The following is a 449686-nucleotide window of genomic DNA, read 5'->3' as shown; positions in this document are numbered from 1 at the left end:
CCGCTCGCCCGGAGCGGGCAGCTCCCGAGCGCCGTGCTGCACGGCCAGCTCCGAGCCGTCGGCCAGGCGCACGCGGGTTCGCCGCAGCGCGCCGAGGAAGCTCGTGGTGAGCACCTCCGCCGGCAGGCCCTCCGGAGCGAGCAGCACGTCTTCCGGGCGCACGTACGCGGTCACCGGGCCGTCCGCGACGGGAGCGGCGAGCGGGACGGTCTGGCCGAGCACCTGGAGGACGCCCGCGGAGACGCTGCCGGGAACCCGGTTCGTGAGGCCGACGAACTCGGCGACGAACGCCGTCGCCGGCCGGTGGTAGAGCTCCTCCGGAGTGCCGATCTGCTCGATCGCGCCCGAGCGCATGACCGCCACGCGGTCGGCGACGGCGAGCGCCTCCTCCTGGTCGTGCGTGACGAAGAACGTCGTGATCCCGAGCTCGGTCTGGATGCGACGGATCTCCTCGCGCAGCTGGACGCGGACCTTGGCGTCAAGCGCCGAGAGCGGCTCGTCGAGCAGCAGCACGCGGGGCTCGGTCACGAGGGCCCGCGCCAGCGCGACGCGCTGCTGCTGGCCACCGGACAGCTGGTGCGCGTACCTGTCGGCGTGGTGGTCGAGGCCCACCAGCTCGAGCGCCTCGGCCGCGCGGTGACGGCGCTCCCCCGCAGCCACCTTGCGCATCCGCAGCCCGAACTCCACGTTCTGACCCGACGTCAGGTGCGGGAACAGCGAGTACGACTGGAAGACCATGCCGAGGTCGCGGCGGTTCGTGGGCTCGTCGGTGACGTCGCGACCGTCGATGAGGATGCGTCCGGAGTCGACGCGCTCCAGCCCGGCCAGCGAGCGCAGGGCTGTCGTCTTGCCGCAGCCGGAGGGGCCGAGGAGCGCGATGAACTCCCCCGGCTCCGCGTGCAGGGAGAACCCGGCGAGCCCGGCGCCGCCGCCGAAGTCGCGGACGAGGCCGTCGAGCTCGACGGTGGAGCCGACCCGGGCGGCGGCGAGGGCGGATTCAGCGAGGACGGTCATGACGAGCCCTTCAGGAGGCGATGGTCCGGCGGGAGGCTATGGTCCGGCGCGACGCGGCGGTCCCGCGTGCGGCGGCGAGCGCTGACGACGCGGTCGACGACCACGAGGAGGACGAAGGCGAACACCAGCGCCAGCAGGGCGAAGATGACCGCGACGAACGGGTCGGACTGCGAGACCAGCAGCAGAGAGGTCTGCAGGTTCACGCGGCTGAGCAGGGAGGCGATGGTGAACTCGCCGAGCACGACCGCGATGGAGAGGGCGGAGGCGGCGAGGATGCCGCGGCGCAGGTTCGGCACGAGCACGCGCCAGAACACGGTCCTCCAGCCGGCGCCGAGCGAGCGCGCCGCCTCGCTGAGCGTGATCATGTCGACGGCGGCGACGTTGCTCTGGATGGCGCGGTAGGCGTACGGCAGCACGGTGATCCCGTATGCGAAGGCGAGCGTCCAGGTGCCTGAGCCGAAGATCTGCGTGACCACGGCGTAGGTCGGGGCGAGGCCGACGACCATGACGATGGCCGGGATCATGATCGGCAGCAGGCACACGGCCTCCAGCAGCCGGCGCAGCTTGGCGAACCGCAGCTCGACCAGCACGATCGTCGGCAGCAGCACGAGCAGCACGATCGCGACCGTGACGACCGCGAGCACGAGCGAGTTGCCGAGCCCCTGGTACACGCGGTCGTACCGTGTCGTGCCTCCGCCGAACACCGCGATCCACCGGTCGAAGCTGTAGACGCCCGGCTTGGCCGTGCGGAGGGTGAACTCGAGCATCGAGAGCAGCGGGATCAGGAAGAACGCGCCGAGCACCACCCAGATGACGGTGCGGACGACCGGGCCCGGACCGAGCCGCAGCTGGGTCTGGCCGCTCATCGCTGCCACCTCGCGGTGCGTCGCACGAGTGCCGAGTAGGCCAGCATCACCACGACCATGACCACGAGCATCCCGAGCGCCATCGCGCCGGCCAGGTTGGCGCGGCCGAGCACGGTCTCCGAGATCAGCGCCTGGCGGATCTGCAGCGAGACGATGTTGTTCGCCTGGCCGACCAGCGCGGCCGCGGTCGCGTACGACGAGAACGCATTGGCGAACAGCAGCAGGAGGCTGCCGAGGAACGACGGCAGCAGGATCGGGCCGCCGACGCGGGTCCAGTAGGTCCAGCGGGTGCCGCCGAGGGTGGCCGTCGCCTCGAGCCACTGCGGGCGCAGGCCCTCCAGCGCGGGGAGGAACGTGATGACCATGAGCGGGATCTGGAAGTAGAGGTACGGGAGGATCAGGCCGGGCACCGTGTAGAGCCAGACGCCGTTCTCGTAGATGTTGATGTGGAAGGTGTTGCGGAGCAGCACCGTCACCAGTCCTTGCGCGCCGATGGTCGCGATGAACGCGAACGCCAGCATGACGCCGCCGAACTGGGCGAGCACGCTGCTGGCCGAGTCGACGAGTGAGCGCGCCGTCCCGCCGGGACGCGAGTGCAGCATCGCGAAGCAGAGCGCCGCCCCCGCGACGGCGCCGACGATCGCGGTGACGGCCGAGAGCCAGAATGCGCCGAAGAACGACCCGGCGATCGCGGGCTCGGCGAGCCCGGTGAGGTTGGCCCAGGTGAACCGGCCCTCCCCGTCGACGAAGCCGCTGCCGACCGCCACGAGAGTGGGCACGGCGAGGAAGATCACGACGTAGAAGGCGAACGGGGTGAGGCCGAGCACGGCGGCGACGCCTCCGCGGCGCCGGCGCTTCGGCTGGGAACGGGCGGCCGACGACGGCTGCCGCCGGGAGTCACTCGAGGTGACCCCGGCGGCAGCGTCGGCCGCGGGTGCGGCGATGGTCTCGGTCATCAGCCGACTGCGTTGGCCCACTTGGCGTTGAGGAGCGTGCCCGCGTCGGTGGCCTGCTTGTCCGTCATGACGGCCACCTTGTCGAGCTTGCCCGGGAACTCCTTGGTGTCGAGCGTTCCCGCCTTCTCCATGGCGTCGACGCGGGCCGGGTAGGCGCCGCCCTTCAGCCAGGCGTTCTGAGCGGCGTCGCTGTAGAGGTACTCCTCCCACAGGCGCGCGGCGGCCGGGTGCGGCGCATCCTTGTTGATCGCCTGGTTGTAGTAGCCGACGTACGCGGTGCCCGGGAGGACGACGTACTTCCAGTCGATGCCGCCCGACTTGATGGTGTCGGAGGTCGTGTAGCCCTTCTGGTTGAACGACCAGTCGAGCAGCACCGGGGTCTCGCCCGAGGCGATGGTGTTCGGCTTGCCGTCGGCGGCGTTCCAGTTGCCCGCGGCCTTCAGCTTCGTGAACCACTCGATGCCCGGGGTCAGGTCGTCGAGGGTGCCGCCGTTCTGGAGGTCGGCGTAGGCGACGGCGCCCGCCGCGGCCGCGGCCTGGGTCGGGTTGCCGTTGAGCGCGACCGCGCCCTTGAACTCCGGCTTGAGCAGGTCGGAGAACGACTTCGGCGCGGTCTTGATCTTGTTCGCGTCGTAGCCGACCGACATGACGCCGTAGTAGCCGACCTTCCAGAGGCCGTCCTTGTCCTTCTGGGCGTCCGGGATGTCGGCGAAGCCGGTCGGCTTGTAGGGCGCGAAGTACTCGGTGTTCGCCAGCGCGACCGAGGAACCGACGTCGAACGTGTCGGGAGCGGTATCCTGGCCCTTCAGCTTCTTGGCCGCGTCGATCTCCTCCTGGCTGGAGGCGGAGTCCTGACTCGGGTTGATCGTGATGCCGTACTTCTTGGTGAAGCCGTCGAAGATCTCCTGGTAGTTGGCCCAATCGCCGGGGGTGGCGATGATGTTGAGGCTGCCCTCCTTCTTCGCGGCGGCGACCAGGGCGTCCATCCCGCCCGCCGACGCGACGTCGGTGGCGGTGGCGACCTTGCCTGCGTCTGCTGTGCTGCTCGCGTCGGCGCCGCCCGAGCAGGCGGCGAGCGAGAGGGCGACGACGGTCGCAGCGGCAGCGAGGCCGGCGACGCGAGCGCGCTTGTTGATCACGGAATATCCTCCAGTGCACGGGTTGGTGGCCGGGCGTTCGACCCGGCTCGACGCCACGCTAGGGATGCCGGGGTACGCGTGGGCCAGCGGAGAGTAACGCGTCGGTGAACGATCGATGTCGGACCTTGCCGATAAGGTCGACCCGTGGTCGAACAGCTCTCCCCCGCCCTCGCGCGCCGCATCGCGCTCGCCGCCCAGGGGTTCGGGAGGCCGCAGCCGGCGGTCGTGGGAATACGTCAGCTCAACGCGCTCATCGATCGCATCAACCTGTTGCAGATCGATTCGGTGAACGTCTTCGAGCGCAGCCACTACCTCCCGGCTTTCGCTCGCCTCGGCCCGTACGACCGCACCCTGCTCGACCGGCTGACGTTCGACGCCCGTGGGCCGCACACGGAGTACTGGGCGCACGAGGCCGCGTTCGTGCGCAAAGACGACTGGCCGCTGTTCCGCTGGCGCATGCGCGCCTACCGCGAGCGCTACGGCACCGGCAACGCCTGGTTCGCCGCCAACGAGAGCACGCTGCAGTGGCTGCGTGCCGAGCTCGCCGAGAAGGGGCCACTGGCGGCGAGCGAGATCGAGCACGACGCCAACCGCCGCTCCGGGCCGTGGTGGGGATGGTCGGAGGTCAAGCGCGCGCTGGAGCGGATGTTCCTGTTCGGCGAGGTCGCGATCGCCGGCCGCACACGGTTCCAGCGCCGGTACGGGCTGGTCGACGACGTGCTGCCCGCGAGCATCCTCGACCGCACGGTCGACGATGGCGACGCCATCCGCGAGCTGCTGCGTCGTTCGGCGGTGGCGCACGGCATCGGCACGGTGCGCGACCTGGCCGACTACTACCGGCTGAAGGGTCCTGCGGTGCAGGTCGGCCTCCAGCAGCTCGAAGACGCGGGCGAGCTCATCCCCGTCCAGGTGCGCGGGTGGGAGGGCGCGGGCGGCCGCCCGGTGAAGGCCTGGATGCACCGTGACGCGCGCAAGCCGCGGTCGATCGAGGCCTCCGCGCTGCTGTCGCCGTTCGACCCGGTCGTCTGGTTCCGCGACCGCGCGTTGCGGATGTTCGGGTTCCACTACCGCATCGAGATCTACACACCGGCGCCCCAGCGCGTGTACGGCTACTACTCGCTCCCGATCCTGCTCGACGACGAGCTCGTCGGCCGCATCGACCTCAAGAGCGACCGGCAGGCCGGCGTGCTGCGGGTGCAGTCCGCGTGGACCGAGTCCGGCAACGGCGGCCCGATCGCCGAGCGTCTCGTGCCGTTGCTGGCGCAGACCGCCGCGTGGCAGGGTCTCGGCGAGGTGCAGGTCGCCGACGGAGCCCGCGGCGACCTGGCTCCGGTGCTCGCCGCCGAGCTCTGAGTCGCCTTGATGTGGCTCCTCCGCCGGTCTCCTGAAGCACCCTCGCGGAGCCGCCGCGCGCGGGGGTAAGGTGCGGGCATGAGTTCACCGCTGGAGTATCTGAACGCCGACGGGGCCGACGAGGCCGACTTCGAACAGCCCATGCGCGAGCTCTTCGCCTACCGCGACGGCGATCATTGGCGCGACGGCATCGTCACCGGCGTCAAACGCGGATCCGACGGCCGCGCGCACGTGCAGTTCGACGGCCGGATGTGGGTCACGACGGACGACATCCGCGAGTCGACGCACTACATCGCCGTGCTGCTGAACCCCGATTCGACCGTCTACGCCGAGGTCATCACCGGCTACCACGACGGCGCTCCCGCCGAGCTGATCCGCGACATCGACCTGGTGGACGGCGGTACCAACGTGGGCACCGAGTGGCGCCCGCTCGACGAGCAGGCCGTGGGCACACGCGTGCGCTACCGCTACACCGGCACCGCCGAGCTGGAGGCCGCCGAGGCGTAGCCGCCACGGACCTCCGTCAGAAGGTGGAGCCCATCTTCTCGAGGCGGTCCACTCGCTCCGGGATCGGCGGGTGTGTCGAGAACAGGCGGCTCATGAGGCTGGGCTTGAGCGGCTCGGCGATCCAGAGGTGCGCCATGCTGCTGTTCTGACGGCGCATCGGCCGGCCGTACTCCTCCAGCTTCAGGAGGGCGCTCGCCAGGGCGTCCGGGTGCCGCGTCGTCATCGCGCCCGTCGCGTCGGCGAGGTACTCGCGCTGCCGCGAGACGGCCAGCTGCACGAGTGTGGCCACGAGCGGCGCGATGATCGCGGCGATCAGGCCCGCGACCAGGACGAAGGGGTTGCCGCCGCCACCGTTGTTGTTGTTGCGGTTGTTGCCGCCGAAGAACGCCATGCGCACGAAGATGTCGGCGATGAGCCCGATCGCCACGGTGAGGCCGAAGACGATCATCGAAAGGCGGATGTCGTAGTTGCGCACGTGGCCGAGCTCGTGCGCCATCACGCCCTCCAGCTCGGCGTCGTTCATGATGTCGAGGAGGCCCGTGGTCGCAGCTACGGAGGCGTGCTGCGGGTCACGCCCGGTCGCGAACGCGTTGGGTGCGGGATCGTTGACGATGTAGACGGCCGGCATCGGGGTACCGGTCGTGATCGACAGGTTCTCGACGACGTTCCACAGGCGCGGGTTGTCGGCCTTCGTGATCGGGACCGCCCCGGACATGCTGATCGCCTGGCTGGAGGCCATGAAGTACTGGAAGACGGCATAGACGATCGCGCCGATCGCGACCCAGGCGAGGATCGCCCAGCTGTTGTAGATGACCGAGAACAGCCATCCGAGCGCACCGATGAGAATCAGGAACAGCAGGATGATGAAGACGGTGTTGCGCTTGTTCCTGGCGATAGCCCTGTACATCGACGACCTAGAACTGGACGCGCGGCGGCTCGGCGATGGCCGCCAGGTTGTCGACCTCGAAGAACTCGCGCTCGCTGAAGCCCAGGCGGCGGGCGAACAGGTTGTTCGGGAAGACCTTGATCTTGGTGTTGAACTCGCGCACACCGCCGTTGTAGAACCGGCGCGAGGCCTGGATCTTGTCTTCGGTGTCGACCAGGTCGGCCTGCAGCCGCAGGAAGTTCTGGCTCGCCTGCAGCTGCGGGTAGGCCTCCGCCACGGCGAAGATGCTCTTCAGGGCCGTCTGCATGTGACCCTCGGCCACGGACGCCTCGCCCGGCGTCTGGGCCGTCAGCGTCTCTGCGCGCGCCTTGGTGACGGACTCGAAGACCCCGCGCTCGTGCGCCGCGTAGCCCTTGACCGTCTCGATCAGGTTGGGGATGAGGTCGGCACGGCGCTTCAGCTGCACCGTGATGTCGCTCCACGCCTCGTCGACCCGGACCTTCAGGGTGACCAGGGAGTTGTATGTGGCCCAGAAGTAGATTCCGATGATCGCGACGAGCACGACGACGATGATGACCGGAATGAGCCATTCCATTGCGGGAACTCCTAAGCGTCTGAGCGCGCTGATCGACGGCGCTGACAGCATCCTAACGGGCGCGGATGCGCCTCCCACTGCCTTCCCATCACTCTCGAAGCAACCGCAATGCGGATGGACAGCGCCCGGGTGCGGGGGTGCAGAATTGCTGACGTGAGCGAGACCGCCGAACGCCGCAGACGGGGTCGCCCGCGCAAGGAGCGCGGGGCGGCCTCCACCCGTTCGGCCATCGTGCGGGCCGCCGCCGACGAGTTCACCGAGCGGGGCTACGAGGCCGCGTCGCTGCGCGCCGTCGCCCGGAGGGCGGGTGTCGACTCGGCGCTCGTCCACCACTACTTCGACGACAAGGCCGACCTGTTCGCTGCGACGCTGGAGGCCCCGCTGCGACCGGACCGGGTGCTCGACGTCGTCCTGGCCGCACCGCGCGACGAGGTCGGCGAGACGCTCGTGCGCTATCTGCTCACCCAGCTGGAGGACGAGCGCGCTGCCGGGCGGATGGTGCTCATCCTGCGCACCGCGCTCGGCAGCGGAGCAGGCACCCGCATGCTGCGCGAATTCCTCACCAGGGAGGTGTTCACCCGCCTCGCCGCACTCACCCACTCCGACGACGCCGATCTGCGCGCCGATCTGGCCGCGTCGCAGGTCGTCGGACTGATGATGACGCGGTACGCGCTCAAGCTCGAACCGATCGCGAGCGCCCGTCCCGACGAGCTCGCCCGCCGCGTCGGCCCCGTGATCCAGTGGCATCTCTTCGGCGATCTTGACGGACGGGTCGGGCCGGGCGAATAATTCATCACATGATGAATTCGGTCGACGCCGCCGTCGTGATCGAGGGCCTGAGGGTGCGACGCGGACGCACGACGGTGCTCGACGGCCTCGACTTGAGCATCCCGCGCGGCCAGGTCGTCGGCCTCCTCGGCCCGAGCGGCTGCGGCAAGACGACGCTGATGCGGTCGATCGTCGGCGTGCAGCGGGTGGCCGGCGGCCGGGTGGAGGTGCTCGGCCAGCCGGCGGGATCCGCCGCCCTGCGTCACCGCGTGGGGTATGTGACGCAGGCCGTGAGCGTCTACGACGACCTGACGGTCCGGCAGAATCTCGCCTACTTCCGCCGTGTTCTCGGCGCGGGCAAGGACGACGTCGAGCGGGCGATCGACGCGACCGACCTGGGCGCGAACGCCGGGCAGCTGGTCTCCACGCTCTCCGGCGGCCAGCGTAGCCGCGTCTCGCTCGCCGCCGCGCTGCTGGGCTCCCCCGACCTCCTGGTGCTCGACGAGCCCACGGTCGGCCTCGACCCGCTTCTGCGCGTCGAGCTGTGGTCGCTCTTCCACCGGCTCGCCGACGGAGGCACCAGCCTCCTGATCTCGAGCCATGTGATGGACGAGGCGACGCGCTGCGACCGGCTGCTACTGATGCGGGACGGCGCCATCCTGGCCGACACGACGCCGGACGAGCTGCTGGCGGAGACCGGCGCAGCGGATGCGGAAGGCGCGTTCCTCACGCTGCTGCGGCGGCATCATCCGCGGCACGTGCTCGACGAAGCGGAGCCCGACGGGACACCGGGCGGCGCCGACGACGAGGAGGGCGCCCGATGAATGCCACCCGCACCCTCGCGACGACGGGGCGCGTCCTCTCCCAGATCCGCCACGACCCGCGGACGGTCGTCCTCCTGGTCGTGGTGCCGAGTCTCCTGATCGGGCTGGTCGCGTGGATCTTCACGGACACCGACGTCTTCGCGACGATCGGTCCGGCGATGCTCGCGCTCTTCCCGTTCGTCGTCATGTTCCTCGTCACCAGCATCACGACCCTGCGGGAGCGTCGCACCGGCACCTTGGAGCGGCTGCTCTCGATGCCCCTGGGCAAGGGCGACTTCATCCTCGGGTACACGCTGGCGTTCGGGCTGCTGGCCGTCATCCAGTCGCTGGTCGCCTCCGGATACGCCATCTGGGTGTGCGGGCTGACGATCAAGGGCGACGTGTGGCTGCTCGTGGCCGTCGCGGTGACGGACGCGGTGCTCGGCAGCACCCTGGGCCTGTTCGCGAGCGCGTTCGCCCGCACCGAGTTCCAGGTGGTGCAGTTCATGCCGGCGATCGTGTTCCCGCAGATCCTGCTCGGCGGGATCTTCCTCCCCCGCGACCAGCTCCCCGCCGGGTTGAAGGAGATCAGCGACTGGCTGCCGCTGTCGCACGCGGTGGACGCGCTCAACGCCGTCGCGACGAACTCGCACGACGCCGCCTACGTGGGAGGCCAGCTCCTCATCATCGGCGCGTTCGCGGTGGGCGCCGTCGTCGTCGGCGCCCTCACCCTCCAGCGCCGCACCTCCTAGATCGATCAGGGCCGATATCCGTCACGGGCCGAGAACGCGGCGGAGGTAGGCGTTCTCGAAGCGGCGGTCGGGGTCGAGGCGGTCGCGAACGGCGAGGAAGTCATCGAAGCGCGGGTAGGTCTCGCGCAGCGAGTCCGCATCGCGGTAGTGCATCTTGCCCCAGTGCGGCCGGCCGTCGTGGGCCTTCATGATCTCCTCGACGGCGGTGAAGTACTCCGTCGGGTCCTCCCGGTAGTACCGGTGCACGGCGATGTAGCCGCTCTCGCGGCCGTAGGCCGTCGACAGCCAGTTGTCGTCGGCGGCCGCCGAGCGCACCTCGACCGGGAACGAGATGCGCCAGCCGCGGCGGTCGATGAGCGCCTTGACCTCCGCGAGCGCCTCGGGCACGGCCTCCCGCGGGATGGCGTACTCCATCTCCCGGAAGCGCACCGTGCGGTTCGTCACGAACACCCGCGGCGAGTGGTCGGTGAAATCGCGGTTGCCGGTGAGGCGCTGTGCAACGCGGCTGAACGGCGGGATGATCGCCGGCGCCATCGTGCCGACTGCGCAGACGCCGCGGTAGATCCCGTTCGCGAGGAGTTCGTCGTCGACCCAGCGGCCGGCCGCCGACAGCGGCGCCCGCTGCTCGGTGAGCGGCAGCCGGGTGTTCGTCTTGGTCAGCCCGGTCTCGGTGTGCGGGAACCAGTAGAACTCGAAGTGGTGCTCCTCCGCCGAGCGGTGCAGGTAGCTGTCGAGCACGCCCTGCAGCGGCTCGGGCCGCTCGACGGCCTTCAGCAGGAAGGCGGGAACGCACTGCAGGGTGATGTCCACGAGCACGCCGAGCGCCCCGAGCCCGAGTCGCGCCGCCGGCAGGAGCTCGGCGTTCTCGTCCTCGCTGATCGTCAGCAGCTCGCCCGACCCCGTCACGAGCGTGACCGCGACGATCTGGGTGGCGAGGCCTCCGAACGAGCCCCCGGTGCCGTGGGTGCCGGTGGAGGTCGCCCCGGCGATGGTCTGCCGGTCGATGTCGCCCATGTTCTGCAGCGCCAGCCCGTACGGCCGCAGCAGTCGCGGCAGTTGATGGAGGCGCGTGCCGGCGGCCAGACGCACCCGGCCGCGCTCGAGGTCCACATCGAGGACGCCGCTGACGTCTTCGAGGTCGAGCAGCACTCCGGGCGCCGCCGCGATGCCGGTGAAGCTGTGCCCGGCACCGACCGCCTTGACCCGCATCCCCTGCTTCGCCGCCGCCGCGACCGCGCGTTGCACGGCCTCGGCATCGCGCGGCCGCTCGACGCGCTGCGGGCGGATCGACTCGCTGCGGCCCCAGTTGCGCCAGACGGAACCGGTCGCCGTCACAGGAACACCTTCCCTTCGCCGCGGTAGCTCGGCACCGTGCCGACGACCGCGGCGCGCCCCTCCACGACGTCGACGAGGTGGAAGTCGTCCACGTGCTCGCTCAGCTCGCCGGACTTGGTGTGCCGCAACCAGACCCGGTCGCCGACGCGCAGGATCCCGGCGGCGGCGCCGGTCACCGGCGTCTGCACCTCCCCCGCCATCTCGCGGTCGACCATCGACAGCCCGGTCGGCCACTCGATCTTCGGGAGGCGGTCGGGCCCGGGAGGGCCGGACGCGATCCAGCCGCCGCCGAGCAGGGTCGCGGTGCGCTCGTCGGGGCGGCGCACCACCGAGAGGGCGAACGACGCGGCGGGCGCCGGGCGGAAGCCGCGGTAGGTGTCGAACAGGTGGCCGCCGAACAGCCCGCTGCCCGCGGCGATCTCGGTGACCGACGGGTCGGAGGCTGTGAACTCCAGCGAGCCGGTGCCGCCGCCGTTCACGAACTCGAGGTCGGCGAGGCTGCGCACGGTCGCGACGGCCTCTCCGCGCCGGGCGAGCAGCTCCTCCTGCGAGCTCTTCTGCATCCAGCGCAGCGTCGCTCCCCACGCCGGTCGCCCGGGCGGGTTGTCGCCCTGACCGGCGATCTGCGCTTCGTAGCCCATCATCCCGACCAGTGCGAAGCCCGGGCGCCGCACGATCGCCTCGGCGACCTCCCGCACGGCCGCCACGCTGTGCAACGGGGAGCGGTAGACGCCGACGTGGCCGAGAACGGGTGCGTCCCACGAGGAGTCCAGCTCGAGGCAGAGCCGGATGGTCTCACGCTCGGCGGGCGGCACGACCGCGTCGATCAGGTCGAGGTGGGCGACCGAGTCGACCATGAGCGTCACGCGCGCGGCGAGCTCAGGGGAGGCCGCGAGCCGCGCGATCGCACCCCGGTCGGCCGTCGGGTAGCCCACGACGACATCCTCGATCGGCGGGTGCCCGGCGTCGCCCTCCGCGAGCCAGAGCGCCTCCGGGAGGGTGTAGGCCAGTACGCCGGCGTACCCGGGCAGCGCGAGCACGGCGTCCAGCACCGAGCGCACACGCACCGACTTGGAGGCGACGCGGATCGCCTTGCCCGGACGTTCCGGGCTCCCGCCCGCGCGCCGGAGCATGTCGTGCGCGTTGTGCCGGAGCGCCGGGAGGTGCAGCACGCCGAAGGCGGGGTCGAGGCGGGCCGTCGCCATGGACAACGCCGGCCAGAAGACGTCGGGCGTCGTCCAGGTGCGCTCGGCCGGTGCGGGCTTGGAGGTCAGGTCGATCGGGTTCACGGGGTCCTTCTGCCGGTTCTGCAGTTTCTGCGTCGTGGGTGTCGTCGTCTGCCGGGAGGGCGTGGCGCGCGGCATCAGCGCACCGCCTTCACCCGGGCGACCGCGAGCGCCCCCGCGAACGCGAACACCCCGGAGAGCACGAACAGCCCGACGAACCCGCCCATGGCCGCGACGATCGCAGCGCCGAACAGCGGGGCCATCGCCTGCGGGACGGCCGTGGCGATGTTCATGATGCCGAGGTCCTTGCCCCGGTTCTCCGGGTCGGGCAGCACTTGCGTGGCGAGCGCCTGGTCGACCGAGAGGAAGCAGCCGTAGCCGAGGCCGAGCAGGCCGGCGGCCACCATCGCGACCGTCAGCTCCGGGACGAACGCCAGCAGCAGCGCCGCGATACCCTGCAGCGCCGACGAGATGAAGACGAAAGCCTTCCGTCTCCCGAGCCGGTCGGACAGCCGGCCGAGAGCGAGCGAGGCGATGATGACGAACACCATGTAGATCAGGATCAGCACCAGCAGGTCGTCGTCGGCGTGCTTGTCATGGAGGCCGAACTCCAGGAAGTAGAGCAGCAGCGACGTGCCGAACGCGTTCCCGAAGTTCACCAGCACCCGGCTGAGCAGCGTCCAGCCGAAGTCGGGGTGCTCGCGCGGGCTGATCCACAGCCCCTCCACGATGCCGCGGAAGGTCATCCGCTCGCGCAGGTGTGCCGGCAGCACGGCGTCGGGCAGGAACAGGAAGGGCACGACGAGCACGACCAGCAGCACCGCCATCGCGGTGTAACCGACCAGTGCGCCGACGAACACATAGGTCACCAGCGAGACGCCCAGGATGATCCCGATCGCCTGCGGGGCGCTGATCCACCCGGAGACGTAGCCGCGCTGGTCGACCGGCACCTGGTCGGAGATCGTCGCCGTGAGCGCGGCGGTCAGCACGCAGAAGCCGGTCAGGGCGAGCGACCAGAACACGCCGATCCCCACCATGGACGACTGGAGGCCGAGCAGCACGAGCGAGACCGCGAACAGCAGCGCGCCGCCCGCGATCCAGGGGCGGCGCCGGCCGAACCGGCTGGTCGTGCGGTCGGACAGCGCGCCCGTGAGCGGATACGCAACGATGGCGCAGACCCCGGAGATGCCCGAGATGATGCCGAAGGCGACGACGTTGTCGACCCAGTAGTCGGTGTGCAGCTGCGCCTGCACCTGGTCGGGCAGCAGCTTCTGGATGGGGGCGAGCTGCGCCATCCAGACACCCAGCCAGGCGACGGCGAAGGCGGCGATCCAGCGGCCGGGGATGCGGCGCGTGGGTTCGGCGAAGACCGCCGGCGTCGAGGTGTTGGTCATCGGATACCTGCGTTCGGGTTGTGGAGGAGGGATCCGACGGCAGCGTCGCCGTCGGCCGGTTCGGCGAATGCGGCGAGCGCGTCCGCCGCGAAGTCGAGTGCTTGCTCTGCCGCCGCGTCGTCGCGGGTGACGAGCCAGGCGATCGTGACGCCGTCGGTGAGCGTCACGAGGAGGCGGGCGATCTCGGCGATCGGACGGCTCCAGACGCTGCCGGTGAGGGCGGCGGCGTCTCGGGCGGCGCGCTCGGCGAGTTCGTAGTAGCGGTCGTACTGCCGACCGGCGAGCGGCGCGAACCCCGGCTCGCGCAACGCCCACTGCGTCAGCTCGAACATCGCCTTCTCGCGGTCGGGGTCGGCGCGGACGCCGTCGAAGTAGTGCTGGAGCCCCGAGCGGATCGCCGCTCGGATCCCGATGGGCGCGCGGGAGGCGTCGAGCGCGGGCTCCAGGTCGGTCTGCTCGCTGGAGACGACGGCGTTGACGAGCTCGGCCATCAGCTCGTCGCGCGACTCGAAGACGTAGTGGAAGCTGGCGAGCGACATCCCGGCCTCGCCCACGATCCGGCGGGTCGTGGCGGCGGTCACGCCGTCGCGCGCGATCACCCGGAGAGCCGCCTGCACGAGAGCCGCGCGGCGGTCCGCTGGGGGGATGCGCGTCATCGGAGCTCCTCGCGGTGCCGGTTCGCGCGTCGTCGCGCGAAGTGGGACAGTTGACCCAGTTGTCAGTATGCCCCAAATCCGGCCAGCTGGTTTGACATGCGGTGTGTCGGCCCCCTGGAATGGGGTGGAATGCGGGTATTTCTGTCTGACGTGTCTCCACCAGTCCGGTCGCGGGGGTCGACCGGGCGACTCGTCGCTGCCCTGCTCGGTCTGGGGCTGGCGCTGGCGGCGACCGCAGCCCTCGCGACGCCGGCCACGGCCGCCCCTGCTTCGGCCGCCCCCGCCGCAGCACGTTCCGACACAGCACCGCCGAAGTCCCCGGGCCTCGCTCCCAGCGACACGGCCTCCGATGCGCCGACCTCCACCCCGACCCCGACTCCGGCGCCGCCGCAGCTCGACCCGCTCCCGAAGAGCCTGGTCACCACGCTGCCGTTGGCCGTCTCGGGCACCGCCGATCCCGGCGAGGTCATCGACGTGTCCGGCGGCTCCTCCACCAACGCCGACTCCCGGTGCACCGCCACCACCGGCGACGACGGCCGGTTCCGCTGCGCCGTCCAGCGCCTCCCCGACGGCCCCGGCGTGCCGGTGCGGGCCGAGTCGCGCACCACCGGCCTCGCCGACAGCGGCCGGGTCGACGTCCTCTCCCCTCCCACGATCACCTCGGCCGACGGCGGAGCGACCGGCGGCGGAATCCGCGGCACGGCCTACCCGGGCGCCACAGTGACCGTCACCGCCGAGACCGGGGACTCCTGCTCGTTCCCGGCGGACAGCGCCGGCAACTGGGGCTGCGTCATCTCGCGACTCCGCGACGGCAACCACAGCATCACCGCCACGCAGGTGGCGCCGTTCTCGTCCACGCGCTCCGGAGCGAGCCGGTCCATCACCGTCGTCGTGGACACCGTCGCGCCGGGAGCGCCGACGCTGACCTCCCCGGCACCCGGCACCTCCGCGACGGCCGGGCAGTCCATCGCCTTCGGCGGCGCCGGCGAACCCGGCGCGAGTGTGACCGTCTACGCGAGCACCTCCCGTGGGACCTCCGTGGCCTGCACGGCGGCCGTCACGGGAACCGCCTGGTCGTGCGCGGCCGGCCTCCCCCAGGGCGATTACCTCGTTTCAGCGCTGCAGCGCGACTCCGCGGGCAACGTGAGCGCCGGCAGCAACGCGGTCGCGATCTCGGTGGAGGCTGTGGCCGCCGCGCCGCCGGCCACGACCAAGCCCTCCCCGTCGAAGACCCCGGTTCCTGCGCAGCCGGCGCCGCCCACGGCCGCGCCGTCGTCGCCGTCGGCTCCGGCCCACGCCGAGACCAAGGGATGGACGGACACGCCGTTCAGCGTCGCCTCCGCTCCGGTCGTCACCGCGGCCTCCATGCCGGGCTGGCTGCGCTCGGTCGGTCTGGCGGTCGCGCTGCTGCTGCTGCTCGTGCTGCCCGCGCGGCTGCTCGTCGCCGCGCTCTCCCGCCCCCGGGAGCCGCGCGACGGCCGCGTTGCGATCTTCGGCCGCAACCGGGCGCGCTCCGAACTCGGCGAAGCCGACGCTCTGCTCGGCAGCGCGCACGCCGCGTCGGCGGGCTCCCAACCGGTCTGGCTGGCGCCCGTCGTCGGTGTCACCGCCGCCGCCCTGGTGACCTTGTCGACGTCGGTGCAGGACGCCGCCGCCTACCTGAGACTGCTGGGCGCCGTCGCGCTCGCGGTGATCGGAGTCAACGCGATCTGGGTGCTCGCTGCGCGCGGGATGACACGGCACCTGGGTCTGCCGCTCGCCCGCGCGATCGTGCGGCCCGGCCTCCTCGTCGTCGTCGCCGCGACCGCGCTGGGCTCCCGCTTCATCGGGCTCGAGCCCGCCCTGCTCTTCGGCCTGGTGCTGGGCGCGGTGCTGCCGGAGGCCGCCGACCGGATCGAGCGCGGCCGCACCGCCGCCGTCCAGCTGTGCGCCGTCGCCGCGTTCGGCGTGCTGGCGTGGCTGACCGTCGGTGTCCTGCCGGCGCCGTCGGGAGACGCCTCCGCCTTCGTGAGGGAGCTCGCCAACTCGATCGCCCTCATCGCGATCGGGTCGACTGCAGTCGCTCTGCTGCCCTTCGGCGGGCTCGCCGGCCGAGCCGTGCTGCGCTGGTCGCGACCGTTGTGGCTGGCGATGGCGCTCGTGGTCTACACCGTGCTCTTCGCGCTCCTGCTTCCGGTGGCCTCCCTGGTGCAGACGGGCGGCGGGGTCGCCGTGGTCGTCGTCGGGGCTTTGGTGTTCGCGGCGCTGAGCGTCTCGGTGTGGCTGTGGGAGCGGTACGTCGAACCGCTGCGGTGACTTACAGCGCTGCCACGTAGTACCAGTCGCGGCCGTCTTTGACGAACCGGGAGGTCTCCTGAAGCGAGCCGCGCTCTGCACCCTTGTAGTAGGCGGTGAACGCGACGACACCCTCCCGGTCGAACGGGCCGCCTCGCTCGGTCGACTCGATGTCGAGCCGGTACCAGCGCAGACCGTCGTCGAGTTCGAGCGCCGCCGGACGCGTCGACGGATGCCAGCTGCGCAGGAGGTAGCCGGCGTCACCGAGCGCGAAGGCGCTGAACCGCGACCGCATCAGCCGCTCGGCCGTGGGCGCGGGAGCGCCGGCGTGGAGCGGGCCGCAGCAGTTCGCGTAAGTCTCGCCGCTTCCGCAGGGACATCGGGTGTCGGTCACTCCGCGATCCTATTCGCGTCTGCAAGCGGCTAGCGGACGTAAGGCGACCCGGCCGGAGCCTTACGTCGGGGGATCTCGGGCTCCAGCCGGGTCGGAGGACACCTCACCAGAAAGGGTGTCGGCTTGTAGTCTGCACGGCCAGGGTGGGTGAGGCCTTTGGACGCTCTGAACGTCCTCTCAGTGCGACGCTGCAGCCTCTCCCGCCGCGACGACGCAGAACCGGTTGCCGTCCGGATCGGCCAGCACGAGATAGTCGGCGCCCTCCTCGTAGTCCCACTCGACGTCTGTCGCGCCGAGGCCCCTGAGCCGGTCGGCCTCGGCGGCCTGATCGTCGGCATACAGGTCGAGGTGGTGCCGCGGAGACGGGTTCGCCTCGCTGCCGACCAGCTTCAGTGCGAGCTGCGGGCCGCCTCCGCCGGCCGGCGCGAGCAACGCCCAATCGACGTCGGGCTCGTACAGCGGCGCGTAGCCGAGCACGGCCGACCAGAACTCCACGGCTCGCGGGATGTCGCGAACCCCCCACACGATGGAACCGATCCGGATCATGCGCCCACCCTCCCCTGATCGCGCTACGCCGACAAGGGGTACATGGCGCGTCGCACCGTATATGGTTGGAGCTATGGAAGGCCTGCTGATCGGATTCATCTGGACTGTCGTCATCGTCGGCGGTGCGCTCGCACTCGCGGCCGGGGTGCAGATGGTGAAAGCGCCCTACAGGAACCGCTGATCTTCTCGGGCGGTCCCCGCCCTCCGACCGGTGCTCCAAGCCGCTCGGCCCCCATAGCCCAATTGGCAGAGGCAGGCGACTTAAAATCGCCCGAGTGTGGGTTCGAGTCCCACTGGGGGCACCGCTGTCCCGATCACCGCACCACGTCGTACACGACCTTCTGCACTCCGTTGCCGTAGACCTCGTTCTCGACCACCGAGAGCTTCACCGTCGCATGCGGAGCCTCGCTGAACAGCCGGGCGCCCTCCCCCAGCAGCAGCGGGAAGACCAGCAGGTGGTAGCGGTCGACCAGGTCGGCGTCGGCCAGCGCGCGGGCGAGCTCGAGGCTGCCGTGGACGATGATCGGGCCTCCGTCGCCGCGCTTGAGGTCGGCGACCTCGTCGAGCGAGCGGAGGATGGTGGCCGGCCAGCGGTCGTCGTCGCGCTCCAGGGTGGTCGAGACGACGTACCGGGGCATGGCGTTGTAGCCGGCGAATTCGTCCCTCGACGGCCAGATCGGGGCGAACAACTCGTAACTCGTGCGGCCGAGCAGGATCGCGGTCGCCTCCTGCTGCTCGCGGCCCTTGAGCTCGTAGGCGGCCGGGTCGAACTCGACGCCGCGGAACGTCCAGCCCGCGTTGCGGTAGGAGGCGTCGTCGCCGGGAGCCTGGGCGACGCCGTCGGCGGAGACGAACGCGGAGACGATGAGGGTGCGCATGGTGGGTCCTTTCGTGATCGTCGACACGTGTTGTGTCACTTATTCAACCTAGCGGTTCTGAACCATTAAGTTCAATACGTGGGGAGAATCTCTGCGAACGGTCGGCTACCCTGCTCGCATGCGACGACATCGAAGTCGACTCACCGCCGCAGGCGTCGCGGCGTTCGCAACAGTGCTCACATTGACGGGGTGCGTATTGGACGCCTGCCCGGCGATCGGCTACCTGGACACGTCGCCGATACGGCTGGTGTTCGAGGGATCGCCGCCCACGGATGCGACGGTGTCGGCCTGCTTCGGAACCCACTGTGAACCAGCGCCTGTAACGCCTGCCCCGGATGGAAGCTATTCGGTCCCGCAGCGGCCGCCCTTCCTCGATCATGCGGCCTCGCAGCCCCAGACCGTCCGCGTCGTCGTGACGACGAAGGCGGAAGTGCTCGACGACGCCGTGCACGACATCCCGGTCAACACCGAGCGCACGGGCCTGTGGGGCCAATGCCCGGGACCGTGGTCCTACGAGCCCGTGCGGATCGTCCTGGACTGAGGCCATGCCCGGCGCCCCGGCCGCACAGAGTCAGCCCTCGGCGATCTCACCCAGCACGTCGAGGAAGGTCTGCCAGCCGGCGATGGTGCCAAGGCGCTGCTCGTCGGTGAAGCCGGGCGTCTGCTGGGTCATTCGCATGCGCGTCCCGGCCTCCGTCGGGGTGAGCTCCACCGTGAGCACGGCGCGCTCGCCCTCCGCGGGGCGGTCGGTGAGCGTCATGACCAGACGCGACGGCGGGTCGACCTCCAGGAACTCGCCCGCCCAGTCGATCGTGCTGCCGTCGGGGAGCACCATCATGGCGGTCCATTCACGGCCGGCTTCTGCACGGAAGTCGAGGCCGTCGAGCGGGACCTGCACCTCCCGGCCGCCGAACCAGCGCGCGAACGACGCCGCAGTGGTCCAGGCCGCGAAGACGGCGGACGGCGGGGCCGCGAACTCGCGGTCGATCTCGATGCCCTCGTCGGTGATGCCGGTCATTCGGGGTCCTTCTCGTCGGATTCGGAGGAGCGCGACGGGGTCGCGCCGGTGAGGAACTCGTCGAGGGCGTCGAAACTGCTCCCCCAGAACGCGCGGTAGTCGTCGATCCACGCGGAAGCCGCGGCGAGCGGGCGCGCATCGAGCATCGCCGGGCGGTACTGCGCATCCCTCCCGCGGGACACCAGGCCGGCGCCCTCCAAGACGCGCAGGTGCTTGGACACCGCGGTGAAACTCATGTCGAACGGGGCCGCCAGGTCGCCGACGTTCGCCGAGCCCCGCGCCAGCCGCGCGAGGATGGCGCGTCGCGTCGGATCCGCCAGTGCCGCGAACGTGCGGCTCAGCTGGTCGTCCACTGTCTTCGCCACAGGCACCTCCGATCCTCCGACCCAGCACAGCGTACTGAACCGATGAGTTCGATACCAGGCTAGCAGCGGTGTCGGCCCGCTAGCGTGAAGGGGTGAGTCGCACCCTCGCTTCCGCGGTCAGTTCCGAACTCGAGATCCGTCGCAGCCGGTTCCTCGGGAGCGCGCTGCCTGTCGCCGACCGGGCCCAAGCACTCGCGGAGGTCGCCCGGCTGCGCGCCGAGCACCCGGGCGCCGCCCATGTCTGCTGGGCCCTGCTCGCCGGAGGACAGTCCGGGATGTCGGACGACGGGGAACCCTCGGGAACGGCCGGCCGCCCCATCCTGGAGGTGCTCCGCCACCACGAGCTGGACGGCGTGCTCGGTGTCGTCGTCCGCTACTTCGGCGGGGTCAAGCTCGGGGCCGGCGGCCTGGTGCGCGCCTACACCGACGCCATCGCCACCGCGATCGCCGGCGCGGAGATCATCGAGCGGGTCCGTGAGACCGTTCTCGAGTTGCACGCCGACTACGGCGACGCCGAGCGGGTGCGCCGGTGGGCGGAAAACGCGGGCTACTCCGAACCGGAGGCCGAGTACGGAGCCGAGGTCGTCCTGCGGGTACGGCTACCGGAGACCGACCGCGACGTCGCGCTGCAGGCGATCGCCGACCTCGGCCAGGGTCGCGTGCGCGTGGAGGGATAGGGCCTGACGGAAAAGGCGAAGGCCCGGTCCCTCACAGGGACCGGGCCTTCGGCGTCAGACACGCAGCCTACTTGGCAGCGACCTCCGCGGGCTCCTTCTGCTTCTGGGGAGCGGCCTTCTTGGGGGCCTCGGCCGGGGCGGCCTCGACGGCCGGCCTCGGCCGGGCCGCGAACTCCTCGAAGGCGGCACGCGGCTGCTGGACCGCGGTCAGCGACACGACGTCGCGGCCGAGCCAGAAGTTGTTCCACCAGCCCCACAGCACGCGCCACTTGCGCTCCCAGCTCGGCATGGCCAGGCCGTGGTAGCCGCGGTGCGCGAACCAGCCGAGGACGCCCTTGACGGCGATCTTGCCCGACTGCAGGACGCCGATACCGAGCCCGAGGCCCGCGACGGCGCCGAGGCTCTTGTGGTAGTACTGGCGCGGCAGCTCGCCCCGCATGTCGGCGATCAGGTTCTTCGCGAGCAGCTTGCCCTGGCGTACGGCGTGCTGCGCGTTCGGCACGCAGTAGCCGCCGACGCCCGCACCGGTCAGGTCGGGGACGGCCGAGACGTCGCCGGCGCCCCAGGCGCCCTCGATGATCTCCTCTTCGGTGCCCACGCGCAGGTCGGCGCGAACACGCAGACGGCCGCGCTCCTCGATCGGGAGGTCGGTGTGGCGCACCACGGTCGGGTTGGCCATGACACCGGCCGTCCAGACGATGAGGTCGGTGTCGAAGCTCTCGCCGGTCGACAGCTCGATGTGGCCGTCGACAGCGCTGGTGAGCTGCGTCTCGAGGTGGATCTGCGCGCCGCGCTCCGCCAGGTTCTTGATGACCCAGTGGCTGGTCGGCAGCGACACCTCCGGCATGATTCGGCCCATGGCCTCGATCAGGTGGAAGTGCGTGTCCTCGAACGACAGCTCCGGGTACTTCTTGAGCAGCGCGCTGGCGAACGAACGGAGCTCGGCGAAGATCTCGATGCCGGCGAAGCCACCGCCGACGACCACGACGGTCAGGAGGCGGTCGCGCTCCGGGCCGGCGGGCAGCGTCGCCGCCTTGTCGAAGTTGGTGAGCAGGCGGTCGCGGATGAACACGGCCTCCTCGATCGTCTTCAGACCCACCGCGTTGTCGGCGATGCCCGGGATCGGGAAGGTGCGCGAGACGGCGCCGGCGGTCACCACGACGATGTCGTAGTCGAGCTCGTACGGCTCGCCGGCGGCCGGCTCGATGGTCGCGGTCTTCTTGGCGTGGTCGACGTAGGTGACCTTGCCGCTGATGATGTTCGTGCTCTTCAGGTGGCGACGGTGGGCGACCACCGCGTGACGCGGCTCGATGGAGCCGACCGCCACCTCGGGGAGGAACGGCTGGTACGTCATGTAGGGCAGGGGGTCGACCATGGTGACCTCGGCCTCGCCCTTGCGGAGCTGCTTCTCGAGCTTCCACGCGGTATAGAAACCGGCGTAGCCTCCGCCGACGATCAGGATTTTGGGCACAGTAATGCGTCTCCTCAACACGAAAGTATGGGGGTTAATCTACCCCCTACGCGCCGCCCGCCTGAAATGCAGCCACGCGCCGACCGCGCCGAGGGCGAGGAGGGCCACGAAACCGGAGATCAGGCTGAACGGGAGCCAGAGGGTGGTGAGGACGCTCCATTGCGGCCAGAGGAACGCTCTCCATGTTACAGGGCGCTCGGGGGTCAGAGCTTTCGGCGCGGGGGCGGCCTGGGCGTCCCGGGCCCCGGGGGCCGCCGTCGCGGGCGTGTCCGCACGCCGATGGATGTGGATCCACTGGGTCAGATCGCCCATCGGGTTCGCGGTCACGTGCGGCACGGTCGCGGTGACCGCGGCCGCGGCGTCGAGCAGGCCGTAGCCGTACACCGGGCTCGGCACCGTGCCTCCGGCCGGGCGCGCCGTCTTGATGATGCGGTTGATGACATCCGGCGCCTTCAGCTCGGGGTGCGCGGCCCGCACCAGGGCGACCGCGCCGGAGACGAGCGGTGCCGCCCCGCTGGTCCCGGCCCACTGCACGTAGCCTCCGCCCGGGTTCGCGCCGACCAACTGCTCGCTCGGGGCGGAGACGCCGATCGTGATGCCCTGCGAGGAGGCGTCGAAGGAGGCCTGGCCCGCGCGGTCGACGCCGGCGACGGTCAGCACGCCCGGGATCGTCGCGGGCGCACCCACCTCGGTGGTCCCGCTCCCCCGGTTGCCCGCCGCGGCGACGACGACGACGTCGTGCGAGAACGCATACTGGAACGCGTCGTCCCAGCTCGTCGGCCAGTCGAGCGTGTTTCGGGTGAGCGACATGTTGATGACCGAGGCGCCGTTGTCCACGGCCCAGCGCACGGCCTCCGCCACCTGGTCGTCGCTGCTGACCGCGCCGATGGAGGTGCCGAGCGCCACGGAGGCAGTGAGGATGCTCGCCTGCGGCGCCGCGCCGAGCACGCCGGAGTCTGGGCCCGTACCTCGCCCGGCGAGCAGCGAGGCGACCCAGGTGCCGTGGTCGGCGGCCTCGCCTGCTCCGAGCGGCTTCTCACCGTTCGCTGCACCGACCCCGGACACATCGGTGCCTCCCGCGATCGCGCCCGCGAGATCGGGCACCGAGCCGTCCACCCCCGTGTCGATCACGGCGACCTTCACGCCGGCGCCCTTGGTCGTCTGCCAGGCCTTCGTGAAGCCGTAGTCGTTCAGCCAGTACTGCATGTCGCGCACCTGATCGGCGTGCGCGACCGTGGCCGGCGCCAGCCCGATCGCGAACGCCGTCACGAGCGCTCCGACGACGGACGCCGCGCGATGACGCACCCGGCCGAACCGGGAGCGGGAGAGTGAGGCCGCCGGGGTCAGCCGACCTGGATGCGGCACTCGCACACCTCCGGCGACCACCCTCCCCGGGCGAGGGCGAGGTCGCCGATCGGGTTGACGCCGGGTCCGGCGGCGAGCGCGTGCGCCGCGACCGCGTGCAGGCACTTGACCCTGGTGGGCATGCCGCCGGCCGAAACGCCCGCGAGCTCCTCCACCACCCCGATGGACTCGCGGTCGGCGAGGTATTGCTCGTGCGCCGCGCGGTACTGCTCGCGCACCTGCTCGTCGTCGGCGAGGAGGTCGTTGTACTCGTTCATCACCTGGGTGGCCTCCAGCTGCGACATGGCGGCGGTGGCGGCAGGGTGGCTGAGGTAGTAGAAGGTCGGGAACGGTGTGCCGTCGTCGAGGCGCGGAGCGGTCGAAACGACCGTGGGGCGCCCGCAGACGCAGCGGGCGGCGATGCCGACGACGTTGCGCGCCGGCCGGCCGAGCTGCTCGCTCACGGCGGCGATGTCGGCGTCGGTCACGGGGTCGAACGGGGGTCTGGTCATCATTTGCCGCCTGTGTTGCTGGGGGGAGGAGTCGGGGCCGGCGTGGAGCCGAGCTGCGCGGGCGTCGCGTCGGTGAGACCGGCGCCCATGAGCGAACCGAAGAGGGAGCCGACCCAGTCGGTATGGGTCTTCTGCAGCTTGGAGCTCACCGGAGTGGGGTCTTTGGTGGCCGCGGGAGGGCGGTCGTCGATGACGAGGTAGCTGACCTCGCCCGGCATCACGTAGTAGAGCCGATCGCGCGCCTGCGCCCGGATGTAGCTCGGGTCGTTCCAGCGCGCACGCTGCCCCTTGAGCGCGTCGACCTGGGCGGAGAGCTGGTCGACCGCCTTCTGCTGGTCGGCGATCTGCTGCCGTTGCGCGAGGAACCCCTGCAGGGACGGCGCGAGGATCACCACCGCGAGCACGACCGCGCCCATCATCACCAGCGAGAACGCCGAGAAGTGGAGGCCGCGCAGCCAGCGACCGGTCTGCGTCGGCTCGTCGAACGACGCGGCGACGCGCTTGGTGCGGGGGCCGGACTGCTTCGGCATGGGCCCCTCCCGGGTGGTCTCGACGGACATGGAGGACCGGAAGGCCCCGTGCTCAATCGTAGGCGATGCCTGCCCGGAGACGGCCGTGAGCGCGGGGTGTCGCCCGCCGTTCAGCCCGCTGCCAGTGTCAGCACGAGACGCACGGCGCCGACCACCAGGAGGCCGATCCCCCCGATCGTGAACACGAGGCCGATCGCGCGTGCGTCCTTCGCGCGGAACGCGTGCCGCGCCTCCCGGTCGCTGAACAAGGCCGCCGCCCGCTCGGGGCGACGCAGCAGGTAGGCGCCGAACACGGCGAAGAGCGCGGCGAGCAGCAGGAAGAGGGCGAGAGGGAGGATCTCCGCCGGGACGCTCGCACTGCGCATGGGGTGAGCCTAGCGACGCGGCGTCGAAGGGCGAGTCGTTGTCCCCTTCGGAGCGCGAAAGGGACGACGACTCGCCCTTCGGCGAGCGGGCGGAGCGAGCTCAGCCCTGGAAGCGCGGGAAGGCGCTGCGGCCGGCGTAGACGGCGGCGTCGCCCAACTCCTCTTCGATGCGGAGGAGCTGGTTGTACTTGGCGACGCGCTCGGAGCGGGCCGGGGCGCCGGTCTTGATCTGGCCGGCATCGGTCGCGACGGCGAGGTCGGCGATCGTGGTGTCTTCGGTCTCGCCGGAACGGTGCGAGAGCACGGCGGTCATGCCGCTGCGCTGGGCCAGCGAGACCGCGTCGAGCGTCTCGGTGAGCGTGCCGATCTGGTTGACCTTGACCAGGATACTGTTCGCGGCCTTGGCCTTGATGCCCTGCGCGAGGCGCTTCGGGTTGGTGACGAACAGGTCGTCGCCGACGAGCTGCAGCTTCGAACCGATCTCGGCGTTCAGGTGGGCCCAGCCCTCCCAGTCGTCCTCGGCCAGCGGGTCCTCGATGGAGACCAGCGGGTAGTTGGCGGCGAGCTCGGCGTAGTAGGCCGACATCTGAGCGGCCGTGCGGTCCTGGCCCTCGAAACGGTAGACGCCGTTCTCGAAGAACTCGGTGGAGGCCACGTCGAGACCGAGAGCGATCTGCGAGCCGACGGTGTAGCCCGCCTTCTCGATCGCTTCGGAGATCAGGTCGAGCGCCGCGCGGTTGTGCTCGAGTTCGGGAGCGAAGCCGCCCTCGTCGCCGAGCCCGGTGTTGAGGCCCTTCGACTTCAGCAGCGCCTTGAGCGAGTGGTAGGTCTCGACGCCCCAGCGCAGGCCCTCGGAGAAGGTCTCGGCGCCGATCGGGAGGATCATGAACTCCTGGATGTCCACGCCGGTGTCGGCATGGGCGCCGCCGTTGATGATGTTCATCATCGGCACGGGGAGGACGTGCGCGTTCGGGCCGCCGACGTAGCGGAACAGCGGGAGGTCGGCCGAGTCGGCCGCGGCCTTGGCGACCGCGAGGCTGACGCCGAGGATCGCGTTGGCGCCGAGGCGCTTCTTGTTGTCGGTGCCATCGAGCTCGATCATGGCCTCGTCGACGAGACGCTGGTCGCTGGCCTCGAAGCCTTCGATCGCCGGGCCGATCTCGTCGAGGACCGCGTCGACGGCCTTCTCGACGCCCTTGCCCAGGTAGCGGTCCTTGTCGCCGTCGCGAAGCTCGTAGGCCTCGAAGGCGCCGGTCGACGCGCCGGACGGGACGGCGGCACGGCTGACCGTGCCATCCTCGAGGAGCACCTCGACCTCGACGGTCGGGTTGCCACGGGAGTCGAGAATCTCGCGAGCGCCTACAGCTTCGATCTGAGCCACAACTGTCTCCTTGGTGATTTCGTGGGTTGCCGATTCAGTCTAGTGACGTGGGGTTCACGGCCAGAACGCTGTGGCGGGATGCTTGCGGGATCTGGCGTGGTCGCGGCGGCGTGCCGGCGACGGAGTCGCTCAGGCCAGCGGCTTGAACTCGAGTGCGGAGGCGTCCGCCGTGCCCGCCCCCACGAACGCGAACGACCGGTAGCCGGACGCCGCGGCCCGATCGAGCACCGCCTTGAGGTTCTTCGCCCGGCGGTCCAGCCGCACGCGCTTGCCGGAGGCGACGAGCGATGACTTGATCGCCATCAGCCGGTCCAGCGGCACGTCAGCGTCGTGCACGAGCACGACCGAGTCGGCGGCGGAGTCGTCGGGCACGTCGATCAGGTCGACGACGCGCTCGAAGCCGATCGAGAAGCCGGCCGCGGGCACGTCCGTGCCGAGGAACCGCCCGATCATCCCGTCGTAGCGGCCGCCGCCTCCTACCGAGCTGCCGGAGCCCGGGTGCGCGATCTCGAAGATGGTGCCGGTGTAGTAGCCCATGCCGCGCACCAGCGTGGGGTCGAACCGCAGTGCGACGCCCTCCGGAAGGGTGTCGAGCGCGTGGGCCAGCGCCTCCAGCTCGGCGATGGCGTCAGTGTCCATGCCCGCGGGCAGGATGCCGGCGATCGCCTCGACGGTCAGTTCCACTCCCCCGTCGGCGAGGTGCGGCTCGAGAGCGGCGAGGATGCCGCCCAGCACGGCAGCGGAGTCCGCTCCGCCCTCACTGAGCTCGGCGACGACGCCCTCCGCGCCGATCTTGTCGAGCTTGTCGATCGAGATCAGTACCTGCGGCCAGCGCGCCTCGGCGAACCCGCAGTACTCGAGGAGGCCGCCCAGGATGCGGCGGTCGTTGATGCGGATCGTGCAGCCGGTCAGCCCCAGGGCCTCCAGCGCCGCGGCGGTCGCGGTGATGAGCTCGACCTCCGCCAGCTGGGAGCCCTCGCCGATGATGTCGATGTCGCACTGCACGAACTGGCGGTAACGGCCCTTCTGCGGCCGCTCGGCACGCCAGACCGGCGCGATCTGGATGCTGCGGAACACGGGAGGAAGCTCGCCGCGGTGACTGGCGTAGAAGCGGGCCAGCGGCACGGTGAGGTCGAAGCGGAGGCCGAGATCGCAGAGCGCGAGCGTGTCGCCCGATTCGATCGCCTCGCGGAGGTCGTCGCCGCCCAGGCCGCGCTTGAGCACGCTGAACGCGAGCTTCTCGTTGTCGCCGCCGAGGCCCGAGTGCAGCCGGGCGACGTCCTCCACGACGGGCGTCTCGATCTCGTCGAAGCCGTGCGCGGCGAAGCTCCGGCGGATCACACCGAGCGCATGCTCGCGGCGGGCCTTCTCGGCGGGGAGGAAGTCGCGCATGCCGCGGGGCGGTGTGATCGGGGAAGCCATGCGTCGATTCTTCCAGATGGGGGCGCACCCCGCCCTCCGGGGGTATCGCGGCCGGCTCGGGGGCGGTCGTAAACTGCTGGCGTTGCCGCCCTGAAGTCGTGCCGACCCCGCGCGATAGGGCGGTGTCCCAGCGAGGACCTGGCATGAGCCGCAGCCGTCCGATCACTTCGGTTGCGTTGCCAGACACACGACAACGCGCCCGCCGTGGCCGGAAGAATGCGCCGTCGCGAGGCGTCGGTCTCACCCGAGCGGCGATCCGGACCACCGGCGGACGCGCTGCCGGCCGCCCGCTCCGGCCCTTAGAGCGTGTGATGCCGCCCGAGCGGCACGACCAAGGGCGTCCCGGCCACCGGGTCGGGCGCGATGACGGACTCGACGCCGAAGACGTCGCGCACCAGTTCGGCAGTTACCACCTCGGACGGGTCGCCGGAGGCCACGATCGAGCCCGCGCGCATCGCGATCAGGTGGTCGGCGTACCGGGAGGCGAGGTTGAGGTCGTGGAGCACCATCACGATCGTGCTCCCCCGAGCCGCGTTGAGATCGAGCAGCAGATCGAGCACGTCGAGCTGGTGGCTGATGTCGAGGAACGTCGTCGGCTCGTCGAGCAGGAGGATCCCTGTCTGCTGAGCGAGCGCCATGGCGATCCAGACGCGCTGGCGCTGCCCTCCCGAGAGCTCGTCGATGGCACGGTCGGCGAGGTCGGCGACGCCGGTGGCGGTCATGGCCTCCTGGACCGCGGCATCGTCCTCGGCCGTCCACCGCCTGAACCAGCCCTGGTGCGGGTAGCGTCCGCGTGAGACGAGATCGGCCACGGTGATGCCGTCGGGCGCGGTCGGCGTCTGCGGCAGCAGGCCCAACCGGGTCGCGACCTCCTTGGTCGGCAGCGAGCGGATGTCGGCGCCGTCGAGCAGCACGCTCCCGGAGGCCGGTGCGAGCAGCCGGGACAGTCCGCGCAGCAGCGTGGACTTGCCGCACGCGTTCGGCCCGACGATGGCCGTGACCCGGCCGGGCGGGATGTCGAGGTCGAGGCCGTCGACGACCACCCGGCCCTCGTAGGCGAGGGTCAGGTCGCGCGCGGCGAGAGTGATCTCCGTGGTCATGGTCAGCCTCCCCGGCCGATGCGGTTGGTTCTGGCCAACTGCCAGAGAAGGTAGGGCGCTCCGACGATCCCGGTGACGACGCCGACGGGGAACACGACCCCGGGAACCGCGAACTGCGCGACGACGTCGGAGACGACGAGCACGAGGGCGCCGACGAGCGCGGCGGGAACGAGCGCGAGCGAACCGCGCCCGACGAGTCGTCTCGCCACCGGCGCAGCGAGCAGCGCGACGAAGGCGATCGGTCCGGCCACCGAGACCGCCGCGGCGGCCAGCGCCACCCCGACCGCGATGCTCAGGATGCGCGTGCGCTCCGGGCGCACGCCGATCCCGGCGGCCACGTCGTCGCCGAGCCCGAGGGCGGCGAGCGGCCTCCCGACCAGCAGCGCCGCAGGCACGAGCACCACGGCGCTCGCGCCGAGCACGGTCAGCGACACATCGTCGATGCTGTTGAGGCTGCCGGTGATCCAGACGAGCGCCTGCTGCACGTCGCTCAGGTCGGCGCGGGTCAGCACGTACGACACGAGCCCGGCGCAGATCGCGGCGAAGCCGATCCCGACGAGCACGAAACGGTACCCGCTCACCCCGTTGCGCCAGGCCAGCACGTAGATCAGCACGGCGGCGACCAGCGTGCCGACGAGGACGACCCCCGTGAGGGCGAGACCGGTGATCCCGAACCAGACCAGGGCGACGGCGCCGGTCGCGCTGGCGGCCGTCGTGATGCCGATGATGTCCGGACTCGCCAGCGGGTTGCGCGCGACGGACTGGAACAGGCCTCCGGAGATGCCGAGGCACGCGCCGACCAGCACGGCCGCCAGCAGCCGCGGCAGCCGGAGGTCGAGGATGACGAAGGACGTGAGCCGATCGGCACGGCCGACGAGCGCGGCGAGCACGTCGACCGGGGCGACACCCGCCGCGCCGAGCGTGAGCGAGACCGCGGACACCACGAACACGAGCACCGCGAGAACGACGGACACCCGGGTCGCCCGGCTCCGTCGGCGTCGGCGATCGAGCGCCACCCGGGAGGCCGCACCCGCCGCCGTGCGCGACGTCGCCGTCGGCGCGCTCACAGTCCCACCAGCTTTCGTCGGCGCACCAGCGCGATGAACAGCGGCGCCCCCACGAACGCCATCACGATGCCGACCTGCAGCTCGCCGGGCGGCGCGACGACGCGGCCGATGACGTCGCACGCGATCAGCAGAGCGGGGGCGATCACGGCCGAGTAGGCGAGGATGCGACGGTAGTCCGCGCCGACGACCCAACGGGCCACGTGCGGAACGACGAGACCGACGAACGCGATCGGGCCGACGGCGGCGGTCGCCGAGCCGCAGAGCAGCACGATCGCGACGGCGGACAGCGCACGCGCGAGGCCGACACGCTGCCCGAGTCCGCGCGCGACGTCGTCGCCGAGCGCCAGGCCGTTGAGCAGCCTCCCGAGCGCCAATGCCAGCGCGGCGCCGACGACGAGCGTCGGCAACACCTGCCACAGCACGCCGAAGCCGCGACCCGCGAGCGAGCCGACCTGCCAGAACCGCATCTGGTCGAGCGAGACCCGGCTGGTCAGCATGACCGCGGTGATGAGCGAGCCTAGGGCGGCAGAGACCGCCGCGCCGGCGAGCGCGAGCTTGACCGGGGTCGCGCCCTCCCGCCCCACGGCCGAGACCGCATAGACGACTCCCGCGGCGAGCGCGGCTCCGGCGAACGCGAACCACACGTAGCCCGAGACGGCGGTGACCCCGAGGAACGCGATCGCGACGACGACCGCGAGCGAAGCACCGAAGTTGACACCGAGGATGCCGGGATCGGCCAGCGGGTTGCGCGAGAGCCCCTGCATGACGGTGCCGGCGAGCCCCAGCGCCAGCCCGGCCGCGAGGCCGAGCAGCGTGCGCGGCAGCCGGCTGCCGACGACGACCAGGGAGTCGTCGTCGGTCGCCGAGTAGTGCGTCAGCGCGTGGAGGACGTCGGCGGGCGCGATGGTGCGCGCGCCGACCATCAGGCTCAGCACGCACACCATCAGCAGCACCACGACGGCGACCACGAAGCCGATCAGCGTGCGCCGACCACGCCGGACGCGAGCGGGGGCCTCCCCCGTGCGACCGGCGCCGGCGGTGGCGACACCAGTGGGCATCGAGCGGCTACTTGACCTTCTCGGCGGCCGCGGCCAGCTGCGGCACGTAGCGGTCGAGCATCCACGGGATGCTCAGCACACTCGGGGCGCTCGTCGCGGAGACGAACGACTCCCCGACGATCGGGGCGAAGCGGCCCTCCTTGATCGTCGGCATCGCGGCGACCAGCGGGTCGGCGGTGAAGGCGTCGACCGACGACTGCTTGTCGAAGTACATCACCAGCAGGCCGGTGTCGATCTTCGAGAGGTTCTCGTAGCTGAGCTGGTAGAAGAAGCTGCCGTCGCCCTTCGACGAGTCGAGGGCCGCGATGCTCGGCGAGTTCTTCATCCCGAGGTCGTTGAGCAGCTGCACGCGCGGGTCCTCCGCGCGATAGACGTTGAGAACACCGGGCTCGTTGGCGGCGGCGTAGAAGAACGTCTTGTCCTTGATCACCGGGTACTTGTCGGAGAGTGCGGTGACCGCGCTCTCGGTCTTCTTCACGAGGGCGGCGGCTTCCGACGACAGGCCAAGCGCCTTGCCGACGATCGCGGTCTGGTCGCGCCAGCTGGTCGCCCACGGCTTCTCGGGGTAGGCGACGACCGGGGCGATCTTGCTCAGTGTGTCGAACTCGGTCTGGGTGAGGCCGGAGTACGGGGCGAGGATGACGTCGGGCTTCGCCTTGACGAACTGCTCGAACGGCACTTCACCGGAGTCGGCGTCGAGGAGCTGGGGCGTCGTGCCCTTGAGCTGCTTGATCTTCTCGGCGTCCCAGGGCAGGAGGCCGTTCGCGTCGCCGCCGTAGCTGAACTTCGGCATCGCGACGGGGACGATCCCGAGGGCGAGGGCGATGTCCTGCGCACCCCAGCCCCAGGTGGCGACACGCTTCGGAGCGGCGTCGATGGTGGTCTTGCCGAGCGCACTGTCGATCGTCACGGGGAAGCTCCCGGCGGAGCCCGAGGACGGGCTCTCGGCGCCGGAACCGCTCGCGGAACACCCGGTGAGGGCGAGGGCGGCGGCCGAGACGACGGCGGCGAGTGACAGGACGAGACGCGACCGGCGAAGGCCGGAGCGTGCGGTTTCAGGCATGACTCTCCTCATGAGGGTGCCGTGGCACGGATGGGAAGCGTGCCGACGTGGCACATTAGGTAAGCCTAACCTAAACCGATGCTTCGTGCTCGCGGATCTCCTCCTGCAGCTCCCGCAGGGTCGACCGGAGGGCGCGCTCTGCGTCCAGCCCCTGCGCCTTCGCCGACGCCACGATCGCCAGCAGCAGCGGCCCCAGCTCGTCCTCGCCCGACACCTGCACGCCGCCCGACTCGCTCAGATCGAGGAGGCCGACCTTCTCGGCCCGGCCGAGCAGCTTGTCCGCCAACGCGAGGGAGGGCATCGCTTGCGGGATGCCGTCGAGCACGCTCGTGCGCCCGGGCTTCTCCGCCTTCTTGAGGTCGTCCCAGAAGCCGACGACGTCCTCGGCGGTCTCCGCCGTGCGGTCGCCTCCGAAGACGTGGGGGTGCCGGCCGACCATCTTGCGGGTCATGTGCTCGGCCACATCCTGGATATCGAAGTCCTCCCCCGGCGTGTGGGCGGCGATGTCCGCGTGGAACAGCACCTGGTAGAGCACATCGCCGAGCTCCTCGAGCATCGCGTCGCGATCACCGGTCTCGATCGCCTCGATGAGCTCGTACGACTCCTCGATCAGATACTGCACGAGCGACTCGTGCGTCTGATCGGCGTCCCACGGGCAGCCGCCCGGGGCGCGGAGTCGAGCCATCACGGCGACGAGCTCGTCGAGTCTGGTGGGCGCCACGTCGGTCATGGGATGCTCCTCCCGTCGGGTTACGTTCATCCTCTCACCGCGATCGCCCGCTACACTGAACGACTGGTGTGCCGGGAAGTCTGGTCGGCGAACGTCTTTCCCGACCGCGCACGAGAGGCCTCCCGATGAGCATCATCCGCTCCGAACGCACCGCCGCCGGCCTACTGCTGGGCGCCGCCGCCCTCGGCCTCCTGCTGGCGAACACCGCCGTCGGCCCCGCGTTGGTCGACCTCCAGCACTCCCACCTCGGCGGCGGCGTGGTCGACCTGAGCGTCGGGCACTGGATCAGCGACGGACTGCTGGCGGTGTTCTTCTTCATCGTCGCGGTCGAGCTCAAGCACGAGCTCGTCGTCGGTGAGCTCAACTCCTTCGCCAAGGCGATCCACCCCGCGATCGCGGCGGCGTGCGGCGTACTCGTCCCCGCGCTGGTCTACCTGGCGATCGCGGGAGGCTCCGGCCTCGGGGACGGCTGGCCCATCCCGACAGCGACCGATATCGCCTTCGCGCTCGGGGTGCTCGCCGTCTTCGGCCGCGGGCTGCCCAATCGGCTGAGGGTCTTCCTGCTGGCGCTGGCGGTGCTGGACGACCTGGTCGCCATCCTCATCATCGCGGTGTTCTTCACGACCGACCCGAACCTCCTGGAGCTCGCGGCTGCGGCCGTGGTCGTCGCCGCCTTCGGTTTCCTCAGCCGGTTGCTGCACGGGAGGATGCGCTGGCCGATCGGGATCCTGATGGTGCTGCTGGCGGTGCTGACGTGGTGGCTGGTCTACGACTCGGGCGTGCACGCGACGATCGCCGGCGTGGCCCTGGGCCTCGTCATGTCGCGCGCGCCCGCCGGTCGCACGACGCACGCGCTCGAGCCGTGGTCGAACGGGCTGATCCTGCCGTTGTTCGCGTTCTCGGCCGCGCTCGTGGTCATTCCCGCGGTGTCGCCGTCCGAGCTGTCGCCCGCGTTCTGGGGCATCCTGATCGCGCTTCCGGTGGGCAAGCTCGTGGGGATCACGCTGGGCGGCTGGCTCGGCTCGTTCACGCGTCCTCGGCAGGAGCGCGGCCGCATCCCGCTGTTCGCGCTCGTGACGATCGCGGCCCTCGGCGGCATCGGCTTCACAGTGTCGCTGCTGATGAACGAGCTGGCGTTCGCCGGGTCGGCGACCGTCCGCGCAGAGGGGACGATCGCCGTCCTGCTGGGGTCCGCCGTCTCGATCGTGCTGAGCGGCGTGCTCGTCTCGATGCTCGCCCGACGCAACCGAAGGCTGCACCCGCACGCGACCCCGCGCCCGGAGGCCGGTGTCAGCGCAGCAGGAGCGGCAGCAGCAGAGCCGCCACGATCAGCAGCAGAGTGACCACCGCGATGGCGATGCCTCCCGGGTGACCGAGATTGAGCGTCACGCCGACCCCGAACCGCTTCGGGACGAACAGCGCCGGATCGCCGGAGTTGACGTAGACCAGGCCGCCCTTCCAGTGGCGGTCGTCATCACGGGGGTCGACGCTGTCGCGAGCCGCGCCGGGAGCGCCCACGGGGACCTCCGTTCCCGCACGGATCGCGCGCGTGCCGCTCGTCAGCCGCACCGCGTAGGCGGCGATCACCACGAAGATCACGACCAGCAACCCCACCGTCACCGCCACGACGCCCGCACTCTGGGCGTTCGACTCGGCACGCCACCAGCCGAGAACCGAGAGGGCGGAGATCGCTGCCGATACCACGAACGCGATCCAGCCAAGTAGCGACTGCGTCAGATGCGCCTGCAGCGCGGCGATCCGCTCGGAGACCTCCGGCCGGTCCCCCGAGCCACGACGCCACGGAACGCCACGGACGACGAACGCGATGCCGACGATCAGCGCGAGCACACCGGCGCCGATCAGGATCGGCGCGAACACCGACCAGAACGACTTCTCGGCGAACCGGTCGGGCTGTCCGTTCGCGTTCCAGTGCACCGCGATCGTCGCGGGGAGGCTGTCGTACAGCGAGACGCCGATGGCGGCGGCGGCCGCCAGCACCACCACGGCCGCCGCGAACCAGCCGTACGCGGGACGCGCCCGGTCGGCGGAGTCCGGGGTCAGGCTCCCGGAGATGCGCACGGGGACCTCCTCGAGCCAGCCTCCCTCGCGCTTCGCGGCCTGGATGCGACGGCGGCACAGCAGGTTGGCGACGACCGACCCGACGAGCAGGATGAACGTGGCTGCCAGCGGCTGCGCGGCCGGGCCGAGCGGCGCGACCATCGCGGCGACGGCGAGGGCGACGACGTAGGAGACGACGACGCCGATACGGAAGCGCCGGAGCGCCGCCACCACGACAGGATCGGTCACGCGGCTGCGCGGCACCAGGACGCCCAGAGGCAGGGTGCTGCGGCTCATCGCCGGCAGCATGAGGAGGATGGCGGCGATCAGCGTCGCGACGCCGAGGGTGCTCACCAGTACGGCGGTCATGGGGTGCTTCCTTTCTGCTCCCGCGGCGGGTTCAGCGCGCGGGCGTCCTCGAACGCGGCCGCGATGCTCGCGACGCGGGCCTCCAGCTCGGCTCTGGGCACTCCGTGGGCGACGCCCTCGGCGATCACCGCGCTCAGCCGCTCGTGCCATTGCGCGAGGAACTGCTCGTCTGCGGGCCCGCTCTCGGCGTCCCGCGCGATGACGGAGCCGGAGCGTCTGCTCGTGCGCACGATCCCCTCCTGGCGGAGGGCGTCGTACGCCTTGACGACGGTCGCGACGTTGATCCCGAACCGCACGGCGACCTGGCGCACCGAGAGGAGGGCATCGCCGGCGCGCAGCTCGCCGCGCGCCACGGCGTCGATGACGCGATCGTGGAGCTGCTGGTAGAGCGGCGTCTCCGCCGTCGGATCGATCTCGATGCGCACGACCCCTCCAATCTGTATCGGTACTTATAGTACAGCCGATACAGATTGGAGGAGACGTTGTCGACGAGGCGGCGTCAGGCGGCGGGTTCGGAGGCCGGCTCGGGAGTCGGGAAGAGGGCGCCGAGCAGGGTCGCCACCCACTCGATGAGGGCCGCATCGTCGGGCGCCTCGCCGTTCACGCGCGGCAGCGGGACCGTGGCCACCTTGGGGGCTACGTGGTACTTCGAGCCCGGGTACATGCGCTGCAGGCGCACCTGCAGCGAGTCCGGCAGCTGCGCGGGGGCGAGCCGGAGGTTCGAGCCCATGGCGACGACCTCCCCCAGGCCCGCACGCTGCGCCGCCCGCCGCAGCCGCGAGACCGCGATCAGATTGACGACCGGCTCGGGAGGCTCGCCGTAGCGGTCGGTGAGCTCCTCCAGCACCAGATCGATCTGACCGTCCTTCGCCGCAGGCGAGCTCGCGGTCGAGAGCTTCTGGTAGGCCTCCAACCGCAGGCGCTCGCTGTCGACGTACTCCTCGGGGATGTGGGCGTCGACCGGAAGCTCGAGCCGCAGCTCGGTCTGGCCCTCGGCGACCTCCCCACGGAAGGTCGACACGGCCTCCCCGATCATCCGCAGGTAGAGGTCGAACCCCACGCCCGCGATGTGGCCGGATTGCTCGCCGCCCAGGAGGTTGCCCGCGCCGCGGATCTCGAGGTCTTTGAGGGCGACCTGCATGCCGCTGCCGAGGTCGTTGTTGGCCGCGATGGTCGAAAGCCGGTCGTGGGCCGTCTCGCTCAGCGGCTTGTCCTCGTCCCACAGGAAGTACGCATACGCCCGCTCGCGCCCCCGCCCGACGCGGCCTCTGAGCTGGTGCAGCTGGCTCAGGCCGTACTTGTCCGCACGGTCGATGATGATGGTGTTGGCGTTCGAGATGTCGAGCCCGGTCTCGATGATGGTCGTCGAGACGAGGACGTCGAACTTGCGCTCCCAGAAGTCCACCACGACCTGCTCGAGCGCGTGTTCGTTCATGCGGCCGTGCGCGACGGCGATGCGCGCCTCCGGCACCAGCTCGGCCAGCTTGGCGGCCGTCGCCGAGATCGAGCCGACACGGTTGTGCACGAAGAACACCTGGCCCTCCCGCAACAGCTCGCGCCGGATGGCGGCGGCGACCTGGCGCTCGGAGTACGGCCCGACGAAGGTCAGGATGGGGTGACGGTCCTCCGGCGGGGTCGCGAGCGTGGACATCTCGCGGATGCCGGTGACCGCCATCTCGAGCGTGCGCGGGATCGGCGTCGCGCTCATCGCGAGGATGTCGACGTTGGTCTTGAGCTTCTTCAACGCGTCCTTGTGCTCCACGCCGAACCGCTGCTCCTCGTCGATGATGACGAGCCCGAGATCTTTGAACGCCACGCCGTCGGCGAGGATGCGGTGCGTCCCGATCACGATGTCGACGGTGCCGTCGGCCATGCCGCGCAGCGTCTCGCGCGCCTCCTTGTCGGTCTGGAACCGGCTGAGCTCGCGCAGGTGGATGGGGAAGCCGGCGAAGCGTTCGAGGAAGGTCTCGGCGTGCTGTCTGACCAGCAGTGTGGTGGGCACGAGCATCGCCACCTGCTTGCCGTCCTGGATGGCCTTGAACGCCGCACGGATGGCGATCTCGGTCTTACCGAAACCGACATCGCCCGAGATCAGCCGGTCCATCGGGATCGGCCGCTCCATGTCGGCCTTCACCTCGTCGATCGTCTGCAGCTGGTCGTGCGTCTCGGCGAAGGGGAAGGCCTCCTCGAGCTCGCGCTGCCACGGGGTGTCCGGCCCGAACGCGTGGCCCTTGCTGGCCATGCGTGCGGAGTAGAGCTTGACGAGCTCGACGGCGATGTCGCGCACCGCTCGCCGGGCACGGCCCTTGGCGGCCGACCAGTCGCTGCCGCCCATCTTGGACAGCTGCGGGGCCTCGCCACCGACGTAGCGGGTCAGGAGGTCGAGCTGGTCGGTGGGCACGTAGAGCTTGTCGCCGGGGTAGCCGCGCTTGGAGGGCGCGTATTCGAGCACCAGGTACTCGCGCTTCGACTTGACGGCGTTGCGGCCTCCGCTGGACACCTCGCGCTGCGTCAGCTCCAGGAACTTGCCGATGCCGTGCGTCTCATGGACCACGTAGTCGCCGGGCTTCAGCGCCAGCGGGTCGACGACGTTCTTGCGTCGGGTGGCGAGCTTCTTGACCTGGCGCGACTCGTAACCGACCGAACGCCCGTAGAACTCGCTCTCGCCGATCAGCGCCAGCTTGACGTCGGGCATCTCGAAGCCGTGCTCGACGTTCGCCCGCAACAGGTACGCCACGCCGGGCTCCGGGTTCTCGGGGAACTCCTCGACGGGACGCGCGGGAAGCTCGGCGTCGGCGAGCACCTGCGCCGCACGCTCCACCAGACCGGCGCCCTCGGCGACGATCGCGACCTGCCAGCCGTCGCGGAGGCGCTGAGCCACGTGCTCGACGGCCCCGGTGACGTTGCCTTGGAAGCTGGGCACCGCCTCCGCCGCGACGCGCACCTGGAGGTACTCCTCCACCTCGCGCTCGAGCGGCTGCTCGTCGACCGCGTCGGCCTGGAAGCCGGAGAACGTCCACCACGGGTGGTCGGGGTTCTGCTGCCCCGGCCGGCTGAACTTCACCGAGTCGCGCAGCTTCTGGAGGGTGAGGAAGTCTCCCGCGGCGAGATCGATCGGAGCCGCGGCGCCGACGGTGGCCGCGCTCCAGGCCGCCGAGAGGAACTCGCGGTTCGTCTCGGCGAGGCTCACCGCACGGGAGGCGACGCGCTCGGGCGAGAGCACCGCGACCGCCGCACCCTCGGGGAGGTAGTGGGTGAGCGGCACGAGCCGGTCGACGAGCGCGGGTGCGAGCGACTCCATGCCCTCCACCGGGATGCCCTCGCCGATCTTGGCGAGCATCGCCGACAGGCTGGGGAATTCGTGCTCCATCTCTCGCGCGCGCTGCCGCACGGGCTCGCTGAGCAGCAGCTCGCGGCTCGGCGGGAGCGATACCGACGGGATCGGCTCGGGGAGCGAGCGCTGGTCGGCCACGGAGAACGCCCGGATCTGCTCGACCTCGTCGCCGAAGAAGTCCACGCGGTACGGGTGCTCGGCCGTCGGCGGGAAGACGTCGAGGATGCCGCCGCGCACCGCGAATTCGCCGCGCCGGGTCACCATGTCGACGCGCGCGTACGCCAGGTCGACCAGGTGGAGGGCGAGCCCGCCGAGATCGAAGCCACGGCCGCCCGCGTCGAGCGCGATCGTCGCGTAGTCGGTCAGATTGTCGGCGAGCGGCTGCAGGGCGGCGCGCACGGAGGCGACCAGGATGAACGGATGGCTCGGCTCCCCCGCGTCGCGGGCGGCGGACCAGTCCGCGAGCCTCCGCAGGGCGACGAGACGCTTTCCGACGATCTCGGGGCTCGGGCTCAGCCGCTCGTGCGGCAGTGTCTCCCACGCCGGGAACTCGACGATCTCGGCGTCGGGGAGCACGCACGGGAGAGCGGCCCGCACCGACTCCGACTCGCGGCCGGTCGCCGTGATGACGAGCACGGCCTGGGAGGCGCCGGCGGCGCCGCGCTTGCCGACCAGGCCGGCGAGAAGAGGAGCGCGCAAGCCATCGGTCAGCGAGAAGTCGGCATCGCGCGCCGCATAGGCCAGTGCGTCGGAGAACGTGGAGGCGCGCTCGAGCGCCGCGATCAAGCCCTGCAGTATCACTCGGGAAAGTCTACGCGGGGGTACCGACAGGTCGACCGCTGCCGGGGAGGTGGAGGAGCTCCCCGCTCCCGCCGAGGGTGTGCCAGGTCAGCGGCGCCTCGGACGCGGCCGCCGCGGTCGCTCCCCGGAACCCGCGGCTGCTGAGCAGCAGCGAGCCGAAGGACGGGATCAGCCGGTCGGCCGCGGCGAGCACGCCGAAGTCTCCGAGACCGTCCAGCTGCGCGGCGCCCGCCTTGACGCAGGCCTCCTTCGCCGTCCAGACCAGCCGGAAGGCGCGGGCGGGGTCGATCGCGGTCGCCAGGAGCGCTCGCTCCGAAGGAGTCAGCGCGGCCTCCGGGATACCGCCGTCGCCGATGTCGGCATCGGCGAACACTTCGACGTCGACGCCGAGGGGCGCTGGAGACGCCGCCGCGGCGACCCAGCCGCGCGAATGCGACCAGCTCACGTGGAGCCCCGAGACGGGGAGCGGCCTGCCGTGCGCCCTGCCGCAGACGGCGCAGCGCTGGTGCAGCGCCGCCGGTGCGATGTCTCCGGCGCCCGCCTCCCTGAGCACGCGGACGGCGAGCAGCCGGGCGGCCACGAAATCGTCTCTGTCGGCCGGCGAGCGCAGTGCGCGACGGCGCGCCTCCGCCGCCCTGCCGAGCGGACCGGCCGGCAGGAGGGCGAGGACGTCTCGGGTCTTCGCGACGACGACGGCGCTCAGATCCATCCGTCCAGCGCCTGCATGAATCCGTCGTGATCGTCGCGGTTGATCACGTGACCGCTTCCCGCGACCACCCGGACATCGAAGCCGGTCTCGCGGAGGCGGTCGGCCACCTGCGGCTTCACCAGATAGGAGTTGTCGGCGAGCATCACCAGCGACGGGACCGCCATGTGCTCGGGAGCCCGCATGACGCTGGGCGAGAGCACGGCCGGGATCGCGGCGCGGTGGAACGACTCGAACGTCTCGCGTTCGATCGCGACGTCGACGGGATCCCAGCGCGGGTTGCGCTTGGCGATCTTCGCCGCCGACTGCCGGGCGAGCGTGCGGAGGAACGCGGGCGCGAGCTTCAGCTGGAGCCAGCCCGCCGCCGGGCACGAGAACGCGGGGTCGACGTAGATCGCGCGCTCCGGATGGAGCCGGTCGACCGCGAGGCTCACCGTGAGGCCGCCGAGCGAGTGCCCCATCACCAGCTCTGGCGCATAGGGGACCGTTTCGAGGATGTCCTCCGCCATCAGGTCGGCGGTGTACTCGGCGGCGCGCGGGCTGTGGCCGTGGCCGCGGAGGTCGACGGCGACGACGTGGTACCCGCGCTCGGCGAGCACTGGGCCGACCCGTCGCCAGTTGCGCGAGTCCGACATGACGCCGTGGACCAGGACTGCGTAGCGGTCGCCGGTGCCCCACTCGCGCGTGTACAACTTCATGGACCGAGACGGTACCGTGTCGTCCTGGGTCGACGCCCGACGTCGGCTACGCTCTGGCTGAACGTCCGGCGTGAAGCGCCGGGGAGGAGCCCGAACATGAGCATGATGCCGCCCACCGGACCGGAGTCCGCGCCGATCTTCCCCGCTCCTCAGGGAGCGGATCCCGCGCAGCAGTGGGCGCCCCCTCCGCCGATGTACTACAGCGCGCCGCCGGCCCCGCCGCGGCCCCGGACGCTCGGCGTCGTCTCGATGGCGATCGCGATCGCGGTGTTCGCGCTGTCGATCGTGGCGTCGGTGATCGTGGGGGTGCATGCCGGGCCGCTCGCGACCCGGACGCCGACCTCCTTCAGCTTCAACACCTCCGATCTCACCCCCGACCAGGCCGCCGCGTTCGCACCCATCGCCCTTCTGATGGGCGCGCAGATGCTCCTCGGGACCCTCCTGGGCCTCACGGCGCTCGTCCTGGGGATCGTCGCGGCAGCGACCAAACGCGGACGCGCCTTCGGCGTCGTCGGGATCGTCGTGGCCGCGGTGGCGCCCATCGCCTCGTTCGCGGCCTACTCCGGAGCGCTGATCGGCACGCTGCCCCCGGCCTGACGACGCGAGCGACGCACGGAGCCGTCAGCGCTCGGTGTGGAAGCGGTTCTGCGCGGAGGTCAGGCCGTCGGTGGCGATCTGCTCGACGGCGTCGGCGGCGTCGGCCACCAGGATCGGCAGGGTCTTGCGTTCCGCCGAGCTGAAGCCGGCGAGCACGTGGTCGGCGGCGGCGCGCGAACCGGGAGGCCGGCCGACGCCGACGCGCACCCGCGTGAAGTCGCCGGTGCCGGTCGCGGCGATGACGTCGCGGACGCCGTTGTGGCCGCCATGGCCTCCACCGAACTTGAGTTTGAGGGTGTCGAACGGGATGTCCAGTTCGTCCTGCACGACGATCAGCCGCGACGGGTCGAGCGAGTAGAACCGGAGCAGCTGCGACACCGGGCCTCCCGACACGTTCATGAACGTGTTGGGCTTGGCCAGGACGAACCGCGGCCCGCCGGGGGCGAGACGCCCCTCGGCGACCGTGGAGTTCGTCTTGTGGGTCTTGAAGGTGAGACGGCCGCGCGAGGCGAGCTCGTCGAGTACCATCTGGCCCACGTTGTGACGCGTGGCGGCGTAGCCGGGCCCGGGATTACCGAGCCCGACCACGAGCCAAGGGCCCTCCTGCTGCAGAGGATCCGCCATCGGGGGTGATTACTCTGCGGACTCGGCGGCCGCGGTCTCGGCGGCCTCCTCGGCGGCGGCCTCCTCGGCGGCCTCCTCCTCGTCGGAGCGCGCGGCGGCGGGCACGACGATGTTGAGGATCAGAAGCTCCTCGTCCTCGGCGAGCACGGCGCCGGACGGCAGCGCGAAGTCCTTGGCGTGGTACTGCGTGCCCTCTTCGGCGTCGGTGACGTCGATGACGATGCGCTCCGGGATGTGGGTGGCCTCGACCTCGAGCTTGATGGTCGGGATGTCGAGAACGGCGATGGTGCCCGAGAACGGCTCACCCTCGACGTGCACGGGGACCTCGACCTGGACCTTCTCGCCGCGACGGATGACGATGAGGTCGAGGTGCTCGATGATCTGGAGCACCGGGTCCTTCTGGACGTCCTTCACCAGCGTGAGCTGGCTCGTGCCGTCGATGTCGAGGTCGAGCACCGCGTTGGCCTTGCGGAGCAGCAGGCCCACCTGGTGCGCCGGGACGGTGACGTGGACGGGGTCGGTGCCGTGGCCGTAGATGACCGCGGGGATCTTGCCCGCTGCGCGGATCTTGCGGGCAGCGCCCTTGCCGAAGCTGTCGCGGACCTCCGCGACGACCTTGTTGGACTCGTCAGCCATGATGTCTCCTTGCCGGCGATGCCGGCTGTCAGGCGAGCCGTGGGCTCGCAGTATGGGGTGTCGACTCGAGCGCATCGAAGTGCGCGAGGAAAGACTGCGTAGCCTGCTCCACCGCGTCGATAACGGATGCGTGACGCATCCCTCGCCGAAGTTCAGTGGCCCAGTCTACCCGACGCGGCGGGCGACGCGATCCACGATCGCGGCGACGAGCTCGGCGGGCTGCGCGGCGATGTCGAGACGGAGGCCGGCCTCGTCGGGCTGGAGGGGCTCCAGGGTCGCGAGCTGGGAGTCGAGCAGGGAAGCCGGCATGAAGTGCCCCGGTCGGATCATCCGCTCCTGAAGCAGCTCGCGCGTGCCGTCGAGCTCGGCGAAGACGGTTCCGGGGGCCTCGCTGCGGATCAGGTCGCGATAGGAGCGCTTGAGCGCCGAGCAGGCCACGACGATCCCGCCGCCGCTGCCGTCGGCGCCGTGGGCGCCGTCCGCGAGGGTGCGCCCCACCGCTCGCAGCCAGGGCTCGCGGTCGGCGTCGGTGAGCGGTATGCCCGCTGTCATCTTCGCGACGTTGACCGCCGGGTGGAGGTCGTCGCCGTCGACGAACGACGCATCGAACGCGTCGGCCACCGCGCGCCCGACAGTCGACTTGCCGGACCCCGACACCCCCATCACCACGAGGCTGATCCCTCCGACACCGGCCACACGCACTCCTCCCGCTCCCGTCCTCCTATTGTCGTGCTTCGAGAGGGTCACCAGTCGTGCATGGAGCCGTCTAGGAGGCGGTTGACGGGGAGGTAGGCGGCTTCGTAGGGGAAGGAGTCGGCGACGACGTCGTCGTAGTCGACGCCGAGCCCGGGGGCCTCGCCCGGCTTGAGCATGCCGTCTTCGAAGGTGTAGGTCGTCCGGAAGACCTCGTGCGTCGTCGGGCTGTGCTGCATGTACTCCTGGATGCCGAAGTTCGGGATGGCGATGCCCAGATGGATGGCCGCCGCCAGGCCCACCGGCGACACATCGGTCGGCCCGTGCACGCCCGACTTGATCTGGTACACGGCCGCGTAGTCGAAGATGCGGCGCAGCCCGGTGATGCCTCCGGCGTGGGTGACTGGGGAGCGGACGTAGTCGATCAGCTGCTCCTCGAACAGCTCCCGGTAGTCCCAGATCGTGTTGAACACCTCGCCGATCGCCAGCGGCGTGGTCGTGTGCTCGCGCACGCGGCGCAGCACGGCCTGATTCTCGGCCGGGGTGACGTCCTCCAGCCAGAACAGGTCGTACGGCTCCAGCGACTTGCCGAGCTTCGCGGCCTGGATGGGCGTGAGCCGGTGGTGGGCGTCGTGCAGCAGCGGCAGCTCCGGGCCGAACTCGTTGCGCACGGCCTCGAAGACGGTCGGTGCGTGCCGCAGGTAGGCGCGGGTGTCCCAGGTCTCCTCCACCGGCACCGCGCTGCGGCGAGCGGGCTCGTAGTCGTAGCGTGCGTCCGAGCCCGTCCCGGCTCCCGCAGCGGCGTTCTTGCTCGACGCCACCCCGTACACCGACGGCAGCCCGGGGATGCCGGTCTGCACGCGCACCGCCCGGTAGCCCTCCTCCAGGTGCTCGTTGATGGAGTCGAACAGCTCGGGCAGCTCGGCGCCGGAGGCGTGCCCGTAGACCAGCAGGCCCTCGCGGCTGCGGCCGCCCAGCAGCTGGTAGAGCGGGAGGCCGGCCACCTTGGCCTTGATGTCCCAGAGCGCGGTGTCGACGGCGGCGATGGAGGCCATCGTCACCGGGCCACGACGCCAGTAGGCGCCCCGGTAGAGGTACTGCCAGGTGTCCTCGATCGCGTGCGCGTCCCGCCCGATCAGGAGCGGGACGACATGCTCGCTCAGGTAGGCGGCCACAGCGAGCTCGCGGCCGTTGAGCGTGGCGTCGCCGAGACCGGTGACTCCGTCCTCTGTGGTGATGCGCAGGGTGACGAAGTTGCGTCCGGGGCTGGAGACGAGAACGTCGGCTGCGGTGATTCTCATGCGTGTGCTCCTTGCTGCCGGGCGGCGATCCGCTCGGCGAGGGGGTCGGTCAGGTCGGTGAGGTCGGGGGCGAGCGCCTCGAGGACGGCGATCGCACGCTCGCGCGGCGCCGCAGCCTCCCGCAGCCGCTCGACGAGCGCGGCGGCGCCGGGGTCGCGGACGTCGGGTCCTGCGAGGTGGACGGACCACGCCGCGAGGACGCCGAGCTGGGCGCGGCCCGGCTCGCGGCCGGCGGCGAGGCGGCTGCGCAGCGGGTCCAGGATGCGGGGGCCGAGCTTCTGCGAGCCGTCGGTGCCGATCTGGGCGAGCCTGTGCTCGATGCGCGCGTTGCCGAAGCGGGCGCGCAGGGCCGCGAGCGCGTCGTCAACCGTGGGGGCGTCGAACGGGAGTTCGGTGCGCTGCTCGCTCCAGAGCAGCTCGAGCTCGTCGGCGAGCGCCGGGTCGGCGACGGCCTGGGCCACGGTCTCGTGGCCGGCCGCGAGGCCCTCATACGCGAGCAGTGAGTGACCGGCGTTCAGGAGCCAGAGCTTGCGGCGCTCGTAAGGCGCGATGTCGTCGACGAACTGCGCTCCGGCCGCCTCCCAGGCGGGACGGCCCGCAGGGAAGCTGCCGGCGAGCACCCACTCGGCGAAGGGCTCGGTCACGACGGGCGCGGCGTCGTCCCAGCCGGTGAGGCGGCGGACGGCCTCCCGGTCGGCGTCGGTGGTCGCCGGAGTGATGCGGTCGACCATCGAGGAGACGAACGACACTTCGGAGCGGATCCAGGCCTCCAGGTCGGACCCGGGCTCGGCGACGGAGAGCACGGCGTCGCGGAGGACCCGGCCGTTGTCGGGGAGGTTGTCGCAGCTCACGACCGCGATGCCGCCCGCGTCGGCGGCGTACCGGGCCCGGAGGCCGTCGAGCACGCGCGCCGGGGCGGAGGAAGAGGACGCGGCGGAGGACGCCGAGGAGCCCGGCCGGTAGCCGGCCTCGGTCACCGTGAGGGTGAGGACGCCGACGTCCGGGTCTGCCAGCACCCGCCGCCACGCGTCGAGATCGGCACCGTCGTGCACCTCGCTCAGCACCTCCATCAGGGTGGCGCTGTCGCCGTCCGCTCCCCGCTCGAGCAGGGTGTAGACGGAGTCCTGCGCGGCCAGCACGCGGGCGGCCTCCGCGCTGCGCCCGGTGAAGGCGGCGATCCCGGAGCCGTCTCCTGCCCTCTGCGTGTACCAGGCCTGGTGCGCGCGGTGGAACGCGCCCAGACCCAGGTGCGCCACCCGGACCGGGTGGCGCACCGACCGTGACGGGACGGTCATGCCGCCACCGCTGCGCGGGTCCGCGCTTCGACGGCTCGCAGGTAGGCGAGGTCGTCGCGGCTGCGCTCGGCGAGCGGCATCTCCGTCGAGAAGTCCTCGCTGGTCACCCATCCGTCATAGCCGAACTCGTGCAGTGCGCGGAAGTAGGCATCGACGTCGCCGGCGCCCGAGCGCAAAGGCGCCCACTCGTGGTGCCAGCGCACGGTGCCGTCCTCCTCCGGCTCGCCCGGCAGCCACGCGACGTTCTTCACGTGCACGTGGGCCAGGTACGGCCCGAGCAGCTGGAGGGCGGAGAGCGTGCGCTCCTGGCCTTCGATCACGAGATTGCCCAGGTCGTGGATGACGCCGACGGCCTCCGGGTCGAGCCCGTCGAGCAGTCGGAACGCCGCCGAGGCGGAGGCCGTGATCGTCTCGTGGTGCAGCTCGACGAGCGCCTTCACCCCGAGCGAGGCGGCGACGGACGCCGCCCGCTCCAGGTCGCGCCGGGCCGCCTCGAAGAGCTCCCGGTAGTCGCCGGAGTCGGTGCGTGGCATCGTGACGCGCACCTGGCGCGCGCCGAGTTCGGCGGTGGCCGCGAGCATCCGGTCGACGTTCGCGTGGTCGTCGCAGCGCGCGTAGCCGCCGATGCCCGAGAACTCGAGCCCGGCCTCCCTCGTCAGTCGGGCGATCTCGGGGAGGGACTCCTCCAGACCGGTGAGCGGCCAGGTCGCGCGGTTGCCGGCCCAGAAGCCGGGCTCTGCGGCCGGCTCCTGATCGACGATGCGCCATTCGATGCCGTCCCAGCCCTGTGCAGCGATGTTCCGCACGGCCTCGTCGGGCGTCCAATCGGGGGTGGAGGCGGTGAAGACGGAGAACTTCATGCCGTCACCCCCGTCGTGACGACGACCTCGTCGAGGGAGCCGTCGAGCACGTCGTCCAGCAGCACGGGCCGACCGAGCGTGGCCGAGAGGTAGACGGCCCGCACGACGGCGAGCGACAGGAACGCGTCGGCGACGGTCACGCCCGGGGCGCGGTGCTCGCGGATGGCGTCGACGATGTCCTCGTACTGACGCAGGTGGCCGATGACGAACTGCTCCGGTCCGCGGTCGCCGCCGCGCACCTCGCCCGCCGGCACGACGTCGGCGGCGCGGTTGCCGTCGGAGTCGGCCGTGGCGAAGTATTCGAGCTGGTCGTCGTCGATGATCGCCGAACCCCGGTCGCCGTGCACCTGCAGCCGCACCGACAGGCCGGGGTAGGCGGCGGTCGTCGCGTGCAGCACGGCGAGCGCGCCCGACTCGAAGCGGATCGTCGCGACCGCGACGTCTTCGACCTCGACCCGCTCGTGCGCGAGCAGGGCGGTGCGCGCGTCGATCTCGACCGGCGTTCCGAGGAACCAGACCAGGAGGTCGACGGTGTGCACGCCCTGGTTCATCACGGCTCCCCCGCCGTCGAGCTCCCAAGTGCCGCGCCACTGTCCGGAGTCGTAGTACTCCTGGCTGCGCCACCAGGCGACGGAGGCGATGCCGCTGGTCAGGCGGCCGAAGCCTCCCGAGTGCGCGGCGTCGGCGACGACACGGGAGGCCGGGTCGAAGCGGTGCTGGCTGATCACCGAGACGACGAGGCCGTCCTGCTCGGCGCGGCGCGACAGCGCGAGGATCTCGCGCGCCCGCGGCAACGAGACGTCGAGCGGCTTCTCGATGACGACGTGTTTGCCGGCGGCGAGCGCCTCTTCGGCGACCACGACGTGGAGGCCGCTCGGCGTGCAGATGACGACGACGTCGATCTCCGCACCGGCCAGGGCGTCGCCGAGGGCCGCGAACTCGGCCGGGCGTTCGGCGCCGTACTCCGACACCAGCTGGTCGGCGAGCCCGGTGGCGGCCGCGGGAACGGCATCCACGAGCGCGGTGATCACGAGGTCGGGGTGCTTGAGGATGGCGCGGGCGTGATTGAGCCCGATGATGCCGCAGCCGACGAGGGCGACCCGGAGCGGTGCTCCGGAGGCGGGGGTGGTGCTCATGCGAGGGTGACTCCGATCTGGTCGGTCAGGCGGCGGAAGGCGCGGCCGGCGACGCCGAACGCCGCCGGTCCGGAGAAGCCGCCGAGGGCGTTGACGTCGGTGAGGTGCGGCTCCAGCGACGCGAAGCCGGTGTAGCCGTCGTCGCGGAGCGCGGTGAGGGTCTGCAGCAGCTGGCCGTCGCCCTCCCCGGCCGGGGTGACCTCGGAGGTCGCCGCCAGCGCGTCCTTCACCTGCAGGTACTCGAGGTGCGGGCGCAGCATCGCGTAGCCGTCGTCGAAGGGTGCGCCGACGCCCACCTGCACGAAGTTGGCGCTGTCCCACGCCAGCCGCAGCGCCGGCGAGCCGACCGACTCGACGATCTCGAGGCAGCGCTCGGGGGTGTCGCCGTAGATGTCCTTCTCGTTCTCGTGCAGCAGCACGACGCCGGCCTCCTCGGCCGCGGCGGCGAGGGCGCGCATGCGCTCCAGGACGTCGTCGCGGATGCTCTCGACCGGCACGCCCTCCCCGCGATAGAAGGAGAAGATCCGGATGTACCGCGCGCCGAGCCGCTGGGCCGCGGCGATCGCCCGGCCGAGCCGGTCGACCTCGTGCTGCACCGGCAGCGCGACATCCACCTTGCCGATCGGGGACGCGATCGCGGAGACGCGCATCCCGCGCTCGTCGAAGACGCCCGCCAAGCGGTCGAGCTGCTCGTCGTCGAGATCGACGATGTTGACGCCCCAGGCGCTGCGCACCTCGATGTGGCCGGCGCCGAGCGCCTGCAGCACCGCGACCTGCACGGCAGGGTCTGGGTCGATCTCGTCGCCGAACCCGGAAAGGGCCCACGTTACCTCTGACACTTACTTCACTCCTCCACTGCTCATTTGGTTGCTCCGCTGGTCATTTGGTTGCTCCGCTGGTCAGGCCACCGATCAGGTAGCGCTGGAAAACGAGATACAGCACGACGACGGGCACGGCGCAGATCAGCGACGCGGCCATCATCTGCCCGTACAGGGGGATCGCTCCACCCTCCTGAGTGGCTCCGAAGACTTGCAGGGCCACGGCCGCCGTGCGCGACTCGGGGTTGGTCAGCACCGACGCGAACAGCACGTCGTTCCAGCCGAGCAGGAACGCGAAGATGCCCGAGACGACGATCCCCGGCCAGCTCAGCGGCACGACGATCTGCGTGAGGATGCGCCAGGACGAGGCGCCGTCGATGCGCGCGGCCTCCTCCAGCGCCTTGGGCAGGCCACGGAGGTAGGTGACCATCACCCAGGTCGAGAACGGGAGGGCGAAGGTCAGGTACGTGATGAACACCGCCCAGCGGGTTCCGATGATCTGGATGCCGAGCAGCGTCGCCGTCGACGAGAACAGCACGAACACCGGCAGCAGCATCAGGGTGCCGGGGATCGACTGGAGCCCGAGCAGTCCTCGCAGGAAGGTCAGGCGGCCGCGGAACTCGTAGCGCACCAGCACGTACGCGGTGGCGACCGCGAGGAACGCGCAGACGATCGCGACCGCGCCGCAGATGATGACGCTGTTCATCAGGCCGGTGCCGAGGTCGACGGTGCTCCACACCTTCACATAGTTGTCGAGGTGCAGCTCCGTGGGCAGGAAGGCGCCGGAGGCGACCGAGACGTCGGAGTTGACCGACGCGAACAGCATGTAGAGCACAGGGCCGAGCACGACGATCAGCAGCACGGTGATGATCGCGATCAGCAGCGGGCGCGGAAGCAGGCGCGTCACGTCGGCGGACGGCCCGCGTCCCGCACGGGGAGCCCGGCGGGCGTCCTTGGCGGAGACGGCGTGCATGGCGCGGGTGGCGGTGGTCATCGCTGCTCCTCCTCTCCGGAGTCGAGCTTGACGGCTCGCAGGTAGACGAACAGGGGGATGGCGATCAGCACCAGGGAGCAGATGGCCATCGCGGCGCTCAGACCGAACCGGAAGCTCTGGAAGCTGGTCATGTAGGTGAGCACGGGCAGCACCTCCACGTCTTGCGGAGCAGGCACGCCGAACAGCACGAACGGGAGCGTGAATGCATTGATGTTGTGGAGGAACGCGATGATGAGCGCGAGGAAGATCGGCCCGCGGAGGTAGGGCAGCACGACGTAGCGCAGCTTGATCCACCACGTGGCGCCGTCGATCGCGGCGGCCTCGTGCACCTCGTGGTCCACCGACTGGAGGCCGGCGAGCACGAGCAGGTAGAAGAACGGCCACGTCGTCCAGATCTGCACGATGATGAGCGACCAATAGCTGAGGGGGCCGTTCAGCCACAGGCCCGAGTGGATGCCGACGGCGCCGAGCATCGAGTCGACGACGCCTCCCGGCTGCAGCATCGTGCGCCACAGCGTGCCGACCACGAACGCGGGCAGCACGTACGGGATGAGGAACAGCGAACGCACCAGGGCGCGGCCGCGGAAGCGGTTCTGGGTGGCGAGGGCGGCGGCCAGGCCGATCGGCATGGTCACCACGGCCGCGATCACCGCGAAGGAGACGCTGATCCCGATCGACCGCAGCAGCGGGGAGGCGGTGATCGCCTCGACGTAGTTGCCCAGGCCGATGAACGGGGCCTGCAGCCAACTCTGCAGCGTGTACTGGTCGAGGTCGAGCGTGGACATCACCACGGCGACGATGAGCGGCACCACGATGATGAGCAGCATCAGGATGCCGCCGGGCAGCAGCATCCAGAGCGGCCGGTTGCGCTCGCCGTGGCGACGGCGGCGGCCGGGGCGGCCGCCCGCGGGGGTGTTCCCCGCGGACGACCCGCCCGTCACGACCGCGCCCGAGGACGGGGTCAGTGTGGAGTTCGACATCAGGAGCCCCGCGTCACTTCGCCTTGTTGAGCGAGTTCTGCGCGGTGTCCTGAGCCGTCTTGAGCTTGGCGTCCAGGTCGGAGGACGACACGTTGCCGGACGAGAGCGCCGGGATGGACTGGACCACGACGTTCACGAGGGCCAGCTGGGTGTCGCCCCAAGCGCCGGTGAACGGGGTGCCGTACGCCTTCGTGCCCGCTTCGAGGATCGGGGTGAGGAGCTCGTTGCCCTGCTCGATCTGCTTGGCGGCGTCGGCATTGGTCGGCAGGTCGCCGAACGTCTTGGTGTACTTCACCTGGTTGTCGGCGCTGGTGAGCATCTTGACGAGGGCGAACGCCAGGTCCTGGTTCTTGGAGTACTTGGCGACGACCATGTTGTCGCCGGAGATGATCGTCGCGGCCGGCTTGCCGTCGCTCGGGAGCTTGGTGGCTCCCGGCGGCACGGTCGGCATGACCGCGTAGGCGTACTTGCCCGCGACCGACGACTTGTCGAGCGTCACCTGCGACGACGAGGAGACCATCGGCAGGAACGCGGCCTTGCCGCTGGCGAACGCGGCGACGGCCTGGGCGTTCTTCCAGCCGATCGCGGCCGGGTCGACGACCTTGTCCTCGGTCATCCAGCCGAAGTAGGTCTGGTAGGCCTTCTTGACGGCGGCTTCGTCGATCGTCGCCTTCTTGTCCTTGAGGTCGAGGATGGTGTTGCCCTGCTGCATCGCCATCGCCCAGATGAACTTCCACGGGTCGAAGCTGTCGGCGTAGGCGATCGCCATGCCGTGCACATCGCCGGAGGTGAGCTTCTTGGCCTGGTCGGCGAGGCCGTCCCAGGTCGTCGCCGGCTTGTCGATGCCGGCGGCGGCGAGCAGATCCTTGTTGTACGCCATGACGAACGGGCGGCTGAGGAACGGGATGCCGACCTCGTTCTTGGCGTCAGGGCCGGAGATGCCGAGCGTCGCCGGGACGAAGCGGTCGCGGCCGCCGACCTTGGCCCAGTCGGCGTCGGTCAGCTTGACGAAGGCGCCGGTGGAGTATGCGGTCGGCGTGAAGGTCGTGCCGAGGTCGTAGATGTCGGGACCCTGGCCGCTGAGGACCGAGGTCTGGATCTTGGTCAGCTCGTCGTTGGCCGAGGCGAAGGTCTCGAACTTGACGGTGGCGCCGGTCTCCTTCTGGAACTGGGCGGAGACATCCTTGAACCACTGCTGCTGCTGGGTCGGGTACAGGGTGTTCGCGGCGATCATGACGTCGAGGGTCTTGCCCGCGCCGTCGATCTTGCCGCTGGTCGCGGTGCTGGTGCTGCCGCTGGAGCCGGTGCCGGAACAGCCGGTCAGGACCAGGCCTGCCGCGGCGATTCCCGCGACCGCTGCCAGCGCGAAACGTGATCTCATCGTGTGACTCTCCTTTGAGGACGGTGATCTGAAGGATCGTGGCCCCCGGACACGGTGCACGCCGGAGGGCTGCCGCCGACTCTAGGCAGGATGGCAAGATCGATGCAACCGTTTGCCATAATTTGCCACCGTGTGCTGTGATGGGCACATGAGCCCTCAGCTTCGCGGGTACACATCCGGTCCCGACCGCCCCGCCACACTCGCCGACGTGGCCGCGGCGAGCGGTGTCGCCACCTCGACGGTCTCACGCGCCCTCTCGAACCCCGGCCGAGTGAACGCCGTCACCCGCGAACGCATCGAGCAGGCGGCCCGGGAGCTCAACTACATCCCCAACTCGCAGGCCAGGGCACTCACCAGCGGCCGGACCCGGGCGATCGCCGTGCTCGTCTCCGACGTCACGAACCCCTTCTACTTCGGCATCATCCGCGGGACCCAGCAGCAACTGAAGGCCGCCGGGTACACGCAGATCCTGATCGACACCGAGGAGTCGGACGAGCTGGAGGACGGGATGCTGCACAAGCTGCGCCCGTCGTTCGACGGCGCGATCCTGGCGGCCTCCCGCCTCACCGACCGCCGGTTGACCGCGCTGGCCGACGAAGTGCCGCTCGTGGCGATCAACCGGCAGACCCGCGGCGTCGCGAACGTCTTCATCGACACGCCCAACGGCGTCGAGCAGGCCGTCGGCCACCTGGTGTCGCTCGGGCACCGCGAGATCGTCTACGCGTCGGGGCCGGAGACCTCCTGGTCGAACGAGCGCCGCTGGCGCGCGCTGACCCGGGCCGCCGAGGGGTACGGCGTGAAGGCCGTGCGCGTCGGTCCGTTCGCGCCGCGTCAGTACGCGGGCGCCGCAGCCGCCGACGCGGTGCTGCACGCCGGCTCCACCGCGTGCATCGCCTTCAACGACCTCCTCGCGATCGGGATGCTGGCGCGGTTCCGCGAGCGCGGCGTAGATGTGCCGGGCGACGTCTCCCTCGTCGGCTGCGACGACATCTTCGGCGCGGACTTCTGCAACCCGCCGCTGACCACCCTCACCGCCCCCATCGAGCAGGCCGGCCGCACCGCCGTCGCGATGCTGCTCGCACGCCTGGACGACGGCGCCACTCCGGTCGCCCGGCAGGCGGCCACGCTCCCCACCCACCTGACGGTGCGAGCCTCCACCGGGGTCGCCAAGGCTCCGGCATCGACGACCGCATCGACGACCTCCTCGCCCGCATCGACGAAAGGACGCGGATGACCGCGCTCGCCCCGCATCCTGACCGACTGTTCCCCGCCGACCCGGCGGAGCGCGACCTCGCACGTCGCTTGCACGCGTCCGTCGCCGACGCACCGATCTACTCGCCGCACGGGCACGTGCCTGCGGCGATGCTGGCCGACGACCAGCCGTTCCCCGACCCCGCCGCTCTGCTCATCACGCCCGACCACTACGTCACGCGCATGCTGCACGCGGTCGGGGTCCCCCTGGACGCACTGGGCGTGGCGCGCGACGGCGTCCCCTCCCCCGCCTCCGGCCGCGCGATCTGGCGGACGCTGTGCGAGCACTGGGACGCGTTTCTCGGAACACCCGTCCGGTTCTGGTTCGAATCGGAGTTCAGCGAGGTCTTCGGCCTGATCGAGCAGCCCTCCGCCGCGAACGCCGACGCGCTCTACGACCAGCTGGAGGCCACGCTCGCGTCGCCGGAGTTCCGGCCGCGCGCACTGTTCGACCGGTTCCGCATCGCGGTGCTCGCGACGACCGACGACCCCGCGGACGACCTGGAGGCGCACGCGCGCCTGGCCGCCGATCCGACGTTCACCTGCCGGGTGGTCCCGACCTTCCGCGCCGACCGGTACATGCATCCGGACGAGCCGGGCTGGGCGGGCCGCCTGCGCACGCTGGCCCAGCGCGCCGACGTCGACACGTCCAGCTACGAGGGACTTCTGGAGGCGCTGCGCGCGCGGCGCGCAGCGTTCGCGGCGGCAGGCGGCACCGCTACCGACACGGGCGTCCTCGACGCCGGGAGCGAACCGCTCGATTCCGCGGAGGCCTCCCGCATCCACCGTGCGGCGCTCGACGGTTCGCTCACCACGGCCGAGGCCGTCGCCTACCGTCGCAACATGCTCTACCGGCTGGCCGAGATGGCCGCCGCCGACGGCCTCGTGATGCAACTGCACCCCGGCGTGCACCGCAACCACCACCGCCCGACGTTCGAGGCCTACGGCCCCGACACCGGCCACGACCTGCCCGCAGTCGGAGCGTTCACCGAGCCGCTCACGCCCATCCTGCGCGATTTCGGCACGAACCCGACCTTCCGGCTGGTGCTCTTCACCGTCGACGAGACGACGTTCTCGCGGGAGATCGCCCCACTCGCCGGCTTCTACCCGTCGGTCTATGCCGGTGCACCCTGGTGGTTCCTCGACACCCCTGCCGCCATCCTCCGCTACCGTCGAGCGATCACCGACAGCGCGGGCTTCACCAAGACCAGCGGCTTCATCGACGACACCCGGGCGTTCTGCTCCATCCCGGCCCGGCACGACATGTCGCGCCGGGTGGATGCGTCGTTCCTGGCCTCGCTCGTGGTCACCCACCAGCTCGCCGAGGAGGACGCGTTCGCGATCGCCCGGCGGCTGGTCGACGACATCCCCCGGGGCACATTCCGGCTCGGCTGAGCCGCGGACGCCGAGTGCGTCACACGACGAACCACAGCGAGGCCGTGCGACTACGCTGGACGCAAACATCTCAACGAAGGAGTCCTCCGTGCCCGAGAACCACGCACCGGCCAACATCGGAGTCGTCGGTCTGGCGGTGATGGGGTCGAATCTGGCCCGCAACCTCGCGTCGCGCGAGGGCAACACCGTCGCCGTCTTCAACCGCACGTACGCGCGCACGCAGGAGCTCGTCGACGCGCACCCGGAGGCCGGGTTCGTCTCCTCCGAGCAGATCGACGACTTCGTGGCGTCGCTGTCGAAGCCGCGCACGGCGATCATCATGGTGCAGGCCGGCCGCGGCACGGACGCAGTCATCGACCAGCTCGTGGAGCGGTTCGAGCCGGGCGACATCATCGTCGACGGCGGCAACGCGAACTTCCACGACACCATCGAGCGCGAGAAGCGGATCGCGCCGACGGGCATCCACTTCGTCGGCGCCGGCATCTCCGGCGGCGAGGAGGGCGCCCTCCACGGCCCCTCGATCATGCCGGGCGGTTCGGCCGCGTCGTACGAGACCCTGGGCCCGATCCTGGCCTCCATCGCCGCGGTCGCCGAGGGCGAGCCGTGCGTGACCCACGTCGGCACCGACGGCGCCGGCCACTTCGTGAAGATGATCCACAACGGCATCGAGTACGCCGACATGCAGCTCATCGCCGAGGCGTACGACCTCCTCCGCACGATCGGCGGCCTCTCGCCGGCCGAGATCGCGGACGTGTTCGCCGAGTGGAACAACGGCTACCTCGAGTCGTACCTGATCGAGATCACCGCCGAGGTGCTGCGCCAGGTCGACGCCGAGACCGGCAAGCCGTTCGTGGACATCGTCCTCGACCAGGCCGGCTCCAAGGGCACCGGCGTCTGGACCGTGCAGAACGCGCTCGACCTGGGCATCCCGGTCGGCGGCATCGCGGAGGCCGTGTTCGCCCGCGCCGTGTCCTCCAAGCCCGCGCAGCGCGCCGCCGTCCAGGCCACCGTGCAGTCGCGTCCGGAGGTGCAGAAGGCGGCCGACGTCGCCGCGTTCGCCGACGACGTCTCGAAGGCGCTGTACGCCTCCAAGGTCGTCGCGTACGCGCAGGGCTTCGACGCGATCATCGCCGGCGCCGAGAAGTACGGCTGGCACATCAACAAGGACAAGATCGCGAAGATCTGGCGCGGCGGCTGCATCATCCGCGCCCAGTTCCTCAACCGCATCGCCGACGCCTACGACGAGAACCCCGACATCGCCACCCTGCTGGAGGCTCCGTACTTCGCCGACGCCGTGCGCGAGGGCGAAACCGCCTGGCGCCGCATCGTCGCCACCGCCGCCCTCTCCGGCGTGCCGGTGCCCGGCTTCGGCTCGGCGCTGTCGTACTACGACTCGCTCGCCTCCAAGCGCCTCCCCGCCGCACTCGTGCAGGGCCAGCGCGACTTCTTCGGCGCGCACACCTACAAGCGCGTCGACAAGGGGGGCACCTTCCACACGCTGTGGTCGGGCGACCGCACCGAGATCGAGACCGAAGGCTCCTCGCACTAGCGAACCGACGTCGAAGGGCACGTCGTTGCCGCTTTCCCGACCCGGAAGCGACGACGACGTGCCCTTCGTCGTCGGTTGCAATCACGGGACGCGCGGCTCAGACTCGTAAGCGTGACGTTCGAGGACCACCCGGAGCTGGCGGAGTACGAGCCGCCGGATCGGCCGCTGCACGGGCGGCGCCGTACGATCGCGACCCGCGTCTTCGTGGTCGTGGCGCTCACCGCTCTGGTGCTGCCGGGAATCATGTTGACGATCAGCATCCAGACCGACACGGCGACCGGCACCTGCGCGGTCTACGCCCGGCACTACGCGCCCGACTCGGTGGACTCCTCCGCCCGCTTCGAGCTGTTCGCGCCGGCGGGCCCCGGCTGGCAGTGCTACGCCCTCAACACGGAGGGCGACGCCACCTTCGTCGCGCCGCTGGGCCTCATCCCGTCGACGCCGCACAGCCTCCCGTAGCCGCCGAAGCCGACGTCGAGCCGACCTCAAGGCCGTTTCGGGCCTAGGCGGCGCCGTCGAACATGGAGGTCACCGAACCGTCGGTGAACACCTCGCGGATCGCGTTGGCCAGCAGGGGCGCGATGGGCAGGACGGTGAGGCCGTCCCAGCGCTTGTGCGCCGGGAGCGGGAGCGTGTCGGTGACGACGACCGAGTCGATCGCGTCGGACTGCAGGAGCTCCACCGCCGGGTCGCTGAACACCGCGTGCGTCGCGGCGACGACGACGCCGATCGCGCCACTGGCCTTGAGGGCCTCCGCCGCCTTGACGATGGTGCGCCCGGTGTCGATGAGGTCGTCGACGAGGAGGCAGACACGCCCGTTGACGTCACCGACGATCTCGTGGACCGAGACCTGGTTGGGCACCAGCGGGTCGCGGCGCTTGTGGATGATGGCCAGCGGCACCCCGAGCTTGTCGCTCCAGATGTCGGCGACGCGAACGCGCCCCATGTCGGGGGAGACGACTGTGAGGGTCGCCGGGTCGAGTTCGCGCTGCATGTGCTCCAGGAGCACCGGCATGGCGAACAGGTGGTCGACCGGACCGTCGAAGAAGCCCTGGATCTGAGCTGCGTGGAGGTCGACCGACATGATGCGGTCGGCGCCGGCCGCCTTGAAGAGATCGGCGACCAAACGGGCCGAGATCGGCTCGCGGCCGCGGCCCTTCTTGTCCTGGCGCGCGTACGGGTAGAACGGGGCGACGACGGTGATGCGCTTGGCGGACGCCCGCTTGAGCGCGTCGACCATGATCAACTGCTCCATGAGCCACTCGTTGATCGGCGAGGTGTGCGACTGGATGACGAAGGCGTCCGAGCCGCGGACGCTCTCGTCGAAACGCGCGTAGATCTCACCGTTGGCGAAGGTGCGGGAGTCGGTCGGAACCAGCTCGCTGCCGAGGCACTCGGCGATCTGCTCGGCCAGCTCGGGATGCGCACGCCCCGAGATGAGAACGAGTCGTTTCTGGCCGGTCGCAGTGATCCCTGACACTTACTCTCCGCTCTCTTCCGCAGCCGTGCTCTGCTCAGCGGCACGTGCGGCGTCGGTGCCCGGCCGCTTCTCGGCGACCCAGCCTTCGATGTTGCGCTGCGGCGCGACCGTGATGGCGAGCGCGCCTGGTGGAACGTCCTTCCGGACGACCGTTCCCGCCCCGGTGTACGCTCCGTCACCCATCCTAACGGGCGCGACGAGCACCGTGTTCGTGCTGATCCGCACGTGCGAGCCGATGACCGTGCGGTGCTTGTTCACCCCGTCGTAGTTGGCGGTGATGACACCGGCGCCGAGGTTGCCCTTCTCGCCGACCTCCGCGTCGCCCACGTAGTTGAAGTGCGCCAGCTTGGTGCCCGCTCCGATGACGGCGTTCTTGGTCTCGGTGAAGGTGCCGATCTTGCCGTTCGCGCCGAGGACGGTGCCGGGGCGCAGGTAGGCGAAGGGCCCGACGGTGGCGCCCTCGCCGATCACGGCGAGGGTGGCGTCGGTGCGCGTGACGGTCGCACCGTCGCCCACCTCCGTGTCGAGGAGGGTGGTGTCCGGGCCGATGGTGGCCCCGGTGCGGATGGCCGTCGCGCCGCGCAGCTGGGTTCCCGGAAGGATGGTGACATCGGGCTGCAGCGTCACTGTGACGTCGATCCAGGTCGTGGCAGGGTCTTGCACGGTGACGCCGGCGAGCTGCCAAGTGCGGACGACCAGGGCGTTGAGCCGGGCGGCGGCCTCGCTGAGCTGCGCGCGGTCGTTGATGCCCTCGACCAGCCACGACTCCGAGACCGGCAGCGCGTCGACGTCGAAGCCGGCCTCCCGCAGCAGTCCGATGACGTCGGTGAGGTACTTCTCGCCCTGCGCGTTGTCGGTGGTCACGTTCGCGAGCATGTCGCGCAGCGCGGCCGCGCCGAAGACGTAGATGCCGGCGTTGATCTCGCCGATGGCGCGCTCGTCGTCGCTGGCGTCCTTGTGCTCGACGATGCGGTCGAGGTGCCCCTCGGAGGTGCGCACGATGCGGCCGTAGCCGGTCGCATCGGCCGGGAAGGACGACAGGATCGTCGCGGCAGCGCCTCCCGCCCGGTGCGCGGCCACCAGCTCGCGCAGCGTCGCGGCGTCGAGCAGCGGCACATCGCCGTTGACCACGAGGACGTCTCCGGCGAAGTCCGCCGGGAGCGCGGCGACCGCCTGCTCCACCGCACGGCCCGTCCCCGGGACGTCGTCCTGGTCGACGATGACGGCGTCGGGCAGGTCGGCGGTGATCACCTCGGCGAGCCGATCGCGCTCGTGACGCACCACGGCGATGACCCGCGCCGCGTCGAGCTCGCGGGCGGTCGCGAGCACGTGCCCGACGACCGGGAGGCCGCCCAGCGGGTGCAGCAGCTTGGGTGTCGCGGACTTCATCCGCGTGCCCTGCCCGGCCGCGAGAACGACGATGGCGAGATTCTGGTCGGTCATGATGCTCCCGGTGCGGTGGTGACGGTCGGGTCGGGTCGGCTGCGGACGTCGCTCCGCCTCCAGGACTCGAACCTAGACCTAACAGCTCCAAAGGCTGTCGTGCTGCCATTACACCAAGGCGGACCGCGCAACGCGCACACACAGTCTGCCAGACTCGGCCGCGCGTGCCGCCGTGCGCGCCGGGCGGCCGAATAGCATGGAGGGATGGCCGACGCACACGACGGGACGGCGCGCAGCGGGGCGCGCGACGAGGTGGACCGCATCGTCGGCGCCTGGCTCCGCGAACGTCCCGACCTCGACTTCTCGCCGCTTCAGGTGCTCTCGCGCGTCGACCGACTCTCCCGCCACCTCGACCGGGCTCGCCGGAGCGCCTTCGAACGCTCCGAGCTCGACTCGTGGGAGTTCGATGTGCTCTCCGCGCTGCGTCGCGCGGGCTCGCCCTTCCAGCTGAGCCCCAAGTCGCTCCTCCAGCAGACCCTGGTGTCGTCGGGCACCATGACGAACCGGATCGACCGGCTGGTCGCGCGCGGCCTCGTCGAGCGCCGGACGGACCCGAACGACGGCCGCGGGATCCTGGTGCAGATGACCGCCGGGGGGCTCGCCAGGGTCGATGCCGCGATCACCCGCCTGGTGGACGCCGAGGCCGAACTCCTCGACTCGCTTTCGCCTGGGGATCAAGAGCGCCTCGCGGGCCTGCTGCGCAAGCTGAGCCTCGGGTTCGACGCAGAGGCGTGACCAGCTTCTCCATGAGCGCTTCTCAGGAGACTGTTATCCCGCTCTCATAAACTCGTCCGCGATGAGACTCTCCCGCCTGAAGCGCCTGCCGTCCCGGGTGAAGCGCGCCGCTCGGTTCGAAATCCACGCGCACTGGCGCCGGCAGCCGCTCGTCCTCGGCTCGGTCTTCTACGAATCCTTCTCGGGCAACGGGATGCTCGACAACCCGGAGGCGCTGTTCCGGCAGCTGCTCGCCGCACCCGACCTGAAGCACCTCACCCACATCTGGGCGCTCTCCGACCTCCACCGCTACCGGGCCGCGGTCGAGGAGTTCGCCGACGACCCCCGCGTGACGTTCGTCCGCTACGGCTCGGCCGCGTACTACCGGGCGCTCGCCACCAGCCAGTACCTCGTCAACAACGCCACCTTCCCGTACGACTTCTCCAAGCGGCCCGGCCAGGTCTACCTGAACACCTGGCACGGCACCCCGCTCAAGCGCATGGGCTACGACATCGAAGACGGCGCGCTCGCGACCGCCAACATCGTCCGCAACTTCGTGCAGGCCGACTACCTGCTGGCGGCCAATCCGTTCATGGCCGACCAGATGTACCAGAGCGCGTACAAGCTCGACGGCATCTACCGCGGCACGATCATCGAGGAGGGCTACCCGCGCGTCGACCGGCAGTTCCTCGACGACGCGCAGCGCGACGACGTGCGGCGCCGGCTCGTGGCCTCCGGAATCCCCCTCGGCGACCGCAAGATCATCCTCTACGCGCCCACCTGGAAGGGCCAGACGTTCGGCCGGCCGGAGGACGACCTCGACGCCCTCCTCGCGCACCTCCACGAAGTCGAGCAGCGTATCGACACGAGCCGCTACGCCGTGCTCGTCAAGACGCACCAGACGGTGCACGCGCTGGCCGCCGACCGCCCCGAGCTGGCGCGGATGCTTGTGCCCAACGAGATCCCCACGAACCTCGTCCTCGGGGCCACCGACATCCTGGTCGGCGACTACTCGAGCATCTTCTTCGACTACCTCCGCACCGGCCGGCCGATCCTCTTCTTCACGCCCGACCTCGCCGAGTACGCTGGGACGCGCGGCCTCTACTTCGAGCCGGACGAGTGGCCGGGGCCGACCCTCATGTCGGCTCGCGAACTGGGCGACGCGCTCGCGGCGGTCGCGGCCGACGACGACCGCGTTCCGGCGGAGTCCCAGGAGCGCTACCTCGACATGCAGCGCCGGTTCACCCCCTACGACGACGGCTCGGCCTCCGAGCGCGTCGTCGACATCGTGTTCCGCGGCGTGCGCGAGGGCTACCGCCTGCGCACCTCGCTCGACGACGACGGCCGCGAGAAGATCCTGCTCTACCTCGGCGGAATGCGCCCGAACGGGATCACCACCTCGGCGCTGAACCTGCTCAACAACCTCGACCACGAGCGCTACGACGTCTCCGCGTTCTTCGCCCAGAGCGGGTCGCAGACGATCATCGCCAAGCAGAGCCAGATCCACCCGGCCGTGCGTCAGTTCCCCCGCGTCGGCGGCATGAACGGCGCCAAGCTGCGGCATCTGGCCCGGCACCTCGACTTCCGTCGCGGCCGCACGGCCCAGCACGCCGAGACCGACGCGCAGAACCAGCTGTGGGACGACGAGTGGTACCGCTGCTTCGGCGACACCCGGTTCGACTACGTGGTCGACTTCTCCGGCTACGGCCCGTTCTGGGCGATCCTGCTCCTCCACTCCCCCGAGGCGCAGCGCTCGATCTGGATGCACAACGACCTCGCCGCCGACGCGCACCGCGAGGTCAATGGCGAGAAGCGGATGCTGCACTCGCTCACGCAGCTGTTCACGCTGTACGCGCAGTACGACCACCTGGTGTCGGTCTCGCCGACGCTGTCCGAGGTGAACCGCGCCTCCCTCGCGGAGTACGCCGAGCCCGCGAAGTTCCGCTCGGCGCTCAACACCGTCGACGCCGAGCACATCCTCGAGAACGCGGCGGCCGACCTCCATGAGCTCGCCTTCGACGAGGAGACCGGCAGCATCCCCGACTGGGCGGAGCAGCTGCTGGCCCCGAGCGAGGGCATCACCACCTTCGTGAACGTGGGCCGGCTGTCGCCGGAGAAGAACCAGGAGCGCCTGATCCGCGCCTTCGCCCAGGTGCACGCGGAGAACCCGAAGACGCGCCTGCTGATCGTGGGCTCCGGCCCGCTCGCCGGTAATCTGGAGGCCGTGGTCGCCGAGCTCGGGCTGCAGGGCTCGGTCTTCCTCACCGGCATGCAGCGCAATCCGCACGCCATCATGGCGAAGGCCGACTGCTTCGTGCTCTCGAGCGACTACGAAGGTCAGCCGATGGTCATCCTGGAGGCGCTGGTGCTGCAGCTTCCCATCGTCACCGTCGAGTTCGCGTCCGCGAAGAACGCGCTGCCCAAGGGCAGCGGCCTAGTCGTGCCGCAGTCGGTCGACGGTGTCGCAGACGGGCTGCGCGCCTTCCTGCGCGGAGACGTCCCGGACGGCGGTTTCGACTGGGCCGGCTACAACCGCAAGGCGGTCGCCGAGTTCTATCGGGCCATCGGTGCCCAGCCCGACCCCGCCACGCCCGTCATCCCGGCCTCCCCCGCGGCGGCCGCCTCCACCGACGAACCCTCGAGCACGCAGAAGATCGGCTGACGACCGCTCAGGCCCGGCCGGCGATCGAGGTGACGTCGAGTCCGGAGGGCAGCTCTCCGTAGAGGGATCCACGGTCGGGGCCGAGGCGGGAGGCGACGAACGCATCGGCCACCGCAGCCGGAGCGTGACGGATGAGCAGTGACGCCTGAAGGCCCACGGCGAGCGCGGCGACCAGGCTACGGGCGGAGGCCTCGTCGGCCGCGGAGATCGCGCCGCGGAGCCGGTCGTGGTGCACGTCGTACGCGGCGTGCACGCCTCGGGCGGCGGCGAGCTCGGCGTCGAAGGCCTCCACGCTCGCCGGCTCGCGGCCCAGCGCGCGCAGCACGTCGAGGGCGATCACGTTGCCGGAGCCCTCCCAGATGGCCATCACCGGCTGCTCGCGATAGCGCCGGGCCAGCGGGAACACCTCCGTATAGCCGTTGCCGCCCAGGCACTCCATCGCCTCGTAGGCGTGGCCCGGTCCGCGCTTGCACACCCAGTACTTGCTCACTGCGGTGGCGAGGCGGCGGAAGGCGACGTCGGCCTCCGGGGCATCGTCGTCGTGCGCCCGGGCCAGCCGCAGCGCCACGGCGGTGGCGGCCTCCGACTCCAGGGCCAGGTCGGCGAGCACCGCCGTCATCGCCGGCTGGTCGACGAGGCGCTTGCCGAACGCCGACCGGTGCCGCACGTGCCACGCCGCCTCCGCGACGCCCTGGCGCATTCCGGCCGCGGTACCGAGTACGCAGTCGAGCCGGGTGCGGTTGACCATCTCGAGAATGGTCCGCACGCCGCGTCCCTCCTCGCCGAGGAGGTGGCCGACCGTTCCGTCGAACTCGACCTCGCTGGAGGCGTTGGAGCGGTTGCCGAGCTTGTCCTTGAGGCGCTGGATGAGGAAGACGTTGCGCGTTCCGTCCTCCAGGACGCGCGGCACGACGAAGCAGCTCAGGCCGCCCGCGGTCTGGGCGAGCACGAGGAAGGCGTCCGACATCGGCGCGGAGCAGAACCACTTGTGGCCGGTCAGCAGCCAGCGGCCGTCGCCGTCGGCGAGCGCCCGGGTGGTGTTGGCGCGGACGTCGGAGCCGCCCTGCTTCTCGGTCATCGCCATGCCGAACAGCGCCGACGGCTTGTTCGCTCCGAGACGGCCGTCGTACTCCCGCGACAGCAGCCGCGGCGCCCACTCGGCGGCGAGCTCCGGGGAGGCGGCGAGCGCGGCGACGGCCGCGTGCGACATCGAGACGGGGCAGGCGTGCCCGGGCTCCACCTGCGCGAACAGCATGAACGCGGCGGCCCGCGCGACGTTCGCGCCCGGGCGGGGCTCGGCCCATGCGGAGGTGTGCGCTCCGGCGGCGACGGCCTCCCGGATCACCCGGTGGTAGCTCTCGTCGTAGTCGACCTCGTCGATGCGGTCTCCCCAGCGGTCGAATGCGCGCAACTGCGGCTCGCGAACGTTCGCCCGCTCGGCGTCGGCCTGGAAGCCGGAGGACCCGACCAGCCGCCCGACCGCCCCGAGGTCGGCGACGGCCCAGTCGGCGTCGTGCCGCTCGACCGCCTCCCGCAGCGGGAGGTTCGCGGCGAACTCGTCGACGTCGACGCGCGGTGGGGCCTGATTCACGACGGTGTGCGTGGGCATGCGGCGAGTCTAGTGCGGGGGTCTGGCGGGGGTCTTGCGAGGGTCTTGCGAGCGTCTGGCGGGCTAGGGTGGGGCGGGTGCACATCCCGACCGAGCTCGCCACCGACCGGCTCGTGCTGCGTCCCTGGCGCGACGACGACGCCGCGTTCGCCTTCGACCTGTACTCGCGGTGGGAGGTCGCCCGCTTCCTCGGCCGGACGCCCGCCGTGATGACCGACCCGGCTGACGCCGCGCGCAGGGTGGCACGGCTGCGCGCGCTCGAGGACGACCTGCGGGCCTTCCGCGTGGTGTCGCTGGCCTCCTCCGATGAGCCGGTCGGCACCGTGATGCTGCAGCCGATCCCCGCCTCCGGGCCAGAGCCGCTGCGGCCGTCGGGCGACACCGAGATCGGGTGGCACTTCCATCCCGACCACTGGGGGCACGGCTACGCGGCAGAGGCCGCAGGGGCGCTCCTCGACGCGGCGCTCGTCGAGCTTCCGCGGGTGGTGGCCGTCACCTACCCGGAGAACACGGCGTCTCAGCGGGTGTGCGAACGCATCGGGATGCGACGGCTCGGCCCGAGCGACGCGTATTACAACGTGCGGATGGAGTTGTTCGCGGCGCCGTAGGGGTGCTGCCAACGGAGGAGCTCCCGGCCGGCACGCCGGCAGAACGCAGCCAACGGAGGATATCGGAGGCTGGGCCGCTGGGATGTCCTCCGTTGCCGACGGGCGCTGGCACGGCGTTGGCAAAGGCCGTCGGCAAAGGCCGTCGGCAAAGGCCGTCGGCAAAAGAGGAGTCCCGGCAGCAGGTCGCACCGAACTCCTCCGTTGGCTGCGTTCTGCCGGCGTGTCCGGGCGGAACTCCTCCGTTGTCCACACGCGCGCGGGTTGCCGGGTCAGCCCTCCAGTTGTTCCGACAGCTCCAGCCAGCGGGTCTCGTGGTCGGCGATCTCGCCCTCCAGAGCGCGCAGCTCCTCGGTGAGGCGGCCGAGGCCGACGTAGTCGGACTGGTCGTGACGGGCGATCGACTCGTGATGCTCGGCGACTTGACCGGCCAGTTTGGCGAGGCGGCGATCGATGGAGGCCAGCTCCTTCTCGGCGGTGCGCAGCGCAGCGCCCGAGAGGCCGGGAGCGGGCGCAGCAGCGGACGCCGGAGTGGACCCGACCCCGCCCGCCGCGCTCGGCGCCGCACCCCGCTCACGCCGCAGCCGCAGGTACTCGTCGATCCCGCCCGGGAGGTGACGGAAAGCCCCGTCGATGACCGCGTACTGCTGGTCGGTGACGCGCTCGACGAGGTAGCGGTCGTGCGAGACCACGAGCAGCGTTCCGGGCCAGCCGTCGAGGAGGTCCTCCATCGCCGCGAGCATGTCGGTGTCGAGATCGTTGGTCGGCTCGTCGAGGATGAGCACGTTCGGCTCGTCCAGCAGGATCAGCAGCAACTGGAGGCGGCGCTTCTGACCGCCGGAGAGGTCTTTGACCGGGGTGGAGAGCTGCGCGTTGGTGAAGCCGAGGCGCTCGAGCATCTGGCCCGGCGTGACCTCCTTGCCGCCGGCGAGGTAGGTTGTGCGCTTGTCGGCGACGACGGCGCTGACGCGCTGGTCGCGCACGCCGTCGAGCTCGTCGAGCTGCTGCGTGAGGGTCGCGATCTTGACCGTCTTGCCGCGCTTGACCCGTCCGGCCGTCGGCTCGACCGTGCCGGCGACGAGGCCGAGAAGGGTGGACTTGCCCGCGCCGTTGATGCCGAGGATGCCGGTGCGCTCCCCCGGCGCGATGCGCCACTCCACGTCGCGCAGCACGGTCTTCGGCGGGAACTCGACCGTCACGTCGAGGAGGTCGACGACGTCCTTGCCCAGGCGGGCGGTGGCGAGCTTCGTCAGTTCGACCGCGTCGCGCGGTGCCGGCTCGTCCGCGATCAGCGCGGCCGCCGCGTCCATCCGGAACTTCGGCTTGGAGGTGCGCGCGGGCGCACCGCGCCGCAGCCAGGCGAGCTCTTTGCGCATCAGGTTCTGCCGTTTGGTCTCGGCGACCGCCGCCATGCGGTCGCGCTCGACGCGCTGCAGCACGTAGGCGGCGTACCCGCCCTCGAAGGGCTCGACGATCCCGTCGTGCACCTCCCAGGTGGAGGTCGACACCTCGTCGAGGAACCAGCGATCGTGGGTGACCACGACGAGCGCGCCCGACCCGGAGGCCCAGCGCTGCTTGAGGTGCGAGGCGAGCCAGGCCACGCCCTCGATGTCGAGGTGGTTCGTGGGCTCGTCGAGGAAGAGCAGGTCGTGGTCGTGCACCAGGAGCGCGGCCAGCGCGACGCGGCGACGCTGCCCTCCCGAAAGCTCGCCGATCGTGGCGTCCCAGGGGATGTCGGCGACCAGCCCGGCGAGCACGTCGCGCACGCGCGGATCGCCCGCCCAGAGGTGCTCCTCACGGTCTCCGACGATGGCCCAGCCGACGGTCAGCGCATCGGGCAGGTCGTCGCGCTGGTCGAGCATGCCGACGGTCACGTCGCGCCGGCGCGTGACGCGGCCCGAGTCGGGCTCGAGCCGACCGGCGAGCAGGGACATGAGGGTCGACTTGCCGTCGCCGTTGCGGCCGACGACGCCGATGCGATCGCCTTGGGAGACGCCCAGGGTCACCGAGTCGAAGACGACCCGCGTGGGGTATTCGAGATGCAGCGACTCGGCGCCGAGGAGATGAGCCATATGATGCTCCAGCCTACCGTCGCGGCACGCCAGCGGAGGCCGCCGCCAGGGCGCCGCTCCCCCACCTTGGGGGAAACCGACCGCAGGCCCGGTTGTGCGATGATCGACGGACCGGACCGCGCGTTCCCGACCCGCGCAGGCGGATGGGGGCGACCGTGACCGACGTGGACTCGACGGCGCGACCCCTCATCGGCCGGGATCGCGCCCGTGAGACCATCCTCCTCGTCGCGCATCGCGCGCTCGACCAGGGCGGCGCCGTGCTCGTCACCGGGGAGCCAGGGCTCGGCAAGACATCGCTGCTCGCCGACGTGGCGCAGCGGCTCGACGGCTGGACGGTGCTCCGCGTGAGCGCCGACTCGTTCGAGTCCGACCTGGCCTACGCGACCGTCGAGACCCTCGTGCGCGGACTCGGCGCACTCGGTGGCGTCGGGGCGAAGGCGATCCGGCCCCCGGCGCCCGACGACGACGCCCTCACCGTCGGGAGGCTGCTCCTCGACGCCATCGACGCACTCTCCGGCCCGGTGTGCCTCATCGTGGACGACGCGCAATGGGTGGACGAGCCGTCCGCCCGGGCTCTTCGGTTCGTGGTGCGCCGGCTGTCCGACCGCGGCTTCCTCTTCACCGCGGCGACACGGCCGCAGCAGAACAGCGTGACGGCCCTGTTCGAGGATCTGGCGTCGTCGTCGGTCAATCACGCGCGCATCGACCTGACCCCGCTCACCGTGTCGGACACCCAGGAGCTCGCGGAACACATCCTGGGGCACGCCGTCTCGCGGCGCACCGCGAACCGGCTGACCGAGGCGACGCAGGGCTCCCCGCTGCTGCTGAGCGTCCTCCTGGGTCAGCTGCGCGACACCTTCGCCCAGGCTCTGCACCCCGCGGGCTGGGACCTTCCCGACACCGCGATCATGCCGCTCGCCTCCGCCATCTCCGCAGCACTGGAGGGCGCCGACCCGTCGGTGCGCACCGCGGCGGAGTTCGTCGCCGTGCTGCGCGACCCGCTGCCCGCCCCGGTGGTCGGCTCCATCGCGGCGCGCCTGGGCGAGCGTCTCGACGTGCCGGGAGCTGTCACGCGCGGGCTCGTGCTCGGGACTCCGCGCGACGGCGTGCTGTGGGTGGAGCCGGCGCACGCCCTCCTGGCCGACGCCCTCGCGGCCGAGCTCACGGTCGAGCGGCGGGTGCGGATCCACCGGGTCGCCGCCGACGTGCTCGACGGACACCGCGCACTGCGGCACCGGGTGGAGGCCGCCGACACGGCCGACCCGCGCCTGGTCGACGAGCTGCTCAGCGCGGCACTCGCAGCGGCCGACCAGGGCAGGGCAGAACAGGCGATGAGCTACGCCCGCTCGGCCATGCACCTCGCCACCGACGGCGAGCTGGAGCGCTCGCTCATCGAGCTCGGCCTCCTCGCGATGCGCTTCCGGCTGCACGAGCAGATCCTCGACCTCCGGCCCGCGATCGAGGCGCTGCCGCCCTCGCCGGCCCGCGATGCCGTGCTGCTGGAGGTGCGAACGCTGTCGCGGGACGTGCCGGGCGCCCTCGAGCTCGCCCTCCGGCTGGAGGCCGCCCCGGCGGTCACACCGGACGAGCGTGCGATCCGCACCCATGTCGCGGAGGCGCTCCCCAAGGTGCTGATGGCGATGGGCGACTTCGCCGCGGTCCTCGACCATCTCGACATCGCCCGCGAGCACATCGCCGCGTGCCCCGACCCGGACGACGTCGCCGACCCGGCGCTGCGCTGGCTCGCCGAACCCGAGGAGCACCTGGTGCGGCTGCTCGGCTGGGCTCTCAACTCCGCCGCGCACGCCCAGCGGCCCGACCTGTTCGCGCCGCTCACGGCCGAGCTCGACCAGCTTCTCGCGCACCACGAGTCCCCAGCGGCCGTCGACGCACTGGTGGCCCGCTCGCGCGTGTTCATCCTGGGCGGCGACATCGACCGGGCGCGCGCCGACCTGGCCCGGGCGAACCAACTCGTACGCCGCTTCCCCACCAGCTGGACCGCCGGTTTCGTGCGCACGATCTACGCGCACATCCTCTTCCTGGTGGGCGAATGGGAGGAGTCGGTGACCCTGGCCGACACCGCCGTCGCGCTCGCCCTCGACGAGACCGACCTGTCGTGCTGGCCGATCGCGCTCTGGACGTCGACGCTCGTGCGTGCCGGGCGCGGCGAGATCGAGCCGGTGACGGAGAGGCTGCGCTCCGCCGCGAAGGCCGACCCGCGCATCACGGGATCGTACGACGGCGACCTGCCGTTCCTGGCCCGCGCCGAACTGGCGCGCGCCCTCGGCCGGCCGGACGAGCAGTATCAGGCGACGCTCGATGCCGAGACGGCGGCGACGCGGGCCTCCACGCTGGGCTGGCTGACGTATCGCGTGGACGCGCTGTCGGCGCTGGGGCGGGCGCCGGAAGCGCGCGCCGCCTACGAGCGGTGCACCGCCCCCGGGCTCTGGCGGCCGTACTACGGCTCGCTGCGCTGGCTGGAGGGCCGTGTGCTCGAGGCGGAGAGCCGACCGGCCGACGCGCTCGCGGCCTACCGCGAGGCGGCCGAAGGGTCCCGATTCCCGTTCCCCGACGCGGTCGCGGCGCTGGATGCCGGCCGCCTGCTCGCCTCGGAGGCGACCGGTGCGCAGCGGCAGCCAGCCGCACGCGGCGACGCCGAGCGCGCGGAGGCCATCGCGCTGCTCGAACGCGCGGCCGAGACCTTCCGCCGGCTGGGCGCCAGCAGTTACCTCGCCCGCGCGGTGCAGCTCCTCGACGCGGTGCGCTCGGCCGGTGACGCCGCGGCGGACACCGAGCGGGCCTCCGCCGCCGACCCGCTCGCGTCGCTGACCACGCGCGAGCGTCAGGTCGCGCACGCGCTGGCCGCCGGCATGACGAACAAGGAGATCGCGGAGCGGCTCTACGTGTCGGTGACGACCGTCAACTTCCACGTGCGCAACATCCTCGCCAAACTCGGAATGCGCTCGCGCCGGGAGCTCCGCGCACTCGCGCTGCCCCGCCGCCGACCTGTCAGAAACGATCGACCCGTCAAGAGTTGACGGTTTTCACGTCCCCCACTAGGAGGACACGGCTCGCCCTCGCTAACGTTGTCAACACCTGGGATGCCCGACCGCATCGCATGGAAACGACTCCATACAACGAATCGTCTCAACCCGACATGCGTACGGCTCGGGCATCCTCGGGCACCCCTTGCGCCGACTCGCGAGCAGGCGGTCAGTCTCCGATGACGCGGGCCCCGTGGACGGGGCCGGTCGCACGCACCGCGTGGATGCGGGACGCGCTGAGCGCGATCTGCAGGTCGAGCGCGTTGTCGAGGTCGGCCGCGAGGAACGCGACGGTCGGCCCGGAGCCCGACACGATCCCGGCCAGCGCGCCGTTCAGCTCGCCGAGCTCCAGCACCTCCGCGATGCTCGGCGCGAGGTGGATGGCGGGCGCCTGGAGGTCGTTGCTGAGCGCCTCCGCCAGCATCGCCGGATCGCCCGCCCGCAGCGCGTGCAGCACGGGAGCGTCGACACTCGGGCTGCGCTCGGCAGGAGCGATCTCGCCCACGTGGCGCTGACGGTGGCGGTCGAGCTCGCTGTAGACAGCCGGGGTGCTGAGCTCCCCCTCTGGGAGCGCGAGCACCCAGTGGAACTGGCCCGTCGCCAGCGCGGGGCTCAGCCGGTCGCCGCGGCCGGTGCCGATCGCGGTTCCGCCGATCAGGGCGAACGGCACATCGGCGCCGAGTCGTGCGGCCAGCGCCATCAGCTCGTCGCGGCCGAGCTCGGTTCCCCAGAGCGCGTCGCACGCCACCAGCGTGGCGGCCGCATCGGCCGACCCGCCGCCCATGCCGCCGGCGATCGGCACGTGCTTGTCGATCTCGAGCCGCACGCCTCCCGTGTAGCCGGTCTTCTTGGCCAGCAGCCGGGCCGCCTTGATCGCGAGGTTGCTTCCGTCGGTCGCCAGACCGCTGGTATCGACGCTGCCCGCGAAGCTCACCGAGAAGTCATCGGCGCGGTGCGCGCGGACGTCCTCGTAGAGGGACACCGCCTGGTACGCCGTCGCGACGTCGTGATAGCCGTCTTCGCGGACGGCGCCGACGCGCATGAACACGTTGACCTTGCCCGGAGCGCGCACATGCACGGCATCCACGTCCCACCCCGTGCCCGCCTCGACCATGCCTCAAACCTACACACCGCACGGGCGCTGCGCGGACCACCCGATCAGGTGGTGGCGGCGAGTCTCACGAAGTCGTCGAGCTGGAGCTGCTCGCCACGCAGCGACGGGCTGATGCCGGCCGCCTCCAACGCCGTCGCGGCCGCCGTCGGGTCGCCGAACACGACCGAGAGCGACTGGCGGAGGGTCTTCCTGCGCTGCTGGAACGCGGCGTCCACGAGGGCGAACGTGCGCTTGCGGAGGGCCTCGTCGCCGCGCGGCGACTCACGGCGGTCGAAGGCGACAAGCACCGAGTCGACGTTGGGCACCGGCCAGAAGATCTGGCGGCTGACGTTGCCGGCCGTTCGCCAGGCGCCGTACCACGCGGCCTTCACGCTCGGGGCGCCATAGACCTTGGAGCCGGGACCGGCGGCGATCCGGTGGCCGACCTCCGCCTGCACCATCACGACCCCGGAGAGCAGGCTCGGGAAGGTCTCGAGGAAGTGCAGCAGCACCGGCACCGACACGTTGTACGGGAGATTGGCGACCAGCCGGATCGGGCTCTCGGGGAGGTCGGTCACGGTCAGGGCGTCCTGGTGCACGACCGTCAGCCGGTCGGCCGCGGAGGGCGCGAGCTGCCCGATCGTGACCGGCAGCTGAGCGGCCAGCCTGCCGTCGATCTCGACGGCGACGACTCGCGCGCCGGCCTCCAGCAGCCCCAGCGTGAGCGACCCGAGACCGGGCCCGACTTCGACCACGACGTCACCCTCCGCCACCTCTGCGACGCGCACGATGCGGCGCACGGTGTTGGCGTCGATGACGAAGTTCTGGCCGAGCTTCTTGGTGGGCCTGACGTCCAGAAGCTCTGCCAGGTCGCGGATCTCGGCGGGACCGAGCAGACGCAGCTCGCTCACGCGATGGTCCCGATCGGCTCCGTCGGCGGGGCGCCCACCGGCTCGCTGTCCCAGCGCCCGTACACGAGCTCGGTGTTGGAGTTGAGTTGGGCGGCGAGTGTGGAGGCGTCGGTGCCGATGGTCTCCGCCATCGCCCGCACCGTGTGCGGGATGAGGTACGGGGCATTCGGTCGGCCGCGGAACGGCGCCGGCGTGAGGAACGGCGCGTCGGTCTCGACCATGATCAGGTGCCGGGGAGCGACGCGCAGGGCCTCGCGCAGGCCCGGAGCGTTCTTGAAGGTCACGGTGCCGGCGAACGACATGAACCAGCCGTTCTCCGCGCAGATCTCGGCCAGCTCGACGTCGCCCGAGAAGCAGTGGAAGACCGTCCGCTCCGGGGCGCCCACGCGCTTCAGCGTCGCGACGACCGCCGCGTGGGCGTCCCTGTCGTGGATCTGCAGTGCGATGTCGTTCTGCTTGGCGATCTCGATGTGCGCCTCGAACGACGCGAACTGCGCGTCACGGCGCGGCCCCTCCTCTGTGCGGAAGAAGTCGAGGCCCGTCTCGCCGACGGCGCGCACGCGCGGCCGGCCGGCCAGCTCGGCGATGATCGCGAGGGCGTCGTCGAGCTCGCCGCGCTCGGCGTAGTCCGGAGCGTCGTTCGGGTGGAGGGCGACAGCGGCGAGCATCCGCGGCTCGATGGCGGCCGTCTCGGCCGACCACCGGGACGTCTCGACGTCGTTGCCGACCTGCACGACCCCGCGCACCCCGACGCTGGAGGCGCGGTCGAGCTGCTCGCGGTAGTCGAGAGGGTCGGCGCCGTCGGCGATCTCCAAGTGCGTGTGGTTGTCGTAGACGGGCACGACCAGCGCCTCCGGCAGCGGAGGGTAGGCGAGGTCGCGGCCGTCGGTGACGTGCCGCTGGCGGATGAACGCCGGGTCGGTCATGCCGCGGGCACCGCGTCCGCGTCGATCCGCGGGAACAGCGCCTCGAGACCGTTGACCTCGGTGCCGGCGGGCAGCTGCCCCCAGTCACCCGCGCGGCGCAGCGGCTGCGCCTCCAGCGGCCCGAGCTCGGCGGTCGCACCGAGCGCGGTCCACAGCTTGGCCGTGGCCTGCGGGATGACCGGCGAGAGAAGCACGGCCAGGGCGCGGAGGCCCTCCGCCGCCGTGTACAGCACGGTCTGCAGGCGCTCGCGCTTCGCGTCGTCCTTCGCGAGGCTCCACGGCTCCTGGATGGTGATGTAGCCGTTGAGCTCGTCGACCACCGTCCAGACCGCCGCGAGAGCGTCGTGGATCGCCAGCTTGCTCATCGCCGCGTCGGCGTCGGCCGTCGCCTTCGCGACGACCTGCTGCACGTGGAGGTCCGCCTCCTCGTAGGTCGCCGCCGGCGGCACGATTCCCTCGAAGTAGCGGGTCACCATGGCGACCACGCGCGAGGCGAGGTTGCCGAAGCCGTTCGCCAGCTCGGCCTGGTAGCGCGCCGCCAGGTCCTCCCAGCTGAACGAGCCGTCCTGACCGAAGTTGATCGCGCGCAGGAAGTAGTAGCGGAACGCGTCGGAGCCGAAGGTGTCGGTGATCTGCGTCGGCGCGATGCCGGTGAGCTTCGACTTGGACATCTTCTCGCCGCCTACCAGGAGCCAGCCGTGGCCGAACACCTGGTGCGGCACCTCCAGGCCCGCAGCCAGGAGCATGGCCGGCCAGATCACCGCGTGGAACCGCAGGATGTCTTTGCCGACCAGGTGGGTGGCCGGCCAACGGCGCTCGAAGTTCTCGTCGTCCTGCCCGTAACCGACCGCGGTCACGTAGTTGAGCAGCGCGTCGAACCACACGTAGACGACGTGCGACTCGTCCCACGGCACCTTGATGCCCCAGTCGAAGCTGGAACGCGAGATCGAGAGGTCGCTGAGGCCCTGGCGCACGAAGGAGACGACCTCGTTGCGCGCCGACTCCGGCTGCACGAACTCCGGCCGCTCTTCGTAGAGGGCCAGCAGACGATCGGCGAAGTCGCTCATGCGGAAGAAGTAGTTCTTCTCCTGCAGCAGCTCCAGCGGCTTCGAGTGGATGGCGCAGACCTTCTGTCCGGCGTACTCCCCCGTGCCGTCGACGATCTCGCTCTGCGGCTTGAACTCCTCGCAGCCCACGCAGTAGAGCGCCTCGTACTCGCCGGCGTAGATGAAGCCGTCGTCGTAGAGCTTCTGCAGGAACTTCTGGACGTTCTTCTCGTGCCGCTCGTCGGTGGTGCGGATGAAGTCGTCGTTGGCGATGTCGATGGTCTTCAGCAGCGGAAGCCACTCGGTGGTCACCAGCCGGTCGGCCCACTCCTTCGGGGTGGTGCCGTTGGCGGTCGCGGTGCGGAGGATCTTCTGCCCGTGCTCGTCGGTGCCGGTGAGCAGCCAGGTGTCGTCGCCGGCCTGGCGGTGCCAGCGCGCGAGCACGTCCGCGGCGACCTCCGTGTAAGCGTGCCCGATGTGCGGGACGTCGTTGACGTAGAAGATCGGCGTGGTGATGTAGAACGCGGAGCCGTCGGACATGCTGACTATCCTACGGGCGCGGGAAGGCCTGCCCGGCGATGTTACCGAGGAGCCGGCGAGGGGCGGCGTTCGTCAGCTTCGCCGGGCTTCCAACGCCGCCTGGTAGAGGTCGCGCTTGGAGAGGCCGGTGGCCTCCGCGACCTCGGCCGCGGCGTCCTTGAGGCGCACACCGTCGGCGACCAGCGCGAGCACCTGCTCGAGCGCTGTGGCCGGGTCGGCCTCCCGCGCCGGAGCGCCCGCGACGACGACCACGATCTCGCCGCGCACGCCCTCCGCGGCCCACTCCGCCAGCTCGGCGACCGGGCCGCGGCGCACCTCCTCGTGGAGCTTGGTCAGCTCACGGCAGACGACGGCGCGGCGATCGTCGCCGAATTCGCGAGCGAAATCCGCGAGGGAGGCCGCGAGCCGGTTGGGCGACTCGAAGAACACCATGGTGCGCTTCTCGCCCGCGAGCGCTCGCAGCGTCGAGCGGCGTTCGCCCTGCTTGCGCGGCAGGAACCCCTCGAACGTGAACCGGTCGGTCGGGAGGCCGGAGACGGCGAGAGCAGTGAGCACCGCGCTCGGACCCGGGATCACCGTCACGTCGACGCCGGCCGCGGCCGCGGCCTCCACCAGCGGGAAGCCCGGGTCGGAGACGGTGGGCATGCCGGCGTCGGAGAGCACCACGACGTCCTGGCCGCGGGCCAGCTCGACCAGCTCGGCCGCGCGGTCGCGCTCGTTGTGCTCGTGGAGGGCGATGAGCCGCGGCCGGTTGTCGATGCCGAGACCGGCGAGGAGGCGCTGGGTGACCCGGGTGTCCTCCGCCGCGACGACGGTCGCCGAGGCCAGCACCTCGACAAGTCGGGCGGAGGCGTCGCCCAGGTTCCCGATCGGCGTCGCGGCGAGGATGATCATGAGTCCAGTCTGTCAGGATGTCCTGGTGAGCTCCCCTTCCCCACTCGCGGACCACACCGCGTACGTCGCTCCCGCCGCCCATGCGGCCCCCGAGCGCACCGGCAGCCGGCTCGACGACTGGTGGGCGCGCGTGCTGCGCACGCCGCTCCGCCTGAAGCTCTGGTACTGGGGAGCGCCCCTCGGCGTGACACTGCTGGCCGCGATCCTGCGCCTCTGGGACCTCGGCTCGCCGCACGTGCTGGTCTTCGACGAGACCTTCTACGTCAAAGACGCCTGGAGCCTGTTCCACCTCGGCTACGAAGGCAGCTGGCCCGACAAGGCCGATCAATCGTTCGCCGCAGGCGACACCGACATCTTCTCCTCGTCGCCCTCGTTCGTCGCCCACCCCCCGCTCGGCAAATGGATCATCGCGCTGGGGATGGCCGCGACCGGCGCAGGCAACTCGTTCGGCTGGCGCCTCTCGACGGCGATCGTCGGCACCCTGGCCGTGCTGGTCGTGTTCCTGATCGCGCGGATGATGTTCAAGACCACGATCGTGGCGACCATCGCCGGCTTCCTGCTGGCGATCGACGGGCACGCGATCGTCATGAGCCGGGTGGCCCTCCTCGACAACATCGTGATGTTCTTCGCGTTGCTCGCGTTCGGCTGCGTGCTGCTCGACCGGCGCTGGCACGCGACCCGGCTCGCGGCGCGTCTCGCCGCGGACCGCTCGGCCGGCCGCGACCCGGCCTGGGGGCCGGTGATCTGGTGGCGGCCCTGGCTGATCTCGGCGGGCATCCTCACCGGGCTCTGCGCCGGGGTCAAGTGGACGGGGTTCTACTTCCTTGCGTTCTTCGCCGTGTACACCGTCGTGGTCGACGCGCTGGCCCGCCGCCGAGAGGGCGTCGCGTTCTACGTCACCGGCTCGCTGCTCAAGCAGGCGCCTGCGACCTTCGTGCTGATGGTGCCGATCGCGTTCGTCTCCTACATCGCGACCTGGACCGGCTGGCTCGTGACCAGCGGAGGCTACTACCGCAACTGGGCGGAGTCGGTGCACGCGCAGTGGACGGGCGCCCTGTCGTGGGTGCCGCTGTGGTTCCAGAACCTCTGGCACTACCAGACCGAGATGTACAACTACAGCATCAACCTCCACGTGCCGCACCCGTACCAGTCCAACCCGCTGACGTGGCTCTTCATGATCCGGCCGACGAGCATGTACTACACCGGCAACGCGTACGGCCAGGCCGGCTGCACCGCACCGGGAGGGTGTTCCGCCGCGATCACCTCGCTCGGCAACCCGATCATCTGGTGGGCCGCCGCCGCCGCGGTCTTCTACCTCGTGTACCGGCTGGCGCGATACCGGGAGTGGCAGATCGGCCTCATCCTCACCGGGCTCGCCGCGGGCTATCTGCCGTGGATGCTGTACATCAACCGCACGATCTTCCAGTTCTACTCGATCGCGTTCGAGCCCTACCTCATCCTCGGCTTGGCGGCGGTCATCGGCATCGTGCTCGGCAGGCGCACCGACCCGGAGCATCGGCGCCGGCGCGGGATCGCCTGGGTGACGGTCTTCCTGGTCGTGGCGACGGTCGTCAGCGTGTTCTTCTGGCCGCTCTGGACGGGCCAGCAGGTGCCGTTCTGGTACTGGCGGATCCACATGTGGCTGCCCAGCTGGGTCTGACGCCCTTCTCAGGCCCCGCCCGTTCCGGCTGTCGGCGCCCGGTGGTAGACCGTGGAGTATGGATGCCGAAGAGCCGCTGAACCTCGTCCCCCTTCCCGGAAGCGAACGGCCGGAGCGCACCGGCTACGAGGCGCACGGCGCCCTCGCCCCGGACGCCCCCGTGGAGGCCACGCTGATCCTGCGCCGCCGGGCGCCGCTGCCGGAGGACGTCTTCGCGTCTCCGCTGACCGCTCAGGAGCTCGGCGACCGGTACGGTGCGTCGCCGGAGGACCTCCACCTCGTCGTCTCGACGCTCGCGCGACTCGGCGTGACCATCGACGAGAAGAACGCCGCCGAGCGGCGGGTGCGGGTCTCCGGGCCGGTCTCGGTGCTCGCCCGCGTCTTCGGGACCGACCTGGCGGAGTCGCGGCCCGCCGATGCGGGCGCCGAAGCCCCCAGCTACCGCCAGCGCTCCGGCGGCCTCAGCATCCCCGCCGAGCTCGACGGTGTCGTGACCGCGGTTCTCGGCCTCGACGACCGCCCTCAGGCGCGCGCGCAGTTCCGCGTCGCACGGCCGGCCGCCGTGTCGACGAGCTACACCCCGCCGCAACTGGGCACCGTGTACGACTTCCCCGCGGGAGCGGACGGCAGCGGGCAGACGATCGCGATCGTCGAACTCGGCGGAGGCTACGAGCAGACCGACCTCGACACCTACTTCGCCGGACTCGGCATCCCGTCGCCGTCGGTCACGGCGGTGGGCGTCGACGGCGGAGCGAACGTGCCGGGGCAGGACCCGAACGGCGCCGACGGGGAGGTCATGCTCGACATCGAAGTCGTCGGGGCACTCGCGCCCGGCGCCTCGATCGTCGTCTACTTCGCGCCCAACACCGATGCCGGATTCCTGGACGCGGTCAGCACCGCGGCACATGCGACGCCCACTCCGGCTGCCATCAGCATCAGCTGGGGCCAGTCGGAGGACCAGTGGACCGCCCAGGCGCGCACCGCCTTCGACCAGGCGCTGCAGGATGCCGCGGCGCTCGGGGTGACCACCACGGTCGCCGCGGGCGACGACGGCAGCAGCGACCGTGTCGGCGACGGCAAGGCGCACGTGGACTTCCCGGCGTCGTCGCCGCATGCTCTCGCCTGCGGCGGCACCCGGCTCGACGCCGACACCTCCACCGGCGCGGTGCGTTCGGAGACGGTGTGGAACAACGGCACCGGCAACGGTGCGACCGGAGGCGGCGTGAGCGCGGTCTTCCCCCTTCCGTCGTGGCAGGGCGGCGTCGGCGTGCCGGCCGGGCCGGGAGGAACGGACGCCGGGGGCAGCGCGAACGGCCCCGGCGGGCGCGGGGTGCCCGACGTGTCGGCGGTCGCCGACCCGCAGACCGGCTACCAGGTGCGGGTCGACGGCAAAGACCTGGTCATCGGCGGCACCAGCGCCGTCGCGCCGCTGTGGGCGGCACTGATCGCGCGCCTCGCCCAGTCGACGGGCAAGCGGTTCGGGCTGGTGCAGCCCGCGCTCTACGACTCCACCCGCGCCGGGCAGGTCGCCGCGGGCTTCCGTGACATCACGTCTGGGAACAACGGCGCATACGCGGCCGGCGCCGGCTGGGACGCCTGCACCGGGCTGGGGGTGCCGGAGGGGGCGCGGCTGCTCGCGGCATTGTGACGGTGCGCCGTTCGGCGTGCGCCGCTCCTCGATTCAGTGGACCAGCTTGAGGCCGATGACGCAGGCCACCAGGCCGAGGATGAGCAGCAGCTTCACCACGGAGAAGCCGTCGCCGCCGAAGATCATCGCGTAGAGCACGGTGAGCGCGGCGCCGATGCCGACCCAGACGGCGTAGGCCGTGCCGGTCGAGATCTCGCGCATCGCGTAGGCGAGGCCGGCCATGGAGGCCACGAGAGCGACACCGAAGACGACGCTCGGCCAGAGGCGGGTGAAGCCGGCGGACTTACCGAGGGCCGTAGCCCAAACGGCTTCGAGCACGCCGGAGAGGATGAGGACGATCCAGGACACGAGGACGACTCCTTGGCCAGTCTTGTCGCGCTCCGGGTACTGAACCGTCGTCCGGGATCGCAGTCGCCGCGATCCCTTCCACGCTACGACAGCGGGCTGGGCACGAGCAGTGCACGGCGAGCGGGCGAACGATGTCCGCGTATTACGTTGGACCAGGCCGGTGCCTGGGCGGCCTCCGGTAGCGTGGCCGCATGGCTGATCGCGAATATGGCTTCCGGACGCGTGCGATCCACGCGGGCAACATCCCCGACCCCGTGACCGGTGCGCGCGCACTCCCGATCTACCAGACGAGCGCTTTCGTCTTCGACGACACCGCGGACGCCGCGGCGCGGTTCGCGCTGCAGAAGTACGGCAACATCTACTCCCGTCTCGCGAACCCGACCGTCGCCTCCTTCGAGGAGAGGATCGCGAGCCTCGAGGGCGGCCTCGGCGCGGTCGCGACCGCGAGCGGCCTGAGCGCGCAGTACATCACGTTCGCCTCCCTCGCCGGCGCCGGCGACCACATCGTGGCCTCCGCCAACCTCTATGGCGGATCGATCACGCAGCTGGATGTCACCCTCCGCCGGTTCGGCGTCGAGACGACCTTCGTCCAGAGTTCGGACCCCGCCGACTACGCCGCCGCCATCAACGACCGCACGAAGCTCGTCTTCGCCGAGACGATCGCCAACCCGTCCGGCGAGATCGCCGACATCGAGGGCCTCGCCCAGGTGGCGCACGCCGCCGGGCTCCCGCTCATCATCGATTCCACCATCGCCACGCCGTATCTGAACCGCCCGATCGAGTGGGGCGCCGACATCGTCATCCACTCGGCGACCAAGTTCCTCGGCGGCCACGGCACGACGCTCGGCGGCGTCGTCGTCGAGAGCGGCCGCTTCGACTGGCACACCGACAAGTTCCCGCTGTTCGGCGAGCCGGTCCCTTCGTACGGAGGCCTGCAGTGGTCGGGCAACTTCGGCGAGTACGCGTTCCTCACCCGCTTGCGCGCCGAGCAGCTGCGCGACATCGGCCCGTCGCTCGCTCCGCACTCGGCGTTCCTGCTCGCCCAGGGCGTCGAAACCCTGCCGTACCGCATCCAGGCCCACGTCGACAACGCCCGCGCTGTCGCCGAGTGGCTCGATGCGGACCCGCGCATCGAGAAGGTCTTCTGGGCCGGACTGCCGGAGCACCCGCACCACGAGCGCGCGCAGAAGTATCTTCCGAAGGGTCCGGGCAGTGTGTTCTCGTTCGTCGTCGCGGGCGGCCGGGAGGTCGGCCAGCGTCTGATCGAGTCGCTCAACCTCGCCAGCCACCTGGCGAACATCGGCGACGCGAAGACGCTCGTGATCCACCCGGCATCGACGACGCATGCCCAGCTGACCGAGCAGCAGCTCCTCGACGCCGGTGTGCTCCCCGGAGTCGTGCGCATCAGCGTCGGCATCGAAGACGTCGACGACATCATCTACGATCTGGATCAAGCCCTCACCGCAGCGTTGAAGGAGGCGGCAGCATGACGACCGACGTCCAGACCACCGACGTCCAGCTCGTGAACGGTCTCAGCTGCTCCGTTCCCGCGGACTCGCCGCTCGCGAAGCTGCTCAAGTCGCAGCGCACCTGGACCGGCCCCGACGCCAAGGAACGCCTGCGCATCCTCCGGAACGCGAAGTCGGTCGCGATCGTCGGAGCGTCCTCCAACCCGACCCGCTCGAGCTACTTCGTCGGAACGTACCTCCTGCAGTCCACCAACTTCCGGGTCTACTTCGTCAACCCGAACGCCGACACGATCCTGGGGCACAAGGCCTACCCCGACCTCGCCTCGCTGCCCGAGGTGCCGGACATCGTGGACGTGTTCCGCCGCCCCAGCGACATCCCCGGCGTGATCGACGAGGCGTCCGCGCTCGGCGTTCCCACCGTGTGGGTGCAGCTCGGCATCTGGAACCAGGAGGCCGCCGAGTACGGAGAGTCGCTCGGCCTCACCGTCGTCATGGACCGCTGCATCAAGATCGAGCACGCCCGCTTCCACGGCGGCCTGCACCTGCTCGGCTTCGACACCGGCCAGATCACGGCGCGCAAGACCATCCGCTGACCCGGGCCCCACGCCAGCTGCTCAGAGAGCGTCGACCACCTCCACTCGGCGCATCTTGGACGCCGGCAGCGCCTCCACCGCGCGGGCGAGCCTGGCGTCGCTCGTCACGAGCGGCGCGGTGAGTAACTCGGCGAGCGCGACGAACGCCGCATCGGAGGCGCTCATGCCTCCGCGAAGCTGCCAGACGCGGTGTTCGACCGACTCGAACGGCCACGCGTCGATCGGCAGCTCCAGCAGTTCTGCGTAGGCCATGGAGGCCTCCCCGTCGCTGAGGAGCCCGCGCAGATGCAGTTTGCGCAGGACGTTCGCGGCCTCGGCGAACATCAGATCCGGTGCCACGAGGTCTCGGCCGCGGAGCCGCTCGGCCACCGTCTGACCCGCCGCGGACGGATCGATGAGCAGGCCGACCAACGCGCTGGTGTCGACGACGACCGTCTCGGGCAGCCCTTCGGCGACGCCGGTCATTCGCGACCTGCGGCGATGATCTCGAGGACGACCTCCCGGTCGATCGGGGGAAAGTGCTCGGCCCTTCGGCGCACGCTGTCGAGGACATCGATTGGGCACCCATCGGCGAGGTGGGTGAGTTCATGCATGAGGTACTCCTGGAGTGTGAGGCCGTACGGCGATGGTGGCGACCACCTTCTGGCGAGCGCCGTGCGTCCATCGTGATCCCGCGGGATTGCGCGGAGGCGTTCTTGCAGAAGACCCGTGGAGAACCCGTCGAGCGCGCGAGCTGGGGAGGACAGACCCCTCACGCCCGCGCGACGATGTGGAACACGTGCCAGTGCTTGGGCCCCTCGAACGACATCCCGCGACGGTCGTCCTCCACGAGCCTCACCACGTCGAGCCCGGTGAGCATGGCCTCCACACCGCTGCGGTCGTGGAAGTTCATGCCCGGTCGCCCGAACCACTCGTCGTCGGGCCCGAACAGCTCCCCGGCGAACAGCCCGCCGGGCTCGATGGCGTCGCGGATGTCCGCCCACAGATAGGGGAAGCGCGTCGGGTCGCAGAACGGCAGCGCGAACCCTGCGTACACCAGATCGGCGTGCGGCAGTTCGCCGAGCGCCTCGAAGGTCGCGCGCCGGGTCTCGACGCGCGAGGACGCCTCCTCCCCGAGTCCTTCCTTGACGCGCTCGTCGACCCCGGGATCGGAGTCGACCGCCAGCACCCGCCACCCGCGCTCCGCGAGCTCGCGCGTCTCGACGCCGTCGCCGCATCCGAGGTCGATCGCCAGGCCGGGTTCGGAGGTCCACGCGTCGAGCGCCGCCTCGAACGTGGGACGCACTCCGCGACCGCCCTGCTTCTCGTAGAACTGCGACCAGTCGAACGCCATGGGCTGAGCCTACGCGCGGTGCCGCGCGCGATGCCCCGCCCTGGCTAAGATCGGCGAGTGGAATCCGCACCCGCCAGCCTCCGAGTGGCCGTGCTCGGCCCGGTGCTCGTCGAGGACCGTACGGGCGCCCTCGCCGAGCCGCCCGGCACCCGCGGCAAGAGCCTCGTGGTGGCGCTGGTGCTGGCCCGCGGCGCGGCCTCCGTCGCCGCGCTGGTGGAGGACCTCTGGGACGATGCGCCCCCGCGGCAGGAGCGCGCAGCCCTGCAGACCCTGGTGTCGCGGGTGCGGACGACCAGCGCCGACGGCCTCGTCGAGTCGACGCCGTCCGGATATGCGCTGGCGGTGGAACCCGACGGCACCGACCTCGGCCTCGCGCGCGTCCTGCTCGAGCGGGCGCGGGCCGCACGGGAGGCGGCCGATCCGGTCGCGGCCGTACGCAGCGCGAGCGCAGGCCTCGCGCTCTGGAGGGGCGAGCCCGGCCTCGACCTGAGCGGCACGCGCCTCGCCGACGAGCTCGCCGGTGCGGCGCGCCAGCTGCGCTCCGAGCTGCTCGCGGTGCGGGCGGCCGCCGCACGAGAGGGCGGCGACTCCGCGACCGCGCTCGCCGACCTCCAGCAGCTGCTCGCGGAGCGCCCCTACGACGAAGCCCTGCACGCCGAGCGGATGCGCGCCCTCGCCGACGCCGGCAGGCGCAGCGACGCCCTGCTGGCGTTCGCCGACCTCAAGGAGGCCCTGCTCGACCGGCTCGGCACGCGTCCCGGACCCGAGCTGGTCGCCCTCAACGCGCAGCTCCTCGCCGAGGACGACGCACGGGAGCCGATCGTCCCGCGCCGAGTGCGCATCGGGCTCCGCACCGCCCCGAACTCGCTCGTCGGCCGGGAGTACGACCTGGACGCCGTCGAGGACCTGGTGGCCACCTCCCGTCTGACGACGATCCTGGGCGCGGGCGGCCTGGGCAAGACCCGACTCGCGAACGAGATCGGCCAGCGCGCCATCCACACGCCCGCGGTGATCCTGGTCGAGCTGGCGAGCGTGCGCACCGGCGACGACGTGGAGCTCGCGTTCGCCTCCACGCTCGGGATCCGCGAGGCCAGAGCGACCCGGCTCAGCGACCCCGGCGCACAGCTCGATCTGCGCTCCCGGATTCTCGGGCTGCTCTCGGAGCGGGAGACCCTGCTGATCGTCGACAACTGCGAGCACATCGTGGACGCCGCGGCCGGGTACATCGAGGACATCCTCTCGTCGACGCCGACTGTGCGGGTGCTCGCCACCAGCCGCGCGCCGCTCGCTATCGGGGCAGAGCGCGTCTACGCCCTCGGCCCCCTTCCCGCCGACGACGACGGACCGGCGGCCCGCCTGTTCGCCGAGCGCGCGCGGGCCGCACGCCCCGGCGTCGTGCTGCCCGCGGAGGCCGTGGCCCGGCTGTGCGCCCGGCTCGACGGCCTCCCCCTCGCCATCGAGCTCGCCGCGGCCCGGACGCGTTCGCTGTCGGTGGAGGAGATCGAGCGCCGGCTGAGCAACCGGTTCGCGCTGCTGACCGGCGGCGACCGCACCGCTCCCGAGCGCCACCGCACGCTGTTCGCGGTCATCGACTGGAGCTGGAACCTGCTCGGCGCGTCCGAGCAGTCGCTGATGCGCCGGCTCTCGGCGTTCCCCGACGGGTTCAGCTCCGCCGCTGCGGAGGCGGTGGCCGGCTCCGGTGCCGCGTCGGTGCTCGACGACCTGGACGCGCTCGTCGCGCAGTCGCTCGTGACGGTGACGGAGGACGCGGAGACCGGCATCCTCCGCTACCGGATGCTGGAGACCGTGCGCGAGTTCGGCGATCTGGAACTGACCTCCGCGGGTGAGACCGAGGAGGTGCGCGCCGGCATGGACGCCTGGGCAGTGGGCTTCGCCCGTCATGCGCTCGCCCACATGCATGGTCCGGAGCAGGTGCCCACGTTCGTGCTGGTGACGGCCGAGCAGGACAACCTGGTCGCCGTGCTGCGCTCGGCGATCGACGGCCGGCGCCAGGCGACCACCGCCGCCGTTTTCGCCGTGCTGGCCTACTACTGGTCGCTGCGGAGCACCCACACGGAGGTCCTCGGCTTCGGCCCGGCGGTGATGGACGCACTGTCGGGGTGGGAGCCGGAGGGCGACGACCGCGAGGCCGCGGCCGCCTGCTACGCGCTCGTCGGAGGCACGTTCCTCTACGCAGGCCTGCGCACCGCCGTCCGCGCCATCTCCCGGCTGCGCAAGCTGCGCCGCGAGAAGCCGTTCGGAGACCCGCGGCTCGACGCCATCGCCGGCCTGGTGCTCTCCGCCGGCCACGTCGAGCCGGGGATGCGCCTCCTCGCGGACTTCAGCCGCTCTGCGGACCCCGAGCTGGCGGCGATGGGCAGCCTCCTCACCGCCCAGCTGCAGGAGAACGCGGGCGAGCTCGATCAGGCCCTCGTCACGGCCGCTCACGCCCACGCCAAGGCGCTGGAGGCCGAGGACGCGTGGTCGATCGCATCGGCGGCGCAGGCGCTCGCCCAGCTGCACAGCCAGCTCGCCCACCCGCGCGAGGCTCTCGAGTGGGCCGAGCGCGCGCATGCCGGACTGGCGCTCCTCCAAGCCACCGGCGACCTGCGCCAGCTGGACTGGCTGATCGCCGTCAACTCGATCTCGGCCGGAGACATCGAACGCGGCAGGGAACTCCTCGAGAACTACCTGTACGAGGAGGTCGACCGCACCGGCTTCGACTACGTCGACTACTACGGCATCGGTTTCGCCGGCATGGCCGAGATCGCCCTGGCCGAGGGCGACTTCACCGAGGGCGTCCGGCTGTACGACGAAGCGATCGGCGTCTACCTCGACGACTCGTCCGTGGAGCGCGACGCGGTCGCCAACCCCTGGCTCACGATCCTGGGCGCCGCGTTGGTGGCGGCCCGGCTGCGGGCGCAAGAGGTCGACCCCGCCCTCCTCGACCGAGGCGACACCGCCGCAGCGGCGCGGCGCCTCCGCACCCGGGTGCTGGTGAACGGGCGCCTCAACCCGCCCTACCTCGACAAGCCGGTGATCGGCACGGGCCTGCTCGGCTTCGCGATCTGGATGCTGGACGCCGAGGTCGGCGAAGCTCGCGGCTCGCAGTGGGTCGATGCCGGGCTCGAGCTGTTCGCGCTGGCCGAGCGATCCAACTCCCGGCAGGACATCGAGAGCCTGAGGCGGGCGCCGCTCGCCGCGCGCGTGCGTCGCGCCTGGGGCGACGAGCGACTCGCGGCGGCGGAGAACGCGGTGTCGGCGCTGACGCGGGACGCGGCGGCGGTGCGCGGGCTGGCGCTCCTGGGCGACGTGCGTCCCTGAGACCGGCGGGGCCGCCGGCCCGACCGCAGACAGGAGATTCCGCTCGATTTCTCCTGTTTCAGCGCTGAGACAGGAGGTCTTAGGGCATGTCGCGCGAGATCTCCTTCTCACACCGGACGTCACGCACAAAGCGGCCGCCGCCTCCCTCCGCAGGAGACGACGGCCGCTGACCGTGGGGCGGGAGGCTAGGCCTTCCGCATGTAGGCGCGCACCGTGAGGGGTGCGAAGACCGCGACGATGACCGCCGCGCCGAGGAGCGCCCACCAGCCGTCGGCCCCGAAGGTGCCGTTGTTGGCGAGGTCGCGCACCGCCGTCACCAGGTGCGAGACGGGGTTGATGTTGACGAACCACTGCAGCCAGTCCGGGAGGGTGTTCACCGGCACGAAGGCGTTCGAGAAGAACGTCAGCGGGAAGAGCACCAGGAACGAGATGCCCTGGACCGATCCGGCCGTGCGGGCGATCACGCCGAAGAAGGCGAAGATCCAGCTGATCGCCCAGGCGCAGACGATGACGAGCAGTCCGGCCAGGACCACGAAGCCGAAGCCCGCGGCGGGCCGGTAGCCCATGAAGAACCCGGTGACGAAGGTGATCGTCGTCGCGATCGCGTAGCGCAGCGTGTCGGCGAGCAACGCGCCCGAAAGCGGCGCGATCCTGGCGATCGGCATCGACTTGAAGCGGTCGAACACGCCCTTGTCCATGTCCTCCCGCAACTGCACGCCGGTGACGACGGAGGTCGTGATCACCGTCTGGGCGAGGATGCCGGGAATCAGGTAGGGCAGGTAGTGCGACACCCCTCCGGCGATCGCGCCGCCGAACAGCAGGGCGAACATGATCGTGAAGATGATCGGCTGCAGGGTCACGTCGAACAGCTGCTCGGGCGTCCGCTTGATCTTCAGGAGGCCGCGGTGGGCCATCGTTATCGTGTTCGACAGCGTCTGGCCGAGGCTGACGTGGTTCTTCAGGTTCCGCTCGGAGGGCGGAGTGATGGTGGCGATGGCGCTCATGCCCGGACTCCTTCTGATGCAGCGGCCGTGTCGGACTCGGCGGACTCGTCGTCCGCGTCGTTCTCTTCTTCGACGCCGTGGCCGGTCAGCGTCAGGAAAACCTCGTCGAGGGTCGGCTTCTGCACGGACATCTCCTGCAGGTGGATGCCGGCCTCGCGGAAAGTGACGAACAGGTCGGTGACGGCGTCGGCGTCGCGCATGGGCGCGGTGAGCCGCGAGCCTTCGGGCGAGACGACGGCCTCCACGCCGAGCACGGCGGCGATGGCCCGGCGGGCGTCCTCGATGTCGGCCGGGTCGGCCAGGCGCAGCTGCAGCGAGGAGTCCCCGACCGAGGCTTTGAGCTCGTCGGCGGTGCCCTCGGCGACGACGCGGCCGCGATCGATGACCGCGATGCGGTCGGCCAGCTGATCGGCCTCGTCGAGGTACTGCGTGGTGAGCAGCACCGTCGAGCCGGTGGCGACCAGCCGGCGGATGGTGTCCCACATCTGTGCGCGGGTGCGCGGGTCTAGGCCCGTGGTCGGCTCGTCGAGGAAGATCAGCGGCGGCTGCGCGATGAGGCTGGCCGCGAGGTCGAGCCGGCGGCGCATGCCGCCCGAGAACTTCTTGAGCGGACGCTTGGCGGCGTCCGACAGCCCGAACTCCTCGAGCAGCTCGGCGGTCTTGGCCTTCGCCTCCCGGCCGCTCAGGCCGAGCAGGCGGGCGAAGATCATGAGGTTCTCGTTGGCCGAGAGCGTCTCGTCGACCGAGGCGAACTGGGCGGTGACGCCCAGCAGCTGGCGGACGACCTGCTGCTCCTTGCGGATGTCGTGCCCGAAGATGAACGCGTCGCCGCCGTCGGGCCGGAGCAGCGTGGCGAGCATGGAGATGGTGGTGGTCTTCCCGGCGCCGTTCGGGCCGAGGACACCGTAGACGGTTCCGGCGCGGACGTTCAGGTCGACACCGTCGACCGCCCGGTTGTCGCCGAAGACCTTGACGAGCCCGTGGGCCTCGACGGCCCACTCGGTGCTGCGAGTCATGGTGGTCCTTCCTGATGAGGTGGATGAGTCGATGCTCGCCGGGCGCGCTTACACAGCGCTTACGGCGCGCTTACAGGGCCGCCGCGCGGGTGTAAGCGGCGGTGAGAGGGAGATGAGCGGGCGGAGGACGCCGCTCAGGCGACGGTGCGGACCGCGGCGACGACCGCCGGACGATCGACGCCGGCGAGCAGCAGGGCGCGTGGAACGGTGCCGAGTTCGAGGCCGAGGATCGCGGTAACGAGGTCGGCCTCGCCGGAACGCTGGCGACGGTGCGCCGACGCGACACGGTGGGCCCGCGACAGCGCCTCCTTCGCCGAGGCGCCCCAGCGCGGGCGGGCGACCCGCGGTGAGGAGACCAGGCGCTCCTCCCCCGGAGGCTCGACGCCGGCCACGCGGAGGCTGGCCTCGCGCTCGGCGCGCAGGGCGGCCTCCAGCCCGGCCGGGTCGAGCCCGGCGTCGGCGAGCACGTCGCGGATGGGGCTGCTGCCGTCGCGGGAGAGCGCGAGCAGCAGGTGCTCGGCCTCGACCAGGGTCGAGTTGCGGCGCTGCGCTTCGGCGACCGAGGCGATGACGACCGCGCGCACCGCCTTGGAGAGCGGCTGCCCGGGGGCGTTGTTGGCGGTTTCAGACATTTCGTCTCCTGAGGGCGATGCCGGCCGCGGCGACGCGACGCAGGTGCTTCTTGTGCACGGCTTGGCGGGTGACGCCGAGGGCGTCGGCGATCTGGGTCCAGCTCCAGCCGTCGCGGAGGGCGCGCTCGACCTCCGCGTCTTCGAGCCGGTCGGCGAGCTCGCGGAGGGAGACGACGGCGGCGAGGCCGTCGGCGACCCCGCCGAGCGGGTCGGGTGCCGGGGTGGGTGGAGGGTTCATGGGAGCAACTTTAGTTGCTTACTCCGAATTGTCAACTTAAGTTGCTTGCTTCTCCTCCGTTCCCGACGCGACCACGCGTATCCTGGCCGGCATGGACATCGGCGTCGGCACGACCGTATGGCTCGGGGATCGCCCCGGAGTGGTGGTGGAGCGACCAGACGAGGGCGGGCAGTTCCTCGTGGAGTACTCGGCCCTCGACGGCGGGCTTGAGACCACGTGGTGCGCGCCGGGCGACGCCCGCGTGCAGCCGCGTCGAATCTGACCGGCGCGCACGATATCCGCGCGGATGCGCACCTGGGCGCGCGAATCCCGCGCAATGGGCGACGTACACTGATGAAGTGACAGCGTACGTCTCGGCCTTCGACCTGTTCTCGATCGGCATCGGCCCCTCGAGCTCGCACACCGTCGGACCCTTGCGGGCGGCGAAGGCGTTCGCCGACCGGATCGTCGCCGACGGCCTCCTCGACCGCGTCGACCAGGTCACCTGCACGCTGTACGGATCCCTCGGCTCCACCGGGATCGGCCACGGCACCCCGGACGCCGTCGTCGCCGGGCTGCGCGGCAACGAGCCGGAGAACTGCCGCCCGGAGGACGTCCGCGGCGCCTGGTCTGCGATCGAACCGGGCACGACGCTGCTGCTGGCCGGACGACGCGAGATCCCGCTCTCGAAGGACGATATCGACTTCGAGCCGCGCACGCGCCTCCCCGGCCACCCCAACGCGCTCACCCTGCGCGCCTGGGGCCGCTCGGCCGACGGCACGCGCGAGCCCCTGCCACTGCTGGAGGAGACCTACTACTCGATCGGCGGCGGCTTCATCCGCCGCGACGGCGAGGAGGCCGACCTCGCGGCCCGCGCCGCCCATCCCCTGCCCTACGACTCGGCCGAGGAGCTCCTCGCCATCTGCGAGCGGCTCGACATCCCGATCTGCGAGGTCGCACGCCGCAACGAGGCCGCCCTGCACGGCGCAGAACCCACCGACGCCCGCCTCGACCTGATCTGGGAGGCCATGGCCGAGTGCGTCGCGCGGGGTCTCGCCGGCGACGGCACCCTCCCCGGCGGACTCGGCGTGAAACGGCGCGCCGCCGCGATGCGCGAACACCTCGAGAGCGTGCAGGACGACCCCGGCCGTGCCACGTCGCTGGAGTGGCTGCATGCCTTCGCGCTGGCGGTCAACGAGGAGAACGCCTCCGGAGGCCGCGTCGTCACCGCGCCGACGAACGGCGCCGCGGGCATCGTCCCGGCGGTGGCCCACTACTACCTCCGCTTCGTCCCCGGCGCGTCGCTCGACGGCATCCGCAAGTACCTGCTCACGGCGACGGCCATCGGGTCGCTGTTCAAGGCGAACGCCTCGATCTCCGGCGCGGAGGGCGGATGCCAGGCCGAGGTCGGGTCGGCCTGCGCGATGGCGGCCGGCGCGCTCTGCGCGGTGCTCGGCGGCACGCCGAAGCAGGTGGAGAACGCGGCCGAGATCGCGATGGAGCACCATCTCGGACTGACCTGCGACCCGGTCGGCGGGCTCGTGCAGATCCCGTGCATCGAGCGCAACGCGATCGCCTCCTCCACAGCGGTCTCGGCAGCACGGCTCGCGCTGCACGGCGACGGATCGCACCTGGTCTCCCTCGACACGGTGATCGAGACGATGCGGCAGACGGGCCTCGACATGTCGACGAAGTACAAGGAGACCAGCGAGGGCGGCCTGGCGGTCAACGTCATCGAGTGCTGAGCCGGCGGTGCGGGCCACGCATTACGCCCGGTTGCGGCGATCGTAGGCGACGTCGGAGGCCCCGGTTAGCGTGGTCGGCATGACGATCACGACCGACCACTCCGGCCAGGCCGACCCCGAGACCCACCGCGCTCCCCACCACCGCGGGGCCGCGCTCGGCGCCGCGCTCGCCGGGCCGCTGGTGTCGACCCAGTGGCTGTGCGACCACCTGGGATCGGACGGCCTGGTGGTCGTCGATGCGACGGTGGTGGCCGCGACGGGCGCCGACGGACGTGTCGGCTACGTGAGCGGAGCCGGCCAGTACCGCGACGGCCACGTGCCCGGCGCCGTCTTCGCCGACCTCCTCGACCCGTTCAGCGACCCGGCCGGGCGGTTCCCGTTCACGCGTCCGGGCGCCGAGGCGTTCGCGAGCGCCGCTGCAGCGCTCGGGGTGGAGGCCGGCACGACGGTCGTCATCTACGATGCGGCGGTCGGGCAGTGGGCCTCGCGGTTGTGGTGGCTGTTCCGCTCGTTCGGTCACGACCGCGTCGCCGTGCTCGACGGCGGCGTCACCAAGTGGAGCGGCGAAGACCGCCCGCTCGAGAGCGGCCAGGTCGAGCCGCAGCCGGCCGACTTCGTCCCCGTTGCGGAGCTCCCCGGCTTCTGGAGCGACCGGGACGACGTCGCGGCCGTGCTGTCCGGCGACCGCGCCGGAACGCTGGTCTGCGGGACCCCGCCGCGCGACTTCGCCGCGCGGCACCTCCCGGGTAGCGTGAGCGCGCCCGCGGTTCGACTCGTCGACAGGGCGACGAACGCCTTTCTACCCCGCGCCGAGCTGCGCGAGCTCTTCGCCGACGTGCTGTCGTCCTCCGACCCGATTGTGGCGTATTGCGGAGGAGGGATCGCCGCCGCCGCGGACGCACTGGCACTCGCCCTGCTCGGCCGCGACGACGTGACGGTGTACGACGGCTCTCTCGCCGAGTGGGCGTCCGACCCGGAGGCGCCGCTCGCGAGCCTGTGACCCGGTCGCGGCTATCTCGGCTCGGGAGGGGCGATCCTGGGTTTTCGCCGCGATCGGGCACTGAGTGCCATAGCGCGACGTAGGCTCGGATCATGACCCTGATGGAGATTCCATTCCAGACCATCGACGGTGCGCCGAGCAGCCTGTCCGAATTCGCGGGCAAGGTCATCCTGGTCGTCAACGTCGCCTCGCGCTGCGGACTCGCACCGCAGTACGAGAAGCTCGAGAAGCTGCAGGAGACCTACGGCGACCGCGGCTTCACCGTGATCGGCTTCCCGAGTAACCAGTTCCTCCAGGAGCTCAGCTCGACGGACGCGATCAAGGAGTACTGCTCCACGACGTGGGGCGTCACGTTCCCGATGATGGAGAAGGTACGGCTGAACGGGCGCAACGCGCACCCGCTCTACGCCGAGCTGACCACCCACCCGGACGTCGACGGCAAAGCCGGCAAGGTCAAGTGGAACTTCGAGAAGTTCGTCATCACGCCCGACGGCGCGGTGCACCGCTTCCGTCCGCAGACCGAACCGGACGACCCGCGCATCGTCGGGCTGATCGAGGCGGCGCTTCCGGCGGTCGCTTGATCGTCGGCTCGCTCGTAGCCCGGGCTCAGGCGCGCCGGAACCAACGACCTCCGACGCGCTCGGTGAGCCGCCACGACCCCGTCTCGGCGAGCAGCTGCACGGCCGCCACGGTGTGCTCGGCGACCCGGAGCGCCTCGGCGCTGCGGTCGGCCGTGAAGCGCACGGTCAGCCGCGCCTCGCGGCTGACGACGTCGACGCTCGTCGCCTCCACGGTGGCGAGTTCGGCCGTCGCCGCGGCAGCCGCGGGCTCGATGGAGGTGGCGGAGACGTCGGCGTGCAGCCGCCCGACGGGGATGATCACACGAAACGAAGGCACGCGCCGAGCCTACGGCGCGCAGGCCTACCATGACGTACGCTGACACGGCGGGATCGGAAGGGGGTGCGCGAATGCACACCGAATCACCGGATACACGAGAGCTCTACATCATCCAGGACGCGGGCCTGACGACCGACGAGCTGGAGGCCTTCGACCGGATGCTCGTCGAGCGGCGCCGGGGGGACGTCGCCGAGGCGCAGCGGCACGCGGAGGCGCTCGGCAGTCTGCTGTCGTCGCGGTCGGAGTCGACCGCCGACGACGAGCACGATCCGGAGGGGCCGACGCTCAGTGCGGAGTGGAGTCGGCTGCACGCGCTCCGCTCGGAGACCGCCGACGACATCGCGGCCGTCGACGCGGCCCGCGAGCGCATCCGAACCGGACGCTACGGCAGGTGTTCGACGTGCGGACGCCCGATCGGGGTGCCGCGGCTGGAGGCACGCCCGACGACCGAACTCTGCATCGTCTGCGCGGTCGCCGCCGAGCGTTGACCGAACGGGGCTGAGCGGACGACGCTGAGCGGACAGCCGGTCGCTATCGGCTCGCGCGGGATGCCCGGTAGACCGCCTCTGTGCGGCTGGAGGCGCCGACCTTGCGCAGGATGCTCGACACGTGCACGCTCGCGGTCTTGGCGGAGATGAACAGCGCTTCGCCGATCTGCTTGTTGCTGAGGCCCTGCTCGATGAGCGCGAGCACCTGCTCTTCGCGCTCGGTCAGCGGTGCCCCCGGCCCGACGGCGGCCGCTCCGTGCCCCGCGCGGTTGCTGCGCGAGGAGGCGAGCGCCGTGGCGGCCTCGGTGAGGAGGCCGAATCCCGAGCGCTCGGCCTCGCCACGGGCTGCGGCGGCGAGCTGCTCGACCGCGCCGCTGTCTCCGGCGGCCCGCGCCACGCGGGCGGCGCGCACCAGGGCGTAGGGGTGGAGGTGCGCAGGCGCCAGCGGTGACGCCGTCGCGTCGATCGCGGCCTGCCAGGCGGCGCGGGCGGCGGCGAATCGTTCGGGAGCGGGGCGGCCATCCGAACCGTCCGCGGCCTCCACAGCAGCCAGGGCCGTGGCGAGTTCGGCGCGGATCACCGGACCCCACGCGACGGCGGTCGGCCAGGTCTCGATGGCCGTGAGCACGGCGTCCAGGCGAGCGGCCTCCCCCACGACGTCGATCCCGTCGAGGTCGTCGAGCGCGCCTGCGCCACCGGACGCCCCGGCCTCGCGTGCCGCGCGGAACGCGCCGTCTGCGAGTGCACGCGCAGCCGCCGCGAGCACCGGGAGGTCGGAGGCCGGCAGCCGGTGATGAGCGGCCGCGCGCACCGGCGCGGTCGCCTCCCAGGCACCGAGATGGTCTCCGCGCGCGATCGCCAGCTCGGCGGCCAGCCGCGCCACGCCCAGTTCGGACTGCACCTCCAGCTCGCCGAGCGTGCGCAGGCCGCCGTGCCAGCGCCGCAGCAGCGCCTCGGCCGTGTCGAGGTCGCCGCGCCAGAGCGTGATCCAGAGCTTCATGCGCTGCAGGTGCGCCCGGAAGCTCGGCGGCGGATCGAGTGCGAGCGCCGGATCGAGCATGGCCTCGGCGCGATCGAGCTCGCCGAGCGCGAGCAGCGGTTCGACCGTGTTGGACGACAGGATGACGCCGGACGTGCGCTCGACTCCGCGGGCACGCGCCTCGCGGGCGCCGCGCTCGGCGAGGCGCACGGCCTCCTCGTACCGACCCAGCGTGTTCATCGCATCGGACGCGTTGACCGCGTAGCGCAGCGCGGCTCCCGGGTCGTGCTCCGCCAGTCGGCCGGCCTCGTCGAGCTCGGCGAGGCCTCGTTCGATCGAGCCCGCCGCGACCAGCGAGCTGCCGCGGATGTTGTGGGCGACCGAGAGCAGCGCCTCGGCCCCGCTCTCCGCTTCGTCGACCGCCTGCGAGGTGAGCGCGACCGCCTCGTCGAAACGGGCGGCGAGCATGTACCTGGCGGCCAGCTCGGTGAGGAGTTGCGGGCGCAGACCGTCGCCGGCGGGGAGCGAACCGGCAGGAACGACCTCCAAGGCATCCTGCAGCAGCTCGATGACGCCCGGCCGGTTGAGGTTCATCAGGTATTGCGCCTTGTCGCGCAGCAGTCGCGCGTGCCGGGCGGGCGGGAGGTCGGCCGCCGATTCGAGCGCCGCGTTCACCATCGCGAGCGCGCGCTCGTTGTCTCCCGCGTTGCGCAGCGCCGAGGCCGTGCGCGACAGCAGGTCGGTGCGGCTGGTGATGCCGAGAGCGCCGGAGCCGAGCTCCTGGGCGTCGGGCACGCTGTCCCACAGGTCGAGTGCACGGTCGCCCATCGCGGCGGCCGTCGCGTAGGCATAGGAGCGGCGGGCCTCCTCCATCGCCTCGAGCGACGCGATGAACGCACGCCGCAGATCGTGCGCTGCGAGCCAGTGGGTGGAGAGCTGCGTGGCGGAACACTGGGGGCTGGCCTCCAGGGCTTCGGCGAACCTCCGGTGGTAACGGCTGCGCTCGCCCGGGAGCAGGTCGGCGTGGATGGCCTCGCGGACGAGAGCGTGCCGGAAGGTGTACTCGGTCGTGTCTGCCGCGAGGACGTTGGCGACCACGGCCTCCCTTGCCGCGGCGTCGAGCTCGTCGGCGGTTCCGTCGAAGACCGCGCTGAGCAGTTCGTGATCGACGCAGACTCCCCCGGCCGAGACGAGACGCAGCAGCTGCTGGGTCGGATCGCTGAGCTTCTCGAATCGCGCGAGCAAGAGCTCGCGCAGGGTCTCGGGGAGGTCTTCGCCCGTCGCGAGGCCGTCGATGCCGATCAGCTCCTCGACGAAGAACGGGACGCCCTCGCTCATCTCGTAGACGCGGTCGACCGTCGCGGCGTCGGGCTCGCACCCGAGCAGGCGGGCGATGAGCGCCTCCACCTGGTCGCGGCCGAGCCGGGCGAGCTCCCAGCGGGTGAGCCGGCGCGTGCGCTCCAGCTCGGCGAGGTAGGACCGCAGCGGGTGGCCGCGACCGACTTCATCGCTGCGGTAGCTGAGCAGCACGAGGATGCGCCCGCGCTCGGCCATCCGCACGATGAACCGCAGCAGTTCGAGCGTGGCGGAGTCGGCCCAGTGGATGTCCTCCACAGCGAGCACGAGGGGTCGGTCGACCGAGAGCGTCTCGAGAAGCACCGTGACCAGTTCGTAGAGACGTTCGGCGCCGGTGCGGGCAGGAACGGCGGAGTCGTCGGCGAGCTCGGGCAACAGCACAGGCAGCACTCCCGCTCCGTGGCCGGCGGCGGCGAGGACCGTGTCGAGACCGCGCAGCTCGATGAGCCGACGCAGGATGCTCGCGAACGGCGCGTACGGGGCTCCGTCGTTGCCGAGGTCGACGCAGCGGCCCAGCAGCACCGTCGCGGAGCTCTCGGCCTCGGCGAGGAACTCGGCGAGCAGCCGGGACTTGCCGATGCCCGCCTCTCCGCCGATGACGACAGCGCGCAGGCCGCCGCCGTGTTCGACGCCGCCGACTTCGACGGCACGGAGTTCGTCGCGCAGCGCCTCGAGATCGGACTCGCGTCCGATCATCGTGGGGCTGGACGCCGGTGATCGCATGGCCTCATCGTGCCACGCACCACCGACATCCTCACCCCTCCCGCGCCCGGCTTCGCGCAGGGCAGAACCGCCGTCATCGCCCGGCGTGAGCGAGCTCCCGCTGCGGCTCGGCGACGGGCTGCCCGACCGGCTCGCGCGTCGGCTCCGCCGCCGGAGCGATTGACGTCGCCACCGCCTCCGGGGCGGCAGGGGCAGCGTGCCGGCGCAGGCTCCGCGCAGCGCGGTCGGCGGCGTGCTCCGCCCGCCGCGCCGCGCGCTGCTCACGGCGGCGGCGCACCAGCTCGCGCTCCTGCTCGGCCCGGCGGGCGTCCCCCTCGAACACGCGACCGGCGACGAACTCCTCGGACAGCATCATGATCCTCACCCTTCGTTCCACTGCTTTCTTCGACTCCCTCAGACTCGTCGCTAAGGACCCCCTCCCACATCGGGAAGATGCCCTATTCCGGCCCGGCACCGCCTCAGAACGTGCCGCAAGCGCCCGAAGGGGACAGCGCACACGGCAGGGCTCGACACCGTGCCGCCGTCGGAGCAAGCTGACGTCATGGCAACGATCAACGAGCTGCAGCCTCCCTATCGCGTCGGCTACTTCGTCGGCAGCCTCTCCTCGGTCTCGATCAACCGGAGGCTTGCGAAAGCCCTCCTCCACCTCGCCCCGGACGAGCTGGTCTTCACCGAGATCGAGATCGGCGGCCTCCCGCTCTACAACCGTGACTTCGACGGGGACTTCCCCCCGGTCGCGCAGGACTACAAAGCGTCGATCGCCGCGCAGCAGGCGCTGCTGTTCGTGACGCCGGAGTACAACCGCTCCATCCCCGGAGCCCTCAAGAACGCGATCGACTGGGCCAGCCGGCCCTACGGCGAGAACGTGATCGCGCGCAAGGCGACCGCCGTGATCGGGGCCTCGCCCGGAGCGATCGGCACGGCGGTCGCGCAGCAGCAGCTGCGCAGCGTGCTCAGCTTCCTGCAGGCGCCGCAGATGAACGCGCCGGAGGCGTACATCCAGATGCGTCCCGGCCTGATCGACGACGACGGCACGGTCAACGACGAGTCGACGGAGGCGTTCCTCCGCGGATTCATGGTCTCGTTCTTCGAGTACATCGAGCGCGTGCTGACCGTCGTGCCGGCGCCACGGTGACGCCGCCGCTGCTCCAGGACGCCGAGACGCCGCGCAGCGTCGCGCTGAACCCGCTCGGCCGCGACGGCGACGCGCTCGTTCTGCGCGTGGACGCCGTCGACGGCGCGCACCGCTGGACCCTCGCCGGGCCGCTGCTGAGCGTCGACGAGGCGAACGACCTCGGCGCCTGGCTGGCGGGGCTGCCCGGCGATCTCACGCTCGGCGCCGATGAGTGGACCTCGCTCACCTTCCGCTCGCCCGCGCTGTCGCTCGCGGGTCGGCGAGCGCCGGGCGGAGAGGTCGAGCTGCGGGTGTCGGTACTCGGGATGTCGAGGGTGGACGACAGCCCGCCGCCGCCAGGGCAGTCGCCCCGGACGACCGATGTGGTGCTCGGCGTCCGGCTCGCGGCTCCCGCGGTCGAGGAGGCCGCCGTCGCCTTCGTCGAAGCGATCTCCTCCGCCGCGGAGTGAATGGAGCGCTCAGCGACCGCCCTCGTACTTGCGGTGGCGCTGAGCGACCGCCTGCGGGCCGTAGGGGTACACCTCGGTCCGGGGCTCGCTCACCTCGTCGAGCCGGGCGACCTGCTCATCGCTCAGCTCGAGGTCGGCAGCCGCGAGGTTGTCGTCCAATTGCTCGATGGTGCGCGCGCCCAGGATGACACTCGTCACGGCCGGACGGTCGACCAGCCACGCCAGGGCGACCTGCGACATGCTCGCGCCGGTCTCCTCGGACACCGCCTGCACGGCGTCGATGACCTCCCAGGTGCGCGGATCGGCATTGCGGGCGTCGAAGGCCTCCATGCCGCGCTTCGGGTCCTCGCCCAGCCGGGTCGCCCCGGTCGGCGCCTGGTCGCGGCGGTACTTGCCGCTCAACCAGCCGCCCGCCAGCGGCGACCACGGCAGCAGGCCGATCCCGGCATCGAGAGCCGCCGGCACGATCTCGTGCTCGATGCCGCGCACCAGGAGGCTGTACTGCGGCTGCAGCGTGACCGGCGGAGCGAACCCGTAGCCGTCGGCGACGGCGACCGCCTTGGTCAGCTGCCACCCGAGGTAGTTAGAGAAGCCGTAGTAGCCGATCTTGCCGGCCGTGACGGCGTCGTCGAGGAACCGCAGCGTCTCGTCGAGCGGTGTGAGGGCGTCCCAGGCGTGCAACTGGTAGAGATCGATGTGGTCCACGCCCAGCCGGCGGAGCGAGTCGTCGAGCGCCTTGCGCAGGTGGGTGCGCGAGAGGCCGACGTCGTTCGAGCCCTCCCCCATCGGGAACCGGCCCTTCGTCGCGATGACGATCTGGTCGCGACGGCCGTCGTTGCGGGCGAGCCAGCGCCCGATGATCGACTCGGAGACGCCGGAACTGTAGACGTCCGCCGTGTCGATGAACGTGCCTCCGGCGTCGAGATACCGCTCCAGGATGGCGTGGGAGGTGGCTTCATCGGCCTCCGCTCCGAAGGTCATGGTGCCGAGTGCGAAGGCGGACACGATCGTTCCGCTGTTTCCGAGGGTCCTGAGGTCCATGGCCTCGACGCTAGCCTCGCCCGGCGTTTTCGCCTACCGTTTGCCATCGTGAAGCTGCTGATGCTGTCCGATACGCACGTGCCGAAACGCGCTCGGGCGCTGCCGGCGCAGGTTGTCGCCGCGGTCGATGACGCCGACGTGGTGATCCACGCCGGCGACTGGGTCGACGACCCGACGCTCGACCTGCTGGAGGAGCGCTCCCGACGGCTGATCGGCGTGTGGGGCAACAACGACGGCCCCTCGCTGCGTCGGCGGTTGCCGGAGGTCGCGCGCGCCGATCTCGGCGGGCTGCGGTTCGCGGTCGTCCACGAGACCGGTCCTGCCACCGGCCGCGAGCAGCGCTGCGAGCGCGATTTCGCCGACGCCGACGTGCCGGTCTTCGGCCACTCGCACATCCCGTGGGACACCGTCGCCCCAGGCGGCCTGCGCCTCCTGAACCCCGGGTCGCCCACCGACCGCCGGCGGCAGCCGTTCTGCACCTACCTGACCGCGGAGGTCGCCGACGGCCGGCTCACCGACGTGCGCCTCGTCCCGCTCCCGCGCTGAACGCTGCTCCCGGTCGGTTACGGCCTGGTCGGTTACGGGAGGGTGAGCAGGCCGTCTGTGAGGAGGGCGCGGACGGCGGGGAGCAGATCGGCGCGCAGCGCGGGCTCCTCGACCTCGAGAAGCTGCGCGAGCGCGGCGATGATCGCACCGACGGGCAGCTCGCCGTCGCACGCGCCGACCAGGGCGGCCAGACCGGTGTCGGCCGAGACGACGCGACCGAATCCGCCGCCCTGACGCAGGAGGATCGCGGTCGGAGCGTCGGCGCCCGGCCACAGGTGCCGCTCCTCGGTGACGTCGGGCGCGACCGTGAGCCGGAGGCCGGCAAGTGCGTCGTCGTCGAGCGCGGCCTGGGCGTCGTGCGCCGCCAGGCAGTCGCCGAGGTGCACGCCCAGCCCCGCCTCGTTCGCGCCGAGCGAGCCGTGCCTCCGCTCGAACCGGCGAAGGGTCGGGAGGCCGTCGGCGCGGAGGCCGTCGGCGCGTCGGAGCAGGACGTAGCCGAAGCCGACCTCCCGCACGTCCCTGGCCTCGAAGTCGTCGAGCCAGGCGCCCTCCAGCCGGTCGAACTCCGGTGTGCCGGGGCGGGTGCCGCCGTCGCGGATCCACGTCTCGGCGTACTGGGCGGCGTCCTCCGTGTCGCGCTCGATCACCCAGGCGTCGAGCGGCTGAGCGGAGTCGTCGACCCACCCACGCACGCGGTCGAGCGCGTCGCCCGTGCCGTGGTACTCCCAGTTGCCGAGCAACTGCGCGACGCCTCCCGGGGTCAGGTGCTCGCCGCAGCCGGAGACGAACGCGGCCACCAGGGCGTCGCCGACCATGCCGCCGTCGCGGTACTCGTAGGCGGGAACGCCCTCCACCCGCGGCGTGATGACGAAGGGCGGGTTGGAGACGATGTGGTCGAAGGTCTCGCCGGCCACCGGCTCGAACAGGCTGCCGAGCCGGAACTCGATCCCCTCGACGTCGTTGAGTTCGGCGTTCAGCGCCGCGAGCCGCAACGCGCGCTCGGAGATGTCGGTCGCGACGACCCGCTCCGCGTGGCGGGCGGCGTGCAGAGCCTGGATGCCGCATCCCGTGCCGAGGTCGAGGGCGGAGCGCACCGGGCGCTGCAGCATCAGGCCGCTGAGGGTCAGGGAGGCGCCGCCGACGCCGAGCACGTGGTCCTCCGGCAGCGCACCGCCGAGGGCCAGCTCGCCGAGGTCCGACACGATCCACCACTCGGCGGGGCCGACCGCGTCGACGAACGCGTAGGGGCGCAGATCGACGGCAGGGGCGATCGTCTCACCACCCGTCGGGCCCTCGATGACGAGACCGAGCTCGACCGCGCCCGCGAGGCCGAGCGTCGGGAGGGCCGCGGCGGCGTCCGCGAGCGGAACGGGCCTCCCGAGCACGAAGAGGGACGCGAGCGTGCCGCGTGCGCCGGCCTCGGCCGCGGCGAGCGCCCGCTCGGCCGGCACCCGCCGACCGCGGAACAGCGCCGCGGACGCCGACTCGCCCCAGAGGGCGCTGAGCCCGTCGACGGTGAAGCCGGCGGCGTGAAGGTCGGAGCGGAGGGCGGAGACGGCTGCGGAACGCACGAATCCATTCAACCAGGAGCACAATGGGCGCTGTGACTTCCCGAGAGAGCATCGTACGAAGGCGAGCCGTGGTGACCGGGATGGTGCAGGGCGTCGGTTTCCGCTGGGGCGCCCGTGAGGAGGCGCACCGGCTCGGCGTGACCGGGTGGGCCCGCAACCGGTCCGACGGCACCGTGGAGGTGGAGGTCGAGGGCGACGAGGCGCGCGTCGACCGGATGATCGCGTGGCTGCGCTCGGGGCCTCCCGGCAGCGCCGTCGACGACGTGCGGGTGTCGGCGGCGGTACCCGACGGCGACGACGCGTTCCGCATCCGTCAGACCGAGTAGGCGCACGCGAAGGGGGCCGACGCGAGGTCACGCCCTGACACAGGCCATCGGCGAGGGGCACAATAGGGCCATGACCCGCGCAACGCTGCTGACCATCACCGCGCCCACCGGCGAGCACGCTCCCGGCGACCAGGGCTTCGCCCTCGCCGACTTCGACGCACCGCAGGTGCGCATCACCGATCTCGCCGTGACGCGCGGTGACGGCGTCTTCGAGACGATCGCCGTCATCGACGGGCACCCGCAGGCGCTCGGGCCGCACCTGATGCGTCTTGCGCACTCGGCCGAGCTGCTCGACCTCCCGGCGCCCGCGGAGCACGTCTGGCACGAGGCCGTGCTGGCGGGCATCGACGACTACCGCTCGCGCAACGGCGACGGCGGCGAGCTGTTCGCCAAGTTGATCTACACGCGCGGCATCGAGGGCACCGGCGCTCCGAGCGGCTGGATCTTCGTCCACGAGGGCGAGGACTTCACGCAGCAACGGCTCGGAATCTCGGTCGTCGCACTCGACCGCGGGCTGCGGCACGACGTCGCCGAGACCTCCCCCTGGCTGCTTGCGGGCGCGAAGAGCCTGTCGTACGCCGTGAACCGCGCGGCCCAGCGGGAGGCCGCACGCCGCGGCGCCGACGACGTGATCTTCATCAGTTCGGACGGTTTCGCGCTGGAGGGCCCGACCTCCAACGTCATCCTGCTCGCCGACGGTGTCGTCGTCACTCCGCAGACCGACCAGGGGATCCTCGCCGGCACGACGCAGGCGGAGGTGTTCGCGTTCTTCGAGGCGCGCGGGTACGCGACGGAGTACCGCCACATCACAGTTGACGAGCTGGAGGCCGCCGATGCGCTCTGGCTGGTCTCCAGCGTGCGCCAGGCGGCGCCGATCACGCACCTCGACGGCCGCGAGTACCCCGTGGATGCCGAGCTGACCGCGGAGTTGAACCGGTACCTGCTGTCGCGGACGCACTGAGCGGCGGCGGCCCTTCGTCGGCAATGGAGGAGATCAGGCGCGACTCGCCGGAGCATGGCGGCTGACGGAGGACTCTGCGTCCGAACGCGAGCGGAACTCCTCCGCTGGCCGCGGCGACGAAGGCGGCCCGAGCGGCCCGCTGCGCCTTCCACCGTTTACTCGCGCGTGAATGGCGCGTTACACCCCGATTGGCGGTGCGCGTATTTCGCCGCCTAGGCTGTACGCACCGTACCGGCGACGACGCCGGGGCCACCGCATGGGGAAGGAGGTCGACGTGGACGAGCAGGTCCCGAGAAGCATCGAAGTGCTGCGTCAGCAGGCGCGTGACGAGTTGGCTGCGATCATCGAGCACCGGTGCCGCGCCGGCGAAGATCCCTGGCATTTCATCCCCGACCTCCCGAGCGTCGACGAGCAGGTGGTCATCTCGCTGCGTGCGGGAGCGATCGAGGAGTTCGACCTCGCAGAGGAGCAGTCCCGGGCGCACCATCCCGCGGCCGGGCGCGACACCTACACGCGGTTCGAGTTCGGCGTGCTGCGCCGCATCGCCCTGGAGCATCCCGAACTGAGCGAAGCGGTATGGGGAATGCTCGACAAGGTCGAGCGCGCGTAGTAGACCTGGCGGCATGGGGATCGTCACCGCCGATATCGCCGTGTCGCTCGACGGGTTCGCCGCCGGGCCCAACCAGTCGCTCGAGAACCCGCTGGGCGAGCGCGGGGTGGAACGGCTGCACACCTGGATGTTCGAGTACGCCGACGAGCACGTCGAGGAGATCGCCGCGATCACCGCGGCGGGCGCGTACGTGATGGGCCGCAACATGTTCGGGCCCATCCGCGGCGACTGGCCGGACGGCGGCGATCTCGCCGCGTGGCGCGGCTGGTGGGGCGAGGATCCGCCGTACCACGCGCCGGTGTTCGTCCTGACGCACTATCCGCGCGACCCGGTGGTCATGGAGGGCGGGACGACGTTCGAGTTCGTCACCGACGGAATCCACTCGGCCACCGACCGGGCGCGCGCCGTCGCCGGGGAGGCCGACGTCGCGATCGCCGGAGGCGCCGAGACGCTCAACCAGGCGCTCTGGGCGGGCATCGTCGACGAGCTGCGGCTGCACGTGGTGCCGCTCACCCTCGGCGCAGGCGAGCGCGTCTTCGACCGGGTGCCTCCGCTGCAGCTGGAGCTGCTGCGGTCGCGGGTCACGCCGCAGGTCGCGCATCTGACCTACCGGGTCGTGCGCTGAGCGTTCCGGCTCGGCTCAGCCCAGCTCCGCCGGTGACGTGACCGGCAACCTGCACACGAAATCGCGGCAGAGGTACGCCGTCGGGAGGCCGCCACGCGCGGTGCGGCCCTCGAACAGTTCGAAGCCGGCCTCCGCGAACTCTCCGGCATGGCCTTCGTCGACGATCGCCACCAGCTCGGCGGGGTGACGGCGCGCCGCCGCGACGAGCCCCTCCGGGTCGCCGTCGACGTCCTGCCGGTCGACGGATCGCACCACCACCAGCTGACGAGCCTCGCCGTCGAGTCGCGACATCAAGGCGAGCGCCGCCCCGAAGGCGCTCGGCACGCTCACGGCCGGCCCGGCGACGAGCCGCATGGCCTCCCGGGCCGCGCGCTCGTAGCGCCGGCTCGCGGTCATCAGGAACAGCGTGTGCGCCGCCGTCGCCATCGCGGTCAGCCCCGACGGGTACGCGCCCTCCGACGGATCGACCCGCGTGGCGAGGCCGGTCGACTCCAGCACGGCGTCGCCGCCTCCGGGCACCCCGAACGGGCAGTCGTCGCCGCGCTCGGCCTCCAGGCACAGGTCGACGAGGTCGCGCGCGTCGATCGCGGCCTGCGCGTCGCCGCTCGCGAGTGCGACCTCCAGGAGGCCGCAGGCAAGGCCGCCGTAGTCTTCGAGCGTGGCGACCGCGTCGGAGGTCCGGCCGGCCACCGAGGCGCGGCCGAGCGTGCCGTCGGCCCGGCGGTGCGTCGCGAGCACGGCACGGGCCGACTCGCTCGCCGCGGCGATCCACGCAGGGCGACTCAGGATGCGTCCCGCGCGTGCCAGCGCGGAGATGGCGAAGCCGTTCCACCCCGTCAGGACTTTCTCGTCGAGTGCGGGAGGCCGCAGCCGCGCGCGCTCCTCGACCGGCACGCGGTAATAGCCGCCCTCCACCCGGGCGCCGTCGATCTCGCTCTCCGAGTCCTGCGCCGACGCGAAACCGCCGCCGGGCCGGCGCAGCACGCCGAGCAGGAACGCGGCGACGCCGTCGGCGGTCTCCTGCGCCCAGCCCTCCCCGGTCTGCGCCCACGCCGTGGCGTACGCGTCGAGGAGCTGCGCGTTGTCGTACAGCATGCGCTCGTAGTGCGGTTCGCTCCAGTCGCGCCGGGTCGCGTAGCGGAAGAATCCGCCGTCGACCGGGTCGCGCAGCGGCGACGCGGCCATCCGCCGGAGTGTGCGGTAGGCGAGCTCCCGGCCGGTCGCCCGCTCGAGCAGGAAGCCGAGCACCGGGGCGACCGGGAACTTCGGTGCGGCGCCGAAACCGCCGAACTGCGGGTCCTCCGTCTCGGCCAGGCCCGCGACGGCCGCGTCGAGGCTGCGCTCGCCGGGGAGGTCGGAGACCCTCGTCGCACGGGCGGCCGCCTCGGCGAGCGCCTCCCCCACGCGGACCGCGTCGGACTCCACCTCGTCGCGGCGGTTCAGCCAGGCATCGGCGACCGCGTCGAGGATCTGACGGAACGAGGCACGGCCTCCCATCGGCGTCGGCGGGAAGTAGGTGCCGGCGAAGAAGGCGCGACCGGTGGAGGTGGCGAAGACGGTGAGCGGCCAGCCGAGGCCGTCGGTGAAGGCGCTCGCCGCCGAGAGGTAGGCGGCGTCGACGTCGGGGTGCTCCTCGCGGTCGACCTTGATCGAGACGAAACGCTCGCTCAGGAGCGCCGCGATCGACGGGTCGCTGAAGCTCTCCCTGGCCATCACGTGGCACCAGTGGCAGGTCGCGTACCCGATCGAGATCATCACGGGCACGTCGCGGCGGCGGGCCTCGGCGAACGCCTCCGGACCCCAGGGGAACCAGTCGACCGGGTTGTCGGCGTGCGCGCGCAGATACGGGCTGATCGCGTCCCCGAGCCGATTCGTCATGCGCCCACCCGATTCGTCATGCGCTCACCCTACGGCCGCCCTTGCTAAGCTGGGCGATATGGTTGCACACGCAAATACCCCGCTCCTGACTCTGAACAACGGCACCACCATCCCGCAGCTGGGCTTCGGCGTCTTCAAGGTCGACCCGGCCGAGACGACCCGCATCGTCACCGACGCCCTCGAGGTGGGCTACCGCCACATCGACACCGCCGCGATCTACGGCAACGAGGAGGGCGTCGGCGCCGCGCTCGCCTCCTCCGGAATCGCCCGCGACGAGCTGTTCATCACCACCAAGCTCTGGAACGACCGGCAGACCGATGCCGAGGCCGCCTTCGACGAGTCGCTCGCCAAGCTCGGCCTCGACTACGTCGACCTCTACCTCATCCACTGGCCGACCCCGCAGAAGGACACCTTCGTGGAGGCGTGGAAGTCGCTCGAGAAGATCTACGCGAGCGGCCGGGCCAAGGCCATCGGCGTCTCGAACTTCCTGGTGCCGCACCTGACCAAGCTTCTCGCGAACACCGAGGTCGTGCCCGCCGTCAACCAGATCGAGCTGCACCCGGCCCACCAGCAGCCGGAGGTCACCGCGTTCTCGCGCGAGCACGGCATCGCGATCGAGGCGTGGGGTCCGCTCGGCCAGGGCAAGTACCCGCTGTTCGAGGCTCCGGAGGTCGCGGGCCCCGCGGCCGCGCACGGCAAGACGCCGGCCCAGGTCGTCATCCGCTGGCACCTCCAGACCGGCAACATCGTCTTCCCCAAGTCGAACCGCCGCGAGCGCATGGCCGAGAACTTCGACGTGTTCGACTTCGAGCTGACCGCCGACGAGGTCGCCGCGATCTCGTCGATGGAGCGCGAGGGCCGCGTCAGCGCCCACCCCGACGAGGTCAACTGACCGCATCCCTGGGCGGCGACACCATTGCCAACGCCGTCCAGGGAGGACGATCATTGCGCCCATGCTGCCCCACGTGCTGGGGTCTCCCGTGGCCACCAGAACCGGCGGGTCAAGTCAGGGCCCTGCGGCACGTCGCATCCCGCTGATCCCGTGCCGCGCTCCGTCACCGGACTCGATCCACGTGTTCCGGATGGTGACGCTCGTCGTCGTGGCAGCGGCCGCAGGCTTCGTTCTGAGCGCTGCCTCGCCGGAACCGGACGCTTCCGACTACGTGACGATCACGAGCCCGTCGAGGATCCTCGACGTGGGCGCCGACGGGACGCCGGGCCCGACCCTCACCGGCGAGGCCGGCTACAGTTTCGGACCCTCACCTTCCGATTCGAGTCCCACACCCACACCGAGTCCCACGCCGGGCGGGACCATCATCGGCGGTGCCGCCTACCATGCCGGACCCGCGCTTTCCGGCTCGAGTCGCACACCCCGTGGCTCACCCACCGTATGGTCCGCGGTGACCGTCGACCGTCACGCTGTCTGCGACGACGACGGAGCGGCCGCCGGCAGCAAATGCAATTACACGCAGATAGCGATGGACTTCACCGAGACAGGCGGCCAGTTCGCTGCATCGTGGAGCTTCTTCATCGCAGCCTCCGTTTTCCCATCATCGATCGACGGCCTGCACACATTCAGCGTCGAACTCCATATCGTCGGTGCCGACGGAACCGACACGACACGGTCTGACAGCAAGCGAATCAGGGTCGTGCCGCCGGGTCAGCTCGAGACGGCACCGAGCAGCCCGGCGCAGGGAACGCCCTCGCCCTCTCCGACGCCATCGACGCCTGCAGCCATCACGGAGGTCAGACCTCCCGGCGGACACACCGCGTCCGAGCTCGCCACCGGGAGGCCAGACGCAGACTCCGTCTACACCGCGTTGACTCCGGTTCAGCGGGTTCGCATGACGGCGACATCTGCGGTCATTCTGGCCGCGGTCACTCTGATTCTGCTGCTCCTGATCGGATTCCCTGGCGTCTTGATCGAGTCGACCGTCTCGAAACACTACGACGAGTTGTTCCCGTGGGTGAAACGCCGCCGTGAGAACGCGACCCGCCCGGGCAGCCCCGCGAAAGTCGCAACGTGGATCACGGTCACGCTCGGTGTCGCGCTCGCATCGATCATCTCCGGCTTCGTGGATCCTCAATTCGGTCTCAATCTCGGGTCCGCCCGCGTACTCCTCAGCTCGGCGGCGGTGTTCATCGTTCTCTCCGTCATCGGATGGCTGGTCGTCGAGCGGGTGATCCACTCCACAGACCCGGCGTTGAAGCCGTCGATCGAGTTCAAATGGCTCTCGCTCCTCGTCGTCATTCTCGCGGTGCTGCTTTCACGGTTGACAGGGTTCGAACCCGGGATCGTCTTCGGTCTCGTCGTCGGCCTGTCATTCGGCGCCTCGCTGAGCACTGTTCAGAGCGCACGCACAGTCCTCGTCGGCGTTGCCTATGCGTTCATGCTCGGGCTCGGCAGCTGGCTGGCATACTCGGCGCTGAAGCCGGCCATCGGCAGCCGGCCGGGCGTGGTTTCACAGTTCGCCTGCGACCTGCTGGCCGGTCTGGCGGTCGCCGGACTGTCGACTCTGCCTGTGGCGCTCCTGCCGATCACCGGGCTCGGCGGGGCGGCCGTCTTCCGATGGAACCGGTGGATCTGGGCTCTCGTCTATGCGGCAGGTCTCGCGACGTTTTTCGTCGTTCTCATGCCTCTGCCGCAAGCATGGGGTGAAGTCTCTCTCGCCCTCGCCGTGTGGGTGGCCCTCTATGCAGGTTTCGCATGCGGAGCAGTCACCTTCTGGGCGTTCTTCCGGATCAAAGACGGCCGGCAAACCATCACCGCGGCACGACGCGGACGATAACTGCAGGGTCCTGAGCGCCCCCGCGCGCATCGCCGCTAGGCTCGCACCGTGAGAATCACGTCCATCACGGGGAAGATCATCTACATCGTGGGCGCCTTGGGCTTGATCCTGGCGCTCAACTTCTTCGTGATCGACCGGCTCGTGAACGCGGCGCTGGACGTGCTGGTCGTCGCCGTGCTCAACGTCGCCTACGTGCTGGTCGGCACGCGCACCTTCCGCGGCGCCGAGGAGAACCGCGAGGACCCGCGCCCCTGGTGGCGCGCCACCGCGAGGCCCGCGGCCGGCTTCTGGCTGGGCGCGGTGCTCGGGGTCCTCGCCTTCATCTCGTGCGTCGGCGCGCTCGCGAGCAAGCCGGAGACGGCGTTCGTGCCCGCCGTCGCGTGCATCGTCTACGCGGTGCTCGCTTCGTACTACCTGCACTCCTCGTACCGGCTGCGCACGCTCGACACCGCGCCGTAACGTCACGCCTCCGTCGACGGTCAGCCGACGGGCGCCTGCTCCTCGAAGCGCGCCACGAGCTCCCGCTTGAGCACCTTGCCGCTCGGGCCGAGCGGTAGCACTTCGAGGATCTCCACCCGCCGCGGGAACTTGTACGCCGCGACCCGCTCCTGCGCGAAGGCGACCAGTTCGTCCGGGGAGGCCTCAGAGCCCGGCATCAGCGTCACCGCCGCCATGATCTCCTGGCCGTGCGTCTCGTGCGCGACACCGAACACGGCCACGAGCGCGACGGCGGGATGGGTAGAGAGCACCTCCTCCACTTCGCGCGGGTACACGTTGTAGCCGTTGCGCACGATCATGTCCTTCTTGCGGTCGACGATCGTGATGTAGTCGTCGTCGCTCTTCGTGCCCAGGTCGCCGGTGCGGAACCAGCCGTCGACCATCGCCTCGGCGTTCGCCTCCGGGAGGTTGAGGTAGCCCTTCATCAGGTTGTGGCCGCGCACCACGATCTCGCCGAGCTCGCCGCGCGGCAGCAGTCGGATCGCGTCGTCGACCTCCGCATCGGCGATCTCGACATCCACGCCCCAGATCGGCTGGCCGACGGTGCCGACGCGCGTCGGCCTCCCGCGGTGATTGAACGACGCGACCGGCGAGGTCTCCGTGAGGCCGTAGCCCTCGTGCACGTCGATGCCGTAGACCTCCTTCATGCGCTCGATGACGGCGACCGGGATGGCGGCCCCGCCGCTCATGCCGTAGCGCAGCGGGGGCCGCTCGGGGTTGGTCTTGGCGGCCTCCAGCAGCGCGATGTACATCGTGGGCACGCCGGTCATGACGGTGCACTGGTGCGCGTTCAGCAGTTGGAGCGCCGTCGCCGGGTCGAACTTCGGCACCAGCACCACCGCGGCTCCGGCGCGGAAGCCCATGTTCATGACGCAGGTCTGGCCGAACGTGTGGAAGAGGGGGAGGCAGCCGAGGATGCGGTCGGTCGGCTCGAGGTCGAGCGTGGTGCTGAGCAGCACGTTCACCTGCTCGACGAGCGAGAAGTGGCAGCCCTCTGCACCCTTCGGCTTGCCTGTGGTGCCGCTCGTGTAGAGGATCGTCGCGGTGTCGATCGGATGCCGGGGAACGTAGGTCACGACCGGCTCCGCCTGCGCTGCCAGCTCCTCCAGTCGCGGAAACGGCAGCTGCTCGACCAGGTCGTCGGGAACCAGCACCGAGAGCGTGTCGATGCCGGCGAGCGCCGCACCCTTCGCCCCCTCGGCCAGCAGCGGCGCCGCGCAGATCAGGAGCTTCGAACCGGAATCGCGCAGCACGTACTCGATCTCGCCGGCCTTGAGCAGGGCGTGGATAGGAACGACGACCGCGCCGAGCGCGAGGACGCCGTAGTACGCGCGCGGGAAGTCCGGCACGTTCGGGATCATCAACGCGACCTTGTCGCCAGGGCCGACGCCGAGATCGCGCAGTGCGCCCGCGTAGCTGCGGGTCTGGTCCCAGAGGTCGCCGTAGGCGATCTCCTGGCCGTTGAAGATCAACGCCACGTTGTCGGGCATCCGGTGCGCGGTCTCGGCCAGGATGCTGGCGACGGACATGGTGGCGTAGCCGTGAGGCATGGGGGGCTCCTTCGTCGACGTTGACGACCCGTTCGGGTTGAGGGAAACGTACGTCACGGTGCGTGCGCTCCGCAACGCCCCCGTCCGCGTCAGAACCGGCGTCAGGCGCCGAGGATGGAGCGGAGGGTGGCGGTGTAGTCCTCGAAGGCGCGACGGCCGGCGGTGGTGAGTGCGAGGTAGGTGACGGGCACGCGCCCGCGATGGGCCTTCTCGACCTCCACGTACCCGGCGTCTTCCAGCTTGCGGAGGTGGGTGGCGAGGTTGCCCGCGGTGAGGTCGAGCAGCTCCTGCAACCGGGGAAACGACATGCTGCCGCCGTCCGGGACGGTCGCCAGGGTGGCGGTGATCTTGAGTCGGGCCGCCGCGTGGATGACCGGGTCGAGCTCGTCCACGCGGGTCACCGCCGCGACTGCGGTGCGCGCAGCGTGCCGAGGGTGATCACCGCGCCGGCGCCGAAGACGACCCCGCCCGCGATCGCCATGAGCAGGAGGTTCGGCCCGAGGCCGAGGAACGGCGCGACCGAGCCCACCACGAGGAGGGCGAGCCCCAGCGCGAGCTGCAGCCGGTCGCCCCAGATCGCGGCGCCCGCGAGGTAGAGCGTGCCGCACATCAGCGCGTAGGCGCTCGGGAAGTAGACGCCGGCGAGCTCCCCCGGCATCCCCTGTGCGATCAGTCCGATGCCCACGAGCGCGAACGCGACGGAGCACACCGACCAGGAGATGCCGTCGACGGTGCCCGCGAACTGGGACTCCCCGCGCACCCCGCGCCCGATCCGCGAGCCGATGACGGCGGAGGCCACGATCGACCCGACGATGAGCACGCCGAAGACGATGCCGGCGGCCGTCGGCGCGAAGACGCCGAGCTGGGCGAGGTAGAGGGCGAGGAACCCGATCAGCCAGGCCACCGCCCAGACGGTGTAGAGCCAGACGACGGGGAGGCGGTGCCCACGGTCGACGCGGCGCTGCTGACCGTCGATCAGGTCGAGCATCTCCCGGGCGTCTCCGGACATGTTCTCGTTCATGCTGACTTTGTAACACAAAGTACTCTGCACGCGCAAGAGATTTGCGGAACACGAAACGGATAGACTGGAGGGCTCATGTCCACTTCGGTCGCCCTCCCCCGCATCGCCTTCCCTCCCGAGCTGCCCGTCAGCCAGAAGCGCGACGAGATCGCGCGCGCCATCCGCGAGAACCAGGTCGTGATCGTCGCCGGCGAGACCGGCTCGGGCAAGACGACCCAGCTGCCGAAGATCTGCCTCGAACTCGGCCGCGAGAGCATCGGGCACACCCAGCCGCGGCGGCTCGCGGCCCGCACGATCGCCGAGCGCATCGCCGAGGAGCTCGGCCAGAACGTCGGCGACCTGGTCGGCTACCAGGTGCGCTTCACCGACCGCGTGTCGAAGGCGACCCGGATCAAGCTGATGACCGACGGCATCCTGCTCAACGAGATCCACCGTGACCGACTGCTGCGCAAGTACGACACGATCATCATCGACGAGGCGCACGAGCGCAGCCTCAACATCGACTTCCTCCTCGGCTACCTCCGCGAGCTGCTGCCGAAGCGGCCCGACCTCAAGCTGATCATCACCTCCGCCACCATCGACCCGCAGAGCTTCGCCGCGCATTTCGCCGCCGCCGACGGCACCCCCGCTCCGATCGTGGAGGTCTCCGGCCGCACGTTCCCTGTCGAGATCCGCTACCGGCCGCTCGTCGCCGAGGCGATGGAGGCCGACGACGACGATGAACCGGATCCGGTTCCGTCGGCCGACCGCGACTACCTCCAGGGCATCAACGACGCGCTCGACGAGCTCGCCAGGGAGGCAGCGGGCGACGTGCTCGTGTTCCTCTCGGGCGAGACCGAGATCCGCGACGCCGCCGACGCCATCCGCGGCCGCAGCCTCCCCGGCACCGAAGTGCTGCCGCTCTACGGCCGGCTCTCGTCGGCGGAGCAGCACCGCGTCTTCCAGCCATCCTCGATGCCGGGGGTCCGCCGACGCGTCGTCCTCGCCACCAACGTGGCCGAGACCAGCCTGACGGTGCCGGGCATCAAGTACGTGGTCGACGCGGGCACCGCCCGCATCAGCCGCTACTCGACGCGCGCCAAGGTGCAGCGCCTCCCGATCGAGGCGATCTCGCAGGCCAGCGCCAACCAGCGATCCGGCCGGTCCGGACGCACCAGCGACGGGATCGCGATCCGGCTCTACTCGCAGGAGGACTACGAGAAGCGCCCCGAGTACACCGAGCCGGAGATCCTGCGCACCAACCTCGCCGCGGTCATCCTGCAGATGATCTCGCTCGGCCTCGGCGACATCGCCGCGTTCCCGTTCCTGACACCTCCGGATTCGCGCGGCATCAAAGACGGGCTCGACCTGCTCGCGGAGCTCGGCGCCATCACCACGAAGAACGGCGAGAACGCGCTCACGAAGGTGGGGAGGTCGCTCGCCCAGCTGCCGATCGACCCGCGGTTCGCGCGCATGGTCGTCGAGTCCAAGCGGCACAACACCTCCCGGGAGGTCATGGCGATCGTCGCCGGCCTCACGATCCAGGACGTTCGCGAGCGGCCCGTCGAGAAGCGCGGCAGCGCCGACGAGAAGCACGCCCGCTTCGTCGATCCCACCAGCGACTTCCTCACGCTGCTCAACCTCTGGAACTACCTGGAGGAGCAGCAGAAGGAGCTGTCCTCCAGCGCGTTCCGGCGGCTGTGCAAGGCCGAGTACCTCAACTTCCTGCGCGTGCGCGAGTGGCAGGACGTCTACCGGCAGCTGCGCCAGCTCGCCCGGCCGCTCGAGCTCACCCTCGCCGAGCCGTCGATCAACCCCGACGGCATCCACCGGTCGCTGCTGGCGGGCCTGCTCTCGCACATCGGGCTCAAAGACCTCCGCGAAAGCGGCAACAAGGGCTCCGCACGCGGCCAGCGGCAGTCCGAGTACCTCGGTGCCCGCCAGACCCGGTTCGTGATCTTCCCGGGGTCGGCACTGGCCAAGAAGCAGCCGAACGCGATCATGTCCGCCGAGCTCGTGGAGACCTCCCGGCTCTTCGCCCGGATGAACGCGACCATCGACCCGGCCTGGGCCGAGCCGATCGCCGGCGACCTCTGCAAGCGGCAGTACAGCGAGCCGCACTGGGAGAAGAGCCAGGGCGCGGTCGTCGCGTACGAGCGGGTCACGCTGTACGGCGTCCCGATCATCCCACGGCGGCGCGTGCAGTACGCGCGCATCGACGCCGAGCTGTCGCGCGAGCTGTTCATCCGCCACGCACTCGTCGACGGCGAGTGGGACTCGCGGCAGGCGTTCGACCGCGCCAACCGCAAACTGCTCGCCGAGCTGCGCGAGCTGGAGGAGCGCACGCGCCGCCGTGACATCCTCAACGACGACGAGGCCGTTTTCGAGTTCTACGATGCCCGTATCCCGGCCGACGTGGTCTCGACGCGGTCGTTCGAGGGCTGGTGGAAGAAGGCGCGGAACGAGACGCCCGACCTTCTGACGATGACCCCGGAGGCGCTGCTCGAAGACGACGCGGCCGGGATCGACGAGGAGGCCTTCCCGCCGGTGTGGCGGCAAGGCGACCAGAGACTCACGCTGCGCTACCGCTTCGAGCCGGGCGCTGAGGACGACGGAGTGACCGTGCAGGTGCCGCTCGCCCTGCTGGCCGGGCTCGTGCCCGACGGCTTCGACTGGCAGGTGCCGGGGCTCCGCCAGGAGCTGGTCACTGCGATGATCAAGTCGCTGCCCAAGGCGATCCGCCGCCAGGTCGTGCCCGCCGCCGACTGGGCCAAGCGCCTGCTCGGCGAGCTGGCGGGAGCTGCCGGCATGGAGGCCCACGACGGCCGCAAGCCGGCGGCCTCCCTCGCCGACACCCTGGCGGCGACCATCTCGCGGCAGACGGGATCCCGGGTCACCGGCGCGGACTTCGACCTCGACCGGCTCCCGGCCCACCTGCGGCCGACGTTCCAGGTAATCGGCGAGCGCGGGCGTCCGCTCGCGAGCGGCAAAGACCTCGCCGCCCTGCAGGAGCGGCTGCGTTCGCGCGCCCGCGACTCGGTCGCCCGCGTCGCGGAGGCGCGCATGCCCGACGCCATCGAGCGATCCGGGCTCACCACCTGGGACCTCGACGAGCTGCCCCGTCACCTCGACACGACCCAGAGGGGCCCGAACGGCACGACCAACACCATCCGGGCCTACCCGGCGCTCGTCGACGACGGCGCGAGCGTCAGCGTCCGGCTGATGTCGACGCCCGCCGAGCAGGCGCGCGCCCTGCCGGGCGGGGTCAGGAGGCTGCTGCTGGCGAGCGTCCCCTCTCCGGTCGCGTACGTGCAGCAGCACCTCACCGCCAACGAGAAGCTGACACTCGCGGCCAGCCCGTATCCGAACACCAAGGCGCTGTTCGACGACTGCCTGCTCGCCGTCGTGGACTCGGTGCTCTATCGGATGAAGCCCGACGGCCAGCTGTTCATGAGGGCGGAGTTCGAGGCGGTCCGCGACCGGGTGTCCGGCGTCGTCATGGACTCGATGTTCGAGACGGTCGCGCTGGTCACGCGCATCCTCACGGCAGCGCGGGCGGCGGAGAAGGCGATCGGCGGCACGACCTCGCTCGTGTACCTCCCCTCGCTGAACGACGCCAAGACCCAGCTGGCCGGCCTGGTCTGGGCTGATAAAAGCGGAGGGCCGGGTTTCGTGTCGGCCACAGGCCTGGAGCAGCTCAAGCACCTCCCCCGCTACCTGAACGGCATCACGCAGCGCATGCAGGCGCTGCCGACGAACCCCGGCCGCGACCGCGCCTGGCAGACCCAGGTCGAGACCGCGACCGCGCTCTACGCGGAGGCCGGCGGCCGGATTCCGCCGGCGCCGCACACCCCGGAGAACCTCGTGCACGCGCGCTGGATGCTGGAGGAGTTCCGCGTCTCGCTCTTCGCGCAGTCGCTCGGAACGGCCGAGACGGTGTCGATCCAGCGCATCCGCAAGGTGCTCGGCGGCTAGGTCGCGGCACGGCTAGGTCTCGCGGCGGCTAGACCGGGAGGTGGAAGCCTCCGTTGGAGTGGAGGAGCTGGCCGTTCACCCAGCCGCCGGACACCGACAGCAGGAACGCGACCAGGTCCGCGGTGTCCTGCGGGCGGCCGAGGCGGCCGAGCGCGGTCTCGGCGGCGAGCGCTTCGGCGAGGTCGGGCGTCATCCACCCGGTGTCGATCGGCCCCGGATTGACGAGGTTCGCGGTGATCCCGAGGTGCGCGAGCTCGACGGCCGCCGCGATGACGATACGGTCGAGCGCTCCCTTGCTGGCACCGTACGGGAGGTTGTGGGCGGTGTGATCGCTCGTCAGCGCGACGATGCGGCCCATCGCCGGAGCGCCGCCGACCTCCGACGACACTGCCGACGGCTGCGCGTACTGCTCGGCGAACGCCTTGATCAGCAGCCACGTGCCGCGCGAGTTCACGGCGAAGTGCGCGTCGAACGCCTCCACGCTCGTATCGAGCACGCCGCTGTCGACGGAGTGGGCGTGGCTCGCCACGAGCGCCTGGATCGGCCCGAGGCCCGCGCGCACGCGTTCGACGGCGAGCCGGGGCGACTCCGGATGCGAGAGGTCGACGGCCACCGGCAGGGCACGCGCGCCGAGCGCCCGCAGCTCGTCGGCGAAGGCGTCGTGGGCGCGCTCCTGCGCTCCCCACGGCATGGAGGCGTCGTAGTCGTCCCAGAAGGCGAACGCGACGTCCCAGCCCAGGGAGGCCTGATTGCGGGCGATCGCCGCCCCGATCGAGTTCGGGCGGCTGGCGCCCGTGATGAAGACGACGGGGCGGGAGGAGCGGGCGTCGTTGTCCATCCGACGATTCTGCCAGAGGGCGACGACGTGGCGGGACGACGCCCGCTCCGATGACTGATGCGGTGCTACAGCACCTTCGACAGGAAGGCCTGCGTGCGCTGGTGCTGCGGGTTCGCGAGCACCTCACGCGGGTCGCCCGCCTCGACGACCACGCCGCCGTCCATGAAGACCAGCTCGTCCGCGACCTCGCGGGCGAAGCCCATCTCGTGGGTCACGACCACCATCGTCATGCCGGAGGCCGCGAGGCCCTTCATCACGTCGAGCACCTCGCCGACCAGCTCGGGGTCGAGTGCGGAGGTCGGCTCGTCGAACAGCATCAGCTTCGGATCCATCGCGAGCGCACGGGCGATCGCCACGCGCTGCTGCTGGCCGCCGGAGAGCTGCGCCGGGTAGTGGTCGCCCTTCTCCGCCAGCCCCACGCGGGCGAGCAGCTCGTTGCCGCGTTCGACCGCGCGAGCCTTCGGGAGGCCCTTCACCCGGATCGGCGCCTCGATGATGTTCTCGAGCGCCGTCATGTGCGGGAACAGGTTGAACCGCTGGAACACCATGCCGATGTCCTGTCGCTGGCGTGCGGCCTCCTTGGGCTTCAGCTCGTACAGCTTGTCGCCGTGCTGGCGGTAACCGACCACCTGGCCGTCGACGGACAGCCGGCCGGCGTCCACGCGCTCCAGGTGGTTGATGCAGCGGAGGAAGGTGGACTTGCCGGAGCCCGACGGCCCGATGATGCAGAGCACCTCTCCCGGCCGCACCGACAGCGAGATCGACTTGAGCACCTCGTTGGAGCCGAAGCTCTTCGAGACGCCCTCGGCGAGGACCATCGGCGTGACACCGGCCCTCGAAGTTGCGTCGGTCATCCCTTGCCTCCCAGGTCGTTGCCGTCGGGTGCGCCGGCCGCCGGCAGCGCGCCCGTGGCAAGCGCCGGCTCCTTGTTGTCGGGTCGCCGCATGTTGACGCCGCGCGAGAACCGCTTCTCGAGGAAGTACTGGCCGATCATCAGGATGGAGGTGAACAGCAGGTACCAGAGCGAGGCGACGATCAGCAGCGGGATCGGCGTGTAGGTGACCGCGGAGATGTCGCGGGCGACACCGTAGAGGTCGGTGGTCAGCGGGATGGCCGCGACGAGCGAGGTGGTCTTCAGCATCGAGATGACCTCGTTGCCCGTCGGCGGGATGATCACACGCATGGCCTGCGGGATGACGATGCGGGTCATCGTCTGCCACCACGACATGCCGAGAGCGGTCGCCGCCTCCTCCTGCCCGGAGTCGACCGAGAGCAGGCCGGCGCGCACGATCTCGGCCATGTACGCGGCTTCGTTGAGCGCCAGGCCGATGATCGCGATGATGAACGCGTTCTGCATGAAGCCCAGGTCGAGCGTCAGACCGAAGTCGGTCCACGGCACACCGAGGAAGACGTGCGGGTAGATCAGCGAGAACAGTCCCCAGAACACCAGCTGCACGTACACAGGGGTGCCGCGGAAGATCCAGAGGTAGAGCCAGGCCACCGATTTGACGACCGGGTTCGGCGACAGCCGCATCACGGCCAGGATCAGACCGAGGATGACGCCGATGATCATCGAGTAGATCGTCAACTGGAGGGTCACGAGCGCAGCAGCACTGATGCGCTTGTCGAAGACGTACTTGCCGACGTACTGCCAGCCGTAGGCCGATCGCTGGGAGGCGTCGATGACGAACCAGACGACCAGCAGGATGAGGACGATCGCTATGACGATGCGCCAGGGGTGACGCAGCTTGACCGCTTTGATCGGCTCGGACGGCGGGGCGCCGGCCGGCGACGGGACGGATCCCGTCGCCGGACCGGCCGGGTTGCCCTGCGACATCAGGTCAGCCCTTCGAGGCCGCGTTGATGTCCGCGGTGGTGACGCTGCCGTCGGCCACGCCCCACTTGTCGAGGATCTTCTTGTAGGTGCCGTCGTCGATGAGCGCCTGGATGGTCTTCTGGAGCACCGGGGTCAGGTCGGAGTTCTTGGCGACCGGGATGCCGTAGGGCGCGACGTCGAACGTCTTGCCGGCCTCCTGAAGCTTGCCGTTGGACTTCGAGATCGCGTAAAGCGTGACGGGCGAGTCGGCGCTCAGGGCGTCGGCCTTGCCGAGGATGACCGCGTTGGTCGCGTCGTCCTGGTTGTCGTAGCGCAGCGCCTGGATGGCCGGCTTGCCGGCGTCGGTGCAGGCCTTCGACTTGGCGGGGACCTCGTCGGTGTCCTCGTAGGTCGTGGACTGGACGGCGACCTTCATGCCGCAGGCGTTGTCGGGGACGACGGTCTTGCCCTTGGCGGAGGCCCAGAGGATGCCGGCGTTGTAGTAGTTGACGAAGTCGACCTGCTTCTCGCGCTCGACCGTGTCGGTGAAGGACGACATTCCGAAGTCGTCCTTTCCGCCGGTGACGCTCGGGATGATGTTGTCGAACTTGGCGATCGCGTAGTTGATCTTCAGGCCGAGCTTCGCGCCGATGGCGTTGGTGAAGTCGACCTCCCAGCCGACGGGGTTGCCGTTGTCGTCCTTGTACTCGTTCGGCGGGTACGTGTCGTCCATGCCGACGTTGAGGGTACCGGCCGACTTGATCTTGGAGGGCACGCTGTTCGCCAGGGTGGCGTCCTTCTTCACGTCGAACGCGGCGCTCGACGCTGAGCCGCTCGACGAGGGGGTGGAGTTGTCGACACAACCGGAGAGCGCGAGCGCTGCAACGGCGGCGAGGGCGGCCACGGGGACCACGGATCGGATGCGCATGATGGTAGTTGTCCTTCTTCCTGGTGCAAGGTGTGCAGGAGGGGTAAGGGGAGAATACCCTAGGCCCGATGCAATACACGCATACTAAATCACGCGCGAAACGCCAGTTTTCCTGCAAGTTTCGCAGAGATTTCGTCTTTCTTTGCGCGGAATCCGTCGTCTGCGACGCTGGATGACATCGATTGCACGCGGCGCGACGCGCCGCGCTAGGGTCGGGTCGTGACCCAACCGCAATCCGGTCTGGCCGAATCGGCCCGCGTGGTCGTCACGCGCCCCGACGATCCGCTGGCCGAACCCCTCGTCGAGGAGCTCTCGCGCGAGTACGACGAGCGGTACGGGCTCAACGATGGCATCCCCTCGTCGGCCGAGCTGTCGCGCTACCCGGCCGAGCGGTTCACGGCCGAGGAGGGCGGCACCTTCCTGCTCCTCGTGGACGAGTCGGGCGCGCCCGTCGCCGGCGGGGCCTTCATGCGGGAGGACGACGCGACGGTCGAGGTCAAGCGGGTCTGGACCCATTCCGGCCACCGCCGCCAGGGGCTCGCGAGACGCGTGATGGCCGAGCTGGAGGCCGAGGCGGCCCGCCGCGGCATCAGCACGGTCGTGCTCACGACCGGCGCGCGTCAGCCGGAGGCCGTCGCGCTGTACATCTCGCTCGGCTACTCGCCGCTGTTCGACCTCGACGACGACTGGGAGCGCGTCTCCTACCTGGGGTTCCGTAAAGACCTCTGATACCCGTGTGCTACTGTCCTGAAGCCGGTCATCACCGGCTTCAGGGAAGACGCCTCGTTGACCGTTGGATCGCCGTTCGATCCGGCCACGATCCCGTCGCCTCCTCTGTATCGATCAGAGGAGCTGCACATGCCCGAGTCCCCACGCGCCGTCATCTACTGCGAAGGGCTGTTCGGCGAGCCGGACGGCAAGACCGCGAACGGCCTGGTGCGCTCCTCGGAGAGATACGACATCGTCGCCGTCATCGACAGCACCCGGGCCGGCCAGGACGCCGGCGCATTGCTCGACGGTGTCGCCAACGCCGTCCCCGTGCTCGCGAACCTGGCCGAGGTGATCGACCACCTCCCCTCCGCGCCCGACACGCTCATCGTCGGGATGGCTCCGGCCAGCGGCATGCTCTCCCCCGCCGACCGGCTCGTCCTGCTCGACGGCATCTCCCGAGGGCTGGACATCGTGAACGGCCTGCACGAGTTCCTCGGCGACGACCCCGAGTTCGCCGCCGCCGCAGTGATCGCCGGTGCCACCATCACGGACGTGCGCCGCTCGAAGCCCACAAAGGACCTCCGCTTGTTCACGGGCCGGATCGCGGAGGTCACCTGCCCGCGCATCGCGGTGCTCGGCACCGACGGTGCCATCGGCAAGCGCACCACCACGACCCTCCTGGTCCAGGCGCTCAACGCCCGCGGAGTGCGAGCCGTCATGGTCGGCACCGGGCAGACGGCACTGATCCAGGGCGCCCGCTACGGCGTGGCGCTGGACGCGACCGTGCCGCAGTTCTGCTCGGGCGAGGTCGAGGGCCAGGTGCTCGACGCCTTCGACAACGAGAGCCCCGACGTCATCGTCGTCGAAGGCCAGGGCGCACTGAGCCACCCCGCGTACCTGACCTCGGCCTACATCCTGCGCGGCAGCCGGCCGGAGGCCGTCATCGTGCAGCACGCCCCCGCTCGAACGGTCCTGGACGACTACCCCGCGATCCCGATGCCGTCCGTCGCGAGCGAGATCGCCTTGATCGAGGCTTTCGCCGAGACCCGGGTCATCGGCGTGACGGTCAACCACGAGAACCTGTCCGACAGCCAGCTCGGCGACGCGATCGATCAGCTCGAGCTCGACCTCGGGATCCCGGCTACCGACCCGCTGACCCGGAGCATCGACGAGCTGGTCGCGATGGTGCTGCTCGCGTTCCCCGCCCTCGCGGCGATCGCAGTTCCGCTCGCCGCCGCGAGCTGACCTCTCGGCGCCGATTCGTGACGAAAGCCGCGATTCGTGGCACGAATGCCGATATTCGTCACGAAAGTCGCGCGAGGAGGCTGGCCGCCTCCTTGACGAGGGCGTCGGCCGAGTGGCCGTCGACGTCGTCGAACACCTCGGCGAGCGCCGCGGCCAGCCGGCCGGTGCCCGCGCCGGTCGGGCGCGACTCGAGCACGCGGAGCAGGTCCACCGCGTGCAGCGTCTCGATCGCGATGACCTCCGAGGTCAGGGCGAGCGATCGCTGCAGGAGGCGCAGGGCGAGCGGCGCGTAGGTCGCGTGATCCTCCACCCCTGAGAGCGTCGAGCTGCCCAGCGTCGCCGGCGCCGCCAGCTGACGCACCTCGGCGACCGCGTCGGCGGCCGCATAGAGAAGGAGTCCGGGGACCCGGGTGCGACCTTCCCTGCGTGCGGAGGCGAGCGCGAGCGAGAGGGCGGCGGTGCGACGCTCCGAGGCCTCGGCCACGTGCGCCAGCGCCAGGCGCAGGTTCTCCAGTGCGAGTGCCAGCGGCAGCGCTTGGAAGTTGCCGCCCGAGACGAGCCGGCCGCTCGGGAGGTCGACGACCGGGTTCTCCGAGCGTGCGGCGAGCTCGACCTCCAGCTCGGTGCGCAGTCGGGCGACCGCCTCGCGGAGCGCGCCGTGCAGCTGCGGCGCCGTGCGGAACGCCAGCGGGTCCTGCACGCTCACGACACGGTCGGGAGAGTGGAGGCCGCTGCCGTCGAGGGCCGAGCGGATCGCCCGGGCCGACGCCGCCTGCCCCGCGCCGCCGCGGGCCTCCGCCACCGCGGGCGAGTACGGGCTCAGGTTGCCGGCCGGGCCCGCCGCGCCGACGGCCTCCAGCGACAGCGCCACGACGAGGTCGGCGGCTTCTGCGAGCCGCCGGGCTTCGACCTCGGCCAGCGAGCCGACCCCGATGCTCAGCGCGTTGGCGCTCAACGCGGCAAGGGCTTCGTGCGGAGCGAGTTCGATCGGCTCCAGTCCGGCATCGGCGAGCGCCTGCGCGGCAGGAGCGTCCGCACCATCGCGCAGCACGACCCCGGTGCCGATCACGACGGCGGCGACCTCCGCGAGCGCGGTCAGGTCGGCCGCGCCGACGGAGCCCCGCCCGGGGATCCACGGGGTCACGCCCGCGTTGAGCAGCGCCGCGTAGGCGTCGGCGAGCGCGGGCCGCACGCCCGCGCCGCCTCGGGTGAAGCCGGCGAGCCGGGTCGCGACGACCGCGCGGGCCTCCACCTCGGTCAGGGGTTCGCCGATGCCGCCGCGGTGGTTCGCGATCGTGCGGCGCTGGAACGCCGAGAACTCCGCCGCATCGACGGCGTCGTCGCGCCCCGCGCCCAGGCGGCGGTTGAGTCCGTAGACCGGCTCCCCCGACTCGATCGCGCGCTCGACGACCGCACGGGAGGCGGCGATCCGGTCGCGCGCGGCGGCGTCGAGCACGACCGGCGCACCCTGCGCGATCGCGACGATGTCGGAGACGGTCGGAGGCTGGTCGCCGAAATGGACGTCGCCGCTCGGCCCGGTCATGACGTCAGAAGTCCGCGAGGTTGCGGCGGAGGCCGCCGTCGCCGAGCTCCGAGCGCAGCAGGCCGCGTCGACGCAGGGCCGGTACCAGCCGGTCGAGCGTGCGGTGCACGTTCGCGGGATGCACCTGCCCGGTGAACAGGAACCCGTCGCCGCCGACGGCCTCCCCCAGCTCGCCCAGATGGTCGGCGACCTCGTCGGCGGTGCCGATGATCGCCAGGCCGTCCTTCTTGGCGCGCGTCTGCAGGATCTCCCGCAGCGTCGACCCCGCCGGGGCGGACGACACGAAGTTGTCGAGGGTGCCGCGGTTGCTGTTCGTGGTGATCTCCGGAAGCGGGGCGTCCAGGTCGAACGTCTTGAAGTCGACACCGGTCAGGTAGCTGATCGACTGCAGCTGCTCGTCGATGGCCGCCTGCGTCAGCTCGGCGCGCTCCGCGCGGACGCTCGCGGTCTCCGCGGCGTTCGCGGTCACGATCGGCTGCACCACGAACAGCACCTTGACCGCATCGGCCGGCCGGCCGTTCTCGACGGCGACGGCGCGGATGCTGTCGCGGTACTCGCGCATCCGCTCCGGGGTGGAGGCCAGTGCGAGCACGACATCCGAGTTCTTCCCTGCGAAATCGCGGCCTCGACCCGAAGCGCCCGCCTGCACCATCACCGGCTCCTCGGCGGCGGGCGCCGTGTTCAGCGGCCCGCGCACGCTGAAGAAGCGGCCCTCGTGGTCGATCGTGTGCACTTTGCGGTAGTCGGCGAAGACGCCGCCCTCGACGTCCTCCACGATCGCGTCCGGCTCCCAGCTGCGCCAGAGCTTGCGGACGACCTCCACCCACTCGTCGGCCCGGTCGTAGCGGAGGTCATGCTCGACCTGCTTGTCGAGGCCGTAGTTCTGAGCGGCGAGGTCGGAGCCGCTCGTCACCACGTTGAAGCCGAGGCGACCTCCGGCGAAGTGCTGGAGGGTGCTGAGCAGGCGCGCGGCGGTGAACGGCTCGTAGAAGCTGGCGCTGAGCGTCGGCACGATGCCGAGCCGGCTGGTCGCCCCGAGCAGGTAGGGGACGAGCGGCAGCGGGTCGTGCTTCGGCACGAACCGCGCGGCGGCCAGGTTCACCTCGGCCGAGCCGCCGTAGGTGTCGGGTACAGCCACCCCGTCCTCGATGATGAAGAGGTCGAAGCCTGCGCCCTCGAACGTGCGCGCGGCGTCCTGGTAGACGGGAGGCTGCCTCCAGTCGTAGCCGATGCCGTAGGTGGGGTCGCCCCAGCCCTGGACGCCGAAGCCCGCGCCGAGGAACCAGCCGAAATGTAGGAGTGCCATGGAGTCTCTCTGCTGCGCGCGTCAGTCGACGCCGACGCCGGCGGCGGTCAGCCAGTCGGTGTCGTACGCCTTGGTCAGGTAGTTCGTGCCGCCGTCGGGCGCGATCGCCACGACGATCGAGCCCGGACGCGCTTCGCGGGCCACCCGCAGCGCCGCGGCGACGGCGAGCGCCGACGACGGGCCCAGCAGGAGGGCCTCTTCGGCGGCGAGCCGGCGGAGCGTTCGATACACGACTCCATCCTCGACGGTGTGGACCTCGTCCACCACCTCGGGATCGAAGGTGTCCGGCCAGAAGTCGCGCGGCCACGCGGTGCCGACGCCGTCGACGAGGATGCGACCGGCCGCGCCGCCGCCGTAGGTCGAGCCGGCGGGATTCGCGCCGTGCACCCGGACGGCTCCGCCGCTGACCTCCTTCAGGTAGCGGCCGGTGCCGCTCACGGTGCCGCCGGTGCCGAAGGACGCGACGAAGTGCGTCACCCGGCCGGCCGTCTGCCGCCAGATCTCCGGCCCGGTGCCGCGGTAGTGCGCCTCCGGGTTCGCGGCGTTCGCGAACTGCGCAGGGCGCCACGAGCCGGGGGTCTCCGCGGCGATGCGGTCGGCGACCGCACGCGGGTTGGCGGAATCGTCGGGGCCGGCCTCCCAGTCGGCCTCCACCAGGCGCGCGCCGTAGGCCGCCAGCACCTTGCGCTTCTCGTCGGAGATGTCGCTGGCGTGCACGATGACGACCGGATGGCCGGTGAGCCGGCCGATGAGGGCCAGGCCGATGCCGGTATTGCCGCTGGTCGCCTCCACGATCGTGCCGCCGGGGGTGAGTGCGCCCGCCGCCTCGGCCGTACGAATCATGTTGAGCGCGATGCGGTCCTTCGACGAGCCTCCCGGGTTGCGGCCCTCGAGCTTCACCAGCACGCGGGCCTCGAGACCGGCCGGGAGGGAGTGCAGCTCGACCACCGGGGTGTTGCCGATCAGCGCCGCCGCCGAGTCGCACACCTCGCCCAGCGGGAGGTTCCCGGGGGCGGAGGAGGGGATCAGGTCGAGCGCGGTCATGCAGGAACGATAGACGCGTGCGCGCGGAAGCGCACGGGCTGTGTCGACGTGTTACACCGCGGGGAGCTCGGCCTGCGGTGAACGATCACTCGGCCCCGACCGCCACGGGCCGGGCAGGATCGTTCGACCACGCCGAGAACGAGCCCGGGTACAGCGCGGGAATCGGCAGGCCGGCGGCCTCCATCGCCAGAGCGGCGTGCGCCGCGGTGACACCGGAGCCGCAATAGACGCCAGTGCGCGTGTCCGGGCCGACGCCGAGCGCGGCGAAGTGTTCGGCGAGCCGTTCGCCCGACAGCAGGCGACCGTCCGGACCGATCGTGTCGGCCGTGGGCGCGCTCACGGCGCCGGGGATGTGGCCGGCGCGCGGATCGACGGGCTCGACCTCCCCGCGGAATCGCTCGCCGGCCCGCGCGTCCAACAGCACGCCGTGAGCGGCCACGGCGGCGGCCGAGTCAGCGTCGAGGACAGGCAGCTGACCGTACTCGAGGTGGACGGATCCCGGCGCGACGACCGTCAGGCCGGTCTCCACCGAGCCGCCTGCGGCGATCCAGGCGGCCAGGCCGCCATCGAGGACACGCACGTCTTCGAAGCCGGCGTGCCGCAGCAACCACCAGGCCCGCGCGGCGGAGGTGCCGGAGACATCGTCGTAGACGACGACGGTGTCGCCGTCGTCGAGCCCCCAACCGCGAGCAGCGGTCTGGAGGTCGTCGATCGGCGGCAGCGGATGGCGCCCATCGGTCGGGACGCCGTGACCGGCGAGCTCGGTGTCCAGATCGACGTATACCGCCGACGGAATGTGGCCCTTCGCGAACTCTTCGGCACCGGGCGGTCCGCCCAGCCTCCAGCGCACATCGAGCACCCGCAACGACGACCGCCGCCGGCCGGCGCGGCTCCAGAGGGAATCGGATCCCAGAGCAACGTCCAGCGCGGCGGCGGTGATCAGCGGAGATTTCCGCATCGTCATATCAGTGACCGCTCGACGCCTTCGCGTTCGACTCGTACGACGTGTTGGTCGACTCGAAGAAGTTGACCAGCTCGAGCGTGTCGTTGGCGGTCGCCATCCACTTGGCCGGGTTGGAGACCTTGTACTCGGCCTCGAAGCCCAGCTCCTCCAGACGGCGGTCGGCCAGGTACTTGACGTACTGGTTGATGTAGTTCGCGTTGAGGCCCAGGATGCCGCCGGGCAGGAGGTCGCGGTTGTACTGCTCCTCCATCTCCACGGCGTCCAGGATCATCTGGCGGATCTCGTTCGCGAACTCCGGCGTCTGCAGGTCGGGGTTCTCCTCCAGCACCGTGAGGATCAGGTTGATGCCGAACTTGAGGTGCAGCGACTCGTCGCGCACCACCCAGTCGATCAGCGAGCCGAAGTTGCGCAGCAGGTTGCGCTGACGGAACGACAGCGCCACCATGAAGCCCGAGTAGAACCAGATCCCCTCGAGGATGACGTTGTACGCCACCAGGTTGCGGATGAAGTCCTGCTTGCCCTCGGTCGTCGTGATGTCGAGGGCCTGCTCGGTCATCCGCTTGATGAAGCGGACCTCGAACTCCTCTTTGCGCGCCATCGACGGGATGTCGACATGGGAGTTGTACGCCTGCCCGCGGTCGATCGGGAACGTCTCGAGGACGTACTCGAACGACATGCAGTGGTTCGCCTCCTCCCACATCTGCTTGGCGAGGTAGAGGTGCGCCTCGGCCGCGTTGATGTAGGGGTACACCCCGAATGCAAGCGCCTTGTTCACCAGGAGCTCGTTCGGGTTGAAGTAGCTCATCAGGAAGGTGACCGCGTGACGCTCCTCGTCGGTCATCTTCTTGAAGTCCGCGATGTCTTCACCGAGCTGGATCTCGTTGGGGAACCACGTGTTCGCGACGGCCTGGTCGTAGAGGTCCATCGCCCACTGGTACTTCACCGGCTTGAGCAGAAGGCCCTCTTCGATTCCTGTTCCCAGGATGCCCATCTGTGTGTCTCTTCTCTGTCGTCTACGGCTGCGGGCTTACGGGCTTACTGGCAGGACTCGCACTGCAGGTCGTCCATCGGGTCGACCGGCACGTAGTACTCCTCGATCTTGGTGCTGTTCACTTGCTCTCACCGCCAGCCGGGGTGTTGGAGGTGAGGCCGCCGAAGCCGAACCCTCGGCGAGCGGGAGCGGTCGCCGGGGCGGTCTCGGTGACAGCAGGGGCCGCGGCCGGAGCGCCGGCGCCGACCGTGGCGAAGCCCTTGCGGCCTCCCGAGATCTCCTCCGCCTTGTTGACCTTGACGGTGGACTGCTCGGCCTGGTGACGCGGCTTCATGTGCAGGTAGTAGGTGGTCTTCACACCCTTCTCCCACGCGGCGTAGTAGATGTCCATCATGTCGCCGAGATCGCGCGTCTCGAGGTACATGTTGCGGCTGATCGCCTGGTCGATCCACTTCTGGGCGCGGGCCGCCACCTCGATGAAGGCGTACGGCGAGAGCTGGAAGCTCGTCTTGAACGTCGCCTTGACCTCGTCCGGGATCTCGGCGATGCCCTGGATGTCGCCCTGCGAGCGCAGGATCGACTCGCGGACGTCCTGCCAGATGCCGCGCTCCTGCAGCGTCTCGACCAGATTGCGGTTGACCTCGAGGAACTTGCCCGAGGAGGTCGACCGGCTGAAGATCTGCGAGAACTGCGGGTCGAAGCCCGGCGTGGTGCCGGCGACCAAGCCGATGGAGGCCGTCGGAGCGATGGCCATGAGGGTGGCGTTGCGCATGCCGCCCTTGACCTTCTCGCGCAGGCGGTCCCAGTCGAGGCGGATCGTGCGGTCGACCGTGATCGGGATGCCGCGGTCGGCCTCCGTCAGCGCGATCGAGTCGTAGGGCACCAGGCCCTTCGACCAGCGCGAGCCCTCGAAGTTCGGGTACGCGCCGCGCTCCTGCGCCAGGTCGGCGCTCTCGTCGATGGCCGCGTACGAGACGTGCTCCATGATCTCGTCGATCAGGGCGTAGGCCTCTTCGCTCTCGTAGCTGAAGCCGAGGCGCTCGACGATGTCGGTGAAGCCCATGACGCCGAGGCCGATCGCACGGTTCTGCTGGTTGGAGTAGTCGGCCTCGTCGACGCTGGAGACCGTGATGTCGATCAGGTTGTCCAGCTGACGCACGGCCTGACGGGCGCTTGCCTCGATGCGCTCCCAGTCCATCTTGCCGTCGATGAGGTGACGCGACAGGTTGATGGAGGCCAGGTTGCAGACCGAGACGTTGTCGCGGTCCTGCGGCAGCGTGATCTCGGTGCAGAGGTTGGAGAGGTGGATCGTGCCCGTGTTGTTGTTGAGGGCGCGGTTGTTGATCGTGTCCTTCCAGGTCAGCCACGGGTGGCTGGTGGTCTGGAGGCTCATCAGGATGTCCTTGAACTGCGACCGGGCGCTGATCTTCTTGAACATCTTGATGCGCCCGGCCTCGGCCTCGGCCACGTAGAACGCGTACCGCTCCGAGAACTCCTTGCCGTACAGCTCGTTGAGGTCGGCGACCTCCAGCGGGTCGAAGAGGAACCAGTCTTCGTCGTTCTGCACGCGCTTCATGAACTCGTCGCTGATCCACACCGCGGTGTTGGCGGTACGGGTGCGGCGGTAAGGGTCGCCGGAGTTCTGGCGGAGGTCGAGGAACTCCGGGAAGTCCATGTGCCAGTTCTCCATGTAGAAGCACAGCGCGCCGAACTTCTTGCCGCCGCGGCTCACCGCGCGCAGCACCGAGTCGATGGTGTGCATGAACGGGATCGGGCCGGTGGAGGTGGTGTTGTTGGAGCGGATTGGCGAGCCCTGGGCGCGCAGCTTGGTGACCGAGAGGCCGATGCCGCCGGTGCCCTTGGTGAGCCACATGACGTCGCGCACCGACTTGGCGATGTGCTCGATGTCGTCCTGCATCTCCATGACGAAGCAGTTGGAGAGCTGCGGGTACGCGGTTCCCGCGTTGACGAGCGTGGAGCCCGCGGCGAGGTACTCGAGCTTGGACATCTTGTCGTAGAACGCGATGGCGTGCTCGGTCGGGTTCGCCTCGTTGAGCGAGAGGCCCATCGCGATGCGCATCCAGAAGTACTGGGGGACCTCGAGCGAGTCGCCGTTGCGGGCCTTGATGCCGTAGCGGTTGTTGAGGGTGACGACGCCGATGTACTTGAGCAGCTCGTCGCGCGACGGGTCGAGGTAGCCCGCGAGGCGGTCGAGGTCGAAGAGGGAGGTGAAACGCGAGTCGAGAAGGGTCTCGGAGACGCCCCGCTCGATGTAGCCGCGGAAGTGGGAGGAGTGGAGCTCCACGAGCTCCTCGAATCCTTCGTAGTCGCCGAGGACGCGCTTGTAGATCGTCTTGAGGAGGAGGCGTGCGGCGACGGTGTCGAACGCGGGGTCGTCCTTGACGTTCTGCAGGGCGACCTGGATGACCGCCTCGTCGAGCTGCTGGGTCGTGATGCCGTCGAACAGGGTCAGTTCGAGCTCGCTCGCGATCTGCGTGACCCAGGTGATGTTCTCATCCAGGCCCGCGGCCGCGTTCTCGATGGCCAGATTGATCTTGTTGGCGTCGTACGGCTCCCGCTCGCCGTTCCGCTTCACAACAGTGATAGCCACTTTCTCTCCCTCTTCCCGTTTTCTGGGTTCACACAGTGCCGCTCGGGCGAGCGGCGAAGTCCGTCGCGACGGCCTCCGGCCCCCCGAGAATCGGCCGGACCCCCTGTCGCGTGAACCACTATATAGCCGGGTACCGACATTTCCATGCCCCCATATCTAGTGGGCGTGTCATCCACAGGTGTGAAAAAGTTATACACATTTCCACACCCCCTCGAACGGGTTTCACACCCCTTCCCCGGGCCGTTCCGACCGATAGAGTGGAAAGACTGTGAGCAGCTACTCGAGCCTTCTGAAGACGCCCGGCGTCGCGCGCATCATCGCTGCGCAGCTGACCGCCCGGTTCCCGTTCGGGATGCTCTCGCTGGCCTTCCTGCTGCACATCGAGCGCATCCACCACTCCTACGGAGCGGCCGGCCTGGTGCTCGGCGCGATGAGCATCGGCCAGGCCATCGCCGGTCCCATGACCAGTCGGCTGATGGGCGTGCTCGGCATGCGCACGGTGCTCTGGACGACGCTCGCGCTCTGCTCGATCGCGATCGCCGCGATCGGCGTGTTCGTGATGCCCATCCCCCTCACCATGGCGGTCGCGTTCTTCGCGGGTCTCAGCATGCCGCCCATCCAGCCCGCGGTGCGCACCATTTATCCGAAGATGGTGAACTCCCGTCAGCTCACCCCGCTGTTCTCGCTCGACGCCTCCGCGCAAGAGATCATCTGGATCGCCGGCCCGGTCGCGATCACGTTCGTCTCGACCCAGATCGGCACCGTCGAGGGCATCCTGATGTCGGTCGCGATCATGCTGCTCGGCGGGTTCTGGTTCATCTCCTCCCCCGAGGTCGGCCGCGTGCGCATCCCGCGCAGCAAGCGGAGGTTCGGCGTGGTGCTCGCGCGACCTCCCGTGCTGCTGGCGACGGTCGTCGGCTTCCTGCTCATCGGGTCGTGCGCCGCGGTGGAGGCCGGTGTCGTCGCCAACTTCGGCGAAGGCTCCCCGTTCGCCGGGATCGTCCTCGCCATCTGGTCGCTCGGCTCGCTCGTCGGCGGCCTCGCCTTCGGCCACGTGCCGATCGGGCCGTGGGCGACGGCGCGCCGCATGCTGATCGTCTTCGTCGGCGTCGTGATCTCCACGTTCATGCTGTGGTCGTGGTGGGGGCTGTCGCTCTCGCTCATCGTCGCCGGCCTCGGGATCGCGCCGGCGCTGGCGGTGCTGTTCGCGATCGTCTCGGCGAGCGTCAAATTCTCCGACACCGCGGAGGCCTACGGCTGGGTCGGCACGGGCCAGCTCATCGGCGCCGCACTCGGCTCCGCGCTCGCGGGCTTCCTGATCGACGCCAACGGTGCCGTCGGCGCGTTCTGGGTGGCCGGGGCCTTCGCGCTCGTCGGCTTCCTCGTGCCCGCGCTCGCATGGCGCGTCCACCCCGACCTCCGCGGCCGGGACGCCTCTCCCATCCCCGACACCGAGCCCGTCCCCGTCCAGCCCTCCTGAGCCGAGAAGTGAGTAGTCGCGGGAATCATCCACAGGATTCTCGCGATTAGTCACGTCTCAATCCGGGAGTGTGGATGACGGGGGTGGCCTAGGCACGGGTCGGGCAAGGTAGCGAGATGGGGAGACGAGCTGCAGCGCTACCGGCCGAGTTGAAGACGGGTCCGTTCCGAACACGAGACGCTCTAGACCGAGGTGTCACGGGTGGCAGGCTGCGGGCGAACGACCTCAGCACGCCGATCCGGGGCGTGCGCCTTCCGGGTCACGACGACGGTCTGGAGTCGCGGTGCCAGGCGTTCCTGCTCCACCGCGAGGAACGGATCGCCTTCAGCCACCTGACCGCAGCTGAACTACTCGGCGCGCCCCTTCCCGCTCACATCCGCGAGGATGCGCGGCTCCACGTCAGCGTCCCTGCCGGCGAGAGAGCGGTGCAGGCCAGGTCTGTCGCCGGACACACCCTGTCAGCGTGGAACACCATCTCGGTCCGTGGTCTTCCGCTGACGACTCCCGAGCAGACCTGGCTCGATCTCGCCGTGAGCCTCGATCGCGACGCACTCGTGGCTTTGGGAGACTGGCTGGTCAGCTATCGACATCCTCTGACCACACCCGAGGCGCTGGCCGAGATCGTGCGGTCGACGCCCGGCCGGCGAGGAATCATGAAAGCTCGGACTGCGCTCGCACTCATCCGCACGAGGTCCGAGTCCCCCGCCGAGACGCGGCTCCGATTGCTGATCGTGGACGCGGGACTGCCCGAACCCGCGCTGAACTACCTGATCCACCAGCGCGACGGAGGTTTCATCGCGCGCGTCGACATGGCCTATCCCGACCGGGGAGTCGTCCTCGAGTACGAAGGCGACGGGCACCGCGTCCAGCGTGACGTGTGGTTCCGCGATATCCGCCGGCGGGAGCAGCTCGAGGACCTGGGGTGGCGCGTCGTCCGTGTCACCGCCGCGGACATGCAATCCCCCACCGCGCTCCTCTCCCGCTTGTCCCGCCTCCTGTGGACGAGACGTGAGTAATCGCGGAAAACGAGTCGTGGATTCCCGCGATTACTCACGCTTCGGCTACCAGCGGGGGTGGGTGGTGGCGCGGAAGTAGCGCGTGTAGAGCGCGCTGACGGCGTCGGCGAAGCCGGCGGGGAGGGCAACGTCGGCCGCGGCGGCGTTCGCCCGCGCCTGCTCGGGAGAGCGGGCGCCGGGGATGACGGTGGTGACGCCGCTCTGGGCGATGACCCAGGCGAGGGCCGCCTGGGCGGAGGTCGCGCCTTCCGGTGCGAGCGCGGCGAACTCGCGGGCTGCGCGCACACCCTCTTCGTAGTCGACCCCCGAGAAGGTCTCCCCCACGTCGAACGCCTCACCGTGGCGGTTGTAGCTGCGGTGGTCGTCCGGCGAGAACGTCGTCGACTCCGAGTAGCGGCCGCTCAGGAGGCCGGAGGCCAGCGGCACCCGCGCGATGATGCCGACGCCGGCCTCCCGGGCCGCCGGCAGCACCTCGTCGAGCGGCTTGAGGCGGAACGCGTTCAGGATGATCTGCACCGAAGCGGTTCCCGGCCGCGCGATCGCCTCCAGCGCCTCCGCGCAGGTCTCGACGCTCACCCCGTAGTTCGCGATCGCGCCCTCCTCGACCAGAGCGTCGAGCGCGTCGTAGACGGCGGCGTTGGAGAAGACCGGTGTGGGAGGGCAGTGCAGCTGCACGAGGTCGAGCGTGTCCACGCCGAGGTTTCGGCGCGACCGGTCGGTCCACTCGCGGAACTTCGCCAGCGTGAAGTTGGCCGGGTCCTGCTCCTCACGGCGGCCCATCTTGGTCGCGACGGTGAGCGGCAGCTCCGGGCGGGCGGCGCGGTAGCGGCCGATCAGCTGCTCGCTGCGGCCGTCGCCGTACACGTCCGCCGTGTCGAAGAACGTCACGCCCGACTCGGTGGCCGCGTCGAGGACGGCCATCGCGTCGGCCTCCGACACGTCGCCCCAGTCGGCGCCGAGCTGCCAGGTGCCGAGACCGATGACTGAGACATCCCGCCCGGTGCGTCCGAGAATTCGCTGCTGCATGCGTCCAGCCTAGGCCGCCGCCTCGGTCACCTCCTGGTTGCGGAAGTGCCCGGCGAGCATCCCGACGACACCGACCGTCGCCCAGCCCAGCAGCACCAGCCAGGGGAAGAGCGCGTCCGCCGACGGGAAGTACGACAGGTCGCGCAGCAGAGAGACCGACGCGCCGGGTACGAACCACTGGCCGATCGCGCCCCACGGCCCGACCAGGAACTGGAGCGGCTGAGCGGCAGCGGAGAGGGGGTTGCCGACCAGCACGGTCAGCACCGCGCCGATGGCGATGCCGACGCGGCCGAACAGCGCGTTCATCCCGACCACGAAGGCCGCCGTGGCGAACATCGCGAGCCCGACGGCGAGCGCATTGGCCCAGAGGCCGTCCTGCAGGATGCCGAACCAACCCTGGAGGATGCCGGTCACGGCGAGGCCGCCCACGACTCCGTAGAGGACGACGGCGGTGAGCCGGCGCCAGCTGCCCGCGACGAGCAACGAGATGAGGACGCCGCCGATCATCCCGCCGAGCACCAGCGGGAACGACGACGCGGCGAGTCCGAGGCCGCGCGAGTCGTTGGACGACAACGGCACGATGTCGGTCACCTTCACCGTGATCGTCGGCGGCTTCGTGCCCGCGGGTGCGCGACCTGCGGCGATCGCCTGCTGGACGGCCGCGGCCGCTTGCGCGTTCGCCTGCGTCTGCAGGGTGGTCGCGACCTGGTTCAGGATCTGCGCCACGGCGGCGCCGTTGGCGGAGGCCGTGAGGACCTCCGGAGTGTCGCCGAGGACGATCGCGCCGTACACGTCGCGCTTCTGGATGGCGTCGACCGCCGCCTGCCGGTCGCCGTAGGAGGTCACGGCGAACGCGCCGTCGGCCGCCGTGTCGAGCTGCTTCTCGACCGCGGTCACCTGCGCCGAGGGGCCGGCGACACCGATCGGCAGGTCTTTGACGGTGGAGGTCACCGTCGGCCAGAGGAAGGCCAGCAGGATGACGACGACGACCGCCGCCGCCGCCACTGCGAGGGCGATGGCGCGCCCCCACGGGGTGTGTACGACCCGTGGCGTGGTCACCGCCGCCGGGGTCTCTGACGTGGGACGCGCTTGGTCCCGCTCGGTGCTGATGCTCATGACGATCTCCCAACAAAAACGAATGCTCGTTCTTTATAATCGGCAGGCGCGGCGCTATTGTCAAGAACGAACATTCTTTTTCCGGGGATCCCGACGGGAGGAGACCGCGATGCCCAAGGTCACCGAGGAGTACCGCAGCGCGCGACGCCACGAGATCGCGCAGGCAGCCCTCCGCTGCTTCGCGCGCAACGGCTTCGCGGCGACATCGATGGCCGACATCATCGCCGAGTCCGGTCTGTCGGCCGGCGCGATCTACGGGCACTATGCCAGCAAGGACGAGCTGATCGAGCTGACCGCGTCCGAGATCCTCGACGCGCGGTTCCTGGAGGTCGCCGAGGCCCGCATGCAGCACCCCCTCCCCGCCCCCGGCCAGATCGTCCGCCTGCTCGTCACCGGCCTCCTGTCGCACATCGTCGACGTGCAGCTGCTCGTGCAGGTCTGGGGGCAGGTTCCGATCAACCCCGGGCTGAAGAGGATGTCCTCCGAGATCGGCGACCGCATCCGCTCGATGTTCACCGACTACCTGACCGAGTGGCACGCGCAGGCGATGCCGGCCGAGGCCGCCCGCACCCGTGCCGTTCGCGAGTCGTCCGTATATATGAGCCTCGTGCAGGGCTACGTCATCCAGACCGTCCTCTTCGACGGTTTCGACGGCCCGACCTATCTGGATGTCGTGGACGGCCTCTCGCTCAGCGGGCCGGCCACCACGGCGGGGTGAGGCGCTCCAGCAGCGCGAGCAGGGCCTCCACGTCGCGCGGTCGCGGCCGGGTGAGCCAGACGTCGATGGCGCCGATGATCCCGTCGGCCAGGTAGCGCTCGATCGCGCGCCGCTCCACCTCGTCGCCGGCCGGCACGCTGACGCTGTTCTGCTGCAGCAGCAGTTCGATGGAGGCCTGGAAGTGCTCGCTGAGCATCGCGCTCAGGCCGGCCTCCACCCCGCCGGCGCCGAGCCCGCGACGGTAGATCGCATCGTGCTCGTCGACGTGCCGGAGCACCGCCCTGGTCACCCCGCCGATCGCCGCTGCGGCGTCGTCGGGCGCGACATCGACCAGGAACTCGGCTCGCAGAGCGTCCAGCTCGCTGCGCAGCACCCGCTGCAGCAGGGCGGCGGGCGACGCGGCGTACTCGTACACCGTCGACCGGTGCACACCCGCGGTGGCGGCCAGCCGGGAGACCGTGACGTCGGCGATCGGCTGCTCCGCGGCGAGCGCGAGCACGGCCGCGCCGAGCCGGGCGAGCGTCTTCTCCTGCCGGGCGTCGAGGCGCGGTGCGACCGCCTGGCCCGCGCCGACGCCCGCGCCGCTGCCCGTGTTCGCCGTAGGCGCACTCGATCGCTCCCGGTTCGGCTTCGCGGTGTTCACGTTCCGATCGTACAATGGAGTTATCCGACATGTGTCGGATAACTGGAAGGAGAATTTCCCATGGCTCAGTACGATGTCGCCGACCGCTCCGCGATCGTCACAGGTGGAGGCTCGGGCATCGGACGCGCAGTGGCGCTGACCCTCGCGGCCAGCGGCGCCGCGGTCCTGGTCACCGATCTGAACGAAGAGCACGCGAAGGCCGTCGTCGCCGAGATCGAGGCAGCGGGCGGAACCGCCGCCGCGCTCGCGGGCGACGTGACCGACCCGGCGTTCGCGGTGGCGAGCGCGGAGGCCGCGAACGCCCTCGCACCGCTGAAGATCGCGGTCAACAACGCCGGCATCGGCGGCGACGCCGCTCCGGTCGCCGACTACTCGCTCGACAGCTGGCGCAAGGTCATCGAGGTCAACCTCAACGCGGTGATGTACTCGATGCAGCCGCAGCTCACCGCGATGGCGGCCAACGGCGGTGGCGCGATCGTCAACATGGCCTCGATCCTCGGCTCGGTCGGCTTCGCGAACTCGTCGGCCTATGTCACGGCCAAGCACGGCCTCCTCGGCCTCACGCAGAACGCCGCCCTCGAGTACGCCGACCAGAAGGTGCGTGTCGTCGCCGTCGGCCCCGGCTTCATCAAGACCCCGCTGGTGGAGGCCAACATGAGCCCGGAGGCGCTGCAGTTCCTCGAGAGCAAGCACGCGCTCGGCCGCCTCGGCGAGCCGGAGGAGGTCGCGGCACTCGTCGCCTTCCTGGCCTCCGACGCCGCATCGTTCATCACCGGCAGCTACCACCTGGTGGACGGCGGCTACACCGCCCAGTGAGGTCGGGCGACCCACTGCCGTGCCCGGTCGCGCTCCCCTAGGCTGAGGAGCGTGACCGAGCACGACGAGTTGTTGAGCGAGGAGCGACTGGAGCGGTTCCGCTCCCGAGCCGCCCAGTACGACGCCGAGAACCGCTTCTTCACCGAAGACTTCGCCGAGCTGGCGGACGCGGGGTATCTGAAGGCGCTGGTCCCCACCGAGTTCGGCGGCCTGGGTCTGTCGCTGGAGCAGACGGCGCGCCTCCAGGTGCGGCTCGCCGGCGCAGCGCCCGCGACGGCGCTCGCCGTGAACATGCACCTGGTCTGGACGGGCGTGGCCAAGACCCTCCGGGATCGCGGCGACGACTCGCTGGAGTTCCTGCTGCGGGAGGCCGGCGCCGGCGAGGTGTTCGCGTTCGGGCTCAGCGAGGCCGGCAACGACCTCGTGCTGTTCGGGTCGACGACACAGGCACGGCCGCAGGCCGACGGCTCCTACCGCTACACCGGCACCAAGATCTTCACCTCCCTCTCCCCCGCGTGGACGCGCCTGGGCACGATGGGCCTCGACACCGAGAGCGCCGACGCGCCGAAGATCGTCTACGGCTTCATCGACCGCGCAGGAGGCGGGTTCGAGATCCGCGACGACTGGGACACGATCGGCATGCGGGCGACGCAGAGCAGCACGACCGTGCTCGACGGGGCGGAGGCGCCGGCCGACCGGATTGTGCGCCGCCTCGACCCCGGCCCGAACCCCGACCCGCTCGTCTTCGCGATCTTCGCCAACTTCGAACTGCTGCTGGCCTCCGTCTACACGGGCATCGGCGCTCGTGCGCTCGAGCTCGCGGTCGCCGCCGCGCAGCGCAGGAAGAGCCTCAAGAACGACGGCCGCAGCTATGCGAACGACCCGGACATCCGGTGGCGCATCGCGGAGGCGGCGATCGATCAGGACGCCCTCCTCCCCCAGCTCGACGCCATCACCCGCGACGTCGATACGCTCGCCGACCACGGCGCGCAGTGGTTCCCGAAACTCGTCGGCATGAAGATCCGGGCCACGGAGACCGCGCGTCGCGTCGTCGACCAGGCCATCCGGGTCTCGGGAGGCTCCACCTACTTCTCGGGCAACGAGCTCGGCCGGCTGTACCGCGACGTGCTCGCCGGCCTCTTCCACCCCTCCGACGCCGAGTCCGCGCACAGTACCGTCGCCAACGCGTGGCTAGGACCGATCGAGGACTGATCGACGACCGATCGAAGACGGAGCCGACAGCAGCCGAAGACCACCGACCAGGAGGCGTCATGAAGGAGATCACCGCGGAACACTTCGCCGAGCGCCTCGCGCGCGGCGCCGCGCACGCCAAGGAAGCCGACCTCGACGCCCTGCTCGTGGCGCCCGGCCCCGACCTGGCGTATTTCGCCGACTACCTGCCTCCGGTGACGGAGCGGCTCACGATGCTGGTCATCCCGAGCGAGGGCGAGCCGATGATGGTCGTGCCGGTGCTCGAGCGCGACAGCGCCGCCGCCACCCGGGCAGCGGGGGCGTTCCGGCTGGTCACCTGGGCCGACGGCGAGGACGAGCACGCGCCGCTGATCGACCAGCTCTGGTCGGGCGGACGGTACGGCATCTCCGATTCCGCCTGGGCGATGCACCTGCTGGCGCTGCAGCGCGAACTCCCCGACGTGCGCTTCCGGGCCTTCTCCGACGTCCTCCCGATGCTGCGGGCGGTGAAGGGAGCCGACGAGATCGACCGTCTCGCCGCCGCCGGAGCCGCCGCCGACGCGACCTTCGAGGACATCCTGTCGGTGTCGTTCGCGGGCCGCACCGAGCGGGAGGTCGCGGCCGACCTCGACCGGCTGCTGCGCGAGCACGGCCACTCGCAGGTCGACTTCACGATCGTGGGCTCCGGCCCGAACGGCGCCAACCCGCACCACGAGGCCGGCGACCGGCTCATCCAGCAAGGCGACATGGTGGTGCTCGACTTCGGCGGCCTCATGGACGGGTACGGCTCGGACACGACCCGAACCGTGCACGTCGGCGAGCCGACGGACGAGGAGCACGAGGTCTTCGAGGTGGTCAAGCGCGCCCAGCAGGCGGCGTTCGACGCGGTCGCGGTCGGTGTGCCGCTCCAGGACATCGACCGGGCCGCGCGCGCCGTGATCGCGGAGGCCGGCTACGGGCAGTACTTCGTGCACCGCGTCGGCCACGGCATCGGCACGACGACGCACGAGCCGCCGTATCTGGTGGAGGGTGAGGAGCAGCCCGTCGTCGCCGGGATGTGCTTCTCGCTGGAACCCGGCATCTATCTGCCCGGCCGTTTCGGCGTGCGCATCGAGGACATCGTCGTCGCCGCCGACGACGGCGCGCACCGGTTGAACAACACCAGCCGCGAACTGCACATCGTCCGGTGACCGACTGGTGACCGCAACGCCCGTGAGCACCGCGCCGGCCGACCGCGACGCCGAGCGCCGCCGCGCGCTGCGGCGGATGAAGCTGCTGGCGACCAGTCTGCTCGCCGTCGCCGCGGTGATCTTCGCCGTCTCGTTCGCGCTGCAGGACCGCTACCCGTGGCTCGGGTTCGTGCGCGCGGCGGCGGAGGGCGCGATGGTCGGTGCGCTGGCCGACTGGTTCGCCGTGACCGCTCTGTTCCGGTATCCGCTCGGGCTGCGCATCCCGCACACGGCGATCATCCCCACTCGCAAAGACGAGATCGGCGAGACTCTCGGCGAGTTCGTGGAGACCGAGTTCCTGTCGGACGACGTCGTCGCGACCCGGCTCGCGGCCTACGACGTGTCGGGCGCGGTGTCGCGGTGGCTGATGGAGCCGGGCAACGCGCAACGGGTGGTGGCCGAGGCGTCCGGCGCGGTCGTCGGGCTGGCCGGCCTGCTCGACGACGACCGGATGCGGGAGGCCGTGGAGGCCGTCGTGCGCACGCACGTCATCGCGCCGGAGTGGGCGCCGCCGATCGGGAGGCTGGGCGAGCGGATCCTGGCGTCCGGCGGGCACCACGACGCCGTGGACCTGCTGCTGGACCGGCTCGACGACTGGCTCGTCATCCATCCCGACGCGCTGTCGAACCTCGTCTCGGGACGACTGCCGTCGTGGATGCCGTCGTTCGTCGACCGGCTCGTCGACGAGCGGGTGCACCAGGAGCTTCGCCGGTTCGTCGCCGACGTGCGGAACGATCCCACCCACCGCGCCCGGCGCGCACTAGACGGCTATCTCGCCGAGCTCAGCGACCGCCTCCAGCACGACCCGGAGACCATCGCGGGGCTGGAGGCCGCGAAGGCGCGCGCGTTCGACGACCCGCGCATCCGCGAGCTGGCAGCCTCGGCGTGGTCGGCCGCGCGCACGGCGGCGGTGGACGCGCTGAGCGACCCCGACGGGGTCGTGCGGCAGCGGGCGTCCGCCGCCCTGGCCGACGCGGCAGCGCGTGTCACGGCCGACCCGCAGCTGCGCGCCTCCCTCGACGAGCGCATCTCCGGAGCCGCGCGCTACCTCGTGTCGACCTACCGCCACGACATCGCGAGCGTCATCACTGAGACCGTCCGCGCCTGGGACCCAGCGGAGACCACCGACAAGATCGAGACCCAGGTGGGTCGCGACCTCCAGTTCATCCGGATCAACGGCACCGTGGTCGGCGCTCTGGCGGGCCTGGCGATCTACACGGTCGCGACGCTGGTGGCGGGAGCGTTCTGAGCGGTCTCGAAGAGGAGCCGCGGAACGCCGACGAGCTCAGGCCCGCCGCAGCGCCCGGCGCCGCGCGAACGGGATCGCCGCGATCCGCCAGCCGACGAGGAACACCCCGAGCACGACGAACGCGACGGCGATGAAGGCGGGCTCCACGCCCTGCCCCACGGAGGTGCGGATCAGCATGCCGAGCGCGACCGTCATCAGCCAGACGGGCACGCCCGGCCAGAGCAGGGCGAGCGGGCGGCGCCACGCCCAGGTGACGAACCAGCCGGCGACGAGTCCGATGAAGAACGGCCAGTACGTCGTGAGGATGCCGGCGACGGTCGCCGCCTCGCCGTGGCTGCGCCGGCCGATGAGCACGAACACGAGGACGAGCGCGGCGTCGATCACGAACGCCACGACTGCTGTCCTCCAGGATTTCACGCGTCGATGCTACGGTGCCGCTCCCGAGCGTTCGCTGGGTGCGAGCGTGGCGTCCGCTTCAATAGACTGACGGCGTCCTGCCCACCGACGGCGCCGACGAGACGGCGAGCGCCGGCGAACCCGAGCGCCGTGCGACCGCACGCCGAGGAGCATCCGTGCCGAACTCCGATTTCCTCGCCCAGCCTTCGCTGCCCCGCCCGGAGGTCGGCCCCGACGACGCCGCGGCCGTGGCCGAGCGCGTGTTCGGCTTGAGCGGCAGGATCACCGAGCTGGGCAGCAACCAGGATCGCAACTTCCTCGTCGACACCGGCAGCGGCCGCTACGTGCTCAAGATCGCCAATCCCGTCTTCTCGGTCGACGAGCTGCACGCCCAGAACGCCGCTCTCGAGCTGCTCGCCGGGCTCGACGTGCGCATCCCGACCGTCGTGCCCGCGCTCGACGGCGCGGAGGTCGTGGCCGTGGAGGTGCGGGGCCGAACGCTGAACGCGCGTGTGCTCAGCTTCCTCGACGGCGACCCGCTCACCGATGTCGCGCGCCCCAGCCGCGAACAGCTGCGCACGCTCGGTCGGCTCTCCGGGCGCATCGCTGCCGGACTGTCCGGCCTGCGGCATGGCGGCCTCGCCCGCACCACCCAGTGGGATGCGCGCATCGGTGGCGACGTGGTCGAGCTGCTGGCCGACCATGTTCCACAGCCCGCCAAGCGTCTGGCCGTGCTGCGGGCCACCGAGCGCGCGCTCGCGGAACTCGAGCCGTTGCGCAATCGGCTGCGTGTGCAGGCGGTGCACGGCGACGTCACCGACGACAACATCGTGCTCGGAACGGACGGGCCGGGCGTCATCGACTTCGGCGACGTCGCCGACGGGTGGCTCGTCGCCGAGCTCGCGGCGACCGTGACGAGCGCCCTCCACCACGTTCCGGACGACCCGCTGGCAGTGCTCGACGTGATCGAGGCGTTCCACGCGGAGTCGCCGCTCGACGACGTCGACCTTGCCGCACTCTGGCCGCTGGTCGTGCTGCGCGGCGCGGTGCTGGTCGTCAGCGGCGAGCAGCAGGTCGCCCTCGACGGCGACAACGACTACGCCGACGAGAACCGGGCGCACGAGTGGGTCGCCTTCGACGTCGCCCGCCGCCTCCCCGCGGCCGAGGTGGAGGCCGTGGTGCGCGCGCGGCTCGCCGCCGCCGCTGCGGAGTCGGCCGCCGCCTCCGCGCTCGGCCGCCTGGTCGCCGTCGACAGCACGGAGGAGAACCTCGCGGACCTCTCGGTGACCGGTCGCGCCCTGGACGACGGCAGGTGGTCGCGCGCTGACGCCGAGGAGGCGGTGCTCTCCGCGATCTGCCGGCGGCACGGCCACGCGCTCACGCGGTACGGCGAGGCCCGGCTCAGCCGGGCCGTGGTCGACCGATCGGAGGCGTCGGCCACCATCGCCCTCGGCGTGACCCTGGACGCTCCCACCGGTCTCGTGGTGCACGCGCCGTTCGCCGGCGAGCTGCGACTGACCGCGGGCTCCTGGCTGCTGCACGGCGACGGCATCGATCTCTGGCTGGACGGCCTGTCCCGCCCGCTGACCACCGCCTCCGTCGACCGCGGCGAGGCGATCGGCAGCGCCGTGCGGATCACCGCCCAGCTGAGCCGCATTCCGGGACGCCGGCCTCCCGCGCTCGTCACCCCGGCGCTGCCGTCGACGCTCTGGGAAGAGGTGTCCCCCGACCCGTCTGACATCTTCGGCGTGGAGCTCTCCGTGCCGTCGCCGGACGCGGCAGCGGCGCTCGCTCGCCGCGACGCCTCGTTCGCGCGCGTGCAGGAGCACTACTTCGCCGAGCCTCCCCTCATCGAACGCGGCTGGCGGCACCACCTCTTCGACACGCAGGCCCAGAGCTACCTCGACATGGTCAACAACGTGACCCAGATCGGTCACGCGCACCCGCGCCTGGTGGAGGCGGTGCGCGACCAGTGGGCGCGGCTGAACACGAACTCCCGCTTCCACTACGAGGAGCTCTCGCGCTTCACCGAACGGCTGGCCGAGGTCGCACCCGACGGCCTCGACACCGTGTTCCTCGTCAACAGCGGCAGCGAGGCGGTCGACCTCGCCCTCCGGCTGGCGCAGGTGCACACCGCGCGCCGCACGATCCTCGCCGTGACCGAGGCCTACCACGGCTGGACCGTCGGCGCGGACGCGGTCACCTCGTCGTTGGGCGACAACCCGCGGGCCCTCGAGACGCGGCCGGACTGGGTGGAGCTGATCGCGTCGCCGAACGTCTTCCACGGACGCCACCGCGGTGCGGACTCCGGACCCGCCTACCTCGCCGAGCTGGATGAGCAGCTCGCCCGGCTCGACGCCGCCGGCACCGGGATCGCCGGCTTCATCGCGGAGCCGGTGTTCGGCAACGCGGGAGGCCTCCTGCTCCCGGACGGCTACCTGGCCGGCGTCTACGAGCGTGTGCGCGCCCGCGGCGGCGTGTGTATCGCCGACGAAGTGCAGGTGGGCTACGGGAGGCTGGGACACTACTTCTGGGGCTCGGAGCAGCAGGGCGTCGTGCCCGACGTGATCACCGTCGCGAAGGCGATGGGCAACGGCCACCCGCTCGGCGCGGTGATCACCCGTCGGGAGATCGCGGAGTCGTTCGCGGCCGAGGGCAGCTTCTTCTCGTCAGCGGGCGGCAGCCCGGTCAGCTCGGTCGTCGGATTGACCGTGCTCGACGTGATGCGCGACGAGGGCCTCCAGCAGAACGCCGCGACCGTCGGCGATCACCTCGCATCGCGGCTGGAGGCGCTGGGCCGGCGGCATCCGCTCGTCGGCGCCGTGCACGGGCTCGGCCTCTACCTGGGCGTGGAGCTGGTGCGCGACCGCGAGACGCTCGAGCCGGCGACGGCCGAGGCGGCTCTGATCTGCGAGCGCATGCTGCGGGAGGGCGTGATCGTGCAGCCCACCGGCGACGGCAAGAACGTGCTCAAGATCAAGCCCCCGCTGTGCATCACGCGGCAGAGCGCCGACCGGTTCGTCGACGCGCTCGACCTGGTGCTCGCGACGATCTGATCGCACCTCCCCGTCGGCAGCGGCTTGACGAGTACCCCTAGCGGGTATACAGTCATAGCGTTCGACATACCCCCTCTGGGTATATGAAGGGAGCAACCATGACGACCACGACGTTCCAGGTCGATGGCATGACGTGCGCGCACTGCGAGCGCGCCGTCACCGAAGAAGTGACCTCCATCGCCGGCGTGACCGGCATCGCTGTCTCGGCCGCCACCGGCGTGCTCACGGTCGAGTCGGCCTCCACCGTCGATGACGCACTCGTGCTGGCCGCGGTCGAAGAGGCCGGGTACACCGCGGTCCGCGCCTGAGCCGACCTCCGCCCGGCCCGCCCATCCAGACCGTCCCCGACCGAGGAGCCCCATGTCCGCGACCGACGCCGCACGTCCGCAGCCCCGCCTGGAACTGACGATCGGCGGGATGACGTGCGCCTCCTGCGCCGCGCGCGTGGAGAAGAAGCTCAACCGGCTGGAGGGCGTCGAGGCGAGCGTGAACTATGCGACGGAGAAGGCCACGGTATTCGCGCCGGCGGGCTACGACCCCGCGCGACTGGTCGCACAGGTCGAGAGCGCGGGCTACACCGCCGCCCTCCCGGCGCCGCCGTCGAGCGATGCCGAGGCGGCCGAGCCGAGCGCCGATCACGAGCTCGCGGCCCTGCGCCGGCGATTGTTCGGGGGCACCGCCCTCGCCCTCCCCGTCGTGCTGCTCTCGATGGCGCCCGCCCTGCAGTTCGCGGGGTGGCAGTGGGTCGCGCTGGCACTGGCGACGCCCGTCGTCGTCTGGGGCGCGTGGCCGTTCCACCGCGCCGCCGCCGTCAACCTGCGGCACGGGGCCGCCACCATGGACACCCTGATCTCGCTCGGCGTCTCCGCCGCCTTCGTGTGGTCGCTGTACGCGCTGGTCTTCGGCGGCGCCGGGGAGCCGGGGATGTCGGGCGCCGAACTGTACCTGGAGGTCGCGGCCGGGGTGACGGTCTTCGTCCTCGCCGGCCGGTACCTCGAGAAGCGCTCCAAGCGCCGGGCGGGCGCGGCTCTGCGCGCCCTGCTCGAGTCCGGTGCGAAGGAGGCCTCCGTTCTCCGGCCGGCTTCCGGCTCGAACGACGCGCGCGAGGAGCGCATCCCGGTCGACCGGCTGATCGTGGGCGACGTGTTCGTCGTGCGTCCGGGCGAGCGCATCGCCACCGACGGCATCGTGACCGAGGGCACGGGCGCGGTCGACGCCTCCATGCTCACGGGCGAGTCCGTGCCGGTGGAGGTCGAGCCGGGCGCCGCGGTCGCCGGGGGCACCATCAACTCCGGAGGCCGGCTCGTCGTCCGCGCGACACAGGTAGGCGCGGACACCCGGTTCGCACAGATCGCCCGGCTGGTCGAGGACGCGCAGTCGGGCAAGGCCGCCGCCCAGCGCCTGGCCGACCGCATCAGCGCGGTCTTCGTGCCGGTGGTCATCGGCCTCGCCGTCGTCACGCTCATCGCCTGGCTGCTGCTCGGCTTCCCGGCGGAGGCCGCGTTCACCGCCGCCGTCGCCGTGCTCATCATCGCGTGTCCGTGCGCCCTGGGGCTCGCGACCCCGACGGCCCTGCTGGTCGGCACCGGGCGCGGAGCGCAGCTCGGCATCCTCATCACCGGTCCGGAGGTGCTGGAGGCCACCCGGCGCGTGGACACCGTCCTGCTCGACAAGACCGGCACGGTCACCACCGGGCGGATGGCGCTGGCCGAGGTCACGGCCGACGGCGACGACCCCTCCGGCGCGGCCGAGGCGCTGCGTCGCGCCGGCGCCGTGGAGGACGCCTCCGAGCACCCGATCGCACGGGCGATCGCCGATGCCGCCAGGGGCGCGGGCGACCTCCCCCCGGTCTCCGGCTTCCGGTCCGACGGCGGCCTGGGCGTCTCGGCGACCGTGGAGGGCGAGGCGGTCGTGGTCGGCCGCGCGTCGTTCGTGACGGCGTCCGGGATGCCGCTCGGCCCCGACCTCCAGGTGGTCGTCGCTGCGGCGGAGGCGTCGGGCCGGACGGCGGTCGTCGTCGGCTGGGGCGGCCGGGCACGTGCCGTGCTGGCGGTGGCGGACACCGTAGCGCCGCACAGCGCGGAGGCCGTCCGGCGGCTGCGCCGGCTGGGCCTCGCGCCCGTGCTGCTGACCGGCGACAACGAGACCGTCGCGCGCCGCGTGGCGCAGGAGGTCGGAATCGACACGGTGATCGCGGGCGTGCTCCCCGCCGAGAAGGCCGAGGTCGTCCGGAGGCTGCAGGCCGAAGGGCGGCGGGTGGCGATGGTCGGCGACGGGGTCAACGACGCCGCCGCGCTCGCAGCTGCCGATCTGGGCCTCGCGATGGGCACGGGCACCGACGCCGCCATCCAGGCCGCCGACCTCACCCTCGTGCGCGGCGAGCTGACCGCGGCGGCCGACGCGGTCCGGCTCTCCCGGCGTACGCTGGCGACCATCCACGGAAACCTGTTCTGGGCCTTCGCGTACAACCTGGCGGCGCTGCCGCTGGCGGCGTTCGGACTGCTGAACCCGATGATCGCCGGAGCGGCGATGGCGTTCTCGAGCGTCTTCGTCGTCGGCAACAGCCTCCGGCTGCGGTCGTTCCGGCCGCTGGCCGTCGCGGGCGCCACGTCACAGGCACCCGAGGAAGGGAGGATCGCGTGAGCGGACACACCGGGCACGACGTCGATGCGGCGACCCACGACCACGGCACGCGCGACTCGGCCGCCGCCGAGCGAAGTGGGCACGCCGACCACGACACGCACAACGGTCACGACCCGCACACCGGGCACGACCACGCCGGCCACGCCGGTCACGGCGACCACGTCGCGGCCTTCCGGAACCTGTTCTGGATCATGCTCGTCGTGGCGGTGCCGGTTGTCGTGTGCTCGCCGATGTTCGCGATGATCCTCGGCTACGAGCTACCCGACGTCCCGGTGCTGGGGTGGGTCTCCCCCGTCCTCGGCACCGTGATGTTCGTGTGGGGCGGCCGTCCGTTCCTGACCGGAGCCGTCTCCGAGCTGCGGGCACGCCGGCCCGGGATGATGCTGCTGATCGCGCTCGCGATCTCCGTCGCGTTCCTCGCGTCGTGGGGCGCCACCCTCGGTCTGCTCGATCACCAGCTCGACTTCTGGTGGGAGCTCGCCCTCCTGATCGTCATCATGCTGCTCGGCCACTGGATCGAGATGCGGTCGCTGGCGCAGACCACCTCCGCCCTCGACTCGCTCGCGGCTCTCCTGCCCGACGAGGCCGAGAAGGTGGAGGGCGACAGCACGGTCACCGTCTCCCCCGCCGACCTCGCCGTCGGCGACACCGTCCTGGTGCGGCCCGGCGGCCGCGTGCCCGCCGACGGCCGCGTCGTCTCGGGCAGCGCCCACGTAGACGAGTCCATGATCACGGGCGAGTCCCGGCCGGTCCGCCGCGCCGACGGAGACACGGTCGTCGCGGGAACCGTGGCGACCGACTCGGCGCTCCGCGTGCAGGTGACCGCCGTCGGCGACGACACCGCGCTCGCCGGCATCCGCCGCCTTGTCGCGGACGCCCAGAGCTCGTCCTCCCGCGCCCAGCGGATCGCGGACCGCGCGGCCGGCTGGCTGTTCTGGTTCGCGCTCGGCTCGGCCGCCGTCACCGCCGTGGTCTGGACGGCTCTAGGACAGCCCGACGACGCGGTGGTCCGCGCCATCACGGTGCTCGTGATCGCCTGCCCGCACGCGCTCGGGCTCGCCATCCCGCTCGTCGTGTCGATCGCCACCGAGCGCGCTGCCCGCGGAGGCGTGCTGGTGAAGGACCGCCTCGCACTCGAGACCATGCGCACCGTCGACACGGTGCTGTTCGACAAGACGGGCACGCTCACCAAGGGCGAGCCGACCGTCACCGCGGTGGACGCCGACGGCGACGACGATCGCGTCCTCGCCCTGGCGGCGGCGGCCGAGTCCGACTCCGAGCACCCGCTCGCGCGGGCCATCGTCGCGAGCGCCGCTGCACGGTCGCTCGCCGTCCCCGCCGCGACCGGCTTCACGTCGTCGCCGGCCGTCGGGGTCGCCGCGACCGTCGACGGCGTGCGCGTGGAGGTCGGCGGCCCCGGGCTGCTCGCATCGCGTGACGCAGCGGAGCGTCCGGTGGCGGAGGCCTGGCGCGCCGAGGGTGCGATCATCCTCCACGTGCTCGTCGACGGGCGGCCCGTCGGCGCCCTGCGCCTCGCGGACGACGTGCGGGAGGAGTCGCGCCAGGCGGTGTCCGCGCTGCAGGAGCGCGGCCTCCAGGTGGTCATGATCACCGGCGACGCGGAGGCCGTGGCCGCCGACGTCGCCGCTCAGCTCGGCATCCAGCGCTTCTACGCCGGCGTGCGCCCGGAGGACAAGGCGGCATCCGTCGCCGAGCTGCAGTCCGAGGGACGCACGGTCGCGATGGTGGGCGACGGCGTCAACGACGCCCCCGCCCTCGCCCGGGCCGATGTCGGGATCGCGATCGGGGCGGGGACGGACGTTGCGATCGCCTCCGCCGGTGTGATCCTCGCCAGCGACGACCCGCGCTCGGTGCTCTCGGTCATCCGGCTGTCGCGTGCGAGCTACCGCAAGATGAAGCAGAACCTGTGGTGGGCGGCCGGCTACAACCTGCTGTCGGTGCCGCTGGCAGCGGGCGTGCTCGCGCCGATCGGGTTCGTGCTGCCGATGTCGGTGGGCGCCATCCTGATGTCGCTGTCGACCATCGTCGTCGCGCTCAACGCGCAGCTTTTGCGCCGCCTCGACCTCCGCCCCGAAGCGCTCTGACGCCGCCTCCCGCCCGCGGTCGCCCCGAGGGTTCACGCGGGGCGGAGGGCGGTGGCGGCGGCGCGCGCGATGGCCTCTGCGACCGCGGTCAGCGCCGCAGACTGCAGCGACCACTGCTGCCAGTACAACGGCACGTCCTCCGCGCCGTCCTCGTCGAGGACCACCAGCCGGCCGTCCGCGATCAACGGCTCGGCCTGGAGGTCGGGGATCATGCCCCAGCCCAGCCCCAGCGCTGCGGCGGCCACGAACTCCGTCGACGCCGGAACGTACTGCCTGGGCGGCCGGGCGCCCGGCGCGAACCGGCCCAGGTAGCGGTCCTGGAGGGCGTCCTTGCGGTCGTAGACCAGCATCGGCGCAGCAGCGGCCGTTCGCGCGCTCCAGCCGTCGGGGCACCAGCGCTCCACGAAGGCGGGGCTCGCCAGCGGGCGGTAGCGCATCGACCCGAGCGCCGTGACCGTGCAGCCCTGCACCGGTTCGCGATCGGAACCGATGGCCGCCATCGCGGTGCCGTCGCGCAGGCGCCCGATCGTGTGCTCCTGATCGTCGAGCACGATGTCGAAGACCGATCCGGGCAGCGTCGCCAGCGCGGGCAGCACCCAGGTCGCGAGGGAGTCCGCGTTGACCACCAGCGGCACGGAGGCGGGCGCCAGGATCCCGGCTGCCGGGTCGTCGCCCTCCAGCTCGGCCGCCGCCTCCGCCTCCAGCAGCGCCACCTGCCGCGCGAGCCGCACGAGCACCGCGCCTGCGGCGGTCGCCTGGATCGGCTTGCTCCGGCGCACGAGCACCCGGCCGCTCAGCTCCTCCAGCGATTTGATGCGCTGGCTGACGGCGGACGGCGTCAGGTGCAGGGCGGCGGCCGCGCGGTCGAACGTGCCGTGTTCGACCACCGCGGCGAGGGTGCGCAGCTGATCGCTCGAGGGCTCCATGTTCAGCAATGCTAATGGTTCGTAAGAAACCTGAGCTGTACTGAAGGCGTCCCGTTGCCTATCGTCGAATGGTGCTCCCCATCTTCCTCACCGGCCTCGGCTCCGCCGCCGCCCTCATCGTCGCCATCGGCGCGCAGAACGCGTTCGTCCTGCGCCAGGGCCTCCGCCGGGAGCACGTGCTCGCCGTCGTCGCGATCTGCGTCGCGAGCGACGCCGTGCTGATCGCGGCGGGCGTCGCCGGCATCGGAACCCTCGTGAAGGCTGCGCCGCTGGCCCTGCAGATCGTGCGCTGGGCCGGGTTCGCGTTCCTGGTCGGCTACGCCGTCTTCGCGGCGATCCGAGCAGTGCGCCCGAGCACCCTCACCGCGGCGACCTCCGGCGGAGGCTCGCTCGCGGCGGCGATCGGCACCTGCCTGGCGATCACCTGGCTCAACCCGCACGTCTACCTCGACACCGTGCTGCTCCTCGGCTCGCTGTCCGCCACGCACGGCGATCCGGGCCGGTGGGTGTTCGGCGCCGGCGCCGCGACCGCGAGCCTGCTGTGGTTCCTCCTGCTCGGCTTCGGCGCCCGGCTGGCGGCGCCAGTTTTCGCGCGGCCGGTCGCCTGGCGGGTGCTCGACGCGGGCATCGCGGTGCTGATGCTCGTGCTCGCGATCATGCTGGTGGTGTGAGCCTCACCCCTTGACCGCACCTCCGAGGCCTCCTCCGCGCAGGAACGTCCGCTGGAAGATCAGGAAGATGACGACGGGGATGAGCGTCGCGATGCTCAGCGCCGCCAGGTACACCCCGAGATCCGTGCTCGACTGGATCTGCGGCAGGCGCACCGACAGCGGCTGGATGTGGATGTCGGCCAGCACCAGGTTGGGCCAGAGGAAGTCCGCCCACGCGGCATTGATGGCGAACACCGACACCACGCCGAGGATGGGCTTCGACATCGGGAGCACGATCGACCAGAACAGGCGGAAGGTCCCCGCCCCGTCGGTGCGGGCCGCCTCGAAGATCTCGCGCGGCAGGCTGTCGAAGAACCGCATCACCAGGAGCACGTTGAAGGCGCTCGCGCCGGCCGGCAGCCAGACGGCCCAGAACGTGTTGATCAGGGAGTGCCCGATCAGCGGCGGGTGCAGGATCGTGAGGTAGAGCGGCACGAGCAGCACGACGGCGGGCACGAACAGCGTCGCGAGCACCAGGCCGGCGAGGTAGCGGCCGTACTTCGGGCGCAGCACCGACAGGGCGAAGCCCGCCGTGGTCGCGACGATCAGCTGCACCGCCCACTCGCCGGCGGCCATGGCGATCGTGTTGAAGAAGAAGTCGCCGATGTGGACGTCGTTCCACGCTTTGGCGACGTTGTCCCAGGCCACCCCGTTCGGGAACAGGGCCAGGGGGTTGGTCAGGGTGTCCTGCGTCGGCGTGATGCCCGACTTGAACAGCCAGAGCAGCGGGAAGAGCCCGACCAGCACGAGCAGGATCAGCAGGATGACGTGGAGCACGTTCGTCGTGATCCGGACGCGCGGGCGACGCCAGTCGGCGGCCGACAGGATGTGGCGGTCCTCCGCCTCCGCCGCCCTCGAACGACGGCGGGGCCGCCTCCCGGGAACGCCGGAGTCCGGCAGCGGCTCGGTGACCTGGACTTCTTGGGCCGGGACTGTGGTGGTCACTGGTCGCTCCATCGTGCGGTGAGTCGGAAGTAGACGATCGAGAGCACGGCGAGGAAGACGGCGAGCATCAGGCTCAGCGCCGTCGCCTCCCCGTACGCCCCGCCGAGGCTGTTCGTGAACGCGTACTGGTAGATGAGGAGCAGGATCGTCGTCGTCGAGTTCGCCGGGCCGCCGCCCGTGAACAGGTACGGCTGCAGGAACACCTGCGCCGTCGCGATGATCTGCAGGATGAACGTGATGAACAGGATCCCCCGCAGCTGCGGAAGGGTGACGTGCCAGATCTTGGCCCAGAGCGAGGCGCCGTCGACCTCGGCCGCGTCGTAGAGCTCGGGCGCGACGCTCGTCATCGCCGCGAGGTAGATGATGATGGTGCCTCCCGCTCCCGCCCAGGTGGCCTGGAGGACGAGCGACGGCATGGCGGTGGCCGCATCCTGGATCCACGGCTGCGGCGGGATGTGGAACCAGCCGAGGATCGTGTTGAAGACGCCGGTCGGGCTGGCGTCGTAGAAGATCTTCCACAGCAGCACCGAGACGACCGGCAGGATGACGACGGGCAGGTAGGCGAGGACGCTGAAGAGGCCCTTGAACCTCCGCACCTCGCTCATCAGCACGGCCACGATCAGCGGCACCGGGTAGCCGATGAGGATCGCGAGGAAGGCGAAGTAGGCCGTGTTGCGCACGGCGGTCCAGAACAGCGGATCGTTGAAGACCGCCACGAAGTTGTCCCACCCGACGAAGATCGGCGGGGTGACCAGGTTGGTCTTCTGGAAGCTCATGATGACCGCCTGCACGATCGGCGACCACGAGAAGACCCCGAAGATGATCAGGAGCGGGAGGAGGAACAGCAGCGTCGTGAGGCCGCCGCGCTGCACCCAGGTGATGGGATTGTGCCGCCGCTTCTGGCGCTCCGGCGCGGCTGTTGCGCGCACATCGGTGGATGTCGTCATGTCATGGCTTTCCGTGGGGCGAGGCCGCCGGGCCGCCGGACGCTCGGGGCGCCGACGGCCCGACGGCCGCGGAGGTGCTTCTCTGCTACTTCTTGGCGTCGGCGTCGATGAGCGCCTGGACCTTGGTGTCGACTCCCTTGAGCAGGGTGTCGACATCGGCGTTCTTGTCGGTCAGCACCGCCTGCACGACGGCGTCGAGCGCCGCGTACAGATCCTGCGTGTGCGCCGGCGGCTCCGGCACGATCGTCTGGCTGAAGATCCCGTCGTTGAACGGCTTGATGTTGTCGGCCGGGATGTTCGCGTACGGCTTGATCCAGGTCTGGTACTGCTGCCAGGTCGCCTTGTCGAACAGCGGCAGGGTGGGGGCGTTGACGGCCTGCTTGCCGGCCTGGTTCGACTTGGCGAGGGTGACGGCGTCGCTCTCGTTGACCTGCGGCTGGGTGCGGTAGAAGTCGATCCACTTCACTGCCGCGGCGATCTGCTCCGGCGTGTCCTTCACGTTGACGACGTCGACGTTGCCGCCCGACAGGATGCCGGCCTTGCTGTTCGACGAGTCGACCGGGAAGGTGGTCACTCCGTACTTGGACTGGTCGAAACCGTTCGCCTGCATCAGGGAGCCGATCACGTCGGAACCGCTCATGTACATGGCGATCTTGCCCGACGCGAAGCCCTGGTTGATGCCGCTCCAGTCCCACAGGAAGTTGCTGCCCATGGAGTTGTCCTGCCAGCGCATCTTCTGGAGCCAGCTGAGGGCCTGCTTGGTCTGGTCGTTGTCCGTCTTGACGGTCACCTTGCCGTCGGAGCCGGTGGTCTCCAGCCGCCCGCCGAGGGCCTGGGTGGCCGTCGCGAGGTTCCAGCCTCCCGTGCTGTCCTTGGTCATCTGCATGTAGCCGGCGACTCCGGGGACCTTCTCGGAGATGGTCTTGGCGTCGGCCTGGATCTCGTCGAGCGTCGTCGGCGGCTTGTCGGGGTCGAGGCCGGCCTGCTTGAAGATGTCGCGGTTGTACGACAGCGCCATCGCGTACGGACCCCACGGGATGCCGTAGACCTTGCCGTTGTCGCCGGTGGCGACGTTCAGCACGGTCTTGTTCCACTTGTCGGCGGTGGAGGTCTGCTTGAACGGGGTGGTGATGTCTGCCAGCTGGCCGTTGTTCGCCAGCGTCTTCGAGTCGGTGAACGGCACGTTGAAGACATCGGGCAGGGTCCCGCCCGCGAGCTCGGCGGCGAAGGTGCTCGCCGTCCACTGGTACTCGATGGCTTTGACGTGGATGTCGGGGTTCTTCTTCTCGAACTCCTTGACGCGCGTGGCGAGGGTCTTGAGGGCGTCTTCGGTGGCGCCGGGCAGGACCGGCGCGACGACGAGGTTGACCTTGCCGTCGCTGCTGCCGCCGTTGTCGGACGAGCAGGCGCTCAACATGGCGACGCTCGCGGCGGTCACGAGACCGAGCGCGACGACTTTGCTGCCGAGTCGTCGTGGTTTCACGGACTTCATTGTCTGGTTCCTTTCGGTGTGCGGTGTGTTGCAGTCAGGTGCGTCATCGGGTCGATCAGACGCGGTTCTCCGGCGAGGCGTGCTGTGTTCGAAGCCATGCCGTGGAGTCGGTGGGGAGCAGCCCGTCCTGCAGCGGAGCGCTGCTGAGGAGGACGCCCTCGTGGGGCGGGAGCGGCACGGGCGCGCCCGACAGGTTGGTGACGTTGACGAAGCGGTCCCCCCGTGCGAAGCCGAGCACTCCTGGGTCGGTCGGCAGCCAGGCGAAGTCGCCGTCGCCGAGGCCCTCCTCGTTGCGGCGGAGGTGCAACGCCCTGGTGTACAGCGAGAGCATCGAGTCCGGGTCGCGGCGCTGCGCCTCGACCGTGAGCCCGCGCCACGACTCCGGCTGGGGGAGCCAGGGCTCACCGGCGGATGCCGCCGGGCTGAACCCGAACGGGCGGTGCTCGCCGCTCCACGGGAGCGGGACCCGGCAGCCGTCACGGCCAGGGTCGATGCCGCCCGAGCGGAAGTGCATCGGGTCCTCTAGCCGGTCGGCCGGCAGGTCCTCGACCTCCGGGAGGCCGAGCTCGTCGCCCTGGTAGATGTAGAGCGAACCGGGGAGGGCGGCGACGAGGAGGGCGGCCGCGCGGGCGCGCCGCGTCCCGAGGGCGAGATCGGTCGGCGTGCCCACGCGCTTCTTCGCGAAGGCGAACGAGGAGTCGTCCCTGCCCAGCCGCGTGACGGGCCGCGTCACATCGTGGTTCGACAGCAGCCAGGTGGAGGGCGCCTCGACGGGAGCGTGAGCCGCGAGCGTCGAGTCGATCGACGCGCGCAGCTCGTCCGCATCCCACGGCCGTGCGAGGAAGTCGAAGTTGAAGGCCGTGTGCAGCTCATCCCGGCGCAGATACTTGGCGAACCGCTCGATGTCGGGCAGCCAGATCTCACCGACCAGCACCCGCGTGCCTGGATACGAGTCGGCGATCGCCCGCCAGCCGCGGTAGATGTCGTGCAGCTGGTCCCTGTCGGTGTTGGGGTGCTCCCCCGGCGCCGGGTGCTCCGGGACCTCGGGCAGAGCCGGGTCTTTGACCAGCAGCGCTGCGGAGTCGATGCGGACGCCTCCCACCCCCCGGTCGAACCAGAAGCGCAGGATCTCCTCGTGCTCGCGGAGGACGTCGGGGTGGTTCCAGTTGAGGTCCGGCTGCTCGGGGGTGAACAGGTGCAGGTACCACTCGCCCGGGGTTCCGTCGGCGTCGACCGTGCGCGTCCAGGTGTCGCCGGAGAAGTTGGAGACCCAGTGGTTCGGCATCTCGGACCCGTCGGCGCCGCCTCCCGGGCGGAACCAGAAGCGCTCGCGCTCCGGCGAGCCGGGCCCGGCCGCGAGGGCTGCTCGGAACCACTCGTGACGATCGGAGACGTGGTTGGGGACGATGTCGATGATGGTGCGGATGCCGAGCTCCAGGGCCTCGGCGATCAGAGCCTCCGCCTCCTCGAGGGTGCCGAACGCGGGGTCGATCGTGCGGTAGTCGGCGACGTCGTAGCCGCCGTCGGCGAGTGGGGAGAGGTACCACGGGGTGAACCAGATGGCGTCGACGCCGAGCTCCTGCAGGTAGGCGAGGTGCTGGCGGACCCCGGCGAGATCGCCGATGCCGTCGCCGTTCGCATCCGCGAAGCTGCGCGGGTAGATCTGATAGATGACGGCGCTGCGCCACCAGAGCGGGTCGGCGGTCGACGGAGTCGGACGCGCACTCGTCGTCGCTGGCGACGGTGTTGGCGTCGGTGCTGCTGAGCCTTCAGCGAGCAGGGGCAGGTCCACGCGGAGCCTTTCTGTGCAGGCCGGCCTGCCGCATGGCATCGGCGCCGGACGGAGCTGTGATTTCCGTTACTCAGAAAGTAGGGTTCTTGACAAAATGACGCAAGAACTAAAATGAATGCAAGTGATTTGCGAACTCTTACGTGCGTTTGCGTGAACAATCGTGCGAACTACAGTTACATCGGTGAGGTCTTCGCCCGCGATCGCCGCGACGATGCGGGCAGGGCGCAACGCAACTCGGGCTACAGAAGTCTGCAAAATTTGCAGAGTGCAGATCGTCGGGGAAGCTGTACGGCTGAAAACAGAAGAAGGCCGCCCCGGGGGGCGGCCTTCTTATCCGGTGGTGGAGCTAAGGAGATTCGAACTCCTGACCTCTTCGATGCGAACGAAGCGCGCTACCAACTGCGCCATAGCCCCGGGAACTGCTCAGCTAGCCTAGCACCCTCGCTGTTCCGAATCGAAATCGAGGGCGGCTCAACTGGCCGCTCAACTCGCCGCGCGACGGCGACGGAGGACGGCGTCGAGGTCGAGCGCTCCGTCGTCGACCGAGCCCACGATCCCCATCGCCGAGTAGACGCTCGGTACGGCCTCCTCGACCGCGACCGGACGCGAGACGGAGGCGACTGCGGGGGCTGCGGAGGTCGACGCCACCGCGGGAGCGGGAGCGACGACCGGGCGCAGCCGGACCGGCGCCGGCGTCGCCGGTGCGGCCTCCGCCACGGCCGTGACCTTGCGCTCGAAGTCGGCGCGGGCGGCAGCCCTGCGCAGCTCGGCTGCGGCATCCACCGACGCCATCGCCGCAGCGGCGACCGTGCCGGGTGACAGGTGCAGCGGCTTCGGCAACGGGCGCGGAGTCCAGCTCTGGCGCAGCGCCTCCTGCACCGGGAGGTCGTGCTGCGCATGGTCATAGAGGTCCGGTGACGCGGGAGCGGCCGGCACGAACGGGACGGGCGCGACGGTGGCACGAGCGGACCGCGACAGTCGGCTGAGCATGCCGAGGGACGCGAGCACCACGAGTCCGGAGGCCACGGGCAGCAGCCACGCGCCGGTGGCCAGCAGGAGCGCGGCGCCTGCGGCGACGCCGACGAGGCTCGCCACCAGCAACAGCGTGCAGAGCGCGCGCGAACGGCGGAGCCTGCGGCGGCGCTGCGGAGAGAGCGACGAAGGTGCGCTGGCGACCGCGAGCGCGCTCGCCCGCTGGGCTGCGGCCGCGCGGGACGCCCGCTCCAGCGCGATGGCCTGGGTGGCGGCACGCTCGGCCTCCTCGGCCGCATGCCGCCGCTCCTCGGCGATCGCCTGCTCGCGACGCGCATGCGCCGCGGCCTCGGCCCGGGCGGTCGCGAGCCTGCGCTCCTCCGCCCTGCGGAGGATCCGCTGCTGCTCCGCGACCGTCTTCGCGGTCGCCTCCATGCGGACCTCGTCCGGAAGCTCACTCGTCTCGGCCAGGATGCGCAGCGTCTGCTGCAGCCGAACGGCGTTGCGCTCCGTCGCCACGTACTCGCGGCGACGCAGCCACACCGGGACGAGATAGGCCAGCCAGAGGGCGGCCGCGATGGCGACGACCACCCCACCGCCCATCACATCCCCATTCATGCCTCTACGGTAGGGGGCGACTGCTCGGCGCCCCGGTCAGCGCCCGGGTGTGTCACCGATGGAGAGGACTCTCAGTGTCGGCGCGCGACCGGGAGCGGGATGGCAGCGGCCGCGCGGTCCTCTGGCGTCACCGACGCGGCCTCCGCCGGCGCCTCGCCATCGAGCCAGCGGCGCAGGACGCCCTGCTGAAGCTCTTCGGACACCAACCCGAAGCAGTAGTGGTCGCGCCAGTCGCCGTTGATGTGGATGTAGCGGCGCCGGAGGCCCTCGTAGCGGAACCCGAGCTTCTCGACGACGCGGAGGCTGGGGCCGTTCTCGGGCCGGATGCAGATCTCCATGCGGTGCAGGCCGAGCTGGTAGAAGCAGTAGTCCGTCGCGAGCGCCACCGCGGTCGGCGTGATGTTGCGCCCGGCGAACTCCTCGGCGATCCAATAGCCGATCGTGGCGCTCGACAGCGAGCCGTAGGTCACCGACGACACGTTGAGCTGACCGGCGAGGCGCCCGTCGTACTCCACGATGAACGGGAGGCCGTGCCCGGCGCGGGCGTTCGCCAGCAGGGAGCGGATGCTCGCTCGCGTGTCGAACGACCCCGGCGCATACGGGCTGGTCGCCTCCCACTGCCGCAACCAGGTGCGGTTGTCGAGCAGGGAGCGCTCGAGCGCGCGAGCGTCTCTCAGACGGATCGGTCGCAGCACGATGCGTCCATCGCTCAGCGTGGGGATGACGAACGCCACGGCGTCCTCCTTCTACGACGACCGTTCGCCGCAGATACGACCGTAGCGGTTATCGACCTAGATCGCGCCAGTCGGCTCCGTCGGCATCTCCTCCAGAGCCTCGCGCGGCTCGTCGGCGAGGCCGTCGGCGAACTCGCGCAGCCAGGGCCGCAGGTCGGGGCCGAGGTCTTCGCGGTCGACTGCCAGCTGGATGATCGCCTTGATGTAGTCGAGGCGGTCGCCCGTGTCGTACCGGCGGCCGCGGAAGACGACGCCGTAGACACCGCCGGTCCAGTCGGGAGCCTCGGCCATCGACTGCAGGGCGTCGGTGAGCTGGATCTCTCCACCGCGGCCCGGCTCCGTGCGCTCGAGCACGTCGAACACCTCGGGCCGCAAGACGTAGCGGCCGATGATCGCGTAGTTCGACGGCGCGTGCTCGGCGTCGGGCTTCTCGACCAGGCCGGTGATGCGCACCACGTCGTCGTCACCGGTCTCTTCGATCGCGGCCGCGCCGTACAGGTGGATGGACTCGCTCGGCACCTCCATCAGCGCGATCACGGAGGCGTTGTACTTGTGCTGCACGTCGAGCATGTGCTGGAGGAGGTCGTCGCGGGAGTCGATGATGTCGTCGCCCAGGAGCACGGCGAACGGCTCGCGACCCACGTGCATCTTGGCGCGGAGCACCGCGTGGCCGAGACCCTTGGGGTCGCCCTGGCGCACGTAGTGCATGTCGGCGAGCGAGGTGGAGTAGTTGACCTTCTGGAGACGGTCGGTGTCGCCCTTCTTCTCGAGCGTGTCCTCGAGCTCGGCGTTGCGGTCGAAGTGGTTCTCGAGCGCGTTCTTGTTGCGGCCGGTGATCATGAGCACGTCGGTCAGGCCCGCGTCGACCGCCTCTTCGACCACGTACTGGATGGCCGGCTTGTCGACGACCGGCAGCATCTCCTTCGGCATCGCCTTGGTCGCCGGCAGGAACCGGGTGCCGAGGCCTGCTGCGGGGATCACTGCTTTCGTCACGTTGGTAGCCATGCCGCTACAGTAACCGCATTTTCGCGGCCGCCCAGGCTGGACCTCTTAGGATTGACGTATGGACACGGACACCGCCGCCCATCGCAAGCGCGCACTGCGCGCAGAGCTGCGCGAGCGACGGCAGAACCTCACCAGCACGGAACGACAGGCCGCGACCGCGGGAATCACCCGAAACTTGATCGACCTCGCGACCGATCTGTCCGCGCGGTCCGTCGCCGCCTATCTCTCGACGAACATCGAGCCCGACACGCGTCCGTTCGTCAATTGGGCGGTCGGGCAGGGCCTGCGCGTCCTCCTGCCCGTCTCACGCGAAGACGGCCTCCTCGACTGGACGACGGGCGACGGCGAGACCGAGACCGAGGGTCTCTTCGGCATGCCGGAGGCCGTCGGCGAGCTGCTCGGGCCGATCGCCATCAACGACGTCGACCTCATCCTGGTGCCGGCCGCGGCCGTCGACGCGACGGGCATGCGCATGGGATGGGGGCGGGGTTATTTCGACAAGACGCTCGGCAGCATGGAAAAATGTCCCCCGGTGTACGCCGTCGTCTTCGATGCCGAGCTCGTGAGCGAGGTCCCGCGGGAACGACACGACCAGCCCGTCGACGGCGCAGTCACCCCGACACGCATCGTCCAGTTCTCCTGACCGGCACCACGGACGCGCCCGAACACAACGGAAGACCATGCCCACCTACTCCTACTCGTGCCGCGACTGCGGCCACGCCTTCGACGTCCACCAGGCCTTCACCGACGACGCGCTCACCGTCTGCCCGAACTGCGGCGGAACCCTGCGCAAGGTCTTCGGCACCGTGGGCGTGACCTTCAACGGCTCCGGGTTCTACCGGACCGACTCGCGCGGTGGTACGAAGTCAGCGGGAGGTTCGTCGTCGGGATCGGGCTCGTCGTCGTCTTCGTCGGACTCGTCGTCGTCCGGTTCGTCGTCGTCCGGTTCGTCGTCGTCGGGTTCGTCGTCGTCGGGTTCGTCGTCGTCCTCCACCTCCTCCTCAGGCTCTGCAGCCTGACATCAGCACCACCAGCCCCACCTCACTGGCGAAAGGACCGGTCTTGCTCAAAGGCTTCAGGGAGTTCATCCTCCGCGGGAACGTGATCGACCTCGCGGTCGCCGTGGTCATCGGCGCCGCGTTCACGGCCGTCGTCACCTCGATCGTGACGAATCTGTTCAACCCGCTGATCAGCGCGTTCTTCAAGGCGAGCTCGCTCGACCAGGCGATGATCGTCACCCTCAACGGCTCGCAGATCAAGTTCGGTGCGGTGCTCGGCTCGATCATCAGCTTCCTGATCGTCGCGGTCGTCGTCTACTTCGTCTTCGTCTTCCCGATCAACAAGCTCAAGGAGCGGATGGACCGCCTCCGCAAGAAGGGCGTCGTCGAGCCCGATGCACCCGTCACCGAGCTCGACCTGCTGACCGAGATCCGCGACCTCCTGCAGGCGCAGCAGTCGCCACCCTCGGGCGCCGGCACCGGCAGGCACGCCGACCCGCTGCCGTAGCCGGCGAGCGCTGAGGCTCCGCTAAAGCGAAAGATGGAATCGGAGCGCCTCGTCCAGTTGGCGCATGATCCATCCCGGAGTCGCACCCAGTGTTCGCGTGACACGGGGGAACCCGATCGCGCGCACCTGCTCCGCCTGCAGTTTCGACGGGACGCGCAGCCCCATCTGGGTGAGATCGTCCGGGTCCGCGACCTCTACCTGGAAGTCGGCGTGGACGTTCGAGACGTTCGACGTCACCGGCACGCAGGTGATGACGCCGCGCGACCGTTTCGTGACCGATGCATTCATCCCTGCCGAGCTGACGACGATGCACGGGCGCAGCTTGCCCGCTTCGCCGTCGACGACCGGATCGAGCAGAACCTCGACGACATCACCGCGCCTCACTCGGACAGCCCATCTCGCACAGTGCGATCCCAGATCGCATCCTCACCCGAGCTCTCCCACTCGTCGAACGCCTGAGCATACGCGTCCTCGGCATCGAGTTCACGTTGGACGCGGAGAAGCTTGTGGATGGCAGCGGATCGGTTGCCCTTCATGTCGGCCGCGATCTTGTCGAGATACTGCAGATCCTCATCGGACAGACTCACACTCAGCTTCACAGTCATACCGAGATGCTACCAGAGTACGACCGAAGAGAGTCCCAGAGTCACCAGTGCGGCGGGACGTCCCGTCGCAGTTGCTCGTCGTTCGACGACCACGAGCCGTCGTCGTGGTCGCGCTCCGGCACGCGCGGCGTCGGGTCCGCGCCCGGCGCGCCCTCGCGCCGCACCCGGCGCGACTTCCGCGCTGGTCGCTCGCTGTCGTGCTGCTGCTCGTTCACCACTCCAGGCTAGGCGCAGATCCTCCGCACATGTGCCGTCGGACGTTCCTGGGGAGCACATTCGGCGCGCAGATGCGGGCTGAGGGGCTCAGAGCTCCGGCAGCGTGATCGGCGCGGTCTCGGTGTTGGCCTCCGAGATGCCGATGAGGTGGGCGATGCGGCCGGCCACGGCGTCCGGGTCGGCGAAGAGCTCGAAGCTGTGCACACGGAGGTAGTGCCAGCCCAGGCGCCGCAGCACGTCGGGGCGCAGCCGCAGCGACTCGCGGAGGCTGCCCTTGTTCACGTCGTCGTCGGTCTCGACGACGACCGCGCGGCCCTCGTTCGACGCGACAAGCGTGAGCTTGCCGCGGTAGCCGACCTGCACATCCAGGCCGCGGCGCGCGAGGCGCTTGGCGAGGTCGAGGATCATCGGGTCCGCGTCGGGGCTGAGGTACTCGGGCACAGCGGCCTGCAGCTGGTCGGCCTCCCCCAGCACCTGCGCGAGCGCGGCGATGCCGTGCCGCATGCGCGACTCGTCGATGTCGTCGGGGCGGAAGCACGAGACGATGTCCATGCCGCGGCGAGCACGCGTCATGCCGACGGCGAGGAGGCGGTCGCCTCCCGGCTCCGCGAGGGCTCCGAAGTTCGACAGCAGCCGGCCGTGCGGGGTGCGACCGTAGCCGATCGAGAAGACGACGCGGTCGCGGCTCTGGCCCACCGACTGCTCGAGGGTCACGACGGTGAACGGCTCGGGTCGATCGCCGAGGATGAAGTCGGCGAGCTCGGTGCGCTTCGAGAACGCCGACAGTACGGCCTGGTTCACCCGTACGGCGTGCCGCTCGCTCGCGGTGATCACCATCAGCGACTCGCGCGGACGCTCGGTGGCGTGCCGCAGGACGAGCTCGACCACCTTCGCCACCTCGGCGTCGGTGCTCTCGACCGCGCCGGTGTCGCTGTCGGGCATCCCCTGACCACCGGTGACGTAGTGGAGGGCGAGGCTGCCGTGCCCGAGGTAGGTTCCGGCCCACGGCAGCGAGTCGATCTTGCCGCCGTAGAAGCGGCGGTTGACCAGCTCGGCCAGGTCTTCACCACCGGCGCGGTAGCTGCGCGCGAGCGTGTAGACGGGGAGGAGCTCGGAGAGCCGGGCGAGCGCGGAGTCGCCGTGCAGGGCGTCGACGTCCGCGGCCTCCACAGTGGTGCCGTACTCGTGCACGCCGGTGTCGAAGCGGGAGGGCGTCTGCGTGACCGGGTCGCCGAAGGCCACGACCTGGCGGGCGCGGCGCAGCACGGGGACGTTCTCGGCCAGGGTGGAGGCTCCGGCGTCGATCAGGACGACCGCGTCGAACGCGACCTCGGCGTCGATCGCGGGCACCTCGTAGGGCGACACGAGCCAGACCGGGGCGAGCGGGCGCGCCAGGTGCGGCGCGGCCGCGTTCAGCGAGGCACCGGTCGGCGTGGTCGTCGTGAGCAGCTTCTTGAGCGCCTTGGCCTCCTCCGGCCAGTCGACGATGCCGATCTTCCAGGTCTCGGCGAGCATCCACGCGAGCTGCTTGCCCGTCGCGGAGGCGTGGGCCTCGTCCACGAGACGGAAGTCGGCCTCCAAGCGGTCGAGCACGCTCGTGTTGGCGCTCAGCAGGGCGCGGTCGGCGGCGAGGAGGGCCTCCAGCACCGACTGCCACCAGGCGAGTTCGAGCTCGGCGCTGACCTGCGTCTCGGGCACGTGGCGCACCGACAGGTCGGACAGCAGAGGGTCCAGCTCGCGCTCGCGCAGCTGCCCGAGCAGGGCGGTGCGCTCCTGGAGGTTGGCGAGCACCTCCGATTCGGCGGCGAGGCCGGCGACCTGGCGCGTCAGCTCCTCGATGGGCAGCGCGGCGAGCGACTGCGGCGTGCCGGTGCGGCGCAGCGGGATGTCGAGGCGGGCGAGGTCCTCCGCGACGCGCTGGTACGCGACCTGCACGTCGGCGATGCCGACCGGCACCTCCGGGACGACGCCGGCGACGGCGAAGCGGTTCCAGAGGATGCGCTGCTGCTGGATGCGGCGCAGGCTCTCATTGAGATCGGTGACGTGCACGCCTGGGCGCACGTACTCCAGGGCGAGCTTGCGCAGCCGCCGCCGGTTGGTCCCGGACATCGTCGGCGACTCGCGGCGCGAGGAGGTCGCGGCGATGAGCTCCGAGATCGAGCGGTCGAAGACGTTGGGCGTGAAGCGGTCGAGCGTCTCGCGCACGTCGAGCAGCAGCCGCAGGTAGACGCCGAGCTCGGCGATCGACTCGAAGGGCCGCATCCGGGTCTGGCCGATCAGCGCCCTGGCGCGCTCGATGAGCCGGGGGAGCTCGGCGCGGCTGAGCTTCTTGGCGAGGTCGTGGGCGGCCTTGCCCTCCTCGGTCGTCGCGAACGACGCGCCGTACCAGGGCGAGTCGCTGGGACCGTACCGGAACTCGCCCAGGCGGGCGGCCCGGATCAGGGCGTCGGCGGCGGCGTCGCGCCCGGAGGCGAGCGCTTCGATGGAGGCCCGGCTCAGCCGTGCCGTGGTCGCCGGCGGAGCCGGCAGCAGCGCGAGCCGTGAGAGCTCGCGCAGCGCGTCGAGCACGGAGACGTGCAGCACGGGGTCGCGGCGGGCGAGCGCGGCACGGTAGTCGAGCAGCACCTTGCGGAGCCGCACGAGCGCGTCGTCCACGTCGGTGACGCGCGGCTGCTCCGCCTTCTCGTTGCGGCCGATGGACTGGATGAGGTCCCGGCGGAGGGTGCGCGGGGTGACCGCGACGCCGGGCAGGCCGACCTTCGCGAACCGCTGGGCGATGTCTTCGAGGCTGGAGCGCCGCGGCCCGACCACGAGCACGCGCTTGTGCTGGGCGACGAGTGCGCCGACGGCGTTGACGACCGTCTGCGTGCCTCCGGTGCCCGGGAGGGTCTTCACGACGATCGAGTTGCCGGCCGAGATCTGCGCGACGACGTTCTCCTGCTCCTCGTCGGCGTCGAGCAGGAGGGAGTCGGTGGCCGGCGGACGTTCGTCCTGGCGGATGGGGTCGGCGGGGCTGAACGCGCTCTCGATCGCGGTGCGTGCCGTCGGGTTGCCCGCGAGGGCGTCCAGCAACGGCGTGTCGAGGTCGTCGGCTTCCGCCCGCAGCGCCGGAGCCACATCGACGAACGACGACACCACGAGGCGCGGCTGCACGTTGAACCACGGCAGATGGGAGGTGAGCCCGCGCAGCCGGTCGATCACGGGCTGCGGCTTGAATGCCCCGTCGTGAAGGGCGAGGGCGACGAACGCGTCGGCGTCGAGCGTGATCTGGAACTGCTCGGACAGCGCCCTGGCCAGCTCCGGGTTCAGGAACGGCTGGCCCTTGAGCTTCAGCTCGAAGTCGCGGCCGTAGCGGCGGATGGCCAGCGGGCGCAGCAGGATCGGCGCCAGGAACTCGTCGGAGCCGTGCCTCCACTGCGCGAGGCCGATCGCCAGGTGGATCGACTCGATGCCGCGCACGGAACGCAGCTCGATGCCCTTGGCGGTGATCGCGTTCGCCGCGGCACGGGCCGTGCGCAGCGCCAGCTCGTCGCGGATGAGGCTGGAGAGCAGCGTGCTCTGCCCGGTGATGAACTGCGGGAGGCCTCCCGGATGAGTCGTGCTCAGCTCGATGCGCGTGCGCGGGCTGTCCTCGAAGTGCAGCAGGGGCGATTCGCCGCCGATCGCCGCGATCTCCTCGCGCCACCGCGCCCACACGTGGTCGGCGATGTTGCCGGCGACGAGGCCGGGATCGCCGAGGCTCAGGGAGTGCGGGGAGGTCGTGTTCGACGCCGGATGCAGCGCGTCGCCCTCGGGCACGTCGGACGTCATGTCGTCGTCCTCGCTCTTCCTATCCAGTCGCCACACACCGACACCCTACGTGCCCGAGCGCGAAACGCCCGGCAATCTGCGCGGGTTTCGCGTCAACCCGCAGGTCGGGCGGCCCCTGCCTCCGAATCGGTCACCCCGAGGTTCGCGTCCACTGGCTCCCGGCCGCCCGCGCCCTTCGCCACTCCGAGGAACACGAGCGCGAGCACCCCGCAGAGCAGGTAGAGCGTCGCCTGCGCGTCCAGGACGCGGACGGTGCCGACCGACTCGGCGATCAGGCCGGCGACCAGGAGGCCGACGCCCTGGGCCGCGCCCGAGAGGGTGGTCACCGCGGCGATCACGCGCCCGAGCGTCGCCCGAGGAGTGACGGTCTGCACGAGCGTGATCTCGCCGGTCGCGGTCGCCACAGCCGGCAGCCCCATCGCGATGAACAGGCCGGCGTAGACCCACACGGAGGTCGTGACCGGGGCGAGGTTCCAGGTGAGCAGAGAGAGCGCCCCGAACACCAGGTAGCCTCCGCCGATGAGCCAGCGCGAGGCGAACCGGCGGATCAGCACACCGGTGAGCAGGCCTCCCAGCACTCCTCCGATTGCCTGCACGCCGCGCAGGAGGCCGACCTCCGTGTCGTTCGCGCCGAGATCCTGCGTCACGTACACGATGAAGAGGACGAGGAAGACACCCTGCGCGATGCTGCCGAGCACGGCGATGACGGCGATCGTGCGCAGCTCCCTGGTGCGGACGACGGTCGCGATGCCCTCCACCCACTCGTGGAGGAGACGACGCTCGACGGCGGGCGCGGTCTCGGCGCCGGCGGCCGCGGCCTTCGCCGGGAGCGGCCGCGTGAAGGCGACGAGCAGGGCCGTCACGCCGAAGCTCGCCGCATCCACGATCACCACACCGGTCAGCCCGCCCAGGGCGAACGCGAGACCGCCGAGCGGCGAACCCACCAGGCGGGCGAGGTTGTCCGCGATGGCGAGGAGGGCGTTGCCGCGACCCAGCTCGTCCGACTTCAGCAGCCGCGGCACCATCGACTGGCGCGCCGGGTTCATCATGGCGCCGAGGCATGCCTGCACCGCGGCCACCACGTAGACGATGCCCATGCGGTCGGAGGTCGCGGCGAGCAGCGGCAGGAGCGCCACGCCCTGGATGAGCGCTACGACGATCATCGTGCGCCGTGGATCCCAGCGGTCGACCAGCACGCCGAGGAACGTGCCGGCGAGCAGCATCGGGATGAGCTCGGCCAGGAACACGGCCGACGCGCCCAGCGCCGAACCGGTCGCCGAGAACGCGAACAGCGGGAGGGCGATCATCAGCAGCCAGTCGCCGGTGTCGGAGACCAGACCGGCCGTCCAGATCAGCGCGTAGTCGCGGCGGAAGAGCGGTGAACGGCTCACGAGGCGTCGACCTCCTCGTCGGGATGGAGGAACGCGTTGAGGTTGAGCGCGACGACGGCGCTGTCGCTCGGGGCGTCCTGACGGGTCAGCGCGATGTAGGGGCGGATCAGCGCGTCCAGCCGCTCCCCCAGCTCGCGCAACTCGTCGGGGCTGATGCGCAGGGCGTAGCCGGAGAGCATGCTCGCCTCGCGCCAGGCCGGCGGCACACTGTCGCGCCGGGCGATCGCGCGGTGCAGCCGTGCGGCCTCCTCGTCGACCTGGTGGTCGGCGAAGAAGCGCTCGACGGTGTCGACGCCGAGCTGGACGCCGGGGTCGTCGGCGCGGCCGAGCTGGAGGCCGGTGGCCGTCGACTGCCACGGCCGCTCCCGGCCGTCCTCGGCCTCCACCCGCTCGACCAGGCCGAAGCGGGCGAGCGCCCTCAAGTGGTAGCTGCAGTTGGAGGGCGTGGAGCCGACGGCCTCGGCGCACTCGCTGGCCGTACGGGCGCCGAACGACATGAGGTGGTCGAGCAGCGCCAGCCGGGTCGGGTGCGCGAGTGCGCGCAGGGCGCGCGGGTCGGTGACCGTACGCCGGTCCTCCGGGCGTCCACCAGATGTGAAAGACATGTTTCAGATTGTGCGCTACGACTTCTTTCACGTCAAGCCGGTTCTTTCGTGCCGTGCGGGAATGATCGCGGCCCGCACGGGTTGTTCACAGGGATGAACGAAATCACCCGAGCCAGCGTGGGCTTCCGCTCCGAGCGCGGCCCCATCCTGATCGCGCTGATGCTGACGACGGGACTCGTCGCGATCGACGCGACGATCCTCGCGACAGCCGTGCCCTCCATCGTCGGCGACCTGGGCGGCTTCGCCCAGTTCCCGTGGCTGTTCTCGATCTATCTGCTCGCCCAGGCGGTCTCCGTCCCCGTCTACGCCAAGCTCTCCGACACCGTCGGCCGCAAACCCATCGTGCTGGCGGGCATCGGCCTGTTCTTCCTCGGCTCGATCCTGTGCGGGTTCGCCTGGAGCATGCCCGCGCTGATCGCCTTCCGCGCGCTCCAAGGTCTCGGCGCCGGAGCCATCCAGCCCATGTCGATGACGATCGCCGGCGACATCTACACCGTCGCCGAGCGGGCCAAGACCCAGGGCTACCTCGCGAGCGTCTGGGCGATCTCGTCGGTGGTCGGTCCCACGCTCGGCGGACTGTTCTCGCAGTTCCTGTCGTGGCGGTGGATCTTCTTCGTCAACGTTCCGCTCTGCATCCTGGCCGCGTGGATGCTGATCCGCGCGTTCCACGAGAACATCGAGCGCAAGCGGCACCGCATCGACTATGCGGGGTCGGCGCTGCTCACCGCCGGCATGTCGCTGCTCATCCTCGCGGTGCTCGAGGGCGGCCAGGCCTGGGCCTGGAACTCGGCCTGGAGCATCGGCGCCTTCGCTCTCGGCGGCCTCCTGCTGGTCGCTTTCGCGCTCGTGGAGCGACGGGCCGCGGAGCCGGTGCTGCCGCTGTGGGTGTTCTCCCGGCGGCTGCTGGTCACGACCACGCTCGTCTCGCTGGGCATCGGGGCGATCCTCATCGGGCTCACCTCCTACGTGCCGACCTACCTGGAATCCACGATCGGTGTGCCGCCGCTCGTCTCCGGTCTCTCCGTCGCAGCCCTCACACTCGGCTGGCCGCTCGCGGCGAGCGTCTCAGGCCGCTTCTACCTGCGGATCGGTTTCCGCAACACCGCACTGCTCGGCACGAGCATCGCGATCCTCGGCACGATCCTGCTGGCGGCCACCAGCGTCACGCCGAGCGTGCTGTTCGTGGCGGTGAGCTGCTTCATCGTCGGGCTCGGGATGGGCCTCGTCGCGACGCCGACGCTGATCGCCGCCCAGTCGAGCGTCTCGTGGAGCGAGCGCGGCGTGGTCACCGGCACCAACATGTTCGCGCGTTCCATCGGCAGCGCGGTAGGCGTCGCCGTGTTCGGCGCGATCGCGAACGCCATCATCCTGTCGACCTCCGGAGGCGCGCACTCCCCCGCGGCCGTGCAGAGCGCCTCCACCGCCGTCTTCGTGTCGGTGGCGATCGTCGCCGTGCTCACGATCGTGGCCGGCCTGCTCATGCCGCGCTCCCGCGTCGAGGACGTCGAGCTCGGCCGAGCCCCCGCGACCGCCGACTGACGCGTGGTATCGTGTGGTCGGACCATGTGGTCCGACCACACGATACGCGCGAGGAGGGCACGCCGGTGAGCACCGAGCCGAAGGCGTGGGAGGGCGTGCTCGCCCGCATCGAGGAGCGGCTCGTCGACGGCCGGTTGCGGCCGGGCGACCACCTGCCGCCCGAGCGCACTCTCGCCGCCGAGTTCGGCGTCGCCCGCTCCAGCGTCCGCGAAGCCGTGCGTGTTCTGGAGGCCATGGGCCTGATCCGCACGCAGACCGGATCGGGGCCGACCTCCGGCGCCATCATCATCGCCCGCCCGCTCGGCGGGATGCAGGCCCTGATGCGCCTGCAGGTCGCGGCCAGCGGCTTCCCGGTCGCCGACGTGGTGAGCACGCGACTGCTGCTGGAGTCCTCGGTCGCCGGCGAACTCGCCGAACGCGGATCCGAGGTCGACCTCGACGAGGCGCACCAACTGCTCGACGCCATGGACGACCCCGCGCTCACCGCGGCCGAGTTCCTCGCGCTCGACGCGCAGTTCCACCTTGCGCTCGCGGAGGCCGCGGGCAACGCCGTCGTCGCCACGATGATGGCCGGACTGCGCAGCTCGATCGAAGGCTACGTTCTCGCCGGCGCCGCGCGCCTCCCGGAGTGGGAGGCCATGGCGGCGCGGCTGCGCACCGAGCACCGAGCCGTGATGGCGGCCATTGCCGACGGCGACGCGGCAGGAGCCCGCACGCGCATCCACGATCACATCAGCGGCTACTACCGCGACGCCGCCCCGGCATCCGCCGTCACTGCTCCATCCCCGTCCGTTTCCCCGTCCACCGACGCACGTTAGGCACACGAACATGGTCACCCGCCAACTCCCGAAGCCCGCCGAGCTGTTCGAGCTCCTGTCGTTCAAGAAGCCGGAGCTCGACGCCAAGAAGCGCCGGCTGAGCGCCGCCCTCACCATCGAGGACCTGCGCACGATCGCCAAGCGCCGCACGCCGAAGGCCGCCTTCGACTACACGGAGGGTGCGGCAGAGGGCGAGCTTTCGCTCGCCCGGGCGCGGCAAGCGTTCCAGGACATCGAGTTCCACCCGTCGATCTTGCGCGACGTCTCCACCGTCGACACGTCCTGCGAGATCTGGGGAGGGCCCTCCGCGATGCCGTTCGGGATCGCGCCCACCGGCTTCACGCGGCTGATGCAGACCGAGGGCGAGGTCGCCGGGGCGGGAGCAGCCGGCGCGGCCGGCATCCCGTTCACGCTGTCGACGCTCGGCACGACCTCCATCGAGGGCGTGAAGGCGGCGAACCCGACCGGCCGCAACTGGTTCCAGCTCTACGTGATGCGCGACCGCGAGATCTCCTACGAGCTCGTCCGCCGCGCGGCCGCGAACGGCTTCGACACCCTGTTCTTCACGGTCGATACCCCGGTCGCCGGCGCGCGCCTCCGCGACAAGCGCAACGGCTTCTCCATCCCGCCGCAGCTCACCCTCGGGACGGTGATCAACGCGATCCCTCGGCCGTGGTGGTGGTACGACTTCCTCACCACGCCCAAGCTGGAGTTCGCCTCGCTGTCATCGACCGGCGGCACCGTCGGCGAGCTGCTGGACGCCGCGATGGACCCGTCGATCAGCTTCGCCGACCTCGACGTCATCCGCGGGATGTGGCCCGGCAAGATCGTCGTCAAGGGCGTGCAGAACGTGGAGGACTCCCGCAAGCTCGTCGACCTCGGCGTCGACGGTATCGTGCTCTCCAACCACGGCGGCCGCCAGCTCGACCGGGCGCCGATCCCCTTCCATCTGCTGCCGCAGGTCGTGGAGGCCGTGGGCGACCGTACCGAGGTCGCGATCGACACCGGCATCATGAACGGCGCCGACATCGTCGCCGCGTACGCGCTCGGTGCGAAGTTCACGCTGATCGGCCGGGCCTACCTCTACGGCCTGATGGCGGGAGGCCGCGCCGGCGTCGACCGGACGATCCAGATCCTGAGCGACCAGGTCGTGCGCACGATGAAGCTGCTGGAGGTGCCGACCCTGGCCGACCTCACGCCCGCGCACGTCACGCAGCTGCGCCGCCTGCTGCCGGTTGGCGAGGCGACGGACGCCGTCACGCGCGCCTGACTCGCCGGCGTGCCGCGCGCACCGCCGTGTTACGCAGCCACGCCACAGCGCATCCAAAGGAAAAGACCCATACGCTTGGCGTGGAGACTTGTCCACCGTCGGAAACGGAATGACCTGAATGGCTGCTACAGGCAGAGGCGCGACCACCACGAAGAACGACCGTCGCGCCGAGGCGCGCGAGACGGCGCGGAAGATGCGCGAGGAGGCCGCGAGGAAGGCCAAGCGGCGCAAGGTCATCGTGCAGAGCTCGGTGATCGTCGGCATCATCGCCGTGCTCACGATCATCGGTGTCGTGATCTTCACGAGCGTCAGCGCGTCCAACAACGTCGCGAACCCGAAGAACATGCTGAGCGGCGGAATCCTGCTCACCCAGGCTGACAAAGCCGTCACCACCCCGGCGATCGCGCAGGGCGCCAAGCCGACGCCGACGACCCAGACGCTGGACGGCAAGACCGCCCACATCCAGATCTGGCTCGACTACCAGTGCCCGTACTGCGACCAGTTCGAGACCACGAACTCCGATCAGATGAAGCAGTGGATGGCCGACGGTCAGGCGACGCTGGAGATCCACCCCATCGCCATCCTCGACTCCAGCACCAACAACCAGTACTCGACCCGTGCGGCCGCCGCCGCGTCGTGCGTGGCCAACTACGAGCCCGACAAGTTCTTCGACGTCAACAGCGCGCTGTTCGCCAACCAGCCGGACGAGCAGACCGGCTCCGGTCTCACGAACGCCAAGATGCTGGAACTCTTCAAGGGCGCCGGCGTGAGCTCGTCGGCGATCACGAAGTGCGTGAACGACCAGACGTACTCCAAGTTCGTCACGAACCGCACGAACGAGGCCGTCGCGAACTCCCAGCTCAAGAACCCGCAGACCGGCAGCTTCGGCACCCCGACGGTGTTCGTCAACGGCGAGCGCTATCAGGGCGGCTTCACCGACGCGTCCCAGTTCGCCACGTTCGTGCAGGCGGCCGTCAAGGACGCCGGTTCCAGCGGCACCTACAGCTTCCCGAAGGCGAGCTGAGCACCGCCTCCTCCGATCGATCGGTCCCGACCCGCCGGCGCGGCCTCCGCCGTCGCGGCGAGTCGGGACCGATCGTTTTCCGCGGGTGCGCTGCGGGTGTACGTTCGGCCCGAACCCGCAGGTGAGGAGACGAGCATGGACCGCATCCCCGAAGACGGCGCAGACGACCCGGCCATCGGCGACTCCGACGCCGGAGACACCGCCGGCTGGGTCGACCCCCGCGACGGCGAGGTCGACTACGCACTGGACGACCCGATCGCGGAGGCCGACTTCGCGGACGAGCTGGTCACGACCGACGGTGTCGCCGGCGAGACGGTGTGGGACGGCCCCGGCGACGGCAACGACGGCCCCACCGGAGGCCAGGCGCGCGAGGCCGAGCCCGACTACGACGAGCACGACCCGGAGGGCGACCCCGACGAGGGCATCCTGACGCAGGAGGACCTCGACGAGGAGGGCCTCTGAGGCCTGCGGCCTAGGTGCGCTCCCCCGCGGTCGGCACGGCCGCGACGACGCCGTCGGCGCTCCGCTCGAGGAAGCCGACGATGGCCTCCGACGGCAGGTCGGTGCCGATCGCGGTCGCGACCAGGACGTCTTCGGCGAACGCGATCCAGGAGCGCAGCCCGATGCGCAGCAGAGGAACGTCCGCCGCGCCCAGCTCGAGGAACACCGCGATGATCCGCTCGGCCTGCTCGCCCCTGGCCTCCTCGACCACGGCCCTGACCTCCACGTCGCCGCTCGCGACGCCGCGGACCAGCGAGTAGAACGTGCCGCTGTGGTCGCGCACGAACGCGACGATGCGCGCCAGCGTGTCGCTCAGGCGCTCCCGCGGCGGCAGCTCGGGGATCGGCTCCGTGGCGTGCAGCATGCTGTCGCGCGCGGTGCGGACGACCTCCCGGTGCAGGCCCTGCTTGGAGCCGAAATAGTGGAACAGGAGAGCGCGCGAGACCCCGGCCTGCGCCGACAGCTCCTCGATGGTCAGGGAGTCGAGGGGATGCTCGGCGAGGTGCGCGACGCCGAGCGCGACCAGTTGCGCCCGGCGCTCGTCCGGGGTCAGCCGGGTGCGCCGGTCGGTGTCCATCTCTCGAGCGTACTAGCCGGGGCGTGACCGGAACGGTCGGTCCGTCCTCCATTCTGCCGACTATTGACAACTCGTCAATAGCGTCTAGTCTCGCTGTGGGAACGACCGCACCGTCGCTGTCAAGCCCCCGAACAGGAGGATCGATGAAGTTCCGCAAGCTCGCCGGCTCGCAGGCCGGACGCATCGTGATCGCCGCCGTGCCCGTCGCCGTGGTGTCCACCGTGCTGATGACCGGAGTCGCCCAGGGAGCCGTGCCCGTCTCGTTCGCCGTCTCCGGAAGCCAGTTCCAGATCAGCGCCTCCAAGCTCGATGGCACCGGATTCTCGCAGTACGCCGGCGTCGCCCCCGACACCGCGGGCAAGCAGCACCAGGTCGCGATCGCGAACATCAAGTCCGCGACCCTCGCCGATCTGTGCCAGTCGGTCGTCACCGACACCCCGCTCGGCAAGGTCGGGATTCTGATCACCGCCGGCGGTGGAGGCAACCCGGCCAGCGCCTCCGACCTGCAGATCGGGATGACCGACCTGGCGGGCGACTCCGAGTTCCACAACATCCGGATCGGCGTCGACGCCTCCACCGTGAACACCGCGGCCAAGGGTGCGCCGGGCGACTTCGCCCAGGACGCCGACACGGTCACGATCAGCCACCTGCAGCAGACGGCGTGGAGCACCCAGGCCTCTGTGTTCACCCTGACCGGCATGCACGTGCAGCTGACGGACGGATCGAAGGGATGCTTCTGAGCCGCCCCGCCGCGCACGCGGCGACTGCGGCGGAGGACGCGAGCGCCCCGACGCGGCGTGAGCGGTTCCGCGCGTGGCGGCGCCAGCGCCCGTTCGTCGGCGGCCTGCTGACGGCGCTCGGCGGCGTGGAGATGTTCTTCTCCGGCCAGCTCGACGTGGGTCGCATCCACGTGCAGCTCGGGATCGAGGGGCTGCAGGCGACGATCATCCCCATCCTGCTCGTGCTGCTCGGCGTGCTCGCGATCGCGATGCCCGCGCACCGGATCTTCTACGGCGTGATCGCCCTCGCGGTCGCCGTGTACTCGCTCATCGGCGTCAACCTCGGCGGCTTCTTCATCGGAATGCTGCTGAGCTCGATCGGCGGCGTGCTCACGGTGGCGTGGATGCCGCGCGAGAGGAAAGGCGACGTGGAGCCCGAGCCCGAGCCCGAGCCCGATCAGGAGCGGGGCGCGTGAGCCGCGGCAGAAGAGCCGCAGGCGGGGCGCTCGTCGCCGCAGTGGTGCTCGCCGGCGCGCTCGCGGGAATCGGTGCGGTGCCCCTGCCGGCGCAGACCGCCCGCACGACGGCCGCGCCCGCGTCGCTGTGCATCCCGATCTTCACGTCGTGCAGCTCGCCGACGCCCACCCCCTCGCCGTCGCCGTCGTCGGGCTCCCCCGCGCCCGGGCTGCCGCTGCCCGGCCTCCCGGCGCCGACGCCGACCGTCCCCGGCGTCGGCACCACGCCGACGCCGGCGCCCGCCCCGGCCGTTGCGGACGGCTCCGCGCCCGTCTTCACCCAGCCTCCGGCCCAGCTCGGCAGCCAGTCGCTGTCGTTCACCGGCCTCCAGGGCATCAGCCTGGTGACCGTTCCGCTTGCCGACGGCAGCCGGATCCCGGTGCTGAAGATCTCGGCGGACACGATCACGATCCAGGGCTTCAGCCTCACCGTGCGCAAGCAGACCGGGCCGTCTCTGTCCACGACCGCCGACACGATGACCCTCAGCGGCCACGTGGAGGTCTACCTCGACTCGGCGACGGCGACCGGGCCGGACGGCAAGTCGCTGACCCTCGGAGCGGCTACCCCTCCCCCGAACGACGGGCTGCCGACGCAGCTGCTGCGGGTGACGCTCGGCCTGGTCGGGACGACCGCCGACTCGATCACCTACTCGAACACCAAGCAGCACCTGTCGGAGTGACGCCGAGGGATGGCCTGGTGACGTCGCGCTAGCGGGACTTGCGGAGGCGGCGCCGCTCGCGACGGCTGAGCGCCGCCAGCGCTTCGGCCTCCGCACGCCGCGCGGCCTCCGCTTCTCGCAGGCGCGCCTCACGACGCTCGACCCAGCGCGCGACCTCCTCGTCGACATCGCGCGTCGGGGTGACGACCGGCGGGCCGCCCTGCAGCTGCCGGCGGGCGTCGACGACGCGCCGGTTGAAGTCGGCGAGGTGCTCGCGCACGGCACGCTCGGAGCCGAGCCGGTCGAGGGTCGCGTCGAGCTCGCCGTGCTCGGTGCGCAGCGTGAGCGCCGGCGGCCCCAGCCCGGTGAGCTGCTCGCGCTCGATCTTGCGGCGGATCCACCAGTCGGGGTCGTGCGTGCCGGACAATCCGGGCAGCGGCTTGCCCGCTCCGGGGAGGTCGTCGAAGTCGCCCCGGCGGATCGCCTGCTGGATCGCGTTCTCGATGACATGGGCGCGCTGATCCATCGTCGGCTGGCCGGTGTTGGTCTCCTCGACCTCCTCGCCGCGGGCCCGGGCATCGCGATCGACGCGGTAGCGCGCGGCGTCGAGCCGGGCATCCGGCAGGGGTCGAGAGCGCTCATCGGCCATGCTTCCAGCCTACGTCGAACCCGAGCCGCGGCCGAGTGGCACGGCTCGACGTTCTGGCCGCAAGTCGGCGGTCGGGCGTAGCGTTCGGCGCATGGCGCCCTTCCGCATCGCTGTGCCCGACGACGTCCTCGACGACCTCCACGGCCGGCTCGACTCGACCCTCCTGCCCGAGAAGACGCCCGGGCCCGACTGGTCCAACGGGATCCCGCCTGAAGTGCTCGGCTCCCTCGTCGACCGCTGGCGCGACCGCTACGACTGGCGGGAGGCCGAGGGCCGGCTCAATCGCTTCGAGCAGGTGCGCGTGGACGTCGACGGCTGCGAGGTGCACGCGGTGGTCGCCCGCGGCCGCGCGACAGGGAGGCTCCCGATCGTGGTCACGCACGGCTGGCCGTACTCGTTCGCCTCCATGCTCCCGCTGGTCGACGCCCTGGGCGGCGAGCTCGACGTCGTCGTGCCGTCGCTGCCCGGCTACGGGTTCTCGAGCGTGCTGCCGACCGCGTTCTCGTCGGAGGCCGTCGCCGACCGCTGGGACGCCCTGATGACCACCGAGCTCGGCTATGAGCGCTACCTGACGTACGGGGAGGACGTGGGTGCGGGCGTGAGCGACTGGCTCGCCGGAGCGCATCCCGCCGTCGCCGGCATCGTCGCGAGCCACGCGTCGTTCTCGGCCCGCAGTCGACCGGGTGTGGAGCTCGACGATGCCGAGCGCGCATTCCTCGCGTCCGTGGCCTCGGCCGCCGAGTCGGGCTACGCCCACCAGCAGGGCACGCGGCCCGACACCCTGGCGGCGGCGCTGATCGACTCACCGAGCGGCCTGCTCGCCTGGATCGCCGAGAAGATCGCAGCGTGGAGCGAGGGCGACGGCCTGGAGTCGTTCGATCCGGACGACATCCTGACGAACGTGATGGTCTATTGGATCACCCGGTCGATCGGCACGAGCTTCCGCCCGTACAGCGAGTCGCCCGCCGGCGACGACCTCCACCCGATCATCGAGGTGCCCGCGAGCATCATCGTGCAGACCCACGAGGGTGCGTACCCGCGGTCGCTCGCCGAGAAGAGCTATGCGGACATCCGCTCTTTCGAGCGGCTGTCACGCGGCGGTCACTTCACCGCATGGGAGAACCCGACGGCGATCGCGTCGGCGATCCTCGTCCTCGAGGAGACCGTGCGCTGAAAGCCCCGCGCCAGACCGGTTGACAAAAGTCAACTCCCGAATACTGTGTGCACTAAGCAACCGGATGGCAGGCCGGACCGCAGGGGGCGGACGGCAGTACTGCATTCCCGGTGGGTGGCGCCCGATTCCTCGTGAGTCGAGCGCCGCCCGGCTTCAGCCGCGGCGGCGCCCGACTCCCGACATCACAGGGCGCGGATGTTGGACGCCTGCATGCCCTTCGGACCCTGTGTCAGGTCGTACTCGACCTTCTGGTTCTCGTCGAGGGAGCGGTAGCCTCCCTGCGACTGGATCTCGCTGAAGTGGGCGAAGACGTCGGCACTGCCGTCATCCGGGGCGATGAACCCGTACCCCTTCTCTGCGTTGAACCATTTGACGGTGCCTGTAGCCATCGTGTCTTCCTTCGTTGTCTTCACCGACCGCTTCGAACGGCCGGCAAAGCCAGGCTACTCTCTGGCGGCTTGTTAGCATTCATCCGATGCAGAACCTGAGCAACGCGATCGCCGAACGGATCGGCGGGAACATCCGCGAACGCCGCGAGCGGCTGCTGTTCGCGATCGACGAGCTGGCCCGGCGGGCCGGCCTGGAGGAGCACACGCTCTGGCGCATCGAGCGCGGCACCATGACGCCATCGGTGCTCGTGCTGGTGCAGCTCGCCGCCGTGCTCGAGTGCCGTCCGGGCGACCTCCTGCAGGGCGTCTCGGCCTCGCTCGGTGACGAAGTTCAGTCGTAACCGAGGATCACCACGTCGGCGTCGCTCCAGAACCCGCCGGAAAGGCCGCCGAGCACACCCGTCTTCGCTCCCTCAGCGGGGGCGGTGAGTGTCCGGTCTTCCTCGACGACGATGGCGGCCATGTCAGGATGGTAGGCGCGTCGACGATTCCGGCGAATCGACACCGTGTCCAACGGGCGGGGATCGATCGACACGGTGTCCAGTCCGCCTCCCGGCTTCACATCCCACTCTGGGAGAACCGAGAGCAGGCGCCGATGCCGCAGCGTCAGAGTTTGCTGATATTCGCGAGTGACCCCTTCCTGGGGGTAGCCGTGTCGTGCCAGAATCACGGAACCCGCTGCACTCCGGCGGGCAGCTGAGGCCCGAACCGCGCTGACGACGACGCAACGAAGGAGAGCCCCATGACTGAGATCATCGCCCCTGCCGCCGTTCGTGCCGCCCTCGATCATGCCGTGACCGCCGCCGGGGAACGTCATCGCTATGCCTTCCCCGCCGACGGCCTCGTGCGCTTCACCTGGGACGCCGAAGGCGACGGGCACGGCGACCTGATCGGCGAGGCGATCCGGGAGCTGGCGCCGGACGTGTACTCGCACCTGGTCACGGTCGAGACCGCCGACCCTGGGCAGCCGGTGGAGTCGGTCCTCGACCTCGCCGCGCATGGCCTGACCGTGCCGTTCGCCACGATGGCCGCGCTCGACGAAGCGCGCGCCATCGAGGATGCGGGCGGAACCTGGGGCGAGGCGCTCGCCTGCTTCGACGAGCTGTACTTCGACTCGCCGGCACTCGCCGGCTGAGGCAGGCCGGGCAGGGGCCCGCCCGCAGGTCGGCCCGTCAGGCCTCCGGGTCGTACTGGAACTCGCGCACCTCCTGCGCGCAGCGGCACACCGTCGCGATCTTCGCCGCCCACTCCAGCGCCGCGTCCCGCGTCGGGAGGTCGAGAACGGTGAAGCCGCCGTCCATCAGGCGGGTCTCGGGATAGGTGCCCTGCCTGATCGTTCCGTCCCCGGACACCAGCACCGTCCCCGCGCTCTCGTTCACGCCGCCGCCGAACACGTAGACGCCGGCCTCCTGTGCCTCACGGATGACCGAGTGCGCGGCCTTGGACACGGCGGGCAGCTCCTCCTCCGACACCTGCATCGCCCCGGACGGGAACGAGATCATGAACTTCGTCATCGCGTGACTCCCTCGCTGTTCACATCGTCGGCCGCAGACCGCCGTCGATCACGACATCCGCTCCGGTCAGATTGCCCAGGACCGGGCTCGCGAGCATCGCCACCAGAGCACCGACCTCCTCGGGAGTGGTGAAGCGACCCGTGACCATCGACTGCTCCGCGCCGTGCCGCACGTCCTCCGGAGTGCCGCCTCCGGCCGCGGAGACGGTTTCGGCGACGCCGCCCGCACCCAGCCAGAGCGCGGTCGCGACCGGACCCGGGCTGATGGAGTTGACACGGATGCCGCGAGACCCGAGCTCTTTCGACAGCGACTTGGTGAAGCTGAGCAGCGCCGCCTTCGCCGCGCTGTAGTCCATCACCAGCGGATCCGCGAGGATGGCGTTCTCGCTGACCACGTTGACGATAGCGCCGCCGTCCGGGATCGCGTCGAGCAGCGACCGGGTGACCCGCACCGCCGCGAGAGCGTTGAGCTCGTACGTCCGCAGCCAGTCGTCGTCGGTGATGGAGGCGAAACCGCCCGGCCGGGGCGGGGCAGAGCCGACGTTGTTCACCACGACGTCGACGGTCTCCCCGATCGTGTCGCGCAGACCGGCGATCGCCGCCGGGTCCGAGAGGTCGGCCGCGACGAACCGGAACCCGGCGGCGGCCTCCAGTTCGCGCGACTCGTCTGTGGCCGCGCGTGCGACACCGACGACGGTCGCACCCTCGGCGAGCAAGGCTCGGACAGCGGCCAGGCCGATCCCGCGGCTGGCACCGGTCACGACGGCTCGGGCGCCGGTCAGTCGAAGGTCCACGGCGCGACAGTAACGGGTGCGCGCCGCCCTCGGCTAGAGCCTACGCAGCAGAACCGTCGTCACGCCCTCGACTCGCGCGACACCCTCCGCAGCGTGGTGAAGCACCCGAGGAACGCGAAGACGAGGGCGAGCAGCACCTGCGGCAGATAGGCCTGCCACATGTCGCCGTTGCTGAGGAGGTTGTCGGCGAAGACGCCCCAGACCTTCGGATCGGCGATCGCATCCTGGAGCGGGACCTCGATCGCCGAGGCCAGGTCGGTGAACATTCCGGCGAGCAGGCTGAGGACGACCGTCACGACGACGATCGCGATGATCCCCCAGAACGCCGCTCGCGTGATGCGCGCTTTCGACCCCACCCGATACAGCCAGACGGCGCCGACCGCGACGCCCCACGAGACGATGGAGGCGATGAAGCCGAGGTTCCAGATCACCGTCCAGACCACGACACCCACCGGGATGACCAGCAGGGCCAGCGCGATGCCGCGACCGACGCGTTCGCCCTGGCTGAACGGCGGCATCGCGTCGTGCGCCGTCAGTGGCTCCGGTGCCGGGGCGGCCGGCAGCGCCTGGGGCGCCGCCTCCACCCTGTCGTCGCGTGCGGGCTCCACCCGGTCGTCGGTGGCATCGGTCATGGTGGTTCCCCCCTCGGGCCGCAGGCCCGGACATCGTGCAGCACCCTCCGGCGACGGTGCGCTGGACATCCTGTCACGGTGGAACCGCGTGCCGCCCGATGCGCGACCACCCCATTTCGGGGTGGCCCAGCGCTTGGTCAGCCGATCGCGTCGTAGGTCGTGATTCGCAGCCGGTCGAAGAAGAGCGCATCGGCCGTCTGCGCACCGTCGGCGCCGGGGACAGCGACGACGACGGTCACCGAGACCTCCCCCGCCGTCAGCCGACGGACCGCGTCGGTCACGATCACGACCTTGGTGACGGGAGCCAGAGAATGCCGTCCGCGGATGTCGAACGGATCGGTGTATCTCCACTGCGGGTCGCAGTGCCCCTCGTCGCCGACGCAGTTGAAATGCCCGAAGACCGTGAACGAGCCCGCGTAGCCGGAGGCGTCGTCGCGCGGCGTGTCCAGGCCGGCGTCGGCATTGTCGAAGAAGACCCGCGCCTCGTACGAGGCGCCCGAGTGGTCGATGCCCGAGAAGATCAGATCGGCGCGGTAGAGGGAGTCCCGCACCGCGGTCGGGACGGTCAGGGGAGGTGAGGTGTAGCGTTCCATGATCCTTCTCCGTCGTCAGTGCCCGTGGGTCGCATGCGCGGCCGCCGGCGCCGAGTCGACCTCGACGGAGGCGGTCGTGACCGCGTAGTCGTAACCCAGCGTCGTCACGTTGAGCGTCTGCCGCACCGTCAGACCGAAGGGAGGCAGGGCGTCGTCGAGGATGTCGGCCGGCGGCGTCGCGCCGGAGTGCCGTTGCTGCCAGAGCCGCCAGATCCGGTCGACCATGGCGTGATGCGCCCAGAAGATCGGGTCGAACGCGGCGAGGTAGATGTAGTACATGTCGCCGCCCGCGCCCCCGGTCCAGACGTGGACGTTGTTGTGGAGGTTCTCGAGCTGGCTCGTGAAGTCGAGGTAGTCGGTGATGTCGAGGAGTGCGGCGACCTCCTGAGCGGTCGGCAGCGGCGGCGACCCGGGCTGCCCGGGGAACCGCACCGTCTGCGCCGGGAGGTCGACCGGCGGGTTGCCGGCCTTCGCCTGCTGCAGCGCCCGCGGGTCGACCGGTGCGCTGGCGAGCGGGTTGTCCGGCGCGTTCTCCGCCGTGTAGATGTCGGGGATGGTGTGGACCGTCCAATCCCACCACGGCAACGTGACCGTCGGCACCAGGTCCATCAGCGACCGCTCGAACGAATACAGGTAGGCCCGATGCCAGGGCAGGAAGTACGGCGTCCCGTGCGCGACCGAGCAGCCGATCGGCATCGGGAGGCCGTGGACGCCCGCGAAGTACTGGTAGCCGCGGTCGTCGCTCAGCGCCAGCGACTTCGTGATGGCCTCCCGCAGCAGACCGGTCTGGTCTGGGGTGAGGAACTGCGCGTTGCGCCGCCACCGCACCGGTGACGCCGCGTGCGTCGCAGGCGAGAAGCCGACAGCCATGGTGCACGTCCGATCCCGCGGAGGCCCGCGTCGCCTCCAGGGTTCGCCTCCTCGGGCGGCATTGGCAATACCCGGTTCGTCTACTGCGGCCTCCCGAACCATCGCGTGAGGTGGTTCTCGAGGTCGTGCTGGTCGTCGCCGGCCCAGGCGACGTAGCCGTCGGGTCGCAGCAGCACCGCCCGCGCGTCGAGCGGCGCACCGGGATCGACGACCGCATCCACGCGGCCCGCCCACTCCTCGGCGCTGAGGCTCGCCGTGCGATCGAGCAGCAGCCCGCGTCCGTCGCGCAGCCGCTCGTAGAGCCTGCTGTCGGTGAGCGGCAGGTCGCGGAGGCGTTTACCCACCAGCTCCGATCCGCCGCCGAGTTCGTAGCGGATGCCGGTGCCGCTGATCCGCTCAGCGAGGTACCGGCTCACGTCGTCGAACCCCATCAGCTCGGTGAACAGCCGGCGCACGGCCTGCGGGCCGGGCTCCGGCGCGATCAGGACGCTCTGCGCGCGGGTGAGCGTCAAGACGTCGTCGGCGACCGGCCGCCGCTCCGACTCGTAAGTGTCGAGCAGTCCGTCCGGAGCCCAGCCGTCGAGCTCGGCGGCCAGCTTCCAGCCGAGGTTGAAGGCGTCCTGGATGCCGAGGTTGAGCCCCTGGCCACCCAGCGGAGGATGGACGTGGGCCGCGTCGCCGGCGAGCAGCACCCGGCCGGAGCGGTACCGTTCGGCGAGCCGGGTCGCATCGGTGAAGCGCGAGAGGGCGCGGGGGGCGTGCGCACCGAAGTCGGTGCCGGCGTACGCCCTCAGCCGGGCGCGGAACTCGTCCATCGTAGGAGGCACGCTGCGGTCCTCCGCGACGGTCGCTGCGGGCACGACCGCGCGGTACAGCCCGCCGGCGGCGGGGCCGATGCCGAATCCGCGATGCGTCTTTCTCACCTCCGCCGAGATCGCGGCGATGTCGTCCGCCGACGCCGTCACCTCCACCTCGCCGAGCAGCCACTCGGTGGTCGCCGCCTCGCCGGCGAACGCGATGCCCAGCTGCCTGCGAACGAGACTGCGGCCTCCGTCGCAGCCGACCAGCCAGCGCGACCGCAGCCGGGTGCCGTCGACCAGGTCGACGCTCACCCCGTCGTCGTCCTGCTCGAAGCCCGCCACCTCCGCGCCTCGGCGAAGCTGCGCGCCGAGCTCGACCGCGTGCTCCTCCAGCAGCCGGTCGGTGATCGTCTGCGGGATGCCGAGGATGTACGCGTGCGCCGAATCCAGGTCGACGGGGTGCGGCGCCGCGATGCCGGCGAACGTCCCGACCTGCGGATAGCGCGTCCCGAGCTCCAGGAACCGGTCGAGTAGTCCGCGCTGGTCGAGGATCTCGATGCTGCGCGCGTGGAGGCCGAGCGACCGCGCAAGGGGACTCGGCCGCTCGTCGCGCTCCAGCACGAGCACGTCGACATCATGCAGCCGCAGCTCGGCGGCCAGCATGGACCCCGTCGGTCCGCCTCCGCTGATGATCACGTCGAACACCTGTGACGCCATCCGGCACTCTCCTTCTCAGCAGCCGGGGGGCGAATCTCGTGATTCCGGCCGCGACCGGCTATTCTCCCCGATGCAGGGGGCCTTGCGGCAAGCCCGGGTGCGGCCGGTATGCTGGAAATGCAGGCGCCCGCGGCGTGACCGCCCGGCGCCCCACATTCCCGAGAAGACCTCATCTTCTACTCCCCCTCCCCGTGCCCGCGGGGCTACCCTGTCGCCCAAGGCCCGGACCAGAACGGGCCGGGGAGCACCTGTCATGGCCAAGCACAGAATCCTCGCGGTCGCCGGGATCGCCGCCGCAGCCGTCCTCCTCGCCTTCGGGGCCCCCCAGAGCGTCGAGGGCATCGTGCCCGGGCAGGGCAGCATCCACTTCACGGCGGTCGGCGACTATGCGGCCAACGCCAACACGCAGGCGGTGCTGTCAGGGATCAAGACGCTGAACCCCGACCTGAACCTGGCGGTCGGCGACCTGTCGTACGGGACGACCGGGCAGGAGCAGGCGTGGTGCGACCTGGTCACGCAGACCCTCGGCGCCGGCTTCCCGTTCGAGCTGGTCTCCGGCAACCACGAGAGCAACGGGCAGAACGGCAACATCAACGACTTCTCGGCCTGCCTGCCGAACCAGCTCCCCGGAGTGGTCGGCACCTACGGGCGGCAGTACTACGTCGACGTTCCCCAAGGAGCACCGCTGATCCGGTTCATCATGATCTCGCCCGGCCTGCCGTTCTCCGACGGCATGTGGACGTACGCGGCAGGGACGGACCACTACAACTGGGCGTCCGCCGCGATCGACGGAGCCCACGCCGCGAACATCCCCTGGGTCGTCGTCGGCATGCACAAGCCGTGCCTCTCGATGGGCCAGTACACGTGCGAGCCCGGCGCGGACATCATGAACCTCCTGGTGTCCAAGCGGGTCGACCTGGTGCTGACCGGGCACGAGCACCTCTACCAGCGGACCAAGCAGCTGGCGACCAGCGCCTCCTGCCCCTCGATCACACCGGGCACGTACACCGCGGCGTGCGTCGCCGACTCCGACAACACTCTCGTCAAGGGAGCGGGCACGGTGTTCGCGACCGTCGGCACGGGAGGCAACAACAACTACGACATCAACCCGGCCGACAGCGAGGCCGGCTACTTCGCGTCGACGTACGGCAACTCCACGGCCCCGCTTTTCGGGTCGATCGACGTCACAGCGACCGCGACCCAGCTCAGTGCCTCCTACGCGCGCGCCGCCGGTGCGAGCTTCAGCGACTCCTTCACGATCGGTCCGCCCACCGGAGGCGGCAACCAGCCCCCGAACGCGGTCATCGCCGCCTCCTGCACCGACCTCACCTGTTCCTTCGACGGGACCGGCTCGAACGATCCCGACGGAACGGTGACCTCCTACGCCTGGGACTTCGGTGACGGCACGACCGGCGCGGGGAGCACGATCAGTCACACGTATGCCGCCGCAGGCACCTACCCCGTCCGGCTGACGGTGACCGACGACGGCGGGGCCACGGCGAGCGCCAACCGGTCGACGACGGTGACCGCGCCACCGCCACCGCCGAACGTGCTGGCCGCCGACACCTTCTCGCGCTCGGTCACCGGAGGCTGGGGCACCGCCACGACCGGAGGCGCCTGGACCGCCGCCGGCTCGTCCTCCCTCTACTCGGTGAACGGCAGCGCCGGCCTGATCCAGCTCCCCACCGGATCGGGAGGGACGACCCGTCTGCCCGGCTTCACCTCCACCGACACCGACCTGCGACTCTCGGTCGCGCTCGACAAGGTGCCGTCGTCCGGCAACGTCTACCTGACCATCCAGGGCCGCCGGATCGCGACGGCCGGCGCGTACGCGTCGAAGGTGATCGTGTCGTCGGCCGGCAAGGTCACGATCCAGATCGTGCGGGTGGACCAGAACGGCGGCAACGAGGTCGTGGTGCAGTCGTCGGTCGCGGTCCCCGGGATCACCTATACCGCCGGTCAGAAGCTCGACGTCCGGCTGCTGATCACCGGCACGAGTCCGACGACCGTGCAGACCAAGGTCTGGCTCGACGGAACGACGGAGCCCGCGGCGTGGCAGCGGACGGCGACCGACTCGACAGCCGCCCTGCAGGCCGGAGGCGGACTGGCGATCACCGGCTACCTCTCCGGCGGCGTGGTGAACACGCCGGTGACGCTGTCGGTCGACGACCTCAGCGCGGTCAAGCCCTGACCGCTCGGCGGCAATGAATCGCGGGCCACAGCACGGCGGCCGGGATCACGATGACGGCGGGTTCTCCAGCGTCACGGTCGCCTTGGCGGTCTTGCCGTCGCGCACGTAGGTGACGTCGACGGTGTCCCCCGCTTTCGTCGTCATCACGGTCTCGGTGAGCGTATCGGCGTTCGACGCCGGCTTGCCGTTGATCTCGGTGATGACATCGCCCTGTTGCAGCCCGGCCTTCGCCGACGGTCCGTCGGGCACGACGGAGACGACGTAGAGCCCGTCCGCAACCTTGAGCCGTTGCGCCACCGCCGGCGGGATGGGCGCGATCGAGAGACCGAAGTACGGGTAGGTCACGTGCCCGTTCTTGATGATCTGGTCGACGAGCGAGTGCGCGAAGTCGGACGGGATGGCGAAGCCGATGCCCACGCTTCCGCCGCCGGCCTGACCTGCCGCGTTCGGCACGGTCGCGATTGCGGAGTTGATGCCGATCAGGTCGCCGGAGCAGTTGACGAGCGCGCCTCCCGAATTGCCCGGGTTGATGGAGGCGTCGGTCTGGATGGCGTTGGCGAGGATCGCGGTCTGGCCGTTGTCGCCGGGCACCGGGACGGTACGCCCGAGAGCGCTGACGATGCCGGAGGTCACCGTTCCGGACAGGCCGAGCGGAGCGCCGAGGGCGACGACGGGCTGGCCGACGACGACCTTCGCCGAGTCGCCCCATGGCACTGTCGGCAGATTCGACCCGGAGATCTTCAGCACCGCGAGATCCGCACGCGGATCGCGCCCGACGAGCTGCGCGGGCGACTCGACACCGCCGGAGGACAGCACCGCGATCGTCCCGCCGTCCACCGCACCCGAGATCACGTGGTTGTTGGTGACGATGTAGCCGTCGTCGGTGATGATCTCGCCGGTCCCGGTCCCCCCGCCGGCCGAACCGACGGCGGAGACCGTGACGATCGCCGGCAGCACTTCGTTCGACACCGTGATCGCGTCGCACGCGCTCACCTGCTGGCTGCTCGTCGACGCCGGGGCGGACGTGGTGGAGGCTCCCGACCTCCCCACGCCCCAGCCGAGGAGGCCGCCCGCGACGAGTGCGACCACGACCGCGAGCGTGCCCCAGAGCCAGCCGGTGCGGCGTGTGCGCCGCGCGGGCGGCGTCGGGGCCGCCGGCGGAGTAGCCGGGACGGGAGTCGGTTCACTCTCAGACATGTCCACCCCCAAGTCGAAGGGTCTGAGCGCCACAACGCCCTCGGTCTACACCAGGGGTGGGCGCGGTGGCAATGATCTCCGCGTCGGGCGGGCACGCATGGGCGCCGACGAGACGCAAGGGGTTGTGGAGGCCCGCTTCCGGACGTTCGCTCGCCTGAGCGGCGCGGCCTCGACACGCGGCGCCGACACACGAAGGAGAAAGACCATGGCGACGACAGTCAGCGAGTTCGTGATCGCACGGCTGAGGGAGTGGGGCGTGCGGCGCGTGTTCGGCTTCCCCGGCGACGGGATCGGCGAGTTCGACGGCATGCTCGGCAAGGCCGAGCGCGCCGGTGAGGGGCTGGAGTACATCCGGCCGACGCACGAGGAGATCTGCGCGCTGATGGCGGTGGCGCACGCCAAGTTCACCGGGGAGGTCGGTGTCTGCATCGCCACCTCCAGCCCGGGAGGCTTCCACCTGATGAACGGCCTCTACGACGCGAAGATGGACAACCAGCCGGTCGTCGCCATCGTCGGCCAGCAGGGACTGAACTCGTTCGGCACCTTCAACCAGCAGGAGAGCAAGCTCGAGCAGACGTTCTCGGATGTCGCAGCCTACGTGCAGACGATCGTCTCTCCCGAGCAGGCGCAGGCCGTGATCGACACGGCCTTCCGCACGGCGATCGCGCGCAAGCAGCCGACCGTGGTCATCCTGCCGCACGATGTGCAGGGCATGGCGATGGCCGCACCGGGCGCCGAGATGTGGGTCTCGCGCTCCAGCGCGGTGGCGCCGTCGACCGCGATCGCCCCTCCGATGGAGCAGCTGCGGGCCGCCGCCGACCTCATCAATGCGGGTGAGCGCGTCACCTTCCTCGTCGGTCACGGCGCCGTCGGAGCGGAGCAGGAGGTGCTCGCGGCCGCGCGGCTGGCAGGCGCAGGCGTGATGACGACGCTCCGCGGCAAGCAGGTCGTGCCGGGCGACATCCCCTTCCACACCCAGCAGCTCGGCCTCCTCGGCTCCCGGCCGAGCTACGACCAGATGCAGGAATGCGACACGCTCGTGCTGCTCGGCACCAACTACCCGTACGGGCAGTTCCTCCCGAAGACCGGTCAGGCGAAGGCGATCCAGGTCGACCTCCGCCCCGAACAGCTGGGACTTCGCTACCCGACCGACGTGAGCATCTGGGGCGATGTGAAGGCGACGCTCGCCGGTCTCATCCCGCTGCTCACGCCGAAGGACGACCTCTCGTGGCAGGAGAGGGCGGCGGCCTCCATGCGCAACTGGGACGACGAGCTCGAAGCGCAGGCCGCCCAGCACTACGACGACGGCGTCAACCCGCGCCGTGTCTACCACGAGCTGAACAGGCGGCTTCCCGCCGGGGCGATCGTCACCGCCGACGCGGGCACGACCGCGGACTGGTACGGCCAGTACATCCGGCTGCGCGACGGGATGCGCGGTGATCTCTCCGGCCGGTTGGCGACCATGCTGGCCGCAATGCCTTACGCGACGGCAGCGAAGTTCGCCTATCCGGAGCGGACGGTGGTCTGCACGATCGGCGACGGCGCGTTCCAGATGCTCGGGATGAACGAGCTGATCACCGTCAAGAAGTACCTCTCGCGCTGGTCGAACCCGAACTTCGTCGTGCTGGTGCTCCACAACGACGACCTCGCCCAGGTCTCGTGGGAGATGCGCACCGAGGACGCGAACCCGGTCTGGTCGACCTCCCAGGACGTCGAGTCGGTCGACTACGCCGGCTGGGCGCAGCTGCTGGGGTTCCAGGGCATAACGGTGACCTCCGACGACCAGATCGAGGCGGCGTGGGAGGCCGCGCTCGCCCATCCCGGCGTAACGGTGATCGACGCGCACACCAGCAAGAACGTGCCGCCGCTGCCGCCGCACATCACGCTCGAGTTCGCGAAGAACACCGGCCTCGCCCTCCTGAAGGGCGACCCGGAGGGTCACGGGGCGATCAAGGACTCGGCGACCTCGCTGATCACCGAGGGGGTCGAACGGGTGAAGGACGCGCTGCACCTGGAGAAGGGCGACGACGAGAGGTGACCCCTTTGCGGCGACCGCTCCCATAGTCTGCAAATTGTGAGTAATCTTCACTGAAAGTCACAACTTTCGTCGAGGAGGGCCAATGGACTCCGCCAGGCAATTGATCCGGTGGAGCCTCCCCGGGCTCGTGCTCGTGTTGAACGTCCTTCTGGTCCATGGGCTGTGGGTGAGCTTGATCGACCACCAAAGACCCTGGAGCTTCATTTCGGCAGCCAATGCGCCCGCCTTGGTCGCGATCGTCGCCGGCGGACTCCCAGGCGGCTTTCTCCTCTATCAGTTCTACTTTCACGGCTATGGCCCTGTCGGTCCCGCGCGAGCCGCGAGATATGCCCTGTTCTTTCGTCGCGATCGCGGAGCATCCGTGCTCACCCGCTACCTCTCGAAATACGGCGGCGAGCGATGGCTGGTCGATTGGGTCGATACGAGATCTAGTTCCGAACATTTCGACATGCGACTCGGTCATCCCGAATACCGCCACGTCCTCGTCCTCTGGCTGCGCCTGACTGACCACCTACCCTCTGCGCAGAAGCACCCCGCAGGCGTCGATCCTCACCGATGCCCGGAATGCATTCGCCTCTACAAGGAGCGGTGGCACCAGAACTGGACCCTCTTCCAGTCGGTACTCGACTATTGCTCCGCTAACGGGAATCGTTCGTGGATCAAGCAGGAGTACACGAGCGGTTCGGACCTCTATCACGGGCTCGGAGCTAGCCGGACCGCGGTCTGGCTTTCGGCGGTCGCCGCGTTGCTCTATAGCGCGGCGCTCGGACCGATCACCGGGTTCGAGCGCTTGGCGGCCATGGTCGCAGACCCGGCGAATGCCGCAGTCTTCCTCGTCTTGATATGCGGACTCATCGGTTTTGAGCTCCGCATCCTCTCTCGCTGCCGAGACCAGGTGTCCCGCGTATACGAGGAGAAGGTCGCGGCTGCACTCGCCGTCGCCTCGCGGGAGATCGACAAGCCGGCGGGCGGCGGACGCAGCTTGGACAGCGCTTAGGTCAAATCCCGCCACTCACGCCGTCGATCCGGCTCCCTCGTCACGGTCGGCATCGAGCGCGTCCGACCAGCGTCGATACATCTCCTCAGCGCGCCGGAGGATGACTTCCTCCGCCGACGACGAGGCCAGTTCACCGAGTCCGTTCAGCGGTATGTCGGGTACCGCCACGATCGAGGGCAGCACTTCTGTCCACGGAGCCTCGTCCCCGGCCTCGAACAGCGGCTGCGACCCTTCGGGCGCGAACCGCCGCCCGAGCGGAAGGTTCTGGTGCTCGAGGAGCTCCGTCCCCATGACGACGGCGTATCCGGACGGTTCCAGGTCCTCGTGGACTGTGACCTTGACGGGGGGCAGACTCGTCATGCGAGCCCGCGCTTCCGGGAGGTAGCGCGTGAAAAGGGCGTTCGTGGCGACCGGATCGTCGTCGTCCGCGAACCACGACGGAGGCAGGAACAGGCGAAGCGTCGTCCACCGGCGGAGCTGCTCCCACATCGCGGCGGCTGCGGGTTCGTCCGAGTCGGACGCGATGTCGCGCGAGAGGTCGGTGATGTGCGCGTAGGTCTCGTAGTTCGATTCGGAAGCCGTGGCCAGGTCGTGGGCGGCCCGCTCGGGGTCGCGGTTCAGGAATGACCTCAGGACCTCTCGAGCCTCGTCCATATGCCCCCCGTCGACCAGGCTGACCACCTGTTCGGCTCGAGCAGACCAGTCCTCGTCGGTGTCCGCGCCTACGGACTCTTCGGGCGCGTTCACGCCGTCGGCTTCGATGACCTCGACGGCCTCCACACCCGGCGCAACAGTCTCGCGCAGCGCACGCTGAAGTGTGAGCACGGCCTCATCGTCCGCCAGGGGAGCAAGGCTTGCCTCCGCTGTGGAGGCCTCCCCGCGCGCTACGCGCATCAGGGCGTCGCACATCCCGAGGGCGAGGTCGGCGACGGGGTCCCCGTCGTCCGCGACGAAATGTCCGACCCGTCGAGTCTGTGCCGGATACGTCCGCACTGCCAGGTCCTGGAATCGCGCCTCGGCCAAGGCCGACAACTCGTCCAGTCGGGGAAACTCGAACCCTTGCGCGACGGCGAGCACACGGAGTTCCGGTGCAGTCAGAACGGGAAAATCGGACAGCTCTATCCTTCCCGCGCCCTCCCGGATCCATATTGCCAACCGGGCGACGCCCTCCTCGTGCCGCCCCTGGAGCACCAGCGCTGCGCCCGAGACCAGCCCGCTCTCATCTGACCGATCGGGGAGGTCGGCACAGAGCTGCTCCGCTTCGCGGAACCTACCCTGGAGGACTCGGACCCATCCGAGTGAGACCAGCGTCGAACGCTGGTCCATCCGGTCCGCACAGTGCCGTTCGAGCGATGGAAGCTCCGCCAGGGCCTCCGGCAGACGGCCGGTGAGGATCAGCGACGACACCAGTGTCTCGGTCACCCACGTCCACTCGGGGTTCGCGTTGAGGGTGCGCAATATCCGGACGGCCTCGAGCGGTTCCTTGGTCCGCAGCTTGCACACGGCGCGCCACGATTGGATGAAGTCAGCCACCTCCGCATTGCCCTCGCTGTCCAGCGATTCCGTCGTCTGCAGCGCCGCGATCGGATCGCCCGCCAAGGCCTGCCGAGTCGCGAGGAGCAGCCGCCACTGGAGCGTGTCACCGAACGTCGAGACGATGTATTGGGCGACCTCGAGTGAGAGAGCGTCGGCCCGTAGAGCCGAAAGCGCATCGGAGAGGACACGCCACCGGGAAGCATTCGCGAGGTCGTGCGCAACGGCGCGGCAGGCGGCGAGCAGTGCCGGCCAGCCATGTCTGTCCCCTTCGACACCGAGCTCGTTGATCAGTGGCTGCAGAGCAAGGGCCTCCGTAGCGAAGCTCCAGGCGTCGTCGTCGGTGATGCCTCGCCGCTTTCGCGCCCGCTCCAGCGCGTCGAGGGCCTCGTGAAGACGTCCTCGTGCGGCGCTGAGCGGCAGCGGATCGGAACTCACGACCAAACTGTCGGCCAGAAAGAGTCCCGCGACCGATTCGGGCGCAAGTTCGAACGCGCGCCGGAGATGGGGGATCGCCTGTTCCGCATCGCCGCCCCACAACCGATTGGAGCCTGCCTCGATCAGCGTCTCGACGCGTTCCTCCACGGACGCATCCCGCGCGGATGCCGCAGCGACACTCGCCTCTGCGATGCGTGCCCTGCTCCGGCTGTCGTCCCACTCGGTCACCGATAGAGCTCGATCGTGCAATCGATCGAAAATATCGAACGCGCGCTCGTCGACCGCCCGCTGCGCCGCAGCGATCCACAATTCCACGGGCGCGGCGTAGAAAAGAGCATCGATGCGGGGTTCCACTTCGGTGAGCAACGGGATCGCCGCTATCGCGCGTGCGGCCCCACGCTCGGCTCGATCACGATCGCCACCGCTTCGGTCCTCCACGATGAGCTCCGAGATGACGTCGAGGTTGAGCGGTTCTGCTTGGCGCGCACCGGACAGCAGGTTCTTCGACTCTTCGGCCCTGCCTCGAACTCGATGCCACCGAGCCTCGAGAGCGAGCGCCGTCGCATGGAACCCGAAGCCCGAAGCTCTCTCCAGATGCGGAGAGGGGTCGACCGATCCGACGTTCCGGTCAGCCTCCGCGCTCGCGCCACCTGCCTCGAACTGGAGCAGCCGCATGCGTGCCGCCAACGCCTCAAGGCGCGCGCGCGCTCTGTCGTCGAGCCGGGTCTCGCCGTCGAGCGCGCGATCGTCGAGGACGCGCTCGAGTTCCATCGCTACGAACTCCCAATTCCTGGATGCCAGGCCTGAGCGGATGACCTCGGCATGGTCCCTGAGAAAGCCTGCCCCGGGGGTCCGGCCGAGCTGATGGACCAATCTGTCCATGGCGTCAAGCCGGCCGAGCCCTACGGCCAGCCACCAATCCGAGAGCCACAAACCGACTCCGGTCTTCAGGTCGGTCGCGAAGGCCTCGTCGAACTGGCGCTCCCGTTCGGGCCACTCGCCCGCGAGCACCGGCAGCAGCTCGACGACGTGTTCGAGTTGCCGTTCGAAGCGGCTGAGGCGTTCGGACGCTGCCTCGAGGGCCCGGTGGGACTGGCGCAGAGGTCCGCTGGACAATTCCGCAGGGGCGCCTGGTCGTCTCGCGCGCTGAATCTGCTCTCGCAATGGGACGAGCCACCTGGCCACGTCGAGGTCGTTGGCGAGTTCGACTTCGACCGTGTTGACGAGATCGTCGAGCTCACCCACGGTCACACACCTCCAGCGCCGACGCGATCGGGTTGCGGAGACGTCGGCCCTCCTCGTTCCCCAGGCGTCCTGTCACCGCGCAGGCCCGACGGCTCGAGCAATCGAAGGCCTGAGTTCGGCCCGGTCAGCAGGCCGAACCAGCCGAAGCTCGCACGGTCCTCCTCGAGAGGTCGCTCCCTGTCCCCGATCTCGGCGCGGGCGGCCTGCACCGCCTCCTCGATGGTCCTCCCACCACGAAGCTCGGAGTACAGCTTCTTGTTGAACGCGATCGCCTCACGCGGATGCACAGGAGACGTCGTGAACACGACGGCATCGATGGAGCCGCGCAGCGCATCGAGGAACGCCTGCGGCTGAACAGGTGCGGGTTCTCTGCCTGGGCGCGGCGAGAGGAACTCCGCGACCAGCAATCTGGCCCCCGCTTCGGCCGCGGAGTCGAAGAGGTGGCTGAGCGGTCGCCACCTCACGAACCCGTTCAGACCCTCCAAGAGCGCGTACTTCGGTTCTTTGTCGAACTCGCCGAAACCGACGTAATGGACAACCTCCACCGGGAGCCGTCCGTCTGCATCGAGTTCCGCGATCGTCTCTGCGATCATCGTCTGCGTCGGCTCGAGATCCAGCATCGTCGCGGCCATGACACCGGGAGCGTCGATTGCCTTCCTCAGCTCGTCGCGCAGCGCACTGCTCGTCGGCCACGGCAGCTCATCACTGGCATCGACGATCCGCGGCATCTGGCTCAGCCACTCCTCCGGCTGCATCACGATGCCGAGCACTCGGGCCGGGCCGGGTCGCGGCTCGAGATCGACGCCGCCGACGGGGGTTTCGCGTCGCGGTGCCACCCGCGAAAGACGTGTCGATGGGTGCAAAGCAAGGGCACGCTCGCCACCGCTGTACTGCATGCGCACGAACTCCCACGGCACGTCGAAGAGTTCGGTGCGCTCCTCGAAGACCAGCCGGATGAAGAGACGATCACTCGCGGCTGCCTGCGTGACGTGATCCACCAGGTGCTCCGGCAGCAGCGCCCCACCGAGCAGACCGCCGAGCAGACCGACGTCTTCGGCGTCGTGAACGCGACGTCGCTGCGCCCAATGAAACAGGGCGCGGGCCACCTGACTAGGGAGACCCTGTCCGGTGAGAGTGAACGCGGGGCCGCCGTCGGGCTCCAGACGAATCGTCCATTTCTCCACCGTTCCGGAGATCATGATGTCGACTTGGGACTGCCACTCCATGTCGAAGCCGAGCTGTCGCCACGCATCGTCGCCGAGGGCATCCCGCCAGGCGCGCGCCGCCAGAGGCGGTCGTTCGATGAGTTTCCTGACCGCGTCGAGATGCTGAGCAGCGCGGTTGAGCGGGATCGCGCCGCCGCCCGCGTCGCCCTCGGTGTCATTCGACGACTGGACGATCCCGACCACGGCTCCGCTCTGCGGGCTCAGGAGGGCCCCTCCGCTGAGCCCCGGCGGCACAGTCGGACCACCGCTCTGGAGAACGAGCGAGCGCGGCGTGACTCGATCCGCCCCGAGCGAGGCGTTCACGCGCAACCGGAAGTGTTGCAGTCCATGCTCGCCGGACAGGGCTACCCGCGGAAAGCCGACGGCGTAATAGTCGGTGTCATCTTGCACGAATCGCGCCAACACCACCGCACTCGGCGACGGGTCCCCCTCCTGGCGCCGAACCCTCACCAGCGCAAGATCGAGTTCGTTCCCGGGGAGGTACTCCTCGACCACACCCTCGCGTTCTACGTCGCCGGCCAAGTGAACGCCGACTGTTTCACCGGCACCCGCGCCGACGACGTGAGCGCACGTGAGCACCAGGTCGCGGTCGATGAAGAAGCCGCTGCCTCGTTCTCCGTTGGCGCCGGTCAACGCGACCATGCTGTCCGTCTTCAGCAGGTGGAGGATCGCGTTCAACGACGACTCGGGTAGGGCCATCTCAGGCGACTTCGGTCCGCGACCACTCCAGGGTTACCGTGATCGAAGCCTCCGCTTTGCCCTTACCGAGAAGCGCAAGCAGCTTGCCCTCCTCGATCGCCAGGCCGAAGCTGAGTTCGACCGTTGCCTTATCGGGTAGCGCCTTCTTCACCGCGTCCAGAGCTGCTTTGGCCACGACTTCGATGGAATCCGTCACCGAGCTCAAGCGTGCCGTGATGTCCTTGTCGGCGACAAGCTGTGGACCTCGCTGCTCCGCGGCCACGGCGATCTTCACGTCGTCTCCGATGTCGACGGCGATTATTCGGTCGGCCATGGCGCCCTCCCGTCATTCGTGGGGCCACCTGAGGATCAGCACCAATCTCCTCGCTTAACTGAGAGATTGTCAAGACCGAGTCGTCTACTGCACCGACACGTTGCGACCGGCGCCGTCGACGTACCCGGAGGTTTGGTCGCGCCGCACCATTCCTGCGCCCGAGCGCGTAACATCCATCGCGGGAATCGATCGTTGACGGAGACGGGGTCGGACATGCAAACGCACACCTTGAGCACGGACGGCGCAGAGATCGTCTACGACGTCGCTGAGGCGGAGAACGGCTCGGGCGAGCATCCCGTGCTCGTCATGATCGGCCAGCCGATGGACGCGAGCGGCTTCCGCGCCCTTGCGTCGTACCTCCCCGATCGTGTTGTGGTCACCTACGACCCGCGCGGTCTGGGGCGGAGCACCCGCAGCGATGGGGAGGTGACCAACACGCCGACCACGCAGGCCGAGGACGTGCACGCGGTCATCGAGACGCTGGGCGTCGGACCGGTCGACCTGTTCGCCAGCAGCGGCGGAGCGGTGACAGCGTTGGCGTTGGTGGCCGCGCACCCGGGCGATGTGCGGGTCCTCGTCGCGCACGAGCCGCCGCTCCCCGGCGTGCTGCCCGACGCCGTGGCCGCCGAGCGCGCGCTGGCGGCGGTGCACGAGACGTACGACACCGGCGGTTTCGGCGCCGGGATGGCGGCGTTCATCGGGATGACGTCGTGGCGCGGGGAGTTCACCGACGACTACTTCGCGCGCCCGGCACCCGACCCCGCGATGTTCGGGATGCCGGCCGGCGACGACGGCTCGCGCGACGATCCGCTGCTCTCGGAGCACTCCTCCGCGGTGACCTCCTATCGCCCGGACATCGAGGCTCTCGCGGCCGCGCCCACCCGCATCGTCGTCGCGGTGGGCGAGGAGTCGGAGGGCATCTTCACCGGTCGCGCCTCCGCCGCCGTCGCCGAGCTGCTCGGAACGGAGGCGGTCGTGTTCCCGAGCCACCACGGCGGCTTCGCCGCGGAGGACTCCCCGTACCCCGGCAAGGCGAAGGAGTTCGCTCAGCGGCTGCGGGAGGTGCTCGACTCGCCCGCGAGTTGATCGACGGCCCGATCCCTCCTACGGCTGTGATCTGAGCGATCGCACGCCGACCGGTGTCCGCGGTCGATGCGACCATTCTCTCGACGCGGGATCGATCGGAGGACGGGCATGCGGGGCGAAGCGACCGTGCTGCACGCGGACCTGGACGCCTTCTACGCCTCGGTCGAGCAGCGCGACACTCCGGGGCTGCTCGGGCGGCCCGTCATCGTCGGCGGCGGCGTCGTGCTCGCCGCGAGCTATGAGGCGAAGGCGCGCGGCGTGCGCACCGCGATGGGCGCCCGGCAGGCGCGCGACCTGTGCCCGGACGCCGTGATCGTCCCGCCGCGCATGGAGGCCTACTCCGCAGCCAGCAAGGACGTGTTCGCCATCTTCCGCGACACGACCCCGCTCGTGGAGGGGCTGTCCATCGACGAGGCGTTCCTGGAGGTCGGCGGCCTCCGGCGCCTCGCGGGCACGCCCGAGCAGATCGCCGCGCGGCTGCGCGAGCGGGTCCGCCAGGAGGTCGGCCTTCCGATCTCGGTCGGGATCGCCCGGACCAAGTTCCTCGCCAAGGTCGCGAGCGCGGTGAGCAAGCCCGACGGGCTGCTCGTCGTCGAACCCGACCGTGAACAGGAGTTCCTGCTCCCGCTTCCGGTGGAACGGCTGTGGGGCGTGGGCGCCGTCACCGCCGAGAAGCTGCATCGGCTCGGTATCCGCACCGTCGGTCAGCTCGCCGAGCTCGAGGAGGCGACGGCCGAGAGGCTGCTCGGCCGGGCGGCCGGCGCGCACCTGCACGCGCTGGCGCGGCTGCGGGATCCGCGTCCGGTCGATACCACCAAACGCCGCGGCTCCATCGGCTCGCAGCGCGCGCTCGGAAACCACCCGCGCTCCCCCGAAGAACTCGACCTCATCCTCACCCAGATCGTCGACCGTCTCGCCCGCCGGCTCCGCGACCGCGACCGCACCTGCCGCACGATCGTGCTGCGGCTGCGCTTCGGCGACTTCGCCAGAGCCACCCGCTCGCGCACCCTTCCCTTCCCGTCGGACCGCACCTCCGCACTGCTCTCCGTCGCCCGGACTCTGCTCGTCGCCGCGCAGGCAGAGATCGCGGAACGCGGCATAACCCTCATCGGCCTCTCGCTCTCGCAGCTGGGTCGCGCCGACAGCTTCCAGCCCGAGCTCCCGATCGACTGGGAGGACGGGGCCCGCCTCGACACCGTGCTCGACGCCGTCCGCGACCGCTTCGGAGCAGCATCGGTCTCCCGAGCCGCGCACCTCGGCCGCGACCCGGGCCTGTCGGCGCCGCTCCTGCCGGAACACGAGTGACGCGCGACGGGTGGTGCGCCACACTGGCAGGGTGACGAACACCGAACGCACGCTCATCCTGCTGCGCCACGCGAAGTCCGACTGGACCGAGTTCGTGGTGGACATCGACCGTCCACTGGCCGAGCGTGGCCGGGGCCAGGCTCCGCTCGCCGGACGATGGCTCGCGGGTCGCTCCGGCCCGGTCGACCTGGCGATCGTCTCGCCCGCGCAGCGTGCACGCGAGACGTGGGAGCTGGTGTCCGCCGAGCTCGCGACTGCGCCGCCCGCGCGTCTCGACGACCGCGTGTACGCGGCTTCCGCCGATCGGCTCCTGGATGTCGTGCGCGAGGTGCCGGAGGATGTTGGGACGGTCGTCCTGGTCGGCCACAACCCCGGAATGGAGGTGCTGGCCTCGCATCTGGCCGGCCAGGACGTGATCATGCGCACCTCCGGCATCGCGGAGTTCTGCGTCTCCGGGCCGTGGCCCGAACTCGATGCGGCGACCGCGACACTCCGTGCGGTCGGGCGCGCCGACGGCCACGGCCTGGGCTGATCATGCTGACTGTGCGCGAGAGATTCGACGACATCGTGGCCGCGTTCGTCGGCCTCCCCGGCGTCACGCCGCCCATCGCCGCCGGCCCGCGCCGGTTCGGATCGGACGCCGTGCGCGTGAACGGCTCCGTGTTCTGCATGATCTCCAGCGGCGAGCGCTTCGTCGTCAAGCTGCCGGCCCAGCGGGTGGACGAGCTCATCGCCGCCTCCACCGGGGAGCCGTTCCGCGCGGGCAGGAAGAGCCCGATGCGGCAGTGGCTGGTGGTGACGGATACCGCTCCCGGCATCTGGGAGGCGCTTGCTCAGGAGGCCTACGAGTTCACGGCCGGAGAGCGCGGCTAGCGGGGCCGGCTTGAGGGCCCTCAGGCAGCTACGCGGACTCTGCGACCCTCGAACTCGACGACGTCGCCGAGCTGCAGCTGCCGCCCGCGCCGCCGATCGACCTCGCCGTTCACGGTGACGTAGCCGTCGATGATGGCCTCTTTCACATTCCCACCGGAGTCGAGCAGGCCCGCGAACTTCAGGAACTGCCCGAGGCGGATGCCCTCACCGCCGATCGGGACGTCTTCGATCGGAGCTGAGTCGGTCATGCCGAAATCGTAGTACGGTCCGGTGGGAACGCTCCGCGCGAACCGAGGGAGAGAACGCGATGAGACCGCTTCGATACGCCATCAACGTCACACTCGACGGTTGCGTCCATCACGAGGCGGGGCTCGCCCCCGACGAAGAGTCGATGCGTTTCTGGACGGCCGAGATGGAGCGGCCCGACGCGCTGATCTTCGGCCGCGTCACGTACGGGATGATGGAGTCCGCCTGGCGACGGCCGGCCTCCGGCACGTGGCCGGAATGGATGGACGAGTCGCAGCGCCCGTTCGCCGAGGCCATCGACGGGGCGAAGAAGTACGTCGTCTCGACCACGCTGAGCGCGGTCGACTGGAACGCCGCGCTGCTCGACGGCGACGTGGGCCGGGCCGTAGAGCTGCTCAAAGAGGAGCCCGGCGAGGGCCTGTACGTCGGTGGGGTGACGCTTCCGCTGGCATTGGCAGATCTGGGACTGATCGACGAGTACGTGTTCGTCGTGCACCCGGTCGTCGCCGGTCACGGCCCGACGCTGCTCTCCGGCCTCCGCGAGCGCATCCAGCTCGAGCTCCTCGACCGCCAGGAGTTCGGCTCGGGAGTGACCGCGCTGCGATTCCGGCCGGCCTGAACAGCGGAAGGGGCGCAGCAGACGCTGCGCCCCTTGTCGTCCGGCTGACGTGATCGCTGTGGTCAGCGGCTGACGTATCCGCCGTCGATGTCGTGCTCCAGCGTGTAGTAGCGGGTGCTGTCGGTCTGCGCCGAGAGCGCCCACGCCCGCTCGAACCGTCCGCGACCTGAGCCGTACTCGACGACGATGCGGTCCGCTGCGGTGGGGAGCTCTGCTGTCCACTGCTGAGGCGAGCCCAGACCTTCGGTCTGGAGCACCACCTGCGGGCCGATGCCTTCGGGCCGGCTGGTGAGCTCCGCCACCTGCGCGGCGTCGAGCCGGGCCTCGGTGATGGTGCGTGCGGTGAGTTCCACGTTCATTCTCAACCTCCAAATATAAATAAACGTTTAGTTGTATAGTAGATCACGTCGACGAAGATTGGAAGAGGGAGGGCCGGATCGATGGCCAGACGGTACGACCGGGATGAGAGCGTCCGCCTGCTCCTGGAAGCGAGTGCGGAGGAGTTCGCGCGCCACGGCGTCGGGGGCGCTCGCATCGATCAGATCGCCGACCGGGCGGAGGTCAACAAAGCGTCCATCTACTCCTACATCGGCAACAAGGACGACCTGTTCCAGGCGGCCTTGCAGACCAAGCTCGGTCAGCTGGCCCACAGGGTGTCGATCCATTCCGACGACGTCGCCGCGTACGCAGGCGACTTGTTCGACTTCCTCACGGCGGAGCCGGTGGTGGCGTGGCTGTTCGAGCAGGAGGGACTTCACTACGGAACCAACGATGTCCCCGCCCTCGTAGAGCGGACCGGCTACTTCCGGTCACGGGTCGCCGCGGTGCGAGACGCGCTCGGCGCGGACGGCGACGGCGACGCCGAGGCGATCTACTTCTCCATCGTCGCGATGTGCTACTGGTACGTCGCAGCGCCGCAAATGGTCCGGATGGTCTTCGGCGATGCCTCCTCCGAGGAGGCCGAGAGCCGGTACCGCAGCCACGTCGTCGAGACGGCGAAGGCCATGGTCACGCGCTGACGTTCTCCTCCTCGCGTTCGAGCGCAGGAGGATGATGGGCGCATGCCCGCTGCTCACCGTCCCGGACTGCGGGTCGACTCCGGGCTCACCATTCCCGAGTCCGAGCTGTCTTGGCGCTTCTCCCGGTCATCCGGTCCAGGCGGCCAGGGTGTGAACACCGCGGACTCCCGAGCGGAACTCGTATGGGACATCGAAGGCTCCGCCGTACTTTCGCCGGCCCAGCGGGAGCGCCTCCTCGAGCGCCTGAGCGGTCGACTCGTCGACGGAACGTTGACGATCGCCGCGTCGGAGCACCGCGCGCAGTTGCGGAACAGGGAGGCCGCGCGAACCCGGCTGGCCGAAATCGTGGCCGACGCCCTCCGGCCGCCCGCGCCGCTCCGAAGACCGACGAAGCCGAGTCGCGCCGCCAAGCAACGGCGGCTGGAAGCGAAGAAGCGACGCACCGACATCAAGCGACTGCGTCGCCCTCCTCACGACTGAGGAGCGATCTGCTGCGTTCGGGTGCCCGGCCGGGTGTGCGGCTCAACCGTTCCCGATAGGTGCCCCTGGAGGGACTCGAAAACTGCGAACACCGTTTAACCATCACTAGCGAGGACCCAAAATCCGCGGGATTCCGCGCTTCTTGACCTCCTGGAGATGACTGCGATCACATAGGAACTCACTCGATTGTGGGCAAATTGTGGGCAAAAACCGCCTCCCGGCGCGGGCAAGGTCTGGCCGAGAATGAGTCCCGGTCACCTGTAGCTTTCCCGTAGCTCTTTTTAGTTGCTTTCCGAGACAGCCAGCTCGCCATCCATGTCGCCCACCTCGCTGGAGATATCGAAAAGAGCGTCCGCGGCTGGGCGGCGGGGTCGCCGGTCTGCTTCAGAGGTTGGCCACAACGCGCCCGCGTCGGCAAGCTCATCCAATGTGAGGATCGAGCCTGTCCGAATCTCCTCCAGAAGGTCAGCCTGCCAGCGCTCGAGTTCGGTGAGCCGTGTAAGTGCCGAAAGCACTTCGCGAAGATCTTTCGTCCACTCGCGTTCCCAACTTGTTGGGTTGATGTCATCCAAGGCAGACGTTCGCTTACCGGCGGGCTCTGCTGCCCGGTAACCAACCCATGACTTGAGAACATTCCGGCCACCAACGGAGTAGTCGAACACGCGCTTCGAAACCGGCCCAAACCGGCCGCCACCGAGGAGGACCTCCTGTGTATCGGCATCATAGGTAACGCCATCAGGCAATGCAGTCACCCGCTCCCGAATAGTTACGCGCCGATCATCTCCCTTCGGAAATGTAACCGTCGAACCGTCGAAACGTCCGAAGGTTTGAGCTGAAAGAACCTGCTTTCCGAGGACGACTGCCCTCGACCAAAGATCAGGGTCAGTGGTGAACGGAATACGGACTCCAGGCGTCTCAAGCTCGACACCATATGCCTCGGTAAATCCAGGATGCGCAACCGTCGCCGCGATGTACGCAAGGACGTCTTTCGGCGTGATCTCTATCTCAATCCTTGACATGAGAGCATCAACAAGTCCGCGCGACAGATTGGGCGTACCGTCCGGGTGCAGAAAGGGTAAGGATCTACCGCCCCGGTTGTTGAAATGGTGATTATCGGGAATCCATCCCGAGAACAAGAGGGCGGGCCCGTCGTTCAGCGAATGAACGTGTTGCTCGACGACAAAGACTTGACCATCGACGCCCGCTGCTTCCCAAAGTCCCTCCCGAGCCCGATGAATCAACCGTGGGTCCGCCAATAAATACTGGCGGTCGAAAGCGCGGAAGCCGACCATTTCGACTGCCTCGGCTGCCGTTCCTTCCGGCAATGAGGAGATGCTCGGCAAGCGACTTTCATGGGGGTGCCCGGGGAGATCCTTGAACTGCGAATAAAACGCTGAGCCCGAATCTTTCATTAGCTTGCGACGTTCTGCTGGGTTCTCCTCGGCAATGAGCGCACGCCACCTTGCCTCAAGAATCGACTTCGAAGGTGAATACACCCAAGTCCGCGTGGGGAAGACACCCGGCGAATACCACGAGAACACATCCCCAAGTGCGGGCCATTGGTCCCACGAGGAGGAGGCCGCCGCGGTGAAAGGAGCGTCCCACTGAGTCCGCACGGGGCGCCAAGCGTCGCCCGAAAGTCCAAGCTCTCGCAAGCGGTCAAATTTGTCCGCTCGTCGGCCGTGGAGCGCCAGATACCTGAGGTTCGCCGGCACCGAAGGATCTGCATCTGGTCGACGAACAAAGATTCCGATCGCTAACGGCTGGCGCACTTGAGGAAAAATCCGCGTAGCTACCTCAGGTGTCTGACCCTCTGGCGTCAGATCAATGATCCAGCCGTCGCTCGCGCGCTCTCGGATATAGCGACGCATGGTCTTGAAAGCAGTACCCGTGACATACCCGGAGGTAGTGATGAAACAGATGACTCCGGTTTCGTCCGACGGAGTGGACTCCCAGACCTTCCAGGTAGCCCAACGCCAGAAATAGACGTACAGATTCTTAATCTTTGCCGCGATTCGTCCAGGTACGCCGACAAGAAAGTCGCGCAGAATTCCGTCAGCACCGTCAGCATCGCTACCCCGTTCTACCCATCCCCCAGAGTTGGCGGCCAACTCGCGATAGGGAGGATTGCCGATTACGACATTGACCTTCTGTGAACGCTTAATCGCGTTCGCACGTTTCCGAGCGTTCGCAATTGCTAGAAGGCCCGACGCAATCTGCGTGATCTCGGCATTCGGATCGTCAAGCGTATCCGTAACGTAGAGTTTGATCCCTTTGGGCGGAAGGGAAGCGTCCGCTTGGGCCAGCAGTTCCGCCACCCGGAGTTCTGCGACGGCATACGGACCCATCTGGATTTCAAAACCGGCGATTCGCGAAGCGAGCTCAGTAAGCGCATCAGCAACCCCACCGTGTCCTTCGTCTGCTTCTACTTCGACCTGCACTGACTCAATGATCGATTGAAGAAACGTCCCCGTACCCATCGCGGGGTCGATTGTGAACACATCAGGCGAAGCGAAACCAGAAGCGATGCCTAATTCGTCGGTTAGGACTGATTGTGTGAGACGCACCATTTCGTCGACGAGTTCCTTGGGCGTGTAGTACGTCCCGGAGTCCTGCCGTAACTCGTCGTCGTATTCTGCGAGGAACTCCTCGTAGAGATACAAGTACACGTCGCGCTTGGTGGACCGAATGCGGTCCCAGTTGACGGCGCCCACCACAGTAACGAGCAAATCTAACGTCACCTTGAAGTCGGCCGCGACGTCATCGGTTAGCAGTTGGAGGGCGCGACCCATTAACGAATGCTGCAGCCCGAGGTCTTTGCCGACCTCGTGCAGACTGCGACCCGCGAAGTCGATCCGACTCGTGCGCGCGAGGAGAAGCGCGAACGTCACGGCCTGCGCATAACCATCGGCAAATGTCTTGTCCGCAGCATTGGGGAATAGAAGACGTCGCCAATCGCGTGCTAAGCCGATGAATGGCTGCTCGTCTTCGCTCTCACCGGCTGCCACACGCTTTTTCTCCGATGCAAGCTGATCAAGAACCTCTCCGCGGAGAAGACGAGTTAGCGGAGCGATAGCGCGCACCAGTGCGTGTACTGACGTTATTTGAACCGCGCTCCAGCTCAGGAACGCACGCATCAAGCTTTCGAAGTGTGAATTTGAGGTTAGTGCTCCGCCGACGACGGCCAGCGGCTCGGAGGTCAATGTTGCATGCTCAATGAGTTCGCCGGCCCGGTAAAAGCGCCAGTCTGTTCCATTGGTGTAGATCAGGTTTGGCAGGTCCCTCTGCCGGTCCCACTGAGCAAGATCGTGTCCGGTCATTTGTGCTGGGTCGATCGTTCTGTTGGGGGCCTTAACCTCGACGTAGCCGATCATCACCTGGTTGATGGACACACCGTAGTCGGGCCGCACGCGGCGATCCTGATCTCGTACCTCGTCATGCAAAACAGCTGCTTTGCCGACAATGGTGCCCACTGCTTTCACCAACTGCTCGAGTGGACCCCGAATGGCTGCCTCGCGCTCGCCTGGGCCAGCGAGCTTCAACGCGCTTTCCGCTCCGAAGCGACTGAGGGCAGCGTTCCAGGGGTCGCCGGGCTGATTCACCATGTTCACACGATATGGCAGGGCACAGACGTTGCATGGGAGGCCAACACGATTGGTTGTATCCCAGTTATGAACTCTCACCGGTAACAAGCCGAAAGCCCGACCTTTGAGCACTCAAAGCAGCGCTCGGGCGACGGTCCCGTTTCCTATATCGGGTCGCTGACCGTCAGCACGTCTTGAACCTCTTGCAAAGTCAGCACCTCGAGGACGTCAGGCTGGACGTGCGGGGCCAGCCATGTGGTCCCCGATGCGTAGACAATTCCGCCCACCCTTCGCGCCTTCACCCTCAGCAGCGCAACGGGTTTCTGTTGGCGGTTAGAAGCGTTAAGTGCGGTTGCGGGGCTGTCAGAAAGATGGACCCATTGACGCTTGCCCTTGTTTAGGCCGGCTCGTGCTTCAAATATTGATTGCAAATTACCAAGGGGCGTGGCGTGATAGAGGTTGATTGGCGGCGTCTTCGATTCGTAAGGTATAGCGCGTTCGACCGAGTGCCCATAGGTCGCCCTAATATCGAAACTATCCCGCTCGAAGCGTGGCTCACCAGCTGCTCCCGCGATGAGCAAAAGAGTTTCCGGCGTGACTCGATGGCCGCTCGCTGTGAGTAGGAGCGCGAGCTCTTCCACATGAACCCAGCCATCTTTCGTTGCCGGGGCTAGCGGATCGTGGCGCAGGTGGAACGCCATCGCGCGGCTGATTCGACGCCGCTCCGGGATCGTAAGCACGAGCTCTTGAACACCGGAACCGACGCCCGCGATTTCTACCCACCGCGCACTAAGCCGACTCGCCAACCGGCCAACTGGTGTGCCGCCGTGCTCGAAGGCGACGGCATCTATTAGCTGGCCTGCCCGCATGCGAGTCTCGCTCGAGGCTGATGGATGACTAAAGAGCCAAAGCGCGCGAGCGAGAACCCCCGCGGCCAGGAGTTCCCGGGCCTCCGCAAAGCCGATTTGATGGCGCCACCCGTAGCTATTTAGGGATTTGACGTACCGATCGAGAAGGCGCCTCCTCGCGTCCCAGTCGCTGGGGGCCAGCCACGGGATGTCTTCGATGAGCTGGGCTAGTTCGTAACCGAATGGGCGACAGCCCTTGGCGTCCATGTCGACCGCGAGTATTCGCCCCTTCGTATCCACGAGCCAATTCAGCGCGTGGGCGTCGCGTCGATCCAGCACGGGCGCGTGCCGCACAAGTTCCCACCACTCTTGAAACACCGCGGCGCGCTCTTCGTCTGAAAACATCGCGCGGAGCCAGCGACCGAGCTCCTTCTCCCACAAGCATCGGCGCAAGCCTTCGCCAGGAGACGAACCCTTCGAATGAAACATTGCGAGGAAGCTGGCAGCTTGCCCCACAAGAGCTTCGGCTCGAGAAGGAACCGCATGAATTGCCTCTTCGAGAGTTTGGCCCTGACGGAATCGCCGAACGGAAACTACATCGCCTGGCTCACCGCCGACGCCCGGCATTGTCGCCGGGATTGTGGTCAGATGATCCACGACCCCAAATTGATGGCGCGCGCCGTGCGCCTCAATCTGCTGGAACAGGGACTCGGTACGAGTGCGATCGGCCAGGTCGGCGCTTGAGGATAGCCGCTTGAACACGAAGGACTGACCAATCGAATCCTCGGCATCTTGCAACACAATCACGCTTCCACGCCCGCCGAGGCGCCGCCTCTCCAGTTCATGACTGTTGACGGCAAACCGTGCAGCGGTCGCAAACAGTGGGCTTGCATCGCCATTGCGCGCCGCGAGAGCAAGGCCTTGATTGATCGGTAAGAGCGGGCCCGAAACGGACCCCTGCGATTCCACGTCCTGCGCCATCACAACGAGCCTCGTGGCGTCCGCTGCTGGCGACTTTGTGGTGGTTCCTAGGTACCCGAGTGCCTGCCTGCGCACAGTTGGGCGCCCGGACAACCTAGCCAGCAGAAGCTGGTCCTCGGCTTGGGCCAACTCACTGCGGCTGCCTCGGAGTGGCTTCGCCTTAGGGCCACCATCACGCTGCCGAATAGCAAGCGCGATGTATTCGACTGCTCGATCCGAATCGCACCGGGCGAGGTACGAATACAACTCTGCTAGTACGTCTCGGAAAACATACTTTCCGCGATTCCGGTCCTGAGAGATGGCATCTGCGAGCCAGGATGCAAGACGCGGAAGGGAGTCAGGAAGCTCGACGTGAGGTGTGCGAAGACAGAAGGGGAAGCGAAGGCCCCGCAAGTTCACCGCGTCACCGGTGACCCGTTGCAAGCTCAGGACAGCATCGAGCATTACGATGCGCAAGATCGTCTCTGCTTCGATTGGGTTGTGAAGCCGAGCGCCCTCGATCGATTGGTGGCCGTTCCGGAGACACTGCGCGCGCACAACGGCTGACCGCGTCTCTCCTGCAAGTTTCAGCCAGACCTCGGCACAGTTGAGGTACCAGTTCGCATCCTTGTTCGTCTCAGATGCACCGTTCCCAATCACGCGCGCAGCGGCTTGAAGCGCAGGCAGATCTGCAAAGAGGTCGTACCGCCAAAGGCAGCCCTCAATGAAGTAGCTCAGCGCGTTATCGGCGCCCCGAGTATGCGTAACGTGGAGGGCCTCACAGGCATCCTCTAGATCACGTTGGCGGACCTGGCCGAACCTCGCCGCGAGCACAGTGGAGATTCCGAACCTTGACAGGAGTGACCGTTTTGGCTCGATGCCATCGAGTCGCGCCTTATCCATCAGGTAGATCAGATAAGTGCGGGCCAGTTGAAGGGCTCTGTTAAAAACTATTCGGTTGTTCCACGATGCCGCGAAGGCCACGTCAAGCGCCGACTGTGCGACGCGCTCCCGAGCTTCCACGAGGGAATCGGCCAGGCTGAGTCCCCTGGAACGGAAGTATGGGCCAAGATCATACGCGGCCGCCGAGAGTCTTTTCTCCTGAATCAGAACGGCTAAGAGTGGTGCGCGTCGAGCCTTAGCCTCGTCCCACCTGCTGATAAGTCGAAACCCGCGGACTTCTGGATCAATCCAGTCCGCGACAGTACCAGCGCCATCCTGGTCAATCCAATCCGACAGCTGAGCGTCAATGGACGCTCCGGCCTGCCGCACAAGCCATACGAGGTCCGGAAAGTTGCCCAGAGCGCCTGCTCGAATTGCTTCGTCCGAGCCCCGCATTCGCTGCCCGTCAAGCTGGGCTGCTACTAACGCCGGGGTTGGGTGCATCGCGTCGACCATCTCATCTCTCCTCTGCGCGATTATCGCAGTCGCTCCTCGATCTGTCGTGGATCATGGTCCGGCTCAGTTCTTTCTGCGATCGAAACTAATGCTTCACCCGCGATGCCCCAGGAACGCCACTTGGAAAGAGAAGTCAACGAAACGGAAGAGAAGCCAGAACGAATAAGGAGGCATCGACAACACAGGAGGAGATGAAAACACAGAAGGGAAAAGCCGAGCCAGAGAAAACAAAAAAGAAAAAGGGGGAATGCACGTAGGCACTTAAGTGGAACGGCCCGCGCCAGGCCGGTTCAGCAGGGGTTCCATGTCAACCTTGTTGCAGTGGACTGCGCACTGCTCCGAGCCCAATCTTGCGCGCGGCAGGGCTCCCTATACGAGGACGAAATCGTCTGCTGCTGCGGGCTGCGGACTCGCGGCTGACCACCGTCATCGACTCCCCTGCGCAACCCATCAGCCACACCCGTTTCGACCCAGGGCTCTGGTCGATGACGCCGCAAGCGGCGCTGCCCTGCTTGAGATTTGATGGCCTTTCCGTCGCCCGAACGTAGCTCCCTCCCGATGCTCCGTGCCGGGCTTTCGCGGCGTATCCTCCCTCCGCTTCGCTCCAGTCCGGTACTCCACGGACCCGGCACTGCGCACCTCCCACTCGCTCTCGATCACCCGCCGGAAAGGCACTCAAAAACGATCGACCTTGGGAGTGAGCGAGATGCGGGTATTCATCATCGACACCGGACACATGGCCCCAGAACTGCAAGGCGGACTCATAGGAGTGGAAGGGTCCTCGAACCCGACTCCCGCAGAGAAGAGGGAATGCGTGGAGACCGTCAGCCAGTACGTCATGCAGGGGTGGGCAATCGCCGCCGACGCGCACACCCCGATTGGGTGGCTCGCCGCCCTCACCGCGGAGACAGGGTGCGTGCCCTTCGTCAATCTGACCCGGCTCGGCGGCACCCGGTAGCGGTCTTTGCCGTGGAACTGGACCGAACGAATTCCGGATTTGCGCGTCAAAACCGGCGGAGAAACACAACGTGTAGGTATGAGGGCATTCGATTCGGGGGCCGCACCGCGGCGCAGCTCACCGACGGCCTCGATGGCATACCGGACCAGGCTCTCCGTGCCGGTCCGCGAGGGCGCGAGTTGCCGGAGGAACCCGGGTGCGCGCCAAATGCGCGCCAAAACACCCTCCGAACCGGAAGTAATAAGTAGAGGAAGTCTTTTCGAACAAGGACAAGACTGCCCAAATTTCGGAAGCCGAGGGAGGTGAGTGCGGGTGCGAGGTGGAGTCGCCAGGTGGAAGCGGGGACAGCAGTCCCATGGGGTCAAGCAAGCGGTCAACTACGCGTTTAGCGGCGTCTGTGACGCCACCCTCACCGCCAAGACCGCCGACGGCGTCATTGCCGCTGCCGGCTACGCCGACGCGATCATGACGCGGTACATCGTCGAAAACGGAAACATCCGCGAGGACCTGCTCACCCGAGATCAGTTGAGAGGCTGGGTCGATGGCCTCGACCCGCTCACCGCTGAGCGCCGTGGTCGTGACCTTGAGTCTGCGGTCGCGGATCTGATTCTGGATGCGACGATCAACGCGCCGAAATCGTATTCGATCGCCGCGATGCTCGATTCCGACCTCGCCGCTGCGTATGAGGACCTCCAAGACCGCCTCCGAGACCGGATCGTCAAGCTTTGGCAGTCCGAGCTCAACGCCCGCCGCGGCAAAGGAGGATCCATCCGCGAGGACCTGGCCCGGATCGAGGTCGTGGAACTCCGCCACACGCGCTCCCGCTCGTTGGATCCGCACAAGCATCGTCACCTCTGGCTGAACGTCAAAGCCCAAGGCGTCAACGGGAAATGGTCCAACATCGACACCCGGGTCGCTCTGCGGTTCCAGAACGTGATCAACGCCGAAGGCGACCTCGCCTCCCGCACCGACCCCGCCTGGATCACCGCGCTCGCCTCAAAGGGATTCACCCTCGACCAGGTCGGCGAGATCGCCCAGCTGCAGCATCTGGTGCGGCCGTTGTCGAAACGGTCGGCGCAAATCGAAGCTAACAGGATCGCCCGCACCGCTTGGTGGAAGGAGCAACACCCCGGGCAGGAACCCTCACACGATGTGCTGAACCAGATCGACCACTGGGCGTGGGCTGTCGGCCGGCCCAACAAGCCGGGCGACCTCAACGAAGACGATTGGGCCGCGCTGGTCCGTGATGAACTACATACAGCCGACCCGCAGCTTGCCATCCAGCGTTCTCCAGCGGCCCTGCAGTCTGTTGCCGTCGAGGATCTCGACCTCGAGTTACTGGCAGCCAAAGCCGTAGTCGACGCCGACGCCCGATCGACCGGCAGCGGTGGCCGCTTCAGCATCATGGACGTGCGGGCGGGCGCTCTCCGCGCCATCGCCGCGACCGGTGTTGTCGCCGACCGAGACGAACTCGCCGGCATCGCCGACGAAGTCGTGGCGCGCTCACATACGGTGACCCTGATCTCCGAACCGGACGCCCCGAAGCACGTCAAGCACTTGATGGCGGTCTCCACCGCAACCCTCAAAGCCACACTCGCCCAGAAGGTCGATTCGTTCTCCGCGCCGGGACCGACCATCGACACAGACGAGGTTGCTGCGATTGCTCACGTGATTGAACCCGATCGGACGCTCGATGATGAACAGCTCGCGGGCGCGGCCGCGATCGCTGGTCCCTCCCGCAATGTCGTAATCTCCGGACCGGCCGGAACGGGCAAGACCACGGTGCTCAAAGTCGCGGGCGCTGCTCTTCGGCGACGCGGTCACAATATGATCATCGTCGCGCCAACCAAAAAAGCCTCCGCCGTCGCCGGACGCGAAACAATGAGCGTTTCATCGTCCCTCCACCAGCTCCTTCACGATTACGGATGGCGCTGGGCAGCCAACGCGTCGGGCGCGACTGAGTGGCGCCGGCTCTCGATAGGCGAGCTGGATCCGGCCTCTGGCCGCACGTATCTCGGCCCCCGAATCAGCATTCACCCCGCGGATCGCATAGTCGTCGACGAGGCGGGAATGCTCGACCTTGAGGCCGCCTCCGCACTGCTCGATGTCGTACGTGACACTGGCGTGGGCGTCGCTTTGGTCGGAGATCAGCAACAAGCCCTGCCGGTCGGGCACTCGGGCGCCATGGCGCTCTTCTGGCGACGCTCGACAGACCGTGTGGAGCTCACGACCACCCACCGTTTCAACGACCCGGCGTGGGCAGAGCTCGCGCAACGACTCCGCGACCCTAAAGCCGACGCCGAGATGCTCGAGGTCGCAGAGCACCTAATTCGAACTGACCACGTCGTGCTGACCGATAGCGATGTAGCTGCTCGCGAGGCGATGGTCGACGGGTGGTTTGACGCTACGCGCCGACGGGAGACAATTGCGCTCGTCACGGCGACGCATGCCGAAGCCCAGGAAATCAGCGAAGCGATTCAACGCCGTCGTATCGAATTCGGGGCGATCCGCCCTGGACGTGCTCTTACCGGACAGTCCTCTCAGGCAATCTTCGTCGGTGACATTGTCCAGACGCGCCGCAACGACACTTATGCGGATGTCCAGAACCGGCAGAACTGGGTCGTGAAGACAATCGGCAAGGACCACGCGATCCTGGCCGCGAGCACCGACACGACCGACGTACGAAAAGTAAGCCTCGACTACGCCGCGTCGCACATCCACCTCGCCTATGCCACCACGGTCTACGGCGTTCAAGGAGAGACCACCGACCGTGCCCTCGTCGGACCCGGGGTCGACGCCGCAGGGCTCTACGTCGGTCTCACCCGCGGAAAGGAGCACAACGCCGCCGTGCTGGTTGCTCCGACTAGGGACTCCGCCAAGTCCCAGCTGGTCGACATGATGCAACGCCACGATTTGGAAGAGACGATTGAGAAGTCGCGAGCGGCCGCGCTGACGGAACTTCGGAGAGCAGCCCAGTCGTCCGCTGGACCGATCATCGGTACGCCCGATCGTCAACTCACCTCGGTCGCGCTCAAATGACCATGCCCCTAGCTCTGCCTGGCGTGAGCCCATGCGGACAGCTCGCGGCCAAGCAGATTTACGCCGTCCAGCGTGCCACCTCGTGGATCAAATCCGAAGATGGCGATTCCAAGTTCATCCGCCCTCACCCTTGCGGCAGGAAGCACGCCATGACGAGCAAAGATCAGGCCGCGACGACCATCGGCAGCGACGATCTTTGCCGCATGCTCAACCTGGCCGATCTGCAGGTTTCCTCGGTTGTTCTCGACCCAGCCGAGATAGCCGGACGCGTACAGGTCGCAAGATTGGCGCGAATCACCCATCGCTACGACTGCGTCCGTGGCGCCGAGGTAGCGCATCCACTCCCTGCACAGCTCGACCGCTTCATCGTCGGTCGCTCCGCGCGGCCTAGGTCCAGGCGGCTCTCTCATAGATCCAGAGTGCACCCACCCTCAGATAGCCGTCGAGCTTGCTTTCAGTTGTCATCGCGAGCGGGCCTCGTCGGTGGCCAGAGTTAGGTTCTGCGAGTGGGAAGCATCGACGCTTACGAATCGGCCAAAGGCCGGCGCTATCGCGTGCGCTGGCGCGACCCCGAACGCCAGCAACGCGAGAAGCGCGGGTTCCGCACCAAGCGCGAAGCGGAGCTTTACAACGCAACCGTCGAAGTCGCGATGATGAAGGGGACCTACTTCGAGGCGTCTCAATCCAAGATCACTGTCGGTGAGCTCGCCGAGGAATGGCTCGCCAACAGGGAGCAGGCCCTCAAACCCTCCAGCTTCTCCCCCATCCGCATCGCCTGGCGGGTTTACGTCGAGCCGCGCTGGGCGGCGACACCGATCGGCGCGATTCGCCCCTCTGCAGTCGAGAGGTGGATCCGAGAACTGAGCCAGGGCAAGGCTGTCACGGTGCGGGTCCGCGCGGGCAATGCCGGTAAGCCACGATCGGCAGGCGTCGTCCTGCGCGCGGTGGGGATCCTCGCCGGGATCCTCGATGTTGCGGTACGCGATGGCAGGATTCCGGCGAACCCCGCTCGGGGTGCGAGCAACCTTCCACGAAAGGGAACCAAGAAGCGTCGCCGGTATCTGACCAACGAGGAGGTCTTCCGCTTCGCACGAGCGGTGCCCGATGACAAGCGCAGCGTGCTCGTGTTGACACTGGCCTACACCGGCATCCGGTGGGGCGAAGCTGTCGCGCTCACCGTGAACGACATCGACCTTGACCGTTGCCGTCTGGCCATCCACCAGACCGCGACAGAAGTGGACGGCCTCATCCACGTCGGACCGCCAAAGAGTTGGGAGGCTCGTTCGGTACCGTTCCCAGCATTCCTCGCTCCTCGCCTCGAGGCGCTCATCGCTGGGAAAAAGCGAAACGAGCTCGTGTTCCCCGCCCGTGCCGGCGGCTACCTTGCTCGACCAGACACAGCCCGGAACCGGCAATCCTGGTGGCTTAACGCTTTGCGCGATGCGGGACTCGAGCACATGACTCCGCACGACCTTAAGCACACTGCCGCCAGCCTGGCCGTAAGCGCCGGCGCCAACGTCAAAGCCCTCCAGCGAATGCTCGGGCACAAGTCGGCTGCGATGACCCTCGACACGTACGCGGATCTCTTCGAAGACGATCTCGGATCGGTCGCCGATCGACTCAATGACCGTGTGTTAGAGGAAAGTAGCGGTTCGCTATGGTCCGATTGAGAGTCTCTTGCCTGGCAATGGTCGATGACGAGCTGTGCGCAATCCCGGTGCGTTTGTGGCGGACATCAAGAGCACAAAGCCAAGAGCGCGGCTGCCATTTCATACCGACCGTTCGGGTCAATGCCATACTTGGCGGATGGCCGGCACCGACACCTTCAGGGGAATCGGATACCAACAAGCGCAGGCCGTGCATCTCGCCCTCGACATCGTTGAAGCTGGTCTTGGACACTCACTGCGCGTCGAAGGTATGGACGACATCGTCGACCTAGAGGTGCTCGATGCTAACGGGCGCCGCTTGGAAGCGCTGCAGGCGAAGACGCGTGCTGGGACGCCCTGGACTCCTGCACTTGTTATCGGGATTTTCGAGAAATGGCTCGAAGGCGATGACGATGGGGCAATATTCACCTTCGTCACCGACGGAGTCCTCGGTCCTGGCGCCCAGAACTTTGTAGCCGCGCTTGATGCAAGCCGCGACGGAAATACCCAAGGCCTTATCAGTTTTGTCGGACATGACAAGGCACGACGTCTTCGCAACAGCTTCGTCAAGGTTGCTCCCGACACCGTTGGCAGCCTCCTCGCGAGCGCCGATCGTCGCGCCGCGGCTTTTGTTGATCCTCTAATTCGCTCGGCTGGTGTGAGCGAAGCTGCCATGCAGACAGTGAACACTCTGTTTCGGGTGTTGACCGAACGCGCCGGCCGCAAGGACCCAGAGGAACGCATCGTCTCTGAAGCCGAACTCCGGGATATCGTCGGAGGGCTCGCCGGGCAACCACCCGATTCGCGATGGCCGGGTGGCCTGGTGGGCGACCATTTCGACGCCGTGCTGAGACTTCCGATGGATCTTGTGGACCTTTCGGTGCACCGCCTTGAGGCGGGTGCAGAGTCCGCGCCAGCATTTGCCATCGGCGAGGACTGTCCAGCGACCCTGAGCGGGGGAACGGGAACAGGAAAATCCAGCGTGACCCGATTGCTACAGAATCACGCCGCACGAGCGGGGCGCACCGTAATCCTGGCTCGGGCAGAGACATATATCGCCGGCCGCCTCGACGCACTTGCCGCAGACTCCCTCGGCTTCGCGATCGGTCGTGCGTTGCCACCTTCCACGGGACGCCAAATCCTGGCCGATTCCGCCGTGACCCTCGTCATAGACGGCGCTTCCGAGATTCCTGCCGAGGCGGCCCGGTCCCTGGCGTCCGATCTCCGAGTGCTCCTGTCGCGTCCGGGTACGGCCAAGATCATCGTTGTAGGCCGCAGCATTGCGGCTCTAAGAGCTCTCCTGCCGTCCGGTGTCCGTTACGCCGAATACGCCGTCGAACCACTCGGCCATGACAGGGCCAATGAAATCGTATGTCGACTTCTCGACAGAGCCGTTTCGGAGCACGTCCGGAGGACCGTACTGCAACGAGCCGACCATCAGCTCGGTGACGGGGCTCGGAACCCGTTCCTTCTGACTCTTTACGTCCGAAGCCTCGCGCGGAGCGGGACGGATGAACTAAACCGCTCCGAGGTGTACGCCACATTCGTCGACGAACTCGCCGCTCGCGCGGCAGGTAGTGCGAGCGGCGCGTTGTTGGCAGTTCTCGAAGAGACCTTCGCACACCTGGTATCACTGCAGCGCCGCTATTCGGATGCGTACGAGTGGATTCAATTGACAGATTCCATCGCCGACGCTCACCCCGAGCTGAACGTTTCGGGGCGCGAAGTTAGAGAGTTCGCCTCGCATAGCGGTATCACCAACGTCCTGAATCAGTCCGGGGTTATCGTTCCGTTTCACGACTCGATCGCGGATTACCTCGCCGCCAGGGCAATCTCCCACGGAATGATTGACCTCCCTTCACGCCTGCTCGCGAGTGACGAACAGTGGATCAGGTTCGCTACAGAGCAACGACGATCGATGGCTATGGAGATGGGCCATCTCATCGTTCGCGACATCCCGTTTGTCGCGTTCGCCGCGTCTATAAGCGACAAGCCTGCGCTATCCGTCAAGGAGGTGGCCACCTCTACGAGTGCACTGCTTCAAGTGCTGTTGGACGCCGAGGTGTCGGTCACGCTTCGCGAGCTTCCTGACGGCCGGCGCACCGCCATGATGCAAACCGGGGGGCCTACGGTCGTACTCGATCCGGACGACGGACCTCTTGCTGCGGCGGTCCGCCTCTGGAGACTCAATCTCCTGACGCGCCTCAAACCTCCACCGTCGAGCCGGGTGCAGAGACCCACAGACGCCGACGCTGCACGCGCAGCGGTACAACTGGTAGCGAAGGAACGCCAACGTGCGCTTAGGGATTGCGTCGCGCTATTTCCCGGCATGCAGAGTCGAGCGTTGGCCGACGAGATTGGGCCCACTGGCGTACATGCGCGAGTCGGCGGCGCCGTAGACAACTTCGGTGCGTGCGACTGGACGCTGACCTACTGGGCCGCCCCTGACGTTCACGTGACTATCGAGACCGATCCAAGCGTCGGCAATGACGATGGCGCCCGTACGACAGTTATGAACTATTGCTCAGGCGGCGGCGGTCGCGCGGCGACGGAAACGGTGCGGAGCGCGATCGAATCACTCGTTGGCAGAAGGGGCTGGCTGTCATGAGTTCCCTGCTGTGGAAGCAGATCGAGAGTCTCGCCGGGGCATGGCGCGCGGAAGAAGACGTCCGGCGGGTGCTTGCGCAAATGCCGAGCCGTCACCGGTCTCCGCGCACCGGTCTTCCTGAACGAATCGAGATGATGCAAGCCGGGGGCGGTCGCTCCGGCCCTCTTCGGGTCGCACATTTCTACCATCTCATGAGCCAGAGCCCGTTCTTAGCGGGCGCCGAAGCGCCGCCCGGCCTTGCCGAATGGCTGAGCGACGCGACGAAGGTCGCGACGACATACAGGCTGCAGCTCGGCTGGATGCGTGCACAGCTTCCGGGCTTCCCCATGTTGCGCGTACCACAACTCGTTGACGGCGCACCTCTCGTATCGTCTGACCAAATCCACCACATCCCTTGGGCACGTCAAGATTTTGCCGCTGGCTACCAGTTGATGTCCGCGCCTCCCAGAGTTGCCGGCAGCGGGCGGGAACTTGGGGAAGCCGCTGCAAGGGTGGCCGAAGCTTTCATTCATGAAGAGGAGTGGCGTCAATTTGAGGGTGCGCAGGCCGCTCTCACCGCGAGCGATATCGACCAGCTGCGCAGAGTGAACACGAGTCTGCGTCACGAGGTTCGCAGCGAGGCAGTCGATCAATTTGAGCCGGGAAATCTAATCAGAAGGCTAGAGTTCAGACACGACAAGCTTGAGGGCGCGCTGGACTCGCTGACCGGCGACGCAGCCAACTACGCTCGATCGTTCGACGTCCTCAACGATCTGCTCCAGACAACGCTCGAAACGAGCCTGGATTACTTCGTCGAATTCGACCGGCCGAGCGTGCTCTCCGCCGTTGACCAAATCGACCTGGACGGTGACCACGCCGAGTTCTCGGTCAACGAGGTGGTTCACGTCGGCGGCCTCGTGTACGTACCAGACGCCGCGATCGACGAGGTCGGAATCGTTGAGTCCACTTCTCTCACGATGGACCACGGCGAAACCCGAATTCGCGTCGGCATCAAGGTCCTCAGAGGCGCGCGGGAGGGCCTCGATCTTTGAACCCGTTCCCGGTCTTCGGGCATCTCTTTGCCGGCGGTAGTTGTCCGGCTCTGCTTCAAGCGACAGGCGCGCTGACCGAGTGAGAGGCGCTCTACAGGACTGCATCCGAGGTCACGTAAGGGTGCTTAGAGTTGCGTAGAGTTTTCCGGCGATTCTGTGGGCAAAATGTGGGCAAATCGTGAATATCGAGCGTTATGCAATGCTCGAATTTCGGCTCTGACCAGAACTTTTGCTGCACTAAAAAGGTGCCCCTGGAGGGACTCGAACCCCCAACCTTCTCCTTAGGACGGAGCAGCTCTTCCATTGAGCTACAGAGGCCAGTCCTTCCAGCCTACCGGAGGCCGCCCTGCGCCTGCGCCGTCACGCCGCCACCCCCAGGTAGTCGCGCCACTCCGCCTGGCCGCCCTCCACGCCGCGCACGACCCACGAGCTGTCGTGCGGGGCACGCGGAGTGAGCTTCAGACTCCAGCCCATCTCGCCCGGGGTGCGGTCGCCTTTCACGTTGTTGCAGCGCAGGCAACAGGCGACGAGATTCTCCCAGCTGTCCGCCCCTCCCCGCGAGCGCGGGAGGACATGGTCGATGGTGGTCGCCGTCTTGCCGCAGTAGCCGCAGCGGTGAGCGTCGCGTCGCAGCACACCGCGTCGGGAGACCGGCACCGCCCGGCCGTGCGGGATGCGCACGTAGCGGGTGAGCAGGATCACCGAGGGCCGGTCGTACCGTCCGGAGATGCTCCAGACGGGGTGATCCGCATCGCTCGCGAGCACGGTGGCCTTCTGATTCATGACGAGCACGATTGCGCGCTTGAAGGAGACGACCGCGAGTGGTTCGTAGCCGGCGTTGAGGACCAGTGTCTTCATCTGCGACCTTTCGGGTGTGCGAGGCAAACAAAAAGGGCACTGTCCGAACGGACAGCGCCCTGGAAGACGGCGGCATGGTGGCGGCACACCACATGGTGGCGGTGGCAGGCCTCGACATGGTGGCGGCAGGCGAGGAAGTCGCGGCGAGGCAGCAGGCGGCGATCGCGGCCCTCAGAACGGCCTGCGTGGAGGCCGCGCTCGTCCCCGGTGGCCACCTTCGGTGACCGCACTCGGGTCCACTCGGCCATCGGATTCTCCGATCTGCACGGCTGCCTGGCACTGCGCCAGGGCAACAGAGTAACGCAGAAATGGCGCGCCACCTATTCGTGGCACGCCATTCCCGGAGCGAGATCCGCAGTGTTCACCGCGGGTTGGGTCGTCAGATACCCAACCGGACGATGTAGTAGTCACTGGTCCAGATCGGCCGGATCGAGATCGAGCGGCCCGTGTCGGGCGCGTCCATGATGTTGCCGTTGCCCGCGTAGAAACCGTCGTGGCCCGACATGATGACGATGTCGCCCGGCTGCGCGTCCTGGATCGAGATGCGCTTGCCCATCGCGGCCTGACCCGACACCGAGTGCGGCAGCGAGATGCCGAACTGCGCGTACACGTACATGACGTATCCCGAGCAGTCGAAGCCGGCGGGGGTCGAACCTCCGTAGACGTACGGGGTGCCGATGTACTGCTGCGCCACCGAGAACACCTGCGACAGGCTGAAGCTCGGGTACGGCGGGTTCGCGAGGAAGTCGGTGACGGTCGGGCCGCTGTAGCTGGCGTAGCTCGCGAACGATGCGGCCGCGCGCTGGCGGGCGGCCTCCGCTGCGGCGGCTGCGGCCGTGGCGGCCTTCTGCGCGTCGAGCTGCTGCTGGCTGGTGGCCGTTGCGGCGTCCCGGCTGACCGCGGCGGCGGCGACTCCGCCGGCGACCTCGACGGTCTGCGCCTGCGCCTTCTTCATGGCATCCGCGGCGCTCGGGCCGAACGCGGCGGACTGGCCGCCCTCTTGCAGAGCGAAGGCCGGGATCGACATGGTGGCGATGATGCCCGTCGCGACGGTCATGACCGCGACGTTGAGCGCCCATCCGCCCTTGCGCTTCTTCGCGGCGGGCTTGGCCTTCTCGGACGCAGCGACGACGGAAGTCGACGCCGCGGTCTTCGGCTTCGGGGCGCGGACTGCGGAGGTCGAGGCCTCCGCATTACGCAGCGACCGTCGAGAAACGACGTCGGGGGTCGACGGGGTCGAAGAGGTGATGTCCAGTTCGTGGGGGGCTCGGTCCTGGGCAGGATCGGGCGTACCGGAGTGGGCCAAAGTGCATCCTCTCGCGCTCCGGCAGCACTAGGGAGCTGCCCCCGCCTGATGCAATCGCTTTCGGCTTCACCGGCCAGGAGACGGGTCTCAGGGGGTTGGAGCGTCCCGGTCGGGGTCCTGATGGGCCGGCTTCTGGCCCGTTCGGACTCGTAAGAGACTACGGGACGTCCCGCGATTTGTCACATTGTTTAACCCGATTTCTAACAAATCGGTAACGGGAAATCACCCCTCGACGAAGATGTGCGCCGCGAGCTCGTTCGGCAGTTCCAGCCCGTTCTCGAAGCCGTCGATCTGCACGGACACGTACGATCCCACCGCGGCGAATGTGCCGGTGGACCCGGGAAAGACCCCGGCCTGCTTGAGCTGGAGCAGGAGTTCGGGGTCGACCTGCGCGGGCTCGCCGAGCCGGCGGATCCTGGCAGTCACCTCGGAATCGCCGCCGCGAACGACGTCGACGAGGTTGACCAGGTTCTCGGTGGAGGCCGCGTCGGGCGCCCCCAGCTCGCCGAGTCCGGGGATGGGGTTGCCGTACGGCGACTCGGTGGGGTGGCCGAGCATCGTCAGCAGCTTGCGCTCGACCTGCTCGCTCATCACGTGCTCCCAGCGGCACGCCTCTTCGTGCACGTACTCCCACTCGAGCTCGATCACGTCGCTGAGCAGCCGCTCGGCGAGGCGGTGCTTGCGCATGACGTGCACGGCCTTCCTGCGACCGTCGTCGGTGAGCTCGAGGTGCCGGTCGCCGGAGACGACGACCAGGCCGTCGCGCTCCATGCGCCCCACCGTCTGGGAGACGGTCGGGCCGGAGTGCCCCAGCCGCTCGGAGATGCGCGCGCGCAGCGGGACGATGTTGTCCTCCTCCAGCTCCAGGATGGTGCGAAGGTACATCTCGGTCGTGTCGATCAGGTCGGTCATGAACCCCTCCACCTGCGGGCGCGCGAATATCGCGTACGAGCCTACTTGTTCCGGGTGACAGCGAGGTGACGCCGCCCCGGAGACGGTCGTCCGCGGGCCGTCTCGACTACCAACAGCCAATACACTTCTGTTATGCCGGACGTGACGATTCCCACCGACCTCCTGCCCGCCGACGGACGATTCGGCTGCGGCCCGTCCAAGGTGCGCCCCGAGCAGGTGGCCTACCTCGCCGGCCCCGGTGCCGAGCTGCTCGGCACCTCCCACCGGCAGGCGCCGGTGAAGAACCTGGTGGGCCGAGTCCGCTCCGGCCTCTCCGACCTGTTCCGGCTGCCCGAGGGCTATGAGGTCGTCATCGGCAACGGCGGCTCGACGGCGTTCTGGGACGCGGCGGCGTTCTCGCTCATCGAGCAGCGCAGCGAGAACCTGGTCTTCGGCGAGTTCGGCGGCAAGTTCGCCAAGGCGGCGAAGACCCCGTGGCTGCAGGCTCCCCGCGTTATCGAGGCCCCGGCCGGTTCGCGCGCGGAGGCCGAGGTGGAGGCCGGCGTCGACGTCTACGCCTGGCCGCACAACGAGACCTCCACCGGCGTCATGGCTCCTGTGAAGCGCGTGAACGGCGACGCCGGCGCCCTCACGGTGATCGACGCGACGAGCGCGGCCGGCGGCGTCGACTTCGACGTGACGGAGACCGACGCCTACTACTTCGCGCCGCAGAAGAACTTCGCGTCCGACGGCGGCCTCTGGCTCGCGCTCTTCTCCCCGGCAGCGATCGAGCGCGTCGAGCGGATCGCCGCGACCGACCGTTACATCCCCGAGTTCCTCAGCATCAAGAACGCGATCGACAACTCGCGCCTCGACCAGACGCTGAACACGCCGGCGGTGGCCACCCTCGTTCTCCTCGAGAACCAGATCGAGTGGATGAACGCCAACGGCGGCCTCGGCTGGGCCGACGCGCGCACCACGGAGTCGTCGGGCGCCCTCTACTCCTGGGCCGAGAGCGTCGACTACGCGACGCCGTTCGTCGCCGACCCCGCCCACCGCTCGCAGGTGGTCGTCACCATCGACTTCGATGAGAAGATCGACGCCGCCGCCGTCGCCAAGACTCTGCGCGCCAACGGCATCGTCGACACCGAGCCGTACCGCAAGCTCGGCCGCAACCAGCTCCGCATCGCGACGTTCACGGCCATCGAGCCGGACGACGTGCGGGCGCTGATCGACTGCGTCGAGTACGTGGTCGAGCGACTGGGCTGATCACGACCGGGCTGAGCAGGAGGAGCGACCGTGCGGCTGTGGCTGCGTGACGACGAGCGCCGACCCGATCCGGTCCCCGTTCCCACGGACGACCGGCGGGCGGTGCTCGTCGGCCTCGCGCTCTGGGTGCTCGCGCTGATCCCGACGCTCGTCTTCGCCGCCCCGATCACCGCCGCGGGAGGCGGCTGGTGGATCTGGACGGTGATCGTCGGGATCGCTCTAGGCCTGCTCGGCTTCGCCTACCTCAGCATCACCCGCGCTCGCCGCCACCGCTGAGTCGTCGGCGGACTCGTCGTCGGCGGAATCCTCGGTGTCCGATTCCTCGGCGTCCTCGTCGTCCGCGAGCGCCGCGGCCTCCTCGGAGGCGAGGTCGAGTTCCGAGTCGACATCGGTGCGCTCGTCGTACCCGACGTCGACCGAGTCGATGTCGACGCCGTCGAGGTCGTCGTCGCCGTGGAGGTCGTGGATGTCGTGGTCGTCGTCGGACTCGTCCTCATCGTCGGATTCGTCGTCGTCGGACTCGTCGTCATCGTCGTCGTAGTCGCCGTCGACGGCGTCGTCGTCCTCCTCGTCGCCCTCGGCTCCGGCCTCCTCGGTTTCGGCTGCGAGAGCCTCCTGGGCGGCCTGGTACTCAGCGAGACGCTCCGACCACGGAACCCAGTCGGGCGCGAGCAGGGCGTCGTCGCCGGGCATCAGCTCGGCCTCCAGCACGGTCGGCTGCGCGTCGTCGTCGGCACGGCCCACGGTGACGGTCCAGTGCCAGCCGGGGTACCCGGCGAGAGAGGACGCGAAGTGCAGCGAGACGACGCCCTCACCCTCCACGACGTGCCCGAGGGGCTCGCCGATGGTGGACTCCGGAGTGATCTCGGCCAGCGCCGCCCGCGCGAGCGGAACGGCCGCGACGAGGTCGCTGACGTCGCCGCTCCACTCGCCGTCGACCTGCTCGCCGCCCGCTGCCTCCTCGCGCGTGCCGTCGTCAGGCATCCAGGTCGTCCGCAACCCGGCGCAGCACGGCCGCGATCTTGGCGCCGTGCGCCTTGTCGGGGTACTTGCCCCGGCGCAGGTTGGCGCCGATGCCGTCGAGCAGCTTCACGAGGTCTTCGACGATGATCGCCATGTCGTCGGCCGACTTGCGTTTCATCTTCACCAGGCTCGGAGGGGCCTCCAGCACGCGGACGGAGAGCGCCTGAGCGCCCCGCTTGCCGTCGGCGATGCCGAACTCGAGTCGGGATCCCGCCTTCACCACCGCGCCCGCGGGCAGCGCCGAGGCGTGCAAGAAGACCTCCTGGCCGTCATCGGAGCTGATGAAGCCGAAGCCTTTCTCGTCGTCGTAGAACTTGACCTTGCCGGTTGGCATGGGAACCTCACTTCACATGGGGGATCGAATGACCAACCTCAATTATCCTTGATTTCGTGACCCAGCAGACCCCGCCTCCGGCATCGCGACTCCAACGCGTCCTTTCGTACATCGTCGCGGCCCTCGTCGTCGTGTCGCTGGTGTGCATCGCGGCCATCCTGATCGGGTCCGCCGCCGGCGCGATGCCGGCGCAGGGCTCGGGGCAGGGGGTGTGGCCTGCGGTCATCCTGCTGCCGCTGATCGCGCTGCCGATCGCGTTCCTGCTGCTCATCACTCTCCTCATCGTCACCGGCCGCCAGCGCAGCAAGGCCGCCAGGGCCGAGGCGGAGGCAGCGGCCGCCGCTCCCTCGAAACCGAAGACCGGACCGAAGGGCCGTCGCTGACACGGCTCGCCGGACCAGCGCGATGACGACGACGCTCGCTCTGGCCGCGCGGCTGCGCGCGATGCCGGACGACGAACTCGTCGAGGCGCTGCGCGCGCGACCGGTGCGCCGGGCGGGCATCTCCGACTTCTTCGATCTCGCGGAGGCTCTCCTCGACCCGGAGGCATTGCAGCGCGCCCTCGCACCTCTCGACCGCCTCCAGCTCGCCGTGCTGATCGTGCTCGGCGCAGAGGACGGCCCGCGCTCCGCCGAGTGGCTCGCCCGCCGCCTCGGCGAGCATCCGGCGACGGCCGGCATCGACGTGCGCCAGGCGGGCGCCGCACTCGCAGCGCTCAGCGGCCAGCTGCTCGTGCACCCCGTCCCGGAAGGCGAGACGAACGGCCACCCGGCACAGCCCGCTGCCGCCCCGTACGACGCCGTCACCGCCCGCGTGGGGGCCGGCCCGCAGAGCGGCCTCCCCCGCGCCCAGACCGTGCTCGACACCGCACCGCCCCCGCTCCCGCCCGTGACCGCGGAGGCCGACCTCCCGTCGATCGACCGGCTCGCGGCCGAGCGCGCTTTCGAGGCGGTCGCGGCGGTGTCGGAGCTGCTCGCGGAGCTGGCGCGCGAGGGGGCGCGCGAGCTGCAGAAGGGCGGCCTCGCCCTCCCGGCCTCCAAGCGGCTGTCGGAGGCTTTGTCGGTCGACGCCGACAGCGTCCCGACGATCCTGTCCGTCGCGAGTCGGGCCGGGCTGGCCGCCGTCGCCGACGGTCTCTGGCTGCCCACGGCAGACGCAGCGTCCTGGCAGCACGCCACGACCCCCGATCGCTGGCGCGCGCTCGCATCCGCCTGGCTCGCCGCGCTGCCGGCCGACCTGTCCTCGCTCTTCTCGTCGCGGAGGCGGGCGCCGTGGGACGACAGCCTGCGCGCGCACATCGCCTGGCTCTACCCGGCGTCGCCGACCGACGCGCAGGAGCGTGCGTCCGAGCGCATCGCCGAAGCCGAGCTGCTGGGGATCACCGCGCGTCGCCTCCCGAGCAGCGCCGGCACGGCCCTCCTGGAGGCCGGACCGGCCGCCGCGACGGACGCGGTGGTCGCGCACTTCCCCGCCGAAGTCTCGAAGGTCTACCTGCAGCACGATCTCACAGTGATCTCCCCCGGACCGCTCGCTCCAGAGATCGAGGCGCGGTTGCGCACGATGGCCGATCTGGAGAGCCGGGCGCTCGCCTCCACGTTCCGGTTCTCCGCGGCCTCCCTCGACCGGGCGGTGACGGCCGGCGAGACGGCGGCGACCATCCACGAGTTCCTCGCCTCGGTCTCGCTCACCGGGGTTCCGCAGCCGCTCGACTACCTCATCTCCGACGCGGTCGAGCGTCACGGCCGTGTGCGCGTGCGCGCGGCCGACGACGGCCGCGCCCTGGTGCACTCCGACGACGCGATGCTGCTGGGCACGATCGCGGTCGACCAGTCGCTGTCGTCGTTGCGGCTGCGACGCGTCGACGACACGACGCTCACCAGCAGGTTCCCGCGCGACGTCGTGTTCTGGGCACTGAGCGACGTGCGCTATCCCGTGGTGGCCGAGGACGCCTCCGGAGCCATCGTGACCCCGCGGCGCCGTACCGCCGCCGCCCGGGCGGTCGTGGAGGCGCGCGATCCCGTCGCCGAGCTGGTCGCCCGGATCCGGCAGGAGGACACCGCGGACGAAGACACGGGTGAGCAGTGGCTCGCGCGCCAGCTCGATCAGGCCGTGCGCGCGCGCCAGACGGTCGTCGTCCAGGTGGCGATGCCCGACGGCCAGCTGATCGACTACCTGCTGGAGCCGACCGGCATCGGCGGCGGGCGACTGCGCGGCCGTGACCGGGCGGCCGACATCGAGCGCACCCTGCCCCTCTCCAGCGTCAAGGGTCTGCGCAGCGTAGACTGAGCGGTCATGTCCGATGGCCCCCTGATCGTCCAGAGCGACCGCACCGTCCTGCTCGAGGTCGCGCATCCCGCGGCGGAGGACGCTCGCCACGACCTCGCCGTCTTCGCCGAGCTGGAACGCGCGCCAGAGCACATCCACACCTACCGCATCACGCGGCTCGGCCTCTGGAACGCACGCGCCGCCGGGCACACCGCCGAGGACATGCTCGGGACTCTCGAGAAGTACTCGAAGTTCCCCATCCCGCAGACCGTCTCGGTCGACGTCTCCGAGACCGTGGCCCGCTACGGCCGCCTCGTCATCGAGCGTGACGACGAGGGCACGCTGCTGCTGCGGTCCTCCGACCGCGCGGTGCTGCTGGAGGTCGCGACGGCCAAGCGCATCGCACCTCTGCTCGTGGCACGGCGCGACGAGACGGCCTTCACGGTGGAGGCCTGGGCCCGCGGCCAGCTCAAGCAGGAGCTCGTGAAGCTCGGCTGGCCCGCGGAGGACCTCGCCGGGTACACCCCGGGCACGCCGCACCCGATCGACCTCGACGAGAGCGACTGGGCGCTGCGCGACTACCAGCGCAAGGCCGTCAGCAACTTCTTCGACGGCGGGTCGGGCGTCGTCGTGCTCCCCTGCGGTGCAGGCAAGACCCTTGTCGGCGCCGGGGCGATGGCGACGGCGAAGACCACGACCCTCATCCTCGTGACCAACACCGTCTCGGCCCGGCAGTGGCGCGACGAGCTGCTCAAGCGCACCTCCCTCACCGCGGAGGAGATCGGCGAATACTCCGGCCAGGTCAAGGAGGTCAAGCCGGTCACCATCGCGACCTACCAGATCCTCACGGCGAAGCGGAAGGGCGAGTACGCCCACCTCGCCCTGCTCGACGCACTCGACTGGGGCCTCGTCGTCTACGACGAGGTGCACCTGCTGCCCGCGCCGGTGTTCAAGCTGACGGCCGAGTTGCAGGCGCGACGCCGGCTGGGACTCACCGCGACGCTCGTCCGCGAGGACGGCAGGGAGGGCGACGTCTTCAGCCTGATCGGCCCCAAGCGCTTCGACGCACCGTGGAAGGAGATCGAGGCGCAGGGCTTCATCTCCCCCGCCGCGTGTTTCGAGGTCCGCATCGACCTCCCCGCGTCCGACCGGCTCAGCTACGCCGCGGCGGCGGACGACGAGCGCTACCGTCTCGCGGCGACGGCGCCGGCGAAGCTGGAGGTCGTGCAGCAGCTCGTCGAGCGGCACGCCGGCGAGCGCATCCTGGTGATCGGCCAGTACCTCGATCAGATCGACGAGCTCGCGGAGGCGCTAGGCGCTCCGCAGCTCACCGGTGCGACGCCGGTGGACGAGCGGGAGCGGCTCTACCAGGAGTTCCGCGAGGGCACGACGCCGGTGCTGGTGGTCAGCAAGGTCGCCAACTTCTCCGTCGACCTCCCGGAGGCCACGGTCGCCATCCAGGTCTCCGGTTCGTACGGATCGCGCCAGGAGGAGGCCCAGCGCCTCGGCCGGCTGCTGCGGCCCAAGCAGTCGGGCCTGTCGGCGAACTTCTACACGTTGGTCTCGCGCGACACGGTCGACCAGGACTTCGCCCAGAACCGGCAGCGGTTCCTCGCCGAGCAGGGCTACGCGTACACGATCCTGGACGCGCACACGTTGGCCGCGGCGTAGGCTCCCGAACGTGCCTGTCAGACGCCGGGGTCGGCGGCGAGGCGCGAGAGGGTGCGCCGCGAGCCGGCGTCGTCGGGGTCGTCGCGGACGGTGATGAGCGCCTTCCACAACGCCCAGCCCCTGGCGCGCGCCCAGGTCGCGTCGTCGAGCTCGATGGTGTCGCCGAATGCGCGACGCGCGCTGCCGTCGAACATCGTCCACGCGGGCACCAGGTCGCAGGCGGGATCCCCGACGCCGGACGTGCCGAAGTCGATCACGGCCGAGAGGCGTCCGTCGGCCACCAGGAGGTTGCCCGGCGCCGCATCGCCGTGGAACCAGACCGGCGGCGCGTCCCACCGCGAGTCCTCGGCGGCGTCCCAGATCCGCCGGGCCGCGCGCGGATCGATGTCCCTGGCCCCGGCGTCGATCGCGGCGAGCGCCTCGTCCCGGTAGACGCCGGGCGGGTCACCGCGGAAGAAGTTGTGGGTGCCCGGCGCCGGGCCGCCGGCCGCATCGACCTCCCGCAGCGCGACCAGGAAGTGTCCCAGGTCTTCGGCGAGCGTCACCTCGTCGAGGTCAGCGGCCAGCGCCAACGGCGTCCCCGGCAGCCAGCGATAGACCGACCAGGGGAACGGATACCCCGCTCCCGGCTCGCCCTTCGCGACCGGCACGGGGATCGGTAGCGGGAGCCGCGGCGCGAGCCGTGGCAGCCACGCGTGCTCCTTCGCCACCTGCTCGAGGTAGCCGCGCGCGCTCGGGAGGCGCACGCTGAGCTCGTCGCCGAGCCGGAACGTCCGGTTGTCCCAGCCGTCCCACTCGACGGGCCGGACGGGCAGCGTGCGGTATTCCGGGAACTGCTCGTCGACCAGGCGACGGACGAGCGCGACATCGATGACCGGGCGGTCGGTCATCCGCGCTTCACATACCGCAGGAGCAGCGTGTCGCCGGACTGCAGGACGTGGGCGAGCCGCATCCCGACGGGGAGGATCGGAGCGGCCCCGGCGGAGATGCGCGAGGCGACACCGCCCTCGAGGGTCGAGCCGATCGTCAGGCAGAGCTCGTCGACGGCGCCCGCCGCGATCAGGTCGCCGAACAGGTGCGGGCCTCCCTCGCAGTGGATGCGCGTCAGTCCGCGCGCGACCAGCACCTCCACCAGCCGGCGGGGCTCGACGCGCTCCTCGCCGCAGATCACGACGTCGGCCACCTCGGCGAGCGCCTCCCGGGTGTCCTGCCGTGCGAGTTCCGTCGTGACGATGATCGGGCGCTCCGGCGCGTCCCGGAAGATGGGGCTCGCCGGGTCGAGGTCGAGGCTCGCGGAGACGATCGCGAAGACGGGGTGGGCGGTCATCCCGTCCTCCCGCCGTGCGCGTTGCGAGACCTCGTCGACGCGCATCGCGCCGTAGCCCTCCGCGCGCACCGTTCCCGCTCCGACGACCACGACGTCGCACAGCCGGCGCAGGATGTCGAAGACGCGGTGGTCGGCGTCGTCGGAGAGGCCGCCGGAGAGGCCCTGCCGGGTGGCGGCGCCGTCGATGCTGGAGACGAAGTTCACGCGCAGCCAGGTCGGCTCGGCTCCGGCGCTGTAGAGCTCGGCGATCCGGGCGTCGCCGATGCCCTCCTCCGCGGGCAGCGGGAAGAGCGCGTCGATGGTCGCCTCAGTCATTCACATCCCCCATGTTGTGCTTGAGGTAGGCCGGCGGGCGGAGGCCGAGGATCGCCTCCGTCATGCGTGCCGCGGTGACCGAGCCCTCCACGTCGTGCATGCGGATGATCCGGGCCCCGTTGACGATCGCGACCACGGCGGCCGCGATGGAGCCGTCGCGGCGTTCGCTGCGCGGCGCGTCGAGCGTCTCGCCGATGAAGTCCTTGTTCGACACCGCCGCGAGCGTGGGATAGCCGAGGTCGGCGATCTCGGAGAGCCGGCGCGTCAGCTCGAGCGACTGGAGGGTGTTCTTGTTGAGGTCGTGGCCGGGGTCGAGGATGATCCGCTCCTCCGGCACCCCTGCGGCGTTCGCGCGCTCGACCCGTTCGAGCAAGAAGGCGGCGATCTCGCCGGCGATGTCGTCGTAGACCGGGCGCGGGTAGAAGGTGCGCGGAGCCGCGAGGCTGTGGGTGAGCACGAGCGTCGCCTCGCTGTCGGCGACGACGCGTGCGAGGTCGGGGTCGCTGAGGCCGGTGGTGTCGTTGATGACGGTGGCTCCTGCCGCGATCGCTCCCCGGGCGACCGCGGCATGGAAGGTGTCCACCGAGATGACGACGTCGGAGCCCGCGCGGAGCTGCTGGATCACCGGAACGACGCGGTCCGCCTCATCTGCGACCGGGATCGGAGCCCCGGGCGCGAAGGGCGCCCCGCCGATGTCCACCCAGTCGGCACCGGCCTCCACCGCTCCGAAGCATGCGGCGACGGCGGCGTCGAGCGCGAAGGTGCGCCCCCGGTCGAAGAAGGAGTCAGGCGTGCGGTTCACCACGGCCATCACCGCCACCCGCTTCGAGAAGTCGAACGTGCGCGCGCCGATGGTGCGCACGGGGATGCGGAGCGGCGGGAGGTACATCGCGGGGTCGGCCCCAGTGGTCTCGGCTGTGTCGGCGGTCTCGGCGGTCTGGGCGCTCTCGGTGGTCTCAGAGCGCGGCAAGGTCGACGCTCTCGTCGGCGAGCCGCTGGCGGTCGACGGGTTCCGTGGCGCGGACGAGACGCTGGATCTGCTCCTGCACGTCCCAGACGTTGACGTTCATCCCGGCGACCACGCGGTCGTCGCGCAGCCAGAAGGCGATGAACTCGCGCGCCTCCACGTCGCCGCGGAACACCACGTCCGCTCCCTTCGCCAACGGCGCATAGCCCGAGTACTCCATGCCCAGATCGTATTGGTCGGAGTAGAAGTACGGGATGTCGTCGTAGCTCGCGTCCTCCCCCACGATGGCACGGGCGGCGACCGTGCCTCCCGCGATCGCGTTGGCCCAGTGCTCGTTGCGCAGGCGCCGGCCGATCGCCGGGAGGAACGGGTTCGCGACATCGCCGACCGCGTAGACGTCCTCGATGACCGTGCGCATCGCCTCGTCGGTGGGCACTCCGTTGTCGAGTGTCAGCCCCGATCGTTCGGCCACGAGCGTGTTCGGCGCGGCACCCACCCCGGCCACGACCACGTCCGCCGGGATGCGCTCGCCCGACGCCAGCACGACCGCCTGCTCGTCGCCGCCCTCGACCGCGACCACCTGGGCGTCGTTGCGGAACGCCACCCCGTTGTCGCGATGCAGCGTCTCGAACACCTGCCCGAGCTCCGTGCCGATCGCCGACGCGAGCGGCACCGCGGACCGTCCGACCACCGTGACCTCGTTGCTGTAGCCGCGCGCGGCCGCGGCGACCTCCAGGCCGATCCAGCCGGAGCCCACGACCACGATCCGGCGACCGCCCACCTCGAGAGCGGAGCGCAGCCACTGGGAATCCTCGATTGTTCTCAGGGAGAAGACCGCCCCGTGTCCGCTGCCCGGCACGCCGAGCGGACGCGGGGAGGCGCCGGTCGCCAGCACGAGGCTGTCGTAGGTGATCCGGGCGCCCCCGGCGACGAACAGCTCGTGCGCGCCGGGATCGAAGGAGCCGGCCTCTTCCTCGGCCAGGAACTCCACCTGATTGTCGGCGTACCACTCCTCCGGCTTCACCGCGGCGTCCTCGAACGGCGCCTCGCCCTTCAGGAACTCCTTGGACAGCGGCGGCCGGATGTACGGGTGGTGCGCCTCCTCTCCCAGCAGCAGGATGCGACCGTCGAATCCGCGCTCGCGCAACTCGACGGCGGTCGTGGCTCCGGCCAGTCCGGCTCCGGCGACGACCACGGTGGGATGGGACATGGGGGCTCCGATCGCTGGTGATTTCAGCATCCACTTTTCACACTGCGCGCGCCAGTCCCTCACACCCACCGCGCACCGTCGGCACACTCACCGCGCACCGTCGGCTCACAGGTAGAATTCAGCGCACGCGCAGATACTGTTCGTCATGAACGCAGGACCCCGCATTCTCATCGTCGACGACGAGCCGAACATCCGCGATCTCCTCACCACCAGCCTCCGCTTCGCCGGCTTCGCCGTGCGCGCGGTCGGCAACGGCGCCCAGGCGATCTCCGCGGTCCTCGAAGAGGAGCCAGACCTCATCATCCTCGACGTCATGCTCCCGGACATGAACGGGTTCGGCGTCACCAAACGACTCCGCGGCGCGGGCTACACCGCGCCGATCCTGTTCCTCACGGCCAAAGACGACACCGAGGACAAGATCACCGGACTGACGGTCGGAGGCGACGACTACGTCACCAAGCCGTTCAGCCTCGACGAGATCGTCGCGCGCATCAAGGCCATCCTGCGCCGCACGATGCAGGCCGATGAGGACGCCGTGATCCGCGCCGGCGAGCTCACGATGGACCAGGACACCCACGAGGTCTTCGTGGGCGACACCCCCATCGAGCTCAGCCCGACCGAGTTCAAGCTGCTGCGCTACCTCATGCTCAACCCCAACCGGGTGCTGTCCAAGGCGCAGATCCTCGACCACGTCTGGGAGTACGACTTCAACGGCGACGCCGGCATCGTGGAGTCGTACATCTCGTACCTGCGCCGCAAGGTGGATGCGCACTCCAGCGAGCCGCTCATCCAGACCAAGCGCGGGTTCGGCTACATGCTCAAGGCCGCCAAGGCGTGACCTTCCGCGCACATCCGCGGCACAGCCTCCACTGCATAGACTGACGGCCTGATGCACTCACGCCTGCTCGACCGCTGGAACGCGATCTCCCTGCGCACGAAGATCACCGGGGTGACCGTGCTCATGCTGACGCTCGGGCTGCTGGTGACCGGCATCGGCACGATGTCGATGCTGAAGCCGGTGCTTCTCGAGCAGCTGGACGCGCAGTTGTCGGCGGCGTCGGGTGCGAACTACGTCAACGCGTACCTGTACCCGTCGTCATCGGACAAGGACAAGATCGCCACCGACGCGAGCCCGTCGGACTACTTCGCGGCGCTGTACGACTCCAACGGCAAGCTGGTCAAGACGAACTGGACGAACATCCCGTTCGCGCACCGGCCGGCGATCCCCGCCAACCTCACGCTCTCGCAGGCCAAGACCATGCCGGTCGGAGGGTTCCCGCTGCAGAGCAATGACGGCAGGACCTCCTACCGCGCCCTGGTCACGACACAGACCTTCGCCGACACCGGCGAGCTCGCGACCGTGATCATCGCCACGACGACGAGCCAGATCGACACCGTGATGGCGGCGTTCCTGGCGATCTTCCTCGGCTTCGGCGTCATCGTCATCATCGTCGGCGCCGGCCTCACCCGGATGCTCGTGACGACGACGTTCTCGCCGTTGCGCGAAGTGGAGCAGACGGCTGCGGCGATCGCCGACGGAGACTTCAGCCAGCGCCTCGGCGGAGCGACGCCGAACACCGAGGTCGGCCGGCTCAACCGCTCCCTCAACACGATGCTGAACCGCATCGACCGCGCGTTCAACGACCGTGCGCGCACCATCGACCAGATGCGCCGGTTCGTCGGCGACGCCTCCCACGAGCTGCGCACACCGCTGGTGTCGGTGCGCGGCTACGCCGAGCTGTACCGGATGGGTGCCCTGCAGACCCCGGACGACGTCGCGCAGGCGATGGACCGCATCGAGAAGGAGGCCATCCGCATGGGCCTCCTCGTCGAGGATCTGCTCGAGCTGGCGCGCCTCGACGAGACCAAGCCGCTCGACCTCCACCCGGTGGATCTCGTGCGCATCGCCAGGGACGCCGCCATGGACGCCATGGCCGGCTCCCCCGACCGCACCGTCGCCGTGCTCACTCCGAGCCCGGTGCCCGCCCCCGCAACGGCGCCCGCGGACGCCGAGGCGTTGGAGCCCGGCGTGGACACCGTGCCGTACACGATTCCCGACGAGGTCTCCCGGCCGGCCAACGCCACGGGTCCGATCGCGTTCGCCGGCTCGGCGCTCGCCCGCCTGCGCCGCGGCAGCCGCGGGCGCCGGGCCAGCACCGGGCCGATCCCGGTGACGACGACCGAGAGGGTCGTGCTCGCGACCCCGCCGGCCGAGCCGGCGATCGTCATGGCCGAGGAGAACAAGCTGCGCCAGGTGGTCACCAACCTGATGGGCAACGCGCTGCGCTACACCCCCGAGGGCAGCCCGGTCGAGATCGCCGTGCAGGTCGACCATCGCGCCGACCGGGCGGTGCTGGAGGTCCGCGACCACGGCGATGGCATCCCGCCGCAGATCCGCGACAAGATCTTCCAGCGCTTCTGGCGCGCCGACACCTCCCGCGCCCGCGAGACCGGCGGCAGCGGACTGGGCCTGGCGATCGTGTCGTCGATCGTGTCCGCCCACCACGGCACGGTGGAGGTCGTGGAGACCGACGGAGGCGGAGCGACGTTCCGGGTTTCACTGCCGCTGGCCGACCAGCAGGCACAGTAGATCGCCTGAAGCGCCCGGTAGGCGCAGGTGATCGTGCTGGGCACGTCGAGGAGCGCAGCCGACACGTCTGATAACAGGTGGCGGGATCATCTGGCGGGAGGCGGCAAAAGGCCCGACAGATGACCTGAGCTCCAGATTGCAGCCTCCGGTGTGATGTGCGACTCATCGCGGTACATCAGCGTGTTCCCGACGACGACCGGACAGCTGCCGTCGATGCACAGCCAATCGGTCGTCGGCACGAACACGGCCTTGGCCGACTCGACGGCGGCCTTCATTCGAACGGTGAGCGCGAACGGGCTAACGAGGTCCATCGACGCATTGCACATGCTGACCGCGTCGGTGTGCCTGGCCACGCACGAAGGGATATCCGCACCGAGGAAGGGAGTGTCGCCGAGCAGTGCGACCTGCTGGGCGCCTGCCTTCCGTAGTTGACTGAGGAAATCCGTCACCCCCGAGAACCAGGCCGCGGCGGGCGGGTTCCCGAGATTTCTGTACGACACGATAGACGAGGCGATTACGAGCTGCGGACGCAACTCGGCCACGCGAGAGACCACCGACCGGTGTACCTCGGCGCATTCGGTGTAGTCGCGACTGGGGTCGACAGGATTCGGGATGCGGGCGGTCGTCGGCGCGCACAGGGCTTTGGTCAGCGAGATCAGACGCCAGCTATTCTCCGCTGCGACGCGATCAAGGGCAGGGAACCATTGGGCGGCGTGCGAATCGCCCACGAGGACGACCGTGCGACCGGCTGCCGGGTCGCCGAAAACGCAGTCACCGAACTCGATCTGCAACGAGTCGAGATGGCAGCCGTTGACGTATGTAGCGGGCACCGAGTCGGCCGCGCCCGCGAGCGACGGCGTGAGCGACTCGGGCAGCGACGCGAGTTCGAGCCCTTCTCTCAACTGCCGAGCGGCCTCCGCGCCCCCGACTTGAGGGAGCGCAGAAGCCGTCGCCAATCCCCCTGCCTGCAGCGTGGGAAGTGCGATCAGCGTGGCGCCGGGAACAAGGACGACGACGAGGCACGTAGCCGCGGGGGGGGGGGGGGGGGGGGGGGAAGACGGGCGGACGATGCGCGGAACACGCGCTCCACACACACGTAGGAAAGGATTCCCGCTGCGATCGACGCCAGACAGAGCTGAACGCGGAGCGGCGCCGGGAGCTCGCCGATCTGAACACCGAGAACCGCGGCGGGGAAGACAAGCAGCGGCCAGTGCCACAGGTAGATCGAGTAGCTCCATCGACCGATCGCTCTCATCGGCGCCCACCGGAGGACCGCGCCTGCACCGATGCCCATCGCGTCGCCGCCGACGATGACCGCCGCGGTGGCGAGCACCGGAACGAGCATGGCGATCCCCCGTGCCGTCGTGCTGTCGTCGAACACGACCGCCGAAGCGACGATGGCCACGACTCCGCCGATGGCGAGGACGCGCCTCAGCCCGCTCGGGATCCGACCGAGCTCAGGACCAACCACGACGATCATGGCGCCCACGGCGAACTCCCACGCGCGCGTCGGCAGCATGAAGAAGGCCCACGACTGGGACGTAGCGGTGGCCGCGGCGGCTACGCTCGCGACGAGCGAGGCCACCGCGAGCACGCCGATCCCGACCAGCAGGACGGTCGTCATGTTGCGCCGACGAGCCATCGCCATCAGTCCGAAGATGATCAGGGGCCAGATGAGGTAGAACTGTTCCTCGACCCCGAGCGACCAGAAATGAAGTACCGCCGACTGCTCTACGGCCGGCGCGAGGTAGTCGGTCGACTGCTCGGCGAACCGGAAGTTCGCGACACTCAGCACGGCCGCGATGATGTCTCGTCCCAGCGACGCCCATCGGACGAACGGCAGGACCAGGTAACCGGCAACGGCGACCGCGACGAGGACGAGGGCTGCTGCGGGGAGCAGACGACGACCACGGCGGACAGCGAATGCGACGAGGTCGAGCCGCCCGCTGCGCTGGAACTCGCGGATCAGCAGGCCCGTGATGAGAAAGCCGGAGAGGACGTAAAAGACGTCGACCCCGACGTAGCCCCCGGCGACGCCGAGCAACTGAGCGTGATACGCGACGACCAGGGTGACGGCGAGGGCGCGGAGGCCCTCCAGATCGCCCCGGAAGCTCTCCGACACGGCCCCTGTGCCGTTTGATGTTGTACGTTCTACATCTGACATTCTCAGCGTCACCTGGCGACTCTAGCAGGGCCGAGCGGATGATGAAAGAGGGCGCCCCCGCATGAATGAACGGGTCCCGGAAAGTTGGACTGGCCAAGTAGGACGCAAAACTGCTCCCCAGAAGTCGGAACTGAATTTCTCAGTCCAACTCCCGGGGAGCAGTTCAGAACGGGAGACGCCCTCTTCTCGTGTGTCGGACGGACTCAGAAGTCCATGCCGGCGCCCGGGTCGCCGACCGGCGCCTGGTTCTTCTCGGGCTTGTCGGCGACGACGGCCTCGGTGGTGAGGAACAGGCCGGCGATCGAGGCCGCGTTCTGCAGCGCCGAGCGGGTGACCTTCACCGGGTCGTTGATGCCGGAGGCCAGCATGTCGACGTACTCGCCGGTCGCGGCGTTGAGGCCGTGGCCGACCGGGAGGTTGCGGACCTTCTCGACGACGACGCCGGCCTCGAGGCCCGCGTTGATGGCGATCTGCTTCAGCGGAGCCTCGATGGCGACCTTGACGATGTTCGCACCGGTCGCCTCGTCGCCCGTGAGCTCGAGCTTCTCGAACGCGGTCTTGCCGGCCTGGATGAGAGCGACGCCACCACCGGCGACGATGCCCTCCTCGACGGCGGCCTTCGCGTTGCGGACCGCGTCTTCGATGCGGTGCTTGCGCTCCTTGAGCTCGACCTCGGTGGCCGCGCCCGCCTTGATGACGGCGACGCCACCGGCCAGCTTGGCGAGGCGCTCCTGGAGCTTCTCGCGGTCGTAGTCGGAGTCGGTGTTCTCGATCTCGCCACGGATCTGGGCCACGCGGCCGGCGATGGCCTCGGGGTCGCCCGCGCCCTCGACGATGGTGGTCTCGTCCTTGGTGATGACGACCTTGCGGGCCTGGCCGAGCAGGTCGAGGGTGACGTTCTCGAGCTTGAGGCCGACCTCCTCGGAGATGACCTGGCCGCCGGTGAGGATCGCGATGTCCTGCAGCATGGCCTTGCGGCGGTCGCCGAAGCCCGGAGCCTTGACGGCGACGGACTTGAAGATGCCACGGATCTTGTTGACGATCAGGGTGGCCAGGGCCTCCCCGTCGACGTCCTCGGCGATGATGAGGAGCTGCTTGTTGGCCTGGATCACCTTGTCGACGATCGGGAGCAGGTCCTTGATCGAGGAGATCTTCTGGTTGGCGATGAGGATGTACGGGTCTTCGAACACCGCCTCCTGGCGGTCCTGGTCGGTGACGAAGTACTGCGACAGGAAGCCCTTGTCGAAGCGCATGCCCTCGGTCAGCTCGAGCTCCGTGCCGAAGGTGTTCGACTCCTCGACGGTGACGACGCCCTCCTTGCCGACCTTGTCGATCGCCTCGGCGATGATCTCGCCGATGGTGGTGTCGCCGGCGGAGATGGACGCGGTGGCGGCGATCTCGGCCTTGGTCTCGACCTCCTTGGCGCTGGCGACGAGCTCTTCGGTCACCGCGGCGACGGCCTTCTCGATGCCGCGCTTGAGGGTGATCGGGTCGGCGCCGGCGGCCACGTTGCGGAGGCCCTCCTTGACGAGCGCCTGAGCCAGGACCGTCGCGGTGGTGGTGCCGTCACCCGCGACGTCGTCGGTCTTCTTCGCGACCTCCTTGACGAGCTCCGCGCCGATCTTCTCGTACGGGTCGTCGAGCTCGATCTCCTTCGCGATGGAGACACCGTCGTTCGTGATCGTGGGGGCGCCCCACTTCTTCTCGAGGACGACGTTGCGACCGCGCGGGCCCAGCGTCACCTTGACCGTGTCGGCCAGGATGTTGAGGCCGCGCTCGAGGCCGCGACGGGCGTCCTCGTCGAAAGCAATGATCTTTGCCATGTGTTTCTCGTCCCTCCCGGACGTCTGCGAAAGATTCCGTGTATTAGCACTCGATCAGATGGAGTGCTAAAGCGATTCTGGCACTCGCGCCCCAGGAGTGCAAGGCGCGCGGTGGAGCTAGGGGCAGCGCGGAGCGATGCCGCGACCCCAGCGCCGAGGGAGCCTGCGACCGAGGTTGCCCCGCAACCGACAAAAAGAAGAGCGCCGCCCCGAAGGGCGACGCTCTCTTAGTATGGTCTTGCCGATCGCTGCGTACTACAGCGGACGCACCGACTCGGCCTGCGGGCCCTTGTTGCCCGAGCCGACCTCGAACTGCACCTGCTGGCCCTCTTCGAGAACCTTGTAGCCGTTCATGTCAATTGCGGAGTAGTGAACGAAAACGTCCTGCCCCCCACCTTCGACGGTGATGAATCCGTAGCCCTTTTCAGCGTTGAACCACTTCACGGTCCCGTTCGCCATGCATTACTCCCATTGCTGTGTCGCTCGCCCGGTCCAGCGCCTGGCGTTGAATCCCGATCCTAATGCTTGTAATGCCCGGTTACGCCAGTCTTTTGGCCATTCCGTTACCAAAAAGGGCGAAACCGAAACACGCGTGAAACAAAGGGGATCAGCCGGTGTAGTCGCTCCCGATGACGACGGTGAGGTCGGCGCCGGTGTCGGCGAAGGCCTGCGACTCCTGCACGGTCGCCCCGGGCAGCGACTGCGCCGCACCGAGCGCTGCAGCCTGATTCTTCGGGTCGGAGTAGTACACGATCGTCTGCGTCAGGTTCTGCTGGTCGGCGTTGGCGACGGCGCCGATCTTCCAGCCGGCCGCGATCAGGACATCGCGCACCTTGCCGCCGAGGCCTGCGGTCGTCGTTCCGTTGAGCACGTTCACCGACAGCGACGGGTCGACCGTCGGCACGATCGTCGGCGTCGGGGTCGGCGTCGGCGTCGGCGTGCCGGAGGTCGTGTTCGGGGTGCCGTGGAAGGAGATGGAGCCGCTCACCAGCGAGAGCCCGAAGATCCCGGCGCCGACCAGGACGATGACGGCGAGCGCGGCCCAACCGACCGCGATCCAGCCTCGGCCCTTCGGCCGCGGAGCCCGGTGCGCGCCGACGCGCTGGAGGCCGTCGGGGATGTCGTCGAACCGGTCTCTCGGGTACTTCTCTGCCATCTAGGGGTGGTTTCCTCGCGGTGTCAGTCGCCGGACGGGAGTGTCCGGGATCGCCGTGCTGCCAGCCGGGTCTCGCGCAGCCGGAGCAGGCGCTTGACCAGCATGGGGTCGTGCCTGAGCGCCTCCGGACGGTCGATCAGGGCTCCGAGGAGCTGATAGTACCGCGCCGCCGAGAGGCCGAACTCCTCGCGGATGGCCTGCTCCTTGGCGCCGGCATGCCGCCACCACTGACGCTCGAACGCGAGGATGGCGGCCTCACGGTCGGTCAACCCGGCTGCGTCGGGCTGGGGGATCCGGTGGTCAGCGGCTTCCGCCACACGCACCGCCTCCCCTCGCCGTCATCCGAGTCAGTTCCGTCCCCGCGCTTGCGAGTCATCCTAGGGGCGGGGTCCTGTGTGTTACCCGTTTGGCCGCGGCACGTCGCGAGCCGAAACAGGGAACAGCAGGGAGCTCCTCGCCGTTTAGGCTGGGGAACGCCACGACGAAAGGATCGCACGATGGGTGCACAGCAGGACGACGCAGCACAGCAGACGTACGAGGTCAGCAAGACCGAAGACGACTGGCGTCGGGAGCTCACCCCCGAGCAGTACGCCGTGCTGCGCGAAGCGGGAACCGAGCGGCCGTGGACGGGCGAGCTCCTCGACGAGGGCCGCGCAGGCCTCTATACGTGTGCAGCGTGCGGCGCGGAGCTGTTCAAGTCGGGCACCAAGTTCGACAGCGGCTGCGGCTGGCCGAGCTTCTACGAGTCGATCCGGCCGGAGGCCGTGCAGCTGCTCGAGGACGACAGCCTGGGCATGGTCCGCACCGAGGTCCGCTGCGCCAACTGCGGCTCGCACCTCGGCCACGTGTTCCCCGACGGCTTCGGCACGCCGACCGGCGACCGTTACTGCATGAACTCGATCTCCCTGAACTTCGCGCCGGCCGCCGAATGAGCGCTGGCCCGAGCGACCTCGTCGAACGGGTCGCGGCGCGCCGGTCGTACTCGCGCGTGACGCCCATCGCGCCCAGCCACGAGGAGCTGCTGCCGTTGGTCGCGGCCGCCGGACGGGTCGCCGACCACTCCGCGCTGCACCCGTGGCGGCTCATCGAGCTGCGCGGCGACGCCCGGGTGCGGCTCGGCAATGCGTTCGTCGAAGACGCCAGGCTCACGGGCGAGGCCGCCGAGAAGCTGGCCTCCAAACCGCTCCGCTCCTCCCTGCTGCTGGCGATCGTCTCGGTGCGGACCAAGAGTGAGAAGGTGCCGGGCTGGGAGCAGGACGCGGTCGCCTCCGGTGTCGCGCACGTCCTGAGCCTGCTCCTCCACGATGCCGGCTGGGGCGTCATCTGGCGCACCGGCAACCACACGCGATCCAAAGCCGTGCACCGGATGCACGGACTGGCCAAGAACGAGCGGCTGCTCGGCTGGCTCTACGTCGGCGGGGTGCCGGAGGAGAGCAAGGAGGGGCATCGCAAGTCGATCGACCCCGAGCCCTTCCTCAGCGTGCTCGACTGATCCGTCGGCGGTCCCGCTAGCTCTGCCCGACCTGCTTCTCGGGGCGGCGCCGCCCCCAGCGCACGCTCGCCACCGCGACAGCGACGAGGGCCAGCAGCGTGCCTCCGATCGTCGACGCCGCAACCGGCTGCGACGTCGTGGGCGCGAGGACGTCCAGGAGCAGCGCCGTGACGAGCTGCCCAGCGACGGTCGCGAGGCCCAGCAGCAGGACGCCGGTCACCCGGACCAGCAACGCGGCCGCGGCGATGAAGACGCAGCCGATCGCGCCTCCCGCGTATAGCCACGGCTCGGCGGGCAGCGGGTTCGGGAGGCCGCGGATGCTCCAGTCGATCGCCATCAGCACCAGGAGGACGGTCGTGCCGACCGTGAAGTTGATGAAGGTCGCGGTGAGCGCACTGGAGGCGACCACGCGAACCTGACCGTTGACGGCCTGCTGCCACCCCAGGCCGAGCCCCGCGATCAGCGGCAGCAGCATGAGCCACACCGGCACTCCCCCGCCGAACTGCGACGAGACCGCCCAGGTCACGGCGCCGAGCGCGATGAGCGCGCCGGCGAGACGGGCGGGGGTGATCGGACGCCGACCGCCCGGCCCCAGGCCGATCCGGTCGAGGACGAGCCCGCTGACCGTCTGGCCTGCGACGACGGCCACCGTGAACAGGGCGACCCCGAGGACCGCGGCGGCCACCCCCTGCGACAGCACGAGGAACGCGCCTGCCGCCCCACCTGCGACATACCACCACGGCAGCTCCCGGCCGCGGACTGCCGCGACCACGCGGCGCAGCCCGCGCCGGCCGACGGGCGCGATCGCCATCGCGACGATCAGGATGAGCAGACCGGAGCCGAACGAGATGACGGCCGCCGTGACCCCGTCGCCGAGCCGGCTGCCGAGCTCCCCGTTGATGCGCGACTGGAGGGCGATGCCCGCCCCGCAGATCATGGCGCAGACGAGCGCGAGCCAGAGCGGGATGGAACGGGAGGTCACTCCCCCTAGCCTACGGCGACGTCTCGTCGCTCAGGGGGCGGGCGCCTCGCCGTCGCTGGGCTCAGGATGCGGGAGCCAGGGGATGTTCTCCTCGGGGGCCACGTCTTTCTCGAAGTCGAGGTCGTAGTCCTCGTCGGGCTTGTCGCCGTCCGGCTTCTTGTCGGTCATGACCTCACCGTACCCGGCGACTCCCCGGCGAGGAAGGAGATGGGCGACTCGATCGCGTCGGCGATCTCGCGCAGGAAGCGCGCGGCGACGCCGCCGTCGGTGACCCGGTGGTCGAAGACGAAGCTGAGCTGCACGATGCGGCGCGGGACCACTGCTCCTTCGACCACCCAGGGACGCTCGATGACGCGCCCGATGCCGAGGATCGCCACTTCCGGATGGTTGATGATCGCCGCGCTGCCGTCGACGCCGAGGCTGCCGTAGTTGTTCACGGTGAACGTGGAACCGCTGAGGTCGGCGGGAGGCAGTGCGCCCTCCCGGGCGGCGCCGGCCAGCCTGCCGAGCTCGGCGTCCAGGTCTCGGACGCTCAGCGCGTCGGCGCCGCGGATCACCGGGACGAGCAGCCCGCGTGGGGTGTCGGCGGCGAAGCCGAGGTTGACGCCCTCGAAGGTCTCGATGCCGTCACCGGCGGCGGTGACGCGCCCGGCCAGCTCGGGATGCCGGGCGAGCGCGCTGAGCGCGAACCGCGATACGAACGCGAGCATCGAGGGCGGCCGCCCCGCACGGCCGAGCGCACGGCGGGCCTCCCACAGCTCGGTGGCGTCGACGTCGACCCAGACGGTCGCCTCCGGGATCTCGGAGCGGCTGCGGGTCATCGTCTCGGCGACGGTGCGCCGCAGGCGCGAGAACGGCGTGACCGCGGCGATGCGGAGGCCAGTTCGCGGGTCGACGCCGGAGGCGTCCGGAGCGGCGGGAGCCGGTGCGGCGGCTGGCGCGGCGGCCGGTGCGGCGGGCGCCGGCGCTGCGGCGAGCGCGGCCTCCACGTCGCGCCGGGTCACCACGCCGCCCGCCCCGGTCGGCGTCAGGGAGGCCAGGTCGATGCCGTGCGTGTGGGCGAGCGCGCGCACGACCGGCGAGACGACAGGGACGATGCGGCTCGGGGCGCCGGCGGGGGCGCCGCCGCGCGAGACGGCACGTCCGCGCCGCCGGGCGGTGGCGTGATCGGTCGTGCCGTACCCGACGAGCACCTGGCCGGAGCCGGCGGCGACCGGTTCGAGGACGGGCTCAAGGACGGGTTCAGGTTGTGCTGCGGGCTCCGGCGCCGGTGCGTCCGCGACCTCCTCCACCTCGATCAGCGGCGAACCGACCAGGATGGTCTCGCCCTCCGCGCCGTGGCAGGCCGCGACGACGCCGGCGAACGGCGATGGCACCTCCACGACGGACTTGGCGGTCTCCACCTCGGCGATCGGCTGGTCGACGGCGACGGTGTCGCCGACCGCCACCAGCCAGCGGACCAGCTCGGCGTCGGTCAGGCCCTCGCCGAGGTCGGGCAGGGCGAAGACGTTCATGCGTCCTCCCACTGGAGGTCGTCCACGGCGTCGAGCACCCGGTCGACGCCGGGCAGGTAGAACCGTTCCAGCTTCGGCGGCGCGAACGGGGTGTCGAAGCCGGTCACGCGGCGCACGGGAGCCTCCAGGTAGTGGAAGCAGCGCTCGGAGACGCGGGCCGCGATCTCGGAGGCGACGCTCGCGAAGCCCGGGGCCTCGGCGACGACGACCGCACGACCGGTCGCCCGCACGGCGGCGCAGACGGTCTCGTCGTCGAACGGCGTGAGCGTGCGCACGTCGACGACGGCGAGGCTGCGGCCCTCCTCGGCGGCTGCCTCCGCCGCTGCGAGCGCGACGGGCACGGTCGGCCCGTACGCGATCAGCGTCGCGTCGGTTCCTTCGCGGGCGATCCGGGCAGACCCGATCCGAGGAAGGGGCGCGGTGACGTCGACCTCCCCCGTCGACCAGTACAGCTTCTTCGGCTCCAGGAAGACGACGGGGTCGGGGTGGGCGATCGCGGCACGCAGGAGGCCATAGGCGTCCTGCGGGGTCGACGGCGCGACGACGGTGAGGCCCGGCGTGTGCACGTAGTACGCCTCCGACGAGTCGGAGTGGTGCTCGACGCCGCCGATGCCGCCGGCGAAGGGGATGCGGATGACCATCGGCAGCCGCACGGCGCCGCGCGTCCGGTTGCCCATCTTGGCCACGTGGTCGACGATCTGCTCGAACGCCGGGTACGCGAACGCGTCGAACTGCATCTCGACGACGGGGCGGAGGCCGTTCATCGCCATGCCCACCGCCGTGCCGACGATGCCGGACTCGGCCAGCGGGGTGTCGAAGCAGCGCTGCTCGCCGAACCGTGCGGCGAGGCCGTCCGTGATGCGGAAGACGCCGCCGAGGGTGCCGACGTCCTCGCCGAAGACCAGCACGGCGGGGTCTTCCGCAAGGGAGTCGGCGAGTGCGCGGTTGAGGGCCTGCGCCATGGTCATGGTGGTCACGGCGGGCGCTGTCGGCTGGGGCTCCTGCCGGTCGCCGTCGGCGGAGTGGTCGGCAGGGGCGTCGTGCATGAGCGTCATCGGGCGACCTCCTCGGTGCGGGTCTCGGTGCGGGTCTCGGCGGCGAGCTCGGCGGCCAGGAGGTCGGCCTGCTCGCGCAGTTGCGGGGTCTGCTCGGCGTAGACGTAGGCGAACAGGTCGAGAGGCTGCGGTTCGGCGTCCGCCATGATGCGGGTGCGCAGGTCGAGCGCGACCCGATCCGCCTCGGTGCGGAACCGGGCGTCGTCGTCGTCCGTCAGCGCGCCTTCCGCTTGCAGCCAGGTGCGCAGCCGCAGCAGCGGATCGCGCGCGATCCACGGCTCGACCTCCGCGGCGGTGCGATAGCGGGTGGCGTCGTCGGCGTTGGTGTGCGACTTCATGCGGTAGGTGAGGGCCTCGATCAGAGTCGGGCCGCCTCCTTCGCGTGCCTCCGTCACGGCCTCCCCCAGCACGGCCAGCAGTGCGGCGAGGTCGTTGCCGTCGACCAGGCGCCCGCGCATCCCGTAGCCGATGCCCTTGTGCGCGAGGCTCGGGGCCGCCGTCTGCCGGCTCAGCGGAACCGAGATGGCGTAGCCGTTGTTCTGCACCAGGAAGACGACGGGGAGGTGGAACACGGCCGCGAAGTTGAGCGCCTCGTGGAAGTCGCCCTCGCTCGTGGCGCCGTCGCCGCACATCGCGACGACGACGGTGTCCTCGCCGCGCAGCCGCGCCGCGTGGGCGAAGCCGACCGCGTGCAGCAGCTGGGTCGCGAGCGGAGTCGCCTGCGGGGCGACCCGGTACTGCTTCGGGTCGTACCCGGAGTGCCAGTCACCGCGGAGGAGAAGGAACGCCTCGAACGGATCGACGCCGCGCGTGACCACGGCGACCGAGTCGCGGTAGGTCGGGAACAGCCAGTCGTGCTCGTCGAGGACCATCGCCGCGGCGACCTCGCAGGCCTCCTGGCCGTGCGACGACGGGTACACCGCCAGCTTGCCCTGGCGCACCAGCGCGTCCGCCTGGTCGTTGAGCCGGCGGCCGAGCACCAGACGGGCATAGCCGTCGCGGAGCACCTCGGCGGACGGGAACGCGTAGTGCTCGTGCGGGTGGCCCGAGCCCTTCTCGTCGATGAGCCCGAGCGGGGTGTCGCCCGGCATCAGATCGTCGGCGTGCATCTGTTCTCCTTCGAAAGACGTCGCTGATCATCAGGATGACTTCGCTGGACCCGGTTTGCCACCTGTCCCCGAGTTTTGAGACGAACGGGTGCGCGGGCGGTCTTTCGATGTCAAACTGTCTTCCACCATGGACGACATCGACTCCCGGATCGTGGACGCCCTTCGGGCGGACGGCCGAGCCTCCATCACCGCCGTTGCGGAGGCCGCGCACGTCTCGCGCGCCAACGCCTACGCGCGGGTCTCCCGCCTTGTGGAGGACGGAGTCATCACGGGCTTCACGGCCAAGGTCGACCCCCGCCGCTCCGGACGGGCCTCGTCGGCCTACGTGACGATGCGTGTGGAGCAGGCGGACTGGCACGACCTGCGCGAACGGCTGCGCGGTATCCCGGAGGTCGAGCATTTCGCACTGGTCGGCGGCGACTTCGACGTGATCCTGCTGGTGCGCGCCCGCGACAACGAGGACCTCCGCCGAGTGGTGCTGGAGGAGCTCACCAGCATCCCGTCGGTGCGCGACACGAAGACGTCGCTGGTGTTCGAGGATCACGACCTGAGGTAGCCCCACTGGTGCGCGACCCCGCACCGCTCGCTACGCTCGCGCTATGGCGAACCCTCGCACGGGCACGCTCACGTCGGAGCTCACGATCGCCGACCTGCTGGCGATCGCGCGGCTGGACGAGCGCGCCGCCGTCGACGGACTGACCGTCGCGCTGACGTGGAGGTACGAACACACGATGACGTTGGCGAAGGCGCTGGCGGCCGCCGGGTCCGGCGTCATCCTGTCGCTCGTCGTCCCGGTGCTGCAATCGAACCCCGCGGTGAACCCGGTCCCGGTGGCCGCCTGGTTGTGGGTGCTCGTGGCGGGGATGGTGACGATGCTCAGCGGCGGGGTCTTCTACCTGCTCGCCCGGCGCTCCCAGCGCACGTTCGTGCTGGCGCAGGGGCTGCTCGCCGAACTGCTCGCGCTCCGTCCGGCGCCTCCTTCGGAGCCGCAGGGGCGGCCGCCGTCAGGGGCGCCCTCATGAGCACCACCATCGTCGTCGTCCTCGCCTCGTTCGTGGTCGCTCTCGCCCTCGCCCTCGCCGTGGGCGCCGTCATCGTGCGCGCCTCCCGCCTGCAGAACGACCGGGCCCGCGCCGCAGCGCTCACGACGCCCGCCGCCTGGAGCGCCCTCGCCGGCATCTCGCTCGCGGGCTACGCCGACGACGAGCGGGTCCGCAGCGCCGTCGACGCGTTCCTCGCCGCCGGCCGGGCGCGATGAGCTCGCTCTCGCTCCCCCGGCCTCCCGTCGCCGCCGACCGCGACCCGTCGCGTGCGCACTGGATGGAGCTGTTCTTCGACCTGGTCTTCGTCGCGCTCGTCGGGCAGCTGGCGCACGGCCTCCACGTGCATCCGTCGTTCGGGACGCTCGCGATCTTCGTCGCCCTGTTCGCGTCGGTCTGGTGGTCGTGGGTCAACCTGACCTTCGTCGTGGACGTCTCGCCGCAGCTGAGCGCGCGGAGGCTCTCGATCGTGATGCTGATCGCGATGTTCGCGGTCGGTGCGCTGGCGGTCGCGGCTCCGGAGGCCGTGGGCGACCGCGCCTGGCTGTTCGCCGCGGGCAATTCCGTGCTGCGGGTCCTCCTGCTCGCGATCTGGATCCGGATGTCGTGGGCGAACGGCACCGCCTCCCGCGTGCGGATCGTCGCCTACAACGGGGTGACGGCGGTGCTCTGGCTCGTCTCGATCGCCCTGCCGGCTCCGGCGATCTACGTGCTGTGGACCGTGGCGATCGTGATCGAGATCGTCCTCCTCACGGTGACGTCGGGCGCGTGGTCCTCCCTGGCCCTCGACCGGATGAACGTGGAGCATCTGTCGGAGCGGTTCGGCCTCCTCGTCATCATCGTGCTGGGTGAGTCGGTCCTCAGCATCGTGGCGGCGGTCAGCGACGCCTGGACGCTCGCGGCCGGGATCGTCGGCGCACTGGCGCTGCTGCTGACGGCCGGGCTCGCGTGGTCCTTCTTCCTCTACGGCGTCGACGCCATGACGAGCGGGCTCGAGAACCTGCTGGAGGCCGGCGACGCCCGCGGGATCCGCGACACCGTCGGCTTCCTCCCCTTCCTGCTTCTCGCGGGTGTCACCGCGCTCTCGGGGGCCCTGGCCGAGGCGATCGCACGCCCCGCCGAGCCGCTGCCCGCCGCGCTCGCGGTCTCGCTCGGCGGCGGCATCGCCCTGTTCTACCTGACGAACGCGATCATCGCCCGCCGCTACGGCGACCCGTGGGGGCGCGTGCTGCGCTGGGCGATCCCGGCCGTGGCGCTCCCCGCGTTGCTGGCGGTGGCCGCCCTGTGGCTGCCGGCCGCGGTCGCCGTCGGCTGCGGGGTGCTCATCCTGGCGTTCGTCGTGACGTCGTCGGAACTCGCGTCGCGTGCGCGTCGCTTGCCCGACCGGCAGGGTTCTGCGACTATTTACTAGCTGAACGTTCGTTCGGTAATTCGCATTCGAAGGAGCTGCGATGCCCGAGGCCTACCTGGTGGGCGGAGTCCGCACGGCGGTCGGTCGCTACGGGGGCGCGCTCGCCGGAATCCGGCCCGACGACCTCGCCGCACTCGTGGTCGGGGAGGCCGTGCGCCGCGCCGGAGTGGACGGCGCCGCTCTCGACGACGTGATCCTGGGGGCCGCGAACCAGGCCGGCGAGGACAACCGCAACGTCGCCCGGATGGCCGTGCTGCTCGCCGGCCTGCCGGACAGCGTCCCCGGAGTGACGGTCAACCGGCTGTGCGCATCGGGTCTCAGCGCCGTGACGCTCGCCGGGCAGGCGATCCGCGCGGGGGACGCGGATCTGATCGTCGCCGGTGGCGTCGAGTCGATGACGCGCGCTCCCTGGGTGCAGGCGAAGCCCGAGCGGCCGTGGGCCAAGCCGGGGCCGCAGTTCGACACCTCCATCGGCTGGCGCTTCACCAACCCGCGACTGCTCGACCGCGACAAGGCCACCTTCACGATGCCGGAGACGGCCGAGGAGGTCGCCCGGATCGACGGCATCACGCGCGAGGAGGCCGACGCGTTCGCCCTCCGGAGCCATCGCCGGGCCGCCGCCGCGACCGACGCGGGACGGTTCGCCGACGAGATCGTGCCGGTGTCCACCGCTCGCGGTGACGTCGTCGCCGACGAGAGCATCCGCCGCGACACGGACGCCGCCGCACTGGCGGCGCTGCGCCCCGTTGTCGCGGGCGGTTCGGTCGTCACGGCGGGCAATGCATCGCCGCTGAACGACGGCGCATCGGCGATCGTGGTGGCCAGCGGCGACGCCGTCCGCCGCTTCGGCCTCCGGCCGCGTGCCCGGATCGTCTCCTCGGCGAGCGCCGGCGTCGCCCCCGAGGTGATGGGCCTCGGACCGGTGCCCGCAACGCACCGGGCGCTCGAGCGTGCCGGGCTCGAGGTCGGCGACCTCGGCAGCATCGAGCTCAACGAAGCGTTCGCTTCCCAGGCTCTGGCCTGCGTGCGCCGGCTCGGCCTCGACGAGGAGCGCGTCAACGCCGACGGCGGCGCCATCGCCCTCGGTCATGCGCTCGGCTCGAGCGGCACCCGCATCCTGGTCACCCTCCTCGGCCGGATGGAGCGCGAGCAGTCGCGGTACGGGCTGGCGACGATGTGCGTCGGCGTCGGCCAGGGCGCCGCACTGATCGTGGAGGCCGTGTGAGCGCCGACCGGAGCCCCGCGAACCGACTGGGAGACCCTGTGACGACCGAGACCCTGCTCGTGACCGAGCTCGCCGACCGCGTGGTCGTGACCCTCGACCGGCCAGAGCGCCGGAACGCGATCGACCAGCGGATGGTCGATGACCTCCACGCGGTCTGCGAACGGCTCGAGCGCGAGCCGCGCCTCCTCATCCTCGCCGGCTCGGAGGGGGTCTTCGCCTCCGGTGCCGACATCGCCGAGCTGCGCGAACGCACGGCCGCGGACGCCCGCCGCAGCATCAACGCGAGCGTGTTCACCCGCATCGCCGAGCTGCCGATGCCCGTCATCGCCGCCCTCGACGGCTACGCACTGGGCGGCGGCGCCGAGCTCGCCTATGCGGCCGACTTCCGGATCGGCACCCCGCGCCTGCGCATCGGCAACCCGGAGACCTCGCTGGGAATCATCGCGGCCGCGGGCGCTCTCTGGCGCCTCCCCCGGCTCGTCGGCCACCCGCTCGCCGCCGAGATGACGATGGCCGGGCGCGTGCTCACCGGCGAGGAGGCGCTCGCCGCGGGCCTGGTGAGCGACCTGTTCGCGCCGGACGAGCTCCTCGCCGGGGCGCACGCGCTGGCCGACCGGATCGCCGCGAACGACCCGCTCGCGACGCAGTACACCAAGCGCGTCCTGCGGGCGCCGCTCGCCGAGCATCCGGCCGCGGAGCAGGAGGCGCAGGCCGTGCTCTTCGAATCGGAGGAGAAGCACCGACGGATGACGGCGTTCCTGGAGCGGAGGAAGCGATGAACGCGGAGGACAGCGGCGGCATCCCGGGCCGAGTCGGCGTACTCGGCGGAGGCCGGATGGGCGCGGGCATCGCGCACGCCTTCCTCATGGCGGGCGCCAACGTCGCGGTCGTGGAGCGCGACGCCGCCTCGGCCTCCGCGGCCCGCGACCGCGTGCTCGCCGCCGTGGAGGGCAGCGTCCTCCGCGGCACCGTCGCGCCGGAGCCCGATCGGATCGTCACGACCATCGACTGGGACGCCCTCCGCGGCTGCGACCTGGTCGTGGAGGCCGTGCCCGAGCTGCCCGACCTCAAGCGCGAGGCGCTGCAGCGCGCAGAGGAGCTGCTGGAACCCCTCGCCGTGCTCGCCAGCAACACGTCCTCGCTGTCGATCGACGCCCTCGCCGCCGGGCTGCAGCGGCCGGGCGCGTTCCTCGGCATGCACTTCTTCAACCCGGTGCCCGCCTCCGCGCTCGTGGAGGTCGTGTCCGGCTCCGCGACCGCGCCGAGCGCCGTCGAACTCGCCACCGGCTGGGTCGCAGCCCTCGGCAAGACCCCGATCGTCGTGCGCGACTCCCCCGGCTTCGCGTCATCGCGCCTCGGCGTGCTGCTCGGCCTGGAGGCCGTGCGGATGGTGGAGGAGGGCGTCGCCTCCCCCGAGGACATCGACGCAGCGATGACCCTCGGCTACAAGCACCCGGTCGGCCCACTGCGGCTGACCGACATCGTCGGGCTGGACGTGCGGCTCGACATCGCCGAGTATCTCGCGAACGAACTCGGGCCGCGCTTCGAGCCTCCCGCACTGCTGCGGCAGATGGTCGCCGAGGGCCTGCTCGGCCGCAAGTCGGGACGGGGGTTCTACGACTGGAGCGACGAGACGGGCGGAGGCGCCGGCGCCGATGTCAGCCGCGCTCCGGAGCGTCCACGATGAGGTTCGTGATTCGTGCGGTGCAGAGCCGGTTGCCGTCCTCGTCGGACACCACGACCTCGTGCGACGTCACCGTGCGGCCCAGGCGGATCGCCGTCGCGACACCGGTCACCAGCCCGCTGCGGGCCGACCGGTGGTGCGTGGCGTTGATGTCCAGCCCCACGGCACTGCGGCCCGGCCCGGCGTGGATGACCGCCGCCCACGAACCCAACGCCTCCGCGAACGCCACCGAAGCGCCGCCGTGCAGCAGCCCGAACGACTGGCGGTTGCCCTCCACCGGCATCGTCGCCACGACGCGCTGCGCCGACTGCTCCAGGATGCGAACGCCCATCTTCTCGTCGAGCTCGCCGAGCTCGATCGTCCAGTCTTCATCGGCCACGGCACCAGCCTACGTGCCACCGGCCCCTGTCCTCCCGGGAGGTACCGAATGAGTCTGCCCAGCTACCTGCGCGATCAGTGGTGGAGCCCCGCATCTGACAGCGGCGCCGACGACGGCGCCGCGGAGGTGCGCGACGCCTCCACCGGCGAGCTCGTCGCCCGCGTCAACGCCGCCGGCGCCGACTTGGCCGGAGCGCTCGAGTACGCCCGCACCGTGGGTCAGGCCTCCCTCGGCGAGCTGACCTTCCACCAGCGCGCCGTGCTGCTCAAGCAGATGGCGCAGGTGCTGACCGAGCGCAAGCAGGAGCTCTACGACCTCTCCGCGCGTGCCGGCGCGACCAAGGCCGACTCCTGGATCGACGTCGACGGCGGCATCGGCGCGATGTTCACGTACTCCTCGAAGGGTCGCCGCGAGCTGCCCAACGCCCAGGTCCTGATCGACGGGGCCCTCGAGCCGCTGTCGAAGGACGGTTCGTTCCTCGGCGAGCACATCTTCACCCGGCTGCCGGGCGTTGCGGTGCAGATCAACGCGTTCAACTTCCCGGTCTGGGGACTGCTGGAGAAGTTCGCGCCGTCGTTCCTGGCGGGAATGCCAACGCTCGCCAAGCCGGCGACGCCGACCGCGTACGTCGCCGAGGCGATGGTGCGCATCCTCGTCGAGTCGGGCCTCCTGCCCGCCGGAACGCTGCAATTGGTGTGCGGAGGCGTCCCGGGCCTCTTCGACCATTTGCGGCTGGGCGATCTGGTCGCATTCACCGGGTCGGCCTCCACCGCCGAACGGCTGCGCGCGCACGACTCGGTTCAGACGGGTGGCGTGCGGTTCACGAGTGAGACGGACTCGATCAACGCCTCGGTGCTCGGCCCGGACGCCCTGGCGGGCACGCCGGAGTTCGACGCGTACGTGAAGCAGCTGGTGGTCGAGCTGACGGCCAAGGCCGGCCAGAAGTGCACGGCGATCCGCCGAGCGATCGTCCCGGCGGCAGCCGTCGACGACGTGCTCGCGGCCGTGCGCGACCGGATCGCCGAGCGGGTCGTCGTGGGCGACCCGCGGGCGGAGGGCGTGACCATGGGTCCGCTCGCCTCCCGGGAGCAGCGCTCCGAGGTGCTGCGACAGGTCACGCGCCTGGTGGCGGCCGGCGGCGAGCTGGCGATCGGAGGTCTCGACCAGCCGAGCGTGAAGCGCGCGGACGGCAGCCTCGGCGCCGAGCCCGAGGGCGCGTTCCTCGCGCCGATCGTGCTGCGCTTCGCGGACGCGCGGACGCCGGAGGCGCACACGGTGGAGGCGTTCGGACCCGTCGCGGCCGTGCTCCCGTACGCGACAGCGGCGGAGGCCGCGGAGCTCGTCGCCCTCGGCGGCGGCTCGCTCGTCACGAGCGCAGCCACCCACGACCCGGAGTTCGCGCGGGAGCTCGTGCTCGGCACGGCGGCTTACAACGGGCGCATCCTCCTGCTCGACCGCGACGACGCTCGCACCTCCACCGGTCATGGCTCGCCGATGCCGCACCTGGTCCACGGCGGCCCCGGCCGCGCGGGCGGCGGGGAGGAGCTCGGCGGAATCCGTGCGGTGCTGCACCACATGCAGCGCACGGCCATCCAGGGCTCGCCCGACCTCCTCACCGCGGTCACCGGCGTCTGGCATGCGGGAGCCGCGGCCGACTCCGACGGCCCGCACCCGTTCCGCAAGTCGCTCACGACGCTCCGGATCGGCGACCAGGTGCGCTCGGGGGCCCGCCGCGTCACCCTCGACGACATCGAAACGTTCGCGACGTTCACCGGCGACACCTTCTATGCGCACATGGACGAGGAGGCCGCGGCGGCGAACCCGTTCTTCCCCGGACGTGTGGCGCACGGCTATCTGCTGGTGTCGTGGGCGGCGGGCCTCTTCGTCGACCCGGCGCCCGGCCCCGTGCTCGCGAACTACGGACTCGAGAACCTGCGGTTCCTGACGCCGGTGTCGCCGGGCGACAGCATCCGGGTCGACCTGACGGCCAAGCAGATCACGCCCCGCGAGACGGACGACTACGGCGAGGTGCGCTGGGACGCGCGCATCACGAACCAGCGCGACGAGCTGGTCGCCTCCTACGACGTGCTCACCCTCGTCGCGAAGTAGGCGGTGGCGCTTCAGCGCGAGTGCATGAACATCGGCAGTAGCCACAGGACAGTGACCGCCAGGCACAGGGTCGCTGGGAGAAGGCAGACGAAAGAGATCGTCATCGTCGAGATTGCGAGCCTCTTTCGCGTTGCTCTCCCGATCGCGTTACCGCAGACAATGATGCTCGCGAGCAGGAGCGGCCAGTAAAGCAGGCTCGCTCCAATGGAGAGGAAAAACGCGTTGAGGCGCGCATACGCCGGCGCGGAGGCGTCATAGACCATCCCCGTTGACAGCGCCCCCAGAAAAACCAAGACAGCTGCAGCGAAAAACGAGACTCCCACGACGAGCAGTGACCGCGAGCCCACCGACGTGGCGGGTTCACTGTCGAGATGCGATTCCAGTGCGGCAGATGCGGGTGTCATGGTCCAAGGAATCCTCTCGTCGGGAACAGTAGCTACGGTATGGTGCAGATCACGCTGGTTCGGGGGTTGATGGTTCCGGCGGCAGGTCCTAGTCGAGGGCCGGAGGCCGAACGAGGCGAGTCACCACCACGACCGCATTCATCGGCCTCCCCACGCTCACTCCCGAGGGTAGGGAGTGACGCTGGGACTGTTGGTCGGGTTGTAGGGATTCGGGTCGAACTCGTCGAAGGTGCGATAACCGTTCGGGCCCGCGAACTTGTCCAGGCTGGGATCGGTGGAGCACTCCGAGTAGACGCTGAGATAGAAGTGGGTCGTCATGGCGGTCACGCCTGCGTAGAGGCTGCCGTCCGCGCGATCAGCGCGAAGATCCGTGGTGTGTTCATCGTCGATGTCGATACCCCCGACGACGCTGACGGAGTATCCCTGGCTTTCCCAGAACTCCCCCATCTTCGTGGCGAACGCAACCGGGTCACCGACCGGCGCGTGAAAGAGAGCAACCTGAAAGCGTTGGCCGCGGTTGCCTTGGGTGGTGCAGCCCTCACCGATGAACTCGACCGTGGCTGGGTTCCACTGCTTCGCCTCCGGTTGGAGCCCGAGCCCCCACCCATCCGGAAGCTCCGAGGCCGTGATCGCGGCGTTCATCGCCTCGATCGTCTCGATACGCAACTGCTGCCCCGTTTTACCGGAGTCAGGATAATGCGATGTCATAGTGCAACCTCCAAGAACCAAACTGGTAGCAAGCGCCACCAACAGAACACGGACAACGCGGGTCACCGGCCCAACCCCGGCGACCGGGAGAGTTGCTCGAGGTCCCAGTGGGCCCACCGGTTGTGCTCCGAAGACTGCTCGCTCGTGTCGGTCAACGCACCACTGACCTTGTCCACCCGCCCCGTGGTGACTGCAGCCATATTCCAGAGCGACTGGGTGCCTACGTCGTAATAGCCGTGTCCTTCGGAGGGTTCCGCGTTTCCGATCCACCCGATCGGCGAATGGCCCGGCTTGCCGATCGGGTTGTGCCCGTCCACCCGCTGCAAATCCTTACCGTCACCGTCGGCACTGAGCGCCTGAGCACCCCCGATCGACTGGGCCAACGGCAGCGTCACCCCGGGGTTCGGGTTTGCGCGCCCGGAGACAGCGGCACCGATCGGCGCAAGCTGGTCCGGAGACGCCGCAGTCGTATAGACGTGAGCCGCACGGACTTCTGACAATGACGAAACCAACGACGTGTCGATACCCGCAGAGCCCACCATCACGAACGAGTCGATTTTCGCTCTGACCTGCGTGAGAGCGATCGAAGCCATCGTCGTGCCATAGGAATGCGCCGTGACCGAGATCGGCGAATAGCCGGACACGAATCCATCGCGCAACTCGGCGTTGCCGTCGAGTTCAGCTGCGAACCGAGCGGCGCCCTTCTTCGCGGAATCGCTGACGTTCACACCGACGGGATCCGGGTTGTCGTACTCGAAACACGCCACGACCCCGGGGCTGGCGCTGGTGTCGATTTGCTTCTGAGCTCTCCACAGGTTTCTGCTCGCCCTGCTCCAGTCATCCAGCCCGTCTTTCGCGCCGAAGTCCATGCCGCCCACGGACCAGGTTGTCGGCCAACACGTATCGAGGTCTCCGTAGCCGACGGCGAGCATCGGCGGCTCAGCGAAGAAATTGAACGCCACGAGCTGCACGGGCACACCGTCCGCCGGCGGGATGAGCGCCTTTCCCATGGCCGCCATCACCTTGCGCTGGGCGTCGGAGAGGTCGGGGTCACGCTTTGCGGCCTCATAGCTGATGAGATTCGCGGTGTTCCGGTCTTTGTACGGCACACCCGGAAGATTGCCGATGATCTCGGGCGCTGCCTCGATGAACGCCGCTCGCCTGTCGGGGTTGAGGCTGAGCCACCACCCGGCCACTCGCTCTGGCGTCGGCGGGTTGTCCCAGAACTGTCGCGCGAGGTCAGGATCGCCGGCCAGAAGCGCTTTCAACTGGTCCAACGGAAGCCGAGTCAGCAGAGATAGCAAGGTGGTGCCGCTAGTTCCGGTGACCTTCTCGATCGTCGTCAACGTTTCCACGGCAGTGGTGAACTCTTGAAGATCGCCGAAGAGTGAGTCGGGGGACGCCTCGGCGGCATGCTCGATCGCCGTGACGAAGCGGGTCTCCGCCCGCGTGAACTCGTCGTGTGCTGACTGGGCCTCGGCGCGAGCCTGCTCCAGCCGCTGTCGCGCGTCCTCCAACCTCCGGGTGACCTGATCACGGTCTGCCTGGATCTCGTGCGCACGCTGTTTCGCCGCAGCTACCTCGACGAGGGTCGGAACACGCGTACTCGGTGGAGGCGGTGTATTCGTATATGCAGCGATCAAGTCCGTCATCCCCGTGACCGCGGCGAGCGCCTGATCGTAGGAACCGGACAACGCCTGGATCGACGCTTCCGCCGCTGCGATCTCCTTCTGCGCCTCTTCCGCGCTGTGCAACGCCCGATCCGCGTCGAACTGGGCGGAGAACATCGCCTCCGCCCACGTCTGAGCGGCAGCCCCCACCTCTCGGTTGCGTGTCGCTGCTTTCTCGGCCGCGACCTGGAGGCCGCCCAACCGTGAGCAGAACGCCTGTCCGGCAAGCCCCGACCAGGTCGGAGCCTCCACTCGGCCCCGAACATCGAGCACCAAACCCGCGATGGACTGGAACCACTCCCCGCGCGCCCGCACGTCATCCATCAGGGCCGCGACGGCGTCCACATCTCCCGGGGTGGGGTCGTCGCCGAAGTTGACCGGCGACCAATCCCGCACCTTAGAACGCACGGGAATCGCTGCCGAACGCCCGCGCCGCCTCCGCGTCGCGCTGCTCATAGGTGTAGGCCGCCGAGCGAAGCAGTGCCGACAGCTTCTGGACACTGCGCACCGTCGACGAGCACTCTGACGACCACGTCGGGTAGTAGCGCTCGAACGCCGCATCCGCCCGGGCGCTCCCCAGGTCACCCATGCCGATCGTCACGATGGGGGGCGCCTCCGGCAGCCTGTCCAAGGAATGCGCCTCAGCCCGCAGCACTGCGACATCCGCCGCCACTTTTCCGCTCATGAAACCCCACTCTCGCTACCAAGAATGTTTCCATGACGTACCTGAAATGTCTATTTCTAATTTTACACGTAGTCGTCGCGCGCCGAAGGGCACGCTCGCGCCCCTAAATCCGCGTTTTAGGGGCGATTACGTGCCCTTCGGCGGCGATGAGGGCGCTGGAGGCTGGGAGGCGGGCTCAGGAGGGCGTGCGCAGCGCGAACGCCAGGATCGTGTCGGCGAGGTCGTCGGGGGTGACCGCGCCCGCGGGGTCGTACCACTCGGTGAGGGAGTTGATCATCCCGAACAGCAGACGGGCGACGACGGCGGGATCGCCGTCGGCGCGCAGCGCGCCCTCGGTGCGCGCCTCGGCCACGAGCGTCGCGACCGCGTGGTCGAACGCGCGCCGCCGCTGCAGCGCGGCCCGCTCGACCTCCGTGTTGCCGCGCACGCGCAGCAGCAGGGTGACGTACGGGAGGCGGTCGGCCAGCACCAGCACCGCCTCGCGGAGCACGAGCGCGAGCCGTTCGGCGGCCGTGCCGGAGGCCTCCTCGGCCGATCGCAGAGCACCCTCCAGCCCGTCGAGGGCCTCGTCGAGCGCGAGGGCGAGCAGTTCGTCCTTCGACGCGACGTGGTGGTAGATCGCCGACTTCGACAGCCCCAGGCGCTCGGCCAGCATCCCGATGGAGGTCGCGTCGTAGCCGTGCTCGTTGAACGCCGCCACAGCAACCTCGAGGATGCCGCGCTGGTCGTAGCCGGGCCGCCCCCGGCGCAGGGGCTCGGCCGTCCGGGTGTCGGTCACCTGGACAGTGTGGCATGAACACGGTCGGCTCGCATATACTGAACGAACGATCAGTCAGTATTGATTGGAGTGCCCGGTTCGATGACGAACACCACGGAAAGCACCACGACGCCCGAAGCCGACGCGGGCGAAGCCCTCTTCGAGCAGCTCATCGCCTCCGACTCGCGCATCGAGCCGCGCGACTGGATGCCCGACGCCTACCGCCGCACGCTCATCCGGCAGATGTCGCAGCACGCGCACTCCGAGATCATCGGCATGCAGCCGGAGGCCAACTGGATCAGCCGCGCCCCGAGCCTCAAGCGCAAGGCCATCCTGATGGCCAAGGTGCAGGACGAAGCCGGGCACGGGCTGTACCTCTATTCGGCGACCCAGACCCTGGGAATCACGCGCGACGAGATGACCGAGCAGCTCATCAGCGGCGCAGCCAAGTACTCCTCGATCTTCAACTACCCGACGCTCAGCTGGGCCGACATCGGCGCGATCGGCTGGCTCGTCGACGGGGCGGCGATCTGCAACCAGGTCCCCCTCTGCCGCTGCTCGTACGCTCCATACGGCCGCGCGATGGTGCGCATCTGCAAGGAGGAGTCGTTCCACCAGCGCCAGGGCTTCGAGATCCTGCTCACGCTGATGCGCGGCACCCTCGAGCAACGGCAGATGGCCCAGGACGCCGTCAACCGCTGGTACTGGCCGTCGCTCATGATGTTCGGGCCTCCCGACGGCGACTCCCCCAACTCGGCGCGCTCGATGGCGTGGAAGATCAAGCGGTTCTCGAACGACGACCTCCGCCAGCGGTTCGTCGGGATGCTCGTGCCGCAGGCCGAGGTGCTCGGCGTGACCTTCCCCGACCCCGACCTCCGCTGGAACGACGAGCGCCAGGCCTACGATCTCGGCCCGATCGACTGGAGCGAGCTGCAGCGCGTGATCGCCGGAGAGGGCCCCTGCAACGCGCAGCGCATGCAGCGCCGGCGGGAGGCGCACGAAGACGGCGCCTGGGTGCGGGAGGCCGCGGCGGCGTACGCGGAGAAGAAGGCGACGAAGGCGCGCCCCCAGGAGGTCGCTGCATGACCGGCAAGGAGGTCTGGCCGCTCTGGGAGGTCTTCGTGCGCGCGTCCCGCGGCCTCAGCCACGTGCACGTCGGCTCGCTGCACGCCCCCGACGAGGAGCTCGCCGTGCGCAACGCCCGCGACCTGTACACCCGCCGCGGGGAGGGCGTCTCGATCTGGGTGGTCCGCTCCGACGCGATCACCGCGAGCGATCCCGACGCCAAGGACGCCTTCTTCACCTCACCGGAGGGCAAGAACTTCCGGCACGCCACGTACTACACCGAGAGCGAAGGGGTGAAGCACCTGTGACAGACGCCACTCCGACGGCCTCCACGCACGACGACGAGTTCGCGCAGCACGGCCATGTCGAGCTCAGCGCCGTGACCCTCTCGGCCGAGTTCGTCGCGTCCGAGGCCGCGGCCTCCCCCGACGTCGCCGAGTACGCACTGTGGCTGGGCGACGACTCGCTCGTGCTCGCCCAGCGGCTCGGCTGGTGGATCTCGCGGGCGCCCGAGCTGGAGGAGGATGTCGCCCTGGCCAACATCGCGCTCGACCTCCTCGGCCACGCCCGGTCGCTGCTGCGCTATGCGGGTACGGCCTCCGACCGCTCGGAGGACGACCTCGCCTACTGGCGCGACGAGCAGGACTTCCGCTCCGCGCACCTCTTCGAACAGCCGAACGGCGACTTCGCGCACACCATCGTGCGGCAGTTCGCGGCATCGCACTACCTCTTCGAGCTGTACGAGCGGCTGCGCGCCTCGGCCGACCCTGTGCTCGCCGCCGTCGCCGCGAAGGCGGTCAAGGAGGTCGCCTACCACTGCGATCACGCCGACCAGTGGGTGCTGCGGCTGGCGCTCGGCACCGACGAGTCGCGCCGCCGCACCCTGACCGCGTTCGCCGACCTCTGGCCGTACGTGGGCGAACTGTTCCGCGACGAGGCGCTGAACGACCGCCTGGAGGACGTCGCGCCCCGGCCGTCGACCCTCCGGGAGCCGTTCGACGCCGTGATCGCGGCGGTCGTGACGGAGGCCGAGGTCGACCTCCCGAGCACATTCACCGCGGCGGGCGGCGGCCGCAGCGGCCGGCATTCCGAGTACCTCGCTCCGCTGCTGGCGGAGATGCAGGTGCTCGCCCGCGCACATCCCGGAGCGACCTGGTGACCGGCCACGCGGCGGAGGCGGGGCGGGCCTGGGCGGCCGCCGCGGCGGTGCTCGACCCCGAGGTCCCCGTGCTGACGATCGACGACCTGGGCGTGCTGCGGGCCGTCACGGTGACCGACTCCGGGGTGGAGGTGGTCCTCACCCCGACCTACTCCGGCTGCCCGGCGATGGACGCCATCCGCGAGGACGTCGTGCGCGCGCTCGCGGCCCAGGGGTTCGACGAGGTGCGGGTCAGCCTCGCGCTCGCGCCGGCCTGGACGACGGACTGGATCAGCGACCACGGCCGCGCCGCACTGCGCGACTACGGCATCGCGCCGCCTCCCGGCACCGGCCCGGTGCGGCTGACGCTCGGCGTCAAGTGCCCGCACTGCGACTCGCTCCGGACGCATGAGGTGTCGCATTTCGGGTCGACAGCGTGCAAGGCGCTCTTCGTCTGCGACGAGTGCGGCGAGCCGTTCGACCACTTCAAGGCGCTGTGAGGTCCCGCTGATGGCGCGTGCGCGATTCCACACGCTCGCGGTCGCCGAGGTGCGTCCGCTCACCGCGGCGAGCGTCGAGGTGACCTTCGCGGTGCCCGAAAGCCTCCACGGCGAGTACGACTACCTGCCTGGCCAGCACGTGGCCCTGCGCGCGACCGTCGACGGGCGCGAACTCCGCCGCAGCTACTCGATCTGCCGGCCGCCGTCGCGCGGCCGGATCAGCGTGGCGATCAAGCGCGACCTGGGCGGCGCGTTCTCGACCTGGGCCACCAGCGAGCTGCGGGCCGGCGACCGCATCGACGTGATGAGCCCGCAGGGCACGTTCACGATCGACCTCGGCGACCTGGACGACAAGCATGTCGCCGGCATCGCGGCAGGGTCGGGCATCACCCCGCTGATGGCACTCGCCTCGAGCGTGCTCGCGGCGTCCCCCACCAGCTCGTTCACGCTCGTCTACACGAACCGCACGGCGATCGACGTGATGTTCCTGGAGGAGCTCGCCGACCTGAAGGACCGCTATCCGTCGCGCCTGGCACTGCACCACGTGCTGTCGCGGGAGCAGCGCACCGCTCCCCTGCTGTCCGGGCGGATCGACGAGGAGCGGTTGCGCACCATCCTGGAGGCCCTGCTGCCGCCGAGCACGGTCGACGACTGGTTCCTGTGCGGGCCGTTCGAACTGGTGCAGCTCTGCCGCGACGTGCTGGAGACGTACGACGTGCCGCGCTCGCGCATCCACTTCGAGCTGTTCACGACCGGCGAGCCGGGCGAGGTGCGCGGCGACGTCGGTCACCCCGTCGTCGTGCACGACGGCGAGAAGACGGCCGAGATCGAGTTCACGCTCGACGGTCAGACCTCCACGGTGACCACGCCGGTCGACGCCAACGAATCCGTGCTGAACGCAGCGCTGCGGGTGCGGCCCGACGTGCCGTTCGCGTGCACCGGCGGCGTGTGCGGCACCTGCCGGGCACGGCTGCTCTTCGGCGACGTGCGGATGACCGAGAACTACGCGCTGGAGCCGGAGGAGCTGGAGGCCGGCTACGTGCTCACCTGCCAGTCGCACCCGCTGACCGAGAAGGTGGCGGTGGACTATGACGTGTAAGACGCGGAGGGCGGACGGCCTGTGATCGATCTGAGCATCCACGACGGCATCGCGCGCGTCACGCTGAACGCGCCGGAGCGGCTCAACGCGCTCGGCCCCGACGACCTCCGCGCCCTCGACACAGCCTATGCGGAGGCCGAGGCCGCCGGGGTGCGCGCCCTCGTCCTGCGCGGGGAGGGGCGCTCTTTCTGCGCCGGGCGCGACATCGCGGGCGTCGACCCGGCGACCGATGACGTCTCTGGCTACCTCGACGGACTGGTGACGCCGTTGCTGAGGCGGATGAGCGCCTTCCCCGCCCCGACCTTCGCCGCCGCGCAGGGAGCGGCCCTCGGGGTCGGCCTCGGCCTCCTCATCGCCACCGACGTGGTGTACGTCGCCGAGAACGCCAAGGTCGGCTCGCCGTTCGCCGCGCTCGGCGCCGCCCTCGACTCGGGAGGTCACTGGCTGCTGGTCTCGCGCCTCGGCCCGCACCGCGCGCTCGACCTCATCTACTCGGGGCGGCTGATCTCGGGTGCGGAGGCCGTGGCCGGAGGACTGTTCAGCCGGGCGCTGCCCGCCGACGAGCTCGATGGAGCGGTCGAGGAGGTCGCTGCGAGCGCCTCCCGCGGCGCGACCCGGGCGTTCCTGGCGAGCAAGGGCATCGTCGCGGGCCTCCGCGATGGCAGCCTCGACCTGTGGGGGTCGGTCGCCGCAGAGAACGAGGCACAGGCCGCCCTCCGCGACACCGCCGACTACTGCGAGGGCTTCGCCGCCTTCCAGCAGAAGCGGCCGCCGGTCTTCCGCGGCGACTGAGGCGCCGGCTCGCGATCCGGCCTGGACGCACCCAGCCTGTTCTCACTGGCATCTGGCACACTGGGTGGTATATCGCATAGAAGGTGCCACATCCCATGCCATCATCCACTAGGGCCGGAGTACGGTCGTCCGACACCGACGCGCAGGCGCAGGCGCACGCGCACGCTCACGCCCACGCGACGCGGCTCGCCCGGCTGCCCGTTCCGCAGCACTGGGTCGTCCTCTCGATCAACGCCGGCCTCTTCGCCCTCCTCCTCGGCTTCATCGTGAAGCTCGTCCCCGCGATCGCCGCGGCCGAGCTCGACCTGGTCGCCGTCGCCAGCTCGTCGCGATCGGCCCCCGCAGACGCCATCGCTTCGGCGATCGCGACGATCTTCGAGCCGCTGGGCAACGTGCTGATCGTCGCGTGCCTCTTCGTCTTCCTCCTCATCAGGCGCGCCCCGGTCAACGCGTTCGCCGTGTGCTTCGTCGTCATGGTCGGCTGGCTGGCCGCTCAAGCCGTCAAGCTGACGGTCGCCCGCCCGCGCCCGCCTGTCGACGCCCTGGATCACGCATTGCTGGTCAAGGCCGGCGACACGAGCTTTCCCAGCGGTCACACGACCTTCGTCGCTGCACTCTCGATCGGGCTGATCCTCCTCGCGACGAAGCGGCGCAGACTCGTCGCCGTGCTCATGAGCGTTCTCGTCGTGCTCGTAGCGGTCAGCCGCGTCTACACGGGCGCCCACTACGCCGGCGACGTGGTGGGCGGCGTTCTCATGGCACTGGCCGCCGGTCTCGCTGCGGCCGGCATCTGGAACGCCTACGGCATCCGTGTCCTCGGGCTGCTGCCCTTCCTCGGCCGGATCGGACCGCTCGAACCTTACGGCGACGACCGACCGGACGTGCAACGATCGACCTTCATCCCTCCCGCACGTCGCTGACGCGTTACGGAATGTGGCGGGCGGCGTGCGTGCGACGCGGAACGCATGCATCCTGGACCGCATGACCCGTCAGATCCGTTTCAACGCGTTCGACATGAACTGCGTCGCCCATCAGTCGTCCGGAATGTGGCGGCACCCCGAGGACCAGGCGTGGCGCTACAAGGACCTCACCTACTGGACCGAGCTCGCGAAGCTGCTCGAGCGCGGCACCTTCGACGGCATCTTCATCGCCGACGTGCTCGGCACCTACGACGTCTACGGCGGCAGCAACGAAGCCGCCATCCGCCACGGCGCGCAGGTCCCCGTGAACGACCCGCTCCTCCTGGTCTCGGCGATGGCGCTGGTGACCGAGAACCTCGGCTTCGGCGTCACCGCGGGCACCGCCTACGAGCACCCGTACCCGTTCGCGCGCCGCATGTCGACGCTCGACCACCTGACGAACGGCCGGGTCGGCTGGAACGTCGTCACCGGTTACCTGCCCTCGGCCGCGCGCAACATGGGTCACGACGACCAGCTGCAGCACGACGACCGCTACGACCACGCCGACGAGTACCTGGAGGTGCTCTACAAGCTGTGGGAGGGCTCGTGGGAGGACGACGCCGTCATCCGCGACCGCGAGTCGGGCGTCTTCACCGACCCGACGAAGGTGCACGAGATCGGCCACAAGGGCAAGCACTTCACCGTGCCGGGCATCCACCTCTCCGAGCCGAGCCCGCAGCGCACGCCGGTGATCTACCAGGCCGGCGCCTCCAAGCGCGGCATCGGCTTCGCGGCCGAGAACGCCGAGGCGATCTTCGTGGCGGCCTCCACCAAGGAGGGCCTGAAGGAGACCGTGGCGAAGCTCCGCGACGCGCTGGAGGCCGCCGGCCGTGACCGCTACTCCGCGCGCATCTACACCCTCCTCACGATCATCACCGACGAGACGGACGAGAAGGCGCAGGCCAAGTTCGAGGACTACCTGCAGTACACGAACGACGAGGGCGCCCTGGTCTTCATGTCGGGCTGGATGGGCGTCGACCTGTCGCAGTATGACCTGGACGAGCCGATCGGCAACGTCAAGAGCAACGCCATCCAGTCGGCGGTCGCGAACTTCCAGCGACCGAACGCCGAGGGTGGCGAGTGGACGGTGCGCGACATCGGCCGAAACGGCGTGATCGGCGGCCTCGGCCCGTTCATCGTCGGCGGCGCCGTCAGCATCGCCGACCAGCTGCAGGAGTGGGTCGAGGAGACCGACGTCGACGGCTTCAACCTCGCCTACGCGATCACGCCGGGCACGTTCGAGGACATCGTCGAGTTCGTCATCCCTGAGCTGCGCAAGCGCGGAGCGTACCCGGAGGCCTATGCCCCCGGCACGCTGCGGAACAAGCTGCACGGCGCCGGCGACCGCCTGCCCGACGACCACCGCGGCGCGCAGTACCGCGTCAAGGCGACCGCGAACGCCTGATCGACACAGAAGCACACGCAGAGCGCCGGGATCCCCACCTCCGTCGAGTCGGGGTAGACCCGGCGTTCTGTCTGCCCGCGGCCTCCCGCACGCCGCACAATGCGCGCAGGACGGGCATGGGCTTCGAAGATGTCCGTTCTACGCGGCGGCCGGCGTGCGGGTAACACGCCGGACGCCGCGGCTTCGTCGGTCACGAATGCCGCGTGCGGCCGCTCACCCGGCGCGGCGGGAACCCGTGCGCGGCGTGAACCCGTGGGCATCGTCGAGCAGGCGCTCGACGGCCGCACGCGGGATCGGGATCCAGCTCGGCCGGTGCCGAGCCTCGTACGTGATCTCGTAGACCGCCTTGTCGAGCTCGAACGCCGTCAGCAGGTCGGCGAACTCGTGCAGCACGTCGCCCGCGACGGAGGCGTAGCCGTCGAGGTATGCCTCGCGCGCGTCCGCGGCCCACGCCCGGGCGTCTGCCGGAGGCTCGCGCTGGGCGAGAGAACCCGCGACGTAGTCGAACGAGCGCAGCATGCCCGCGACATCGCGCATCGTCGCGTCGGGCAGCGCGCGCTCGGCCAGCGGACGTAGCGGCTCGCCCTCGAAGTCGATGAACTGCCAGCCGCGGTCGGAGGAATAGAGCACCTGCCCCAGGTGGAGGTCGCCGTGGATGCGCTGCAGCACGGGGAGCGGTGCGGCCGCTGCCGCCTCGTACACGGTCGCGATCGCCGCACGCAGCTCGTCGACCTCCGGCACCTCGGTGGTCGTGATGGTGAGCCTCCGGAACATGCCGTCGAGAGCGGCCCTGACGTCCCCGGCCTCCGCCGGCCGCGACGGGAGGACGGCCGCGAGCAGCCGGTGCAGCTCGGCCGTGCCCGCGCCGAGCGCGAACGCGCGCTCGGTGAAGTCCTCCCCGCGCTCCGCGGCGCTGACGGCGAGCTCCCAGCCGTCCTCCGCACCAGGAACGAACTCCTGCATGAGCGCCAGTTCACCCGTCGCCATGCCATCGTCGGCGTCGGGGCCGGGCCACGAGCCGGACAGCCAGCCGAGAAGGGCGGGAGTGCGCTCCGATCCGCCGGCGGTCAGGGCCGCGAGAGTCGAGATATCCGGATTCTCGCCGTCCTGCACGACCCGGAAGACCTTCACCAGCGTGAGCACGCCGTCGTCGATCTCGGCGACGATCGATGTGTTCGACTGCTCGGCCGAGAGCCGGCGCGACGAGTGCACGGGGATCCGCGCGCCCAGCGAGTGGCCGGTCGACCTGGCGTGCTCGCCGTCCGTGCGTCCGGCGCCCGTCATCAGCGCGGCGAGTGCCGCGACGTACGCCTCCTCGACCGGCCCGTCGTACAGGCAGCGGCCTCCGGCCTCGCCCACGAACCCCGCAGGGTCGCCGTCGCGCCGCACCCGCGCGACGAGCGGCACCTGGTACACCCGTGGGGTGCGCGGGGCGTCGTCGCAGAAGAAATAGGTGACGATCCGCGAACCGTCGTCCGCCGTCTCCGGGGCGCGTTCGAGTTCGAACGAGCCGAGCAGGCGCAGCCGCGGCTCGACGGCCTTGGTCGAGTACCAGCGCTGGCGGCGCATCCACGAGCCCACCAGCTCCGTCAGTTCCGTCATGCCTGAACCGTACGCCCGTCAGCGCGTTCCGACGATGACTCCGCGTGCGGCGAGAAACGGATAGGGATCTATTTGCACGCCGTTCACCCGTACTTCGAGGTGGAGGTGGCAGCCGGTGGAGGCTCCGGTCGACCCGACCTGCGCGATCGGCTGGCCGGCCACCACCTGCTCGCCGACGCTCACGCCGATGCCCCCGTCGCGGATGTGCCCGTACGCGGTCTCGACGCCGCCGCCGTGGTCGATCAGGATGAAGTTGCCGTACCCGCCGTTGGGACCGGCCTGCACCACGACGCCGGCGGATGCGGCCACGATCGTCGTCCCGCACGCTGCGCCGATGTCGTCGCCGGGGTGGAAGGGCGCCGTTCCCGCCGGGCGGGAGGGCCGTGGCCCGAACGGGTCGGTCATCGGGCCGTGGACGGGCAGGGTCCAGCCGGTCGGGATGGCACCGGGGTCGACGATGAGAGCCTGCCAGCCGGTGCCCGCCGTGAGCAGGGTCGGCAACTGATCCAAGGCCGCCGAGGCGGTGTCCACCTGGAGCTGGGCGTCGGAGACCGCCTGCTGACTCGCATCGACGTCGATGCCGGCGAGTGCGTCGGCGGCGTGTTGCGCCTGGCTGCTCAGCGACTTCGCCGCGGCGGCATCGGCCGCCGCGCCCCGCAGTGCCGCGACCCGGTCGTCGCTCAGTGAGCGGAGGCGCTGGACCGCGCCGAGCTTGGTGAGGAGGTCGCCATGGGTCCCGAGGACCGCGGCGAGCGGGTCGTCGGTGATGCCCTTCCAGCCGGCCGCGCGGATGAGGGCGCTCGCGAAGGCGGCGGACGCTGCGGCGTGCTTCTTCGCCGCCTTCGCCTGGGCGGTGAGGGCGTCCGCCGACGCTTTGGCCTGCTGCTGCTCGCGCTGGGCGGCCAGGTTGGCGTCGGTCGCGTCGGCAAGCGCCTGCTGGGCTTCCGCCAGCTGGCTGGCCAGCTGCGCCGCCTGCTCCGCGTCCGCGGTGTCGACTTGCACGCTGGTGTCCGGGAGGTCGGGCACGAGAAGCGGGATGTCGTCGGTGGGGGCGGGAGCCTGGGTGGGCGACGGTGTCGGCGTGGGCGTCGGAGTCGGGGTCGGTGTGGGAGTCGGGGTCGGGCAGGACGTCGGTGTCGGCGACGGTGCCGGCGTCGAGGACGACGCGGGACCGGTCGGCGTCGAGGTCGGGCACGGGGTGGGAGTCGGAGTCGGAGTGGGCGCAGGCGTCGGCGTCGGACTCGGCACGGGTGTCGGCGAGGGTGATTCGGTCGGCCCGGGAGTCAGTGTCGGATCCGGCGTGGGCGTCGAGGTGGTGCACCCTTCTCCCGAGCAGTCGTCGGCCGTCGCGGGCAGCGGCGCGAGCACGAGACCGACGGCCAGAGCGATCGCCCCCGCGTACGCCAGCCCTCGGCGCAACGGCCCCTGGTCGTCGCGCCCGGGCACCGAGCGCCGGGCGGCAGGCGAGCCGGGAACGAGCAATGGCCCACTGCGGAGGAAGCTCTCCGGGCGATGAGCACGGCCTCCATCACCGCGGCGCGGACGTTCGCGTCGTGTCTGCTTTCTGAGGCGTACAAACGCATCCCGCATGATCACGCGAGCCCCCGGTCGGGCACCGGAACGGCCCGTTCTTGCATCCTGTCATCCGCGGGGCCCGCGGACAATCCCTCGTGCGGGGGATCGGATGCGTCTCACAGCATCGGCACGCTAGCGTGAACGATTGTGACCGACAGCACCGAGACCGTCCGACCGCGACGCTCCACGCGCACGACCGGGTGGAAGGCGCTCCTGCGGGACGTCGTGATCATCTTCATCGTCGCCGTGCTGGTCTCGTTCCTGATCAAGACGTTCGTGGCGCGGTCGTTCTACATCCCTTCCGGGTCGATGGAGAACACGCTGCAGATCAACGACCGCATCATCGTCAATGAGCTGCAGCCCAAAGTCTTCGGGCTGCAGCGCGGAGACGTCGTCGTCTTCAAAGACCCGGGCGGCTGGCTGCCGCCCGCGGCGCCGAGCACGGGCAACCCGATCCAGCAGGGCATCGGCGCCGTGCTCGACTTCGTCGGCCTCGGAGCCTCGGACAGCGATCAGCACCTGGTGAAGCGCTTGATCGGGCTGCCGGGCGACCACGTGACCTGCTGCAACGCCCTCGGCCAGATGAGCGTCAACGGCGTCCCTCTCAAGGAGCCGTACGTCCTCCTGCCCGCCGGCCAGCAGGCCGTCTCCGGCAAGCCGTTCGACGTCACCGTGCCAGCGGGCAAGGTCTGGGTGATGGGCGACAACCGCTACAACTCGGCCGACTCCCGGTATCACATGGACGACCCGACCAAGGGCTTCGTCCCGCTCAGCGACGTGGTCGGCCGCGCGTTCGTGATCAGCTGGCCGGTGAGCCACTGGTCGTGGCTCGACAACTACCCGCAGACGTTCGCCGGAACCGAGCGCAAAGAGCACTGACCGCTCTGCGGTTCAGACCCGCTGCTGTTCAGACCCGCTCTGCGCGTCCCAGCCGCCAGTAGCCCATGAAGGCGACGCGGCCGCGGTCGATGCCGTGTCCGCGCACGAGCAGCCGGCGCAACGTCTTGACGACCCCGGACTCCCCCGCGATCCACGCGTAGAACCCGCCGCCTGCCTGCTCCGGGCGCTCCCAGAGGATGTCGCGGTCCACGTCGACCTCATCCAGCTGCTGGATGCGGTCGGCCGCAGCCGCCGCGACCAGCTCCGGACGCTCGGCGAGCCACGCGGTGACCGCCGGCAGCAGCCGGCAACCGTGCTCGCCGCCGGCGCGGGCGGTCCAGGTGACCTCCACGTTCGGTCCGACAGCCAGTGGGAGGGCGTCCTCCGCGGCCGGGACCTCGATGAAGGCGTGGGCGCGACGGGTCGGGGGCAGCGCCTCGAGGATGGAGGCGATGGCCGGTGCGGCCGTCTCGTCGCCGACCAGCAGGAGCTCGGTCGCCGTGCCCGGCCTCCAGTCGATGCCGACGCCGGTGTACGGGCTGAGGGCGTCGGGGCCGATCACCACCAGCTCGTCGCCGACGGCCGCGCCGCTCAGCCAGCCGGCGGCGGGGCCGCCGTCGCCGTGGACGACGAAGTCGATGTCGACCCGGAACTCCTCCTGCGAGACGTCGCGCACCGTGTAGGTGCGGAACGGGTTGCGCCGGTGCTCGGGCAGCGCGCGCCACTGGTCGTACCAGTCGCCCGCGTCGAGCGGGCTGAAGCTGCCGTCGGCCAGCGGGAAGACCAGCTTGATGCGCTGGTCGAGACGCTCGGTGCCGAACGTCTCGAACTCGTCGCAGGTGAGGCTCACGCGCAGGAAGCCCGGGCTCAGCCTCCGGATGGCCGAGACCGCCGCCCGATACGGCCGGTACGCCGGACGGTCCGTGAGGGGCGGTGCGAGCACGGTCACGTCGAACCTTCCTGGCCGGGGCGGGTGAGTAAGGTAAGGCTACACTAACCGGCTCTGCCCGATCTGAGCGTCGGACCTCCGCGCCCCGCCCGCGTCGATGCTGGACCCCCGGGGACCCACGCAGTAACGTCGGCCGCGTGACGATCGTGCGGATCCACCCGGTGCTGGGCAAGGACGCGCGCCTCACCCTCCTCATCACCGGCGTCCTGGCGGGCGCTGCGATCGGCTTCCTGCACATCATCGACTACGAGCTGGGCAACGACACCAAGCGTGAACTGCTCAGCCCGCAGCTCTTCCTGTACGGCCCGGCGGCGGCCGGAGTCGGGTTCGTCGCCGCGGCAGCCCTCTACGCCTGGTTCGCCCGTGCGAAGCCCGGCGCGTTGCACTGGTGGCGGCACGTCTTCGGCATCGTGAGCGCCTTCGTCGTCGCGTACGCGGGCTACAGCCTGCTCTGGATCACCACGCCGCCGACGTTCCTCGGCCGCCTGAGCGAGCCGCTCGGCGCCGCGCTCGTCACGGTGACGGTGGAGGTCGTGCTCGTCCGGCTCATCCGCTCCGGTCGTAATGTCGAGAGCGTCCGCCTCCGTTCGACGTCCCAGTGAACCGACACCGATTCGAAAGGACCACAAGACCCATGAAGTACATGATGTTCGTGATCACCGACTCCCAGCCCGACGCCCAGACGGACGAGTCCGACGTCGATCTCTGGGTCGACGAATTCGATGCGTCGGGCAAGCGCATCATCGGCGAAGTGCTGCAGCCGCAGACCGAGTCGCGGGTCGTGCGCGTGCGCGACGGCAAGCGCTACGTGACCGACGGACCGTTCACCGAGACAACAGAAGTTATCTGCGGCTTCGACATCCTCGACGTCGACGACCTCGACGAGGCCATCGAGATCGCCTCCCGCCACCCGATGGCGCGCAACGGGCAGCTCGAGCTGCGGCCGTTCATGGTCTGGGAGTGATGCGGTGACGCGCCCTCCCCTGGGCGCTGGACCCCGGGGGCGGCGGTGGCCGAAAATGGCGTCATGACAACGATCGCCGGCCCCGTCGCCTCCACCACGACAGGGGAGGTCGTCGGCGACGACAACGGGCGGGTGACCGTCTGGAAGGGCATCCGCTACGGCGAGGCGCCCACCGGGGCGCTGCGCTGGGCGGCGCCCGTCGCCGCGCACGACGCCGTGCGCGACCCGGACGGGGTCGTCCGTGCGACGTCGTTCGGCGCCGCGGCACCGCAGCCCGTCAACAAGGTCATGCCGCTCGGCGACGGTGTCCGCACCGACGAGGACTGCCTGTTCCTCAACGTGTGGCGTCGCTCCGACGCGGCCGAAGGACGACCGGTGATGGTCTGGCTGCACGGCGGCGCATACACGTTCGGCGCCGCGAGCCAGGCCGTCTACGACGGGACGTCGCTCGTCAGCACTGGCGACGTCGTCCTGGTCACCATCAACTACCGGCTGGGCGCTCTCGGCTTCCTCGACCTCCGTTCGCTGCCCGGCGGCGAGGAGGCGGAGCCCAACCCGGCGCTGCGCGACGTGCTGCTCGCCCTGCGCTGGGTGCAGGACAACATCCGCGCGTTCGGAGGCGACCCCGACCGGGTGACGCTCTTCGGCGAGTCGGCGGGAGGCGGCCTCGTCACCGCGCTGCTGGCGACGCCGAGCGCGGCAGGGCTCTTCCACCGGGCGATCGCCGAGAGCGCGCCCGCGAGCTCCATGTACGGCGGGGCGCGGGCCGCGACCGTCGCCTCGCGGTTCGCCGACGAGGTCGGAGCCTCCCGTCTCGACGAGTTGCGCGCCCTCCCGGTCGAGACCATCGTCGCCGCGGCGGCACGCGTGTACGACGCCGTCCCGCGCGAGCGCCCGGGAACGCTCGCCTTCGCCCCGGTGGTCGACGGCGACCTGTTGCCGGAGCACCCGATCACGGTGCTGAGCGAAGGCCGCGGCCTGCCCGTGCCGCTCATCATCGGCACCAACCGCGACGAGGCGACGCTGTTCCGCTACATGAACTCCCCGCTGATGCCGATCGGGGCCGACGCGATCGAGCAGATGTTCACGACCATGCGCGAGGAGCAGCCGGAGCTGCCCTCCCCCGACCTGGAGCAGGTGCTCGCGGCGTACACCAAGGTGAAGCGCAGGTCGCTCGGGGTCGGGATCGCCCGCGACATCGGCTTCCGGATGCCGACCGTCTGGCTCGCGAGCGGCCACTCCTCCGTCGCACCGACGTATCTGTACCGCTTCGACCACGCGACGCCGCTGATGAACCTGACGGGGATCGGCGCGGCCCACGGGGCCGAGCTGGCGTATGTGTGGGGCACCCTCGACGCCGGAGCCGGGCCGGCTTTCCGCCTCGGCGGCCGCCGGACGGCCGAACGGATCTCGAAGCGGATGCAGCGGCGCTGGACGGACTTCGCGAACGGGAGGCCTCCCGGCGACGACTGGCCGGCCTACGACACCCGCTCGCGCACCTCCCTCGTCATCGACACGAAGGACCGCGTCGTGGAGAACCTGGACGCCGCCCTCCGCACCGGCTGGGGCGACACCGTCCTGTCGTTCCGCTGACCCGGGCCTCGGCCGCTCGAGGGGCGCTGCTCAGTAGTCGGTGTGGCCCAGGCGCGGCTCGGAGACGAACGCGGCGACGGCGTCCGCGGCCGATTCGAGCTCGAGGATCACCAGTTCGTTGCGGCCGGTGCGCGTGACCGGCGCGGGTACGTGGAGGGTCTCCTGCGGTCCGCGGGTCCAGTACCGGCCCAGGTTGAAGCCGTTGAACCAGGCGACGCCCTTGCCCCAGCCGGTGGTGTCGAGGAACAGGGTCGCTTGACCGTCGAGGTCGAACGTGGCGCGCGCGAAGACCGGTCCGGCCAGGCGCTCGGGCTCCTGCTCGACCACGGGGCCCGAGGCGTCCAGCTCGGCGCGCACGGCCTCCAGGCTCGGCAGTCGCAGCGGGAGGACGCTCCAGCGACGAAGGCTGTCGCCGTTCAGCCGCACCGGACCGATGAGCCCCTTGGGCTCGCCGATCCGGGGGCCGTAGTCGACGCGGCCCTGGTCCTCCACCAGTACCGTGAGGGTGCCCCGGCTGGGCGACAGCGTGATCGCGCTGTCGTGGTGGTCGCGGGCGAGCACGCCGACCCGCGTGGAGCCGACGAAGACGTAGGCGCGGTCGCGCACCTCGCCGAACTCGAGCACGGCGGGCTCCGTCGTGTCGATCTCGGTGCGGTAGAGCCCGAAGCCCGCATAGTGGCCGAGCTCGTCGAAGGTCGGGAGGTCGTCGGTGTGCTGCCATTCACCGAGCTTCGGGGCGACGGAGAACAGCGGGATCGCGGCGCTGAACGGCACGGCGAACGCAGGGGCGGCGGCCGCGACGACCGGCTCCTCGGCCGGCACCGGCGCGTACTTCGCGATGACCTCGCGGAACGCCCAGAACTTCTCGGTCGGCTCCCCCGCCTCGTCGAGCGGGGCGTCGTAGTCGTAGCTCGTGACGATCGGCTGGTACACGCCCTTGTCGTTGGCGCCGTTGGTGAACCCGAAGTTGGTGCCGCCGTGGAACATGTAGATGTTGACCGACGCCCCGAGCGACAGCAGCTCGTCCAGGTCGGCGGCCGACTGCTCCACGGAGGTCGTGTGGTGGTGGGCGCCCCAGTGGTCGAACCAGCCGTCCCAGAACTCGGAGCACATCAGCGGTCCGGTCGGCTGGTGCTCGCGCAGGGTCGCCAGCCGCTCCCGCGAGCGCGAGCCGAAGGAGGCCGTCTTGAGCAGTCCGGGCAGCGAGCCGTTCTCGAGCATCGCCGGCTCCGGCTGGTCGACCGTGGTGAGCGGCACGGTGATGCCCGCACTACGGAAGACCTCCACCAGATGGCGCAGGTAGGCCTTGTCGTCGCCGTAGGCGCCGTACTCGTTCTCGACCTGCACGAGCAGCACCGGGCCGCCCTCCGTCACCTGCAGCGGGCGGACGATCGCGAGCACGCGCTCCATGAACGCCGTGACGGCCTCCAGAAACGACGGCTCCGACCGCCGGATGCCGACCGAGGGGTCGGTGAACAACCAGGCCGGGAGGCCGCCGTTGTCCCACTCCGCGCAGATGTACGGGCCGGGGCGCACGATCGCGTGCATCCCCTCGGCGTGCACCGTGCGCAGGAAGCGCCCCAGGTCCAGCGCGCCGTCGGCGATCCACTCGCCGGGGCGGGGCTCGTGGGCGTTCCACGGCACATAGGTCTCGACCGTGTTCAGGCCCATCAGCCGGGCCTTGCGGATGCGGTCGGCCCAGTCGTCCGGGTGCACGCGGAAGTAGTGGATGGCCCCCGACAGGATCCGGTGGGGCCGGCCGTCGAGGAGGAAGTCGTCCCCGGCGATCTCGAAGGTGCTCATGTGCGCTCTCTTGCCTCGGGCGCCCGCCGCGCGAGGGCGGCGGGCGGCCGAGGGTCGGTGGAAAGGGTTACTTGCTCGTGACGGTGAAGCCCTGCTGGTTCCCGTAGGTCACCAGCGCCTTCTGCCAGGCCTGCAGGCCGGGGTTCAGGCTGGAGTTCGCGGTGTACGCCTGACCCACGGTGTCGCCGTAGATGCTGTTCGCGTACACCTGGAACGGCAGGTACTGCCAGCCGGTGGCGACGTTCTTCGCGCCGTCGACGAGCACCTCGTTGATCTTCTGGCCGCCGAAGTACTCCGGAGCCTGGGCGAGGAAGTCGGACGAGTTCAGGTCCTTGGTGGTCGACGGGAAGCCGCCGGACTGCAGGAAGACCTTGATCGACGCGGGGTCGTTGTTGAGCCACTTGAGGAAGCCGGCCGCGAGCGCCTGGTTCTTCGACTGCTTCAGCACGACCTGCGCGCCGCCGCCGTTCTCGGCGTTGACCGGGGTGCCGTCGTACGTCGGGATGGGCGCGACGCGCCACTGACCCGACGCGTCCTTCACGGACGACTCGAGCACGCCCGGCATCCAGGCGCCGGTGATGAGGGTCGCGATCGACCCGTTGCCGAGCGCCTTGTACCAGTCGTCGCTCCAGCCGGGGACGGTGGAGAGCAGCTTGCCCTCGACCAGCTTGTCCCAGGTGCCGGTCCACTTCTTGGTGCCCTCGTCCTGGAGGTTGATCGACACCTTGGTGCCGTCGGCCTGGAACGGGCGCCCGCCCGCCTGCCAGATCATCGAGGTGGTGAACCCGGAGTCGCCGGAGTCGCTCGTGATGTAGGCGTTCGGGTCGGCCGCGTGCAGCTTCTGCGCTGCGGCGACGTACTCGTCCCAGGTCTTGGGCACGGCGATGCCGTACTTGTCGAAGACGGTCTTGTTGTAGAACATCGCCATGGGGCCGCTGTCTTGCGGGAGGCCGACGAGCTTGCCGCCGACGTTCACCGAGCCCCAGGGGCCGGGCGTGTAGTCGCTCTTGAGCGAGTCGAAACCGTACTGCTTCAGGTCGACGAGGGAGTCCGACAGCGCGAACTGCGGGATGGCGTAGTACTCGACCTGCGCGACGTCGGGCGCGCCGGACCCGGCCTTGATCGCGTTCTGCAGCTTGGTGTACTCGGTCGTGTTGGTGCCGGCGTTGACGAGCTTGACGTGCACCTTCGGGTACGCTTTCTCGAACGCGGCGACCTGGGCCTCCGCCGACGGCGTCCACGACCAGTACGTGATAGTGCCGCCCTGCTTGAGAGCCGACTCGACGTCGGAGGAGCTGCCGCCGCCGCTGGAGCCCGACGAGCAGGCCGCGAGCGAGGCGCCGATGACGGCGCTGGCGACGATCGCCGTCGCCAGCCGGCGGAGGTTCCGTGAACGCGGGATGCGCTTCATGGTGGGGTTCCTTTCACTTCCTTGTGGAATGGGAGGGACTGGTGCTGGGTCGGTTCACTGCTTGACGCTGCCGGCGGCCAGACCCGACTGCCAGTAGCGCTGGAGCACCAGGAACGCGGCCACGATCGGGATGATCGTGATGAGCGAACCGGTGATCACGAGGTTGAAGATCGGCTGGGCGCCGACCCCCGTCGCCTGCGCGCTCCACTGGCTGAGGCCGACCGTGAGGGGGTACCAGGTCGGATCGCTCAGCATGATGAGCGGCAGGAAGTAGTTGTTCCAGGTGGCGACGATCGCGAAGAGCGCAACGGTCACCACACCGGGGGCGAGGAGGCGGAGCGAGATCGTGAAGAAGGTGCGGAACTCGCCCGCGCCGTCCATCCGGGCGGCCTCGAGCAGCTCGGTCGGCACGGCCTCCGTCGCGTATGTCCAGATCAGGTAGAGGCCGAACGGGCTGATCAGCGAGGGCAGGATGATCGCCCACGGCGTGTTGGTGAGCCCGGCCTGGCTGAACATGAGGAACGTCGGGACGGCCAGCGCGGTGCCCGGAACGGCGATCGCGCCGAGCACGACCGCGAAGACGGCGCGTTTGCCCGGAAAGTCGTACTTCGCCAGCCCGTAGCCGGCCACGGTGGCGAGCAGGGTCGCGCCTCCCGCGCCGACGACCACGTAGAGCAGGGTGTTGCCCAGCCACTGCAGGAAGATCCCGCCGCGATAGGTGAACAGCTCGACGATGTTCTGGAACAGGTTGAAGTCCTTGCCGAACCACAGCCCGAACGACGAGTACAGATCCGGCTGGCTCTTCGTCGCGTTGACGATGAGCCAGACCAGCGGCACGAACGAGTAGATCGTGAAGATGATCATGACGATCGTCAGCACGGGCGACTTGCGGATGCGGCGGCCGGAGGCCTCCCCCGCCCGCGCCGCTGCACGGTTGGAGCGGGCGGCGGCCCGGGAGGGCGTCTTGCGGGATCGATCGGTGAGCGCAGTCATCAGCGGAGCTCCTTCCGCGAGCCCCGGAGCTGGACGACATAGGCGATCACCGCGGTGACGACCCCCATCACGATCGCGACCGTGGCCGCGTAGTTGAACTGCTGTCCGGCGAACGACAGGTTGTAGGCGTACATGTTGGGCGTGAAGTAGCTGCTGATCGCGTTGGGCGCCAGCTGCTTGAGCAGGTTGGGCTCGTTGAAGAGCTGGAAGCTGCCGATGATCGAGAAGATCGTCGCGATGACGATCGCGCCGCGCACGGCCGGGAGCTTGATGCTGAAGACGGTGCGGAATGCGCCCGCTCCGTCGATCTCGGCCGCTTCGTAGAGCTCGCCGGGGATGACGCGCAGCGCCGCGTAGAAGATGAGCATGTTGTAGCCCATGAACTCCCAGGTGACGATGTTGCCGATCGAGCCGAGGATCCACTGGCCGCTGAGCGGTGCGAGCTGCGTGCCGAGGAGGTGGTTGACGCTCGCGGTCAGGCCGAACTGGTCTCCGTAGATGAAGCCCCAGATGAGCGCGGCGACCACACCGGGCACGGCGTAGGGGAGGAACAGCGCGATCCGGAAGAAGCCTGCGCCGTGCAGCCGCGCCGAGTCGAGCGCGAGCGCCGCGATGAGCGAGAGCGCGAGCATGATCGGCACCTGCACCACGAGGAACAGCGCGACGCGCCCGAAGGACTCCCAGAACTTGCCGTCTTGGAGGACGGCGATGTAGTTGTCGAGGCCGACGAACGCGTTGCCTCCGATGAGCTGCTGGCGGAAGAGGCTCAGGTAGAGCGCGTACACGACCGGAGCGATGATCATGAGGGCGAAGACCACCATGAACGGGGCCACGAAGGCCCAGCCGCGCCAGTCGCGGCGCTGGCGCCGGAGCTGCCGCTTCGGCGGCGACGCCGGCGGGGCCGCCGGCGTGAGGGACGTCGTTGTCATGGCCTTCCTCGGATGTTCGGTGCGCGGTGCGGTGTTGCGGAGATGTTTACGTCAACATCTGGTTCGCTACCATAGCATGTTGACGTCAACATGACGCAAGTCCGTGTCGGCCTCCGTCGACAGGGCGGCGAACACCAGAATGAGGAACCATGACCGAGCCGATCGCCGACCCGGCGCCCGCACGCCGCGGCGGCCGCACCCGCGGCCCGTCGCTCGGCGACGTCGCCGCGCACGCTGGAGTGTCCACGCAGACCGTCTCACGGGTCGCCAACGGCCTCACCAACGTGGAGGCCGCAACGCGCGACCGGGTGCTGGCCTCCATGCAGGCGCTCGGCTACCGCCCCAACCGCGCGGCCCGTGCGCTGCGCTCCGGGCTGTTCCGCAATCTCGGCGTCGTGATGTTCACCCTGTCGTCGTACGGCAATATGCGCACGCTCGACGCGATCGCCGTGTCGGCGGCCACCGCCGGCTACTCGATCACGGTCGTGCCCGTCGAACGGCCCACGCAGCAGGACGTCAGCGTCGCCTTCACTCGGCTGCTCGAGCAGGCGGTCGACGGCATCATCATCGTCATCGAGGCGCACATCGTCGATCGCGCCGACGTCGAGCTGCCGCCGGGCCTCTCCGTCGTCGTCATCGACTCGACGGAGCGCCCCGACTACCCGCAGGTCGACACCGACCAGGCCGAGGGCGCCCGGCAGGCGACCGAGCACCTGCTCTCGCTCGGCCACCACACGGTCTGGCACATCTCCGGGCCGGCGGAGTCGTACTCGGCCGCACGTCGCGAGCAAGCCTGGCGCGAAACGCTGGAGGCCGCGGGGGCGGCGGTCCCCGAGGTGTTCCGCGGCGACTGGTCGACGAGCGCGGGCTACGGTTTCGGCCGCGAGATCGCCGCGCGCCCGGAGATCACGGCGGTGTTCGCCGCGAACGACCAGATGGCGCTCGGCGTGCTGCGCGCGCTGCACGAGGCCGGTCGCCGCGTGCCGGAGGACGTCAGCGTCGTCGGGTTCGACGACATGGCGGAGGCGGACTCGTTCTGGCCTCCCCTGACGACCATCCACCAGGAGTTCGAGGCCACCGGTCGGCGCGCGGTCGAACTCCTGGTCGCCGAGATCGAGGGGCGGCCGGAGCCCGTGCGGTCGTCGGTCCTCCCCACGCGGCTCGTCGTGCGCGCGAGCAGCGGCCCGGCGCCCGCGTAAGCGACGCCCCGGCCGTCACCCGCGCTCGACGACCTCGAACCGGTTGCCGTCGGCGTCGGTCGCCTGGAACATCGCCGGCACGCCGGGCCAGCGCAGCAGCTCGCCCACCGCGACGCCGCGCCGGGCGAGCTCTTCGTGCGTGCTCCCCGCGTCCGCGCTCTCGAACCGGATGCCCGTCTCGACTCCCGCAGGAACGTCGTCACTCGCGACCACGAGCGACACCGACACCGCCGATCCCGGGGGCGCCAGCATGATCCAGCGCCCGCCCGTCGGCAGCGGCGCGTCCACGAGCACCTCGAATCCGAGCGAGTCTCGATAGAAGGCCAGGGCCGCATCCTGATCCCCGACCGGGATCCCGATGGTGTTCACCCCGGTGATACCTGTATCCGCCATGTGCGCATCCTCCTTGTTTCGTCCGATGACGGCCACGGAGGGGATCCGGCCTTCGCACTACCGGATCCCCTCCGTCGCCGACGATGTTCAGCCGCGGTGCACGAGCGGCCGCACCTCGATGCCACCGTGACCCTGCCGCGCCTCGGCGAGGGAGGCCGCGAGCGCGACCACCTCGTCCCGGTCGTCGCCTTCGATGAGGTAGAACCCGCCGACGACCTCCTTCGCCTCCGAGAACGGGCCGTCGGTGGACCGCGGCTCGCCGTCCGGTCCGGTGCGGACCGCGGTTCCCAGGGGGGTCAGCTCCAGCTCCCCCGCCGCACGAACGCGTCCGGCGGCCTTCTCGTTGAACGCCCGGTGCGCTTCGTCGACCGCGGCTCGCTCGTCCGCGCTCAGCGCGTCCCAGCGGCCCTCGTCGCCGTGGATGAGGATCAGGTACTCGGTCATGTCTTCCCCTTCGTCGAATGTCCTGAACACCCTCACGTCGAACGGCGGAGGCCGTTTTCGACACCGGCCTCCCGGTTATACTGCTGACGTCCGGCCGGTCACGGCCCGGTGCTCGAAAAAAGGGCACGAAGCCGCGCTTGCGAGACGAGCGCGCGAGACACATACGGATCATCGCACCTCCGTTCCCGTCTCGAAAGGCATCAGCATGCCCTCTGTCTCCGCTCACGTCGCCGCCGCCCTCGCCCAGCACGTCGACCAGGTCTTCGGCGTCATGGGCAACGGCAACGCCCACTTCCTCGACGCCCTCGAGCGCGACGGGGCCGTGCCGTACACAGCGATGCGCCACGAGGCCGGCGCCGTCGTGGCCGCCGACGCCTACCACCGGGCCTCCGGGCGGCTGGCCGCGGCGACCGCGACCTACGGCGCCGGCTTCACCAACACCCTCACCGCTCTGGCCGAGGCACGGCAGGCGCACATCCCTCTCGTCCTGGTCGTCGGCGACGAGCCGACCTCCGGCCCTCGCCCCTGGGGCGTCGACCAGATCGCTCTCGCCAGCGCCGTCGGCGCACGCACGTACACGGTCGGCCGCACCGACGCCGCCGCGACGACGGTGATCGCCGTCGAGCACGCGCTCACGTACCGGGTGCCGACCGTCCTCGCCATCCCGTACGACGTCGCGACCCGGGAGGCCGGCCCGGTGCCGGAGGCGCCCTCCCCCTCCGCGCCGGCACCGCTCGCGCCCACCGGCCCGTTCGCCGCCGGCGCGATCGCCGACGCCGCTGCCGCACTGGCTTCCGCCGAGCGCCCGTTCCTCCTCGCGGGACGCGGAGCCTGGATCTCGGGCGCCGGCGCCGCACTCGGCGCTCTCGCCGATGCGACTGGCGCGCTCACCGCCGGCACCGCGCTGGGACGCGGCGTGTTCCCCGACACCCGGTACGACCTCGGCGTCACCGGCGGATTCGGCGCCGAGCGGGCGATGGAGGCCGTGCGCACAGCCGACGTCGCCGTGGTCTTCGGCGCCTCCCTCAACCAGTTCACGATGCGGTTCGGCGACCTGCTGGCGCCGGGCACGCGAATCATCCAGGTGGACGTCGCCCCGGCGGCCACCCACGCGCACGTCGGTGCGTATCTGCGCGGCGACGCCCGCCTCGTCGCCGAGGCGCTCGTGGAGGAGCTGCGCGAGCTCGGTGCGACGTCGTCCGGCTGGCGCGAGTCCGTCGACCTCGCCGATCTCGTCGCCCGCCCGGCCGGCGACGGCCTCGCCGCCGACGGGCGTCTCGACCCGCGCTCGGCCGCTGCCCGCATCGGCGAGCTGCTGCCTGCCGACCGCGTCGTCGTCTCCGACGGCGGCCACTTCATCGGCTGGGCGAACATGTACTGGCCGGTCGCGTCGCCCGACCGGATGATCATGGTCGGCACCGCCTACCAGTCGATCGGGCTCGGTTTCCCGAGCGTTGCCGGTGCCGCCCTGGCCCATCCCGAGTCCACGGTGGTGCTCACGACCGGGGACGGCGGCGGCCTGATGGCGCTGGCCGACCTGGAGTCCGCCGTGCGGGTGGCCGGCGGCCGTGGCCTGACCGTGGTCTGGAACGACGCGGCCTACGGCGCCGAAGTGAATCTGTACGGGCTGAAGGGTCTTGCCCAGGGTCCGATGCTCATCCCGGAGGTCGACTTCGCGGGACTGGGGGCCGCCGTCGGCGCGCAGGGCGTGGTCGTCCGCACGCTCGCCGACCTGGAGGTGCTCGCGGAGTGGGCGGCACGGCCCGCGGACGCGCGACCGTTCCTGCTGCTGGACCTGCGGATCTCCGGCGCGGTCATCGCGCCGTACCAGGAGGAGATCATCCGCGTGAATTCGTGACGGGTCGGCCCTGACCGATCCGCTCCTCCGGCCGATAGTGGCGAGTGACGTACCTCCCTTCGTTCTTCCGCTGTAAGTCGCGAGGAGTGCCATGCCCGAGTCCGCGCCCCGTTCCGCTCGCCACCGGGAGTCCGGTCGCCGAGGAGCCGCCGAATCCGTCCGTCGCTTGCTCGGGCGGCTCCGACGAGGGTCCGGCGGGTCGCGCAGGAGTCTCGCCATCACGTCCGCCGTGGTCACCGCCACTCTGCTGGGATCGGGTGCGGTCGTCACCTCCGGCGCCCTCGCCGCAGCGACTCCGCGCGTCGACGTCACGTGGACGACCACGAACTCCTGGACGACCGGCTTCCAGTCGGCGGTCACGGTCACGAACGGAGCGGGGACCGGCACCACCCTGAAGCCCTGGCAGGTGCGCTTCGACTTCCCGCACACGCTCGTCAGCATCTGGTCTGCGGTGTCCGTCGCCTCGCCCGCCGGAACGCTCTCCGTCGGCGCTCCATCGTGGACGACGACCCTCGCACCGGGAGGCTCGGCCCAGTTCGGCCTGACCGCCACCCGTGCAGGCGCCGTTGCGATCGTGCCCAGCACGTGCACGATCGTGGGGCTGCCGGCCGGCGTGAGCCTCCCCTGCTCGGTGAACGGCGGAGGCACCGGAACGACGCCGACGCCGACCTCGACGCCCACTCCGACCCCGACCGTAACGCCCACGCCGACGCCGACCCCGACGCCCACTCCGACCCCGACCCCGACCCCGACCCCCACCAGCGGCCTAGCCGTCACCTGGACCGTGACCTCCGAGTGGACCGCCGGCTTCCAGTCCTCCGTCGCCGTCGCCAACTCCTCGTCGCGCACGCTCACCTCGTGGCAGCTCGCGTTCACGACCGCCGACGGCGTCGTCAGCCTCTGGGACGGCACGGCAGCGACCACCGGCGACGGCTTCAGCGTGACCGCTCCCTCGTACGCGCGCTCGCTCGCTCCCGGCGCGACGGCGACCTTCGGGCTGACCTCCACCAAGGCAGCGGGCGCCCCTCTCGTGCCGACCGCCTGCCGGGTCATCGGCGCCGACCTCCCCTGCACGATCAACGGAGGCGCGGCGTCCACACCCGTCCCGACTCCGACACCCACGCCGACACCGACCCCCGCGCCGACACCGACGCCCACACCGACCCCCGGCACCTCCACTCCGGTGGTCGCGCCCTACGTCGACATGGGCCTCTGGCCGACCGCCGACCTGTCGTCGTTCGCCGCCTCCGCCGGGGTCCGCGCGGTCACCGCGGCGTTCATCGTCGCCGACCGCAGCAGCGCATGCTCCCCGACCTGGGCGGGCTACACCGCCTACACGGTCGGAGGCGGCCAGGACTTCCAGGCGGACGTCCAGGCGTTCCAGGCCACGGGAGGCCGCGTGATCGCCTCGTTCGGCGGCGCGGTCAACGACGAGCTCGCCCGCGTGTGCACCGACCCCGCCAAGCTCCTTGCGGCCTACACGGCGGTCGTCACCCGATTCGGCCTCGACCGCGTCGACTTCGACATCGAGGGCGCCGACGTGTCCGACTCCGCGTCGAATCAGCGCAGGGCCGCGGCCGTCGCCGTCCTCCAGAAGCAGCGCGCGGCTGCCGGCCACCCTCTGCAGGTCACGTTGACCCTGCCGGTGATGCCGTACGGCCTGCTCGCCAACGGCCTGCGCACCGTATCGGAGTTCACCGCCGTCGGCGTCCAGCTCTCCGCCGTCAACCTGATGACCATGGACTACGGCACCGGCGTCACCGACATGGGCGGCGCCGCGATCTCAGCGGCCACCGCTGTCGCCGGACAGCTGAAGACCGTCGCGGCTTACGCCTCGTGGACGGACGCGCAGCGTCTGGGCCTGATCGCCGTCACCCCGATGCCGGGCCTGAACGACACCGGCGAGGTCTTCACCGTCGCCGACGCCACCACCGTCGGCCGGTACGCCGCGGCGAACGGCCTCGCCGGACTCTCCTGGTGGGAGCTGACGCGCGATCAGCCGTGCACGCAGGGCATCCCGGCCTACATGTGCTCGGGAACGACCCAGCCGCGCTGGACCTACTCCCACGCATTCGTCTCCGCCGTCGGCTGAGGCGAGCGAAGGACAACGGAGCCGACTGCGGGGTTCGAACCCGCGACCGCTCGCTTACAAGGCGAGTGCTCTACCAGCTGAGCTAAGTCGGCGACGACGGGAGCCCGTCGCGAACCATCCTAGGGGATGCGCGACGGGCGGCCCGAAGCCGGCAGGGACGGCGAAAGGGTCAGCTGCCCGCGCTCGGCGAGGGGGTCGGCGTGGCCGTCGACGAGTACTCGTCGCCCTGGGCCTGAAGCACGAACGCCTTGAAATCGTCCGCGTTCGTGAGCGACCCGGTGTACGGCTTGCCGTTGACGAGCACGAGCAGCGCGTTCGTCATCTTCTTCACGTCGGAGTTCGGGATGGGGCCGCTGAGAGCGCGATCGCTCGCAGTGCTCGCCCAGGTCTTGAAACGACCGTCGTCGATGCACGAGTTCACGTCCGACACGGAGGCCCCCGCCGCAGCCGCACGCTTCTTGAGCTGCTGGTCGCTCAGCCCGGGGCCGCCTTCGACCGGCTGGTTCGTGAACAGGGACTCGTTGAACGCCCAGAAGGCCTTCGGCGAGTAGTTCGCGACACACGCGGCCGCGTTCGCGGCCCGCAGCGAATAGCGGGTGCCGGCCGAATGGCTGGTGTAGATGGCCACGGGATGAAGCTCCACCGTGACGGCGCCGTCTTTCACCAGCGGCTGCAACTGCTTGAGGTTCGTACGCTGGAACTGACCGCACAGCTTGCAGAGGTAGTCCGCATAGATGCGGATGTCGACGGTGCTCGCCGACGGGTCAGGAGCGCTCGCGATGGGCTTCGCGTCGGCGGCGAGCGCCGGAGTCGCCTTGACCTTCAGTCCGGAGCCGATGACGACCCCGTCGCTGGCCATGTTCTTCGGGCCGGGGACGGTCGGGCGGATGGCGCCCATGATGACCACGGCGACGATGGCCACGATGGCGAGGACGCCGATCACGATGCCGCCGGACAGGAGGGCCTTGTTCCTGCGGTCCTTGCGCTGCTGGCTCGTGCGGAGCTGTCGGGCTTTCTCCCGGGCAGCCGCGCGGACGTCGCCGCTGCGGCTCTCGTCGGGGTCGGTCATGGAACTCATATCTTCTGGCGTATCGGCTCTCGGGGTAGGCGGCGCTGTGCGCGGGGGGACGCGACAGCGGGGACGTGCGTGAGCTAGACGCAACCGGACGATCGTATTCCGGCTGTCTGGGAATAGACCAGACATACGCCGTTCGAGTTCCGAACACCACCTCCACGTGTCCCCCGAGCGCGGGCCAGCGGCTTCCGCGGGCGTGTGGTCCAAGAGGCCCGTCGGATGCCTTACTATGGGGGTCGTGGCACCGACGCCCCTGGACGTCGACGCCACGTCTATTCCATTCACAACGGATCGTCCGGCACGTACCTGCCGGTGAAGGAGACAAAAGAAAAATGGCGACTGTCACTTATGACAAGGCGACCCGGCTCTACCCGGGTTCCAACCGCCCCGCGGTCGACTCCCTCGACCTCGACATCGCAGACGGCGAGTTCCTCGTCCTGGTCGGCCCCTCCGGCTGCGGTAAGTCCACCTCGCTCCGCATGCTCGCGGGCCTCGAAGAGGTCAACGACGGCAACATCTTCATCGGTGAGCGCAACGTCACCGACGTGCCGCCGAAGGACCGCGACATCGCGATGGTGTTCCAGAACTACGCGCTGTACCCGCACATGACGGTCGCCGAGAACATGGGCTTCGCGCTCAAGATCGCCGGCGTCGGCAAAGAGGAGCGCGCCTCCCGCGTGCTCGAGGCCGCCAAGCTGCTCGACCTGGAGCCGTACCTCGGCCGCAAGCCGAAGGCGCTCTCCGGTGGTCAGCGTCAGCGCGTCGCCATGGGCCGCGCGATCGTCCGCTCGCCCCAGGTGTTCCTCATGGACGAGCCGCTGTCGAACCTCGACGCGAAGCTCCGTGTGCAGACGCGCACCCAGATCGCCTCGCTGACCCGCCGCCTCGGCGTCACCACGGTCTACGTCACCCACGACCAGACCGAGGCGCTGACCATGGGCGACCGCATCGCGGTCCTCAAGGACGGCGTTCTGCAGCAGGTCGGCACCCCGCGCGACCTCTACGCACAGCCGAACAACGTGTTCGTCGCCGGCTTCATCGGCAGCCCGGCCATGAACCTGTTCTCGGCCGACGTCACCGACGGCGGCGTCAAGTTCGGCACGACGGTCGTCCCGGTCGAGCGCGACGTGCTCGCCAACGCCGGCAACTCCGTCACCATCGGTGTCCGCCCGGAGGACGTCGTCGTCTCCACCGCAGAGAGCGGCGGCCTGAAGGTCGCGGTCGACCTCGTCGAGGAGCTCGGCGCCGACGGCTACCTCTATGGCCACTCGGAGGTCGACGGCAAGCGCACCGACATCGTCGGTCGCGTCGACGGACGCGTTCACCCGAACGCGGGCGACACCGTCTACATCACCCCGAAGCCGGGCCACGTCCACCTCTTCCACGCGGAGTCGGGCGAGCGTCTCGGCGGCGCGGTCGTCGACTAAGGTCCACGGAGCAATCCCTCACTCTGCCGCAGTCCGGTCTCGGGCTGCGGCAGAGTGGTTTTCCGCACCACTCGTTCCTGGAGGCTCAGTCATGGCCGGTTCTGTCAACATCACCGCGGCGACGGTCGATCCCGCGCTGCTCGATCTGCCCTGGAACCTCCCGCTGGACGAGTGGTCGAACGAGCACATCGCCTTGCTGCCGAAGGGCATCAGCCGGCACCTCGTCCGCTTCGCGAACCTCTCCGGCTATGTGATCGCCATCAAGGAGACGACCGCCGAGATGGCGCAGCGCGAGTACGACATGCTGCGCACCCTCCAACGCCTCGACGTGCCGTGCGTCGACCCGGTCGCGGTCATCAAGAACCGCACGGACGACAACGGCGACCCCCTCAACGCCGCGCTGGTCACCCGGCACCTCAAGTTCTCCCTCCCCTACCGCGCGCTGTTCTCGCAGACACTGAGGCCCGACACCGCGACCCGTCTGGTCGACGCCCTCGCCGTGCTCCTGGTGCGCCTCCACATCGTCGGCTTCTTCTGGGGCGACGTGTCGCTCTCCAACACCCTCTTCCGGCGGGACGCCGGCTCGTTCGCCGCGTACCTGGTCGACGCGGAGACCGGTCAGATCTACGACGGCCTCTCGAACGGGCAACGCGAGAACGATCTCGAGATCGCCCGCGTCAACATCGCCGGCGAGCTGATGGACCTGGAGGCCGGCGGCCGCGTCGACGAGGAGCTCGACCCGATCAAGGTGTCGAACGGGATCGTCGCGGCATACCGGTCGCTCTGGAAGGAGCTCACCGGCAGCGAGTCCTTCTCGTCGTCGGAGCGCTGGCGGATCAGTCAGCGCGTGGAGCGCCTCAACGAACTCGGCTTCGACATCGAAGAGCTCGCGATCAAGACCTCCGACGAGGGCACGACCGTCCGCATCCAGCCGAAGGTCGTCGACGCGGGGCACCACCAGCGACGCCTGCTGCGGCTGACCGGCCTCGACACCGGCGAGAACCAGGCTCGGCGGCTCCTGAACGACCTCGACTCGTACTCGGCGACGCTCGGAAAGCGCGGCCTCGACGAGGAGGCCATGGCCCACGAGTGGCTCCTGCGCGTCTTCGAGCCCGTCGTCCGCGCCATCCCGGCCGACCTGAAAGGCAAGCTGGAGCCGGCCGAGGTCTTCCACCAGCTGCTGGAACACCGCTGGTTCATGTCGCAGAACGAGGGCCGCGACGTACCGCTGGCGGAGGCGCTGACCTCCTACATCAACGACATCCTCCGGCACCGCCGCGACGAGGCGACCGTCGTCGGGCCGCCGACCGAGACGATGAGCATCCCGGTGATCCGCCGTGCGGCCGGGCTCGACGAGGACGACGACGAGGACGACTGGCGCTCCAAGGTCTGATCGCGCGTGCGGCGGCGCCGAGCCGCTGGCCCAGCGCTGCTCCGGTACGCTCGGAGTAACCAGAACGAGGAGCACCATGTCGAACCCCGAGCAGCCCGCCTACCCGCAGCAGCAGCCCGTCCACCCGCAGTACGGCATGCAGCAGTACGGCGGGCAGCCGGGATCACCGTACCCGTACGCCTATGCGCCCGAGCCTCGCACCAACGTGCTGGCGATCGTCTCGCTGGTCTCGGCGTTCTTCGTGAGCATCGTCGCGATCATCACGGGCCACATCGCTCTGTCGCAGATCAAGCGCACCGGAGAGAACGGCCGCGGCCTCGCGCTCGCCGGCCTCATCATCGGTTACGTGAGCGTGGCCCTCGGCGCAGCCCTCATCATCGTGTGGCTCGTGCTGTTCCTCTCGATCATGGGACACAGCATGTCGGTGTCGGGAACCTCCGCCTAGCGCGCGGCTTTCGTCCCCTCCGCGCGCAGCTTCGCGATCTCGTAGAGCGTGACGCTCGCGGCGATACCGGCGTTCAGCGACTCGGTGGAGGCCGAGATCGGGATCGACACCACCGCGTCGCAGGTCTCGGTCACCAACCGCGACAAGCCCTTGCCCTCGCTGCCGACGACGATCACAACCGGACGATCGGCGAACGACAGGCCGGGCAGCGACGTGTCGCCGCCGCCGTCGAGGCCGAGCACGAACACGCCCGCCTTCTTGAACTCCTTGAGGGTCGCCGTGAGGTTCGACGCCATCGCGACGGGCGTGCGGGCCGCGGCGCCCGCTGACGTCTTCCAGGCCGCGGCCGTCATCCCGACCGAGCGTCGCTGGGGCACGATCACGCCCTGGCCGCCGAACGCGGCGGTCGAACGGATGATCGCGCCGAGGTTGCGCGGGTCGGTGATCCCGTCGAGCGCCACGAACAGCGGGGTCTGGCCCTTGCGCAGGGTCAGATCGAGCAGCTCACCCGGATGGGCGTACTCGTACGGCGGCACCTTGAGCGCCACGCCCTGGTGCACCGCGTCGCGGCCGGCGAGGCGGTCGAGTTCCGGTCGCATGACCTCCAGCACCGGGATGGCGCGGCCGGTGGCGATCGACAGGATCTCCTTCATCCGGTCGTCCATCTCGACGCGCGCCGCGATGTAGAGCGTGGAGGCCGGGATCGCCGCGCGCAGCGCCTCCAGCACCGAGTTGCGGCCGGTGACGATCTCGCTCTCGTCGCCGGTCTTGGCGCGGCGGGCGGCACCGGAGGCCCCGCGCGGCGCTCCGTCGCGGCCGCCGCGCTGCTCCGCCTTGGCCGCCGCGCGCTCGCGCAGCTGCTTGTTCTTGTAGGCGACGTGGTACTCGCGGTCCTCCGCCTTCGGTGTCGGTCCGCGGCCCTCGAGGGCCTTGCGTCCGTGGCCTCCGGTGCCCACCTGGGCGCCCTTCTTGCCCTTCCTCACAGCGCCCGCGCGGGGCTTGCCACCCGAGTTCTTCATGCTTCGATACTCCAATGCGACCCCGTCGGGGTGTCTTCGATACTGATACCCGCGGCGGTCAACTCGTCGCGGATGCGGTCTGCGGCGGCGAAGTCGCGCGACTGCCGCGCCTCCTGCCGGTCGTCGAGCAGCCGCCCGACGAGGGTTCCGAGCGCGTGCTCCGCTGCGCTCGAGCCCGCTGAGTGCCACTGGGGCGACAGCGGGTTGATGCCGAGAACCTCGGTCATCGCCAGCACATGACCGCGCGCGTTCGCGGCGGCCTCCAAGTCTTCCGCATCCAGCGCCGCGTTTCCTGAACGCACGGTGTCGTGGAGGACGGCGAGCGCCTGCGGAACCGCGAGGTCGTCGTCCATGGCCTCGGCGAACGCGCCAGGAACGGTCTCCACGCCGCTGCCGGCGAAGCGGGTGCCGGCGAGCCGGCGGTCGACGCGCTCGAAGAAGCCGGAGATGCGATCAAGGGCGGCCTCCGCCTCGCTGAGCGACCCGTCGTGGTAGTCGATGGTCGACCGGTAGTGCGCCGAGCCGAGGAAGTAGCGCACCACGAGCGGTCGGGCGGCGCCCAGCAGGTCGGCGGCGTACACGGAATTGCCGAGTGACTTGCTCATCTTCTGGCCGTTGATGTGCACGAGTCCGTTGTGCACCCAGTACGACGCGAAGTCGAAGCCGGCCGCCGTGGACTGCGCGAGCTCGTTCTCGTGGTGCGGGAAGCGCAGGTCGAGCCCACCGCCGTGGATGTCGAAGGCCGGTCCGAGATAGCGCCGCGACATGGCGGAGCATTCGATATGCCAGCCAGGGCGCCCGTCGCCCCACGGGGACGGGAAGGCCGCAGAGTCGGGCTCGTCGCTCTTGCGTCCCTTCCAGAGAGCGAAGTCGCGCGGATCCCGTTTCGCCCTCGGATCGGCGTCGGCCGCCGCCTCCATGTTGTCGATGCTCTGCCGTGTCAGCTCGCCGTAGGTCGGCCAACTCTTCACGTCGAAGTAGACATCGCCGGAGCCGTCGGCTGCGACGTACGCGTGGCCGCGCTCGATGAGACGGCCGATGATCTCCTGCATCTGCGGGATGCTCGCGGTCGCCCGCGGCTCGTAGGTGGGCGCCTGGACGCCGAGCGCGGTGTAACCGGCCGTGAACTCGAGCTCGAACCGGTAGGCCAGCGCCCACCACTCCTCCGCGCTGCCCTGCGCTCTGGCCGTGGCCGAGTTCATGAGGATCTTGTCGTCGATGTCGGTGACATTGCGCACGAGCGTCACATCGAGTCCGCGATACGTCATCCACCGCCGCAGCTGGTCGTACACCAGTGCGGAGCGCAGGTGGCCGATGTGCGGCGACGACTGCACCGTGGGGCCGCAGAGGTAGATCCCCGCTGCCCCTGGACGCAGTGGCACGAAGTCGCGCAGGGCGCCGGCCTTGGTGTCGAAGAGTCGCAGAGTCACGGCCCTAAGCCTACGGGGCCGCGCGCCGGGCGAGCGCTTCGTTGACCGGCGCGAACGTCACACGGTCGAAGATCAGCTCGATCTGCGTGATGCTGTCGCCCTCCACCGTCACGAGCTCGACGCACGGTACCGCGCCCGCCGGCGTGTCCGTGACGAAGTCGTAGACGACGCAGGCGCGATCACCGTCGGCGAAGACCTCCCGGATGTCGTTGCGGACCAGGGCGGGAAGGAGCCGGTTCAGCGCGGCGAGCCACTCGTCCCTGCCGAGCGTGCCGCCCGCGAAGATCGCGGAGAGGCCATCGCCGAGCAGGCCGCCGACTGTCTGGAGGTCGTGGGCGCCGACCGCTTCGATGTACCGCCGCGCGACGTCGGCGCTCTGCTGCGGGGTGCTCGGCTGCTGGGGCATGGGTATCCTCTCCACGCGCCAGGCTAGTGAGTCGGCGGCCTCAGCGCAGCAGTGCGGTCGCGAAGACCGCGATACCGTCGCCCCTGCCGGTGAAGCCCAGACCGTCCGTGGTCGTCGCGGCGATCGACACGGGCGCCCCGAGGATGCCGGAGAGCAGCTCCTCGGCCTCCCGCCTCCGCGGCGCGAACTTCGGGCGCTGCCCGATGATCTGCACGGACACATTGCCGATGCGCAGGCCGGCCTCCTCGATCAGCCGGCGCGTCTCGGTGAGGAACACCTCCCCGTGCGCCCCCGCGAACTCGGGATCCCCGGTTCCGAACGTGCCGCCGATGTCGCCGAGCCCCGCGGCGCCCAGCAGGGCGTCCACGATGGCGTGGCAGGCGGCGTCCCCGTCGCTGTGGCCGGAGAGGCCCGGCTCGTCCGGCCAGTAGAGGCCTGCGAGCCAGAGCTCGGCCGACGGGTCGAACGCGTGCGTGTCGGTGCCGAGGCCGACGCGAGGCAACGTCGTCGTCTCCGCCTGTGACGGCGACGGCGACTGCGGCGCGATCATGTCGTGCGCGCGCTGGAGGTCGTGCGGCGTCGTGATCTTGAACGCCTGCGCCTCCCCCGGCACCACCGTGACCGCGAAGCCGGCGGCGGCGACCAGGCCGGCGTCGTCGGTCTCGTCGGTCGTCGCCGCCGCGTACGCCGCCAGGAGCTGATCGCGGGGGAAGCCCTGCGGCGTCTGCACCGCCGCCAGCGTCGAGCGGTCCACCGTCTCGTGCACCGTTCCGTCGACGGCCACGCGCTTGATCGTGTCGCTGACCGGGAGGCCGGGGATCACGCCGTGCCCGCTCGCGACCACGGCCTCCACGACCGCGTCGAAGAGTCCGGAGGTCGTCAGCGCGCGAGCCGCATCGTGAACGAGGACGACCTCCACGTCGTCGGCCAGCACCGCCAGGCCCGCCGCGACCGACTGCTGCCGGGTCGCGCCGCCGGGCACGACGTGCGCCGGACGGCCGAATGCCGCGAACGCGATCGCGGACGCCTCTTCGACACGGTCGGCCGGGACCACAAGGACGGGGTCCGCCGCATGGCGCATGCCGCGCACGGCATAGAGGGATCGCTCCAGCAGCGTGGGGCCATCGAGCCGCACGAACGCCTTCGGCAGTTCGGCTCCGAGACGCGTGCCCGACCCGGCCGCGACGACGACGACCGCGACGCGCGGTCCGGTGTGGGTGCTCATGCCCAGAGACTACCGCTCGGCCGGAACGCCGACGGCCCCGCTGCCGGAGCAACGGGGCCGTCGAACGCGAATGAATCGCGGAGCGGGTGAATCCCGGGTCAGGAGGCGAGCACCTCGTCGAGGAGGCTCGACGCCTGCTCGTCGTCGGTCTTCTCGGCCAGGGCGAGCTCGGAGATGAGGATCTGCCGCGCCTTGGCCAGCATCCGCTTCTCACCGGCGGAGAGACCGCGGTCCTGGTCGCGGCGCCACAGGTCGCGGACGACCTCTGAGACCTTGATGACATCGCCCGAAGCGAGCTTCTCGAGGTTCGCCTTGTAGCGGCGGGACCAGTTGGTCGGCTCCTCGGTGAACGGAGCGCGCAGCACCTCGAACACGCGGTCGAGACCCTCCTTGCCGATCACGTCGCGCACGCCGACGAGGTCGACATTCTCGGCGGGGACCTCGATGGTCAGATCGCCCTGCGTGACGTTGAGCTTGAGGTACAGCTTCTCTTCACCCTTGATGATTCTTTTCTTGACCTCGGTGATCGTTGCAGCACCGTGATGGGGGTAAACGACGGTTTCGCCAACCTCGAAAAGCATAGATATGTTGTCCCTTCAGCAACGAATAGGATACCACACGAGGCACATGCTAAGGTTCGCCCTCGCACCTCCACGGGCGCGGGGAACGCCTGTCGGCATACGGTAAACTCGTGCTGAAATCCGCTTTCGTAACAGGGCATCAGCGCGCCGTCGAGCGGAACGATTCGGAGGGTCATTCCAGTGAAAGCTCGCGTCGCGGCGTCCATCGTCCTCGCCCTGGCGGTCGCAGTCGGCACGGCCGGGTGCGGTCTCATCGCACCGCAGGCGACCACGAAGCACTACGACCCGAGCGACGGCGTCGGCGGCAGCGTCGGCGCGATCGACGTGCGCAACGCCTTCATCGTGACCGACGGCGTCGGCGGCAAGGTCGGCAACCTCGTCGTCACGCTGGTCAACACTGACAGCAAGAGCCACCGGGTCGCCATCACCTCCGCCTCTTCGGGCGGCGCTGCAGAGATCACCGTCGAGCCGGGCCAGGTGAAGAAAGTCGGCACGCAGCCCGACAAGGCGACCCAGAACAACGTGTTCCTCACGCCGTTCGACGCTCTCCCCGGCAGCCTCTACCCCGTCTACTTCCAGTACGGCGACGCCACCGGCGTCAAGTTGAACGTCCCCGTTCTCGACGGCGGCCTCCCCGCTTACACAGACCTCGTGCCGCCGACGATCCTGCCGGCGCAGAACTGATTCAGGCGGCCCGAGGGCCGCGCACGACGAAGCCGCCCGCGCGATCGCGAGGGCGGCTTCGTCGTTCCCGCAGGAGCGGTCAGGCGTTGAACCGGTAGCCGAGGCCACGCACCGTGACCAGCATCTGCGGGTCGGAGGGGCTCTCCTCGATGCGCGACCGGATGCGCTTGATGTGCACGTCGAGCGTCTTGGTGTCGCCGAAGTAGTCGCTGCCCCACACCCGGTCGATGAGCTGACCGCGCGTGAGCACGCGCCCCGCGTTCCGTAGCAGCAGCTCCAGCAGTTCGAATTCCTTCAGCGGCATAGAGATCTCGCCGCCGTTCACGGCGACCGTGTGCCGATCGACGTCCATGCGCACCGAGCCGGCCTCCAGGATGCCGTCGTCCTCCAACTCGGCCTCGTCGACACGTCGACGCAACACGGCGCGGATGCGGGCCAGGAGCTCCCGGGAGGAGTACGGCTTGGTCACGTAGTCGTCGGCGCCGAGCTCGAGCCCCACCACGATGTCGACCTCGGAGTCCTTGGCCGTCAGCATGATGATGGGCACGGTGGACCGGGTGCGGATCTCACGGCAGACCTCGGTTCCCGGGATGCCGGGGAGCATGAGGTCGAGCAGGATCAGGTCGGCTCCGATGCGGTCGAACTCGGCCAGCGCCGTCGGTCCGTCCTCGGCGACCGTCACCTCGTACCCCTCACGCTTGAGCAGGTACGCGAGAGGCTCGCTGAGGGCGGCCTCGTCCTCGACGAGCAGGATGGCTGTCACAGGTTCTCTCCAATCGGGGGACGCACGGTGGCCGCCTCCGGCAGCCGGATCGTGAAGGTGGAGCCGCGCCCGGGCTGGGACCAGACCCGGACCTCGCCGCCGTGGTTCTGCACGGCGTGCTTGACGATCGCGAGGCCGAGCCCGGTGCCGCCGGTGTTGCGGGAACGGGCCTGATCCACGCGGAAGAACCGCTCGAAGACGCGGTCGAGGTCGTCCTCCGGGATGCCCTCGCCCTGGTCGGTGACGGCGATCTCGACGACGCCGTCGACAGTGCGCACGCCGATGCCGACCCGGGAGTCCTCCGGCGAGTACTGGATGGCGTTCGAGATGAGATTGTGCACGGCGGTGACCAGGAGTGCCTCGTTGCCGATCACGTTCGCGTCCTTCTCGCCGCGCATCGCGATCTCGATCTGACGGGCCTCTGCGGCGACACGGTTCTGGTCGATCGCGGCCCTGACGACCTTCTTGGCCGAGAGCTGCTCCGCGTCGCCGAGGGCGTCGGCGGCCTGGAGGCGGCTCAGCTCGATGATGTCCTGCGTGATGCGGGCCAGGCGGGAGGCCTCCTCGCTCAGTCGCAGCGCGAACCGGCGCACCTGCTCCGGGTCGTCGGACGCGTCGTCGAGGGCCTCGGCGAGAAGGCCCACCGCGCCGATCGGCGTCTTCAGCTCGTGACTGATGTTCGCGACGAAGTCGCGTCGAACCGACTCGAGCCGGAACGACTCGGTGCGATCCTCCGCCAGCAGCAGGATGTAGCGCGACCCCAGTCGCGCCGCCCGCACGCTCAGGTGGATGTTGGCGTCCCCGAACGGTCCGCGCGCGAGCTCGCACTCCTCGGTCACGGGCTCGCCCGTGCGGCGCACGCGGTCGACGATGTTCACCAGATGCGGATGGACGAGCAGCCCGTTCCAGACCAGGCCGATGGCATGCGCGCCCGGGGAGGCCTTGATGACGTTGTTCGACGGGTCGAGGACGACACCGGCCGACTCCATCGCGTCGAGCACCTGGTCGACGCCGTCGGGGACGGCGGGGTTCGACACCGCCGCCGCATGGTCTCCTCGCCGAGCGGCGATGTGGAGGATCCAGACGAACCCCGCGCCGACCGCCAGCCCCAGCCCCAGCGAGAGCAGCACCAACCAGGCGGAGTTCATACCCAAAGCGTAGGCGATGGGACCGGACGCGCCGTGACCGATCAGGCTCTGCGCCGCGTGTTTTCGCGGGTACGTTAGACAGTGTTCAGGTGGACGGCACCAACCGTTAACCTCCCGACGCGAGCATGCTCTCGGGGTCGATCGACCCCCGTATTCCGCGTGCGCGCGCACGCCCAGGAAGGACCCAACCCATGCGCGAAGTTTTCCAGCAGGAGCTGGCCGAAGTCCAGGACCGGCTGGTCGAGATCGCCGAGCTGGTCGTACGTTCGATCCGCAGCGCCACCCAGGCCTTCAACGAGTCCGACGTGACCCTCGCCGAAGAGGTGATCGCCAACGACCACCGCATCGACGAGCTCACGGTGGTGCTGGACGAGCTGTCGATCCAGATCCTCGCCCGGCAGCAGCCGGTCGCCCGCGACCTCCGCATCGTCGTCAGCGCGCTGCGCATCAGTGCGTCGCTCGAACGGATGGGCGACATGGCCGAGCACATCGCTCAGCTGGCGCGTTACCGGTTCCCCGACAAGGTCGTGCCGAAGAGCCTGCGCTCGACGTTCGCCGAGATGGGACGCCTCGACGTCCAGATCGCCCAGAAGCTCGCCGAGCTGCTCCGCACGCAGGACATCCGCCTCGCCGACGAGATCCGCAACGACGACGACGACATCGACGAGCTGCACGCCAGCGTCTTCGACAAGGTCCTCGGCGAGACGTGGAAGGGGCAGGCCGTCGACACCGTCGACGCCACGCTCGCGAGCCGGTACCACGAGCGCTTCGCCGACCACGCGGTCTCGATCGCCAAGAAGGTCCAGTACCTCGCCACGGGCGACTGGGCTCCCGAGATCGCGGTCTGAGCCGCCCCTCTCCCTCTCTCGTCGACCGCCGAGCACGCAGATCATCCGCGTGCTCGGCGGCTTTCGTATGACCTCACGCGCTGTTAGCCTTAGATATCTGTGCCTCAGATGTCAGACGCATGACGAGGAACGAATTAGTCGATGAACTCGTGAGGAGAGGCGTGAATGGCGGTTCCGTCAACAGGTAAGCGCAGAACGAGGCTTGCACGATTCTTGTGCGTGCCCCTGCTGCTGGCGGCACTCGTGGCCGGCTTCCTCATCGTGAACGACGACTCAGCGCATCGCGTCGGCAATTTCAGACCCACGGTGGGGCTGGTGAACGAGGATCTCTCGGCCGAGTTCAACAGCGAGACGTATGCGTTCGGTGCGTCCTTCATCGATCGGATCTCAAAGGACTCCGAATACAACTGGACGGTGATCTCTCGACCCGTGGCCGAGAAGGCGTACAAAGACGGCTCCGTCGATGCCGTGCTGTACATCCCCCAGTCGTTCTCGCACGACATCCTGACGCTCCAAGAGACGAGTCCCACCAAAGCGACCGTCGAGTACAGACTTCGTCAGCAAACGGACGAGAGCGCAGACCGGCTTCTGGAGACACGAATCCGGGACATCGTGCAGGGCTTCAACCGGAGCGTCGTCACGATGTATTACGCCTCTCTCGCTGACAACATCGCCGAAGCGGACGGGCATATGCACGCAGCGCTCGGCATTCAGAAGGCGCTCATCACCGCGCTCACCTCGGACGTGCAGAAGCCGTTCGCAACGACGATGCCAACCTTCGAGAGCCTCCTCGCGAGCGCAACCGGCCTGAAGGACATCGACGCGGCCGCGTCCGAGGCGCAGACCTCCTTCACGAAGTCGGTGATGGACCTGCTCACCAGCAACGGCCAAGCACTCTCGGGCCAGTTGCCCGGCATCGAGGAATACACCAGCCGGCAAAGCGAGATCGCTCAGATCAACGCCGCCAACGGCAATCGAGGCATTGAGGGTCAGGCCGAGTCCGATCGGGATTTCTACGGCGCCCAATTCGAGTGGTTCAGAACCGGCATGCTGTGCAAGCTGAACGGACTCGACGCCTCCGAGGTGCCGGTACCCTGCGCCGATCCGGAGGGTGCGGTTCCCCCGCACCTGCAGAGCAGAATCGCCGAGCTTCGGCAGGCGATCGCACAGTACGCCGAGGATTACGCGCTCTCCATGAAGGGCGTCTTCGATGACCTCGACGAGAGGATTCGCAACCTGCGAGCCATCGAACTCGCGTTGACCTTGCCAGCGAGCCCGACGGACCCGGCCGTGCCGGACCCGAGCGGTCCGGACCCGGACGACCCCGACGACCCCGAGGACCCGGACGGTCCGGACGGCCCAGCTCAGCCAGCTCCACCGAGTGTCCAGCTCGACCCCGCGATACTTCGGAGCCTGCACCGTGAGATCCGGGCGCTCGAGACTGCCAGAGACTCGCTCAGCGCGAGCACCATGCCCACTCGCCTGTTCGAGTCCGAGCTCACGAACCTGGAAACCTGGTATGCCGACGTACTGACCGCGGCCAAGGACGCCTCGCTGGCGACGAGCGCGGTCACCAGCCTCGACATCCAAGACTGGAGTACCTACAGCCCCGACGATGCCGGCTTGTTCGTCGACAACAGCGACGAACTTCGCACCAGCATCACCGGATTGCTCACACAGTCGGCAGAGGCGAGCGGCACGCTCACCGGCCTCTCGACGACCCTGCCCGACAACTCCAGCCTGTTCGACGCCCTGTTCCGCAACTCGACCACCACAGCCTCCGGCGCCGAGAAGGCGCTCAGTGGCGTCAACGCCCTGCTGACCTCAGGAAACTCCGGGCTCGAGCAGAACCAGGCATACTATGCGAACTTCGCGACCGTCCTCGCGAACACCAGAACACCGGGCGTCGACACCGGCAGCATCTACTCTTTCTTCTCCGCCCCGATCGACGCGAAGAACGTGACTCCCGATCGGGCCGCCGCCGCAAGCACCGCCGACCCCATCGGCATGCTGGACCTGAACTGGCTCATCGTGTTCGCGGGCGGCCTGCTCGCCGGCGCGGTGGTGACGGCGCTCGGCAGCGCGCTCCGTCGAGGGAAGAAGGCCTGATCGCGCCTGAGACGGCGTACGGGTGTCTGCCCACTCGGTCAAGCCTTGCCGCAGGCCCAGCAGGTGCGCACGAACAGAATCGTCGTTACGGCCCACAGCAACGGGGTGACAAGCCAGAGTGGCAGTTCGGCTACCCGTCCGCGGCTGGTTGCAATGGGACTGGGGCGGCGCAGTCGTAGCCGTGTAGCCGTAGCCGTAGCCGTAGCCGTAGCCGTAGCCGTAGCCGTAGCCGTAGCCGTAGCCGTAGCCGTAGCCGTAGCCGTAGCCGTAGCCGTAGAACAGGGTGGCCATATTCTGAGGCCAATCAAGGACAAGTTATTCCCGGAGACATCGAGGCAGGCTGCTCTGTTGTATCCGTTCTTGATCGGTCAGCTCGCAGATGCGGTGGCGGGCGAGGACCTCGTGGTGATCGACGCGACTGGTGCATTGGAACCGATCCTGGCTTCGGCAGCCTCGCTCTATGTCGGCAAGGCACTCCTCAACAGCCACGCCGCCGAGGTGAAGGCGGCGCTGACCGACCTGGCGGAGAACGGCACTGGGGCCCGGCGGTGCATCGGGTCAACGGCATCGCGGATGTGGTCGACAAGGTGATGCTGCCTACGGATCAGGTTGCGGAACTTCTCGGCGGGGGGAGCGCGAACGCTCAGGTGATCGTCCTGGATCACATGACGAGGTTGAGCAGCGCGTTCGGCCTCGTGGCTGCGGTGAAGGAGAACGTCGACCAGATCCTCTTCGGTGGAGACCTGGGCACGCAGCGCTTCGTCGACATCCCGTCATTCTCCGCGAAGAAGGAGGCGCCGGCGAAGAACGTTTTGCACTCGTTCATGGATGACGAGCTGTCGCAGATCGTCGTACCAACGGCGAACGAGAGTGAGGAGTGACGATGCCGCTGGAACTTCGTGGCGCGGTGCTGGGTTTGGGATCGATCGTTCGGTTGGAGACTCCGGCTGCCTCCGGTCTGTTCGTGATTCTCGCGCGTGGGGCATTCCGGCCGGACCAGGAACGCAGCGAGGTGGTTCCTCGCTATCTGGTGGCGCCGCATCCTTACGGCGAGGCGCCGGACCAGGAGACCTTCCCCATCCTGGCTGGAGTAATCGACGAGGTCGTCTTCGAGGGCTACACGGACGCCGCTGATGCGTGCTTCCTCCAGGACCTGCTGGTTCAGATGGAGAAGGGGCGGCGGCCAACGACAGTTGCGAAGCAATTCGCGGAGGCGCTCACTGAGATCCCCGAAACGTCGGATGACGCGGATGGCAGTGACGCTGCGGATGGCTCCGGGGATCCATTCTTCGAGCTTCGGAGACTGGCTAGCAAAGAAGATCGGAGGAAGAAGCCGTGAAGGTTTCATCGGATGTTGGTGCCGCGCAAGACGCTGTGGCGGGGTTTGGTGACATCGAGCTCGATGGCGACGGGCAACAGGTGAGCTTGCCTGCAAGCAACATCGCGAGTATGAAAGCCGCCGCAAAGGTCGCGAATCAAATCGTGCCGGATATCGCTGAGTTGGTTTATCGAGTGAAGTTCCAGGCGGACTGCATCGTTTCTCTCGCCACTGACATCGAGGAGCGGGACAGCGGCGACGCGCAGGGGTGGTGCGTGGCGCGATGAAGGCCGTTGATCACGATGTGCCGCCTACAGCCGATCAGAAGATCCGTACTGAGGAGGAACATACCGCCGAACGCCTTGCGGCGCTCGACGTGTTCGAGCGCGAGTTGACCGAGCATCGACAGGTGATGCGCGACAACTCGGCGCGATTCGAGGAAGTCGGTCGCGCGATCGGCGACAAGGAGTACTTCGTGCAGAAGTGCTTGGCTGCGCGCAAGGAGGTCGATTCATTCGTGGGACGGCTCGTCGACGAACAGGTGGAGCTGTTGGAGCAGATGGCACGAGACGTTCGCTCGGATTCTGAGGCCGAGCTGTGCCGGCTCCAGCGAGAGAAGGGGAAGGCATAATGGGGCTCATCTACGACGCGGGCGAGTCCGGTGCCCTCAAGAGTGCACTGTCGGGGAATCTGTTGACGGCCTCGACAGCGCTGGACGCGGTTGATCGTGCGTCGGCGCGACTGGTGGCAGAACTCGGTTCGGGCGAGCTGTCCGGACGGGGCTATGCAGCGGTCGAGACGTTATTCGCCGAGCTCATCACACCCTGCGTGACAAACGTGCGAAACGAGCTTCGCTCTATCCAGAAGGACTTGGAGCGGTACACGCACGAGGACTCAAAGGTCAGCCACTTCGGTCTTCTGAAGGAAGACGAGATGAACGTGCAGCTAACCGTAACGAAGAATCAACGAGACGCCACCGAACTCCAAATGGAGCGGAACCGCCGCAACGCGGCGGTTGCGACAGCATTGCCTGGACTGAGCGAGGGTTTGGAACTGATGAACCGTCGCCTCGAGTTGGTGCTCGCCCAGCTCGAAAGCGATATCCGGGACCTCGAAGACCGGCTAAGTGCTCTTCGCGCCTTCTCCGCATCGACGAGAGGCCTCTTCGCCAGCAGCCTGGTCGACATCGCCTCCCGAATTGGTGACGTCATCAACCTCCTCGACGCCCTCAACTCACCCGTCTCCGGTGTCGACCTTCTCGGTCAGGGCGGAACTGCGGTAGGTGCTTTCGCGCAACGGAACAAGATTCTCGATTTTCTCGGCGGCAAGAAGATTGAACTTGACGCAAAGGGCCGCCTAAAGGCAGGCAAGAATTTCCTGTTCAACGCCGAAAGCGGCTTCCTTTACAACAGAGGTCAGAGATACAACGCGGACACTGGCGCCCGGATCGACTACTACAAGCAGTACTTCAAGTCGGGTCTTAGCGGAGCACGAGACGGGGTTGTTGGGGATTTCACAGGATGGAAATCCGCCTCGAAGTTCGCAAAAGCTGGCAAGATCGCGGGTGTCGCGGGGTTGGGCCTGAGCGTCGCGCTCAACGTAAACCAGTACTTCGGCGACGGTCGCGTAGACGAATACGATGCCCAGGATTTCGCTGTCGACACCGGCGTTGATCTCCTGAACACCGCCGTCGCGGCGGGTGTTGGGGCTGCGGTCGGATCAGCGTTCGTGCCTCCGGTCGGCACAGTCATTGGAGCAGGCGTCGGCATCTTCGTGAGTCTAGTATTCGGCTCAGCCGCTGATTCGGCCAAAGACACAATCAAGAACAGTTATCGGTGAGATTGTGGCAACAACTTCGATTGCGGACGCGAATCGCACTTACTTCCGTGCGCTGGCCAATACCCGCGGATCCCTTGGAAACCTCGCGGGGCTTGGGATCCCAGTTGTCATCATCCTCGGCGCTTTAACCATGGGCATGCTTGATCCCTCGGCACTCGAGGGCCAATCACTAATGAGGCCTCTGTTTAACGTGAACGTTGTCGTCATGGCGGCGTGCGCTCTCGGCGTACTCCTGTCAATGTTCAAGCGATTGACCTATCGCTTTCAAGTCCTTTTCTCGACGCTCTTGACTGGAATAGCCCTTGCATTGGTCTATTGTCTCTGCCTCATGGCGTTAGCAATCGCCGCATTCCTGAACGCAGGTGACATCGCTCGCTCCATGATGTGGTTCATCCTCGGCGGTTGGATCGCCCTGGCTGTGCTAGCCGGCTCAACTGCGGCTCACATTCTGATGTTGCGGCATCGTCTACGGTCGGGGCATTCGGCTAAGCGCACGGTAGGCAACTATCTGGCCATTTCGGGGTCGGGGCGGTCGAAGATGCTGTGGGTCATTTTCGCTGTTGTGACCGTAGTACCGAACGTGCTGACTTTAGGCCAGTACTTCGCGAACTCGTTGGGAGCGGCCGGGCTGGTGTTTTTCGCGTGCGTGACGCCGAGTCTTCCGGTGGAGTTCGCTTACCTCGCGTATTTGAAGTCGAGGGATCGCGTCTATTGGGAGGCCCGGCCGCGCCGGAGGCCGTTAGAGGAGCGGCGCAAGCTGACGCGAAAGGTCGTCCTCTGGGTGACGGGGAGCGCGGTCGCGCTCACACTTTTCTGGGTCTTTGCCAAGTACGTGCGCTTCTGAGCGACTTAGAAGGAGCGTAATTCGACTGCCGCTGGGGCGAACCGGACGTATTCCAGCTCGGTTCTGCATGAAGAGATGAAGGGAAGGCCGCGGGTGGACTTGAAGCGTCGCGAGTTGCGAGTGAACACGAGGTGGTAAGAAGCGAACGGATAGTTGCTGATGCTAACCGCGCGTATTTCGAGGCTTTCGGCCTGTCGAGAGGGTCGCTGAGCAGATTGCCGAGTCTCTCTTTGGTTGCACGCAGACCTTCACCCGGGACACGAAGCTCGGTTGGACGCCGCATCTGGATAGTCCGCTCAAACCGGGCGACGCACGCTACGGTCTCCCGGTCGCCGACCATGGTGCGCACCGCCCCTACCCGCCCGTCACAGATACCAACCGGGCCACGTTCGAGCTGATCGCCGATCCTGACGCTCCCTGGGGCCGCAGCCCCGCGGGGATCCCCTACAGCAAGCACGAATACGACGTGCGCTACACCGAGGTTGAAACCGATGCTGTCACGGGTCACACCACTGGGACCGGTACCCACCGAACGATGGTGCAGTTCCGGGTACCCGGCGCGACTACCACGACCTTGCCGCGTACGTCCGCGATCACGGCAGCGCTGTGGACCGCATCGGTGAGGACAGCGGGGAGTACCTCGGCGTGATGAAGGGCGGGAGGCCCGCCTCGTTCGAGGAACGAAGCCTCCCGGTAAACTCGCTGGAAAAGCCGTACAACTCCTACCGCCTGGCTGACGATTGGCCGCCGGGTACGAAAGGGTGGACCATCGAATACGCCGAAATTGACCGAGCCTTCGGCCGTCCTGGCGGTGGCTACCAAATGGTCGTGCGAGATCGAATGGGTGAAACCGAAAACGTAAGAGACCTTCTCGACAGGGGAGTTCTAGTTCCTGGAGGCGCAGCCGAATGAGCATTGTCGATGCTGATGTACAAGCGATGGTGGAGCGGGTTAACGAAGTCGCGATACCGGCTGGCTACGGCGGTAGCTTCTGGCAACAATTCGATGGTTGGCTATTCGCCAACAGCGGGGCTGAGATTCGAAACTTCCTCCGCATTGTCGACGACCAGCTCGTTCTCACCCAGGCGCAGCGCTCCAACACCCACGAGAAACTGGTGTTCTCCACACCGCTATTGACCGACATGGAAAAGTTCCTGATCTATTACTTCGCGGAAGATCTCCGTGAGGAGAGGCGCCTTCCGAGGCTGCTGGTGGTCTCGATCCCGGTCACTGTGGATAAGGTGGCGCCGGGGTTCACGATCACGGACGCAGGCCCGCGAGACGAGCTTCACCACCGCGGTGAAAGCGTCGTTCGCGCCGGAGGCGCGATAGGACTTATCAAGTTCTCGCACTATGTCGATTTGAGTCCGGAAGAGATACGTGAGTCGGCGCTGGACCCGGAGGGCAAGCCACATTTCATGGTTGTGCCGGACTCTCGCGGGTGACCCGTGGTCGGGCTGCAGTGGCCTGATGACCCGGGCCCTACACTAGCGGGTTCGTGAACGGCGTATCGAAACCTGCCGACCCCGCTCTCGGCGACACGCTCGAACGCATTAGGTTCAGAAAAGCTCCGGCATTCTCACGAATGAACTCAGGGTTTGAGTTCATGGAGTCATCGCGTCCTTCAAATGCGCGAATCGCTGCCCACTTCGACAGGAAAGGAGCCGAATGATCCAAAACGATTATCCGCCCCACAACTGAAACCGAACGCGTCATACATGGTGAAAACGACCGCATCGGCGGCGCTGTTTACAGCCGCTACCAGCCTCGCACCCCGATCGAATCACGGATAAGAACTATGATTGACGGATGCTCGACTGGCTCTTCATGACCCTTCAATGATTCATAGCTCTCGATTTCGGGGGCTTCCTAAACGGGCGTCCCGCGATTCCAACCAGGCGACTGAATGAGTCTCTCGTCCTCTTCTCGGCGACGACAGCGCTCAAGCAGAACAGCTGCGTGCGCTGGCTCAGCGAGGAAGTCCCGAAACTCAGACTCATTAAGCCTGTAGTACTCCTCATAATCGACGATCCCGTTAGACACCGGGATAGAGAGATAGAACGTTCCGTCGCCCAATTCTTGCCCGAGTGAGAACCTGTGCTCAGCCGAGACATATTGGTCCAGAAAATTCATCTGCCCACTCCAATCGCTTGTAGAGGTGATTTCGGCTCGAGCGAGACCGTAGACGTCGATACGGCCACTGGCGCCCCGGTCGGAAGTCTGCCTCCCGGGAGCCACTTGTTGTCTGCGCCCACATCATTCCGGAGGGTATCCTGAAGCCTCGAGCCGCTAAGGATTGCAACGAACGCTGTCTGCGGAACATGCGTACGAGCCCTTTGAGAGCGTGTCGAACGCCGGTCGTCGCTACAAGTTCGCCTATTCGAGGACGAACTTCATGGCCACTCGATCTGTGTCCACACTGATAGTCCACTGGCTGCTATCGAATGCCTCGATCACGACAGCAGGTTGGCCTTGAGTCGCAGGTGCATCAGGCATGAATCCGGCCAGATCGCAATCGATTACCTGATGTATCTCCTCGGCAAGGGTTGCAAGTTCTTCGTCTGTCAGTCGAATTCCTTTTCCTGCCGATGCAGCGATTCTTGACTCCAGTTCGAGCACGTCGAGCGAGGACGTGCTTTCGGTCGTTACGTCGAGGATTTTCACCACCCATTCGAGCTTTGACTTCGGCTTGATCGAACCAAGGATGTCGCTGAGAGTGATCAGATCATCACCGCGGAACATTGAGAAAGTGGCGTTTACGAGGTCGCTCATTCTCCTGGCTCTGCCCTTCTGCGATTTGGCGTACCCCCGCTAGGTTGGACGCCACACGTGTTGGTGAGGCACGGGATGACCCGATAGGCGTCCATGGTCCGTGAAGTCAATCGCTCGAATCGGCTGTCCATTGTGGCCGAACCCTCTTGCCTGCGGTGCCCGGCGGCCACTCGTCGACTAAAGGGATAGAAGCACTCACATATACTTCATTTTGAATGATCGAGTCTTGAGCTGAACGCCACGCAAAGTTACTCGTGAGGCTCACCGCAGCCACGATTGACCACACGGAGTCTTCGCAGGCCGAACCCCGCGAGCGACTCAGCAGAAAACACAAGACCCACAGTCATAAACCTCCGTCAGTTGCGCACGTAGCTGAGGAGTCACGGGGATCGGAACCAATTGGTACTTCGACCTCATGCCCGCTGTCTGGGTCCTGAGCGATGACGGTCCACGCTGAAGGCGTCACCTGACGGATACGGCGCGCCAACTCGAAACCACGAACAAAATGATCAGCCGGAAGAGGGCCGCCTTCCTGTGGATCATCGTCGTTGTAGGTGGCGTTGTACGCCTCGGACCATTCGCGCAGATCCTGGACCAGTTCATTGCTGAAGCCGAGCGCGCTTCCGTCCGTGTCTTCCATAACGCCCTGACCAGTGACCCACACAGGATCGCAAAAGAACTCGGCGGAGATTCGCAACCGCAGAGGCAATTCCGAACTCAGTTCAGCGTTCGCCAGTGATGTCATCTTTCTAGTTTCCAAACTTGCTTGTCGGATTAGCTCCGACGATGTACCCATTCTTCGAAACAGTGATCGCGATATCAACGATTCTGCCGTCCAATTCGACTCGGTACACCGGACGCCCCGTCCCGGAACCCTGGTGACCCACGACTTTATTCTCCTGGATTGCCTTCTTCACTAGAGCGGCAATTTCATGTTTGGCTATGCCCTTCTTGGCGAAGTCGTCTGCATGCTCAAGCACGTGCGCGAGACCAGCGCCGCCCCGATTGGCGGCTGTCGCTCTTCCCTCGTCGTACCACACGACTCTGTCCCCCGGCGCTTCCCAGATATCAAGTACCTTGGTGACGTCGATCTTGACTCCGGCCGCCAGGAGTTGGTCAGTGAGAGCCTGTTGCGCGCGGGTAAGACCTATCAGCGCCTCCGCACTACCCGCTTTGGTTAGCTGGTCGCCTCCGCGGCTGAGCTTCGCGGCGGCTGGGCCCGGGATGAACAGGCTTGCCGCTTCGTCGACAGTTCTGGCCGGATCGAGTGCGCTGGTGGCTTTGCGTGGGTCGGTGATGATGGGTGGTTTGACGCGCCCGGGCAATTTGGCGGCCTTCGCGAGCGGGCGAGCTGCTTTGGCGGCGACGGCCCCGGGCAGGAGTGCGCCGGCGATCTCCCCGCTGATCTCCCCGATCACGAACGGGTTCCCGGCCGCGACCTGGCCCAACGTTGTTGTGAGTTGGTTCCACAGGGCATTGCGGGCGTCATTGCGGTCGTAGATCAGGTCGAGGAGGCCGTCGTGGGTGTCTTTAACACTGAACTCCGCGGCCGCGCGGACGACCCCGCCCACCCCGGCGCCGACTCCAGCCCAGAATTGGCTGTCCCAGTTCCCGGAAGCCGCACGGGGCTGGACGACGTTCACGTCATACCACTGCCCGATCGCGTCCGCGGCCATGCCGACGAGATTGAAGTCGTTGCCGGTCGTGGCGATCGAGACGTGATTGATCGCGTTGTTGATCCCGCCCACCAGCAGCATTCCGCCCGCGGCGGTCAGGCTGAGGGAGAACCCGGCCGTGAATGGGGTCAGACCCAACCCGATCACGGTTACCACGGCGCCGGCGAGGATCTGCAAGCCGTCCCAAATCAGATCCGTCAACGCCTGCTCACGCCGCGCCGCCTCGACATCCTGGGCGTACTTGTCGAACATGTCCAGCCAGCCCTCGGTCGCCCGCTGCTGGTTGTCTTGGCAGTACTGACTCATCCCTTCCACCAGTTCGCCCAACGGCACCAGTTCCGCCTGGAAGCTGCCCGGCAGATAAGACCGGCCCCGACCGACGTCGACCGACCCGACCCGGTTGACGATTCCGCCCAGTCGGGAGATCAGCTCCTGAACCTGAGCGAACCCGGGATCAGAGCCCTCGTACGCCTCCCACGTCTCCAACTGCGTTTTCGCGATCAGGTGCATCCGCTGCAGGTCATCCACGGTCCGCTCCACCGCGCCAGCACCCGCAGACCCCAACGACACCAGGCGGGAGGCGTCCGCGGAGATCTGCCGCAACTGGGAACCGATACCCCGCAACTGGCGCATCCCGGCGTCCAACTGGAACACATGCGTCTCATGCTCATCCCGCACCAGATGGAAATTCCCATCCGCATCCACCTGCCGGTACCCCGCCCAATACACCCCCACCGCGGTCTGGAACGTCGACAGACCCAACAGGAGGCACTGCAGAACCGGAACATGCACCTCACGGATATAGGCGCGCATCCCATCGGCGCCCTCGCCGGTGATGTTCCCCGACTCCGCCAACGCATGCAGACCTTGGGTCAGCTTGTCCACCGCGTCCATCCGCTCGGCCAATCCCTGCTGCAACCCCGGTGCCGACCCCTGCCACGCATCAGCAGAGAACTCCACCACCCTCACCGTTTCGCGTCCTCACGGTCCTGGACCTCGATCTGCACGCCAAAACGGGCGAACTCCTCGGTGTCCTTCTTCGCCAGCTGGCCGTAATTCCCTATCAGCGCGGATAACTCCTGGAAGATCTCCGACACCGTGCTCGCACCGGGGACCCTCAACGGCTCCCCACGGGTCCACGCGTCCTTGATCTCGGCGACACCCGACGTCAACTCGGAAACCTTCCGCGACTCCTGGTGGAAGCCTTCCTTGATACCTCTCGTAGCCAACGACTACCTCCCTCTTCGTATGGCTCGATCAATTCAGCGCGATCAAGTAGGCCTCAGCCGACAGCAGCGGGTGCTCAAGCGGATTGATCGAGCCCGCCAAAGCACGCTGCTTGCTCTTGCAATCACCGATTGCGTCTCCGATTTCCGAACTGATCCGCGCATGACTAGACCGCGCCTCATCGAAGACGGTCTTGAACGCAACACGCCTCTGACCGGCCCAATGACCAGCGCCGGCGTCCTCGAGCCGTTGGACGTCGACCTCGCCGACCGCGTCACGTACCCGCTCCAGCCGGTGAACGACACCCTCCAACTCACGGATCTGCGCCAGAATCCGCTGCTCATGCATCGTCGTCGTCCATCAAGTCACGGACCGAAGCGAACGGGTCGTCCCCCGACACCGGCCGAGACTCGACTGCCATCGGCATAGAATCCGAAGCTGCAGAACCCTGCTCGCCTTGCTGGCGGAACCGCAAATATGCGTTGTTCAGGATTTCCAGCGCAAGCTCATTGTCGTCGTCTGCGTAGCCTTCGAACACTACTCGATGAATATCGCTCTGATTGAAATACGCGATGTTCGAGTCGATCATGCCCTCCGGGTAAAGGAACGCCCCGTAGTCGAAGAAGTCGTCTTCCACGATCGAAGCCCGAGAGACGATCAAGAGCTTCTTCACCGACCCCCTCAGAAGCACGACACTCCCCAGTGGGAGGAAGCCGTGCCTCTCCTCCTGTTCTGCTTCTTCTGCCTGCTTCAGCCGCTCCACTGTCATGTCCGTCTTCCTCTATTGCGTAGTTCTTTGAATGGGTCTTTCGGATCGCTGGCTAAGCGCTCGGGGAGCTCGCCCGAGGGCTTGGTGGCAGCTAGCACCTGTTCGCCTGACGTCGATGGATCCAGGACCAGCGCCGGTTCTGACATCGGCGGCCGCGGCGCTGTGGGCGTCCGGGCGTTCTCGAGTTGCTTCTGCGTGAACGGCGCATCCGCGGCGTCCTCGTACCCACGATGGACAACGTCGCCGATCTGCGTCTGCGTGAACACGATCTCTCGGACACCCGCGCCAGACCCGTGCGGATGCCGCATCCCCTTGTAGCCAGCCAGGTATCCGTTCGCCTGCTGTTGGAATCCCCGCGCGATGATGACGTAAACGCCCTCGTGGTCGGTGACCCGCACGGCCGTCCCGAGCGGAAGCAGCTGCGGAGACTCACTCATTTCGCTCCTCCCCTCAGCCGAGGAAGCTTGACCCTCTCGAACGCGCTCCCGCCGCGGAGCACGAAGAACGGCTCATCCACCCGCGGCTCGGGCTCGTCTGATCTCCCCACGGTCTTCACCAAGGCGCTGTCGTATGCTCGCGCGCCGACCAGGCCCGTGAACTTGAGATCCCTGATCAGCTTCGGCACCTCATCAAGCGACCTCGCCACGTAGTCATGGCGGCTGAAGACCATGAAGTCCAGCCCGGCTTTGGGCGCGTTTTTCACGGCAAGCGCGAATTCGTTCGCTTTGAGGCCCGTCTTGCTGATGAAGTCAGGCAGGTTCGCGATCACCAGCACCATGGGAGCGCCCTCGGCCTTCTGCTTGCTCAAGGCGACATAGGCGACGATGCCAGCGACGACTTCGCCAGCGTCGCCCTTCTCCGCGACGTAGCTGAAGTTCGCGGGAAGGGGGGTTGTATCGAGGGTCTCTGCGAAAGTCTCGTCGAAATCGACCACCATGAACTCCGATTTCAGGTTGGCACCTTGCGTGAAAATGAGCTCTTGGAACAAGGCCTCCTGTTCGTCGTCACGCGCGGCGAACATGAACAAGGGCTGCGACCGGGGAAGAAAACCGACTGCCTCCGTCGTCGCCATCGACAGCCCGAATGCTGTGCCCCGGAGTTCCTCCACACGGGCCACCGACTCGAACGCCCGGAACGCGTCGATACTGAGGTCCTGCGGCACCATGGGGATCCGTTTGGGGCGCTCGCCCGTCCACCCCGCGTCGAGCGCGGCGACTTGCTGCTCGAGCGCCGCGAGCGTCCCGGAGCTGTCGTCGCCGGAGGCGGGGAGGTAGAACTGGATCGCAGTCGGCCCTTCGACCAGGAGCTGACCCCGGCCTGGGATGTCGGCCTGCTGCAACCGCTCCCTCCCCATCAGCTGCGCCAAATCGCTCTCTTCGTTGACGTACAGGCAGAGCTTGGTCGAGATGTTGCTCAGCATGTTCATTCGCACGCCGCCGACGCGGCTGGCACTCATCACAAGGAAGACGCCCAGTGCGGAACCCTCTCGCAGCACCTGCAGAAGGAGCGAGTCGATCGCGTCCTTGCGACGGTCGTTCGTCGTCAGGTTGTCATAGCCGTCGAGCACGTTCAGAACGACGGGCAGGTGGCCGCCGGTCTTCGTCGCGAACTGTTCCAGGTTTGCGACACCGGCGTCCTTGAACAGCTGCTTGCGGGTGGCCAGGACGTCCGCGACGGCATCCATCATCTTGCTGAGCTTCTCGGCCTCCTCCAGTGTCACGATGTCCGCGACGTTCGGCAGGTCTCTCAGCGGCAGGAGGCCGTTGTTGCCGAAATCGATGAGATTGACGTGAAGCCGCTCGGGAGTGCAGACCGTGGCGAGGTTCAATACGAGCGTCTGCAGCACCGTCGACTTGCCGTAGCCCGGGCTGCCGAACACCACTGTGTGGCCGGCATTCAGCAGGTCGAAGTCGTACTGCTCCTGCGCTTGTCGGCTGGGCACGTCGAGCATGCCCAGCGGAGCGCTAACGCCAGTACTCGTGGCGGGATCAGGAGTCGACATTCGCGCGGGCAGGTTCGGCAGCCATGGTTTGTCCGGCGTCGTCAGTGCGTCGTCGCTGTGGAAGATGTGCGCGATGGTGTCGATGACCGCTTCCAGCTGCGAAGGGAGATCGCTCGTGTCTTTGCCCTGCTCGACTTCCTCGTCGGGGTCGTAGAAGAGCTCGTACTGGCCCAGCTCATTGATCTTGTAGATCCGCTCGTCGACCTTCTCGGTGACCTGGGCGTCCGGGTCGTAGGGCACACCGGCATAGCCGCTCTGAAAGAGCTCGTAGACCTCGTTCTGACCGACCTTCAGGTAGCCGCGACCGGGGTTCGTGATGTGCGCCGCGTCGGTGGTTTTCAGCAACTCGTTCGAGTCCTGTTCGCCTGCCATCTTCAGCGCGATCTTCGAGGTCGAGTTCGCCTCGATCTGGTCGTTCACCACGCCGCTCGGCTTCTGCGTCGCCAAGATCAGATGTACGCCGAGGCTTCGGCCGATACGCGCAACCGAAGTGAGCTCGTCGAGGAACTCGGGCACGTTGGCCTTCAGCTCGGCGAACTCGTCCGACACGAGCACCAGGTGCGGAAGCGGCTTCGTCGGGTACTTCACGTCGGGCTTCGGGTCGTGCCGCTGCTTGTACAGGGTCATGTACGCGTTGATGCTGTTGACGCCGTAGACCGCGAACTCCCGCTGACGCTTGTTGAGCTCTGCCTTGATGCTCGCCAACGCTCGGGCGGTGCCGGCACCGTCGAGGTTCGTGATTGCGCCCATGAAATGAGGCAGCCGGTCGAGCGTGTTGGCGATGCCACCGCCCTTCCAGTCGATGATGAGCATGCCGACGTCTTCGGGCGAGAAGTTGATCGCGAGCCCGATGAGGTACGTCGTCAGGAACTCCGACTTGCCGGAACCCGTCGTGCCGCCCACCAGCGCGTGCGGCCCGTGGGCGCGCTCGTGCAGGTCCCAGAACACGTGATCGGACTTGCCGCGCCACCCGATCAGCGACGCGATGGACTTGTTCGGCTCGGCGTGCGCCCAGCGCTCAGCGATCCGGAGTTCATCGACGGACTTCACCTCGTACTGTTCCAGCAGGCTCAGCGCCTCCGGTACCGCGTTCTTCTCGACCTCCAGATGATTCAGGTTCGAGAGCTTGCGGAGGGAGTGCTCCAGATCTTGCGGCAAAGAGTACGGCGTGAACGGCGTCGCCACGTACACGTCGTCATTCGTGACGAGTTCGCCTTTCACCTGGTGCGGCGCCTGGATGAGCGCCGTCACCGTCTCGGGCAGCAGCTTCGCGTCTTCGGTGCACCAAATCACCGTCACACCCAGGTCGCTCATGTCTTCAGCGAGCAACTCGTTGATGCCGTGACCGGCCAAGTAGCGGTCCTCGGAGATGATGAACACGTAGTGCGGCGCGAACTGCAACTTCTGCGCACCGGCATCCTTCAGAGCCTGCTTGCGCTTCTGGAGCAGCCGATAGAAGCCGTTCAGCACCACGTCACGCAGCTTGTCGCTGTGGACCAGACCGCGCATGTTCAACTCGTGCAGCTTGAAATGCGGCAGCAGACGCCACGCGCTCCACGTCGCCGAATACGACTCACGTGAAAGCAGGCTGATGAAGTTCACATCACGGTACGAGTGGAAGAACGCCACCTGGAACAGCAACGTCTGGAGGCACTGCGAAACGACGCCGGGAGGGCCGACTAGGCCGAGGGTCTGCCCCGCCAGTCCGATGGGAGTCGGCGCATCACGCTGAGTGCGGAATCGAGCCGCCAGGTCTGAAACCTGCTGCGCCTCGACGCTCGAATCCTTCTCTGCCACCCCGGAGGACACCTTGACCGCCGAGGGACGATCTGACGATCCCAGCGAGATGTGCAGGAAGTCCTTGTTGAAACGCTGACGCTCGTAGATCCTGGGGTCATACCGCTCGACCATCGCCGCGAGTTCATTCGGGCTCGGCTGCTGATACCGCAGCACCGTGCGCTCGTGCTCGTGCGCTCTGGCGACTCCGGCCACGGTTCGTACGAGGTAGTTGGTGTAATCCTCCTCGGCTTTGATGGCAGCGGTCTTCGCTCCCCTCATCTCCGTGATGTATTGCGACACGGTGAAAGACGCCGTCAGTAGGGTGGCGAGCCCCATACCGAGCATCATCGCCGGGTTGCTGCCGATGACCATCGTCGTCACGCCGGAGGCCGCGATCATGAAGAACGGCGGCACGATCATCCGCATGAGCCGGTTCTTCGGCTTCGCGCCGGGCTTGTCGGGACCCTGGAGCGTGAACTCGGCCTCCTCGACCTCCAGGTTCAGCTTCGGAGACCTCCGGTAATCGGGAAAGTCCGCCGGGAACTCACGCTCCGGCAGTTGGACCAGCACCTTCGCGTGATCGAACTCGACGTCGGAACCGAACGTGGTGATCTTGAGCTGCCTCGGCCGCTTCTCGAGGATGTAGCCAGCGGTCAGCACGACCGTTCCGACCGCGAGATCACAGATCTGGCGCCCGGTGACCGCGACGTCATCGACGTACACCATCCGGCCTCGTGCTTCGACGACGAGCGAGTCCTCCCGCACGATCAGCAGTGGCGAGCCCGCGGCACGGATGCCGGCGTCGGGCACATCGCCGATCACGAGGCCACTGCTCGCCTCCGTCACGAAACACTCGGTGCGAGCGTCCGCTGCGGACACAACCACGCACTCGAGAGCGCCGACGACACTTCGCCCGACGCCGATCAACTCTCCGTCGACATACAGCGCATCGTTGATCACGCTGAACTTATGGCCGTCATGGTCGACGAAGGGGTGCTCTTCGGTGAGGGACAGTCTGATGGCTCTGTGTCCATCGACGACGTACACGAGGAACAGCAGCCGACTCGAATGGAGCCGGGAGTCGAGACCCACACGATGAACACTCGGACGCTGTTCCGTCTCGAACACGGTCATTTCGCGGCCGCCATGTCGCTCGTGCCCTCGAGCTCGGCAGTCAGATCATCGATGGCTTTTGCGTACTCGTCCAGGAGTTTCTGCTTCTCACCGCCGGCCATCTGGGAGTTCAGCTTCGTGGACTGATACAGGTCGGTGTAGGCGAGCAACGTGAGTTGGTCGTCACCAAGGTTCTGCGCGTAGTCGAGGGCCTGCTCGAACTCGCCGCGACCGATCGCGACCCAGTAGTTCAGGGTCACATCGTCGGACTTCTGGGAAATGTTGTTGAGAATCGCCTGCTTCTGCGCGCCCGTGAGATCGTCGAGGTTGATGCTCGACACCGCGAGCACGTACTTCGCGGACGCAGGCAAGGACGTGGCGGGATAGCCTTCCAGCTCCGTCATCGTGCCGCCGTAGTCGTTCGCGAGGAAGCGCGACTGCGCGGCGACCACCGCATCCTGCAACCGGCTGTGACTCGCCGTCTGCCAGGCGAACACGCCGGCCACAACCGCGCCGGTGACGCCGAGCACGCCGAGCACCCGGTAGCCGGAATACCGGCGCTTCGGAACGCTGACCTTGCGCGCTGCGACTTCTGCCTGCTCAGCTTTCACCTGCGCATCGATGTACGCGAACAGCTCGTCTGCCGTCGCCGTCTTCCGCACCGCGATCGAGAACCTGTCCTGGAGTGCCGGTGCGCCATCGAGGATCTGCTCGAAGGCGATCTTCGGGCGAAAGATGTGCAGCACCATCGCCTGGAGCGACCTGAAGAAGTGGGTTTCATCGAACGTCATCGGAGCGAGCATGCCCTGGAGGCCGCAATGCACGACCCGAAGCAGCCCGCCGTTGAGATAGACGTTGCCGGGATGGATCACCGGCACACGGAAGCCGTCGCGGTAGCCGGCACACGCCACGAGCTTCTGGGCCAGCGACAGTCGATCGAGCCGAGTCTTGGCCTGGTCGACAGCGTTCCGGAAACTCGTTTCGCCCTCGGCGAGACGATACGTGATTCGCAGCCCGGTATCGGTTTCGTGCGCGTCGACGTATCGAGAGATCACGTCGAGACACGAACCGTCGAAGCCGTTCTTGTCGACGCTCGCGCGAAGGCTGCCTGGTTTCGTTTCGAGCTCGAGAACCGTTCCATCCAAGTCAATATGCATTGCTGCCTTACGTCACAATCTGTAGGCGATCGCCGTTGCCGATCCCGAAAGAGGAAATGAAGTCGTACCCGCTCACTGCAAGGGCTTTGTCCTCGAGCACGAACGAGAAGTCATCGGGCAGCACCATCCCTTTCGCGGCGAACGCCTCTCGGATCAACTGCCTCAGACGGTGGAACCTGATCGCCCCCGGTACGAGGAGATCGATCTGCCGCTGCGTGTACACAAGCGTGATCTCGATCACGATGCTGCCCGTCTCCTTCTGGCCCAGAACCGTCCGAGCCCTATGCCAGCGATGAGCATCAGCGGCACCGCGAGGACCGCTACGACGCCCAACAAGGCGGAGGACTCCTCGCCCTCACGCTGCTTCGAAGCGATCCCGCTGGAGGAATAGTTCTCGAACAGAGCCGCTCGCACCGACTGGTACTGGTCTCCCGATGGCTTGGGCGCGGCGAAGTCCAGCTCCCGGACGCCGGTCAGCCGCTCGGCCGACGCTTCTCGCCGCTCGTCGATCCGGACATAGAGACGCTCCGAGAACAGACTGCCGCGTATCGGAAAGTCTCCAGCAGAGCCCGCCCCGACGGAGTCGTTGACGAGGACGGTGGCGTTGAGGCGCAGCTTGCCCGCATCGTCAGAGTCGTCGGCCACGGCCGCGATCGCAGGTGCACCCGCCGCCATGACGACGGCGAGCGCACCTGCAGCCGCCCCGTGGCCGAGGACGCGTCGCTTTGAACGCCTCGGCCCGGGTGCCTTGCCCGTCCTCTGATCAGAAGCCGAAGCTCTGCGCATCCTGCGCGTCGCGCTCGGCGATGGTGTCGGCGTACTTGTCGAGCTGCTGGTTGATGTTCACCAGCAGCTCTTCGAACTTCTTCACGCTCTCGTGCAACTGGTTGTACTGCTCGAGGTAAGCCTGGAACGCCTGCCCCTTCCACTGCTCTGCAATGGTCGAGTTCATCTGGTTCACCTTCTGGATTGCCTGCTCGATCTCTTCCTTCGAGCGGGTGTAGACCTGAGCCTGCTGCTTCAGTTCTTCCGGTGTAACGCTGATCTGACCCATGTAAAGTCCCCTATTCGAAACGTAATGCACTACCGCGGATACGGAGTATTTCTCCATGACCGTATCGGCGGCATTCGCCAGGTGTCAAATTTCAGATCTGAGATGATTCAGGGCTATGCGAGAGGGATGCGGGCAACGACCCGACGGCGAGAACCCTGGGTGCGCTCGACGAGCGCGAGCTCGGTGAGGGAGGTGTGCTCACCGGGGGCGAGTGCTTCCGCGCGCTGGTCGGAGGCATGCGGACGATAGCCGTTCCGGATGTGCCGGTGGTCGGCGATGACCGCGCCGGCGGCCTCCAGAGCGTTCACGGAGGCGCGGTGCAGCGTGAGAAGGTCCGGAGACGGGCGCACCAGCGTGACCGGCACCGTCCGCCGGTGACCGAACGACGCGCGCGCCCCCGCGACGACCGGAAGGCGCGGTCCACGCGGCAACAGCGCAGCGATCGCCTCCGCGTCGAGCTCGGAGCGGAACGGCGGAACGATCGTAATGTGCAGGGGCCATTCCCCCGCCCCGAACTGGTCCGGGACGACGACGTCGCCGCCGCGCTCCGGCAGGAACGCGACGACGACGTACGAATGGTCGGTCGTGACCGCTACTTCTTACCCTGGGCGGCGACCGCGGCGGCGCCGGCGGCAGCGGCCTCCGGGTCGAGGTATACAGCGGGCTCGATCGGCGCGAACGTCTCGTCGAGCTTGTAGACCAGCGGGATGCCGGTGGGGATGTTGAGCTCGGCGATCTCGTCGTCCGAGATGCCGTCGAGGTGCTTCACCAGGGCGCGAAGCGAGTTTCCGTGCGCCGTGACGAGCACGGTCTTGCCCTCGGCGAGGCTGGTCGTGATGTCGGACTCCCAGTAGGGCAGCATGCGCGCGATGACGTCCTTGAGGCACTCGGTGCGCGGGAGGTCGTCGCCGAGATCGGCGTAACGCGGGTCGTGGGCCTGTGACCACTGGCTGTCGTCGGGCAAAGGCGGCGGGGGCACGTCGAACGACCGGCGCCAGAGCTGGAACTGCTCGGGCCCGTACTTCTCGAGGGTCTCGGCCTTGTCGAGGCCCTGGAGGGCACCGTAGTGGCGCTCGTTGAGGCGCCACGACCGCTCGACGGGGATCCAGAGACGGTCGGCCACGTCGAGCGCGTAATTCGCAGTCTGGATGGCGCGCGTGAGGACCGACGTGTAGAGGATGTCGGGCTCGAGGCCCGACTCGGCCAGCAGCTCGCCGGCGCGCTTGGCCTCGGCGACGCCCTGCTCGCTGAGCCGGACGTCGACCCAGCCGGTGAACAGGTTCTGCTGGTTCCACTCGCTGTTGCCGTGGCGGAGAAGGATCAGAGTATAGGGAGCGGCCATGCGATTAATCTTGTCATATGCCGTCCACGTCCTCCCGCGCCGTCGGCGCGGTCACTCGCGGCACGACCAATACGAACCGGCTGCGGCGCGTGGACCGCTGGATCGCCTCCCTGCCCGTGCTGCGTCGGACGGGCGACCCCCTGGTCGTCGACCTCGGCTACGGCGCGAGCGGAGTGACGGCGTTCGAACTCCAGCACCGGCTGGCGCGCGTCCGCCACGACGTGGAGGTGCTCGGGCTCGAGATCGATCCGGGGCGGGTGCGGACCGCGCTGGTCCAGCTCGAGTCTGTGCGCGCGGGCAGCACCGGATTCGATCCGCGGGCGCGAGTGGGTTTCCGCGTCGGCGGATTCGAGGTGCCATTGCCCGAGGGGCGGCACGCCGCCGTCATCCGGGCCTTCAACGTGCTCCGGCAGTACGACGAGTCGGAGGTCGACGCCGCCTGGAGCCGGATGCTCGGCCGCCTGCAGCTGGGCGGTGCGCTCATCGAGGGCACGTGCGACGAGATAGGCCGGGTCTCCAGCTGGGTCACCCTCGACGCGACCGGACCGCAGACGCTGTCGATCTCGCTGCGCCTCCGCGGGCTGGACGCGCCGAGCGTCGTGGCCGAGCGGCTGCCCAAGGCGCTCATCCACCGCAATGTGCCGGGGGAACGCGTGCACGTGTACCTCCAGGACCTCGACCGCCTCTGGCGCGTCCACGCACCGCTCGCCGCCTACGGCCCCAAGCAGCGCTGGATCGCGCTGGCCCAGGGTATGCGGGACGCCGGCTGGCCCATCGTGGGAGACCGCTCCCGCTGGCGACTGGGCGAGCTCACCGTTGCGTGGGATGCCGTCGCACCGGTGTAGCCGGCGAAGGCGTCAGGCGCGCGGGTTGCGGGTGACGGCACCCAGCCGCGGCAGGTGGGGCACGTGGGCCTCCGCTCCCGCCTCGGGAGGCACCACGACCTCCTGCGCCGCCGCGACGAGGCTGCCGTCGGCCTCGACCGTCAGCGTGGCCGTGGCGTCGGTGCCACGTTTGACGACCGCGAGCGCGATCGGCCCGAGCTCGTAGTGCAGCGCCGATGAGGTGACCGTTCCGACGACCCGGCCGTCGAGCGTGACCTCGGCACCGGCCACGGGATGCACGCCCTCCGACCCGTCGAGGTGGAGCATCACGAGGCGCCGCGGCGGGTGGCCGAGGTTGTGAACCTTCGCGACCGTCTCCTGCCCGCGGTAGCAGCCCTTGGTCAGGTGCACCGCGGTGCGGAGCCAGTCGAGCTCGTGCGGGATGGTGCGCTCGTCCACCTCGGTGGCGAACCGGGGCCGCCAGGCGGCGATCCGGAGGGCGTCGGCAGCGAGCGTGCCGGCGACGGCGAGCTCGCCCGACTCGACCCGCGACACGATGGAGGCCAGAGCCTCCCGGGGCACGAGGCGCTCGCTCCAGCTCCAGCCGGCGCCGGGATGCTCGCCGGTGGCGTACTGGTGGCCTCCCGGCGCCACCGCGTGCCAGGGGTCGTGCCACACCAGCGGCACGCCGTGGGGCGCGGCGAGCGGCAGCGGCGGTTCGCCGAGCGTGCCGATCGTCGCGAGGGACTCGGTGTGGTCGGCGAGCTCGACGCGGAGCATGAACCGCATCGAGTCGAGCCAGGAGAGGAGGCCCGCGGCCTCGGGGCGGTCGACGAGGAGCCACAGCGCCGTGCCGTCTTCGATCAGCCGGACGGCGTGCTCCACGCGACCGGTGACGTCGAGCAGCAGCGTCTCGGACGACTCCCCGGGCTGGAGGCCGAGCAGCGACTGGCTGGTCAGCGAGTTGAGCCAGCTCAACCGATCCGGACCGGTGATCGAGAGGACCGCGCGATCCGACAGGTCGACGATCGCTCCGCCGTCGACGAGGGCGCGCTGCTCCGCGAGAGGGCTGCCGTAGTGGGACGGCACTCCGCTCTGCGCTGTGTCGACGGCGCCGGGGAGGGCGAGGAAGGGCGAGACGGACACGTCAGTCGACCTTGGCGAGCCGGGCCGACGCGTGCGTGCGGAGGTCTTGGCCCAGCGCCGCGATGTCCCAGGCCCAGAGCAGGTGCCCCTCGACGAGTCCGTAGAGGCGCGTCGCCGCGCTGTACTCCTTGGCGCCGGCGGTGCGTACGACGGCGTCGGTCGCCAGGTCGATGCGCGGGCCGTTCACCTGGCCGATGTAGAGCTCGCTCACGCCGTCGGGATGGATGATCGCGACGTCGATGTCGAAGCCGCCGCTGGAGGAGCGGAGCGTCTCGACGGCCTGCGGCGTGCCGAAGGGCCGTGCGCCCTGGCCGGGCAGCATCGCCGGACCGGGGTCGCCCTCCACCAGAGTGCGGCTGAGCCGCCAATAGCCGGTCTCGGCCGCGAGCGGGGTGCGGTTCTCGTCGAGCACCCACGACGTGGACGAGTAGTTGAGGTACGCCTCGCCGTCTTGGCTGAAGCTGATGCGCTGGCCGAACTCCAGCTGGGTGTGCTCCTCCTCGCCGACGGCGTAGTCGACGACACCGGTGCCCTCCCAGACCCCGATCAGCCAGGAGAGCGGAACGAGTTCGGCCGGAAGGTCGGTGGGGAGCTCGATCATGCCTAGCGCTGGCCGCGGAAGAGGTTGTAGACGACCACGCCGGAGACACCGAGGATGGCGAGGGTGGCCAGACCCAGCAGGCCGATGAAGAAGAGTTCGAGAGCGACGAGCATACGGCCAGTCTAGTCAGTGCCCGAGCGTGATGAGGCCGAGGATGCCGCCGATGACGCCGAGGATGACGAAGCTTCCGGTGAGGGTGGTCGCGAGCCGGTTGACGAACCCGTCCTTCTGCTGCGTCGCGAGCTGGACTCCGAACGAGGCGATCACGCACACGCCGAGGGCGAGCGAGATCCACGACGCGTACTGGAGGGGGTGCGACAGCAGCGCGATCAGGACGCCGAGCACGAGCGCGAGCGCCCAGACCGCGCCGACGCTCCAGGCGACGGCGGCGCGCGGCAGCGGCTCAGGAGGTGGTCCTGCGGCTGCGGCCGGGCCCAGCGGCCCCGGGTCCTGCGGCCCCGGTTCCTGCGGTGTGTCGCTCATCCCACCATTGTGCCCTGAGGTCGCGAGGCGCGCCTCCCCTCCCCCGCGGGATGCCTCGCGGCTGCGTGCGATCCTCTGCGGTCCGGCGGTGCAAGCGTTTCCGGTAGCATTACGGCACGAAGAGGGCGAGGAGGAACTGGGTGGCGCAGTTGTTGATCCTCACGTCTGCGCCAGAAGCAGAGGTGCTTCCCGCCCTCGGCCTCCTCAGCCACCGCACCCGTCAGATCCCCGCAGAACCGGCATCGCTGGTCAACGCTCCCGCGTGCGACCTGATCTTCGTCGACGCCCGGCGCGATCTCGCCAGCGCCAAGTCGCTGTGCAAGATCCTCACGACGACCGGCATCACGGTCCCGCTGCTGCTGGTGCTCACCGAGGGCGGCCTCACGGCCGTGAGCGCGGATTGGGGCGTGAACGACGTTGTCCTCGACAGCGCCGGCCCGGCGGAGGTCGACGCGCGTATCCGGCTGGCGATCGGGCGGCAGGGCCAGGACCACTCGCAGTCGAAGATCCAGGCGTCGGGCGTCACGATCGACGAGGCCAGCTATTCGGCGAAGGCGCACGGACGCCAGCTCGACCTCACCTTCAAGGAGTTCGAGCTGCTTCGGTTCTTCGCGACCCACCCGTCGCGGGTGTTCACGCGCGAGCAGCTGCTGAGCGAGGTGTGGGGCTACGACTACTTCGGCGGCACGCGCACGGTCGACGTCCACGTACGCCGGCTGCGCGCGAAGCTCGGCGACCTGGAGTCGCTCATCGGGACCGTGCGCAACGTCGGCTACCGCTTCAACGTCTATGAGGACGAGAACGACCGCCTGCCGTCCTCCGTGCACCCCTGATCGTTCTGCACAACCCGCCGTGACGGGCGTTTGTCCACAGTTAACCGAGACTCGTGCCGCTCGCCGCGCGACCGGTGCCATGATGGTGGGCATGGACGGCGAGCGCACCACACTGGAGAACGGCCTACTCGACAACGGGCTGAGCGGCAGCCTGGGCAGCGACTTCGACGACGACTTCGCCCCGTTCATCTACGAGCCCGACCCGACGCTCCCCGACGACCGTTACCTCGACCGCGAGGTCAGCTGGCTGGCGTTCAACCAGCGTGTGCTCGAGCTGGCGGAGGACCCGCTGCTGCCCGTCCTGGAACGCGCCAACTTCCTCGCGATCTTCGCCAGCAATCTCGATGAGTTCTTCATGGTCCGCGTCGCGGGACTCAAGCGCCGCATCGCCACCGGTCTCGCGGTGCCTACGAATGTCGGCCGCGCCCCGCAGGACGTGCTGGCCGACATCTCCGACAAGGCGCACGAGCTCCAGGTCCGGCATGCCAAGGCCTACCGCGAGCTTGTGCTGCCCGCGCTCGAGGACGCCGGCATCACCGTCTCGTCGTGGGACGAACTCGACGAGGCCGACAGGGCGCAGATGCGTGAGGTCTTCTCGCAGCAGATCTTCCCGGTGCTGATGCCGCTCGCCGTCGACCCGGCGCACCCGTTCCCATACATCTCCGGGCTGTCGCTCAACCTCTCGGTGCGTGTACGCAACTCGCGCTCGGGCAAGGAACAGTTCGCCCGCCTCAAGGTGCCGCAGATGCTGCCGCGGTTCGTGCGCATCGACGCACGCGAGGGTCTCGGGCAGGTGCGGTTCCTGCGGCTGGAGGACCTCATCGCCAACCACCTGGGCGACCTCTTCCCCGGCATGGAGATCCTCGACCACCACGTCTTCCGCGTCACGCGCAATGAAGACGTCGAGATCGACGAGGACGAGACCGAGAACCTCATCCAGGCTCTGGAGCGCGAGCTCCTACGGCGCCGTTTCGGTCCGCCGATCCGGCTCGAGGTCACCGACGACATGGACGACGTGACTCTGGGTCTGCTGGTGCGCGAGCTCGACGTGACCGAGCAGGAGGTCTACCGCCTTCCTGCGCCGCTCGACCTCGGAGGCCTGTTCGACCTCGCGCGGATCGATCGGCCCGACCTCCACTACCCCAATCACGTGCCCACCACGGCGCCGCAGCTCATGCCGAGCGAGCCGAATGCGAAGCCCGACGTCTTCGCCGCGGTCGCGCGCCAGGACATCCTGCTGCACCACCCGTACGAGTCGTTCGCGACGAGCGTGCAGGCCTTCCTCGAGCAGGCGGCGGCCGACCCTCACGTGCTCGCCATCAAGCAGACGCTCTACCGCACATCCGGCGACAGCCCCATCGTGGAGGCGCTGATCGACGCGGCGGAGGCCGGCAAGCAGGTCCTGGCCCTGGTCGAGATCAAGGCACGGTTCGACGAGCAGAACAACATCTCGTGGGCGCGCAAGCTCGAGAAGGCCGGCGTCCATGTCGTGTACGGGCTGGTCGGGCTCAAGACGCACTGCAAGCTCGCGCTGGTCATCCGCGAAGAGAAGGGCGTGCTCAAGCACTACAGCCACATCGGCACGGGCAACTACAACCCGAAGACCTCGCGGATCTACGAAGACCTCGGCCTGCTGACCGCGGACGACCAGGTCGGAAAAGACCTCACCCGCCTCTTCAACGAGCTGTCCGGGTATGCGATCGAGAAGAAATTCAAGCGCCTCCTCGTCGCGCCGCTGCACCTGCGCAAGGGTCTCCTGAAGCGCATCGACACCGAGGCGGCCAACGCGGCGGCCGGGCGCCCCTCCGGCATCCGGATCAAGCTCAACTCCATCGTCGATGAGGCGATCATCGACGCGCTGTACCGTGCGAGCCAGGCCGGTGTGCCCGTCGAGCTGTGGGTACGCGGCATCTGCGGTCTCGTGCCGGGGCGCGAGGGGTTGTCCGAGAACATCCGGGTCCGCTCCGTGCTGGGCCGTTATCTGGAGCACTCCCGCGTCTTCTCGTTCGTGAACGACGGCGACCCGCATGTCTACATCGGCAGCGCCGACATGATGCACCGCAACCTCGACCGCCGGGTGGAGGCGTTGGTGCGGCTGGCAGACCCCGACCACCTCGCCGAGCTCGGTCGCCTGTTCGACCTGGCGTTCGACGAGCGCACCGCCGCGTGGACGCTCGCCGAGGACGGCGTGTGGACCCGGCACCACCTCGACGAGAACGGCGCACCCCTCACCGACCTCCAGACCAAATTGCAGCAGCAGGCCAGCCACCGTCCCCGCAGCACCCGTACGGGAACGAGGCGGTGAGCCTCGCCATCTACGCCGCGGGCGCCCTGTGCTGGCGCATCGTGGACGACAAGCTCGTCATGCTCGTGGTGCACCGCACCAAGTACGGCGATGTCACGATCCCCAAGGGCAAGGTCGACCCGGGCGAGACGCTCCCGCAGACGGCCGTGCGCGAGATCCAGGAGGAGACCGGCCTGGCCGTCACGCTGGGCGTCCCGCTGGGCATCTCGACGTACCCGCTGGCCTCCGGCCGCGAGAAGATCGTGCACTTCTGGGCCGCGGAGGTCACCGATCAGGCGATCGCGCAGTCGACGTTCGTGCCCAATTCCGAGATCGCGGCGATCGAATGGGTCACCCTCAAGAAGGCGCGCGGCTACCTCACGTACGATCGCGACGTCGAGATCCTCGACGCCTTCGAAGCACTCGTGAAGCAAGGCATCACCTCCACCTTCGCCCTCATCGCCCTTCGTCACGGCAAGGCGGTGCCGCGTGGCGGCTGGGACGGCCCCGACGCGGCGCGCCCGCTCACCGACCGCGGCGTCAAGCAGGCGGCCGGCGACGTGCCGACCCTGCGCGCTTGGCGGCCGCGACGCATCATCACCAGTGACGCGGTGCGCTGCATCGCCACGGTCGCCCCGCTGGCCGCCGCGACCGGCGTCAAACCGCGTCGTGAAGCCGGAATCAGCCAGGACGCCTACGAGGAGGGCAGGGGTGATATCCGCAGGGTCGTCGGCAAGCGCGTCCGCTCCCGCAAGACCGCCGTGCTCTGCAGCCACGGGCCGGTGCTACCTGAGATCCTCCGGGAGATCGCCCTCGCCACCGGCACCATGCCCGGCGGATACCTCAACGATGCAGCCGACCTCGACACCGGGGGATTCTCGATCGTCCACCTCTCGGCGACCAACCCGGCGTCGGGCATCGTCTCGATCGAGACCTACGCGCCGGCGGTGGCCTGACACCAGACATCAGGGCGAAAAAATTTCAATTTGAGATTGTCGCGTGAAGAACGCTACATTCGGGAGGCCGCGTCAATCGACGCGGCCAATCCGTTGTAAGGGAATCATGATCTCAATCACGCGCACCCGACTGGCCGCCTCGGCCGTCGCCGCCGCCGTCATCGTCTCCGGGGGCCTTCTCGCAGCAGCTCCCGCCAGTGCCGCCACAGGCACCCTGACGCTCGCGAACTCCACTTTCACCGCGGGTGACTGGGGCACCGGTCTCGACGTCTCGGGCACCGGCTTCACGGCCGACGCGGTCGTGACCATCACCGTCACCAACACCGAGGACTCGAGCGTTCTCGACACCCACGACGTCACCGCCGATGCCACCGGCGCCTTCGCCGACGAGGTCTTCACTCCCGCGGCCGACCTGGTGCTGCCTGCCGACGGCGCCGACATCGCCGTCAGCGCCACCTCCGACGCGGGCGACGCCTCGAACACCATCGCGCTCGACGTCCGCGCCCCGAAGGGCATCGAGGCCAACACGACAACGGTTTCCACCGACGACCTGACCGACCCGAACGTGGGCGTCCAGATCGTCGCGTCGGGCTACACGCCGGGCGAGACCGTGACGGTGTCCGCCGTCTACAACGGCACCGAGATGTCCGACATCACCTTCATCGCCGATCGGAGCGGCACGGTCTTCGCGCAGCTCTACCTCGACGGCAGCGCCCAAGCCGGACAGATCGAGTTCACCTTCACGGGCGTGACCTCGGGTGTGGTCAACTCCATCACCATCACCGTCACCGGTGACGTCATCGACGGCCCCGCGCCCACGCCGGCCCCGGCTGGCCCGAGCCAGACCGGTCCGGCCGGCACGGGCGAGAACCTGCCCGTGGTGAGCGGCTGACGCCAGAGACGGGGTGGATGCGATGCATCCACCCCGCCGTCGTCGCAGCCCATCATGAAGCAGCCATCACTCCCCACGTCGCGCCGCGCCACCTCGCGCCGGATCATGTCGCGCGTCGCCACAGCACGTGCCGGCGCCCTCGGCATCGCAGTCGTCTGTGCACTCACCGCCTGCACACCGAACGCTTCCGAAGCCCCACGCACGCCGACACCCGTCTCGACGGCGTCAGCGGAGGCAGGGCCTCCGCTCCCCGCCGAACTCACTCCGTCCGCGATCGCCGCGCTTCCCGCCGCCGACTATAAGGCGGTCATCCCCGGACTCCTGCCGGAGCCGGATGAGCCGCGGTTCACTACGGCCAAGACGGTCGCATTCGACACCCCCGTCTACGGTGGCGACTTCACCACGCCGATCGCTCGGGTGCTCGCGACGGACTTCCTCGGCAAGCCGACGGTCGTCGTTCCGGTCGCCACGAAGGGTGACTGGTCGATGGTCCTCACAGCGAGCCGCAGCGTACTTCCCTCGCAGGTCGCCGACGGCACGACCGCGCCCGCCCAGACGGCGGCGTGGATGCCCTCCGCCGCACTGAAACCGCTCGGCGCCCTCACTCACCGCATCGTCGTTTCGGCCTCCGCCCAGACCCTCACGATCACCGACGCGGACGGGAAGGGCGCCGTGAGCTTCGCCGTCGGAGTGGGCACCGCGGACACACCCACGCCCACCGGCACCACCGGATACCTCCAGGCACGGTACCTCGATCCGAAACAGGGCCAGACGACCCATCGCATCCAGTTGACCTCACTGCACGCCACCGGGTCCGACGAGCCGTTCGGCGGGTCGGACGGCGGACTCATCGGAGTGCATTACCAGGACGTCGCCTCCGGCGCGGTGTCGCACGGGTGCATCCGCTTGGGCCGTGAGGCTATCGAGGCAGTCGACCGACTTCCGCTGGGCACCCCGATCAGCATCGTGGAATGATCGGTGGGCCACTGGCTCGCCAGTGGCCCACCCCACCAGCTAGCCAACCCTTGTTTACCTTCCGTTTACCAGTGCGGGGGACTCTGGACAGACACCGGGAATAGCGTCTCACGCGGGTCGCACCGACCCCGTCCTGTTGTTACTGATCCCCGGAAGGGACAACTGTGAAACTGAAGCGTCTTGGCGTTCCCGTGGCACTCCTCGCCGCCGCCGCCATCTCCCTCACCGCTTGTGCGTCGAACGAGGGCAGCACCCCGGCGACCACCACGGCCAAGCCGTCGAACCTGTCCGGCACGCTCAACGGCATCGGCTCGTCGGCTCAGGGTGCCGCCCAGACCGTCTGGATCGCGGGCTTCCAGCAGGCCAACCCCAAGGTCACCGTCAACTACGACCCGCAGGGCTCCGGCGCAGGCCGCAAGAGCTTCATCTCGGGCGCTGCCGACTTCGCCGGCTCTGACGCCGCCCTCAACGACGCCGAGCTCGGCGGCACCTTCGCCGGCTGCGCGCCGAGCAGCAAGGGCATCGACCTCCCGGTCTACATCTCCCCGATCGCCATCGCGTACAACGTGGACGGCGTGAAGGACCTCAAACTCGACGCCGACACGATCGCCGGCATCTTCTCGGGCAAGATCACCGCCTGGGACGACGCCAAGATCAAGAGCCAGAACTCGGGCGCCACGCTCCCGTCGGCTCCGATCACGGTCGTTCACCGCTCCGACGACTCGGGCACCACGCAGAACTTCACCGACTACCTCGCTGCGAACGCTCCGTCGGTCTGGACGGCTCCGGCCTCGCAGACCTTCCCGTTCCAGGTCGGTGACGCCGCCAAGGGCACCTCGGGTGTCGCGGACGCCACGAAGAACGCGAAGAACTCGATCACCTACATCGACGAGTCGGGCTCCGCTGGTCTCTCGATCGCGCAGCTGAAGGTCGGAGACACCTACAACAAGATCAGCGCCGACGGCGCGGCCGCCGTGGTCGCCGCCTCGCCGATCGCCTCGGGTCGTGGGACGAACGACCTGGCCATCCAGATCAACCGCAAGGACAGCTCCAAGGGTGCCTGGCCGCTTGTCCTCGTCTCGTACGTCGTCGCCTGCCAGGAGTACAAGGACGCTGCCAAGGCGGGCCTCGTGAAGGGCTACGTCGACTACGTCATCAGCAGCGACGCTCAGAAGGCCGCTTCGGAGCAGGCCGGCTCGGCCCCGCTGTCGAACGACCTGTCCTCCAAGGTCAGCAAGGCCGTCGCCAGCATCAAGTAACACCCCGGCCGCTCGGCCTGGACCGCACCACGGTCCAGGCCGAGCGGCGCATCACCCTCACCCTCCGGGGAACCCGATGAGAGAAAGCAACGAATGACCGCCGGAACCGCAGGAGCCATCAGGCCGAAGGCGAAGATCCGCCTCGGCGACCGCGTCTTCTCCACCAGCACCGTCGTCGCAGGGTCGCTGATTCTCGCCACCCTCGCCGCCGTCGCGCTCTTCCTCATCATCCAGAGCATTCCGGCTCTGTTCGCCGGCGCGGGCCAGCTACCCAACAACGCGACCAACTTCTGGTCGTGGGTGTGGCCGCTCGTCTTCGGCACCATCTGGGCGGCCTTCATCGCGCTCCTCATCGCGACACCGCTGTCGATCGGGATCGCGCTCTTCATCTCGCACTACGCCCCGCGACGCGTGGCGCAGACCCTCGGCTACATCATCGACCTGCTCGCGGCGGTCCCGTCGGTCGTCTTCGGCCTGTGGGGCATCGCGACGCTCTCGTCGTTCGTCCAGCCCTTCTACGCCTGGCTCGGCCAGTACTTCGGCTGGATCCCCTTCTTCGCTCCGCCCGTCTCCGGCACCGGCCGCACCATTCTGACCGCCGCCATCGTGCTCGCTGTCATGGTCATCCCGATCATGACGGCCATCTGCCGCGAGATCTTCCTGCAGACCCCGCGCCTCCACGAGGAGGCCGCGCTCGCGCTCGGCGCGACCAAGTGGGAGATGGTCCGCATGGCGGTCCTCCCCTTCGCCCGCAGCGGCATCGTCTCGGCCATGATGCTCGGCCTCGGCCGCGCTCTCGGCGAGACGCTCGCGATCGCGATGGTGCTGTCGCCCGCACTGATCGTGAAGTTCGCGGTGCTGCAGGCGCAGAGCCCGAACACGATCGCCGCGAACATCGCGCTGCAGTTCCCGGAGGCCACGGGCGTCGGCGTCAACGCTCTCATCGCCTCCGGCCTGGTGCTGTTCGTGGTGACCCTCCTGATCAACATGCTCGCCCGTTACATCGTCAGCCGCCGCGCGGCCTTCTCTGGAGCGAACTGATGGCCGCCACCACAACGACCGCGACCGCGGCCCCGCGCCCGCTCGCCAACTCCTACACCGCAGGCAAGTTGCCCCGCTGGTCGCCTTGGGCGATGCTCGTGGCCTCCTGGATCATCCTCGGCGCCGTCTTCGCGATGCTCGCCGCCAGCGGAGCCACCAAGGGCTTCAATATCGTCGGCGCGATCTTCTTCGGAACCGTGCTCTTCGACGTCGCCATCTACTCGACCTCGCTCCTGGTCGAGGGCGGCCGCAAGGCGAAGGACCGCCTGGTCACCTCGCTCGTGGCGACGGCCTTCATCATCGCGCTGCTGCCGCTGATCTCGCTCGGCTGGACTGTCATCGCCCAGGGCCTCGCCCGCTTCGATGTCGCGTTCTTCTCGGAGTCGATGCGCAACGTCATCGGCGAGGGCGGCGGTGCGCTGCACGCCATCGTGGGCACCCTGATCATCACGGCGCTGACCGCGATCATCTCCGTGCCGATCGGCCTGCTCACCTCGATCTATCTGGTCGAGTACGGTCGCGGCACGCTCGCGCGTGCCATCACGTTCCTCGTGGACGTGATGACGGGCATCCCGTCGATCGTCGCCGGTCTGTTCGCGTACGCACTGTTCGCGCTGGTCTTCGGGCCGGCCATCCGCAACGGCTTCATGGGCGCCATCGCCCTTTCGGTGCTGATGATCCCGGTGGTGGTGCGCTCCAGCGAGGAGATCCTGCGGATCGTCCCCAACGAGCTGCGGGAGGCCTCCCTCGCCCTGGGCGTGCCCAAGTGGCTGACCGTGGTCAAGGTCGTGCTGCCGACGTCCCTCGCGGGCCTCGTCACCGGCGTCATGCTTGCGATCGCCCGCGTGATCGGCGAGACCGCGCCGCTGCTGATCGTCGCCGGGTTCACGACGAGCATGAACTACGACCCGTTCAACGACCGCATGATGACTCTCCCGGTGTTCGTGTACACGCAGTACACGCAGGCTGCAGGCCTCCACGCGCAGGCCTCCATCGACCGCGCCTGGACCGGCGCGCTGGCCCTGATCATCATCGTCATGCTGCTGAACCTCATCGGCCGCATCATCGCCAAGGCCTTCGCCCCCAAGTACGGCCGCTGATCGCGACCTCCACCGTCTCACCCGAAGAACGCAGACAAGGAAAAACGTGTCCAAGCGCATCGAAGTCAACGACCTGAACGTCTACTACGGCAAGTTCCGTGCCGTGGAGGGTGTGTCGCTCACCATCGAGCCCCGCACCGTGACGGCGTTCATCGGGCCGTCCGGCTGCGGCAAGTCCACCTTCCTCCGCACGCTGAACCGCATGCACGAGGTCATCCCCGGTGCCTACGTGGAGGGCGAGGTGCTGATCGACGGCAACAACCTCTACGGCGCCGGCGTCGATCCGGTGCTGGTGCGCCGTCAGGTCGGCATGGTCTTCCAGCGGCCGAACCCGTTCCCGACGATGAGCATCCGGGACAACGTTCTCGCCGGCGTCAAGCTCAACAACCGCCGCATGTCGAAGAGCGAGAGCGACGACCTGGTGGAGAAGTCGCTGCAGGGCGCCAACCTCTGGAACGAGGTGAAGGACCGCCTGAGCCTCCCCGGCTCGGGCCTGTCGGGCGGCCAGCAGCAGCGTCTGTGCATCGCCCGCGCGATCGCCGTCTCCCCCGATGTGCTCCTGATGGACGAGCCGTGCTCGGCCCTCGACCCGATCTCGACGCTCGCGATCGAGGACCTCATCGAGGAGCTCAAGAACGACTACACGATCGTGATCGTCACGCACAACATGCAGCAGGCGTCCCGCGTCTCCGACCGCACCGCATTCTTCAACATCGCGGGTACGGGCAAGCCCGGCAAGCTCATCGAGTACAACGACACCAACATGATCTTCTCGAACCCGACGGTCCAGGCCACCGAGGACTACGTCTCCGGCCGCTTCGGTTGATCGACCGCCCGGCATGACGAGAGGCCCCCGGGATGTCCCGTGGGCCTCTCGTCGTATCCGGAAACCTCCGGTCAGGAGGTGATCGCGAGGATCGGCGGCGTCGTCGGTTTCTGCGAGCCTCCGTCCGGCTCGACCGTCATGCCGACCGTGACTCCCGGCGTCATCTCGCCTTTGAGCACCCGCCAGGAGTGCACCGCGCCGGTCGAGTCCATGGTGCCGGCCGGCGTGGCGGTGCCATCGTGGATGTACCAGAGCTCGTAGGTCTTGTCGTCGGCGAGCTTCGGGAGGTCGGTCGCGATCACGGCGGACCGGCCCTGCTGAGCCGACCACACCAGGGTCGCGGTGCCGCCTCCGCTGACGGCGGAGGTCGCGCGCTGAACGTCCGGAGCCGCGTTGATCGCGGCGAGCGCCGTGGCCTGCTCGCGCTGGTAGGAGTCGGTTCCGGCCAGGCCGACACCGACGAACGCCCCGGCGACGAACAGGATGGCGGCAGCGGCCGCCGCGGCGAGGATCGCGCCGGGACGCTGGAACCAGCGGCGGTTGGCGCGGTGCTCGGCGGGCGTCTGAGCGGGAAGCCCGGCCGGCGGCGGCGCAGTGTATTCGGCAGGCGTCGGCGCAGGCTGCTCGGGACGGCCTGCGGCCTCCTGAGCGGTGTCTGCCGGCAGCTGCGGTGTCGAGCCGAGCTTCGCGAACAGCGCCGCCTTCAGCTCGGCGGGAGGCTGCACGGGCTCCGCGGCGGCCCCGAGTTGGGCTGCGACCTCCTCGAACTCGCGCGCCTCCCGCTCGCTCTGGGCGCCGAGGCGTGCACCGAGGCGTTCGGGGTCGACGATTCCACCGTCGTCGTCGGTCATCGTGTCACCCCCAGCTCATCTCGCAGCCGTATCATCGCATCCCGCAACCGGGTTTTGGCTGTGCCGAGGGGGATGCCGAGCTCGGCCGCGATCTCGCTCTGAGTCAGGCCTCCGTAGTACGCGAGGGCGATGGCCTGACGCTGCGCGCCGCTCAGTCTCGCCATCGCCACCTCCACTCTCTCGTGCTCCACCCGCACCTCGACCGTCTCGGCCACCACGTCGAAGTCCGTCGGCAGGTCGCGGATGCCGATGGCGGTGTCGCGGTCGTGGGCGGACTGGGACGCCCGGATGCGGTCGACCGCCCTCCGGTGGGCCATGGTGAGGATCCAGGTGAGTGCTCGACCCTTATTCGGATCGAACCGCGCTGCGGATTGCCAGGCCTCCAGGAAGACCTCCTGGGCGACCTCTTCGGACTGCGCCGCATCGATCAGGAGCCGGCGCACGAGACCGAGTACACGCGCGGCCGTCAGGTCGTAGAAGTCGGAGAACGCACGCTGGTCGCCGCGTGCCGTCGCGAGCAGGAGCGCGTCGAGATCGGGAGGCGAACCGTCGCCCGAGGTGTCGTCCACGTGCTGTTCTCCGCTTCCGGTGCTGCGTTGCTGGTCGGCCTCTGTCGAGAAACGACAGTAGACCTTCTTCGCGGAGACTCGTCCCTCCAGGTACGAAAGAGCCGGACCGCAGAACGCCTCTCGGCGCGAGGCCGCTCGAAGCGGCAAGTATTGGAGCCCGGGGTTACTGCGGTCCGGCTTCGTCCATAGTACAGGAGGCGCGGGATGCGTTCACGGCGTGGCGTTCGCCGCCCGAGAACGGGAACCGGGAATACCGGCTCAGTCGAGCGAGTCGGTGCGCCAGAGCCGGGCGCACGCCGTCAGCTCCTCCGCCGTACGGGTGAACCGGAGGGCCCGCGTGGTGAGCTCGCTCGCTCGCTCGGGGTCGATCGGGTCGCGGTCGTCGGCGACGGAAAGGCAGCCGGCGGCCGTCACCCGGCAGAACGCGGCGGCCCGATCGAGCGCGACGGCGAAGTCGCCCTCGAACACACCACGGAGGATGCGGTCGGCGAGCTCGGTGACCTCCCCCGGCCCGGCCGGCGTGGGAGCCCCGGCGACCACGGGATCGATCGACGCGATCACCTCGGTGCCGCGCTGGTAGAGCAGCGCGGTGCCGTCGGCGTCCTGCCGGATCAGCAACCGCAGCAGGTAGATGCGCCAGAGCGCGCCCGGCAGGCTCTTGGCGTTCGACCGAGACCACAGCTCGGCGATCGCGTCGATGCCGTGCTCGTCGGTGTAAGCGACGAGTCGATCCACGATGTCGGGGTCGGGATCCTCCCGCACGCGCGCGAGCAGCGCCTGCGCGGTCTCGTGGGCGACCTTGCTGATCTGCGCCGGGTCGTCCCCACCGAGGAACGCCTCGAAGATCCGCCCGGGGAACAGAGTCGGCTTGTGATAGCGGTCAGGCATCCCCCCATTCTGCCCCGGCACAGGGAGGTTCGGAATCCACGCTAGATTAGAAGGCGAGGGCCTCTAGCTCAGTCGGTAGAGCATCGGACTTTTAATCCGCGGGTCGTGGGTTCGAGCCCCACGGGGCCCACTCAGTGAATCACAGGGATACACGCCCATCGGCGGCCGATTCGGAAGCCGCGATTTCGGGATTTGCCTGCTCATTGTGCACGACTTCTGGAGAGCCACGATGGTTCACCCTCCGAGGCCTGAAGCGAGACGTGGATCGACTCCTTCGCGCAAGTGAGGATTCTGCACCAAGAGCGACGCCGAGCTGTTCCCGGCGTCGCTAAGCTCCGGCGAAGGTCGCGGCGATGATGTCCCGGCCGCCGGCGCCGGCGGAAACGCGTCCTCGGGTGATCGAGACGTACCTCTGCGGCCGGCTCGGCTTCGCGCTTGCGCGGGATGCTCCCCTTCGGCTTCACCCCGGACTCTGATCCGCGCTCAACCGACTTCTTGGTGGGTTGAATTCGTTGCAGGGGCGATCGAGCCGATAAGTTTCTGCTGGAGCTGACCGGCTAGCTACAACGCCGTCCCGGCTCTCCAGATGAGAGCAAACGGTCGCCATAGGCGACCACGAGTCGGCAAGGGCGTCTGAGTGGATCTGTCGGAGCTTCTCGCGGGACTTGCCATCATCGCCCTAATGGTCGCCTACGTCTTGATCATGCCCCGGGCGCGCCGATTCGACCGCAGGGTCGCTGATCGACGAGAGGCGCAGGGCAAGCCGCGGTCGATAGTGCCTCCGTGGATCATCGTCGTCGCTTGCATTGGCATGATCATCGGCGGCGCAGCACTAATGCACGGGTAGATCCGCTCGAGCAGTTTCAGGTCCCGGTCCCGAATCTTTTGGTCCGCCCCGACGCCCGATAATGGCGCGTCGGGAGACCGTGTCAAGGGCGCTACGCGTCGCTCCGCGATGCAGCGGAGCTGCACCATTGACTCGGTCGCTCAACGCGCGAGGATCCTTGGGCGGACGGACGCAATCGTGACATTGGGACTCAGTCGGTGGGTAGAACGACCCCGAGAGAGGAACACTCGGTTGCAACAGGGAGGTAGGCGTCCCAGTACGCGTTCTTCTCGGAGTCCGTAGCGGAGGGTCCCGGAAGCTGCGTCTGAGACAGCGTGGACACGGCGGTGTCCAAGCCCGCGAACGACGACGATAGCTTGGCAGCCACCGCAGCCGCTTGGCCGGCGCTATCCAACGCCGCCGACCACGCATCAGCGCTCAGAATGTTCCCGTCGCTGTCCAGCGCCGATGTCAGCGCCCTGCAGGCCTGCTCGGCGTTCTGTCGCGCGATCGCCGTGGAATCTTCGGATGGCGTCGGCGCTGGCGTGAGGGTGACACTGGGTGTATCCCTCTCGATGGGCGTCGGCGTGGTCGAGGCGACGACCGCCGGTTGCTGCAGATGAGCGCTCAGTGCGAACGCTACCCCTCCGCTGGAGACCGCCACCGCTGCGACGACGAGCGCAACAATCAAAGCCCGTCGGCCGCCTCGGCCGCTCGCGCTGCTAGTCCTGGCATGTTCCACGATGGCCGCTCGCCAGGCTTCGTTGCGTCGCTCGTCGAACCGGACTTTGTCATTCATCGGTCACCAACTTCCATCGAGATGATCGTGTTGGTCGGGGCGACGAGTGCGGAGAGCCGAGCCTTTGCGCGGAACAGTCGCGACTTCACAGTGCCGGTTGGGATATTCAGAACGGCTGCAGCGTCCGCCGTGCTGAGCTCCTCCATCACGCACAGGGACAGGACGTCCTGATCGCGACGAGGTAACCGTGCGAGAGCCTCCCGCAACGCCGCCAGCTGTGGGTGAGAATCAAGTCGGTCGTCGACCGCGTTGCTGTGATCCGGGCTGTCCTCTGGAAAGGGCAGAGTCGAGAGGGTGTGGCGATATCTGCGGATCGACCGCGACAGATTCCGGCTGACATTGTTCGCCGTTAGAAGCAACCACCCGATCACCGAGCCGTCGACTTCGGTTAGAGCTTCTCGCCGACGCCACGCCTCGAGGAAGACCATGCCGGTGACGTCCTCTGCGTCGTGCACCGACCGTGTCATCCGGAGTGCTTGCCGAAACACCCGGTCACGGTGGAGGTCGAACAGTTCCCCGAACGCTTGGGGATCGCCGCGGCGTGCACGAGCAAGCATCGCTGGCTCGCCACTCTCATCGGATCTCACATTCAGATAATGTCCGAAGCCCGGAAACGGTTCCAAAACCGTAAGACCGCGCGCCTGGGCTCGGTGGAATAGCTGCCGATGGCTGGCTTCGCTCTGGTGAGAAGCGAACCGGGCCAAAGCTTCGGTAGAGAGCGACGAGGCAATGAAAAGGTAACCCGAAACCAACAAGAGCAAATCCCAACGGAGACAGAAGCCAGAGAGAGATAGATGAGACCAGGGCCAAGCGAGATAGATGCCAAGGAAGGAGAAGGGAGCCAAGAGCGACGGCCAACTCCGCGAATTCAGGGCTACTCAGTTCGATTCTGAGGGTCGGCGCTCTGCGTATTGAGCGCCCCCGGGCGCCGCAGTCGCCGTGCTCGCATGATCAACACGGCCACCCACGCGTAAGTCCCGACGACGAATACCCAGAACACCGCAACCACGGCGAAGAGCGCCCAGGCGCTTTGCCTCTCCGAGGAGATCGCCGCGATCAGGAGGCCGGCGAACGCCGCTGTAAGGAGGGCGACCGCAAAGACCCGTAGTGCGATCAGGCTGGCGATGCTTCGCCTCATCAACGGACGCGCCACAGTCCGGTCCCATCGGTCCCACTTATGCGGGTCGCTCACGATGTGAACGCTACTACCCCCTCTGCCCTGCACCACATCCGAACCGTCGACTGGATCCGAAAGGGTCAATGAGCATCGGTGGTACGATATCTTGTACCACTTGGAGGAATCATGGCCATCACAGCAAGCGAGGCTCGCGCCGACCTCTTCGGCCTCATCGAGCGTGTCAACCTCGACCAGACCGAAGTCGAGATCACGTCCAAGCGCGGTTCGGCCGTCCTGATGTCGAAGGACGAGTACGACTCGCTGCTCGAGACCACCTACCTCCTGCGCTCCCCCAAGAACGCGCGCCGCCTCATCGACGCCATCGAAAGCGCCCGTTCGGGAGACATCACCGAGCACGACCTGACCAGTGAGTGACCGCAAGCTCGCCTGGACCGCCGGCGGCTGGGAGGACTACCTCTACTGGCAGGGCCAGGACCGGCGCACGCTCAAGCGGATCAACCTCCTGATCGACGACATCCTGCGCGGCGACCCGTTCGAGGGCGTCGGCAAACCGGAACCGCTCAAACATGCACTGGCTGGGGCGTGGTCTCGACGCATAGACGAAGCCAACCGGCTCGTGTATCTGGTCGACGACGCCTACGTGGTAGTGCTGCAAGCGCGCTACCACTACTGACGGCCTGCTCGCGCTTCTCGCGAATCGCGGAGCCCTCTATGCTCCGACTGTGGCAAGCGATGACAAGTTCTCCCTGATCCGGATATTTCCCGACTACGCCGACAGTGTGATCTGGTTCATCGTTGGCCCCCTCTCCTATGAAGAATCGGGGGTGAGCACGACGCTGCGCCAATCCATGGAAGCGTGGGAAACGCACTACTACGAGACGATGGATACCGACTTCACCTGGCGGTCACGGGAAGATCAGAACTATCACGCAGAGGAAGGGTGTCGCCTTGCTGAGCGCCTCTCCGTCGAAGTGGGGCGAGCTTTCGAAGTCGAGTATTTCGACCAGCGCGATCGAAAGCTCCGGGTTAGGTCCGACAAGCCCACTACGAACGAAGCTGCCGAAGCCGCGTTTACACGAGTGGGCGCATGGCACAGAAGTCGCTTCGAACGGATCGAAGCCGAAGCCGAGACCGGGGCCAGCTTCGGGTGGTTCGCCAGTCACCCAAACGACGAAGCCGAGCAGTGACCCGGCGCAGGCAGTCGAGGGCGATCCGTTCCTTTCTCCCTGCCGCTTCCTGCCACCCGGCCGCAAACTTTGGCGACGCCAGCTTCATCGAGTTCGCTCAGGAGAGGCCGCCAAGGCAAAATAGGCCTGCCGAAGTCCGCGACCGAGACCAATCCCAATGCCAAATCCGATCGCTGGCGCTACAGAGATGATCGCGATGGGCGCGGCAAAAACGAAAATGCCTATGGCGGCACCGATATCGCTGTTGGGCTGCGGCGACTCTGCCATGCCAACGCCTGCGATCACCGGTATGGCCAAAGCGACGACGAGCGAGCCCGCGAACCAACAGCTGAAGCGTACGAACGGCCCGGTCGAGACAAGTCCGAGCGACACACCGCACGCCCCAGTGAAAGCGCAAAGCCCCCAAGCGATGAGTTGCAGCCCGGTTGCGGTGTCTACTGATCCGACAGTTGACTCGTCCAGCAGCGCCGCTGTCTGCGCGCCCGCCGCGACAACGCCGACAGCCCACGCCGCGGTGATCCATGCGGCCAAGACCGACTTCGCGCGAAGCCGAGGCAATGCAGTCGTGCGGCTCGAAATCGTTACGTCCGGGATGTCCATCGAGGATCACGGTAGGCGCACCATGCGCCGTGGCGAGTCATCCGCAAGATGGATATCGCGGCGGCGCATCGACGAAGAGAATCGTCTTCTATGATCCGGTCGACGACGCCTGCCGGCGAGCCGCTAGACGCCAGCCCAAAGGAGCTCATCGGCTTCCTTGCGAAGCGCCCACACCCGGCGAGCGATCGACTCGTATTGCTCGATCGACCCGGCCAGCTCTGGAGTGAACCACGATTGAAAGATCTCGTGGATAGCCACCTGCAGCCCTCGCTCGGACTCGATTCCGAGGAGCTCTGCGGCGATCTCCCTCGCCTCCGGGGTGTACTCCCCCACATTGTCCGGGCCGCCGATTCCGATCGGATCATCGAGACCGATGATCGCCTCGATCTCTGCCGTCAGGTCTCGTGCCATGTCCCGAAGTTAGTACGCAAGACACCTGTCCGTTCGATCCGTGCCCACAATTTGCCCACACCTGTATGAGATCACCTGAGGTTATAGAGATCTCAATGCGCTCCAAAAGCGCGGAATTCCGCGGAATTCCGCGGATTTTCGGACCCGTCGCTCCCCTGGCGCGGGCCACGAGCGGACTTTTAATCCGCGGGTCGTGGGTTCGAGCCCCACGGGTCCCACTCAGTGAATCACGGGTTCGGGATTTGCCCGCACGTTGCCCACGACTTCTGGAGAGCGGCTCAACGTGTCTCCATCGGCATCTATGCCGTTGTCGAAGAGGCCTGCTGAGATCGGCCAGCTCGCAGCGATGCCGCGCTTGTCGGTCTGCGGATCATGGCCTGACGTATCCGTTCGCTTGCCCAATGGCTATGCAGTCTTGGGCGGACTGACAGGCCACGCCATTCAACGTTCCACTTTTGATACCGGGCGGAAGTGCGGGACCTGTCGCCTTCCATGAGTTGTCTACGTAGACCTCGACCAACGGAAACGAAGTGCCATCGGTAGAGTTGCCCTCGTATCCGCCCACAGCCGCACAAAAGGACGCGGACGTGCAGGCGACCGTTTGAGGATTTCCGAGCATCAAGGGCCTATCGCCGGGATACGCGTTCGTGGTCGATACTCCCGATGGCGTGCCCGTGCCGAGGTATCCACCACCGTCCTCGGGCGCCGCTCCGCTGAATGCACAGAGCTGCGAAGAACAGCCCAACGCATAGAACCGAGTCGCGTTCGGGAGATCGCGGACGGAAGTCGACCCATCCGAACCGAGCGTCACCAGGGCATTGCCCTCGTCCTTTTGAGCCAGCGCCTGGCAAGGGGCGTTGCCGATGCACGAGAGATCGTCGAACGACGAGAGCCCCGGTTCCATCGTCGCTCGCCACCGACCGCCTGTCGACACGGCCGACCACGCGTGCATCGAATCGCCCAGCGCGTTGCTGGCGCTGCCGACGATCACGCACGATTCCGGCGAGGTGCAACGGAGCTGGACCGCTTGCGACCCGTAGCCAGGTGGGAGGCCGAGCTCGGGACCCGGCACCGTCATCCAACGCTCCCCGTCAAACCGGACAAGCTCGAACGCGTCCCGCTCGAAGGACCCACCTGTCTGGAACCATATGCTGACCGCCGCCATGCAGCCCCTGGCTGACCAACAGGACAGCGCGACGCCGCCTTGCTCGTCCGGCCCGGACGCCACTTCGTCCGCCGTCTTGGCCGCGCCGGAGATGGGTATCTCGACGGCAGGGCCGGACTCATGATCGAATCCCGTGGAGGAGAAATGCCAGACGTGCTTGGCGTCCTGGAACTCTGCGATCGCGAGGCACGCGCGACGAACGCAGTCGACCGCCGCGACGTTGGATAGCGAATCGCTCGCTGGTTCGGTACCGATGGGCAGAGGGGCAGTTTCTGGCACCCAGCTGTCACCGTGCCGCTCAACAAGGAGCGGTCGATAGCCCCCGTCGGCAGCTGTGTCACTTCCGTATGCGACGCAGTCGCCGTCAGGTGGGCACACGACGCCGTTGAACGTGGCACTGCGCGCGTTGTCGCCTGAAGGGACTGGACTGTTCGAGTCCCAGAGGACCGAGATCGCCGCCGGTGTTGGTGCGAGCGGAAGACTCGCGCATCCCGCGAGGGTCGCGACGACAATCGCGACGGCGGCGGGAACCGCCAAAGTCCATCGCGCATGGCGCGGCGTCACCCGGGAGGACGGGCCGGCAGCCCGGTCGTGTCCCAACGATCTCTGCACGTGTTCTCCATCCCGAACGATTCGGTTCACGCTAATGGGCGGCCCGGGCGCGCGCTGGCGTTTCGAGCCAAAATCATCCTCTGGAATGAGAGCGGCGAGCGGACGCGAGGACCCGGACGAGATGGGCAAGAGACGAGGTCGATGATGAGACACCAGAACCAAGGAGACCAAGGATGGAATGCAAGCCATCGCGAAAGCAGATCCGGGCCCGTGTCGGTGGATGGGTGGGCTCGCGCGAGATCAGTGCGTCTACTTACAGGCCCATTGGCTGATCGCGTACGACGCGGTGACGTGTCCACTCGGGTAGGGCTTGAATTCATTGAGACACATTTCCACGCCGTTCGCATAATCGCAGCCGCTTGTATCCTCAGGCTGGATTGCAAAGCGCAAGACATCTGTCGCGCCTGGCTGCATGACCCGATCGCCTGTGCCGCACTTCCAGGTGATCGCATGGTGGGTGTCGTTCGTGACCGTGAGATTCAGACCCTTGATCGTGAAGCCTTCCCACCAGGGCTGCAGAATAAGGCCGAGAACTACCACCAGAATCATCGCGACCACAATCACGCCACCGGTAATGCGGCGTCGACTCTGATGCGTTGAGGACCGGGCCCCTGCTTTGGATTCCATCAGTGCTGCTCCCCCGGTCTGACGACGCGCTGCGCTCGCGCCGCCGAGCGCACCGTTCGCAGCTTCAGCGTCAGGCAGATCCACGCTACGTCGAGACCAATCAACAAGACGAGGCTGGCGTTCGCGACGATCCACAGGCCGACGCTATTCGGCAAAAGCATCGACGGATCGAAACCGTGGGTCGCCTCCGAACGATCAACCGCCCACTCGTCTGCAACGGCCCACAAGCCGTAGAACGCGCCCACAGCGATGTTCACAGCGACGAGCAGTACTGACATCCAAAGGCGAAGCGAGCGCGTGGACTCGAGCGTCGGCTGCGCGGCCGAACGGTGCGTCGAGTTCGACATCGTTTCTCCTCACGTGGTGACTGAGACTACCCAGCCGGAGGTGCGCCGCAATCCTCCGCGAGTTGTACGTGCCGACCGGCGTAATCTTCGAACCGTTCGCTTGATGCCGCGGACCAGCTCGCTGCGCGGCACGACGCGCATGTCATCGCCACGCCCATCGATCTTTGCGGTAATCGACTCCGGCCGAGTCGACGGCGAATCGATCGCCCACGTTCGAACGAGACGAGTACCACGACGACGGCCGCCCGTCACCCCATGTGCGAACTGATGAAGATGATGGCGTAGAACAAGAAGCCGACGGTGCCGATGATCATGCCCGCGATGGCCAGACCGCGTCCGCGGGCCTGGCCGAGCCGCGCGGCCCGGAATCCACGCGAGGAGATCACGGCGCCGATCGCTCCGATGAAGCCGAACACGAAGAGGCTCACGCACGAGATCACGAAACCCCAGATGGCCTGCTGACTGAACGGCAGCGGCCGGGCCTGCGGCGGTACGGGCGGCCCTGGCGGGATCGGTTGAATCGGCTGGCTCGGCTGCTGGTACGCGGGCAGCTCAGGGTCGTCCATGGCGTCTCCTCCTCGCCGCGGCATCGGAGGCGGCTGGCATGACTGTAGCGGGGATCGGCTCCTTCAGGCGCCGGAAGCGGTCGTGTCGTCGGCCGCCGTCCTCAGAAAGGAGAAATGCCTCGATTTCTCCTGTTTCAGCGCTGAGGGAGGAGTTCGTCGTGCGTGTCTGACGACATCTCCTTCACGCGAGGCGCTCCCCTACCCGCCGCTGCAGCACGAGCAGGCCGGCCGCCGCGACGAGCGCCAGCACAGCAGGGACCACGAAGACCGCCGGCAGTCCCACCGCGCCGGCCCCGAGTCCGCCGAGGAGGCCTCCGAGCGCCGAGCTGAGGGCCGGAGCGCTGATGAAGATCGCGGACGCCGTGGCGATCGCGGTCGGCAGGAGGCGCTGAGCCACGATGATGCCGAGGCCGGCGAAGACGCCCCAGACGCCGCCCATCAGGATCTGGCCGAGGAACAGGCCGACGGCGGTTCCGGTCGTCGCGAAGAGCACGTTCGCGCCGACGCCGAACAGCGCGCCGACGACCATGAGCGGGAGCATCCCGGTTCGGCGCGCGACGACCACCGCGACGGGCATGAGTGCGAGCTCCACGAGCGGCTGGATGCCGATGATCGCGCCGCTGAGCGCCGCCGGCAAGTGCAATTGGGCGTCCATGTAGATCGGCAGGTACGCGTACTTGATGGGCTCTCCGGCGTAGACGAGGATGTAGAGCCCGGTGAAGGCCAGGAGCGCAGCCATCGCCCGCAGCGGCACATGCGCAGGTGAGGGCCCGTCGTGGTGAGGTTCGCCGTTCGGCGCCGTAGTCGCCACCCGCTCGCGCAGAGTCCCGAGCGGGAGGATCTGAGCGAGCGTGCAGACCGCCGTCGCGACGAGCATCGTCCGTGCACCGGCCTGCGCCGCGAGGTAGGCGCCGGCGACCGGGCCGATGACCCAGCCGAACGTCAGCGCCATCCGCACGATCGACACGACGCCGTCTGCGGCGGGCGTCGGGGAGGCGGCGAGCTCGTCGTGGATCGCCGCGAACAGCTGGGAGGTCGCCGCGCCGGCGAAGCCGAGCACGACCGCGCTGATCACGAACGGCATCCACAGTTCGGTGGAGAAGGCGATCGCGAGCCAGCCGACGAACCCGACCGCCGCGCAGATCCGGAACAGGCCGAGCCTGCGGCCGGTCCGGTCGGAGCGACGCCCGATCAGGTAGCCGGCGATCGGCGCGGTCAGGTTCGTGAGGTAGTAGAGACCTGCTGTGGTGAGCGAGCTGCCGAGGTCGTCGACCAGGAACCGCGCGATCTGCGGCGCGGCCGCCGAGAACCCGAGACCCGAAAGGAACAGCGCGATCGTCGCACCGCGGTAGAGCGGGCTGCGGAGGACGACCCGCACGGCGGAGGGCGCCCGGGTGAGCTGGTCGGTCATTGAATCGGGTCCCCATCGAGCGAGATCAAAAAACCATAAATTGGTCGGTTTTGCGATGCTAGTCCGGTAGGAACCCGCGCGCAACACAGCGACCTGCCGTCACGGTCTGTCGGGCGGGGGAATCGCCGACCGTGACGGCAGGTGGTTGTGGCAGGTGGTCTGCAGCCGAGGCTCAGGCCACCGGACCCTGTGCCAGCGTGACGCCGGCAGTGTGGGAGGCGCCGGACGCGTCCGTCCAGGTGACGCTGACGGTGTCGCCGGGGGCGTGCGCGCCCAGCGCGGTCGTCAGGGCTGACGCCGAGTCGATCGCGGTGCCGTCCACGGCGGTGATCGTGTCGCCGGCAGTGAGCCCGGCGGCCGCGGCGGGGCTGCCGTCGATGACGCCGGCGATCGTCGCACCGGAGCTCGCCACACCCGTCGCGTCGTTCGCCGAGTCGACCTCCACGCCGAGGAACGCGGGGTAGCCGATGGTCACGGTCGACGAGCCCTGGCCCGACTCGATCTGACCCGCGATGGTCAGCGCCGTCGCGATCGGGATGGCGTAGCCCGCGGTGGTCGCTCCGCCTTGCTCTGCGGCGGTGTCGATGCCGATCACCTGGTCGGACGCGTTGAAGAGCGGGCCGCCGGAGTCTCCGGCCTGGATGTCGGCGTCCGTCTCGATGAGGCCGCTCAATGTCTCGGAGGCAGCCGTCTGCTCGGCCTGCGTCGTGATGGTCTGGTCGAGCGCCGTGATCGTGCCGGGCGACGCGGAGGGCGTCCCTCCGGTGCCGCCGGCGTCGCCGACCCCCGTGACCGACTCGCCGACGGTCGCGTCGGACGCGGTGTCGAGGGCGGCGGTGCTGAGGCCGGAGGCGTTGCTCAGCTGCAGCACGGCGATGTCGTCCGTGGCGTCGGTGCCGACCACGGTGGCGGTGTACTGGGCGCCGGTCGCGACGACCGTCACGCTGATGCTGGTCGCGCCCTCGACCACGTGGTTGTTGGTGAGGATCTCGCCGCTGGAGGTCAGGACCAGCCCGGTGCCGGCACTCTCCGCCTGCGCGTACGTCAGCTGGGAGGTGATGTCGACGACGCCGACCTCCTGGGCGGAGGTCGCGCTCGCCAGCGAGGAGGTCCCGGACGAGTTGGAGGAACCGGTGCCGTTGCTGCCCGAGCCGCCGCCGTATCCATAGCCTCCGTAGCCTCCGGACCCATACCCGTAGCCGTAGCTGTTCTGACCGAGCGCCGCGTGAATGCTCGCGGTGGAGGAGGTGGAGGCCGGCGCCGCAGTCGCACTGCTCGCCGCGAGGCCGAATGCCGCTCCGATCGCCGCGGTCGCGGCGACCGCCGTCGACAGCACGATAACGCGTCGGGCTCTGCGGTGCCGGGCGCCTGGCCGCGGCTCCGCGGGCGGCACCGCGCCCTGGTCGTTCGTAGCGGTGGGAACCCCGTCAACGGTGTCCATGGCTGTCGTCCTCTCGGCTGCTCTCGACGCTCGGCTGTCGCGCTCGATGGCCACAGCACACCGCAGCCGAGTGAGAGACCCTCATGCACGACCTATGCCCTGGCCGGGAGAAACCCAGGGTTCGCTGTGAACGCGAGCGTGCTGCCCGAGCGGCCGCGGAGCATCCTCGCCTACGTCGTCGCCTCTCCCGAAGGGCCGCCCACCGCATAGTCGAACTGCCCCGCGTAGTGGAACCACTCGCCGAGCAGCGGGCTCCGGAGGCGCACGTCGATGCTCCGTCGTCCGCCGACGACCGACTCGGTGACGGTGACGCCAGCGAGTCGCGGCAGCCGCAGCCGGAGCGGCCCCAGGTGCAGCCACTGCCGCTCCGAGCGCATCAGTAGGCGCTCCCCCTCCACGGCGACGAGCATCCGCACCTCGAACCCGCCCCGCCGGCCCATGACGTCATGGAGGTGGCCGTCGACGACACGGAGGGTGTCCTCCAGCAGGCGGTCGCCGGACGGGAACCGGAACGTCCGCACCGCGTGCAGCCCGCCGTCCGCGGTGGGGGTGTTCACGATCCGGAACGGCACGTGCGTCCCGAACTCGGGGAACAGCACGCGCTGCCGCGCGAGCACCCGCAACAGCGGCCGCAGCAGCCGCCGGGTGCAGCCGGCCGACGCGAACACGCCGTCGCCGACGCCGATCGCCGCTTCGCCTGTGAAGCCCGCGCGCAACAGCGCGGGCAGCCGGTCGAGTTCCTCGCCGAGGACGCGTTCATAGACCGAACAGCTCACACGCGGCTCTCGTGACGCACCGGCTTCAACCGCTCCGGCGCGTCGGTCGCCTCCGGGAAGGTGCACCGGAACTCCCCGTCGTAGCCGAAGAGGAAGCCGAAGACCGCGTTGTGGACCTCCATGCGGATCCGGTACACGTCCGCGTCCTCGTCGAACCACTCGTGCAGCCGGGCGCGCCCGCTGAAGAGCATCGGGAACCGGAAGGCGACCAACGGTCCTTCGTAGAACCGCTGCGCTCCCGACTCCAGGTGCAGGGATCCGTCGTCGCCGACGCGCAGGTCGAGGTCGACCGCCAGGTGCTGGTGCGTGCCGAGGTAGTCGACCACGCGTCCGTCGTGGAGGATCATGGTCGCGTCGAAACGGCTGGGCCGGCGCCGCACGCGGTATTCGCGCACGAACGTCACCGTCTCGCGCCCGAGCGGATCGCGGTACGGGAAGTTCTCGATGGTGAACGGTACGTCCTCGCCGACGTCGGCGATCAGGATGTTGCGGAGCCGCCCGATCTGGAGGAACGGGACCACCCACCAGGGGCCGCGCCGGATGCGCGACATCACGCCGGCTCCCACGCACGCGTACCCCGCCTCCAGGCCCACGCCGAACCGCTTCTGCATCATCGGCGACAACCGGGCGAAGTCCTCCCCCAGCGCCTCGGCGAAGATGGAGGTCACGGCGCCTCCAGCGTCTCGAGCGTTGCGGGGGCGCGATCCGCGCCGCGCGCGTACCGAGGGACGCGCAGACACCGGGAGGCGCGCGGGCGTCCCCGGCGCCAGAACTGCAGCACCGACCAGAGCGGCCACCGCTCCGGCGGAGTGCCGGTCTCGGCCCAGATCCGCAGCCGGTCGAAGCTCCAGGCGGTCATCCACCCGATCAGCGGGCGCAGCACCAGCGCATCCAGCGGCCTCCCCCAGCCGGGTTCGTAGTCGTAACCGGTGATGAAGGTGGTGCCGGATTCGGTGGGAAGGTAGCGCCAGTAGCCGCGCCCCTCCCCCAGCGGCGAGAGCCGATCGCTCGTCGTGAACCGCAGTGCGGAGGTGCGCGTGCCGTCCGGCCGGCTGCGCTCCCCGAGGGAGGTGCCGGTGCCGACGATCGTGTGGAGGGGCAGCCTCCGCTCGTACCGGAACCGGTAACCGCCGCTCGCCAGCCGGTCGGTGGGGACGATCGAGCTGAACCGCAGATCCCAGCGCGGATGCACCGAAGGGTCCTGGGTCAGCTCCCAGAGCTCGTCGAGGGCGCAGCGGATGTCGATCTCGACATAGACACGGCCTGTCCGCATCCCTTCATCCTGGCCAAGGCGGGCACGCGCACGCAGGCCCCCGATAGGAGGCCAGAACTCGTCGGTGCGGCCCACTAGCATGAGCAGACCACAACGACGCCACGGGGGAAACATGCATCATCGGAGTCGCTCGGCCGCGCTCGCCGCCGTCACGATCCTCACCATCGCCGCGCTCGCAGGCTGCGCGACGGCACAAGCCGATCCGACCTCGACGCAACAGGCCTCCGCCACACCGAGCCCGAGCCCGACGGCCTCCGAGACACCTGCCGCAACCGTCAACGTCCCGACGCAGCCCGGCACCTGGCTCATCGACTTCGACTCGTTCGCCGGCGTCCGTGTCGGCGAGCCGATCGCACCCTTCGCCCAGTCCGCCGGTCTTGCACCCCAAGAGGACACGGTGGACTGCCCTCCGGGTTTCTCCTACACGCACCCGATCGACGGTGAGCAGGAGAACATCCTGTCCGCTTCGTTCATGGAAGCGGAGAGCCGCGGTACCGCGAAGCCCTCTCCCACCCTCACGCTCGGCATGGTGTTCAGTCGTCACTCCTCCGGGCACGTGCAGCCCGATTCGCCGCGGACCGCGGCGGGCATCCAGGTGGGGTCGACGGAGGCGGCACTCCTTTCCGCCTATCCCGACCTGCAGAAGGGCACGTCCAAGTACGACGACTCCGTCGGCGCCAAGACGTACTTCCTCGGTCCTCAGAACGGCCGCTACCTTGTGTTCAACGTGCGTCCGACGCCGGACGGCTCCGCCACTACGGTCAACACCATCCAGACGTCGAGCTACCCGTCGATCGTCGACGTCTGCGACTGATCGCTGCGCAGCCGTCGGGTGACCGACGCGCTCACGCGACCCCGGTCACCCGCCCCCGCTCGAGCACGTAGCCGACCGCGACGGCACCGGCGATGCACAGCATGATCGGCGCGAGCATGTCCGGACCCTGGTTGGTGAACTCCATCACGAGCAGCAGCGCCGTGAGTGGCGCCCGCATGCTCACGGCCAGGAACGCCGCTGCTCCGAGGAGGGCGAACGCCGCGAGGGGTTCGCCCGGCCAGACGAGCTGCCAGACCCCGCCGAGCGCGAGGCCCGCACCGGCTCCGATGGCCAGCGCCGGGGTGAGCGTTCCACCGGCGGCGCCCGCACCGATGGTCCCCACGGTCGCAGCGGTCTTGACCAGCGTGATCACCAGGATGACCACGACGGGCAGCGACGCCGACAGCGCCAGCTGCCCGAGCGACCTCCCGTTGCCCAGGATCGCCGGCAGCCAGAGGGAGGCCACTCCGACCGCCGCGAACACGAGAGGCATCACGATCAGGATCCCCCACGACTTCGGCCGGTGGTTCTGGGCCAGCCGGGTGAGCCGCACGAAGCCGACCGCGGCGAAGCCGATGATCGGCCCCGCCACGATCGCCCAGACGACGATCTGCGGGCGCAGGGGAATCTGCTCCACGAGGTAGAGCGGATTCGCCGGCACCACCAGGCGGGCCACCAGCGCCGCGATCGCCGACGTCGCGAGCGCGGGCAGGACCGTGGCGAAGCTGATCTCGGCGAGCAGGATCTCGATCGCGAAGACCGCGCCGCCGAACGGGACGTTGTAGACGGCGGCGAGGCCGGCGCCGGCGCCGCAGGCGACCAGGATGCGGCGCTCGCGCGCGCTCACCCCGGCGCGGTCGGAGAGCCATGACGCCCACCACGCCGCGACCTCCCGGGGCGCGACCTCGCGTCCGATGGAGGCGCCGAGGCCCACGATGACCACCTGGAGAGCGGCGTTCAGCATGGTGACGAGTGCGGGCATCCGCTTGCCGCCGACCGCGGCCTCCACCGACACCACCGCGTGGTCGGCGCGTCGCCGCCCCCAGGCGCGGAGGAAGTACCAGCCGAAACCGCCGACGACACCGGCCACCACGAGGGCGACGACGCGGTTCACCGGAGGCGCGTCGAGCAGGCCTTCGAGGAAGGTGCCCTCCGAGTAGCCGAAGGCCAGGTGCTGGATGCTGTGGAGCCCCAGGTAGACGAGACCGCCGCCGACGCCCGCGCCGATGCCGACGAGCGCGGTCACGACGACGAGCCGGATCAGCCAGCCGGTCGTGGTGGGTCCGGGCTGACGACGGGCGGTGGGCACGGAATCAGGCTATCGTCCGCCGCGGCAGCGCGTCACGGTGTGGCGGCGCGTCACGGCGCGGCGAGCGCGCCGACCGTCAGCAGGTCGACGGTCGTCGTCGTGCACGCCGTCACGTTGCCGTCCTTGACGAACAGCGACTCGGTCGACCCGGGCGGGTAGACGCGGAACCCGTCGGCCTTCTGCGGTTTGCAGTCGCCCTCCGGGTAGTTCATGGCCTGGACGATCTTCAGCGGCGCCTGCGCGGTGCCGCCGGGCTGGAGCACGACCGTCGCGTGCGGAGTGCTCCGGTCGAACTGCGCCGGGTTGCCGAGCTGCGTGCCGTTGCCGTTGCCGACGAACGAGACGCCGGGCCAGCCCTGCAGCGAGCACTGGCCCGATCCGTTGTTCGTGAGAACGAGGGTGACCTCCACGCTGCCCGCGGCGCCGCCTCCGCCCTGGCCGATGCTGCCGGTCAGATCGGAGGTCGCGCACTGCCCCTCGATGGGCTGCGACGTGCTGGTTCCCGTCGGGCGAGGGGTGGACGATCCGCTGTTCGTCGGCGAGTCCGACGACGCGGGCGACGCGGACGGACCTCCGCCGGCGGCGCAGCCTGCGACGCCCACGGCGAGCGCGGCGGCCAGCGCGAGCGTGACGACGGTTCGAGCGAGAGCGGGTCTGGTGGTCGCGGACATGCCCTATTGTCAGCACGTCGCACCCGCGGCCCGCACGACGGCGCGCCGCCCTCCCGGCAGATGCCCTGGCAGGATGGACCTATGAAAGCGCTCGGACAATGGCTCGCCCAGTGGTGGACGGTCTTCGTGCCGGTCGTCGGGATCATCGTGCTCGTCGCGTTCTGGACGGTCGAGCTGCAACCGGTCGCGGTCGCAGTGATCGCGGTCGTGCTCGCCGGAACGGTGCTGGCGGCGGTGCAGCACGCGGAGGTCGTGGCCCACCGGGTCGGCGAGCCGTTCGGCTCGCTCGTGCTCGCGGTGGCCGTCACGATCATCGAGGTCGCGCTGATCGTCACGCTCATGACGACGGGCAAAGACAGCGCCACGCTCGCGCGCGACACCGTCTTCTCCGCGGTGATGATCACGATGAACGGCATCGTGGGCCTCAGCCTGCTGCTGAGCGCGTCCCGCCGCGAGACCACGACGTTCAACGCGCAGGGCAGCGGGGCGGCCCTCGGCACGGTCACGGCGATGGCGACACTGACGATGGTGCTGCCGACGTTCACGGTGGCGACGCCCGGCCCCGAGTTCTCACCCAGCCAGCTCACCTTCGCGGCGATCGCGTCGGTGCTGCTGTACGGGATGTTCGTGTTCACGCAGACGTTCGCGCACCGCGACTTCTTCCTGCCGGTGTCGCCCAAGGGCACGCCGCAGACGGAGGACGTCCACGCCGACGCCCCGTCGACCCGTACCGCGCTCATCAGCGTCGGCCTGCTCCTGGTCGCGCTGGTCGCCGTGGTGGGGCTCGCCAAGCTCGAGTCGACCCCGATCGAGCGCGCGGTGACCGGGATCGGACTCCCGCAGTCGTTCGTCGGCGTGATCATCGCGCTGCTGGTGCTGCTTCCGGAGGGCATCGCCGCATCGAAGGCGGCGCGCCACAACCGCATGCAGACCAGCCTCAACCTCGCCCTCGGGTCGGCGATCGCGAGCATCGGCCTCACGATTCCGGCGATCGCGGTCGCGTCGATCTGGCTGCCTGGCCCTCTGCACCTGGGCCTCGGCGCCAGTCAGATCGTGCTGCTGATGCTGACGGTCGTGATCAGCATTCTGACGATCATGCCGGGCCAAGCGGCTCGCATCAAGGGCGGCATCCACCTGATCGTCTTCGCGGCGTTCATCTTCCTGTCGATCGCGCCGTGAGCGTGGCGACGACGCCCTAGGCCGCGTGCGGCCGACGGCCTAGGGTGGCGCCATGAGCGAGCGCGACCCCCGAGTGGATGAATATCTGGCGGGCCTGCCGTCGTGGCAGCAGGAGGTCTTCGGCGAGCTGCGGGACATCCTCCACGAGGCCGACCCGGCGATCGAGGAGACGATCAAGCGCTCCGTGCAGCCGTACTTCGTTCTGGACGGCACCGTCGCCGCGTTCCTGGCGGCCAAAGACCACGTCAACCTGTTCGTCTACGACGGCGGCATCGTGCCGGATCCGAGTGGGCTCGTCACCGCGGGCCACGACAACGCGACGGCCCGGACGATCGGCTTCCGGGAGGGCGACCCGATCGACCGTGAGGCGCTCCTGGTCTTCCTGCGCAGGCTCATCGCCGACAACCGGGCGGGCGGCTGGCGCAAGCTCACCGGCCGGCGCTGACCGCCGCATCCCACAGCTGCTCGGCCGCAAGCCGGGCGGCGAGAGGGGTCCCTCCGCAGAGCGCGGCACTCGCCGACGCACCATCGAACAGGAGCGTCAGCTGCACCGCGAGCACGTGCGCCGATGCCGCGCCCGCCGCTTCGGCCTGGCGCTGGAAGTATGCGGTCAGCTCGCCCTTGAAGTGCTGAGCGACCAGAGCGGCCGGGTGGTCGCGATCCCGGAGCTCGGTCGCGACGTTCACGAAGGGGCAGCCGAAGAAGTCGCCGGCCTCCGCGGCCCGGTGGAGGGCGTCGTACACGTGCAGCACGCGCTCGCGCGGTGAGCGCTCATCGTCTTCGGCGCTGAAGTAGCCGGCGACCACGCGCGGCCCGTACTCCCGGAGCATGTCGGCGACGATCGCGTCCTTGCTCTCGAAGTGCTGGTAGATGGAGCGCTTGGAGACCTGGGCCTCCTGGGCGAGGCGGTCGACGCCGACCGCGTTCACGCCCTCCCGGATGAAGAGCCTCGCGGCGGCGTCGAGCACCCGCTCCCGCGGTCGCGGCCGCGCAGAGGTCGTCGTGGTCATGCCGACGATTCTACGGGTGCGGTTGCGCAAAGTAAACCGATCTGTGTACATTGTCGGAAACAGATCGGTTTACTTTTGGAGGACCCCATGACAGATCTCACCGGACGCGTCGCCCTCGTCACCGGCGCCAACCGCGGCTTGGGCGCCGCCTTCGTCTCCGAGCTCCTCGAGCGCGGCGCAGCGAAGGTGTACGCCGCGGCCCGCCGTCCCGAGTCGGTGACGGTCACCGACCCGCGCGTGGTCCCGCTCGAACTCGACGTCACCGACGCCGAGAGCATCCGCCGCGCCGCCGAGACCGCGAGCGACGTCACGGTGCTCGTCAACAACGCGGGGATCGGCGTGAACCAGTCGCTCGTGACCGGCGACCTCGAGCAGATCCACCGCGAGTTCGACACCAACTTCTGGGGACCAGTGCTGGTGACCCGCGCGTTCGCCCCGGCGATCGCCGGCAACGGCGGCGGAGCGATCGTGAACATGCACTCCGCGCTCAGCTGGTACGCGATCGGCTCGTACAGCGCGACCAAGGCCGCGCTCTGGTCGGCGAGCAACTCGGCACGTGTCGAACTGGCTCCGCAGGGCATCCAGGTCGTGGGCGTCCACGTCGGCTACGTCGACACCGAGATGGCGGCGGACGCCGACGGCTACAAGGTTCCGCCGGCCCAGGTGGTCGCCGAGGCGCTCGACACGGTCGCCGCGGGAGGCGCCGAGGCGATCGTCGGCGAGACCGCGCAGCGCGTGAAGTCCGTGCTGCACGAGGACGTGCGCGCCCTCTACCCCCAGCTGGCCAGGTAGGAGTCGCCCGCGAAGCCCTTCGGGCGGATTCCCCACTGCGCCGTCCAGGTCTCGTCAGGCTCCAGCCAGCGCAGGCCCTGACCGGTGTTGAGCGCGTTCGCCGGGGCCGTCATCGGCTCCACGGCGAGCGCGACCTCCCCCGCCTCCTTCGTGGCGAAGGCCCGGTGGGTGAACAGCTGCACGTACGCGAACGACGCGTCGCCCCACAGCGTGACGGTCCGGCCGTCGGCGGCCGCCAGGGTGTGCTCGACGGGCGAGCGGAGGTCGCCGAAACCGTCGTTCACGTCGAGCTCGGCGACGATCCGGCCGCCGGACAGGTCGTACGGGGTGCCTGCGACCGGTGTCTCGCCGACGACGTTCAGGCGGTCGTCCGTCTCGAACCGCGTGCCGGCGTGCACGGTCAGCGTCAGCTGCGTCGGCGGCACGTCGCCGATGCGCAGATAGGGGTGCGCGCCGATCGCGACGGGCGCGCTGCGATCGCTGCGGTTGGTGACCGTGTGCGTCACGGTCAGGCCCTCGGTGTCGAGCTCGTGCGTCACCGTGGTGTCGAGCACGAAGGGGTAGCCCGACTCGGGGTAGATCGACGCGGCCTGCGTGACCGCGGAGTCGGAGCGCTCGACCAGCACGTACGGGCGGAACCGCAGCAGGCCGTGCGAGGCGTTCCCGAGCGCCGGCTCGGTGATCGCGAGCCGCTGCGGGACGCCGTCCAGCTCCCACACGGCGTCCTTCACCCGGTTGGGCCACGGCATCAGCACGATGCCGTCGGCCGAGGGCGGCGTGGAATCGTCCGGGAACGGCTCGACGAGATCCGCGCCTCCATAGCGGAGAGTGCGGATCCCGGCCGCGACTTGGGTGATCGTGGCGGTCAGATCGCCGAACTCGAGCTCGTACTGGTCTCCGGTCGGTGCGCGCATGCTGACAGGGTATTACTCGGCGATGGTCACCGGCAGGCCCGCGGCCCGGAGCGCTCGCACCTGGTCGGCATCGGCCGACTCCCCCGTCAGCAGCCCGGCGACCTCGTCGAGGGCCGCGATCCGGCCGACGTGCGTACGGCCGAGCTTGGAGCCGTCGGCGACCACGAGCGCGCGGCCGGACGTGGCGACCATCACGCGCTTCAGGTCCGCCTCCGGCAGGTTCACGTTCGTGACGCCGCCGGTGGGATGCACGCCGGTGCAGCCGATGAACGCCACGTCGGCGTGCACGCGCTCCAGCAGCGTGGAGGCCAGCGGCTCGACCAGCGAGTGCTGGAGGGGTCGCAGCGTGCCTCCCGTCACCACGACCTGGAAGCGCGGGATCGCACGCTCCAGCTCGAGCGCGATCGTGAGCCCGTTGGTGATGACGGTGACGTCCTCCAGGTCGTCGCGGTCGGCCAGCGCCCGGGCGATGGCCGCCGTGGTGGTCCCCACGTCGAGCAGCACGCTGCTGCCGGATTCGACCAGTGCCGCCGCGGCCGCCCCGATCCGCCGCTTCTCGTCCGCCGACGACTCGAGAGCCTCCTCGAAGCTCGCTTCGCGCGCGGCCGCGGTGCGGAGGACGGCCCCGCCGTGCACCCGCCGGATGCTCTGCAGGGCGTCGAGGGCGTCGAGATCGGTGCGCACCGTCACGTCGGAGACCTGGAACTCCTCGCTCAGCTCGGCGACGCGGACGAAGCCGGCGCGCCCGATCAGTTCGAGCATCCGCTCGCGACGGAGGGCGGCCGGAAGCGGTTCGGTCATACCGGCAATGCTCCTGCGCTTGCGTTTTCTTGTCAATCCGCAAGCATTTGAGTACATTTGCTTTCGGAAACGAAAGGTACTCATGGCCGCCATCACGAAGCGCCCGCACCGCCTCTCCGACGGTCGCGACCTGATCTACTACGACGACGCGGACTCCGCGCTCGCCCCGGAGCGCGCCCCCGACCTCCGCGAGCCCGCCCCGCGCCCGGCCACCGCGACCATGCGACAGGACCCTCTGACCGGCGAGTGGGTCTCTATCGCCGCGGCACGGCAGAACCGCGTGATGCTCCCGCCGGCCGAGCTCGACCCGCTGGCGCCCGCGAGCCCGGGCAACCCGTCCGAGATCCCGAGCTTGTACGACGTCGCGGTCTTCGAGAACAAGTCGCCGTCGTTCGGCCCGCTGCTCGACGACGCGAACCAGCCGGAGGGGCTCGACGACCTCGCGGCCATCGGCCTCGGCCGCACCCGCACCTCCGTGGGCCGCTGCGAGGTGGTGTGCTTCAGTCCGGCCACCAGCGGCTCGTTCGGCAGCCTCACCCCGACCAGGGCCCGCACGGTCATCGAGGCCTGGGCCGACCGCACCGCCGCGCTCTCCGCCCTTCCGAACGTGCGTCACGTCTTCCCGTTCGAGAACCGCGGGGAGGCCATCGGCGTCACCCTGCACCACCCGCACGGCCAGATCTACGCCTACCCGTACATCACTCCCCGCACGAGCGCGCTGATCCGGTCGCTCGAGAGCTACGGCCCGACGCTCTTCGCCGACATCCTGGAGCGCGAGCGCGCCTCCGAACGGGTCATCCTCGCCGGCGAGCACTGGACGGCGTTCGTGCCGTTCGCCGCACGCTGGCCGATCGAGATCCACGTACTGCCGCACCGCCACATCCCCGACCTGGCCGCGACCTCCGATGCCGAACGCAACGAGCTAGCCACCCTGTACCTGCGAGTGTTGCGCGGCGTCGACGCCCTCTACGACTCCCCGACTCCGTACATCGCGGCCTGGCACCAGGCGCCGGTGGACTCCCACCGCGACGAGATCCGCCTGATGCTCCAGCTGACCTCCCCCCGCCGCGGCGCGGATAAGCTGAAGTTCCTGGCCGGCTCGGAGTCGGCCATGGGCGCCTGGATCGGCGACATCCCTCCCGAGCAGGCGGCCGCCGCGCTCCGGGAGGCCGTGGCCAGAGCCGACCGCGAGAACCCGGTGGGTGAGCTGCCGACCGGCATCGCCGGCCTGGTCACGATCCCCGGCACGACCACCTCCGACACCCCCGAAGGAAAGATCCCCGCATGACCGACCTGCGCACCGGCGTCCGCGACGACTTCGTCTCGATCTTCGGCCGCGAGCCCGACGGCGTCTGGTCGAGCCCTGGGCGCGTCAACCTCATCGGCGAGCACACCGACTACAACCTCGGCTTCGTGCTGCCGTTCGCGATCAACCGGCGCACGGTCGCCGCGCTCGGACTCCGCGACGACCGCACGGTCCGCGTCGGCAGCACCTTCGCCGACGAGCTGGTCGAGATCGACCTCGACAAGCTCTCCCCCGAGGCGCTCGACGGCTGGTCGGCCTACCCGCTCGGGGTGGCCTGGGCCCTCGGCGAGTTCGGCGCCGACCTGGCCGCCGTGCCCGGCTTCGACCTGCTGCTCGACTCCAACGTCCCCGTCGGCGCCGGCCTCTCCTCGTCGGCCGCGATCGAGGGCGCGACCGCGCTCGCCCTCAACGACGTCTGGAGGCTCGGGCTCGACCGTCAGACGCTCGCGCGCGTCGGCCAGCGCAGCGAGAACATCGTCGTCGGCGCCCCCACCGGCATCATGGACCAGTCGGCCTCGCTGCTCGGCGAGCAGGACGCCGCGGTATTCCTCGACTGCCGCTCGCTCGACGCGCAGATCGTCCCCCTCGGGCTCGAGGAGGCCGGCCTGGCCGTCCTCATCGTCGACACCGGCGTCACGCACGCCCACGCCACCGGCGGCTACGCCGAGCGTCGGGCGTCGTGCGAAGCGGGCGCGAAGGCGCTCGGCGTCGAGTCGCTGCGCGACGTGAGCGTCGGCGACCTCCCCCGCGCCCGGGAGATCCTCGACGACGTGACGTTCCGCCGGGTGCGGCACGTGGTCACAGAAGACCAGCGTGTGCTCGACACCGTGCGCACCCTGCGCGAGAGCGGGCCCTCCGCCATCGGCGAGCTGCTCGACGCCTCCCACGTCTCCATGCGCGACGACTTCGAGATCTCGGTCCCGGAGCTCGACCTCGCCGTCGAGACGGCGCAGGCGAACGGCGCCATCGGCGCGAGGATGACCGGAGGCGGCTTCGGGGGCTCGGCGATCGCGCTCGTGCCGCTGGATGCCCTCAGCCGCGTGCAGGTCGCGCTCGACGGGGCGTTCGCCGAGCACGGGTTCGGTCAGCCGGAACTGTTCACGGTCACCGCCTCCCAGGGCGCGATCCGCGAGAGCTGAGTCGCGTTCATCCATTGGTCACGGTGGTTCGCCAGAATAGGACGATGACCGACGCGGAGATCACCTGGCTGAGTCCTGACACGGTTCAGATCCGTCAGCCCAAGTCGTCGCACTGGGAGGCGCCGTTCCTGTTCCTGCTCTTCGGGCGGGAGCGGGCGCTCCTGATCGACACCGGCGCGACCGGCGACGAGCAGGTCTTCCCGCTGCGCGGCACCGTCGACTCCCTCGTCGACACCTGGCTGCGGCGCAATCCGGTCGTCTTCACACGCCCCTACCCGCTCGTCGTCGCGCACAGCCACGCCCACCGCGACCACATCGCGGGAGACGCGCTCATCGCGGCCCGTCCGGGCGCGACCGTCGTCGGCACGACGCCGGCGGAGGTGATCGCCTTCTTCGGATTCCACTCCTGGCCCGATGAGACCGTGGAGTTCGACCTGGGCCGGCGCATCGTCGACGCCATCGGAGGCCCGGGCCACGAGCCGTCGGCCGTCGCCTTCTTCGACCGCGAGACCGGCATCCTCTTCACCGGCGACACCGTCCTGCCCGGTCACCTCTACGTTCGCGACCGCGCCCAGTACGTGGCGACGATCGAGCGGCTGCAGCGCTTCAGAGACGAGCCGACCGCGCCGGTGCGGGAGCTGCGCGGCGCGCACGTGGAGATGTCGGCGACCCCGGGAGTCGTCTACCCGCCCGGAACGCTCGACCAGCCGGACGAGCTGCCGCTCGCGCTCCCGCCGCGAATCCTCGACCGGGTGCGCTCGGCACTCGACGACCTCCGTGGCGAGCCCGGTGAACGGGTCGTGCGCAGACGGTTCGTGATCGCGAACGAGTGAGCGCTGCGCCGTAGGGTGCAGGGCTGCCCTTAAGGTGAGGGGCATGACCATCATCACCCTAACCGACGGCTCCACCCCCCGCGGCGCCGACGACGCGTTCGTCGCCGCCGGCGCCGTGCTGGCCGGGCGCGTTCGCCTCCTGCCTGGCTCGAGCGTCTGGTACAACGCCGTGCTGAGGGCGGAGGCCGAGGACATCGTCCTGGGCGAGCGCAGCAACCTGCAGGACAACGTGTCGTGCCACGTCGATCACGGCTTCCCGCTGACCATCGGCTCCGACGTCTCCGTCGGCCACAACGCGGTGCTGCACGGGTGCACCATCGAGGACGGCGTTCTCGTCGGCATGCATGCGACCGTGCTCAACGGCGCCGTCGTCGGCGCGGGCTCGCTCCTGGCGGCCGGAACGGTCGTGCTGGAGGGCGCGGTCATCCCGCCCGGATCGCTCGTCGCCGGAGTCCCCGGAAAGGTGCGCCGCGAGCTCACCGACGAGGAGCGCGCAGGCATCCTCCGCAACGCCGACGCGTACCTCGCCCACGTCACCGAGCACCCCGCCGGCTGAGGCCGGCGGCGCGGTCAGGAGGCCTCGACCGGGCCGGCCTCACCGCCGGTGATGCGGACAAGCTCGTCGAACGTCGTCGGGAAGACGGTGTGCGCGTGGCCCGCGGCGGCCCAGACCTCCGGGTAGCCGGCCAGGGCGACATCGACGACCGTGCGCAGTCGCTCGGGATGGCCGATCGGCGCGACCCCGCCGATCGTCTGCCCGGTCGCGGCCTTCACCGTGTCCGCGTCGGCACGGCGGATGCGGCCGCCGAGCCGCTCGCCGAGGAATGCGGTGTCGACCCGGTGCGCACCCGAGGTCATGACGAGCAGCGGTTCGCCGTCGATCGTGAAGACCAGGGAGTTGGCGATCGCGCCGACCTCCACGCCCAGCTCGGACGCGGCGGAGACCGCCGTCGGGGTCGCGGACTCGAACCAGCGCACGCGCGGCTCGATCCCGGCTTCGAGGAGGGCTGCCTCCACCCGCTCGACCGCGGGATGCGTGCGCTCGGCGTCGCTCATGCCAGTGCGCGCTCCGCAGACTCGACGACGTTCTGCAGCAGCAGCGCGCGCGTCATCGGCCCGACCCCTCCGGGGTTGGGCGAGACCCAGGAGGCCACCTCGGCGACGTCCGCGGCCACATCGCCGGCGACGACGCTCTTGCCGGTCACCGGGTCCTCCACCCGGCTGACGCCCACGTCGAGCACCACGGCGCCCGGCTTGACGTTGTCGGCGGTGACCAGGCCGGCGACCCCGGCCGCGGCGACGATGATGTCGGCTCGACGCAGGTGCGCGTCCAGGTCGACCGTGCCGGTGTGGGTCAGCGTGACCGTCGCGTTGTACTCCCGGCGGGTGAGCAGCGAGCCGATCGCCCGGCCCACGGTCACCCCGCGGCCGACCACCACGACGTCCTTGCCCCGCAGGTCGATGCCGTGGCGCTGCATCAGGTCGATCACACCGCGCGGCGTGCACGGAAGCGGCGTCGTGATCGGGCGGTTGACGTTGAGCACGAGGCGGCCGAGGTTCGTGGGGTGGAGGCCGTCCGCGTCCTTGGCGGGATCGACGAGCTCCAGGATGGCGTCGGTGTCGATGTGCGGCGGCAGCGGGAGCTGCACGATGAAGCCCGTGCAGTCGGGGTCGTCGTTCAGCTCCTCGACCACGGCCTCCAGCTCGGCCTGCGAGATGTCCGCCGGCAGGTCGCGGCGGATGGAGGCGATGCCCACCTCGGCGCAGTCGCGGTGCTTGCCCGCGACGTACCACTGCGAGCCCGGGTCGTCACCGACCAGGATCGTGCCGAGACCGGGGACCACGCCCTGCTCGCGCAGAGCGCTCACGCGCTCCTTCAGCTCCGCCTTGATCTCGGCCGCGGTCGCCTTGCCGTCCAGAATCTTCGCCGTCACTACGGCCTCCACACTCGTTGGGGACCGTCGAGCGGGCGGATCATCCGCCCGCTCGACGGTCTGTGCCTGATAGTTCGCCGCCTGCGCGGCCGCGGTCAGATCGAGGAAGGAAGCTCGACCTGGAAGGCGTCCTGGCCCGAGGGGGTGAGCCCGGGGTAGAGCGGGAAGGCCGCGGTGAGCGCGTCGACGCGCGCGCGGAGCGCCTTGGTGTCGGCGCCGGGGCGCAGCGCGAGCGCGATGATGTCGGCCACCTCGGTGAACTCGGTGTCGCCGAAGCCGCGGGTCGCGAGCGCCGGCGTTCCGATGCGGAGGCCCGAGGTCACCATCGGCGGGCGCGGGTCGAACGGCACCGCGTTGCGGTTGACCGTGATGCCGACCTCGTGGAGGACGTCCTCCGCCTGCTGACCGTCGAGCTCGGAGGTGCGCAGGTCGGCGAGCACCAGGTGCACGTCGGTGCCGCCGGTGAGGACGTCGACGCCCGCGGCGCGCGAGTCGTCGGCGGTCAGCCGCTCGGCGAGCAGCTTGGCGCCGCGGATGGTGCGCTCCTGGCGGTCTTTGAACTCGTCGGTCGCGGCGAGCTTGAACGCGGTCGCCTTGGCGGCGATGACGTGCATGAGCGGGCCCCCCTGCTGACCGGGGAACACGTTGGAGTTGAGCTTCTTCGCGAGCTCCATGTCGCGGCTGACGATAAAGCCGGAGCGCGGACCGCCGATGGTCTTGTGCACGGTCGAGCTGACGACGTCGGCGTACGGCACGGGCGACGGGTGGAGGCCCGCGGCGACGAGACCGGCGAAGTGCGCCATGTCGACCCAGAGCTTGGCGCCGACCTCGTCGGCGATCTCGCGGAACGCGGCGAAGTCGAGCTGCCGCGGGTACGCCGACCAGCCGGCGATGATGACCTGCGGCTTGTGCTCGAGCGCCTTGTCGCGGACCACGTTCATGTCGACGAGGAACGACTCGGGGTCGACGCCGTAGGAGACGGCGTTGTAGAGCTTGCCCGAGAAGTTGAGCTTCATCCCGTGGGTCAGGTGGCCGCCGTGCGCGAGCTCGAGGCCGAGGATCGTGTCGCCGGGGGTCGCGATCGCCGAGAGGACGGCGGCGTTGGCGGAGGCGCCGGAGTGCGGCTGGACGTTGGCGTACTCGGCGCCGAACAGGCTCTTGGCCCGGTCGATCGCCAACTGCTCGGCGATGTCGACGTACTCGCAGCCGCCGTAGTAGCGGCGGCCGGGGTAGCCCTCGGCGTACTTGTTGGTCAGCACGGAACCGACCGACTCGAGCACGGCGCGCGGAACGAAGTTCTCGGACGCGATCATCTCGAGATAGTCGCGCTGGCGGCCGAGCTCGAGAGCCAGGACCTCCGCGATCTCCGGATCGACCTCCGCCAGCGGCGCGGTGAAAGTGGACGGAAGGGTGTCGGTCACAATCGGCTCCTTCAAAACAGGGATGAATACTGCATCGACCCAGGCGCGCGGCCGAATCCATCCGTTCGTTCGAGGTACCGTAGTCGCTCCCCGATGGTGACCATCTGAGCGCCAGTCGCGACGTGAGCAAGCATAGCAAAGCCGGGCCTGTCGGCGCCGTGCTCATCAGTGGGAGGCCTTGCTCATTAGTTAAGAGCCCTGCAATACTCGCTGGTGGTCGTCCCGCGGGCGGGCTGTGCCGGCCGATACCCCGAGAATTCCCCGAAGGCGTTAGGAGCTTTCCGTGGTCGTGCCTCGTCCCGCCCAGCTCGCGAACACGGGCGATGCGCCCTTCACCCTGCTGCCCGGCGCACGGATCATCGTCGCCGGAACAGGAGCCGAGACCGTCGGGCGGCTGCTGCGCGACGAGCTGGCGACGGACTGCCGGCGCGATCTGGTCGTCGTGCACGAGCCTCCCGCGTTCGGCGACATCGCCATCGTGATCGCCGACGACGAGGGCCCGGTCGGCCACCCGGCGGAGGGATACACCCTGGAGGTTGCAGCCGAGGGCGTGCGCATCGGCGCGGCCACGGCCGCCGGCGCCTTCTGGGGCGTGCAGACGCTGCGCCAGCTGGTGCCGGCCGCCTGCGACGGCGATCCGCTGACCGTCGACGCCGTGCGGATCAGCGACCACCCCCGCTTCGCGTACCGCGGAGCGATGCTCGACGTCGCCCGGCACTTCTTCCCGCCTGCGGATGTCAAGCGGTTCATCGACGCGATCGTGTTGCTCAAGGTCAACCACCTCCACCTCCACCTGACCGACGATCAGGGCTGGCGCATCGAGATCGCGTCCTGGCCCGAGCTGACCCTTCACGGCGGGTCGACGGGCAGCGACGGCAGCCCCGGCGGCTTCTACACCGCCGACGAGTACCGCGATCTGGTCGCCTACGCCGCGGAGCGCTGCGTCACGATCGTCCCCGAGATCGACATGCCCGGCCACACGAACGCCGCCCTGGCGTCCTACCCCGAGCTGAATGCCGACGGCGTCGCACCGGCGCTGTACACCGGCTCGGAGGTCGGCTTCAGCACCTTGCAGACGGGCGACGCGGTGACCGACCGGTTCGTCCGCGAGGTCATCGGCGAGGTCGCGGCGCTGACTCCCGGCCCTTACCTCCACATCGGCGGAGACGAGTGCCTGAGCACGCCGGAGGAGGACTTCCTGGCCTTCATCGACCACGCGGCGCACGTCGTCACGGAGGCGGGCAAGATCCCGGTCGGCTGGCACGAGATGGGCCGCAGCTCGAACCTCCCCGGGGGCACGGTCGGCCAGTACTGGTCCTTCCGCACGCCGCGTGAGGGTGCGGCCGACGAGACGCTGTCGTTCGTCCGGGCCGGCGGAGCCGTGATCATGTCCCCTGCCGACGTCGCGTACCTCGACATCGTCTACGAGGAGGGCGACCCGATCGGCCAGGACTGGGCCGACGGCGCGACGGACCTCCGCAGCTCGTACGAATGGGATCCGGCTCGCATCGTCCCGGGCCTCGGCGACGCCCACATCCTCGGCGTGGAGGCGCCCGTCTGGACCGAGACGATCGCCACCATCGAGCAGGTGGAGGACATGGCCTTCCCCCGTCTGGCCGCCGTCGCGGAGATCGGCTGGTCGGCTGCGCCGGCGGACACGGCCGACATCGACACCGCACGGGACTTCGACGCTTTCACCGCGCGCATCGCGCAGCTCGCCGAGCACTGGGATGCGCTGGGCACCTCCTACCGCCGCGTCGCCGACGTGCCGTGGCCGGAGTCCGTCGCAGGCTGATCGCCGTGCTCGCCGCTGCTACGGATAGCCGATGAACCACAGCAGCACGAGGGCGACCGGCTGCAGAGCGATGCCGGCCACGAGCACGATCCGCCGCGCGCGGACGTTGTGCGTGAGGCCGGGCGCGCCCGCCAGCGGGGCCAGCGGCATCAACAGCCGGAAGAGGCTCTGCTGCGGGAGGAACACCGCGAACAGATACAGCGCATAGCTGGAGGCGTAGGCGACGACCTCCGTGCCGAGCGCGCGGATGCTCGGCCGGTTGAGCAGCCACGCGTAACCGGCGATGACGGCGACGACCAGCAGGGCGCCTGCGACGCTCGCGTACCGCCAGGTGAAGAGGAACCACGGGGTGAGCGGCACGAAGGCGACTCTGCCGATGAACCCGGTCCACCACGACAGCTCCGTCTCGACGTAGGCGCCCGGCGTTCCCGTCACGGTGGCGGCAACGAGGGGCCACGCCAGTCCGGCGACGGCCGTCACGGCACCCGAGACGATCATCGCCACGCGCTCGCGGACACCGAACTCCTCGCGCCCTCGTCGTGCACGCAGCGCACGGATCACGAAGATGATCCCGAGCGCCAGCGGCAGCGCGAGCTCGCCGGGGCGGGTGAAGGCCGCGGCCACGCCGAGCGGCATCGCCGCCCAGTACCTCCTCGCCATGATCGCCCACAGAGCGGCGAACAGCAGGACGAAGAACATGCTCTCGGCGTACGCGATCTGCAGCACGAACGAGAGCGGCCCGAAGCAGAAGAACACGGCGGCCCAGAGCCCGCTCACCGCTCCGACGCGCGAGGCGACCAGGCGGTACAGCACAAGTGCCGCCGCGGCGCCGCACAGCACGGCGACCAGGACACCCGCCGGCGCGAAGCCGAGCCCAGTGGCGGCCATCAGCGCGCGGACCACCAACGGGTACAGCGGCAGGAACGCCCATTCGTTCTGCTGGACGTCGCCGTCCGCGTCGGTGGGGAGGGTCGCCGGGTAGCCGTGCTCCACGATCCGGCGGTAGTAGGAGGCGTCCCAGGTGCCCGCGAAACCGAGGAAGGTCGGGTGGGACTGCGGGCTGCCGCCCTCCCAGTGGAACGCACCGGCGAGGAGGTAGAGCGCGAGCATGAACAGCGTCGTGACCACCCGGGATGCCGCGTAAAGCCCGAGGATCCCGGCCCACCACGGCACCTCGCGGCCGAACAGCCGCACATGGCCGACATCGACCGAGGGCCCAGCGGGATTCGCCGGGCGCAGCGGACTGGAGATACCGGCCGTCATCGATTCGATGCTACTCCCGGGAACCGCTCCGTCTGAGCACGGGGCATGGACCTGAATTCGGGGAGCACCCGCATCGCGCCACACGCGCGGGTGCCCCCAGCCGGAGGCCGTGGAGAGCGGCCGCTACTTGACGCTTCCCGCGGTGAGCCCTCCGACGAGCCGCTTCTCGATGAGCGCGAACAGGACGACGACCGGGATCACCGCGACGATGGACACCGCGAACACGTACTGCCACGCCGCGTCGTACTGGCCGACGAACTTGGTCAGCGCGACAGACAGCGGCTGGTTGGCGTCAGTGGACAGGATCACGAGGCTCGCCGCGAACTCATTCCAGGAGGCGACGAACGTGTAGATGATGGCCGTCACGATGCCCGGCCAGACCAGCGGCAGCTGCACCCGCAGGAGCACCGTCCACTTGCCTGCGCCGTCGAGCTGGGCGGCCTCGTCGACCTCCTTGGGCACGCCGGCGAAGAAGGTGTGCATGATCCAGATGGCGAACGCCAGGTTGAACGCGGCGTTGACCAGGATCATCGCGAGCCAGGTGTCGTTGATCCCGAGCGCGACCATCTCTTTGAAGAGGCCGGTCGCCAGCACCGTGGGCTGCAGCATCTGCGTCACGATGACCAGGAAGAGGAACACCCCGCGTCCGGGGAAGCGGAACCGCGCCGTGTAGTAGGCCGCGGGGACGCAGACCAGGAGCACAAGCACGGTCGCGAACACCGAGATCACGATGGTGGAGATCAGGTTGAGCGGCAGCGGCGTCTCGGGCGTCGACCACATCGTGAGGTAGTTCTCGGGGTGCCACTGCGTCGGCAGGTAGGTCGGCGGGACGGCGAGGATGTTGTCCCGGCTCTTGAACGACCCGATCAGCATGATGAGGTAGGGCGCGATGAACACGAGGGCGATCACGATTCCCGCGATCACCTTGCCCGCGACGCGCCACGAGAAGCGCGAGCGCGGACGGCGGCGGGGGGCGGGCGAGACGCCTGCTCCGGCGAGCGCGACGGGGGCCGGTGCGGTCACGAGACCTCCTTCATCGGCTTGACGATCCACAGGTAGAGCGCCACGACGACGAGCACGATCAGGAAGTTGATCACGCTGAGCGCGCTCGAGAGGTCGATGCGCTGCTCGTTTTGCAGCAACTTGAACACGTAGGTCGTGGTCGTGTCCGCCTTGTAGCCGGGGATCGACCCGGTCATCAGCTTGAGGATCGGCAGGGAGTTGAAGACGTTGATGATGTTGATGAGGCTGGCCAGGGCGATCGCCGGGCGCAGGTTGGGCAGGGTCACGCCGAAGTAGGAGCGCATGGCACCGGCTCCGTCGACCTTCGCCGCCTCCAGCATGTCGCCCGGAATGCCCGCGAGCCCGGCGAGGATCGTGTAGGTCGTGAACGGCAGCGACACGAACACCGCGATCGCGATCGACGACAGGAACGCCGGCACCGGCTCCTTGGTGAAGCCGAACGGCTGCGCGAGCACGTGGATGTCGACGAGGAACTTGTTGATGATCCCGTAGAAGGGGTCGAGGCCGTAGACGAACACGGTCGTGGTCATCACCACGCTGGCGGCCCACGGCACGATGATCGCCATCCGCACCCAGCGGCGGCCGGGGAAGTTCTTGTCGAGGAACTGCGCCAGCGCCAAGGAGATCACGACCGTGATGACCACGACCGACACCACCCAGATGAACGTGTTGAGCAGGATCTGCGGGATCTCCGGGCGGGAGAGCACGGTGATGTAGTTCTGGAGGCCGACCGACCCGTGGTCGACGCCGGCGACCGAGATCTTGCGCGTCGAGTTGAAGATCATGTAGCCGGCGGGGAACAGCACGACGCCGAAGATGAGGATGAGCGCGGGGAGCGTCCAGGGCACGGCGTTCCACAGCGTGGTCGCGTTGGCATGCCGTGCGGGCGGCGCCCCGCGGCGGGGACGGCCGGTGGCCGCCCCCGTCGTGGTCGTTTCGATGGTCGAGCTCATGCCGGTGCTACTGGCCCGCGGCCTTCGCCTGGATGGACTTCAGCAGATCGGACGGGCTGGCGCCCTGTCCGAGCTGGCCGATCTGGCTCTGGATGGCGCCCTGGGCGGCCGACCAGTTCGGGTTCGTCGACGGGTAGAACTTCGCGTTCGGCAGCAGGTCGAGGAACGGCTTGATGTCGGTGTTCGACGCCATCGAGTCCGCGCCGGACTTGGTGGTGGGCAGGAAGCCCTCCGCGCCGACCCACTTGGTGTAGACGGCCGGCGAGTAGAAGTAGTCGAGGAACTTCGTGATCGCTGCCTTCTTGTCGGTCTTGTTCTTGAACGCCATCAGGTGATCGGCGACGCCCAGCGTGAAGGCGGAGCCGTCCTTGGTCGGGATCGGCGCGATCCCGTACTTCAGCGACGGGTTCTTGTCCTTGATCTGGCCCACGATCGGCGGGAGGCCGATCTGCATGCCGAGCTGACCCTGGATGAAGACGTTCATCAGCGGAGTGCGGTTGGTCGAACCGGGGTTCGCCTCCGTGAAGCCCTGGTTGATGATCTTCTGCATCTCGGTCGCGCCGGTCACGTTCTCGGCGCTGTCGATCGTCAGCGTCTTGGCATCGCCATAGCCGCCTCCTGCTCCGTAGAACCAGATCGCGGTCTCTGCCTGGGCCTCCTCGGCGCCCAGGGGCATGCCGTAAGGGGTCACCCCTGCAGCCTTCAACTTGGCCGCGTCGGCCTCGAAGTCGGCCCACGTCTTCGGCGGCTCCATGATCCCCGCCTTGGCGAAATCATCCTTGTTGTAGAACAGCGCTCGCGCCGACGCGATGAACGGGAGCCCCAACTGGGTGCCGTCGATGCTCGCGTTCTTGTTGAACGCCGGCTGGAAGTCGTCGAGGGTCTTGGCCGAGACGATGTCCTTCGCCGGGTAGAGCAGGTCGTCGGCGGCGAACCCGGCGAACGCGTCGATGTTCAGGATGTCAGGCTGCTTGCCTGCCTGGATCTTGGTCTTGATGACGTTGTTGATGTCCGTCCACGACTCGACGTCGAGGTTGACCGTGATGCCCTTGTTCTTGGCCTCGAAGTCCTTGATGATCTGCTGCCATTCGGCCTTGGTGTTGTCGGAGTAGCTCGCGACCATCAGGTTGAGGTCGTTGCCGCCGCCGGCCGAGTCGCCCGATCCCCCGCTGAAGCCGCAGGACGCGAGGGTCAGGGTGGCAACCGCCGCCGTGGCGACAGTGGCCCCCCACCGCACAGACTTCTTCATCGACTTTCCTCACTCTCGCTCTGGATAGCGACCGTCGCCGAACGTGGTGCGGTGCGCGACGATGCACTTATGGATGATGCTTCGTGATTTGTTTTGAGCAAAAACAATCAGATGCACTCATTGGTTGCTCGAATACTTACGCATCGCGAAGGCCACGTCAAGGAATTTGTTCAACTTCTTTACATATCCGTAACACCGCCGTCCCTCATCACCCGGCCTCCTTCGTGCGGCGATTGAAAATGATTAGTAGACAAGCGTTACGCTCATAAGCGATCATTGACGCGACCGAATCGTCGTCGCAGAGGAGTGAGCAGTGGCGTCCGACACCCGACTCGACGACCGGCTGGGCGCCGGGCACCCGGTGCTCGCCATCGACGTCGGAGGCACGGACCTCAAGGCCGCCCTGATCGATTCCTCCGGCCGGATCGTCGAGCTCCTCCGACGGCCGACCCCGCTCGACGGCGAGCACACCGGCGACGCCGTCGTCGCCGCGACCGCCGCGCTGCTCGACGAGTTCGCCCGCACCCATCCCGAGATCGAGCCGGCCGCGGCCGGGCTGGTCGTGCCCGGTCATGTGGACGAGGTGCGCGGCGTCGGCGTGCTGGCCGAGAACCTGGGCTGGCGCGACTACCCGTTCCGGGATCGCGCGTCGCAGGTCCTCGGCCTCCCGGTCTCGTTCAGCCACGATGTGCGAGCCGCCGGCGAGGCGGAGTACCGGCTCGGCGCTGCGAAGGATTTCCGCGACGTCGTCGTGATGGCGATCGGTACCGGCATCGCCGGCGCGATCTTCATCGACGGCACGCTGTTCACCGGCGGCGGCATGGCCGGCGAGATCGGGCACTCCCGGGTGGCGGACGGCCCGGAGTGCGCGTGCGGCGGTCGCGGCTGTCTGGAGGCCGTGGCCTCCGCCGCCGCCATCGCGCGCCGCTACACCGCGCTCAGCGGGGTGCCGGTGGCCGGTTCGCGGGAGGTGCTGGAGCGCGCGACGGCCGGCGACCCCGCGGCCCAGCGCATCTGGGACTCGGCGCTCGACGCTCTCGCGCTCGATCTCTCCCACACCGTCGCCCTGCTCGCCCCGGAGGCGATCGTGATCGGCGGCGGCCTCGCCCAGGCCGGCGACGCCCTCTTCATCCCCCTCGCCGAACGTCTCGACGGCATCCTGACCTTCCACCGGCGCCCGCTGCTGCTCGCTGCGCGCATCGGCGAGAACGCGGGCGTGATCGGCGCGGCCCTGCGCGCGCGGGAACTCCTCGCCGCCCCCATCCCCGAGAGAGCCCGATGATCCTCACCGTCACCCCGAACCCCGCCATCGACCTGACGTATCGCGTCGCCGCCCTCGAGCCCGGCGAGACCCATCGGATCGCCGCGCCGGCCGCACGAGCGGGGGGCAAGGGCCTCAACGTGGCCCGCGTCGTCGCGCAGACCGGCGGCGCCGCATTCGCGCTGACCACCGCGGGCGGGGCGCCCGGGCTGCGGCTCGCCGACGACCTGGAGGCCGCCGGACTGCCGTCGGAGCTGGTCCCGGTCTCCTCACCGACCCGCAGCAGCGTCGCGATCGTCGACGAGGGCTCCGGCGTGACCACGATCTTCAACGAGGAGGGCGGCCCGCTGTCGCCGGGCGAGTGGACGGCGCTGCGCGAGGCCGTCCAGCGCCTCGCCGTGCCGGCGACCGCGATCGTCGGCTCCGGCAGCCTCCCGCCCGGCGCCCCGGACGCGTTCTACGCCGAGTTGGTGGAGGCCGCCCGTCGACGCGGCATCCCCAGCGTCATCGACGCGACGGGCCTCCCGCTGCTTACGGCAGCCGAGGCGGGGGCCGACGTGCTCAAGCCGAATCGGCGCGAGCTCGCCGACACCATCGGCATCGACGACCCCGTCGAGGGCGCACGCGCGCTGATCGCCGCCGGCGCACGGCTCGTCCTCGTATCCCTCGGCGCCGACGGGATGCTGGCGGTGAGCGCGACGGACGTCTCCTCCGCCCGCCTGCCGCAGCCGCTCTCGGGCAACGCGACCGGAGCGGGCGACGCCGCGGTCGCGGCCGTCGCCTCCGCGCTGGCCTCCGGCATCGCCGACCCCGCCACGCTCGTGCGCCGCGCCACCGCCTGGTCGGCCGCCGCCGTCCTCGCCCCGCTCGCGGGCGAGCTCGACCCCGCCTACCCGGAGTACGAGGCCCGCCTCGTGCTCTCCTGACCCGCCGACCGCCGACCCACCGGAGATCCCCCATGCCCCTCGTCCCCACTCTCGACCTCCTGCACGGAGCGGTCGCCGCACGCACGGGCGTCGCCGCGTTCAACGTCATCCATCTGGAGACGGCGGAGGCGCTCGTCGCGGCCGCCGAGGAGTCGCGCCGCCCGGTCATCCTGCAGATCTCGCAGAACTGCGTGCAGTACCACGGCGCGCTCGAGCCGATCGCCCGCGGCGCCATCGCCCTCGCGTCCGAATCGTCGGCGCACGTCGCCGTGCACCTCGATCACGCGGAGGACGAGGAGCTGACGCGACGTGCGATCGACCTCGGGTTCGGGTCCGTCATGTTCGACGGCTCGACCCTCCCCTACGACGCCAATGTGGAGGCCACCGTGCGCGTCGTCGAATACGCGCACGCGAACGACGTGTCGGTCGAGGCCGAGCTCGGCGAGATCGGCGGCAAGGACGGCGCGCACGCACCGGGAGTCCGCACCGACCCGGCGGAGGCGCGCCGGTTCGTCGACGAGACCGGCGTCGACGCGCTGGCGGTGGCTGTCGGAAGCTCGCACGCGATGACCGAGCGCACCGCCCAGCTCGACCTCGGCCTGATCGCCTCGCTGCGACACGCCGTCCCCGTTCCGCTCGTGCTGCACGGCTCCTCCGGGGTCGCAGATGAGACGATCGAGGCGGCGATCCGCGCCGGCATCACCAAGGTCAACGTCTCCACCCACCTCAACCGCTTCTTCACCGACGCGATCCGTGCCTACCTCGGCGCGAATCCCGACGTCGTCGACTCGCGCCGCTACGTGCGCGAGGGACGCGCCGCGGTCGCGGCAGAGGCGGCCCGCCTGCTGACCCTGTTCGACGTCGCGGCGCGCACGCCCGACGAGACGGAGACAGCACAGCCATGAACAGAGCCGAACGCCTCAACGCGGTGCTCGACCTCCTCGCGGAGACGGGCCAGATCGAGGTGGAGGACATCGTCGCGAAGCTCGACGTGTCCGCGGCGACGGCGCGACGCGATCTCGACGCCCTCGCCTCGCAGCAGCTCCTGACCCGCACCCGGGGCGGCGCGGTCGGTCAGTCGGTGGCCTACGACCTCCCGATCCGCTACAAGCGCGAGCAGCACGCGCCGGAGAAGCTCCGCATCGCGCAGGCGGCGAGCGCGCTGGTCCCGCGCGGGTCGGTCGTCGGTCTGTGCGGCGGCACGACCAGCACCGCAGTGGCGAGCGTCCTCGGCTCCCGGCCCGACCTCATGGAGCCGTCGCCCCATCCCAACCTCACGGTCGTCACCAACGCCATCAACATCGCCGCCCAGCTCGTGATGCGGCCGCAGATCAAGACGGTGGTCACCGGAGGCGTCGTGCACGCGCGCTCCTACGAGCTCGTCGGGCCGTACAGCGACGTCGTGCTCGAGAAGATCACGATGGACATCGCCTTCATCGGCGTCAACGGCATCGACCCGCTGATCGGCGCGACGGTCCACGACGAGGGCGAGGCCAGCGTCAACTCGCTGATGGCCCGCCGAGCCACCCGCGCCGTCGTGGTCGCCGACTCCAGCAAGATCGGGCGCAAAGCCTTCGCCACGCTGGGCGGCCCGAAGATCCTGACCACGCTGATCACCGACGACGGCATCACGGCCGAGCAGCATGCCGCCTTCGTCGAGCAGGGCATCGAAGTCATCGTCGCGTAGGTTGGAGGGGATGACCGTGCATGTGATCCACTCCGCCCGTCTCGTCAGCGAGGGCCGTGTCGCCCGCAACGCATGGGTGCTGTTCGACGGCGACCGCGTCGGCGCGACCGGCGCGGGCGACGACTGGCTCGCCGCCGTCGCGGGCGCCCCTGACGCCGTCGTCACCGACGCGGACGGCGGGTGGCTGACCCCCGGCTTCGTCGACCTCCACAACCACGGCGGAGGCGGTGCCGCGTTCGACGACGGCCCCGACGCGATCCGCACGGCGATCGAACTGCACCAGCGGCACGGCACGACCCGGTTCGTCGTGTCCCTCGTGACGGCGACGGTGCCCGAGCTCGCCGAGCGCGTCGGCATGGTCGCCTCCCTCGCCGCCGAGGACTCCCGTGTGCTCGGCTCGCACCTGGAAGGTCCGTTCCTCGACGTCGGCCACAAGGGCGCGCACGACCCGGCTCTGCTGCGGTCCGCGACTTCGGCCGACATCGAGCTGTTGCTCGAGCGCGCCCGCGGGACGCTGCGCCAGATCACTCTCGCTCCCGAGCTCCCCGGCGGCATGGAGGCCGTGCGCGCCTTCGTCGACGCGGGCGTCGTTGTCGCCGTCGGCCACACCGGCGCGGACTACGAGCAGACCCGTGCGGCATTCGACGCGGGTGCCACGATTCTGACGCATGCCTTCAACGGCATGGACGGCATCCACCACCGCTCGCCCGGCCCGGTCGCCGCCGCGACGCGGACGCCGGGCGTCACCGTGGAGGTCATCAACGACGGCGTCCACGTGCACCCCGAGGTCGTGCGCATGGCGTTCGCCGCCGCACCGGGGCGGGTGGCGCTGATCACCGACGCGATGGCCGCGGCCGGCGAAGCCGACGGGGACTACTTTCTCGGGAGTTTGCAGGTGCAGGTGCGCGGCGGTGTCGCCCGGCTCTCCGACGGCGGCTCGATCGCGGGCTCGACCCTCACCCAAGACGCGGCGCTGCGACGCGCGGTCCAGGAGGTCGGCGTGAGCGTGGAGGAGGCCGTGCTCGCGCTCACCGGCACGCCCGCCGCCGCGATCGGGCGCGCGGACGACCTGGGCAGGCTGGCGCCCGGCTATTCGGCCGACGCCGTGCTGCTCGACGACGACTTCCGTGTGCTTCAGGTGTGGTCGGGCGGGGCGCCGATTCCTCGGTGAGGCGGCCAAGCGGGCGCGGAGCCGTCAGACTCCGATCACATCGGCGCTGCGCACGATCTCGATGAGCGGGGCGTAGAGCGCCATCGCGTCGAGCGCGCGCTGATGATCCGCGTCGCTGGCCCCGGCGCACGCGTCCGCGACGACGAGCACGCGCACGCCCGCATCGGCTGCGGCGAGCGCCGTCGACAGCACGCAGCAGTCGGTGGAGACGCCGGTCAACACGATCTCGTCGGCGTCGCCGATCGCCTCCCGCAGCTGCGGCCCCCACTTGCCGAAGGTCGGCAGCGTCACGACCGGATGGCCGGTGTCGCGGAAGGCGAGCACCTGGTCGTAGAGCGGGTCGTCGGCGGGCACCAGGGCGAACGGCCATACCTCGTAGTACGAGATCCACGCGCCCTCGGGAGGCTGCGGGGCGATGAACCGGGTGAACACCACCCGCTGGCCGAACGACCGCAGCATGCCCGCGATCACGGCCTCCGCCTCCGTGAACCGCGGCGTGAACCAGGGGCTCGCCGGGTCGCCGAAGACCTGCTGCATGTCGACGACGACGAGCACCCGGCCGGTCAACTCTCCTCCTCACGGCGGATGACTCCGCGACCGAAGAGCATGATGCCGAGGAAGCCGATCGCCAGCGACACCAGCACGCCGAGGTTGGCGTAGGCCCAGTCGCCGGTCGTGCCGCCGAGTCCCAGAGGCCCGAGCAGGTAGCCCTGCCAGCCCAGCCACTCGGCGGAGCCGTTGGTGACGAGTCCCCAGCCCACCGCGGTCCCCACCACGATCAGGGCGATCGGGAGCCAGCGCACCGAGCCGTAGCGCCCACGCCGATCGTAGAGCTCGGCCTCCGCGTAGTCGCGTCGGCGCAGCGCGATGTCGGCGACGAAGATGCCGCACCACGCGGCGATCGGCACGCCGAGCGTGATGAGGAATCCCTGGAACGGGCCGAGGAAGTCGCTCGCGAAGAACACGACGTACACGGCGCCGGCCGTCATGATCACGCCGTCGATCCCCGCGGCGACGTAACGCGGGACACGCACGCCGACACTCAGCAGTGCAAGCCCGGAGGAGTAGATGTCGAGCACGGCACCGCCGACCAGCCCGAGCACGGCGACGATCACGAACGGCACCAGGAACCACGTCGGCAGCAGGGAGGCCAGCGCACCGATCGGGTCGGCCGCGATCGCCTTCGAGAGCGACTCGGACGACCCGGCCAGCAGGATCCCGAAGATCAGCAGGAGGACGGGCGCGAGCGAGGAGCCGAAAGTGGTCCAGCCCACGACACCTCCGCTCCGGGTCGAGCGCGGGAGGTACCGGGAGTAGTCGGCGGCCGCGTTCACCCAGCCCAGCCCGAAGCCGGTGAGCATGAAGACGAAGCCGCCCACCACGTGCGGAACGTCGCCGGCGGGCAGGGCGGCCACCGCGCCGAGGTCGATGTGGCCGAGCACCAGGGCGATGTAGAAGATCGTGAGGATCCCGGTGACGATCGTGATCACGATCTGCATGCGCATGATGAGGTGGAAGCCGATCACTCCCCCGGCGACGACCAGGGCGACCACGACGATCAGCGCGACGATCTTGGTCGCCGCGCCGCCCTCCCAGCCCAGCCGGGTGAAGACCGTCGCCGTCGCGAGCACTGCGAGCGCCGTGAGCACGGTCTCCCACCCCACGGTCAGCAGCCACGACAGGGCGGAGGGCACCCGGTTGCCCTCGACGCCGAACACCGCGCGGCTGAGGACCATCGTCGGGGCCGAGCCGCGCTTGCCCGCCAGCGCGATCACGCCGCAGAGCAGGAACGACGCGACGATCCCGATGACGCCCACGATCGTCGCCTGCCAGAACGAGATGCCGAAGCCGAGCAGGAACGAGCCGTAGCTGAGGCCGAAAACCGATACGTTCGCGCCGAACCACGGCCAGAACAGGTCGCGCGCCCGCCCCTTCCGCTCGCCCTCGTGGATGGTGTTGAGCCCGTTGAGCTCCACGCCGAACGTCGTCGCTGCGCCCGCGGCGCGGTCTGGCCGGTCTTCACCGCTCGTCATGAACCGATCCAAGTGCACCGGCCACCGGCCGTCAACCGGTCGGGCGTGCACGGGCCGCTACCCTGGACGGATGACCTCCACCGGCTCCGCCAACCCCACCGGCTCTGCGACCCCGTCCGGCTCCGCGAACCACTGGGTGCTGACCTTCAGCTGCGCCGACCGGCCCGGCATCGTTCACGCCGTCTCCGGCGCCATCGTCTCCGCGCGCGGCAACATCACCGAGAGCCAGCAGTTCGCGAGCACCGACACCGGCCGGTTCTTCATGCGCCTGCAGGCGGAGTCCGAGGCCGACCGTGCCGAGTTCGAGCGGGCGCTCGCGCCGGTGGTCGAGCGCTTCGGGATGACCCACAACGTCGACAACGTCGGCCGCCCGCTGCGCACGCTCGTGCTGGCCTCCACCGCTGCACACTGCCTCAACGATCTGCTGTTCCGGCAGCGTGCGGGGCAGCTGCCGGTGACGATCCCCCTGGTGCTGTCGAACCACGGCACGCTGCGCGATCTGGCCGGGTTCTACGGCGTGCCCTTCGAGTCGCGGCCGGTCACCGACCCCGAGTCGAAGGCAGCGTTCGAGGCGCGCATCCTGGAGGCCGTGGAGGAGCACGACATCGAGCTGGTCGTGCTCGCGCGCTACATGCAGATCCTCTCCCCGGAGCTCTGCGAGAAGCTCGCCGGCCGCGCCATCAACATCCACCACTCCTTCCTGCCCGGTTTCAAGGGCGCCAACCCGTATCGCCAGGCGCACGCGCGCGGCGTGAAGCTCATCGGCGCGACCGCCCACTTCGTGACCAGCGATCTCGACGAGGGCCCGATCATCGAGCAGAACGTGGTGCGCGTCGACCACAGCCGCAGCGTGCAGGAGCTGGTCGCGATCGGCCAGGACGAGGAGAGCCGCACCCTCACCCAGGCGGTCAAGTGGTTCGCGGAGGACCGGGTGCTGCTCGACGGCGCCCGCACCATCATCTTCCGCTGAGAGGCGCCGCTACACTGGTGCGGTGACCTCCACGCACGACCCGAACACCCCCGCCGCAGAGCGTCCCGTCGCCCTGCGCGCCAACGACATCCTGCGTTTCCTGCTCGAGCTCTTCGCGATCGTCTCGCTGGGCATCTGGGGGTTCATCGCCTGGCCGCTGCCGTGGAACATCGTCGTCGGCATCGGAGCGCCCGTTCTGGCGATCCTGCTGTGGGCCCTGTTCCGCTCGCCGAAGGCCGTGCTGCACGTCGACCCGTTCGTGAAGGCGATCGTCGAGATCGTGGTGATGGGCTCCGCCGCGTTCGCCTGGTGGAACCTCGGTCAGCCGATCGTGGCGCTCGTCTTCGCCGTGGTCGCCACGGTCAGCGGCGTGATCAACGGACGGCGCGAGTTCGCGTGACCGGCATCGTCGTCCATGACGCCCGCAAAGTGGATGCGAGCGGACTGGTCGACGAGTTCTGGATGGTCGTCGACGGCGACCGCATCGTCGCGACCGGCTCCGGCACGGGCTGGCACGAAGCGGCACGCACGCCGGGCGCCGAGGTCGTCGACGCCGGAGGCCACTGGCTGACGCCGGGATTCATCGACCTGCATTGCCACGGCGGCGGCGGTCACCCGTACGACGACGGCCCCGAGGAGATGCTGGCGGCGCTGGCCACGCATCGCGCACACGGCACCACGCGCGCGCTGGTCTCGCACGTCGCGAACCCGCTGGCCTCGCTGCGTGAGAGCCTCGGTGTCGTCGCCGACCTGACCGCTGTGGACCCGATGGTCCTCGGCTCGCACCTGGAGGGCCCGTTCCTGGCCCGCGAGCGACGGGGAGCGCACGACGACGCCTTCCTGCGCGAGCCCGGGCCGGAGATGGTGGAGGAGCTGATCGGCGCGGCGCGTGGCACCCTGCGCACGGCGACGATCGCGCCGGAGCTGCCGAACGCCTTGGAGGCCATCGGCGTGCTGATCGAGGCCGGCGTGGTCGTCGGCGTCGGCCACACGGCGGCCGACTACGAGCAGACCCGCCGCGCGTTCGAGGTCGGCGCGCGCCTGCTGGTGCACACGTTCAACGCCATGAACGGCATTCATCACCGCGCTCCTGGGCCGGTGATGGCGGCGATCGAGAACCCGGAGGTCACTCTCGAGCTCATCCTCGACGGCCTCCACGTGCACCCCTCGGTGGCGGGGCTGCTGTTCCGGGAGGCGCCGGGACGGGTCGCGCTGGTCACCGACGCGATGGCGGCGGCGGGAGCCTCCGACGGGGATTACCGCCTGGGCGGGCTGAACGTCAGCGTGCGCAACGGGCTTGCCGTGCTCTCCGGCACGACGACCATCGCCGGCTCGACCCTCACGCAGGATGCGGCCCTCCGCAACGCGATCACGCTCGTCGGCCTCGACCCGGTGACCGCGGTCACCGCGCTGACGCACACCCCGGCGGAGGCTCTCGGCGAGGCGCACCGCTTCGGCCGCCTCCACACCGGCTTCGCCGCCGACGCGGTGCTCCTCGACCACGAGTGGCGCGTGCAGCGCGTCCTCGCGGACGGCGTCCTCCTCTAGCGAGCCCGCGCGCCGCTCCGGCCCGCGGCCAACGGAGGACTTCCGCCCTCCACAGCCGCGCATCTCCTCCGTTGGCTGCGATTCCCGGGCGTGTCCGCCCGGATCTCCTCCGTCCGCGACGCGCTACAGCTTCTGCCAGGCCGGCTTGTGGTCGTAGGCGTAGCGGTAGTAGTCGATGTTGCGGAGCCGGGACGCCGCGGCCTCGTCGACCAGCACGGTGACGTGCGGGTGCAGCTGGATGGCCGAGCCGGGGTTGGAGGCCGACACGGGCCCCTCCACGGCCCCGGCGAGCGCCTCCGCCTTGCCCTCGCCGAACGCGAGCAGCAGCAGGTGGCGTGCCTTCAGGATGGTCGAGAGCCCCTGCGTGATGCAGTGCATGGGCACGTCGTCCTCGCTGTCGAAGAACCGCGCGTTGTCTTTGCGGGTCTGCTCGGTGAGCGTCTTCACGCGCGTCACCGACGCGAACGACGACCCGGGCTCGTTGAAGCCGATGTGGCCGTCGGTGCCGATTCCGAGGATCTGCACGTCGACCCCGCCGGACTCCGCGATCGCCTTCTCGTAGTCGGCGCCGGCGTGCTCGATCGTCTCGCGCGCGCCGTTCGGGGTGTGGATGAGCGACGGAGTGAGCCCGAGCGGTTCGACGACCTCCCGCGTGATGACGGCGCGGTACGACTCGGGGTGCCCTGCCGGCAGGCCGACGTACTCGTCGAGCGCGTAGCCGCGCACGTGGGAGACGTCGAGGCCGCTCTCGGAGATCCGCCGGGCCAGCGCCCGGTACACCGGGAGCGGGGTCGATCCGGTGGCGAGGCCGAGCACGGCGTCTGGCTTGGCGGCGATCAGCCGGTGGATCGACTCGGCCGCGAGCTCGCCCGCGGCGTCCTTGTCTGCGACGACGACGACTTCAGCCATCTGTTCCTCCTACGAGTGCCGCTCCGAGCGCGGCGACGGGCGTTCCTTCGGGGACGAGGCGCACCCGCCGGGACAGCGCGAGCGACGCGAGGAACGGGGACGTCCGCGCCCACCCGTCGAGCACCTCGTGGACGTCGCTCAGCAGCCGGTCCCCGAGATGACGGAGGCCGCCACCGATCACGACGGTGTCGACGTCGACGGTCAGCACGAGGACCCGCACCGCTGCGGCGATGCCCTCAGCAAGCCTAGCGGCGATCACGCGGGCCTCGCGGTCGCCGTCGGCGGCGGCGGCGAAGAGCGCGCGTGCGGGAAGCGGGTCGTCCGTCGGCCACTGCCGGGCGATCCCGGACCCGCTCGCCATCGTCTCCAGGCAGCCGCGCTGGCCGCACCGGCAGAGCGCGCCAGCCGGGTCGACGGGGAGGTGACCGATCTCGCCCGCGACGCCGGTGGCGCCGCGCCAGAGGCGGCCGTCCACGACGATGCCGGCTGCCATCCCGGTGCCGAGGTTGAGGTAGGCCATCGACCCGTCCAGCCCGAGCAGGTGGAACGCGCCGAGCGCCGCCGCCTTCACGTCGTTCTCGACGCGCACGCCGACGCCGAGCCTCCCGGCCAGCTCGCCGCCGAGGGCGAGGCTCTCCACGCCGAGGTTGACGGCATGGGCGACCTGCCCGGAATCGCGGTCGACTGTTCCGGGGATGCCGATGCCGATCGAGGAGAAGCCGCCGGCCGCGAGCCCGGTCAGCTCGCCGATGCGGGCGACGGCCGTGACCGCGGTCTCGACGACCGCCGCGTGCCCGAACCCCGTGGCGAGGCGGACGCGCTGCGCGAGCGCTCCGCCGTCGTCGACGGCGACCGCGTCGGTCTTCGTGCCGCCGATGTCGATGCCGAGTCTCACGGGGCCTCCCCCGCGTGCGCCGCCGGGTCGCGGTCGAGGAGCTCGATGAGCGCGCGGCCGATCAGCCGGGAGGCGCCGAACGTCGCGATGTCCGCGTAGGCGCGGTCGTCGCTCGGCCAGCCCATGTCGACCACGAGCACGCTGTCGCGCTCGGCGCGCAGCCGGTCGATCGCCGCACGGGCGAAGGCGTGGCGATGGTTGTCCTTGCCGACGACGAGCACGGGCGAGGAGGCCGCGAGCACCAGGTCGGGGTGGTCGCCCTCGGTGAAGACCACCAGCGGGTTGGCGGCGAAGCGGGAGGTCGCCCGATCCGCGCCGGCCTCCCGGGTGCCGGCTGCCGCGGCGACGTCCGCGAACGGCCCCCACGGCGCCTGGCCGATGGCGATGTTGGCGACGGTGTCGATGCGCACGATCGAATAGCGGCCGTGATGGTCGTGCAGCCACGCGGTGGCGTGATCCGAGACGTCGAAGGCCTCGAGCGCACGGCGCACGTCGGGCTCGTCGATGTCGGCCGCCCGGCCGCGAACGCCGGCGGATGACGGCGACAGGGTATGGGCGGCGGCGTCGGAGCGCACGCCCTCCGCGAGCGCGAGGACACGGGCCCCGGCCTCCTCGACGCGGCTCTGCGCGAGTCGTCCCGCAGCGATCGCCGCGGCGACGGCGTCCTCGATCCCGGCGAGCTGGGCGTCGGTGTTCTCGGTGCCGATGCACAGGAGGTCGCAGCCGGCGATGAGCGCCAGGACAGCCGCCTCCGGGATGCCGCGTTCACCGCTCGCACCGTGCATATCGAGCGCGTCGGTCACGACCACGCCCGTGAAGCCGAGCTCACCGCGCAGCATGCCTTCCACCACGACCCGGCTGAACGTGGCGGGGAGGTCGCCGTCGATGCGCGGGAGGAGGATGTGGGAGGTCATCACCGTGCGTGCCCCGGCCTCCACGACCGCACGGAACGGCAGCAGCTCGCGCTCGCGGAGCTGATCGGCGGTGAGGTCGACCTCCGGGAGCTCGAGGTGGGAGTCCTGGGCGGTGTCGCCGTGGCCGGGGAAGTGCTTGGCGCAGACGGCGACGCCGGCGGACTGCAGACCGCGCGTCCACGCGGCGCCCTGCTCGGCGACCACCTCGGGCGCCGAGCCGAAGCTGCGCACCCCGATGACGGGGTTGTCGGCGTTGGAGTTGATGTCGACGTCCGGGGCGAGGTCGAGGTTCACCCCGACGGCGTGCAGTTCTTCGCCCACGCGGCGCGCGACGGCCTCGGTGTACGCGGCGTCGCCGAGGCGCCCGAGGACCGCGTTGCCCGGGAACGGCGACCCGCTCTCGTAGTAGAGGCGGGTGACGTCGCCGCCCTCCTCGTCGATCGCGACGATCGCGTCGGGGTTGGCGGCGTAGATCGCGTCCGTCAGCGCGCGCAGCTGCGCGACCGATTCGACGTTCTGACCGAAGAGGCACACCCCGCCGAGACCGTTCCGCAGCCGCTCCTCCAGCCACCCCGGCAGGGTGGTGCCCACGAAGCCGGGCAGGAGGGTCGCCGCGATGCGGCGGCGGAGGGCGGTGTCGGTCGGGTGGGGAGTCTCGATCGCGTCGGCCGTGGTGGTCGGATCGGGCCGGGTGACCGACATCCCGCTCACCCCTTGACCGCCCCGCTGACGAGCCCGCTGGTCATGCGTCCCTGGACGATGAGGAAGAAGATGATGACCGGCACGGCCACCAGGGTGGAGGCCGCCATCACCTGTCCCCAGTCGGTCGCGCGCGACGCGGACTGCTGGATGAAGCCGCGCAGCCACAGCGGGAGGGTCTGGCTGCTGTTGTCCTGCAGGATGACCAGGGCCACGGTGMACTCGTTCCACGCCTGGAGGAAGGCGTAGACGCCCGAGGCGACCAGGCCGGGGGCCAGCAGCGGGAATGTGATGCGCAGGAAGGCCTGCGTGCGGCTCAGCCCGTCCACCATCGCGGCCTCCTCGAGGTCGGCGGGGATGCCTGCGACGAAGCCGCGCAGCATCCAGATGGTGAAGGGCACGACGGCGGCGATGTAGATGATGCTGACGCCGACGACGGTGTTCAGGAGGCCGAGCGATCCCATCAGCTTGTACTGCGCGATGAACAGGCCCTCGGCCGGGAGCATCTGGATGAGCAGCACGGCGAGGACGAATGACGTGCGCCCGCGGAACTTGAACCGGCTGATCGCGAGCGCGGCCAGGAAGGCGAACGCCAGGCAGAACACGACCGTGACGAGGGCGATGACGAGGCTCATCCCGAGCGCCGGGAAGAACGTCCCGCCCTGGACGACGGCGGTGAAGTTGTCGAACGAGCCGCCGAACGGCAGCCAGGTGGGCGTCGAGCTCTGCAGCACGACGTTCGGAAGCAGCGAGGAGTTGATCATCCAGTAGACGGGGAAGACCCAGATCAGCCCGAGCACCACGGCGAGCACTCCGAGGAGGATGCGGCCGGGGCGGACCTTCTGCTTGAGCTTGCGGTCGGCGGCGACGGTGGTCACGACTGGTCCTCCTTGAGCAGGTGGCGGACGTAGAACCAGCTCAGGGCGATCGTCAGGACGAGCACGAAGACCGAGACGGCGCTGGCCATCGCGAAGTCGCTCGAGCCGACGCCGAGCTGGTAGATGTATGTGCCGAGCAGGTTGGTCTCGCTGGCGATGGAGCCCTTGTCCTGCAGCAGCTTGATCTGGGTGAAGACGCGCAGGTCCCAGATGATCTGGAGCAGCAGCACGATCCCGAGCACCGGCCGGATCATCGGCAGGATGATGTAGCGCAGCCGCTGGAAGCCCTTCGCGCCGTCCATCTGCGCGGCCTCCAGCACCTCCGCGGAGACCTGTGTGAGACCGGCGTAGACGGAGAAGGCCACGAACGGCACGCTCATCCAGGTCACGATGACGCCGGCGACGAAGAAGAACGAGAGCGGGTTCTGCAGCCAGTTGTGGTTCTGGAAGTCCAGGCCCCACGAGGTCAGCACGTTGTTGATCACGCCACGGCGCCAGTCGAACAGCCAGTTCCAGACGGTCATGGCGGCCACGACCGGCATCGCCCAGGCGAGAAGCAGCGTGATCTGCAGGAAGATGCGGGGGAAGCGCGAGATGCCGGTCATCAGCAGGGCGAGACCGACTCCGATCACGACCGTCACGGCGGCGGTGGTCAGGCAGAAGACGATCGAGCGCGCGACGACGACCCACATGTACGAGTCGGAGAAGAGGGTGACGTAGTTGTCGAACCAGACGAACGGCGCGGGCCGGCCGAACTGCTGGGCGAGCCCGAAGTGCTGCATCGACGTGACGAGCTGCCAGACGATCGGGTAACCGAGCGCGAGCAGCAGGATGAGGATGGCCGGCAGCAGCAGGGTGTAGGGCGTGAGCCGGCCTCTGCGCTTGCGGGGAGCGTTCGGCTTCGGCGCGCTCGCGGTCGGCGAGGCGGTCACGGTTTCGCTGGTGGTGGTCACGGCGGTCCTCCTTCCGGTGGTGTGGGGAAAATCCGGGTGCGGTATGGGAAGAGTCTGGAGGCAGGGGCGAGGGCGCGGAAGGGTGGTGCTGCTTCCGCGCCCTCGCCTGCCGGTTGGTGCTAGGTGGAGCCGATCAGCCGTTCTTCACGTTGAGAAGAGCGTTGATCTTGGTGTCGTACTGCTGGGCGAGGCCCTTCAGGTCGGACGAGTCGCGGATCTTGGAGAAGAACTCCTCCATCACGTTCGCCGCCTCGACGGAGGCCCAGCCCGGAGCGGCCGGGGTCAGCTTCGAGTTGGAGGCCGACTCGATGAGCGCCTTCGCGAACTGGTCGTCACCGAGCGAGGACATGTAGTCCGAGTTCGCCGGGCCGAGGCCGTTCTTGCCGAGCATCTCCTGGTACTCCTTGCTGAAGATGATCTTCAGCAGCGTCTTGGCCAGACCCGGGTTCTTGGACTTGGCCGAGATGCCGATGTTGGAGCCGCCGGCGAAGACCGGAGCGGGCTTGCCGTCGTTGCCCGGCAGCACGTAGGTGCCGAAGGTGCTGTCGTTCCAGGTGCGGACCGCCTTGCCGTCCTTGGTGGAAAGGTCGCCGATCGACCAGTGCGCCCAGCCCGGAGCCATGATGGTGGCGGCGGCGAGCGAGGTGTCACCCGTCTTGTTGCCGTTGGCGTCCACCGTCTGGTCGGTGTCGTTCAGGTAGATGTACTGGTTCGAGTCCTTGGCGTCGTTCGGGGCCTTGGACGCGTTCTTGTAGATGTCCTGCAGCTGCTGGAGACCCTTCAGCGAGTTCGCCGAGTCGAGCGTGGCGACCCACTTGGAGCCTTCCTTCTTGGCGATGTCACCGCCGTTCGCGAAGATCCAGGAGATGCCGTCGCGCCAGTCCTGGCCGCCGAGGAAGAAGCCGGAGAAGTTCGGGATCCCCTTCGGGTTCTTGGCCGTGATGTCGGCGACGGTGCTGTTGAACTGGTCCAGAGTGGTCGGCACGGAGGCGCCGGCCGCGCTGTAGACGTCCTTGCGGTAGAACATGTAGCGCGAACCGAAGTAGTACGGCAGCGTGTAGTTCTTGCCGTCGACCTTGCCCGCATCGACGAAGGACTTCAGCAGCTTGTCGCCGCCCAGGTCCTTGTACATGTCGGAGATGTCGAGGAACGCGCCCACGTTCGTGAACGTCGGGGACTGGGTGTTGCCCATCTCCGTCACGTCGGGGGTGTTGTTCGCGTCGGGGAGCGACGTGGTCAGCTTGGTGACGATGTCTCCCCAGTCCTGCTGCTCGATCTTGAGCGTCGCACCCGTCTCCTTGTTGAACTCCGTCTTCAGGTAGTTGCGGAGCGCGTCAGGGGTGTCGGATCCGACGAGCCACAGGGTGACCGTCTTTCCCTTGCCGTCGGTGCTCGGAGCCTGGCCTCCTCCTGAGGCGCATCCGGCGAGCACGAGAGCGGAAGCCGTAGCCACAGCGGCGAGGCCGACGAGCTTTCTCTTCATTGCTGTTCCCTTCATAGTGTTCGGGCTTTCTTGGGTGGTCAGTGTGGGCGGGTGCTTCACACCGTCGGTGCAGGGGTCGTGGATCGCGCGGTGCTGTGTTACGAGACCCCGAGTTGTCCGGAGAGGACGAGTACGGCCGCGCCGCGCAGGACGATGTCCTGCCCCTGCGTGGTCATCCGGACCGCGAGGTCGGCGTGGTTCTCCGCCATCGTCCGGTTCCGGAGCGTGTGGATAGTCGCCTCGGCGAGAGGGCCATCGAGAAGGTCGGTCGGCCCGCTGAGCACGAGTTCCGACAGATTGAGGGCGCCCACGACCGGGGCGAGCGCGATGCCGAGCCGGCTGCCCGCCTCGCGGAGCAGCGGCGTCGCGTCGGCGCCCTCCGCCTCGGCCGCGAGGATGCCGCGGCGCAGCTGGGGGACGCTCAGCCAGTGCTCGAGCACCTGGTCGCGACTGTAGGTGGCGTCGAGGCCGAGGTCGGTGCCGACCATGACCTGGCCGATCTCGCCGGCGGCGAAGTGGCTGCCGTAGACGAGCGCGCCGGCGATGATCAGCCCGGCTCCGATGCCGTGGCCGACGCGGATGAGCATCATGTCGCCCGTGGCGCCGCCGTAGCTGTGCTCGGCGAGGACGGCGGCGTTGGCGTCGTTGGCGACGACGACCGGCAGTCCGGTGAGCAGGTGGAGGTCGTGCTGCAGCGGCACGGCCGTCCAGCCCAGGTTCGGGGCGGTGAGGATGGTGCCGGTGAGGTCGACGACGCCCGGGGAGCCGACGCCGATGCCGAGGATGGGCGCTGTCGCGCTCTCGACGAGGTGGCGGACCAGCTCGACGACCTTCGCGTGGGCCTCCTCGCCGGTCGCGACGCGGCCGTCGGCGTCCTCCAGCGGAACCTCGGCCGAGTGCAGGAGCTCGCCGTCGAGGTCCATCACAGCGCCGCGGAAGCGGTCGTGGTCGCTCAGGTCGACGCCGACGATCTGGTGCGCCGTGCGGTTGATGTCGAGGAGCACCGCGGGCTTGCCGGGGCGCGCGGACTCGCGCTGACCGAGCTCGATGACCAGGCTTTCACTCAGGAGTTCCGCGACCAGATCGGATACCGTGACCCGGGTGAGTCCGGTCTCGCGTGCGATGTCCGCGCGGCTGAGCTGTCCCGACCGGTACAGCGTCTGGAGGACGAGCGAGCGGTTGTGGCTGCGCGCGTGCTCCGGGAGGACCTTGGCGCGCGGCCGGAGTGCTCGGCCGGGGCCGAGCCCGCCGTTGCCTCCCCGCACATCCATCGTGGTCATGTTTGTTAGTAAAGCTTACGAACAAAAGAAACGCAAGCGCCGAAACGAACTCGTTACACTCCTCCACGTGACCGTCGCATCCTCCGCCCCCGCCCGCACCCCGTTCGCCCTCACCGGCTCGCGCGCCCTCGTGACCGCCGCCAGCCGCGGACTCGGCCGCGAGATCGCCCTCGAGCTCGCCGGCCAGGGAGCCGACGTCGTTCTCGGCGTGCGCGACCCCGACGGCTCCGACGAGCTCGTCGCCGAATTGAGCGCCTTCGGGGTGACGGCGCGCGCGATCCGCTTCGACGTGCTCGACCTCGCCGCGTGCCGCATCGCCATCGACGAGGTCGTCGCCGAGCTCGGGCCGATCGACATCCTGGTCAACAACGCCGGCGGCGGCATCAATGCGCCGGCGCTGGTGGTCACCGAGGACGACTTCGACCACGTCTGGCAGCTGAACACGCGCTCGACGTTCTTCCTGTCGCAGCACGTCGCGAAGGTCATGCGCGCGAACGGAGGCGGATCGATCGTCAACATCGCCTCGCAGGCCGGGCTCGTCGCCCTCCCGCTCGAGTCGTCGTACTGCACCGCCAAGGCCGGCGTCGTGCACCTCACCCGCTGCCTGGCCGTCGAGTGGGGAGGCTACGGGATCCGGGTGAACGCGGTCGCCCCGACCTTCATCGCCACGGACGGCACCTCGGAGGCGCTGGCCGACGACGACTTCCGCGCCGACACGATCGAGCGCATCGCCGCCCTCCACCGCATCGGCGTCCCGGCCGAGGTGTCCGGCGCCGTGGCCTTCCTGGCCTCCCCCGCCGCCTCGCTCATCACGGGGCAGACGCTCGCGATCGACGGGGGCTGGACGGCGCGGTAGCGCCGTCTCAGGCCGTCGGTACGACCAGCGTGCGCAGCTCGGCGATCCGGCCGTCGCGGACGACGATCACGTCGATCCCGCGGGCCACCGGCGACCCGGCCGGTCCGAGCGCCCACGCGAGCGCTCCCGAGTCGGCGCCCTCGTAGCGCGGGCCGTCCTCGCTGAAGGCGAAGGCCTCTGGAAGGTCGCGCAGCAGCACGTCGGCCTTCGCGGCCAGAGCCTCCCGACCGGTGGCGCTGCCTTCCGGGTCGGTGAAGAGGATGTCCTCCGTGTACACCTCGTCGATCGCGGCCCGCCGTGCGGCGGCGTCCCGCTCGCCGAAGACGCGGTGGAGGTTCGCGTCGAGGAGTTCCTGGATGCTGCTCATGCGAGTGGTTCCTTCCGGTGGCCGGTCGTCCGATGCCCGTCACAACGCGATCGGACGCCGCGGTCTTCCCGCGTCAGCCGGTGCGGGGCCGCAGCCCGTCGATGAGGAGGTCGAGGAGCCGGCCGGTCTGCGCCTCGTCGGCGGAGTCGCCGGCGCCGCCGGCCGACACGAAGACGCCGAGCAGCATCGAGACGACGTCGTCCGCGCGCACGTCGGAGCGCAGGGTGCCGTCGGCCGCGCCTGCCACCAGCAGCGAGCCGATCACCGCGACGATGCGCTCGCGGGTGGAGGGCGTGGCGATCCGCCCGGAGGCCCAGCCGGCGCGCAGCGTGCCGAGCATGCCGCGCTTCGTCGCGGTGAAGCGGGCGTAGTGGTTCATCCACTCGCGCAACGCCTCGTCGCCGGGCAGCTCGGCGAGGAGCGGCTCGGCGTCGGCGACGACGGCGTCGAGCTCGGCCGCGTAGACGGCCTCCACCAGGGCGTCCCTGGTCGGGAAGTGCCGGTAGAGCGTGCCGATGCCCACCCCGGCGTCTTTGGCGATGCGGTCGAGGGTCACCTCGTCGCCGTCGGCGGCGAAGGCCGCACGCGCGATCGTGAGCAGATGGTCGCGGTTGCGCTGGGCGTCGGCGCGCAGCGGCCGGGTGTTCGGCGAACTCAAAACGGAGGCTCCTCCGGAAAGGTGTATCGTGGCGATAGCGGAGGCCCCTCCGCTTCGTCCATTCTGACACGGGAGGACACCACCATGACCGATGACACGACGACTCTCCGCCGGCCGCGACCGGGCGGCGTCGGCAGGCTCGCCGGGCGCGAGGTCGCCCGGATCGGCATCGGCGCGATGCAGCTGGAGCGACTCCGCGACGACCGCGCCGCGGCGATCGCCCTGGTGCGGCGCGCGATCGAGCTCGGCGTCGACCACGTCGACACGGCCGAGTTCTACGGCGGCGGATACGTCAACCACGTGCTCGGCGAGGCGCTCGCCGGCGCCGACGACGCCGTGCAGGTCGTGAGCAAAGTCGGCGCCGAAGTCGGCCACGGTGGCCGCGGCCTGCGGCCCGCGCAACGTCCCGAGCAGCTCCGCGCATCCGTGGAGGACAACCTCCGCTCACTCGGCCTCGAGAGCATCCCGGTGGTCAACCTGCGGCGCATGGACGCCGGGCTCGGGATCCGCGCGGAGGGCGACCAGGTCGTGGGGCTCGACGACCAGCTCGCCACCATGGTGACGCTGCGCCACGAGGGCCTGATCGGGGCGATCGGACTCAGCAGCGTGACCATCGACGGCCTCCGTCGCGCCCTCCCTGCAGGAATCGCGTGCGTGCAGAACGCCTACAGCCTGGTCGCGCGCGACGACGAGGACATGCTCGCGCTCTGCCGTGAGGAGGGCGTCGCCTGGGTGCCGTACTTTCCGCTCGGCAGCGGCTTCGCCGGCCTCCCCAAGGTGACCGACGAGCCCGCCGTGATCGCGGCGGCGGAGGCCCTCGGCGCGACCCCGTCGCAGATCGGCCTCGCCTGGCTGCTGCAGCACGCGCCGAACGTCCTGCTCATCCCCGGCACGGCGAACGCCGAGCATCTGGAAGCTAACCTGGCGGTGGGTTCCGTCGCGATCGACCCGCAGACGGCCGCGCGCCTCGACGCCATCCCCACCCGGGAGGTCGACCTCGCGGCGTTCCGGGCCCGGCGCGGCTGACCGGCTCGGCGCATTAAACAGCTCGTGCCGAATGCCACCCCGGACGAACCGGAGCCGGCATTCGGCACGAACGCTGAGCGAGAGGCTTACGCCAGACGCGTCTTGAGGTTCTCGCTGATCGCGTCGAGGAACTCCTCGGTGGTGAGGAACTTCTGCTCCGGGCCGACCAGGAGGGCGAGGTCCTTGGTCATCTTGCCCTCCTCGACCGTCTTCACCACGACGTCTTCGAGGGTGTGGGTGAAGTCGATGAGGTCCTGGTTGCCGTCGAGCTTGCCGCGGTGCGCGAGGCCGCGCGTCCAGGCGAAGATCGAGGCGATCGGGTTGGTGGAGGTCGGCTTGCCCTGCTGGTGCTGGCGGTAGTGGCGGGTCACGGTGCCGTGAGCGGCCTCGGCCTCCACGACGCTGCCGTCCGGGGTGGTGAGCACGGAGGTCATCAGGCCGAGCGACCCGAAGCCCTGCGCCACGGTGTCGGACTGCACGTCGCCGTCGTAGTTCTTGCACGCCCAGACGTAGCCGCCCTCCCACTTGAGGCTGGAGGCGACCATGTCGTCGATCAGGCGGTGCTCGTAGGTGAGGCCCGCGGCGTCGAACTTCTCTTTGTACTCGGTGTCGAAGACCTCCTGGAAGAGGTCCTTGAACCGGCCGTCGTAGGCCTTGAGGATGGTGTTCTTGGTCGACAGGTAGACCGGGTACTGACGGTCGAGGCCGTAGTTGAACGACGCGCGGGCGAAGTCGCGGATGGACGCGTCCTGGTTGTACATGCCCATCGCGACGCCGGCGCCCGGAGCCTGGTAGATCTCGAACGACTGGGCCTCGCCGCCGTCGGCGGGCTGGAAGCTCATGGTCAGCGTGCCGGGGCCGTCGAAGGTGAAGTCGGTGGCGCGGTACTGGTCGCCGAAGGCATGACGGCCGATGACGATCGGCTTGTTCCAGCCCGGGACCAGCCGCGGGATGTTCGAGATGATGATCGGCTCGCGGAACACGACGCCGCCGAGGATGTTGCGGATGGTGCCGTTCGGGCTCTTCCACATCTTCTTGAGGCCGAACTCCTCGACGCGGGCCTCGTCGGGGGTGATGGTGGCGCACTTGACGCCGACGCCGTGCTTCTGGATGGCGTGCGCGGCGTCGATCGTGATCTGGTCGTCGGTCTCGTCGCGCTTCTGGATGCCGAGGTCGTAGTACTCGAGGTTCACATCGAGGTACGGGTGGATGAGCGACTCCTTGATCGCCTTCCAGATGATCCGCGTCATCTCGTCGCCGTCGAGCTCGACGACCGTTCCATCAACCTTGATCTTGTCCACTGGTTCTCCTGAGGTCTGTGCCGTGTTTCAGCCGGAGACAGCTTACCGGAGGCGGACAACTATCTTGACATCGAGACACTTTTGCCAGCAATCGGTCAGCGGTCGCGCCGACTATGCGGGGCCGCTCCGCGCACGTTACCCTTTCGTCATGGCTGAGTTGAGACTGGAAGAGTTGAGCGCGAAGACCGTCGTGGCGGCGAACGCGCTTTCGCTGAAGCCTGGTCAGGAGCAGTTCATCGCTCCCGTGTCGTACTCGGCCGCGGCTGCCGTCGCCGACCCCACGACTTCCTGGCAGCGCGTCGTGCTCGACGGCGACGAGGTCGTCGGCTTCATCATGGGCGACTTCAACCCGCATGCGGAGCACGAGGAGTTCAAGGCGATCCTCTGGCGGATCAACGTGGACGCCGACGACCAGGGCCGCGGCATCGGCACGTTCGCCGTGCGGGCGCTGGCCGACGAGGCGCGCGAGCGCGGCGTCGAGCGCCTCTATGTGATCTGGGAGTCGGGCGAGCTCGGCCCCGAGCAGTTCTTCCTCCGCACCGGGTTCCAGCCCGTCGGCGAGACGCAGTACGGCGAGACGGTCGGTGCCCTCCAGCTCTGACGACACCTCGGCGACGGGTGCCGACTTCGCCTCGAGGGTCCTGGCCGTCGTGGAGAGCATCCCACCGGGACGCGTGATGACCTACGGCGACGTCGCGGCGACTCTCGGCTCCCGCGCGTCGCGGATGGTCGGCCAGGTCATGGCCTACTACGGCGCCGAAGTGCCGTGGTGGCGGGTCGTGCGGGCCGGCGGCCATCCCCCGGCCAACCACGAGCACATCGCCCTGCAGCACTACCGCGCGGAGGGCACACCGCTTCTCGGGGGAGGCGAGCGGCCCTATCGGGTGAATCTGGCGGTCGCGCGCCACGACGCCGGCTGATCCGCCCGATCGCGACATCATCCTCCCGGTCGATGCGGCGCTCAGGTTGATGGTGTTGACTGAATGGGTCTGTCCATCATTCCTGCCAGGAGCGTCCGTGCCCCGTACCCGTCGACTCGGCCTCGCCGTCGCCGCCGTCCCCCTCGTCGCCGCCCTCTCCGGGTGCTCGGTCGTGGCCGCGTTCACTCCGCACGTCGAGCCGGCGATCTACGACACGGCCAAAGACCTCAAGGCGTCGAAGAGCACGACGATCGGAACGACGTCGTTCGTCCCCGACGACGCGAAGGTGATCCGCGTCGACTACGACTCGCAGTCGGGCGAGGCGATCTTGACGTACACCTCCACCGCCCTGCTCCGGCCCGACGTCTGCAAGCTGACGACGGTCGCACCGCCCAAGCCGACCATCCAGGACAGCTGGTGGCCGATCTCCGGCGTCCCCGCCAACGCGTCCTACTCGTGCCCGGGAGGCTGGAGCGCCTTCACGATCGGGCAGCAGGTATACGCGGTGCGGCCCGCCAAGGCATAACGGCGCCGGCCTTCAGGCCGCCGGCCGGCCGCCCTCCACCGCGTTCGCCGGCAGCACCAGCTCCACGATGGTGCCGAGTCCGATGACCGACCGTACGTCGACGTGACCGCCCACGGTCTCCACCCGGTCGCGCAGCCCCTCGAGCCCGCCTCCGGGCTCCACGCGCGCACCGCCGCGTCCGTCGTCCTTGACCGTCACCGTGACCTCGTCGCCCACGCGCGTGACCAGCACCGCGCAGTTGCGCGCCTCGGCGTGCTTGGCCGCGTTCGCCAGGCACTCGGAGACGCAGTAGTAGATCGTTTCCTCCACCACGTTCGGCAGCCGCTCGGCCAGCTCGACGTGCACCTCGACGGCGGTCCTGGTGCGCTGGGCCAGCTCCTCCAGCGCAGAGCGCAGATCGCCGTCGGTCAGCACGGTCGGGTGGATCCCGCGGGCGAGCTCCCGCAGTTCGCGCAGCGCATCGGCGAGCTGAGTCGAGGCGCCCTCGAGGTCGCCGACCAGCTCGTGCTCGCCGGCCGCGGCGGCCTTGGAGGTCGCGATCCGCAGGCTGATCGCGAGCGACACCAACTGCTGCTGCGAGCCGTCGTGGAGGTCGCGCTCCAGCCGTCGGCGCGCCAGGTAGCCCTCCTCCACGATCCGCAGCCGCGACTCCCGCAGCTCCTGGATGGTCTGCTCGAGGCGGGCGCGCAGCCGGTCGTTGTCGACCGACAGCAGCAGGGCGGACGAGACGGCGTCGAGCAGCCGGTCGTCCTGGGCGAGGGCCACGTCGTGCTCGATGAGCGCGATCGGGCCCTGGTCGGAGTCGATGACGAGCGTGGACCGGCCAGGACGGTCGATGCTCTCGCCGTCCGCCACCGCGTCGCCCCGGCTGGTGCGGTAGCCGCGGCGATGTTCGTCCCACCAGAAGACGCGCAGCGAACTGTCGTGCAGGGTGCGGGCGAGACTCGACTCCCACAGCCCGCGATCGACCTTGTCGCGCGCCACGATGACGAGGTCCGCGACACGTGAACGCAGCCCGCGCGCGTAGAACACGCCGCCCACGAAGGCCGGCGGGATGAGCGCGATGGCGACAGGGGGGATGAACTGGAGCCAGCCGCTGTTCCAGCCCAGCGCGAAGCTCAGTGAGTCCTGGAACGTGCCGTAGCACCAGAGCAGCAGCGCAAGCGGCATCACGAAAGCGACGCGGCGGGCGGGGAGCGTGCTGGTCATCCAGCGCACCGCGAGCCGGACGGCGACGGTCAGCAGGAGCACGACGCCGACGACGCGCCAAGCGACGCCGAGCCAGTAGTCCGCGTCCGGGCTCGCGACGAGCGCGTACGGGTTCGCCACGCACCCGCACTCGGCCGTGGTCGGCGACGAGACCAGCAGGATGCCGAGGAAGCGGACCAGGAAGGCGCCGGTCAGGGTCCACGCGACGATGCGGTCGAACCGAGAGGTCAGGCGACCGGACGGATAGGTGAGGACGAGGATGCCGACCAGCACCGCCCACAGATCGGTGACGCCCTCCACCAGCGGCCACAGCCAGGCGATGTCGCGGGTGACCGGATACCAGGCGCCCGCCGACCAGAAGAACGCGGCGCCGACCATCAGCCAGCCCGGGATCGGGCTGCGGATCGCTCTCCACGCGATCACTGCGCAGACCACGTAGTCGACGGCGACCGCGACGAACACGACGGCCCAGCCGATGCCCTGCGGCCGCGGGCCGTAGTCGTCGGTGATCGCGGTGACGACCTGGGCGAGCACGTTCGACGCGATCGTCACCGTGACGGCGAACGCCCGCAGCGAGAGTCGGGCGGCGTTCACGTCCTCAGCCGTCCCGGCCGAGGAAGCGCAGGACGGCGAGCACGCGCCGGTGGCCTTCCGTCGTGTCCTCGATGTCGAGCTTGTTCATGATGTGCCCGATGTGCGATTCGACGGTGCGCAGGCTGAGGTGCAGCGTCGAGGCGATCCCGGCGTTGGAGAGCCCCTCCGCCATGAGCCGCAGCACGTCGATCTCCCGGCTGGACAGCGACTCCACCGCGGCCTCGGACGACCGGGCGGAGACGAGGAGCTGGACGACCTCCGGGTCGACCACGGATCCACCGCCGGCCACGGTGCGCACGGCGTTGACGAGCGTGTCCCCGTCGGCGACGCGGTCTTTGAGAAGGTAGCCCGTGCCGCTCCCCGCGCTCATGGCCCGGATGGCGAACGAGGCGGTGGTGTACATCGAGAGCAGCAGCACGCCCACCGTGGAGCCGGCGGCACGCAGCGACTCCAGGGCGCGGAGGCCCTCGTCGGTGTGCGTCGGAGGCATCCGGATGTCGAGCACGACGGCGTCGATCGGGGCACCGCCGACGCCTGTGCCGTCGTCGAGGAGCTCCAGCAGCTGCTCCGCCGTGTCCACCGACGCGACGACATCCACCCCACCCGCGCGCAGGAGCTGCCCGATCCCCTCACGCAGCAGCACGGCGTCATCGGCGATCGCAACCCGGAGCGGGCGGGAATCCGAGTTCTCTCCCCCGACCACGGGCTTACATTAGCAGGCTGCGAATCGCCTCACCGCTCAGTTCTGCCTTGCTGATGAAACCGTCCGCCCCGCTGTCGCTCACGCGGGTGCCGTAGTCGCGCGACGACCGACTGGAGGTCAGCACCACGGCGGCCCCCGTCGCACGCATCGCCGCGACCAGATCGAACCCGTTGGCGTCGGGCAGCCCGACGTCCAGCAGCACCAGATCGGGCGCGAGGGCACGGCTCAACTCGACGCCGCGGGCGCCGGTCTCGGCGTCACCGACGACGGAGAAGCGCTCCAGCGTGAGGAGCTCGGCAGCCTGAGCACGGAACCGCGCGTGGTCGTCGACGATCACAACACGGAGGCACATGCTGACGATTCTCACCGGAGGAGGGGGTGGAGCGCATCCGTGCCAGCACGCACGGCCATTCGGGTGGTCCCCCGGATGTGGGACATGACCGGCCCGCGCGAACATATGAGACAACCTCACCAGTGCACCCGAACCCGAGGAGGATGCGATGCCCACCGCAACCCGAACCGCCGACCCGAACGGAGCAGCCGTCATGGCCTCCGAGGCGGTCGCGGTGGGCGTCCACGACCTCCCGCTGGTGGTCATCGACCTCGAGCGGGCGCGCCGCCAGTATCGCGCGCTGCGGGAGGACTTCCCATGGGTCGATGTGCACTACGACGTGAGCGCGCTCGCTCACCCCGCCCTGCTGGCAGCGATCGCCGACGCCGACGGCGGCTTCGAGGTGACGCACGACCAAGCGCTGCCCGCGCTGCTGCTCGCGGGCAGCGCCGGCCACCACGTCCTCCACGCCACCCCGGTCGCGCACCCGCACGAGGCCCGCGCGGCCTACGACGCGGGTGTGCGGCGCTTCGTCATCGACGGGACGCGAGCCCTGGAGGTGTTCGCCGGCGCGCCCGACGACCTGCGGGTCGTCCTCAAGCTTCAGCCCGCACTGGCCCCGCGGCCCGCACATCGCGCCGCCCGGGGCATGACGCCCGCCGGGATCGTCGCCGCCGCTCGTGCCGCGAGAGGCCTCGGCGTGCACGTCGCCGGTCTCTCCCTGACCCTGCCGCAGGACAGCAGTCCGGCGGAGTACGTGAGCGAGATCGTCCGTGCGATCGGCGTCGCGGCCGATGTGGAGGCCGCCACCGGTCAGCGGCTGCGCCTGCTCGATCTGGGCGACGGTTTCCCGGGCCGCGCCGACGGCCGCGCGTCGGAGCGGGCAGAGCTCGCGCGCGCCATCCGCGGCATCATCGCGCCGGCGACGTCGAGGATCGTCGTGACCGCCTCGGCCGGTCGTGCCGTCACGACCGGCTGCCTGACAATACTCGCGGGCGACGTGCGGAGCGACGTGGACCCGGCGGTCGCGAGTGCCTGCATCGACGCAGGTGCGGAGGTCGTCGTGCTCGACGACCAGAACTCCTCGCTCCTGAGGCGCCTGCCGCTGCTGCGCAACAGAGGCTCCTCCGAGCATCGGGTGCTGCGCAGAGCCGCGCGCACCTGACCACAGACCTGGCCGGACGGGCCGACAACTCAACCCAACCCAACCCCTGGCCCGTCCCGTCCACGGCGACAGGCCCCGGATCCTCTCCCCGAAGGGAGGGCCCGGGGCCTGTCGGTACCACGCGACGCTCGTTACACGAGCGAGTCGCGCCAGGCGGCGTGGAGCTGTGCGAACCGGCCGGTGCCGGCTATCAGCTGATCCGGCGAGCCGTCTTCGACGACCCGGCCGTGCTCCATGACGAGCACCCGGTCCGCGATCGCGACCGTCGAAAGACGGTGCGCGATGATCACCGCGGTGCGATCGGCCAGCAGCGTCTGCAGCGCCTCCTGCACCAGGCGCTCGCTCGGGATGTCGAGCGAGCTGGTCGCCTCGTCCAGGATGAGCACCGCCGGGTTCGCGAGGAAGGCCCGGGCGAACGAGATCAGCTGACGCTGACCGGCCGACACCCGGCCGCCGCGCTTGTTCACATCGGTGTCGTAGCCGTTCGGCAGACCGGTGATGAACTCGTGGGCGCCGACCGCCTTCGCGGCCTCCACCACCTCGTCCCTCGTCGCGTCCGGCTTGCCGAGCGCGATGTTGTCGGCGACGGACCCACTGAACAGGTACGCCTCCTGGGTGACCATGACGATCGCCCGGCGCAGGTCCTTCGGGTGCATGTCGCGCAGATCCACGTCGTCGAGCGTGACGGAGCCTTCGCTCGGGTCGTAGAACCGCGAGATCAGCTTCGCCAGCGTCGACTTGCCCGCACCGGTCGAGCCGACCAGCGCGATCGTCTGCCCCGCCGGGATGTCCAGGCAGAACTCCGGCAGGATGACGCGGTCGCGCTTGTAGGCGAAGGTCACGTCGTCGAAGCGCACGTGGCCCTCCGCCGTCCACAGGTCGACCGGCTTCACGGGGTCGGGAACGCTCGGCTCCTCCTCCAGCACACCCGAGATCTTCTCGAGCGCGGCCGCGGCCGACTGGTAGGAGTTGTAGAACATCGCCATCTCCTCCATCGGGTCGAAGAACCGGCGGGTGTAGAGCAGCGCGGCGAGCAGCACACCGATGGCGAGCTGGCCGTCTGCGACGCGGAAGCCGCCGACCAGCAGCACCACTCCCACGGTCACGTTGCCGATCATCACCAGACCGGGGTCGAAGATCCCGAACAGCTGGATGACCCGCGCGTTGACGTCGCGGTAGTCCTCGACGAGGCCGCCGAACTCCTTCTCGTTGCGCTTCTCCTTGCGGAACGCCTTGACCGCGCGGATGCCGGTCATGGTCTCCACGAACTGCACGATCAGCTTCGCCGACGCCACCCGCGAGATGCGGAACAGCTTCTGCGAGCGCTTCTGGAACCAGCGCGTGAGCACGTACAGAGGCACCAGCGAGCACAGCAGCACGACACCGCTCAGCCAATCGAGCCAGAACAGCGCGATGGCGATGAACAGCATGTACAGGAAGCCCTGCACCAGCTGGTTGATGCCGGAGTCGAGCAGCTCGCGGATCGAGTCCAGATCGCTCGTCTGCCGCGAGATGATGCGGCCCGATGTGTACGACTCGTGGAACTCGAGCGAGAGCTTCTGCGTGTGCAGGAAGACCCGCTTGCGCAGGTCGATCAGGATCGCCTGGCTGATGCGGGCGCTCAGCACCGTGTACCACGAGATGAGCACGGCCCCGATGATGCCCGTGAACAGGTAGGCGATACCGGCGGCTGCGACGGGAAGCCAGTTCTGCGACTGCAGAGCCGTGATCCCGTTGTCGATGCCGAACGCGATGATCGCCGGGCCCGCCACCTGACCGGCGGTGCTGACCACGACGACGATCGCGGTCAGCACCAGCCGCACGCGCAACGGGTGCAGCAACGAGCCGAGAAGACGCAGCGAGCGCCGGCGGATCTGCCGGCTCTCCTCTTTGCTGAGGTCGTTGCGCTCTTCGCCCTCGACGCCCAGTACGGTCGCGGTGCTCACAGGTTCACCTCCTGAAGGAACTCCTCGTCCTGTTCCTCTTCGAGCGAGGAGAGGACGAAACGGTAGTGCTCGTTGGTCGCGAGCAGGTCGTGGTGGGTGCCGACGGCCGTGATGCGGCCGTCCTCCAGCAGCGCCACCCGGTCGGCGAGCATGACCGTCGACGGACGGTGCGCGACGACCAGAGCGGTCGTGGAGGCGAGCACGCGGCGCAGGGCGGCCTCCACCAGCGCCTCGGTGTCGACGTCGAGCGCCGACAGCGGGTCGTCGAGCACCAGGATGCTCGGCGCCGCCGCCACCGCGCGCGCGAGGGCGAGACGCTGACGCTGTCCGCCGGAGAGGCTGAGCCCCTCCTCGCCCACCTTCGTGTCGAGGCCGTCCGGCAGCTCGTACGTGAAGCCGGCCTGGGCGATCTCGAGCGCCTCGGTGAGGACGCGGTCGGCCTCCGCCGATGCGGGGTCGAGCCCGTCGCGGCCGAGGAGCACGTTGTCGCGCACCGAGGCGGAGAACAGCGTGGCGTCCTCGAACGCCATCGCGATGGCCCTGCGGAGGTCGTACCTGGTCAGGTCGCGCACGTCGACGCCGTCGACGCGGACCGAGCCTCCCGTCACGTCGTACAGGCGTGTGGTCAGCGCGGTCAGCGTGGACTTGCCGCTGCCGGTGAGGCCCACGAGCGCCATCGTCTCCCCCGGCAGCACCGTGAGGTCGATGCCGTTCAGGAGGTCGGGGAAGCGCTCCGGCGAGTCCTGGTAGCGGAAGTGCACGTCGTCGAAGACGAGCTCGCCGCGGGGATCGGTGATCCGCTTCGGCTCGGCAGGGTCGGTGATCGCATTGGTCTCGTCCATGACCTCGAAGAAGCGGTCGGCCGCAGTGCGCGTGTCGAACGTCATCGAGAGCAGGAAGCCGATCGACTCGATCGGGAACCGCAGCACGGTGGCGGTCGCGAAGAACGCGACCAGCTCGCCGACCGACAGCTGGCCCTGCGCGGCCAGCCATACGCCGACCACCAGGCAGATGCCGAACGCGACGTCCGGGATCAGCAGCAGCCACAGCCAGAGACCGGCGACCGCCTTCGCCTTCTCGATCTCGGTGCCGCGCAGCTCCTCCGCCTGCGACTCGAACTTCTTCAGCGCGTGCTTGCCGCGCCCGAACGCCTTGAGCACGCGGATGCCGTGCACCGACTCCTCGACGGCGGTCGCGAGGTCGCCGGCCTGGTCCTGGCTGCGGCGGGCGACGACCGAGTACTTCTTCTCGAACGCGAACCCATAGATCCACAGCGGCACCGACAGCACGAGGAAGATCAGGCCGAGGATCCAGTTCCAGCCGATCAGGATGGCGAAACCGACGATGATGGTCACGACGTTGACGACGAGCAGTACGATGCCGAACGAGAGCCAGCGGCGGATCAGGCTGAGGTCGCTGACGGCGCGCGAGAGAAGCTGGCCGCTCGGCCAGCGGTCGTGGAACGCGACAGGGAGGTCCTGCAGCTTCTCGTAGAGCGCGTTGCGCATCCGCGCCTCGACGTGGGTGCCCGGAGTGAGCACGAACCAGCGGCGGAGCGAGATGAACACGGCCTCCGCAGCGCCGAGCCCCACGACGAGCAGCGCGGCCGGCCACACCGCGGAGGCGTCGCCGGTGGACAGCGGTCCGTCGACCAGCCAGCGCAGCACCTGCGGGATGAGCAGCGCGACCAGGCTCGCCAGCAGTGCGGCGACCATGCCGAGCAGGATCCGGGGCGCCGCCGACTTGGCGAACGGGAGGATTCGGAGAAGCGTGCGGAAGGTCCCGAGCCGCTTCTTGTCTTCTCTTTGGGGTGGGTGCTGATGGGTTTCAGCGATGGACATGAGTTCCGTCTTCTCTGTATGCGTTGCGTGAATTCGATTTCGTAGATGGGTCGGCTCCGACCCGGTGAGACGTGCTGAGAGGTCGCCGAAGAGTCGTTCGCCTGGGGCGCGACGAACCCGAGCCACGGATGCCCGGGTGGTGTGCCGGCGACGGTCAGCCGGAAGCGCGTACCTGCCTGGGACCTACCAGGCGGGGGCCGGCTCCGGGGACGCGATCGCGGCAGCGATGAGCCCGAACACGGTCACGGTTCGTGTCTTCTCAGTCGTTGTCATGGCGTCCTCCCAGGCCCGATGCGTCATCCGAATGCTGCGACAAGGCAGCCCTACAGAATATTCCCAGCATCGCTCAGAGCGCAAGAGCGAGTTCTGCGATCCGTGTCGCTCGTCGCGATCGGGGGCGCCCGCTAGGCTGCTGGGATGGTCTGGCGCTCGCTACCGTTCTGGTCGGTGATCGGGGCGTTCGCCGTCTTCGTCTCGCTGGTCGTCGGCATCTACGTGAGCGTGGGTGCTGCGTGGAACGCCGCCCGGTCGCTGTCGCATACCGCCCTCGAGCTCCGGGTGCAGGGAGACGGTTCGCGGACCGTCCAGGTCTACCTGCATCACGCGACCTGCGTCGTGCGGGCGGACCACCGCATCGTCGTGCGGAACCAACCGACCTCGCAGGCGCCGGCGCAGATCGTCGCGGACCTCCGCAACGGGGTCTTCAGCACCAACATCAGCACCGGAGACGGTGGCTCGTTCTTCTCCATGCAACGATTCCGGCTCGAAGGCGGCAGCGTCCACTTCGACGGGACGACCGGGGACTACGTCGACGTCTTCGGCGGGGGCGCTACGAAACGGGCGGAGCTGGCCGGCAGCATCCCGTGCACCGACGACACGTCAGGCGACTGACCCGCCTCGTCAGCGGATGCGGATCGAGAGGCAGGTGACGCAGCCCTCGAGCTTCTCGAACTCCGAGATGTCGACCTGTACGACCGTGTAGCCGAGGTCCTCCACCAGCGCCACGGAGCCGGGCGCCGACGACGACATCAGCACGGTCTCGTCGTCGAGCACGACGACGGCGGTGCCGTGGGCCTCCGGGACGGGCAGGAAGCGCTCGAAGATCCGCGGGTCGTCCACGATGGGCTCGTAGCCGATCACGGTGCCGTCGGGGAGCGCGGTGACCGCGGTCTTCAGGTGGAGGGCCTTGGTGACCGGCACCGCGACGACGGTGTAGCCGAGCGGCGCCACGAGCGAACGCAGCTGGCGGATGCCCTCGGCGTTGGTGCGGCCGCCACGGCCGACGTAGACCGTGTCGCCGACCTTGAGCACGTCGCCGCCGTCGAGGGTTCCCGGCTCCTCGATGCGCTCGAGCCGGAGGCCCTGGGCGCGCAGCGCGGCCTCGGTGCCCACGATCTCGGGGCGACGGGAGTCTGCACCGGGGCGCGCGATGACGGCGGTGTCGCCGAAGACGATCGCGGTGTCCTCCACGAACACGGAGTCGGCGAGCTTGTCGGCGCTGGCGACCTCCACCGTCTGCCAGCCGGCGGCCGAGAGGGCGGCGACGTAGTCGTCCCACTGCTTGTCGGCCAGCTCGTTGTCGATGGTCTCGCGGTCGATGTGGGTCACCAGGCCGTCGGCCAGGTTCGCGGCCGGGATGCGGACGAGGGCGATCTTGCGGGCGGTCGCGCCGCCCTGCGCCTCGATCGTGCGGAACACGGCGAAACCGGCCGTCGGGAAGGCGACGGCGACGGCGAGCCAGAACGGCAGGTTGACGCCGATGAACGACAGGGCGAGCTGACCCCACACCGCCGCGGTCAGCGTGACGTTCAACGTCGAGAACAGCACGAGCATGCCGATCGCGGTGCTCACGAGGGCCACGAGGATGCCGGCGATGACGGCGACCCAGCGGCGCTCGTACGCGCCCAGCAGTGCGGCGATCGCCGCAAGGACGAAGGCGGCGAGCGCGTTCCAGCTGACGTACTGGGCGACGCTCCCGAGCGCCTGCGAGTTGAGCTGGTTGGCCACCAGCAGAACGAACGCGGCCGCGACGAGACCGATGGCGGCCACCGCGACGGCGGACACGAGGGAGGCGACGAGCCGACGGGCCCACGAGGAAGTCATGGGACCCAAGCCTATCCGACCGGTTCCTATGGGAATGCTGGCACCGGCAGGCGTCCCACCGCCGCCCGCGGGGGTCCCGCGGCGGGACGCCTGGCCGGATCAGGCGTGCGCGGGTTCGCGGAGGCGGGCCATCGCGATCTCGTCGGCGGCCTCCAGCGTCGTGATGCCGCGCTCGGCGGCGACGTCGAAGACGCGGGCGACGGTGTCGCCGATCGCCTCGACGCGCTCGCGGGTGGCCTCGGCGGAGGGAGTCTGCTCGTTCATCATCGAGAGGAAGATCACACCGCCGGCGTTCACGACGAAGTCGGGGGCCCAGAGGATGCCGCGGGCGGCGAGCCGCTCGGCGCCCGCCCGCTCGGCGAGCTGGTTGTTGGCCGGGCCGACGACCGCCTTCACGCGCAGCTCGTCGATGACCGCGTCGGTGAGCACGCCGCCGACGCCCGCGGGCACGAACAGGTCGCCCTCCACACGGTGCGCGTCGCCGGGCTCGACCCAGGCGGCGCCGATCGCGTCGGCGAGCGCCCGCTTGGCGGGGTTGACGTCGGTGACAGTGAGTACGGCGCCCTCGCTGGCGAGGCGCATGGCGATGATCGAGCCGACGTGCCCGAGGCCGAGCACGGTCACCCGGCGGCCGGCGACGTCGCGGGTTCCGGTGGCGCGCTCCAGCGTCGCGAGCAGCCCGGCGTAGACGCCTGCCGCGGTCGCGTCGCTCGGCTCGCCGACGCCGCCTTCTGCCGGCGGGAGGCCGCACACGTTGACGGTGCGGGTGGCGACGACCGACATGTCCTCGGCGCTCGTGCCGACGTCCTCCGCGGTCATGTAGCTGCCGCCGAGGCTCTCGACCGCGTCGCCCAGGTCGAGCATGACCTCGTAGCGCTCGGTCGGGGTGAGCTGGTGGCCCCGCGGCAGGTAGACGACAGCCTTGCCGCCGCCGCGGTTGAGGCCTGCCGCCGCGTTCTTGTAGGTCATGCCCTCCGCCAGGCGGAGCGAGTCGGCGACGGCCTCCTGCCACGAGTCGTAGTTCCACACGCGGCAGCCGCCGAGCGCCGGGCCGAGGACGGTGGAGTGCACCGCGATGCTGATGGTGAGGCCGCTCCGCCTCCCCTTCACAACGTGCAGTGTTTCGTGCGGAAGGTCTGCGGGCAGGACGGACATCGGTGTCTCCTCGTGGGATCGCGGTGAATGCTGAGGGTCTTGTGGACCGTCGTCTATTCTCCGCGACCCCGCGAGGGGATGCAACGCAGCGCCCGGATGAGCAGGCGGCTCAGTGGAAGAAGTGGCGCTCTCCGGTGAAGTACATCGTGACGCCCGCGGCCTTCGCGGCCGCGATGACGTCCTCATCGCGGATGGAGCCTCCCGGCTGCACGATCGCGGAGACGCCGGCGGCGATGAGGATCTCAGGGCCGTCGGCGAACGGGAAGAACGCGTCGGAGGCCGCGACCGATCCCGCCGCGCGCTCCCCCGCGCGGCTGACCGCCAGGTTGCACGAGTCGACCCGGTTCACCTGGCCCATGCCGACGCCGACGGACGCGCCGCCCTTGGCGAGCAGGATCGCGTTGGACTTGACCGCGCGGCACGCCTTCCAGGCGAACTCGAGGTCGGCGCGGGTGGCCGCGTCGGCCTCCTCGCCCGAGACGAGCGTCCAGCCGCTGGAGTCGAACTCGTCGAACCGGTCGCTGTCTTGCACGAGCACGCCGCCGGAGATCTGGCGGAACTCGGTCGTGGCGCGCGCGTAGTCCTCCGGCAGCTGCAGAATGCGGAGGTTCTTCTTCGTCTGCAGCAGCTCCAACGCCTCCGGCTCGAAGCCCGGCGCGATGAGGACCTCGGTGAAGATGCCCTTGACCGTCTCGGCCATCGCGAGCGTCACCGTGCGGTTCGCCGCGATGACGCCGCCGTACGCCGACACCGGGTCGCACTCGTGCGCCTTGCGGTGCGCGTCGGCGATGTCGTCGGCGACCGCGATGCCGCACGGGTTGGCGTGCTTGATGATCGCGACGGCCGGCTCGGCGAAGTCGTAGGCGCTGCGGAGGGCGGCGTCGGCGTCCACGTAGTTGTTGTACGACATCTCCTTGCCGCCGAGCTGGGTCGCCTGCGCGATGCCTCGCCCGGCCGGGTCGGCATAGAGCGCGGCGGCCTGGTGCGAGTTCTCGCCGTAGCGGAGGGTCTGCTTCAGTTCGGCCCGCACCTCGAAGCGCTCGGCGAAGTCGTCCGTCGACGGCGCCTCCCCCGCGAACCACGCGGCGACGGCTCCGTCGTAGGAGGCGGTGTGGGCGAACGCCTTCGCGGCGAGCGCGCGGCGCTGGTCGAAGGTGGTGCCGCCGGCGGCGATCGCGGCCGCGACCTCCGCATAGTCGTCTGGCGAGACGACGATGGCGACGTTGGCATGGTTCTTCGCCGACGCGCGCACCATGGCCGGCCCTCCGATGTCGATCTGCTCGACGACGTCGTTGCCGACCGCGCCGGACGCGACCGTCTCGACGAACGGGTAGAGGTTGACGACGACGAGCTCGAACGGCTCGATCCCGAGGTCTTTCAGCTGCTCCTCGTGGGAGGCCAGCCGCAGGTCGGCGAGCAGGCCGGAGTGGATGGCCGGGTGCAGCGTCTTGACCCGCCCGTCGAGCGACTCCGGGAAGCCCGTCACCGACGCGACGTCGGTCACCGCGTGCCCGGCGTCGCGGATGGTCTGCGCGGTGGACCCCGTCGACACGATCTCGACTCCGGCCTCCGCCAGTGTCGCTGCGAGTTCGAGGAGGCCCGTCTTGTCGCTGACCGAGATCAGCGCGCGGCGGATCGGGACGACGTCCCGTTCGCGGTAGAGGCTGGCGTCGTGACGGGGTCCGCTCATACTCGGGAGAGCTCCTTGAGGTCGATGTGTCCGTTGGCGATGTCGAGGACGGCGTCGATCAGGAGGCGCCGCTCCACGGGTTTGATGCGTTCGTGCAGGCTGGCCTCGGTGTCGCCCGGCACGATCGGGACGCGCTCCTGGCTGATGACCGGCCCGGCATCGACGCCGTCGTCGACCACGATGAGGCTGGCGCCGGTCTGGGTGGCGCCGGCGGCCAGGGCGTCGCGGACGCCGTGCGCGCCGGGGAACTCCGGCAGATAGGCGGGGTGCGTGTTGATGAGGTTGGGCGAGAACGCCTGCACGACGCGCGGCGGCACCAGGCGCATGAAACCGGACAGGATGACGAGGTCGGGCTCCCAGAGCCGGATCTGCTCGAGCAGGGCGTCGCCCCACTCCTCGCGGCTGTCGTACGACGTGAACGGCACCGTGAACGACGGGATGCCGAACTCCTCGGCGTGATCGAACCCGTCGGCCTCCCGGTCGGCGCCGACCGCGACCACCCTGGCAGGGAACTCGGCGTCGGACGCCGCCTCGAGCAGAGCGCGCAGATTCGAGCCACCGCCGGAGATCAGCACGACAATCGAGAGCACGCGACAAGCCTACCCATATGGGCGTGTCGCCTCAGACCAGCCGCAGCCCCCAGCGCGACGGGGCGATCGTGTAGAGCTGACGGTAGAGCGCGGTCCCCACCAGCACGCCGAGCGCGATCGAGACGATGGAGCCGAGCACGTTCGGGATACTGCCGGCGTCGAAGTCCACACCCGTCGCCGTCTGCGTCAGGCGGATCAGCCCCGTCGCACCCGGCACGAGCAGCCAGAACGCGGGGAGGAAGCAGACGACGGCCGGCGGCGCCCCGCGCACTGATTGGACGAGGTACGCGAGCACCGTGAGCGCGAATGCACCGAAGAAGCCGCTGAAGACGTTGCCCATGATCAGCGCCCCAACGAGCTGACCTCCGTAGGCGACCAGCAGCACGAGCGTGAGGAAGTAGAGCGAGCGCCTCGGCCCGCAGTAGTAGAGGAAGATGCCGACGGAGAACAGCAGGACGCCCAGCCACGGCTGGAACGCGCCGAGCGGCGGCTGGGTCGACAGCAGCGCCGTGGAGGCGGGAACGCCGGTGATCGTCATGGCGGCGAGGATCCCGATGGCGAGGAAGCCCAGCTGGGCGATGCCGGAGACCAGACGACTGGAGCCCGCGACCATGTCGCCCGCCGCCAGCTCCTGGATCCCGGTGGTCAGCACGGCGCCGGGCAGCAGCGTGACGAGCGGAGGGACGAGCACCTGCAGCGGCTCGTCGATCAGCACGGTGCGTCCGAGCAGGAAGACGATCAGCGACAGCGCGAACGCGGTGGCGACGGGCAGCAGGATCGCGGCGTAGGTTCCTGGGCGCACGAACAGCTTCGCAGCACCGACCAGCATCCCGAGCGCGAAGGCGTAGAGCATGCTCGTCGTCTCGGCACCGAGGAGTACGAGCGCGACGCCCGCCGAGGCGAAGCCGTGGCCGATGATCCGCACCAGCCGGTTGAAACGCGGCCGGGCGTCGGCGATCGCCTGGAGCGCCTCGATGCCCTCGACCGCGGTGATCGTGCCCGCAAGCGCGCGGTCGACCACGGCATAGACGTGGGCGGCGCGGTCGAAACGCACCTCGCCGCCGGAGGCCTCCGCGACGTCGAAGCGCGTCTGCGCCTCACCCGGCAGCCCGACGAAGATCAGGGTGGGGAACACGATCAGCGTCGCCCGGGGCGACCCGAGCGCGGTCGCGACGCGCTTGAGCGTCCCCTGGATGTCGCGCGACGCGGTTCCGATCGCGAGGAGCGCGCTGCCCAGCCGTACGAGGAACTCCTGCAGCTGCGCGGAGGGGCTCTCGACGAGCTGCTCGACCTCGGTCGACCTGCGTCGGAGGGTGAACCTCGGCAGGTGGAGTCGCGGCCGTGGCGCTCTCATCGTCGGGCGCGACCTCCGGCCATCAGCCCGATGATCGCCGCGACGGCGACCTCCACCGCCGCGAAGGCGCCGACCAGCCACGGGTTCGGGCCGACGTCGTGCAGGCGACCGGGGCCGAGGGCTCCCGACGACCACCAGGCGAGGAGGCCGAGTTGGATGCCCGCCACCACGCCGATCCCCGCCGCCGTGAGCAGCAGGGCGAGGACGCCGTCCACCTGCGTCTTCCTCGTGGCGCGCAGTAGAGCGGCGGCGAGGAAGCCTGCGAGCAGCGGCACGAGCACGCCGACGAGACCGAAGGTGTAGCCGTGGGCCGGGATGACGCCGAAGAGCGGCACACCCGGCAGCGGCCCGAGCGCGGTGCCGATCGCGCTCACGGCTGAGCCGGTCCCGATCGCGAAGCCCGGGCCGACGAGCCACGACATGAGCCAGATCACCAGGTTGGGCAGGAACGCCAGCTGCGCGATCGTGAGGGCCACGCCGCCCGCGACGCCCGTCTGCAGCTGCTCGTAGAGGCTGATGATCGCGCCGTAGTTGCCGAAGATCAGCAGCGCGAGGATGAGCGCGGAGAGCCCGACGACGATGGCCGTCGCCGCGCTGCCGGCCCGGACCGCGCCGAGCACACCGGCGCGAACCGGCACCGGCAGTGCGCCCACCCGGGCGCGCACGGCGAGAGCGACAGGAGCAGCGCCTCCGTGCGATTCGGTGGAGGTGCCGTCGGGGCGGTCGGCGGCTCTGTCGACGGCTCTGTCGCCCGCCCTGTCAGCCGCTCTGTCGCCCGCTCGGGAGGACGTCCGCGCCTCCCTCTCCCGGAGAGTCGCGAACGCGAAACCGATCCCGATGCCCAGGGCGTACACGAACGGCGGCAGCACCACGCCCTGCCACACCGACGGCGTCACCACCGCGCTTCCCGCGGTCAGCGTCACCAGCACGGACACCACGAGGAACACGGCGAGCGCCGAGAGTGCGCCAGCGCTGCGGAACGGCGTCTCCGCGGCGCGCAGACCGGTGCGGACACCGAGGCCGGCGGTGAGGGCCGCGAACCCCAGAAGTGCGATCGTCACCTGGAACGGAGCCGCGGCTGTGGGCAGCCCGAGCGACCCGACGGTCTGCGGATCGAGCGCCACCGTCAGGTTGACGCCGTGCCCCACCAGCCAGATGTCGGCAGCAGCCTTCCAGACGACGGCGAAATCCCCGGTCAGGTGGTATTGCGCCGCCCAGAGAACCGTGAGCGGGACCACGCAGATACCGATGCCGACCGCCGCGACGATGGCCGCCTCCAGCGCGGCGAGCAGGGCGACGGTTGTGCGATTCATGACCGGATGGAGCCTACCGGTCGCGGGGGCGCCTGCCGGGTCGACACTTCGGAGCCCCGGCGACTCCGGAGGCTTCGCACCGACTCCGCCGGGGCGATGTCGTCACCGGCGCGCTCACGACACGGTCATCACAGGCGTGTCGTCGTCGGCGTTCTCCGGGAGGGTGATCACCGGTCGCTGCACGAGCTCCAGAATCGCGATCACCACGGCGGCGATCACCAGGGTCCAGATGATCAGCGCCGGAGTGAGCGGGCGCACGAAGAGCACGACGGCGGCTGCGATCACGGCGACGGCACTGCGGAGCAGCACCCGCTGGGCGTAGATCCACTCGCCCACCCGGCCGGTCGTGATGCCGTGACGTTCCGCGGCCTCCCGCACCCACGTGACACCGGAGCCGAAGAAACCACGGAGACGTCGAGGGACTCCGAAGGGTCCCGCGTACCAGGCGACGACCGCAACGACGATCGCGAGGACCAGCACGGCGACGCCGGTGTCCTTCATCGCTGTCGAGACGGTGGTGTACAGCGTCGTCGCGACTCCGGCAGGGACCAAGGACGGGGAGGCCGAGGCGATGAAGACGATCTGACCGATGCTGATCCCCGCGACCACCACGATCATCGCGACCCCCAGAGCGCAGGCCGCGCCGATCAGGGCCAGCGAACGGCGACGGGCGACGATCACGCCCAGCGCAAGGAGGCCGAGCGAGACCCAGGGCAGCCAGGCCCCCGCGACGATGGCCAGGTTGTAGAACACCTGAAGCGTCGGGATCGACGAGTTCTGCGCCACCGTGATCGTCTTGTCGATCGTCGGGATCTGCGACGCGAATGAGAGACCCTGGTCTTCGAGAAGCTGTTTGACCCGGTCGATGATCGGACCGAGCTGGACGCCGACGGAGCCGTCCGCGCCGACCGCGATCGCCGCCTTCGGGTCGCCCTGCATCGTCGCGACCAGCTGGGTATGGCTCGCGCGGAGGGCATCCTGCCAGACCTGTGCGAACGCGTCGGAGGACACGAACCGGCCGACCGTGGTCTGGATCAACGACACGATGCCCTGCGCGAGCGGCGCTTTGAGCGCCTCCAACGCCTTCGTGGCCACGGGACCGGTGCCGAGGCCGGTGATGCCGTCGATCACCTGGGAGGTGAGTCGCGGGATGTCGACGTGCTCCTGGATGACCTTGACCGCCTCGTCGGTCACGTACGCCTGCACTCCCGGGTCGTCCGCGAGCGGCGCGTAGGTGGCGACGAACGTGTCGGTGTCCGTCAGCTGTACTTTCGCCCAGGAGGCGACGACAGCGACAGGCGCGAGGATCGCGCCGATCACGATGAGGACGACGGCCAGCAGCGTCCAGCCCCAGCCGCGCTTGTGCTTCGGTTCGACGACGACCGCGGTCTCGGGGAGCGGTTCGGTCCCGTTCTCGTCGAGCCGGCTCCTCAGCGCGGTGTTCTCGGCTTCGAGCGCAGCGACCCGCCGGGCGAGCTCGGCATTCGTCATCTTGGGCATCGGCGCATCCCCCTCCGGGCGGTGATGGCTCACTGTAACGCCGGCGCAGGTGGCGCGGGCAGGCCCGGAAACGAGGCGGTGGACGAATGGCGAAGGGCCGGACCCCGTGGAGGAGTCCGGCCCTGCGCGACCATCGGGAGCCGTGGATTACAGCGCGGCGTACACCTCGCGGAGCAGTTCGGCGGTCTCGGACGGGGTCTTGCCGACCTTCACGCCCGCGGCCTCCAGCGCCTCCTTCTTGGCCTGCGCCGTGCCGGCCGAGCCGGAGACGATCGCGCCCGCGTGGCCCATGGTCTTGCCCTCGGGCGCGGTGAAGCCGGCCACGTAGCCGACGACCGGCTTGGTGACGTTGGCCTTGATGAAGTCCGCAGCACGCTCCTCGGCGTCACCGCCGATCTCGCCGATCATGACGATCGCCTTGGTCTCGGGGTCGGCCTCGAAGGCGGCGAGCGCGTCGATGTGCGTGGTTCCGATGATCGGGTCGCCGCCGATGCCGATGGCGGTCGAGAAGCCCAGGTCGCGCAGCTCGTACATCATCTGGTAGGTCAGGGTGCCCGACTTGGAGACCAGTCCGATCGGGCCCTTGCCGGTGATCGTGGCCGGGGTGATCCCGACGAGGGACTCACCGGGCGTGATGATGCCGGGGCAGTTCGGACCGATGATGCGGGTCTTGTTGCCCTTCTCCTTGGCGTAAGCCCACGCCTCGGCGGAGTCTTGCACCGGGATGCCCTCGGTGATGACCACCAGGAGCGGGATCTCGGCGTCGATCGCCTCCACCATGGCGTCCTTCGCGAACGCCGGCGGCACGAAGATGATCGACACATCGGCGCCGGTCTTCTCGATCGCCTCGACGACGGTGCCGAACACCGGGAGCTCGACGTCGCCGTGCGTCACCGTGGTGCCGGCCTTGCGGGCGTTCACTCCGCCGACGACCTGCGTGCCGGCCTTCAGCATCAGCGCGGTGTGCTTGGTGCCCTCGCCGCCGGTGATGCCCTGGACGATGACCTTGGAGTCCTTGTTGAGGAAGATAGACATTCTCTGATTCGTCCTTGCTTACTTCGAGGCCAGCTCGGCGGCCTTGTCGGCGCCTTCGTCCATGGTGAGTGCGAGGGTCACCAGCGGGTGGTTCGCCTCGGTGAGGATGCGGCGGCCCTCTTCGACCTTGTTGCCGTCGAGACGCACGACCAGCGGCTTGTTCGCCTCGTCGCCGAGGATCTCCAGCGCCTTGACGATGCCGTTCGCGACCGCGTCGCAGGCGGTGATGCCGCCGAAGACGTTGACGAAGACGCTCTTGACCTGCGGGTCGTTCAGGATGACGTCGAGACCGGCCGCCATGACCTCGGCCGACGCGCCGCCGCCGATGTCGAGGAAGTTCGCCGGCTTGACGCCCTTGTGCTTCTCGCCCGCGTAGGAGACGACGTCGAGCGTGGACATGACCAGACCCGCGCCGTTGCCGATGATGCCGACCTGGCCGTCGAGCTTGACGTAGTTGAGGTCGGCCTTCTTGGCCTTGGCCTCCAGCGGGTCCGCGGCGTCCGCGTCCTCGAGGGCCTCGTGGTCGGGGTGACGGAACCCGGCGTTCTCGTCGAGCGTGACCTTGCCGTCGAGCGCGATGATGTCGCCCTCCTCGGTGAGGACGAGCGGGTTGACCTCGACGAGCGTGGCGTCCTCGCCGGTGTAGACCTCGTAGAGCTTCACGAAGACGTCGGCGACCTTGTCCACCAGCTCGTCGGGGAAGCCGGCCGCCTTGGCGATCTCGACGGCCTTGGCGGCGTCGAGGCCGCCGCGCGGGTCGACCTCGATGCGGGCGAGCGCCTCCGGCTTCTCGACCGCGAGCTGTTCGATCTCCATGCCGCCCTCGACGCTGGTCAGCGACAGGTAGGAGCGGTTGGCCCGGTCGAGCAGCACCGAGAAGTAGAACTCGCGGGCGATACGGGCGCCGCCGGCGACCATGACCCGACGCACGACGTGCCCCTTGATGTCCAGGCCGAGAATGGCCTTCGCGGCCGCCTCCGCGTCGTCCGGCGTCTTGGCGACCTTGACGCCGCCCGCCTTGCCACGGCCTCCGACCTTGACCTGCGCCTTGACGACGGTGACGCCGCCCAGCTTCTCGGCGGCCGCGCGGACCTCCTCCGGAGTGTCGGCGACGATGCCCGGAAGGACCGGGACGCCGTACTTCTCAAACAGGTCTCTGGCCTGGTACTCGAATAGATCCACGGTTATCCAATCCGCTGATGCCCGGCGCGCTCGTGACGCTCCGGCTGATATCTCCTGGGCGGTCCGGCGGGAGAATAGCTCGACGCCGAGATAAATTCGCCAGTGAGAACTTTAGCGCGTTCGACTGAACAGCCCGAATCGGTTTGTCCTCCACAACAGAACGCGCAGGCGAGTACTCCACTGATCCCGTCGTGACCGGCGCGCATCGGGTCCGCGACGGCGAGCGTGGAGGGCATGACACATCGCATATCGACCTTCGTGACCGCCTTCGCACTCGCCGGCCTCGCCGTCTTCCTCGGCATCCTGCAGGCCCTCGTCGTCGCGCCCGAAGCCCGAGCGCTCACAGGCGCCGGACACGGACCGGGCTACCTGTCGAGCGACGGCTGGTGGCTCGGCACGTACCGCATGGACGACGGGGAGCAGGGATTCTGCCTCAACGCCGGAAAACCGAGCCCGACCGGCCACGGTCTCGACTACGCCGAGGCCGCAGCGCTCGGGTGGTACACGCCGCCGCAGGCCGCCTCGCTCGCGTACATCTCGCGCACCTGGGCCGGCACCGGCGATCAGCTGACCGCAGCGGCCGGCCAGATCGCCACCTGGCTCGTCGCCGGCCTGAACGGGCACACCCCCGAGGAGGTCGCGTCGCGCGCGGGAGCCGACGCCGCACGCGTCCTCGCCCGCGCGTACGAGATGGTGGATGAAGCCGCTCGACTGGGATCCAACGCGGTTCGGGCGGATGCCGTCGTCGAGCTGGCCGAGACCGGGCCGGGCCGGCTGCGCGTCGAACTCACCGTCGAGCGTCCGTCGGGCCCCGAACTCGTCGCCCCCGGAACCCATCTGGCCCGGGTGACGCTCGACGGAGCCGTCTTCAGCGACGGCACCACGACCGCGGAGGTCCCGACCGGCACCGACATCGAGATCACACCGACGGGCGTCGATACCAGCGTGACGGTGACGGCGCGCGCGGAACTCTCCGCACTCCCGTACGGGGACCGGATGCTGGTCGCGGTGCCGCACGACGATGCGCAGTCCGTGCTCATCGCCGTGTTCGCCACTGCAGAGGCGCGAGCGGAGGCCACAGCCACGGGGCCGTCCCCCCTTCCGTTCCAGCCGCTGGTCGCGACGGTGACCAGCGCTCCCGAAGCGGTGCCCGGCGCCCTCATCCACGACCGCCTCACCGTGAGCGTCGACACGACGGACGGACTGCTGCCGTCCTGGGGCGTGCGTGCGACCGACGATGGTTTCGAGCCGGTGGAGGCGGTCGTCGAGAGCACTCTCCACGGTCCGTTCGGCGACCCGATCGTGCAATCCGACACGATCCCGGAGGGCTCCCCGGTGGTGTGCGTCGTCGAGACGGCCGTGAACGGCACGGGCGAGTACGACACTCCGGAGTGCACGCTGCCCGCCGCGGGGCACTACGTCTGGACGGAACGTATCGATCCCACTTCGATGGACCCGGACGCGGGCGGAGAGCGGATCCGCCCCTGGCAGTCGGACTTCGGCATCGCCTCGGAGATGACCATGGCCTCGGCACCGGCCGAGGTCGCACCCGCGCAACTCGCGGCGACCGGAGGTAGCGTCGAGGCCGGCCCCGCGGCGTTCGCAGCGACTCTGGTCGGGCTCGGGATCGTGTCGGCGCTGATCGCTCGCTCCACCCGCCGAGGAGCGCACCGCGCCGACCGTCGAGGCGTACGACGATGATCGCAGCCGCGCGGTCGGGCCTGTCGGGTGGATCATGGGGGCATGGCCGTCCCACCAGCGCGGCATTCCGATCTCCGGTCGATCGCCGGCGAGGCGCTCTCCCTCGCCGGCGCCGGCCGGGCGTTGCTGCTGCAGATCGCCCACCCGGCAATCGGACGCGGCGTGGCCGAGCACAGCGACTTCGCCTCCCGGCTCATGGACAGGTTCCACGCGACCATGACCTTCGTCTACGCCTCTGTGTACGGGTCGCCCGAGGCGTTCGACCGGGTCCGCCGACAGGTCGACCGTGCCCACCGACCGGTGCGGGCCTCCCGAAGCGGCGATCTCCCCGCTTACAACGCATTCGCTCCCGAGCTGCAGCTCTGGGTCTCCTCGACGCTCTACGCGACCATGATCGAGCTGAACGAGCGTGTCTACGGCCCGCTCGCCGACGCGTCGCGCGAACAGGTGTACCAGGACTTCCAACGGCTCGGGCTGAACCTCCAGCTGAGACAGGAGGCCTGGCCGAGCGACGTCGCAGGGTTCCAGAAATACTGGGACGAGATGCTCCCGCAGTTGGTCGTGACCAGTACGACGCGCGCGCTCGCCGAGCAGATCCTCCGTCCGAACGGCATGCCGGTCGTGCTCCGGGGCGTCCTTCCGGCGAGCCGGCTCGTCACAACCGGGTTACTGCCCGCCTGCGTCCGGGAGCAGTTCGGGTTGCCGTGGGACCCGGCTGTCGAGAGGCGGTTCGAGCGGCGCATGAGCTGGGCCGCGGCAGTCTATCCGCGTCTGCCCGCCGCGCTCCGGCATCGGCCGCGGGACATGTATCTGCGTCGGCTGGAGCGGCGTTCTTAGCCGGGGAGGCGACGAGACCGTTCGATCATGCGAGCGATCAGCACCAGCGCGATTCCTACGCCGGCGCCCAGAACGGTCTCGATGATCCGGTCCATGACCAGTGTCCCGAGTGGGGCCGGCGCCGCGAGGTGGGAGACGGCGAGCGCCATCGGCGTGATGAAGAGAAGGGCGTAGCCGTAGTGGCGCCCGACCAGCATCTCGGCGAAGAACTGGCACACGACGATCACGAGGATCACGACGACAGGCGGAGGAGACCAGAACAGGACGGCCGCGGCCACACCGACGCCGCCGATCGTGCCGAGAATCCGGTGGAGCGAGCGCGAGATCGAGTGCGCCGCCCGCGCCGGCGGGATGACCGCGACGAGACTCACCACCGCCCAGTACGCGTGGCCCAGCCCGAGCGACAGCGCCACTCCTCCCGCGATCAGGACTCCGACGACGTTCTGCGCCGCCGTGAGCCAGACGCGCCCGTCGCGGAACACGGTCGTGTCGATGCCAGGGCGACGGTGGAGCTTCTTGAGGAGCACCGCGCCGGTCGTGGCAGCACGATCGCCCGCCCAGCGTCGCACCGCCCAACCGGACAGGGTGAGCACCCACGAGAACGCGGCGACGGCGGCCGCCAGCCCGATGCGCGGGAGGGCGTCCTGTGCGGTCGTCGGCACGGCCGCACACACGAGGAGCGCGAACACGAAGAACAGCGGCTGGGTCGGCAGGAGCTGGAACGCGGTCGCGAGCAGCGTGCCGGCGACGACGATGAGCACGAGCAGAACGGTCACGAGCCACAGCGGCTCGCCCGCGACGGCGACGAGCACTCCGAGGGAGATGCTCACCAGCATCGCCACCGCCGCGATCGACACGCTGCGCAACCGCAGCCTGTACGGCTCATTGCGGCCGTACAGCGCCGTGAACGCCCCGAACGTCGCGTACGCGGCGAGCTCCAGGCGTCCGACGGCCAAGAGGATGAGCAGTGGCACCGCGACCGCCGCGGCCGCACGGAAGCCGACCTCGACACTCATCGTGGCGAGCCGCTCCCTCACAGCTTGTCGATCGGCGCGATCTTGATGAGGAGCTTCTTCGCCCCTACTTTCTCGAACTGCACGTGCGCGACGCGCTTCGCTCCCTCGCCGGTCACGTTCGTGACCCTCCCCTCGCCGAAGTCCGCGTGACGGATACGGTCGCCGGGGGCCAGCTCGAGGTCGCCGTTATCGCGCACCTTCCCGGTCACCCGGTTCGGCCACTCGGCCTTCGGGCGCTCGGCAGGCGCGCTGCCACCCACGGGATAACTCTCGTTCCAACGGCCGGCGGTGCCACCGCCGAGACCCGGCCGGCGCGCGTTGAGGGCGCGCGACTGCGAGCCGCCCCGGCCGTTGGCGGCGCCGGGAGACTGCTTCCAATCGATCAGATCGGCAGGGATCTCCTGGAGGTAGCGGCTGGGCATCGCGACGGCCGTCTCTCCGAACTGCGCACGCGTCATCGCCAGCGACAGGAAGAGCCGCTTCTTCGCGCGGGTGATGCCGACGTAGAACAGCCGCCGCTCCTCGGCGGGGCCTCCCGGCTCGTTCGCCGACATCCGGTGCGGGAGGAGGTCCTCCTCGATGCCGGTGAGGAACACCGCGTCGTACTCGAGACCCTTAGCCGTGTGGAGGGTCATCAGCGACACCGAGCCGCTCGAGTCGTCGATCTCGTCGGCCGCCGCGACGAGCGACACCTCGGTGAGGAAGTCCACGAGCGTGCCGTCCGGGTTGTTCCGCGCGAACTCGCGGGTCACCGCGACGAGCTCGTCGACGTTCTCAGCGCGCGCCTCGTCTTGAGGGTCGCGACTGTTGCGGAGCACCTCGAGATAGCCGCTGCTGTCGAGCAGGAAGGTGAGGACATCGGCCACGGGCGAGACGCCGGCCGGGTTGGCGGGGTCGATCTTCGCCGCCGCCTCGTCGAGCATCGTGGAGAGCTGGAGGATGGCTCCGGTGACCTTGGGGCCGAGCCCGAGCGAGCCGGCATCGCGCATCGCGTCGCGGAAGGTGAACCCGTTGTCCTCCGCATAGCTCGCCAGCTGGGTCTCGGTGGCCGGCCCGATGCCCCGCTTCGGAGTGTTGAGGATGCGGCGCAGCGCGAGGGTGTCGTCGGGGTTGGCGACCGTGATCAGGTACGCCATGGCGTCCTTGATCTCGGCACGCTCGTAGAACTTGGTGCCGCCCATCACCTTGTACGGCAGGGCCGACCGGATGAAGATCTCCTCCAGCGCGCGGGTCTGAGCGTTGGTGCGGTAGAACACGGCGATGTCTTTGTAGTCCATGCCGGCAGCGTGGAGCTTCTCGATCTCGTCGGCGACGAACTGCGCCTCGTCGTGGCCCGAGTATCCGGTGTAGCCGACGATCTTGTCGCCATCCCCGACCGCGGTCCACAGTTTCTTGTCTTTGCGGTCGAAGTTGTTGGCGATCACGGCGTTGGCGGCGCTCAGGATGTTCTGCGTCGAACGGTAGTTCTGCTCCAGCAGCACCACCTTGGCGCCGGGGAAGTCGCGCTCGAACTCGACGATGTTGCGGATGTCCGCTCCGCGGAACGCGTAGATCGACTGATCGGAGTCGCCGACGACCGTGAGCGAGGCGCCCGGGATGGCGCCGACGACATCGCGCAGCTTGCTGACGTTGCGGCCGTGCTGCTCCATCTCCTCCGCGATGTCGGGTGCGACCGGCATCGTCAGCTCGCGGATGAGGGAGTACTGGGCGTGGTTGGTGTCCTGGTATTCGTCGACCAGGATGTGCCGGAATCGCGTCTGATACAGCGCCGCCACCTTGGGGAAGGCCCGGAACAGGAACACCGTCTCGGCGATGAGGTCGTCGAAGTCGAACGCGTTCGCACGCCGGAGGGCGCGCGTGTACTGCCGGAAGATCTCGAGGAACATCACCTCCTGCGGGTCGCTCAGGTTGGCCGAGCGCGCGAACGTCTCGATGTCGGTGAGCTCGTTCTTGAGCTTGGAGATGCGACCCGCCGTGCCCGCCACGGTGAAGCCCAGGGTGTCGGCGTCGAGCTCCTTGATGATCCGCTTGAGCAGGGCTCGTGTGTCGCCCGAGTCGTAGATCGTGAAGCTCTGGGTCTTGCCGATCGTCTCGGCCTCGCGACGGAGGATGCGCACGCACGCCGAGTGGAACGTCGAGATCCACATTCCCTGCGCGCGACCTCCCAGGAGCTGCTCGACCCGCTCGCGCATCTCGTTGGCGGCTTTGTTGGTGAACGTGATCGCAAGGATCTCGCTCGGCCACGCCTCGCGGCTCTCGATGAGACCGGCGATACGTCGGGTGAGCACGCTCGTCTTGCCCGACCCCGCACCCGCCACGATGAGCAGGGCCGCACCCCGGTACTCCGCAGCCTCGCGCTGCTGGGGGTTGAGCCCCGCGAACAGCCGGTCGGACGGCCCGCGGCCGCTGCGGCTGCCCGCTCCGCCGGTCGCCGAGCCGCCACCGGACCGCTCGTCGCCCTCCCAGCCGTCGAGGATGATCGGCACGGAGGAGGGTGCGGCGGAGGTGGGAGGTGGGGCGTCGGGAAGGCTCGTCATGTCTCCAGCCATTTTAGCCGCCGCCACCGTCATCGCCGCCGGGAGGGCGTGTTGCGGCGGCTCCCCGTCACCGCCCGTCGCGGACCGCGACGGCCAGGTCGGGATGATCGGCGAAGACCCCGTCGACCCCCGAGTGCAGCAGGATCGCGAACAGCCGCCTCCAGTCGCCCCACTCGTCCTCGCGCCCACCGCTGTGGAACTCGGGCGGGAGCATGCCGTTCTCCGGCCGCAGCGTCCAGCAGTACACCGAGAGGCCGGCGGAGTGCGCGAGGTCCACCAGATCGGAGGTCACCGCGCCGATGTCCACTCCCCCTTCGTCCTCGCCGAACAGACCGATGGACACCGAGCCCGAGTGCAGGATCTGTCCCACGTCGACGCTGATCCCGTCGACCCGATCGGCGGGCGACGCCGCGGACCCGAGTGCGTAGAGACCGCGGAGGGTCACGTCATCGGCGTAGCCGGGAGCGGCGGCGCCGAGCGCGGCCACTCGGTCGGCGGGCGCCCCCTCCGCCTCCACGAGGTACACGCGTCGCCCGCGGAAGCCGCGCTGGTGCAGCCGTCCGAGCACCGTCTTCTCGAAGCTCTCCGCGATGAGCCCCGGGTGATCGGTCCAGCCCGCGTCCGCGAGCGCCCCGACGAACAGCTCGTCGAGCGGCAGCCCGGCGGCCTCGAAGTACGTGGCGTGCTTGAGCTCGGCGACGAGGCCCAGTGCACGGCTCGCGCTGTCGGAGGCCGCGTCCACGGTCTCGAGCACGTCGGACAGCCGGAGGATCGGATAGCGGTCATCGAACGTGGCGCTGGCCTGGCGCAGGTGCGGAAGCCGCTCCCTCGCGCGCAGCACCGACAGCTCGCTCCAGGTGAAGTCCTCCGTGAACCACCCGGTCAGCGGGATGCCGTCGACCTCCTTGGTGGTGCGGCGGGCGGCGAACTCGGAATGGTCGGCGACGTTGGTGGTTCCCGAGATCTCGTTCTCGTGGCGCACGACCAGGACGCCGTCCTTGGTGGCGACCAGGTCGGGCTCGACCGCGTCGGCGCCGAGGGCGAATGCCAACTCGTAGGCCGCCCTGGTGTGCTCGGGGCGATAGCCGGGCGCGCCTCTGTGACCGATCACAGATGGAGTCGAACGGGCACGCATGTGGTGATCCTAGCCGGGAGGCCGAAACGATCCGATGCAGGTCGACACCGATTCACCTGTCCGCCGACACGAGGTGACACAATCGGGATGTGCCCCACCCCGACGGCCTCCCGACCCGTGAGCCGACGACCTCCGGCACTGCTCCGGAGGCGCAGCGACCGCGCCGTGCCTGGCATGAGCCGACGCGCGATCTCCGCCTGCACTGGGGCGGCTATCGCGCCCGGTGGATCGCAGGCCTGGCGATGATCGTGGTCGGCACCGCCTGCATCCTCGTCACCACCACGTACAGCCTTCCCTTCCTGCTCGTCGGGTCGCTCCTGCAGCCCGCCGGCTGGGCCGTGCTGCCTTCGACGATCGGTCGGCGCGTGGCGGTGGTGGTGCCCGTTCTGGGCTTCACCTGGCTGATGCTCGGAGGCTCGGGCTTCGCCTGGTGCTACGCGATCATGCTGGCGGCGTGGCTGCTGGTGCGCCTGCGTCCCCTTCCGACGTTCGCAGTGCTCGTGCTCCCGATCGCATCGAGCCTCGTGCTGTCGCAGCTCGTGACCACCTACGAGCAGGGCTGGATCACGATCCTTGTCAGCACCCTGGTGATCGTCGGGTCCGCATGGCTTGCCCGCGGAGGCGCGATCGCACTGGATTCATGGCAATCTGTCAGAACTCTCAGAAAACAACCCGATAGGTTTGACGAACCGAGACCGTAAGCGGTCCCCGACAAAGCGAGGAACCCATGGCACTCAACAACCCGGCGTTCTCGACGAACCCGGCGTTCCAGAACAACGGCCAGGCCGCGACGGCCGTCGCTCCGAGCGCCGAGAAGCTCGAGCAGCTGTATCAGGCGCCGTCGGCCACATCCGCCGACACCGACCGGATGACCGTCGAAGACACCATCAACAAGAGCGCGATCTCGTTCGCCCTCCTGGTCGCCGGCGCTGTCGTCGGCTGGCTGGTCCCGGCGCTGTACCTCCCGGCCGCGATCGTCGGTTTCGTGCTGGCGCTGGTCAACATCTTCAAGAAGAAGCCGTCACCCGCGCTCATCCTGAGCTACGCGGGTGTGCAGGGCATCTTCGTCGGCGGCATCTCGGCAGTCTTCGAGTCGATCTATCCCGGCATCGTCATCCAGGCGGTCATCGGAACCCTGGCCGTCGTCGGCGTGACCCTGGCTCTCTTCGCGTCGGGCAAGATCCGCGCTTCCGCCAAGGCGACCAAGATCTTCCTGATCGCGATGTTCGGCTACCTGGCGTACTCGCTGGTCAACGTCATCCTCGTGTGGACCGGCGTCACCAGCAGCCCGTTCGGTCTGAGCGGAGACGTCAAGCTCTTCGGCATCCCACTCGGTGTCGTGATCGGCGTCCTCGTCGTCATCATGGGTGCCTACTCGCTGGTCCTCGACTTCGACTTCATCCAGCGAGGCGTCAAGAACCGCGCACCGCGCATCTACGGCTGGTCCGGCGCCTTCGGCATCATGGTCACGGTCATCTGGCTGTACCTCGAGATCCTGCGACTGCTCGCGATCTCGCGCAATTAGCAATCAGCACGTAGCCGCGTCGCACGCAGAAGGGCCGGGATGCGGATGCATCCCGGCCCTTCTCACGTCTGCGGGAGACCTACTCCCACTCGATGGTGCCCGGCGGCTTCGACGTGACGTCGAGCACGACGCGGTTGACGCCGTCCACCTCGTTGGTGATGCGGTTGGAGATCGTGGCCAGCAGGTCGTAGGGCAGGCGCGTCCAGTCGGCCGTCATCGCGTCTTCGCTGGAGACCGGGCGTAGCACGATCGGGTGGCCGTAGGTGCGGCCGTCGCCCTGCACGCCCACCGAGCGCACGTCGGCCAGCAGCACCACGGGGCACTGCCAGATCTCGGCATCGAGGCCGGCGGCGGTCAGCTCCGCGCGCACGATCGCGTCGGCGTCACGCAGCAGGTCGAGACGCTCCTGCGTCACCTCGCCGACGATCCGGATGCCGAGGCCCGGGCCGGGGAACGGCTGGCGGCCGACGATGACCTCCGGGAGACCGAGCTCGCGACCGATCGCGCGTACCTCGTCTTTGAACAGGGTGCGCAGCGGCTCGACGAGCTCGAACTGGAGGTCCTCCGGGAGGCCGCCGACGTTGTGGTGGCTCTTGATGTTGGCCGTGCCGGTGCCGCCTCCCGACTCCACCACGTCGGGGTAGAGCGTGCCCTGCACCAGGAAACGGATGGGGTCGCCGTCGTTCGCGGCCTCGGCGATCAGATCGGCCTGGGCCTTCTCGAACACGCGGATGAACTCGCGACCGATGATCTTGCGCTTGGTCTCGGGGTCGGAGACGCCCGCGAGCGCAGACAGGAACTGCTCCTGCGCGTTCACCGTGACGAGCCGTACGCCGGTGGCGGCGACGTAGTCCTCCTCGACCTGGCGCGCCTCGTCCTTGCGGAGCAGCCCGTGGTCGACGAACACGCAGACGAGCTGGTCGCCGACCGCCTTGTGCACGAGCGCGGCCGCGACGGCCGAGTCGACACCGCCGGACAGGGCGCACAGCACCCGTCCGCTGCCCACCTGGGCACGGATGGCGGCCACCTGGTCGGCGATGACGTTGCCGCTGTTCCAGTCGGCGGGGATGCCCGCCGCGCGGTGCAGGAAGTTCTCGAGCACCGCCTGGCCGTACTGCGAGTGCTTGACCTCGGGGTGCCACTGCACGCCGTAGAGCTTGCGCTCCTCGTTGGCGAACGCGGCGACCGGGGTGTCCTCTGTGGTGGCGAGCACCTCGAAGCCCTCCGGGGCGCGCGAGACCGAGTCGCCGTGGCTCATCCACGCGGTCTGCTGCTCGGGCTGACCGTCGAGGAGGCTGCCCGAGCCACCGGCCGCGGCGTCCGAGACGCGCACAGCCGTCGATCCGTACTCGCGGCGCCCGGTCTTGGCGACCTCGCCGCCGAGGGCGGTCGCCATGACCTGGAAGCCGTAGCAGATGCCGAGGACCGGGACGCCGAGGTCGAAGATCGCCTCGTCGAGCTGCGGTGCCCCGTCTTCGTACACGCTCGACGGGCCTCCGGAGAGCACGATGCCCGCGGGGTGCTTGGCGGCGACCTCGGCCGCCGTGACCGTGTGCGGCACGATCTCGGAGTAGACGTTCGCCTCGCGCACGCGGCGCGCGATCAGCTGGGCGTACTGCGCGCCGAAGTCGACGACGAGGACGGGGCCGGCCGGTGCGGCCGCATCGGCCCCTCCGAGGATGTCCGAGAACGCTGCGTCGGTGCTAATTTGTGGCCTCCACGAGAGTCGCTGCCTCGGCCTCCCGGCCGGCCAGATAGGTCTTGACCTGCTTGGTGATCCTGGCCTCCACGAAGAACGAGAGGAACGGCACGACGCCACCGAGGGCGATCAGCACGAACTTCGTGAACGGCCAGCGCATCAGGCTCCACAGGCGGAAGTCGGAGAAGAGGTAGACGACGTAGAGCCAGCCATGGGCGATCAGGATGCCGGTGCTGAGATCGACGCCGGTCGGTGCGACCGCGGTCTTGACGGGCACGAGGGTGAGGGCGCCGTAGTTGCTGAACGCGAAGAGCTGGTACCCGAGACCGTACTTCACGACCATCTCCACGCAGAGCAGCAGGAGCATGATGCCGGTGACGTAGGCGAACACCTGGTAGAACTTCAGCGCCCCGCGGATCTTCGGGAAGTCTTCGAGCTTGGGAGCGAGGGGCATGGGGCTATTCTACTTTCCCGGCGCGGGCGCGGGCGCCGTCCACGGAGCCGTCGGCCACGCCGGCCGCTGCTGCGGCCTCCAGCTCACGCTCTTCGTCCTCGCGCTGCTTCGCGTCGCGCACGAGCCGGTACCAGAGGAAGATCGCGAAGCCGGCGAAGATGATCCACTCGGCGGCGTAGAAGATGTTGAGCCAGTTGAGCTCGGTCTGCTGGATCGGCGGGGGCGAGTCGATCTTCACCAGGCCCGCGGGAGGCGTCTGCTCGACGGCGTAGGCGTTGTAGACGTCCATGCCGTCGACGCCCGTCCAGAGGTTGTAGAGCTGGCCGACACCGAGGGACGTCATCGCCGTCGGGTTCTTCTTGTCGTCGGGCACCTGGGGCTGCTCGTCGGGGAGGAGGCGTCCTACCATGCGCTGCGGCGCCTCGGGCTGCGACGCGAGCTCGGCCATAGCGGCCTTCGCAGCCGCTTCGGTCGGCGCCCAGCCGCGGGCCACCGCGAGCGCGATCGTGCGGCCTCCCCCGGCGTCCACGTTCACGTGCGAGACGACCCACCATCCGGCCTTGCCATAGTTGAGCCGGTCGTACAGCAGCTGGTCGTCGCCGGAGATCGGGGTGCCGGTGAATTCCACCAACTGGCCGACCGCCTTGCTGGTGAGCGGGCCGCCCGGCTTCGCGACCTGCGTGAGCGGCAGCACCGTCTCTGTCGGAGCCTCCACCGCCTTGCCCGACTCGATCGCGCGCTCCAGCTGCCATTGGCCGAGCGCCGCGAACCCGGCGGCGAGCGCAAGCGCGAAGATCAGCGCTCCGATCCAGCGCGGCCGCAGCATCATCTGGAGCATCGTGGTGCCGCCCGCCTGCGCCGGGGTGCCGGCGTTCGGGCTGCCAGGGGTGGTGTCGATGGGTCAGTCCCGCTTTCGGTCGACAGTCGTGTCCTGCTGCTGCATGGCCTGCTCGACGATCCGGTCCACAGCGTCGCGCGTGTCGGCCGCGCTCCTGTCGTCGCGGCGCGCGTCGGAGTCGAGGTCGGCGGTCACCGCCTCGACGAGTGCGATCCCCTCGTCGAGAACGGGATCGCGCTTCTTCCGCCGGTCGCGCCGTTTGGACGATCCGGACCGGAGAATCATCCCACCGATCTTCTCGGAGTTCGCTGCGAGGATCGGGCCGAGCACGGCCATGATGAGCACGTAGAGTCCCGCGAACGGCACGATGCGGGCGTCGAGCCCCGCACTGATCGACAGGGTCGCGAGGATGAGCGCGAACTCGCCTCGGTTCTGGAGGATGACCGTGGTGTTGATCCCGGCCTGGGGGCCGAAGCCGTTGATCCACGCGACGAACTGCCCGGCGAGGATGTTGAGCACGATGGTCATGGCGACCGCGATGAGCACGGGACCCAGCACGGACGGGAACTTCGCCGGGTCGAGCTCGAGGCCGAAGTTGAGGAAGAAGAACGCCGCGAACACGTCGCGCAACGGGAGGGCGATGTGCTCGATCTTGTTGCGGTACTTCGTGGCGCCCAGCACCAGCCCGATGAGGAACGCGCCGATCGCGTCCGTGACGCCGAGCACCTCGCCGATCCCGGCGAACAGTACTGCCAGGCCGAAGAAGAGGATGGTGAAGAGCTCGTCGTCCTTCGTGCGGAACAGCCGCGAGACGTACCTCCCCCCGAACCGCGCGAGGGTGAACATCACCACGAGGAACAGGAACGCCACCGCGAGCTTGCCGACGACCGGCCAGAGTTCGGTCTCGCCGCTCAGCACCACAGAGACGATGGCGAGGTAGATGGCGATGAAGATGTCCTCCACCACGGTGACGCCCAGGATCATCGGCGTCTCGGTGTTGGGCAGGCGGCGCAGCTCGATGAGCAGCTTGGTCACGATCGCGGAGGACGACGTCGCCGTCATACCCGCGATGATCAGGGCCTCCCGTGTGCCCCAGCCGACCCAGAAGCCGAACGCGAGCCCGACGCCCATGTTGATGAGGATGTACGAGCCGCCGGAAATGATCAGTTTGCCGAAGTTGCCGAAGAACTCGTCCTGGTCGAACTCCAGGCCGAGGTTGAACAGCAGCAGGATGAGCCCGAAGATCGCGATGAGCTCGATGTAGTTGCTCTCGAAGCTCAGCGGGAACCAGCCGGTGTGCGGGCTGGCCAGCAGGCCGACGAGCATGTAGATGGGGATCGCGGGGAGACCCACCAGCTTGCCGAGGCGACCCAGCACGTACGCGACGAGCAGGAGGATGCCGAGAATGATGAGGTCTTCTCCGAGATGCATGGATCAGCCTCCCGGCGGCGCGTCGGCAGTGGCGCGCACGGCGGTCTCGCCCGTGCGGAAGAAGGCGAAGGCCTTGGCGACCTTCTCGGGGGTGCCTGCGACGACGAGGGTGTCGCCGGGGAAGACCTTGAAGTCCTGCGCGGGCGCCGGATTGGCGGAGTCTCCGCGCACCACCGCGACGACCGTGAGGCCTACGAAGCCGCGGTCGGCGGGGGCGCCGAGCTGCTGGCCGGCGATGTAGTCCTCGTAGTCGACGGTGAACCAGTCGATGCTCAGACCCGGCATCTGGTCGAGCGCCGTGAGCGACTCGGTGATCTGGGTGCCGCCGAGGAGCTCGGCCAGCGTGTGCGCCTCGTCCTCATTCAGGCGCAGCGAGACTTTCGTCACGTCGGCGCCGTCTTCGTGATCCGAGAAGGTGACCAGGTCGCTGTGCCCGGAGCGGTGGGCGATGACGCCGACCTTGCCCCCATCGTCTGTGACGAAGGTATGCAGCACCCCGACCCCGGGCAGTTTGACCCGTCGAACGTCAACCATTTATCCGTCTCCATCCGTCGCGGGCACTAGGTCCCAGTCTATCGGAGGGAGATTTCCGACTCGTCTCGATGCTCGGCCTGCGGCCGCCGGGGCCTCACTCGTCCGTCGGCGGCTGCGCCCCCTCGGGCAGCGGCTTCTCGGCGGCCTTGGCGCGCGGCGCCCGCTTCGTGCGGGTGACCTCGGCGGCCTTCGCCGCCGCCGCGTCGACGTCGACGATGTCGGGGGCCTCCAGCCGCACCCGGTCGGCCGAGGCGTCATCGGGCTGCAGCTGGCTCTCGCGCTCGGCGGCCACCCGCTTCAGGTAGGTCTGCACCTCGCGTTCTTCGCGAGCAGTGTCCCACCCGAGCACGCCGGCCATCAGCGAGGCGGCCACCGGGGCCGCGGAGACGCCGCGGTCCCACGCCTCGATCGAGATGCGCGTGCGGCGGGCGAGCACATCCTCCAAGTGGAGGGCGCCCTCGTGGCTCGCCGCGTACACGACCTCTGCACCGATGTAGTCATCGGCTCCCGGCAGCGGCGACGCCAGCGACGGGTCGTCGCGCACGAGAGCCAGGATGTCCTCCGTCATCGTGCCGTAGCGGTTCAGCAGGTGCTCGACGCGCGCGGGGTGGAGGCCGGACTCGGCCGCGATCCGGCCGCGACGGTTCCAGGCCGCTTGATAGCCCTCCGCCCCGACCAGCGGGATCTCCATCGTCGTGCTCGCCGGGATCTTGCCGTCCAGCGCGTCGACGGCCGCGTCGATGGCGTCCTTCGCCATGACGCGGTACGTCGTCCACTTGCCGCCGGCGATGACGACGAGCCCGGGCACCGAGTGTGCGACGAGGTGCTCGCGCGACAGCTTGGAGGTCTCCTCCGACTCGCCGGCGAGCAGGGGCCGGAGACCCGCGTACACTCCCTCCACGTCCTCCCGGGTGAGCGGCACGTTGAGCACCTGGTTGACGTGGGCGAGCAAGTAGTCGATGTCGGCCGCCGTCGCCGCCGGGTGCGCCTTGTCGAGGTGCCAATCAGTGTCGGTCGTGCCGATGAGCCAGTGGCGGCCCCACGGGATGACGAAGAGCACGCTCTTCTCGGTGCGCAGGATCAGGCCCATCTTCGACTGGAACCGGTCGCGCGGCACGACGAGGTGGATGCCCTTGGACGCACGCACCTTGAACTGGCCGCGCTCCCCGACCATCGCCTGGGTGTCGTCGGTCCACACGCCGGTCGCGTTGACGACCTGCTTGGCGCGGATCTCGAAGCGCTCCCCGGTCTCCAGGTCGTGCGCCTGCACGCCCACCACGCGCTCGCCGACCTTGAGGAAGCCCTCCACCCGGACCCGCGGCGCGACGTGCGCGCCGTAGTGAGCGGCCGTGCGGGCGAGCGTCGCGGTGTACCGGGCGTCGTCGACCTGCGCGTCGTAGTAGGTGATGCCGCCCACCAGAGCGTCGGGCGCCATGCTCGGGATCGCCCTCAGCACCTGCCGCCTGCTGAGGTGGCGGTGGTGCGGAACCCCCGGCGGCCGGCCGCCGCTGTACGAGAAGATGTCGTAGAGCATCATGCCGGCGCCGATGTAGAACCGTTCGAACACGCGCTTGTGCAGCGGGTAGAGGAAGCGCACGGGCTTGACCAGATGCGGCGCGATGCGTTGCAGCAGCAGGCCGCGCTCGATGAGCGCCTCCCGCACCAGACCGAAGTCGAGCTGCTCGAGGTAGCGGATGCCGCCGTGCACGAGCTTGGAGGAGCGGCTGGAGGTCCCGGACGCGAAGTCGCGGGCCTCCACGAGTCCGACGTTGAGGCCGCGCGTCACAGCGTCGACGGCCGCGCCGGTGCCGACGATGCCGGCGCCGACGACGAGGATGTCGAGTTCGGTTTCTTTGAGGGCCTGGATCGCAGCGGCGCGCTCGGCCGGGCCGAGCCGTGAAGGATAGGCCACCGCTGTGGCGCCTGTCTTGGCAGACTGCGCGGTGGGGCCGGACGGGGATGTGGTCGCCATCGTTCTCTCCTCCCCCGGCCGCCGTCGGCCGAGACCTTAGTGCGTCTGGTATGGCGCGACGACGACTTCGACGCGCTGGAACTCCTTCAAGTCCGAGTATCCCGTCGTTGCCATGCTCCTGCGCAAGGCCCCCACGAGATTCGCAGTTCCCTCGGCCACGGGTGCGGGGCCGTACAGGATCTCTTCGAGCGGAGCCACCTGGCCGACCTCGACGCGGTTGCCGCGGGGCAGCTGCTGGTGGTGCGCCTCGGCGCCCCAGTGCCAGCCGCCTCCGGGAGCGTCCGTCGCGCGGGCGAGCGTGGTGCCCAGCATGACCGCGTCGGCGCCGCAGGCGATCGCCTTGACGATGTCGCCGGAGCTGCCGAGACCGCCGTCGGCGATGACGTGCACGTAACGGCCACCCGACTCGTCCATGTAGTCGCGGCGCGCGCCGGCGACGTCGGCCACGGCCGTCGCCATCGGGGCGTGGATGCCGAGGGTGGACCGCGTGGTGGAGGCCGCGCCTCCCCCGAAGCCGACGAGCACACCGGCCGCACCGGTGCGCATCAGGTGCAGCGCGGCGGTGTAGGTGGCGGCGCCTCCGACGATCACCGGGACGTCGAGCTCGTAGATGAACTTCTTGAGGTTGAGGGGCTCGACGCTCTTGGAGACGTGCTCGGCCGAGACCGTCGTGCCGCGGATGACGAACAGGTCGACACCGGCCTCCACGACCGTCTGGTACAGCTCCTGGGTACGCTGCGGCGAGAGCGCTCCGGCGACGGTGACGCCGCCCTCCCGGATCTCGGCGAGCCGGCGCGTGACCAGCTCCGGCTTGATCGGCTCGGCGTAGATCTCTTGCATGCGACGCGTCGCCTTCTCGGCCGGCAGCTCACGGATCTCGGCGAGCAGCGGCTCCGGGTCTTCGTAGCGCGTCCAGACGCCCTCGAGGTCGAGCACGCCGAGGCCTCCGAGCTGGCCCATCATGATCGCCGTCGTCGGTGAGACGACGGAGTCCATCGGGGCGGCGAGGAACGGGACGTCGAACTGGTACGCGTCGATCGTCCAGGAGACCGAGACGTCCTCGGGGTCGCGGGTGCGACGGCTGGGCACCACCGCGACATCGTCGAAGGCGTACACACGGCGGGCGCGCTTGGCGCGTCCGATCTCAATCTCCATACTCACAGGTTCAGTCTATGGCGCGGCACTGGCAGAGTAGGCAGGGTGACCGTCGAAGCAGAGCCCCTCGCCCGTCTCCGCCAGCGCACGAGCGAGAAGTGGCGGGCGTATCCCGACGATGTGCTCCCGTTGTTCGTGGCCGAGATGGACTACCCGCTGGCCCCGCCGATCGCGGCGGCGCTGCACGCGGCGATCGAGCGCAGCGACACCGGTTATGTCGGCCCCGATCGCGGCCTGGAGACGGCGTTCGCCGCGTACGCGCGCGACGCCTGGGGCTGGGAGGTCGACGAGGCCGGAGTGCGCACCTCCACCGACATCGGCGTCGTCGTGGTGGAGGCGCTGCGCCGCCTGATCGCGCCGGGCGACCGGGTCGTCATCACGCCGCCCGTCTACCCTCCGTTCTTCTCGTACATCCCGGAGGCCGGCGGCGTGGTCGAGGAAGTGCCGCTGCTGAGCGACGCGGACGGGGCGGACTGGTCCCTCGACCTGGCGGGCATCGAGGCGGCCTTCGCGTCCGGCGCCCGCGCCCTGCTGCTCTGCAACCCGCACAACCCGCTGGGGCTGGTGCACCCTCCCGAGCAGCTCGCGGCGCTCGCCTCCCTCGCCGCACGCTACGGCGCCCACGTCGTGAGCGACGAAGTGCACGCCTCGCTCACCCACCGCGACGCACGCTTCACGCCGTTCCTGTCGGTCTCCGATGACGCCCGCGGCGTCGGCGTCGCCGCGCACGCCGCGAGCAAGGCCTGGAACCTCGCCGGGCTCAAGTGCGCGTTCTTCGTGGCGACGGGCGCCGAGATGATCGAGCGCGTGCGCGCGCTGCCGATCGAGGTCGAGGAGCGCACCAGCCTGTTCGGCCGCATCGCGACCGAGACGGCCTACCGCGAGGGAGGCCCGTGGCTGGAGGGCGCGCTCGACGCGATCGAGGCGAACAGGGCTCTGCTCGCACGCCTGCTCGCCGAGCACCTTCCCGAGGCGGCGTACCGCGAACCGCGCGCGAGCTACCTGGCGTGGGTGGACCTCCGGGCCTTCGGCTGGGGCGACGATCCGGCAGCGCACATCCTCGAGAACGCGCGCGTCGCCTTCGCGAACGGCCCGGCCTTCGGCCGCGAGGGCCGCGGCTTCGCGCGCGTCAACCTCGCGTGCTCACCGGAGGTGCTCACGGAGGCGATCGAGCGCGTCGCGGCGCTGCGCTGACCGCTCCGCGCTCACGGCCGAGGGGCGCTCACCGAGCCCGCACCACCCTCGCCTCGTCCCACACCGGCTCGTCGGACTCGTACACGACGCCGTCGGCGCCGAAGACGAGATAGCGGTCGAAGCCGCGGGCGAACCAGCGGTCGTGGGTGACGGCGACGACCGTGCCTTCGTAGCCGGCCAGGCCGTCCTCGAGCGCTTCCGCCGAGACCAGGTCGAGGTTATCGGTCGGCTCGTCGAGCAGCAGCAGCGTCGCGCCCGACAACTCGAGGAGGAGGATCTGGAGGCGTGCCTGCTGACCGCCCGACAGCGACTCGAACGTCTGCTCCGCCGACGCCGCCAGACCATAGCGGTCGAGCACACGGCTCGCGGCCTCCCGAGGCATGCCGGTCCGCCGGTCGTCACCGCGGTGCAGGATGTCGAGCAGCGTCCTCCCCATCAGCTCGGGATGCTCGTGCGCTTGCGCGAACAGACCGGGCGCCACCCGCGCGCCCAGCTTGGCGACGCCCGTGTGGGGCACCGGCGCACCGGCGACCTCCTTCGACGCCAGGTGCCCGGCCGCCGGGTCCGGGTCGGTTCCTCCCGCAGCCAGGAGGCGCAAGAAGTGCGACTTGCCCGAGCCGTTGGAGCCGAGCACGGCGATGCGCTCCCCGAACCACACCTCCAGGTCGAACGGCCGCATCAGGCCGGTCAGCTCCAGGTCGTCGCACTCGATCACGCGGCGACCGGTGCGCGCACCGGTGAGACGCATGCGCACGTTCTGCTCGCGAGGCCGCTCCTGCGGCGGGCCCGCCTCCTCGAACTTCGCGAGGCGCGTCTGCGCCGCCTGGTACGCGGACGCCAGGTCGCTGTTGTACTTGGCCTTCTCTTTGAAGCGCAGCACGAGCGCCTTCAGCTTGGCCTGCTCCTCGTCCCAGCGCCGTCGGAGCTCCTCCAGCCGGGCCATCCGCTCCTCGCGCGCCTCGTGGTAGCCTCCGAACCCTCCGCCGTGCGTCCACGTGGTGTTGCCGGCCCCTCCGAGCTCGAGCGTGACGATGCGGTCGGCGGCGTGGGCCAGCAGCTCCCGGTCGTGGGAGACCAGAAGCACCGTCTTCGGCGTGGCGCGCAACTGCTCCTCGAGCCAGCGCTTGGCCGGCACGTCGAGGTAGTTGTCCGGCTCGTCGAGGAGGAGCACCTGCTCCGGCCCGCGCAGGAGCGCCTCCAGCACGAGCCGCTTCTGCTCGCCCCCGGACAACGAGCGCACACTGCGGTACTGGGCCCGCTCGAACGGGACGCCCAGCGCCGACATCGTGCAGTGGTCCCAGACGACCTCCTGGTCGTACCCGCCCGCGTCGGCGTAGTCGGTGAGCGCGGTGGCGTAGCGCATCTGCGTCGCCGTCTCATCGCGCTCGATGAGGGCCTCCTCGGACGCGGCGAGCGCCTCCGCAGCGCGCCGGACCGCCGCCGGCGCCACCAGGACGAGGAGGTCGCGGACGGTGCGATCGTCGCGCACATGCCCGACGAACTGGTCCATGACTCCGAGGCCGCCGTCGATGACGACGCCCCCGCTGTCGGGACGGAGGTCGCCGCGGATGATCCGCAGCAGTGTCGACTTGCCTGCGCCGTTGGCACCGATCAGCGCGGACACGCTGCCCTCCCCGACCCGGAAGGAGACGTCGTCGAGCAGCGGTCGGCCGTCGGCGAGCGCGTACGAGACGCCCGATACGTCGATGTGGCCCATGGTCGGCTTTCCTGTCTTTCCGCGAACAAAGCCTTCCAGGATAGCGCGGTGGAGCTAAGAGCAGCGCGGAGCGATGCCGCGACCCGAGCGCCGAGGGAGCCTGCGACCGAGGTCAACCGCCGCCCGCGGGAACGCGAGCGGCGGTTTCGGAGGGATTCAGACGTCAGCGACGGTAGTTCGGCGCCTCCACGACCATCTGGATGTCATGCGGGTGGGACTCCTTGAGCCCGGCCGCGGTGATGCGGACGAACCGGCCGCGCTCCTTGAGCTCGGGGATCGTGCGGGCACCGACGTAGAACATCGACTGGCGGAGGCCGCCGACCAGCTGGTACGAGACGGCCGAGAGCGGTCCGCGGTACGGGACCTGGCCCTCGATGCCCTCGGCGATCAGCTGCTCATCGCTCGGCACGTCCGCCTGGAAGTAGCGGTCGCGCGAGTACGAGGTCTTCTTGCCGCGGGTCTGGAGGGCGCCCAGGGAGCCCATGCCGCGGTAGTTCTTGAACTGCTTGCCGTTGACGAAGACGAGGTCGCCGGGCGACTCGGCCGTGCCGGCCAGCAGTGAACCCAGCATGACGCTGTCCGCTCCGGCGACGAGTGCCTTGGCGATGTCGCCCGAATACTGGAGGCCGCCGTCCGCGATGAGCGGGACGTTCGCGGCGCGGGCTGCGAGCGACGCCTCGTACACGGCGGTCACCTGCGGCACGCCGACGCCGGCGACGACGCGGGTGGTGCAGATGGAGCCGGGGCCGACGCCCACCTTGATGGCATCGGCGCCCGCGTCGATGAGCGCCTGAGCGCCCGCGCGGGTTGCGACGTTGCCGCCGATCACGTCGACGTGCGACGCGCGCGGCTCGCGCTTGAGGCGGCCGATGATGTCGAGCACGCCGGCCGAGTCTCCGTTGGCGGTGTCGACGACGATGACATCCACGCCCGCGTCGACCAGGGTCATCGCGCGGTCCCAGGCGTCGCCGAAGAAGCCGATCGCGGCGCCGACGCGCAGGCGGCCCTCGTCGTCCTTGGTGGCGTCGGGGTACTTCTCGCTCTTGTCGAAGTCCTTGACGGTGATGAGACCGCGCAGGCGGCCGTCAGCGTCGACGAGCGGGAGCTTCTCGATCTTGTGCTCGGCGAAGATCGCGACGGCGGCGTCCGGGTCGATGCCGACCGGGGCGGTGATCAGCGGCATGCGCGTCATCACGTCGCGGACCAGGGTCGTCGAGCGCTCGAACGGCGAGACGAACCGCATGTCGCGGTTGGTGATGATGCCGACGAGCTTGCCGTCGCCCTCCACCACGGGGAGGCCGGAGACGCGGAACTGCCCGCACAGGGCGTCGACCTCTTCGACGGTCGCGTCCGGAGTGGTGGTCACCGGGTTGGTGATCATGCCCGACTCGGATCGCTTGACCTTGTCGACGTTGGTCGCCTGATCTTCGATGGACAGGTTGCGGTGGATGATGCCGATGCCGCCGTGACGGGCCATGGCCACGGCCATGCGCGACTCGGTCACGGTGTCCATGGCACTCGAGAGCAGCGGTGTCGCCATGGAGATCCGCTTGGTCAGGCGAGTCGAGGTGTCCGCCTCGCTCGGGATGACGTCGGTGTGCCCGGGGAGGAGCATGACGTCGTCGTAGGTCAAACCGATGAATCCGAACGGATCCGCCTGGTCCATTTCACCCCTATCAAGGTCGCGCGAGTGTGGATGTCCAATGGTAACGGCAGAACCTGGAGGTCTATTCCGCGGGGTGGGAGGCTGTGGAGCTCCTCAGGACGCTCGGGCGTCAGAGCACCCGTGAGAGGAAGTCCCTGGTCCGCGCGCTGGCGGCGCCCTCGACCGTGAGCCGATCCGACGAGCCCGTCTCGACGATCCGCCCGTTCTCCATGAACACGAAGCGGTCGCAGACTTCGCGGGCGAAGCCGATCTCGTGCGTCACGATCACCAGGGTCATACCGGTCGTCGCCAATCCTTTGATCACGTCGAGGACTTCACTCACCAGCTCCGGGTCGAGAGCGCTCGTCGGCTCGTCGAAGAGCATGAGCTTCGGGTGCATGGCGAGAGCCCGCGCAATGGCGACGCGCTGCTGCTGACCGCCGGAGAGCTGCGCGGGATAGGCGTCCGCCTTGTGGTCGAGGCCGACCTGGCGCAAGAGTTCGTGCGCCTCGGCGATCGCCTCGGCCTTCGGCCGCTTCAGCACCCCCACGGGCGCCTCGATCACGTTCTGCAACACCGTGAGGTGGGCGAACAGGTTGAAGCTCTGGAAGACCATGCCGATCTCCTGCCGCTGCCGGGCCTCCGCGCGCCCGGACAGCTCGCGCATGACGCCCTTGTGCGGCCGCCATCCGAGTTCCTCCCCGTCGAGGACGATACGGCCCCGGTCGATGCGCTCCAGCATGTTCATGCAGCGCAACAGCGTGCTCTTGCCCGCTCCAGACGGCCCCAGGAGCACGACGGTCTCGCCGCGCTCGACGCCGAGGCTGACGTCGTCGATGACGGTGACGTCGTCGTAGCGCTTGGTGACGTCGGTCACCTGCAGGAAAGGGCTCATGCTCGGGTTTCCTTCGCGGTCGTGCCGGCGGCGGCGCCGGGCCCGGCGAGGTCGTCCTCCGGGGTTGCGGAGTCGGGGAGGTCCGGCGCCACGTCGATCGTCCGGCGCCCCACTCGAGATGGCGACGAGCGCAGGGCACGCTCGATGAAGAACTGCCCGATCGAGAGGATGGAGACGATGATCATGTACCAGAGCGTCGCCACGATCAGCAGCGGGACGATCCGGAAGTTGGACGAGTAGATCTGCTGCACCGAGTACATCAGATCGGGCACGGCGATGAAGGCGACGAGAGAGGTCGACTTCAGGAGGTTGATCGTGTCGTTCGCGATCGGCGGCAGCGCGACCCGGAACGCCTGGGGAAACACGATCTTCATCATCGTCCGGGTGCGGGTCATGCCCAGGGCCACTGCGGCCTCCCGCTGGCCCTCTGGCACGGATTGGATGGAGGCGCGCAGCACCTCGGACGTGTAGGCCGCCTGCTGCAGCGAGAACGTCACGATGGCGGCGACCATCGGATTGATCAGCTCCTGGGTGCTGATCGAGAGGAGCACCGGCCCATACGGGATCCCGATGTCGATCGTCGGCCAGAGCAGCGACAGGTTGAACGTGAGGACCAGCAGCACCAGCAGCGGCACCGACCGGAAGAACCAGACGTACAGCCAGGCGAGCCCGCGCAGCACCGGGTTGTCCGAGAGCCGCATCGTCGCGAGCAGCGCGCCGAGGATGACGGCCACGACGATGGAGACCGCGGTGATGATGAGGGTGCGCCCGAGGCCGGCGAGCACGTCGTAATTGAAGAAATACTGCCCGATCGTCGACCAGTCCAGGGCGTGGTTGAACGCCAGGCCCTGGAGCCAGCCGAGCAGGAGGAGCACGAGCAGGGCGGCGACCACCCAGCGCGCGATGTGGCGGTTGGGGATGTGCGGCGCGAGGGCCGCCGATCCCTGTTCGTGTTCGGGCATGAGGGTGCTGCTACTTTCCGACGTTCGGGTCCGGGTTGACTTCCGCCTTCTCGATGGCGTCGCCCTCGACCCCGTACTTCTTGAGGATCTTGGTGTACTCGCCGTTGGCGATGAGCTCGTTGATGGAGTCGGCGAGCGCCTGCGCCATCCCGTTGCCCTTCTTGGTGGCGATGCCGATGAGGACGAACTGGTACTTCGGGCCGCCGATGCTGAACTGGCCAGAGGTCTGCTTCGAAATGTACCCGAGGTTGGTCAGCGTCGCCGTCGTCGCGTCGACCTGCTTGCTGGTGACGGCGAGCGTCGCGGCACCCTGGTCGGCGAACGTCTGCACGCTGAGCGTCTTCTTCCCCGCGGCGGTGCATTTCGCCGACTGGTCCTGCAGGACCGGGATGGCGCTGTCGGCGGCGACGACCGAGATCTTCAGTCCGCAGAGGTCGTCCATGCTGGAGCCGAGCTTCGCGTCCTTGAGCCCCATGAACTGGTAGTGGTCTTCGAGGAAGGGGACCTGGTCGAAGGCTTTCTCGCGCTCGGCGGTCACGTCGGCGCCGAACGCGCCGAAGTAGCTGCCGCTGTTGACGCCGAGGAGTGCGTTCTCGAAGGAGTCCTGTTTGAGCGTCACCTTCGTGCCCCACGGGCCGCCGACCGCGGTGGCGAGGTCGGTGCTGATTCCGACGATCTTGCCGCCGTCGAGGTAGGCGTACGGCGGATAGCCGGTGACGGCGGGCGCCACGAGGTTCTTTCCCGCGAAGGAGTCGGGCAGTTTCACCGTCGCCGACGACGAGCTCGCGGTGGGGGAAGCGGCAGAGGAGCCGCCGGTGCCGCTGCAGCCGGTGAGCAGCGCCGCCGCCGCAGCCGCGATGCCGATGCCTGCGGCGATGGGTCCGCGGCGGATAGTGCGTGTGATCGTCATTCGATTCTCCCGATGGTGAGTCGCTTCAGTCCGATGGTGCGGGTCTCCTGGCACGCCGCGGCGAACTCGTCGAGTCCGCTGGTGATCGACGCCCAGATGGTGCAGGGGGTCCAGCCGAGCGGGCCGAAGATCCGGCCGCCCTTGCCGTAGAAGATGCCGACCTCCCACAGCTCGAAGTCCAACCCGGCCATGAGCTCCTTGGGCTGGAAGAACCAGACCAGGTCGCCCGCTGCGGGGATGACCTGCTGGTTCTCCGCCGGAAGCGCGGTCGGGTCGAACGTCTGCGCGCTCTGCGGCAGGCCGAACATGATCTCGGGTCCGGCGTACATCGCGTGCATCACGTCGTCGCTCACCGGGGACTCGAGAGCGCTCCAGATCGCCTCTGCGGTCTTCGGTGCGGCGTCGAGCAGGAGCGTCGCCTCGGCGCGCGGACCTCCCTCGAACTCGAGGAAGATGCGCTTGGGGGTCGTGCTCACACGAACTCCTTTCTGATGGGGGTGGGGGTGGCCACGGTGAGCCGGCGATAGCCGTCGGCAGCCGCGATGAAGGGGGCGAGGAGACGCGTCGCATGGGCGCGCCCCTCGACGCCCGGCATCTTCTCCGGGTGCCATTGCACGGCGCGGAGGAAGCGCGTCGGATCGGTTCCCGTCACCGCCTCGACGGTCCCGTCCTCGGCGCGGGCGGCGACGGCCAGCCCGGACCCGAGTCGATCGATCGCCTGGTGGTGGATGGAGTTCACGATCCTGTCGTCGGGGAGCGAGTCCGCGACCCAGCCGGACGCGTCCACGATGCGGTGCCGGCTGAGTCGCTCCTCCCCGCTCCCGACTGCGGGGTGGTCCTCGGTGCCGGGGAGGTCTTCGATAAGTGTGCCTCCCCGGTGGACGTTGAGGATCTGGAGCCCGCGGCAGATGCCGAAGACCGGCATGCCGAGGCGCTGGGCCTCCGCGAGCAGAGCGTGCTCGGTGGCATCGCGTGCGCCGTCGGCAACGTCCTGGCCGCCCGAGAGCAGCAATCCGTCCAGCCGGCGGATGAGGGCGGGGACGTCGGGCTCGACCGCGTCCGGAACCAGGAGCGGAACGCCGCCTGCGGCCTGGACCGCGTCTGCGTACTCGCCGCCCAGCGTGTAGAGGTCGGTGCGTTCTCCGAGCCCGGTCGGCAGCGGACGGCGCCAGACCGTGACGCCGATGATCGGCCCGGTCATGCGCCCAGCTCGATCCAGGTGCTCTTCACGTCGGTGTACTTGTCCACCGCGTGTGCGCCCTTGTCGCGTCCGTACCCGCTGTCGCCGACCCCGCCGAACGGCATCGACATGTCGCCCTCTTCGTAGCAGTTGACCCAGACAGTGCCGGCGCGCAGGCGACGGGAGACGCGGTGCGCGGTCGAGAGGTCTGTGGTCCACAGCGCCGCTCCGAGACCGAAAGGCGTGCCGTTGGCGACCGCGACCGCCTCGTCGACGCTGTCGACGGAGATCACCGAGAGCACGGGGCCGAACACCTCCACCTGAGCGATCTCCATGTCGGGGCGCACGCCGGTGAGGACGACCGGCGCGATGTAGCTGCCCTTCCCCGTGCCGATGTCGTACCGCGTTGTCGACCCGGCTGCGAGGGTCGCCCCGTCTGCGAGGGCCCGCTCGACGTAGCCCAGGATGCGCTCCAGCTGGCGCTCACCGACGACGGCGCCGCTGGCCGCGTCCCCGCTCAGCGGATCGGAGGGCACCATCGCAGTGGCCTGCGCGACCGCCGCCTCGACCGCTCGGTCGTGCGCGTCGCGCATCACGACCATACGCGAGGAGGCGCTGCACATCTGGCCCTGGTTGTAGAAGGCGCCCCACGCGCTGGTACGCCCTGCCGACTCGAGATCGGCGTCGCTCAGGACGACCGACGCCGACTTGCCTCCGAGTTCCGGCCACACCCGCTTGCCGTTCGACTCCGCCGAGTAGCCGAGGAAGCGCCTACCGACCCCGACAGAGCCGGTGAAGGTCAGAATGTCGACATCGGGGTGTCGACCGAGAGCCTCACCGACCGTGTCGCCGCGTCCCGGCACAACGTTGAGCACGCCGGCCGGGAGACCGGCCTCGAGACCGAGCTCGCCGAGGCGGAGGGCGGAAACGGACGTCTGCTCTGCCGGCTTGAGGACGACGCTGTTTCCGGCGGCGAGCGCCGGTCCGAGCTTCCACGCCGTCATCGTGAGGGGGAAGTTCCACGGGACGACGGCGCCGACGACGCCGGCCGGCTCTCGGGTGACGAGCGCGAGCGCGCCGGGTGTGCCCTGCGGAGCCTCATCGGGGAGCTTGTCGGCGAGCTGACCGTACCACCGGAGGCACTGCGCGACCGCTCGGAGTTCGACGGAGAGGGCGTCTTGCACGGGCTTCCCCATCTCGAGGGAGATGCGGAGCGCCAGCTCACGGGCGTTGGCCTCGACGAGGTCGCCGAAGCGGATCAGTGAACGACCCCGCTCGATCGCCGCCGCCCGCGACCACTCGCCGCGCTCGAAGGCGGCGCGCGCCGAACGGACCGCGGCCTCGACGTCGGCGGCGGTGCCGTCGGCGACCGTCGCGAGCAGGGCGCCGTCGCGCGGGCTGATGAGGTCGAACCGGCCGGCGGCGCTGGACGGGCGGCGCACGCCGTCCACGAGGGGATCTGTGCTCCAGCTGAGACGCTCCGCCTCGTGCTGCCAGGTGAGTGCCATGGCCGTCCTCTCTTCATCCGGGTTGAAGTGAGGCTATGCGTTAACGGCCAGAATCGCAATCACGAGTTTTGATTTCGGCCACTTTTGCAACACGATGTTTACAAATCAGCCACGCTGATCGACTCGGGGATGAGCATGGGGCCTCGCCGCACGGGTACGAGCACGACGGACGTCTGGGCTGCCGTGACCCCGAGGGCAGCGACATCCTCGGTGAGGAACCGGTAGAGCGCCTGCTCGTCGGCCACGACGCAGTCCACGAGCAGCTGGGTCGCTCCGGTGCACGCGGCGCAGAACCGCACCGACGGATGCCGGCCGAGCGCCTCTCCGACCTGCTCGACCCGGTCGGGCGACACCTGTAGCCACGTCAGTGCCTCCACCCGCAATCCGTGGAGCGCAGGGCTGATCTCCGTACGCACGTGCAGGACACCCGCTCCGAGCAGGGCATCCAGGCGCCGCTTCACCGTCGGCGGTGTCACGCCGATGCGTTCGGCGACCTCGATGGCCGACGCACGTCCGTCTTCGGCGAGAATGGCGACGAGCCGGTCGTCATCGGCCGTCAGCGCCACCTTTCCGGTCGCGCGAGGCCCCTCACTCTCACCCCCGCGCAGCTGAGAGAGCGTCGTATCCGGAAGTGGAATGGCGGTCCAGTCGAACCCGGACCGGAAGAACTTCAGCACGGTTCCCACCCGCACCGACACCAGGTGGTCGAGTTCGGGCAGCTCCTCGACGACGAGCCGCGCGCTCTCCTCAGGGGTGCGCGGCATGAGCTGGCAGATCACGTCGGCACCGCTCTCGAGCACCGAGACGCTCGACGCGTCCGTGCGGGTGGCGAGGGCGCGGGCGACCGCCACGGCGTGACCGGGCCGAGTGGAGATCTGGATCACCAGCGGGCGGGCATCGCCGACCCTGGTGGTGTCGAGGTAGGTCGACACGCGCACCGCACCGGCATCGAGCAGCCGCTGTCCGCGCCGCGCGATCGTGCGCACCGGCACGTCGATCACCTTGGCGATGAGGCCCCAGCTGGCACGCCCGTTCGCCTGGAGCGCCGCGGCGATGCGGGAGTCGAGTTCGTCGAAGTCGGTCGAAATGGCCACGACCCTACGCTAGCCGTGCGACCCGTCGGCCGGCGCGAGCGGCGGCGACCATGTCGACGCTGAGGACGATCAGGGCGACCCAGACGAACCCGAACCCCACCCAGCGCTCGGGCGGCATCGCCTCGTGGAGCACGAAGACGCCGACAAGGAACTGGATCAAGGGCGTGACGTACTGGACGAAACCCATGTAGACCAGCGGGAGGCGACGGGAGGCCGCGGCGAAGAACAGCAGCGGCACCGCAGTGACCACACCGGCCCCCGCAAGTGCGATGGTGTGCCAGGCGCCGTACCCGACCAGTGTGATGCCCGTGGTCAGGCCGACGACGGTCAGTTGGACGACGGCGACGGGCGTGAGCCACATCGTCTCGAGCGTGAGCCCGGAGATCGCGTCGACCGACGGCCCGACCCGCTTCTTGATGAGGCCGTAGAACCCGAACGAGAACGCCAGCACCAGCGCGATCCACGGGAACGCTCCGTATCCGACGGCCAGGACGACGACGGCGACAGCGCTCAGGCCGACCGCCACCCATTGGGCCGGCCGCAACCGTTCGTGCTGCACCATCACGCCGAGGAGCACCGTGACGATCGGATTGATGAAATACCCGAGCGCCGCCTCCACGACGTGGCCGGTCACCGTGGCGAGCACGTACGTCTGCCAGTTGACATAGATCAGAGCGCCGGCGAGCGCCATCGTGAACAGGATCCGCGGCGAGCGGACCAGGAGCCTGAATGGGCGCCACGCGCGCGTGAGCGTGAGCAGCAACGCGCAGAAGACGAGCGAGAAGATCACGCGCCACGCGACGATCTCCCAGGCGGTCGTCGGGGCGAGCGCGATGAAGTACAGCGTGAGCACGCCCCACAGCACGTGCGCCGAGATCGCGAAGACCAGCCCGGAGGTGCGGTGTTCGGCGGAGGGAGATGGCGGCACTTGTCGACTCTAGCGGCGCTCACCGACACACGACGAAGGCCCGGGCGCTCAGCGCCCGGGCCTCATCGAGAAGGTTCGTCAGCGGACGACGACCGCGAGAACGTCGCGGGCCGAGAGGACGAGGAAGTCCTCGCCGCCGAACTTGACCTCGGTGCCCCCGTACTTGGAGTAGATCACCTTGTCGCCGACGGCGACGTCGAGCGGCACGCGGTTGCCGTTGTCGTCGATGCGGCCCGGTCCGACGGCGACGACCTCGCCCTCCTGGGGCTTCTCCTTGGCGGTGTCGGGGATGACCAGACCGGAAGCAGTGGTCTGCTCAGCCTCGACCTGCTTGATGACGATGCGATCTTCGAGCGGCTTGATGGAGACCGACACGGTTGACCTCTTTCTTTGGTGAACTCAGTCTTTGCGAACTCAGGTGGAGTGCGGCTTGCGTTAGCAAACTCGCACGGAGAGTGCTAACCGCAAGTCTAGGGGGTGCTTTAGCAGTCCCGCAACGTGAGTGCCAGAAGGTACCGTGGTCCACATGGACCGGTCCGAACTCGTCGAATTGTTGAGCCCAGAAGGGCTGCGACTGCTCGACTCGCTGCCCCCGTACCGGTCCGAGAAGGACGTGCTCGGCATGGTCACGTCCCTGCGCAAACAGGGTCACTCCCCCGCGCTGGTGGCCGCTGTTCTCACGCAGGCGAAGCTCCGCAAGAAGGCAGCAGGCAAATTCGGCGAGTTCGCCTCCCGGATGCTCTTCACGGAGGCGGGGCTCGAGCAGGCGACGCGACTGTCGGTCGCCGCTCGCCACGCCGGCCGGTTCCGCGCGGCGGGGCTTTCCCGCATCGCCGACCTGGGCTGCGGCATCGGCGGCGACGCGCTGGCCATCGCGGCACTCGACCTGGAGGTCACGGCGGTCGACGCCGACGAAGTCACCGCCGCGATCGCCGCCTTCAACCTGGCCCCTTTCCCCTCCGCGACGGTCGAGCACCGCCGCGCGGAGGACGTGAGCCTGCGCTCCATCGACGGCGTCTACCTCGACCCCGCGCGACGGACGGCCGGGCACACGGACACCGACCGGCTCACCGACCCCGACGACTACACACCGTCGCTCGGCTTCGCCTACGAACTGGCGACCGGTCGCTCTGTCGGCCTGAAGCTCGGCCCCGGGTTCGACAGGGACCTCATCCCGTCGACCGCCGAAGCGCAGTGGGTGTCGGCCGACGGCCAGGTGGTGGAGCTCGGCCTGTGGTTCGGCGCGCTTGCGCGCTCGGGCATCCGGCGCTCGGCGCTCGTGCTGAGGGGCGACGACGGGCACGAACTGACCGCGGAGGCGGACAGCGAGGACGCCGAGACGGGCGAGCTCGGCGAGTACCTCTACGAGCCGGACGGCGCGGTCATCCGCGCACGCCTGATCGGCGACCTGGCACGCCGGCTCGACGGCCGGATGCTCAGCGACGGCATCGCTTACATCACGACGGACGTCGCAACGGAGACGCCGTTCGCCGTGGGGTTCCGCATCCTGGAGACCCTGCCGTTCGCCGAGAAGGAACTCAAGAAGGCGCTCCGGGCGCGCGACATCGGCACGCTCGAGATCAAGAAGCGCGGGGTGGATGTCGACCCGGCGGCACTGCGCACCCGGCTCAAGCTCTCCGGCGGCCGGCCGGCGACGATCATCCTGACCCGCGTCGACGGCAAGCACACCGCGCTGCTCGCCGAGCGGCTCTGAGAGCCGCCCGGCGAGCGCAGATCAGCGCGGGTCCGCGTCAGTACCGGTAGGTCGCGTTGATGTTCGCGAGGATGATGCCCAGGACGATCCAGAAGATGATCGCGATGACCACGCTGACGAAGCCGAGGATGATGCCGGTCAGCCAGAATCCCTTGGCCTGCGGCTCCTTGTTGCGTCCGATGAATCCGAGGACGATCGCGGCGACTCCGAAGAGGAACCCGATTCCCCACGCGAACGTCAGGACGATGCCGACGATGCCGCCGACGAGCGACAGGATGCTGAGGATCGGCGACTTCGCAGCCGGCTGCCCGTAAGGCTGGGCGTAGCCGGGAGCGGGCTGCCCATAGGCGGGCTGACCGTAACCTGGCGCGGGCGGCTGCTGCCCGTACGGCTGCTGGGGCTGCTGGCCGTATGGCTGCTGCGGCTGGCCGTAGGGCTGCTGCGGCTGGCCGTACGGCTGCTGCGGCTGCTGCCCGTACGGCTGCTGGGGCTGGGGAGGCTGCTGGCCGTATGGCTGCTGCGGAGCGCCGTACCCGGGCGCTGCCGGCGGCACAGGAGGCGCGGGCGGCGCGACCGGAGGAACCGGCGGGACACCGTCCGGGGCCGGTGCGGGGACGTCGGACGACGGCGGAACCGGCTGAGCGGGCGTTCCTTCCGTTCCTTCGGGCTCTGTCGCGCCTGACGGGGTGTTCGGATCGGACATTGTGCCCATCTCCCTCTCTGGTGGCTTCCTGAGAAAATGCTGTACTGGATCAATCGTCGCAGTGGGCCACCGACGTGTCAACGTCCCGCGCCATTCCGCGCGAGACCGGGCGCACCGGAGGTCAGGCGGCGGCTCCGCCCTCCGCGGCCACCTGGATGTCGGTCACGGGCAGGGTCGAGTCGGCGCCGAAGTCCAGCCGGCTGGGCTCCCGGCCGGCCATGATGAGCTGCGCGCCGAGCGCCGCGATCATCGCGCCGTTGTCGGTGCACAGCGACAGGGCGGGGATGCGCAGGGTCACGCCGGCCTCCGCCGCCCGCTGCACGGCGAGTTGACGCACCCGCGCGTTCGCGACGACCCCGCCGCCGAGCAGCAGGCGCGGAACACCGTAGTCGAGGCACGCCGCGATCGCCTTGGTGAGCAGCACGTCGGCGACCGCTTCGCGGAACGAGGCCGCGACGTCGGCGACCGGTACCTCTTCGCCGGCGTCCTGGCGCTGCTCCACCCAGCGGGCAACGGCGGTCTTGAGTCCGGAGAACGAGAAGTCGTAGCGGTGCCGCTCCAGATCTTTGGGCTTGGTGAGTCCACGCGGGAAGCGGATCGCGCGCGGGTCGCCGTCCGCGGCGACACGGTCGATCTGCGGGCCGCCCGGGTACGGGAGGCCGAGGACCCGCGCCACCTTGTCGAACGCCTCGCCCGCCGCATCGTCGATCGTCTCGCCCAGCAGCTCCACGTCCGACACCAGGTCGCGGACGAGCAGCAGCGAGGTGTGCCCTCCGGAGACCAGGAGCGCGACCGTCGGCACCTCGACGGGGTGCCCCGGACCTCCGCCGGCGTCGAGGACGTCGGCCCCGACGTGGCCGACGAGGTGGTTGACCGCGTACAGCGGCTTTCCGAGCGACAGGGCGAGCGCCTTGGCAGCGCCGACACCGACCATCAGCGCGCCCGACAGGCCGGGACCGCTCGTGACGGCGATGGCGTCCAGGTCGGCCAGTTCGATTCCGGCGTCCTCGACAGCGGTGCGGAGGGTGGGGGTGAGCGCCTCCAGGTGCGCGCGGGCCGCAACCTCCGGAACGACGCCGCCGTAACGCGCGTGCTCCTCCATCGACGAGGCGATCGTATTGGAGAGCAGGGTCGTGCCGCGCACGATGCCGACGCCGGTCTCGTCGCAGGAGGTCTCGATGCCGAGCACGAGCGGCCCGGCACCGTCCGCCGCGACGTGGGAAGGGCTGCCGTTCATGCGATCGTGGTCTCCGGTGTCGGGACGGAGAGGCGCATGACGATCGCATCCACCCCGTCGGGCTGGTAGTAGTGGGGGCGCACGCCGATCTCCTCGAAGCCGAGAGTGCGGTAGAGGGTCTGGGCGCCGGGATTGTCGGCCCGCACCTCGAGGAACACCTCGGTGGCGCCGCGATGCCGCGCCTCGCCGATCAGCGCCAGCATGAGCGCCCGCCCGAGACCGTGCCGGCGTGCGCCGGGCACGACGGCGATGGTCTGGATGTCACCCTCGCCTGCGCCGCGCGGGGCCAGCAGACCGCCGTACCCTTCGACGCGGTCGGTGCCGTCGACCGGCACCGCCACGAGGTAGTACCCGTGCGGGCCGGTCAGCTCGGATCGCATCGTGTCCACCGACCACGCGTCGGTGACGAACGTGGAGCGCTCGATGTCCATGATCGCGTCGAGGTCGCGTTCGGTCGCACGACGCAGCTGCCACGACCCGGCACTCCCGGCACTCTCGTGCGCAGAGGGCTGCTCGGTCACGCGCTCACCCGCTTGGGGCCGGGCGACAGCGTGACGTCGGGAGAACGCAGGTAGAGAGGTTCGTTCCGGTCGAACGGGAGGCCCGCCGCGAACCGCAGCTCCGCGATCATCCCGAGCAGGCCGGCCGACACCTCCACGGCGTCCTCGCGGGGGAGGTCGGTGTGCGGGAGGTCGTCGGGCTTGGCGAGGCCGGGGCCGTCCAGCCGCACCGGGAGGCCGTGCTCGTCCACGCCGGAGTACGCCGTCCAGTACCGCTCGCGCCGCCGGGCGTCTGTGACGACGAGCAGCGGCTCGGTGTGACCGGCGAGATAACGCTCGTAGGCGACGGCGTCATGGCTGACGACCGGCACGAGCGGCCGCCCGGCGCCGAACGCGAACGCGGTGGCGGCGGCGATGCCGACCCGCAGCCCGGTGAACGGGCCGGGGCCCATGCCCGCCACGACGCCGGACAACGCCGCGACGCTCGTGCCGGAGGCCTCCAGCGCCGCACGGATGAGGTCGCCGACGACCTCCGCGTGCCGCATGGTGTCCGTCTCCCCCACTTCGGCCAGGATCCCGCCGTCGCGGTCGACGACGGCGACGCTCGTGCCGGCGGAGGTGTCGATGGCGAGCAGCATGACTCCAGCCTAAGCGGTGGTCAGGACAGCCAGCGCGGCCCGAATCCGGTGACGGTCACCGTGCGCGGCTCGTCCGCGTCGGACTCCGGGTCGGCGTCGCCCTCGGAGGCGCCGGTCGGCCGCACGATCTCGATCTCCAGCCACGACTCCGCGACGCCGTCGAGCATGCCGCCGCCCCACTCGACCACGACGACCGAGCGTGCGAAGTCGATGTCGAGGTCGTCGAGCTCCAGGGCGCTGGAGAGCCGGTAGGCGTCCACGTGCACGAGAGGCACGCCTGCGACGAGGCTGGGATGCGTCCGCGCGAGGACGAACGTCGGGCTCGTGACCGGCCCGCGCACCTCCAGGCCGTCGCCGATGCCGCGGGTGAGGGTGGTCTTGCCTGCGCCCAGCGGGCCCGTCAGCACCAGGAGGTCGCCCGCGCGCAGCAGTCGTGCGAGCTCGACGCCCAGCGCGTGCATGTCTTCACTGGTCGCGACCGTGCGGTCGATCAGCACGCGTGCGCTCATGCCGACGCCCCGCGGTAACTGCGTCGCAGCCGACCTCCCAGCCGCGTGACGATCTCGTAGCTGATGGTGTCCGCGGCGTCCGCCCAGTCGTCCGCACCCGGCACCCCGGTTGCGGGATCGCCGAAGAGCACGACCTCGTCGCCCACGGCGACCTCCGCGTCTCCGACATCGACGACGAACTGGTCCATCGCGACCCGGCCGGCTATGCGATAGCGCTGCCCGGCGATCGATACCGGACCGCGGCCGGAGGCGTGCCGCGGGATGCCCTCGGCGTAACCCAGCGGGACCAGCACCAACGTCGTCTCGTCGGCCGTCCGATACGTGTAGTCGTAGGACACGCCGGTGTCGGCCGGCACCCGACGGACGGCCGCGACCTGCCCGCGCAGGGTCATCGCCGGCCGCAGCCCGAGCTCGGCGGCCGATTCCGCCCCGAACGGGCTCAGGCCGTAGGCGGCCAGACCGAGGCGGACCAGGTCGAATCGTGACTCCGGCAGGCTCAGGGCCGCGGCGCTGGCCGCGATGTGGCGCAGCTCGGGGCGGAGGCCGACCGCTTCGGCCTGTTCCAGGCCGCGTTCGAACACCGCGATCGCCGCGCGGTCGTCCTCGGGCGACGCGTTGGAGAGGTGGCTGAAGACGCCGCGCACCACCAGGACGCCGGTCTCTTCGAGCTCGCGCGCGCGGGCGACGGCGCCCTCCCACGCCGAGGCGGGGATGCCGTTGCGGCTGAGCCCGGTCTCGATCTTCAGCTGGACGAACGCCGGCGCGTCGGGCGTTCCCGCCGCCGCTGCAGCCTCCAACTGGGCCAGCGACGAGATGCCCACGTCGACGCCCGCTGCGACCGCCTGGACGAAGTCCTCGTCGGGGTCGTGCAGCCAGGCCAGCACCGGCGCCTCGATGCCGGAGGCCCGCAGCTGGAGAGCCTCGGCGATCTCGGCGACACCGAGCCAGTCCGCGCCTCCGGCCAGCGCCGCCCTGGCGCACTCGATGGCGCCGTGACCGTATGCGTTCGCCTTGACGACGACCATCGCGTGCGGGGTTCCGACGATCTCACGCAGGCGCCGCACGTTGGCGGTGACGGCGTCGAGGTCGATGACCGCCTCACGGAACGCGGCGGTCATGCGCCCTCCAGCACCACGAACGCGGTCGCGATACCGGCATCGTGCGACATCGAGACGTGGATGTGCGCGATCCCGCGTTCGGCGACCTGACGACGGACCACGTTGTGCAGCACGAACCCCGGGTTCCTCTCTTCGTCGGGAACGATCTCCATGTCGTGCCAGCGCACGCCCTCGGAGCCGCCGAGCGCCTTGATCAGCGCCTCCTTCGCCGCGAACCGCGCGGCGAGCGAGTGCACGGGCAAGCCGCGCTCGGCCTCGGTGAACAGGCGCTCACGCAGTTTCGGCGTGCGGCTCAGCGATCGCTCGAAGCGCGCCAGGTCGACGACGTCGACCCCGATGCCGGCGATCACGACACTCCTACTCGACGGTGACGGACTTGGCCAGGTTGCGCGGCTGGTCGACGTCGAGGCCCTTGGCCGCCGAGAGCTCCATCGCGAAGATCTGGAGCGGGACGACCGAGAGCAGCGGCTCGAACAGCGGAGCGGCGAGCGGGATGCGGATGACCTCGTCGGCGAACGGCAGCACCGCGGCGTCTCCGGCCTCGGCGATCGCGATGATCCGGGCGCCGCGGGCGCGGATCTCCTGGATGTTGGAGACGACCTTCTTGTGCAGCTCGTCGGACCAGCGCGGGCTCGGGACGACCACGAACACGGGCTGGCCCGGCTCGATGAGGGCGATCGGGCCGTGCTTGAGCTCGCCGGCGGCGAACCCTTCCGCGTGGATGTACGCGAGCTCCTTGAGCTTCAGCGCACCCTCGAGCGCGATCGGGTAACCGACGTGCCGGCCGAGGAACAGCACCGAGCGGGTGTCGGACATCCAGTGCGCGAGCTGGGCGATCGTGGCGTGCGACTCGAGGACGGTGGCGATCTTCTCCGGCACGGCCAGCAGTTCGGCGACGGCATCGCGCTGCTGGGCGGCCGACAACGTGCCGCGCACGCGGGCGAGGTGGAGGCCGAACAGGTACAGCGCCGTGATCTGGGCCACGAAGGCCTTGGTGGAGGCGACAGCGACCTCGGGACCCGCGTGCGTGTACAGCGCGGCGTCCGACTCGCGCGGGATGGTCGCACCCTGCGTGTTGCAGACCGAGATGGCCTTCGCGCCGGCGTCGCGCGCGTACTTGACCGCCATCAGGGTGTCCATCGTCTCGCCGGACTGGCTGATCGAGATGACGAGCGTGCCGTCGGTGATGACCGGCTCGCGGTAACGGAACTCGTGGCTGAGCTCCACGGTCACCGGAACCCGCGCCCACTTCTCGATCGCGTAGCTGCCGACCAGACCGGCATAGGCGGCGGTGCCGCAGGCCACGATCGTGATGCGGTCGATGCCGGCGAGGAAGCCGTCGCCCAGCGCGTCCAGCTCGGGGATGTGAACCGTGCCGTCGACGATGCGCTGACGCAGCGTGTTCGCGACCGCGTCGGGCTCTTCGGCGATCTCCTTGGCCATGAACGACGACCAGCCGCCCTTCTCGGCGGCGGAGGCGTCCCAGGCCACCTCGAAGGGCTCGACCTCGACGGGAGCGCCCTCGAAGTCGGTGACGGTGACCGAGGCGGGGGTGATCGTCACGATCTGGTCCTGGCCGATCGCGACGGCGCGACGGGTGTGCTCGACGAACGCGGCGACGTCGGAGCCGAGGAAGTTCTCGCCCTCGCCGAGCCCGATCACGAGCGGCGAGTTGCGGCGGGCGCCGACGACCACATGCGGCTGGTCCTGGTGGAGCGCGAGCAGAGTGAAGGCGCCCTCGAGCCGCGACACGACGCGCTGGAAGGCCTCGCTCAGGTCGCCGGTGGCGCGATACTCACGACCGAGGAGCACGGCGGCGACCTCGGTGTCGGTCTCGGACTCGAACGCGAAGCCGTCGGCGAGGAGCTCGTCCTTCAGCGTGGCGAAGTTCTCGATGATGCCGTTGTGGATGACGGCCAGCCGGCCCTCGTCGCCGAGGTGCGGGTGGGCGTTGCGGTCGGTCGGACCTCCGTGGGTCGCCCAGCGGGTGTGTCCGATACCCGTTCCACCGTTCGGGATCGGGTGGACGTCCAGGTCGTCGGAGAGCACGGCGAGCTTGCCCGCCTTCTTGGCGGTGCTCAGGTGCCCGTCAGGGTCGATGACCGCGATGCCCGCGGAGTCGTACCCGCGGTACTCCAGACGCTTCAGGCCGCCCAGCAGCACCTCCAGACTCCGGTCGCTACCGACGTACCCCACGATTCCACACATGCGCTCGATTCTACGTGACGCTTCCGACCGAAGCGGCCGATAGGCACTGGCCTGAGCTGTATGTGTGTGCTATATATCAATACCAACCGAATGGGGGAACCAATGCGCCGATTCGTTCGTGGTCGACTCCGACTCGTCTCCTCGGCGTGCGCACTGGCGCTCGCCGGCGGAATGATCGCAGCCGCGGTGGCTCCAGCCACGGCCGCCGACCCGACTCCGACCCGATCAGACCTTGCGTGCAGCTATTACCGGAGCACGGCAGCCGCCATCCAAGCTGCGCCGAAACCGTGGCGCGTCACGTCGTCCGACGTCGTCACGGATGCCGCAGGACACCAGGCGCGCGCCTGGGCCGGCTACGCCACTCATCAGGCCATCGCGGATCACGCGGGCGCGACCTATATCGGCTACTTCGACGCGAATCGCGTCCTCACTGTGGCCAAGCGCGGTGCGAACGAGACGGCCTGGACTGTGCACCCCCTCGGAGCGACGCTCCAGCACGACTCCCACTCGAGCGTGACGCTCGCGTTCGATACGAACGGCAATCTCCATGTCGTCGCGCGTATCAAGTACAGCGACAAGCTCCGTTATTGGGTGACCACCCGGCCTGGCGATCTGAGCACGCTGACAGCCGCGTCGATGATCCCGAGCTGGACGGACAACGGGACGCCGTTCGAGAACTGGGTGTCGTACCCGGAGCTGTACACGGGCGTGGGCGGCCAGCTCTTCTTCCGCTATGCGCACGGCCAGCCGGGGGCGTCGTACACGATCGTCTATCAGTTCGACGCAGCGAAACGGGTGTGGGAACTCTCCAACCCCGGAACCGGCTACCAAGGGCTGGCGAAGGTCTGGGCCGGCTGGTACACCAACCCCACGTGGAGCGTGTATCCAACCGTGCCTCAAAAGGGCCCCGACGGGCGCTACCACATGATCTGGACCTGGCGCGGCGACGGCAGCGCCGACAGCAACTCCCAGGTGGACTACGCCGTGAGCGACGACCTGCACGTGTGGAAGAACATCAAGGGCGAGGTGATCTCGAACACCAGCTTCACCTACAACGACCTCCGGCCGGTCGTCGACAACATCCCCAAGGGCGGCGGCCTCCTCAACGACTCCGGTATGGCGCTGGGATTCGACGCATCAGGACGCCCGGTGATCTCTTACTTCAAGCACGCGGGCACCGGCGCCGACATGACGACGCAGCTCTTCATCGCTCGTCCGAGCGGGACGAACACGGGCACCGGCTGGACGATTCAGCAGGTCAGCGCGTGGACGGGCAAATACGACCTGGCGAACAACGTCGTCGACGCGGGCGTCTTGAACGCGAACGAGGGAGCGCGGCAGGTCGGCGCGGACCTGGTGATCCCGTACCTGTGCCAGCAGAAGGGCCACACGCTCTACCTCGACGCCTCCACGGGAAAGGTCGTCGCGGACGTGCCAGCCACCGCGGACACGTCCCTGCCTGCCCAGGTCCTGAGCTCCGCCTTCGCGCCGGGTTACTTCATCTGGCCCCAGACCGTCACCACCGAGGAATCGACCGCCTCGTCGACGCGCCTGCTCAAATGGGAGGCCGGCCCATGGGTCGTCGACGGCGATATCGTGCCGCATTGGAGCTACCCCGTGGGCGGATCGCCGCTGACCGTGTACACGCTGGCCAGGTAGCCGCGAAGTCCGGTGACAATGGCCCGACGCTGGAGCCTGTCTAGACTTGAGGGCTATGGCTGAGAACGGCGCCGCTCGCGGCGGATCCACGGCGAACGGTGAATCCAGCACCCCCTTTGTGGAGTTGAGCCGCACCGACTGGGCCGAGCTGGCGCAGAACACCCGCCTGCCGCTCAAAGAGACCGAGATCGTCCAGCTTCGGGGTCTCGGCGACCCGCTCGACCTGCGCGAGGTCGAGGAGGTCTACCTCCCGCTCAGCCGTCTGCTCAACCTCTACGTGGGCGGCACCAAGCAGCTTCACCGCGTGACCAGCGACTTCCTGGGCGAACGCGCTCAGCCGACGCCGTTCGTGATCGGCGTCGCCGGCTCGGTCGCGGTCGGCAAGTCCAGCATCGCCCGCCTGCTGCGTGAACTGCTCTCGCGGTGGGACGACACGCCTCGCGTCGAGCTGGTCACCACGGACGGGTTCCTCCTGCCGAACGCCGAGCTCGAACGGCGCGGACTCATGGAGCGCAAGGGCTTTCCGGAGTCGTACGACCGCCGCGCGCTGCTCCGCTTCGTCACCGAGGTGAAGAGCGGCGCACCGGAGGTCCGCGCCCCGTTCTACTCGCACCTCAGCTACGACATCGTTCCCGACGCCGAAATCGTCGTGCGGAGGCCCGACGTCCTCATCGTCGAGGGCCTCAACGTCCTCCAACCGGCCGGCGGCGGGAACCGGCTCGCGGTGAGCGATCTGTTCGACTTCAGCGTCTATGTCGACGCCCGCACCCGTGACATCGCCCACTGGTACGAGGAGCGCTTCCTCAAGCTGCAGCGCGGCGCGTTCGCGAATCCCAAGTCGTACTTTCATCGGTACGCCCAGCTCACCGAGAGCGAGGCCAGAGCGCGCGCGGTTTCGATCTGGTCGGCGATCAACGAACCCAACCTGATTCAGAACATCCGGCCGACGCGCTCCCGCGCGAAACTCGTCCTTCGGAAGGACGCCGACCACACCGTGAGCTCGGTGCTGCTCCGCAAGCTCTAGGACGCGGCGAGTCGAACAGCATGAGGCTTGCATGCATGTAGATCTCATCCTCTGGGACGGAACTCCGGAGATGAGCAGGCTTGATGCATGGCCACCCCACGATTCGAAGCAGCTCGAATTCTCGGGGAGCGACTGCGGGGCCGGCGGATGGCTTTGGGACTCTCGCAATACGAGGTGGCAAGTCTGAGCCAGGTCGATCTCGCCAACTACGGAAAGGTCGAGCGCGGAGTCGGCAACCCCACCCTGACAACGCTTCTACAGCTCGCGATCACTCTGGAGATCGAGCCGCACTCCCTCCTTGATGGACTGGCGGCGCCGGAGCTTCTGCCCGAGCGGCAATATGCGTTCACGGCATCCGACTTCGTCCGCGAACAAAAGCGACGGCGCGGCACTCCTGACCACAGCGCCTGAGTTACTCGACGCTCCCTCGATCCGTCCATCGATCGATGACCACAGCGAGCTATCGGGCGTCTCGGATCCTGGGAAGACGACTACGGCGTCGCCGTGAGGAACTCGGGCTGCGGCAGGACGAAGTCGCGGCGCTCAGCCAGGTCAACGCCTCCCACTACGGAAAGTTGGAGCGCGGCGAAAGCAACCCGACCGTCCAGACTCTTCTTCAGATCAGCATCACGCTGGAGGTAGAGCCCGCATGGCTCGTTCGCGGCCTCGATGACGAGGCTCTTCTGTCCGCGTCAGAGATCATGCATAGAAGCTTCTGAACTACATCACCACCGTCTGAGTCCACTGGGTTATCAGACAGGATGGACACAGACTGAATGCATGCCTACGCCGAGCTTCGAAGCCATTCGCATCCTTGGCCACCGCTTGCGAGAGGCGCGCCGGCGAATCGGATTGAACCAATACGACGTCGCGCACGAGAGCATGGTCGACGCCGCGAACTACGGACGGCTGGAGCGCGGCGAGGGCAACCCCACTCTTCTCACGTTGCTTCGACTGTCGGTTCGGCTCGGCGTGGAACCGGGCGAATTGCTTGCCGGGTTGAACGACCAGGAACTCCTCCCGGAGCAGGCCAGACCATTCACCGTTTCGGAGTTCCGCCGCGAGCAGGAGCGCCGGGGCAACGGCTGACGGCGGCGCGTCTAGACGCCCAGCCGCTCCCGCACCACGTCGGCGAGCTCGTTCGCCAGGCGCTCGGCGGTGTGCTGGTCGGCAGCCTCCACCATGACCCGCACGAGCGGCTCGGTGCCGGACGGACGCAGCAGCACCCGGCCGCTGTCGCCGAGCGCGGCCTCCGCTGTCTGCACGGCGAGCTTGAGGGGCTCGTCGGTGTGCACCGCGTGGTGGTCGACGCCCTTCACGTTCACCATGACCTGCGGGTAGACCGTCATGACCTTCGCCAGCTCCGCGAGCGACTTGCGCTGACGCGCCATCTCGCTGAGGAGGTGGAGACCCGTCAGGATGCCGTCGCCGGTTGTCGCGAACTCGCGCATGATGACGTGACCCGACTGCTCGCCGCCGAGGGCGTAGTCGTTCCGGTTCATCTCCTCGAGCACGTAGCGGTCGCCTACTGCCGTCTCGACGATGCGGATGCCCTGCTCGCGCATGGCGATCTTGAGACCGAGGTTGCTCATCACGGTCGCCACGAGCGTGTCGTCTTTGAGCTTGCCGCGCTCTTTCATGCCCACCGCGAGGATGGCCATGATCTGGTCGCCGTCGACGATGTTGCCGTCCGCGTCGATCGCCAGGCAGCGGTCGGCGTCGCCGTCGTGCGCGATTCCGACGTCTGCGCCCGCGGCGAGGACGGCCTCGGCGAGGTTGTCGAGGTGCGTCGAGCCGACGCCGTCGTTGATGTTCATACCGTCGGGCGAGTCGCCGATGACGGTCACGCGCGCGCCGGCGTCGGTGAACACCTCAGGCGAGATGCCGGCAGCAGCCCCGTGCGCGCAATCGAGGACGACGTGGATGCCGTCGAGGCGATGCGGGAGGCTCGCGAGCAGATGAACGACGTAGCGGTCCTCCGCGTCCGCGAAACGGCGGATGCGGCCGACTTCGGCGCCGGTCGGCGTGAGCTTCTCCATGTCGAGGTGCTGTTCGATGCGGTCCTCGACGACGTCCGGGAGCTTGGTGCCCCCGCGGGCGAAGATCTTGATCCCGTTGTCGGGGGCGGGGTTGTGCGAGGCAGAGACCATCACACCGAAGTCTGCGTCGAAGTCGGCGATGAGGAAGGCCGTTGCCGGCGTGGGGATGACACCGGCGTCGTAGACATCGATGCCGGAGCTGGCCAGCCCGGCCGCCACAGCAGCCGAGAGGAATTCGCCGGAGACCCGGGGGTCACGGGCGACGATCGCCAGCGGGCGCTTGCCCGCGGCGCGCCGAGCCTCCGCGCTGCGGCCTCGCGTCAGGACAGCCGCAGCTGCCTGAGCGAGACCGAGCGCGAGGTCGGCGGTGAGCGTACCGTTCGCGAGTCCGCGGACTCCGTCCGTTCCGAAAAGGCGGGGCATGAACCGAAGCCTAAACGCTGACGAGTGTCAGCGCTTCGAGAACTGCGAAGCCTTGCGCGCCTTCTTGAGTCCGGCCTTCTTGCGCTCGGTGACGCGGGCGTCACGAGTGAGGAAGCCGGCCTTCTTGAGGGTCGGACGGTTGTTCTCGCGGTCGATCTCGTTGAGCGCACGGGCGATCGCGAGACGCAGCGCGCCGGCCTGGCCCGAGGGGCCGCCACCGGTGATGCGGCCGACGACGTCGTAGGCGCCGATGAGGTCGAGGACCTTGAACGGGTCGGTGATGAGCTGCTGGTGCAGCTTGTTCGGGAAGTAGTCCGCGAACTCACGGCCGTTGACCGTGATGGTTCCGGAGCCCGGGACCAGGCGCACACGCGCGATGGCCTCCTTGCGGCGGCCGACGGCCGCGCCGGGTACGGAGAGGACGGGACGCGGGGCCGCGGGGGCCGCGCTCTCGGGGGTCTCGGTCGAGTAGGACTCGACGTTCTCGACCTGAGCCGAGTCGATGCTGTCTTCGATCTTCGCCACGGTGGTGATAATCCTTTGTCTTAAGTCTGTCGTGAAGGTCGTGGATCGCTTACTGGGCGACCTGGCCGAGCGTGTACTGCTTCGGCTGCTGGGCGGCGTGCGGGTGCTCGCTTCCGGTGTAGACCTTCAGCTTGCGGAGCTGAGCGCGGCCGAGGGAGTTCTTCGGCAGCATGCCGCGGACGGCCTTCTCGACGGCGCGAACCGGGTTCTTCTCGAGCAGCTCGGAGTACGTGGTGGCCTTGAGGCCGCCCGGGTAACCCGAGTGACGGTAGGCCTTCTTCTGGGCCGCCTTCTGACCGGTGAGGGCCACCTTGTCGGCGTTGACGATGATCACGAAGTCGCCGCTGTCCATGTGCGGAGCGAACGTCGGCTTGTGCTTGCCGCGGAGGAGGGCGGCGGTGTGGCTGGCGAGACGGCCGAGCACGACATCGGTCGCGTCGATGACGACCCAGTCGCGCTGGATCTCGTCTGCCTTCGGGGTGTAGGTGCGCGTCACAGTAGTGGCTGCTTTCTGTATCGAACGGAGGAGTTCGTGAATCCCGCTCCGATGGGGGTTGCCCTCCCGAGGGGAGGAGAACCGGGGCCGGTGGAGGGCTCACGTTCGCGTGCCGCGCCGCAGGAGGCGCAGACACCAAGGGTCAATACTACGCGACACGCCCGGAGGCGGTCAAACCGGGCAATCGGCGGGGGGTCTGGCTCCGCCCTGGGGCTGAAATCGCACGTCCAGCTCGTGGCGTTCGCCCACGAGAACGGGCTCGTTCGCTGACGACGCCCGAGCCCGAGGCGCTCAGAGCGTCCGGAGCCCGCGGGTCTGCTCCGCCCGCGCGGCGAGCTCGGCGTCGTCCGGGTAGCCGACCTCCATCAGGGTCAGGCCGCGAGCCGGCATCACTTTGAAGGCGCTGGTCCGCAGGTGCGCATCACGCAGCTCGACGAGGTCGCCAGGAGTCAGCGATCCCTCCCCCACTTCGACGCAGGCGCCGACGAGCGCCCGGACCATGCTGTGGCAGAACGCATCCGCCACGACCTCGCCGACCAGCACCCGGTCGTCGTCGCGGCGCCAGGAGAAGTCGAGGAGGGTGCGGATCGTGGTGGCTCCCTCCCTGGCCTTGCAGTAGCTGGCGAAGTCGTGGAGCCCGAGGAGGCCGTGCGCCGCGACGTCCATCGACTGGGGGTCCAGGTCGGCCGACACCCAGGCGGTGCGGTGGCGCTGCAGGGGGTCGCGCAGGGCGAGCCGGTCGGCGACCCGGTACTCGTAGCGGCGCCACACAGCGGAGAACCGTGCGTCGAACCCGGTCGGCGCTTCGCTGCAGCGCAGCACGACGACGT

442 protein-coding genes, 7 tRNA genes, 1 pseudogene and 2 riboswitches (2 of these 452 only partly in view) are annotated in these 449686 nt (G+C 69.4%); of the genes and pseudogenes, 181 read left to right on the top strand and 269 right to left on the bottom strand.

Annotated elements, in window-relative coordinates; all coding sequences use genetic code 11:
* The 4 genes in view from ASF88_RS05180 to ASF88_RS05165 are tightly spaced (each overlapping or abutting the next) and all read right to left on the bottom strand, a layout consistent with a single transcriptional unit that may run on beyond the window.
* A protein-coding gene (locus ASF88_RS05180) for an ABC transporter ATP-binding protein (RefSeq protein WP_055915114.1) crosses the window boundary here: on the bottom strand, positions 1-1014 show its 5' portion. The gene continues 57 nt to the left of window position 1, outside the view; 1014 of the gene's 1071 nt are visible here — the first part of the coding sequence; the start codon lies at positions 1012-1014; the stop codon falls past the left edge of the window.
* Positions 1011-1880: an ABC transporter permease gene (locus ASF88_RS05175; RefSeq protein WP_235493288.1), complete on the bottom strand. Its 870-nt coding sequence runs from the start codon at positions 1878-1880 to the stop codon at positions 1011-1013. The genes ASF88_RS05180 and ASF88_RS05175 overlap by 4 nt, the downstream gene beginning before the upstream one ends.
* Positions 1877-2857, bottom strand: a complete 981-nt coding sequence (locus tag ASF88_RS05170; RefSeq protein WP_055915111.1) for an ABC transporter permease — start codon at positions 2855-2857, stop codon at positions 1877-1879. Before ASF88_RS05170 ends, ASF88_RS05175 begins: the two co-directional genes overlap by 4 nt.
* Positions 2836-3975, bottom strand: coding sequence for an ABC transporter substrate-binding protein (locus ASF88_RS05165; protein ID WP_055915108.1), 1140 nt, complete (start codon positions 3973-3975; stop codon positions 2836-2838). The genes ASF88_RS05170 and ASF88_RS05165 overlap by 22 nt, the downstream gene beginning before the upstream one ends.
* A 144-nt stretch (positions 3976-4119) precedes the next feature.
* Here ASF88_RS05165 and ASF88_RS05160 point away from each other — a divergent pair, with 144 nt between their 5' ends.
* Entirely contained in the window at positions 4120-5328 is a 1209-nt protein-coding gene (locus ASF88_RS05160; RefSeq protein ID WP_055915105.1) for a winged helix-turn-helix domain-containing protein, read from the top strand.
* 78 nt (positions 5329-5406) lie between these two features.
* Positions 5407-5835: a hypothetical protein gene (locus ASF88_RS05155; RefSeq protein WP_055915102.1), complete on the top strand. Its 429-nt coding sequence runs from the start codon at positions 5407-5409 to the stop codon at positions 5833-5835.
* 16 nt (positions 5836-5851) lie between these two features.
* On the opposite strand, the gene ASF88_RS05150 is transcribed toward ASF88_RS05155, so the two are convergent.
* Positions 5852-6742 carry a M48 family metalloprotease gene (locus ASF88_RS05150; RefSeq protein WP_055915099.1) on the bottom strand — a complete coding sequence of 297 codons (891 nt, stop codon included), beginning with the start codon at positions 6740-6742 and terminating at the stop codon, positions 5852-5854.
* Between the two features lie 7 nt (positions 6743-6749).
* Positions 6750-7316: a LemA family protein gene (locus ASF88_RS05145; RefSeq protein WP_055915096.1), complete on the bottom strand. Its 567-nt coding sequence runs from the start codon at positions 7314-7316 to the stop codon at positions 6750-6752.
* Positions 7317-7469: 153 nt separating this feature from the next.
* Here ASF88_RS05145 and ASF88_RS05140 point away from each other — a divergent pair, with 153 nt between their 5' ends.
* The 3 genes from ASF88_RS05140 to ASF88_RS05130 are packed head-to-tail and all read left to right on the top strand — an operon-like array spanning position 7470 to position 9639.
* The gene (locus ASF88_RS05140; RefSeq protein ID WP_235493287.1) at positions 7470-8105 is read left to right on the top strand and encodes a TetR/AcrR family transcriptional regulator; all 636 of its coding nucleotides are present in this window, start codon (positions 7470-7472) and stop codon (positions 8103-8105) included.
* An 8-nt stretch (positions 8106-8113) separates the two neighbouring features.
* Complete coding sequence (locus tag ASF88_RS05135) at positions 8114-8908, top strand: ABC transporter ATP-binding protein (RefSeq protein ID WP_055915090.1); 795 nt, start codon at positions 8114-8116, stop codon at positions 8906-8908.
* On the top strand, positions 8905-9639 hold the full coding sequence (locus tag ASF88_RS05130) for an ABC transporter permease (protein ID WP_055915087.1): 735 nt from the start codon (positions 8905-8907) through the stop codon (positions 9637-9639). The genes ASF88_RS05135 and ASF88_RS05130 overlap by 4 nt, the downstream gene beginning before the upstream one ends.
* A 21-nt stretch (positions 9640-9660) precedes the next feature.
* Here ASF88_RS05130 and ASF88_RS05125 read toward each other — a convergent pair whose 3' ends face one another.
* The 4 genes from ASF88_RS05125 to ASF88_RS05110 all read right to left on the bottom strand — a co-directional run bounded on the left by ASF88_RS05125 (position 9661) and on the right by ASF88_RS05110 (position 14250).
* Positions 9661-10974: a D-arabinono-1,4-lactone oxidase gene (locus tag ASF88_RS05125; RefSeq protein WP_055915084.1), complete on the bottom strand. Its 1314-nt coding sequence runs from the start codon at positions 10972-10974 to the stop codon at positions 9661-9663.
* The gene (locus ASF88_RS05120; RefSeq protein ID WP_442915020.1) at positions 10971-12254 is read right to left on the bottom strand and encodes an amino acid deaminase/aldolase; all 1284 of its coding nucleotides are present in this window, start codon (positions 12252-12254) and stop codon (positions 10971-10973) included. Before ASF88_RS05120 ends, ASF88_RS05125 begins: the two co-directional genes overlap by 4 nt.
* 83 nt (positions 12255-12337) lie before the next feature.
* Positions 12338-13594, bottom strand: a complete 1257-nt coding sequence (locus ASF88_RS05115; RefSeq protein WP_055915082.1) for an MFS transporter — start codon at positions 13592-13594, stop codon at positions 12338-12340.
* Positions 13591-14250, bottom strand: a complete 660-nt coding sequence (locus ASF88_RS05110; RefSeq protein WP_055915077.1) for a TetR/AcrR family transcriptional regulator — start codon at positions 14248-14250, stop codon at positions 13591-13593. Before ASF88_RS05110 ends, ASF88_RS05115 begins: the two co-directional genes overlap by 4 nt.
* 150 nt (positions 14251-14400) lie before the next feature.
* Here ASF88_RS05110 and ASF88_RS05105 point away from each other — a divergent pair, with 150 nt between their 5' ends.
* Positions 14401-16545 (top strand): hypothetical protein, encoded by a 2145-nt coding sequence (locus ASF88_RS05105; protein WP_055915075.1) that lies wholly within the window; start codon positions 14401-14403, stop codon positions 16543-16545.
* Position 16546: 1 nt separating this feature from the next.
* Here ASF88_RS05105 and ASF88_RS05100 read toward each other — a convergent pair whose 3' ends face one another.
* Together ASF88_RS05100 and ASF88_RS05095 are read right to left on the bottom strand one after the other, a co-directional pair.
* Positions 16547-16918, bottom strand: coding sequence for a YchJ family protein (locus ASF88_RS05100; RefSeq protein WP_055915072.1), 372 nt, complete (start codon positions 16916-16918; stop codon positions 16547-16549).
* 177 nt (positions 16919-17095) lie between these two features.
* A complete protein-coding gene (locus ASF88_RS05095; protein ID WP_055915068.1) occupies positions 17096-17464 on the bottom strand; it encodes a VOC family protein in 369 nt (122 codons plus the stop codon).
* A 228-nt stretch (positions 17465-17692) separates the two neighbouring features.
* Here ASF88_RS05095 and ASF88_RS05090 point away from each other — a divergent pair.
* A tRNA-Leu gene (locus tag ASF88_RS05090) sits at positions 17693-17766 on the top strand.
* Between the two features lie 12 nt (positions 17767-17778).
* Here ASF88_RS05090 and ASF88_RS05085 read toward each other — a convergent pair.
* Positions 17779-18342: a dihydrofolate reductase family protein gene (locus ASF88_RS05085; protein ID WP_055916694.1), complete on the bottom strand. Its 564-nt coding sequence runs from the start codon at positions 18340-18342 to the stop codon at positions 17779-17781.
* 118 nt (positions 18343-18460) lie between these two features.
* Here ASF88_RS05085 and ASF88_RS05080 point away from each other — a divergent pair, with 118 nt between their 5' ends.
* Positions 18461-18883, top strand: a complete 423-nt coding sequence (locus ASF88_RS05080) for a hypothetical protein (RefSeq protein WP_055915064.1) — start codon at positions 18461-18463, stop codon at positions 18881-18883.
* 30 nt (positions 18884-18913) lie between these two features.
* On the opposite strand, the gene ASF88_RS05075 is transcribed toward ASF88_RS05080, so the two are convergent.
* Entirely contained in the window at positions 18914-19360 is a 447-nt protein-coding gene (locus tag ASF88_RS05075; RefSeq protein WP_055915062.1) for an SRPBCC family protein, read from the bottom strand.
* Positions 19357-19725 (bottom strand): ArsR/SmtB family transcription factor, encoded by a 369-nt coding sequence (locus ASF88_RS05070; protein WP_235493286.1) that lies wholly within the window; start codon positions 19723-19725, stop codon positions 19357-19359. Before ASF88_RS05070 ends, ASF88_RS05075 begins: the two co-directional genes overlap by 4 nt.
* A gap of 92 nt (positions 19726-19817) precedes the next feature.
* On the opposite strand from ASF88_RS05070, the gene ASF88_RS05065 reads away from it, so the two are divergent.
* Positions 19818-20402 carry an IMPACT family protein gene (locus ASF88_RS05065; protein WP_055915059.1) on the top strand — a complete coding sequence of 195 codons (585 nt, stop codon included), beginning with the start codon at positions 19818-19820 and terminating at the stop codon, positions 20400-20402.
* A 67-nt stretch (positions 20403-20469) separates the two neighbouring features.
* Here the strand turns inward: ASF88_RS05065 and ASF88_RS05060 are convergent, their stop codons facing one another.
* From ASF88_RS05060 to ASF88_RS05005, 12 genes are all read right to left on the bottom strand, one after another.
* A complete protein-coding gene (locus tag ASF88_RS05060) occupies positions 20470-21873 on the bottom strand; it encodes an NAD(P)/FAD-dependent oxidoreductase (RefSeq protein WP_055915055.1) in 1404 nt (467 codons plus the stop codon).
* 39 nt (positions 21874-21912) lie between these two features.
* A complete protein-coding gene (locus ASF88_RS05055) occupies positions 21913-23244 on the bottom strand; it encodes a S8 family peptidase (protein WP_442915016.1) in 1332 nt (443 codons plus the stop codon).
* Entirely contained in the window at positions 23217-23729 is a 513-nt protein-coding gene (locus ASF88_RS05050) for a DUF501 domain-containing protein (RefSeq protein ID WP_055915051.1), read from the bottom strand. Before ASF88_RS05050 ends, ASF88_RS05055 begins: the two co-directional genes overlap by 28 nt.
* The gene (locus tag ASF88_RS05045) at positions 23729-24259 is read right to left on the bottom strand and encodes an FtsB family cell division protein (protein ID WP_055916687.1); all 531 of its coding nucleotides are present in this window, start codon (positions 24257-24259) and stop codon (positions 23729-23731) included. The genes ASF88_RS05050 and ASF88_RS05045 overlap by 1 nt, the downstream gene beginning before the upstream one ends.
* A 110-nt stretch (positions 24260-24369) precedes the next feature.
* A complete protein-coding gene (locus tag ASF88_RS05040) occupies positions 24370-24624 on the bottom strand; it encodes a hypothetical protein (protein WP_055915048.1) in 255 nt (84 codons plus the stop codon).
* Positions 24625-24724: 100 nt separating this feature from the next.
* Positions 24725-26005, bottom strand: coding sequence for a phosphopyruvate hydratase (gene eno / locus ASF88_RS05035; RefSeq protein WP_055915045.1), 1281 nt, complete (start codon positions 26003-26005; stop codon positions 24725-24727).
* 129 nt (positions 26006-26134) lie between these two features.
* Complete coding sequence (hisS, locus tag ASF88_RS05030; RefSeq protein WP_055915042.1) at positions 26135-27427, bottom strand: histidine--tRNA ligase; 1293 nt, start codon at positions 27425-27427, stop codon at positions 26135-26137.
* Between the two features lie 299 nt (positions 27428-27726).
* Positions 27727-28527, bottom strand: a complete 801-nt coding sequence (locus ASF88_RS05025; RefSeq protein ID WP_055915039.1) for an ABC transporter ATP-binding protein — start codon at positions 28525-28527, stop codon at positions 27727-27729.
* A gap of 2 nt (positions 28528-28529) precedes the next feature.
* Positions 28530-29594 carry a FecCD family ABC transporter permease gene (locus ASF88_RS05020; protein ID WP_235493285.1) on the bottom strand — a complete coding sequence of 355 codons (1065 nt, stop codon included), beginning with the start codon at positions 29592-29594 and terminating at the stop codon, positions 28530-28532.
* Positions 29591-30652: a FecCD family ABC transporter permease gene (locus tag ASF88_RS05015; protein ID WP_055915035.1), complete on the bottom strand. Its 1062-nt coding sequence runs from the start codon at positions 30650-30652 to the stop codon at positions 29591-29593. The genes ASF88_RS05020 and ASF88_RS05015 overlap by 4 nt, the downstream gene beginning before the upstream one ends.
* Before the next feature lie 7 nt (positions 30653-30659).
* A complete protein-coding gene (locus ASF88_RS05010) occupies positions 30660-31715 on the bottom strand; it encodes an iron-siderophore ABC transporter substrate-binding protein (protein ID WP_055915032.1) in 1056 nt (351 codons plus the stop codon).
* Between the two features lie 70 nt (positions 31716-31785).
* The gene (locus ASF88_RS05005) at positions 31786-32445 is read right to left on the bottom strand and encodes a MazG family protein (protein ID WP_200935227.1); all 660 of its coding nucleotides are present in this window, start codon (positions 32443-32445) and stop codon (positions 31786-31788) included.
* 125 nt (positions 32446-32570) lie between these two features.
* On the opposite strand from ASF88_RS05005, the gene ASF88_RS05000 reads away from it, so the two are divergent.
* Complete coding sequence (locus tag ASF88_RS05000; protein WP_082518754.1) at positions 32571-33788, top strand: Na+/H+ antiporter NhaA; 1218 nt, start codon at positions 32571-32573, stop codon at positions 33786-33788.
* Here the strand turns inward: ASF88_RS05000 and ASF88_RS04995 are convergent.
* The 5 genes from ASF88_RS04995 to ASF88_RS04975 all read right to left on the bottom strand — a co-directional run bounded on the left by ASF88_RS04995 (position 33736) and on the right by ASF88_RS04975 (position 40411).
* Complete coding sequence (locus ASF88_RS04995) at positions 33736-34872, bottom strand: DUF1648 domain-containing protein (protein ID WP_055915026.1); 1137 nt, start codon at positions 34870-34872, stop codon at positions 33736-33738. The genes ASF88_RS05000 and ASF88_RS04995 overlap by 53 nt on opposite strands.
* Positions 34869-35297: a GntR family transcriptional regulator gene (locus ASF88_RS04990; RefSeq protein WP_055915023.1), complete on the bottom strand. Its 429-nt coding sequence runs from the start codon at positions 35295-35297 to the stop codon at positions 34869-34871. The genes ASF88_RS04995 and ASF88_RS04990 overlap by 4 nt, the downstream gene beginning before the upstream one ends.
* Positions 35298-35371: 74 nt before the next feature.
* A complete protein-coding gene (gene mfd / locus ASF88_RS04985; protein ID WP_055915020.1) occupies positions 35372-39007 on the bottom strand; it encodes a transcription-repair coupling factor in 3636 nt (1211 codons plus the stop codon).
* Positions 39008-39017: 10 nt separating this feature from the next.
* Positions 39018-39716, bottom strand: a complete 699-nt coding sequence (locus tag ASF88_RS04980; protein ID WP_055915017.1) for a 4'-phosphopantetheinyl transferase family protein — start codon at positions 39714-39716, stop codon at positions 39018-39020.
* Positions 39707-40411 carry an alpha/beta fold hydrolase gene (locus ASF88_RS04975; RefSeq protein WP_055915014.1) on the bottom strand — a complete coding sequence of 235 codons (705 nt, stop codon included), beginning with the start codon at positions 40409-40411 and terminating at the stop codon, positions 39707-39709. The genes ASF88_RS04980 and ASF88_RS04975 overlap by 10 nt, the downstream gene beginning before the upstream one ends.
* A gap of 96 nt (positions 40412-40507) precedes the next feature.
* On the opposite strand from ASF88_RS04975, the gene ASF88_RS04970 reads away from it, so the two are divergent.
* Positions 40508-41008, top strand: coding sequence for a hypothetical protein (locus ASF88_RS04970; RefSeq protein ID WP_200935226.1), 501 nt, complete (start codon positions 40508-40510; stop codon positions 41006-41008).
* A 24-nt stretch (positions 41009-41032) separates the two neighbouring features.
* On the opposite strand, the gene pth is transcribed toward ASF88_RS04970, so the two are convergent.
* The 11 genes from pth to ASF88_RS04915 all read right to left on the bottom strand — a co-directional run bounded on the left by pth (position 41033) and on the right by ASF88_RS04915 (position 51726).
* Entirely contained in the window at positions 41033-41632 is a 600-nt protein-coding gene (gene pth, locus ASF88_RS04965; RefSeq protein ID WP_055915012.1) for an aminoacyl-tRNA hydrolase, read from the bottom strand.
* A 9-nt stretch (positions 41633-41641) separates the two neighbouring features.
* Positions 41642-42268, bottom strand: coding sequence for a 50S ribosomal protein L25/general stress protein Ctc (locus ASF88_RS04960; RefSeq protein WP_055915009.1), 627 nt, complete (start codon positions 42266-42268; stop codon positions 41642-41644).
* 165 nt (positions 42269-42433) lie between these two features.
* Positions 42434-42964 carry a gluconokinase gene (locus ASF88_RS04955; RefSeq protein WP_327063230.1) on the bottom strand — a complete coding sequence of 177 codons (531 nt, stop codon included), beginning with the start codon at positions 42962-42964 and terminating at the stop codon, positions 42434-42436.
* Between the two features lie 47 nt (positions 42965-43011).
* Positions 43012-44262: a D-mannonate dehydratase ManD gene (gene manD / locus ASF88_RS04950; protein WP_055915006.1), complete on the bottom strand. Its 1251-nt coding sequence runs from the start codon at positions 44260-44262 to the stop codon at positions 43012-43014.
* Positions 44259-45557 (bottom strand): mannitol dehydrogenase family protein, encoded by a 1299-nt coding sequence (locus ASF88_RS04945; protein WP_055915003.1) that lies wholly within the window; start codon positions 45555-45557, stop codon positions 44259-44261. Before ASF88_RS04945 ends, manD begins: the two co-directional genes overlap by 4 nt.
* Positions 45554-46417: a sugar phosphate isomerase/epimerase family protein gene (locus ASF88_RS04940; protein WP_055915000.1), complete on the bottom strand. Its 864-nt coding sequence runs from the start codon at positions 46415-46417 to the stop codon at positions 45554-45556. The genes ASF88_RS04945 and ASF88_RS04940 overlap by 4 nt, the downstream gene beginning before the upstream one ends.
* The gene (locus tag ASF88_RS04935) at positions 46414-47553 is read right to left on the bottom strand and encodes a Gfo/Idh/MocA family protein (RefSeq protein ID WP_055914998.1); all 1140 of its coding nucleotides are present in this window, start codon (positions 47551-47553) and stop codon (positions 46414-46416) included. Before ASF88_RS04935 ends, ASF88_RS04940 begins: the two co-directional genes overlap by 4 nt.
* Positions 47550-48392 (bottom strand): sugar phosphate isomerase/epimerase family protein, encoded by an 843-nt coding sequence (locus ASF88_RS04930; RefSeq protein WP_055914995.1) that lies wholly within the window; start codon positions 48390-48392, stop codon positions 47550-47552. The genes ASF88_RS04935 and ASF88_RS04930 overlap by 4 nt, the downstream gene beginning before the upstream one ends.
* A 40-nt stretch (positions 48393-48432) precedes the next feature.
* The gene (locus ASF88_RS04925; RefSeq protein ID WP_442915015.1) at positions 48433-49365 is read right to left on the bottom strand and encodes a carbohydrate ABC transporter permease; all 933 of its coding nucleotides are present in this window, start codon (positions 49363-49365) and stop codon (positions 48433-48435) included.
* Positions 49362-50345, bottom strand: a complete 984-nt coding sequence (locus ASF88_RS04920) for a carbohydrate ABC transporter permease (RefSeq protein WP_055914992.1) — start codon at positions 50343-50345, stop codon at positions 49362-49364. The genes ASF88_RS04925 and ASF88_RS04920 overlap by 4 nt, the downstream gene beginning before the upstream one ends.
* 13 nt (positions 50346-50358) lie before the next feature.
* Positions 50359-51726 (bottom strand): ABC transporter substrate-binding protein, encoded by a 1368-nt coding sequence (locus ASF88_RS04915; protein WP_082518752.1) that lies wholly within the window; start codon positions 51724-51726, stop codon positions 50359-50361.
* A 148-nt stretch (positions 51727-51874) separates the two neighbouring features.
* On the opposite strand from ASF88_RS04915, the gene ASF88_RS04910 reads away from it, so the two are divergent.
* From ASF88_RS04910 to ASF88_RS04895, 4 genes are all read left to right on the top strand, one after another.
* Positions 51875-52960, top strand: a complete 1086-nt coding sequence (locus tag ASF88_RS04910; RefSeq protein ID WP_055914988.1) for a LacI family DNA-binding transcriptional regulator — start codon at positions 51875-51877, stop codon at positions 52958-52960.
* Positions 52957-54372, top strand: coding sequence for a glucuronate isomerase (gene uxaC / locus ASF88_RS04905; RefSeq protein WP_055914985.1), 1416 nt, complete (start codon positions 52957-52959; stop codon positions 54370-54372). The genes ASF88_RS04910 and uxaC overlap by 4 nt, the downstream gene beginning before the upstream one ends.
* Positions 54373-54460: 88 nt before the next feature.
* Complete coding sequence (gene gndA, locus ASF88_RS04900; protein WP_082518751.1) at positions 54461-55921, top strand: NADP-dependent phosphogluconate dehydrogenase; 1461 nt, start codon at positions 54461-54463, stop codon at positions 55919-55921.
* Positions 55922-56032: 111 nt separating this feature from the next.
* A complete protein-coding gene (locus ASF88_RS04895; protein ID WP_055914983.1) occupies positions 56033-56380 on the top strand; it encodes a hypothetical protein in 348 nt (115 codons plus the stop codon).
* Between the two features lie 43 nt (positions 56381-56423).
* Here the strand turns inward: ASF88_RS04895 and ASF88_RS04890 are convergent, their stop codons facing one another.
* From ASF88_RS04890 to ASF88_RS04880, 3 genes are all read right to left on the bottom strand, one after another.
* Positions 56424-57401, bottom strand: coding sequence for a ribose-phosphate diphosphokinase (locus tag ASF88_RS04890; RefSeq protein WP_055914981.1), 978 nt, complete (start codon positions 57399-57401; stop codon positions 56424-56426).
* The gene (gene glmU / locus ASF88_RS04885; protein WP_055916672.1) at positions 57402-58844 is read right to left on the bottom strand and encodes a bifunctional UDP-N-acetylglucosamine diphosphorylase/glucosamine-1-phosphate N-acetyltransferase GlmU; all 1443 of its coding nucleotides are present in this window, start codon (positions 58842-58844) and stop codon (positions 57402-57404) included.
* 51 nt (positions 58845-58895) lie between these two features.
* A tRNA-Gln gene (locus ASF88_RS04880) sits at positions 58896-58967 on the bottom strand.
* Positions 58968-59048: 81 nt separating this feature from the next.
* Here ASF88_RS04880 and ASF88_RS04875 point away from each other — a divergent pair.
* Positions 59049-59579 carry a MarR family winged helix-turn-helix transcriptional regulator gene (locus tag ASF88_RS04875; protein WP_055914979.1) on the top strand — a complete coding sequence of 177 codons (531 nt, stop codon included), beginning with the start codon at positions 59049-59051 and terminating at the stop codon, positions 59577-59579.
* Positions 59580-59640: 61 nt separating this feature from the next.
* Positions 59641-62220: a glycosyltransferase gene (locus ASF88_RS04870; RefSeq protein ID WP_082518750.1), complete on the top strand. Its 2580-nt coding sequence runs from the start codon at positions 59641-59643 to the stop codon at positions 62218-62220.
* A 7-nt stretch (positions 62221-62227) separates the two neighbouring features.
* On the opposite strand, the gene ASF88_RS04865 is transcribed toward ASF88_RS04870, so the two are convergent.
* Positions 62228-63829 carry an acyl-CoA dehydrogenase family protein gene (locus tag ASF88_RS04865; RefSeq protein WP_055914975.1) on the bottom strand — a complete coding sequence of 534 codons (1602 nt, stop codon included), beginning with the start codon at positions 63827-63829 and terminating at the stop codon, positions 62228-62230.
* 77 nt (positions 63830-63906) lie between these two features.
* On the opposite strand from ASF88_RS04865, the gene ASF88_RS04860 reads away from it, so the two are divergent.
* Complete coding sequence (locus ASF88_RS04860; protein WP_235493283.1) at positions 63907-64437, top strand: GNAT family N-acetyltransferase; 531 nt, start codon at positions 63907-63909, stop codon at positions 64435-64437.
* A 269-nt stretch (positions 64438-64706) separates the two neighbouring features.
* On the opposite strand, the gene ASF88_RS04855 is transcribed toward ASF88_RS04860, so the two are convergent.
* Positions 64707-66506 carry an ABC-F family ATP-binding cassette domain-containing protein gene (locus ASF88_RS04855; RefSeq protein ID WP_055914972.1) on the bottom strand — a complete coding sequence of 600 codons (1800 nt, stop codon included), beginning with the start codon at positions 66504-66506 and terminating at the stop codon, positions 64707-64709.
* A gap of 155 nt (positions 66507-66661) precedes the next feature.
* Here ASF88_RS04855 and ASF88_RS04850 point away from each other — a divergent pair, with 155 nt between their 5' ends.
* On the top strand, positions 66662-69544 hold the full coding sequence (locus tag ASF88_RS04850; RefSeq protein WP_055916669.1) for a helix-turn-helix transcriptional regulator: 2883 nt from the start codon (positions 66662-66664) through the stop codon (positions 69542-69544).
* A 175-nt stretch (positions 69545-69719) separates the two neighbouring features.
* Here the strand turns inward: ASF88_RS04850 and ASF88_RS04845 are convergent, their stop codons facing one another.
* The 5 genes from ASF88_RS04845 to rsmI all read right to left on the bottom strand — a co-directional run bounded on the left by ASF88_RS04845 (position 69720) and on the right by rsmI (position 74960).
* The gene (locus tag ASF88_RS04845) at positions 69720-70664 is read right to left on the bottom strand and encodes a 4-(cytidine 5'-diphospho)-2-C-methyl-D-erythritol kinase (RefSeq protein ID WP_055914969.1); all 945 of its coding nucleotides are present in this window, start codon (positions 70662-70664) and stop codon (positions 69720-69722) included.
* Positions 70665-70708: 44 nt separating this feature from the next.
* Positions 70709-71554 (bottom strand): 16S rRNA (adenine(1518)-N(6)/adenine(1519)-N(6))-dimethyltransferase RsmA, encoded by an 846-nt coding sequence (rsmA, locus tag ASF88_RS04840; protein ID WP_055914967.1) that lies wholly within the window; start codon positions 71552-71554, stop codon positions 70709-70711.
* A complete protein-coding gene (locus ASF88_RS04835; protein WP_055914964.1) occupies positions 71551-72480 on the bottom strand; it encodes a TatD family hydrolase in 930 nt (309 codons plus the stop codon). Before ASF88_RS04835 ends, rsmA begins: the two co-directional genes overlap by 4 nt.
* A complete protein-coding gene (gene metG / locus ASF88_RS04830) occupies positions 72477-74066 on the bottom strand; it encodes a methionine--tRNA ligase (RefSeq protein ID WP_055914961.1) in 1590 nt (529 codons plus the stop codon). The genes ASF88_RS04835 and metG overlap by 4 nt, the downstream gene beginning before the upstream one ends.
* Before the next feature lie 72 nt (positions 74067-74138).
* Positions 74139-74960, bottom strand: a complete 822-nt coding sequence (gene rsmI / locus ASF88_RS04825; protein ID WP_055914958.1) for a 16S rRNA (cytidine(1402)-2'-O)-methyltransferase — start codon at positions 74958-74960, stop codon at positions 74139-74141.
* 25 nt (positions 74961-74985) lie between these two features.
* Between rsmI and ASF88_RS04820 the strand changes: the two genes are divergently transcribed.
* On the top strand, positions 74986-76620 hold the full coding sequence (locus ASF88_RS04820) for a dolichyl-phosphate-mannose--protein mannosyltransferase (protein ID WP_055914955.1): 1635 nt from the start codon (positions 74986-74988) through the stop codon (positions 76618-76620).
* 58 nt (positions 76621-76678) lie between these two features.
* On the top strand, positions 76679-78268 hold the full coding sequence (locus tag ASF88_RS04815) for a S53 family peptidase (protein WP_055914952.1): 1590 nt from the start codon (positions 76679-76681) through the stop codon (positions 78266-78268).
* 33 nt (positions 78269-78301) lie between these two features.
* Here the strand turns inward: ASF88_RS04815 and ASF88_RS04810 are convergent, their stop codons facing one another.
* Positions 78302-78616, bottom strand: coding sequence for a DMT family transporter (locus ASF88_RS04810; protein WP_055914950.1), 315 nt, complete (start codon positions 78614-78616; stop codon positions 78302-78304).
* 11 nt (positions 78617-78627) lie between these two features.
* A riboswitch (guanidine-III (ykkC-III) riboswitch) is annotated at positions 78628-78693 on the bottom strand.
* A 114-nt stretch (positions 78694-78807) separates the two neighbouring features.
* Here ASF88_RS04810 and ASF88_RS04805 point away from each other — a divergent pair.
* Both ASF88_RS04805 and ASF88_RS04800 read left to right on the top strand, forming a co-directional pair.
* Complete coding sequence (locus ASF88_RS04805; protein WP_055914947.1) at positions 78808-80106, top strand: O-acetylhomoserine aminocarboxypropyltransferase/cysteine synthase family protein; 1299 nt, start codon at positions 78808-78810, stop codon at positions 80104-80106.
* On the top strand, positions 80103-80678 hold the full coding sequence (locus ASF88_RS04800; protein WP_055914943.1) for a CoA-binding protein: 576 nt from the start codon (positions 80103-80105) through the stop codon (positions 80676-80678). Before ASF88_RS04805 ends, ASF88_RS04800 begins: the two co-directional genes overlap by 4 nt.
* Positions 80679-80699: 21 nt before the next feature.
* Here ASF88_RS04800 and ASF88_RS04795 read toward each other — a convergent pair whose 3' ends face one another.
* The 3 genes from ASF88_RS04795 to ASF88_RS04790 all read right to left on the bottom strand — a co-directional run bounded on the left by ASF88_RS04795 (position 80700) and on the right by ASF88_RS04790 (position 82011).
* Positions 80700-81143 (bottom strand): type II toxin-antitoxin system VapC family toxin, encoded by a 444-nt coding sequence (locus ASF88_RS04795; RefSeq protein WP_055914940.1) that lies wholly within the window; start codon positions 81141-81143, stop codon positions 80700-80702.
* Positions 81140-81271 (bottom strand): hypothetical protein, encoded by a 132-nt coding sequence (locus ASF88_RS21050; RefSeq protein WP_268765636.1) that lies wholly within the window; start codon positions 81269-81271, stop codon positions 81140-81142. The genes ASF88_RS04795 and ASF88_RS21050 overlap by 4 nt, the downstream gene beginning before the upstream one ends.
* A gap of 158 nt (positions 81272-81429) precedes the next feature.
* The gene (locus tag ASF88_RS04790) at positions 81430-82011 is read right to left on the bottom strand and encodes a class I SAM-dependent methyltransferase (RefSeq protein WP_055914937.1); all 582 of its coding nucleotides are present in this window, start codon (positions 82009-82011) and stop codon (positions 81430-81432) included.
* Positions 82012-82068: 57 nt separating this feature from the next.
* On the opposite strand from ASF88_RS04790, the gene ASF88_RS04785 reads away from it, so the two are divergent.
* Complete coding sequence (locus ASF88_RS04785) at positions 82069-85335, top strand: ATP-binding protein (protein ID WP_055914934.1); 3267 nt, start codon at positions 82069-82071, stop codon at positions 85333-85335.
* 185 nt (positions 85336-85520) lie between these two features.
* Here ASF88_RS04785 and ASF88_RS04780 read toward each other — a convergent pair whose 3' ends face one another.
* From ASF88_RS04780 to ASF88_RS04765, 4 genes are all read right to left on the bottom strand, one after another.
* On the bottom strand, positions 85521-86339 hold the full coding sequence (locus ASF88_RS04780) for an ABC transporter permease (protein WP_055914931.1): 819 nt from the start codon (positions 86337-86339) through the stop codon (positions 85521-85523).
* Positions 86336-87355: an ATP-binding cassette domain-containing protein gene (locus ASF88_RS04775; RefSeq protein ID WP_055914928.1), complete on the bottom strand. Its 1020-nt coding sequence runs from the start codon at positions 87353-87355 to the stop codon at positions 86336-86338. The genes ASF88_RS04780 and ASF88_RS04775 overlap by 4 nt, the downstream gene beginning before the upstream one ends.
* Before the next feature lie 134 nt (positions 87356-87489).
* Positions 87490-87987, bottom strand: coding sequence for a Clp protease N-terminal domain-containing protein (locus ASF88_RS04770; protein ID WP_055914925.1), 498 nt, complete (start codon positions 87985-87987; stop codon positions 87490-87492).
* The gene (locus tag ASF88_RS04765) at positions 87980-88225 is read right to left on the bottom strand and encodes a helix-turn-helix domain-containing protein (protein WP_055914922.1); all 246 of its coding nucleotides are present in this window, start codon (positions 88223-88225) and stop codon (positions 87980-87982) included. The genes ASF88_RS04770 and ASF88_RS04765 overlap by 8 nt, the downstream gene beginning before the upstream one ends.
* Positions 88226-88316: 91 nt before the next feature.
* Here ASF88_RS04765 and ASF88_RS20305 point away from each other — a divergent pair, with 91 nt between their 5' ends.
* The 4 genes from ASF88_RS20305 to ASF88_RS04750 all read left to right on the top strand — a co-directional run bounded on the left by ASF88_RS20305 (position 88317) and on the right by ASF88_RS04750 (position 91530).
* Positions 88317-88487, top strand: a complete 171-nt coding sequence (locus tag ASF88_RS20305) for a hypothetical protein (RefSeq protein WP_157498240.1) — start codon at positions 88317-88319, stop codon at positions 88485-88487.
* 76 nt (positions 88488-88563) lie between these two features.
* Positions 88564-89949, top strand: a complete 1386-nt coding sequence (locus tag ASF88_RS04760) for an L-serine ammonia-lyase (RefSeq protein WP_055914919.1) — start codon at positions 88564-88566, stop codon at positions 89947-89949.
* 79 nt (positions 89950-90028) lie between these two features.
* Positions 90029-90949: a sulfurtransferase gene (locus tag ASF88_RS04755; RefSeq protein ID WP_157498239.1), complete on the top strand. Its 921-nt coding sequence runs from the start codon at positions 90029-90031 to the stop codon at positions 90947-90949.
* A 92-nt stretch (positions 90950-91041) separates the two neighbouring features.
* Positions 91042-91530 carry a glutathione peroxidase gene (locus ASF88_RS04750; protein WP_055914913.1) on the top strand — a complete coding sequence of 163 codons (489 nt, stop codon included), beginning with the start codon at positions 91042-91044 and terminating at the stop codon, positions 91528-91530.
* 25 nt (positions 91531-91555) lie between these two features.
* Here the strand turns inward: ASF88_RS04750 and ASF88_RS04745 are convergent, their stop codons facing one another.
* Entirely contained in the window at positions 91556-91846 is a 291-nt protein-coding gene (locus tag ASF88_RS04745) for a hypothetical protein (protein ID WP_055914910.1), read from the bottom strand.
* Positions 91847-91917: 71 nt separating this feature from the next.
* Between ASF88_RS04745 and ASF88_RS04740 the strand changes: the two genes are divergently transcribed.
* Positions 91918-92334 (top strand): TraR/DksA family transcriptional regulator, encoded by a 417-nt coding sequence (locus ASF88_RS04740; RefSeq protein WP_055914907.1) that lies wholly within the window; start codon positions 91918-91920, stop codon positions 92332-92334.
* Positions 92335-92377: 43 nt separating this feature from the next.
* On the opposite strand, the gene ASF88_RS21100 is transcribed toward ASF88_RS04740, so the two are convergent.
* Positions 92378-95392: a helix-turn-helix transcriptional regulator gene (locus ASF88_RS21100; protein ID WP_055914904.1), complete on the bottom strand. Its 3015-nt coding sequence runs from the start codon at positions 95390-95392 to the stop codon at positions 92378-92380.
* A gap of 73 nt (positions 95393-95465) precedes the next feature.
* Positions 95466-95747, bottom strand: coding sequence for a hypothetical protein (locus tag ASF88_RS04730; RefSeq protein ID WP_157498237.1), 282 nt, complete (start codon positions 95745-95747; stop codon positions 95466-95468).
* 186 nt (positions 95748-95933) lie between these two features.
* Between ASF88_RS04730 and ASF88_RS04725 the strand changes: the two genes are divergently transcribed.
* Together ASF88_RS04725 and ASF88_RS04720 are read left to right on the top strand one after the other, a co-directional pair.
* On the top strand, positions 95934-96527 hold the full coding sequence (locus ASF88_RS04725) for an NADPH-dependent FMN reductase (protein ID WP_055914898.1): 594 nt from the start codon (positions 95934-95936) through the stop codon (positions 96525-96527).
* On the top strand, positions 96524-96976 hold the full coding sequence (locus ASF88_RS04720; protein WP_055914895.1) for a WapI family immunity protein: 453 nt from the start codon (positions 96524-96526) through the stop codon (positions 96974-96976). Before ASF88_RS04725 ends, ASF88_RS04720 begins: the two co-directional genes overlap by 4 nt.
* A 9-nt stretch (positions 96977-96985) precedes the next feature.
* On the opposite strand, the gene ASF88_RS04715 is transcribed toward ASF88_RS04720, so the two are convergent.
* On the bottom strand, positions 96986-98017 hold the full coding sequence (locus ASF88_RS04715; RefSeq protein ID WP_055914893.1) for an aldo/keto reductase: 1032 nt from the start codon (positions 98015-98017) through the stop codon (positions 96986-96988).
* Between the two features lie 60 nt (positions 98018-98077).
* Between ASF88_RS04715 and ASF88_RS04710 the strand changes: the two genes are divergently transcribed.
* Entirely contained in the window at positions 98078-98563 is a 486-nt protein-coding gene (locus ASF88_RS04710) for a metallophosphoesterase family protein (RefSeq protein WP_200935249.1), read from the top strand.
* A 32-nt stretch (positions 98564-98595) separates the two neighbouring features.
* Here the strand turns inward: ASF88_RS04710 and ASF88_RS04705 are convergent, their stop codons facing one another.
* A complete protein-coding gene (locus tag ASF88_RS04705) occupies positions 98596-100134 on the bottom strand; it encodes a DUF7059 domain-containing protein (protein ID WP_235493281.1) in 1539 nt (512 codons plus the stop codon).
* Positions 100135-100166: 32 nt separating this feature from the next.
* Between ASF88_RS04705 and ASF88_RS04700 the strand changes: the two genes are divergently transcribed.
* The 4 genes from ASF88_RS04700 to ASF88_RS04685 all read left to right on the top strand — a co-directional run bounded on the left by ASF88_RS04700 (position 100167) and on the right by ASF88_RS04685 (position 102656).
* Positions 100167-100460, top strand: coding sequence for an acylphosphatase (locus ASF88_RS04700; RefSeq protein ID WP_235493280.1), 294 nt, complete (start codon positions 100167-100169; stop codon positions 100458-100460).
* A gap of 70 nt (positions 100461-100530) precedes the next feature.
* Entirely contained in the window at positions 100531-101421 is an 891-nt protein-coding gene (locus ASF88_RS04695; RefSeq protein ID WP_055914884.1) for an aminodeoxychorismate lyase, read from the top strand.
* 274 nt (positions 101422-101695) lie between these two features.
* On the top strand, positions 101696-102031 hold the full coding sequence (locus ASF88_RS04690; protein WP_055916664.1) for a hypothetical protein: 336 nt from the start codon (positions 101696-101698) through the stop codon (positions 102029-102031).
* Positions 102032-102044: 13 nt separating this feature from the next.
* Positions 102045-102656 carry a dihydrofolate reductase family protein gene (locus ASF88_RS04685; RefSeq protein WP_055914881.1) on the top strand — a complete coding sequence of 204 codons (612 nt, stop codon included), beginning with the start codon at positions 102045-102047 and terminating at the stop codon, positions 102654-102656.
* 15 nt (positions 102657-102671) lie between these two features.
* Here ASF88_RS04685 and ASF88_RS04680 read toward each other — a convergent pair whose 3' ends face one another.
* Positions 102672-104534, bottom strand: coding sequence for a thioredoxin domain-containing protein (locus ASF88_RS04680; protein ID WP_055914878.1), 1863 nt, complete (start codon positions 104532-104534; stop codon positions 102672-102674).
* Between the two features lie 58 nt (positions 104535-104592).
* On the opposite strand from ASF88_RS04680, the gene ASF88_RS04675 reads away from it, so the two are divergent.
* The 3 genes from ASF88_RS04675 (at position 104593) to ASF88_RS04665 (ending at position 107782) form a co-directional block, all read left to right on the top strand.
* The gene (locus tag ASF88_RS04675) at positions 104593-105426 is read left to right on the top strand and encodes an aldo/keto reductase (RefSeq protein WP_055914876.1); all 834 of its coding nucleotides are present in this window, start codon (positions 104593-104595) and stop codon (positions 105424-105426) included.
* Between the two features lie 190 nt (positions 105427-105616).
* Complete coding sequence (locus ASF88_RS04670) at positions 105617-107323, top strand: hypothetical protein (protein ID WP_055914873.1); 1707 nt, start codon at positions 105617-105619, stop codon at positions 107321-107323.
* A 48-nt stretch (positions 107324-107371) separates the two neighbouring features.
* On the top strand, positions 107372-107782 hold the full coding sequence (locus ASF88_RS04665; protein WP_055914870.1) for a hypothetical protein: 411 nt from the start codon (positions 107372-107374) through the stop codon (positions 107780-107782).
* Between the two features lie 20 nt (positions 107783-107802).
* On the opposite strand, the gene ASF88_RS04660 is transcribed toward ASF88_RS04665, so the two are convergent.
* The 3 genes from ASF88_RS04660 to ASF88_RS04650 form a co-directional block, all read right to left on the bottom strand.
* Positions 107803-109371 carry a long-chain-fatty-acid--CoA ligase gene (locus ASF88_RS04660; RefSeq protein ID WP_055914867.1) on the bottom strand — a complete coding sequence of 523 codons (1569 nt, stop codon included), beginning with the start codon at positions 109369-109371 and terminating at the stop codon, positions 107803-107805.
* A gap of 101 nt (positions 109372-109472) precedes the next feature.
* On the bottom strand, positions 109473-109763 hold the full coding sequence (locus ASF88_RS04655) for a transcriptional regulator (protein WP_055914864.1): 291 nt from the start codon (positions 109761-109763) through the stop codon (positions 109473-109475).
* A gap of 5 nt (positions 109764-109768) precedes the next feature.
* Positions 109769-110392, bottom strand: coding sequence for a hypothetical protein (locus ASF88_RS04650; protein WP_157498235.1), 624 nt, complete (start codon positions 110390-110392; stop codon positions 109769-109771).
* 75 nt (positions 110393-110467) lie between these two features.
* Between ASF88_RS04650 and hrpA the strand changes: the two genes are divergently transcribed.
* Positions 110468-114346 (top strand): ATP-dependent RNA helicase HrpA, encoded by a 3879-nt coding sequence (hrpA, locus tag ASF88_RS04645; protein WP_055914858.1) that lies wholly within the window; start codon positions 110468-110470, stop codon positions 114344-114346.
* A 28-nt stretch (positions 114347-114374) separates the two neighbouring features.
* Here hrpA and ASF88_RS04640 read toward each other — a convergent pair whose 3' ends face one another.
* From ASF88_RS04640 to ASF88_RS04625, 4 genes are all read right to left on the bottom strand, one after another.
* Positions 114375-115184, bottom strand: coding sequence for an SDR family oxidoreductase (locus ASF88_RS04640; RefSeq protein WP_055914855.1), 810 nt, complete (start codon positions 115182-115184; stop codon positions 114375-114377).
* Positions 115185-115249: 65 nt separating this feature from the next.
* Positions 115250-116038, bottom strand: coding sequence for an amino acid ABC transporter ATP-binding protein (locus ASF88_RS04635; RefSeq protein WP_082518748.1), 789 nt, complete (start codon positions 116036-116038; stop codon positions 115250-115252).
* Complete coding sequence (locus tag ASF88_RS04630) at positions 116035-117021, bottom strand: amino acid ABC transporter permease (RefSeq protein WP_055914850.1); 987 nt, start codon at positions 117019-117021, stop codon at positions 116035-116037. Before ASF88_RS04630 ends, ASF88_RS04635 begins: the two co-directional genes overlap by 4 nt.
* A 4-nt stretch (positions 117022-117025) precedes the next feature.
* Positions 117026-117928, bottom strand: coding sequence for an ABC transporter substrate-binding protein (locus ASF88_RS04625; protein ID WP_200935225.1), 903 nt, complete (start codon positions 117926-117928; stop codon positions 117026-117028).
* 219 nt (positions 117929-118147) lie between these two features.
* On the opposite strand from ASF88_RS04625, the gene ASF88_RS04620 reads away from it, so the two are divergent.
* Together ASF88_RS04620 and ASF88_RS04615 are read left to right on the top strand one after the other, a co-directional pair.
* Positions 118148-118657, top strand: coding sequence for a GNAT family N-acetyltransferase (locus ASF88_RS04620; RefSeq protein ID WP_235493279.1), 510 nt, complete (start codon positions 118148-118150; stop codon positions 118655-118657).
* A gap of 129 nt (positions 118658-118786) precedes the next feature.
* Positions 118787-119884, top strand: a complete 1098-nt coding sequence (locus ASF88_RS04615) for a DUF1611 domain-containing protein (RefSeq protein WP_055914846.1) — start codon at positions 118787-118789, stop codon at positions 119882-119884.
* A gap of 58 nt (positions 119885-119942) precedes the next feature.
* Here the strand turns inward: ASF88_RS04615 and ASF88_RS04610 are convergent, their stop codons facing one another.
* From ASF88_RS04610 to ASF88_RS04585, 6 genes are all read right to left on the bottom strand, one after another.
* Positions 119943-121427, bottom strand: a complete 1485-nt coding sequence (locus ASF88_RS04610; protein WP_055914843.1) for an aromatic amino acid lyase — start codon at positions 121425-121427, stop codon at positions 119943-119945.
* A gap of 4 nt (positions 121428-121431) precedes the next feature.
* Positions 121432-122733, bottom strand: a complete 1302-nt coding sequence (locus ASF88_RS04605; protein WP_055914840.1) for an NtaA/DmoA family FMN-dependent monooxygenase — start codon at positions 122731-122733, stop codon at positions 121432-121434.
* Between the two features lie 21 nt (positions 122734-122754).
* The gene (locus ASF88_RS04600; RefSeq protein WP_055914837.1) at positions 122755-123777 is read right to left on the bottom strand and encodes a PLP-dependent cysteine synthase family protein; all 1023 of its coding nucleotides are present in this window, start codon (positions 123775-123777) and stop codon (positions 122755-122757) included.
* Between the two features lie 85 nt (positions 123778-123862).
* Positions 123863-124741: a sulfurtransferase gene (locus ASF88_RS04595; RefSeq protein WP_055914834.1), complete on the bottom strand. Its 879-nt coding sequence runs from the start codon at positions 124739-124741 to the stop codon at positions 123863-123865.
* Position 124742: 1 nt separating this feature from the next.
* Positions 124743-125732 carry a ribonucleotide-diphosphate reductase subunit beta gene (locus ASF88_RS04590; protein WP_055914831.1) on the bottom strand — a complete coding sequence of 330 codons (990 nt, stop codon included), beginning with the start codon at positions 125730-125732 and terminating at the stop codon, positions 124743-124745.
* Positions 125733-125850: 118 nt separating this feature from the next.
* On the bottom strand, positions 125851-128343 hold the full coding sequence (locus ASF88_RS04585) for a ribonucleoside-diphosphate reductase subunit alpha (RefSeq protein ID WP_200935224.1): 2493 nt from the start codon (positions 128341-128343) through the stop codon (positions 125851-125853).
* 268 nt (positions 128344-128611) lie between these two features.
* Here ASF88_RS04585 and ASF88_RS04580 point away from each other — a divergent pair, with 268 nt between their 5' ends.
* The gene (locus tag ASF88_RS04580; protein WP_055914825.1) at positions 128612-129823 is read left to right on the top strand and encodes an MFS transporter; all 1212 of its coding nucleotides are present in this window, start codon (positions 128612-128614) and stop codon (positions 129821-129823) included.
* A gap of 245 nt (positions 129824-130068) precedes the next feature.
* Positions 130069-130839 carry a hypothetical protein gene (locus tag ASF88_RS04575; RefSeq protein WP_235493278.1) on the top strand — a complete coding sequence of 257 codons (771 nt, stop codon included), beginning with the start codon at positions 130069-130071 and terminating at the stop codon, positions 130837-130839.
* A gap of 45 nt (positions 130840-130884) precedes the next feature.
* Here the strand turns inward: ASF88_RS04575 and ASF88_RS04570 are convergent, their stop codons facing one another.
* Together ASF88_RS04570 and ASF88_RS04565 are read right to left on the bottom strand one after the other, a co-directional pair.
* Positions 130885-131865: an aldo/keto reductase gene (locus ASF88_RS04570; protein WP_055914819.1), complete on the bottom strand. Its 981-nt coding sequence runs from the start codon at positions 131863-131865 to the stop codon at positions 130885-130887.
* Between the two features lie 9 nt (positions 131866-131874).
* Entirely contained in the window at positions 131875-132981 is a 1107-nt protein-coding gene (locus tag ASF88_RS04565; RefSeq protein ID WP_055914818.1) for a hypothetical protein, read from the bottom strand.
* Between the two features lie 109 nt (positions 132982-133090).
* On the opposite strand from ASF88_RS04565, the gene ASF88_RS04560 reads away from it, so the two are divergent.
* The gene (locus ASF88_RS04560) at positions 133091-133699 is read left to right on the top strand and encodes a TetR/AcrR family transcriptional regulator (RefSeq protein ID WP_055914814.1); all 609 of its coding nucleotides are present in this window, start codon (positions 133091-133093) and stop codon (positions 133697-133699) included.
* Here the strand turns inward: ASF88_RS04560 and ASF88_RS04555 are convergent.
* Positions 133671-134342 carry a TetR/AcrR family transcriptional regulator gene (locus ASF88_RS04555; RefSeq protein WP_157498229.1) on the bottom strand — a complete coding sequence of 224 codons (672 nt, stop codon included), beginning with the start codon at positions 134340-134342 and terminating at the stop codon, positions 133671-133673. The genes ASF88_RS04560 and ASF88_RS04555 overlap by 29 nt on opposite strands.
* A 60-nt stretch (positions 134343-134402) precedes the next feature.
* Between ASF88_RS04555 and ASF88_RS04550 the strand changes: the two genes are divergently transcribed.
* Genes ASF88_RS04550 through ASF88_RS04535 form a run of 4 tightly spaced genes read left to right on the top strand, consistent with a single transcriptional unit; the run spans position 134403 to position 138827 of the window.
* On the top strand, positions 134403-135158 hold the full coding sequence (locus tag ASF88_RS04550) for an SDR family NAD(P)-dependent oxidoreductase (protein ID WP_055914811.1): 756 nt from the start codon (positions 134403-134405) through the stop codon (positions 135156-135158).
* Between the two features lie 51 nt (positions 135159-135209).
* Entirely contained in the window at positions 135210-136370 is a 1161-nt protein-coding gene (locus tag ASF88_RS04545; RefSeq protein ID WP_055914808.1) for an acyl-CoA dehydrogenase family protein, read from the top strand.
* Positions 136371-136429: 59 nt separating this feature from the next.
* Positions 136430-137539 (top strand): aminopeptidase P family protein, encoded by a 1110-nt coding sequence (locus tag ASF88_RS04540; protein ID WP_055914805.1) that lies wholly within the window; start codon positions 136430-136432, stop codon positions 137537-137539.
* 7 nt (positions 137540-137546) lie between these two features.
* Entirely contained in the window at positions 137547-138827 is a 1281-nt protein-coding gene (locus ASF88_RS04535) for a DUF445 domain-containing protein (RefSeq protein WP_235493277.1), read from the top strand.
* Positions 138828-138863: 36 nt separating this feature from the next.
* Here ASF88_RS04535 and ASF88_RS04530 read toward each other — a convergent pair whose 3' ends face one another.
* Positions 138864-139244: a DUF3054 domain-containing protein gene (locus tag ASF88_RS04530; protein ID WP_055914799.1), complete on the bottom strand. Its 381-nt coding sequence runs from the start codon at positions 139242-139244 to the stop codon at positions 138864-138866.
* A gap of 155 nt (positions 139245-139399) precedes the next feature.
* Between ASF88_RS04530 and ASF88_RS04525 the strand changes: the two genes are divergently transcribed.
* The 4 genes from ASF88_RS04525 (at position 139400) to ASF88_RS04510 (ending at position 147027) form a co-directional block, all read left to right on the top strand.
* The gene (locus ASF88_RS04525; protein ID WP_055914796.1) at positions 139400-142279 is read left to right on the top strand and encodes an aminotransferase; all 2880 of its coding nucleotides are present in this window, start codon (positions 139400-139402) and stop codon (positions 142277-142279) included.
* 98 nt (positions 142280-142377) lie between these two features.
* Positions 142378-142587: a heavy-metal-associated domain-containing protein gene (locus ASF88_RS04520; protein ID WP_055914793.1), complete on the top strand. Its 210-nt coding sequence runs from the start codon at positions 142378-142380 to the stop codon at positions 142585-142587.
* Positions 142588-142639: 52 nt separating this feature from the next.
* The gene (locus tag ASF88_RS04515; RefSeq protein ID WP_055914790.1) at positions 142640-144922 is read left to right on the top strand and encodes a heavy metal translocating P-type ATPase; all 2283 of its coding nucleotides are present in this window, start codon (positions 142640-142642) and stop codon (positions 144920-144922) included.
* A complete protein-coding gene (locus ASF88_RS04510) occupies positions 144919-147027 on the top strand; it encodes a heavy metal translocating P-type ATPase (protein ID WP_055914787.1) in 2109 nt (702 codons plus the stop codon). Before ASF88_RS04515 ends, ASF88_RS04510 begins: the two co-directional genes overlap by 4 nt.
* Before the next feature lie 32 nt (positions 147028-147059).
* Here the strand turns inward: ASF88_RS04510 and ASF88_RS04505 are convergent, their stop codons facing one another.
* Positions 147060-147953, bottom strand: coding sequence for a LysR family transcriptional regulator ArgP (locus tag ASF88_RS04505; protein ID WP_157498225.1), 894 nt, complete (start codon positions 147951-147953; stop codon positions 147060-147062).
* Between the two features lie 71 nt (positions 147954-148024).
* Between ASF88_RS04505 and ASF88_RS04500 the strand changes: the two genes are divergently transcribed.
* The gene (locus ASF88_RS04500; RefSeq protein WP_055916657.1) at positions 148025-148624 is read left to right on the top strand and encodes a LysE/ArgO family amino acid transporter; all 600 of its coding nucleotides are present in this window, start codon (positions 148025-148027) and stop codon (positions 148622-148624) included.
* 3 nt (positions 148625-148627) lie between these two features.
* Here the strand turns inward: ASF88_RS04500 and ASF88_RS04495 are convergent, their stop codons facing one another.
* From ASF88_RS04495 to galU, 8 genes are all read right to left on the bottom strand, one after another.
* Positions 148628-149608 (bottom strand): carbohydrate ABC transporter permease, encoded by a 981-nt coding sequence (locus ASF88_RS04495; protein ID WP_235493276.1) that lies wholly within the window; start codon positions 149606-149608, stop codon positions 148628-148630.
* Complete coding sequence (locus ASF88_RS04490) at positions 149605-150555, bottom strand: carbohydrate ABC transporter permease (RefSeq protein WP_200935223.1); 951 nt, start codon at positions 150553-150555, stop codon at positions 149605-149607. The genes ASF88_RS04495 and ASF88_RS04490 overlap by 4 nt, the downstream gene beginning before the upstream one ends.
* An 85-nt stretch (positions 150556-150640) precedes the next feature.
* Complete coding sequence (locus ASF88_RS04485; RefSeq protein ID WP_235493275.1) at positions 150641-152038, bottom strand: ABC transporter substrate-binding protein; 1398 nt, start codon at positions 152036-152038, stop codon at positions 150641-150643.
* Positions 152039-152102: 64 nt separating this feature from the next.
* Positions 152103-153878, bottom strand: coding sequence for a glycoside hydrolase family 13 protein (locus ASF88_RS04480; RefSeq protein WP_055914778.1), 1776 nt, complete (start codon positions 153876-153878; stop codon positions 152103-152105).
* Between the two features lie 299 nt (positions 153879-154177).
* Positions 154178-154253 (bottom strand) — tRNA-Ala (locus ASF88_RS04475).
* A 69-nt stretch (positions 154254-154322) separates the two neighbouring features.
* Complete coding sequence (locus tag ASF88_RS04470) at positions 154323-155429, bottom strand: hypothetical protein (protein ID WP_055914775.1); 1107 nt, start codon at positions 155427-155429, stop codon at positions 154323-154325.
* Between the two features lie 71 nt (positions 155430-155500).
* Positions 155501-156163 (bottom strand): GNAT family N-acetyltransferase, encoded by a 663-nt coding sequence (locus tag ASF88_RS04465; protein ID WP_055914773.1) that lies wholly within the window; start codon positions 156161-156163, stop codon positions 155501-155503.
* Positions 156164-156220: 57 nt separating this feature from the next.
* Entirely contained in the window at positions 156221-157168 is a 948-nt protein-coding gene (gene galU, locus ASF88_RS04460) for a UTP--glucose-1-phosphate uridylyltransferase GalU (RefSeq protein ID WP_055914770.1), read from the bottom strand.
* 58 nt (positions 157169-157226) lie between these two features.
* Between galU and ASF88_RS04455 the strand changes: the two genes are divergently transcribed.
* On the top strand, positions 157227-157811 hold the full coding sequence (locus ASF88_RS04455) for a 5-formyltetrahydrofolate cyclo-ligase (RefSeq protein ID WP_055914767.1): 585 nt from the start codon (positions 157227-157229) through the stop codon (positions 157809-157811).
* 37 nt (positions 157812-157848) lie between these two features.
* Positions 157849-157941, top strand: a pseudogene (locus tag ASF88_RS21095) (FmdB family zinc ribbon protein); the annotation flags it as partial.
* 62 nt (positions 157942-158003) lie between these two features.
* Here ASF88_RS21095 and ASF88_RS21090 read toward each other — a convergent pair.
* The gene (locus ASF88_RS21090) at positions 158004-158162 is read right to left on the bottom strand and encodes a hypothetical protein (protein ID WP_327063236.1); all 159 of its coding nucleotides are present in this window, start codon (positions 158160-158162) and stop codon (positions 158004-158006) included.
* A gap of 68 nt (positions 158163-158230) precedes the next feature.
* Between ASF88_RS21090 and mscL the strand changes: the two genes are divergently transcribed.
* Entirely contained in the window at positions 158231-158674 is a 444-nt protein-coding gene (gene mscL, locus ASF88_RS04450; RefSeq protein WP_055914764.1) for a large conductance mechanosensitive channel protein MscL, read from the top strand.
* 21 nt (positions 158675-158695) lie between these two features.
* On the opposite strand, the gene ASF88_RS04445 is transcribed toward mscL, so the two are convergent.
* The 6 genes from ASF88_RS04445 to ASF88_RS20895 form a co-directional block, all read right to left on the bottom strand.
* Positions 158696-159058, bottom strand: a complete 363-nt coding sequence (locus ASF88_RS04445) for a type II toxin-antitoxin system PemK/MazF family toxin (RefSeq protein ID WP_055914761.1) — start codon at positions 159056-159058, stop codon at positions 158696-158698.
* On the bottom strand, positions 159055-159279 hold the full coding sequence (locus ASF88_RS04440) for a hypothetical protein (RefSeq protein ID WP_055914757.1): 225 nt from the start codon (positions 159277-159279) through the stop codon (positions 159055-159057). Before ASF88_RS04440 ends, ASF88_RS04445 begins: the two co-directional genes overlap by 4 nt.
* A gap of 41 nt (positions 159280-159320) precedes the next feature.
* Positions 159321-159494: a hypothetical protein gene (locus tag ASF88_RS20295; protein ID WP_157498223.1), complete on the bottom strand. Its 174-nt coding sequence runs from the start codon at positions 159492-159494 to the stop codon at positions 159321-159323.
* 88 nt (positions 159495-159582) lie between these two features.
* Positions 159583-163305, bottom strand: a complete 3723-nt coding sequence (locus ASF88_RS04435; RefSeq protein ID WP_235493274.1) for an AAA family ATPase — start codon at positions 163303-163305, stop codon at positions 159583-159585.
* 92 nt (positions 163306-163397) lie between these two features.
* Positions 163398-164696, bottom strand: a complete 1299-nt coding sequence (locus tag ASF88_RS04430; protein WP_082518743.1) for an MFS transporter — start codon at positions 164694-164696, stop codon at positions 163398-163400.
* On the bottom strand, positions 164693-165301 hold the full coding sequence (locus tag ASF88_RS20895; protein ID WP_055914751.1) for an ArsR/SmtB family transcription factor: 609 nt from the start codon (positions 165299-165301) through the stop codon (positions 164693-164695). The genes ASF88_RS04430 and ASF88_RS20895 overlap by 4 nt, the downstream gene beginning before the upstream one ends.
* A gap of 93 nt (positions 165302-165394) precedes the next feature.
* On the opposite strand from ASF88_RS20895, the gene ASF88_RS04420 reads away from it, so the two are divergent.
* The 5 genes from ASF88_RS04420 to ASF88_RS04400 all read left to right on the top strand — a co-directional run bounded on the left by ASF88_RS04420 (position 165395) and on the right by ASF88_RS04400 (position 170414).
* Entirely contained in the window at positions 165395-166840 is a 1446-nt protein-coding gene (locus ASF88_RS04420; RefSeq protein ID WP_055914748.1) for an MDR family MFS transporter, read from the top strand.
* 65 nt (positions 166841-166905) lie between these two features.
* Positions 166906-167658, top strand: a complete 753-nt coding sequence (locus ASF88_RS04415; protein WP_055914745.1) for a FadR/GntR family transcriptional regulator — start codon at positions 166906-166908, stop codon at positions 167656-167658.
* Between the two features lie 10 nt (positions 167659-167668).
* Positions 167669-168928, top strand: a complete 1260-nt coding sequence (locus tag ASF88_RS04410; RefSeq protein ID WP_055914742.1) for an alpha-hydroxy acid oxidase — start codon at positions 167669-167671, stop codon at positions 168926-168928.
* Positions 168929-169046: 118 nt separating this feature from the next.
* Positions 169047-169952, top strand: a complete 906-nt coding sequence (locus ASF88_RS04405) for a DsbA family protein (RefSeq protein WP_235493272.1) — start codon at positions 169047-169049, stop codon at positions 169950-169952.
* A gap of 135 nt (positions 169953-170087) precedes the next feature.
* The gene (locus ASF88_RS04400; protein WP_055914737.1) at positions 170088-170414 is read left to right on the top strand and encodes a hypothetical protein; all 327 of its coding nucleotides are present in this window, start codon (positions 170088-170090) and stop codon (positions 170412-170414) included.
* 10 nt (positions 170415-170424) lie between these two features.
* Here ASF88_RS04400 and ASF88_RS04395 read toward each other — a convergent pair whose 3' ends face one another.
* On the bottom strand, positions 170425-171030 hold the full coding sequence (locus ASF88_RS04395; RefSeq protein WP_055914734.1) for a TetR/AcrR family transcriptional regulator: 606 nt from the start codon (positions 171028-171030) through the stop codon (positions 170425-170427).
* Positions 171031-171173: 143 nt separating this feature from the next.
* Here ASF88_RS04395 and ASF88_RS04390 point away from each other — a divergent pair, with 143 nt between their 5' ends.
* Genes ASF88_RS04390 through ASF88_RS04380 form a run of 3 tightly spaced genes read left to right on the top strand, consistent with a single transcriptional unit; the run spans position 171174 to position 172944 of the window.
* Positions 171174-171770 (top strand): DUF6230 family protein, encoded by a 597-nt coding sequence (locus ASF88_RS04390; RefSeq protein ID WP_055914731.1) that lies wholly within the window; start codon positions 171174-171176, stop codon positions 171768-171770.
* Positions 171761-172225 (top strand): DUF6114 domain-containing protein, encoded by a 465-nt coding sequence (locus tag ASF88_RS04385; protein WP_055914728.1) that lies wholly within the window; start codon positions 171761-171763, stop codon positions 172223-172225. The genes ASF88_RS04390 and ASF88_RS04385 overlap by 10 nt, the downstream gene beginning before the upstream one ends.
* Entirely contained in the window at positions 172222-172944 is a 723-nt protein-coding gene (locus ASF88_RS04380) for a hypothetical protein (RefSeq protein ID WP_055914725.1), read from the top strand. Before ASF88_RS04385 ends, ASF88_RS04380 begins: the two co-directional genes overlap by 4 nt.
* A gap of 28 nt (positions 172945-172972) precedes the next feature.
* Here the strand turns inward: ASF88_RS04380 and ASF88_RS04375 are convergent, their stop codons facing one another.
* The gene (locus ASF88_RS04375; protein ID WP_055914723.1) at positions 172973-173572 is read right to left on the bottom strand and encodes a J-domain-containing protein; all 600 of its coding nucleotides are present in this window, start codon (positions 173570-173572) and stop codon (positions 172973-172975) included.
* 91 nt (positions 173573-173663) lie between these two features.
* Here ASF88_RS04375 and ASF88_RS04370 point away from each other — a divergent pair, with 91 nt between their 5' ends.
* Positions 173664-174746 (top strand): epoxide hydrolase family protein, encoded by a 1083-nt coding sequence (locus ASF88_RS04370; protein WP_055914720.1) that lies wholly within the window; start codon positions 173664-173666, stop codon positions 174744-174746.
* Positions 174747-174928: 182 nt separating this feature from the next.
* Here ASF88_RS04370 and ASF88_RS04365 read toward each other — a convergent pair whose 3' ends face one another.
* Entirely contained in the window at positions 174929-175135 is a 207-nt protein-coding gene (locus tag ASF88_RS04365) for a cold-shock protein (protein ID WP_055914717.1), read from the bottom strand.
* Positions 175136-175221: 86 nt separating this feature from the next.
* Between ASF88_RS04365 and ASF88_RS04360 the strand changes: the two genes are divergently transcribed.
* Complete coding sequence (locus ASF88_RS04360) at positions 175222-175476, top strand: helix-turn-helix domain-containing protein (protein ID WP_055914714.1); 255 nt, start codon at positions 175222-175224, stop codon at positions 175474-175476.
* Here ASF88_RS04360 and ASF88_RS21045 read toward each other — a convergent pair.
* Entirely contained in the window at positions 175467-175598 is a 132-nt protein-coding gene (locus ASF88_RS21045; RefSeq protein WP_268765635.1) for a hypothetical protein, read from the bottom strand. The genes ASF88_RS04360 and ASF88_RS21045 overlap by 10 nt on opposite strands.
* Positions 175599-175877: 279 nt before the next feature.
* Here ASF88_RS21045 and ASF88_RS04355 point away from each other — a divergent pair, with 279 nt between their 5' ends.
* Complete coding sequence (locus tag ASF88_RS04355) at positions 175878-176270, top strand: hypothetical protein (RefSeq protein ID WP_055914711.1); 393 nt, start codon at positions 175878-175880, stop codon at positions 176268-176270.
* Between the two features lie 37 nt (positions 176271-176307).
* On the opposite strand, the gene ASF88_RS04350 is transcribed toward ASF88_RS04355, so the two are convergent.
* The 6 genes from ASF88_RS04350 to rox form a co-directional block, all read right to left on the bottom strand.
* Positions 176308-176649, bottom strand: a complete 342-nt coding sequence (locus ASF88_RS04350; RefSeq protein WP_055914708.1) for a YciI family protein — start codon at positions 176647-176649, stop codon at positions 176308-176310.
* 19 nt (positions 176650-176668) lie between these two features.
* On the bottom strand, positions 176669-177442 hold the full coding sequence (locus tag ASF88_RS04345) for an SDR family NAD(P)-dependent oxidoreductase (RefSeq protein ID WP_055914705.1): 774 nt from the start codon (positions 177440-177442) through the stop codon (positions 176669-176671).
* 59 nt (positions 177443-177501) lie between these two features.
* Entirely contained in the window at positions 177502-178074 is a 573-nt protein-coding gene (locus ASF88_RS04340) for a hypothetical protein (RefSeq protein WP_055914703.1), read from the bottom strand.
* Positions 178075-178211: 137 nt separating this feature from the next.
* Entirely contained in the window at positions 178212-178667 is a 456-nt protein-coding gene (locus ASF88_RS04335) for a hypothetical protein (protein ID WP_055914701.1), read from the bottom strand.
* A gap of 15 nt (positions 178668-178682) precedes the next feature.
* Positions 178683-179537 (bottom strand): tyrosinase family protein, encoded by an 855-nt coding sequence (locus ASF88_RS20645; protein WP_055914699.1) that lies wholly within the window; start codon positions 179535-179537, stop codon positions 178683-178685.
* 80 nt (positions 179538-179617) lie between these two features.
* Positions 179618-181054 (bottom strand): rifampin monooxygenase, encoded by a 1437-nt coding sequence (gene rox, locus ASF88_RS04325; protein WP_235493270.1) that lies wholly within the window; start codon positions 181052-181054, stop codon positions 179618-179620.
* A 253-nt stretch (positions 181055-181307) separates the two neighbouring features.
* On the opposite strand from rox, the gene ASF88_RS04320 reads away from it, so the two are divergent.
* A complete protein-coding gene (locus tag ASF88_RS04320) occupies positions 181308-183245 on the top strand; it encodes a PKD domain-containing protein (protein WP_055914696.1) in 1938 nt (645 codons plus the stop codon).
* Between the two features lie 45 nt (positions 183246-183290).
* On the opposite strand, the gene ASF88_RS04315 is transcribed toward ASF88_RS04320, so the two are convergent.
* Positions 183291-184442 (bottom strand): S1C family serine protease, encoded by a 1152-nt coding sequence (locus ASF88_RS04315; protein WP_082518835.1) that lies wholly within the window; start codon positions 184440-184442, stop codon positions 183291-183293.
* Positions 184443-184647: 205 nt separating this feature from the next.
* On the opposite strand from ASF88_RS04315, the gene ASF88_RS04310 reads away from it, so the two are divergent.
* On the top strand, positions 184648-186480 hold the full coding sequence (locus ASF88_RS04310; protein WP_055914692.1) for a thiamine pyrophosphate-requiring protein: 1833 nt from the start codon (positions 184648-184650) through the stop codon (positions 186478-186480).
* 82 nt (positions 186481-186562) lie between these two features.
* Positions 186563-187477 carry a hypothetical protein gene (locus tag ASF88_RS04305; RefSeq protein ID WP_055914689.1) on the top strand — a complete coding sequence of 305 codons (915 nt, stop codon included), beginning with the start codon at positions 186563-186565 and terminating at the stop codon, positions 187475-187477.
* Positions 187478-187492: 15 nt separating this feature from the next.
* Here ASF88_RS04305 and ASF88_RS04300 read toward each other — a convergent pair whose 3' ends face one another.
* From ASF88_RS04300 to ASF88_RS04290, 3 genes are read right to left on the bottom strand one after another with little or no spacing between them, the layout of a single operon-like run.
* Entirely contained in the window at positions 187493-190693 is a 3201-nt protein-coding gene (locus ASF88_RS04300) for a hypothetical protein (protein WP_157498221.1), read from the bottom strand.
* 2 nt (positions 190694-190695) lie between these two features.
* Entirely contained in the window at positions 190696-192618 is a 1923-nt protein-coding gene (locus tag ASF88_RS04295) for a trypsin-like peptidase domain-containing protein (RefSeq protein WP_055914683.1), read from the bottom strand.
* Position 192619: 1 nt separating this feature from the next.
* Positions 192620-192931 (bottom strand): CU044_2847 family protein, encoded by a 312-nt coding sequence (locus tag ASF88_RS04290; protein WP_055914678.1) that lies wholly within the window; start codon positions 192929-192931, stop codon positions 192620-192622.
* Between the two features lie 213 nt (positions 192932-193144).
* Between ASF88_RS04290 and ASF88_RS04285 the strand changes: the two genes are divergently transcribed.
* The 4 genes from ASF88_RS04285 to ASF88_RS04270 all read left to right on the top strand — a co-directional run bounded on the left by ASF88_RS04285 (position 193145) and on the right by ASF88_RS04270 (position 196195).
* The gene (locus tag ASF88_RS04285) at positions 193145-194017 is read left to right on the top strand and encodes an alpha/beta fold hydrolase (protein ID WP_055914675.1); all 873 of its coding nucleotides are present in this window, start codon (positions 193145-193147) and stop codon (positions 194015-194017) included.
* A 108-nt stretch (positions 194018-194125) separates the two neighbouring features.
* Complete coding sequence (gene dinB, locus ASF88_RS04280) at positions 194126-195322, top strand: DNA polymerase IV (protein ID WP_055914672.1); 1197 nt, start codon at positions 194126-194128, stop codon at positions 195320-195322.
* 31 nt (positions 195323-195353) lie between these two features.
* Positions 195354-195854, top strand: a complete 501-nt coding sequence (locus ASF88_RS04275; RefSeq protein WP_055914669.1) for a SixA phosphatase family protein — start codon at positions 195354-195356, stop codon at positions 195852-195854.
* Between the two features lie 11 nt (positions 195855-195865).
* Positions 195866-196195, top strand: a complete 330-nt coding sequence (locus ASF88_RS04270; protein WP_157498219.1) for a hypothetical protein — start codon at positions 195866-195868, stop codon at positions 196193-196195.
* Between the two features lie 20 nt (positions 196196-196215).
* Here the strand turns inward: ASF88_RS04270 and ASF88_RS04265 are convergent, their stop codons facing one another.
* The gene (locus ASF88_RS04265) at positions 196216-196443 is read right to left on the bottom strand and encodes an RNA-binding S4 domain-containing protein (RefSeq protein WP_055914663.1); all 228 of its coding nucleotides are present in this window, start codon (positions 196441-196443) and stop codon (positions 196216-196218) included.
* A 59-nt stretch (positions 196444-196502) separates the two neighbouring features.
* Between ASF88_RS04265 and ASF88_RS04260 the strand changes: the two genes are divergently transcribed.
* A complete protein-coding gene (locus ASF88_RS04260; RefSeq protein ID WP_055914660.1) occupies positions 196503-197060 on the top strand; it encodes a dihydrofolate reductase family protein in 558 nt (185 codons plus the stop codon).
* A gap of 62 nt (positions 197061-197122) precedes the next feature.
* Here the strand turns inward: ASF88_RS04260 and ASF88_RS04255 are convergent, their stop codons facing one another.
* Positions 197123-197419, bottom strand: coding sequence for a hypothetical protein (locus ASF88_RS04255; RefSeq protein WP_055914657.1), 297 nt, complete (start codon positions 197417-197419; stop codon positions 197123-197125).
* Positions 197420-197500: 81 nt separating this feature from the next.
* Here ASF88_RS04255 and ASF88_RS04250 point away from each other — a divergent pair, with 81 nt between their 5' ends.
* Together ASF88_RS04250 and arfB are read left to right on the top strand one after the other, a co-directional pair.
* Positions 197501-198079, top strand: a complete 579-nt coding sequence (locus tag ASF88_RS04250; protein ID WP_055914654.1) for a TetR/AcrR family transcriptional regulator — start codon at positions 197501-197503, stop codon at positions 198077-198079.
* 42 nt (positions 198080-198121) lie between these two features.
* A complete protein-coding gene (gene arfB / locus ASF88_RS04245) occupies positions 198122-198559 on the top strand; it encodes an alternative ribosome rescue aminoacyl-tRNA hydrolase ArfB (protein WP_055914652.1) in 438 nt (145 codons plus the stop codon).
* Positions 198560-198840: 281 nt separating this feature from the next.
* On the opposite strand, the gene ASF88_RS04240 is transcribed toward arfB, so the two are convergent.
* Both ASF88_RS04240 and ASF88_RS20640 read right to left on the bottom strand, forming a co-directional pair.
* Complete coding sequence (locus tag ASF88_RS04240) at positions 198841-202164, bottom strand: type ISP restriction/modification enzyme (protein WP_200935222.1); 3324 nt, start codon at positions 202162-202164, stop codon at positions 198841-198843.
* A 143-nt stretch (positions 202165-202307) separates the two neighbouring features.
* The gene (locus ASF88_RS20640) at positions 202308-203972 is read right to left on the bottom strand and encodes an RNA 2'-phosphotransferase (RefSeq protein ID WP_162242560.1); all 1665 of its coding nucleotides are present in this window, start codon (positions 203970-203972) and stop codon (positions 202308-202310) included.
* Positions 203973-206046: 2074 nt separating this feature from the next.
* Between ASF88_RS20640 and ASF88_RS04230 the strand changes: the two genes are divergently transcribed.
* Both ASF88_RS04230 and ASF88_RS04225 read left to right on the top strand, forming a co-directional pair.
* On the top strand, positions 206047-206307 hold the full coding sequence (locus ASF88_RS04230) for a hypothetical protein (protein WP_055914646.1): 261 nt from the start codon (positions 206047-206049) through the stop codon (positions 206305-206307).
* 312 nt (positions 206308-206619) lie between these two features.
* Positions 206620-209346 (top strand): AAA family ATPase, encoded by a 2727-nt coding sequence (locus ASF88_RS04225; RefSeq protein WP_055916644.1) that lies wholly within the window; start codon positions 206620-206622, stop codon positions 209344-209346.
* A gap of 8 nt (positions 209347-209354) precedes the next feature.
* Here the strand turns inward: ASF88_RS04225 and ASF88_RS20285 are convergent, their stop codons facing one another.
* The gene (locus tag ASF88_RS20285) at positions 209355-209684 is read right to left on the bottom strand and encodes a hypothetical protein (RefSeq protein WP_157498217.1); all 330 of its coding nucleotides are present in this window, start codon (positions 209682-209684) and stop codon (positions 209355-209357) included.
* A gap of 168 nt (positions 209685-209852) precedes the next feature.
* On the opposite strand from ASF88_RS20285, the gene ASF88_RS04220 reads away from it, so the two are divergent.
* From ASF88_RS04220 to ASF88_RS04210, 3 genes are all read left to right on the top strand, one after another.
* Complete coding sequence (locus ASF88_RS04220) at positions 209853-211016, top strand: tyrosine-type recombinase/integrase (RefSeq protein WP_055914643.1); 1164 nt, start codon at positions 209853-209855, stop codon at positions 211014-211016.
* A 136-nt stretch (positions 211017-211152) separates the two neighbouring features.
* A complete protein-coding gene (locus tag ASF88_RS20280) occupies positions 211153-213600 on the top strand; it encodes a hypothetical protein (protein ID WP_157498215.1) in 2448 nt (815 codons plus the stop codon).
* Positions 213597-214631, top strand: coding sequence for a hypothetical protein (locus ASF88_RS04210; protein ID WP_157498213.1), 1035 nt, complete (start codon positions 213597-213599; stop codon positions 214629-214631). The genes ASF88_RS20280 and ASF88_RS04210 overlap by 4 nt, the downstream gene beginning before the upstream one ends.
* A 246-nt stretch (positions 214632-214877) precedes the next feature.
* Here ASF88_RS04210 and ASF88_RS04205 read toward each other — a convergent pair.
* From ASF88_RS04205 to ASF88_RS04190, 4 genes are all read right to left on the bottom strand, one after another.
* Positions 214878-214949 (bottom strand) — tRNA-Arg (locus tag ASF88_RS04205).
* Between the two features lie 42 nt (positions 214950-214991).
* Complete coding sequence (locus ASF88_RS04200; RefSeq protein ID WP_055914634.1) at positions 214992-215489, bottom strand: HNH endonuclease; 498 nt, start codon at positions 215487-215489, stop codon at positions 214992-214994.
* 379 nt (positions 215490-215868) lie between these two features.
* Entirely contained in the window at positions 215869-216795 is a 927-nt protein-coding gene (locus ASF88_RS04195) for a C40 family peptidase (protein ID WP_055914631.1), read from the bottom strand.
* 222 nt (positions 216796-217017) lie between these two features.
* Positions 217018-217707, bottom strand: a complete 690-nt coding sequence (locus ASF88_RS04190; protein WP_055914628.1) for a metal-dependent transcriptional regulator — start codon at positions 217705-217707, stop codon at positions 217018-217020.
* 132 nt (positions 217708-217839) lie between these two features.
* Between ASF88_RS04190 and serC the strand changes: the two genes are divergently transcribed.
* Positions 217840-218955, top strand: coding sequence for a phosphoserine transaminase (gene serC / locus ASF88_RS04185; RefSeq protein ID WP_055914626.1), 1116 nt, complete (start codon positions 217840-217842; stop codon positions 218953-218955).
* A gap of 30 nt (positions 218956-218985) precedes the next feature.
* Positions 218986-219231, top strand: a complete 246-nt coding sequence (locus ASF88_RS20800) for a DUF2530 domain-containing protein (RefSeq protein WP_055914623.1) — start codon at positions 218986-218988, stop codon at positions 219229-219231.
* Here the strand turns inward: ASF88_RS20800 and ASF88_RS04175 are convergent.
* Both ASF88_RS04175 and ASF88_RS04170 read right to left on the bottom strand, forming a co-directional pair.
* Positions 219175-219939: a DUF3027 domain-containing protein gene (locus ASF88_RS04175; RefSeq protein WP_055914620.1), complete on the bottom strand. Its 765-nt coding sequence runs from the start codon at positions 219937-219939 to the stop codon at positions 219175-219177. The two genes, ASF88_RS20800 and ASF88_RS04175, sit on opposite strands and share 57 nt — an antisense overlap.
* Positions 219932-220312 (bottom strand): cold-shock protein, encoded by a 381-nt coding sequence (locus ASF88_RS04170; protein WP_055914617.1) that lies wholly within the window; start codon positions 220310-220312, stop codon positions 219932-219934. Before ASF88_RS04170 ends, ASF88_RS04175 begins: the two co-directional genes overlap by 8 nt.
* Positions 220313-220368: 56 nt before the next feature.
* Here ASF88_RS04170 and ASF88_RS04165 point away from each other — a divergent pair, with 56 nt between their 5' ends.
* From ASF88_RS04165 to ASF88_RS04155, 3 genes are read left to right on the top strand one after another with little or no spacing between them, the layout of a single operon-like run.
* Complete coding sequence (locus ASF88_RS04165; protein WP_235493268.1) at positions 220369-220695, top strand: hypothetical protein; 327 nt, start codon at positions 220369-220371, stop codon at positions 220693-220695.
* Between the two features lie 22 nt (positions 220696-220717).
* Positions 220718-222598, top strand: coding sequence for a helicase-associated domain-containing protein (locus tag ASF88_RS04160; protein ID WP_055914614.1), 1881 nt, complete (start codon positions 220718-220720; stop codon positions 222596-222598).
* A gap of 6 nt (positions 222599-222604) precedes the next feature.
* Entirely contained in the window at positions 222605-224248 is a 1644-nt protein-coding gene (locus tag ASF88_RS04155; RefSeq protein ID WP_055914612.1) for a DNA repair helicase XPB, read from the top strand.
* Positions 224249-224265: 17 nt separating this feature from the next.
* Here ASF88_RS04155 and ASF88_RS04150 read toward each other — a convergent pair whose 3' ends face one another.
* From ASF88_RS04150 to ASF88_RS04135, 4 genes are all read right to left on the bottom strand, one after another.
* Positions 224266-225138: an aminoglycoside phosphotransferase family protein gene (locus tag ASF88_RS04150; RefSeq protein WP_055914609.1), complete on the bottom strand. Its 873-nt coding sequence runs from the start codon at positions 225136-225138 to the stop codon at positions 224266-224268.
* Positions 225135-225890 carry a pyrimidine reductase family protein gene (locus ASF88_RS04145; RefSeq protein WP_055914606.1) on the bottom strand — a complete coding sequence of 252 codons (756 nt, stop codon included), beginning with the start codon at positions 225888-225890 and terminating at the stop codon, positions 225135-225137. The genes ASF88_RS04150 and ASF88_RS04145 overlap by 4 nt, the downstream gene beginning before the upstream one ends.
* On the bottom strand, positions 225883-226779 hold the full coding sequence (gene folP, locus ASF88_RS04140; protein WP_055916642.1) for a dihydropteroate synthase: 897 nt from the start codon (positions 226777-226779) through the stop codon (positions 225883-225885). The genes ASF88_RS04145 and folP overlap by 8 nt, the downstream gene beginning before the upstream one ends.
* Before the next feature lie 67 nt (positions 226780-226846).
* Positions 226847-228067: an NAD(P)/FAD-dependent oxidoreductase gene (locus ASF88_RS04135; protein WP_055914603.1), complete on the bottom strand. Its 1221-nt coding sequence runs from the start codon at positions 228065-228067 to the stop codon at positions 226847-226849.
* 145 nt (positions 228068-228212) lie between these two features.
* Here ASF88_RS04135 and ASF88_RS04130 point away from each other — a divergent pair, with 145 nt between their 5' ends.
* The gene (locus ASF88_RS04130; protein ID WP_018191755.1) at positions 228213-228905 is read left to right on the top strand and encodes a response regulator transcription factor; all 693 of its coding nucleotides are present in this window, start codon (positions 228213-228215) and stop codon (positions 228903-228905) included.
* A gap of 51 nt (positions 228906-228956) precedes the next feature.
* Positions 228957-230657, top strand: coding sequence for a sensor histidine kinase (locus ASF88_RS04125; RefSeq protein ID WP_055914598.1), 1701 nt, complete (start codon positions 228957-228959; stop codon positions 230655-230657).
* An 86-nt stretch (positions 230658-230743) separates the two neighbouring features.
* On the opposite strand, the gene ASF88_RS04120 is transcribed toward ASF88_RS04125, so the two are convergent.
* The 6 genes from ASF88_RS04120 to ASF88_RS04095 all read right to left on the bottom strand — a co-directional run bounded on the left by ASF88_RS04120 (position 230744) and on the right by ASF88_RS04095 (position 236123).
* Complete coding sequence (locus ASF88_RS04120; protein WP_055914595.1) at positions 230744-231559, bottom strand: SGNH hydrolase domain-containing protein; 816 nt, start codon at positions 231557-231559, stop codon at positions 230744-230746.
* 83 nt (positions 231560-231642) lie between these two features.
* On the bottom strand, positions 231643-232821 hold the full coding sequence (locus tag ASF88_RS04115; protein WP_082518739.1) for an acyltransferase family protein: 1179 nt from the start codon (positions 232819-232821) through the stop codon (positions 231643-231645).
* Between the two features lie 203 nt (positions 232822-233024).
* Entirely contained in the window at positions 233025-234644 is a 1620-nt protein-coding gene (gene groL, locus ASF88_RS04110; RefSeq protein ID WP_055914588.1) for a chaperonin GroEL, read from the bottom strand.
* Between the two features lie 255 nt (positions 234645-234899).
* Positions 234900-235103, bottom strand: a complete 204-nt coding sequence (locus tag ASF88_RS04105) for a cold-shock protein (protein ID WP_055914585.1) — start codon at positions 235101-235103, stop codon at positions 234900-234902.
* A gap of 148 nt (positions 235104-235251) precedes the next feature.
* Entirely contained in the window at positions 235252-235800 is a 549-nt protein-coding gene (locus ASF88_RS04100) for a LytR C-terminal domain-containing protein (protein ID WP_055914582.1), read from the bottom strand.
* Positions 235801-235823: 23 nt separating this feature from the next.
* Positions 235824-236123: a DUF3263 domain-containing protein gene (locus ASF88_RS04095; protein ID WP_055914579.1), complete on the bottom strand. Its 300-nt coding sequence runs from the start codon at positions 236121-236123 to the stop codon at positions 235824-235826.
* A gap of 174 nt (positions 236124-236297) precedes the next feature.
* Here ASF88_RS04095 and msrB point away from each other — a divergent pair, with 174 nt between their 5' ends.
* Both msrB and ASF88_RS04085 read left to right on the top strand, forming a co-directional pair.
* Complete coding sequence (gene msrB, locus ASF88_RS04090; RefSeq protein WP_055914576.1) at positions 236298-236732, top strand: peptide-methionine (R)-S-oxide reductase MsrB; 435 nt, start codon at positions 236298-236300, stop codon at positions 236730-236732.
* Positions 236729-237292 (top strand): nitroreductase family protein, encoded by a 564-nt coding sequence (locus tag ASF88_RS04085; protein WP_055914572.1) that lies wholly within the window; start codon positions 236729-236731, stop codon positions 237290-237292. The genes msrB and ASF88_RS04085 overlap by 4 nt, the downstream gene beginning before the upstream one ends.
* Positions 237293-237308: 16 nt before the next feature.
* Here ASF88_RS04085 and ASF88_RS04080 read toward each other — a convergent pair whose 3' ends face one another.
* From ASF88_RS04080 to pdhA, 5 genes are read right to left on the bottom strand one after another with little or no spacing between them, the layout of a single operon-like run.
* On the bottom strand, positions 237309-238274 hold the full coding sequence (locus tag ASF88_RS04080) for a DMT family transporter (protein WP_055914569.1): 966 nt from the start codon (positions 238272-238274) through the stop codon (positions 237309-237311).
* A gap of 30 nt (positions 238275-238304) precedes the next feature.
* The gene (locus tag ASF88_RS20795) at positions 238305-238442 is read right to left on the bottom strand and encodes a hypothetical protein (RefSeq protein ID WP_200935221.1); all 138 of its coding nucleotides are present in this window, start codon (positions 238440-238442) and stop codon (positions 238305-238307) included.
* The gene (locus ASF88_RS04075) at positions 238439-239788 is read right to left on the bottom strand and encodes a dihydrolipoamide acetyltransferase family protein (RefSeq protein ID WP_055914567.1); all 1350 of its coding nucleotides are present in this window, start codon (positions 239786-239788) and stop codon (positions 238439-238441) included. The genes ASF88_RS20795 and ASF88_RS04075 overlap by 4 nt, the downstream gene beginning before the upstream one ends.
* Positions 239785-240843, bottom strand: a complete 1059-nt coding sequence (locus ASF88_RS04070; RefSeq protein WP_082518738.1) for an alpha-ketoacid dehydrogenase subunit beta — start codon at positions 240841-240843, stop codon at positions 239785-239787. Before ASF88_RS04070 ends, ASF88_RS04075 begins: the two co-directional genes overlap by 4 nt.
* Entirely contained in the window at positions 240840-241952 is a 1113-nt protein-coding gene (pdhA, locus tag ASF88_RS04065; protein WP_055914564.1) for a pyruvate dehydrogenase (acetyl-transferring) E1 component subunit alpha, read from the bottom strand. The genes ASF88_RS04070 and pdhA overlap by 4 nt, the downstream gene beginning before the upstream one ends.
* A gap of 127 nt (positions 241953-242079) precedes the next feature.
* Here pdhA and ASF88_RS04060 point away from each other — a divergent pair, with 127 nt between their 5' ends.
* Genes ASF88_RS04060 through ASF88_RS04030 form a run of 7 tightly spaced genes read left to right on the top strand, consistent with a single transcriptional unit; the run spans position 242080 to position 247315 of the window.
* Positions 242080-242508, top strand: a complete 429-nt coding sequence (locus ASF88_RS04060) for an Lrp/AsnC family transcriptional regulator (protein WP_055914561.1) — start codon at positions 242080-242082, stop codon at positions 242506-242508.
* Positions 242509-242551: 43 nt separating this feature from the next.
* Positions 242552-242974 (top strand): hypothetical protein, encoded by a 423-nt coding sequence (locus tag ASF88_RS04055; protein ID WP_055914560.1) that lies wholly within the window; start codon positions 242552-242554, stop codon positions 242972-242974.
* On the top strand, positions 242971-243210 hold the full coding sequence (locus tag ASF88_RS04050) for a hypothetical protein (RefSeq protein WP_055914557.1): 240 nt from the start codon (positions 242971-242973) through the stop codon (positions 243208-243210). The genes ASF88_RS04055 and ASF88_RS04050 overlap by 4 nt, the downstream gene beginning before the upstream one ends.
* Positions 243207-244403 (top strand): low temperature requirement protein A, encoded by a 1197-nt coding sequence (locus tag ASF88_RS04045; RefSeq protein WP_055914554.1) that lies wholly within the window; start codon positions 243207-243209, stop codon positions 244401-244403. Before ASF88_RS04050 ends, ASF88_RS04045 begins: the two co-directional genes overlap by 4 nt.
* A 40-nt stretch (positions 244404-244443) precedes the next feature.
* A complete protein-coding gene (locus ASF88_RS04040) occupies positions 244444-245628 on the top strand; it encodes a thiolase family protein (protein ID WP_055914552.1) in 1185 nt (394 codons plus the stop codon).
* Between the two features lie 38 nt (positions 245629-245666).
* Complete coding sequence (locus ASF88_RS04035; protein WP_055916638.1) at positions 245667-246407, top strand: enoyl-CoA hydratase/isomerase family protein; 741 nt, start codon at positions 245667-245669, stop codon at positions 246405-246407.
* Positions 246404-247315 (top strand): 3-hydroxyacyl-CoA dehydrogenase family protein, encoded by a 912-nt coding sequence (locus ASF88_RS04030; RefSeq protein ID WP_055914549.1) that lies wholly within the window; start codon positions 246404-246406, stop codon positions 247313-247315. The genes ASF88_RS04035 and ASF88_RS04030 overlap by 4 nt, the downstream gene beginning before the upstream one ends.
* Here ASF88_RS04030 and ASF88_RS04025 read toward each other — a convergent pair.
* On the bottom strand, positions 247287-247691 hold the full coding sequence (locus ASF88_RS04025; protein ID WP_055914545.1) for a PaaI family thioesterase: 405 nt from the start codon (positions 247689-247691) through the stop codon (positions 247287-247289). The two genes, ASF88_RS04030 and ASF88_RS04025, sit on opposite strands and share 29 nt — an antisense overlap.
* Positions 247692-247739: 48 nt before the next feature.
* Between ASF88_RS04025 and paaZ the strand changes: the two genes are divergently transcribed.
* Positions 247740-249800, top strand: a complete 2061-nt coding sequence (gene paaZ, locus ASF88_RS04020) for a phenylacetic acid degradation bifunctional protein PaaZ (RefSeq protein WP_055914542.1) — start codon at positions 247740-247742, stop codon at positions 249798-249800.
* A gap of 11 nt (positions 249801-249811) precedes the next feature.
* Here the strand turns inward: paaZ and ASF88_RS04015 are convergent, their stop codons facing one another.
* The 5 genes from ASF88_RS04015 to ASF88_RS03995 form a co-directional block, all read right to left on the bottom strand.
* Positions 249812-250204, bottom strand: a complete 393-nt coding sequence (locus ASF88_RS04015; protein WP_157498209.1) for a hypothetical protein — start codon at positions 250202-250204, stop codon at positions 249812-249814.
* 156 nt (positions 250205-250360) lie between these two features.
* Complete coding sequence (locus ASF88_RS04010) at positions 250361-250912, bottom strand: hypothetical protein (RefSeq protein WP_157498207.1); 552 nt, start codon at positions 250910-250912, stop codon at positions 250361-250363.
* A gap of 62 nt (positions 250913-250974) precedes the next feature.
* Positions 250975-252990, bottom strand: a complete 2016-nt coding sequence (locus ASF88_RS04005) for an alpha/beta hydrolase (protein WP_162242559.1) — start codon at positions 252988-252990, stop codon at positions 250975-250977.
* Positions 252980-253267, bottom strand: coding sequence for a type VII secretion target (locus ASF88_RS04000; RefSeq protein WP_082518736.1), 288 nt, complete (start codon positions 253265-253267; stop codon positions 252980-252982). The genes ASF88_RS04005 and ASF88_RS04000 overlap by 11 nt, the downstream gene beginning before the upstream one ends.
* A gap of 175 nt (positions 253268-253442) precedes the next feature.
* Positions 253443-254045, bottom strand: a complete 603-nt coding sequence (locus tag ASF88_RS03995; RefSeq protein ID WP_055914526.1) for a TetR/AcrR family transcriptional regulator — start codon at positions 254043-254045, stop codon at positions 253443-253445.
* A gap of 81 nt (positions 254046-254126) precedes the next feature.
* Between ASF88_RS03995 and paaA the strand changes: the two genes are divergently transcribed.
* The 8 genes from paaA to ASF88_RS03955 all read left to right on the top strand — a co-directional run bounded on the left by paaA (position 254127) and on the right by ASF88_RS03955 (position 260982).
* Positions 254127-255110 (top strand): 1,2-phenylacetyl-CoA epoxidase subunit PaaA, encoded by a 984-nt coding sequence (paaA, locus tag ASF88_RS03990; protein ID WP_055914523.1) that lies wholly within the window; start codon positions 254127-254129, stop codon positions 255108-255110.
* Positions 255107-255397 carry a 1,2-phenylacetyl-CoA epoxidase subunit PaaB gene (paaB, locus tag ASF88_RS03985; RefSeq protein ID WP_055914520.1) on the top strand — a complete coding sequence of 97 codons (291 nt, stop codon included), beginning with the start codon at positions 255107-255109 and terminating at the stop codon, positions 255395-255397. The genes paaA and paaB overlap by 4 nt, the downstream gene beginning before the upstream one ends.
* A complete protein-coding gene (gene paaC, locus ASF88_RS03980) occupies positions 255394-256248 on the top strand; it encodes a 1,2-phenylacetyl-CoA epoxidase subunit PaaC (RefSeq protein ID WP_055914516.1) in 855 nt (284 codons plus the stop codon). The genes paaB and paaC overlap by 4 nt, the downstream gene beginning before the upstream one ends.
* Complete coding sequence (gene paaD / locus ASF88_RS03975) at positions 256242-256727, top strand: 1,2-phenylacetyl-CoA epoxidase subunit PaaD (RefSeq protein ID WP_055916636.1); 486 nt, start codon at positions 256242-256244, stop codon at positions 256725-256727. The genes paaC and paaD overlap by 7 nt, the downstream gene beginning before the upstream one ends.
* A gap of 10 nt (positions 256728-256737) precedes the next feature.
* Entirely contained in the window at positions 256738-257826 is a 1089-nt protein-coding gene (gene paaE / locus ASF88_RS03970) for a 1,2-phenylacetyl-CoA epoxidase subunit PaaE (protein WP_055914514.1), read from the top strand.
* Positions 257827-257847: 21 nt separating this feature from the next.
* Positions 257848-258618 (top strand): enoyl-CoA hydratase/isomerase family protein, encoded by a 771-nt coding sequence (locus tag ASF88_RS03965; protein WP_055914512.1) that lies wholly within the window; start codon positions 257848-257850, stop codon positions 258616-258618.
* A gap of 95 nt (positions 258619-258713) precedes the next feature.
* The gene (locus ASF88_RS03960) at positions 258714-259538 is read left to right on the top strand and encodes a phosphatase PAP2 family protein (protein ID WP_055914509.1); all 825 of its coding nucleotides are present in this window, start codon (positions 258714-258716) and stop codon (positions 259536-259538) included.
* 61 nt (positions 259539-259599) lie between these two features.
* Positions 259600-260982: an LLM class flavin-dependent oxidoreductase gene (locus ASF88_RS03955; RefSeq protein WP_157498205.1), complete on the top strand. Its 1383-nt coding sequence runs from the start codon at positions 259600-259602 to the stop codon at positions 260980-260982.
* Between the two features lie 213 nt (positions 260983-261195).
* On the opposite strand, the gene ASF88_RS03950 is transcribed toward ASF88_RS03955, so the two are convergent.
* Together ASF88_RS03950 and ASF88_RS20890 are read right to left on the bottom strand one after the other, a co-directional pair.
* A complete protein-coding gene (locus tag ASF88_RS03950) occupies positions 261196-262584 on the bottom strand; it encodes a maltokinase N-terminal cap-like domain-containing protein (protein WP_055914503.1) in 1389 nt (462 codons plus the stop codon).
* A gap of 18 nt (positions 262585-262602) precedes the next feature.
* The gene (locus tag ASF88_RS20890; protein WP_235493265.1) at positions 262603-263610 is read right to left on the bottom strand and encodes a M23 family metallopeptidase; all 1008 of its coding nucleotides are present in this window, start codon (positions 263608-263610) and stop codon (positions 262603-262605) included.
* Between the two features lie 10 nt (positions 263611-263620).
* Here ASF88_RS20890 and ASF88_RS20885 point away from each other — a divergent pair, with 10 nt between their 5' ends.
* Together ASF88_RS20885 and lepB are read left to right on the top strand one after the other, a co-directional pair.
* Positions 263621-264100: a hypothetical protein gene (locus tag ASF88_RS20885; RefSeq protein ID WP_235493264.1), complete on the top strand. Its 480-nt coding sequence runs from the start codon at positions 263621-263623 to the stop codon at positions 264098-264100.
* 206 nt (positions 264101-264306) lie between these two features.
* On the top strand, positions 264307-265038 hold the full coding sequence (lepB, locus tag ASF88_RS03935; protein ID WP_055914501.1) for a signal peptidase I: 732 nt from the start codon (positions 264307-264309) through the stop codon (positions 265036-265038).
* A gap of 28 nt (positions 265039-265066) precedes the next feature.
* Here lepB and ASF88_RS03930 read toward each other — a convergent pair whose 3' ends face one another.
* On the bottom strand, positions 265067-265987 hold the full coding sequence (locus ASF88_RS03930) for a siderophore-interacting protein (RefSeq protein WP_055914498.1): 921 nt from the start codon (positions 265985-265987) through the stop codon (positions 265067-265069).
* A 137-nt stretch (positions 265988-266124) separates the two neighbouring features.
* Between ASF88_RS03930 and ASF88_RS03925 the strand changes: the two genes are divergently transcribed.
* The 3 genes from ASF88_RS03925 to ASF88_RS03915 all read left to right on the top strand — a co-directional run bounded on the left by ASF88_RS03925 (position 266125) and on the right by ASF88_RS03915 (position 268544).
* Positions 266125-266589 (top strand): hypothetical protein, encoded by a 465-nt coding sequence (locus tag ASF88_RS03925; protein WP_055914495.1) that lies wholly within the window; start codon positions 266125-266127, stop codon positions 266587-266589.
* Positions 266590-266621: 32 nt separating this feature from the next.
* Entirely contained in the window at positions 266622-266951 is a 330-nt protein-coding gene (locus tag ASF88_RS03920; RefSeq protein WP_055914493.1) for a YciI family protein, read from the top strand.
* A gap of 63 nt (positions 266952-267014) precedes the next feature.
* Positions 267015-268544, top strand: coding sequence for a carboxylesterase/lipase family protein (locus ASF88_RS03915; RefSeq protein ID WP_055914490.1), 1530 nt, complete (start codon positions 267015-267017; stop codon positions 268542-268544).
* Positions 268545-268574: 30 nt separating this feature from the next.
* On the opposite strand, the gene ASF88_RS03910 is transcribed toward ASF88_RS03915, so the two are convergent.
* From ASF88_RS03910 to ASF88_RS03895, 4 genes are all read right to left on the bottom strand, one after another.
* Entirely contained in the window at positions 268575-270347 is a 1773-nt protein-coding gene (locus ASF88_RS03910; RefSeq protein WP_055914487.1) for a glycoside hydrolase family 35 protein, read from the bottom strand.
* Between the two features lie 67 nt (positions 270348-270414).
* On the bottom strand, positions 270415-271758 hold the full coding sequence (locus tag ASF88_RS03905; protein WP_055914484.1) for an ABC transporter substrate-binding protein: 1344 nt from the start codon (positions 271756-271758) through the stop codon (positions 270415-270417).
* Between the two features lie 54 nt (positions 271759-271812).
* A complete protein-coding gene (locus ASF88_RS03900; protein ID WP_055914481.1) occupies positions 271813-272751 on the bottom strand; it encodes a carbohydrate ABC transporter permease in 939 nt (312 codons plus the stop codon).
* Positions 272751-273680 carry a carbohydrate ABC transporter permease gene (locus tag ASF88_RS03895; protein WP_055914479.1) on the bottom strand — a complete coding sequence of 310 codons (930 nt, stop codon included), beginning with the start codon at positions 273678-273680 and terminating at the stop codon, positions 272751-272753. The genes ASF88_RS03900 and ASF88_RS03895 overlap by 1 nt, the downstream gene beginning before the upstream one ends.
* 149 nt (positions 273681-273829) lie before the next feature.
* On the opposite strand from ASF88_RS03895, the gene ASF88_RS03890 reads away from it, so the two are divergent.
* Positions 273830-274879 (top strand): LacI family DNA-binding transcriptional regulator, encoded by a 1050-nt coding sequence (locus tag ASF88_RS03890; RefSeq protein WP_055914476.1) that lies wholly within the window; start codon positions 273830-273832, stop codon positions 274877-274879.
* Positions 274880-274894: 15 nt separating this feature from the next.
* Here the strand turns inward: ASF88_RS03890 and ASF88_RS03885 are convergent, their stop codons facing one another.
* On the bottom strand, positions 274895-275272 hold the full coding sequence (locus ASF88_RS03885) for a VOC family protein (RefSeq protein WP_055914473.1): 378 nt from the start codon (positions 275270-275272) through the stop codon (positions 274895-274897).
* Positions 275273-275359: 87 nt separating this feature from the next.
* Entirely contained in the window at positions 275360-275716 is a 357-nt protein-coding gene (locus tag ASF88_RS03880; protein ID WP_055914470.1) for a YciI family protein, read from the bottom strand.
* Between the two features lie 205 nt (positions 275717-275921).
* Here ASF88_RS03880 and ASF88_RS03875 point away from each other — a divergent pair, with 205 nt between their 5' ends.
* The gene (locus ASF88_RS03875; RefSeq protein ID WP_055914466.1) at positions 275922-277574 is read left to right on the top strand and encodes a thiamine pyrophosphate-binding protein; all 1653 of its coding nucleotides are present in this window, start codon (positions 275922-275924) and stop codon (positions 277572-277574) included.
* A gap of 229 nt (positions 277575-277803) precedes the next feature.
* A complete protein-coding gene (locus ASF88_RS03870) occupies positions 277804-279666 on the top strand; it encodes a cellulose binding domain-containing protein (protein ID WP_055914464.1) in 1863 nt (620 codons plus the stop codon).
* A gap of 19 nt (positions 279667-279685) precedes the next feature.
* Here the strand turns inward: ASF88_RS03870 and ASF88_RS03865 are convergent.
* Both ASF88_RS03865 and ASF88_RS03860 read right to left on the bottom strand, forming a co-directional pair.
* Positions 279686-279758 (bottom strand) — tRNA-Thr (locus ASF88_RS03865).
* 77 nt (positions 279759-279835) lie between these two features.
* Positions 279836-280744, bottom strand: a complete 909-nt coding sequence (locus tag ASF88_RS03860; RefSeq protein ID WP_235493263.1) for a DsbA family protein — start codon at positions 280742-280744, stop codon at positions 279836-279838.
* 329 nt (positions 280745-281073) lie between these two features.
* Between ASF88_RS03860 and ASF88_RS03855 the strand changes: the two genes are divergently transcribed.
* From ASF88_RS03855 to ASF88_RS03845, 3 genes are all read left to right on the top strand, one after another.
* Entirely contained in the window at positions 281074-282168 is a 1095-nt protein-coding gene (locus tag ASF88_RS03855; protein ID WP_055914457.1) for an ABC transporter ATP-binding protein, read from the top strand.
* Positions 282169-282259: 91 nt separating this feature from the next.
* Positions 282260-283561 carry a DUF4032 domain-containing protein gene (locus ASF88_RS03850; RefSeq protein WP_055914454.1) on the top strand — a complete coding sequence of 434 codons (1302 nt, stop codon included), beginning with the start codon at positions 282260-282262 and terminating at the stop codon, positions 283559-283561.
* A 76-nt stretch (positions 283562-283637) separates the two neighbouring features.
* Positions 283638-284006: a DUF4190 domain-containing protein gene (locus ASF88_RS03845; RefSeq protein WP_055914451.1), complete on the top strand. Its 369-nt coding sequence runs from the start codon at positions 283638-283640 to the stop codon at positions 284004-284006.
* Here ASF88_RS03845 and rlmB read toward each other — a convergent pair.
* The 5 genes from rlmB to ASF88_RS03820 all read right to left on the bottom strand — a co-directional run bounded on the left by rlmB (position 284003) and on the right by ASF88_RS03820 (position 288667).
* Entirely contained in the window at positions 284003-285025 is a 1023-nt protein-coding gene (gene rlmB, locus ASF88_RS03840) for a 23S rRNA (guanosine(2251)-2'-O)-methyltransferase RlmB (protein ID WP_055914448.1), read from the bottom strand. The two genes, ASF88_RS03845 and rlmB, sit on opposite strands and share 4 nt — an antisense overlap.
* On the bottom strand, positions 285022-286455 hold the full coding sequence (gene cysS / locus ASF88_RS03835; RefSeq protein WP_055914445.1) for a cysteine--tRNA ligase: 1434 nt from the start codon (positions 286453-286455) through the stop codon (positions 285022-285024). The genes rlmB and cysS overlap by 4 nt, the downstream gene beginning before the upstream one ends.
* A 10-nt stretch (positions 286456-286465) precedes the next feature.
* Positions 286466-286861 carry a nuclear transport factor 2 family protein gene (locus tag ASF88_RS03830; RefSeq protein WP_055914442.1) on the bottom strand — a complete coding sequence of 132 codons (396 nt, stop codon included), beginning with the start codon at positions 286859-286861 and terminating at the stop codon, positions 286466-286468.
* 40 nt (positions 286862-286901) lie between these two features.
* A complete protein-coding gene (gene ispD / locus ASF88_RS03825; protein ID WP_055914439.1) occupies positions 286902-288086 on the bottom strand; it encodes a 2-C-methyl-D-erythritol 4-phosphate cytidylyltransferase in 1185 nt (394 codons plus the stop codon).
* A 98-nt stretch (positions 288087-288184) separates the two neighbouring features.
* Positions 288185-288667, bottom strand: a complete 483-nt coding sequence (locus ASF88_RS03820) for a CarD family transcriptional regulator (RefSeq protein ID WP_055914438.1) — start codon at positions 288665-288667, stop codon at positions 288185-288187.
* Positions 288668-288847: 180 nt separating this feature from the next.
* On the opposite strand from ASF88_RS03820, the gene ASF88_RS03815 reads away from it, so the two are divergent.
* Positions 288848-289351: a hypothetical protein gene (locus ASF88_RS03815; protein ID WP_055914435.1), complete on the top strand. Its 504-nt coding sequence runs from the start codon at positions 288848-288850 to the stop codon at positions 289349-289351.
* A 79-nt stretch (positions 289352-289430) separates the two neighbouring features.
* Here ASF88_RS03815 and ASF88_RS03810 read toward each other — a convergent pair whose 3' ends face one another.
* Complete coding sequence (locus ASF88_RS03810; protein WP_055914431.1) at positions 289431-290114, bottom strand: response regulator transcription factor; 684 nt, start codon at positions 290112-290114, stop codon at positions 289431-289433.
* A complete protein-coding gene (locus ASF88_RS03805; RefSeq protein WP_055914428.1) occupies positions 290111-291262 on the bottom strand; it encodes a sensor histidine kinase in 1152 nt (383 codons plus the stop codon). Before ASF88_RS03805 ends, ASF88_RS03810 begins: the two co-directional genes overlap by 4 nt.
* Positions 291263-291453: 191 nt before the next feature.
* Between ASF88_RS03805 and phoU the strand changes: the two genes are divergently transcribed.
* From phoU to ASF88_RS03755, 11 genes are all read left to right on the top strand, one after another.
* Positions 291454-292110 (top strand): phosphate signaling complex protein PhoU, encoded by a 657-nt coding sequence (gene phoU / locus ASF88_RS03800; RefSeq protein ID WP_055914425.1) that lies wholly within the window; start codon positions 291454-291456, stop codon positions 292108-292110.
* Between the two features lie 165 nt (positions 292111-292275).
* A complete protein-coding gene (esaA, locus tag ASF88_RS03795; RefSeq protein WP_082518734.1) occupies positions 292276-294219 on the top strand; it encodes a type VII secretion protein EsaA in 1944 nt (647 codons plus the stop codon).
* A gap of 348 nt (positions 294220-294567) precedes the next feature.
* Complete coding sequence (locus tag ASF88_RS20635) at positions 294568-294810, top strand: hypothetical protein (protein WP_055914418.1); 243 nt, start codon at positions 294568-294570, stop codon at positions 294808-294810.
* The gene (locus ASF88_RS03785) at positions 294795-295100 is read left to right on the top strand and encodes a hypothetical protein (RefSeq protein WP_055914415.1); all 306 of its coding nucleotides are present in this window, start codon (positions 294795-294797) and stop codon (positions 295098-295100) included. The genes ASF88_RS20635 and ASF88_RS03785 overlap by 16 nt, the downstream gene beginning before the upstream one ends.
* 2 nt (positions 295101-295102) lie before the next feature.
* Positions 295103-295558 carry a DUF4176 domain-containing protein gene (locus ASF88_RS03780; protein WP_235493262.1) on the top strand — a complete coding sequence of 152 codons (456 nt, stop codon included), beginning with the start codon at positions 295103-295105 and terminating at the stop codon, positions 295556-295558.
* On the top strand, positions 295555-295824 hold the full coding sequence (locus ASF88_RS03775) for a hypothetical protein (protein ID WP_055914410.1): 270 nt from the start codon (positions 295555-295557) through the stop codon (positions 295822-295824). The genes ASF88_RS03780 and ASF88_RS03775 overlap by 4 nt, the downstream gene beginning before the upstream one ends.
* Positions 295821-296168, top strand: coding sequence for a hypothetical protein (locus ASF88_RS03770; RefSeq protein ID WP_055916632.1), 348 nt, complete (start codon positions 295821-295823; stop codon positions 296166-296168). Before ASF88_RS03775 ends, ASF88_RS03770 begins: the two co-directional genes overlap by 4 nt.
* Positions 296168-297376 (top strand): hypothetical protein, encoded by a 1209-nt coding sequence (locus ASF88_RS03765; RefSeq protein ID WP_055914407.1) that lies wholly within the window; start codon positions 296168-296170, stop codon positions 297374-297376. Before ASF88_RS03770 ends, ASF88_RS03765 begins: the two co-directional genes overlap by 1 nt.
* 4 nt (positions 297377-297380) lie before the next feature.
* Positions 297381-298220, top strand: a complete 840-nt coding sequence (locus ASF88_RS03760; RefSeq protein WP_235493261.1) for a hypothetical protein — start codon at positions 297381-297383, stop codon at positions 298218-298220.
* A gap of 606 nt (positions 298221-298826) precedes the next feature.
* Entirely contained in the window at positions 298827-299132 is a 306-nt protein-coding gene (locus ASF88_RS20010; protein ID WP_082518733.1) for a TNT domain-containing protein, read from the top strand.
* The gene (locus tag ASF88_RS03755) at positions 299129-299665 is read left to right on the top strand and encodes an Imm61 family immunity protein (protein ID WP_055914401.1); all 537 of its coding nucleotides are present in this window, start codon (positions 299129-299131) and stop codon (positions 299663-299665) included. Before ASF88_RS20010 ends, ASF88_RS03755 begins: the two co-directional genes overlap by 4 nt.
* 931 nt (positions 299666-300596) lie before the next feature.
* On the opposite strand, the gene ASF88_RS20270 is transcribed toward ASF88_RS03755, so the two are convergent.
* The 14 genes from ASF88_RS20270 to ASF88_RS03690 all read right to left on the bottom strand — a co-directional run bounded on the left by ASF88_RS20270 (position 300597) and on the right by ASF88_RS03690 (position 313111).
* A complete protein-coding gene (locus ASF88_RS20270) occupies positions 300597-300992 on the bottom strand; it encodes a hypothetical protein (RefSeq protein WP_157498199.1) in 396 nt (131 codons plus the stop codon).
* 343 nt (positions 300993-301335) lie between these two features.
* Positions 301336-301737: a hypothetical protein gene (locus ASF88_RS20265; RefSeq protein WP_157498197.1), complete on the bottom strand. Its 402-nt coding sequence runs from the start codon at positions 301735-301737 to the stop codon at positions 301336-301338.
* A gap of 4 nt (positions 301738-301741) precedes the next feature.
* Positions 301742-303631: a T7SS effector LXG polymorphic toxin gene (locus ASF88_RS03745; protein WP_055914394.1), complete on the bottom strand. Its 1890-nt coding sequence runs from the start codon at positions 303629-303631 to the stop codon at positions 301742-301744.
* 2 nt (positions 303632-303633) lie between these two features.
* Positions 303634-303840 (bottom strand): hypothetical protein, encoded by a 207-nt coding sequence (locus ASF88_RS03740; protein ID WP_157498195.1) that lies wholly within the window; start codon positions 303838-303840, stop codon positions 303634-303636.
* An 85-nt stretch (positions 303841-303925) separates the two neighbouring features.
* Positions 303926-304243, bottom strand: coding sequence for a hypothetical protein (locus tag ASF88_RS03735; protein WP_055914388.1), 318 nt, complete (start codon positions 304241-304243; stop codon positions 303926-303928).
* Entirely contained in the window at positions 304236-304664 is a 429-nt protein-coding gene (locus ASF88_RS03730; RefSeq protein ID WP_055914385.1) for a DUF4176 domain-containing protein, read from the bottom strand. Before ASF88_RS03730 ends, ASF88_RS03735 begins: the two co-directional genes overlap by 8 nt.
* On the bottom strand, positions 304661-305101 hold the full coding sequence (locus ASF88_RS03725) for a DUF4176 domain-containing protein (RefSeq protein ID WP_055914380.1): 441 nt from the start codon (positions 305099-305101) through the stop codon (positions 304661-304663). Before ASF88_RS03725 ends, ASF88_RS03730 begins: the two co-directional genes overlap by 4 nt.
* Positions 305098-309579 (bottom strand): type VII secretion protein EssC, encoded by a 4482-nt coding sequence (gene essC / locus ASF88_RS03720; protein ID WP_055914377.1) that lies wholly within the window; start codon positions 309577-309579, stop codon positions 305098-305100. Before essC ends, ASF88_RS03725 begins: the two co-directional genes overlap by 4 nt.
* The gene (gene essB, locus ASF88_RS03715; protein WP_055914373.1) at positions 309576-310703 is read right to left on the bottom strand and encodes a type VII secretion protein EssB; all 1128 of its coding nucleotides are present in this window, start codon (positions 310701-310703) and stop codon (positions 309576-309578) included. Before essB ends, essC begins: the two co-directional genes overlap by 4 nt.
* 19 nt (positions 310704-310722) lie before the next feature.
* Entirely contained in the window at positions 310723-310956 is a 234-nt protein-coding gene (locus ASF88_RS03710; protein ID WP_055914370.1) for a hypothetical protein, read from the bottom strand.
* Complete coding sequence (locus ASF88_RS03705) at positions 310953-311360, bottom strand: hypothetical protein (protein ID WP_157498193.1); 408 nt, start codon at positions 311358-311360, stop codon at positions 310953-310955. Before ASF88_RS03705 ends, ASF88_RS03710 begins: the two co-directional genes overlap by 4 nt.
* A 118-nt stretch (positions 311361-311478) precedes the next feature.
* Positions 311479-311769, bottom strand: a complete 291-nt coding sequence (locus ASF88_RS03700; RefSeq protein ID WP_055914364.1) for a WXG100 family type VII secretion target — start codon at positions 311767-311769, stop codon at positions 311479-311481.
* Positions 311770-311882: 113 nt separating this feature from the next.
* Entirely contained in the window at positions 311883-312323 is a 441-nt protein-coding gene (locus tag ASF88_RS03695; RefSeq protein ID WP_055914362.1) for a 2'-5' RNA ligase family protein, read from the bottom strand.
* A 38-nt stretch (positions 312324-312361) separates the two neighbouring features.
* A complete protein-coding gene (locus ASF88_RS03690) occupies positions 312362-313111 on the bottom strand; it encodes a phosphoglyceromutase (RefSeq protein ID WP_055914359.1) in 750 nt (249 codons plus the stop codon).
* A gap of 17 nt (positions 313112-313128) precedes the next feature.
* Between ASF88_RS03690 and ASF88_RS03685 the strand changes: the two genes are divergently transcribed.
* Complete coding sequence (locus tag ASF88_RS03685; protein WP_055914356.1) at positions 313129-313956, top strand: hypothetical protein; 828 nt, start codon at positions 313129-313131, stop codon at positions 313954-313956.
* 12 nt (positions 313957-313968) lie between these two features.
* On the opposite strand, the gene ygfZ is transcribed toward ASF88_RS03685, so the two are convergent.
* The 3 genes from ygfZ to ASF88_RS03670 all read right to left on the bottom strand — a co-directional run bounded on the left by ygfZ (position 313969) and on the right by ASF88_RS03670 (position 316165).
* Positions 313969-315081 carry a CAF17-like 4Fe-4S cluster assembly/insertion protein YgfZ gene (gene ygfZ / locus ASF88_RS03680; RefSeq protein WP_055914353.1) on the bottom strand — a complete coding sequence of 371 codons (1113 nt, stop codon included), beginning with the start codon at positions 315079-315081 and terminating at the stop codon, positions 313969-313971.
* A gap of 1 nt (position 315082) precedes the next feature.
* On the bottom strand, positions 315083-315682 hold the full coding sequence (locus tag ASF88_RS03675; RefSeq protein WP_055914350.1) for an FABP family protein: 600 nt from the start codon (positions 315680-315682) through the stop codon (positions 315083-315085).
* 126 nt (positions 315683-315808) lie between these two features.
* A complete protein-coding gene (locus ASF88_RS03670; RefSeq protein WP_055914347.1) occupies positions 315809-316165 on the bottom strand; it encodes a hypothetical protein in 357 nt (118 codons plus the stop codon).
* Between the two features lie 140 nt (positions 316166-316305).
* Between ASF88_RS03670 and ASF88_RS03665 the strand changes: the two genes are divergently transcribed.
* The 9 genes from ASF88_RS03665 (at position 316306) to pstB (ending at position 326331) form a co-directional block, all read left to right on the top strand.
* Positions 316306-316998, top strand: coding sequence for a response regulator transcription factor (locus ASF88_RS03665; protein WP_055914344.1), 693 nt, complete (start codon positions 316306-316308; stop codon positions 316996-316998).
* 91 nt (positions 316999-317089) lie between these two features.
* Complete coding sequence (locus ASF88_RS03660) at positions 317090-319303, top strand: RNA degradosome polyphosphate kinase (protein ID WP_055916630.1); 2214 nt, start codon at positions 317090-317092, stop codon at positions 319301-319303.
* On the top strand, positions 319300-320238 hold the full coding sequence (locus ASF88_RS03655; RefSeq protein ID WP_055914334.1) for an NUDIX hydrolase: 939 nt from the start codon (positions 319300-319302) through the stop codon (positions 320236-320238). Before ASF88_RS03660 ends, ASF88_RS03655 begins: the two co-directional genes overlap by 4 nt.
* A gap of 106 nt (positions 320239-320344) precedes the next feature.
* Positions 320345-321130, top strand: coding sequence for a hypothetical protein (locus tag ASF88_RS03650; protein WP_055914331.1), 786 nt, complete (start codon positions 320345-320347; stop codon positions 321128-321130).
* Positions 321131-321184: 54 nt separating this feature from the next.
* On the top strand, positions 321185-322105 hold the full coding sequence (locus tag ASF88_RS03645) for a L,D-transpeptidase (RefSeq protein WP_055914328.1): 921 nt from the start codon (positions 321185-321187) through the stop codon (positions 322103-322105).
* 164 nt (positions 322106-322269) lie between these two features.
* The gene (gene pstS / locus ASF88_RS03640; protein WP_055914325.1) at positions 322270-323364 is read left to right on the top strand and encodes a phosphate ABC transporter substrate-binding protein PstS; all 1095 of its coding nucleotides are present in this window, start codon (positions 322270-322272) and stop codon (positions 323362-323364) included.
* Between the two features lie 93 nt (positions 323365-323457).
* Positions 323458-324405: a phosphate ABC transporter permease subunit PstC gene (gene pstC, locus ASF88_RS03635; RefSeq protein WP_055914322.1), complete on the top strand. Its 948-nt coding sequence runs from the start codon at positions 323458-323460 to the stop codon at positions 324403-324405.
* Positions 324405-325505, top strand: a complete 1101-nt coding sequence (pstA, locus tag ASF88_RS03630; RefSeq protein ID WP_055914319.1) for a phosphate ABC transporter permease PstA — start codon at positions 324405-324407, stop codon at positions 325503-325505. Before pstC ends, pstA begins: the two co-directional genes overlap by 1 nt.
* A gap of 46 nt (positions 325506-325551) precedes the next feature.
* On the top strand, positions 325552-326331 hold the full coding sequence (gene pstB, locus ASF88_RS03625; RefSeq protein ID WP_055914316.1) for a phosphate ABC transporter ATP-binding protein PstB: 780 nt from the start codon (positions 325552-325554) through the stop codon (positions 326329-326331).
* Between the two features lie 71 nt (positions 326332-326402).
* Here the strand turns inward: pstB and ASF88_RS03620 are convergent, their stop codons facing one another.
* The 3 genes from ASF88_RS03620 to ASF88_RS03610 all read right to left on the bottom strand — a co-directional run bounded on the left by ASF88_RS03620 (position 326403) and on the right by ASF88_RS03610 (position 328639).
* Complete coding sequence (locus ASF88_RS03620; protein ID WP_055914313.1) at positions 326403-327182, bottom strand: anti-sigma factor; 780 nt, start codon at positions 327180-327182, stop codon at positions 326403-326405.
* Positions 327179-327751 (bottom strand): ECF RNA polymerase sigma factor SigK, encoded by a 573-nt coding sequence (gene sigK / locus ASF88_RS03615; protein ID WP_055914310.1) that lies wholly within the window; start codon positions 327749-327751, stop codon positions 327179-327181. Before sigK ends, ASF88_RS03620 begins: the two co-directional genes overlap by 4 nt.
* A 258-nt stretch (positions 327752-328009) precedes the next feature.
* A complete protein-coding gene (locus tag ASF88_RS03610) occupies positions 328010-328639 on the bottom strand; it encodes a hypothetical protein (RefSeq protein WP_055914306.1) in 630 nt (209 codons plus the stop codon).
* A gap of 57 nt (positions 328640-328696) precedes the next feature.
* Here ASF88_RS03610 and ASF88_RS03605 point away from each other — a divergent pair.
* A tRNA-Lys gene (locus tag ASF88_RS03605) sits at positions 328697-328769 on the top strand.
* A 907-nt stretch (positions 328770-329676) separates the two neighbouring features.
* On the opposite strand, the gene ASF88_RS03595 is transcribed toward ASF88_RS03605, so the two are convergent.
* The 3 genes from ASF88_RS03595 to ASF88_RS03585 form a co-directional block, all read right to left on the bottom strand.
* Positions 329677-330264, bottom strand: coding sequence for a hypothetical protein (locus ASF88_RS03595; protein WP_157498191.1), 588 nt, complete (start codon positions 330262-330264; stop codon positions 329677-329679).
* The gene (locus ASF88_RS03590; RefSeq protein ID WP_082518730.1) at positions 330261-330851 is read right to left on the bottom strand and encodes an RNA polymerase sigma factor; all 591 of its coding nucleotides are present in this window, start codon (positions 330849-330851) and stop codon (positions 330261-330263) included. Before ASF88_RS03590 ends, ASF88_RS03595 begins: the two co-directional genes overlap by 4 nt.
* A 287-nt stretch (positions 330852-331138) precedes the next feature.
* The gene (locus ASF88_RS03585; protein ID WP_157498189.1) at positions 331139-331456 is read right to left on the bottom strand and encodes a hypothetical protein; all 318 of its coding nucleotides are present in this window, start codon (positions 331454-331456) and stop codon (positions 331139-331141) included.
* A gap of 111 nt (positions 331457-331567) precedes the next feature.
* Between ASF88_RS03585 and ASF88_RS03580 the strand changes: the two genes are divergently transcribed.
* From ASF88_RS03580 to ASF88_RS03570, 3 genes are read left to right on the top strand one after another with little or no spacing between them, the layout of a single operon-like run.
* Positions 331568-331816 carry a type II toxin-antitoxin system Phd/YefM family antitoxin gene (locus ASF88_RS03580; protein ID WP_055914293.1) on the top strand — a complete coding sequence of 83 codons (249 nt, stop codon included), beginning with the start codon at positions 331568-331570 and terminating at the stop codon, positions 331814-331816.
* Positions 331809-332075: a Txe/YoeB family addiction module toxin gene (locus ASF88_RS03575; RefSeq protein WP_055914290.1), complete on the top strand. Its 267-nt coding sequence runs from the start codon at positions 331809-331811 to the stop codon at positions 332073-332075. The genes ASF88_RS03580 and ASF88_RS03575 overlap by 8 nt, the downstream gene beginning before the upstream one ends.
* Before the next feature lie 49 nt (positions 332076-332124).
* Entirely contained in the window at positions 332125-332589 is a 465-nt protein-coding gene (locus tag ASF88_RS03570; protein ID WP_055914287.1) for a hypothetical protein, read from the top strand.
* An 84-nt stretch (positions 332590-332673) separates the two neighbouring features.
* Here the strand turns inward: ASF88_RS03570 and ASF88_RS20260 are convergent, their stop codons facing one another.
* Positions 332674-333189 carry a hypothetical protein gene (locus tag ASF88_RS20260; RefSeq protein ID WP_157498187.1) on the bottom strand — a complete coding sequence of 172 codons (516 nt, stop codon included), beginning with the start codon at positions 333187-333189 and terminating at the stop codon, positions 332674-332676.
* 123 nt (positions 333190-333312) lie between these two features.
* The gene (locus ASF88_RS03565; protein WP_055914285.1) at positions 333313-333600 is read right to left on the bottom strand and encodes a hypothetical protein; all 288 of its coding nucleotides are present in this window, start codon (positions 333598-333600) and stop codon (positions 333313-333315) included.
* Positions 333601-333740: 140 nt separating this feature from the next.
* Here ASF88_RS03565 and ASF88_RS03560 point away from each other — a divergent pair.
* Positions 333741-333817: transfer RNA gene (locus ASF88_RS03560), tRNA-Lys, on the top strand.
* 153 nt (positions 333818-333970) lie between these two features.
* On the opposite strand, the gene ASF88_RS20255 is transcribed toward ASF88_RS03560, so the two are convergent.
* The 9 genes from ASF88_RS20255 to ASF88_RS03520 form a co-directional block, all read right to left on the bottom strand.
* Entirely contained in the window at positions 333971-335044 is a 1074-nt protein-coding gene (locus ASF88_RS20255) for a hypothetical protein (protein WP_157498185.1), read from the bottom strand.
* A gap of 582 nt (positions 335045-335626) precedes the next feature.
* Positions 335627-336004 (bottom strand): hypothetical protein, encoded by a 378-nt coding sequence (locus ASF88_RS03555; protein ID WP_157498183.1) that lies wholly within the window; start codon positions 336002-336004, stop codon positions 335627-335629.
* Positions 336004-336351 carry a hypothetical protein gene (locus ASF88_RS03550; protein ID WP_055914279.1) on the bottom strand — a complete coding sequence of 116 codons (348 nt, stop codon included), beginning with the start codon at positions 336349-336351 and terminating at the stop codon, positions 336004-336006. Before ASF88_RS03550 ends, ASF88_RS03555 begins: the two co-directional genes overlap by 1 nt.
* 248 nt (positions 336352-336599) lie before the next feature.
* The gene (locus ASF88_RS03545; RefSeq protein WP_235493260.1) at positions 336600-336917 is read right to left on the bottom strand and encodes a DUF4190 domain-containing protein; all 318 of its coding nucleotides are present in this window, start codon (positions 336915-336917) and stop codon (positions 336600-336602) included.
* 181 nt (positions 336918-337098) lie between these two features.
* A complete protein-coding gene (locus tag ASF88_RS03540) occupies positions 337099-338328 on the bottom strand; it encodes an MFS transporter (protein WP_055914277.1) in 1230 nt (409 codons plus the stop codon).
* A gap of 172 nt (positions 338329-338500) precedes the next feature.
* The gene (locus ASF88_RS03535; RefSeq protein ID WP_082518729.1) at positions 338501-339769 is read right to left on the bottom strand and encodes a S1C family serine protease; all 1269 of its coding nucleotides are present in this window, start codon (positions 339767-339769) and stop codon (positions 338501-338503) included.
* 170 nt (positions 339770-339939) lie between these two features.
* Positions 339940-340545, bottom strand: a complete 606-nt coding sequence (locus tag ASF88_RS03530) for a DUF4166 domain-containing protein (RefSeq protein WP_055914270.1) — start codon at positions 340543-340545, stop codon at positions 339940-339942.
* Positions 340542-341213, bottom strand: a complete 672-nt coding sequence (locus tag ASF88_RS03525; RefSeq protein ID WP_055914267.1) for a DUF4166 domain-containing protein — start codon at positions 341211-341213, stop codon at positions 340542-340544. Before ASF88_RS03525 ends, ASF88_RS03530 begins: the two co-directional genes overlap by 4 nt.
* On the bottom strand, positions 341210-341818 hold the full coding sequence (locus tag ASF88_RS03520; RefSeq protein ID WP_055914264.1) for an SRPBCC family protein: 609 nt from the start codon (positions 341816-341818) through the stop codon (positions 341210-341212). The genes ASF88_RS03525 and ASF88_RS03520 overlap by 4 nt, the downstream gene beginning before the upstream one ends.
* 112 nt (positions 341819-341930) lie before the next feature.
* Between ASF88_RS03520 and ASF88_RS03515 the strand changes: the two genes are divergently transcribed.
* Positions 341931-342632, top strand: a complete 702-nt coding sequence (locus ASF88_RS03515; RefSeq protein WP_055914262.1) for a hypothetical protein — start codon at positions 341931-341933, stop codon at positions 342630-342632.
* 31 nt (positions 342633-342663) lie between these two features.
* Here ASF88_RS03515 and ASF88_RS03510 read toward each other — a convergent pair whose 3' ends face one another.
* Complete coding sequence (locus ASF88_RS03510) at positions 342664-343941, bottom strand: chloride channel protein (RefSeq protein WP_235493258.1); 1278 nt, start codon at positions 343939-343941, stop codon at positions 342664-342666.
* Between the two features lie 50 nt (positions 343942-343991).
* Positions 343992-344612: a DUF4232 domain-containing protein gene (locus tag ASF88_RS03505; RefSeq protein ID WP_055914259.1), complete on the bottom strand. Its 621-nt coding sequence runs from the start codon at positions 344610-344612 to the stop codon at positions 343992-343994.
* An 81-nt stretch (positions 344613-344693) separates the two neighbouring features.
* Between ASF88_RS03505 and ASF88_RS03500 the strand changes: the two genes are divergently transcribed.
* Together ASF88_RS03500 and ASF88_RS03495 are read left to right on the top strand one after the other, a co-directional pair.
* Positions 344694-345791, top strand: coding sequence for a calcium:proton antiporter (locus ASF88_RS03500; protein ID WP_055914256.1), 1098 nt, complete (start codon positions 344694-344696; stop codon positions 345789-345791).
* Between the two features lie 52 nt (positions 345792-345843).
* Positions 345844-346236: a DUF1801 domain-containing protein gene (locus tag ASF88_RS03495; protein WP_055914253.1), complete on the top strand. Its 393-nt coding sequence runs from the start codon at positions 345844-345846 to the stop codon at positions 346234-346236.
* Here ASF88_RS03495 and ASF88_RS03490 read toward each other — a convergent pair.
* Positions 346220-346801, bottom strand: a complete 582-nt coding sequence (locus ASF88_RS03490) for a TetR/AcrR family transcriptional regulator (protein WP_055914251.1) — start codon at positions 346799-346801, stop codon at positions 346220-346222. The genes ASF88_RS03495 and ASF88_RS03490 overlap by 17 nt on opposite strands.
* 87 nt (positions 346802-346888) lie before the next feature.
* Here ASF88_RS03490 and ASF88_RS03485 point away from each other — a divergent pair, with 87 nt between their 5' ends.
* Complete coding sequence (locus ASF88_RS03485; protein WP_055914248.1) at positions 346889-347593, top strand: SDR family oxidoreductase; 705 nt, start codon at positions 346889-346891, stop codon at positions 347591-347593.
* On the opposite strand, the gene ASF88_RS03480 is transcribed toward ASF88_RS03485, so the two are convergent.
* Both ASF88_RS03480 and ASF88_RS03475 read right to left on the bottom strand, forming a co-directional pair.
* Positions 347572-348507 (bottom strand): aldose 1-epimerase family protein, encoded by a 936-nt coding sequence (locus ASF88_RS03480; protein ID WP_055914245.1) that lies wholly within the window; start codon positions 348505-348507, stop codon positions 347572-347574. The two genes, ASF88_RS03485 and ASF88_RS03480, sit on opposite strands and share 22 nt — an antisense overlap.
* A 12-nt stretch (positions 348508-348519) precedes the next feature.
* Positions 348520-349308, bottom strand: coding sequence for a DeoR/GlpR family DNA-binding transcription regulator (locus ASF88_RS03475; protein WP_055914243.1), 789 nt, complete (start codon positions 349306-349308; stop codon positions 348520-348522).
* An 82-nt stretch (positions 349309-349390) separates the two neighbouring features.
* Here ASF88_RS03475 and galT point away from each other — a divergent pair, with 82 nt between their 5' ends.
* From galT to ASF88_RS03455, 4 genes are read left to right on the top strand one after another with little or no spacing between them, the layout of a single operon-like run.
* Entirely contained in the window at positions 349391-350596 is a 1206-nt protein-coding gene (galT, locus tag ASF88_RS03470; protein ID WP_055914240.1) for a galactose-1-phosphate uridylyltransferase, read from the top strand.
* Positions 350593-351753 (top strand): galactokinase, encoded by a 1161-nt coding sequence (gene galK, locus ASF88_RS03465; protein ID WP_055914237.1) that lies wholly within the window; start codon positions 350593-350595, stop codon positions 351751-351753. Before galT ends, galK begins: the two co-directional genes overlap by 4 nt.
* A gap of 44 nt (positions 351754-351797) precedes the next feature.
* Positions 351798-352586 carry an MBL fold metallo-hydrolase gene (locus tag ASF88_RS03460; RefSeq protein ID WP_055914234.1) on the top strand — a complete coding sequence of 263 codons (789 nt, stop codon included), beginning with the start codon at positions 351798-351800 and terminating at the stop codon, positions 352584-352586.
* A gap of 43 nt (positions 352587-352629) precedes the next feature.
* A complete protein-coding gene (locus tag ASF88_RS03455; RefSeq protein ID WP_055914231.1) occupies positions 352630-353142 on the top strand; it encodes a gamma carbonic anhydrase family protein in 513 nt (170 codons plus the stop codon).
* Between the two features lie 14 nt (positions 353143-353156).
* Here ASF88_RS03455 and ASF88_RS03450 read toward each other — a convergent pair whose 3' ends face one another.
* The 3 genes from ASF88_RS03450 to glyA all read right to left on the bottom strand — a co-directional run bounded on the left by ASF88_RS03450 (position 353157) and on the right by glyA (position 355941).
* A complete protein-coding gene (locus tag ASF88_RS03450; protein ID WP_157498181.1) occupies positions 353157-353642 on the bottom strand; it encodes a YbaK/EbsC family protein in 486 nt (161 codons plus the stop codon).
* A complete protein-coding gene (locus ASF88_RS03445) occupies positions 353639-354520 on the bottom strand; it encodes a bifunctional methylenetetrahydrofolate dehydrogenase/methenyltetrahydrofolate cyclohydrolase (protein ID WP_055914228.1) in 882 nt (293 codons plus the stop codon). The genes ASF88_RS03450 and ASF88_RS03445 overlap by 4 nt, the downstream gene beginning before the upstream one ends.
* 95 nt (positions 354521-354615) lie before the next feature.
* On the bottom strand, positions 354616-355941 hold the full coding sequence (gene glyA, locus ASF88_RS03440) for a serine hydroxymethyltransferase (RefSeq protein WP_055914226.1): 1326 nt from the start codon (positions 355939-355941) through the stop codon (positions 354616-354618).
* Between the two features lie 30 nt (positions 355942-355971).
* A riboswitch (ZMP/ZTP riboswitch) is annotated at positions 355972-356070 on the bottom strand.
* A 154-nt stretch (positions 356071-356224) separates the two neighbouring features.
* Here glyA and ASF88_RS03435 point away from each other — a divergent pair.
* The gene (locus ASF88_RS03435) at positions 356225-357736 is read left to right on the top strand and encodes a beta-N-acetylhexosaminidase (RefSeq protein ID WP_055914224.1); all 1512 of its coding nucleotides are present in this window, start codon (positions 356225-356227) and stop codon (positions 357734-357736) included.
* 18 nt (positions 357737-357754) lie between these two features.
* Here the strand turns inward: ASF88_RS03435 and ASF88_RS03430 are convergent, their stop codons facing one another.
* The 4 genes from ASF88_RS03430 to ASF88_RS03415 all read right to left on the bottom strand — a co-directional run bounded on the left by ASF88_RS03430 (position 357755) and on the right by ASF88_RS03415 (position 362224).
* Positions 357755-358999, bottom strand: coding sequence for a mannosyltransferase family protein (locus ASF88_RS03430; protein ID WP_157498179.1), 1245 nt, complete (start codon positions 358997-358999; stop codon positions 357755-357757).
* A gap of 123 nt (positions 359000-359122) precedes the next feature.
* Positions 359123-360022 (bottom strand): carbohydrate ABC transporter permease, encoded by a 900-nt coding sequence (locus ASF88_RS03425; RefSeq protein WP_082518728.1) that lies wholly within the window; start codon positions 360020-360022, stop codon positions 359123-359125.
* Positions 360019-360975 (bottom strand): carbohydrate ABC transporter permease, encoded by a 957-nt coding sequence (locus tag ASF88_RS03420; RefSeq protein ID WP_055914221.1) that lies wholly within the window; start codon positions 360973-360975, stop codon positions 360019-360021. The genes ASF88_RS03425 and ASF88_RS03420 overlap by 4 nt, the downstream gene beginning before the upstream one ends.
* A gap of 7 nt (positions 360976-360982) precedes the next feature.
* Positions 360983-362224, bottom strand: coding sequence for an extracellular solute-binding protein (locus tag ASF88_RS03415; RefSeq protein ID WP_055914218.1), 1242 nt, complete (start codon positions 362222-362224; stop codon positions 360983-360985).
* A gap of 313 nt (positions 362225-362537) precedes the next feature.
* Here ASF88_RS03415 and ASF88_RS03410 point away from each other — a divergent pair, with 313 nt between their 5' ends.
* The 5 genes from ASF88_RS03410 to nagA (ASF88_RS03390) are packed head-to-tail and all read left to right on the top strand — an operon-like array spanning position 362538 to position 367269.
* Positions 362538-363506, top strand: a complete 969-nt coding sequence (locus ASF88_RS03410; RefSeq protein WP_235493257.1) for an ROK family protein — start codon at positions 362538-362540, stop codon at positions 363504-363506.
* Positions 363503-364411 carry a 1-phosphofructokinase family hexose kinase gene (locus ASF88_RS03405; RefSeq protein ID WP_055914215.1) on the top strand — a complete coding sequence of 303 codons (909 nt, stop codon included), beginning with the start codon at positions 363503-363505 and terminating at the stop codon, positions 364409-364411. The genes ASF88_RS03410 and ASF88_RS03405 overlap by 4 nt, the downstream gene beginning before the upstream one ends.
* A gap of 32 nt (positions 364412-364443) precedes the next feature.
* Complete coding sequence (locus tag ASF88_RS03400) at positions 364444-365316, top strand: class II fructose-bisphosphate aldolase (RefSeq protein ID WP_055914212.1); 873 nt, start codon at positions 364444-364446, stop codon at positions 365314-365316.
* Positions 365313-366098 carry a DeoR/GlpR family DNA-binding transcription regulator gene (locus ASF88_RS03395; protein WP_055914210.1) on the top strand — a complete coding sequence of 262 codons (786 nt, stop codon included), beginning with the start codon at positions 365313-365315 and terminating at the stop codon, positions 366096-366098. Before ASF88_RS03400 ends, ASF88_RS03395 begins: the two co-directional genes overlap by 4 nt.
* A 10-nt stretch (positions 366099-366108) precedes the next feature.
* Positions 366109-367269, top strand: coding sequence for an N-acetylglucosamine-6-phosphate deacetylase (gene nagA, locus ASF88_RS03390; RefSeq protein ID WP_055914205.1), 1161 nt, complete (start codon positions 366109-366111; stop codon positions 367267-367269).
* A gap of 24 nt (positions 367270-367293) precedes the next feature.
* Here nagA (ASF88_RS03390) and ASF88_RS03385 read toward each other — a convergent pair whose 3' ends face one another.
* On the bottom strand, positions 367294-367836 hold the full coding sequence (locus tag ASF88_RS03385) for a cysteine hydrolase family protein (RefSeq protein ID WP_082518727.1): 543 nt from the start codon (positions 367834-367836) through the stop codon (positions 367294-367296).
* Positions 367833-369302 carry a purine-cytosine permease family protein gene (locus ASF88_RS03380; RefSeq protein ID WP_055914202.1) on the bottom strand — a complete coding sequence of 490 codons (1470 nt, stop codon included), beginning with the start codon at positions 369300-369302 and terminating at the stop codon, positions 367833-367835. The genes ASF88_RS03385 and ASF88_RS03380 overlap by 4 nt, the downstream gene beginning before the upstream one ends.
* A 70-nt stretch (positions 369303-369372) precedes the next feature.
* Between ASF88_RS03380 and purU the strand changes: the two genes are divergently transcribed.
* Genes purU through nagA (ASF88_RS03365) form a run of 3 tightly spaced genes read left to right on the top strand, consistent with a single transcriptional unit; the run spans position 369373 to position 371820 of the window.
* Entirely contained in the window at positions 369373-370272 is a 900-nt protein-coding gene (purU, locus tag ASF88_RS03375; protein ID WP_055914199.1) for a formyltetrahydrofolate deformylase, read from the top strand.
* Between the two features lie 22 nt (positions 370273-370294).
* Complete coding sequence (locus ASF88_RS03370; RefSeq protein WP_055914196.1) at positions 370295-370672, top strand: YrdB family protein; 378 nt, start codon at positions 370295-370297, stop codon at positions 370670-370672.
* Entirely contained in the window at positions 370669-371820 is a 1152-nt protein-coding gene (nagA, locus tag ASF88_RS03365) for an N-acetylglucosamine-6-phosphate deacetylase (protein ID WP_055914193.1), read from the top strand. The genes ASF88_RS03370 and nagA (ASF88_RS03365) overlap by 4 nt, the downstream gene beginning before the upstream one ends.
* Positions 371821-371943: 123 nt before the next feature.
* Here nagA (ASF88_RS03365) and ASF88_RS03360 read toward each other — a convergent pair whose 3' ends face one another.
* The 7 genes from ASF88_RS03360 to ASF88_RS03330 all read right to left on the bottom strand — a co-directional run bounded on the left by ASF88_RS03360 (position 371944) and on the right by ASF88_RS03330 (position 379831).
* The gene (locus tag ASF88_RS03360) at positions 371944-372729 is read right to left on the bottom strand and encodes a glucosamine-6-phosphate deaminase (protein WP_055914189.1); all 786 of its coding nucleotides are present in this window, start codon (positions 372727-372729) and stop codon (positions 371944-371946) included.
* Positions 372722-373624, bottom strand: a complete 903-nt coding sequence (locus ASF88_RS03355) for an ROK family protein (RefSeq protein ID WP_055914186.1) — start codon at positions 373622-373624, stop codon at positions 372722-372724. The genes ASF88_RS03360 and ASF88_RS03355 overlap by 8 nt, the downstream gene beginning before the upstream one ends.
* Entirely contained in the window at positions 373621-375240 is a 1620-nt protein-coding gene (locus tag ASF88_RS03350) for a glycoside hydrolase family 3 protein (protein ID WP_082518726.1), read from the bottom strand. The genes ASF88_RS03355 and ASF88_RS03350 overlap by 4 nt, the downstream gene beginning before the upstream one ends.
* 5 nt (positions 375241-375245) lie before the next feature.
* Positions 375246-376115, bottom strand: a complete 870-nt coding sequence (locus ASF88_RS03345) for a carbohydrate ABC transporter permease (RefSeq protein WP_055914184.1) — start codon at positions 376113-376115, stop codon at positions 375246-375248.
* Entirely contained in the window at positions 376112-377068 is a 957-nt protein-coding gene (locus tag ASF88_RS03340) for a carbohydrate ABC transporter permease (protein WP_055914181.1), read from the bottom strand. Before ASF88_RS03340 ends, ASF88_RS03345 begins: the two co-directional genes overlap by 4 nt.
* A gap of 133 nt (positions 377069-377201) precedes the next feature.
* Positions 377202-378551 carry an extracellular solute-binding protein gene (locus ASF88_RS03335; protein ID WP_055914177.1) on the bottom strand — a complete coding sequence of 450 codons (1350 nt, stop codon included), beginning with the start codon at positions 378549-378551 and terminating at the stop codon, positions 377202-377204.
* Positions 378552-378649: 98 nt separating this feature from the next.
* Complete coding sequence (locus ASF88_RS03330; protein ID WP_055914174.1) at positions 378650-379831, bottom strand: ROK family transcriptional regulator; 1182 nt, start codon at positions 379829-379831, stop codon at positions 378650-378652.
* A 67-nt stretch (positions 379832-379898) separates the two neighbouring features.
* Here ASF88_RS03330 and ASF88_RS03325 point away from each other — a divergent pair, with 67 nt between their 5' ends.
* Positions 379899-380687 carry an SDR family NAD(P)-dependent oxidoreductase gene (locus ASF88_RS03325; protein WP_055914172.1) on the top strand — a complete coding sequence of 263 codons (789 nt, stop codon included), beginning with the start codon at positions 379899-379901 and terminating at the stop codon, positions 380685-380687.
* Between the two features lie 7 nt (positions 380688-380694).
* Here ASF88_RS03325 and ASF88_RS03320 read toward each other — a convergent pair whose 3' ends face one another.
* Both ASF88_RS03320 and ASF88_RS03315 read right to left on the bottom strand, forming a co-directional pair.
* Complete coding sequence (locus tag ASF88_RS03320; protein WP_055914169.1) at positions 380695-381054, bottom strand: nuclear transport factor 2 family protein; 360 nt, start codon at positions 381052-381054, stop codon at positions 380695-380697.
* A gap of 73 nt (positions 381055-381127) precedes the next feature.
* Positions 381128-381712, bottom strand: a complete 585-nt coding sequence (locus ASF88_RS03315; protein WP_055914166.1) for a TetR/AcrR family transcriptional regulator — start codon at positions 381710-381712, stop codon at positions 381128-381130.
* Between the two features lie 84 nt (positions 381713-381796).
* Between ASF88_RS03315 and ASF88_RS03310 the strand changes: the two genes are divergently transcribed.
* Positions 381797-382738, top strand: a complete 942-nt coding sequence (locus tag ASF88_RS03310; RefSeq protein WP_055914164.1) for an aldo/keto reductase — start codon at positions 381797-381799, stop codon at positions 382736-382738.
* 86 nt (positions 382739-382824) lie between these two features.
* Here the strand turns inward: ASF88_RS03310 and ASF88_RS03305 are convergent, their stop codons facing one another.
* Complete coding sequence (locus ASF88_RS03305) at positions 382825-384039, bottom strand: NADP-dependent isocitrate dehydrogenase (RefSeq protein WP_055914162.1); 1215 nt, start codon at positions 384037-384039, stop codon at positions 382825-382827.
* A gap of 148 nt (positions 384040-384187) precedes the next feature.
* On the opposite strand from ASF88_RS03305, the gene ASF88_RS03300 reads away from it, so the two are divergent.
* The 3 genes from ASF88_RS03300 (at position 384188) to ASF88_RS03290 (ending at position 385485) form a co-directional block, all read left to right on the top strand.
* Positions 384188-384640 (top strand): GNAT family N-acetyltransferase, encoded by a 453-nt coding sequence (locus tag ASF88_RS03300; RefSeq protein WP_055914159.1) that lies wholly within the window; start codon positions 384188-384190, stop codon positions 384638-384640.
* Positions 384624-384959, top strand: coding sequence for an MGMT family protein (locus ASF88_RS03295; protein WP_055914157.1), 336 nt, complete (start codon positions 384624-384626; stop codon positions 384957-384959). Before ASF88_RS03300 ends, ASF88_RS03295 begins: the two co-directional genes overlap by 17 nt.
* A gap of 97 nt (positions 384960-385056) precedes the next feature.
* A complete protein-coding gene (locus ASF88_RS03290) occupies positions 385057-385485 on the top strand; it encodes a hypothetical protein (RefSeq protein ID WP_055914154.1) in 429 nt (142 codons plus the stop codon).
* A gap of 12 nt (positions 385486-385497) precedes the next feature.
* Here the strand turns inward: ASF88_RS03290 and ASF88_RS03285 are convergent, their stop codons facing one another.
* From ASF88_RS03285 to ASF88_RS03275, 3 genes are read right to left on the bottom strand one after another with little or no spacing between them, the layout of a single operon-like run.
* Positions 385498-387288, bottom strand: a complete 1791-nt coding sequence (locus ASF88_RS03285; protein ID WP_082518724.1) for an ATP-binding protein — start codon at positions 387286-387288, stop codon at positions 385498-385500.
* Positions 387289-387292: 4 nt separating this feature from the next.
* Positions 387293-387991 (bottom strand): LuxR C-terminal-related transcriptional regulator, encoded by a 699-nt coding sequence (locus tag ASF88_RS03280; protein WP_082518723.1) that lies wholly within the window; start codon positions 387989-387991, stop codon positions 387293-387295.
* Between the two features lie 4 nt (positions 387992-387995).
* A complete protein-coding gene (locus ASF88_RS03275) occupies positions 387996-388343 on the bottom strand; it encodes a response regulator (RefSeq protein WP_055916613.1) in 348 nt (115 codons plus the stop codon).
* Between the two features lie 148 nt (positions 388344-388491).
* Between ASF88_RS03275 and ASF88_RS03270 the strand changes: the two genes are divergently transcribed.
* Positions 388492-389487, top strand: coding sequence for a hypothetical protein (locus tag ASF88_RS03270; RefSeq protein WP_055914153.1), 996 nt, complete (start codon positions 388492-388494; stop codon positions 389485-389487).
* Positions 389488-389618: 131 nt separating this feature from the next.
* Here ASF88_RS03270 and ASF88_RS03265 read toward each other — a convergent pair whose 3' ends face one another.
* Together ASF88_RS03265 and ASF88_RS03260 are read right to left on the bottom strand one after the other, a co-directional pair.
* A complete protein-coding gene (locus ASF88_RS03265; protein ID WP_055914151.1) occupies positions 389619-391433 on the bottom strand; it encodes an ABC transporter ATP-binding protein in 1815 nt (604 codons plus the stop codon).
* Positions 391430-393274 carry an ABC transporter ATP-binding protein gene (locus tag ASF88_RS03260; RefSeq protein ID WP_055914149.1) on the bottom strand — a complete coding sequence of 615 codons (1845 nt, stop codon included), beginning with the start codon at positions 393272-393274 and terminating at the stop codon, positions 391430-391432. Before ASF88_RS03260 ends, ASF88_RS03265 begins: the two co-directional genes overlap by 4 nt.
* Positions 393275-393691: 417 nt before the next feature.
* Here ASF88_RS03260 and ASF88_RS03255 point away from each other — a divergent pair, with 417 nt between their 5' ends.
* The gene (locus tag ASF88_RS03255) at positions 393692-394165 is read left to right on the top strand and encodes a hypothetical protein (protein ID WP_055914146.1); all 474 of its coding nucleotides are present in this window, start codon (positions 393692-393694) and stop codon (positions 394163-394165) included.
* Between the two features lie 9 nt (positions 394166-394174).
* Here the strand turns inward: ASF88_RS03255 and ddaH are convergent, their stop codons facing one another.
* The 9 genes from ddaH to sucC form a co-directional block, all read right to left on the bottom strand.
* Entirely contained in the window at positions 394175-395377 is a 1203-nt protein-coding gene (gene ddaH / locus ASF88_RS03250; protein ID WP_055914143.1) for a dimethylargininase, read from the bottom strand.
* A 99-nt stretch (positions 395378-395476) separates the two neighbouring features.
* Entirely contained in the window at positions 395477-396532 is a 1056-nt protein-coding gene (locus ASF88_RS03245; RefSeq protein ID WP_055914140.1) for a Glu/Leu/Phe/Val dehydrogenase family protein, read from the bottom strand.
* 109 nt (positions 396533-396641) lie between these two features.
* Complete coding sequence (gene purH / locus ASF88_RS03240) at positions 396642-398222, bottom strand: bifunctional phosphoribosylaminoimidazolecarboxamide formyltransferase/IMP cyclohydrolase (RefSeq protein ID WP_055914138.1); 1581 nt, start codon at positions 398220-398222, stop codon at positions 396642-396644.
* Complete coding sequence (gene purN / locus ASF88_RS03235) at positions 398219-398812, bottom strand: phosphoribosylglycinamide formyltransferase (RefSeq protein ID WP_055914135.1); 594 nt, start codon at positions 398810-398812, stop codon at positions 398219-398221. The genes purH and purN overlap by 4 nt, the downstream gene beginning before the upstream one ends.
* Before the next feature lie 31 nt (positions 398813-398843).
* Complete coding sequence (locus tag ASF88_RS03230; protein WP_082518722.1) at positions 398844-400166, bottom strand: threonine/serine ThrE exporter family protein; 1323 nt, start codon at positions 400164-400166, stop codon at positions 398844-398846.
* Complete coding sequence (locus tag ASF88_RS03225) at positions 400163-401479, bottom strand: cell division protein PerM (RefSeq protein ID WP_055914133.1); 1317 nt, start codon at positions 401477-401479, stop codon at positions 400163-400165. Before ASF88_RS03225 ends, ASF88_RS03230 begins: the two co-directional genes overlap by 4 nt.
* A gap of 114 nt (positions 401480-401593) precedes the next feature.
* Complete coding sequence (locus tag ASF88_RS03220; RefSeq protein WP_055914130.1) at positions 401594-402979, bottom strand: hypothetical protein; 1386 nt, start codon at positions 402977-402979, stop codon at positions 401594-401596.
* Between the two features lie 147 nt (positions 402980-403126).
* On the bottom strand, positions 403127-404014 hold the full coding sequence (gene sucD / locus ASF88_RS03215; RefSeq protein ID WP_055914127.1) for a succinate--CoA ligase subunit alpha: 888 nt from the start codon (positions 404012-404014) through the stop codon (positions 403127-403129).
* 18 nt (positions 404015-404032) lie between these two features.
* Positions 404033-405196 (bottom strand): ADP-forming succinate--CoA ligase subunit beta, encoded by a 1164-nt coding sequence (gene sucC / locus ASF88_RS03210; RefSeq protein WP_055914124.1) that lies wholly within the window; start codon positions 405194-405196, stop codon positions 404033-404035.
* Positions 405197-405430: 234 nt separating this feature from the next.
* Between sucC and ASF88_RS03205 the strand changes: the two genes are divergently transcribed.
* Together ASF88_RS03205 and ASF88_RS03200 are read left to right on the top strand one after the other, a co-directional pair.
* Complete coding sequence (locus ASF88_RS03205) at positions 405431-406897, top strand: hypothetical protein (RefSeq protein ID WP_055914121.1); 1467 nt, start codon at positions 405431-405433, stop codon at positions 406895-406897.
* 42 nt (positions 406898-406939) lie between these two features.
* Entirely contained in the window at positions 406940-407734 is a 795-nt protein-coding gene (locus ASF88_RS03200) for an oxygenase MpaB family protein (protein ID WP_055914118.1), read from the top strand.
* Here the strand turns inward: ASF88_RS03200 and ASF88_RS03195 are convergent.
* The 3 genes from ASF88_RS03195 to ASF88_RS03185 form a co-directional block, all read right to left on the bottom strand.
* A complete protein-coding gene (locus ASF88_RS03195; RefSeq protein WP_055916608.1) occupies positions 407731-408750 on the bottom strand; it encodes an FUSC family protein in 1020 nt (339 codons plus the stop codon). The genes ASF88_RS03200 and ASF88_RS03195 overlap by 4 nt on opposite strands.
* 17 nt (positions 408751-408767) lie before the next feature.
* Entirely contained in the window at positions 408768-411287 is a 2520-nt protein-coding gene (locus ASF88_RS03190; protein WP_055914115.1) for an ATP-dependent helicase, read from the bottom strand.
* A gap of 67 nt (positions 411288-411354) precedes the next feature.
* A complete protein-coding gene (locus ASF88_RS03185) occupies positions 411355-412422 on the bottom strand; it encodes a glycerophosphodiester phosphodiesterase family protein (RefSeq protein WP_055914112.1) in 1068 nt (355 codons plus the stop codon).
* 89 nt (positions 412423-412511) lie between these two features.
* Between ASF88_RS03185 and ASF88_RS03180 the strand changes: the two genes are divergently transcribed.
* Positions 412512-413123 (top strand): hypothetical protein, encoded by a 612-nt coding sequence (locus ASF88_RS03180; protein ID WP_235493256.1) that lies wholly within the window; start codon positions 412512-412514, stop codon positions 413121-413123.
* Between the two features lie 26 nt (positions 413124-413149).
* Positions 413150-413947 carry a Bax inhibitor-1/YccA family protein gene (locus tag ASF88_RS03175; RefSeq protein WP_055914109.1) on the top strand — a complete coding sequence of 266 codons (798 nt, stop codon included), beginning with the start codon at positions 413150-413152 and terminating at the stop codon, positions 413945-413947.
* Between the two features lie 79 nt (positions 413948-414026).
* On the opposite strand, the gene guaA is transcribed toward ASF88_RS03175, so the two are convergent.
* The 7 genes from guaA to ASF88_RS03140 form a co-directional block, all read right to left on the bottom strand.
* On the bottom strand, positions 414027-415628 hold the full coding sequence (gene guaA, locus ASF88_RS03170) for a glutamine-hydrolyzing GMP synthase (protein WP_055916606.1): 1602 nt from the start codon (positions 415626-415628) through the stop codon (positions 414027-414029).
* A gap of 22 nt (positions 415629-415650) precedes the next feature.
* On the bottom strand, positions 415651-416100 hold the full coding sequence (locus ASF88_RS03165; protein WP_055914105.1) for a DUF3817 domain-containing protein: 450 nt from the start codon (positions 416098-416100) through the stop codon (positions 415651-415653).
* A gap of 4 nt (positions 416101-416104) precedes the next feature.
* Positions 416105-416929 (bottom strand): SURF1 family cytochrome oxidase biogenesis protein, encoded by an 825-nt coding sequence (locus tag ASF88_RS03160; RefSeq protein WP_082518721.1) that lies wholly within the window; start codon positions 416927-416929, stop codon positions 416105-416107.
* 72 nt (positions 416930-417001) lie between these two features.
* The gene (locus tag ASF88_RS03155) at positions 417002-418369 is read right to left on the bottom strand and encodes a cation:proton antiporter (protein WP_055914102.1); all 1368 of its coding nucleotides are present in this window, start codon (positions 418367-418369) and stop codon (positions 417002-417004) included.
* 3 nt (positions 418370-418372) lie between these two features.
* Positions 418373-418903 carry a cation:proton antiporter regulatory subunit gene (locus ASF88_RS03150; protein ID WP_055914099.1) on the bottom strand — a complete coding sequence of 177 codons (531 nt, stop codon included), beginning with the start codon at positions 418901-418903 and terminating at the stop codon, positions 418373-418375.
* 94 nt (positions 418904-418997) lie between these two features.
* On the bottom strand, positions 418998-420875 hold the full coding sequence (locus tag ASF88_RS03145; RefSeq protein WP_055914096.1) for a glycerol-3-phosphate dehydrogenase/oxidase: 1878 nt from the start codon (positions 420873-420875) through the stop codon (positions 418998-419000).
* Between the two features lie 36 nt (positions 420876-420911).
* Positions 420912-422030, bottom strand: coding sequence for a GuaB3 family IMP dehydrogenase-related protein (locus tag ASF88_RS03140; RefSeq protein WP_055914093.1), 1119 nt, complete (start codon positions 422028-422030; stop codon positions 420912-420914).
* Positions 422031-422075: 45 nt separating this feature from the next.
* Here ASF88_RS03140 and ASF88_RS03135 point away from each other — a divergent pair, with 45 nt between their 5' ends.
* The gene (locus ASF88_RS03135; RefSeq protein ID WP_055914090.1) at positions 422076-423224 is read left to right on the top strand and encodes a MalY/PatB family protein; all 1149 of its coding nucleotides are present in this window, start codon (positions 422076-422078) and stop codon (positions 423222-423224) included.
* 28 nt (positions 423225-423252) lie between these two features.
* On the opposite strand, the gene ASF88_RS03130 is transcribed toward ASF88_RS03135, so the two are convergent.
* From ASF88_RS03130 to groES, 11 genes are all read right to left on the bottom strand, one after another.
* On the bottom strand, positions 423253-424941 hold the full coding sequence (locus tag ASF88_RS03130; protein ID WP_055914087.1) for an ABC-F family ATP-binding cassette domain-containing protein: 1689 nt from the start codon (positions 424939-424941) through the stop codon (positions 423253-423255).
* Positions 424942-425104: 163 nt separating this feature from the next.
* Positions 425105-426607, bottom strand: a complete 1503-nt coding sequence (gene guaB, locus ASF88_RS03125) for an IMP dehydrogenase (RefSeq protein ID WP_055914084.1) — start codon at positions 426605-426607, stop codon at positions 425105-425107.
* Between the two features lie 109 nt (positions 426608-426716).
* Positions 426717-427481, bottom strand: coding sequence for an amino acid ABC transporter ATP-binding protein (locus ASF88_RS03120; RefSeq protein ID WP_055914081.1), 765 nt, complete (start codon positions 427479-427481; stop codon positions 426717-426719).
* Positions 427478-428443 (bottom strand): amino acid ABC transporter permease, encoded by a 966-nt coding sequence (locus ASF88_RS03115; RefSeq protein ID WP_055914078.1) that lies wholly within the window; start codon positions 428441-428443, stop codon positions 427478-427480. Before ASF88_RS03115 ends, ASF88_RS03120 begins: the two co-directional genes overlap by 4 nt.
* 10 nt (positions 428444-428453) lie before the next feature.
* Positions 428454-429353 carry a transporter substrate-binding domain-containing protein gene (locus ASF88_RS03110; protein WP_055914074.1) on the bottom strand — a complete coding sequence of 300 codons (900 nt, stop codon included), beginning with the start codon at positions 429351-429353 and terminating at the stop codon, positions 428454-428456.
* Entirely contained in the window at positions 429350-429829 is a 480-nt protein-coding gene (locus ASF88_RS03105; protein ID WP_055914071.1) for a DUF3830 family protein, read from the bottom strand. The genes ASF88_RS03110 and ASF88_RS03105 overlap by 4 nt, the downstream gene beginning before the upstream one ends.
* Positions 429826-430554 carry a gamma-glutamyl-gamma-aminobutyrate hydrolase family protein gene (locus tag ASF88_RS03100; RefSeq protein WP_055914068.1) on the bottom strand — a complete coding sequence of 243 codons (729 nt, stop codon included), beginning with the start codon at positions 430552-430554 and terminating at the stop codon, positions 429826-429828. Before ASF88_RS03100 ends, ASF88_RS03105 begins: the two co-directional genes overlap by 4 nt.
* Positions 430551-432041, bottom strand: a complete 1491-nt coding sequence (locus ASF88_RS03095; RefSeq protein ID WP_055914065.1) for an aldehyde dehydrogenase family protein — start codon at positions 432039-432041, stop codon at positions 430551-430553. Before ASF88_RS03095 ends, ASF88_RS03100 begins: the two co-directional genes overlap by 4 nt.
* A gap of 98 nt (positions 432042-432139) precedes the next feature.
* Positions 432140-433135, bottom strand: coding sequence for an Lrp/AsnC family transcriptional regulator (locus ASF88_RS03090; RefSeq protein WP_055914062.1), 996 nt, complete (start codon positions 433133-433135; stop codon positions 432140-432142).
* Between the two features lie 4 nt (positions 433136-433139).
* Positions 433140-434063, bottom strand: coding sequence for an EamA family transporter RarD (gene rarD / locus ASF88_RS03085; RefSeq protein WP_055914060.1), 924 nt, complete (start codon positions 434061-434063; stop codon positions 433140-433142).
* Between the two features lie 78 nt (positions 434064-434141).
* Positions 434142-434438 (bottom strand): co-chaperone GroES, encoded by a 297-nt coding sequence (groES, locus tag ASF88_RS03080; protein WP_022889766.1) that lies wholly within the window; start codon positions 434436-434438, stop codon positions 434142-434144.
* Between the two features lie 151 nt (positions 434439-434589).
* Here groES and ASF88_RS03075 point away from each other — a divergent pair, with 151 nt between their 5' ends.
* Entirely contained in the window at positions 434590-435777 is a 1188-nt protein-coding gene (locus ASF88_RS03075) for a THUMP-like domain-containing protein (protein ID WP_055914058.1), read from the top strand.
* Between the two features lie 37 nt (positions 435778-435814).
* Here ASF88_RS03075 and ASF88_RS03070 read toward each other — a convergent pair whose 3' ends face one another.
* The 8 genes from ASF88_RS03070 to glmS all read right to left on the bottom strand — a co-directional run bounded on the left by ASF88_RS03070 (position 435815) and on the right by glmS (position 442690).
* A complete protein-coding gene (locus ASF88_RS03070) occupies positions 435815-436480 on the bottom strand; it encodes a DUF4190 domain-containing protein (protein WP_055914056.1) in 666 nt (221 codons plus the stop codon).
* A gap of 121 nt (positions 436481-436601) precedes the next feature.
* Positions 436602-437717, bottom strand: coding sequence for a tRNA (adenosine(37)-N6)-threonylcarbamoyltransferase complex transferase subunit TsaD (tsaD, locus tag ASF88_RS03065; RefSeq protein WP_055914053.1), 1116 nt, complete (start codon positions 437715-437717; stop codon positions 436602-436604).
* The gene (gene rimI, locus ASF88_RS03060; RefSeq protein ID WP_442915014.1) at positions 437714-438238 is read right to left on the bottom strand and encodes a ribosomal protein S18-alanine N-acetyltransferase; all 525 of its coding nucleotides are present in this window, start codon (positions 438236-438238) and stop codon (positions 437714-437716) included. Before rimI ends, tsaD begins: the two co-directional genes overlap by 4 nt.
* Entirely contained in the window at positions 438235-438855 is a 621-nt protein-coding gene (tsaB, locus tag ASF88_RS03055) for a tRNA (adenosine(37)-N6)-threonylcarbamoyltransferase complex dimerization subunit type 1 TsaB (RefSeq protein ID WP_055914050.1), read from the bottom strand. The genes rimI and tsaB overlap by 4 nt, the downstream gene beginning before the upstream one ends.
* Positions 438856-438875: 20 nt before the next feature.
* Positions 438876-439364 carry a tRNA (adenosine(37)-N6)-threonylcarbamoyltransferase complex ATPase subunit type 1 TsaE gene (gene tsaE / locus ASF88_RS03050; RefSeq protein ID WP_055914047.1) on the bottom strand — a complete coding sequence of 163 codons (489 nt, stop codon included), beginning with the start codon at positions 439362-439364 and terminating at the stop codon, positions 438876-438878.
* Entirely contained in the window at positions 439361-440482 is a 1122-nt protein-coding gene (gene alr, locus ASF88_RS03045) for an alanine racemase (RefSeq protein ID WP_055914045.1), read from the bottom strand. The genes tsaE and alr overlap by 4 nt, the downstream gene beginning before the upstream one ends.
* Positions 440479-440832 (bottom strand): holo-ACP synthase, encoded by a 354-nt coding sequence (locus ASF88_RS03040; protein WP_055914041.1) that lies wholly within the window; start codon positions 440830-440832, stop codon positions 440479-440481. The genes alr and ASF88_RS03040 overlap by 4 nt, the downstream gene beginning before the upstream one ends.
* Before the next feature lie 7 nt (positions 440833-440839).
* On the bottom strand, positions 440840-442690 hold the full coding sequence (glmS, locus tag ASF88_RS03035) for a glutamine--fructose-6-phosphate transaminase (isomerizing) (RefSeq protein WP_055914038.1): 1851 nt from the start codon (positions 442688-442690) through the stop codon (positions 440840-440842).
* 186 nt (positions 442691-442876) lie between these two features.
* Here glmS and ASF88_RS03030 point away from each other — a divergent pair, with 186 nt between their 5' ends.
* From ASF88_RS03030 to ASF88_RS03010, 5 genes are all read left to right on the top strand, one after another.
* Positions 442877-444349 (top strand): BNR repeat-containing protein, encoded by a 1473-nt coding sequence (locus ASF88_RS03030; RefSeq protein WP_162242557.1) that lies wholly within the window; start codon positions 442877-442879, stop codon positions 444347-444349.
* 55 nt (positions 444350-444404) lie between these two features.
* Positions 444405-445373 (top strand): type I pantothenate kinase, encoded by a 969-nt coding sequence (coaA, locus tag ASF88_RS03025; protein WP_055914033.1) that lies wholly within the window; start codon positions 444405-444407, stop codon positions 445371-445373.
* Between the two features lie 87 nt (positions 445374-445460).
* Positions 445461-445784, top strand: a complete 324-nt coding sequence (locus tag ASF88_RS03020) for a helix-turn-helix domain-containing protein (protein ID WP_082518718.1) — start codon at positions 445461-445463, stop codon at positions 445782-445784.
* 35 nt (positions 445785-445819) lie between these two features.
* The gene (locus ASF88_RS03015) at positions 445820-446092 is read left to right on the top strand and encodes a helix-turn-helix domain-containing protein (RefSeq protein ID WP_055914028.1); all 273 of its coding nucleotides are present in this window, start codon (positions 445820-445822) and stop codon (positions 446090-446092) included.
* 61 nt (positions 446093-446153) lie between these two features.
* Positions 446154-446462, top strand: a complete 309-nt coding sequence (locus ASF88_RS03010; RefSeq protein WP_055914025.1) for a helix-turn-helix domain-containing protein — start codon at positions 446154-446156, stop codon at positions 446460-446462.
* An 11-nt stretch (positions 446463-446473) separates the two neighbouring features.
* On the opposite strand, the gene glmM is transcribed toward ASF88_RS03010, so the two are convergent.
* The 4 genes from glmM to ASF88_RS02990 form a co-directional block, all read right to left on the bottom strand.
* The gene (gene glmM, locus ASF88_RS03005) at positions 446474-447835 is read right to left on the bottom strand and encodes a phosphoglucosamine mutase (protein WP_055914023.1); all 1362 of its coding nucleotides are present in this window, start codon (positions 447833-447835) and stop codon (positions 446474-446476) included.
* A 27-nt stretch (positions 447836-447862) separates the two neighbouring features.
* Positions 447863-448360 carry a 30S ribosomal protein S9 gene (gene rpsI / locus ASF88_RS03000; RefSeq protein ID WP_055914020.1) on the bottom strand — a complete coding sequence of 166 codons (498 nt, stop codon included), beginning with the start codon at positions 448358-448360 and terminating at the stop codon, positions 447863-447865.
* 49 nt (positions 448361-448409) lie between these two features.
* On the bottom strand, positions 448410-448856 hold the full coding sequence (gene rplM, locus ASF88_RS02995; RefSeq protein WP_055914016.1) for a 50S ribosomal protein L13: 447 nt from the start codon (positions 448854-448856) through the stop codon (positions 448410-448412).
* A 291-nt stretch (positions 448857-449147) separates the two neighbouring features.
* Positions 449148-449686, bottom strand: partial view of a tRNA pseudouridine synthase A gene (locus tag ASF88_RS02990; RefSeq protein WP_055914014.1) — the 3' portion only. The gene runs 328 nt beyond the window's last position; only the last 539 of its 867 coding nucleotides appear in the window; the start codon falls outside the window, past its right edge; the stop codon is at positions 449148-449150.

This window comes from Leifsonia sp. Leaf336 (assembly GCF_001423695.1).
GTDB lineage: Bacteria > Actinomycetota > Actinomycetes > Actinomycetales > Microbacteriaceae > Leifsonia.
This window is presented reverse-complemented; position numbering and strand designations above follow the sequence as displayed.

Bases quoted from the DNA above. Each gene is read 5' to 3' on its own strand.
- ASF88_RS05175 (WP_235493288.1), bottom strand. From the start codon at position 1,880: ATGAGCGGCCAGACCCAGCTGCGGCTCGGTCCGGGCCCGGTCGTCCGC.
- ASF88_RS05155 (WP_055915102.1), top strand. From the start codon at position 5,407: ATGAGTTCACCGCTGGAGTATCTGAACGCCGACGGGGCCGACGAGGCC.
- ASF88_RS05150 (WP_055915099.1), bottom strand. From the start codon at position 6,742: ATGTACAGGGCTATCGCCAGGAACAAGCGCAACACCGTCTTCATCATC.
- ASF88_RS05145 (WP_055915096.1), bottom strand. From the start codon at position 7,316: ATGGAATGGCTCATTCCGGTCATCATCGTCGTCGTGCTCGTCGCGATC.
- ASF88_RS05135 (WP_055915090.1), top strand. From the start codon at position 8,114: ATGATGAATTCGGTCGACGCCGCCGTCGTGATCGAGGGCCTGAGGGTG.
- ASF88_RS05130 (WP_055915087.1), top strand. From the start codon at position 8,905: ATGAATGCCACCCGCACCCTCGCGACGACGGGGCGCGTCCTCTCCCAG.
- ASF88_RS05115 (WP_055915082.1), bottom strand. From the start codon at position 13,594: ATGACCAACACCTCGACGCCGGCGGTCTTCGCCGAACCCACGCGCCGC.
- ASF88_RS05110 (WP_055915077.1), bottom strand. From the start codon at position 14,250: ATGACGCGCATCCCCCCAGCGGACCGCCGCGCGGCTCTCGTGCAGGCG.
- ASF88_RS05095 (WP_055915068.1), bottom strand. From the start codon at position 17,464: ATGATCCGGATCGGTTCCATCGTGTGGGGGGTTCGCGACATCCCGCGA.
- ASF88_RS05085 (WP_055916694.1), bottom strand. From the start codon at position 18,342: ATGCGCACCCTCATCGTCTCCGCGTTCGTCTCCGCCGACGGCGTCGCC.
- ASF88_RS05080 (WP_055915064.1), top strand. From the start codon at position 18,461: ATGCGACGACATCGAAGTCGACTCACCGCCGCAGGCGTCGCGGCGTTC.
- ASF88_RS05075 (WP_055915062.1), bottom strand. From the start codon at position 19,360: ATGACCGGCATCACCGACGAGGGCATCGAGATCGACCGCGAGTTCGCG.
- ASF88_RS05050 (WP_055915051.1), bottom strand. From the start codon at position 23,729: ATGACCAGACCCCCGTTCGACCCCGTGACCGACGCCGACATCGCCGCC.
- ASF88_RS05045 (WP_055916687.1), bottom strand. From the start codon at position 24,259: ATGCCGAAGCAGTCCGGCCCCCGCACCAAGCGCGTCGCCGCGTCGTTC.
- ASF88_RS05040 (WP_055915048.1), bottom strand. From the start codon at position 24,624: ATGCGCAGTGCGAGCGTCCCGGCGGAGATCCTCCCTCTCGCCCTCTTC.
- hisS (WP_055915042.1), bottom strand. From the start codon at position 27,427: ATGGCTTCCCCGATCACACCGCCCCGCGGCATGCGCGACTTCCTCCCC.
- ASF88_RS05025 (WP_055915039.1), bottom strand. From the start codon at position 28,527: ATGACCACGGAGATCACTCTCGCCGCGCGCGACCTGACCCTCGCCTAC.
- ASF88_RS05015 (WP_055915035.1), bottom strand. From the start codon at position 30,652: ATGCCCACTGGTGTCGCCACCGCCGGCGCCGGTCGCACGGGGGAGGCC.
- ASF88_RS05010 (WP_055915032.1), bottom strand. From the start codon at position 31,715: ATGCCTGAAACCGCACGCTCCGGCCTTCGCCGGTCGCGTCTCGTCCTG.
- ASF88_RS05005 (WP_200935227.1), bottom strand. From the start codon at position 32,445: ATGACCGACGTGGCGCCCACCAGACTCGACGAGCTCGTCGCCGTGATG.
- ASF88_RS05000 (WP_082518754.1), top strand. From the start codon at position 32,571: ATGAGCATCATCCGCTCCGAACGCACCGCCGCCGGCCTACTGCTGGGC.
- ASF88_RS04995 (WP_055915026.1), bottom strand. From the start codon at position 34,872: ATGACCGCCGTACTGGTGAGCACCCTCGGCGTCGCGACGCTGATCGCC.
- ASF88_RS04980 (WP_055915017.1), bottom strand. From the start codon at position 39,716: ATGGATCTGAGCGCCGTCGTCGTCGCGAAGACCCGAGACGTCCTCGCC.
- ASF88_RS04975 (WP_055915014.1), bottom strand. From the start codon at position 40,411: ATGAAGTTGTACACGCGCGAGTGGGGCACCGGCGACCGCTACGCAGTC.
- ASF88_RS04970 (WP_200935226.1), top strand. From the start codon at position 40,508: ATGAGCATGATGCCGCCCACCGGACCGGAGTCCGCGCCGATCTTCCCC.
- pth (WP_055915012.1), bottom strand. From the start codon at position 41,632: ATGGCGGATCCTCTGCAGCAGGAGGGCCCTTGGCTCGTGGTCGGGCTC.
- ASF88_RS04960 (WP_055915009.1), bottom strand. From the start codon at position 42,268: ATGGCTGACGAGTCCAACAAGGTCGTCGCGGAGGTCCGCGACAGCTTC.
- manD (WP_055915006.1), bottom strand. From the start codon at position 44,262: ATGAGAATCACCGCAGCCGACGTTCTCGTCTCCAGCCCCGGACGCAAC.
- ASF88_RS04945 (WP_055915003.1), bottom strand. From the start codon at position 45,557: ATGACCGTCCCGTCACGGTCGGTGCGCCACCCGGTCCGGGTGGCGCAC.
- ASF88_RS04940 (WP_055915000.1), bottom strand. From the start codon at position 46,417: ATGAAGTTCTCCGTCTTCACCGCCTCCACCCCCGATTGGACGCCCGAC.
- ASF88_RS04935 (WP_055914998.1), bottom strand. From the start codon at position 47,553: ATGAGCACCACCCCCGCCTCCGGAGCACCGCTCCGGGTCGCCCTCGTC.
- ASF88_RS04925 (WP_442915015.1), bottom strand. From the start codon at position 49,365: ATGACCACCGCCACCCGCGCCATGCACGCCGTCTCCGCCAAGGACGCC.
- ASF88_RS04920 (WP_055914992.1), bottom strand. From the start codon at position 50,345: ATGTCGAACTCCACACTGACCCCGTCCTCGGGCGCGGTCGTGACGGGC.
- ASF88_RS04915 (WP_082518752.1), bottom strand. From the start codon at position 51,726: ATGAGATCACGTTTCGCGCTGGCAGCGGTCGCGGGAATCGCCGCGGCA.
- ASF88_RS04910 (WP_055914988.1), top strand. From the start codon at position 51,875: ATGAGCCCTCAGCTTCGCGGGTACACATCCGGTCCCGACCGCCCCGCC.
- uxaC (WP_055914985.1), top strand. From the start codon at position 52,957: ATGACCGCGCTCGCCCCGCATCCTGACCGACTGTTCCCCGCCGACCCG.
- glmU (WP_055916672.1), bottom strand. From the start codon at position 58,844: ATGACCGACCAGAATCTCGCCATCGTCGTTCTCGCGGCCGGGCAGGGC.
- ASF88_RS04875 (WP_055914979.1), top strand. From the start codon at position 59,049: ATGGCCGACGCACACGACGGGACGGCGCGCAGCGGGGCGCGCGACGAG.
- ASF88_RS04870 (WP_082518750.1), top strand. From the start codon at position 59,641: ATGAGACTCTCCCGCCTGAAGCGCCTGCCGTCCCGGGTGAAGCGCGCC.
- ASF88_RS04865 (WP_055914975.1), bottom strand. From the start codon at position 63,829: ATGCCCACGCACACCGTCGTGAATCAGGCCCCACCGCGCGTCGACGTC.
- ASF88_RS04855 (WP_055914972.1), bottom strand. From the start codon at position 66,506: ATGGCTCATCTCCTCGGCGCCGAGTCGCTGCATCTCGAATACCCCACG.
- ASF88_RS04845 (WP_055914969.1), bottom strand. From the start codon at position 70,664: ATGGTCGAGGCGGGCACGGGGTGGGACGTGGATGCCGTGCATGTGCGC.
- ASF88_RS04835 (WP_055914964.1), bottom strand. From the start codon at position 72,480: ATGACCGACCCGGCGTTCATCCGCCAGCGGCACGTCACCGACGGCCGC.
- metG (WP_055914961.1), bottom strand. From the start codon at position 74,066: ATGTCCGACGGCTCCGCGTTCTACATCACCACGCCGATCTTCTACGTC.
- rsmI (WP_055914958.1), bottom strand. From the start codon at position 74,960: ATGATCATCCTCGCCGCGACGCCGATCGGGAACCTGGGCGACGCCTCC.
- ASF88_RS04815 (WP_055914952.1), top strand. From the start codon at position 76,679: ATGGATGCCGAAGAGCCGCTGAACCTCGTCCCCCTTCCCGGAAGCGAA.
- ASF88_RS04805 (WP_055914947.1), top strand. From the start codon at position 78,808: ATGGCTGATCGCGAATATGGCTTCCGGACGCGTGCGATCCACGCGGGC.
- ASF88_RS04800 (WP_055914943.1), top strand. From the start codon at position 80,103: ATGACGACCGACGTCCAGACCACCGACGTCCAGCTCGTGAACGGTCTC.
- ASF88_RS04795 (WP_055914940.1), bottom strand. From the start codon at position 81,143: ATGACCGGCGTCGCCGAAGGGCTGCCCGAGACGGTCGTCGTCGACACC.
- ASF88_RS21050 (WP_268765636.1), bottom strand. From the start codon at position 81,271: ATGCATGAACTCACCCACCTCGCCGATGGGTGCCCAATCGATGTCCTC.
- ASF88_RS04790 (WP_055914937.1), bottom strand. From the start codon at position 82,011: ATGGCGTTCGACTGGTCGCAGTTCTACGAGAAGCAGGGCGGTCGCGGA.
- ASF88_RS04780 (WP_055914931.1), bottom strand. From the start codon at position 86,339: ATGAGCGCCATCGCCACCATCACTCCGCCCTCCGAGCGGAACCTGAAG.
- ASF88_RS04775 (WP_055914928.1), bottom strand. From the start codon at position 87,355: ATGACTCGCAGCACCGAGTGGGCCGTCGAGGCCCACGGGCTCGTCAAG.
- ASF88_RS04770 (WP_055914925.1), bottom strand. From the start codon at position 87,987: ATGTCTGAAACCGCCAACAACGCCCCCGGGCAGCCGCTCTCCAAGGCG.
- ASF88_RS04765 (WP_055914922.1), bottom strand. From the start codon at position 88,225: ATGAACCCTCCACCCACCCCGGCACCCGACCCGCTCGGCGGGGTCGCC.
- ASF88_RS20305 (WP_157498240.1), top strand. From the start codon at position 88,317: ATGGACATCGGCGTCGGCACGACCGTATGGCTCGGGGATCGCCCCGGA.
- ASF88_RS04755 (WP_157498239.1), top strand. From the start codon at position 90,029: ATGACGATCACGACCGACCACTCCGGCCAGGCCGACCCCGAGACCCAC.
- ASF88_RS04750 (WP_055914913.1), top strand. From the start codon at position 91,042: ATGACCCTGATGGAGATTCCATTCCAGACCATCGACGGTGCGCCGAGC.
- ASF88_RS04740 (WP_055914907.1), top strand. From the start codon at position 91,918: ATGCACACCGAATCACCGGATACACGAGAGCTCTACATCATCCAGGAC.
- ASF88_RS21100 (WP_055914904.1), bottom strand. From the start codon at position 95,392: ATGCGATCACCGGCGTCCAGCCCCACGATGATCGGACGCGAGTCCGAT.
- ASF88_RS04730 (WP_157498237.1), bottom strand. From the start codon at position 95,747: ATGATGCTGTCCGAGGAGTTCGTCGCCGGTCGCGTGTTCGAGGGGGAC.
- ASF88_RS04725 (WP_055914898.1), top strand. From the start codon at position 95,934: ATGGCAACGATCAACGAGCTGCAGCCTCCCTATCGCGTCGGCTACTTC.
- ASF88_RS04715 (WP_055914893.1), bottom strand. From the start codon at position 98,017: ATGGACCTCAGGACCCTCGGAAACAGCGGAACGATCGTGTCCGCCTTC.
- ASF88_RS04710 (WP_200935249.1), top strand. From the start codon at position 98,078: ATGCTGTCCGATACGCACGTGCCGAAACGCGCTCGGGCGCTGCCGGCG.
- ASF88_RS04695 (WP_055914884.1), top strand. From the start codon at position 100,531: ATGACCCGCGCAACGCTGCTGACCATCACCGCGCCCACCGGCGAGCAC.
- ASF88_RS04685 (WP_055914881.1), top strand. From the start codon at position 102,045: ATGGGGATCGTCACCGCCGATATCGCCGTGTCGCTCGACGGGTTCGCC.
- ASF88_RS04680 (WP_055914878.1), bottom strand. From the start codon at position 104,534: ATGACGAATCGGCTCGGGGACGCGATCAGCCCGTATCTGCGCGCGCAC.
- ASF88_RS04675 (WP_055914876.1), top strand. From the start codon at position 104,593: ATGGTTGCACACGCAAATACCCCGCTCCTGACTCTGAACAACGGCACC.
- ASF88_RS04670 (WP_055914873.1), top strand. From the start codon at position 105,617: ATGGTGACGCTCGTCGTCGTGGCAGCGGCCGCAGGCTTCGTTCTGAGC.
- ASF88_RS04660 (WP_055914867.1), bottom strand. From the start codon at position 109,371: ATGCCTCACGGCTACGCCACCATGTCCGTCGCCAGCATCCTGGCCGAG.
- ASF88_RS04650 (WP_157498235.1), bottom strand. From the start codon at position 110,392: ATGAACGAGAACATGTCCGGAGACGCCCGGGAGATGCTCGACCTGATC.
- hrpA (WP_055914858.1), top strand. From the start codon at position 110,468: ATGTCCACTTCGGTCGCCCTCCCCCGCATCGCCTTCCCTCCCGAGCTG.
- ASF88_RS04640 (WP_055914855.1), bottom strand. From the start codon at position 115,184: ATGGACAACGACGCCCGCTCCTCCCGCCCCGTCGTCTTCATCACGGGC.
- ASF88_RS04635 (WP_082518748.1), bottom strand. From the start codon at position 116,038: ATGACCGACGCAACTTCGAGGGCCGGTGTCACGCCGATGGTCCTCGCC.
- ASF88_RS04630 (WP_055914850.1), bottom strand. From the start codon at position 117,021: ATGTCGCAGGGCAACCCGGCCGGTCCGGCGACGGGATCCGTCCCGTCG.
- ASF88_RS04625 (WP_200935225.1), bottom strand. From the start codon at position 117,928: ATGCGCATCCGATCCGTGGTCCCCGTGGCCGCCCTCGCCGCCGTTGCA.
- ASF88_RS04615 (WP_055914846.1), top strand. From the start codon at position 118,787: ATGCCCGAGTCCCCACGCGCCGTCATCTACTGCGAAGGGCTGTTCGGC.
- ASF88_RS04610 (WP_055914843.1), bottom strand. From the start codon at position 121,427: ATGACCGGGCCGAGCGGCGACGTCCATTTCGGCGACCAGCCTCCGACC.
- ASF88_RS04605 (WP_055914840.1), bottom strand. From the start codon at position 122,733: ATGGCACTCCTACATTTCGGCTGGTTCCTCGGCGCGGGCTTCGGCGTC.
- ASF88_RS04600 (WP_055914837.1), bottom strand. From the start codon at position 123,777: ATGACCGCGCTCGACCTGATCCCCTCCTCCGCCCCCGGGAACCTCCCG.
- ASF88_RS04595 (WP_055914834.1), bottom strand. From the start codon at position 124,741: ATGACGATGCGGAAATCTCCGCTGATCACCGCCGCCGCGCTGGACGTT.
- ASF88_RS04590 (WP_055914831.1), bottom strand. From the start codon at position 125,732: ATGGGCATCCTGGGAACAGGAATCGAAGAGGGCCTTCTGCTCAAGCCG.
- ASF88_RS04570 (WP_055914819.1), bottom strand. From the start codon at position 131,865: ATGCAGCAGCGAATTCTCGGACGCACCGGGCGGGATGTCTCAGTCATC.
- ASF88_RS04565 (WP_055914818.1), bottom strand. From the start codon at position 132,981: ATGAGCATCAGCACCGAGCGGGACCAAGCGCGTCCCACGTCAGAGACC.
- ASF88_RS04560 (WP_055914814.1), top strand. From the start codon at position 133,091: ATGCCCAAGGTCACCGAGGAGTACCGCAGCGCGCGACGCCACGAGATC.
- ASF88_RS04550 (WP_055914811.1), top strand. From the start codon at position 134,403: ATGGCTCAGTACGATGTCGCCGACCGCTCCGCGATCGTCACAGGTGGA.
- ASF88_RS04540 (WP_055914805.1), top strand. From the start codon at position 136,430: ATGAAGGAGATCACCGCGGAACACTTCGCCGAGCGCCTCGCGCGCGGC.
- ASF88_RS04520 (WP_055914793.1), top strand. From the start codon at position 142,378: ATGACGACCACGACGTTCCAGGTCGATGGCATGACGTGCGCGCACTGC.
- ASF88_RS04515 (WP_055914790.1), top strand. From the start codon at position 142,640: ATGTCCGCGACCGACGCCGCACGTCCGCAGCCCCGCCTGGAACTGACG.
- ASF88_RS04505 (WP_157498225.1), bottom strand. From the start codon at position 147,953: ATGGAGCCCTCGAGCGATCAGCTGCGCACCCTCGCCGCGGTGGTCGAA.
- ASF88_RS04490 (WP_200935223.1), bottom strand. From the start codon at position 150,555: ATGACGACATCCACCGATGTGCGCGCAACAGCCGCGCCGGAGCGCCAG.
- ASF88_RS04480 (WP_055914778.1), bottom strand. From the start codon at position 153,878: ATGCCATGCGGCAGGCCGGCCTGCACAGAAAGGCTCCGCGTGGACCTG.
- ASF88_RS04470 (WP_055914775.1), bottom strand. From the start codon at position 155,429: ATGAATGGGGATGTGATGGGCGGTGGGGTGGTCGTCGCCATCGCGGCC.
- galU (WP_055914770.1), bottom strand. From the start codon at position 157,168: ATGGCTACCAACGTGACGAAAGCAGTGATCCCCGCAGCAGGCCTCGGC.
- ASF88_RS04455 (WP_055914767.1), top strand. From the start codon at position 157,227: ATGGACACGGACACCGCCGCCCATCGCAAGCGCGCACTGCGCGCAGAG.
- ASF88_RS04440 (WP_055914757.1), bottom strand. From the start codon at position 159,279: ATGACTGTGAAGCTGAGTGTGAGTCTGTCCGATGAGGATCTGCAGTAT.
- ASF88_RS04435 (WP_235493274.1), bottom strand. From the start codon at position 163,305: ATGACGTCCGACGTGCCCGAGGGCGACGCGCTGCATCCGGCGTCGAAC.
- ASF88_RS20895 (WP_055914751.1), bottom strand. From the start codon at position 165,301: ATGTCTTTCACATCTGGTGGACGCCCGGAGGACCGGCGTACGGTCACC.
- ASF88_RS04420 (WP_055914748.1), top strand. From the start codon at position 165,395: ATGAACGAAATCACCCGAGCCAGCGTGGGCTTCCGCTCCGAGCGCGGC.
- ASF88_RS04410 (WP_055914742.1), top strand. From the start codon at position 167,669: ATGGTCACCCGCCAACTCCCGAAGCCCGCCGAGCTGTTCGAGCTCCTG.
- ASF88_RS04405 (WP_235493272.1), top strand. From the start codon at position 169,047: ATGGCTGCTACAGGCAGAGGCGCGACCACCACGAAGAACGACCGTCGC.
- ASF88_RS04400 (WP_055914737.1), top strand. From the start codon at position 170,088: ATGGACCGCATCCCCGAAGACGGCGCAGACGACCCGGCCATCGGCGAC.
- ASF88_RS04395 (WP_055914734.1), bottom strand. From the start codon at position 171,030: ATGGACACCGACCGGCGCACCCGGCTGACCCCGGACGAGCGCCGGGCG.
- ASF88_RS04390 (WP_055914731.1), top strand. From the start codon at position 171,174: ATGAAGTTCCGCAAGCTCGCCGGCTCGCAGGCCGGACGCATCGTGATC.
- ASF88_RS04385 (WP_055914728.1), top strand. From the start codon at position 171,761: ATGCTTCTGAGCCGCCCCGCCGCGCACGCGGCGACTGCGGCGGAGGAC.
- ASF88_RS04375 (WP_055914723.1), bottom strand. From the start codon at position 173,572: ATGGCCGATGAGCGCTCTCGACCCCTGCCGGATGCCCGGCTCGACGCC.
- ASF88_RS04370 (WP_055914720.1), top strand. From the start codon at position 173,664: ATGGCGCCCTTCCGCATCGCTGTGCCCGACGACGTCCTCGACGACCTC.
- ASF88_RS04365 (WP_055914717.1), bottom strand. From the start codon at position 175,135: ATGGCTACAGGCACCGTCAAATGGTTCAACGCAGAGAAGGGGTACGGG.
- ASF88_RS04360 (WP_055914714.1), top strand. From the start codon at position 175,222: ATGCAGAACCTGAGCAACGCGATCGCCGAACGGATCGGCGGGAACATC.
- ASF88_RS21045 (WP_268765635.1), bottom strand. From the start codon at position 175,598: ATGGCCGCCATCGTCGTCGAGGAAGACCGGACACTCACCGCCCCCGCT.
- ASF88_RS04355 (WP_055914711.1), top strand. From the start codon at position 175,878: ATGACTGAGATCATCGCCCCTGCCGCCGTTCGTGCCGCCCTCGATCAT.
- ASF88_RS04350 (WP_055914708.1), bottom strand. From the start codon at position 176,649: ATGACGAAGTTCATGATCTCGTTCCCGTCCGGGGCGATGCAGGTGTCG.
- ASF88_RS04340 (WP_055914703.1), bottom strand. From the start codon at position 178,074: ATGACCGATGCCACCGACGACCGGGTGGAGCCCGCACGCGACGACAGG.
- ASF88_RS04335 (WP_055914701.1), bottom strand. From the start codon at position 178,667: ATGGAACGCTACACCTCACCTCCCCTGACCGTCCCGACCGCGGTGCGG.
- ASF88_RS20645 (WP_055914699.1), bottom strand. From the start codon at position 179,537: ATGGCTGTCGGCTTCTCGCCTGCGACGCACGCGGCGTCACCGGTGCGG.
- rox (WP_235493270.1), bottom strand. From the start codon at position 181,054: ATGGCGTCACAGGTGTTCGACGTGATCATCAGCGGAGGCGGACCGACG.
- ASF88_RS04320 (WP_055914696.1), top strand. From the start codon at position 181,308: ATGGCCAAGCACAGAATCCTCGCGGTCGCCGGGATCGCCGCCGCAGCC.
- ASF88_RS04315 (WP_082518835.1), bottom strand. From the start codon at position 184,442: ATGTCTGAGAGTGAACCGACTCCCGTCCCGGCTACTCCGCCGGCGGCC.
- ASF88_RS04310 (WP_055914692.1), top strand. From the start codon at position 184,648: ATGGCGACGACAGTCAGCGAGTTCGTGATCGCACGGCTGAGGGAGTGG.
- ASF88_RS04305 (WP_055914689.1), top strand. From the start codon at position 186,563: ATGGACTCCGCCAGGCAATTGATCCGGTGGAGCCTCCCCGGGCTCGTG.
- ASF88_RS04295 (WP_055914683.1), bottom strand. From the start codon at position 192,618: ATGGCCCTACCCGAGTCGTCGTTGAACGCGATCCTCCACCTGCTGAAG.
- ASF88_RS04290 (WP_055914678.1), bottom strand. From the start codon at position 192,931: ATGGCCGACCGAATAATCGCCGTCGACATCGGAGACGACGTGAAGATC.
- ASF88_RS04285 (WP_055914675.1), top strand. From the start codon at position 193,145: ATGCAAACGCACACCTTGAGCACGGACGGCGCAGAGATCGTCTACGAC.
- dinB (WP_055914672.1), top strand. From the start codon at position 194,126: ATGCGGGGCGAAGCGACCGTGCTGCACGCGGACCTGGACGCCTTCTAC.
- ASF88_RS04265 (WP_055914663.1), bottom strand. From the start codon at position 196,443: ATGACCGACTCAGCTCCGATCGAAGACGTCCCGATCGGCGGTGAGGGC.
- ASF88_RS04260 (WP_055914660.1), top strand. From the start codon at position 196,503: ATGAGACCGCTTCGATACGCCATCAACGTCACACTCGACGGTTGCGTC.
- ASF88_RS04255 (WP_055914657.1), bottom strand. From the start codon at position 197,419: ATGAACGTGGAACTCACCGCACGCACCATCACCGAGGCCCGGCTCGAC.
- ASF88_RS04250 (WP_055914654.1), top strand. From the start codon at position 197,501: ATGGCCAGACGGTACGACCGGGATGAGAGCGTCCGCCTGCTCCTGGAA.
- arfB (WP_055914652.1), top strand. From the start codon at position 198,122: ATGCCCGCTGCTCACCGTCCCGGACTGCGGGTCGACTCCGGGCTCACC.
- ASF88_RS04240 (WP_200935222.1), bottom strand. From the start codon at position 202,164: ATGGTGAATCAGCCCGGCGACCCCTGGAACGCTGCCCTCAGTCGCTTC.
- ASF88_RS20640 (WP_162242560.1), bottom strand. From the start codon at position 203,972: ATGGCGCAGGACGTGGAATCGCAGGGGTCCGTTTCGGGCCCGCTCTTA.
- ASF88_RS20285 (WP_157498217.1), bottom strand. From the start codon at position 209,684: ATGCGCTACCTCGGCGCCACGGACGCAGTCGTAGCGATGGGTGATTCG.
- ASF88_RS20280 (WP_157498215.1), top strand. From the start codon at position 211,153: ATGGCCGGCACCGACACCTTCAGGGGAATCGGATACCAACAAGCGCAG.
- ASF88_RS04210 (WP_157498213.1), top strand. From the start codon at position 213,597: ATGAGTTCCCTGCTGTGGAAGCAGATCGAGAGTCTCGCCGGGGCATGG.
- ASF88_RS04200 (WP_055914634.1), bottom strand. From the start codon at position 215,489: ATGAAGACACTGGTCCTCAACGCCGGCTACGAACCACTCGCGGTCGTC.
- ASF88_RS04190 (WP_055914628.1), bottom strand. From the start codon at position 217,707: ATGACCGACCTGATCGACACGACCGAGATGTACCTTCGCACCATCCTG.
- serC (WP_055914626.1), top strand. From the start codon at position 217,840: ATGCCGGACGTGACGATTCCCACCGACCTCCTGCCCGCCGACGGACGA.
- ASF88_RS04175 (WP_055914620.1), bottom strand. From the start codon at position 219,939: ATGCCTGACGACGGCACGCGCGAGGAGGCAGCGGGCGGCGAGCAGGTC.
- ASF88_RS04170 (WP_055914617.1), bottom strand. From the start codon at position 220,312: ATGCCAACCGGCAAGGTCAAGTTCTACGACGACGAGAAAGGCTTCGGC.
- ASF88_RS04160 (WP_055914614.1), top strand. From the start codon at position 220,718: ATGACGACGACGCTCGCTCTGGCCGCGCGGCTGCGCGCGATGCCGGAC.
- ASF88_RS04155 (WP_055914612.1), top strand. From the start codon at position 222,605: ATGTCCGATGGCCCCCTGATCGTCCAGAGCGACCGCACCGTCCTGCTC.
- ASF88_RS04150 (WP_055914609.1), bottom strand. From the start codon at position 225,138: ATGACCGACCGCCCGGTCATCGATGTCGCGCTCGTCCGTCGCCTGGTC.
- ASF88_RS04145 (WP_055914606.1), bottom strand. From the start codon at position 225,890: ATGACTGAGGCGACCATCGACGCGCTCTTCCCGCTGCCCGCGGAGGAG.
- folP (WP_055916642.1), bottom strand. From the start codon at position 226,779: ATGTACCTCCCGCCGCTCCGCATCCCCGTGCGCACCATCGGCGCGCGC.
- ASF88_RS04135 (WP_055914603.1), bottom strand. From the start codon at position 228,067: ATGTCCCATCCCACCGTGGTCGTCGCCGGAGCCGGACTGGCCGGAGCC.
- ASF88_RS04130 (WP_018191755.1), top strand. From the start codon at position 228,213: ATGAACGCAGGACCCCGCATTCTCATCGTCGACGACGAGCCGAACATC.
- ASF88_RS04125 (WP_055914598.1), top strand. From the start codon at position 228,957: ATGCACTCACGCCTGCTCGACCGCTGGAACGCGATCTCCCTGCGCACG.
- ASF88_RS04115 (WP_082518739.1), bottom strand. From the start codon at position 232,821: ATGTCAGATGTAGAACGTACAACATCAAACGGCACAGGGGCCGTGTCG.
- groL (WP_055914588.1), bottom strand. From the start codon at position 234,644: ATGGCAAAGATCATTGCTTTCGACGAGGACGCCCGTCGCGGCCTCGAG.
- ASF88_RS04105 (WP_055914585.1), bottom strand. From the start codon at position 235,103: ATGGCGAACGGGACCGTGAAGTGGTTCAACGCTGAAAAGGGCTACGGA.
- ASF88_RS04100 (WP_055914582.1), bottom strand. From the start codon at position 235,800: ATGGCAGAGAAGTACCCGAGAGACCGGTTCGACGACATCCCCGACGGC.
- msrB (WP_055914576.1), top strand. From the start codon at position 236,298: ATGGGTGCACAGCAGGACGACGCAGCACAGCAGACGTACGAGGTCAGC.
- ASF88_RS04085 (WP_055914572.1), top strand. From the start codon at position 236,729: ATGAGCGCTGGCCCGAGCGACCTCGTCGAACGGGTCGCGGCGCGCCGG.
- ASF88_RS20795 (WP_200935221.1), bottom strand. From the start codon at position 238,442: ATGACCGACAAGAAGCCGGACGGCGACAAGCCCGACGAGGACTACGAC.
- ASF88_RS04075 (WP_055914567.1), bottom strand. From the start codon at position 239,788: ATGAACGTCTTCGCCCTGCCCGACCTCGGCGAGGGCCTGACCGACGCC.
- ASF88_RS04070 (WP_082518738.1), bottom strand. From the start codon at position 240,843: ATGACGCTCATGCACGACGCCCCTGCCGACCACTCCGCCGACGGCGAC.
- pdhA (WP_055914564.1), bottom strand. From the start codon at position 241,952: ATGCACGCCGACGATCTGATGCCGGGCGACACCCCGCTCGGGCTCATC.
- ASF88_RS04060 (WP_055914561.1), top strand. From the start codon at position 242,080: ATGGACGACATCGACTCCCGGATCGTGGACGCCCTTCGGGCGGACGGC.
- ASF88_RS04055 (WP_055914560.1), top strand. From the start codon at position 242,552: ATGGCGAACCCTCGCACGGGCACGCTCACGTCGGAGCTCACGATCGCC.
- ASF88_RS04050 (WP_055914557.1), top strand. From the start codon at position 242,971: ATGAGCACCACCATCGTCGTCGTCCTCGCCTCGTTCGTGGTCGCTCTC.
- ASF88_RS04045 (WP_055914554.1), top strand. From the start codon at position 243,207: ATGAGCTCGCTCTCGCTCCCCCGGCCTCCCGTCGCCGCCGACCGCGAC.
- ASF88_RS04040 (WP_055914552.1), top strand. From the start codon at position 244,444: ATGCCCGAGGCCTACCTGGTGGGCGGAGTCCGCACGGCGGTCGGTCGC.
- ASF88_RS04030 (WP_055914549.1), top strand. From the start codon at position 246,404: ATGAACGCGGAGGACAGCGGCGGCATCCCGGGCCGAGTCGGCGTACTC.
- paaZ (WP_055914542.1), top strand. From the start codon at position 247,740: ATGAGTCTGCCCAGCTACCTGCGCGATCAGTGGTGGAGCCCCGCATCT.
- ASF88_RS04015 (WP_157498209.1), bottom strand. From the start codon at position 250,204: ATGACACCCGCATCTGCCGCACTGGAATCGCATCTCGACAGTGAACCC.
- ASF88_RS04010 (WP_157498207.1), bottom strand. From the start codon at position 250,912: ATGACATCGCATTATCCTGACTCCGGTAAAACGGGGCAGCAGTTGCGT.
- ASF88_RS04000 (WP_082518736.1), bottom strand. From the start codon at position 253,267: ATGAGCGGAAAAGTGGCGGCGGATGTCGCAGTGCTGCGGGCTGAGGCG.
- paaA (WP_055914523.1), top strand. From the start codon at position 254,127: ATGACGAACACCACGGAAAGCACCACGACGCCCGAAGCCGACGCGGGC.
- paaB (WP_055914520.1), top strand. From the start codon at position 255,107: ATGACCGGCAAGGAGGTCTGGCCGCTCTGGGAGGTCTTCGTGCGCGCG.
- paaE (WP_055914514.1), top strand. From the start codon at position 256,738: ATGGCGCGTGCGCGATTCCACACGCTCGCGGTCGCCGAGGTGCGTCCG.
- ASF88_RS03960 (WP_055914509.1), top strand. From the start codon at position 258,714: ATGCCATCATCCACTAGGGCCGGAGTACGGTCGTCCGACACCGACGCG.
- ASF88_RS03955 (WP_157498205.1), top strand. From the start codon at position 259,600: ATGACCCGTCAGATCCGTTTCAACGCGTTCGACATGAACTGCGTCGCC.
- ASF88_RS03950 (WP_055914503.1), bottom strand. From the start codon at position 262,584: ATGACGGAACTGACGGAGCTGGTGGGCTCGTGGATGCGCCGCCAGCGC.
- ASF88_RS20885 (WP_235493264.1), top strand. From the start codon at position 263,621: ATGTCGTCGGTGGGGGCGGGAGCCTGGGTGGGCGACGGTGTCGGCGTG.
- ASF88_RS03920 (WP_055914493.1), top strand. From the start codon at position 266,622: ATGAAGTACATGATGTTCGTGATCACCGACTCCCAGCCCGACGCCCAG.
- ASF88_RS03915 (WP_055914490.1), top strand. From the start codon at position 267,015: ATGACAACGATCGCCGGCCCCGTCGCCTCCACCACGACAGGGGAGGTC.
- ASF88_RS03910 (WP_055914487.1), bottom strand. From the start codon at position 270,347: ATGAGCACCTTCGAGATCGCCGGGGACGACTTCCTCCTCGACGGCCGG.
- ASF88_RS03905 (WP_055914484.1), bottom strand. From the start codon at position 271,758: ATGAAGCGCATCCCGCGTTCACGGAACCTCCGCCGGCTGGCGACGGCG.
- ASF88_RS03900 (WP_055914481.1), bottom strand. From the start codon at position 272,751: ATGACTGCGCTCACCGATCGATCCCGCAAGACGCCCTCCCGGGCCGCC.
- ASF88_RS03895 (WP_055914479.1), bottom strand. From the start codon at position 273,680: ATGACAACGACGTCCCTCACGCCGGCGGCCCCGCCGGCGTCGCCGCCG.
- ASF88_RS03890 (WP_055914476.1), top strand. From the start codon at position 273,830: ATGACCGAGCCGATCGCCGACCCGGCGCCCGCACGCCGCGGCGGCCGC.
- ASF88_RS03885 (WP_055914473.1), bottom strand. From the start codon at position 275,272: ATGGCGGATACAGGTATCACCGGGGTGAACACCATCGGGATCCCGGTC.
- ASF88_RS03880 (WP_055914470.1), bottom strand. From the start codon at position 275,716: ATGACCGAGTACCTGATCCTCATCCACGGCGACGAGGGCCGCTGGGAC.
- ASF88_RS03875 (WP_055914466.1), top strand. From the start codon at position 275,922: ATGCCCTCTGTCTCCGCTCACGTCGCCGCCGCCCTCGCCCAGCACGTC.
- ASF88_RS03860 (WP_235493263.1), bottom strand. From the start codon at position 280,744: ATGAGTTCCATGACCGACCCCGACGAGAGCCGCAGCGGCGACGTCCGC.
- ASF88_RS03855 (WP_055914457.1), top strand. From the start codon at position 281,074: ATGGCGACTGTCACTTATGACAAGGCGACCCGGCTCTACCCGGGTTCC.
- ASF88_RS03850 (WP_055914454.1), top strand. From the start codon at position 282,260: ATGGCCGGTTCTGTCAACATCACCGCGGCGACGGTCGATCCCGCGCTG.
- ASF88_RS03845 (WP_055914451.1), top strand. From the start codon at position 283,638: ATGTCGAACCCCGAGCAGCCCGCCTACCCGCAGCAGCAGCCCGTCCAC.
- rlmB (WP_055914448.1), bottom strand. From the start codon at position 285,025: ATGAAGAACTCGGGTGGCAAGCCCCGCGCGGGCGCTGTGAGGAAGGGC.
- ASF88_RS03830 (WP_055914442.1), bottom strand. From the start codon at position 286,861: ATGCCCCAGCAGCCGAGCACCCCGCAGCAGAGCGCCGACGTCGCGCGG.
- ispD (WP_055914439.1), bottom strand. From the start codon at position 288,086: ATGAGCACCCACACCGGACCGCGCGTCGCGGTCGTCGTCGTCGCGGCC.
- ASF88_RS03820 (WP_055914438.1), bottom strand. From the start codon at position 288,667: ATGCTTTTCGAGGTTGGCGAAACCGTCGTTTACCCCCATCACGGTGCT.
- ASF88_RS03805 (WP_055914428.1), bottom strand. From the start codon at position 291,262: ATGAACTCCGCCTGGTTGGTGCTGCTCTCGCTGGGGCTGGGGCTGGCG.
- phoU (WP_055914425.1), top strand. From the start codon at position 291,454: ATGCGCGAAGTTTTCCAGCAGGAGCTGGCCGAAGTCCAGGACCGGCTG.
- esaA (WP_082518734.1), top strand. From the start codon at position 292,276: ATGGCGGTTCCGTCAACAGGTAAGCGCAGAACGAGGCTTGCACGATTC.
- ASF88_RS03780 (WP_235493262.1), top strand. From the start codon at position 295,103: ATGCCGCTGGAACTTCGTGGCGCGGTGCTGGGTTTGGGATCGATCGTT.
- ASF88_RS03770 (WP_055916632.1), top strand. From the start codon at position 295,821: ATGAAGGCCGTTGATCACGATGTGCCGCCTACAGCCGATCAGAAGATC.
- ASF88_RS03765 (WP_055914407.1), top strand. From the start codon at position 296,168: ATGGGGCTCATCTACGACGCGGGCGAGTCCGGTGCCCTCAAGAGTGCA.
- ASF88_RS03755 (WP_055914401.1), top strand. From the start codon at position 299,129: ATGAGCATTGTCGATGCTGATGTACAAGCGATGGTGGAGCGGGTTAAC.
- ASF88_RS20270 (WP_157498199.1), bottom strand. From the start codon at position 300,992: ATGAGCGACCTCGTAAACGCCACTTTCTCAATGTTCCGCGGTGATGAT.
- ASF88_RS20265 (WP_157498197.1), bottom strand. From the start codon at position 301,737: ATGACATCACTGGCGAACGCTGAACTGAGTTCGGAATTGCCTCTGCGG.
- ASF88_RS03735 (WP_055914388.1), bottom strand. From the start codon at position 304,243: ATGCATGAGCAGCGGATTCTGGCGCAGATCCGTGAGTTGGAGGGTGTC.
- ASF88_RS03730 (WP_055914385.1), bottom strand. From the start codon at position 304,664: ATGACAGTGGAGCGGCTGAAGCAGGCAGAAGAAGCAGAACAGGAGGAG.
- ASF88_RS03725 (WP_055914380.1), bottom strand. From the start codon at position 305,101: ATGAGTGAGTCTCCGCAGCTGCTTCCGCTCGGGACGGCCGTGCGGGTC.
- essC (WP_055914377.1), bottom strand. From the start codon at position 309,579: ATGACCGTGTTCGAGACGGAACAGCGTCCGAGTGTTCATCGTGTGGGT.
- ASF88_RS03700 (WP_055914364.1), bottom strand. From the start codon at position 311,769: ATGGGTCAGATCAGCGTTACACCGGAAGAACTGAAGCAGCAGGCTCAG.
- ASF88_RS03690 (WP_055914359.1), bottom strand. From the start codon at position 313,111: ATGGCCGCTCCCTATACTCTGATCCTTCTCCGCCACGGCAACAGCGAG.
- ASF88_RS03685 (WP_055914356.1), top strand. From the start codon at position 313,129: ATGCCGTCCACGTCCTCCCGCGCCGTCGGCGCGGTCACTCGCGGCACG.
- ASF88_RS03675 (WP_055914350.1), bottom strand. From the start codon at position 315,682: ATGATCGAGCTCCCCACCGACCTTCCGGCCGAACTCGTTCCGCTCTCC.
- ASF88_RS03670 (WP_055914347.1), bottom strand. From the start codon at position 316,165: ATGAGCGACACACCGCAGGAACCGGGGCCGCAGGACCCGGGGCCGCTG.
- ASF88_RS03660 (WP_055916630.1), top strand. From the start codon at position 317,090: ATGGACGGCGAGCGCACCACACTGGAGAACGGCCTACTCGACAACGGG.
- ASF88_RS03650 (WP_055914331.1), top strand. From the start codon at position 320,345: ATGATCTCAATCACGCGCACCCGACTGGCCGCCTCGGCCGTCGCCGCC.
- ASF88_RS03645 (WP_055914328.1), top strand. From the start codon at position 321,185: ATGAAGCAGCCATCACTCCCCACGTCGCGCCGCGCCACCTCGCGCCGG.
- pstC (WP_055914322.1), top strand. From the start codon at position 323,458: ATGACCGCCGGAACCGCAGGAGCCATCAGGCCGAAGGCGAAGATCCGC.
- pstA (WP_055914319.1), top strand. From the start codon at position 324,405: ATGGCCGCCACCACAACGACCGCGACCGCGGCCCCGCGCCCGCTCGCC.
- ASF88_RS03620 (WP_055914313.1), bottom strand. From the start codon at position 327,182: ATGACCGACGACGACGGTGGAATCGTCGACCCCGAACGCCTCGGTGCA.
- ASF88_RS03610 (WP_055914306.1), bottom strand. From the start codon at position 328,639: ATGCCTGACCGCTATCACAAGCCGACTCTGTTCCCCGGGCGGATCTTC.
- ASF88_RS03595 (WP_157498191.1), bottom strand. From the start codon at position 330,264: ATGAATGACAAAGTCCGGTTCGACGAGCGACGCAACGAAGCCTGGCGA.
- ASF88_RS03580 (WP_055914293.1), top strand. From the start codon at position 331,568: ATGGCCATCACAGCAAGCGAGGCTCGCGCCGACCTCTTCGGCCTCATC.
- ASF88_RS20260 (WP_157498187.1), bottom strand. From the start codon at position 333,189: ATGGACATCCCGGACGTAACGATTTCGAGCCGCACGACTGCATTGCCT.
- ASF88_RS03565 (WP_055914285.1), bottom strand. From the start codon at position 333,600: ATGGCACGAGACCTGACGGCAGAGATCGAGGCGATCATCGGTCTCGAT.
- ASF88_RS03555 (WP_157498183.1), bottom strand. From the start codon at position 336,004: ATGGAATCCAAAGCAGGGGCCCGGTCCTCAACGCATCAGAGTCGACGC.
- ASF88_RS03550 (WP_055914279.1), bottom strand. From the start codon at position 336,351: ATGTCGAACTCGACGCACCGTTCGGCCGCGCAGCCGACGCTCGAGTCC.
- ASF88_RS03545 (WP_235493260.1), bottom strand. From the start codon at position 336,917: ATGGACGACCCTGAGCTGCCCGCGTACCAGCAGCCGAGCCAGCCGATT.
- ASF88_RS03540 (WP_055914277.1), bottom strand. From the start codon at position 338,328: ATGACCGACCAGCTCACCCGGGCGCCCTCCGCCGTGCGGGTCGTCCTC.
- ASF88_RS03535 (WP_082518729.1), bottom strand. From the start codon at position 339,769: ATGGACACCGTTGACGGGGTTCCCACCGCTACGAACGACCAGGGCGCG.
- ASF88_RS03520 (WP_055914264.1), bottom strand. From the start codon at position 341,818: ATGCGGACAGGCCGTGTCTATGTCGAGATCGACATCCGCTGCGCCCTC.
- ASF88_RS03515 (WP_055914262.1), top strand. From the start codon at position 341,931: ATGCATCATCGGAGTCGCTCGGCCGCGCTCGCCGCCGTCACGATCCTC.
- ASF88_RS03505 (WP_055914259.1), bottom strand. From the start codon at position 344,612: ATGTCCGCGACCACCAGACCCGCTCTCGCTCGAACCGTCGTCACGCTC.
- ASF88_RS03500 (WP_055914256.1), top strand. From the start codon at position 344,694: ATGAAAGCGCTCGGACAATGGCTCGCCCAGTGGTGGACGGTCTTCGTG.
- ASF88_RS03495 (WP_055914253.1), top strand. From the start codon at position 345,844: ATGAGCGAGCGCGACCCCCGAGTGGATGAATATCTGGCGGGCCTGCCG.
- ASF88_RS03490 (WP_055914251.1), bottom strand. From the start codon at position 346,801: ATGACCACGACGACCTCTGCGCGGCCGCGACCGCGGGAGCGGGTGCTC.
- ASF88_RS03485 (WP_055914248.1), top strand. From the start codon at position 346,889: ATGACAGATCTCACCGGACGCGTCGCCCTCGTCACCGGCGCCAACCGC.
- ASF88_RS03480 (WP_055914245.1), bottom strand. From the start codon at position 348,507: ATGCGCGCACCGACCGGAGACCAGTACGAGCTCGAGTTCGGCGATCTG.
- ASF88_RS03475 (WP_055914243.1), bottom strand. From the start codon at position 349,308: ATGACCGAACCGCTTCCGGCCGCCCTCCGTCGCGAGCGGATGCTCGAA.
- galT (WP_055914240.1), top strand. From the start codon at position 349,391: ATGGCCGCCATCACGAAGCGCCCGCACCGCCTCTCCGACGGTCGCGAC.
- galK (WP_055914237.1), top strand. From the start codon at position 350,593: ATGACCGACCTGCGCACCGGCGTCCGCGACGACTTCGTCTCGATCTTC.
- ASF88_RS03460 (WP_055914234.1), top strand. From the start codon at position 351,798: ATGACCGACGCGGAGATCACCTGGCTGAGTCCTGACACGGTTCAGATC.
- ASF88_RS03455 (WP_055914231.1), top strand. From the start codon at position 352,630: ATGACCATCATCACCCTAACCGACGGCTCCACCCCCCGCGGCGCCGAC.
- ASF88_RS03450 (WP_157498181.1), bottom strand. From the start codon at position 353,642: ATGAGCGACGCCGAGCGCACGCATCCCGCGGTCGAGCGGGTGGAGGCA.
- ASF88_RS03430 (WP_157498179.1), bottom strand. From the start codon at position 358,999: ATGACGGCCGGTATCTCCAGTCCGCTGCGCCCGGCGAATCCCGCTGGG.
- ASF88_RS03420 (WP_055914221.1), bottom strand. From the start codon at position 360,975: ATGAGCTCGACCATCGAAACGACCACGACGGGGGCGGCCACCGGCCGT.
- ASF88_RS03415 (WP_055914218.1), bottom strand. From the start codon at position 362,224: ATGAAGAAGTCTGTGCGGTGGGGGGCCACTGTCGCCACGGCGGCGGTT.
- ASF88_RS03405 (WP_055914215.1), top strand. From the start codon at position 363,503: ATGATCCTCACCGTCACCCCGAACCCCGCCATCGACCTGACGTATCGC.
- ASF88_RS03400 (WP_055914212.1), top strand. From the start codon at position 364,444: ATGCCCCTCGTCCCCACTCTCGACCTCCTGCACGGAGCGGTCGCCGCA.
- ASF88_RS03395 (WP_055914210.1), top strand. From the start codon at position 365,313: ATGAACAGAGCCGAACGCCTCAACGCGGTGCTCGACCTCCTCGCGGAG.
- nagA (WP_055914205.1), top strand. From the start codon at position 366,109: ATGACCGTGCATGTGATCCACTCCGCCCGTCTCGTCAGCGAGGGCCGT.
- ASF88_RS03380 (WP_055914202.1), bottom strand. From the start codon at position 369,302: ATGACGAGCGGTGAAGACCGGCCAGACCGCGCCGCGGGCGCAGCGACG.
- purU (WP_055914199.1), top strand. From the start codon at position 369,373: ATGACCTCCACCGGCTCCGCCAACCCCACCGGCTCTGCGACCCCGTCC.
- ASF88_RS03360 (WP_055914189.1), bottom strand. From the start codon at position 372,729: ATGGCTGAAGTCGTCGTCGTCGCAGACAAGGACGCCGCGGGCGAGCTC.
- ASF88_RS03350 (WP_082518726.1), bottom strand. From the start codon at position 375,240: ATGTCGGTCACCCGGCCCGATCCGACCACCACGGCCGACGCGATCGAG.
- ASF88_RS03335 (WP_055914177.1), bottom strand. From the start codon at position 378,551: ATGAAGAGAAAGCTCGTCGGCCTCGCCGCTGTGGCTACGGCTTCCGCT.
- ASF88_RS03330 (WP_055914174.1), bottom strand. From the start codon at position 379,831: ATGACCACGATGGATGTGCGGGGAGGCAACGGCGGGCTCGGCCCCGGC.
- ASF88_RS03320 (WP_055914169.1), bottom strand. From the start codon at position 381,054: ATGAGCAGCATCCAGGAACTCCTCGACGCGAACCTCCACCGCGTCTTC.
- ASF88_RS03310 (WP_055914164.1), top strand. From the start codon at position 381,797: ATGACCGATGACACGACGACTCTCCGCCGGCCGCGACCGGGCGGCGTC.
- ASF88_RS03300 (WP_055914159.1), top strand. From the start codon at position 384,188: ATGGCTGAGTTGAGACTGGAAGAGTTGAGCGCGAAGACCGTCGTGGCG.
- ASF88_RS03275 (WP_055916613.1), bottom strand. From the start codon at position 388,343: ATGTGCCTCCGTGTTGTGATCGTCGACGACCACGCGCGGTTCCGTGCT.
- ASF88_RS03270 (WP_055914153.1), top strand. From the start codon at position 388,492: ATGCCCACCGCAACCCGAACCGCCGACCCGAACGGAGCAGCCGTCATG.
- ASF88_RS03260 (WP_055914149.1), bottom strand. From the start codon at position 393,274: ATGTCCATCGCTGAAACCCATCAGCACCCACCCCAAAGAGAAGACAAG.
- ASF88_RS03255 (WP_055914146.1), top strand. From the start codon at position 393,692: ATGGTCTGGCGCTCGCTACCGTTCTGGTCGGTGATCGGGGCGTTCGCC.
- ddaH (WP_055914143.1), bottom strand. From the start codon at position 395,377: ATGACTTCCTCGTGGGCCCGTCGGCTCGTCGCCTCCCTCGTGTCCGCC.
- ASF88_RS03245 (WP_055914140.1), bottom strand. From the start codon at position 396,532: ATGTCCGTCCTGCCCGCAGACCTTCCGCACGAAACACTGCACGTTGTG.
- purH (WP_055914138.1), bottom strand. From the start codon at position 398,222: ATGAGCGGACCCCGTCACGACGCCAGCCTCTACCGCGAACGGGACGTC.
- ASF88_RS03230 (WP_082518722.1), bottom strand. From the start codon at position 400,166: ATGAGAGCGCCACGGCCGCGACTCCACCTGCCGAGGTTCACCCTCCGA.
- ASF88_RS03225 (WP_055914133.1), bottom strand. From the start codon at position 401,479: ATGAATCGCACAACCGTCGCCCTGCTCGCCGCGCTGGAGGCGGCCATC.
- ASF88_RS03220 (WP_055914130.1), bottom strand. From the start codon at position 402,979: ATGCCCAAGATGACGAATGCCGAGCTCGCCCGGCGGGTCGCTGCGCTC.
- sucD (WP_055914127.1), bottom strand. From the start codon at position 404,014: ATGTCTATCTTCCTCAACAAGGACTCCAAGGTCATCGTCCAGGGCATC.
- ASF88_RS03205 (WP_055914121.1), top strand. From the start codon at position 405,431: ATGACACATCGCATATCGACCTTCGTGACCGCCTTCGCACTCGCCGGC.
- ASF88_RS03200 (WP_055914118.1), top strand. From the start codon at position 406,940: ATGGCCGTCCCACCAGCGCGGCATTCCGATCTCCGGTCGATCGCCGGC.
- ASF88_RS03195 (WP_055916608.1), bottom strand. From the start codon at position 408,750: ATGAGTGTCGAGGTCGGCTTCCGTGCGGCCGCGGCGGTCGCGGTGCCA.
- ASF88_RS03190 (WP_055914115.1), bottom strand. From the start codon at position 411,287: ATGACGAGCCTTCCCGACGCCCCACCTCCCACCTCCGCCGCACCCTCC.
- ASF88_RS03185 (WP_055914112.1), bottom strand. From the start codon at position 412,422: ATGCGTGCCCGTTCGACTCCATCTGTGATCGGTCACAGAGGCGCGCCC.
- ASF88_RS03175 (WP_055914109.1), top strand. From the start codon at position 413,150: ATGGCACTCAACAACCCGGCGTTCTCGACGAACCCGGCGTTCCAGAAC.
- ASF88_RS03165 (WP_055914105.1), bottom strand. From the start codon at position 416,100: ATGCCCCTCGCTCCCAAGCTCGAAGACTTCCCGAAGATCCGCGGGGCG.
- ASF88_RS03160 (WP_082518721.1), bottom strand. From the start codon at position 416,929: ATGATGCTGCGGCCGCGCTGGATCGGAGCGCTGATCTTCGCGCTTGCG.
- ASF88_RS03155 (WP_055914102.1), bottom strand. From the start codon at position 418,369: ATGCATCTCGGAGAAGACCTCATCATTCTCGGCATCCTCCTGCTCGTC.
- ASF88_RS03150 (WP_055914099.1), bottom strand. From the start codon at position 418,903: ATGGTTGACGTTCGACGGGTCAAACTGCCCGGGGTCGGGGTGCTGCAT.
- ASF88_RS03145 (WP_055914096.1), bottom strand. From the start codon at position 420,875: ATGGCGACCACATCCCCGTCCGGCCCCACCGCGCAGTCTGCCAAGACA.
- ASF88_RS03140 (WP_055914093.1), bottom strand. From the start codon at position 422,030: ATGGAGATTGAGATCGGACGCGCCAAGCGCGCCCGCCGTGTGTACGCC.
- ASF88_RS03130 (WP_055914087.1), bottom strand. From the start codon at position 424,941: ATGGGCCACATCGACGTATCGGGCGTCTCGTACGCGCTCGCCGACGGC.
- guaB (WP_055914084.1), bottom strand. From the start codon at position 426,607: ATGGACCAGGCGGATCCGTTCGGATTCATCGGTTTGACCTACGACGAC.
- ASF88_RS03120 (WP_055914081.1), bottom strand. From the start codon at position 427,481: ATGAGCCCTTTCCTGCAGGTGACCGACGTCACCAAGCGCTACGACGAC.
- ASF88_RS03115 (WP_055914078.1), bottom strand. From the start codon at position 428,443: ATGCCCGAACACGAACAGGGATCGGCGGCCCTCGCGCCGCACATCCCC.
- ASF88_RS03110 (WP_055914074.1), bottom strand. From the start codon at position 429,353: ATGACGATCACACGCACTATCCGCCGCGGACCCATCGCCGCAGGCATC.
- ASF88_RS03100 (WP_055914068.1), bottom strand. From the start codon at position 430,554: ATGACCGGGCCGATCATCGGCGTCACGGTCTGGCGCCGTCCGCTGCCG.
- ASF88_RS03095 (WP_055914065.1), bottom strand. From the start codon at position 432,041: ATGGCACTCACCTGGCAGCACGAGGCGGAGCGTCTCAGCTGGAGCACA.
- ASF88_RS03075 (WP_055914058.1), top strand. From the start codon at position 434,590: ATGGACCGGTCCGAACTCGTCGAATTGTTGAGCCCAGAAGGGCTGCGA.
- ASF88_RS03070 (WP_055914056.1), bottom strand. From the start codon at position 436,480: ATGTCCGATCCGAACACCCCGTCAGGCGCGACAGAGCCCGAAGGAACG.
- tsaD (WP_055914053.1), bottom strand. From the start codon at position 437,717: ATGAACGGCAGCCCTTCCCACGTCGCGGCGGACGGTGCCGGGCCGCTC.
- tsaB (WP_055914050.1), bottom strand. From the start codon at position 438,855: ATGCTGCTCGCCATCGACACCTCCGCCGGCACGAGCGTCGCCGTCGTC.
- tsaE (WP_055914047.1), bottom strand. From the start codon at position 439,364: ATGAGCGCACGCGTGCTGATCGACCGCACGGTCGCGACCAGTGAAGAC.
- alr (WP_055914045.1), bottom strand. From the start codon at position 440,482: ATGACCGCCGCGTTCCGTGAGGCGGTCATCGACCTCGACGCCGTCACC.
- glmS (WP_055914038.1), bottom strand. From the start codon at position 442,690: ATGTGTGGAATCGTGGGGTACGTCGGTAGCGACCGGAGTCTGGAGGTG.
- coaA (WP_055914033.1), top strand. From the start codon at position 444,405: ATGGCTGAGAACGGCGCCGCTCGCGGCGGATCCACGGCGAACGGTGAA.
- ASF88_RS03020 (WP_082518718.1), top strand. From the start codon at position 445,461: ATGGCCACCCCACGATTCGAAGCAGCTCGAATTCTCGGGGAGCGACTG.
- ASF88_RS03015 (WP_055914028.1), top strand. From the start codon at position 445,820: ATGACCACAGCGAGCTATCGGGCGTCTCGGATCCTGGGAAGACGACTA.
- ASF88_RS03010 (WP_055914025.1), top strand. From the start codon at position 446,154: ATGCCTACGCCGAGCTTCGAAGCCATTCGCATCCTTGGCCACCGCTTG.
- glmM (WP_055914023.1), bottom strand. From the start codon at position 447,835: ATGCCCCGCCTTTTCGGAACGGACGGAGTCCGCGGACTCGCGAACGGT.